The following is a 451,351-nucleotide window of genomic DNA, read 5'->3' as shown; positions in this document are numbered from 1 at the left end:
AACAACGGCATCCTGCTGCTCGTCGCCAAGACCGACCGGAAAATGCGCATCGAGGTCGGCTATGGGCTGGAAGGCACGCTGACCGACCTGCACTCCAAGCTGATCATCGAGAACACCATGGTGCCGGCCTTCCGCGCCGGCGACTTCTCCGGCGGCATCTCGCACGCCGTCGACGACATCGTCATGGTGCTGGACGGCAACGCGGCCGAGCTGGAAGCGCGGGCAAAACGCAATCCGCCCTCCGGCAGCAGCTTCGAGGACGTCGACTGGATCTTCGTCCTCTTCATCGCGCTTTGGGCGACGATCTTCCTCGGCGGCATGGCCATGGCGATCCTGCCGCCGATCTTCGGCACCAGGATCGGACCCAACCGCTATCGCTGGCTGGGCATGGACGTCACTGTCGGCGGCCGTTCCTCCGGCAGCGGCAGTTCGTCCGGCGGCTGGTCGTCGGGAGGAAGCAGCTGGTCGTCCGGCAGCAGCGGCGGCGGCTTTTCAGGCGGCGGCGGTTCGTCCGGAGGCGGCGGCGCGTCGGGGAGCTGGTAAGATGACCCGCACCCTCACCGCCGCCGACCACGACCGCATCGCAGAGGCCGTGCGCGCCGCCGAGGCTGAGACGGCGGGCGAGATCTACTGCGTCGTCGCCCGCTCCAGCGACAGCTACTTCTATCCCGCCGCCTTCTTCGTCACGCTTGCCGTCATGCTGGCCAGCCTCGCCGCCGCCCTGCTGCTGGAGCACTGGTGGGTCAGCATGCGCCTGCCCGTGTTCTGGGCCGCCGTGGCGCTGGCGCTCGCCACCGCGTGGCTGGTCCTCTCCCTGGCGCCGGGGTTGCGCATCCACTTCGTGCCGCGAAACCTGCGCTACCGCCGCGCCCACGACAACGGGCTGAAGCAGTTCCTGGCGCGCAACGTCCACATCACCACGGCGCGCACCGGCGTTCTGATCTTCGTGTCGCTGGCCGAACGCTACGCCGAAGTGGTCGCCGACGCCGGTATCGACGCCAAGGTGCCGCAGGAGACGTGGAACGGCATCGTCGCCGACCTGATCGCGCACGCGCGAAAGGACCGCCTGGCCGACGGTTTCGTCGCGGCCATCGGCGCGGTCGGCGCGCTGCTGTCGACGCATTTCCCGCGCCGGTCCGACGACGCCAACGAACTCGACGATCATGTTGTGGAAATCTGACACGGTTTTCCGCCGCTCCCAGCCTGGCGCAATTCGTGTCGCTTGCAATGATCGGCGGGCGATCTAAAGTTTACCATCATGACCACACTCACCATCGACATCCGGAAGGCCGAACCGCGCGACGCGGACGCGATCGCCGAAGTGCACCACGCCGCCTGGATGGGCGCCTATGCCGGCATCATCCCGCACAAGGCGCTGACCAAGATGGTCAACCGCCGCGGCGGCGAATGGTGGGCCAATGCCATCCGCCGCGCCGCCACCGTCATCGTCGTCGAGATCGGCGGCGAGGTCGCCGGCTACACCACGATCGGCCGCAACCGCGCCCGCGAGCTGCCGCAGCAAGGCGAGATCTACGAACTCTATCTGAAGCCCGAATACCAGGGCGTCGGTCTCGGCAGCAGGCTTTTTGCCGTCGCCCGCAAGAGGCTGGCCGACCACGGCCTCAAGGGGCTGGTCGTCTGGGCACTCGAGGAGAACCAGAATGCCGTCACCTTCTACCAGGGCGCCGGCGGCCGCGACATTGCCGAGGGCGTGGAAGTGTTCGACCAGAAGGCACTGAAGAAGATCGCCTTCGTCTGGGAGTGAAGCTGCCGCTTGGAGGCAGCTGCAAAGGCACTCGGACCGGTAGAGCCCGCCGCCGCCTTCGCGCAATATTCCCTCGGTCCGGCTCGGACTACGCAGGAATGCCGCCGGGCCCATGGCATGTCATCCCAATATTCGCCATGTGCGTCAGGGTTGATGCCTTTTTGAATACGGGCTAAACGACACGTCCCTTTCGGAGACTAGCCACCAAAAAGATGACGGAAGCTGCGACATTTCCCCCATCCGGGCCAAACTACTATTTCGTCGAAAGGGCTGGTTCCAAAAGACTCGTGATCTTCTTCTCGGGAACCGGGCAGAGAAACGGCCGGTTCGAGTTCTGGAAGGCCGGCCGGGAGGTCGAGGAAAACCTGCTTTTCGTTAGCGACGGCAGGAATCACTGGTATCAGGATGGTGTCGCGGGGCTCGGGACGACGATCGAGGAGACGATCGCGTCGATCCAGGCGTGGTGCGAACGCAATTCGGTCGATGAGATCGTCACCGTCGGCGCCAGCATGGGCGGATACGGCGCCGTCCTGTATGGCGGCATGCTGAAAGCCAAGGTCCTGGCATTCAGCTTCGACACGCTGCTCAGGCTACCGACGAGTCCCAGCTGGCGGCTGATGCCTAAAGACGCGGTGATGCGTTACTCTGACCTCGTTCCCGCCATCCAGCAGGCCGGCGTCCCGATCAACGTCTTTGTTGGCGAAATGTATCCAATCGACGTGGTCGCCGCGCAACGCTTGGTGAACCTCCCGAACGTCAAAGTGGAAAGCCTGCGGGGCGTTGGCCATGGCTCAGCGCGTTTCATCCACCTTGCCCTTGGCGTGAAGACCGTGGTGGGCATGGTTGCCACCGGCACTCCCATACCCCCCCTCCAGGAAAAGGGTTCGATGTGCGAGAGCCCGGAGCTTGTCGACCTGCTTCATCGCGCCCATGTAGCGTTCTTCGAGAAAGACCTGGCCGCGTGCCTGAAACTGTGCCGCCAGGCCTTGAGGGTCTCCCCTCGTTCCGAGATTTTCCACTATCTTCTTGGGCGCACTTATCTCGGCCTGAAGAGAATGTCGGCAGCTATCAAGCATCTCAATTACGCGGCAGGCCGGTCGCCGGAATTTGAGGACGGGCAGTTCTTCCATGCGCAGGCGCTGAGGATCGCCAAGTACAACAAACAAGCGATCCCCTTGTTCGAGCAGCAAATCGGGAAGTGGCCGAACGCCGCCCGCCTACCGTTCAACCTTGCCATCAGCTACGAACGTGTCGGTCGCAACGCCGAGGCGCTGGAGCAGATGCGCCGGGCGGTGTTGCTCCAGCCCTCATACGAAACGAAGCTAGCCGATATGCGCGAGCGCATCCAAAAGCGTGGCGGCATCGACGGCGGGCCGCGCAACACGGAAGGCATTCGCGGCTATATCGCGTCGTTGATCAGCTAGTACCAGGACTCGCAGAAGATTAGTATCGAGGCCCCTGGAATAAGAGAATGGCACACAGGTTCTGATCATTGAACCTTAGTATTAAGCATAGATCAGGCGTAGGCGAGCAGCGTAGGGGTCGTTTGGCAGCCTGCCCGACCTTATTTGCGCCTTAATGCGCTCTTCCTGCGCTTTAAAAGCCGCGTTGTTCGGCGCCAACGCCACCGCTTTACCAGCCTCCTTCAGCGCTCGCCCATAAAGGCCGGCTCTCGCATAGACAACGCCGAGATCATAATGCGTTTTCGCTGATCCTGCTCCGTCGCGAATCGTTCGCCGATGCGTCCCGATTGCCTGATCGCTGTCGCCGAGATGCCGATAGCAATTGCCGATCGAGAAGCGGTATTCCTTGTCGCCGGGCAATATGGCATCCGCTGCGGCGAAGGCCTTCAATGCCTCGGCGAAGTTGCCCGAATTAAGATAGGCGCATCCCAGCAGATAATACGCGTGATCCGACCAGAAATTCCCCAAGGTGATCTTGCGGCCGATCTTGATTGCGGTTTCCCAGTCCCTGCGCAGACTCGCAACGTGCAGGGCATAAAAATCTTTTGCGAAATTTGGATGGTCCAGCGCGTTGCCGTCCTCCGGCATCGGCGGGATTGCTTCGCCTGCGATGAAAGCTTCCAGGAATGGCCGCAGCCGGCCCCTGTTCTTGAGGTAGTTCGGCACTCCGTGGACCACCCGGCGCATCGTCCTGCCGTGGTAGTTGGGAAGGCCTTTCGCGAGACTCATGCAGTAGAGATCGACCGGGTCGCGCTCGCCGGCAAACACGGTTACCGGCTTCGTCGCGTTGCGGATAAAATCATGCAGGTTCCGGAAGTGAACAGGCGCCTCGGGGTGCATGAGCTTTTCGCTGCGACTGCCCCGCAACTTCATGGTCGTCTCGGGGGAACAGGCCAACACCCGCGCGCCGAGCTGCGTGCCGTAGAGGATGGCGCCAGCCGCCCCCATGCTCTGGCCGATGACGACCGTTTCTTCCGCGCCAAGATAGCGCGCCCAGCGCGAAAGCGTCTGGAGAACTTCAGGCAGGTCGCCGCCAAGGCCGGGAATGCCGCCCTGATACCACTCGTTGCGACCGCCATTGTTGACGAAGATGCGGTTGACAGGAAGTTCGTTCCCCGCGCCCCAAAAGTTGAAAAGGCCGGCGCCAGCGCCAGTGGCCGTCATGAAGATGGCGAGTTGCTTTGAACCGGCATGGGGGATGACTTTGAACGCTCTCCCTTCGTATGCCGAAGGCGATGGCATGATCATCCTGGCTACACTCGATCCTGACAAATTCAACACCAAACCCCCTTCCGGCAAACCGGGATGACAAATCAGACGGGTTTTTAACCGAACCGCTCTTCCAAGGAAAGATATCGGTTAGCAGAGGATCAAACGGTAGCGCCCGACACCTGATTTCTCTCCCGCCAATCGGCCGGGCTTAGCGAGGTGACCCGGCGGAACTCGCGGTTGAAGTTGGATTTCGTCTGGAACCCGGCCTCGAACATCGCCGCCGTCACCGGCATGTCCGTCTCCCGAAGCAGCCGGCAGGCTTCGGCAATCCGGTGGTCGTTGATGTATTGCGAGACGTTTTTCCGCGCCAGCCGGTTGACCGCGCCGGAAATCGTTCGAGCCGGCACGCCCATGCGCCGGGCCAGCCGCGACAGCGTCAGATTATCGTCGCGGAACAGGTTGTGGTCGTTGAGCAGGCGGTCGAGGCGGTCAAGAATCTCACGATCCTGCGCGGTCTGGGAAGCGTCTGCTTCCACCTCCGCCGCTGCCGCCGGCAACACCCGGGCGCCGGCCGCGACACGCGCCGTGAAGCCGAGCAGCAGCAATTCCAGGAGATTGGCGTTGCTGACGATCAGGGCGACATTCGTCCCCTTGCCCCATTCGAAGTCGAGCAGGATGGCGAGGTCGCAAAACGCCGACAGGAGCAGCGACGCCGCGGCGATGAAGAGGGCGCGGTGCGCCGCGACCGCGCCGTCGAACCGCGCCTCGTCGAGCGCGTCGGGACCGCTGCGGCCGAGGCCGAGCACAGCAAACGCATAACCGACGAACAGCACGATCAGCGCGAGATCGATCAGGCCGGGGCTGAACAGCAGCAGCGCGATCATGCCGGCGGGCGGCAGGAAATGGAGCCAGCGCGTCGACCTCTCTTGCGTTGCGTCGCGATGGATCAGGCTGCGGAAGCTTGCCAGCACCAGTCCCGGCAGGCAGCTCGCCAGCACCGGCAGCACATAGCGCATCTCCACGATGCCATAGCCCCAGCGCAAACCGACGACGGTCGATTGCAGGGTGCATAGAGCGATCAGGGCGAGGAACGGCCGGTTGCCTGTCGACCGATCCTGGCTCCGAAGCAGGGCGGCGAGCAGGATCAGCAACAGCAGCGCGACCACGAAAGGCAGCGGAACGAAGATCAAGGCAGGCCTCTGGCAGCGGAATCGATCCGCCGACAATGGCCCGGATCGCGATCCGGGACGACCTGAATCGCGATCGAGGACGCGCGGCGGTCGCGGCGATGCCATCTGTGGACCGTTCTTCCAACACCGCGAGAGCCCCAATGAACCCGCTGCAAAGTCTTTCGGTCCTGCCTGTTCTCCTCATCGCCACGGCCTTACCCGATCCGTCGCTCGCCACCAAGGTCGGCGTTCGCGAGATCAGCGTCACCACCCCCGAACGAGGCCGCGACCTGTCCGTGACCGTCTGGTATCCCGCCGAAGCGGGAGGCAAGCCCGTCATGGTCGGCGACAACCGGGTGTTCAAGGGCGCGCCCGCATCCGCTGATGCGCCGTTCGCCGGCGGGCGCTATCCGCTGGTCGTCATGTCGCACGGCTCGGGCAGCCGGATACAAGGCATGACCTGGCTGGCCACGGCCCTGGCCAAGGCCGGCTTCGTCGTCGCCGGTCCCAATCATCCGGGCACCACCAGCGGCGACTCGACGCCGGCCAACACGCCCAAGATATGGGAGCGCACACAAGACTTGTCCGCCGTCATCGACGCCCTGACGGCCGACCCAAGATGGAACGGCGCCATCGACGCCGAAAACATCGGCGTCGTCGGCTTCTCGCTTGGGGGCTCCGCGGCCATGGAGATCGCCGGCGCGCGAGCCGATCTCGAAGCCTATGCACGCTATTGCGACGCCTACACGCAATGGGACTGCAAATGGTTCGCCGGCGGCGTCGGTTATGTGAACGAGGAGCAGGTCAAGGTCGACAGGCTCAACCTGCGCACCATCGACAAGGCGCGTTTCGAACAGTCGAATCTCGACCGCCGCATCAAATCGGCCGTGCTGGTCGATCCCGGCCTCGCGCAGGCCTATGACGAGGAAAGCCTGAAGCGGATCGCCATCCCGATGAACTTCATCAATCTCGGCGACGTCGGAACCGTTCCGCCCGGCGTCATCGCCGACAAGCTCGCCGCGCTGACGCCGCACGGAACCTACGTCGCGGTCGAGGGCAGCGATCACTACAGCTTCTTGCCGGAATGCAGGGAGGGCGCCGCCGAGATGCTGAAATCGGTGGGCGAGGTCGATCCGATCTGCGACGAAACCGCCCGTCCCCGCGCGGAGATCCACGCCGAGCTGGAAAAGCTGATTGTCACCACCCTGCAGCGTACGCTTGGGGTTCACGGCGAATAACGTCACGCCGCGGGCTCTTTATCCATAACTGATTGAGGCGGCCCATCGGCTGGTTCAATTCCCGCCCTTGTCACGCAATGTCGGGCCGGTCTAACCGGGCGCGTCATTTTCTCGCTGCTCGGGAGAGCGGCGTAACCGAGGCGGATCAGCGCGGCCCGGATGGAAGACACATAGGCTCGGATATGATCTCCGGGCCGAATTGCTCATCCGGCCAGCCGTTCCGGCTCCACCTTCAGGCGCACGGCCTCCCGGCGATTGAGTTCGCGCAGAACCGCCGAAAGATTTCCCAGTCTCGGGTTGCCGCGCGGGCCGAACATCCGCATCAGGTTTTTCGGATCGATCGAGACGGCCTCGCCAAGCTGGTCGAATCCCACGGTTGCATTGATGTAGTCGCGCATCAGTGCCTTGCCGACATCTGCTTCGCCGGCGGCGAACGCTTCCACGGCTTCGCCAAGAAGCGCCGCGCGGAACTCCGGATCACGTTCGGCGCGCGCCCTTACGGTCTCCTTGAAACTCCGTGACAGCGCCATTGCCTTCACTCCTTCAACCGTTTGCGACGCTTGTAATCCGCCCAGCGGTCCTGCGACAGGCCGATATCCGATTGCTGTCGGCTCTTGGTCCCGCCGGCCAGCAATATAATGAGTCTCGAACCATCGAAGGCGAGGTAGATCCGGATGCCAGGTCCCCAGTCGATCCGCCATTCCAGGACACCTTGGCCGACAGGCTTCAGTCCTGCCTGATGTCCGGGCTCCAAGGCGAAACAGAGCGGTCGTGACTTTCGCGGCATGCGCCGCCGGGAGCTTGTCGAACCATTCCTCGAACGGCCGCCTGACCAGATCGTCCTCATAGACCTCGAGGTCGATAGCCATTTAGTATCGTATACGATACCTTTGAGTGCCGTACAACATCCCGCTGTCAAGCTTCGGCAAAGCGCCGCACCGCATCCCATTGCGTCGTCTCGGCGAGCCGGCTATCGGTCAAACGACAGCAAGGGGACCCCAGCCATGCGCATCGAAGCCATTCCCACCGGCAAGAACCCGCCGCACGACGTAAACGTCATCATCGAGGTGCCGGTCGGCGGCGAGCCGATCAAATACGAGATGGACAAGGAGGCTGGCACGCTGTTCGTCGACCGCTTCCTGCACACGCCGATGCGCTACCCCGGCAATTACGGCTTCGTGCCGCACACGCTGTCGGGCGACGGCGATCCGATCGACGTGCTGATCTGCAACACGCGCGAACTCATTCCCGGCTGCGTCATCAACGTGCGGCCGATCGGCGTGCTGATCATGGAAGACAATGCCGGCCAGGACGAGAAGATCATCGCCGTGCCGTCGCCGCATCTCACCAAGCGCTACGAGAAGGTCCACAACTACACCGACCTGCCGCAGATCACGCTCGACCAGGTCGCGCATTTCTTCGAGCACTACAAGGACCTGGAGCCCGGCAAATGGGTCAAGATCGGCGGCTGGCAGGACGCCGACCGCGCCCGCGAGATGATCGTCGAGGCGATCGAGCGGGCGAAGGCGGCGTAGCGCCGCCGGAGCATATCAGTTCTCCTGCCGGTCGAACTCCGGCAGCGCCACGTCGCCGCTGACCACCACCCGCTCGTCGGCGCCGCAGGCGAAGTCATGCGCCTGCTCGTCGGCGATTTTCCGGGCCGTCTCGTTGGCCTTCGGGTTGCCGCTGGCCACCACCAGGCCGATCGTGCACCCGTCGCCCACGCCGATCTGCCCGACCTTCTCGACGACCAGCACTTCCGTCTTCTTGTCGCTGTCCTCGGGATCGCTGTTGACCAACCAGCGCTGGATCGCCGCGATCGGCACCTGCTTTGCCCCGTCCACCTCGATGCGCCATTCGATCTTCGGCCCGGCCGAATTGAACGCCGAGAAACTCTCCCAGACAGGGTCCGCGCCCGAAGGCGGAAAACCGTAGAAGATGGATTCGCGCAGGTCGCCCTCGTAGAAGATCACCGGATAGCCGCGCCAGCCTGGGCAGACCACATTGACGAAATCGCCGGTCTCGTCGCTTGGCGCGAAGGCCGAGCAGGATTTTTCGAAATCGATGTCGGTGTACTCGCTCCTCATCTCGGCAGCGGCGGCCGGGAGACAGAGGGCGGCCAGAACCGCAACGGCCGGCAGGTTTTGCATGCTCACCTCGCATCGGGTCGAACCAGCAAAAGCCTAGATCAAGCCGCAGCGAAATGAAACCAGCCGCCAGGACACGGACGCCGGCCCTAGCTGTCAGGAGGGAACGGCCCGGCCCCCTCGCCTATCATCTTCACGGCACCAAAATGGCCGTCGCGTCCGCTCGCAGGCGGCGCTCCGTGAAGCCGATCAGGCTCTTTTCCAGGATCTGACCGAACATCCTATTGAAACACAAGGATATTACAGGCCTCACGCACGGCTGCGCAACGCCGGCACGGCGGCTCCGTATGCACCGCCGCATCCCCGAACAGGAAATCATATCAAGGACTTGCCGAAAAGCCGCACTAGCCTTTCGCCAAATCCTCCAGGACCAGGCGCAGCGAAGACGCATCGGCGTCGATCCGCACTGTCTTCAGCCGGGCCGTGAGGCCGGCAATGACCGAAACCTTCGACCTGGCAATGCCGAAACGTTCTGCAACGAGACGTTCGAGCGCCGTATTCGCCGCCCCCTTCTCCGGCACTGCGCGGACCCGCGCCGCGACGTGCGCCCGTCCGTCGGCGGTCGTCTCGACCGCGCCCAACGCATCGGCGCCGGCCTTCGGCGTGAGCCTCACGAACAACTCGACGGTGCCGTCGCGTTCGCGATAAAAACCCGTCATTCCAGAAGGTTAAAGGACCATCGGCGCGATGGTCGTCCACAGGAACTGGCGCAGGAAATAGATGATCAGCAGCACGATGATCGGCGAGATGTCGATGCCGCCGAGATCGGGCAGGACCCGCCGGATCGGCGCCAGCACCGGCTCGGTGACCTTGAACAGGAACGTGCCGATGGTGTTGACGAACTGGTTGCGCGAATTGACCACGTTGAACGCATAGAGCCAGGAGAAGATCGCCGAGGCGATCAGGAACCACCAGTAAATTCCAAGAGCCAGGTCCACCGTCTGGAGAAGCGCGAGCATAAAGGTCTCCTTTGATCCGCCGACATGTAGCCATTGGCCGGATTGGGGACAAGCCTCGTTTCCATCCGCCGCCCCATCTGCAGCCGCCATTGCCGTCGACGGCGACAAAACGCCCGCCATCCTGCTTGACAGGCGTGGCAGTGCCTGCACATAACACCGCCATTCGCCGAACGGGGCTGTAGCTCAGCTGGGAGAGCGCGTCGTTCGCAATGACGAGGTCAGGGGTTCGATCCCCCTCAGCTCCACCATCGGCGGAAATACAAGGGCTTAACGATACGTTTGCACTGGTGGGACAGCCAAGTGAGACACTGTTATGCCCGTATCGGCCTACCTGTCTGTCTCCCGACACAAGGTTTACTATTTTCGTCACCCGCTCCCGAAAGCGGTTAGCCCTACAGCGTCAGCGATACGTATCTCGCTACGGACGCGGGAACCAAGACAGGCGCTGTATCTGGCCCAGCGCCTCCGTTACGTTGCTATCGCGCTGACGAAGAATGATTGCCGAATTACCCTTGATGAGTTCCGAAACCGTCTGCGGGCGCATTTCAGCAGGATGCTAGGTGACCAGAAGCAGAGCATATCGGGGCACCGCCCGTACATTCTCGCCGGTGCGCTCGACCGCACGCCGCGAAATGACAATCCGTCCTGGAAGGTTCAGCACAACGCTTTGATGCTCTCAACGAACTCCATCACCATGCTTTCCCGGCCAGGCTGAAAGCGCGATATCGACCAGACGTCTCAGCCTTTCGGTGCAAGCACCGTCACAGGCTTGCACCGACATTCCTTGCACGAAAGCTCCGTAGAAGCGTGCAAGCGAATCCGTGTCGGTGCCGGCAGCAAGTTCCCCTTCGTTGACCGCCCTGTCGAAACGGTCGCGTAGGGCTTTGATTGCAGACTCGCGCCTTGCAGCTACGGATTTCGCGACCGTCTCGTTTTCCGCCGCACATTGAACAACCGCTGTCGAGACGATGCATCCGCGCGGATCGTCGGGACGCGAGATGCCGGTCACGACGTCGTGCAAGTAAAAGGACAAAGCCTCATAAGCGCTCATATCGCTGTGCAGAGCGTCCGTCCGGGCCTTGCTCTCACGCTCGACGGCATGATCGAGCGCCTGATTGTAAAGCTCTTCCTTCGAGCCGAACGTCGCGTAGAGCGACGGCGGGGTCACGCCCATCGCCGCCGTCAAGTCGGCGATCGATGTTCCTTCATAGCCGTGTTCCCAGAACAGTCGCGCCGCGACGCCAAGCCCGACATTGCGATCCAGTGTCCTCGGCCTGCCCCGTCTTTTCGGAGGCTCGTCCATTTTTATATCGTTCCTTATAAAATCCATTGACAACCGTCGATTACGATTAATATATCGATCGCTATTAAAAACTGCAACGGAGTTGGAAATGTCCGGACGTCTCTCGAACAAGGTCGCCCTCGTAACCGGCGGATCGCGCGGCATCGGACGGGCAGTGGCGCTCGCTTTTGCCAAGGAAGGTGCCTCGCTCATCGGCGTGCACTACGCCAGCAACAGGAAAGCCGCAGAGGCTACGGTGCGGGATATCGAGGCACTGGGGTCGCGAGCTGTGGCGATCGGCGCGGATTTGCGCGACGGAAAGTCGGCCGCCGACAGCATTGCCGGGCAGTTCAGGGCCGCGGCGCAGGCCGCGACGGGTAAAGCAGGCCTCGATATCCTCGTCAACAATGCCGGCATCGCGGTGGCAACGCCGTTGGCACAAACCAGCGAAGCAACATTCGACGACCTCATGACCATCAACTTCAAGGCGCCGTTCTTCCTGATCCAGGCGCTGGCGAGCGACATACGAGACGACGGGCGCATCATCAACGTTTCCACCGGCTTCACACGCATCGCAGCGCCGACTCACCCCGCCTATGCGGCGTCAAAGGGGGCTCTCGAAACACTGACACTGGCGCTCGCGCCCGACTTCGCAAGCCGCGGTATAACCGTCAACTCGGTCATGCCCGGTGTCACCGAGACCGATATGAACGCGGACTGGCTTGCGACGGATGCGCGTGCAGGCGCGGAAGCATTGTCGGTGTTTTCACGTGTCGGCCAGCCTGCCGACGTGGCCGACGTCATCACCTTCGTCGCGTCGAACGACGCACGGTGGACGACGGGGCAGTCCATCGACGCCACCGGCGGCGCCAGGATCTAGGCGTCCCTTCTGGTAACGTGAGCCCTGTAACCCCGGCCTTTCGTCAGGCAAACACATGGCAACCTCGACGCGAGGTCTTCGGTGCCGGGAGCTGACTGGCAGGTTCGGTCTGTGAATACCCACGAGCGGACATTCCTAGTCGGCAGGCCCGGCGAGACGAGCCTTCAGACGCGGTGTGATCCAGTTGAGAAAGGCACGAAGCTTGAGCGGCATAGGCTTCCGCTCCGGGTAGACGATGTGTACAGGCAATGGCTCCTGCTCGAATGGCTCCAGCATGATGACGAGAGCGCCCGCGCGCCTTGCCGCCTCCATCTTGTAGGACATCACCTTGGCGATCCCGGCGCCTGCGATTGCTGCCTCGACCGCCGCCTCGGAGGTACTCACGGTCAGCCTTGACCGGATGGGGACGGCAATTTCGCGGTTCCCGTCGACGAACTTCCAGGTGCGCGGTGCGCCGAAGTCATCGATGGTGATGCAATTGTGGCTTGCCAGGTCGTCCAGCCTCTCCGGACGTCCGCGCGCCACGAGATAGGCCGGGCTTGCACATACGACGAGCCGGACCGAACCGATGCGGGTCGCGATCATGCTGCTATCCGCAAGAGGGCCGATCCGGATAGAGACGTCGATATGGTCCTCCAGCGGCCGCAGCACTCGGTCGGTCAGCAGCAGCCTTAGCGCGATGTCGGGATAGGCTTCCAGGAACTCGCAGGCGATCGGTACGAGGTGCATGTGCCCCAGACCCCATGGCGAGGTCACTGTCAGGTCTCCACTCGGAACCCTGTACTCACCGGACACCTCGCGCTCGGCATCCTCCACCTGTTCGATGATGCGCTTGCAGGCTTCGATATAGGATCGCCCCGCATCCGTCAGCCTCATCTGCCGCGACGACCTTTGAAAGAGCTGTGTGTTCAGCCGCGTTTCCAGTTCGGAAAGGTTGCGGCTGGCGGTCGCGACGGGGATGCCCAGTTTGCGCGACGCCGCCGAAAGGCTGCCGGCTTCGGCCACCGCCACGACCACCGACATCGACTCCAGGCGGTCCACGGCAAACGCCTTTCCAAGGTTCGAGAAGCTGCTTCTCAAGCTTATGGGCTGCTTGCCCGTGCCGCAATCATCTATCCCTTCTGACGCAAGGTGAGGTCAGCGCCGAGTTGGGCGGATTTCAAGGAGCGGCGCGGCGCGACAGGATGAACCGTCGAAGACGACCGGGCCTCGCTAACGAGAGCAGGATCCCGTCTTCGCCACTGAGCGACCATCCCATCGGAAGGGCTTGCGCATGAGACGACAGCAGACCCGCTTCGATAGCGATCCGATCATGTCACGTCGCGACGTCTTGATCGGCGGAACCGCCGTCGCGTTGGCAGCGCTGCCCGGTGTCTCGACCGCTGCGCAAATAGAGGCGGAATCGAGCGGTGCCGCCGCTCAGTCAACGGGAGGAGCCGCCGCAGTGGGCAAGATCACCGCCAAGGACGGCACAGATATCTACTACAAGGACTGGGGTGCGGGCCAGCCAATCGTTTTACCCATGCGGATCAGCCCAACTCGGATCTGCTTGCCTTCATGAAGACTTGAGTTCGGCCAACCCTCGATTTCCACGCTGCTCCAGAAACCAATGAGAGTGCCATGACCGTTCCGTTACGTTCAATTTCGCGCCGGCATTTCTGTCTCTGCTGCCTCGCCGCGTCCGCTGCCACCGTCGGCGGCGGATGGCTGAGCCCGCGCGAGGCGTATGCGGAGGCTCGCGGTCTTGTCAGCCTGATCAAGGACAGCGCTGCCCTATCGCCGATCGTCGCGCACAAACTTCGCAACAACATCAGCGTGCTCGAAGGCTCCGGCGGAAACATCGCCGTCCTGACGGGCCCGGACGGCACGGTGCTCATCGATGCCGGAATCGGTGTTTCGCAGCAGCATATCGCCAAGGCGTTGGCCGATCTCTCCGCCGATCCGGTCACGCACCTGATCAACACACACTGGCACTTCGACCATGCCGACGGCAACAACTGGCTGGGCGCGCTCGGGGCGAAGATCACCGCCCAGGAGAACACCCGCAAATATCTTTCGCAGGTCCAGCGCGTCGAGGACTGGGACTACAACTTCCTGCCACTGTCCCCGGACGGACTTCCGTCCGAGGTGTTCGCAAGCGAGAAGTCCCTCAAGCTCAATGGCGCCTCGATCGGCCTGAAATATTACGGCCCTGCGCATACCGACAGCGACATCGCCGTCACGTTTGCCGAGGCGGACATCGTTCATGTCGGCGACACCTTCTGGAACGGCATCTACCCCTTCATCGACTATTCGACCGGCGGTAGCATCGACGGCATGATCGCGGCGTCCGACGCCAACCTGGCAGCAACGACCAACAAGACGATCGTCATTCCGGGCCACGGCAAGCCGGTCAGCAACAAGGCCGAGCTCAAGGATTTCCGCGACATGCTGGTCGCGATCCGCGACAACGTCGCCAAGCTCAAGCAGCAAGGACGGTCGCTCGACGAGACGGTCGCCGCAAAGCCGACCGCCGCCTTCGACGCCAAATGGGGCAACTTCGTCATCGATCCCGGCTTCTTCACCCGGCTGGTCTACGAAGGCGTGTGACCGTGTTCTCCAGGACTGAAGAGAAGTGGATCGAGGACAATATCCCGCATGCCAGGATCTACTTCGACATGCCGTTCGCGCTTTCGACGGCAGGTGGCGACGTGACCACCACGCCCGCCGATTACGAGTCCTCCATGGTTGAGGACCTCGAATTGATCACCGGCCAGAACCCCCGGTCGGACCATCCGATCGCGGGGGCGCTGATCGCCGCGCTCGACCGCTATCGCGACAAGCGCACCGCCACCTGATTTGTGGAGAGGCGCTGACGGCAAGACCCGCCGCTCACCAACATGGAGAACCTCATGAAAGCCGGAGCCATAATCTACCGCAGCCCTGCAATGAGCCGGCGCGGATTGCTGCTGGGACTATCGACAATGGCCGCCGGAGCCGGCGCGATGCCGATCGTCGCCGTCTCCCCATCCCTTGCCGCCGAAGCCGGCCCTCCGTTCCCGCTGGCCACGACGCATTATCGAACCAGGAATGTCGACGGCATCAACATCTTCTACCGGGAGGCTGGGCCGTCGGACGGCCCGGTCGTGCTGCTGCTGCACGGCTTTCCGACGTCGTCGCACATGTTCCGCAACCTCATCCCCGCGCTCGCAGACCGCTACCATGTGATTGCGCCGGACTATCCGGGTTACGGCCAGAGCGGCATGCCCGACCGCGCGACGTTCGCCTATACGTTCGACCGGTTCGGCGAACTGGTCGGTGGCCTGCTCGATCAGCTCGGCGTCGAACGCTACGCCATGTATGTCATGGATTACGGTGCACCCGTCGGCTGGCGCCTGGCGCTTGCTCATCCGGAGCGGATCACTGCCCTCATCGTCCAGAACGGAAACGCCTATGAAGAGGGACTCAAGGAGTTCTGGAATCCGATCAAGGCCTATTGGTCCGATCACTCGGATGCTAACCGCCAGGCGCTCTACGTGCTTGTCTCTCCCGAGATCACGAAGTTCCAGTACACCGACGGTGTCTCGGATCTGAGTCGCATCGATCCCGATAACTGGGTCCATGACCAGGCCCTTCTCGACCGTCCGGGTAATGCCGAAATCCAGATGGACCTTTTCTACGACTACCGGACCAACCTGCCGCTCTATCCCGCGATACAGGCCTATTTCCGCGAGCATCAGCCGCCGACATTGATCGTCTGGGGCAAGAACGACAAGATTTTTCCGGCCGACGGCGCCCATCCATACAAACGCGACCTGCCGGAGGTCGAGTTCCACCTGCTCGACACAGGCCACTTCGCCCTCGAGGACAAGGCCGACGAAATGGTGCCATTGATCCGCGACTTCCTGGGGCGCAAGGTGGGGTAAAAACGGGCACCGCTTTTACCGCTGTCGCCTCGTTGCGCAACGCTGACGCCGCTCTTCTTCACCGATCGCTCTTCGAGGTAATGCTCATGCTCGACCTTCTGAAGGATTTAGCCTTCATGGCCGCCGTCACCCTGATCGCCACGAGCGCCTCCGCCCAGACTGCCAAGGACATTGTCGGCCCGTCGCCGCTGGTCGCCATTGACCACGAGCCGGCGCCGAAGCTGGTCGTCGATCCGCCGCTTCCTGAACCGCTGTCGCGAGGGGCAGTCTTCATGCAGTACCGGACGGAGAACCTGCGGGTGGTGCCGGTGTTCGGCAAGGGCGCCCTCGACGTGTCGCCGCGCATCGGCCACATTCACATTACCGTCGATGACGCTCCCTGGCATTTCGTCGATGCCAGCGGAGAGACCATCATCGTGGTCGGCCTCAAGCCCGGCCCGCATCAGGTGTTGGTTGAATTGGCGGATCCCACGCACAAGGTGATCACCAGCCAGACAGTGAAATTTGTGGTGCCCGATCCGGCAAATCCCTGAGCCAGGCGACTTCCCCGCGCCTGATGCGGGAGCATGATCTGCAATCGAGGATCAGGCGGCGCTTCGTTGCCACCCTCGACAGCAATCATGACGGCCCAATCTTCCCGAACCTGGCGAAAGATATCGCTCCGACTGGCCCGAGCCAGCTCTGGGTCAGCAATATTACCTATGTCGCTGCCGACCCGCTTTATCTGCGTCGCCGTCATTGTGGACGCCTGGTCGCACCTGATCTTCGGCTATGCCATCGGCCGGTCATCGATGCGCACCTGACGGTCGCGGCCTTGACAACTGCCATCGACCACAGAAAGCCGCCACCAGGCTACATCCATCATCCCGGTGGCGGCTCGCAATATGCGGCCGAACTCTACCGACAGCTTCTTTTACGGCCAAGCTCTGATAGGTTCCCCTCAACCGCCGTTGGCCTTCGAGACACAGCTAGGTTGTATGCCCGCAACCTTGCCGAGTTTGGCGTCCCTTCCCGCGATATGCTAGCTTCATCGCTGGCGGTGGATGTCCAAGGACCGCCAGGCCGCAAGAGAGGCACATGGAACCGTCTTCCACGAGTGAGGAACATCTGACCAGCCTTCTTGAGAACATGGCCGAGCTCGTATCCTTTTATGACAAAGACCTGCGCCTCACGCGGTACGCTTCCAGTCTGCACCACCTCCACGGCGCCTTGAGCGCCGGCACGGGCATCGGGGACATTTATCCGGCCTTGGCGGCCGAAGGGGCCCGGAGCATATTGAATGGCGTCCTGCATGACGGCCGGCCGGCGACAATCCGCTTCCAGATGCCAAGCCAGCAAGCGGGGAAAGCGCTGGTGTTCCGGACAGCGGATGGCCTTGGAGTCATCGAGTCCATCGACAATCACCAAGTTGTCGGGGACGACGCTGAACGCAGCCAACTCCTTCACCAGGCGACGCATGATGTGCTGACCGGCCTTCAGAACAGGCGCCGCTTCAGCGAGCGGCTGAATGAGGTCCTGTCTGACGACGAAGGCAAGCGACAACGATCAGCGCTCCTGCAGATCGATCTCGACGATTTCAAGTCGGTCAACGACACTCTCGGGCACAGCACCGGCGATGCGCTGCTGCAGCTTGCGGCAGGTCGCATCATGGGCACCCTCCAGGAGGGCGACTCCGCCTATCGCTATGCAGGTGACGAGTTCGCAGTGATCCAGTGCGGCAAGCAGCAGCCGGCGGAAGCCGAGCGGCTGGCTCAGGCGCTTGTCGACGCATTCAAGGCCCCTTTCATCATCAACGATATCCCGCTTTTCGTCGGCGCGAGCATCGGCATCGCCTTCGGTCCGCAACACGGCACCGAAAGTGAAGAATTGATGAAGGCTGCCGATATTGCGCTCTACGCGGCGAAACGTGACGGCCGGGGCTGCGCACGCCTCTTCAACCGCTCGATGCTGCTGTTGCTGGAGCAGCGCGAAAATCTAAGGCGTAGCCTGCGTGTCGCACTTGAGAAACAGGAGCTTTATCTCGAATATCAGCCGATCATCCGGCCGCCGTCGACAATCGTCGGGTTCGAGGCGTTGTTGCGGTGGCATCATCCGGAGATAGGCCTGATCCCTCCCAACGTCTTCATTCCAATGGCCGAAAGCGATGGCCTCATGGAGGAGATCGGTCGCTGGGTGCTTGAACAGGCATGTCGTGAAGCAATGACCTGGTCGAGTTCGCTGAGCATCGCGGTCAATCTTTCGCCGGCACAATTTCTCAGCGGCAAGCTCACTGACACAGTAGCGCAGGTCCTCGATGTCACCGGCATACGAGCCGACCGCCTGGAACTCGAGATAACCGAAACGGTCCTGCTCGAGGAGACTGTAGACAATCTCGACACGCTGAACACACTCAACGTGCTTGGCATAAGAATTTCACTGGACGACTTCGGCACCCATTATTCGTCGCTGGGGTATCTGAAGAATTTCCCTTTCGACACGCTCAAGATCGACCGCTACTTCATAAAGGACCTGATGACGGACCGTAAGAGCCAGACGATCGTGCGCTCGGTCCTCGGCCTGGCCCATGGGCTCGACATGAGCGTCACCGCGGAAGGGGTCGAGACCATAGCACAGGCGCGATGGCTGGTGGATGAAGGCTGCGATGCGCTGCAGGGCAATTTCCTCGGGCAGTCGAGTAGCCCCCGCGCCATTCGTGATTTCATGGCCCGGCCCTCGATAGCGTTGCAAAGGATGGGGGAGAAAGGTTGACTGCGACGTGCTCGAGATAGTCACCTCGGAATGAAGAGCAACTGGGGCCGGTCGGTTGTACCGGCTCATAGACCGATACCGATCAATTGCCTGAGCAGTAATTGAGATTTGGGGACGAACGATGCCAATCGAGGCTGAGCACAATATCGTTGCGGGCAACAATTTCCGCGGAATGATCCAAATCGATATGCACATAGCGTCCTTTCATTCCGACTGGACGCATTGCGACTATATTGCCACCTACCTTGCCCGAGCCATCAGCCACAATCGTCCCGATTCGGTGCTGTTTTCGAACCTGTTCTCGTCCGCGCTGAACGAGCTCCTTGAAGTCACGTTCCGCACTCGTCACATCGGCGGCGCCTTTGCCTGCAAGGTTTCCCGCGACGGCGAGACCGACAGGGTGGAACTGACTTTTGCCTGTGGCGCGGAGGAACGCCGTTTCTTCGAGAACGCGGTAGCGAGGACCCAGGAAGGCGATGCGCGCGGCCGGTATCTTAGCTCGCTGTCGGGGGATGTCGCACCGGGCCGCGACATGATGCTTCTCGAATTGGCCGTTAACTATCACGCAGCCTTGAGGCTCGAAGATGTCGGCGACGATACGATCAGGTTGGTCGTCGACCTACCCCTTGGAGGTCTGGCACATTGAGCGCGACCACATTTGGGTCATTGGCGCGATTCAAGGCGCAATTCGACCTTAGCAATCAGGAGTTTTCCGTTTCCGGGTCCGTGCGGCCCCAGAGTATCGACGAACTGGCGCCGAGCCTTGCCCTGCTGAAAGAATCCATCGAACGCGTGCGCGGCGTGCTCTACGTGAATGTCCGGCGTCTCGCGCAGATGAACAATATCGCGTTCCACGCTTTTTCGCGCGTGATCATCGACACGGCGCGGGCCCGGCCCGATCTTCGATTCGTGATCGTCACATCGAGCGTCGTCGGCTGGACGACGCGCAAGTTCGCGCGTCTCGGCCATATCGAGCCAAACATCATCGTCGAGGAATACGACACGGAATTCTATCCCGGACAAACCTTCCTCGAAGAAGGCGGGTTCATTCCGATCCTGCGCACGCAAACCAAGATGACCTGGCGTCACGAACGCACCATCCTGCCACGCCACGGCATGCGGCCTGGCATCACAATGGCCGATATCTGTTGTGGCATCGGTGATTTTGCCGTTCTGGTGCAGAAGGAATTCCAGCCGTCGAGAATCGTCGCGCTCGACCACTCCAAGTCGAGCCTTGCCTATGCCCGCCGCGTGGCCGAAGAATTCGACATTAGCGGCGTTGAATATACTTATGGCGATGCATCCGAAATGCTATTGGATGACGATCAGTTCGACCTCGTGACCTGCCGGCACTCGCTTCAGATATTCGATCGACCGGGACTTATCCTCAAGGAATTGTACCGGATATGCAAGCCGGGTGGCCGAGTCTACATCACCAACGAGAAGAATTCGCACTGTCTCGGGGAGCCGCGTGCCGAAAGCATCCAATGGACCTACAGTGAGGTCGCGAAACTGTTCGACCATTTCGACATGGATGTTGAGCTTGGACCGAAAAGCCGGCGCTACCTGGCCGACGCGGGTTTCGACGACATTCGAATGGAGTGCTTCATGGTGACCAATCTCGACGGCGATCCCCAGGATTTCGCCGATATGATCACCGCTTGGGAAGAAGTCTATGCCGGCGACATGGCAGTGAAGCGCGGCGACACGGCGGAATTCATAGAGCGGTTCCGGCAGGGATTTCGCGATCATATCTTCGCAGCACTTCATCCGAAGGGTTATGCGGGCTGGCCGATCTGGGTCGCCTCGGGACGGAAGTCGCGATGAGTATCGAGACCAAGGAAGCCCCGCGCTTCGGCTTGCGCTCTTTCCGCGCGAAGTTCGTGCTCGTCGTCGGCGGAGCGGTGCTGTTCGATCTTCTGATGAGCGGCGGCCTGGCGCTGTGGAATGTCCAGCGGCTGTCGCAGGATGCAACATCGGAGGTCGGCGCCGGCCTGACCAAGGCCAACCAGGACTACATCCTATCCTATGCGGGATCGACGGCGTCGCGCGTCGACCTCCTGCTCGACCGTGTGCATGCCGATGTGAATGCACTGGCAGGCGTGCTGCAGGAACAGATCGACGACCCGGACAGGCAAAGGCAGGTGGGCGCTACCCTCGCCAGCGAGAACGCCGGTTCCGTTGACGTCGTCTACGATGCCAAGGGCCAGTGGGCGCAAAATCTGCCCGGCGCGCCTTCGGTGGTCAGCGTCTGGGGCTATCTGCTGGGTCCGGATCACAAACCGCTGCCGGCGGTCCAGGAGGATATCGACGACAGCGCGGTGCTCGACCTCGTCGCACCCAGCCTGCTCGCCAGCGGCTCGTCGAAGCTGCAGATGTATTACATCGGCCCCAAGGAACGGCCGATCTTCAGGACCGCGCCCTATACGGAGCAGGCCCAGACCTTCGACCGCCTCTATCCCGGGCACAACACCTCGGAGTTCTGGGAATTCTTCTTTCCGGGCCTCTACGGTTCGTGGCAGCAATGGGCGCTGGATCCGGCGTCGCGCCCGGTCCCCAGCAACATCACGCAGACCGCACCCTATACCGATGCAATCACCGGCAAGTTGATCGTCAGTTTTTTCCATCCTCTGTGGACACGCGACCGCAAAGGGGTAGCCGGAACGGTGGGGGCCGACATCACCCTCGACCAGTTGGCGGAGATCGTCGAGAACGTGAAGATCGCCGAAAGCGGCTTCGGTTTCCTGACCATGCCGAACGGCAATGTCGTCGCCATCAATCCCAAGAGCGAGGCGACGATCGGGCTCGTCTCTTCAAGCGACAAGGGCACGGACGGGGTCACCGGCCTCGAACGCTCCTTGCGCAGGAGCACCCAGCCGGCAATCGCCAGCCTCGATCTCGGCAGCAGCAATGACGGCGTCATCCAGCATGTCATGCTGCAGGAGAACGGCGAGGACGTCCCCTACATCGTCGTCCTCAGGGGGTTGAGGCCGACAAACCTGTGGAGTTCGGGGCCGATAGAAAAGCAGGCGATGTCGGTCGGCATCGTCGTTCCCGAGCGCGAGATCTATGCCGCCCTGTTTGCCGCGCAGGACAGCATCTCCAAGGCGACCAACCGCATCCTGCTCTATCAGTTGCTGGCGATCATCGTTTCGCTGCTGATCGTCTTCGCTGCGGTGTTCGGGCTGTCGAAGCGCATCACCGCGGGCCTCAGCGCGCTCGCGGGTGCGGCCCGCCGGCTGCAGAGCCAGGATTATTCCGTCCGGGTCAGCATACCGTCCAAGGACGAGGTCGGCGAAGTCGGCGTGGCCTTCAACAAGATGGCGGAGCAGATCAGCTTCCACACGGAGAATTTGGAACAACTGGTCGACGACCGGACGAAGGATCTCGAGAGCGCCAACAAGGAGATTTCTACCCTAAACGACAAGCTTCGCGACGAGAACGTGCGCCTGGGCGCCGAACTCGACGTGGCGCGCCATATCCAGATGATGGTGCTGCCCAAGGCTCGCGAGCTCGCGGCCATTCCCGGCGTCGAGATTGCCGCCTATATGCGCCCGGCCGACGAAGTGGGAGGTGACTATTACGATGTGCTGCAGGACGGGGGGAAGCTGAAGATCGGCATCGGCGACGTCACCGGGCACGGGCTGGAAAGCGGCGTGCTGATGCTGATGGTGCAATCCGTGGCGCGCGCCTTGCAGGAAACAGGCGAGGGAGACCCGCTGCAGTTCCTGGAACGGCTGAACCGCGCGATCTTCAAGAATCTGGAGCGCACGAATTCCGACAAGCATCTCTCACTGGCCTTCCTCGACTATGAGGACGAGCAGTTGACCCTGTCCGGGCAGCATGAGGAGGTGCTGGTCATGCGCGACGGCATCGATGTGGAGAGGATCGACACGATCGATCTCGGCCTGCCCATCGGTCTCGAGCAGGACATTTCGCCGTTCGTGGCAACCCGCAACATTCCGTTCGCCAGCGGCGACGTGGTCGTTCTCCATACCGACGGCGTGACCGAGGCCGAGGGCCCGCGCGGCGAATTGTTCGGGCTGGACCGGCTTTGCGAAAGCGCGCGCCAGCGCTACGGCGCCAGCGCCGAGGACATGAAGACGGGAATCGTCGAGGACCTGATGGCCCACATCGGAACCCGGAAAATTCACGACGACATCACGCTCGTCGTCATGCGACATAGGTAAGTCATGACCACTCTGTTTGGACCCGCGGATATCGCCATCGGCATGAACGGCAGCGTCAGCCGCGTAAGGCTGTTCGACGGACCGCTCGATATCCGGTGGCATCACTGCGCGACGACGTCGGATTTCATCGCCGATCTGTTCTCGCTGCCCTTTCATGCCTCGCGCAACGACTATCGCGAGGTTCGCCACAACATCGGCTACCTCGTCAACGAACTCATCGAGAACGCGGTCAAGTTCCGCGAGCCCGGCGAGATCATGGTCGAGGCGTCGATGGACAGGGAAAACTTCAAGGTGAAGGTGTCGAACATCGTTGCTGACACGACGGCGTCGACCTTCAAGGAGCTTCTTTCCGAGATTACCATCGGCGATCCAGGCGACCTGCTGATCAGCCGTATCGAAGCCAACGCCGCCGACCCGGATGCCTCCGGCTCAGGTCTTGGTCTTCTCACGCTCATGAGTGACTATGGCGTGCGTCTTGCCTGGATTTTCAGCCCGGTGGACAAGGGCGACCGGGTGCACCTCGAGACCTTCGCCACCATTCCAATTTCACAGACTCATTAGCAGAGATCGAACCGGCACATGGAAATTAAGACTGATGACTACCGCGTCTGGACTGAGGGCAACGATGTCCATTTCGACGGATCGATGCGCCTTTCCGGCACGGAGGCCTATGCGCCGATCATGGCGCTGATGACCAGCATTCTCGCCTCCAAACCGGCATCCATGACACTCGATCTGACCGATTTGGAGTTTCTGAATTCGTCGGGCATCAATCTTCTGGCGAAGTTCACCATCGAGGTCCGCAAGCAGTCCGACGTGAAGCTCGTGGTGCGGGGAAGTTCGGAAATTCCCTGGCAGACGAAGTCACTGCCGAATCTGAAAAAATTGCATTCGGCCGTATCGCTGGAGATCGATTGACCAACCCTGCAATCGGCCCGTGAACTCTTCAGCCTGCGGGAAAGTCCCAAGTTTAGTTGCGGCCTCGACTGGCCTTTCCGCCGTCGGCTCCATGCGCGTTGCGCCCCCTCTCGCGGACCTATCCGCTGAACTGGCCAGAGTTGGCAACCGCGATGCGGCTTTCCCGTTGCCGCTTGGCCGTGGTGATGGGTTCCATCGTGGCAGTCTCGGCCCCGATACGCGCGTACCCTCCCGCCCAAAGGACCGAAGGCACGCGCCATCTGCATTCCCGATCTCGATATCGACACCATAAAGGTCAAACCGAAGGATTTCCGATGACTTCGCCTGCATCTGGCGATCACGGGCGCTGAAATCCACCAGCCTTCCTCGGGCCATGTCTCACGCCACTTCGGACGAAAGGTGTCAGGAGCCTGCTTCGCCGGCTCTCGATCGAGGCCGGGACCGCCCTTCATATCAGGGGAACGGAGGTATTGGCCATGAGCGTGCGCGGCATCCAGTTTCTGAATCAATGGCTTTCCGAGAATATCCCAAACGACGCATGGCCTGACCGGGTTCAGGCAAGTGAACTCGCCGACAGGGTTCTGGTCGCAGCGGAGAAGTCCGGCATACCCGCGCGCGAGATAGACGAGGAGGTCAGAAGCGTCTTCGCTTCGGTCCTAAGTGCAATGACCTCCCGCCATGCGATTACCAGCCACTGACGATTTCGATCTGGTCGAGAATACTCTGACCTTCCCGACACAGGTCGCTCGACTGGGCCATGCCTGATTGTGGCTGGAGGCGGCCTCTCCCACAAGTCCGACTTTTGTTGGCACGGCTTATGCAATGTATGAGAATGCCAGGTTTAACCTGGCTCCGATGTACCAAATCGGGAATGAGGGGTCGCCGGGCCTTGGGCGGGCTGGGATAGGGTTCGGCGATCCTTCAATAAGTCAATGAGTGGAATTGATGGACGGACTTCTCAGGGAGCTTTCAATTGAACCATAGGGTGGGGAAACTGCTGGATTCAATAACCCCAAATCATGGCGGTTTCAGCTCATATGGTTCAAGCCGCCGACGCTGAACGACTTCAGCGTCGGCGGCCGACATTTATCAATCAGCCAGTCACGGACATATGTATCCTCTCCTAAGGAATTGGCTTGGGTGACCACTCAGCCAGGCGGTTCCGGGCCGCTGGCTCCACGCCCAACCCACTTGGGGGGCCAGCGGCCCTAAAACTCCTCCCAAACTCCAATTGCGTGGCCGCGTCCTCCCTTGCGACGCGTGTCAGGGCTTCCGCAGCCTCACGATGGCGGGCCTCAAGATCCCAGTGTCTCAATCCTCCGTCGGCCTTCGATGCCTTGAGGAGCCTTACCTGCTCGGCGACAGGCGCAGCGTGAAGCAGGCAGACGAGGTGCTGGACCACGACAACAGCGTGCCGCTCCAAGCGATCGGAGTTAGCGCAGGGATGCGTGTGGACGGCGAGGACGAACAGAGGCCAATGCTGCACTGAAGGTCGCAAGGTTTGCGATACCTTGAGCCCGGTCGCTTCGGAACGAAGGGCCGGGCTTGTCGTTGAGCCTGTCCCAACAGCAGGAGATTTGTCATGGGCAGCACAACGGACAGGATCAAGGGCGCAGCGAATGAGGTCGCCGGCAAGGCGAAGCAAGCCGCTGGCGACATAACCGACAACAACCGACTCAAGGCTGAAGGCGCAGGCCAGGAAGCCAAGGGCAAGGTTCAGCAGTCGGTTGGGAAGGCAAAGGACGCGGTTAAGAAGACAATCGACAAGCTTTAGTTCAAGCCCTGCCCGGCTGCCGCAAGGTGGCCGGGCTTGTATTCACCATGACGGGCCGCCGACCTGGTAGAGCGCCAAGGCACCCGTCGCCACAGCGGCAGGCAAGGCGCCAGCCAGAGCGGCAATAACGATAGCGAATCTTCCATGCAACGGTCTCTGCGGGCCTTCCCGACTGGCCAGGCGCAAGAAGCTTCCATCGCCTTTCCAGTCGGGGGTGGCTTCTGGAGGGACGCCACCAGGCACGTATCGCAGGGGGAGGTCGATACTGGCTATAAGCTAAATCAAAATCCAAGATTTTTCCAGATGACTGCGGCATAGCTGCAACAATTCGATAGGCCGATAGACAGACACTTTCATCTCCGGCAGGTCCTCCGCCGGCCCGTTTGTTTTTTCTACGTCGACGACGGCAACTGCCATGGTCACAGCGGCCGATCTTTATTTCATTTCTTCGCAGGCCTGCGTTTTTCGATGGCCGGAACTGACGCACGGCCAAGGCCTATATCCTTGGCAAGTTCGGAACGTCGAGCCGAATATTTCGGTGCCACCATAGGATAGTCAGGCGCCAAGCCCCACTTCTTGCGATAGGCTTCAGGCGTCAATCCGTGGCTGGTCGTCAGGTGACGCTTCAGCGAAGCAAACTTAAGCCCGTCCTCTAGACACACGATGTAGTCGGGATGAACAGATTTCTTGGGATTTACGCATGGCTTTAGCGGCTCGCCAACCTCTGGCTCCGGTCGACCAAGTTGTGAGACAGCCTCAAGTTTCGAGTACAGGCCCGTAATCAGACTCGGAAGTCCGGCAGCTGGCACAGAGTTCTTCGAGACGTATGCCGCGACAATTTCCGCTGTCAATTCAATCAGTTGGTGCTTGTCAGTCATCTCTCATGACCCCGTTGCCCCCGTTCAAACATCAGGCAGATGCGATTGGGGCCGTCCAGTTCCGATGCGGCAAATCGGCGGGCCTCGTAGTGAGACACCATTTCCATGGGTGCAGCTCAGACATAACTTATCGGCGGAAAACTCTTGGCGTCGATTGCCGGCATTGCGAACCATGCTTCTGATGGCGCTGAATGACCGCAGTTGACACATGCCGCCTCGCCGTCTTTTTTCTTCGAGGGGAAAGGTACCGGCGCCATATAGGCTGCGCTGCAGTTGGGGCAGTGTGGATCGTCGAAGATGGTGTTCTGCATTTCAAGACCCTCTGCTTTGAATGTCTCTGATCCGCGGAACCTGCGGAGCGGATGTCGTTCACTTGCCAACGATTGTAGACCTTTCGAAAGCAGCGTATTTGATCAATCGCAATGTCTTCGTTCGCCAGGGCAGCGAAAGAGACGGATATCCTCATCGAATAGCGGACTGCGTAGAAGTCTACCGATTGTGTTTGCAGTCCCGCAAGCAACCTTGGCTATCGTGGCTCACGAGGGGTAAGAGTGATGATACAGGACAGACAGGACAGCATAGAGGAAATTCGTGCCGCTTTGATTCGACGGCTCGAGCGTGAAACCGGCATCTCGGAAGATCAGGCGCGCGAGATAATCGCCGCCATTGGCGCGAACTACCCTATGCTTATCCGCGAAGCCCGGAACATGCAGCGGTATCGTTAGGCTCACTCTCCGCAGGATGCCGAGTCCCTTTCTCGGCCCCTGTTATCGCCTCGGCTCTGCCGCCTCACGACATTCCAGCTCGTGCTCAATTGCCCCGCGAAGGAACTTCGCCACGCCATAAGTCCCGACAATGACCTCGATGCGCACACTGCCCGTCGGTCAGTAGAACCTGGGTTTCTTTGACGGCGAACGGCGGTTTCCCCATTCGGGATAGGATGACTGTCCCACGACAGGACCGCCCCCTCGCATCGCAGTGCAGCGCCATGAGGGGTCGAGAGCAGCATCAGGCGCCAGATAATCGGATCGCGATCATCGGCTTGAAGCCCTGCCGACGCAGCCATCGTTCGGCATCGGGGATTCTGCCATCGCGTTATGTGTACCACAATGCGAGGTCACGGCCGATTTCGAGCCTGTCATCCTTGCACGCTTCCAGATCGTCGAGTTAGGTGTGGCATTCAGGCGCGATATCGGGTTCCATCGCCCACGACAGGCCTAGCGCATTCAATGCCTTACCGGGCGATGGTGGGCGCCCTTCAACTCCACCATTCGGCAACAAACCTGCCGACCTCCTTGAAAACAGTTTTGACTTCAACGCCATGAATGGCGGCGACAAGCTTTCGTCGATGGTGAATATGCCGTTCATCGGCCGGCACCGCTTCGCATGGAAGACGGTGGCCTTTGCGACCGATGAAAAACAACAATCGAAACGAACTGTATAAATCTATAATATAAATACATGTTGTAAAAATAAAAATTCGAATAACGATAGATAATATCCAAAAGTATGAAATTCAAGCAATAATTGTCCCGGACATTGGCGATCCGTATTTCCGATCAATTTGCCATAGATCCAAAAATAAATCCCCGCGCCTTTCCGGCACCAAAACGGCCGCTCGTGGGTCAGCGTCTCGGCCATGCTCACAGATCAAGTCAGTCGGTTCGGAAACTGCCGGCTCGAAAGCGCGCGGTTGATTCGCGACCCGCCGGGATAAGCTGCTCAGGTTGCCTTCCAGATGGCCTCATGGCATGTGTCCGCGGTCGGATGAACATGATTTTCTGCAGGGAAACAGTTGAAAATGCCGCGCTGCAGAAAAATGAAACTGGTTTCATTTTCATTTCCGCTTGCACTCCGGCGTTGTTCGAAATAATCCATAGTTTTCAATGGGAGAAATGGTGGATGCCTGACGACAAATCACTACTGCAACTGACAGCCGACATTGTCTCGGCATATGTGATGAACAATCCGATACCAGCCGGAAGCCTTCCGGACCTGATTGCGGACATCAACACCTCGATACGCAGCCTGGGCGGGCCGATACCCTTGCCCGAGCCGGTCGAGCTGGTGCCCGCCGTGCCGATCAAGAAGTCGATCACGCCCGACTACCTTGTCTCGCTCGAGGACGGCCGCAAGTTCAAATCCCTGAAGCGCCATCTCATGGCGCATTACGGGCTGACGCCGGAGCAGTACCGCAAGAAGTGGAGCTTGCCCGCCGACTATCCGATGGTCGCGCCGGGATATGCGGCGCGCCGTTCGGAGCTGGCGAAAGGCATGGGGCTCGGCCGGGCGCCGAAGGCCGCGGCGGTTGTTGCAGCCGCGCCGGCAAAGCGCGGCCGCAAGCCCAGCGCCGCGTCGTGAACGAAAGCAGCCGGCAGATCGCCGGCCGCTGAACGTCTTGGTCCGGCTGCCGTCTGTGGGGCAGCAGCAGCCGGCCAAACATCACGACGACAGTGCCTGGCGCTATACGTCGCCTTGGCAATGTCGCGGCGCGGTCTTTTTCACGCCGGGCGGGACTGCGGCCAGTCTGTCCTCAGTTTGAGACGCTCGCCTCCGACACAAGCGCCGGGTCGTCGCGATAGAGGTCCGGGAAGATCCGCTTCAGATTGTCGATCTTCGGCAGGTCGTTGTAGACGATATAGGGCTGGCCAGGATTGAGCGTCAGGTAATCCTGGTGATAGTCCTCGGCCGGATAGAAGGTGCGGCCGGGCTCGATCTTGGTGACGATCGCCGCGTTGAACACCCGAGCCTGATTGAGCTGCGCGATATAGGCTTTGGCTATCTTGGCCTGCTCCTCGTTCTCCGGGAAGATCGCCGTGCGGTATTGCGTGCCGGTATCCGGCCCCTGACGATTGAGTTCGGTCGGGTCGTGCGCCACCGAGAAATATACCTGCAACAGTTTTCCGTAGCTGATCTTCGACGGATCGAAGGTGATCTTCACCGATTCGGCATGACCGGTCGCTCCTGAGCCGACCATCTCGTAATGCGCGGTGTCTTTTTCGCCGCCGGCATAACCGGATACCGCGTTGGTCACACCGGCAACGCGCTGGAACACGCCCTGCACGCCCCAGAAGCAGCCGCCGGCGAGCACGGCGGTCTCCGTCTTGCCTTGCCCGGCGGGCTCGTCGACGGCCGGCGCCGGGATGGCGATGCCTTCCTGCGCCGCTGCCGGCATCATGACGAAAGCGCTGGCGGAAGCGAGCGCCGCCGCAAGCAGAAGCGCCGGGCCGCGCAGGCGATGTTTCATGAGGGTTCGTATCGTCATTGACGTACTCCTTGGAAAGTTCAGCCGAAGGTGAATGCGTAGGCCTGCACGCCGGGGTCGAGGAATTTGATCTCGAAGGTACGGTCCTTCACCTCGCCTTTCTGGCGGACGAGCTGGTAGAGCCGCTGGCCGGTCACCGTGCCCTGCCCGTCGGCGTCGATGTCCATGCCGTGGTCGTCGCCGGGCGCCGCGCCGTCGATTGTGACGCGGAACCGTACCGGCTTGCCGTCCGATCCCGAACCCAGCACCAGATGCAGGTCGCGGGCGTGGAACTTGTAGACGATGCTGCCGTCCTTGGCGTCGAGCGTCGCATTCTCGCGGCCAACCGTCCAGTTGCCGGAAAGCCCCCACTCGTTGAGGCGCGGGTCGCCGTCCGCGTAGTCATGCGCCGCGTCCTGCACCGCACCGCCGGGCGACACGAAATTCTCTGCGCGTTCGTAGCCGAGATAGGTCTCCGGCGACAGCACATCGGCCATGTCGGACGCCGCCTGCGCCCCGGTGGCGTTGACCCTGACGAGGTCGGCCGTTGAGGCAGCCTTGCCGGCCTCAGCCAGCAATGCCTGGATCACGCGCTCGGACTCGTCATAGCCGCCCTCGCCGAACTGGTGGTGGCGGATGCGCCCTTGCGCGTCGATGAAATAATGCGCCGGCCAGTAGCGGTTGTTGAAGGCGCGCCAGATCGCATAGTCGTTGTCGACCGCCACCGGATAGGTGACGCCGAGATCGGCGGCGGCTTTCGTGACGTTGCCGATGTCCTTCTCGAAGGCAAATTCCGGCGTATGCACGCCGATCACCACCAGCCCCTCGTCCTTGTGCTTCTCCGCCCATGCCTTCACGTAGGGGATGGTGCGCAGGCAGTTGATGCAGGAATAGGTCCAGAAGTCGATCAGCACGACCTTGCCCTTCAACTGCTCGGCGGTCAGGGGCGGCGAGTTCAGCCATTCCACCGCGCCGCTCAGCGCCGGCAGGATGCCTTCCACCGGCAGCGCCCCGGAAGCGCCTTGCGGCTTGTTGGCCATCATCGCCTGCCCGCCGGCCATGGCGGAATTTCCCGCCATCATGGCGTTTCCGCCGGTCATCGCGGGGGTCCCGGTCATTGCAGGAGCCCCTGTCATCGCAGGCGCACCAGTCATTGCCGTGTTGCCGGCCGTCATGGCGGAGTTTCCTGCCATCATCGCGGAACCTCCCTGCATTGCCGGACCGCCGCTCATCATGGCGGGACCGCCGGACATCATCGCCGGGCCGCCGCTCATAGCCGCACCGTTATCCATCACCACGGACGACGCCGCCGTCTGCGGCGCGCCTTCCGGGTGCAACCTGTCGAGCAGGCCCTGCTCAAGCGAGGCGGTGCTGGCCAGCGACAGCCGCGTCAGGAAGCCGGTGTCGAGGCCGAGGAAGATTGCAATCACCGCCGCCAGCACGGCGACGCCCAACCCACGCCGAACCCATTCGCCGGCGCCCAGCGAGCGCTTCATCGCCGCAAACACTTTTCCGCCGACCAGCAGCGCCAGGGCCAGCGAGGTTGCCGCACCCGCGGCGAAGGCGGCGAGCAGCAGCGTCGTTCCGACATTGGCGCCATTCAGCGCCGCTCCGGTCAGGATCAGCCCCAGCACCGGTCCGGCGCAGGGCGCCCAAAGCAGGCCGGTTGCCACGCCGAGCAGCAGCGACGGCCAGATACCGCCCTTGCCCCTAGCGGTCGCCACGTCGGCACCCAGCGACAGCCGCGCGCCGAGGTCGACCAGGGGCTGCGTCAGCCGGGCCGACAGGCTCGGGAACAAAAGTGTGATGCCGAAGAAGCCAAGCAGCAGGATCGCCGCGAAACGGCCCCAGCGATTGGCCTCGACCGCCCAGCCGCCGGCCACCGCCGCCAGGCTGGCGACCAGCGCGAAGGTCAGCGCCATGCCGACCAGCATCGGCAGGCCGCTGCGCAGGAACGGCCGGTCGGCGCGGGCGAAGACGAAAGGCAGCACCGGCAATATGCACGGGCTGACGATCGTCAGCACGCCGCCGAGATAGGCGAGCAGGAAAAGCAGCATGATTTCTGGCTTTCTCTCAGGCCGCGACCGGCTTGAAGGTCATGGCGACGCCGTTCATGCAATAGCGCAATCCGGTCGGCTTGGGGCCGTCGTCGAAGACATGGCCGAGATGCCCGCCGCAGCGCGCGCAGTGCACGGAGGTTCGGACCATGCCGAACGACGTGTCGTCCTCGGTGCCGACCGCCTTCTCCAGCGGCGCCCAAAAGCTTGGCCAGCCGGTGCCGCTGTCGAATTTGGTGGTCGACGAGAACAGGTCGAGGTCGCAGCCGGCGCAGGCGAAACTGCCCCGGCGGTGCTCGTCGTTCAGCGGGCTGGTGAACGGCCGCTCCGTTCCGGCCTGCCTCAACACCGCGAACTGGTCCGGCGTCAGCAGCTTACGCCATTCCTCTTCGGTATGCGTCACCTCGAAGGTCTCGGCGGCAAAGACCGATCTCGGGCCGGCAGCAGCGGCAGCCATGGCGACGCCGGCCGCGCCCTTCAGGAGAAATCGACGTGTGATCATGATTGTCTCTTGCACCTTCGTTCGGGATCTTGCCCCAGGTACGAATGCGAACGACGACTTGTTACGTACAACGCCCGGATCACATTCATTTGACCGCCGGCACCCCCGGGGGGACCCCGCCACCACCGGCCTGCCTCCCGGCCATCAAAGCGAGGCCGGGCCCATGATGAGGGCTGGCGCGGCCCGGCGCAAGCGAGACGGGTCAGGCCGGCTTCATCCCCAAACGGAATCAGGGCACTTTCGGGCAGCCGCTCGCGCCGCCACGCCCGGATTTTACCCCGTCTGGCCATTGAGCCTGGTGGAATGTTTCGCGCTTCGAGACCCCTGGTTCGGCAAGGGTGGTGTCATGACGTGTCGCGACACTCCAGCGCGTAGACGGCCAGCGCATGGGCATGCGCCAGGATTTCGTCGACCTCGCGGATTCTGCGAGGATGGGTGGCTGTCGGATCGTAGCGCCACAGCCGGCCGCCGGGCGGACGCCCGCGCCGCAGCGGTGAGACGCGCAGAGGCCGTCCTGCCTGGCGGCCTTCCTCCGCCCGAGCCCGCGCGGCGTCGTGGCGCGCCTTCCAGCGGGCAAAACGGTTAGCCTGGCCCGGCAAGTCGTCGAGTGCCGCGGCCAGCGCGGCGAGGCGCTGGCCAAGATGATCAGCGTCGATCGGATCGTCCGGCGACGGCGGCGGAGGCGGCGGACGGTACGGCGAGTCGAAACCCAGCGACAGGATGCGCGGGGCTGCGTGGGCTGGCACATAACGGCGGCAGACGCGGAACGGATTGTTCAGCGGATCGAGCAGCGGCAGCGAGAGGCTGCGCAAGGCGGACTTGGGACGTTTCTCCGGTGTTACCGGCATGAAGGCGCGTGGCCCCCGCCCCATTTCGGGTTTCGGCTTCGGTTTTCGCGGCGGTGGCAGCGCCACCACGATCCCATGCGCCGCCGCGATGATGAGGCGTCGCGCGGCCGCCTCGGCCGGGCGCAGCAGCTTCAATATGGCGCGGTAAAGACCGCGGGGAAGGGTAAGTGCAGGGGCAGGTTTCCTTTTTCCCGCCCGCGCATCGTTCCGAGCTGCCGCTCCCTTCTGCGAAAACGAGGTAAGCTGTCCCCCCGCGCCCATCCCGGCCATGCCCACGAGCATTGCCAGGATGCGCTTCAACGCTTCCAGGTTTCGCTCGATTGCCATATTGCCGTCCATCGCCGCGACCTCCATACAAGCCCGGCGCGATTATCGCACCGGGCTGAAGGGGCGGGGATGAAATTTTGGGAAAACGGCCCGACGGAGGCGGAGAAGGGACGACGGCGGCGAGCGCCTGCTTCGCAATTTCCGGCACAAGTGCCGGAAACAGTTTATTATTTTCGGCCCTCGCGACTGCTGGACTGTCGCAACCTTCCCGCCGAGAGATAATAAATTATCCCGGCGGTTGCCCGTTTCCTGTCGTGCCGCCGGTCCCTCGGACCAGAGTATCACTCGGCCGTTACCGCGGCCTCCGCAAGCTTCTGCTTGCGATACACTTCGCGTGCTGCCACCGCCGCCGTGTCGTCGCCACCTCCGGACACCTGCACCATAGGCGTTGCCAGTTTGATGCCATTCTCGTCGAAGGCCTTCTTGATCATCATCAGGGCGCGCCGGATGATCCCGAACTGCTGGCCGGGCTTGGTCATCAGCTTCATGCGCAGCACGATGCCGGAATCGCCGAAACTGTCGACGCCCTGCATCTTGAGCGGCTGCAGCGTGATGTCGGCGAATTCCGGATCCTGCGCCAGTTCCTGCCCGATCTTCTTGACGATTTTTCGAGCCAGGTCGACGTCCGAATCATAGGTGACGGTCAGCGTCGTCTTCTCGATCACCCAGTCGCGGCTCATGTTCTGGACGGCGCCGAGCGAGCCGAACGGCACGGTGAAGATCGGTCCGCGCTGGTGGCGCAGCCTGACCGAGCGCAGGCTGAAGCCTTCGACCGTGCCCTTGTAGCTGCCGCTCTGGATGTATTCGCCGACCCGGAACGCATCGTCGAGCATGAAGAACACGCCGCTGATGATGTCCTTGACCAGTGTCTGCGAGCCGAAGCCGATGGCCACGCCGAAGATGCCGGCGCCGGCGATCAGCGGCGCGATGGCGACGCCCATACCCGACAGGATGGTCAGCACGGCGACGACCGCGATGAAGACCGCGAGCGCATTGCGGAAGATCGGCAGCAGGGTGCGCAGCCGGCCACGCCGGGCCACCTCCTCCACCGTGCCGCCGGTATGTTCGGCGCGCAGCATATGGTGGCTGATCAAGGCCTTGGAGAGTTGCCAGAGCAGGTCGGCGATCAACAGGATGATGATGCCGTTGAGCAGGCCGACAACGATGTGTTCGGCAGTGGGATTCTCACCCATCGCGGCTGCCCTGAAATGCCAGATATAGGCGAGCCAGGCGACCGCCGCCGTGATCAGCACCGCGCGGGCGCCGCGCACGATAAGGACGTTCCTGATCGTGGCGAACAGCGTCGTGCCTTCACTGCGGCCAGCGAGCCGCTCGGCGATGCGGCCCACGCCCGAAACCGCCCTTGGCAGCAGCAGCGCGTAGATGCCCGCCCAAAGGATGCCGACAAAGCCGACGACCCAGACCAGCCAGAGGATCACCAGAAAAAAGGTCCGCAGCCAGGCCTTGGTGGACGAGGGCGCGCCTTTGCGCGCCGGGCTGTGCCAGACGGTCTCGATTGCGACCCCGAGCAGACCGAGCCCGAACGCATAGGCGACAAGCAGTGCCGCATCCCGCGAAAAGCTGAGGGGCGGCATCAGGCTGGCGATTGCCCACCCGAGCATGAATATCCCCGCCAGGAGCTGCACCCGGAAATACCAGAAACGCGCGCCGGCATCGTCGATGTCGACCAGGCGAGGCTGACTTTCCGACGCCGCACCGCCAGGCTCGAGCAACAGGCGCGCGATGGTGCGGATGAAGCGGAAGACAACGAAGGCGAGCAGGAGCGTGAGAACGACTTTCCGCAACAGCGGCGGCCACTGGAATGCCAGGAACAGACCGGCGCTGGCCAGGGTGAACACCACGAGGGGGATGAGGTCCGACAGCAGCCGCAGCGGCTGCTCGGATGCCGGCGTCACCCTACCGTCGCCCCTTACCCTTCGAAGCAATCGCCGGAACAGCCATTCCGCGCCATATCCGACACCGATGAGTACCAAAAGAATGGTGAGCACGGCCCCGGGCCGACCGCTGTTCACGTCCTTGGAAAAGACATCGGAAGCGTTCGCGAATTCCTGCGGAAGGCGGAAGAACGCATCCGTCAGCCGGCCGATATGGCCCCGGACAAGCGCCTCGACATCGGTCACGCCGCTCGCCACCGACGCGGCATCTTCCTCCGCCGCCGCCGGGGCCGCCGGCCTCGCTTCCAGCCAGGTCTTCACCTCCGGATCCTTGAGAAGATCGAGCAGCTGCTTCACTTTCTCGGGCGGCGGAGCGGGCGTCGCGGCAGCAGGTTGGGACTGCGCAAACGAGGCGCCGGGCGCAAAGGCAAAGACTGCCAGGGCCGCCAGCATTCCAATGACAAAGCGCATGAACGATCGGGATTTCATCAGTGTCTCCATATCTCGCGGGCTACGCCTCAGGGCCGGGCCGAAGCGACGCCGCGAGCAAAATAGTGTAAACGATATTCAGCGGAATATAACCGATACGTGCGGCAAAAGACTTGGCCGCACTGCCGGGAAATGGCGAACCAGCGGGACCGGGCGCCAGCAGGAAAATGGCCAGCGCGCCCGCCCTGCCCCTTGCCGAAGCGTTCGACAGGATCGTCAGCGCCAAGAGAACCATCAGGATGAAAAGCACGACGCCGCACCTGGAGCGCTACGCTCCACGGCCGCCGCTTCCGACATTTATCTGCACGCTCATAGCCCCCCACAATAGCTGTTGCAGCGCAACGGTATCACCTGCGTACCACGCTGGAAATCCGCCGGCCCTATGCAGGCGACTTTTATGCAGGTTGGTTAACAGCTATAAGACCGCCCATGCCGCTTCGCGGCGATGCGGCGCTCAGGCGGTCGAGGGCGACGCTCTGCTGCCAGCAGGCATGCGAGCCGAACCCATCCAGCGGTCCAGCTTGTCGAGCAGCGCCCTGGGGCTGATGGGCTTCGAGAGATAATCGTCCATGCCGGCTTCCAGGCAGCGCTCGCGGTCGCCCTTGAGCGCGTGTGCGGTCACGCCGATGATCGGCGTATGGGTTCCCCAGGCCGCTTCCAGCGCCCGGATGGCGCCGGTGGCTTCCAGGCCGTTCATCTCGGGCATGGACACGTCCATCAGGATCAGCATCGGCCGCATCTCCCGGAACGCTTCCACGGCCAGCCGGCCATTGCCGACGATCTCGAAGGTCAGACCGGTGTCGGCAAGGATCTGGGTGAAGACCAGCTGGTTCACCTCATTGTCCTCGGCCACCAGTATCTCGACGCGATGCGGCGTCGCCGCCTCGGCATGTCGCGCGCGTCGTGGTTCACGTTGCGATGCCGGGGCGGCGTCGTGCGCGAATGCCGCAGTCTCTTCCGCGAACCCCGTCGGAGGCACGAGACCATGCCGGCGGCGACGCTTCTGGATGGTCGCGGTGAGCGTCTCGAGCAGACCCGACGAGCGCACCGGCTTGGTAAGGTGAGCGTCGATCCCGAGGTCGCGCACGACCGCCATGCCGAGCGACAGGTCGACGGAGGTCAGCATGACGATCGGCGTCTCGGAAAACAGCGGTGTCTCCCGCACCACGCGGGTCACGTCCAGCCCGGTCATCCCAGGCATCTGGTAGTCGAGCACGACGCAGTCGACGGCCAGCCCGAGCTGCGTGGCAGCCGCGAGCACCTGCAGGCCCTCGGCGCCGCTGGCGGCCGCGCAGGCATCGAACCGCCAGCTCGCCATCTGCTCCAGAAGGATCGCCCGGTTGACCGGATTGTCGTCGACGACGAGGACGCGGGCGCCGCTGACATCGAACGGCGCGAACCTTTGCCGGGCGGGAGCCTCCGCATGTGGCAGCGAGAAGGTGCACGAAAAGGTCGAGCCCTGCCCTTCCCGGCTTTCGACACCGATCGTTCCGCCCATCATGGCAACCAGCCGCGACGTTATCGCCAGGCCCAGCCCGGTGCCCTCGTGGCGCCTGGTCGACGATGTGTCGACCTGGCTGAACTTGTCGAACACCGCCGAAAGCTTTTCCTGCGGGATGCCGATGCCCGTATCGGTCACCGAAATGCGCAGACTGGTGCCGTTGCTGCCGTCGCCGTTCGTCGCCTCGACCAGCACGTGGCCGGCATCGGTGAACTTGATCGCATTGCCGATGAGGTTGGTGACGATCTGTCTTATCCGGCCGACATCGCCGACATAGTTGTCGGTAAGATCAGGGGCGATGCGGATGATGAGTTCGAGGTCCTTTTCCTTCGCCCGCGTCGACAGCAGGGTCGCGACATCCTCGATCGCTTCCGAAAGCGTGAACGGCACGGCGTCGAGCACAAGCTCGCCGGCATCGATCTTCGAGAAATCGAGGATATCGTTTATGATCGTCAGCAGCGCGTTGCCGGACTTCACGATGATGTCGGTGAAGGTCTTTTGTTTGGGATCGAGGTCGGACCTGGCCAGCAATTCGGCCATGCCGAGCACGCCGTTCATCGGCGTGCGGATCTCGTGGCTCATGTTGGCGAGGAACTCGGATTTGGCGCGGTCCGCCAGTTCGGCGCGCCGCCGTGCTTCCCGCAGTTCCACCTCGCGCAGCTTCTGGTCGGTCACGTCTACGGTCGAGCCGATCAGATAGAGCGAGCCGTCGGACGCCGCGAAGGCGCTCTTGCGGGCGAGCTGGTGGCGGACCGAGCCGTCGTCGGCCATCACCGTCTCTTCGAGCACACGGGTGCGCCCCGTCTCCAGCACCTCGAGATCCGCCTGGGCAAAGGCTTCGCCATACGTGCCGAACAGTTGGACATCGGTCTTGCCGATGGCTTCCTTCTTGGAGAAGCCGGTCAGGTCGCACCAGCCCTTGTTGACATAGACCAATTCGAGATCGGGTTTCTTGGCGTAGATCGCGGTCGGCAGATTGTCGATCAGGCTGCGGAAAACCTCGTTTTCCCGCAGGCTTTGCTGAAGCAGCGCCTCCCGGCGCTTGATCTCGGATATATCGGTGCTGCAGCCGAAGACATGCCGGACACCGTCAAGCGTAGTCAGCCGGCCCTTGCGGGTCATCAGATGCACCGACGCGCCGTTTCGGTGGGTGACGACTTCTTCCGATTGGAGCCCGTTGCCGGTGACCGCCACATAGGTGTCGTCGGCGGTGAACCCATCGCCCTCGCCGCTGCCGAACAGCTCCCGGTCGGTCTTGCCGACCACTTCCGCCTTCGAATAGCCTGTGAGGTCGCACCAGGCCTTGTTGACGTATTCGAGCGCCAGGGTCTCGGATTTGATGTTGGTCGCCACCGGCATCTCGTCCAGAACATGACTGAACAGCTCGATCTGGCGCATAGAATCGCGCAGCGATCCTTCACGCTCCTTGATCTCGGTGATGTCGACACGAACGCCGACGAAAATGTCTTCCCTGGTGCGGGTGTCGTAGACCTGGAACCAGCGTCCGTCCGGATTGCGGCGTTCGGTTATCAGTTGTGGCTTGTGGTAACGCGCCGTGTAGCCTTCGACCCAGGCGTCGCGGTCCACATCATACAGGGCATCTACGTCGGGATCGCCGCTCTCGCGGAAGTAGCCGACGGCGTGGGCGAGCTCCAGTGCATCGCGCAAGGTTTTGCCCGGCGCCCAGCACCCTTTCATCGCCGGCAGCGTGTCCTGAAGCCGGCGATTGGCGAGCACGAAATTGTCGTCGCGGTCGTAGATGATGACACCGGCCGGCAGGGATTCCAGAACGTCCGCCAGACGCTGGCGCGCCTCGTCAGCCTCGATCTCGCGCGCCTTGAGCTGCGAGACGTCGAAGACGAAGCCGGCGACATACTGCTTGCCCCCTTCTGTCTCCACGCGGCTCTTGCGTACGATCCGTGTGCGGCCAATGCCTTCGAAATCGAAATTCTCCTCGACTTCATAAGGTTCGCCTGTTTCGAGAACGCTCCGTTCGGTCTCCTCGAAACGCAGCCCCGCCTCCCCCGAGACATGATCGCCGCCACGCGTCCCGATCATCTCGTCCACGGTCATGCCGTAGATCGAGGCGAAGGCCTGGTTGACGAGGACGAACTTCAACTCGCTGTTCTTGATGAAGATCGGATCCTTGATCGTGTCGATGACGGATTCCGCGAGACGCGACCGCTCGTGGATCTCGGCGAATTCAAGTTCGCGCTTCTTCATCTCGGTGACGTCGAAATAGGAGACGAGCCGTTTGCCGCCCGAAAGCGCTGTGACGGAATAGACTGTCGTTCTGCCGTCGGCGCGGGTGAATTCACGCGGCGCGACCTCGCCGGCGCCGATCTCCGCGATCCGCGACGCGACATACTGTTCCCAATCCGCGTCGGCGACATCGTACACGCCGTTGTGACGGTTCACGTCCATCAGCGCACGGAACGGCGAGCCGAGACCCACGGCGTCCGGCTCCAGGTTCCAGATCGAATAGAATGCCTTGTTGATGATCTCCGCGTTGAGATCCGCATCGAGCAGGACGACGCCGAGGTCGAGCGAATCGATGGTCCGCTCGAGATCGGACAGCAATTGCTGCTTCTGCCGATCCGCGGCGTCGAGCGCGGTGCGCTTGATCTCCAGTTCGGTGACATTGGTGCAGATCGCGATCGTGCCGCCGTCATCCGTCGGCGTTTCCCGGTGCATGAAGACACGCCCGTCGGAGAAGCGCAGAACGCTGTTCGACGGCCTGCGAGCCCGCCGTGCGGCAACGAGACCAGCCGCCCATTCATCCGGACGCTCGCCCTGTGTCTTCCAGGCGTTTTGAGCGCCGCCTGCCTGCACCAGTTCGGAAAAGCTGACGCCGGGCCGGATCTCTTCCACGAGGTCGCCATACATATCGACCAGCGCCCGGTTGTAGAGGACGAGGCGGTCGTCCTTGTCGTAGTAGCAGAAGGCATCGGACATGACGTCGAGCGCGGCCATCAGGCGCGCTGCCTGCAATCCCTCCGTTTCCTTTTCGATGTGTCTGGCATTCGGCTCCTTCGGCCCGCTTGCACCGCCTGCGTGGGCAAATGCGAGCGCAAGCCCGGTTACGTCCCGGACCGAGCCACGATAGCCGACGAACGACCCGGTCCCGTCGAAGCGCGGGAAGCCGGCGATCGAGACCCATCTGCAGTCCGGGCGGCCGCGTTCGAGTTCGCACGCGAAATCGCGGAACGGCCGGCGCGCCTGCAATTCGGAAAGGTGTGATGTGGCGGCGGGCGTCATCCCGGCATGAAGCGCCAGGAAATCGGCATAGGAGCGTCCGAGCAGATCGGCCGGATCAAGGCCGGTGGCCGCCTGAAATCCCTCCGAAAGCCACGAGAAGCGCAACCCGCCGTCGGTTTCCCAGAACCAGTCGCCGCCGGCATCGATCAGCGTTCCCGCCTCTTCGGCGGAAAGATCAAGCGGCGCGCACTGACCAGCACCGCGCAGCCGCACGGCCGAGTTCGGATTTTTCCTCGGGGACACAGCTCCTCCCCTGCCAGATTGCGCCATCGTGCCGGCCCCCACGGACGAGGCAAGAGCCTGATCCACCGGGCACGAGCGATACATAGAGTCCAAACAATTAAGGATTGGCTAACCATACGGTTGAGATGCAACCCACGCCGCGCCCGATTGTTCCACTTGTCCGGCGTCGCCCAGGGATTGCGTGCGTCGGGCGGCACGCCGATCATGACGATACGGCAGGAGAGGAGAGATTGACATGGCACAGACCCGACCGATCGACACGGCCCCCAGAGACGGACGCAAAGTGCGGATCGTATGGACGGACGCAGATGGACAGGAGAACGAATCCATCGGCCAATACAGATCGCTCGAGCGCATGCGCGGCAGCGGTGGCGACTGGGACGAGGGCGACGCCGGCTGGTGGGTCTTCGTCGACGGCTCGACGCAGAAGAAGGTGTCGCCGCATTCCTGGATCAGCGGCGACGACGAGGAGTAGCTTCCAACCGGGGCGCCGATCCTTCGCGCATGGTGGACCAATCGCCGGGAGGACCGTGTCTTCCGGCGTGAACCCAAGCGGGCTTGCGGATGCCGCCCGAACGGCTAGCCTGCACCGCCCGCTCACGAGAGGTCAGCATGCAGAAAGTCTTCGACGGTCATAATGACGTTCTTTTCCGCCTGTGGCGGAGGGAAGGCGAGGGTTTTGACCCGATATCGGAATTCATCGATGGGTCTCCGACCGGGCATATCGACCTGCCCCGCTCACGCGCAGGCGGTTTCGCCGGCGGGTTCTGCGCCATCTACATTCCTTCCGACGACCTGCATTTCAAGGCGCCGGGTCCGGACGGCGCTTACGACACACCACTGCCGAAACCGCTGGAACGCGCGCCCTCGCTCGACATCGCGCTGCAATACATGTCGATCGCCGTCCGGCTGGAGCGCGCCGGCGGCTGGCGCCTGTGCCGTTCGACACGGCAGATAGAGGACGCGATCGCGGCCGATGCGTTCGCCGCAGTGCTGCATATGGAAGGCTGCGAGGCGATCGGCGCGGACCTGGCCGCGCTCGACGTCTTCTACGCCGCCGGACTGCGCTCGCTCGGCCCGGTGTGGAGCCGCACCAACATCTTCGGGCACGGCGTGCCTTTCTCCTATCCGATGAGCCCTGACACCGGACCTGGCCTGACCGATGCCGGCAAGGAACTCGTCAAGGCCTGCAACAAGCTCGGCATCATGATCGACCTGTCGCACATCACAGAGAAAGGGTTCTGGGACGTCGCGGCGATCACCGACCAGCCGCTGGTCGCCACCCACTCCAATCCGCACGCGCTGGTGCCGGTCGCTCGCAACCTGACCGACAAGCAGTTTGCGGCGATCCGCGAGAGCAACGGCGTTGTCGGGCTGAACTTCGCCGTCACCATGCTGCGCGCCGATGGACGCGAGAGCGCCGACACGCCGATTTCCGACATGGTCCGGCACATCGACTATCTCGTCGACAAGCTCGGCATCGACGGCGTGGCGATCGGCTCCGACTACGACGGCGCGCTGGTTCCTGCCGAAATCGCCGACGCGGCGGGCATGAACAAGCTCGTTGCCGGACTGCGGGACGCCGGATATGCTGACTTGGAACTCGGCAAGATATGCCGTGGGAACTGGCTCAGAATCCTCCGCTCCGCCTGGCACGAGCAGGATTGAGGCAGTTCCGCGAAAACAGAAAAAGGGGAAAGAATCATGCTGATGGACAAGATCAACAGGCGAGTTGCACTGCTTCTCGGCGGCGCGGCGCTTTCGGCGGCGATGATCGCGGGCATGCCCGCCTATGCCGACACCCCGGCCGACACGCTGGTGCAGGCCTGGGCGATCGACGACATGATCTCGCTCGACCCCGCCGAGGCGTTCGAGCTTTCCACCGGCGAGATCACCGGCAATACCTATGACATGCTGGTGCGCCTCGACGCCAACGACACCACCAAGGTGATCGGCGGCATCGCCGAGAACTGGACCGTCTCCGACGACGGTCTGACCTACACCTTCAAGCTGAAGCCAGACCTGAAATTCGCCTCCGGCAATCCGATCACCGCCGAGGATGTGGCCTGGTCGTTCGAGCGCGCCGTGAAGCTGAACAAGAGCCCCGCCTTCATCATCCAGCAGTTCGGCCTGACCGGCGACAACGTCGCGGAAAAGGCCAAGGCCGCCGACCCGTCGACCTTCGTCTTCACCGTCGACAAGTCCTATGCGCCGAGCTTCGTGCTGAACTGCCTGACCGCCACTGTCGGCGCGGTCGTCGACAGCAAGACAGTGAAGGAGCACGTCGCCGCCGTCACGCCGAGCGACGAATACAAGTTCGACAATGATTTCGGCAATGGCTGGATGAAGACCAACTATGGCGGGTCCGGCCCCTACAAGACCCGCGAATGGCGCGCCAACGAGGTCGTCGTGCTGGAGCGCAACGACAATTATTACGGCACCAAGGGCAATCTCGCCCGTGTCATCTATCGCCACGTCAAGGAAAGCGCGACGCAGCGGCTTCTGCTGGAGAAGGGCGATGTGGACGTTGCCCGCAACCTGCAGCCCGGCGACATCGACGCCGTCAGCAAGAACGGCGACCTGGCGATCACCGCCACGCCGAAGAGCACGGTCTTTTTCTTCAGCTTCAACCAGAAGAACGAAAACCTCGCCAAGCCGGAAGTGCGCGAGGCGTTCAAATACCTGGTCGACTACGATGCGCTCGGCGACACGCTGCTGAGGAACATCGGCTCCATGCACCAGAACTTCCTGCCGAAGGGCATTCTCGGCGCGCTCGACGACAAGCCCTACAAGCTCGACATCGCCAAGGCCAAGGAATTGCTGGCCAAGGCCGGCCTGCCGGACGGCTTTTCGATGACCATGGATGTGCGCAGCACCCAGCCGGTCACAGGCGTCGCCGAATCGCTGCAGCAGAACGCCGCGCAGGCCGGCATCAAGATCGAGATCATCCCGGGCGACTTCAAGCAGGTGCTGACCAAGTTCCGCGCCCGCACGCACGAATCCTATATCGGCCAGTGGGGCGTCGATTATTGGGATCCGAACTCCAACGCGGAAACCTTCGGCATCAACCCGAACAACGCCGACGATTCGATGAACAAGACGCTCGCCTGGCGCAACGCCTGGGACGTGCCGGCCGACATCCAGGACGAGGCCAAGGCGGCGTTGCTGGAGCGCGATGCGACCAAGCGCGCGGAAATGTATGCCGACCTTCAGAGGAAGGTGCGCGAGACCGGCCCGTTCGTGTTCCTGTGGCAGGAAACGGAGGTCGCCGGGCTGCGCAAGAACATCCAGAACTTCAAGCTCGGCCCGACCTTCGACACCAACTTCGTCGGGCCTGTGACCAAGTAACAAACCGAAAAGCCCGGTTTATTGGCGAGCGTCACTACCACGATCGAAACGCGGCGGAGGCGTAAAGGCGCCTCCGCCGTGCTTTCTGCCATCGTACGGTTTGTCGTCGTCGGCGCCGTCACTTTCCTCGGCCTGCTGACGGTCACCTTCTTCATCGGCCGGGTCGTACCGATCGATCCGGTTCTGGCCATCGTCGGCGACCGGGCGTCCGCAAGCGCGGTCGCCGCCGCGCGCCAGCAATACGGGCTGGACCTACCGCTCTGGCAGCAATTCGCGATCTATCTGAAGAAAGCGCTGACCGGCGATTTCGGCACCTCGGTCCTGTCCAGCAATCCGGTGATGCAGGATATCCTGCGGGTGTTCCCGGCAACGCTGGAACTCGCCACCGTCGGCACCCTCATCGGCCTGCTGCTCGGCATTCCGCTCGGCGTGCTGGCGGCGGTGAAACGCGACAGCCTGATCGACCAGATCGTGCGGGTGATCGGCCTGATCGGCTACTCCATCCCGATCTTCTGGCTCGGCCTGATGGGTCTGCTGATCTTCTATGCAAAGCTCGACTGGGTGGCCGGTCCCGGCCGCATCGACATCGCCTATGAATATACGTTTACGCCGATCACCGGCCTGTTCCTGTTCGATGCGGCGATTCAGGGCGAATGGGGCGCCTTCGCCGACATCTTCAGCCACATCATCCTTCCAGCCTCGCTGCTCGGCTATTTTTCCATGGCCTATATCAGCCGCATGACGCGCTCCTTCATGTTGAACGAGTTGGCGCAGGAATACATCGTCGCGGCCCGCGCCAAGGGCCTCAGCGAAACGCGGATCATCTGGGGGCATGCGCTGCGCAACGCCGCCGTTCCACTGGTCACCGTCATCGCGCTCTCCTACGCGACGCTGCTCGAAGGCTCGGTGCTGACGGAGACGATCTTCGCCTGGCCGGGCATCGGCATGTATCTCACCAACTCACTGCAGAACGCCGACATGAATGCCGTGCTCGGAGGCACCATCGTCATCGGCGCCGTGTTCATCGGCCTAAACCTGTTCGCCGACCTGCTCTATCGCCTCCTCGATCCAAGGACACGCGCATGAGCGTCACCATGAGCCGCCGCGACTGGCTGCTGAGCGAGCGCCCGGCGTCCCGAATGCAGGCGAGGCTCGGCCGCGCCTACATGACCTGGCGGCGCTTCTCCGCCAATCGCCTCGCGCTGTTCGGCCTGGCGATCATCGTCGCCCTGCTTCTCGTCGCCGCCTTCGCCGATGTGCTCGCGCCCTACGCGCCGACCGTCGGCAATCTGCGCGACGGCCTCTTACCGCCGAGCGACGCGCACTGGTTCGGCACGGACGACCAGGGCCGCGACATCCTTTCGCGGGTCATCTACGGTTCGCGCCTGACGCTCTACGTCATCGTGCTGGTGGCGATCATCGCCGCTCCGGTCGGGCTGATCGTCGGCACGGTGGCAGGCTACGCTGGCGGCTGGACGGACATGGTGCTGACCCGCATCACCGACATTTTTCTCGCCTTCCCGAAACTCATCCTGGCGCTGGCCTTTGTCGCGGCGCTCGGCCCCGGCATCGAGAACGCGGTCATCGCCATCGCCATCACCTCCTGGCCACCCTATGCGCGCATCGCGCGGGCCGAGACGCTGACGGTGCGCAATTCCGACTACATCTCAGCGGTGCGCCTGATGGGCGCCTCGCCTTGGCGCATCGTGCTGCGCCACATCATGCCGCTCTGCATCTCCTCGCTGATCGTGCGGGTGACGCTCGACATGGCCGGCATCATCATCACCGCGGCCGGCCTCGGCTTCCTCGGCCTCGGCGCGCAGCCGCCGCTGCCCGAATGGGGCGCGATGATCGCGTCGGGCCGCCGCTTCATCCTCGACCAGTGGTGGGTGGCGGCGATGCCGGGCGCGGCGATCCTCATCGTCAGCCTCGGCTTCAACCTGCTCGGCGACGGCCTGCGCGACGCGCTCGACCCGAGGGGTGGCAGCCAATGACGCTGCTTTCCGTAGAGGACATGTCCATCCGTTTCCCGACAAGGACCGGGATCGTCGAAGCCGTGCGCGGCATCTCGTTTACGGTCGGGCGCGAACGGCTCGGCATCGTCGGCGAATCCGGCTCCGGCAAGTCGCAGACCGGACGCGCCATCCTCGGCCTGACGCCGCCGCACGCACAGGTCGCCGCAAAGCGCCTGGAGTTCGACGGCATCGACCTGTTGAAGGCGACGCCCCGCCTTCGCCGCGACCTGCGCGGCAAACGCATCGCCATGATCCTGCAGGACCCGAAATATTCGCTGAACCCGGTCATGCGGATCGGCCGGCAGATCGTCGAGGCGCTGCGCGCCCACGAAAACATCTACAAGCGCGAAGCGCGCGAACGGACGCTCGACATGCTGGCCGCCGTGCAGATCCGCGACCCGGCGCGCGTCTTCGACCTCTACCCGCACGAAGTTTCCGGCGGCATGGGCCAGCGCGCCATGATCGCCATGATGCTGATCGCCGGCCCCGAACTGCTGATCGCCGACGAACCGACTTCGGCGCTCGACGTCACGGTGCAGCTCGACATCCTCGCCATCCTCGACCGGCTGGTGGCCGATCGCGGCATGGGCCTGATCTTCATCTCGCACGATCTTCGGCTGGTCTCGTCCTTCTGCGACCGCGTCATCGTCATGTACGCCGGTCGCATCGTCGAGGAAATCGCCGCCTCGGACCTGTCGCGCGCAAAACACCCCTACACGCAGGGCCTGCTGAACTGCATGCCGCGCATAGACCACCACCGGCATCCGCTTCCGACGCTGGACCGCCGGCCGGAGTGGCTGCTTTGACAGCTTCGCTCGACATATCAGAACTCGTGGTGACCTATGACGGTTTCCGGGCCCTCGATGGCGTCAGCCTGACGGTGCAGCCGGGCGAATCCTTTGGCCTTGTCGGCGAATCCGGCTCTGGAAAATCGACGGTGCTGCGCGCCATCGCCGGGCTGGCGCCGGTGGAGAGCGGAACCATCGTTGTGGAGGGCAGCGCGCTGGGCAGAAAGCGCGACAAGGCCTTCTACCGTCGCGTCCAGATGATCTTCCAAGACCCCTACGGCTCGCTGCATCCCCGCCAGACGGTCGACCGGCTGCTTGCGGAGCCGCTGGCGATCCATGGTTTTTCCGATGCCGAACGCCGCATCCTGCGGGCGCTGGACGAAGTCGGCCTAGGTTCCGGCTTCCGCTTCCGCTATTCGCACCAGCTTTCCGGCGGCCAGCGCCAGCGCGTGGCGATTGCCCGCGCGCTCATCCTCGAACCGTCGATCCTGCTGCTCGACGAACCGACGTCGGCGCTCGACGCCTCCGTGCAGGCGGAAGTGCTCAATCTGCTCGAACAGATCCGCCGCGACCGCAAGCTGACCTATCTGATGGTGAGCCATGACCTTGCCGTGATCGCCCATATGTGCGACCGCCTGCTCGTGATGCGCACCGGCAAGGTCGTAGAGCCATTGACGTCGGCCGATCTGGCTGCCCACCGCGCCGCCGAGCCCTATACCCAGCGGCTGCTGGTCGCCAGTGAAGGCTTCGTAGGCGATGCGAAGGTCGCCTCCGCCGAAACCTGAAACTTTTTTCGGTTTGCGATGCAACCATGTCTTGCGCCGGGCATTGTTGCAAGGGTGAGAATTTTTCGGTCCCCTCCCGAACCGCTCCCCATCTGGAAAGCCGCCTTCCCCCCGGGCGGCTTTCCTTGTTTTGGAATCCTGTTCGCCGATTTCGCGCCGGACGCTGCGGCGGTTCCCCTCCGGCCCGTGCGACGACGCATAGGTCCCGCCTAACTGCCGCATGGCCGGCGCGCTTCAGAGCCCTTTCGCAATTGCGAAAAATCCGTTATGAGCCCCGCCAACGAAACGCGGCGTATATCGATATCGCGCCCGAAACCTTCCCGAGTTAACTATGAACATCCGCAATATCGCGATCATCGCGCACGTCGACCATGGCAAGACAACGCTGGTCGACCAGCTTCTGAGGCAGGCCGGCTCGTTCCGCGAGAACCAGCGCGTAGCCGAGCGCGCGATGGACTCCAACGACCTCGAAAAGGAACGCGGCATCACCATCCTTGCCAAGGCGACCTCGGTCGACTGGAAGGACACCCGCATCAACATCGTCGACACCCCCGGCCACGCCGATTTCGGCGGCGAGGTGGAGCGCATCCTATCCATGGTGGATTCGGCCATCGTGCTGGTGGATGCCGCCGAAGGGCCGATGCCACAGACGAAATTCGTCGTCGGCAAGGCGCTGAAGGTCGGCCTGCGGCCGATCGTCGTCATCAACAAGATCGATCGTCCCGATGCGCGCCACGTCGAAGTCGTCAACGAGGTGTTCGACCTGTTCGCAGCACTCGACGCCAATGACGAGCAGCTCGATTTCCCGATCCTCTACGGCTCAGGCCGCGACGGCTGGGTCGCGGAAAACCCGGAAGGGCCGAAGGACCAGGGCCTGGCCCCGCTGTTCGATCTCATCCTGAAGCACGTGCCGGCGCCGGCGGTCCACCCCGGCCCCTTCCGCATGATCGGCACGCTGCTGGAAGCCAACCCGTTCCTGGGCCGCATCATCACCGGCCGCATCGAATCCGGCACGCTGAAGTCCAACATGCCGGTCAAGGTCCTCTCCAACGACGCCTCGCTGGTCGAGACCGGACGAATCTCGAAAATCCTCGCCTTCCGCGGCCTTGAGCGCCAGCCGATCGACGAGGCCCAGGCGGGCGACATCGTCGCGATCGCCGGTCTGTCGAAGGGCACCGTGGCCGACACGTTCTGCGACCCCTCCGTGACCGAGCCGCTGCACGCGCAGCCGATCGATCCGCCGACGGTGACGATGTCGTTCATCGTCAACGACAGCCCGCTCGCCGGCACCGAGGGCGACAAGGTGACCAGCCGCGTCATCCGCGACCGCCTGTTGCGCGAAGCCGAGGGCAATGTCGCACTCAAGATCGAGGAATCGTCCGAGAAGGACTCGTTCTTCGTTTCCGGCCGCGGCGAATTGCAGCTTGCCGTGCTGATCGAGACGATGCGCCGCGAAGGTTTTGAACTCGCCGTGTCGCGGCCGCGCGTCGTCATGCAGAAGGCCGAGAACGGCGACCTGCTGGAGCCGATCGAGGAAGTCGTCATCGACGTCGACGAGGAGCATGCCGGCGTCGTCGTGCAGAAGATGTCGGAGCGCAAGGCCGAGATGATCGAGCTGCGCCCGTCCGGCGGCAACCGCCAGCGCCTGGTTTTCCACGCGCCGACCCGCGGCCTGATCGGCTACCAGTCGGAACTCCTGACCGACACGCGCGGCACGGCGGTCATGAACCGGCTGTTCCATGCCTACGAGCCCTACAAGGGCGACATCCCGCAGCGAACCAACGGCGTGCTGATTTCCAACGACGCTGGCGAGTCCGTGGCGTTCGCCATGTGGAACCTGGAAGACCGCGGTCCGATGGTCATCGAGGCTGGCGTAAAAGTCTATCAAGGCATGATCATCGGCATCCATTCGCGCGACAACGACCTGGAAGTGAACGTGCTGAAAGGCAAGAAGCTCACCAACATCCGCGCCGCCGGCAAGGACGAGGCCGTGAAGCTGACGCCGCCTATCCGCATGACGCTGGAGCGTGCGCTGGCCTGGATCCAGGACGACGAACTGGTCGAGGTGACGCCAAAAACCATCCGTCTGCGCAAGCTCTATCTCGACCCGAACGAGCGCAAGCGTTTCGAGAAGTCGAAGCTGAGCGGGGCGGCGTAGCTATCAGGACAGCTACCGATCGGTTCGGCCTGAAAATACGGAAACATTTTTAGGGGGCCGCTATTTGCGTTCCCCCAAAATCGTCTCGTAGTCCATGGTGCCATGGATGACGTGAACGATTTCGATCCGATCCTCCGTGCCACGATAGAAAATCAGATCGTTGCGATGCACCTTGCGCCGGAGTTGCCGGCGTTCGTACCCGACGACAAAGGGATAGGCTCTTGGCCTCAGCCTGATCTCGCGGAAGCTCCGGAGGAACTCCTTCACGAGACGAGCGGCGGCTCGCCTTATCCGTGACGACGAGCGTCATACGCCAGCCATCCGAAGATATTTCTGCTCGAGCTGGTCAAGAAATACCTCCGCGTCCTCGACCCTGCCGGCATCGGCATCGGCGATGCCGCATTCGATTGCCGCATGAAGCGTCCGTAGTCGCGCCTCACGCTCCTGGACCAGCCGTACGCCTTCGCGCAGCACTTCACTCTTGGAATTGTAACGGCCGTTGGCGACCAGTTCGGTCACCACCTGTTCAAGGGTCTCGCCAAGTTCCACGCTGAATGCCATCGGCTTGCCTCGTGGTCATCCCAGACAGCCAATAACTATTATTGACCACTTTGGATTTCAACCGAGATCGAGCATCCACAATTACGCCGCCAGCGCCTCGCGCACGCTGTCGATGATATACGCCTGGTCGTCGGCTTCGAGATAGGCGTGCATCGGCAGGCTGAATACGTCCTGCGCCACCCGGTCGCTGACCGGCAAGCCGTTGCCGGCCACCGGGAAATGTTTGTAGGCAGTCTGCCGGTGCAACGGTTGCGGATAATAGATGGCGGTCGGCACGCCCTTGTCCTTCAGTGACGCGACCACGGTGTCACGATCCTTGCCGCGCGTGCGGATCGTGTACTGCGCCCAGGTCGACACGCAGCCGTCCAGTACCCTCGGCACCGTCGCCACGTCGCCAAGCCCGTCATTGTAGGCCCGCGCGATGCGGTTGCGCGCGACGATCTCGTCGTCGAAGATCGCCAGCTTCTCGATCAGGATCGCCGCCTGCAGCGTATCGAGCCGGCCGGTCATGCCGATGCGGACATTGTCGTATTTGTCCGTCCCCTGGCCGTGGACCAGCAGCGAGCGGATCACCGCATTCACCTCGTCGTCATCGACGAAGATCGCGCCGCCGTCGCCATAGGCGCCGAGCGGTTTCGCGGGGAAGAAGCTCGTGGCCGTCATCGCCCCGATGGTGCCGAGCTTGCGGCCGCGATAGGTAGCGCCGAACCCTTGCGCGGCGTCGCAGAGCAGCCACATGCCTTCGTCCGCCACGACCGGCTCGATCGCCTCGTAGTCGGCCGGCTGGCCGAACAGGTCGACCGCGATCACGCCGGCGAGCGACAGGCCGTCCTTCTTGGCCTGGGCGATCGCCAGCTTCAGGCTTGCCGGGTCGAGGTTGAAGGTGTCTTCGAAAATGTCGACGAAATACGGCGTCGCGCCAAGCATGGCGACCACTTCGGCTGTCGCCGCGAAGGTAAAGCTCGGGCAAAACACCGCCTGGCCGGGCTTCAGCCCCTTGGCCATCAGGCAGAGCGTCAGCGCGTCGGTGCCGTTGGAGCAACCGATCGAATGCTTCGCGCCGCAGAATTCACTGAGCGCCGCCTCGAACTGGCCGACTTCCGGTCCGAGGATGTAGGCGCCGTGGGAAAGCACTCGCTGGATCGCCGCATCGACCTTCGCCTTGATGCGCTCTTGCTGGGCGGGAAGATCGATGAAGCGGATCGGTTTTCTGGTCATGCGTGCCTTGCGCAGTTTCGAATCAACGGTCGCGCCGGTCAGCCGTCGCGCGGCGCATTTCGTATCGTTCTTTATCCGGCCAAGTCAAAACACACGCATTTTCACGCCGATACGTTGTGTGAAAGAACGCATCGGCACAAAAGACAGAAGGAACAGGCATGCAGGCGCCACCCTGCCGTCAGCCTATGCCTTCACAACCTTCGGCGAATGGACGCCCTTGCGCGCGCAGACATTGCGCGTGTCGACGACAAGCCGGCTGTTCTCGACCAGTGCCGCATAATCGACTGCGTCGTGGTCGGTGGCGATCAGTGCCAGATCGTAGCGTGCGAATGTTTCGGCATCGCCGGCGACCGAACTACGACCGGCAACTTCCGGATGCTCGCGGGTCATTGTGATGACCGGCACGTGCGGATCAAGATAGTCGACCTTGGCGCCACGCTCCTCAAGCAGCCGGATAAGCGTAAGGCCCGGGCTCTCGCGGATATCGCCGACATTCTTCTTGTAGGCGAGCCCGACCAGCAGCACCTTCGAGCCGTTCAGACCTTTCGCAAAGCGGGCGTTGAGTTCCTCGATGCAGACCGAAACGACGTGACCCGGCATAGCCGTGTTGATCTCGCCGGCAAGCTCGACCAGCCGCGTCGGCATGTCGAATTCGCGCGCCTTCCAGGTGAGGTAGAACGGATCGATCGGGATACAGTGGCCGCCGAGTCCCGGGCCGGGATAAAAGGGCATGAAACCGAAAGGCTTTGTCTTTGCAGCCTCGATCACCTCCCAGACGTCGATGCCCATCGCGCCGTAGATCAGCTTCAACTCGTTGACCAGCGCGATGTTGACAGCGCGAAAGATGTTCTCGGTGATTTTTACCGCCTCGGCGGTGGCCGTGGACGACACCGGCACCGTCTTGACGACGATCTGGTCGTACAGCGCCACCGCCAGTTCCAGCGAGGTCTCGTCGACCCCGCCGACCACCTTGGGAATCGACTGAGTGCCGTAGTCCGGGTTGCCAGGGTCCTCGCGCTCCGGGCTGAAGGCGACGAAGAAATCCGCACCGCATTTCAGGCCACTCGCTTCCAGCAGCGGCACGAGCAACTCGGTCGTCGTACCGGGATAGGTCGTCGATTCCAGCACGACGAGCTGGTTGGGTCTCAGATGCGGCGCGATCGAGCGGGCGGTTCCGGCCACATAGGACAGGTCCGGCTCGCGGTGTTTCGTCAGCGGCGTCGGCACGCAGATGATGATCGCGTCAGCCTTTGCCAGCGCCGCGAAATCCGCGGTGCAGGCGAAGCGCCCGTCGGCGATCCGATCGACGAAAAAGCCCGCATCGAACTGCTTTATGTAGGCGATGCCCTCGTGCAGCATCCTGATCTTTTCGGGATCGATGTCGATGCCGAGCCCCGTGAACCCCGCCTCGACGATCGCCTTGACCAGTGGCAGACCGACATAACCCAGGCCGATGACGGCGACCGTCGCCTGCCGGTTCTTGAATGCGGAGAGGAGGTCGGCGGTGTCTGCCGGTTGCGCTGTCAATCGAAGCCCCTGAGAAGCGAAGGTCGACGCTTTCAATGCTCGACTTGCATGGGCAAGGCAAGGCCGGCGGCGTGGTCCGTAGGTCCTGCGGCCGATGCCAAGGGTGGATCTGCCGCGCGCCCGGCGGCGAATCGTCCGCCAGTCGCCGCCTCTTCCGGAGAGCGATTTCCCCATGCATTCAAGGGCGTTCCGGGCTATGTGTCTTCGGCAATCCGAATTGGGAAGAGAACCAAGAAATGCATGTGATGATCATTGGCGGGGCCGGCATGGTCGGCCGCAAGCTCGCCGAACGCCTCGCCGCGACGGGCGCCGTCGGTAAATCCGCGATCGACCGGATGACGCTGGTCGATGTCGTCGAGCCATCGGCGCCGAAGACGGCAGCCGAGGTGAAGACGGTCGTGACCGACCTGTCGACGCCGGGCGAGAGCGAAAAGCTGGTCGCCATGCGGCCGGAGCTGATCTTCCACCTTGCGGCCATCGTGTCGGGCGAGGCGGAGGCCGACTTCGACAAGGGCTACCGCATCAATCTCGACGGTACGCGTTTCCTGTTCGAGGCGATCCGGCAGGAGGGGCTGCGCCAGTCCTACAAGCCCCGCGTCGTGTTCTCGTCCTCCATCGCGGTGTTCGGCGCGCCGTTCCCGCAAGCCATTGGAGATGAATATTTTTCAACGCCGGCGACGAGCTACGGCACGCAGAAGGCGATCGGCGAACTGCTGCTTTCGGACTACAGCCGGCGCGGCTTTTTCGACGGCATCGGCATCCGCCTGCCGACCATCTGCATAAGGCCCGGCAAGCCGAACAAGGCTGCTTCCGGCTTCTTTTCCAACATTTTACGCGAGCCGCTGTCCGGCCAGGAGGCGGTGCTGCCGGTGTCGGAAAGCGTTCGCCACTGGTTCGCCAGCCCACGGGCTGCGGTGAACTTTTTGGAACATGCGGCGACCATCGATCTGGCGCCGCTCGGGCACCGGCGGAACCTTGCGATGCCCGGACTTTCGGCGACGGTCGGCGAGGAGATCGAGGCGCTGCGCCGGTTCGGCGGCGACAAGGCGGTGAAGCTGATCCGCCGCGAACCCGATGAAACGATTATCAAAATCGTCTCCGGCTGGGCCGAGCGGCTCGAGACGCCGCGCGCCGAGGCGCTCGGATTCCGCGCCGAAACTTCCTTCGACGACATCGTCCGCGCCCATGTCGAGGACGAACTCGGCGGCAAGGTCTGACGCTCCCAGAAGCCTTCCGCAAACGCGCGTAAAGTCCGGAAGATCGAACGATATCAGCGAGATATCGTTCGGCAAGCGCGAAAAGACTGCGATGGGCTTCAAACTGACGCCTGAAAAGGCGGGACGGGCCGTCTTTTCTGCCGTTCCGGCTTGCCGGAACATGCTTTTCACGCGCTACGCCTGCTGGCTTTCGCCGGCAATCTTGAATGCGAGTTATGCAAATGAATAACGGTCCGCTCGCGAGAGCGGCCCGTAGCGCATAGCGAAGTGGATCAGGTTGCCGGCGGCCGCAAACCCCTTGCCGGTCATTCCTGGAACACTTCGTCGCGTTTCGACCGGATGCTGGGCAACAGCACCACGACCAGCAGGACGGCGGCAAGCAGGATGAGGCTGCCCGGCAGGGTGAAGAACACGCTTGAGTCGCCCCTGGAAGGCACCATCGCCCGGCGCTCGAGCATCGGCCCCAGCACGAAGCCGAGCAGCAGCGGCGCCGGCTCGAAGTCGGGCTTGCCAGCGTTTCGAACGCTCCGGCTGTTGATACCGATACCGCGTTAGGCGACAAGGACGGCTCCACCTGTAGCGGCTTGATTGCGGCGGAGAGGAAATTGCCGAATGTGCGGTCTATCCCGGCGACGGTCTTTCGGCTTATACGACCGGGCATGTCCACGTGATCGACGGCGGACCGAGCCTTTAGACCCGATACGATATCCCCGAGGAGAGACCCTGAGATGAAATTGCTGCGTTACGGCCCGGCGGGCCAGGAGAAGCCTGGAATTCTCGACAGCGAAGGCCGCATCCGCGACCTGTCGGGCAAGGTGTCCGACATTGCCGGCAGCACGCTGCTTCCGGAAGGACTTGAGGCCATCCGCGCCATCGACGTCAACAGCCTGCCGCTGGTCGAAGGCAATCCGCGCCTTGGCGCCTGCGTGGCCGGCACGGGAAAATTCATCTGCATCGGACTGAACTATTCCGACCACGCCGCCGAGACCGGCGCGACCGTGCCGCCGGAGCCGATCATCTTCATGAAGGCCACCTCGGCCATCGTCGGCCCGAACGATCCGGTCGAGATCCCGCGCGGCTCGCTTAAGACCGACTGGGAAGTCGAACTCGGCTTCGTCATCGGCAAGAAGGCGAAATACGTCTCCGAAGCCGAGGCTATGGACCATGTCGCCGGCTACTGCGTCATCAACGACGTGTCCGAGCGCGCCTTCCAGGCCGAGCGCCAGGGCCAGTGGACCAAGGGCAAGTCCTGCGACACGTTCGGCCCGACCGGCCCCTGGCTTGTGACGGCCGACGAGGTCGCCGACCCGCAGAATTTGAAGATGCATCTCGAGGTCAACGGCCGGAAATTCCAGGACGGCTCGACCAAGACCATGGTCTACGGCGTGCGCTACCTCGTCTCCTACCTGTCGCAGTTCATGAGCCTGCTGCCGGGCGACATCATCTCCACCGGCACGCCTCCCGGCGTCGGCCTTGGCCAGAAGCCGAACATCTTCCTGAAGGCCGGCGATGTCGTTACGCTGGGCATCGAAGGCCTCGGCGAACAGCGCCAGGAGTTTTTCCAGGGCTGACCAGAGCCTGGGGAGGGTAAGCCATGCACGACAGCGTCTCGATCGAACTCGCCTTCGGGCGCGGAACCCTGGCGCTGTCGCTGCCGGCAGGCGCGGAACCAACCGTTCTGCGCAAGGCCGCCCTGCCTAAGCTTGGCAACAATGGCGCCGCGATCCGCGGCGCCTTCGACAATCCGATCGGTTCGCCGCCGCTGTCCGAACTCGTCAAAGGGCGTAAAAGCGCCTGCATCCTGATCTGCGATATCACGCGGCCGGTGCCGAACCGGCTGTTCCTGCGGCCGATGATCGAGACGATGATTGCCGGCGGCATTCCCGCCGACCGCATCGACGTGCTGGTCGCCACGGGCCTGCACCGGCCCAACGAGGGTGCGGAACTCGCCGAACTGGTCGGAGACCCCTGGGTGCTGGAGACGGTCAGGGTCACCAACCACTTCGCCCGCAACGAGCAGGACCATGTCGACCTCGGCGTGACGCCGACACGCGGCACGCCGGTGCGCATCAACCGGCTGTTCGTCGAAGCCGACCTGCGCATCGCCACCGGACTGGTCGAGCCGCATTTCATGGCCGGCTGGTCGGGCGGCCGAAAAGTCGTGGCGCCGGGCGTCGCCGGCCACGAGACCATCCGCACCTTCCATTCCGCCCGTTTCATGGAAGACCCGCTCGCGGTCCAGTGCAACCTCGTCGGCAATCCGCTGCACGAGGAGCAGTTGCAGATCGTCCGCATGGTCGGCGAGATCTATGCGCTGAACACCGTGCTGGACGAGGAACGCGACCTCGTCTGCGTCACCTTCGGCGAGATCATCGCCAGCCATCTGGCAGCCGTGGATTTCGTTTCGGACGCCACCTGCATTAAGGTGCCTCGCCGCTTCAAGACGGTGGTGACCTCGTCGGCGGGCTATCCGCTCGACAAGACCTACTACCAGACGATCAAGGGCATGGTGACGCCCATCGACATTCTTGAACCCGGCGGCACACTGATCATCGCGTCGGAATGTTCGGAAGGGTTCGGCAGCCACGAATTCCGGCAGGCGCAGGAGCGGCTGGTCGAACTCGGTCCCGAGCGGTTCCTGGCGACACTTTCGGCCAAGACTCTGGCCGACATCGACGAGTGGCAGACGGAGATGCAGCTGAAGCCGATGCGCGTCGGAAAAATCCAGCTCTACACGACGGGCCTCGACAGCGAGGAGCGCCGCATCACCGGCGTCGAGCTGGTGCCGTCGCTCGACGCGGCGATCGCCGAGAGCGTCGCCCGCCATGGCGACGGCGCGGTGGCGGTCATCCCGGAAGGCCCCTACGTCATCCCGGTGCACGGACAGGCGGCGTGAAAACCATCCACCTCGATGCCGTCGGCGGGATCGCCGGCGACATGTTCGTGGCGGCGCTGCTCGATGCCTTTCCAGAGTTGAGGGAGCGCGTGCTGGCCGACGGGGCAGCGGTGTTGCCGGCGGAGGCCGGGAAGGTTCGACTTGAGGAAGGGGAAAGCGGCGCGATCCGGGTGCTAAGGTTTGGGCTGGAGGCCGAGAGTCCGGCTGCTCCGCTTCATAAGACAATCGGGCACAGCGTTACCCCCACCCCTAGCCCCTCCCCACAAGGGGGAGGGGAATCCGGCGGCGCTTCCGCTCAATTTCAATCGTCAACGATTTCGCTCGGCATTGCGGCCGCAGAGTCCCCCTCCCCCTTGTGGGGAGGGGCTAGGGGTGGGGGTGCGGCGCATGTCCACGATCATGCCCCCCATGATCATGCACACGCCGATAACGATCATTCGCACGCCCCTCATCCGCATACGCACGCTCATGACGGCCAGCGCGAAGGCGACGGCAGTTTTCGCGACATGGTGGCGCGCATCGAGGCCGCGTCGCTGCATCCGGGCACGGCGACGCACGCGGTCGCCATCCTGACCATTTTGGCGAAGGCTGAAGCGGCCATCCACGGGGTGCCGCTGGAGCAGGTGCATTTCCACGAGATCGCCGACTGGGATTCGCTTCTCGATGTGACCTGTGCCGGCAGCATCGCCGCCGCGCTCGATGGGGCGATTTGGAGCGTGTCGCCACTGCCGCGCGGCGGCGGAATGGTGCGGACTGCGCATGGCCTGCTGCCCGTTCCGGCGCCCGCGACCGTCGCGATCCTGAAAGGTTTCGACTGGCGCGACGACGACATCGCCGGCGAGCGCGTGACGCCGACCGGCGCGGCAATCCTGAAACATCTCGTCGACCCGGGGAAGTCGCGGGCGGCGGGTCGATTGACCGCCTCCGGCACCGGCGCGGGCACGAGAACCCTCCCAGGCATGCCGAACGTGCTGCGCGCGCTGGTCTTCGAGAGGGAGGACGACCTCGGCACCGACCGGGTCACCGTCATCGAATTCGAGGTGGACGACATGACCGGCGAGGAGATCGGCGTGGCCACCGAGCGCCTGCGGGTTGCTGCCGGCGTGCTCGATGTCTCGATCGGCCAGCGTTTCGGCAAGAAGAGCCGCCCCGTCGTCTCCTTCCATCTGTTGGCACGGCCGGAGACCGCCGAAGCAGTGGCGGCGCGGTGTTTCGCCGAAACCTCGACCATCGGACTGCGCCTGCGCGAAGAGCGGCGCATCGTGCTGCCGCGCGAGACCGCGAACGTCGCCGGCCTGCCGGTCAAGGCGGTGGCGCGGCCTGGCGGGCGCACGACCAAGGCGGAGAGCGACGCGCTAACTGGCGACAGCCTGGCCGAACGCCGCGCGCTGAAACGGCAAGCGGAGGGCGGCGATGCCTGACGCGGCCGAACGCCTGGCGGAAAGGCTCGGACGTTTCGAGACGCTGGCCATCGCCGTCAGCGGCGGCGTCGATTCGATGACGCTGGCTACTTTCGCGCACCGGCTCGGCCGGCCGTCGATTACCGTCATCCACGCCGTCTCGCCGGCGGTGCCGCGGGAGGCGACGGAGCGTGTCCGCGACCTCGCGTCGGCGGAAGGCTGGCAGACGATCATTACCGGCGCCGGCGAGTTCGACGATCCGCGCTATCGCGACAATCCGGTCAATCGCTGCTATTTCTGCAAGACCAATCTTTATGACCGCATCCGCTGCCTCACCCCACATGTGACCGCTTCCGGCGCAAATCTCGACGATCTCGGTGACTACCGGCCCGGCCTCATGGCGGCTGCGGAGCGGGAGGTCGTCCATCCCTTCGTCGAGGCGCAAATGACCAAGGCCGAGGTGCGCGCGCTGGCGCGGCGGCTGGGCCTCGCCTACATCGCCGAACTTCCCGCGCAGCCCTGCCTCGCCAGCCGCGTCGAGACCGGCATCGCCATCGATGCGAATGACCTGGCATTCGTCGAAAGCACCGAACGCAGGCTCGCAGGATTGGCCGCAAAGGGCGCGACGTTGCGCTGCCGCATTACCCATGGCGGTGTGGTGCTGGAACTCGGTGACGATGCACTGCCGAGGCGGGTGGAACTGGAAAAAATCGTCGCGGCGCTGTGCGCGGAGAGCGGACGGCGCTTTGCCGGCGCGCGCGCCTACAATCGCGGCTCGATGTTCGTCCGGCCATGAGCGGCGATTTCGAGATGGACTGGGAGCGGGGCCAGCGCACCGGCGTGCCGGAGGCGGTCCTATGCGGCCACAAGAGCGCCGCGCAGCTCGCCGCCATTATCGGCGCGGCGCGCGAGAGCGGCCGGCGCCTGTTGCTGACACGGCTCGACGAGCCTGGTTTTTCGGCGCTGGACGAAACAACACGGGCACTGCTCGACTACGATCCGCTGTCGCGCACCGCGGTCCTCGGCGGTGACATCCCGCTTGTCGTGAGCGGAATCGGTATCGTCGCGGCTGGAACCTCCGACCTGCCAGTTGCGCGCGAAGCGGCCCGGGCGCTGGCCTTCTGCGGTCACGAAGCGCCGGTCATCGCCGATGTCGGCGTCGCTGGCCTTTGGCGGCTGACGGCGCGGATTGAGGAAATCCGCCGGTTCCGGATCATCATTGCGGTGGCGGGCATGGAAGGCGCGCTGTTCAGCGTGCTTGCCGGGCTGGTGGCCGCGCCGGTCATCGCCGTGCCGGCCTCGGTCGGCTACGGCGTCGCGGCAGGCGGCCGCGTCGCGCTCGATGCGGCGCTGGCAAGCTGCTCGCCGGGCATCGTCACCGTCAACATCGACAACGGTTTTGGCGCGGCCGCGGCGGCGATCAAGATGCTGGGGATGCGAGAACGACCGCCGAATTCGCAGTAACGGCATCGGCGGGCCGGGCGCGTTGCTCGGCCTGCGTAGTCCCCTCTCCTGTCCGAGGAGGGGGATTTGGCTACAGCACTCCGGTCAGCAGACCGACGCCGGCCACTGCCGCGAGGCCGCCCGCCGTGCGGACGACGACCTGGCCATAACTTTCGCTGGCCTTGCCGACCAACATGCCGACGCCGATGCCTGCGACGTGCAGCAGGGCGGTGGCGATCATGAAGCCGGCGGCGTAGGCGAGGCCGCCTGCATCCTCCGGCATCTCCGCGCCATGCGCGTGGCCGTGGAAGATGGCGAACAGGCCGACGAGCCCCATCGCCATGGCGACCGGAGCTTTGACGCCCAGCGCCACGACCGCGCCGAGCACGACCACCGAAAGCGCGATGCCGGTCTCGACATAGGGCGCCTCGATGCCCGCCAAGCCCAGCGCGCCGCCGAACGCCATGACGAGGACGAAGGTCGCCGGAACCAGCCACAGCGCCCGGCCGCCGAGCTGCCAGGCGAAGACGCCGACCATGACCATGGCGAGGATATGGTCGAGGCCCGAGATCGGATGGCCGAAGCCGTGCATAAAACCGCGGGCATGGCCGGCGCCCGTATGCGCCAGCGCCGCGGTCGGAAGGAAGGCAAGCGTCGCCGCGAGGCCGCGCGACGCCGTGTTTTTGAGTTTCATGCGGCTGTCCCCATATCAAATCCTCCCGCTTCATTGGTGCCATGTTCTGTTGCGGGAGGAAACAGAAAATCCGCCGGAAAGACGTCGCTTCCCTGGAACCCCTTTACCATCCGTGGGCATTCGCTCCGCCAGCAGCCCAGGCTGGTAGTTTCAAAAAATACACGTATTACGAGAATAAGGCTTTACAAATAAACTATATGATTGCATATCTGGCTGATGCAACCAGAGAGCGCATATGACGACCAGTACGGGCAGCGGCCGCGCCGGCTGGAGCTTGTCTGGGTCGGCAAGGAGGACCGCCGCCGGCCGGAGCCGAGGATCCTGATCGAGAACACCGCGCTTTCAGTCGGCGTGTCGGACAGGCCGGAGAACCGGCTTGTCCACGGCGACAACCTCCTGGCGCTGAAAGCCCTGGAGTCCGAGTTCACCGGCAAGGTGAAATGCTGCTTCATCGACCCGCCCTACAACACCGGCAGCGCCTTCGCGCATTATGACGACGGTCTGGAGCATTCGATCTGGCTTGGCCTGATGCGCGACCGCCTGGAGATCATCCGCAGGCTGCTCGCGGACGACGGATCGCTGTGGATCTCCATCGACGACAACGAAGCGCACTATCTGAAAGTGCTTTGCGACGAGATTTTCGGGCGCCGGAATTTCGTGGCCAATGTCGTCTGGCAGAAGCGGACCTCGCCGGATGCGCGATTGCGGCTGGGTGGCGCGCACGACCATATCCTTGTCTTCGCGAAGGACATGGCGCGGCTTCAACTGCGGTCCGTCCAGCTCAGCCGCAAGCAGCTCAAGGGTTATCGCAACGTCGATGGCGACCCGCGCGGCGACTGGGCATCGTCGGATTATTCGGCGCAGGGCTACCGGCCGAACCAGATGTACGAGATCCGCACGCCGGGCGGCGCGGTTCATCGTCCTGCGCCTGGGACTTGCTGGAAGAACACCGAGGCCGTTTTCCAACAACTGGTCGCCGACAATCGCATCTATTTCGGCAAGGACGGCAGGGGCGTGCCGCGCCGCAAGACCTTCCTCGCCGAACGCGAGGGCGTCTCGGCATGGAGCTGGTGGGACAATGGCGAAGCCGGCCACAACCAGGAGGCGAAGAAGGAAAGCATCGCACTGTTCGGCGCCGACAAGGCGTTTGCCACGCCGAAGCCGGAACGGCTCATCAAGCGGGTGCTGGACATCGCCACGGGCGCCGGAGACCTCGTGCTGGACAGTTTCGCGGGTTCCGGCACCACAGGGGCCGTTGCGCACAAGATGGGCCGCCGCTGGATCATGGTCGAGATCGGCGACCACGCCCACACCCACATCATCCCGCGCCTGGCTCAAGTGATCGACGGCACCGACGGCGGCGGGATAACCGATGCGGTCGGCTGGCACGGCGGCGGCGGCTATCGTTATTACGAACTGGCGCCGTCGCTGATCGAAACCGACGCGCATGGCCGCGGCGTCGTCAGCCGGACCTATGGCCGCGACTCCCTGATAGAAGCCGTCTGCAAGCTTGAAGGGTTCGCCTACGCGCCGAGCGACACCGTCTACTGGCAGCATGGCCGCTCGACGGAACGGGATTTCGTCTATGTCGTGCCGCGCTTCATGGTGGCTGAGGAACTGGCGCTGCTGAGCGAGGATGTCGGGACCGGGCGCAGCCTGCTGGTCATGTGCCGCGCCTTCCGCGGCAACCCGGCATCGTTCCCCAACCTCACCGTCCGCAAGATTCCGAACCATTTCATCGAGCAGTTCGACTGGGGTCAGAGGGATTACCGCCTGAATGTCGGCGAGGCTCCGGCCGGCGGCACGAGGCTCCCACCGCGAGGCGGCCAGACATAGAGGTTCGCCATCGCCAGACGCAGGGAACCATGGGGATGTTCTCCGTCGCGACGGCGTATCGTGGATGCCGAGCAGTCCAAAGGAAAAAGGCCGCGTCCGGACAGTCCGCACGCAAGCTGCTTACGACCTGGGGAAGAAGATGGCCGAGGGAACCAACCGTCATGTCGATGCGATCGCCGGGCGGCTCAGCCTGCGGCCGCCGCAGCGCCGGTCGCTCGAGATACTCGACCGCATCGCGACGCTGATACCCTTGCGGAAGGATGCCGACCTGACGGCCGCGCTTGCCCATATCCGCGCCGCCTTCCCGTCCGTCGCCGATTTCGAGCGCGATTTCCCCTCGCTCTGCTTCGCGCTGGCGACCGGCGTCGGCAAGACGCGGCTGATGGGCGCCTTCACAGCCTACCTTCATCTCGCGCACGGGCTGAACAACTTCTTCGTGCTCGCGCCGAGCCTGACCGTCTACAACAAGCTCATCGCCGACTTCACGCCAAACACGCCGAAATACGTGCTGAAGGGCATTTCGGAATTTGCGATCGCGCCGCCCGTCATCACCACCGGCGACAACTACCAGCGGCATATCGGCGGCGGCGGGAGCCTGTTTGCGACGACCATCAACATCTTCAACATTTCCAAGATCAATTCGGAGGTGCGCGGCGGTCGCAGCCCGCGCATCCGCTCGTTTCGCGAGGAGATCGGCGAGAGTTACTTCGACTGGCTGGCCGGCCTGAAGGACCTGGTGCTGATCATGGACGAGTCGCACCGCTACCGCGCTTCGGCGGGCATCCGGGCGATCAACGAACTGAAGCCGGTGCTCGGGCTCGAACTCACGGCGACGCCCTTCGTCGAGACGCCGCGTGGGTCCGTGTGGTTCAGGAACGTCGTCTACGACTATCCGCTGGCGAAGGCGATGGAGGACGGCTTCGTCAAGGAGCCGGCGGTCGTCACCCGCGAGAACTTCTCGCCGCTCGGCAAGTCATCGGACACGATCCAGCGGATCAAGCTCGAGGACGGCGTTCGCCTGCACGAGAGCGTGAAGACGGAATTGCAGACCTATGCCCGGCAGGCCGGAGTCCCCGCGATAAAGCCGTTCATGCTGGTCATCGCCCGCGACACCACGCATGCGGCGGAACTGACAGGCCTCGTCAGGTCGGACGGCTTCTTCGGCGGCCGCTACGCGAAGAAGGTGATCCAGATCGATTCCAGCGTGCGGGAAGAGGAGACGATCGAACGCCTGCTGAAGGTCGAGCAGGCGGACGAGCCGACGGAGATCGTCATCCACGTCAACATGCTGAAGGAAGGCTGGGACGTCACCAATCTCTATACGATCGTGCCCCTGCGCGCCGCCAGCGCCCGCACGCTGATCGAGCAGTCGATCGGCCGCGGCTTGCGGCTTCCCTATGGCCGGCGCACCGGCGTAACCGCCGTCGACCGGCTGAACATCGTCGCGCATGACCGCTTCCAGGAGATCGTCGAGGAGGCCCGCAATCCCGCCTCGCCGATCCGGCTGGAACAGGTCGTGCTGCCGCAGGACGGCGTGCAGGTCCGGACGATCACCGAGATATCGGAACCGCGGCTCGTCTCCATGCTCGGCCTGCGATCGGATAACGGGCCATCCACTCCGCATAGCGAAAGCGACGATGCGCAGACCCCTTTCGCACATCACGAGCAGCAGATCGCGCAACTCGCCTACGAAGCCATATGGAAGCTTGAGGATCCGCCTTCACAGGCACCGGGGATCGCGCATCTGAGGCGGCCGGAGGTTCAGGCGGCACTGGTCGACGCCGTAAAAAGCCGCCACGCGCCCACGCAACCGGGCTTCGCCGGCCTAGCGGCTGAGCCGAACGTCGGCTCGATCGTCGCCAGGACCGTCGATCTCGTCGTCCGCCAGACGATCGACATACCGCGCATCCTGCTGATGCCGAAAGGCGCGGTGGATTGCGGCTTCCGGCCCTTCGCACTCGACCTTTCCAGCCTGAACTACGAGGCGCCGGACGAGACATTGTGGGCAGCGCATCTGCGCACCGGACAGGTCGACCGGATCGGGCTCGGCCTCGCCAATCCCGATGCACGGCGGCTGGAGGACTATGTCGTCGGCGGCCTCATCGACTTCGATGACGTGGCCTATGACGACCATGCCGACCTGCTCTACGACCTCGCCGGCCAGGTGGTCCGGCATCTCCTGTCGTCCCTCTCCGACGACGAGGCGCGAAAAACCCTGCGGCTTCATCAGCAGGACATCGCCCGTTTCGTTCACACCCAGATGCGCCAGCACTTCTGGCAGGATGGCCGGCTGGGCCACGAGGTCGTCGTCAAGCGGGGTTTCAGCGCCTTGCTGCCCAGCGTCTACAGCCGCGACGAGGGCGAGGCTGACCGCGATTTCCGCATGTCGCCCGCCGACAAGAGCAATATGGCGCGCTATGTCTTCGGCGGATTTTCGAGATGCCTGTTCGGCCGGCAGAAATTCCAGTCCGACGCCGAGCGCAAGCTCGCGGTGATCCTCGACCGGGAATCGCAAAAATGGTTCAAGCCGGCGCGCGGCCAGTTCCAGCTGTTTTACCGCAGCGGCGCCGACGATTTGGAATACCAGCCCGATTTCGTCGCCGAGACCGATACGCATATCCTGATGCTGGAACCCAAGGCTTCCGACCAGATGGGCGATCCTGCCGTGCACGCCAAGCGCGACGTCGCCGTCGAATGGTGCCGGCACGCGACGAACCATGCGGCGACCTATGGCGGCAAGCCCTGGGTCTATGTGTTGATCCCGCATGACGACATCGCCGAGAACATGACGCTCGACGGCTTGGTGCGGCGATTTTCGGTCTGGTAGCCGCCGGCATCGGCCGGTTAGCGCGGAACGTCTTCCGCAAAACGTCTTCCATCGTCTCAAGAGGCGGCAGCTCAGCAGGCGGCGCTGCGGATAGTAGTCCCCTGTTTAGTGCAAAGGCAACGCGCCGGCAGGCGCCGACAGAAAACCCCGAGCGGCCGTCATGGCCGCCCGGACAGGGAATTGTCTTTGGCCGCTGTTGCCCCGGCTCACACGACGACGAAATCCGCCGCCGTCAGCGTTGGCGATCCAGTTAGCGTGGCGAAGCGGATCGCGGCGAAGGTGGTTCCGAATCCGTCGGCGTCGTAGAGAAGCGCTCCGCTGACGGAGTTGTAGATGATGTGATCGTCGGCGTCCCTTGGCGCCAGCGCCGTGTCCTTGAACGCCGACGCGCTCAGCGCCCCGAGGCCGAGCGTGGTGAAGATGGCGTCGTCGAGCTCGATCTTGTCGGTTCCTGCCGCGAAGTCGGCGATGCGGACGATGTTGTCGGCGGCAAGCGCCGTCGAGAAGCGGAAATTGTCCGCCCCGCCCATGCCGTAGAGCACATCCGCGCCGCCGCCGCCGTCCAGCGTGTTGGCACCGTCATTGCCGCGCACCAGCTGCACCAGCTCGTTGCCGGTGAGGTCGACCGCATAGGTGCCGACAAGCGAGGTGGTGTTGAGGTATTCGATATGGGCACCGGCCGTCAGCACGAAGTTCACGGCCGCGCTCACCCGATCGTCGCCCTCGCCGTCAAGCTCGACGATCACGTCGCCGGAATTGTAGACCTGATAGCCGTCGTTGCCCTTGCCGCCGATCAGCGTGTCGGCCGCGCCCGTCCCGCCGTCGCTCAGGATGTTGTCGCCGGCATTGCCGCGGATCGTCTGGGCGAAGGAATTGCCGGTGAGATTGACGGCATAGGTGGCATTGAGTGCGGTGGTGTTGAGCAGTTCGACATGCACGCCCTTGCCGAGCACGTAATCGACGCCGGCCGAGACGCGGTCGTTGCCCTCGCCGGCAAGCTCGATGACGATATCGCCGCTGTTGTAGACGAGGTAGGTGTCGTTGCCGTCATGGCCCCGCATCGTGTCGGCGCCGCCGACGCCGCCATCATGCAAGGTATTCTTGCCGTCATTGCCGACGATGGTCTGCGACAGCGCGTTGCCGCGGAGATCGATCGCCGACTTGCCGGTGGACGAGTTGGTCGACAGGATCTCGATGTCGTCGTCGGCCGCCAGCGTGAAGCTGACGAAGCTGGCAACCTGGTCGGCGGTGCCGTTGCCGGCCGTCTCGATGATGGTGTCGGTCGCATCGTCGACGAAATAGAGGTCGCTGCCGATGCCGCCGATGAAGATGTTATTGATGCCGGGCGTACCGCGCAGGATGTCGCCTTCGCTGTCGACGCCGACGACGCTGACGGTGACCGTGGCGGTGTCGCCGCCCGAGATCGTATAGGTGAAGGTATCGTCGCGGACGAGGTCGTTCGCGCCGGAGCCCGAATCGGCCAGGTCGTTGAACTTGCCGTTGGGATCGTAGCTGAAGGTGCCGTCGGCATTCAGCGTCAGCAGTGCGCCCGACGCCAGGGTGATCTGCGTGCCGACATTGGCCCCCACGCCATTGACCGCGGTGACGGTGAGCGCCGTATCCGGATCGCTGTCGGCGCCGGAACCATTGTTGGCGAACACGTTGCCGGCGGTCAGCTTCGTCGCCTCGTCCGTCACGAACAGGTCGTCCTGCGCCACGCCGGGATCGTCGACGTTGTTCACGGTGAAGTTGAATGTCGAGGCGGCCGGCACGGACCCATCCTCGTTGCCGTCCTCGACCGATACGCTGAAGGAGGCCGTGGGCCCTTCCGAGCCGTCATGCAGGAAGCTGACCAGGCCGCCGGCGAGCTGCGTGCCGGTGAAGGTCGCCGAGGCAATGCCGTTGACCAGCACCGTGCCGTTCACCTGGCTCGATACGGTGAAGGTGACGCCCGCCGCGACGTCGTCCGGATCGGTGAAGTTCAGGTCCGCCGTGGTGATGACGTAGCTCGCCCCTTCGCCCACGGTTGCGGAAAGATCGCCCGTCAGCACCGGCGCGTCGTTGGTGGCGGCGACATGGATGGTCGCGGTCGCGGTGTTGCTGTTGGCCTCGGCGTCATTGACCGTGACGGTGATGCTGCGGTCGGTCGTGTTCGGCGCGTCGGAGGAATTGCTGAACCTGAGTTGCTGCAGGGCGGTCTGGTATTGGGCCAGTGTCGCCGAACCCGTCAAGGTGAGCACACCGGTGCCGGCGTTGTAGGCCGAAGCGACGATGCTGCCGGGCAGCACGCCGTTTACCGACAGGAGATCGCTCGCCTGTTGGTTGGTGATGGTGATGGTGGCGGAGGCGATGGTGGTGCCGTCGTCGACTATCGTCGTGTCGATGTCGGCGATCGCCACTGCGGCCGCGCCTTCGGTGAAGGTCGCCTGATAGCCGCTGCCGGCTATGCCGGCGGAGTTGTTGGCATCGAGGTCGAGTGTTGCCACGACGTTTCCGACGAATTCGATGCCGCCAATATTGGCATTGCCTGTGGTGAGCGAAGGCGTGATCGTGTTGAGGAATGTCGCCGTCAGCCCGTCGGCGCTGAGCTGGAAGCGATAGATGCGATCATCGCTGTTGCCGGCGGCCGGGTTTTCCTCCGACTCGACGTAAAGCTGGTGCGTCGCCTGATCGATCGTGAAGTCGCCGGGGATGAAGGTCGAGCCGCCGGGCATTCCGGCGAGCGTCACCGCGATCGCATTGGTGCTGCCGGTCGCGGTGTCGGAAATCACCCATAGCTTGTTGGTCGGCCCGGCGCCGAAGGGCTGGGCGAACGTGCTGAAGTAAACCTGGTTCCGGCCGGCGTCGACATCGACATCGGCAATGAAGCCGTTGGTGAAGTTGGTCGGAAACTGGGCCTGATTGAGCAGGGTCGTTATATTGTTGCTGGTGTCGACCCGGTAGATCATGTTGGTGCCGGCGCCCGCGGTCGCCTGCGCGAAATACAAGGTGCCGTCGCCGTCGTCGCGGGCGATGTCGGTGGTCAGGATGAAGCCGCTCGGAAGAGCGTCCGTCGCCTGCGTGACCAGGAAATTATTGGTGTTGCTGACCGCGCCGGACGCCGGGTTGTAATCGATCTGCAGCAGGCCGGTGGCCGCGTCGTTGATGTTCACTTGTCCTGCGTCGAAGTCGAGCCGGCCGATGAAGAGGTGGTGATTGACCGGATCGATCTCCAGGCCGCGCACAAGATCTTCCGCCTGGAACGTGAACGCAACCGTGGGCGCTGCGCTGCTGTTGAGCTGGCCTGTATAGAGGATGGCGTTGTCGTCGCCCTGGCTGTGCTGGAGGATGAAATAGCGGTTGTTGGCCGCGTCGATCACCGTTTCCTGCCACGGAGAGCCGGGCGTCGCATCCGCGACCTGGCTGACCACGTTCGTGCCGTCCACGTTGGCGGAGGTGAGAAAGGTGTCGGTGGCGCCGGCCTGGGTGGTGAAGAATATCCTGCTGGGCATGCTGATCTCCCTTGCGGCGGTCCGTGACGCGCCGGAGCTTGCCGGCTACGGACACGGCCGAGTTGGGCACGACATCCGCCGTGAAACCCCTGGCCGGACCAAAAGCCGGATTGTTATCGATGATGACGGCCGGAGTGCTGCTGCCAACGTCGCCGTAGGCGACGAAGCAGTCTTCGTCGAGCCTTCGGCGGAGTACCGGAACCGACCGGCGGCTGGCATGCGAATCCCCCGTTTTATTGTAGTATTGAGGAAACGCGCTGGCGCACCCTCGGCATTGATTACGGCCACTCATGCAGCCGTCATGGATCTTAATCTATCGGCAGCGCAATGGACGCACAAGGGAAAGTTGCCAATGTTTTAATTTTTGTTGCCCGCCGGAGAGTACGCCGTTATTAACGAATACAGAAAAAGCGATTATTTTGCAAGCATCTTTGGATGCTATCTTCCAATTTCATAAAAAACCAAGCAAATACGAAAACCCTGAAAAACCAGCAGGATACGGATTTTTCACCGCTGACGTATGAACAATGGCGACAATACGCAAATCGACATTCATAAGTGCTTCATATATGCATCGCGCATCCATCCATCGAATTTCACCCGCCCCGACGTAAATCCCTGTCACTCCAAAACGATAATATTGAATATATACAGGCACGAAGAAAACTCCCCCATGGAACATCTGCACTTTTCGTGTTTCACCTGTTGATGCCGGACAAGGAGTGGGCTACTCTCAGTCAACTGATGGCTGAAGATAAGAGGGGGCGGCGCCATGAGTGATCCCTATATCGGCGAGATTCGCATGTTCGGCGGCACTTACGCTCCGCTGGGCTGGTCGACCTGCGCCGGGCAGTTGTTGTCGATCGCGCAGAACGAAGTCTTGTATAACCTGATCGGCACGACCTACGGCGGCGACGGCGTGACAACCTTCGGCCTTCCGCAACTCGGCGGCCGCGTGCCGATGCACAACGGCAACGGTTTGGTCCAGGGCCAGATGGCAGGGTCGGAGAACGTGACGGTCACCTGGAACCAGATGGCCTCGCACAGCCACGTTTTCACTTCGACCGGCGCAGCCGGTAACGTCGGCAGCCCTGCGAACGCAATCATGGCCGACCAGGGACCAGGCGGTCTCAGCGTGTTAGGCTACTTTCCCTATGACGGCACCAACCAGGTCGTCATCAACGCCAACACGATCAGCTTCACCGGCGGCAGCACGCCGCACGAGAACATGCAGCCCTATCTGGCGGTGACGTTCATCATCTCGATGGAAGGCATCTTTCCGTCCCAGGGCTGATTTCACCGCACGGCGCCCACCGGCAAGACACGCGGAGCAGTTTCCATGTCCGAACCTTTTCTCGGCGAAATTCGCATCATGGGTTTCAACTTCGCGCCCCGCGGCTGGGCGACATGCGACGGGCAGATATTGCCGATCGCGCAGAACACGGCGCTGTTTTCGCTGCTCGGCACCAATTATGGCGGCAACGGCCAGTCGACCTTCGGGCTTCCGGATTTTCGCGGCAGGGTGCCGATCGCTGCCGGCCAGAGCCCCGGCCTGTCGCCCTATGTCGTTGGCGAGGCCGCCGGCGTGGAAAACGTCACGCTGACGCTGCAGGAGCTCCCCGCCCACAATCACGGCGTCGCCGTGACGACGACGGTGGGAACAGCCGCTACCTCCAACGGCAACCAGCTCGCCAAGGCGCAGATAGGCAATGCGATCAGCGGCATCACTCAGATCCGGGTCTACAGTACGGGGCAGCCCAACGTGCCAATGTCGCCGAACGTCCTGCGTCCGACCGGCGGCAGCCAGCCGCACAACAACATGATGCCCTATCTGGGTCTCACCTTCTGCATCGCAATGGCAGGTATTTTCCCGCCGCGCGGATAAGCCGATAGGCAAGGATCCAGGGGCGACAGAGGAGATAGATATGGGCCAGCCCTACGTCGGTGAATTGAAGATCGTGTCCTGGAACTTCGCGCCCAAAGGCTGGGCGCTGTGCAATGGGCAGACGCTGGCGATTGCCCAGAACCAGGCCCTGTTCTCGCTGCTGGGCACCACCTTCGGCGGCAACGGCACCACAACCTTCGTGCTTCCCGACCTGCGTGGCCGCGGCCCGCTGCATGTCGGCACGATGCCTGGTGGGGGCACGTATGTTCCGGGGCAGAGCGCTGGGCAGTCCTCGCATACGCTGATCGTCAGCGAGTTGCCCCTGCACCCTCATACCGCCTCCGGCAACAATACCGTGGATGCCGCCACCAATACCAACACCGCCACGACCGCCACGTCGCTCGGCCAGTCGATCGGCACCCCCCCGACGGGAGCTGCCTTTACGGCCAACATGTATGGCAGCGGCACGCCGACGGTGGCGCTTGCGCCGCAGACGATCGTGCCGGCCGGCGGCAACCAGCCGCACGACAACATGCAGCCATACACGGTGCTAAACTACATCATCGCGCTGGTCGGGGTTTTCCCCTCGCGCAACTGACGCTCAATTGAAGAGAGCCTGATAGTCCTGCCGGTCGTTCCCGGCGGTCTGAATGGGCATGATGTAGAGATTGAACCAAGGGCCGCCGTCGAGCTGCAGCGTATAGAAACCTTCGCGCATGACCTCTCTCGGGGGGCCGCGGAAGATCAGGGTGAACGGTTCCCGCCGTCCCGCGTCCGCCTGGCCGCCTTTCACATTGCCCGTTTCGACAGCGGTCAACGCCATCGGGTGCGGCCAGCCGGGAATGCGAAATTCCTTGTCGATGTGGGGCCGAAAATGCTCGGCTGTGACGTCTGCGGGCGATAACGGTTCTGTCATGACAAGGTTCTTCAGGGGCCGATCAAAGCAATATGATAGAAGCAGCTATCGCTTGTAAACGCCAACCGGCCCTGCGGCAGGCTGGCGGTCGGGAAATTCTTTGCATGAACCGCGTGATCAACATCCCTTCCCCGCTGGGTAAGCTGCGGCTACGGCCCGAGGGGCCGCGCGATCAGGATTTCCGGTTCGAGCTGTTCCGCAACTCGCGACCACCGGAATGGCAGATGACCGGCTTCGAGCCGAGCCTTCTGCAGCAGATCATGCGACAGCAGTTCCATGCCCAGACGGTGAGCTATCGTGCGCAGTTTCCGAAGGCGCGCTTCGACATCATCGAACTCGACCGCATCCCGATCGGCCGCATCGTCGTCGATCGTCCAGGCGCCTGCATCCACATTGTCGACCAGGCAATCGTTCCAGAGCTGCGCGGGCGGGGCATCGGCACCAGCATCATGACAAACCTGATGAACGAGGCCGTCCGGGGCGAGATGCCGGTGCGCCTCAAGGTCTCCTCGGACAACGACCCGTCGATGCGGCTTTATCTGCGTCTCGGTTTCGAGGTGACCGAAACGAACCCGATGTATCTGGAAATGGAATGGTTCGGCGATCGACGGCAAGACGCAAGCGGGATTCCCGCGCGATCGCAGGACCCCGGGTGAGATAGCGGGCAACGTCGCGGCGATGCATCGGTTCGTCAGGCGTCGAGGACCGGGCGTAGGTCCACGCGATGTTGCGAACCGCGTGTTTGCGCACGCAGCTGGCAACACAACCGGGATCGGGCTGCCCGTTCGAACCGCCGCCGGCCCGATTGCGGAAAGACGATGAAGCGCGCTAATCGCTGGTCGGGCAAAGAATGAGGTGGGACTTGCGCGAGCGTTTTGACGTTGTTGTCGTCGGTGCGGGCATATTCGGGCTGGCCGCCGCCACCGAGCTTCGCAAGCGCGGCCACAGCATTGCGCTCGTCGACCGCTTCGGCAGCGGCCATCCGTTGACCTCGTCCACCGGCCGCTCGCGTGGCATCCGCATCGCCTATGACCATCCCTTCTATGTCGAACTCGCCCGCGACGCGATCCCGCGCTGGCGGGCGCTGGAAGCCGCCACCGGGCGAAAAATCCTGCACCTCACCGGGCAGATCGATTTCGGGATGCCGGAAAAACTGGCCGGCATCGTCGCCGCGGTGCGAAGCGTCGGCGGCGAGATCGAGGAGCTGGGCGCGGCAGGACTGCGCGCACGGCTGCCGCACCTGCGGCTGGATGAGCCCGGCCTGTTCCATGCGCAAGCCGGCACGGTGCTCTCCGACGAAGCCATGGCGGCGATGAAGGCGCAGGTGCTGGCGGCGGGGGCCGCGCTTTACGAGCCGGAGCGCGTCATTGCCGTCGAAACCGGGAGCGCGCCGCGCGTCGTGACCGACAGGCGGACGCTTGAGGCTGGCACGGTGGTCATTGCCGCAGGTCCATGGTCTGGCGCCTTGCTGGCCGATATCGGCATCGATGTGCCGCTGGCGCCGGCGGTGGCGCAGGTGACCTTCATTGCCGCGCCGGAACTGGTCGACCTGCCCGGCATCGGCGAATGGGGCGGTGACGAGGACGGTCTCGGCGGCGTCTATGGACACCCGGTGCCGGGCGTCGGCTACAAGCTCGCCTTCAGCTCCGGCCAGCAGGGCTGGGCGCCGGATGCCGTCGAATGGAAAACCGATCCGCAGGAGCAGGCGCGGCTTCTGGGATGGCTCGACCGGCGCATGCCAGATTTTCCGCGCACCGTGCAACTCACGCAGCGGCACCCGTGGACGATGACACCGGACGGCGATTTCATCGTCGACCGCGTCGGCCCGGTGGTGCTTGCCTGCGGCTGTTCGGGGCACGCCTTCAAGTTCGGTCCGGCGCTGGGTCCGCTTGTCGCGGACATGGTGGAAGGCCGCCCGGCGCATCCGCTGCTGGCGCTCGGCCGCTCCACGCTCGTTTCAAAAACCGTCGCCGCCAACGATCCTATCCTGCGCTGAGCGTGGCATAGTTCGCGAATTCAGCCGGCGCATTGCGTCCGGCCCTGGCTTGCACCAAGATGCTCCCCTGCCGGGGGAAATGGATGGCTGCGACGAAAGGCTGGAGCATCAACGACCGGTGGCTGGCCTGGGCGCTTGCGGCACCGACCGTCATCCTGATCGGCCTGCTCATGATCCTGCCGATCATGGTGATGGGCATCTACACCTTCTTCACATTCGTCACCGCCGGCGTCGAGCAGGCGACGCTGACCTTCGCCAACTGGCACGAATTCCTGTCCGACAGCTATTATCACGGCTTTCTGCTGAAGACCGTGCGCGTCGGCGCGATCACCGCGATCATCTGCGCGCTGCTCGGCTATTTCCCGGCCTATTTCATCTGGTCGACCGGCTTCCGCTACAAATGGCTGCTGCTTCTGCTCTTGATCGTGCCGTTCTGGATCAGCTTCACCATAAGAACCTTCTCGTGGATCCATATCCTCGGGGAACAGGGCCTGATCAACGCGACGCTGCTGCGTGTGGGCCTGATCGATGAACCGCTTCGCCTGCTCTATACGGAGTCGGCTGTCATCATGGGCCTCGTGCACTTCCTGCTTCCCTACATGATCCTCAACGTCTATGTCAGCCTGGAAGGTATCGACCGTAGCCTCGTGCTCGCCGCCCGGTCGATGGGCTGCACCAGCGCGCAGGCGTTTCGCGAGGTCACGCTGCCGCTTTCGCTGCCCGGGCTCGCCGCCGGCCTGCTGCTCTGCTTCGTGCTGGCCGCCGGCAGCTACGTCACGCCGCAGCTTCTGGGCGGACCGCGCGACGCGCTGTTCGGCAATCTGATCTACGACACGATCATGGGGCAGTTGAACTGGCCGCTCGGCGCGACACTGTCGATCGTGCTGTTCGTGCTGCTCGGCTTCGTCGCCGTCGCCTACAGCCGCTATATGGGGCTGTCCCAGATCATGAAGGGGATGAGCGCATGATCGCCCCTAGCGACGGCACCGGCCGCTGGGGCTGGCGGCTCACCTGCGCCATGACGCTGCTGGTCTACATCTTCATGTTCGCGCCGATCGCCGCGACCGTCGTCCTTTCGTTCAACGCCTCGATGTTCGGCGGCTTTCCGATCACCGGCTTCAGCTTCCACTGGTACGAGGTGCTGATGCAGAACGAGAACGTGCTTTCGGCCTTCCGCACCTCGCTGTGGATCGCACTGCTGACGGCGATGCTCACTACCATGGTCGGCGTCGCGGCGGCGCTTGCGCTGGTGCGCTTCGAGTTTCCGGGAAAGGCGTCCGTGAACACGCTCGCCATCCTGCCGGCGCTGGTGCCGGAGACCATTCTCGGCGTCGGCCTTCTGGTGCTGATCAAGGCGATCGACCAGCCGCGCACCTACCTGCTCCTGTTGGCGGGCCATATATTGCTGGCGCTGCCCTTCGTTGTGCTGGTCATCCAGGCGCGCCTTATCGGCATCCGCCGCGTCTACGAGGAGGCGGCGCTGTCGCTCGGCGCACCGCGCGGCTCGACCTTCCGCGAGATAACGCTGCCGCTGCTGATGCCCGCCGTTTTCGCCAGCGCCCTGCTGGCCTTCACCATTTCCTTCGACAACACCACCGCCAGCCTGTTCTGGCGGCCGGCCGGCGTCGAGACCATGCCCACCCAGATACTCTCGATGCTGAAGGTTTCCATCAGCCCCGAGGTCAACGCGCTCGGCACGCTGATGATCGTGATCACCGTTGGTGTGCCGCTCCTTGGCGGCATTGTCGCCAAGGCACTATCCGGACTGAAAAAACGACAACCACAGATGGGAGACTGACATGAAGATATCGCAGACCAGACGACTGGAAGGCCTTGTCGAGCGACACGGCAATGGCGACCTGTCGCGCCGCCATTTCCTCGGCCTGACGGCGGCCGCCGCAGCCGCCGCCGGCGTGTCGATGCCATGGATCGGACGCGCGCTCGCGGCTGCCACCGAAGTGCGCTTCGACGGATGGGGCGGCGTCGTGCAGGAGGCGATCGACAAGTTCGCCTTCCAACCCTACACGGCCAAGACCGGCTTGAAGGTGGTGCAGGGAACCTTCGGCGACGAGAACGAGATCATCACCAAGATCAAGACGGCGAAGGAAGGCGACTACCAGGTCATCCACTCGTCCGGCGTCAACTACTACATCAAATACGTCCAGGCCGGCTGGAACTCAGAGATCAACGAGGCCAACATCCCGAACATGGCCAATGTGCTGACGGCGATGATCGAGCCTTTCCGCAAGATCACGCCGAAGCTCTCGGCGATCCCCTACGACTACGGAACGACTGGCATCGCCTACAACACCACCGTGATCTCGCCGGAGGAGGCCAAGGAGAAGGGCGCCAGCCTGCTGGCCGACGCCAAATATGCGGGCAAGGTAGGCGGCTATGCCGACATGACGACGCGCGTCTGGTACGCGGCGCTGGCGACCGGGCAGGATCCCAACAAGATCACCGACATGGACGCCGTCTGGGCGAAGGTGCGCGAGACCCGCGACCTTGCCAAGAAGTTCTGGAGCTCGGGCGCCGAACTGATGGACCTGCTTACCAAGGGCGAGATCGTGGTGACGGACGCATGGTCGGGCCGCGTCGCTGCACTGCAGCAGCAGGGCCAGCCGATCGGTTATCTCGACCCGGCAGGCTCCTACGCCTGGATGGAGGACATGCTGGTGCTGAAGGGCTCGCCGATGGCGGAGTGCGAGGAACTGATCAACTTCATGCTCGATCCGGCGACCTCGATCGCCGTGGCCGAAGGCCAGAACTATCCGCCGTCGCTCGACCCGACCAAGGTCAAGCTGACCGACAAGATCGCGAAATTGCCGGCCTTCGACCCGACAGGCGAGATGAAGGCGCTGACCTTTGCCGATCCGGTCTACTGGGCCGACAACGAGGATGCCTGGACCAAGCAGTGGGACAGAATCTCGAAGGGTGCATAAAGCAAAATCCCACCTCGCAACGCGCATGACCCCGGCCACGCCGGCCGGGGTCATGCGCGGCTCTTTCTCCATCGCCAGGGGCACTTGATGGACAGTCCTGCCGTCGAATTCCAGGACGTCGACATCGACTACGGCAATTTCAACGCCGTGAAGAAATTCTCCCTGTCGATCGGCAAGGGGCGCTTCGTCACGCTGCTCGGCCCGTCCGGCTGCGGCAAGACGACGGTGCTGCGCGCCATTGCCGGCCTTGTCGCCATATCGGCAGGCAGGATCGCCATCGGCGGCAAGCGCATCGACCAGGTGCCGATCTACAAGCGCAACATCGGCCTGGTCTTCCAGAACTACGCGCTGTTTCCGCACAAGAGCGTCTTCGACAACGTCGCCTTCGGCCTGAAGTACCGCAACGTGCCGAAACCCGAGATCGTCCGCAGGGTCGGCCGGGCGCTGGAGATGGTCCGCCTGCCGGGCAGCGAACGCAAGCTGCCGCACCAACTCTCCGGCGGCCAGCAGCAGCGCATAGCGCTGGCGCGCGCCATCGTTTTCGAGCCCGAAGTGCTGCTGATGGACGAACCACTCTCGGCCCTCGACGCGAATATGCGCGAAGAGATGCGCGGCGAGATCAAGAAGATCCAGCGAGAGACCGGCATCACCGCGATCTTCGTAACCCACGACCAGGAAGAAGCGTTGGCCATGTCCGACCAGATCGTGGTGATGAACACCGGCCGTATCGAACAGATCGGAACGCCGAGCCAGGTTTACGAGCAACCGGACACCAGCTTCGTCGCGAGTTTTCTCGGCAAGGCCAACATCGTTGACGGCGCGGTCACCGCTTTCGCCGAAGGCATAGCGTCGGTCTCGATTGCCGGCGACCGGACGATCAGGGTTGCCGCGCCCTGGCATCTGAAGCCGGGCGACGGCGTCAGGATGGTCATCCGGCCGCAGCGCCTGAAGGTCGGGGACGCCTCCGCGGACGCCGGTCCCAACACATTTCCGGGGCGCGTGGTGTCGGCGGCGTACCTCGGCGGCAACGCCGCCTACGAGATCGATGCGGGCGGAGCGTTGACACTCCGGGCCGTCAACCCGATCGCCGGACAGCTTTGGCCGGAAGGCGCGACTGTTTCGGTTTCATTCGATCCGCAAGGCTGTGTCCTCCTCGATCCGGTGAGCGGCAGAAAGCTGGGATGAAGCGGCGACAAGCCTGAAAGCCGCATGGCCAGGATGGCATCGGGAAGGGCGAACCGTTGGATCATGCGACCGGTGCGCAATCATGTGCAATGCCTATGAGCTTCACCTGATTCGATGACGGAAGAAGCGGACCGGCTCCATCGCAGGGCCGACGTGCCGCGTTTTCCAGCACCCGCCGGCAGAGCTCAGCCCGCATTGCCGGCAGCGGTGCGATAGCGGCAGGCAGCCGGGCCGGTACCGCTTCGGCCGAAACCTTCCTTGCATCGAAGGAACGACAGTGTTGAATACGGAGGTCGGCGTGTTAGACCCTTAGGAGGGGAGCCTCTCTTGGAAAAGTCCGACACCGCAACCGCTTCCGCCGATGCGATCCTCGCATCGGTGATCAGTTCTTCGCTGGACTGCATCATCGTCACCGACGAGACCGGACGCGTCGTCGAGTTCAATCCGGCAGCGGAAGCAACCTTCGGATATCCCCGGGGCGTTGCGATCGGTGCCCAGATTTCCGAACTCATCGTTCCGCCGCGTCTGCGCGACGCCCACACGATCGGTCATGCCGCCTATCTGGATGGCCGCGGGCCACGCCTCCTCGGCCGGCGTGTGGAACAGACGGCGATGCGCGCCGACGGCAGTGAATTTCCGGTGGAGCTTGCGATCACCGAGGCGTGGAGCGGCGGCCGGCGGTTCTTCACCGCGTGCCTGCGCGACCTTTCGGAGCGCCGCGCCGCAGACGCCGCCCTGCTCGCCAGCCAGGCGCGGCTGGAAGCTTTCATGCGGCATGCGCCCATCGGCATGTATCTCAAGGACATCGACGGCCGCTACGTGATGGCCAACCCCGAAATGGGGAAGGTCTTCGGCCGACCGGCAGAGGAAGCGATCGGGCTTTCGGCCGCCGACATATTCGGCCATGACGAAGCCGCGATGATCGCCGAGAACGACCGCCGCGTTCTCGAGGCGGGGCAGCCGAACGCTTTCGAGGAATTCCTGAGCCAGGCGGCCGAATATGCCTGGAGCCTGGTGGTGCGCTTCCCGGTCCAATGGGAAGACCAGCAGCAGGCGCGCATCGGCGGCTTCGATATCGACATCACCGAACTCAAGCGATCCGCCGAGCGGCTGGCGGAGAGTGAAAGGCGCTTCCGCGCCGTGACCCACCACCACCCGGTCCCCGTCGTCTTCATCGATCAGCGCAATCAGCTGATCGTGGCCAACCCGGCATTTCGCGAGATGATGGGCGTCGGCGACGGCGACGAGGAGCGGTTCCTGCAGCACCGCTGGTTCGCGAGCCGAGAAGACTATCAACGCATCAACGCGATGTCGCGTTCGCTTGCGCGGGTCGACGGCGTGGAAGCGCATTTCCGCAGGCTCGACGGTTCGGTGTTCCCGGCCGCACTCAGCTGGCGCCATGTCGAGATGGATGGCCAGCAGGTGATCGTCGGTAGCATTGTGGATCTCACCGCGACGAGGGCGGCGGAGGCAGAACTGGCGCGATCGCGCGAGGCGCTCGCACAGAGCGAGCGGCTCAACGCGCTCGGCTCGCTGCTTGCCGGCGTTTCCCACGAACTCAACAACCCGCTGGCGGTCGTGGTCGCGCAGGCCTTCGTGCTCGAAGAACAGCTTGCCGGCACGATCCAGGCCGAACGCGCCGGCAGGATCAAGCGCGCCGCGGAGCGCTGCGCGCGCATCGTCAAGACGTTCCTCGCCATGGCGCGCGAACGCAAGCCGGAGCGCCGCAGCATCGACGCCAACGACCTGATCCGCGCCGCTCTCGACCTGGCCGGCTACGGCCTGCGCACGGCCGGCATCGAGGTCAGCACGCAATTGGCCGACGGCCTGCCGCCGCTCGAGGTCGACCCCGACCAGATGCATCAGGTGCTCTTCAACCTTATCGTCAACGCCCAGCAAGCGCTGCAGGAGATACCCGAGCCGCGACGAATCGCCATCGAGACAAGCCTCGTCGACAACGAAATCGATATCCTCATCTCCGATAACGGCCCCGGCGTGTCGCGGGAGATACGCAGCCGGATATTCGATCCGTTCTTCACGACCAAGCCGCAGGGCGTGGGCACCGGGATAGGGCTGGCCTTCTCGCTGGGCGTCGTGCGGGCTCACAATGGCAGGCTGGAGCTTCTGGACAATGGCAGTGGGGCGCATTTCCGCTTGCGGCTGCCAATCGAGACCGGCACCGTCACCGAATCCGAGGGAGGTGAGACCCCGTTTTCAAAAGGCGGTGTCGGCCGCACCGCCCTTGTCGTCGACGACGAGCCGGACGTCGCCGAGATGGTCGCCCTGTTCCTGGAGACCGAGGGGTTTTCAGTCATCACCGTCGCGGACGGCGCGCATGCCAAGCAGGCCATGCTTGCAACCTCGTTCGATGCGATCTTCTGCGATCTGAGAATGCCGAACACGGACGGCCCCGCTTTATACGATTGGGCGCGGGAGAGGGTCCCCGCGGCAGCTGACCGCTTCGTCTTCGTCACCGGCGACACGCTGGGCAGTTCTGCGGCCCGTTTCCTGGAACGGTCGGGACGGCCGGTGGTCGAAAAGCCGTTCTCGCGGGAAACCATCCGCGAGGCCATCGCCGCCCTCGCTCCGTCCAACGGCGGATGACTCCAGTCCGATCCGCTGGGCCGCGAAGATTTGCTAGCGGAGCCGGGACCGTCGGTCATCGCCGGAATTGCCGGAAAGCCTATGCGCGGGCGCTCCGAGTAAAGCCGGCCGCGGCGCGGCCGTGCTGCTGGTGACAGGAATCAAGCTTCGGGCTCGAATACCGATCGACGTGACGGGACAAGCCTAAGGCAGCAGAGCCCCGGGCCACTGGCAACCAAATTACCCACCGCCGGAGCGCGTTGACAGGACGGTGATCCGTGCCCGTCCACTGGTGAGTTAGGCAAGGCGGCCCTGTCCGGGCCGGACCTTGCTCCCGCCGAACCCAGCACGGTCTTGACACCGGTGGTCAGGAAGCTCCGGGCGTTGGCCAGCTCGCAACCAAGGTCAGGTCGGAGAACCGTCTCCGACTGGCGCGGCCTAGGTCAATTCATCCAACAGCGCCTTGGCGCGCATCACCCTCGACGCGGAAAATCCTTCGGTAAAACGGCTGTATACCGGAGAGAGGACCGAAAACGCCTCCCCTTCCCTTCGCTGACGCTGCAAAAGCTCCGCGAGGCTGGTCGCCGCAGACAATTCCCAATAGATCGCCTGCTGCTCGTTCGCCTGTCTCATCGACTGGCGGAACAGATGCTCGATCGACGCCGGGTCGTCCGAGCCTCGCCTTGCCAGCAACTCGCCCTTGGTCCTCAGGATTTCCGGCACGTACCAGAAATACTCGGTCTCCATCGCAAAACGCAGCGCCTCATCGATCTCGCCAAGACCGTCGTCGAAACGGCCCATCCCACTGAGCGCCGAGGCGAGTTCCGTCCGGAAAAACGGATAGAACAGCAGGTATTTTGCCTGTTGCATTTCGGCGAGGCCGGAGCGGAGCGCTTCAACCCCGGCCTCGGCTTCCCCACGCCTCGCCGCAAGGCTGCCCCTGACGCAGCGGCCAGCCGCGTGGAACGGGCGCAAGCCGTGCTTGAAAGCATGATCGACAAGTTCCTCGCCAAAATCCCTCGCCCTGTCGAATTCACCCAGGCTCAGCGACACGAAACCGGCCGCCCAGGCCAGCGCGACGCACAGGGCGAACGGCTGGCTGGTTTCTCGCGCCTCTTCGATCGCGCTCTCCGCCGTCCGCGAGGCGGCATCGAGAAGGCCTTGCGACAGAAGATTGACCGTGTTGTGCGCCAGCGCCGAGGACCGGACGTCGGCGCCGAGCCGCATCATGTCGAGACGGCGCCTGGCGGCGGGATAGTGGTCGATCGCCCACTGCAGCCGTTCGCCGGCCTCGACATGCGCCGCCACGTATGTCTGGGGTATCCCCACCAGCCAGGCCGCGGTTGCCCGGGACTGGAAGTCACGGCCCTTGGCAACCTCTTCGTGTTCGCGCGCGAAGGCCAGCGCGTCGTTCAAGGCCATCGAGCGGGCGGAAAAAAGCCACAGGCCGCAGGTTGCGCGCTGCTGATAGTCGAAATCCTCGAATGCCCGCGCCAGCGCCAGCGCCTCCATGAGCATCTCCCGGGCGCGGGCGCTCATCCCCTGGGTATAGATCAGCGCGAAGCCGAGGCTGCATCGCAGGACCATTTCCGCACGAGTTCCCGCCGACCCGCCGATGTGAGAGAGCGCCGTCGCTGCCCACTCGCCGGCCTCTGCGACCCTCGACACGGCGACCCAGAAATCGCTTGCGGCGGCGGCAATTTCCACCCCCAGCACGACATCGCCGCCAGTCGCGAAAGTCCACTTCAGCGCCGCGCGAAGATTGCCGATTTCGCGGCGGTAGTTGGCGAGATCGTCGATTGCCCCCTGAAGCTCGTCCTCCTTCGCGAACGAAGCAAACAGAGCCAGGCAGAACTCCCCCAGGCGGCGCATCGCCCGTCCGTGTTCGCCGCTATCCGCCAGTTTCTCCAGCGAATATACCCGGACCGTCTCGAGCAGCCGCCAGCGCGGAGCAGTCTCCGATCCATCCAATGCCACCAGAGATTTCAGGACCAGACTTGAAATGCCAAGCGCAACACTCGATTCCCTGTCGCTCATCACCGCCGTGGCCGCCTCGAGCGTGAAGCCCGCGGGAAAGATCGCGAGGTGCCGAAGCAGCCGCCGCTCCGCATCGGGCAGCAACTCATAGCTCCAGTCCAGCGCCGCACGCAGTGTCTGGTGCCGCGGCAGCGCGGTGCGCCGGCCGCTGGTAAGCAGCGCGAAGAGATCGTCGAGGCGCCCTGCGACCTGCTGGATGCCGAGCGTCGCAGCCCGGGCCGCTGCGAACTCTATGGCGAGCGGTATGCCGTCGAGCTGCCGGCAAATCGCGGCTATCGCCGGAAGCTTGTCGCCTTCCGGCAGGAAGTCCGCACGGAGCGACCGCGCCCGGGCGACGAACAGCTGCACCGCGCTGTGGTCCAGCACATCGCCAGGACCATCCGCATCCTGTGCCGGCACATCGAGCGCCGGGACGCGATAGGCGAACTCGCCCTCGATGCGAAGCAGTTCCCGGCTCGTCGCAAGCACCGACACGTGCGGGCACAAGCTCACCAGGATTTCGGCCGTCGTCGCAGCAGCATCGATGACGTGCTCGCAATTGTCGAGCACGAGCAGGACCCGCTTGTCGCCGATCGCCCGCGCCACCGACTGCGCGGATACCTCGTCGCCATGCAGATGCACATTGAGGACATGAGCGACCGTCGACGGCACCAGGCCGGGATCCGACAGCGAAACCAGTTCGACGAACAGGACGTCGCCTTCGAGTGTCGGGAACAGCCTGCGCGCGACTTCGGACGCCAGCACTGTCTTGCCGATGCCGCCCGGCCCCGTGAGGGTCACCACACGGTAGGCGGAGACAAGATCGCGCAACTGCTGGACTGCCGTCTCCCGCCCGACGAGAGCCGAGGCGGCCACCGGGACATTGGTCAGGAAAGGATGCGCCGCCGACCGCACGCGCTCGGGCGCATCCGGTGCTGCCGGCAGAATCTCCTTGCGGGTCGTCCAGTCGCCCAGCAGCCTGTAGCCGCGCCCGGAGATCGTCATCAGCATGCTGCGATCGGCGCCGAGCGCCTTGCGGATCGCGGCGATATGGACCTGGACCGTGTTGTCCTCTACGACGAGACCCGGCCAGACCCGCCTCATCAGGTCTTCCTTGGTCACCAGTTCGCCCGCCGATTCGAGCAGCGTCTCGATGATCTCGAAGGCACGGCTGCCGACCGGAATCGCCGCGCCATGTGCGCGCAACTCTCGCTTCGCGAGATCGACCTCCCAGCCGCGGGATTCAAACACGCGTGGTTCGATCTGCCCCAAGGCAATAATCTCGGTTCTTCGGAATTATAACTATTCAGTTAGGACCAAGCCGCTCGCAAGTGCAATGGCCGATAGCCTTCTTTTGGCGCATCGGGCGGTATCTGTCCCACGAGGCAGGTTCTGCGACCACTTCAGAACATTTCAGATTTCCTCACGGAGCTTAATTCGACCCTGGATTCGACTGCGCCTAACTTCTCCTTGTCGGGCAACAACTGGCCCGCAGCCATCGAAAGCTCATTCGGAACCGCCTGTTGATGGACGGTTCGGCACAGGAGGACACCATGTCAGCAATCTTGCTATCGACGACGCGGCGCGAACTGCTCGCCACGGCCGCTGCATCCGCCGTACTCGGCCTGATTCCCGGCACGTTCCATGCGGCTGCCGCGGATGCATCCATCCGTCCCTTCAGCATCCACTTCCCGCAGGAGCGTCTCGATGACCTGCGCCGGCGCGTTGCGGCGACTTATTGGCCAGACAAGGAGACCGTTGCCGACAGCACGCAGGGCGTGCAGCTCGCGACGGCTCAGAAACTCGCTGAGCATTGGGCGACGGACTACGACTGGCGCAAGATGGAAGCGCGGCTCAATGCCTTGCCTCAATTCACAACCGAGATCGACGGGCTGGACATCCACTTTATCCACGTGCGTTCCAGGCACGAAAATGCGCTGCCGATCATCGTGACGCATGGTTGGCCCGGTTCGATCATCGAGCAGATGAAGATTATCGAGCCGCTGACCAATCCGACCGCGCAGGGCGGCAGCGAGGCGGACGCCTTCCATGTGGTTATCCCGTCGCTGCCGGGCTACGGCTTTTCCAGCAAGCCCACGGCGCCGGGATGGACTCCCGTCCGCATCGCCAAGGCGTGGGCGACGCTGATGCAGCGCCTCGGCTACACGAAATATGTCGCGCAGGGCGGCGACTGGGGCAACGCCGTGACCGAGCAGATGGCGCTGCAGGAGCCGCCCGGACTGCTGGGCATCCACACCAACATGGCGGCTACCGTCCCCGCCGATATCTCGAAGGCGCTCGCCGCCGGCGGCCCGCGCCCTGCCGGCCTCTCGCCGGACGAGAAGCGAGCCTATGAACAACTCGACGACTTCTACAAGAACGGCTTGGGTTACGCGATCGAGATGAACAACCGGCCGCAGACGCTGTACGGGATCGTGGACTCGCCGGTCGGCTTGGCCGCATGGATGCTCGACCACGACATCCGCAGCTACCAGATGATCGCCCATGTTTTCGACGGACAGGCCGAGGGGCTGAGCAAGGACGATGTGCTGGACAACGTCACGCTCTACTGGCTGACCAACACCGCGATCTCCTCCGCACGTCTTTACTGGGACAACGCGCACTTCCCGTCGGGAGGTTTTTTCGATCCCAGGGGCGTCAAGATCCCGGTCGCCGTCAGCGCGTTTCCCGACGAGATCTACCAGGCTCCGAAAAGCTGGGCGGAAAAGGCTTATCCGAAGCTGATCTATTACAACCGGCCAGCCAAGGGCGGCCACTTCGCAGCCTGGGAGCAGCCGAAGGTCTTCTCCGAGGAATTGCGGGCCGCCTTCCGGCCGCTGCGCGAACAAATCTAGCAGATCGGGGCGGCTCGCCTCCTCAAGACCTGAAACAGTGGGCCGGACCGTTCGGTCGGCCCGCGACGTGAAAGTGAGCGCCGTCGATTGGCGGACAGAGATGAGGAAAACCACCATGAAATCGGAAGAAACAACGCCAATGGCCGAAATTGGGAAAACCGCTTGCCTGCCTGACATCGCAGGCAACACCAGACACCTGGTTGCGTCGACAGCGCTTTTTCTCGCAGCCGTGATGGGCGCCGCGCCTGCCTTGGCCGAGGGCTCGGTTACATCGGCAACGTCAAAGAACATCGCGGTTAAGGAAACCGCAGGCGCGGCGCCCGAGGCCACCAGATTATCCGCAAGGCAGGTTCGTGTGGAACGCCGCACCCCCGCTTACTGGCGCGTCACCTTCGACAATCCGCCTTTCAACATCTTCGGGCCGGAAACCATACCGCAGCTCAACGAGGTGGTCACCGAGATCGAGAATGATCCGGAACTGAAGGTTGTGGTCTTCGACAGCGCGGTTCCCGGTTACTTCCTCACCCACTACAATTTCACGCCGCCTTTGTCCGAGTCGACGAGCCTGCCTGCCGGCCCGACCGGGCTCCATCCGCTTCCCGATATGCTGGTTCGTATTTCCCGCGCGCCTGTCGTGTCGATCGCGATGATCCGCGGCAGGGCCACAGGCGTGGGCAGCGAACTCGCGCTGGCAAGCGACATGCGGTTCGCCAGCCGGGAAAAGGCGATCCTGTCGCAATGGGAAGTCGGGGCCGCACTCGTGCCGGGCGGCGGGCCGATGGCGCGCTTGCCGAGGTTGATGGGCCGCGGGCGCGCGCTGGAAATCTTGCTCGGTGCCGACGACATCGGCGGCGAACTGGCCGAGAGGTACGGATACGTGAATCGTGCGCTTCCGGAAGATCAACTGGACGGCTTTGTCGAAGCCTTGGCCATGCGCATCACGACGTTCGACCGCCAGGCCATCGCCGACACCAAACGGCTCGTCGACTTCGCGAGCTTGCCTTCCGACCCGGAGATCGCCGCCGGCTGGGATGCGTTCATCACGTCCGTCCAGCGCCCGGAGGCGCAGTCCAGGATCAAACAGCTCATGGAACTGGGGCTGCAGACCAGCGGCGAGATCGAAGGCCGGCTCGGCCATTACACGGAACTCCTGAGCCAGGACTAGCACCCTCCCCGCCTTCGCCAAACTCAGCAACAAACGCAAACCCGCGCGCCGCTGGCTGCGCAGTCGAACAGGAGAACAACAATGTCCATTTCACAAAAAGGCATCGCGGTGGTGACCGGAGCCTCCTCGGGGATCGGCGCAATCTATGCCGACCGCCTGGCGCGTCGCGGTTACGACCTCATCCTGGTGGCCCGCAATCAAGTCAAGCTCGACGAGGTTGCCAAGCGCATCGCCCGCGCCACCGGCCGCAACGTCCAGGTCACGGCGGCCGATCTCAACTATAAGGCAGACCTGAAACGCATCGAGACGCTGCTGGCGACCTATCCCGGCATCACCATACTGGTCAACAACGCCGGGGTCGGCGCGCTGGTGTCGCTGCTGGAGTCGAATGTCGACGACATGGAGGCGATGATCGAGCTAAACGTAACCGCGCTGACACGGCTCACCTACGCCATGGTTCCGGCGTTGGTGGCGCGCGGAGGCGGCACGATCATCAACATCTCGTCGGCCGTCGCCATAGGACCGGAAATCCTCAACGGCGTCTACGGCGGCACGAAAGCCTTCGTGCTGGCCTTCAGCCAGTCGCTCCACAAGGAGCTTGCCGACAGGAACATCCGCGTCCAGACTGTCCTGCCGGGTGCGACGGCGACCAATTTTTGGGACTCGGCAGGTGGCTCGGTCGGTCAGCTGCCCGAAAAGATGGTCATGCAGGGGGACGATCTGGTCGATTCCGCACTTGCCGGCCTCGACCAGGGCGAACTCGTCACCATCCCGTCGCTCCCGGATGCAGCGGACTGGAATGCCTATGAAGCCGCGCGCCAAAAGCTCATTCCGAACCTCTCGCTGAGCAGATCTCCGGCGCGATACCGGACCGCGGCTGCCGCCTGACGAAGCACTTTTATCGATCAACCTCAAGCCCTTGGAGGCAGAAATGACTAGCGACAAAACACGCATTGAAGCCACGGCCGGCACTCGGAGAGCGCGGCCGCAGGACATGAAGCTCGAGGTGACCGTCATTCCGGTTTCGGATGTCGAGCGCGCCAAGCGCTTTTACAGCAACCTGGGCTGGCGGCTCGACGCCGATTTTCCGGTCGGCGACAGCTTCCGGGTGATTCAGTTCACGCCTCCCGGCTCGCCGGCTTCCGTTCACTTCGGCATCGGCATCACTTCGGCCGCACCCGGTTCGGCAAGCGGAAACTACCTGATCGTCTCGGACATCGAGGCGGCACGCGCCGAGCTCGCCGGCCGGGGCGCCGACGTGAGCGAGGTGTTCCACCGCGGCGGTCCTGGGCAGCCGGCGATCGGCGGCAGGGATCCGCAAGGCCGCAGCTATGTCTCCTTCGCGACATTCAAGGATCCGGACGGCAATGGCTGGCTGCTCCAGGAGATCACCGAGCGCTTTCCCGGACGCGTCGACGGCGACACGGCTTTCGCCTCGGTCGTCGACCTCGCCGCGGCGCTGCGCCGCGCAGCCGCCGCGCATGGCGAGCATGAGAAGCGTGAGGGAGGCAAGCACGACGAGAACTGGCCGGACTGGTACGCCGAATACATGGTCGCCGAACACGCCGGCAAGGAATTGCCGCTTTAGCACTTTCGCCGTGGGCGGCGGCGTGCCGCCGCCCCGTCATCATGCACGACAGTTAGCGGACCAGCCGGCAAACGACAGCTTGATCGGAGACGACGATGAGCGACGCGACATCCACCCGGCGCAGCCCTGACCTGCTCGGCCAGACCGTCGTCGTCATCGGCGGCAGCGCCGGCATCGGGCTGGAGACTGCCCGGCGAGCCCGCTCGGAAGGCGCCGCCATCATTATCACCGGGCGCAATCGCGACCGCCTCGATCGGGCCGCGCTTGAGGTCGAGGCCGACCGCACCGCGGTCTTCGACGCCAACGATCCGGCGGCCCTGGAGGCATTCTTTGAGAGTCTGCCCGACCCGATCGACCACGTCATGGTCACCGCGGGCGCTCCGCGTTACCGCGCTCCCCTCCAAATTCCACCCGAAGAGGCGCGGCACGACCTCACGGAACACCTTTTGCTCGCGATCAATGTCGCGCGCAGCGCCGCGGGCAAGGTCAAGCCGGCCGGCTCGCTGATATTCATGGGTGGCACGGGCGCGCGTCGCCCGCGGCCTGGCCTCGCGATCGTCTCGACGGTCACCGTCGCATTTCCCGCCCTCATAGCCAATCTGGCGCTCGAACTGGCACCGGTTCGCGTCAACCTGATCGCCGCCGGCTTCGTCGATACGCCGCTGTCGGCATCGCTGCTCAGCGAGAATCTCGACAAGCGCCGCGACGAACTCCGCGCGACGCTGCCGATCCGGCGTGTGGTGGAACCGGCCGACGTCGCCGCGCTCGCCGTTCACATCATGAGCAACACTGCGCTGACGGGCGCGACCTACGACATCGACGGCGGTCAGCAACTCATCTCCTGAGACTAGCCGCCAGAAAACCGCCGCAGCACACAAAGAGGCATTGCCATGAACGACTTCGACAAAATCGACGGACGCCGCCGTCACCTGATCGGCGCGGCCGCGATGGGTCTTGCGATCGCAGAGTTCGGCCTGGTTTCGCCGACCTTGGCCGCATCCACGGGGCAAACCGCGGCGACCACATCAGCGGCGGCCAACGCGTTCGGTCCGATCAAGCAGGTCGACGCGGGGCTGCTGAATGTGGGCTACGCGGAGGTGGGGCCGGCAGACGGCGCGCCCGTCATCCTGCTGCATGGCTGGCCCTATGACATCCACACCTATGCCGATGTCGCGCCCCTGCTTGCAGCGGAAGGGTTTCGCGTGATCGTGCCCCATCTTCGTGGCTACGGCACGACGCGTTTCCTGTCGGCAGAGACGATGCGCAATGGCCAGCAGGCCGCGATCGCCGCCGACATCGTCGCGCTGATGGACGCGCTGAAGATCGAGAAGGCGACGATCGGCGGCTGCGACTGGGGCGCCCGCACGGCCAACATCGTTGCAGCCCTGTGGCCGGAGCGCTGCAAGGCGATGGTCTCGGTGAGCGGTTATCTGATCGGCAACCAGCAGGCGGGCAAGCAGCCGCTGCCGCCAAAGGCCGAGTTGCAATGGTGGTACCAGTACTACTTCGCCACCGAGCGCGGCCGCGCCGGTTATGAGAAATACACGCGCGATTTCGCCCGCCTGATCTGGCAGCTCGCATCGCCGCAATGGAAGTTCGAAGACGCCACCTTCGAGCGCAGCGCCACAGCCTTCGACAATCCCGACCATGTCGACATCGTGATGCACAACTACCGCTGGCGGCTTGGGCTGGCGGAGGGCGAAGCCCGATACGACGATCTCGAGAAGCGGCTTGCGCAGGCGCCGGTGATCGCCGTGCCGACGATCACGCTGGAAGGCGACGCCAATGGCGCGCCGCATCCGGAACCGGCTGCCTACGCCAAGATGTTCTCGGGCAAGTACGAACATCGGCTCATCACCGGCGGCATAGGCCACAATCTTCCCCAGGAAGCGCCAAAAGCTTTCGCCAAGGCCGTCATCGACGTCAGCCGGCGTTGATGTCGATGGCCGACCAGATCGCCTGCCGCCGTCCCGAAGCCTGACGGGATACTTGCGCCGCTGCGACGGATCCCTGAAAAGCCCTGTTCAGGCGCTTTCCCGGCTCAACACCTCGAAGCCAAGCCTTACCGACCTGTTCTGGATGGTTTCGCCGCGCAGCCGCGCCAGCAGCAGCCGTCCCGCCTCGACGCCCGTTTCGCGCACCGGGAACCGCACGGTGGTGAGGCTGGGTGTGATCCATCGCGCGATCGGAGTGTCACCGAAGCCGGCGATGGCCAGCCGGCGCGGCACCTCGATCCCGACATCCTGGGCATAGCGGATTGCGCCGACCGCCAGCTGATGTCCCGCGAAGACAACGGCATCGACGCCGGGCGCTTCGTGGAGGATCGAGCCTACAACCTCCCCGCCGCTGCCGCTGCCGGGATCGCTCGTCACCTCATAATGCAAGGGTGGTGTCGCCTCATGCTCCTGGCAGACGAACCGCATACCTTCCAGACGCGCCATCATGCGGCTGTCGTCGAGGCCGGTATGGCCGACAAAGGCCAGCGTCTTGCGTCCCCGCATCAGAAGGTAGCGGCCAAGCGAGGCCCCCGCATCGAAGTTCGAGGAGCCGACGCTGACGTCCAGGGGATGCGGATTGTAGTCGAACATCTCGACCATCGGGATCCGCGCGCGCATCAGAAGTTCGGCGCATTCCGCCGCGCGATCCTTGCCGGTCAGCAGGATGCCGTCAACCCGGTGACCGATGAAGGTGCGCACCAGGTCCAGCTCGTTTGCGGCCCGGAAATGCGAATTGCCGAGCAACAGCTGATAACCCGCCGGCTCCAGCACATCGGCGACGCCTTGCAGCACCATGCCGTGGATCGGATTGGCCAGCGTCGGAACCACCACGCCGACCACCTTGGAACGGCTGGAGGCAAGGCTGGAGGCGACGCGGTTCGGGATATACCCCATCTGCTCCGCGATCTTCAGCACATGCTCCCTCGTCCGCGCCGAAACCCGCCCCGGATTGCTGATGCATCGCGACACGGTGATCGTCGAAACGCCGGCCGCTTCTGCAACGTCTTCGAGCTTCAACCGACCTCTCCCTTCGATCCAAAATAACGGTTGACAGGATCGTTGTCCAAACGTATCCACCAAATGGATAGCGCTGTCCATCGATGTCCACAGGATATCCATCGCCTCATGCGTTGCGGACAGACGATCAGGGGAGCGGAAGGCGTTGCGACGCCGGGACCCGGCGGTTTTGGTGGCGCCAAGGTCTCGATTTGGGGCGCGCGGGGAGGGCGGGACTTTGCCGGACGGGAAACTTCGAGCGGCCGTGGTGGGCGCTGGGTGGTATGCCGCGCAGAACCATATTCCGGCGCTGGCGGCCCGGCCGGAAGTGGCGCTCGACGGTGTCAGCCGTCTGGGTTCACACGACCTGGAAAAGGTCCGGGCGCATTTCGGTTTCGCTTTTGCCTCGGAAGACGCAGCCGCCGTGCTGGCGCGCAACCCCGACATCGTGGTCGTCGCCTCGCCGCATCACCTGCACCACCAGCATGTGATGATGGCGCTGGAGCGTGGCGCGCATGTGCTGTGCGAGAAGCCGATGACGCTCAATCCCTCGCATGCGTGGCAACTGGTGAGCGAAGCCGAGCGGCGGCAGCGCTATCTGCTGATCGCCAACGGCTACAACTATCTCCCGCAGGTGGACGCATTGCGCCGGCGCATTGCCGACGGTGCGGTCGGCACGATCGAGCATGCCATGTGCAGCTTCATTTCCGCCACGCGCGATGTGTTTTCCGGCGAGCGCGGTCTCGAGTCCTGGAAAAGCGCATTCTTCCGCCCGGCCCGCGGCACTTGGCAGGATCCGGCCAATGGCGGGGGTTTTGCCTATGGACAGCTTTCGCATTCGCTGGCTCTGTTGTTCTTCCTGACCGGACTGGCTCCCGTGGCGGTCTCGGCGCTGACGAACCCGGGCTCGGGCGTCGACCTCGCCGACGCCGCAGCGCTGCGCCTCTCCAACGGAGCGGTCGCCTCGCTTTCGGGGGCGGCGGCCATGCCGCAAGGCAACCGCGCGCTGATGCGGCTGTTCCTCACCGGCAGCGAGGGGATGCTGACGGCGGAATTCGATCGCGACTGGTGTGAAATCCGCCGCAACGACGGAGTTGTCGAACGTCTCGACCTGACGGACGGCGCATGGGTCTACAAATGCGACGGCCCGGTGAACGCGCTTGCCGACCTGGCGCTCGGCAAAGGTTCTAATCTCTCTCCAGCCATGATGGGTGCTCAGACGACGGCAACGATTGCCGCCATGCTGGATTCAGCCCGGCAAGGCGGCGCCCCCCGTCCGGTCGCGGGGAGAACCGGGCCATGAACGGCCTCGGACAGCTTCACGTATCCGCCTTCGTGATCAGCATCCGCGAGGGGCAGGTCGACGAATACCGCCGCCGCCATGCGGCGGTCTGGCCTGAAATGCTCGACGCGCTACGCGCCGGCGGCATCGTGCATTACGACATCCATCTCAACGCCATCGAGCGGAAAGCCTATGGCCACGTGCTGCGTGACCGGATCCCGGATCCGGCCGCGCCCGAGCATCCGGCCATCCTTCACTGGCGTGCTTTCATGGCCGATGTCCTGGAGATGGACGGCGATCAGCCGCGACGCGACCCGGTCGAGCATGTTTTCCACTTGACCGCCGAGACCTGAACTCAACGCAATCCAGGGAGGATTTTCATGCGACTTCGACTTTCGGCACTTCTTTGCGGGGCGGCGCTGCTTGCCGGAACCTGCGCCACCTTTGCCCAGGGCCTGCCCGACGTGCCGCGCAACCGCACGCTGATCAGCCAAGGCTGGGACTTCTACAACCAGGTGCCTTCGATCGACAATTTCAATCCCTACGCAGGCGTCCTGCTGCACCAGCGCAACAGCCTGCACTACACTGTTTACGAGGCGCTGTTCTACACCAACCATTTCACCAACGAGCTGATCCCGTGGCTGGGAGAAAGCTACAGCTACAATGGCGACTTCACCGAAGTCACGATCAAGCTGCGGCCTGGCGTCACCTGGAGCGATGGCGAATCCTTCGGCGCCGACGATATCGTCTTTACCATCGACATGCTGAAGGCGGCAGCGCCGGACCTGCTTTTCTCCGGCGCCATCGCCGAGTGGGTCAAGTCGGCCGAGGCCGTCGATCCACTGACCGTCAAGATCACGCTCACCAAGCCCGGCCCGCGCTGGGCACAGGACTTCCTCGCCACCGGTCAGTCGACCCGGCTCGTGGTCGTGCCCAAACACATCTGGGAGGGGCAGGATCCAAAAACCTTCACCAATTTCGATCTCGCCAAGGGCTGGCCGGTCGGCACCGGGCCGTTCAAGCTGGTGAAATCCGATGCGAGTTCGCTGTTCTTCGACCTGCGCGACACATGGTGGGCCAAGGACGCCGGCGTCGCCGCGGCGCTCCCCGAAATCAAGCGTATCATCTACGTGCCGGCCACCGCCGAGGCGATGCCGCAGCTCTACGCGACCAGCCAGATCGACATAGGCCGCAACATCCAGAGCGGCGTTTTCGAGGCCGCGCGTGCGCAGAACCCGAACCTGACGGCCTGGAATGCGGAAGGACCTGTCTGGGGCGCGCCGAACGGCTGCGTCATCGGGCTCCGCTTCAACGTGCAGAAGCCGCCTTTCGACAGTGACGCGCTCCGGCAGGCGGTGAATGCCGCGCTCGACCGCGACCAGATCGTCAACCTCGCCTACGAGGGTTCGGTTCTCAAGGCGGTCCTGCCCTACTCCTCCTACAAGGGCATGCTCGACTACGTCGACAACATGAGCGACACGATCGCCTCGGCCGGGCTCGACGGACGCAGCACCGACAAGGTCGACCAGCTTCTGACCCAGGCCGGCTTCAAGAAGGGCGCGTCGGGCAAATGGGAGCAGCCGGACGGCAAGCCGCTGCAGATGGAGATCCAGATCGGCCAGGGCGATCCGATCGGCCCCGTACTGTCGGAGCAGTTGCAGTCGGCCGGCTTCGACGCCGTGGTGAACGTGCAGCAGATCACGGCACAGACCGAGGCGCTGACCGCCGGCAATTTCGGCATGAGCGTCTATCCGCATTGCGGCAGCCTCTACGATCCGTGGCAGACGCTGGAGCATTTCCACTCCAAATACGCCGCCAAGCCAGGCGAGGCCTCGAAGAACCTGCGGGCGCCGACGCGCTATGCCAATGCCGAACTGGATAAGCTGCTTGACGCCATGCAGGCAAGGCAACCTTCGCCGAAGGACGCCGCCTATATGGACCTCGTCAAGCAGGCGACGGCGATCCTGGCACGCGACCTTCCCGAGATAGCGCTGTTCGAGGAGATCCAGACGCAGCCCTTCAACACCACCTACTGGACGGGGTTCCCGTCCTCGGCCGACCCCTATGTGGCGCAACCGCTGCCATGGGAAGGGTTTGCGCTGGTCATCCACCGCCTTAAGCCGACGCAGCAGTAGACGTCCCGACAAGAGACACATGCCGGAGGCGTCGATGCGCCTCCGGCGGAACTCTTCATTCCTGAGCGAGTCGAAATTGGTCAAGATCAAGGAAATCCGTGCCTTTCCGATCCGCACCGACATGGTGGGTGCGCTGTATCGGGAAGCCGACGCCAAGGCAGGCGCGCCGCGCCGAGCGCCGTGGACGAAGGATGCGGTGGTGGCCGGCCCGATGTCGGGCTACGAGAAATTCAAGAGCCGCCGCTCGAGCTGGCGGTTCGACGGGGCCGTCGGCTGCCTCGTCACGGCCGACGACGGAACCACCGGCTTCGGCATCACGCGCCACGGCCAGCCGGTCGTCACATTGATAAACGACCATTTCGCCACCGTGCTCGAAGGCGAGAACGCTATGGCCACCGACCGGGCCTGGGACATGATGGTGCGCATCGCCATGCCGTACGGGGCCGGCGGCCTGGCCGCATATGCCATCAGCGCCGTCGATCTCGCGCTTTGGGACCTCAAGGGCAAGATCCTGCGCGCGCCCGTCTACGAGATCGCCGGTGGCCCGACCCGCGACAGCATCGAGGCCTACGCCACGGGCAATGACACCGACTGGCACATGGAACTCGGTTTCCGCGCCACCAAGCTGGCCTGCCCCTACGGCGCCTTCGACGGGCTCGACGGCCTTGCGCGCAACGAGGACCTCGTCGCCAGGACCCGCGAACTGGTCGGGCCGGCCGTCGACCTGATGCTCGACTGCTGGCTGGCGCTCGACACCGACTATGCCGTCCGCCTTGCCGAGCGGCTGCGTCCCTACAATCTCGGCTGGATCGAGGACGGGCTGGGACCGGACAATCTCGACGCGCATGCCGCGCTGCGGGCGCGGCTGCCGTGGATGACGCTTGCTGGCGGCGAACACTGGTATGTGCCGCAGGCCTTCCTGCACGCCGCCAGCCGCCAGATGCTCGACGTCTTCCAGCCCGACGTCTGCTGGGCAGCCGGCTTCACCGGATGCCAGCGCATCGCCCACATCGCCGACGCCGCCGGCATCGAGGTAATTCCGCATGCCGGGCTCAACACCCCGTACGGCCAGCATTTCAGCCTCGCCTGCACCGGCATCCGCCGCGGCGAGTATTTCATCGGATCCGCGCCGGGCCAGCCGCTGGAGGACACGCGCATCTTCCCGGGCATGGCCGTACCGAAGGACGGCCGGCTGACGCCGAGCGGCGAACCCGGCTTCGGTCTCGGGCTCACCGACAAGACACTGGACGCGCTCTGCGCCTAGAGGACACCCGATGTACGGCAGATACGTAGCACAGCGCTTCGGCATGATGCTGCTGGTGATCTTCCTCGCGATCACCATCAACTTCATGCTGCCGCGGCTCATGCCCGGCGATCCGATCGAGGCGCAGCTCAACCAGTTGCTGGCGACCGGCGGCTCGGGCGGCGACATCGGCGCGATGGTCGCGTCATACCGCGCCCGGTTCGGCCTCGACCAGCCGCTCGTCAGCCAGTACTTCGCCTACTGGGCCTCGATCCTGCGGCTCGACCTCGGTGTGTCCCTCGCCGCCTATCCTGAGCGCGTGTCGCACGCCATCGCCGCCGGCCTGCCATGGACCGTCGGGCTGCTGGGGTTCGCCACCCTGGTGAGCTTCGGCATCGGCAGCCTGCTGGGGGCAGCCATGGGCTGGCCGCGCACCAGTCCGGCGCTGCGCAACTTCGGCTCGGGCGTGATGCTGCTCTCCTCGGTGCCGTATTTCCTGATCGGCATGATCCTGCTCTATGTCTTCGCCATCGTGCTCAGATGGTTTCCGGCAGGTGGCGGCATGCCGTTCGGCATGTCGCCGGGCCTCGACTGGCAGACCGCCGGCGCGATCGTCTGGCATGGCACGTTGCCGGCGCTTTCCATCATCCTTGCGGAAATCGGCGCCTGGGCGCTCGGCATGCGGGGCATGATCGTCAGCGTGCTCGGGGAGGACTATATCGCGCTGGCCGACGCCAAGGGCCTCAAGCCGCGCCGCATCTTCCTGTGGTACGGCATGCGCAACGCGCTGCTGCCGCAGCTCACCAAGCTGGCGCTGACGCTCGGCCATATCGTCTCGGGGGCCATCCTGGTGGAGGTGACGTTTTCCTATCCGGGCATCGGCTTCCGGCTCTACCAGGCCATCCAGTCCAACGACTATTTCGTCATCCAGGGCATCGTGCTGCTCCTCTCGGTGTCGATCGCTGTCGCCATGTTCATTCTCGATATGATCTATCCTCTCATCGATCCGCGGATCGCCGGAGCGCGGAGTTAAGCCATGGTCCGATTCGCCGCCCTTCGCGCGATAATGGGCAACCGCGCCCTGTTTGCCGGCCTCGTCATCCTGGCGCTGATCTGCCTGCTGGCCATCATCGGCCCGTGGATCGTCGATCCCGCCTCGGCGCGCGTCGGCGCGACGATACCGCGGCGCCCGCCCTCGCTCGATCACTGGCTGGGCACCGACGGGCAAGGCCGCGACATGCTGACGGTGCTTGCGTTCGCCATGCCCCAGACGCTGAAGATCGGTCTCGCCGCCGGGCTCATCAGCCTCACCGTCGGCGTCGTGCTGGGTCTTGTCGCGGGCTTTTCCGGCGGCATCGTCGACGTCGCCGTCCGGCTTGCCTCCGACGTGATGATGACCATACCCGGCATCGCCATCCTTGTGCTTGTCGCCTCTAACGTGCGCGAGATGACGGTCGGCCTGATGGCGCTCATCGTGGCGTCGCTGTCCTGGATGGTGGCGACGCGCACCATCCGCGCGCAGACCCTGTCGCTGCGCGAACGCGGCTACATCCAGGTCGCCCGGCTGAACGGATCCTCGGGACTGGAACTGATCTTCGTCGAAGTCCTGCCCAACCTCCTGCCCTTCATCGCCGCGAGCTTCGTCATCACCGTCTCCAACGCGATGCTCGCGACCGTCGGGCTGGAGGCGCTGGGGCTTGGGCCGCAGAACGATCTCACGCTCGGCATGACGATCTACTGGGCGCAGTTCTACGGCGCGATCCTGCGCGGCTTCTGGTGGTGGTGGGGTCCGCCGATCCTCGCCATCTCGTTCATCTTCGTCGGGCTGATGCTGACCTCGGTGGGGATAGACGGCTTTGTCAACAAGCGGATGGGGTCGTCGACATGAACCCCGTCCTCGACATCCGCAACCTCACCATCGAGTACGACACGCCCACCGGCGTCTTCACCGCGGTCAGGAACGTCAGCTTTTCGCTGGCGCCCGGCGAACGCTTCGGCCTCGTCGGCGAATCCGGATCGGGAAAGTCGACGACCATCCTGGCGCTGATGCGGATGCTGCGCGGCGGCCGCGTCGCCTCGGGCGACCTGCTGCTCAACGGCCGCGACGTCAGCGCGATTCCGGAGCGCGAATTTCGAACCGTCAGGTTCGCCCAGATGTCGCTGGTGCCGCAGGGAGCGATGAGTTCGCTGAATCCGGTGCTCAGGATCGGCCGGCAGATCGGCGACCTCTTCGACGACCATGGGGTGCGGCATGGCCGCGACGAGCGTCGCCGCGCGATAGGCTCGCTGCTGCAGCGCGTCGGCCTTCCGCCGGAAGCGCAGGACCGCTTTCCGCACGAGCTTTCCGGCGGCATGAAGCAGCGCGTCTGCATCGCCATGTCGATCGCGCTGGGGCCGAGCCTCATCCTGGCGGACGAACCGACCAGCGCACTCGACGTCATGGTGCAGAAGCAGGTCCTGGCGACGCTCGGCCGCGTCCAGAAGGATCTTGGCGCGGCAATCGTGCTGATCGGCCACGACATGGCGCTGATGGCGCATTTCGTCGACAGGATCGGCGTCATGTATCGCGGCGAACTCGTGGAGATGGGACCGGTGCGGGAGGTGTTCGCCTCGCCGAAGCATGACTACACACGGATGCTGATCGAGTCGCTGCCGTCCTTCGATGCTCCGCGTGCCTTGCGGCGCGCCGCGCAAGGTGCAACCTTCGCCCGGGGAGGCTGACATGTCCGGCGTGATCGAAGTGCGCAATGTCGACGTGGATTTTTCCGGCGGCATGGGCCGTCCGGCCCTGTCGGACATCACCCTTAATGTCGGCGGCACGCCGGCGATCACCGCCGTCGTCGGCGAGAGCGGCAGCGGCAAGACGACACTGATCCGCATGCTGCTCGGCTTCCAGAACCCGACGCGCGGCGAGGTGCTCTACGATGGCCAGTCCGTGGCCCGTCTCCCGGGCGCGGCGCGAAAACGCTTCCGGCGGCAGGTGCAGGCGATCTTCCAGGACCCGTTCGAAGCGTTCAATCCTTTCTATCGGATCGATCACCCGCTGCGCGTGCCGCTGAGGGCATTCGGCATCGCGTCGTCCAAGGACGAGGCCTATGCGAGGATCGAGACCGCGCTGCGCCGCGTCGGCCTCGATCCGGCACGGACGCTCGGCAAATACCCGCACCAGCTCTCGGGCGGGCAGCGGCAACGCATCATGATCGCACGGGCGCTTCTGCTCGATCCCAGGATCATCCTCGCCGACGAGCCGGTGTCGATGGTCGATGCGTCGCTGCGGTCTACGATCCTTGAAATCCTCCACGGGCTGAACCGCGACCTCGGCATTTCGCTGATCTACGTCACCCACGATCTCGCCACGGCCTATCAGGTGGCCGACACGATCGTCGTGCTGCATGGCGGCCAGGTCATGGAAGTCGGCGCGGCGGAGGAGGTGATCCAGCGACCCGCCCACCCCTATACGCGCGCGCTGATCGATGCGGTCCCCTCTCCCGATCCGGACAAGCCATGGAATCTGGATGATGACACCGACGCCCCGCGAGCGTTTCTGCCGGCCGGGCGCATGGCGCTCTATCCGTCCGGCCCGCTGCGCGCCATCGCCGCCCCCTTGCGCGAGGACGAGAAGCCAATCACCGCCGCGGCGGTCCAGGATGCGGTCGCCAGGGCAAGGACGCCGCATGTCGCCGACGCAGGGACGGCGGGATGATCCTCGACGCCCACTGCCACATCTGGGAGTCATGGCCATACCAGCCGGCGGTACCCGATCTGCTGACGCGCGCGCGGGCCGAGCAACTGCTGTTCGAAATGGACGCGAACGGCGTGGAGCACGCGGTCGTGATCTGTGCGGCGATCGGAGGAAACGACCACAACGCCGACTATGCATTCGAAGCCGCCCGCCGCCATCCCGGCCGATTGACCGTCTTTCCCGATATCGAATGCCGATGGTCGAAGGACTATCGCAAGCCGGGCGCGGCGGAGCGTCTGCGCGCAGCGCTGGACCGCTGGCAGTTTGCCGGTTTCACGCTGTATCTCGACGAGGCGGAGGACGGCACATGGCTGACGAGCGAGGAAGGCGTCGCCTTCTTCCATCTGGCCGCCGGCCATGGCCTGATCGCCAGCCTTTCGGTGCTGCCCCACCAGATCGCGCGTGTGGTGGATCTTGCACGCATGGCGCCCGATCTCACGATCCTTCTGCACCATTTCGCCTTCCTGGGCCCGCGCTCGAACACGAAACCCGACGGCGCCGATATCGTTCTGCGGGCGGCGGCCATGCCGAACGTCTTCGTGAAATATTCGGGCATGGGCAACGTCGCCGCACCGGGACAGGAATTTCCCTATCCCGAACTGCGGTGGATCCCGCAAAAGCTTGCCCTCGCCTTCGGATCCGCCCGCATGATCTGGGGATCGGACTATCCGGTGTCGCGCCGCCACTTGACCTATGCGCAAACACTGTCCCTGCTCACCCGCCACGGCCCGTTCACCCCGGGCGAACTTCCCGCCGTGCTCGGCGACAACATGCGGCGCCTGCTGGAAAGGCAGCGCACCCAACCAACGATATAAAGCGACATAGGAGAACTGGACGTGAACCAAATTGATCTTGCCGGGCAGGTTGCCGTCGTCACCGGCGGCGCCCAGGGACTTGGCTTTGCGATAGCGAAGCGCATCGTGGCCTCCGGCGCCAGGGTTTCGCTGTGGGACATGGACGCCAGATTGCTCGATGCCGCGGTTGCCGAACTGGGCGAGGCCGCCCGCTCGGTGGCGGTCGACATCACCGACCCGGCGGCCATCGTCGAGGCGCATGCCAGGACCGAGGCCGAACTCGGTGCCGTCTCGATCCTGGTGAATTCCGCGGGTGTCGCCGGAGCCAATCATACGCTCGACGAGTACCCGCTGGACGAGTGGCGGCGTGTCGTCGACATCAATCTCAACGGCACGTTCTACGTCAACAGGGCCGTCGTTCCGAGCATGAAGGCGCGCAGTTACGGGCGCATCGTCAACATCGCCTCGATCGCCGGCAAGGAAGGCAACCCCAACGCCAGCGCCTACTCCGCATCGAAGGCCGGCGTGATCGGACTGACCAAGTCGCTCGGCAAGGAGCTTGCCGGCCTCAACATCGCAGTGAACTGCATCACGCCCGCCGCGGCCCGCACCCGCATCTTCGACCAGATCACGCAGCAGCACATCGACTACATGCTCTCGAAGATCCCCCGCGCCCGCTTCCTCGAAGTCGACGAGGCCGCCAACATGGTCGCCTGGCTGGTCTCGGCCGAAAACAGCTTCACCACCGCCTCGGTGTTCGATCTGTCGGGCGGCCGCGCCACATACTGAGGCCGACGCCCGCGTCACCTTGCAGCGGAGGTTGCCCTTCCGCGTACCGGTCAGCGGATTGCGGGACTTTCCCGCGCGCCGACCGGGGCACAGCTGTCTCCCACCACCAGGGACGGCTGAAAAACAATGTTCCGCTGGTCGATCTCGCCGCCACGCTTGATCCGATCGACCAGCAGGCGCACCGCCTCGTTGGTCATGTCGACGAGCGGATGCTCGGTCCGCGTCAGGCGGGGGCGCAGGCCGCCGATGCCGGGGATCGTGTCCGTGGACGCGATCGAGATATCCACTGGGCACCGGAGACCCAGATCGGCAATGGCGCGCATCGCTCCCAGCGCCATCAGGCCGCTTGCCACATAGAGCGCGGTTGGCCGGTCCGGCGGCTCGAGCAGGCTGCGCGCCACCGAATAGGCCGCGTCCTCACGGAATTCGCCCGAACGTATGTCGCGCGGCTCCGGGGCCAGGCCCCGCGATTTCATCGCCGCCAGCATTCCTTCCTGGCGGCCGCGTCCCGTTGTGAGATGCAGCGGTCCGGTTATCGCGCCGACACGGGTGTGGCCAAGGTCGAGCAAGTATTCGGTTGCCTGCCGGCCCGCGGAGAAATTGTCGATGGTGATGGTGTCCGACCTGTCGTCCTCGACGGTACGCCCGAACAGCACGGTGGGAAGCGGTTTCTCCTTGGGGTCGCGCTGCAGATGCTTGGTGGAATCGCCGACCGGAACCAGCAGCACCCCGTCGCAGGAGAGCATGCGGACACGGCTCAGGATGCGCTGCTCCGCTTCCGGCTTCTCGTCGCTGTTGAACACCACCAGCGAATAGCCCCAAGCGGCCACGGCCGCCTCGGCCGCCCAGACGACACGCGAGAAGAAGGGGTTGGCAAGGTCGGCAACGACCAGGGCGATCAACTGGCTGCGGCCGCGCTTGAGATTCTGGGCCGCCAGCGAGGGGGAATAGCTGAGCTCCCTGATGGCGGCCAGCACGCGGGCGCGCAGCGTTGGGCTCACATAGGCGGAATCGTTGATGACGGCAGACACCGTCGCGGTGGACACGCCTGCCGAGCGTGCAACATCTTTGATCGTCGACATGCTGAAACCTAGCTAATCGTTTAGCTGAGTTTTGCTGCATAAAATGTGCCTGTCTAGGGCTTATCGGCAATAAAAACCGCTTGATTGGCCGCCTTGTTTGCTTAAGCTAGCGAAACGGTTCGTTGAACAGGCAGCCGTTCAGGGAGGAAACATGAAACAGTTTGTAGTGGGCGCCGCGCTTGCGGCCATAGGTCTTGGCATCGTGCCGGCATCGGCGCAGGACAAGCCGCTTGTTGGCATCGTCTCGATCTCGGCCACCGAGGCCAACAATGCACGTTACATCAAGGGCGCGGAGGCCGCGGCCAAGGAACTTGGCTGGGACGTTTCGGTCATCGACGCGGCCGGCAGCGCCGATCAGGCCAACGCCGCGATCCAGAATTTTGCGCAGCGCGGCGCCACCGCGATCGTCGACATGGTGTTCCCGTTCTCGTCCATTGGCGCCGGACTCGACTCGGCAAAATCGGCGAACATCCCCGTTGTCACCTGGGGTGGCGGGCTTGGCAGCACGGTCGCTGCGACCAACGGCTCCGGAGGCCCTATGGTTCTGCCGGTCAACGAATTGATGCTCAAGGCGATGGAAGGCAAGGGCTCGCTGCTCGTGCTCGCGTACCGGACAGGCGAGGTCTGCCGGAACCGCGAAGTCGAACTCGACAAGGCGCTCACCGCCTATCCTGACGTCAAGGTGACCAAGAACGAGGTGCGCATCCCAGGCTATTTCGAGGACGGCGCGCAATATGCCAATGCCTGGCTCGCCGCGCATCCGGCCGGCGACGAGAAGCTGGCGATATGGGGCTGCTGGGACGATCCGGCGATCGGCGCCATCGGCTCGCTGCGCGCCCAGGGCCGCGACGACGTCAAGGTCTATGGCGTCAACGGCAACGCCCAGGCGCTGGAGAATATCAAGAACGGCTTCATGACGGCCACCGCCTGGCAGGACAGCTACACGGAGGGCTACAACATGATCAAGCTGCTGCCCGAGATCCAGAAGGCAGGCGCGGATTGGCAGCCCAAGGCGGTTGAAGTGCCGGCGGTGCTGGTCACCAAGGAAACGGTCGAGAAATTCATCGCCGACCACCCCGATGCCATCAAGTAGGTTTCGGCGTAAAAACTGATCATGAACCACGTGTCTGGGTCGATGGGGACGCCCACGGCGCCCCCATTCATTTCGGCGGTCGCCGTGACCAAGTCGTATGGCGGTGCGCAAGCTCTGCGCGGCGTGTCGCTGTCGATTGCGCCCGGAGAAGTGCATGGCCTGGTCGGCGCCAACGGCGCCGGCAAGTCCACGCTGATCAAGATCCTTGCCGGACTGACGGAGCCGGACAGCGGGGAGGTTTTCGTCGACGGCCAGCCAACCGCTATCGGTTCGCCGCATCGCGCCAATGACCTTGGCATGAGCTTCATCCACCAGGAAGTTGCATTCGTGCCGGGCATGACGGTGCTCGAAAACGTCATGCTCGGCCTGCCCAAGAAAACACGCTTCGGCATGGTCGACTGGCCGGCGATCGCGCGCGACGTCGCGCCCATCGCCAAGCGGGTCGGCGTCACAGCGCCCCTTCAAGCGACAGCCAAGGGCCTGTCGACCGCCGAGAACTGGCTGATCAACATCGCCCGCGCGCTGGTGCGCAAGGCGCGCCTGATCGTCATGGACGAGCCGACCGCCTCGCTGTCGGCGAGCGAATGCCAGAAACTGTTCGCCATCATCCGCGACCTGTCCGCGTCCGGCGTGGCGGTCCTCTATGTCTCTCACCGGCTGGACGAGATTCTCGACCTTTGCAACCGCGTGACGGTGTTCCGCGACGGCCGCTCGGTGGCGGAACTCGACCGCCTGCAACTCACCCGCCCCGCGCTGGTCGAAGCGATCGTCGGCGGCGCCGTGGAGCATTTGGCCAAGGCGCGCGACGACGTGACGACGAGCGAGATCGTGCTTTCCGTTCGCGGAATGCAAAGGCTGCCCAAGGTCAAGGACGCGAGCTTCGACCTGCATCGCGGCGAGGTCCTGGGCATAGCCGGGCTAGTCGGCGCCGGCCGCAGCGAGCTGGCGCGCCTGCTCTACGGGGCTGACCTGCCGGATGCCGGCACGATGGTGCTGGAAGGCAGGCCCTACGCGCCGAGGACGCCAGCCGCCGCGGTGCGCGCCGGGCTCGGCCTGGTTCCAGAGGAGCGGCGGACGGAAGGATTGCTGCTAACCAAATCGGTTGCCTTCAACATCAGCCTGACCAATCTGAACGCCATCCTGGCCAACGCCATGCTGCCGTTCATCAGTTCCCGCAAGCGCGCCGGCATGGCGAGCAACATCATTCGCGACCTTTCCATCAAGGCACAGTCTCCGGACCAGCCCGTCGGGCGCCTCAGCGGCGGCAACCAGCAGAAGGTGGTGATCGGCCGCTGGCTGCAATCGAAACCGAAGGTGCTGATCCTCGACGAGCCGACGCGCGGCGTCGACATCGGCGCGCGAGGCGAGATCCATCGCCTGATCCGTGACCTTGCCGCAAAGGGCATGGCGGTGCTGGTCATCTCCTCCGAGCCGGACGAGTTGCCGGATCTTTGCGACCGCGCGCTGGTGATGACCGAGGGCCGCATCGTGCGCGAGCTTTCCGGCAGGCATGTCACGCGCAACGCCATCATCGAAGCAAGCTACGCCGCAGCGGCGGAAAGGGTCCCGGGATGAGTGAGGTCGGCCACACCACACGGCGCCTGTCGCCCGGCTCGAAGGCGGCGCTCGGCGTGTTCGCGCGCTACGGCACGATCATCGGGCTGGTCGTGATGATCATCGTCTTCTCGATCCTGTCGCCACGCGCTTTCCCGACCGTCACCAACTTCACCAATGTGCTGAGCCAGGCTTCGCTGGCGATGATCATCGCCGGCGGCCTCACCATGGCGGTCATCGTCGGTGAACTCGATCTCTCGGTCGGTTATGCCGCCAGCCTGCATGGCGTGCTGGTCACCGGGCTGATCGTCCAGAACCAGCTTCCCATCCCCGTGGCCATCGTCATCGTGCTGGCGCTGGGCGCCCTCATCGGCGTCGTCAACGGGCTGATCGTCACCAAGCTGAAGGTCAATTCGGTTATCGCCACGCTCGGCGTGGGCACCATCCTGGTCGGCGTCTCCTTCGCCTATTCCTCCGGCGTGCCGATCGTCTCCGGTGTACCGGAGACCTTCCTGCAACTGGCGCTAGGCCGCTGGCTGTTCGGCATTCCCAACCCGATCATCGTCATGGCGCTGGTGCTCGGCGGGCTGTGGCTGCTGGTCGAGCGCACAGCGATCGGCCAGGAGATCCAGGCGGTGGGCGGCAATCCGGCGGCGGCGCGGCTGGCCGGCATCAACGTCGACCGCATCAAGATCCTGGGTTTCGTGCTGTCCGGCATGTGCGCGGCGCTCACCGGAACGCTGCTCGCATCGCGGCTCGGCAGTGGCACGACCAATGCGGCGGATGCCTACCTGCTGACCGCCTTCGCCGCCGTATTCCTCGGTTCGGCGACGCTGCGCGACGGCGAGTTCCACATTCTCGGCACCTTCATCGGCTCGCTGATCATCGTGCTCGGCTTCAATGGATTGAACATTTTCGGCGCCCCCACCTATTCGCAATTCGTCTTCCAGGGCGCCATCCTGATCGTCGCGGTCGGCCTCGCCAGCCTCGGCCGCTCGCTCGCCGAAGGCTGAAGGGGGTTTGTATGCCGGACCAGAACATGCATTGGGACGTCTACGTGCTGGAATATGCGCGTTCCAAGGACCAGCCCTGGGTCGACCTGATCAGCGGCATGTACCAGGACGGCGTCATGGACCTGCCCTTCTCGTTCATCCTCGCCCGGCGCGGCGACCGCAACGTGCTGGTCGACACCGGTTTCATGCAGGACGATCACAGCTTTTCCCAAAAATTCGGCGTCCCCTACTGGATTTCGCCGCTGAGGATGCTGGGCGAACTCGGCATCGAACCGGGCGGCATCACCGACATCTTCGTCACCCATGCGCATTTCGACCATATGGGTTCGATTGGCGAGTTCCCGAATGCCCAGATCTACATCCAGAAAAGCGAGCTTTTGTCGTGGTACGAGGCGATCGCCCTGCCGAAGCGGTTTTCCCATCTCACCGCTATCATCGATCCCGACAACCTTCGGTCGGCGCTGGATGCGTCCATCGAACACCGGGTGACGCTGGTAGACGGCGACAAGGACAATGTGCTGGCGGGTATCCATGTTCGCCTGGGCAGCGGCCACACGATCGGCCAGCAATTCATCGTCATCGAGACCGAGGCCGGGCGACGCACCATCTCCGGCGACTGCGTCTATTCGCGGCGCCAGTTCACCGGCCACAATCACGACGGGGTCTATGTGCCGCTGAACAATGCCGTCGGCAGCGTCTGGGAACAGCTGAAAACAATCGACAAGATGAATGACGAGCTTGGCGGCGACCTGTCGAAACTCGTCATCCTTCACGACATCGAGCGCTGGAAGGGCTTTCCGGTCGTCAAGGAGGTCGAGGGTTTCCGGATCGTCAAGGTGATCTGATGACCGAGAACGCACGATAGCTCGACCCACGCGACCAAGGCGGTCAACGAAGCCGCGCTTGAGTTCGGCATGCCCATAGCGGCATTTGGACCGACGCGCACACCTGGCCGGCATGATGACAGGGGCGGAACGCCGCCCAGCGGCGTCCCGCGCCTTCGCTCGCAAGCCTAGTTCTTGACGACGTCTTCCAGGAAGAACCGGCCCAAGGGGTTCTGGTAGAAGTTCTCGATGTTCTTGCGCGAGACGTTGATGAACGGGCTGTAGTAGAGGTCGATCCAGTTCACGTCCTCCTTGGCCGTCTTCTGGATCTCGATGTACATCTGTTCGCGCTTGGCCGGATCCATCTCGACGCGAGCGGCCGCGACCAGATCCTTGACCTTCTCGTTGTTGTATCGGGTCATGTAGTTCATGTTGGCGTCGTGGCCAACGACGAAGGTGGTCTTCTGGTCGGGGTCGAGGATGTCGTTCGTCCAGTAGTTGACCCCAACGTCATAGTCGCCGGCCACCAGCATGTCCCATTCCTGGCTGGGATCGACCTTCTGGATGTTGACGGTGACGCCGGCCTTGGACAGCTGCTGCTGCAACAGCACGGCGGTCTGCTCGACGATCTCGTCGCCGGCGCGCACCACGTAGTTGAGCGTCAGGTCGGAGGCGCCGGCGTCGGCCAGCATCTGCTTGGCCTTCTCGGGGTCGTAGGGGCGCTTCAGATTGTCGGCATAGTAGTAGAGCGCGCCCTTCGGCACGTAGGAATTGGCCACCTCGCCGTATCCGAAGGTCACCGTGTCGACGACTGCCTGCTCGTCGATGGCCATGTCGAGGGCCTGCCGCACTTCCTTCTTCGCCAGCGCGCCCTTCTCGTGGTTGATCAGCAGATGATCCTCGCGGGTGGACGGGTCGAGATGGACGGTGAGGTTCGGATCCTTCTGCAACTCGGCGACGCGCGAGAACGGCACGAAGATCGCGGTGTCGAGCTGGCCTGCCTGCACGTTCAGCATACGGGTATTGTCGTCCGGCACGGAGATCCACTCGATGCCGTCGAGGCTGACGCGATCGGCCTGCCAGAAATTGGGATTCTTCTGGAGGATGACGCGGTCGCCGCGCCGCCATTCGGTGATGGTGAAGGCACCGGAGCCGATCGGCGTCTCGGCGTACTTCTCCGCGCCGAGCGTCTCAAAGCCCTTCTTGGAAAGGATCGACGCGATCGGGAAGGCAAGTGTGGCCAGGAACGGCGCGGTCGGCTGCTTCAGCTTGATCGTGACGGTCTTCGGGTCGGGAGCCTCGACGCTCTCCATCACCTTGAAGGGATCGGCCCAGAGCGAGCCCTCGTCGTCGCGGATGCGCGTGAGGCTGAAGATGACATCCTCGGCGGTCAGGTCGGAGCCGTCCGAGAATTTCGCATCGCGCAGCTTCAGCGTGTAGGTCAGTCCGTCCGGGCTGACCTCCCAGCTTTCCGCCAGGCCCGGCTCCAGCTTGGTGCCGGTCTTGTCGACACGGATCAGCACGTCATAGACGTTGGCGAACACCCAGAGATCGATGTTCTGTGCGGTCTTGATCGGGTCGAAGGTCGTCGAATCCTCGCGGCGGCCGATGGTCAGCACGCCGGCGGCCTCGGCGATGGTCGCTCCGATGGAAAGGCTGGTCATCACCGTGACCAGGCCGATCCGCATCCACTTGCTCTTCAACATCTGCATTCCCCTTCTGGTTGGCTTCTGGTGGTCAATTCGCGACCGCATGGGCTTGAGCGGTCGCCATCTTCAGCGGAGCAAGCAGCGGCTTGTCCGGGTCGATGTGCGGTACGGCGGCGATGAGGGCAGCCGTGTAGGGATGTTGAGGCCGGGAGAATACTTCCTCCGACCGGCCTTCCTCGACGATCACACCGCGATGCATCACCACGACACGCTGGCAGAGATTGCGAACGATCGCTAGGTCGTGGGCGATGAACATCAGCGTGAGCGACATGCGCTCCGCCAACTCACGGAACAGCTCGACGATCTGCGCTTGGATCGTCACGTCCAGCGCGGCCACGCATTCATCCGCGATGATCAGCTTCGGGTCGACGGCAAGCGCCCGCGCGATGCCTGCGCGCTGGCACTGGCCGCCGCTCATCGAGCGCGGCTTGCGATCGAGGAACTCGCGCCCCAGTCCGACCAGGTCGAGCAATTCGCCGCATCGTGCAGGGATGCGCGCGGGTTCGATCTTCCCTTGCACGCGCAGGACCTCGGCCAGCATCCGGCCGACCGTCTGCCGAGGATTCAAGGCGTTCAACGGGTCCTGGAAGACCATCGCCGTTTCGCGCCGCAGCGTCGCCAGTGCAGTGCGGCCCGAAGCGATGTCGGCGCCATCGAAGCGGATCGTGCCGGACGAGGCAGGCGTCAACCCGAGGATGGCGCGCGCCAGTGTGCTCTTGCCGCTGCCGGACTCGCCCACGATGCCGACGGTCTCGCCAGGCATGACGCGCAGGGTCACGCCGTCGACGGCGTTCACTGCACTCCGCCGGAACAATCCTCCGCCGGCGAAACGCACATGCAGCTTCTCGATGTCGACCATAGGCACCGCGCCCGGCGGCTGGCGTTTCTCGGGTTGCGGCGTCGCGTCTTCCTCCGACAAAGAAGGATGGCTGGCGATCAGCGAACGCGTGTAGGCATGGCTTGGTGCGGCGAGAAGACCCCGCTTGCCTCCAACCTCCAGCACGCGGCCGTGCCGCATCACCGCTATGCGGTCGCAGACCTGAGCGACGATGCCGAGATCATGCGTGATCAGGATCACCGAGAGCCCGCGTTTTGCGCGGATGTCCATCAACAGCCGCAGGATCTGCGCCTGGATCGTCACGTCCAGCGCCGTCGTGGGCTCGTCGGCAATCAGGATCTTAGGATTACAGGACAGCGCCGATGCGATCATGGCACGCTGGCGCATGCCGCCGGAAAACTCGTGCGGATAGTTGTCGTACTGGCGGGCAGGATCCGGGAATCCGACTTGGGCCAGCACTTCGGTCGCCGCCTCGCGCGCCGCCCTGGCGTCGAGGCCTTGGTGGAAACGGATGCCTTCGGCGATCTGGTCACCGACCTTCATGACCGGGTCGAGATGGCTGGTCGGGTTCTGGAAGATCATGCCGATCTCGCCGCCACGCACAGCCAGCATCTCGGCGTCCGACGCCGTCGTGAGGTCGCGCCCCGCGAGCGTGACCGAGCCGCCACTGATCCTGAGACGGCTGGAGGGCAGCAAACGGACCAGTGAACGGCAAAGCAGGCTCTTGCCCGAACCGCTCTCGCCGACCAGCCCGAGCACCTCGCCTTGCACGAGATCGAGCGAGACGGCATCGAGCAGAGTGCGCGGGCCGTCATCGCCGTCGTGGACGACGGTCAACTCGTTGACCTTGAGCAACGGGACGCTCACTCGTGGACTCCGGAGAGATCGGCCAGTCCGTCGCCGACCATGCTGAAGGCAAAGGCGAGCATCACGATCGACAGGCCGGGAAACAGCGTGATCCACCAGGCGGTGGTGACGAAGGGCTGGCCTTCCGCGACCATGACGCCCCATTCCGCGATCGGCGGTTGCACGCCAAGCCCGAGATAACTGATCGCGGCGCCGCTCAAAAGCACCAGCACGGCATCGGACATGGCGAAGACGACGGAGCCGGCAATGGCGTTGGGCAGCAGGTGCCGGAACATGATGCGCGTGCGGCTGAAGCCGAGGCTGACAGCGGCAATGGCGTAGTCCTGGTTCTTGAGCACAAGCATCTGGGCGCGGATCAGCCGTGCGTAGGAAACCCAGCCGACCAGCGCCATGGCGATGTAGAAGCTGCCGAGGCCAGGCCCCAGGATCGCGATGATCGACAGCATCAGCACCAGGAAGGGGAAAGCCAGGATGATGTCGACCAGCCGCATGAAGATGGCGTCGACGATGCCGCCGAAGAAGCCGGCGATCGTGCCCAGCGTGGTGCCGATGATGAAGGGGAAGAGCACGCCGATGACGGCGATCTGCAGGTCGATGCGCGTGCCCCAGATGACGCGCGAGAGGATATCGCGGCCGAAATTGTCGGTGCCGAACGGATGCAGCCACGACGGCCCTTGCAGCCGCGCCGCCGCATCCTGGGCAATCGGATCGTAGGGAGCGATCCCCGGCGCACCCAGCGCCAGGATGACAAACGCGACGAACAGGAACACGCCAATAGCGAGGGTGCCGCGGCGGCGGAAGGGACCGCGTCTGCCGCCGAGGGGAGTCGCCACGACCAAAGGTTCGCTCACAGTTTCACCCTCGGGTCGAGCGCCACTGTGACGATGTCTGCCAGGAAGTTGATGAGCACCGTGGCGCAGGCGAACACCATCGCCACGCCCTGTACGACCATGTAGTCGCGCGAGAAGATGGCACGCACCAGCAGCTGTCCCATCCCGGGCAGCGCGAACACGGTTTCCACCACCACGGTGCCGCCGATCAGCCAGCCGATGTTGACGGCGAGCAGATTGACAGTCGGAACCATCGAATTTGGCAGCACATGGCGCCAGAACACGATGCCCTCCGGCATGCCGCGCGCCCGCGCGGCGGTGGCGACATCGGATCTCAACCCCTCGACCATTGCAGCGCGCAGGCTGCGCGCCAGCACCGTCGACAGCGACAGCGAGATCGTGAGGCTGGGCAGGAAGAGATGCGTGAGCTTCTCGGGCAGCGTGTTGCCGTAGCCGGACACCGGGAAGATATCGAGCTTCACGCTGAACAGGATGATGAGCATCAACCCCAGCCAGAAGGGCGGAAAGCCTATGCCGAAGGTGGAGACGATGCGGATCGCTTGGTCGGCCAGTTTGCCCTGGTTGCGGGCGGCAATGGCGGCAACCGGCACGGCGATCAGTACGGACAGGACTACGCTGCAGAGGACCAGCATCAGCGTGGGCTCGATGCGGGTGAGGATGAGTTTCAGGACGTCGATCTTGTAGAGGATCGAACGTCCCATCTCCCCGTTCGAGAGGTTGCGCAGGAAATAGAGGTATTGGACGAGAAACGGTTCATCGAGGCCGTACTGCTCACGGATGCGGGCGATCGCGTCTGGCGTTGCCCGGGTGCCCAGCAGGACACGGGCGGGATCGCCGGGGATCAGCCGGACCAGGACGAAAGTGATGATGCTGACGCCGAACAGCACCGGCAGGAACTGCAGCGGTCGGTATAGAACGAACTTATAACGATGCATGGCCGTGACGGATAACTCCGTCCGCTTTCTGAAGCGTGGGTCGAACCTGCATCAATCCGCCCTGTTGCGCTCAAGGAAGCCGGACAGGATCGGATAATACACAGTCGGGTTCTCGTAGAAAGGCATATGGCTGGCGTTTGGGATGATGTGCAATTCCGCCTGCGGCAGCCCGAGCTTCATGCGCAGCCCACAGGCCGGCGTCAGTTCGTCATGCTCTCCATGCGTGATCAGCACCGGGACCTTGATCCTGGGCAGGTCCGGCACGCGGTTCCAGTCCTTGAGATTGCCGATGTAAAGGAACTCGTTCGGGCCTTGCATGGTCGCGTACGGACCCATGTTCCAATCGTCGAGCGAGCGGCGTACGGGGGCCGGCCACTGCGGCAGCCGGCAGACATGGCGGTAGTTGAGGATCGTCACCGCCGCCAGATACTCGGGATGATCGTAGGTGCCCTGCGCCTCGTGCCTTTGCATCATCGACACCGTCTCGGGGCCGAGCGAAGCGCGAAGCCGCTCCAGCTCCAGGACCAGATGCGGCATGTCGGCCACAGTGTCCTCGAGGATCAGCGTCCGCAGATTCTCCTGGTAGGTCAGCGCGTAGTCGATCGCCAGCCAGCCTCCCCAGGAGTGGCCGAGCATGTGCACCTTGCCGAGACCGAGCGCCTTGCGCACGGTCTCGGTTTCCTCGACGTAGCGGCCGATCGTCCACAGCGAGGCGTCGGTAGGCCGGTCGGATGCGCCCGTGCCGAGTTGGTCGAACGCCACGACGCGATAACCTTGGTCGATCAGGCAGGAATGCGCCTCGCGCAGATAGTCGCAGGGCAGGCCGGGGCCGCCGTTCAGGCAGAACACGGTCTCGCTACCGGAGCCGAAGCTGTAGGCCACGACCTTGAAGCCGTCGACATCAACCTCGATGCGGTCGTCGGCCGCGATCTCACGCCACATCATGGTCCCCACATGCACAGCTTTTAGGCACGGCCTATATTGTTAGCAAAATGTCTCGCGTGCGTTAGCTATAAGAAGTGATAGGGTGTCTTCGGGAGGACGCTGCGGACAGGTGTCATGCTCGACGAAGTCACTGCAATCAGGCGCCGGTTTGACGGGCGCCACTCGCTCGAAGAGTGCATAGACGAGGCGTTCGGGGCGGCCGGCCGCCTCGGCTACGACGCCCTGATCTACGACTACACGCCGGTTCCCTACGATCTCGACGGCTCCATCATGATCCCGTCGTTGCTGAAGTTGCGCAACATCGCCGACGACATGCACGATTACTGGTGCGACCGCGGCTATTTTCGCATCGACCCGGTTCAGATGGTCGCGGCGCGCAGCTCGACGCCTTTCGCGTGGAACTATGACAAGGGGATGGACACCGAGATCGGCGCGCTCCTGAACGAGGCCACCGAGCCGGTCGCGCGGTATCTGCGCGACCGCGATCTCGCCAATGGCGTGACGATCCCCATCCATATGCCGCGCGGCGGCTATGCCACCGTCACCGGCATCCGTCCCGGCTCGAGCGACGGCGATCACCGCGATGCCGCGACCATTGCACGCTTCAGCCTTCTCGCGCATGTCTTCCACGACGCCGCCTACGCCCATTACGACCGCTCGGCACTCAGCCCGCGCCTGCCGGCCCTGACCGAGCGCGAGCGCCAATGCCTGCGCTATTCCGCGCACGGCCTCTCGGCCAAGGAGATATCCCGCATCATCGAGCGGTCGGTGCCGACGGTGGTCATGCACCTGACGGCCGCCGCGCGGAAGCTGGGCGCCAGGAACCGCACGCAGGCCGTCGTGCGCGCCGCGCATTTCCGCCTGCTCGACGACTGACGGAGCAGCGGAGCGCGCCCGTGCCTCGACGCCCAGATCGGCAGCGCAGAAGCCTGCAACCACCTATTACTTCTCATAGCTGCCACGCATCCCGAACTGCTTTTAAGATGCCGCGGGCAGCGAGGAGAAAGAGCTTGACCGAGACGACAGAAGGCCATGTCGCGTTTCGCGACTACCGCACCTGGTACCGCATCACCGGCAGGCTGGAGTCTGCGAAATTGCCCCTGGTCGTCGCGCATGGCGGGCCAGGCTGCACGCACGACTATGTCGATGCCTTCAAGGATATCGCCGCGCTCGATGGACGGGCCGTGATCCACTACGATCAACTCGGCAACGGCAATTCCACCCGGCTGCCGGACAAGGGCCCGGACTTCTGGACCGTCGACCTGTTCCTCGATGAACTCGACACGCTGCTGCGGGCATTGGGGATCGACAAGCGATATGCCTTCCTGGGCCAGTCCTGGGGCGGCATGCTCGGCGCCGAGCATGCGGTGCGCCGGCCTCCCGGGCTCAAGGCGCTGGTGATCGCCAACTCGCCGGCCAACATGCACACGTGGGTGACGGAGGCCAACCGGCTTCGCCGCGAATTACCCCAGGACGTGCAGGATACGTTGGCACGGCACGAGGCTGCCGGCACGATCACCGATCCTGCATATGTGACGGCCTCGCGCGTTTTCTATGACCGGCACGTCTGCCGCGTCGTGCCTTGGCCGCCGGAAGTAGCCCGCACCTTCGCCATCATGGACGAGGACAACACGGTCTACCGCAACATGAATGGTCCGACCGAATTCCACGTGATCGGCACGATGAAGGACTGGACCATAGAGGACCGGCTACCCGACATCGCCGTGCCGACGCTGCTGATCTCCGGCCGCCACGACGAGGCCACGCCGGTGGTGGTGCAACCCTATGTCGAGCGCGTTCCGGGCATTCGATGGGCGCTGTTCGAGCATTCGAGCCACATGCCGCATGTCGAGGAACGGGAACTCTGCATGCGCACTGTCTCGGACTTCCTGAAGACGCGGGACTGAGCACGTCCCCGAAAATCGGGCAGTGACGGAAGCTACGAACTGACGTCTGCTGATCTCCCAGGACGAGGAGATCACAGAACATGAAGAAGCGCAGGAACCATGACGCTGGCTTCAAGGCTCGCGTTGCGCTGGAGGCCGTGAAGGGCGAGCGCACCGTATCGGAGTTGGCCGCGGAATATGGCGTGCATCCGACGATGATCCACCAATGGAAGAAGGCGCTGCTTGACGGGGCGGCGGACATCTTCGAGTGGGGCGGCAAGAAGACCGCTGAGTCGACGAGGACACTGTCCGGGCGCTGCATGCGAAGATCGGAGAACTGGCCGTCGCCAACGATGCTCCGCAGGGTCACTTGCCCCTGCTTCGATGTCACGAAAGCTCAAGCCCTGGGGCGGGAAATGAGACGCGGGATGATCGAGCGGAACCATCCCGTGCTGTCGGTGGGCGCGCAGTGCCGCCTGCTGTCGATCTCGCGGTCCTCGTTTTATTACGAGCCGCAGGGCGAGTCCGAAACGAACCTCGCCCTCATGTTGCTGATCGACAAGCAGTTCCTGGAGACCCCATTCTACGGCGTCCAGCAGATGACCTGGCACCTGCGCAACGAGGGTCATGCCGTGAACGTCAAGCGCGTCCGGCGGCTGATGCGGCTCATGCGCCTGATGCCGATCTTCCAGAAGCCGGACACCAGCAGGCCCGCGAAGGGGCACAAGACCTATCCCTATCTGCTGGGCGGGCTGCGGATCGAGCGGCCGAACCAGGTCTGGTGCGCCGACATCACCTACCTGCCGATGCGCAGGGGATTCCTCTATCTGGTCGCGATCATGGACTGGTTCACCTGCAAGGTGCTGGCCTGGCGCATCTCGAACACGCTGGAGACCGACTTCTGCGTCGAGGCGCTGAACGAGGCAATCCACCGCTTCGGCCCGCCCGAGATCATGAATACGGATCAAGGCTCGCAGTTCACGTCCTTCGCTTGGACCGACCGGCTGAAGCGGGTCGGAACCCGGATCTCTATGGACGGCAAGGGACGCTGCCTCGACAACATCTTCATCGAGCGCCTGTGGCGCGCGATGAAGTATGAATGCGTCTACTTGCACGCCTGGGAGACCGGCTCGCAGGCCAAGGCGGGTATCGGTCGTTGGATCACCTTCTGCAACCACCAGCGGCCTCACGCCGCCCATGGCGGACAGCCGCCCGCCGTGGTCTACTTCGACAGCATCGAAACCGATCAGCAGGCCCGGAGAGTAGCTTAAACCACCCGGAAACCTGCGCAAGGATCGGGGAGTAGCTCATATTGGGTCATGAGAGCGTCGACACCACGTTTCGCAATTACGGCCAGGTAAACCCTGAACGGCAGGCGGAAATCATGAAAAAGCTGGGCAAAAAACCCGGCCCATAAGCGGCAGCTTGATGACTTCCTCATCGATGCTGCGGGGCTTGGCTTAGAGTCTGTTATGAAGCTGCGGCAAGAGCCGCGACCTGGTTGATCATGAGACAAGCGAAAGCGACGACATGTAGTCCTGCGAGAGTGTGGGGATATCGTTCGTAATCTTTGACGAGCCTGCGGAATTTCGTGGCCCATGCGAAGGATCGCTCGACGACCCAGCGTCGTGGCAGGAGAACGAACCCTCGCTTTGCCTCGGGCAGTTTGACGACTTCAAGGGTGATGCCGTGCCGTTTGGCGGCCTGCGCGGCGCGTTCGCCGGTATAGCCCTGGTCGACCCAGGCGATCTGAACGCTGTCGCCGGTGACGGCCTGGACCGTCCTGGCGAGGGTTTCGACCTCGCCGCGATCCTCCGCGCTTGCCGGCGTGACGTGGAGTGCGAGCAGATGGCCGAGCGTGTCGACTGCCATGTGGAGCTTGGAGCCCTTCTTGCGCTTGGCCCCATCATCGCCGGCGCGCGCGCCGCTCTCGGGCGTGGATCGCAAGGTCCGGCTGTCGATGATTGCCGCACTCGGCTCGGCCGAGCGCCCCGCCGCAAGCCGCAATAGCGCGCGCAGATCGTCAACAAGCGCCTCGAAGCATCCCGCTGCCAGCCAGCGCTGCGTCTGCTGATACACTGCCGCCCAGGGCGGCAGATCATTCGGCATCCATCGCCACGGCGCGCCGGTCTTCACGATATAACGCAATCCATTGAACACCTCGCGAAGGCTGTGCTCACGCTGGCCAGCATCTTCCCGCTGCAGCGTCAGATACGGCGCAACCAGCGACCATTCTTCATCAGACACATCGGATGGATACGGCTTGCGGCAAGTGCTCATGCACAACCGTTTGAATCTTATCCATTCTTATGTCCATAACAAACTCTAGCCCAGGATCATGATCAAGGTGAAATCCCGCACCCGTCCGCTGAGAAGTTTTCGACGTGAACGACTGGCGTCTGCCTCAGTTTCGACGAGGTTCAGCGTTCCGAAGCGCGCGATCGACTTCCGTAAGCAACGTCGCAGCGTAGAAGGGTTTGCGGAAAAGCCTGCAAAGTCCCTGGGCATCGGCCCGCTGTTGATCCAAGGTGTCGTGGCGTGCCGTGATAAATATGACCGGCAGATCCGGGCGCTGGCTCCGCACGCGCTGGCAGAGTTCGAAGCCGTCGATTTCTGGTAATCCGATGTCGGTTATGAGGAAATCAAGCGTCTGCAGTTTGCCGCTCGGCAAAAGGGACCCGGATGACGGATATGGCTGGACGGTATAGCCGGCTGCTTCCAGCAGTTCTCGCAGCGACTCGAGCACGCGATCGTCGTCGTCCACGACGGCTATTCTCGAGGCCGCGGGCGTTATCATGTCGAGCCGATCCGGCATGCGGCCATGTTGTGGTCTTGCCTTGGCAATCTACCGTCGCCCTCGGGATAAGGAGGGTGCGCGCCCCCATCAGCTAACACGGACGCCCAGTGAACCCCTTTCATGAAGGTAACGTTCCTGCCCGCGTCACTTCACATGTGGGGCAGTATACCAAGGGACCGCACCGCCGATATAATGGAAACACGTTATACGGCGCAGACGCCATGCACACCGTAGCGGTGTGGGGTAAGTGGGACTTGTCATGAGGGATTTCCAATCCTTGCACGGGTCTCCGCAGGCGGCCGGTCCGAACCATCGTTCGAATAGCCCGCGCCCATCTCGACCTTCCCTTTGAAGACGAAATACACAACCAGTGTGTACACCAGGGTGATCGGCAGGACGACGACGCCGGCGCCCCAAAACAAGAAGGCCTGGCTTGAACGCGGGGCCGCCGCGTCGGCGATCGTGATCGTGATCGTGAATGGCACCATGTAAGGATAGAACGAGACGGCCAGTGTGCCGAAAGCCGCCAAGAAAATGAGAAGTCCGCAGACGAACGGCGTACGTTCCTGGCGACGGCCGACAGCGCGGAACATCGCACAGGTGGCAACCAGACCGATAAGCGGGAACGCCGCAAGTGTCGGCCGTTCCAGCCAGCGCTCCATGACCCGCAACTGCAGGCCGAGGGCGGCCACGAATGCCACCGCCAGGAAGGCAAGCACCCCGACGAGAAGCTTGGGAAGAATTCTGAACGCCATTGCCTGGATGTCTGCCTCGGTCTTGCAGACGAGCCAGCCAGCACCCAGCATAGCGTATCCAAGACAGAGGCCCAGCCCGCAAAGAAACGCAAAGGGCGATACCCAGCCGAAAGCACCTCCAGCGTAGTATCCGTTGGTGATCGGCAGGCCGGCGACGAGCGCTCCAACCGTCATCCCCTGGACGAAGGTCGCCACAAAGGAGCCGAGGATGAAGCATGCGTCCCAGAAGCGTTTTCGGCGAATGCTCTTTTGGCGGAATTCGAAGGACACGCCGCGCAGGATAAGGCCAGCCAGCATGATGTAGAGAGGCAGGTAGAAGGCCGACAGCAGGGTTGCATAGACCAGCGGGAAGACACCGAACAGGATGGACGCCGTGACGACCAGCCAGGTCTCGTTCCCGTCCCACACTGGGGCGATCGCGGACAGCATCTGACGCCGACGGTGTTCGTCCGGCGCGGCGGCCATGAGCATACCCACCCCGAGATCGAAGCCATCGAGCACCACATAGAGCAGAAGCGCGATCGCCAGTGCAGCGGTCCAGAACTCGATCATGATCTGCCCTCGCCGGCCGCAAGCGCTTCTGTGCCGCGGTCACTGTCGCCCGCCATCGACAGTGGCCTCTTGAGGTTCGTGCCTTCACTCCCCTCGGACTCGGGGGCGGCCGGCCCTCGCCGAAGCAGGCGGTAGATGTAGACGACACCTGCGCTGAAAATGACGGTGTATACGACGCAGAACAGGATCAGCGTCGCGGCCACCTGGCCGGGCGACAGGAACGGAGTGGCAGCATCCGCTGTCCGCAACTGGCCATATACTGTCCACGGCTGCCGGCCGACCTCCGCAGTGTACCAGCCCGTGAGCGTCGTAACGAATCCAAGCGGGAAGGAGAGGAAGGTTGCCCACAGCAGCCAGCGCTGGTGCTCGAGACGCTGGCGGCCGATCTGGATGCAGCCGTACCATGCCAACGCGAGCATCAGCAGGCCGCATCCGACCATGACGCGGAATGCGAAGAACGGGACCAGCACGGGGGGACGGTCGGCGACAGGAAAGTTCTTCAACCCGACTTCCCTAGACGTGAGGCTGTTGGAGGCGATCAGGCTGCCAAGATATGGAATGCTGATCGCATAGTCGTTCGATTCCGTCTTTTCGTTGGGCCATGCGATCAGCACCTCGGACGCCGGCTGCTCGTCTTCCCAGCGCGCCTCGATCGCGGCGAACTTGGCGGGCTGCTTGTCATGAACATAGTCGCCGACGAGATGGCCCACGATCAGTTGCGCCGGGACCAGCACAGCGGCTAGGCCGAGCGACATGCGGAGCATGATACGCGCTTCTGCCTTGAACCGTCCGCGCAGCAGATGCCATGCCCCCGTCGCAGCGATACAAAAGGCGGAAGTGACGTATGCGGCCATAAGCATGTGCGGGAACCGCACCCAGACGACGGAACTGAATATGATCGCGTTCCAGTCTGTCGGCTCGAATACGCCCGACGGCAACATCCTGTAGCCCACCGGCCACTGCATCCAGCTGTTGTTCACCATGATCCAGAACGCGGACATGGTTGTCCCCAGCGCTACCATCAGGCAGGCGAATAGATAGGCCCAGCGCGGCACGCGGTTGCGCCCGAACATCATCACGCCAAAGAAGCTGGCTTCGAGGGCGAAGGCGGTGAAGCTTTCATAGCCGAGAAGAGGCCCCTGGATCGCGCCCGTGCGGCGCGAGAGCTCGCTCCAGTTCGTTCCGAACTGGAACGCCAGCACGATCCCCGAGACCACGCCTAGGCCGAAGGCCACCGCAAATATCGTGCGCCAGAAATCCGAAAGGCTCCGGTATACCGGTTTGCCCGTTGCCATCCACATCGCCTCCAAGAGGCACAGCCAAGCTGCGAGTCCGACCGTGAAGGCCGGGAAGATGATGTGGAACGACACCGTCATTGCGAACTGGATGCGGGACAGCATGAGTGCCGTAACGTCCATAATCCGATCCTCGTACTCGCTGCTGTGGCGGATCTCGCCCTTCCGGCGGCTCCAGGCCGCCACTTTCAAGTCGTCCTATCGACGTCCGGCATAATGGCCGCCATTTCCATTGCCTGGCTCGCCGGGACCTCCTGGATTCCGATGACGATCTGATCGTCCGGTGCGCCCGTCGCGCTCTGGAGCAGATCCCAGAGCCGCGCGAGCATCCTGCGCTTGTAGTCGTCGGACCTGCCGGTCCGGATGACGAGCGTCAGCGCGGCCGCTGCCGCCGCTTCACCCGGTGAATCCGTTGCCTTGCGGGTAATCCTGAAAGACGATGTGAACCCAGTTCTTTGGAAGGGCGGCGTATTCAGAATGGAACGCAGTCAGGTCGGCCGCCAGTTCGCGCTTGGCTTCCGGGGTAAGCACGCCGGTCTGTGTGGTGATCGTGTAGAGTGGCATCGACTGGGCTCCATCCACCGCCTAGAGACGAATGTTCTCTTCGGCGAGGTGGATCAGTTCGCGGCCCCGGCCGTCGAGAACGGCCCTGAGCATGAACATTCCGAATTTCTGCGCTTCGTCGAACGTCTTGACTGGCGGCATTACGAGTTCCTGGCGAGCGCTTACTACATCGAGAAGTGCGGGTCCTTCGTGGGCGAGAACGTCGCGGATGCCGGCTTCCAGGTCCTGTGGCCGTTCCACGCGGACACCCTTGATGCCCATGGCCTGAGCCATCGCCGCGAAGTTCGGGTTGGCGAGATCGCAGCCGGCATCGAGGAACCCCGACGCCTTCATCTCCAGCTCGACGAATCCGAGCGTGCCGTTGTTCAACACGACGATCTTGACCGGCAGTTTGTGCTGAATGAGCGTCACGAACTCGCCCATCATCATGGTGAAGCCACCGTCACCCGACATTGAGATGACCTGCCGGTTTGGGAACGATGCCTTTGCCCCGATGGCATGCAGCATCGCGTTTGCCATGGAGCCATGGTTGAACGAGCCGATCAGCCGCCGGCGTCCGTTCATCCTGAGATACCGCGCAGCCCAGGCAACCGGGGTGCCAACGTCGCAGGTGAAGACGGCATCGTCGTCGGCCAGGTCGCTGACGAGCCTGTTCAGGTGCTGGGGGTGAATGACTCCTCCACCCGTACCGCCTTCGGAGAGGCTGTCGAGCTTCGCGCGGGCCTTTCGGTAGTCCGAGAGAGCCTCGTTCAGATGGAGTTTCTCGGACTTCTCCTCCACGAGAGGAAGAAGGTCGTCGAGCGTAGCGGTCACGTCTCCAATAACACCGAGGTCGAGAGCGCAACGATTGCCAAGTGCCTCGGGACGGATGTCGACTTGGGCTATGCGTGCATTCTGCGGAAGGAACTGGCGATAGGGAAAGTCGGTCCCGAGCATCAGCAGCGTGTCGCAGTTCTTCATCGCCCAATATCCGGAGGCAAATCCCAGCAAGCCGGTCATGCCGACATCGAAAGGATTGTCGTATTCGAGGTGCTCCTTACCCCGAAGCGCATGCACGACGGGCGCCTTCAGCTTTTGGGCGAGTGTGACGACCTGGTCGTGCGCTCCGGCGCAGCCGGCTCCGCAGAAGAGGGTTACGCGATCGCCCTCGTTCAGCAGTCGGGCTAGCTTCGTCAGTTCTTCGGGGCCGGGGCGGACGCTCGGACTCGCCGGAACGATCCAGGCGGGCACCTGCGCTGAGATGTGCTGGAGCGCTATGTCGCCGGGCAGCACGACGACCGCGACGCCCTTGCGTGCTACCGCTACGCGCAGTGCGCGGGCGAGCACCTGGGGCAGCTGGTCAGGGCGGCTGACAAGCTCGACGTAGTGGCTGCATTCCCGGAAGAGGCTTTCGGGGTGGGTCGCCTGGAAAAAGTCGATGCCGATCTCGCTGCTCGGAATGTGCGCGGCAATCGCGAGCACGGGGACCCCGCTTCGCTGGGCATCGTAAAGGCCATTGATCAGATGGAGGTTTCCCGGTCCGCAGCTGCCTGCGCAGACTGCCAGTTGGCCTGTGAGATGCGCCTCGGCGCAGGCTGCGAACGCCGCCCCTTCTTCATGGCGCATATGGATCCACTCGATCGTCTTCAGGTGTCGAAGTGCATCGGTGAAACCGTTCAGGGAATCCCCAACCACCCCGTAGATGCGTTTCACGCCGGCCTCGCCGAGCGTTCGTGCCATGTACTCCGCAGCGGTCATGCTCATGATTTGTGTCCCGGCTCTTAGAAAATTTGCGCAGTCGAGGGAGGTCCGTCCGCCGCCGGGCCTGGATAGTTCAAGCGAGATAGTCCCGCAGGATGGGCAGGTCGGTGACCGAATAGGCCATGCTGAACCGGTAACCCTTGCCCACGCGCAGCGGCGCAATCCGGTGCATGTCCTCCCCGGCGACTTCGGGGATCGTGAGTTCGGCGCTGCCGGACCAGACCTGTGTGAACGTCAGATCGTCCATCTTCGACAGGGTGAGCTGGTTGACGGCCGGTTTGTCCCGGAGACCCGCAGTCAGTTGCGGAAAGTAGCGACGGATGACGGTCGGACGGTTGAATACCTTTGTCGGATCCGCAACAGGCTCCTCCAGCTGGATGCGCGCTGTCGCCATGCGTTCGCCATGGGCCGAAACGCTTGCACCGAACCTGCTACCCTTAACGATCGGGGCGGCCGCAGGATTCGGCGCAGCGAAGCTTCGCGTCTGGAAGATGCTGCCAAGCTTCTTGGGATAGCCCTGGATCCAGCCGCGGGCCAATGCGGCATCGTTGTCGACGAAGATATAGGGGCACAGGTTGACCGGCTTGCCGTCGAGACGCGCCTCGACTAGGAGGAAGGCCTCGCGGTATTGATAGCGGGCGGGGTCGGTCAGTTCGTCGTCCGAAGCGGTGAACTGCCAGTCTAGGAACCAGAAAAAGGCCCGGCCCTTAGCTTCGCTGTCCGGTTCCACACCGGGCGGAAGCAGCGCCGAGATAGCAGCTGGGTCGGTCCAGTATTCCACCGCGATGCAGTAACTGGCGTAGTGCCACGGGGGCGCCGGCGTTGCGGCCGACTTCCCTTCGGGCGACTGAGGGACCATGTAGCCTTTGAGCATGTGCAGCGCTCCATCCTAGGGCCGGCCGATCGGACGGCTTTCATGGCGGAAACCTCTCATGCTGCTGACAGCCAGAGCGAGTCAAAGCTCGCAAAGTGAAGTAAATCCCTTTTCCGAAAAGCAATCTCCGTTGAAGCAGAGATACCCGGAGGACGAAATGGCGCTACATGCATTTGCGTCAGCTTGCAGCGATTTACAACTGCTTGCAGCTATGAACTGGCCCTTTCGCTTGGCATATCCACAGTGAGGGCCGGAAGTGACCTCCATGTACAGTCTCCCACGGTGTCTGCTGGAGTAACAGCGATCAAGGTCTTCTATTTGATCTTCTGCCCCAATGGTCGCTTGAGTCGAACCAAGAGGCGACATCCGAAGGGCGGTAACCGCAGGCACTGGACATTGGTCCAATGCTGCCCCCGGTTTTCGAGGCAGGTAATTGGCGGCTGTGTGCAGATGGCTGAAGCAGCAGACAAAATGACCCGCAGGCGCCTCGTATCGGCCCCTGGAAGTATGTGGACGAAATTCGTGCTTACCTGCCTTCTGACCTCAAAGACCCCCAATCAGAGAGGACTCTTAACTCGATGTTATTCCAACTCCAAAACGCGGAGAGGAGCGGCTTGCAGCCCACGAATGGCCATTCAACGTGTGAAAAACAGATGTCACGCGCGTTGACGCGGCACCACTCCCGCGATCGAGTTTATGCGCAAAAGCGCGGGCATTTCCGAAATCCTTCATCGGGCATTTCGACTAAGGTCTGTAGAGGTTCAACAGACAAACTCGTCGCAACGCGTTCGCCTGCAGATTGGGATGCCGGTGCCCGACCCCAATGTCAGAGTAGACGTAACCGACTGGATTCGCCATGACAGATGTATCGCGGGTTGGCCGCGTGCGCCGGCTCATCCTGAAAGTGATCGGCGCCCTGGTGCTGCTCGGTGTCATTGGAACGGGAGGAACGGTCTGGCTCCTACGCCACAACGAGGCACACCCGGCGACAATCACGACGCCGCTTGAATCTTCGCCGGTTCCTGTAGAGATCGCATTGGCCGCGAGCGCGGATGTGCCGATCTATCTCTCGGGCCTCGGCACCGTCCAGGCGTTCAACACGGTGACAATCCGGACCCGGGTCGACGGCCAGTTGCAGAAGGTGCTGTTTACGGAGGGGCAGACGGTCAAAAAGGGGGACCTGCTCGCGGTGATCGACCCCCGACCGTTCCAGGCCGCTCTCGACGAAGCTACCGCCAAGATCGCGCAGGACCAGGCCAACCTGAAGAATGCCCAGCTTATCCTGGACCGCGATGCCAAACTCACTGCCAAGCAGTTCACAACCGTCGAAACCACCGACACCCAGCGCGCCACGGTGGAGCAACTTCAGGGGCTGCTGGCGCAGGACCAGGCCGCGCAAAGCGATGCGGCGACCCAGCTTTCCTATACGCAACTGACATCGCCGATCGACGGACGCACCGGTATTCGGCAGGTCGACGAAGGCAATATCGTGCACGCGACGGACACCACCGGCATTGTCGTCATCACCCAGCTAGAGCCGATCTCGGCGATCTCGACCCTGTCGCAGGACGGTCTTCCCGCCGTGCGAGCAGCGCTCCAGGCCGGTCCCGTGCCGGTCACCGCGTTCACGACAGACGGTGCAACCAATCTCGGAGACGGCACGCTTTCGCTGATCGACAACGAGATCGACCAGTCCGCCGGGACCATCCGGCTGAAGTCGAACTTTCCCAACAAGGATCTTTCGCTCTGGCCCGGCCAGTCCGTTCAAATACGCCTTCTGCAGCGGGTGACCCGCGGCGCCACCACCGTGCCTTCGGCCGCCCTGCAACGCGGGAGTGAAGGCTTTTTCGTCTACGTGGCAGGGGCTGACAACGTCGTAAAGGCAAGGCCGGTCAAGCCGGGGCAGATCGCCGGGGGCCTCGCCGTCGTGGAGGAAGGCCTGACGCCAGGGGAGCGGGTCGTCACGGCCGGACAGTACCGTCTCGACAACGGCGTCCGCATCTCGCCGCAGGACGGCGGTAGCGCTGCAGTCGGCACTTCCGCCGGAGGTTGACGCAATGTCGATTTCATCCTGGTTCATTCGCCACCCGATCGGCACATCGCTGTTGACGGTGGCAATCCTGGTGGTAGGCGCCGCCGCCTATCCGCTGCTGCCGGTGGCGCCGCTGCCGGAGGTGGAGTTTCCGACGATCCAGGTCTCTGCGCAGCTTCCCGGCGCCAGCCCGCAGACCATGGCCTCATCGGTCACGCAGCCGCTGGAGCGGCAGTTCGGACAGATTCCGGGCGTCTCACAGATGACGTCCATCACCACGCTCGGCACCAGTTCCATCACCCTGCAGTTCGATCTCGACCGCGACATCGACGGCGCAGCGCAGGATGTGCAGACCGCTATCAACGCAGCCGCCGGCCAGCTTCCGACCAGCCTCCCCTCCCCGCCTACCTACCGCAAGGTCAACCCGGCCGATCCTCCCATCCTGGTCCTGGCGCTGACCTCCGACGTGTTGCCGCTTACCCAGTTGGACGATTTCGCCGAGAACGTGCTGGCGCAACGCATCAGCCAGGTTCCGGGCGTCTCGCAGGTCGGGATATTCGGACAGCAGAAGCCGGCCATCCGCATACAGGTCGATCCCCGCAAGATCGCCAGCCGCGGACTGTCGCTGGAGGACATCCGCACGATGATCGCGGAGACCACCTCCGACGGGCCGAAGGGAAGCATCCAGGGCGTGGCGCGGACCTATACGATCTATGACGATGACCAGCTTCTGGCCGCTGATCCCTGGAACGACGCCATCATTGCTTACCATGATGGCGCGCCGGTGCGCGTGCGCGACATCGGCAATGCGATCGATGGAGCCGAGAACACACAGCTCGCCGCCTGGGCGAACGGCAAGCCGGCGATCATCCTGCCCGTCTTCAAGCTTCCAGGCGCCAATGTCATCGAGACGGTAGACCGGATCAAGGCGATGCTCCCGCAATTGCAGGCGCTGGCGCCGCGTGCGCTGCACGTCTCGCTGCTCAGCGACCGCACCACGACCATCCGAGCGTCGGTGGCAGACGTGGAGAAAACGCTGCTGCTCACCATCGTGCTGGTGGTCTCCGTGATCTTCGTCTTCCTGCGGAGTTTCTGGGCGACCGCTATTCCGAGCGTCACGGTGCCGCTTGCCCTGATCGGCTCTCTGGCCATGATGTATGCCTGCGGCTTCAGCCTCGACAATCTTTCGCTGATGGGCTTGAGCATTGCGATCGGATTTGTGGTCGACGATGCCATCGTCATGATCGAGAACATCGAACGGCATCTCGAGAGCGGGAAATCGGCAATCCAGGCCGCCATGGACGGTTCGGCCGAGATCGGCTTCACCATTGTCTCGATCAGCCTGTCACTGATAGCGGTGTTCATCCCCTTGCTGTTGCTTGGCGGCATTGTCGGGCGCCTCTTCCGCGAGTTCGCAGTGACGGTGACGATGACCATCGTCATCTCCGCTGCCGTGTCGCTGACGCTGACGCCCATGATGTGCTCACGCTTCCTACGGGCCGAGGGCGGCCGCAAGCACGGCCGCCTGTACATGGCGTCGGAGCTCGCCTTCGACACGCTGCTCAACGGCTATCGCGCGACGCTCGACATCGCGCTGCAGCATCATCGCTTCACGTTCGCGATCTTCCTCGCAACGCTGCTGGCCACCGGTTACGTCTTCGTCAAGATTCCCAAGGGCTTCTTCCCGATCCAGGACACCGGCCTGATCGTCGGCATCTCCGAGGGCGCGCAGGATGTCTCCTTCGCCCAGATGGTGGATCGCCAGCAAGCACTCGGGCGCGTCGTCTCCGCCGATCCGGATGTCGCGACCGTCGGCATGGCTGTCGGCGCGCTGGCTGGCCAGACGCTGAACAACGGACGCCTGTTCATCACCTTGAAGCCCCTGGACCAGAGAACCGCATCCGCCGGGCAGATCATCCACCGGCTGCGCCCAAAACTCGCGCAGGTCGAAGGCGCCGCCCTGTTCCTGCAGCCGGCGCAGGACATCAATGTCGGGGGCCGGCTCTCCCGCACGCAGTTCCAGTATACGCTGCAGGACGGCAACACGGACGAACTCAATGCGTGGGCGCCACAACTGCTTGCCAGGCTAAAGACTTTGCCTGAATTGGCCGACGTCGCAACCGACCAGCAGAACAGCGGAACGACAGTCTCTCTGACCATCAACCGTGATCAGGCCTCGAGATTCGGCATTTCCCCCCAATTGATCGACAATACGCTTTACGACGCGTTCGGCCAGCGCCAGGTGACGCAGTATTTCACCGACCTGAACAGCTACCATGTCATCCTCGAACTGGATCCCAAAGCGCAGAATTCGCCGCTCGTGCTCAACCAGCTCTACCTGACCTCTCCGCTTACCGGCGAGCAGGTTCCGCTGAACCTGCTCGTCAAGCAAACGACCGAGCCGACCGCCGTGCTCGCCGTGAACCATCAAAGCCAGTTTCCGTCGGTTACACTGTCCTTCAATCTCCCGCCCGGCGTGGCGCTCAGCCAGGCCGTCTCGGCCATCCAGCAGGCGCAATCGGCCATGGGCGTGCCGCCGACCCTCATCGGCACGTTCCAGGGCAATGCACAGGCCTTCCAGGAGTCGCTGGCAAGCGAGCCGCTGCTGGTTCTGGCCGCTGTGTTCGTGATCTACGTCATTCTCGGTGTACTTTACGAGAGCTACATCCATCCCGTCACGATCCTGTCCACCTTGCCGTCCGCTGGCCTCGGCGCCCTCGTCATGCTGTGGGGTTTCGGCTTCGACTTCACTGTAATCGCGCTGATCGGGATGATTCTGCTGATCGGCATCGTCAAGAAGAACGGCATCATGATCGTCGACTTCGCGATCTCCGCGGAACGTGACCAGGGACTCGAGCCGAAGGCTGCAATCCGCCAAGCTTGCCTGCTGCGCTTCCGACCTATCATGATGACAACCATGGCCGCGCTGCTTGGCGGTGTGCCCTTGATGCTCGGGCACGGGACCGGGTCGGAGCTGCGACAGCCTCTCGGCTACGCCATCGTTGGGGGGCTGATCGTCAGTCAGGCAATGACGCTTTATACAACTCCGGTCGTTTATCTTTATCTTGACAGGTTCAGCCGGTTGCTGTCCGGACCGTTTCGGCCGACCGGCAACGCCTCCACAGCGGACAATGCGACAAAGGTGTTGATTTCCGCTGAGAACTGACCCGGGTCGCCGAGAAGTGACCGGTCTCATGTATGGTTTGGGTGTCAGGATTTGGTCAAGGTAGGCGCTTTCTCCTTCTTTGCGGCGGGTGTCTTTGCCGAGCTGTTCTTGAAGCGGAAGCTGTCGTTTCCGGTCTCCAGGATGTGGCAATGATGGGTGAGGCGATCGAGGAGCGCCGTCGTCATCTTGGCATCGCCGAAGACGGCGGCCCATTCACTGAAGCTCAAGTTGGTGGTGATGACGACGCTGGTGCGCTCGTAGAGCGTGCTCAGCAGATGGAACAGCAGCGCTCCACCTGATGCGCTGAAGGGAAGGTATCCAAGTTCGTCCAGGATGACGAGATCGGAATGGGCGAGCCGGTTGGCGATCTGGCCGGCCTTTCCCTGGGCCTTCTGCTGCTCAAGGGCGTTGACGAGTTCGACGGTGGAGAAGAAGCGGACACGCTTGCGATGATGCTCGACTGCCTGCACGCCGAGAGCTGTGGCGATGTGGGTCTTTCCGGTGCCTGGACCTCCGACAAGCACGACGTTGTTGGCCTCGTCCATGAACTCACAGCGATGGAGTTGGCGCACGAGGGCCTCGTTGATCTCGCTGCTGGCGAAGTCAAAGCCGGCCAGGTCGCGATAGACGGGGAAGCGGGCTGCCTTGAGCTGATAGGCGGTGGATCTGACCTCCCGTTCTGCCATCTCGGCCTTCAGCAGTTGCGACAGGATCGGGATGGCGGCCTCGAAGGCTGGAGAGGCCTGCTCGGTGAGCTCGGCGACGGCTTGCGCCATGCCGTGCATCTTGAGGCTCCTGAGCATAATGACGATGGGGCCGCTGGCGGGATCATGACGCATGGCGTACCTCCCGAGCCTGGCGCAGCGCATCGTAGCGCTCGACATTGGCCTGCGGCTCCTTGGCCAGGCTCAGCGCCTGCGGCGCATCCACGACCGGCGTCGCGATCGGCTTGCCATCGACCAGCCTGTGCAGGAGATTGAGGATGTGGACCTTGGTCGGAACCCCGGCCTCGAATGCCATCTCCACTGCCGCCAGCACGGCCTGCTCGTCATGCTGCAGGACAAGGGCCAGGATCTCGACCATCTCCCGATCGCCGCCGGACTTCCTGAGCAGATGCTGCTGCAGCCGTTTGAACGCTTCGGGGAGCTCTGTGAAGGGTGCGCCGTTGCGTAGAGCACCTGGCTTGCGCTGGATGACCGCCAGATAGTGACGCCAGTCGTAGACGGTTCGACCGGGACCGTCATGCGACCGTTCGATGATGCGGCGGTGCTCGCAGAGGAGCTGCCCTTCGGCGGCAACCACAATCCGTTCCGGGTAAACCCTTAGGCTCACAGGCCGGTTGGCGAAGGATGCCGGCACGCTGTAGCGGTTGCGCTCCAGATGAACCAGGCAGGTCGGAGAGACCCGCTTGGTGTATTCGACGAAGCCGTCGAAGAGGCGAGGCATCGGCATCAGGAACTGAGCCTCCTCAGCCCGGATGTCCTCGATCGTTCCGGGTCTGAGGCCATGGGGAATCTGTTGCCACAGCTCCCGGCACCGCTGCTCTAGCCAGTCGTTCAGCGCCTCCAGAGATGGAAAGCGCGGCATCGGCTGCCACAACCGGTGGCGGGCATCCTGGACGTTCTTCTCGACCTGTCCCTTCTTCCAGCCCGAGGCTGGATTGCAGAACTCGGCCTCGAACAGATAGTGGCTGGCCATCGCCGAGAAGCGGGCATTGACCTGGCGATCCTTGCCCCGGCCGATCCTGTCGACCGCAGTGCGCATGTTATCGTAGATCCCGCGCCGCGGAACGCCACCCAGAACCGGGAAGGCGTGGTTGTGTGCATCGAACAGCATCTCGTGCGTCTGAAGGGGATAAGCTCGCACGACAAAGGCACGGCTGTAGCTCAGCTTGAAATGCGCAACCTGCAGCTTGGTGCGCTCGCCGCCGAGAACCGCCCAGTCGTCCGACCAGCCGAACTGGAAGGCTTCCCCTGGTTCGAACGCCAACGGCACGAAGGTGCCGCGCCCGCTCGTTTGCATCTGGCGCTGACGCTCTTCTTTCCAAGCACGCGCAAAGGCTGCGACACGGCCATAAGAACCCTCGTAGCCGAGACTCATCAGGTCGGCGTGCAACTGCTTGATCGTGCGCTTCTGCTTGCGCGGCCTATTCGCTTCCGTCCTCAGCCAGGCCGACAGCCGCTCCGCATAGGCATCGAGCTTGCTCGGCCGCTCCGGCACCCGAAAGCGGGGCTCGACCTCGTCGGATCGCAGGTATTTGCGGATGGTGTTCCGCGACAGCCCCGTGCGCCGCCCAATCTCCCGGATCGAAAGTCCTTCCCGCAGATGCCAGCGCCGGATAACGCTCAATAACGCCATGTCTATCACTCCAAGGTCCCCTGCGTTCATCAAGCAGGGGTGGGTTCAAACATGGGTCACTTCTCGATGGAAAAATCCCTCAATCCCGGGTCAGCTCTCAGCGGAAATCAACAGACGCCCTCCGGCAACGCATTGACGAGCTTGAACGGCTTCTTGGTGAAAGGGACGGCAAATGACCGGCAAATTCTCCAGGGACCGCAATCGACTTTCCAACCTTGAAAAATTGATCGGCGCTAACCGTCCGACGAACCTCGACATGCTTTCGGACGATCAACGCGAACAATATTCTACATGGCTTCGAACATTCGAGAACGTGGCCGCGATCGTTGGAGCGGAGGAAGCCTATCGTTATTCCCTGAATTATCGTCCCGATGAAATCGACACCATCTTGTCCGCGCTTTCCGGTCCCTTGGCGATCCAACCGACCGACAGTCCGGCAGTCGCGGCGGACAAGTGGCTGAGAACGCTATCGCAGTGACATTCTAGAGCTGGCCGAAAGTGCCCACTTGTCGGATGAGCTACCTGCCGGCAGACTACTAATCAAAAATCGCGAACCAGGATTTAGCTCCGGCTGACGAAGGAACCTTCAATTGACTTTCAAGATACGGCTTCGCTCGGCACTTCAAATGGCATCGCATCGGGCCAGGTGGTCTGTTCTGGCCAAGGTCGGAAGCTCGACGGCAATGAGACTGACAATATTGGTTCCATTTATCGGATCATTTCTGTTGTTTAATGAGGTCACAGTGCGTCTATTATCTTTGCCATCATTTACGTTGAAGGACTTCGGCATGGATGCTCCGGTGCAAACATTTCCAAAAAATTTGTATTTTACATATTTCGGCTTATGCTCTCTCGGAATTGGGTCGATACTCTTTTCATTTTTTTGCCCAACCGAGATTGCTGATGAAATCAATATCAAGAAATTTGTTATCGACTCTCCATCATCTTCTGATTCTCCAGTTATCGCGAAAGATGATTTTCATCGCGTACTGAACATACGATTCGAGCATATCTATGCGAGCGATGACGACACTGAACGCCTTGATTATCCAGATGAGTTGAAAGGTAATTTCGACTCATTGATGGGCGAATTATACAAATCCTTTGATCTTGGAGACGCGGTGGACGGAGACGACTACCCATCAGTCATGCTTCCTACCGGTTATTTAGAGTCCCCGATAGGGGATCAGGAAACCCCACGCCTTTAGGCGGCTGGGATTGAGTCGCATCCTGTGTAGATTGGCTTTATGGAAGCGTACAAGCGTGGCAGCCACACAGCTTGGGACTGTAAGTATCATCTGGTGTGGGTGACGAAGTACCGCTACGCGGTGCTTGGCGGTGATGTCGGCAACCGCTGCCGAGAATTGCTACGGGAGACTGCGCGAGCGCACGAGATGGTCATTCACGCCGGGTCGATCAACCGTGACCATGTGCATATGCTGTTGTCGATCCCGCCGCGCCTGTCTGTATCGCGCGCCGTGCAGCACCTGAAAGGGCGCAGTTCGCACAAGTTGCTGAGTGAGTTCGGGATATTGCGCAAGCGCTACTGGGGTCAGCATCTGTGGGCGCGGGGCTATTGGGTGACGACGAGCGGCAACGTCACGGACGAGATGTGGATGGAGTACATTAAGAACCAGATGCCACCCGAGCCCGATGACGAGTTCAACGTGACGTGAGTGAATGCCGCGTCCGCCGACGGCGGACCGATCCGGCTTTGAGCCGTAACCCGAAGCCACCGCCTCTTAGGCGGTGGAGCATTCACGCGGCTGGGATAGCAAAAATGGTTTGGGGGAACATTAAGATAAACTGACATATAGCGCTACCATTTTACGAGGCCGCACCAGATTTTGCAAGAGATATATCGTACGTACTTTACAAGTACTTAAATTATTCAAGGTTTTACCAAAGGATTTCAGTATCAATACTGTATATAATCGGATTTCTCCTTCTGCCCAAGCCAGCTATCCATGTATTTTATCTAATATCCAAAACAGTATATTTTTCTAGAGGTTTCGTATTTCACACTGCAAAGCTATCAAAGCGGTTGCCGGTTAGCCTCTAATTCCCGCCGCGCGATTTCGAGATGCCGTTCAATGTCGGCACGATCAGTCGGATCAATGGCCGATCGTTTGGCATGTTCCATTTCCCGAGCGAATTGCTGCCACGCTTTGCGCTTGTCGAACGGGGTTGGCGGATCAATGAACATGGCGTGGTCATTACCACAGTTTGCCGATCGTGGCACTCATTCACTGGGTTTCAGCCGAGACAGAGCCGCCCAAATGGCATTGAACTCTATTTGCGTAATCTCTCGCGTTTCGATTCCGGGTTGATCGGTCCCTCCTACGGGCGGCAGTTTCCCTTCGGGCAAATAATCGCCGTCAAGACCTCCGGGATGCGCGAGAAGGACGCGACCGTCTTTGAAGATTTGTACCGCTCTTGAACCAAGGTTTTGAGCGTCGCATTCGAAATAATAGACCGTAGGGAGATCGGTAGGATCCGTTGAAGAAAGCGAGACCGACGAAATCCAGCGAACCGGCGGACCGTACTCAGGAAGATAATAGGTCGCGCCCCGTCTGTTCTGATATCTCATCATAATGGCACCGGCAGGCAGGAAGGTCGCAAGCGATTGGCTGCGGGTAGATCAATGCGCCGTCGTGACTACCACAGTCTGCCGATCGAATGCCGATTTTCACCGGTCCGGTCGGATGGCGATTTCGGATCGAATAAATTGGCGGGTCAGGGTTTGGCGGGTTGGAATTGGTGGGTTGCCGGCATTTTTTGTAAGAAACCGCAGAATTCCGGGCTTTTTGGGATTGACTTGGCGGAGAGGGGGTCTGCCATAAGATTGAGTGCATATAGCCCCATGCAATCTCTTTTATCATTGATTTAGTTAGGCTATTGGTACATTTCTGCATCCTTCATGTCCCAATCGATAACAATCGATCTCATTCCATCTTCCGCGTTGTGATGGGCTGGATGATGGTCTAATGCAATGTCTGGAGACCGACTGCCGCAGGAATCGCCACGTGCTGACCGATGCAAAAGCCCGGAAAATCAGGCCAATCGACAAACCGATTTCTGATCCCTCCGTCACAGGCCTGTATCTCTTTCCATCGCCGACAGCCGGCACTGGCAAGTGGGTATTGCGTTTCGTTTCGCCTGAAAACGGTAGACGACGCGACATGGGTCTCGGCAGCTATCCCGTCGTATCACTTCGGGATGCAAGAGAGCGGGCCTTGGAAGCACGGCAACTAATCGCAGACAACAAGGATCCGATCGAACAACGCAGCCGGGGCGTGGATGAGGCACTCCGGGTGGCGAAGATACCGACTTTTGAGGCCGCCGCACGAAACCTGCATGCCGACCTGGCTCCCGGTTTCCGCAACGCGAAACATCGAGATCAGTGGCTCGCTACTCTTGTGCAGTATGTATTTCCAACGATTGGACGGATTCTCGTGAATGAATTGCGAGCCCAGGACTTCGCCACCTGCCTGAAGCCTATATGGCTGGCGAAGCCGGAGACAGCGTCTCGCGTCAAACAGCGCTGTGACGCCGTCATGATCAGTTGCGCGGCGCTAGGGTTTGTGGTGGCGAGTCCCGTTGGCGTTGTGAATGCTTTGCTTCCCAAACAACCCGGCAAACGAGAGCGTGTCGAACACCAACCGGCGTTGCCTTGGAGACAACTACCGGAATTCGTCCGTGACGTCCTTCATACCGGCCCAGCGACCGATACCAAGGCCATGCTCGAGCTTTTGATACTCACCGGCGCTCGCTCTGGTGAAGTGAGGATGATGACGTGCGATGAGATAGATTTTGCAAAGGCGGTTTGGACTATTCCCGCCTCGCGTATGAAGACAAAGGTCGCTCACCGCGTACCACTCTCGGCTCGGGCGATCACGATCCTGGAAGGCCGGCATTCCAAATCTGAGGAGCAACACGGATTGGTTTTTCCTTCACGGAAGGATACAGCGATCAGCGACATGACGCTGACCAAGTTCCTACGCGATCGCAACGTGCAAAGCGACATTGCAGGAAGAGCGGCGACGGCGCACGGTTTTCGTTCAAGCTTCAGAGACTGGGCGTCCGAGCACGGCTATCCACGTGACCTTGCAGAGCGGGCGCTCGCTCACACCGTTCGCAACGCCACAGAGGCTGCATATCACCGCACCGATCTTCTCGAACAGCGACGCGGGATGATGTCGGAATGGGAAGAATTCATACTGGCCCGAAGGTAAATAGCTCCCGCAGCGTCCGATGGACGGACTAACGACGTCCGTGCCCGTGATGTTCGCTCGCACATAGTCGCTGGTTCCACCTTGGCAACTTATTTGTGGCTGGGGTGGCGACCCCGTGAGTTCATTTGACGACCCGCCACCGACAGTTCGCAATCGAGCATTGAGGAACATCAGTGCTGTTTGAGCGCGCCCTGCCCGACCGTTCGGAAAACGGTCGTTTGGCGTACAAGGGCGAGTCGCAATCTGGATAGGCGTCTTACTCAGACTGGACGTCGGCAATGCGCCCCATTTCGGCCGCTCCGATGATTGGCTGGCTATCCCAAAAGCAGACATCAATCTGTAGCGCTGTGGTTCAGAAGCTATGACGGCGCGCACTTCACGAAACCGTCCGCCGTATCGCTGAGGGATATCTCCTTGTCGTGGTGCCCGGTCGCCTCGGCATGTGAACGTGCCCACCGGGGCAGCCCACCACTGCCCGCGCGACGTCGTCCGTCCGTGGCCCGGAAGTTCCATTCGCCTCGTCGGGCGAACCATCGCGATCACGTTGGCTACAACGCGCTGACGTTGCCCTTGGCCGTGGCGGGCCACGTCACGTCGCTCGTCGCTGCCGTGGCGATGTCGACCTCGTCGATCCATGTCGTGGCCAACTCGCTACGGACGCTCTCTGAGAGGCGCGAGCCGACCTCGAAGGCGGACGTCCGGCGTCCGGCGCGGCATAACCTAGCTTCTGGCGGGCTGGTTCCCGTTGCCTTGGGATGGCGCTGGCAGGCCTGCTTGCCTTCCTGTGGCCGATGACGAGGGGACAGCTCGAAGTTCTCGACGGCGCGGCGGAGCTCCCACCTCGTCGGGGCAGGTCCCATACGGTCGTAAACCGGAGATCAGTCTTGGTTCTCTCCGCGAGAAAGCCCCACCCATTCGCCAGTGATCGAGCCGTCGACATGGATGTCGATGAGCAACGGCCGGTTGAGGTTGGCGAGCGCGGCCTCGACCAGGTCGAGATCCGCGAGCGTCCTGACGTCAATGCCATCGCCCCCGAGAGCCCGCGCCACCGCCGGTAGGTCGGGGTTCTCGAAGCGCGCATAGTCGAGGTTCCAGCCGCGATGCTCGAGATGCTTGATCTCGGCGCCATAGGCCTCGTCGTTCATGACGATGACGACCATAGGCAGCTTCGCACGCACGGCGGTGTCGAATTCCGGCAGGGCCATCATAAGGCCACCGTCGCCGCAGATCGCCACGGAAACGCGGTCGGGCCGGGCTACCGCCGCGCCGATCGCCGACGAAAGCCCGAGGCCGATGCAGCCGAAGCTGGGCGTGAAGAGAAAGCCGCGCTGATCCTGCACCTTTAGTTCACGGATCGGGAACTCGAAGAAATGCCCGCCATCCGTCGTCACGGTGCGATTGGCCGGCAGAATCGCGTCCAAGCGACGGCTTACCGCGGTAGGATGCAGCCTATCTGTTGCCGGAAGCTCCTCTGGCTCGATGTCGCCGATGTCGACATTCCACCAGACGCGACGGTCCCGGGCCTGCGGTAGATCTGCAAGAAGGCGATCGGTGGCGATACTCGCATCTGCCACGAGGCGGACGTCGGAGTTGACCTGCGAGCGCTCGAATGCCGCGGCATTCCAGTCGCAGTGCAGCAACTGCGCCTGCGGGAACGCTTTGCCGCCGCGCGTGGTCCACAAGTTCAGGCCGGCGCCGAACACGGCGACGACATCAGCGTATTTCAGAATCTTGTTCGTCCGTGCAGAGCCGAAGCCGCCGCACACACCGAGGCTGAGTTCATTGCCTTCCGCGGCGCCCGCAGCCAGGAGCGACGTGGTAACGACCGCATTCAGCCGCTCGGCAAGCTTGAGCAGGGACGGGACCGCACCAGCCAGCACGGCACCGCGACCGATGAGAATGGCGGGCCGCCTGGCGCCGCCCAAGGCAGCTTCGAACTTCCGAAACTGCCCTTCGTCGATTGCGGGAAGTGCGGGTTGAGGTTCCTCGGGCGGTGGGCCGTCCGCAACGGGCACGTCCTCCCGAAGCAGAGAGGACAGGAAGCTCAGCACGACCGGCTTCCTGATCCTGGAGATGAGGTCGAACGCTCGCGTCACCGCGTGCTGAACGTCCTCGGCGCGATCGATCATGATCAAGGTCGCTTCCGCGCCCGCGATCAGCGCTTCCTGATCCATGCGCTGGAGGTTTTTCCAGTCGTCCGCCGGATTGTGAGAGGTGAGGATAAGAATCTGCGCGCTGGACCGCACCGCGGAGATGATGGCGCCAATACAATTGGCGATGGCCGGACCGTATGTCAGCGTGGCGAGACCGAAACCGCCAGTGGCATTTGCGTAGCCCACCGCCATCGAAACCGCGCCGGCATCATGACGCGACCCTATGTAACGCACGCCACAGCGCTCCTGTAGATCGCACAGCAAGTCGAGGTTTCCCTCGCCCATCAGCCCGAAGACGTCCCGCAGTCCACTGTTGTAGATTTCGTCCGCTATAACGGAATAGCCTGGCACCTTTCGCAACATCGCTTCCTTCACCGTTGAGGCCCGTCGAATGCATTCAGAGAGCCACCCTCGCGTTTGCGTATCTGGCGTAGATCGAGAGTGTCAACGTAGAGCTGATATTGAGGCATTGGGGAGCGATCGCCTTGTCGGTCGCTGGGTAGCTGCAGGCGTGATCGTCTTGAGATGGGCGATAAGCACCGTCCTCGGACGGCACGAGAGTCCGGATGCATCGCAGGAAAGTTCCCCAGGGTCTTATCGAAATATCTCTATGAAATAGTTAGATAGCTGACCTTTTGCCGGACCCGCGTCGCGTGGTCGGACGGCCCCTAGGCTCCGTTGGCGAACACGGAATGGGGAGGTTCAAGGGGCGCACGACTCCATGATATGACCCGCCACCTCGAGGAGGCTTTACGTTGCTGACAACTGGCTGACGGTACTGAGGAAATATCGGTTGTTCCGACAGGTGAAATTGTCATGGAGGCTGCCGCTCCAGTCTTCCCGCATGTGCAGACTCCGCCCGGAGGGAGTGTGTCTGGCGCGGGTAAGGGACAGCGATGTTTCACCTGGTGGAATTACTGGAAAAACGGGAGGCTGCGGTTTGACCTTTCGTTCGGCCTGTTGATAGCGTTCCCGGACCAAAGTTGGCATCCGGCGCCGCGTGTCTGACGCGGGTCCGATGTCGGCGAAAGCGTCTGGGAGGATCGCGTGATGAAGTTCAAATATCGAGGTTTTATTCTCGCCGCAGCGATTGCGTCGGCAGTCGTGGCAACCGCGAGCGCATTTGCGCAGGACTGGCCGACACGCCCGGTGACGCTGGTCGGGCCCTTCGGAGCCGGCGGCAGCACCGATCTCATTGCTCGCATTGTCTCTGAGGAGATGAGCAAAGGGCTCGGGCAGCCGATCGTCGTCGAAGCGCGGCCGGGCTCGTCCGGCATCGTCGGGGTCAGTTACGCCCAGCGGGCGAAACCGGACGGCTATACGCTCGTCATGGGAACCAGCGGCACACACGCGTCCAACCCAACCATCATTGCCGACCTGCCATACGATCCCATCAAGGACTTCGTGCCGGTCAGCCAGTTCACGATCGCCGAACACGTGCTGGCAGTTCATCCGTCGGTTCCGGCCGAGAACATCACCCAGCTCATCGAGTATGCGCGCGCCAATCCTGGCGTCCTCAACTACGGCTCGGCCGGCGTCGCCTCGATCCAGCATATCGGTGGTGCGCTTCTGGAGCAGATGGCAGGCGTCAAGATGGTTCACGTGCCCTATTCCGGCAGCGCTCCTGCGATCGCGGATCTCATGGCCGGCAATATCGACATGGTGTTCGGTGCTCTCGCAGAGCTGATGCCGCAGATCCAGAGCGGCGGGCTGCGCGCCATCGCGGTCACGGCGCTCAAGCGCTCCCAACTGCTGCCCGACGTGCCGACCATTGCGGAGACCCTTCCGGGCTTCGAGCTGGCCTCCTGGCAGGGAATGTTCGCACCGGCGGGCACGCCACCGGAGGTCATCGACCGTCTGGCCAAGGAGGTCGCGCGCGCCTTCACCGTAGAGGAGATGCGCTCGAAGCTGGTCAATCAAGGTCTGCTTCCCGTCGGATCGTCACCGGACGAGTTCAAGGCGTTCCTCCCGCAGTCCATCGAACAGTGGCGAAAGATGAACCGGCTCGCCGGCGCGAACGTGATCAATTGAGGCAATGGCCCCGGGCGTCCGGCTTCGGCCTGCCGCCCGGGGCCGGTGTCCGGCCACCCGCATTGCCGATCCCTGTTCGGGCCAGTGCGTGCCGTTGAACTTACGGCTTCTGATCGCTGCCGCCTCAGTCATCTGGTATCCGTCTCCGGGATTCCCTTCACGTTTTTCGACGTAGTTGAATGGACTCGCTTCTAGCGGCGCTCGCCGACGATGTTGCCACAATTGTCACTAAAGGAGGCGTTGATGGAAGTCAGACGAATTGGCACGACCACCGACCTCCTCGGAGAAAGCTGCGTCTGGTCGACGAGCGAGCAGGCGCTCTACTGGGTTGACATCCGCCAGCCGGCGCTCCGGCGGCTGAACTATTCCGACGGAAGGGTCGACACGTTCGAAATGCCCGAACTGGCAGGTGCGGTGTGTCTGCGCGAAGGCGGCGGCGTCATGCTGGCCTTGCAGGACAGCATCGCCCATTTCGACCCGGTGACGTCCTCCCTGGAGAAGGTGGCGCGTGCGCTGGACACCTTTCCCAACATTCGCTTCAACGACAGCCGTGTCGATCCGCAGGGACGGTTCTGGGCCGGGACAATGGATGACGTCGCTCGCGGCGCGGTCGGCACGCTCTATCGCCTGGACAGCGGCCATCGCATGACGGCGGTTCTGCACCCAATTGTCATATCCAACAGCCTCGCCTTCAGCCCCGACAGCCGGACAATGTATTTCAGCGACACCGTATCACATGAGATCTGGGCCTATGACTTCGATTCCGTGTCCGGAATGCCGTCCAATCGCCGCGTTTTCGCGACCGTTCCGGCGCCTGCGACACCTGACGGCTCAACCGTGGATGCAGAAGGATATCTGTGGAACGCGGAGTGGGATGGCGCCCGCGTGGTACGCTATGCTCCGGACGGTCAGATCGATCGCATCATCCCGATGCCGGTGCAGAGGCCTACCTGCTGCACATTTGGCGGTCGTGATATGACGACGCTGTTCGTGACGACTGCAAGCCTGAGGCTGAACGCTGTCGAACGCGCAGCGCAGCCGATGGCAGGTGGGCTTCTGGCATTGGAGGTGGGGGTCAAGGGCGTAGCCGATCCGGCCTACCGCCCTTAGCGCGACGCGACTGCGGACACTGCAGACGAGTCAGCGCGAGAATTCTTGATGGAACTGCCAAGACTGTGTCTGCAGGCGAGGAAATTCGCGTACGACGTATCTGACGATTTTTTAGCCGTCTGATCCAATGCGGTGGGGAGCCCAAATGCCACGATTGAAAAGCTCGTCTGATCTGGGAGCCGGCATACTTCTTGTCGCCATCCCGCTCGCGTTCCTGATGGCAGGACGAAATCTCGAGCACGGCACACTGTCCAATATGGGACCGGGACAATTTCCCCGCTACGTCGCCGTCCTGGCGCTCCTGATCGGCTTGGTGCTGATCGGAAAAGGCATAATGGCCGAGAACGTCGCGCTGCCCAGGCTCGCATTCCGGCCTCTGGCATGTGTCCTGGCTTCTGTGGCCTTCTTCGGCTTCGCAATCGATACGCTCGGCCTCGCCCTGACCGCGATCTTCACCGTCGTTCTCGCAGGTCTGGCGGTGTCCGAGCCGAAGTGGCGCCACATCGCGATGCTCGCTGTCGGCATGTCGGTCTTCGTCTCGCTGGTCTTCGTCAAAGGTCTAGGCCTTCCGATTCCGCTCTGGCCGCAGCTCTGATCATGTCGCTGTTTGAAAATCTGGAGATCGGCTTCGCCACCGCGCTGACGTTGCAGAACCTCTCCATTGCCTTCGTAGGCTGCTTCGTCGGCACACTCATTGGCGTTCTTCCCGGTCTCGGTCCGCTCGCAACCACGGCGATGCTGCTGCCGATGACCTATTACTTTCCGGCGGAATCCGCGCTCATCATGCTTGCGGGCATCTACTACGGCGCTCAGTACGGTGGATCGACGACCGCGATCCTGGTCAATCTCCCAGGCGAGAGTTCCTCTGCCGTCACGTGTATCGACGGCTACCAGATGGCGCGCAACGGCCGTGCCGGATCCGCGCTGGCAATTGCGGCTCTGGCATCCTTCGCCGCGGGAACGATCGCGACCGTCGTCATCGCGCTGTTCGCGCCGCCGCTGTCGTTGATCCCGCTGTATCTGTCACCAGCGGATTATTTCTCGCTGATGCTCTTCGGGCTGGTGGGCGCGACCGCCTTGTCGAGTGGCTCCCAGCTCAAGTCTGTCGGCATGGTGCTGCTGGGCATCCTGCTCGGACTGATTGGCATTGACATCAACAGCGGTGTCCAGCGCTTCACCCTCGGGTCTGTCGAAATGCTCGACGGGATCGACTTCGTGCCGCTTGCGATTGGCATTTTCGGTCTCGCCGACATCCTCGCAAACCTGATGCGGGGACCGGAATCCGGGAAAGATGTCCTCACGTCCAAGATTACCCATCTCTGGCCGACCAGGGAGGAGTTCTCCAGGGCCTGGCCGGCCGCTCTCCGCGGAACGGGGATCGGGTCGGTCCTTGGAATTCTGCCGGGTGGGGGCGCGCTCTTGAGTGCTTTTGCGTCCTACACTCTGGAGAAGAAGATCTCGAAGACCCCCGAGAGATTCGGAAAGGGCGCCGTCGAAGGGGTGGCTGGGCCAGAAGCCGCGAACAATGCAGGCGCGCAGACCTCGTTCATTCCGATGCTGACGCTCGGAATTCCGTCCAACGCAATGATGGCGATCATGATGGGCGCCTTGATGATCCAGGGCATCACGCCAGGACCCCAAGTCATGACCCAACGTCCCGAACTGTTCTGGGGCCTCATTGCCAGCATGTGGATCGGGAACATCATGCTTGTCGTGATCAACCTGCCGCTGGTTGGACTCTGGGTGTCGCTTCTGCGCATCCCGTACTCGATCCTGTTTCCGGCGATCGTCGTCATCTGCTGCATCGGCGCCTACAGCGTCAGCAACAGCCCGTTCGACGTTGTGATGGCTGCCGCTCTCGCGCTCCTGGGTTTCCTGTTCATAAGGTACGACTGCCCGCCAGCCCCCCTCGCTCTGGGCTTCATCCTGGGGCCGATGATGGAGGAGAACTTCCGACGCGCAATGCTCCTGTCGCGCGGCAACCTGGAGACGTTCGTCGTCAATCCGGTCAGCTTCGTCCTGCTGATCTTTGCCGTGGTTCTCGCCGTATCGATGGCGCTTCCGTCCCTTAGTCGGCGGCGTGAACAGGTTTTTCAGGAAGACTGACCGAGAGGGCTTTCGAAGCAACGCAACACTTTTGTTATCATGAGAAATTACGTCCCCCTTTTCTGGATTCGTGTACAATGTCGCTTGATCAATTTTCAGTGTATTTTTCATGTAGTTCCGATAGACGAAATAGTACTGATTTCCATTTGAATCGGGGCGGCATCGTCTTTACCCCTTGCCATGTTGGTGGTGAGTGGCTGAGCAGGGTGCAGGTCGATACCGCCCCAACCGCAAAAACGACCACGCGCGGTGTCATTCGAGCCCTGGCGAGAGTTCAGGGAAGGCAAGCGCGTGTAGAGGTTGATGCCTCCCCCCTCTGACCGAGCTGGCTGCTCGTTACGCATACGAAAAAATGGGAGGATGGAATGACAATGTTTTTCAAGCTCGGGACCAAACGCATAGTGTTCGGCAGTGCCGTTAAGCGGCTGCGCTCGGTAGCGCACATGACCGCGCACCTGTTGCGCCCGCACGCCCTTTCAGTCGTCGCAGGCCTGGCGGTTGCCGCGAGCGCGGTCTTCGCGGGCATGCCTGCACAGGCGCAGAGCTACCCGGATCGTCCGGTCACCATCGTGGTGCCCTATGGACCGGGGGGGCTTTCCGACGCAATGGGCCGCTTAGCGGCATCAAGCCTGCAGGATGCGCTCAAGCAGCCTTTCGTGGTCGACAACCGCCCCGGCGCGGCCGGCACGATCGGCGCCAACCGTGTCGCCCAATCCGATCCAAACGGCTACACCATCTTGCAGCATACGAGCGTGATCGCGATTCACACCGTGTTCAACAAGAAGCTGACCTTCAATCCCCTGAAGGACATTGTCCCGGTGACCATCCTTGGCAAAGGGCCCCAGGTGCTTTTGGTCACCCCCGATGTGCCCGTTTCCAACGTGACCGAACTCATAGACTACATCAATGACAATCCGGGCAAGCTCAACTACGCTTCGACCGGCATAGGCTCCACGCCGCACCTGATGAGCGAGCGTTTCTTGCGTGGCTCAAATCTTGATATCACCCACATTCCCTACGCTGACAGCGGCACAGCCCATTTGGGGCTGATGGGAGGCCAGGTGCATATCATGTTCGACTCCATATCGGCGCTGGAGATGATCCGGAGCGGCAAGGTCAAGGCGATTGCGGTTACGTCCGAAACCCGCTGGCCGGAATTGCCTAACGTTCCCACCATGCAGGAGCAGGGCCTTCCCGAAATGACTGTCGGCCTCTGGACCGCTCTCTTTGTGCCCGCAGATACTTCGAAGGAAATCATCGATCGGATCGCTTCCGCCATTGGTGAAGCGGCGACCACCGATAATTTCAAGACCGTTGCCGAGCACGCCGGCATGCTCGCTATCGGCAGCACGCCGGCCGAGGCCGCCAAGACCTTCGCTGCCGACGTCCAGGCCTGGCAGAAGCTCGCCGACAGCGGCTTCGCGCTCAAAGAATAATTTCCAACTGGCGATGCCCGGCAATGCCTTTGCATCGCCGGGCACTACGCGCGCGACAAGCGCAAGGATCTTAGCGACATCGCCGGCGCCATGGGCGTTGAACGACAAGAAATGCCCAGGGCCGTGCCGGTAGGTTGGGCGGTTGGCGTCTCAGCTTGCTGCGATGGGGACGCAACTCGCGACGATCGCGTCGGCTCGAGTTTCGGATGGTGAAATGTGCGAAAACTCCTCCAAATCCTCGATCCGACGTCGCTAGGCTACATTCCGAGGCAACAAAGGGAGGAACTCATGAATCGCAGGGGTTTGCTCAAGCACGGGGTGCGTGCGGCCGGCGGCCTACTCGCCATGCCGGCCGTCGCCAGGTCGCAACCGGTGGTGACCTGGAAGCTGGCTTCGATTTTTCCAAAGACGCTGGATGTCCAGTTCAGCACCACCGAGACGATCGCTAGGATCGCAAGCGAACTGACGGACGGCAACTTTCAGATCCAGATTTTCGCCGCGGGTGAGATTGTCCCGCCGCTTCAGATCCTCGACGCGGTGCAGGCCGGCACGGTCCAGGCTGGCCACACCGCCCTCTACTATGCCATCGGCAAGGATCCCGCCTTCGCCATCCCGACATCGATCCCATTCGGCATGAACCAGCGGCAACAGAACGCGTGGATGTACGAGGGCGGCGGCATCGACCTTTGCAACCAGTTCCTCGCAAAGTACAATGTCTACCACTTGCCGGCGGGCAACAGTGGCGGTCAGATGGGTGGGTGGTTCCGCAAGGAAATCAAAAGCCTGCAGGATTTTGTCGGGCTGAAGTTCCGCACAGCGGGCATCGGCGGCGAAGTGATGAGCCGCATGGGCGCGGTGCCGCAGACGATCCCGGCCGGCGAGATCTATGCTGCTCTAGAGCGTGGCGTCATCGATGGCGCCGAATGGGTCGCGCCATACGACGATGAGCGGCTCGGCTTCGTGAAGGTGGCGCCCTATTACTACCTGCCGGGCTTCACCGAAGGCCAATCTGTCGTCAACGCGATCTTCAACCTGGAGGCCTGGAACCAATTGCCACGCAGCTATCAGGAAATTCTGCGCAACGCGTGCAGCTACGCCAACGTGACGATGCCGGCCAAGATGGATGCCCGCAATCCGCCCGCGCTGAAGCGGCTGGTGGCCGCCGGTGCTCAGCTCCGCGCATTTCCCGAAGAGGTGGTGGAAGCGGGCCGAACTGCTTCCAGGCAGATCATGGACGAATTCGCGGCCAAGAGCCCGGATTTCAAGATCCTCTACGATTCCTACTCTTCCTTCCTTCAGGACGTGTACCTGTGGTTCTCCGCCCAGGAGATCCAGTATGACAACATCATGGTAAAGGGACTGAAGAAGGCCTGACCGGGCTCCGCACGGCAGGGTCCGATTCTACACGTGGATGGGCGGGGGATCTCGCCCATTTTCGTAAACGCCCGGCTTGCTCGCAGGCTACCATGCCCTGGGTCGACGGGCGTCCCTTGGATATCTTTGGGATCTTCAATGTCCAGCGACGTGACCACTCCGAAAACAGCAATAGCCGTCGCACCGAACGGAGGGCGACGCGTGAAGGCCGACCATCCGGCAATCCCGCTGACGCCCGCCGAGTTGGCACAGACCGCAGCCGAATGCCTGACGGCCGGTGCGAGCATGATTCACGTGCATGTCAGGCGCAACGACGGCCGTCACCTTCTCGACGCAGAGGCTTACAGGGAAGCAATCTCTGCCATCCGGTCCAAGGTCGGCGACAGGCTCGTCGTGCAAATTACTACGGAGGCGCTAGGCATCTATGCCCCAGCCGAGCAGATAGGGGTGCTGAAGGCCACTCGACCGGAAGCGGCTTCCATGGCGTTGCGCGAGATCGTGCCTGACGACGCGGCAGAACCTGAGTTCGCGGAACTCCTGTGCTGGATGAAGCGGGAGTGTGTGTTGCCGCAGATCATCCTCTACGGACCTGCCGAAGCGATCCGTCTGGCGAACCTGATCGCACGCGGTCTCGTTCCGTGGCGCGAGATCCCCGTCCTTTACGTACTCGGTCGCTATACAACCAACCAGACCTCGCAGCCGTCCGACCTGTTGCCGTTCCTTGCCGCAGGGCTGCCGCGCTTCGCGAACTGGAGTGTCTGCGCTTTCGGCCGGCACGAGGCGGCGTGCGTAACCGCAGCCGCGCTGCTCGGCGGCCAGGTGCGGGTCGGCTTCGAGAATAATCTCCTGCTGCCTGACGGCCGCCAAGCTCCCTCCAACGCAGCGCTGGTCGAAGCGGTAGTAACCGTCCTGAAGGGAGTGGGCTATGCGTCGTGCGATGCAGCCGGCTTAAGGGATCTGTACGCACTCTAGGCGACTGTTGCAGTGTTCGCTACCTGCTCCTGAATGATCATATCACTGATGCGCTCTGCGATCATGATTATCGGAATGTTGGTGTACGCGCACGATCGGATGGCGTGGCGATGAATGGCATACCCTCAGGGTTCGGAATCCGAGCACGCAGTTCGAGTGTCGTGTCACAGCCAGCGGATCGTTCGCCCGTCCCACTCGGCATGTGCCGACCGGATGCCAGCTGACCACGGCGCCATGAGGATAGGCTTCTAGCACCTCGCAGCTTTCGATCCGAACGCACAGTTCCGGCTTTCACGATGCACCGCCAGTCATCGAGGTGCTGAAGAGCTGCGCGGGCGGCACTGCGTTGCGCGGTTCCAGCTAGCGAAATTCCAGAGGACGCCGACCGACAGGGTGCCGGAATATATTAGAGTGCGGATCGTCCGACCCACAATCCTTCTCCGAGTGCTGATGCGCTTTTCAACAAGCGACGTTCGCAAGGGTCGGGCGCATCTGACGCGGCCCCTGCTTGTCCACATCCATATCGACGGCTCGATCAGGGGAATGAGTCGCGGTCTCTCGAAGGGAGAATGAGGACTGATCGACACTTGTCTCGGGCCGCCCTTCGGATGGCGGTCGGTCGGACAAGCCAAGAACGGGTGGGGGACGACGTGCGCTTTGCTTTGGCGGTCACTCGCGTAATCGATGAAATCAGCCGGCGCGTCGGCATCGTGGCGATTTATCTGGTACTCGCCTCGTCGCTGGTGAGTTCCTTCAACGCCCTTTTCCGCTACTCGACCAACGGTCTCATGTGGCTGGAGGGCGAGACGGGGACTGGCCTGTTTGGTTGGATGATCGATACCTATCGCGAAAACTCGAACACGCTCTCCGAAGCCCAGTGGTACATGTTCGCAGGCATGGTCATGCTCGGTGCAGCCTGGACCTTGAAGGTCAACGAGCATGTCCGTGTCGATATTTTGTACGGCTGGGTGAGCGAAAGGACGCGCACCTGGATCGACCTGCTCGGCGGCATCTTCTTTCTGCTTCCTATGTGCCTCCTCATGGTTTGGTTCACCTGGCCATGGTTCGTCGATTCCTGGGTCAACAACGAAGGATCAATCAACTCCGGCGGGCTGGTCCGCTGGCCTGCGAAACTCATGCTCCCCCTCGGGTTTGCCCTGGTCTTCCTGCAGGGCATCGCCGAGATCATCAAGTGCATAGTCGCGCTGACCGGCAGCTACGTCCGCGAATTCGCTTACGAAAAGCCGCTCCAATGATCGAACTGCTTACTCATTACATGGCGCCGCTCATGTTCGCGGGCCTTATGGTGTTCCTGATTGCCGGCTATCCGGCGGCGTTCTCGCTTGCTGCCGTCGGGCTGTTCTCCGGCCTGGTCGCGATCGAGCTTGGGCTTTTTCCGCCGGGGTTCCTCGGCAACCTGACCTACCAACTGTTCTCTGTCCTCTCGAACGAGCTTCTCCTTGCCATTCCCTTCTTCACCTTCATGGGAGTGATCCTCGAGCGATGCGGACTGGCGGAAGACCTGCTCGAGGGCTTCGGCCAACTGTTCGGCAGTGTTCGCGGCGGCCTGTCCTATGCAGTGATCCTCGTCGGTGCGATCCTCGGTGCGATAACCGGCACGGTTGCGGCGTCTGTGATCGCTATGGGCCTGATCTCCCTTCCGGCCATGATGCGCTACGGCTACAATGTCAGGCACGCCACGGGCGTGATCGCGGCGTCCGGTACGATTACTCAACTGATCCCGCCATCGCTCGTCCTCATCGTCCTGGCAGACCAGCTTGGTCGCTCCCCTGGCGACATGTATATCGGCGCCACCGGCGCATCGATCGTTCAGGTGCTGCTCTTTGCCGGCTGGGTATTCATCCTGTCGATCATTCGGCCTCAGGATGTCCCGGCCCTCCCGCCGGAGGCGCGAACGCTGCGTGGCTGGCCACTCCTGATCAAATGCATGCGTGGCATGGTCCCGTCATTGGCGCTGATCTTTGTCGTTCTCGGTACCATCATTATGGGCCTGGCCACGCCGACCGAGGCGGGAGCGATGGGCGTCGTCGGGGCCATCCTTCTTGCCTTGGTGAATGGCCGCCTGACATGGGCGTTCGTCTATCAGGGCATGAGCATGACAATGCGTATCACCGCGATGGTCGTGTTCATCCTCCTTGGAGCGCGGGTTTTCAGCCTTGTGTTTCAAGGCGTCGGCGGCAGCCACTGGATCGAAGGCATGCTGACCGGTCTCCCCGGCGGCGTGGTCGGGTTCCTCGTTTTCGTAAACATCTTCATCTTCATCATGGCGTTCTTCCTCGACTTCTTCGAGATCGCCTTCATTATCATCCCACTGCTCGCGCCAGTGGCCACCGCCCTTGGCATCGATTTGGTCTGGTTCGGTGTCATGATCTGCGCCAACGTGCAGACCAGCTTCATGCACCCGCCGTTCGGCTTCGCGCTTTTCTACCTGAGAGGCATCGCACCGCGAAGCACGGTCAAGACAAGCGATATCTATCGGGGCGCGATTCCTTGGCTTGTGCTTCAGCTTATACTGGTAGCCATTCTTATCGCCTGGCCGGAATTAGTGACGTTCTTCCTCGACACCAGCCCAGATGTCGATCCGGACACCATCGATATCATCATACCCGGGCTGGGATGATTGGACCATAATTGAACACGCACTCCACCGCGGTTCGCCGCCCAGGCGAGGGTGGAAGGCCAAGGCTTGCCGCTCTCCAATTGGGTAGCGGACCTATCTTGGCGACGACTCCGATTGTGGTGAGCGAATAGACCAGAGAAGGAACTCCGGCCACAAGACGGTAGTCACCTTCGCGGAGATCGTGCACGGATAGCTCTTGTAAGCTCGACTCGATGCATCTCGTCGTCAACCGGCGTGAAAGCCGTCGTGCCGCCAGTGGGCCTCAATTTCCACTGTCGCTTCAAGGCAAAGTTTGCCTGACTGTCGAGATGAGGATGTGGGGCGCGGTTCCGAACAGCCACTCGAGCATACCGATCCACTTCGCGAAGAATTTCATATGATGAAATTCAGTACATTTGACCACTCCGTCCGAGTTCGCTCGTTATGCTGCCCAAAAGCGGGACAACGCGTCGCCGCATACACTGGGAGGTGGAGAATGTCGTCAGGAAAAGGCAAATACGGCTCACTGGCACTTACACGCAGGCAGTTTCTCGCAAATTCCGCTGTTTCCGGTCTGGCTCTGTCTGCACCTTACGTGATCACCGCGCAGGCGCGCGCAGCCACGCAGCTGGTCTATATCGGCTACGGCGGCTCGACACAGGACGTCATCACCAAGGTCTTCATCGCATCCTTCATCAAGGAAACGGGTATTGACGTCCTCTCCAGCCCCGGCGCCGATCTGGCCAAGCTGCGCGCGCAGGTTCAGACCGGCAATGTCGAGTGGGACCTCCTGAACCTCATCGGGCCGCAGGCGTCCGCGGCGGGAAATGATGGTATCCTGGAAGAAATTGACTACGCTGTCGTCCACAAGGGCGGCGCGATCGAGCGCGGCCAGTCGAAGTTCTTCAACACCTACTACTTCTCCCGCGGCGGCATAGGCTTCAATCCGGACAAGTTCCCGAGCGGCAAGCATCCCACCGGATGGGCCGAGTTCTGGAACCTCGAGAAATTCCCTGGACGTCGCGGGCTACGGTCGCGTCCGGAGGACAACCTCGAGATGGCGCTGATCGCCGACGGAGTGGCTCCGAAAGACGTCTATCCGATCGACGTTGATCGCGCTTTCGCGTCGCTCGACAAGATCAAGGCGAGTGTGGCGCACTGGATCGCGGAGACCCCGCAGACAGTCTCGCTGCTGCAGAACAACGAAGTCGATTTCGTGTTTACCTACAGCTCGCGCATCGAAGCCGCCCGGAAGCAGGGGTCGGCGGTCGATTTCGCCTATGGCCCGAACTTCCTGACCCCGGGCACCCATGTCATTCCGAAGGGCACGAAGAACCGTGACGCGGCGATGCAACTCATGGGGCACTTCCTCCGGCCCGACCTGCAGGCGGCGTTCTGCAACGAGACCGGATCCACGCCGATCAACCCGGCGGCCGTGCCCCTGATGACCCCGGAAGTCAGTGCGCGCCAGCCGAAGTTCGATGATCCGCAGGTCATGTTCGTCAACGTCGACTGGTGGGCGGAAAACTACGCCGCGGTGAACAAGCGCTTCCTCGAATGGCGGCTTGCTTGACCGTCGTTGCGGCAGCCGCGAAATGCGTTCCCGCGAGTGAGTGAATGTTCGTATTCGTCATTCCTATTGTCGTGTTTTTCACGATCTTTTTCGTGTTGCCGCTCGGGCTGGTGGTGCTTGCCAGCTTTTTCGACCCGGTCCTGACCGGGTCGAACTATGCCGAACTCTTCACGTCCGGACTCTATCTCCGTGTGCTGCGTTCGACGCTGGAAATCAGCGGCCTGTCTACGCTTGTCACATTGCTGATTGGGTATCCGGTCGCTTATCACCTGTTCAAGCAGCCGCCGCGCCGCCGGACGTTGCTGATGACGCTCGTGCTGTTGCCCTTCTGGACTAGCATCCTGGTGAAGAGCTTCGCCTTCACCGTGCTCCTGGGGCAAGAGGGCATCATCAACAATGTGGCGCGGGCCCTGTTCGGCCCTGATACTGCTCTCAAGCTGCTCTTCAACCGGCCGGGCGTGGTGATCGGAATGGCGCACTATCTGCTGCCGTTCATGATCTTCGCGATCCTGACCAGCCTGCTCGCACAAAATCCCGACCTTCGGCGCGCGGCCGAAGTGATGGGCGCGGGGCGTGCCAGGATTTTCCGCAGCGTGACGCTGCCCCTGAGCATGCCGGGCGTCATCGCGGGTTGCCTGATAAGCGTCGTCCTTTCGCTCGGCATGTTCGTCACGCCGGCATTGCTCGGCGGGTCGAAGGACATGATGCTCGCCAACCTGGTCGAGATGCATGTGCGTCAAACCCTCGACTGGGGCTTGGCGGCTGCGCTGACGGTGCTGCTGATCATCCTGACGGCGCTATTGAGCGCACTCATTTCACGCGTCAGGGGAGGAGGGTTGACGGCACATGGCTGATCCTATGCGATCGACAATGCTGACAGACCGGCTCTTGCCCGGCATCGGCACCGCCGCGGCGATCTTCGGATACGTCTTCCTCGTTCTGCCGAGCCTGATCGTCATTCCGATGTCGTTCGGGACTGGCGGGGAACTGATGTTTCCGCCGCGCTCCTACTCGCTCGAGCTCTATCGCCAGTATTTCCAGGAATCGACCTGGATGGACGTGACCTATCAGAGCGTGAAGATCGGCCTGGCGACCATGCTTTTTTCCCTGCTGTTCGGGTTCTCGGCCGCCTACGGCATCAGCCGCACGGAGTTTCGTGGCAAGGGCCTCCTCACGATCCTGCTTCTCAGCCCCATGTTCATGCCGCACATCGCGGTGGCATTGGCGATGTATCTCTATCTGTCGAGGATCGGCCTCGTCGGAACCACATTTGGCCTGGTGGCGGCCCACACCGTGGTCACCGTTCCGTTCGTCATCGTCACTGCCTTCGCCGGTCTGCGCTATGTCGATCGCAACCTCGAGCTCGCGGCCGAGACCATGGGGGCGGGGCGGCTGCGCATTGTCTGGAAGGTGGTGCTGCCGCTGATCGTCCCTTCCATCATCGTCGCCGCTCTCTTCGCGTTTCTCCTGTCGTTCGACGAAGTCGTGATCTCCTACTTCATTTCGAGCGTCCAGTCGGAGACGCTTCCGGTGAAGATGTACAGCAGCATCCACTGGGAGATTTCTCCCGTTCTCGCCGCGATCTCCAGCCTGCTGACAGTCCTGTCGTTCGTGGCCTGCGTCGCGATGTCATTGGTTCAAAGGGCCGAGTGAATGACCGAAACGATGGTGCGGCTGGACGAGGTCGAGAAGCTTTACGGCGCCGTGCGCGCCCTCTGGCCGACGTCGCTCGAGATCCAAAAAGGTGAGTTCGTCACGCTTCTCGGGCCAAGTGGATCGGGAAAGACGACCATACTCAATCTCATATCGGGATCGATCGGTGCGACTTGCGGAGCGATCTGGATTGGTAATCGCGACGTGACGAAGTTGCCTCCCAACCGTCGTGAACTTGGCATGGTGTTTCAGAACTACGCGCTGATGCCTCACATGACAGTCTTCGAGAACATCGCGTTCCCCTTGCGGGTGAGAAAGCGCTCCGAAGCTGACATTCGGAAGAGGGTGGACGAGGTTCTGGAGGTTGTCAGCCTTGCCGGCTACGGCGAGCGGAAGCCGAAGGAACTGTCCGGCGGTCAGCAGCAGCGCATCGCGATCGCCCGGTGCCTCGTCTACGATCCCGACCTCATCTTGATGGACGAGCCGCTCGGCGCACTCGACAAGAAGCTCCGCGACCAGTTGCAGCTTGAGATCAAGCGCATTCATAAGACGCTCGGTGTGACGCTCCTCTATGTTACCCATGACCAAAGCGAGGCGCTCGTACTTTCCGATCGGATCTGTCTGATGAACGGGGGCAGGATCGAGCAACTCGGGACGCCTGATGATCTCTATTTCCGGCCGCGTACGATCTTTGCGGCCGATTTCCTGGGTGAATCGAACATCATCGACGCGTCGCTGGAAGCTGATGGCGGCAGCGCCAAGATCTCAACGGCCGGCGGGCTGGTCGTCGAAGGAGTTCCTACGGATACCAAGGCCGCCAGCGCGAAAATCATGATACGTCCGGAATCGTTCACGGTCGACACAGGCGACGGTTTTGCCAGAAATGGCGTCCAGGGCGTCGTCGAGGACACGACCCTCACGGGCGGCGTCATCGACATCCGGCTTCGTCTGAAAGACGGCAGCCTCATCAGCGTACGTCAGCTTACCCGACGCGATTTTCGCTCCATCCAGCACGGACAGCAGCTCTCGGTGAGCGTCAAACCAAGCGACGTCGTCATACTGCAGTAAGCTGGCGGTCGCGGTCGTAATTTCACAACATGAAATCTCCGGCTTTGGAAATGGATACCCGAGAGTGTCCGTGTCAGTAGTCCTGACGAGGGTGGATGTCGACCATCTGGCCCGCATTCAACTTTGAGGCGCGTCGGGTGAGCAGCGCAGCGGTCGTCGCCGAGACGCAACTTAGCCAGATCCACGCGACCGAAATCGAGGATGTAGACGATGGCCACAGGGAAGACCGGTGCTTCGCCAATAGCCGGGAACGGAGCGTTGGCAGGCGTGCGCGTGATAGACCTCACCCAGTTCGAAGCCGGAACTTCTTGCACCGAGACGCTCGCCTGGCTCGGAGCAGACGTTATCAAGATCGAACCGCCTGGCCGGGGCGAGCAGGGCCGCGGCGCGACGTCCGACAAGGGTGGGGTCGATTCGCCGTATTTCGTGATGCTCAACGCCAACAAGCGCAGTGTCACCTGCAACGTCAAATCACCGGAGGGTCGCGAACTCCTGACGAAGCTGATAGCCGGCGGCGATGTCTTCATCGAGAATTTCGCTCCCGGCGTGATCGACCGCCTGGGTTTCGACTATCAGACCGTGCGTGCGATCAAGCCGGACATCGTCTACGCGCAGGTCAAGGGGTTCGCGCCCAACGGACCATTCGCGCGCTATCTGGCTTTCGACGCGATTGCTCAGGCTGCCGGCGGCGCTCTTGCTACAACGGGCGAGGAAGGCGGCAGGCCCATCAAGCCGGGGCCAAACCTTGCCGACACAGGCGCGGGACTCCACTGCGCGATCGGAATCCTGGCGGCGCTGTATCAACGGCGAGAGACGGGCATCGGTCAGCGCATCGAGGTGACGATGCAGGATGCGGTGATCAACTTCACCCGGATCGCCTACGCCGCCCAGGAAATGTTCGGCTCACCGCCGCCGCGTGTCGGCAACCAGAGTCTGATCGCCGGCACGTCGCCGAGCGAGGTCTATCCATGTCTCGGTGGCGGTACCAACGACTACTGTTACGTCTACACGACGCGGGCGAGCAACATCCACTGGGAGAAGGTGCTGGAGGTCATCGGGCGGACCGACCTTCTCGGTGATCCGCGGTTCACCAGCGCCCAGGTGCGCGCGAAGAACTATCGCGAGGTCGACGCGGCGATCGCAGCCTGGACGATCCGTCGAGATAAGAACGAGGTCATGCGTCTGTTCGGAGAAGCCGGCATTCCCGCCAGCGCGATCTTCGACACCTCGGAACTGTCGAACGATGCGTCATTGCTCGAACGCGGAACCTTCGTCACGGTCGAGCATCCCGTCAGGGGACCGATGAAGATTCCGGGTTTCGTCATCAAGATGAGCGAGTCGCACATACCCGTAAAGCCGGCCCCACTTCTGGGTGCCGACAACCTCGAGGTCTACCGGGATCTTATCGGCCTGACCGAACAAGAGATCGCGAATCTTGCCGAACGAGGCGCGATCTAAGCCCAACCCCTCAACTTCAAGCAGCGGATGCATCAATGATCAAAGGATATACACTCCTCGGTCAGGCCCTGGCCAGGGCAGGGGTCGATACCGGCTTCTACATCATGGGCGGCCCCATCAATGACGGCGTGAAAGCCGCAATGGCGAACGGCGTCAGGATGATCGACGTGCGGCACGAACAGGCGGCCGCGATGATGGCGCAGGCCTATTCCCGGATCCGTCTCAAGCCAGGGTTCTGCATGGGAGCATCGGGCCCAGGCGCGATCAACCTCACCACAGGCCTTGCCAATGCATTGGTCGATTGCGCCCCGGTCGTCGCGATGGGTGGCGCCAGCCCGCTCAACCAGCTCCATACCGGCTCCTTCCAGGAAATCGACCAGTTGGCGATCATGCGCCCGGTGACCAAATGGGCCGACCGCGTGCTGGAGGCACGGCGCATACCCGAATACGTCGCGCTGGCATTCCGCCATGCCATGTCGGGGAAGCCCGGACCGGTGTATCTCGATCTGCCCGGTGACGTCCTCTACAAGGACGTCGACGAGGACACCGTGATCTGGCCGAAGACGTTCGGCGTGACTGCGCCGCGCGTGGCTGCGGGGGAAGAGGTGGTCAAGCAGATCGTCGAAGCGCTGGGTGCTTCAGAGCGTCCCATCATTCTGTCCGGCAGCGGCACCCTCTGGTCGGATGCATCGGAGGACCTGACGGCCCTCGTGGATGCCTTGGGCATTCCATTCTATACGACACCGCAGGGACGCGGCGTTCTTCCCGAAGACCATTCCTACTTCTTCGCTCATGCGCGTAGCCAAGCCTACAAGCAGGCCGATCTGATCTTCGTCGTCGGCACCCGTTTGAACTACGTTTTCAGCCAGGGAAAGCCGCCGCGTTTCGCGGAAGACGCCAAGATCGTCCGTATAGATATCGATCCTGCTGAACTGGCGCAGTCCGATCACGTCGATATTCCGGTTCTGGGTGACGCGCGGACCGTGCTCCGGCAACTTCGCCAGGCGTGCGAAGGCACAGTGACGGCCGAGCGTTTCAAGGAATGGCGCAAGACGCTCGCACAGATCGAAGCGGACAAGGCTCCCAAATCGGAGCAGAAGCTTGCGACGGACCAGATACCCATCCACCCGTTGCGGCTTTGCAAGGAAATCCGCGACTTCATTGGTCGCGACACCATACTCGTCGTGGATGGGCAGGAGATACTGAACTTTGGCCGTCAGTCCATCCCGAGCTATCTTCCGGGCCATCGACTGAACTCCGGTCCATTCGGCACGATGGGGGTGGGTTTGCCGTTCGGCGTCGGCGCCAAAGCCGCGCGGCCCGACAAGGATGTACTCGTGTTGCACGGTGACGGTTCCTTCGGGCTGAATGCCATGGAACTCGATACCGCAGTCAGGCACGATCTCCCCGTACTGGTTGTCATCAGCCTGAACGGCGGCTGGACAGCAGATCCCGACAACGTGAAGCCCGGGCGCTACCTCGGCTACACCCGTTTCGACCTAATGGGCGAAGCACTCGGCTGCCATGGCGAATTCGTCGAGCGCCCGCAAGACATCAGGCCGGCTCTCGAACGCGCTCAAGCCGCGGTGAGGTCCGGGAGGACAGCGGTCGTGAATGTCGTCACCGATAGCAACGCGCGCGCAGGAACCGTGAGCTTCACCTCATTCACCACTTAGTGGACACCGACCGCGATTTGGGCAGACCGCCGACGGGTGCACGCGCGATCATGTGCCGCTCCCGGTGGCTCCAAAGCGCGTCGCTCGGAGACATAATTCCACTGATTGAAACTGAAAAATTCGGATGTTGCCGCTTCCCCGCGTCGCTCCGATGGTGGGTTACCGAATGCGGATGACTCACTGAGTATTTGCAGATCGATGGGTACAACATGCAGGATGATGTGAAATCAACGCCGCTTTCAGGCATTCGGGTCATCGATCTGACCCAGTTCGAGGCGGGCACGTCCTGTACGGAAACGCTCGCCTGGCTGGGCGCGGAGGTCATCAAGGTCGAGATGCCGGGGCGGGGCGAACAGGGTCGCGGCGCCACGACAGACACAGCCGGACTGGATTCTCCCTATTTCCTCCTGCTGAACGCAAACAAGAAGAGCGTCACCTGCAACCTCAAGTCCGAACAAGGAAGGCTGCTGCTCGAGGATTTCATTCGAAACGGGGACGTCCTCGTGGAAAACTTCGCTCCCGGGGTGATCGAGAAACTGGGCTTCGACTACGACACCGTGAAGCGCCTCAATCCAAGGATCGTCTTCGCTCAGATCAAGGGATTCGCCGCGAATAGTCCGTATGCCGACTTCCTCGCATTCGACCCTATCGCACAGGCCGCGGGCGGAGCACTTTCCATCACGGGCGAGGCCGACGGGCGTCCGTTGAAACCCGGCTCCAACATTGGGGATACGGGGGCGGGCCTCCACTGCGCGATCGGGATCCTAGCTGCCATCGTCCAGCGACATGCGACGGGACGCGGCCAGCGCATCGATGTGACCATGCAGGATGCGGTGATCAATTTCGGCCGCATCGCTTATGCGGCCCAGTATATATTCGACCGACCCGCCGAAAGGTGCGGCAACCAGAGCATAATCGCCGGAACGTCGCCCAGCGAGGTCTATCCCTGCAAGGGCGGCGGTCCGAACGACTATTGTTACGTCTATACGACGCGAGCGAGCAACGTACATTGGCACAAGCTGCTGGAAGTGATCGATCGCGAGGACCTGAAGACAGACGAAAGGTTCCTGGTCGCGAAGCAGCGGGCTCAAAACTTCCGGGAAATCGACGCGATAATCAGCGCCTGGACGATCAACCACGACAAATTCGAGGTGATGCGGTTGCTAGGCAAAGCCGGCGTGCCGGCCAGCGCGGTGTTCGACACGCAGGAGCTTTCGGAAGACCCTTCTTTGAATGAACGCGGCACGTTCGTGACGGTGGACCACCCGGTGCGCGGGCCGTTCAAGCTTCCCGGCTTCATGGTCAAGATGTCTGACAACCAACTGACGGTTAAGGCGGCGCCGCTTCTCGGTGCCGACAATGACCAGGTGTACGGCGACATCCTCGGAATATCCCCTGAGCGATTGGAAGAACTGAAGAAGCAGGGGGTCGTCTAGCTTGACCTGCGCCGCGCGGGTCGCGGCTGTCGAATTGAGGAGGAGGAGAACATGGCACTAAAGGATAGAACTTCATATTCAACGTGGTCGTCGATAACGGCAGGCGCCCTTGCTGTCGCGACAGTCGTCGGTTTCGCGCCTGCGGTCTTGCATGCGCAGGAATATCCGTCGAAGCCGATTGAGATCATCGTCGGCTTCGCGCCTGGCGGCGGCACCGACCTCGTGGCGCGAGCCCTCGCCAAAGGCTTGAGCTCTCAACTCGCCACGCCGGTGCAGGTGGTGAATCGTCCCGGCGGCTCCGGTGTCGTCGGGTTCGAACTGCTGGCGAAAGCGCCCAACGACGGCTACACGCTGGGCATCGTCACCGCGCAGCTCATAACCGCCAACCTGCGCGGCACGATGAAGACGTCCTACAGCGACCTCACCAATCTCGCCATGATCAGCGTGGATCAGTCGGTGATCGCGGTGCCGGCTGCCTCGCCCTTCCAGTCGCTTAACGATCTTCTGACTGCAGCGCGCGGCAATCCTGGACAGCTCACCGTGGCGAACGCGAGCGAGGGCGGCAGCTATCATATGATGGCGCGCAACCTGGAGACCTCGGCCGAGGTCAAGTTCAAGCATATCCCCTTCGACGGAGGACCGGCGGCCATCCTGCAGCTGATAGGCAACCATGTTCAGTCGGCAGCCATCGGAGCAACGGAAATTCTCCCCCACGCGCAGGCCGGCAAGGCCCGTGTTCTCGCCGTCGCCGGAGCGGAAGGTGAGCCGCGCTTCAAGGGGCTGCCGGACGTGCAGACGACTGCGGAACTCGGCTTTCCGGTGAGCATCTCGACATGGCGCGCGCTGAGCATGCCAAAGGGTGCGGATCCAGCCATTGTCGCAAAGGTGTCCGCCGCGGTCGAGGCGACCCTCAAGGACGCGGAGTTCCTCAAGCAGATGGAAACCGTCAACAGCACCGTACGCTACCTGGGGGCGGAGGAGCTGGAGGCTTTCCTTGCGGAGCAGAGCGAGACCTACGGGAAGCTCTTCTCGGCCAACTGAGGCAGTCCGGTCTTCCTTCGCAAGTCGCAGCTCCTGGAGTATCGAGGTATGACAAGTATGTGGGAGCGGACGGTCGCCACCGCGGTGTTGGTGTTCGCCGTGGTGATGGTCTATTTCGCGAGCCGCTACCACATCGGCGACCTCTCCAACATGGGTCCCGGTTACTTTCCGGTGCTCATCGGCGTTCTCTTGGCCGTGGTCGGCATGGTCAACTTGTTGGCCAACTGGCATAGCAGGGAGGGGGCGCCGGAAATCCCTTGGCTGGCCTTTCTTCTGGTCTTGGGAGGCATTGCCGTCTGGGCTTTCCTTGTGGAGCGGGTCGGGCTCTTCCCGGCCTCGGTCTCGTTGATCGTGCTCGCAAGCCTGGCGCGCCGACCGCTCAACCCGGTTCAGATCGCGACAACTGCGGTAGTCGGCTCCCTCGTCTCGGCTCTGGTCTTCATTTACGGCTTTGGCCTGCCGCTCAAGATCTTGGTCTGGTAGCGCCATGGAGGCGCTGTCCAACCTTGTTGCCGGCTTTCAGCATGCGATGACCATCGAGGCTCTGCTTGCCTGCTTTGTCGGCGTGACGGTCGGCACGTTCGTCGGCGCGCTGCCGGGGGTAGGTCCTCTGGCGGCGATCTCGCTCTGTCTCCCCCTGACCTACTATTTCGATCCACTCGTGGCGCTGATCATGTTGTCGGGCATCTTCTACGGATCGCAGTATGGCGGGTCCATCTCTGCCATTCTTCTCAATTTGCCCGGGGATCCCTCGGCCGCCATAACCTGTCTGGATGCCTATCCCATCACGAAAAGTGGACGGCCCGGGATGGCGCTGTTCATCACGACAATGGCATCGTTCATCGGCGGCTCGATCGGCATCGTGATCCTGCTCTCGGTTACTCAACCGCTTTCCGATCTCGCTCTGGCTTTTTCTTCGGCAGACTATTTCTCGCTGATCCTGTTCTGCCTCCTCGCATCGTCGATGCTGGCCATCGGTTCCCCGCTGAAAGGTTTGACGATGGTGGTTCTCGGCCTGCTGCTTGGCATGGTTGGCATCGATGTGACGTCAGGCCAGGCGCGCTTCACCGGCGGCAACACCTGGCTTCTCGACGGTATCAATTTGACGGCGATGATGATGGGACTGTTCGGTGTTGCAGAAGTGCTGAACACTTATGTCGGAGGCAGCCAGCCGCCGGTTTTGACCAAGAAGGTGACGCTCCGATCGATGATACCGGCGCGGCACGAGTTTGCGCAGGCCTTGGCGCCGGCGCTGCGCGGCACAGCCGTCGGTTCGATTGTGGGCGTATTGCCCGGCATGGGGGCGACACTGGCAACCATCATGGCTTATGCCGTCGAGAAGCGGGTCGCCAAGGACCCGTCACGTTTCGGCAAGGGAGCCATCGAAGGCATAGTGTCGCCGGAAGCTGCGAACAATGCATCGGTGCAAACCGCGTTCGTGCCCACGCTCGGCCTGGGTATTCCCGGAGACGCCGTGATGGCAGTCCTGGTCGGCGCCCTTATGATTCACGGCATCCAGCCGGGTCCGCTGTTCATCGTGCAGCAGCCCGAGTTGTTCTGGGGGCTCGTGGCAAGCATGTGGATCGGCAATGCCATGCTGCTTGTCCTCAACATACCGATGATCGGTATCTGGGTGCGTATGCTCACGATCCCGCCAAACGTACTCTACCCAACAATCCTCCTGCTCGTCTGCCTGGGCGTCTACAGCATCAACAACAGCGCTTTTGACGTCCTGATGACAATCGGCTTCGGCATCGTAGGCTTCAGCCTTGGCAGATTTTCCTACCCGATGGCGTCCCTTGTCCTTGGCTTCATACTTTCGCCGTTGCTGGAAGAGCACTTCCGTCGAACCATGCTGATCTCGAACGGCGATCTGAAGGCGCTCTTCGAGAGCAATATCAGCGCGATATTTCTCTGCCTGGCTCTGCTGGTTCTAATTTCACCGCTTCTACGCTCGCAGTTCGGGAGAAGGCGGTCGGATAGCTAATTGCGAACGCGGACGTTGGTCGCAGAACCAAGGCGGACCATCTCGGTATCCCTTCACCGTCGGTGAGGTGCACGCCTGCTTGGCAGTAACGCCGATCCGTCCTGGTGCATCCAAGCCACGGGGTTGAGCCTTGCCCTTATCGACCCCTAGGACTAGCGGAGGTGGGGCGTCACGCGATCCTGACGGCCACTTCGGATGCGTAACCCTGTCTACTACATACGCTCGCGTATGAGGTCTGCCGCTCGGGCTGCTTCACGCTTCAAAGCGCTGGCGATCAGAGCCATGTTGGCTCCGTTGACGACCTTGCGGAAGTAGGTAACTCCAAGGGTCGCCACCACACGACCCGGCTCGACCACTATTGGAACTGCCAGCGAATTGGTGAACGGATCCGCCTTGGCGAGCCGCGTGGCGAAACCTCTCTTACGCGTCCGCCGCAACGCCATGCGCCATTCATAGTTGCTCGACACGATCTGATCTTCAAAGAATTTGCGCTCGAGGGCAAGTCGGAGGAGAAGGCTTCGCTCCCTGCTGCCGCAGAACGCCATATAGGCCAACCCGTGCGCGCGGGTGATCAGCGATCCGCGTTTATGCAGAGTGCTCCGGGCATGCGCCAGCGGGCTCAAAGGTATTGAGGAATATTGAACGACCATCGCATCGTGGTCCAGCGTAGCGACGGCAAACGGCCAGAGATGTTCTTTCGTCAAGCCATCGACGATCGGCTTCACGATCTCAACCACCAGCGCCTTGCTATGAAATCCCGCGCTCAGGGCCTTAACCTTGGATGTGAGAGCGTAGCCTCCGCGCCGGGAGATGTGAGTGAGATAGCCTTCAGCGCACAGGGTCTCCAGGATCCGAACAACACTGCTCGGCGGAATATCACACTGTCTGCTAATCTCGTGGACGGTGATCAGTTCTAAACGATTGGCGCATTCCATAACTGACAAGGTGCGCTGAACGAGACTGACATCAGCGTAACTGCGAGTTTTTTCCTGAATGTCCAACGCTTTCACGGCTCTCGTGCTCAGCATCCGGGGAGGTTAGGCGACCCGGTACCTTTCTACAATTCCCGTGTCGACATCGCAACCAAGGCCCGCGCCGGCCGGCACACTGCTCCAGCCATCGACCACTGCGGGGATCGACGGAAAGGGGGTCTCTTCCAGTTCGATGTAGAGGCGCTCGAGCGGGGCCTGTTCGAGGGTCGACACGAGATGCAGTGTCGCGGCGTAACCCGGGCCAAGATAGCCGCAATGTGGAATGGTGTCGACCTTTTGGCGGTTCGACAGGTCCAGTACCTTGAGCATCTCCGAGATGCCGCCGACCTTGCAAACACTCGGCTGCAATATGTCGAGCGCGTTCGCCTCAAGAAGTCGACCGAACTCGCATTGCGACGATACGTTCTCGCCGGCGGAGATCGGTGTTCCGGCGTTACGGAGCGCGGCGAGCGTGGCGTAGTCGTCGGGAGGCCAGATTGGCTCCTCCAGCCAGAGAAGATTTAGTTCACGAACCGTCTCCACCATGGCGGTGGCCTCGCGCAGGTCCCAGGGACAGTTTGTGTCGACCGCCAGCGCTACATCTGGCCCGAGACCATGTCGTGCCGCAGCAATGCGATCCACGGTGATCTCATGAAGCTTCACCGTCCTGTAGCCTTCCGCCACCGCGGATGCGCATGTCTGTTGAAGAGCGTCGTGGGACGAACATCTCAGAAAGCTCGCATAGACCGGCACGTCCGATCTACGCCGCCCAAGAAGCTCGGCGATCGATTTTCCCTCCCGCTTTCCGAGAAGATCCCAGAGGGCGATATCCAGGCCTGACACCGCGTAGATCGCTGGACCGCTCAAGCCGAAGAGATGTATCTTGCGCCTTACGCTTGTCATGAGCGCGCCGATGTCGTCGGCGCGCTCACCGATGAGCAAAGGCGCTACCAGCGTGTCAAGCATCGACTTCGTCGCTGCGGCGCCGGCATGGCCGAACGCCTCGCCCCACCCGCTGAGACCGTCGTCAGTGCTAATCCTCACCAGCAGCATCGCTAGCGTGTTCGAAGGACGACCTGCAATGTAGTGGAACCCACCGCTCGTGCGGTAAGGGAGGGCGAGCAGGAAGCTGTCTACGGCAATGATCTTCAAGATATCCTCCGACAGGAAGCCGATCCCTACCATGAGCGGTGATGCGTGCTGGCGCATTTGGTAAGAGTTTCAATGATCGAAATTAGGTTGCAACCCGTTTGTGTTGGCGGGGCGAGTTTGCTGAAAGTCTAAGCCGTCCAAGGCGCACCAGCCGGCGCTGTTCCTCCGGTTAGGAGCAGCTCAGCTCACCCATCGCACGACTGCGCTTTGAGGTGTCGCGCCGCTAATTCGGAAAGGGTGCGGGCTTGAAAATTGCAAGCGTAAGGGGCGAGGCTGAAGACTTCCTCGTTGTTGAAGGTCTGAACGGCTATGTCTACAGCCTTCCAGCGGCCCTCCAGATTCTCACGGGTGGAGTACCGGAGTGGAGTCGCGACATGCTGGTCCTAATTGAAGCAGGTGAGGAAGCGCTCGATAGTCTGAGGCAGGTCGGCGACCTGCTGGCGCAGAGGCCGGACGCGATCGAGCCTATCCGCCCTGAATCGATCACCTGGCACCCTCCGGTCCGCAGGCCCTCCAAGATTTGTTGCCTGGCGCTGAACAACAGCGCGAATGCCGACCGCATCATGTCAGGTCCGAACCATCCGGCTATATTCCTCAAGGCGGCGAACGCGCTTGTTGGCCACGGCCAACCCATCATCGTGAAAGAGCATTATGGACGAGTGCATCCCGAGCCAGAACTTGCTGTCGTCATCGGCAAGACCGCGAGGAATGTGAAAGCTTCCGAGGCACTCCAATATGTATTCGGCTATACCATACACAACGACATCACCTCGCCGACCATGCGACAGGAGGATACCTTTCACTATCGAGCGATCCACCCAAAGAAGGGCGATCACGACACCATCGAATATGTCGACACGTTCGTGACCTATCCTGGCCGCTACAAGTGCAGCGACACGTTTTCTCCGATGGGGCCGTGGCTTGTTCTGCGCGACGCCGTGCCCAATCCCCACGGCCTCTCGGTCCGCTGTGACCACAAGGGGGAGTTGGTCACCGAAGACAGCACGAGGAACCTTTCGCACAAGATTCCCGAGGTCATCGAATTCGTCTCAGGTTACATGACATTGCTGCCAGGTGACATCATCTCGATGGGTACGGCACTGAAGCGAGCGGACGGAACCGGAAAAGCGGTGCAGAACGTCGACCTGCGCGTGCTCGGTGGACCGGTTTCGGTTTCGATCGAAACCATCGGAACGCTTTCGAACTCCGTAGAGACGTCGCTCTGACATGGGTGAAATCAGTCATCAATCTCTTCTGCTGATGCGACTCGAGATAGAGGCGCTGAACGCTGAATTCGCTTATCTGATCGACCACGACCAATCTGAGAAGGTCGCCGATCTGTTCACGGAAGATGGTGTCTACGGCCGATCGACCGGTGCGCGAAGCTCCGGTCGCGAGGCCATCAGGGAAAGCTATCGACGCCGCAAGGAGCACGGCGCACGTACGGCTCGACACATATTCACGAACCTTCGGCTTGTGCCGAACGACGACGGGTTGGTAGCGGGAACCTGCATTCTCACCCTGTTCGCCCGGGACGGCCTGCCGCCGCATCCCGCCGATCCGCTGGTGGTCGCCGATTATGACGACATCTACCAGCGCGACGAAACCGGTCGCTGGCTGTTCAAGCAGCGGATCGTCAGCTGGATATTCGCCCGCGAGGGCGCCTCGTCGCCACTGGCGTTGGGCGCTTCGGAGAAAAGACAATGAAATCGCTGGCCGAACTGCTGGGTGGGCGGACCTTCGACTACCTGATCATCGGCGGCGGCTCGGCCGGATGCACCCTGGCTTCGCGCCTGAGCGAGCACGCCGGAGTCAGCGTTCTGCTCGTCGAAGCCGGGAAAGACGTGACGCGGGAAACCGCGTCCCCGGACGTCCTCTCGAATTATCCCGGCAAGGCCTACTTCAACCCGGACTACACGTGGCGCGGGCTGCAGGCGCGGCTCGGCGGCGGGCGCCGCAACGATCCCGACGCGGGACGCATCGCGCGCTACGAGCAGGCGCGGCTGCTCGGAGGCGGATCGACGATCAACGGCCTGTGCGCCAATCGTGGAGCGCCCTCGGATTACGACGAATGGGAGAACCTTGGTGCTGCGGGCTGGAACTGGGGTAGCGTGCTTCCCTACTTCCGCAAACTGGAACGCGACCTCAATTTCCGCGGCGACCTTCATGGAGCCGACGGCCCCGTTGCCATCAGCCGCTTCCCGATGGCGGATTGGACTGGTTTCGTCAGTGCAGTCGTCGCAGAGTTGAAGGGGCGCGGCTACGGGCTGGTCGAAGACCAGAACGGAGTCTGGCGGGATGGCTACATGCCGGTTTCCGCATCGGTTGACGAAAACGGCCAGCGGGTCTCCTGCGCATATGCCTATCTGAGCGCGGACGTCCGAAGCCGTCCCAACCTCACCATCTTGACCCAGACATCCGTCAGGCAGATCCTGTTCGAGGGACGCAGTGCGATCGGCGCCAGCCTGCGAAGCGTATCGGGCGAACTGCTTGACGTGCGTGCACGGGAGACAATCCTCAGCTGCGGGACCATTCACAGCCCGGCGATGCTCATGCGAAGCGGGATCGGGCCGGCCGGCGATCTGTCGGCGCTCGGGATCAAAGTGGTGGCGGACCGTCGAGGCGTCGGGCGCAACTTGATCGAGCATCCGGTCATCTCGGTGTCCTGCATGCTGGACAGGCCGGCGCGGATGCAGCACGCGTTCCGGCATCACACGCAGGCCCATTTCCGCTATTCATCGGAGACCGCCGACTGTCCGCAAGGCGATATGAGTCTTGCCATTATTGCGCGATCCGGATGGCACGCGATGGGGCGCCGCATCGGGACGCTCTATGTCTGGGTGAACAAGGCATACTCCCAGGGCAGCGTGGATCTGGCCTCTCCCGATGCCGATTTCGAACCGAACGTCGATTTCCGGATGCTGTCGGATGATCGCGACATGACGCGCCTGCGCGCGGCATTCCGCTTCGTCGCCGAGATCGCCCAATCGCAATCGGTATCAAGCGTCTCCCGAACCGCGTTCCCCGCCAATTACTCGGATCGCGTCCGCCGCTTCTCTTCCCCCGGCGTGCGGAACCAGGCGGTGATGCAGGTCTTCGCCATGATGCTCGATGCGTTGCCGACAATGAGACCGTGGCTCATTCGAAAGTTCGTCACTGAGGGCGCGTCCCTTGCTGAGATCCTTCGCGACGACGCGATACTCGATGCGTATCTCACCCAGAGCGTCACAGGAGTATGGCATCCTGTGGGGACATGCCGGATGGGTGCGGAGAATGATCCGACGTCAGTCACCGAAAGCTCAGGCAGGGTGATCGGCGTGTCCAACCTGCGCGTTTGCGACGCCTCGATCATGCCGTCGATCCCATGTGCGAACACCAACATTCCGACGATCATGGTGGCCGAGCGGTTAGCCGATCTGATCAGACAAGAGCGCGCAGGAAAGCATACGCACGGAATCGCGTCGGCTGCGGCGTAGGCTGGAGACCCTTCATGCTCATCGACGCGGCGACTTCGCTTCTCCTGATGATCGACATGCAGGAACGCCTGCTGCCGGCAATCTCGGGCGGGAACGATGTGGAGCGGAATTGCGCCATCCTGGTCAAGGCCGCATCCAGACGCGAGGCGCCAGTCGTTGTCACCGAGCAGTATCCGAAGGGGCTCGGGCGCACGGTTCCCGGGCTTTCTGAACTCCTGCCTGCGCATTCCATAATGGAGAAGCTCGAGTTTTCGTGCGCGCGTAACATGGCGATCATGAACCGCCTGGAGGCGACCCAGCGCAAGCAGGCGGTGCTCTGCGGCGTTGAAGCCCATGTCTGCGTGCTTCAAACGGCATTGGATCTTCAGACCAGGGGCTTCGACGTTTTCGTCGCGATCGATGCCTGCGGCTCGCGAACGGGCGAGAGCAAGCAGGCGGCGTCCGCGAGATTGTCAGCTGCCGGGGTGTCGGTGGTCACCACGGAGATGGTCGTCTTCGAGCTGCTGGAGACGGCCGGATCGCCGGATTTCAGGGAACTGAGCAAACTCATACAGTGATCTGGAGGCGCCCGACGCCGTCCGGTCAAGCCATCGAGGAACACAATGGCCGAGATCGTGAAGCTTTACATTGACGGCGCCTGGCGGGACGGCGCCGGGTTGCAGGTCCAGGACTTTTTTGATCCTGCCACTGGTCGCCCGATCGGCGGTGTCGCGGTCGCCAGCCGGGAAGACCTTGAGGATGCCTGCGCAGCAGCAGACCGCGGCTTTCGGCAATGGCGCGCCACGCCGGCAGTCGAGCGCTGCCGCCTCATGCGAAAGACGGCCGCGCTCATCCGCGAGCGTGCCGAGATCATTGCTCCGCTGCTGACGCGCGAGCAGGGGAAGCCGATCGCACAGGCCCGCCAGGAGGTCGAGTCGTCGTCGGACCTGATAGAGTGGTTTGCCGAGGAAGGTCGCAGGGTTTACGGCCGGATCATTCCGTCGCGCGCAGCCGACGTAAGGCTGTCCGTGATCAGGGAGCCGGTCGGGCCGGTCGCGGCGTTCAGCCCCTGGAACTTTCCGCTGGCTCAGGCCGCGCGCAAGGTGGGTGCGGCGCTGGCAAGCGGGTGTTCGGTGATCCTGAAGGGTCCCGAGGAAACGCCTCTGGCCCTGGCGCATGTGGTCCAGGCCTTCCATGACGCTGGCGTTCCTGCGGGTGTCGTGAGCCTTGTCTACGGCAAGCCGGCCGAGATTTCAGCCTTTCTCATTCCGCACCCGACCATTCGGAAGATTTCCTTCACCGGCTCGACGGTGGTGGGCAAGCATCTCGCCTCCCTCGCCGGCGCGCACATGAAGCGCGCGACGATGGAACTTGGCGGGCACTCACCGACGCTGGTCTTCGAGGATGCCAACCTCGACCGCGCCGCCACCCTCCTGACCGGGTTCAAGTTTCGGAATGCCGGGCAGGTCTGTACTTCCCCAGCCCGCATCCTTGTTCACGAGAAGGTCTACTCGGCATTCCGGGATCGGCTCCTTGAACGCGTGAGCAGCCTCAAGGTAGGTAACGGTGCGGACGCCGCCGTGGAGATGGGGCCGCTGGCCAATCCTCGCCGGCTGGATGCGATGGAGGCCTTCGTCCAGGATGCGATAGATCTGAACGGATCGGTGCTTACAGGCGGCCGGCGGGTTGGCAATGAAGGCAACTTCTTCCAGCCGACAATCTTCGAGAATGTGCCGCGAGAGGCCAGACTGATGAGCGAGGAGCCATTCGGCCCAGTCATGATGCTACAGCCGCTTCCCGACTTCGACAGCATGATCGCCGAAGCAAACCGCTTGCCGTATGGTCTTGCCGCATATGCCTACACGCGCTCGGCGCGGACCGCCGCGATGGTCAGCGAGGCCGTGGAAAGCGGAATGGTGTCCATCAACCATCACGGCCTCGGCCTGCCGGAAACGCCTTTCGGAGGCGTAAAGGACAGCGGATACGGCTCGGAGGGCGGAACCGAGGCGATGGAGGGCTACCTCGTGTCAAAATTCGTCACCCACTCGCTCGTGGATTGAGCGCAAGTGCGGATCTCAGGATACGAGGTGACTCTGCTCGGCCTCCCGGCGGACGAACCGCTCGCGCAAGAACCGGCGAACCCCGGAGCAAGGCGGCCGACGGTCCTGCTCCGGTTGCAAACCGATGGCGGGGTGGAAGGGATCGGCTTCACCTTCCTCGGGGCAGGGCTGTCGCGTGCGCTGAAGGCCGCAGTCGAGGACATGGCGGAGCTTTGCGTTGGCCTCGACCCGCTGCAGCCTGAGGCGCTGAGGGCCAGGATATTCGCGGCCGCATCGGGCTCCGGCCCCGCCGGCATCTTCACTCTTGCGCTGGCCGCCATCGATATTGCGCTGTGGGACATTCGCGGCAAGGCTGCCGGGCAGCCGCTTTGGCAGCTTCTGGGTGCGGATGGGTCTCCGGTGCCGACCTATGCAAGCGGCGCTCTGATGCGGGAGTTGGATTTGGACACGGCTTTGCGTTCGAGTGCGAAGCTGGTCGAAGCGGGCTACACACAGGTCAAGATGCAGCTGGCGCTTCCCGGAGACTACCGGCCGGTGAGGGAGGTCGAGCGAATAGCCCGGATCCGCGAGGTGTTGGGCAACGATGTCAAACTGATGTGCGACATCAACCAGCGCTGGTCAGTGGAGCAGGCCCTCGAAATGGGACCGCAACTGGGCGAGTTCGACCTGTGCTGGCTCGAGGACCCCATTGCGCACGACGATTTCTCCGGACAGGCGCGCCTGCTTTCCGATCTGTCGATTCCGATCGCCACCGGCGAGTATATGTACGGGGCAAGCGGCTTCAGGCACCTCGTCGATCTTGCACTGCCGGATTATGTGATGATCGACCCGTTTCGGGCAGGCGGCATTACGCCGTGGCTCGATATCGCGAAGCTTGCGCATGCATGCGAAAGGCCGGTCGTCAGCCACCTCGCGCCTGAGATCCAGGTGCACCTGATTGCAGCGATCCCGAATGGGTGGACCGTGGAATACATGCCATGGTCCTACCCAATGTTCCGCGATGTGCCCTGGCCGAAAGCGGGGATGCTCGAGCTCGGACATCAGCCGGGCCTTGGCCTCGAAATCGACGACTCGGCCGTCGCCCGCTACAAGCTGTCGTAGGGGATAGGCCATGCGCACGTGGTTGGTCACGGGTGGCACCAAGGGTCTCGGCGCTGCCATCGCGAAAACTGCTCTGGGAAAGGGCGAAAGGGTTGCCATAGCCGCCCGGACGGCCGGAACAAACCTCGGGCTGTCCGCGGAATTTCCCGAGACGGCACTGCCGGTCGTGCTCGACGTCACCGATATCGCCAGCGTGGACGACGCCATTCGCAAAGTCGAAGAATGGGTGGGCCCGATCGACGTGCTGGTCAACAACGCGGGACAGGGACTGCACGGTGCGATCGAAGAAACCAGCGATGCGGAACTGCGGACGCTCTTCGACGTCAACTTCTTCGGCGCGGCCAATCTGATCCGCGCCGTATTGCCGGGAATGCGCCATCGTCGCAGCGGACTGATCCTCAATATCGGCTCCGTTGCAGGCTTCGTCGCCAATCCCGGGACTGGCGCCTACTGCTCAACCAAGTTCGCGCTGGAGGCACTTACCGAAGCGTTGCGCAAGGAGGTGGCGGATCTTGGCATTCGCGTATCGTCCATCGCGCCCGGTGGCATGCGCACGGCATTCAACGGTTCGTCGATATGGCGGGCTGGGGAGCAGATCGCGGACTATGACGGTCTGGTTCACGACCGGATCGAAGATCTGCGGCGGCATGCCGGGACGCGAGGCAGCGATGTCGAGGCCGCCGCCGCGGCGATCTGGGCATTCTCGGTGGAACGCAATCCCCCGCCGCATCTGATACTGGGCCAGGATGCCATCGAACGCATCGAGCAGAAGCTGTCCCTGCTCACTACGCTACTGGCCCATGCCGACCCATTGTCCATGAATAGCGAAGATCGGAGCCGCTGATGAGCACGTTGGAGATTCTACTGGCCAAGGACGGCATACGGGAGACGATGGCCAAGTACTGCCACGCCCTGGATGCCTGCGATTTTGCGGGCGTCGCTGCCCTTTTCGCGGAAGACGGCACGTGGACGGCCAACTATGGGACGGTAACCGGGCGCGCGGAGATCACCGCCTTTCTCGCGACTGTGGTTCCCACGAAGGGCAACGGCCCCCAGCGCAAGCATTATATCTGCAACTCGGTGATCACGGTCGACGGCGATACGGCGACCGCCCATTCGGACTATCTGATCATCAGAGAGTCCGTCGACGGTCTAATCCCGGTGATGGGCGGAACCTACCGCGACACATTCAGGCAGATCGACGGACGCTGGTGTTACAGCCGCAAGACTTTGGTCCACGACATTGTCGGCAACATGGGTCTGCTGAACAATCGGTAGCGCTCAACCGTTCCAGATGAAGTTGACGACGTCCACTTCGAAGGTGGCGAGGCTCGCAGCAATGTCTGCGAGCTTCGCCGCGTTGCGCTCGATGTCCTGCCGCGTGCGCGTCCAGACCTCGGCAAACGCTTCGACATCGACGCCGATGAATGGAACGGTGCTGTTTGGTGCCGCCCCCTGTTCCAGGATGTCGTGAACGATCGACGTTTCAATACCGTCCAGCATGGACATCAGGCCTGGGAGGTCGGACGCGGCCCCGCCGCTCGGAAGAAGCAGCAACTGTTTGATCAGTCCAACGGACCGCGGGCGAGGCGCGCTGCCGTCATCACCGATCACCCGGGAGACCGCTCCGATGAAATCGCGCGAGTCCAGGTTGCAGGCCGCCATCTGTGGCGAAGTGTGGGCCTCGCGCCTGCGTTCGGCATTGTCGAAGGCGAGGATCGGAAAGCCATCGATCCTCAGGGCGCGAGCGGTGGCGTTGGTTCCGGAAGCGTCCGGCAGAACGTGGTTCTGGTCATAGTACCGCGTGCCGGGAAGTTGCGCGGTCAACGGTCCGTGAGGATCGAGCCAGTGTCGACGGAACTGCTCGTTCGTCAGATCGTCCCGTCTGCGGATGAGGCTGGTCGATACGATCATGCGGGTCTCGCCGCCTGCGCCTCTTTCGCCTTCGCCGCTGCGATGTCGTCGAAAAAGGGATCGGCGGCCACCGCCGGGATCCTGACGAACTCGCCATGCCACTTCGCCAGATCCGGATTGCCGCTCCGCCAGTCGACATCGGGGAAGCGGAAGTCGGAATACGACAGTGCGGTTCCGATGGCCGCGTGGCCGATCGTGAACGGTCCGGCTCGAAGGTCCGGCACTTCCGAGTCCATCGCCGCGACGGTGGCGCTGTACTTGTCTCTCAGCGCGCTCACGAACTCTTCCGTCTGGAGCGCGCCGGGCCTGTTCCTCTCGGTGAGCCAGATCAGCAGCAGATCAATGAGCCCGTGTCCAAGCGCCAGCCGACGCAGAGCCTCCATGCGATCCCGGCCTTCGGACGGAAAGAGACGCTGGCCCTCATGGAGGCCATCCAGATACTCGCAGATGACACGGGAATCGTAGAGCGTCGAACCGTCATCCAGGACGAGCGTCGGGATCTTGGTCAGCGGGTTGTCCTTCATGAGACCCGGCAACGGGCTGTAGATGCTGACCACCGTATTCATCAACTCGATGCGCGAAGCCAGTTTGGTCCAATGGATCGCCACCATGACCAGGCGGACATAGGGCGAGCGGTGCGAATAGTAGAGTTTCATGGCGGTACTCCGTCTCACGCGGCAGATCGCGACTGGCGGCGGTCCAGAAAGTCACGGACTGCCTGGCCTATCTCATCGGGTGTCTCGACCGTCTGGTGGTGGCTCGTCTCGATCGTCAGGAATTCGACGTCGGGTATGGCGCGCATGACTGCGCGCACATATTCGGGTGTCCTGAAGATATCGAGCGTGCCGCCGATGCCGAGCGCGGGACATTTGATCTGTCCAAGGTAATGGGCGATATCCATGTCGATCAGCAGGCGGTACTGTGCGACGAAGCTGTCGGGGTCGTTCCCCAGCCAGCGTGCGCGGAAAGCCCGAAAGCGCTCCGGATCGCGCTTGCGCAGCGTTTCCGGGTAGCCGCTCGCCATGGCTCCGTCGACGATCGAACCCATCCCGTCGCGCAGGATGTTCTCCAGCATGGCGTGCCTTGCCGGCCGGTCTTCCGGTTTCATGTCGATGGCGGGGCTCATGGCGATCACTGCCGCCGTCCGCGCTGGAAAACGAGCCGCAAATGCAAAGGCCGTTGCCGCGCCAAGCGCGCAGGAAGCGATCGCGACCGGTTCCCGGATATCCAGCGCGTCGAGCAAAGCGGCCAGATCGTTGCTCAGCACCTCGACGGAAAGCGCGCCGCTTACCTTAGCGGAAAGTCCGCACCCCCGGCTGTCATATCTCAGAATCGAGTAGCGGTCCGAAAGGTAGGGCACCACCAGGTCCCAATTCTCAATCATCCCGCCCATTTCATGTATCAGAACCAGCGTTGGTCCCGAGGCTCCGCACATGTCGTAGCGAAGCGAGGTGCCGTTGAGCTCGATGTGATCCATCCGACCTTTCCCTTATCTGGGATCGCTGGCGCGACCCGGGGACCCGATCGACATGCTCCGGCATGAAAGCCGACCTCACAACCCGGCAAAGACGGTAATTTCGACCAATGAAACAAAAATCAAATGAAAGTCGCACCCGGTTTCGGATCGAGTTAATCCTCTGCCATTTGCCTCGAGCAAGAGGATTTGCGGCGCGCAGAAGTCTCACGAAGTTGGCAGGTTCCGATGCATGGAGATAGTCGATGAGTGGGTGACTGCGATCGTCCTGCGCCCTGAGGAGTATGGCACTCGCCTCGGCGGCAATGCGCCCCCATTCCCGCCGTTCACGCAATCTTTGCCTTTGCATGAAAGCGGACGCTGACGCCCAACCCGGGACGACGACATTGAGCCCCAATGCACGAACCCGCTTCGCGGGAGCGGCGTTACGGCCTGAGATGGCATAGTATTCAAAGCCATTGAGCCGTAGCGGCGAGCAAGCCGACCATGGAGTTCCCTTCGACGAGAGGAAATCGCCAAGGCTACACCATCGACTGACGCAACCGTTTCGCCGCTTCCAGCGCATGCAGCACGACAAGCTCATGCGGGGCCTCGGCGCCCACACGCATCAAGACTACGTTCTTCACGTCCGGCGGTTCGCAGCATTCCTGAAATTGCGCACGCGAGAGGCTCGCGGAAAGTCCGCTCGCGTTGGAACCTGCTATCGAAGCCGCTCATCGCGCCTATGCAATTTTCTCAAGAGCACGCGAATTTGCCACTAAGGGCGTTAGGTTCGGAAGGCAGCGCAGCGCCGCAGGTTCGCCAGGGACGCGACTTAAGCAGGCGACAGCCATACACTAGCCGATCAGAACGGGCCCGCTCGCGGAAAACTGAACCGCGACGGCCTTTCCCGCCTCGAGCGGCTGGTCGACCTCCGGAGTGACGACGAATACCGGGCCGGTCGGCAGATCGATGACATATTCCATATGGCTGCCGACATAGGTCGCCTTTGAGATCCGGCCGGGGAGGCTGCCCCGGGCGCCGGACTCCGCCAGCACTATACGGCTCGGCCGCACCGCCAGTTTCGCCGGACCGGCCACCCTGCCTCTGGCGGGCAAGGTGAGCGTGATGTCGCCGAGTTTGACCTGCGCTTTTCCCGCTTCGACCGCGACGATCTCACAAGGCAGGATGTTGGCCTCGCCGATGAAATCGGCGACGAAGGCGTCGGCCGGAGCGTCGTAAAGATCGCGCGGCGCACCATCCTGGGCGATCACCGCGCGGTTCATGACGATGATGCGGTCGGAGACGGCGAGCGCTTCCTGCTGGTCATGCGTGACGTAGACGACGGTCAGGCCGAGGTTCTGCTGTATCTCGCGGATTTCCTCCCGCACATGCCGGCGCAACTTGGCGTCCAGATTGGAGAGCGGCTCGTCGAAGAGCAAGACCTGCGGCTCCAGCACGAGCGCGCGCGCCACGGCGACGCGCTGTTGCTGGCCTCCCGATAATTCGCTGGGCAGGCGGTTTTCAAAGCCGGACAGGCCGACGAGTTCCAGCCCGGCATGCGCGCGGGCCGCCGTTTCCTTCTTGTCGAAGCCCGAGAACTTCAATCCGTAGGAGACATTCTCCGTGACCGTCATGTGCGGGAAGAGCGCGTAGGACTGGAACACCATCGACACGTCGCGATCCGTCGCGGGCAGCTGCGTGACATCGGCGTCGCCGATCAGAATGCGGCCCTTCGTTGCCATTTCGAGTCCGGCGATCATGCGTAAGGTCGTGGTCTTGCCACATCCGGACGGACCGAGCAGGGTGATAAGCTTGCCTGCCTCGATGGTGAAGGACACGTTGTTGACCGCCGGCACACTGCCGCCCGGATAGATCTTTGTAACGTTCTCGAAACTGACCGAGGCGGCGTTGCTGCGTATCTTCGCCATCTCAACCCGCCCCTGCGATTGCCGTCTGTCCGGTCTGCACACCGGGGAGCGCGGTGTTGGTACGCATCCCCGAAAGCCCCGGTCCGCCATCCAGGCGACGTCCGAGCCGCCGGGTGCCGACGATCAGTTGCATCAAGCCGATGACGGCGAGCATCACGACGATCAGCACCGTCGAATAGGCGATGGCGATGCCGTATTCGTTATTCTCAACGCGTCCGACGATGTAGCTTGTCGCCATGTCGTAGCGGCCGCTGACCAAAAAGATGATCGCGCTGATAGCAGTCATCGCGCGCACGAATGAGTAGACGAGAGCGGCGACGATCGCGGATTTCAAAAGCGGCAGCACGATGAGCCGGAATGTCTGCGCCGAACTGGCGCCAAGCGTCAGCGAACTCTCGTCGAGCGAACGGTCGATCTGCGACATCGAGGCGACGCCCGCACGCACACCAACCGGCATGTTGCGGAAAATGAACGACAGCACGAGGATGATGCCGGTGCCGGTCAACTCGATCGGGGGCACGTTGAAGGCAATGACGTAGGACACGCCGATGACCGTCCCCGGGATTGCGAAAGACAGCATCGTCCCGAACTCGAAGGCATTCTTGCCGGTAAAGTTCTGGCGCACCAAGAGCCAGGCCGTGATCAAGCCGATGGCCGCGGTCAGCGGGGCGGCGACCAGGGCAATGATGATCGTCGTCCAGAAAGAGCTCCAGGCCGAGCCGCGCCAGTGCAACCCGAACTCGTTCCAGGCCACGGCGAAGGCCTGCGTGTAATGAGCGAACGTCAACGTGTGGTCGACGCCCCAGAGCTTGACGAAGCTGCCATAGACGATGGTCGCGTAAACGACGATCGTGAGTGTCACCCAGAAGCCGACGACGCCATAAAGCGTGTAGCGGAGCACGTTTGGCAGGCGTGCGTGCATGCCGGAATCGCCCTTGCCGGAGACGGTGGTGTAGGAGCGGCGTCCGAGCCAGCTCCGCTGCGCGTAGAAGGCGGCGAGCGTGAAGCACAGCAGCACGATGGCGAGAATCGCCGCCATGGCTGGGTCGTTCTGCGCTCCGACTATCGCGAAGAATATCTCGGTCGACAGGACATCGTAATTGCCGCCCAGCACCAACGGGTTGCCGAAGTCGGCCATGCTTTCGATGAAGCCAAGCAAGAAGGCGTTGGCGAGGCCAGGCCGCATCAGCGGCAGAGTCACCGTCAGGAAGGTTTGCCAGCGATTGGCGCGCAATGTCTGCGCAGCTTCTTCCATCGATGGGCTGACGCCCTCGACAACGCCGATCATCACCAGGAAGGCGATCGGCGTGAAAGAGAGTATCTGTGCGATCAGCAGGCCCGGCAGTCCATAGACCCAGCGCGTCGGCTGCACGCCAAAAAGGGTGGAGAAGAATTGCGTGAAAGCGCCGGATAACCCGAACAACAGGATCACTGCCAGCCCGATGACGAAGGCCGGCGTGATGATGGGAAGTACGGTCAGGGCGCGAAGTACCTTGCGGTAGCGGAAGCCAGTGCGCGTGGCGACCAATGCGAATGCAAGGCCAAGCAGCGTGGTAAACACTCCAACTAGCACTGCCAGCAGCAGCGAATTCCAAGCGACGCCGCAGCGTGAGCCGCCTGCAAGGCAGTCGAGGCTCCAAAGTTTCGCGCTGAACAGTTTCTGCAGGAAGGCGCCGACCGAGTAGACGCCGTCTTCGGTCACCAACGCGTTGCCGAGCATCTGGATGATCGGCATGAAGACGAAAAGCCCGACCACCGCGACCACGAAACTGATCGAGCCGACGACAAAAACGTCGCCCCCGACGGCGCCCCTGGACGCAAGGCCAAGGCTGAACAGGAACAGGAACGCGCCGGCGGTGAGCATCGCGCCATAGCCCATCCCGAATTGCCGGTCCTGCAAATCCCCGAACGTCGCGTTCAGCCACTCAAAGCGCCAGCCGCGCAAGCCGACGCCGAAGCCCTGAACGATCATCCAGGCGAGACCGACGGCACCGATCCAGAGCAGCACGGTGCCAAACTGGCGGTCGGATTTTGGCCGGCGCCAAAGGAGGAAGCCGGCAGCGAGCAGCACGCCAAACGGCGCCAGCCAGAGTTTCATGCCCTGCAGGATGAGAAACAGGGCAGGTGCGACATCGTCGTCGAGCGGATAGCCTTGAAACAGCCAGCTGAGCGAAAAGAAATTGCCGTCGAGGCCATACCAAGGCAGCACGGCAAAACCGATCCATCCGACCGCCAGCCAAAGGGCGGCGGTCGGATGGATCATTGTGGGAACATCGCGCCTGCGCATGTCCTGTTATTGCGGAAGCGAGGCCACCTCGTCATCCCACTTCTTCAGCAGACGCTTGCGCTCCTCGCTAGAACCGTACTTCTTGAAGTCATAGTCGATCAGCTTAATCGTCGACAGATCCGGAGCCAGCGGCGACTGAGTTGCCGACTTGTTAGACGGCAGCTGGAACGACTTGGCCTCCTGTGCCTTCGACTGGACTTCCGCCGACAATGCCCAGTCATAATACTTCTTGGCTGCGTCGAGATTGCGCGCACCCTTGATGATCGACATCGAGCCGATCTCGTAGCCCGTGCCTTCGCATGGCGCGACCGTGACGATCGGGAAGCCGGCGGCGGTCTGTGCCACAGCATCGTGCATGAAGACGATGCCGATGGTCGTTTCACCAAGGCCGGCCGCCTTGATCGGGGCCGAGCCTGACTTGGTGTACTGGTTGATGTTCTTGTGCAGGGCCTTCATGTACTCGAAGCCCTTCTCCTCGCCGAACAGCTGCACCATCGTTGCCAGCGTGTTGTAGGCGGTGCCGGAAGAATTCGGATTGGCGATCTGCACCTGTCCCTTATATTCGGGCTTGGTCAAGTCGGCCCAGCATTTCGGCTCGGGCAGATTGTTCTTGGCAAGCAGGTCCTTGTTGTAGCCGAATCCGAGCGCGCCGGAATAGACACCGACCGTGCGGTGCTGGCCGGCCTCTGCCTGTTTCACGGCCCAGTCCAGCAGTTCGCCTTCCCTCGGCGACGTATATTCTTCCGTCAGGCCTTCCTCGGCCGCCTGTAGATGCGGATCGCCGGTCCCGGCCCACCAGACGTCGCCCTTCGGATTGGCCGCCTCGGCTTTGATCTGGGCATAGATCTCGCCAGCGCTCTTGCGCGTCATGTCGACCGTGATGCCGGTCGCTTCCTCGAAGCCGCGCGCCATCTGCTGGCACCATGTCTCGTCCGCGCCGCAGTAGACCGTGAGATTTTCGGCGTTGGCGGCGCCTGCCGCTGATGCGAGCAGAGCGGCGATAGCGACGGAATAAAGATGTCTTTTCATGCGGCTTCCTCCCAAAGTTGCCGTGGAAATTTCGCCTATTTGCGATCCGCCCGACTTTGGTTGCATTTTCCGCATTTTGCAATCGTGTTCATTGCGCTATTTTAGATTCTCGAATGAAGGTATGAAATGGCGAACGACAGTAAGGCCATCGGCAGGGCCAAGGACGGCAAGACCATACGGCAGATCGCTGCCATCCCGTTCCGCGTCGCTGCAGATGGCGGGATCGAGATCCTCCTCGTCACGTCCCGCGGCACGCAGCGCTTCCTGGTGCCCAAGGGCTGGCCCGTGAAAGGCAAAAGCGCACGCAAGGCGGCTGAGATCGAAGCGCGCGAGTTTGGCGGCCGGCTTCGTGCCAGTGCGTGTGACGGTCTTTCTGCTTGCCGTCGACAAAGAAAACGAGGCTTGGAAGGAAGTCGGGAAGCGCCAGCGGGCATGGCTCTGCCCGCAGGATGCGGTGACCTTGATCGATGAGCCTGAACTTGCCAGTCTCGTACGTTCGCTAACTACGCCGGAATCGGTCATGACACGAATTGCGGATCGCGGAACTGGCAAGAAAGCACGGGCGTCCGAGGGCGATTGGCATAGGATTTAACTTAGGTTGGAGGTTCTCGTGCACAGGTTTTCACCGTTGCACGTTCGAGGTGGGGGAACTCTTGTCGGAAGCCAGGGCTGAACGGTCGTTCGTCAGCGCGCAGCAGGTGGCTGAACTCGCGGGCGTATCGCGCTCGGCGGTATCGCGGACGTTCACAGAAGGCGCCAGCGTCTCCGACGTAACACGGCAGAAGGTGTTGCGGGCGGCGGACCTGCTCGGCTACCACGTCAATCACCTCGCGCGCAGTCTTATTCAGGAAGAAAGCTTGATCGTCTGCTTGATCGGCGCCGAGATCAGTACTCCCTATCAGTCGCGCATGCTAGAAGCGCTAACCCGACGGCTACAGCGGATCGGACGCGTCGGCATGTTTATCAACACCTCCGGGGAGAGTGCTAGCTTCGAGGCAGCGCTCAGGCAGACGCTGAACTATCGCGCCGCCGCCAGCATCGTTCTGTCCGGCGCTCCACCGGAAAGCCTGATCCGTACCTGCGTGAACAACGGCCAGCAGGTCATCCTCATCAACCGCGACAATCATCCCGAAGGCCCCGCCAACGTTTCCGTCGACAATCACCAGGCGGCGCGCGAAGCCTTCCATATGCTGGCGCGTGCCGGCTGCTCGACACTTGCAGTGATTTCTTCGACGGCGGGAACGCCGAGCATCGTGGCGCGCGAACGCAGCTTCGCAGCGGCTGCTGCCGAAGCGGGATTGAAGGTAACGGTCGTGCGCTCCGGCCCGACCAGCTACGCCACGGGCTTCGAAGCAGGACGACTGCTGCTCAGCGGTTCGGGCCGTCCCGACGCCGCTTTTTGCGCGACAGACCTGCTGGCCTGCGGCTTCATGGACGCCGCGCGCTACGAGTTCGGCCTGAACGTACCGGCCGACATTTGCGTGGTGGGTTTCGACGACATCGAACAATCCGGCTGGTCGGCCTACAACCTGACGACATTCCGGCAGCCGGTCGACGCGATGGCGGATTACATCATAAGCCTGATCGATGGCAGCGGCGTCGAGGATATCGAGCGTGGCCGCTTCATGGCAGCGCCCGTCTGGCGGCGCTCCGTGCGGCCGCGTTAGGATTGCGCCGTCGTTAGATATCGATGTGAAGGCCGGTCGCGTCCTGCAGCCGTGCCGCGATGCCGCGGCAACTGGCGATGACGGGGCCTCCATCGGCGAGGCTCCCTTCCCGCAGGAAGCGCCCGACTACGCCGCCAGCCTCTTCGACCAGCAGCAGCCCGGCGAGGCAATCCCAGGCGTTCATGTGGAGTTCGGCGTAGGCGTCGGATCGGCCGTCGGCGACATAGGCGAGCCCAAGCGCACCCGAGGCCGCGCGGCGCACGTTGGCGCCCCGTTCCAGCAATGCCTGCAAGACGCCGAGATAGCGCTCGTTCGGCTCGCGGTTAGACCAGCCGAACTCCACGCAGGCCATATCGAAATCCGAGGTCGAGGATGCGCGAATCGCCTTCCCGTTGCGGGAAGCACCTTGCCCGCGGCGCGCAAGGTGCAACTCATCAAGAGACGGGTTGTAGATGGCGCCAAGTTCGATTTCGCCGTTGCTGACAAACGCAATCGATATGCAATAGTGCGGAATGCCGCGCGCGAAATTCGCGGTGCCGTCGATTGGATCGACTACCCATACGTCCGGCGCTGCGACACCACCGGTCTCCTCGCCCATGAAGCCGTCTGCCGGGAACGCCTTTGCGATCGCCGCCTTGATGTGTTGCTCGACCGCTGCGTCGGTCTCCGTCAAAAAGTCCTGCGGCCCCTTCATCTTGAAGGAACCGCCAGCGCTCTGCTTCGCAAAGCCAGCGACCGCAATGCGGCCGGCGGACAACGCTACGTCGCGCAGAAAGCCGGCCCGCGCTTTGAGTTCAGTCTGTGGGCCGTTGAAATCGTTGGAAAGCATAAAATGCGGGCCCTTGGTGGCTCACGCCCACTTTGCACAGCTGTGCATATGCGTCAACCATGCTTGAATTCAGGCAAGTGTTCGCTCGCTATTTGAGGGCTTCGCTGATAAATGGCGCGCGGCGAAACGGACCGCTGTGAAGCAACCAGTCCCACGGCGTAATCTCCAGATTGCATTCAATGCCAATGGCGAGCGGCCGAGGGCTGGCGCTTTGTCAGTCAGTATCTTGCTCGACCAATGTCCGCTTCGACCTTTGGGTGGCCAATAGCTGACAGTCCGGTCTCGGCCCCGAACACGACGTTCGATAAGGCTTCGAATGGTATTCGCCACCACCGAAAACTAGCGCGCTATGGAGCGAGAAATTCACCATGTAGCTCAAAGGCGATCGCTATGTGCTCGTGAGTGTCCCCAAGGACGCATTTGGGAACAGACGTAGGCCTCTTAGCTGCCGTCAAATAGCGCCGGATTTTGTTTGGCGAAGTCTTCCAATTCTCCAATCACCGAATCGAGATGGGCGGACATCTCGTTTCGAGCAGCAAGGGGGTCGCCGGCGGCAATTGCCGCGACAATTGCGGCATGCTCGTTGCAAGTCAGAGCGATCCGCCTCGGCGTGATCAGCAGCCGGCGGGCGCGATCGAGCGACAGCCGGGCGCCTTCCACCATGGCCCGTACGCGAGGATAGCCGACCACCGAGACGAACATGTCGTGCAATTCAAGGTCGAGCCGGTGGAAGCGCGGGTGATCGTCCTCGGCGATGGCTGCTTTCTGCTGGCCCATGTTGCTCTGCAACGCCGATAGCAATTGTTCAGAGCGGTGCTTCGCGTGATGCACGACCGCCTCCCCTTCGAGGGCGCGGCGCAGGAACATGTTTTCGCGCGCATCTGTTAGTCGGATGCGTGAAACGATCGATCCGCTTTGCGGGCGGATGTCGACCAGGCCCTCAGCTTTGAGGCGGTTCAACGCCTCGGCGATGGGGAAGCGCGACACGCCAAACCGCTGTGTAAGTTCCGCCTTGTCCAACTTGGTACCAGGCTTGAATTCCAGGTCCACGATCGCGCGGCGCAGTCCGTCTACGACCCGGGCTGTGGCCCCGATGGGCTGCCGGCGCGCCAAAGGCGAGCTGGCCGGCACGTCATTTTCTTCGGTTGCACCCATACTGACATGTTAGTAGGTTGATCGTCGTGTGCCAATGGCGGCCTCGCGCCGATGGACCGACGAGGAAGGGGCCGGCAGCTCGCATAAATCCGCAGTGAACTGCAAACCGGCAGTCGATCACGCCGCCGGCGATGACGACGCCAAAGGGAGGAAGTAATGAATAAAGCTTTGCACCGGGCAATTCTGGCTACGGGACTTGTCCTAGCCGCCACGGCCGCACAGGCCGACACCGCCGACAAGCGTATTGCGCTATCCAACAACTATGCCGGCAATTCTTGGCGGCAGGCCATGCTAAAGAGCTGGGACAAAGTGACCAAGCAGGCCGTTGCCGATAAGGTGGTGGCCGCGGCCGACCCCTTCACCACCGCTGAAAACCAGGTCACCGAACAAGCCGCGCAGATCCAGAACATGATCCTGGAAGGATACGACGCGATCGTCATCAACGCGGCCTCGCCCGACGCGCTGAACGGCGCCGTCAAGCAGGCCTGCGACGCCGGCATCACGGTCGTTTCGTTCGACGGCATTGTCACCGAGCCCTGCGCATGGCGCATCGCGGTCGACTTCAAGCAGATGGGCAAGGACGAGGTTCTGTACCTCAAGGACAAGTTGCCAAATGGCGGCAACCTGCTGGAAATCCGCGGGCTTGCCGGCGTGTTCGTCGACGACGAGATCTCCAAGGGCATCCATGAAGGCGTCGCCGAGAACCCGCAGTTCAAGATCGTCGGCTCGGTGCATGGCGATTGGGCCCAGGACGTCGCGCAGAAGGCCGTCGCCGGCATCCTGCCTTCGCTGCCCGCCGACATCGTCGGCGTCGTCACGCAGGGCGGCGACGGCTACGGCGCCGCGCAAGCCTTCAAAGCGGCCAACCGCCCGACGCCCGTGATCATCATGGGCAACCGCCAGGATGAGCTCGCCTGGTGGAAAGAGCAGAAGGACGCATCGAAGTACGAGACCATGTCCGTATCCATCGCTCCCGGCGTCTCCACGCTTGCCTTTTGGGTTGCCCAGCAGATCCTGGATGGCAAGGAGGTGAAGAAGGATCTGGTGGTTCCGTTCTTGCGCATTGATCAGGACACGCTGGAGACGAGCCTCGAGACGACTGAAAAGGGCGGCGTCGCCAATACCGAATACTCGCTCGAAGACGCCCAGAAAGTGATCGACGGAAAGTAGGGATGGAAACCGGGGCAGTCGCATGACGGCGGCAGCCCCGGACCGCTTCGCGCATGAACCAATCAACTGAAAGTTTTGTGCGGCTCGACGGCGTCGAAAAGAGTTTCGGCGCCGTCCGCGCTCTTGCAGGCGTCAGCATCGAAATCAAACCAGGCACCTGCCTCGGACTGGTGGGGCACAACGGCGCCGGCAAGTCGACACTGATGAACATTCTGGCAGGCACGCTGCGTGCGTCGGCCGGTCGCGTCGAGATCGCGGGGACAGACGTCACCGCAAGTTCCGGCGTCGCGTCAGCGAACCGGCTGGGAATACGCTGCGTGTTCCAGGAGTTGTCGCTCTGCCCGAACCTGTCGGTCGCCGAGAATGCCCGTATCATGCATCCGTCCCTGCGTGGGTTCGGCTGGCGTCGCCGGGCCGCCAACCTGATCACGCAGTCGCTCGACAAGATCTTTCCCGGCCATGATATCCAACCCGACCATATCGTTGGCGACCTGTCGATCGCACGTCGCCAGCTGGTCGAAATCGCCCGAGCCTTCACCGCGACCGAACTGCCGGTCCGGTTGGTTATCCTCGACGAACCGACCTCCTCGCTCGACGGCTTCCTTGCAAACCAGCTTCTCGTCTTCGTCCGCGCCTATGTCGCCGGCGGCGGCTCGGTGGTTCTCATCTCGCATCTGTTGCATGAGGTCCTGACCACCGCCGACAATATTGCGGTCATGCGCGACGGCAGGATTGTAGCGAACCGGCCCGCCTTGGCGTTCAGCCGCGATACACTGGTGGAATGCATGGGCAGCGTTGCCGAAAAGCATGAAGCGCGCAGTGAGCGCCGCGCCGTGTCGACGGCAGAGATCAATGTGAGCGCGGTGCCGCAACGCCAGACGTACGGCACCAGCCTTGTCGCCCGCCGCGGCGAGATCGTTGGACTTGCCGGTCTGGGTGGCCATGGCCAGACGGAGATGCTGGTACGCATTTTCAACGGCTCGCGCGGCGCCGTGCGGCAAATCGAGGTCAGGGGCCAGACAGCGATGGTCGCGGGCGACCGCCAATCAGACGGGGTCTTTCCGCTTTGGTCGATCGGCGACAACGCCACCATCGCTTCGCTCAAGAACATGGTGCGCGGACTACTGATCGACCCGAAGGCTGAGGTCGCGATGGCCGAAACCTGGAAGTCCCGCATCGGTATCCGGACGCCGGACATCAACAACCCGATCCTGTCGCTGTCTGGCGGTAACCAGCAGAAGGTGCTGTTTGCTCGCGCGCTCGGCTCGGATGCCGACATCATACTGATGGACGACCCGATGCGCGGGGTGGATGTCGGGACAAAGCAAGAAGTTTACGCGATCATCCGGGATGAAGCCGCCCAGGGCAGGACCTTCCTCTGGTACACGACGGAGATGGATGAGTTGCAGCATTGCGATCGCGTCTATGTATTCCGCAATGGCGCCATCTCCGCCGAGCTTGTCGGCGATCAGATCACCGAGGAGCGCGTGCTCCACTCTTCCTTCCAAACGGCGGCGTAAACCGGATGAATGCTTCCGTCATGCTTGCCCGGTATGCCCGCATCCTGCTGCCGACATTGTCGTTCGCGGCGCTGCTGATCGCGGTTTTCTGGCTGCAGCCTCGCGCCTTGAGCTATGTCGGCCTGAATCTCCTTCTGAACCTCGCCCTGCCCATCGCGCTGGCGACGATCGCGCAGATGTTCGTCATCACGGTCAACGATCTCGACCTCTCGCTCGGCGCCTATATCGGCTTCGTCGCCTGTGTCGGCGCCACCTGGCTCAACGATGTGCCGCTGCTCGGCATAGCTGCATTGGCGGCAGGCATCGTGCTCTACGCGCTGGTTGGCGCGCTGATCCATTTGCGCAACCTGCCTTCGATCGTTGTCACGCTTGGCATGTCGTTCGTATGGCTCGGTCTCGCCATCCTTGTTTTGCCGACGCCGGGCGGCAAGGCGCCGGAATGGTTGCGAGCGCTGATGAGTTGGAACACACCGATCGTGCCTTTCACAATATACGCATTGCTGGCGCTCGCGGTGATCGTGCATCTCGGCCTGATGCGCTCAGCTTATGGCGCGGTGCTGCGCGGCGCCGGCGGCAATCCACGATCGGTCGAACGATCCGGCTGGTCGCTGCTGAAAACCAAGATGACGATGTTTGCGCTCGCCGGCCTGTTCGGCGTCTTTTCCGGGCTCGCCCTGGTGGGGCTCACGACGTCTGGCGACGCAAACATTGCTCTGCGCTACACGCTTTTGTCCATCGCCGGGGTGATCCTTGGCGGCGGCGAGTTCACCGGCGGCCGGATTTCACCCGTGGGCGCCGTGCTGGGCGCAATGACGCTGACGCTGGCGAGTTCGTTCCTGTCGTTCCTGCGGCTCGACCCGGACTGGCAGATCGGCGCACAGGGCGTCATCCTGATCATCGTGCTCGCGCTGCGTGTGCTGATCAACCGGGCGGAGCGCGCCGCATGAGCAAGCTGCTGTCGAAGCCGTGGATCGGCGCCTATGCCGGGGCGATCGCAATCTGGCTGGCGACCATCGCCTTTACGCATGGCCAGGGCGCCGGCGAGGTGCTGACGGCTGCGCTGTCATTCGCCACCTTCTCCGTCCTGGTGGCGATCGGGCAGATGTATGTCATCACGCTGGGACCTGGAAACGTAGACCTTTCGATACCGGCAACGATGACGCTGGCCGGCGCGGTGTCGATGAAAATCATGGATGGAGCCGATCCGATGATCGTGCCCGGCTTGCTGATAGCGCTCGGCTGCGGAGCGGGCGTCGGCATCTTCAACTACGCGCTGATCCGGTTGCTGCGCATCCCGCCGATCATAGCCACGCTGTCATCGAGCTTCGTCATGCTGTCGGCGGCGATCTCCTACAGTCGCGGCATCCGCATCAAGCCGCCGGCAATACTGGCCGAATTCACGACATGGATCTTCTGGGGCGTACCGGTGCTTGCTGTCGCCGGCGTGGTGCTGACAGTGCTGATGAGCGTCGTACTGCACCGCACCGTGTTCGGCCGCACCGTTACCGCCATCGGGCAGAACCCGCGTGCCGCGCGGCTAGCCGGACTTCCGGTCGACCGCGTCCGTTTCCTAACCTATGTCATGTGCGGCGTGTTTGCCGGCCTAACGGGCTACCTCGTTTCCGGTTTCTCAGGCGGCGCGGCGCTTAACATGGGATCGGAGTATCTGCTGGCATCGATTGCGGTCGTGGTGATCGGCGGAACCTCGGTTGCCGGCGGCTTCGCCAATCTGCCTGGGCTGTGGGGCGCGGCGATGCTGCTGTTCCTGCTGGTGACGATGCTCAACACATATGGTTTCGGCGCCGGAATCCGCCTGGTCCTGACGGGCGTCATCATCATCGCGGTAATTGTTCTCGCCAGCGGTCGCAAATCGACGAGCTGATGCCTCGGATGCCTCCAAAGTCAGGGTAACGGCGCAGATGACTTCCAACTAGATGTCCGCTTTTGTGGATTCGCGCTGCGAAACTGCCAGTCTGCTCCCTGCCCCTCAGCGGTAGTGTCTCCCGACGTTTCTCTCTCGGCCAATCAAGGCCGAGGAGAACTCACATGGGCCATTCTCAATTCGATGATGCTAGTCGCGTGCGCGCAGCATGGAATGCCGCCAAGAAGGTCGGCACCAAACGTCCGTTCACCCAAAAGCAAATCTTGGCAATTCGCTTCTTCCTTGATCGGGAGCGACGCATCCGGGACCGAGCGCTGTTCGACTTGGCGATCGACAGTAAGCTCCGCGGCTGCGATCTGGTCAAGATCAGGATTCGCGATGTGGTTGCGGGACCGGAGATAAGAACTCGTGCAATCGTCGTTCAGCAAAAGACCGGTCGCCCCGTCCAGTTCGAGATCACGAGCGATGTGAGAGCCAGCCTTTTTACTTGGCTCGAACGACGTGGAGGCTCGGTCGAGGACTATGCGTTTCCGAGCCGAGTCGATCACTCACACCACATGAGCACAAGGCAGTACGCTCGCTTGGTCGACGAATGGGTGACTGCGATCGGTCTGCGTGCAGAGGAGTACGGCACCCACTCGCTCCGACGCACGAAGGCATCGATGATCTACAGGGCGACGGGAAACATCCGCGCCATCCAGATCCTGCTTGGTCACTCGAAGATCGAGAACACGGTGCGCTACCTTGGCGTCGACGTGGAGGACGCGCTGCTCCTGGCTGAGCGAACCGAAATCTGACGTTGAGCGGCCATCCGATGCAGCGTGGATGCCCGCTCCTGGTGCACGGAATGCCGGGTCGCTCCGACCATCGTGGGGTGGATTCCCGCCCGGCCGCTGTTGTCAGCGGAGCTGGGAAAGCGGCCGTTTAGATAGCCGCTCGACTCCGTTAGCAACGGTCCGCCAATTCTGTCGTTTAAAGCTCGACGGACGTTTCTTAAAACCCGTCGTTGCTCATGCTACGCTCCCACATTTGGTAAGCAGGCGGGAGGCGCATGATAGCGGATGCAGGCGACTAACCGCATCCCGGTTTGCGCGATGCTGGATACCCACGATACATTGTAGTCGAACGTGTTTTCCGGTCAGACCAACAGCGTTATGATTTGGCATGCCGAATCTCAAAACCATGCAGATGCTGCTTCTTGACGACGTTTTCCGCATGGGTGGCGGGTACGTCCTGAATTTTTCGGATAAGACTTTCGGAAACTTCTTCCGCGAAGAAGTCGGCATTGACATTGACCATCCCCGTTACTCGGTCGAAGGCGGCTCAAAAGCCAAACGCTTCCGATATTTCGTCCAGAATGAAGGCCTGCCGGCCGTCGTTAAGGCCATCAAGGCTCTGTGGGAGTACCGTCAAGCACTTATGGAACGGGACGGCGAACAGGAAACACTAGCCAATATCGATAACCGCATGGAGGCCCTAGTCTCAAGCATTGGTGGCCAATGGGACAAACCCGCGGCCGCAGCGCCGCCGGCGTCTTCCATCGTGCTGGATCCTGCCAAAGTCACCGGCTTCACTAAGCGATTGCTTGATCTTGGTTCGCTCGCGCCCCATCCGCGCGGCTACGCGTTCGAGGAATTCCTACGCGACCTGTTCGACGCCTACCGCATGGAAGCCCACAAAGCGTTTCGGAACCGGGGCGAGCAGATCGACGGAAGCTTCCAACTAGACGGCCATACCTATCTCTTAGAAGCGAAATGGCAGAATGCGCCATCGGATGCGGCCGATCTGCATGTTTTTCAGGGAAAAATCAGGGAGAAATCCGATTGGTCACGGGGTCTCTTTGTCAGCTACGCGGGCTTCTCGGCGGATGGTTTGGCCGCCTTTGGCCGTGCTAAGCGGATCATCTGCATGGACGGTTTAGACATGCATGACGCCCTGTCGCGCGGCATCTCGCTCGACAAACTGCTTCGGGACAAGGCCCGGAAGGCCGCCGAGACGGGCCTACCATTTGTGCGGGTGAGCGATCTATGAAGAAGCTGACTGAGCTGACCGCAGCCGAGGCCAAGGCGCATTTTCTGAAGGACCCAAGCTATTTCAATGGGGACTTTCCCGACTACTTGAACTTCGGCCCGATCATCAAGGACGTCGCCGACGCACTCAAAGATGGTCTTTTCTGGGGTATCAAAAGCTCGAATCCCGACCATTCTTCGGACGTGAATTACCGCTTTCTTTCCAACAAGGATGGACGGTTTGCCTGGCGCCCATTGGAGTTGATTCACCCGGTCATCTACGTGTCGCTGGTCAACTTGATATGCGACGAAAGCAATTGGAAGCAGATCCTCGCGCAATTGGCCAGTTTCGAAGGCGGAGCAGTCGATTGCTGCAGCTCACTGGTGATGTCGGTCGACGATCAGTCCGACCAGGCTGCGCAGATCCAGAGCTGGTGGCAGCAGGTCGAACAGAGTTCATTGCTCCATTCGCTCGAGTTTACGCATATCCTACATACCGATGTAACGGACTGCTACGGCTCGCTTTATACGCACAGCATCGCTTGGGCGCTGCATGGCCTCGAGGCGGCAAAGAAAGGGAAGACCGACAAGAAGCTCTTGGGCAACCAGATCGACGGCCATATCCAGGCAAGTCGCTACGGCCAGACCAACGGCATTCCCCAGGGGTCAATCGTTATGGATTTCATCGCTGAAATCGTCCTTGGGTATGTCGACCACCTCATAACTGAAGAGCTGGGTGCCCCTTCCGACTTCCGGATCCTGCGCTACCGCGACGACTATCGCATTTTCACCAATAGCGACGAGCATGCGGAGAAAATCCTTAAAGTCGTTAGCGACACTTTGCGAACCGTTGGCATGAAGCTGGGCGTATCGAAGACCGTGTCGACCACCAATGTGGTCGAAGGATCGATTAAACCAGATAAACTTGCCGGAATCGACCTTCAGGATCTCGGCGATGCGAACGCGAAGACCATACAGAAGCAATTGCTGCGCTTGCATGCCTTCGGTCGTCGTTTCCCCAACAGTGGCGCGTTGAAGCGCTTAGTTGGGGAAATGCACGCCAAAATCGCCAAGCAGAAGATGACGCCAGACGATCTCGGCGTGCAGGTTGCGATCGCCACGGATATCGCAATGGTGTCGCCGGGAACGTTCCCGGCCGTGGCTGGCATCTTAAGCCACCTTATCTCCGTCGCGCCAAAGGCTGAAAAGGAAGCCTTGTGGGGCCATGTCCACAAGAAAATGTCCCGGCTCCCCTATAATGGCTACCTTGAAGTTTGGCTGCAGCGGGTGACCAAGCCAAAGGCGGTGGGATTGGAGTTCGTCAGCAAGGAGCCAATCTGCCAGATAGTGAATGGCAAGCCAGAACCGTTATGGAACAACGATTGGATCCAATCGAAGGATGTCCTGAAGGCGCTCGACGTTGCTAAGATCGTTGTTGCCGACGCCGCGGATACCAAGGAGACAATCGAGCCTGAAGAGATAGAGCTCTTTATTAAGAATGCGTGGTCGTATTGACCTTGGGTCAATGCGGACGAATACGCATCGTCGGACTAGCAAGCCTCGTCTGGGATATCTCGTCTCGCAACGAGATCTCACACAAAAACTCGATCCGGCAAGAGCAATGACCGCATCCGACAGCTCTTGAGTGCCTCAAAGCAGCTAGTCCGTTTACTGACCCAGGCTTACCGTCCGTGGGAACCGAGCGATGGTTAGGTTTCGAGCGACAGTGAAGGCTTCTCGTATGGCAGCCTCGGGGTCGGTTGGAGAATGTCAACTTAGAGCCAAGATTCTCCAAAACCGGACGGTCCGGAAGCGGCCCCCAATGCGACGATCTGGCTGTCGTCGCATAATGTCCGCAAACAACCTCAAGGCAGCCGAGAGGTTAGGTGCTGGACCGCAGAACGCACCGGAAGCCGATATGACTGGTGGAAGTGCTCGCATCCTGGCGATGGCGCGCAGCCGAACGGTATCGCTGGCAGACATTCTCAGCGCATAGGAATGATCCGCCTTTGATGACGCGCGACAGAGCCTTGCCATTCGGCGAACCACAGCACGAAGCACTGCTGCTCGTGGTGTAGCGGAAGGGGTCGGCGGTCCACTCCCAGATGTGCAGGGCGGTGATAAAGTAGGCCATTGGAGCGCGGTCATGTTGGCGGTGCGGCGGAGTAAAGCCGTCCAGTGGCTAGGCTGGTCCCTTTGGGGGTCGGCCGGGATGTTTGCCGTGGAAGTGTATGCCGCCGTCCGACATTTCGTTTTTGTCGGGGGAACAGCCGTCGCGAGGCAGCGCGGATATTCGGGCTGAGCCGGGAGACGGTTTCGAAGATGTGCCTGTTCTCTTTGCCGCCGGGCTATACGCGAACGAAGCCTGTCGCGAGGCCGAAGCTGGGTGCGCTGCTTTCGGTGATCGACGCGATTCTGGAGACGGATCGCGTGGGTCCGGTGAAGCAGCGGCATACGGCGAAGCGGATTTTTGAACGGCTGGGCGATGAGCATGGGTTCGCCGGCGGCTATACGGCGGTGAAGGATTATGTCCGGATCGCCCGTGCACGCGGGCGCGAGACATTCGTGCCTCTTTCGCACCCGCCAGGCCATGCGCATGTGGATTTTGGCGAGGCTGTCGGCGTGATCGGCAGCGTTCGTTGCAAGCTCCACTTCTTCTGCATGGACCTGCCGCAGTCGGACGCCTGCTTCGTGAAGGCCTATCGGGCCGAGACGACGGAAGCGTTCCTGGACGGGCATGTGTCGGCCTTCGCCTTCTTCGGCGGCGTGCCGCTGTCGGTGCTCTACAACGATCTGAAGATCGCGGTGACGAAGATCTGCGGCGACGGCAGGCGGGAGCGGACACGGGCATTCACAGAGTTGGTGAGCCACTATCTGTTCCGGGACCGCTTTGGCCGCCCCGGGAAGGGGAATGACAAGGGCAAGGTCGAGGAACTGGTGAAGTATGCCCGCTCGAACTTCATGACGCCGATCCCGGCGGCGGCGAGCTTCGACGATCTCAACGCCATGCTGGCGGAGCGATGCCGGGCGCGGCAGGGAGAACGAGCCGGTCGTCATGTGGAGATTATCGGCGAGCGACTTGCTGCCGATCTCAATGCGTTCAGGGAGTTGCCCACCGTGCCGCTGGAGCCCTGCGAGAAGCGGGCGGCCCGGGTGTCGTCGACAGCGCTGGTGCGCTATCGCGGCAACGACTACTCGGTTCCGACCAGCCATGGCTTCCAGGAGGTGATGGTGAAGGGGCTCGTGGACGAGGTCGTCATCCTGTGCCGCGGCGAAGAGATCGCCCGACATCAGCGTTCCTATGGGTCCGGCGTCTTCGTCTTCGACCCGCTGCACGATCTGGCGCTGATCGAGACGATGCCGAACGCGCTCGATCAGGCGGCGCCGTTGAAGGATTGGGGTCTTCCCGAGACGTTCCAGCACCTGCGTCATCTCATGGAGGCCCGCATGGGCAATCGCGGCAAGCGGGAGTTCATCTAGGTTCTGCGGCTAATGGAGGCGCTCCCGAAGGAGGTCGTGGCCTACGCCGTCACCGAAGCGATCCGGCTCGGCGCGACCGGCTTCGATGCGGTCAAGCAGATCGCGCTGGCCCGCATCGAACGCCGTCCCGCGCGGCTCGATCTGAGCGCCTATCCCCATCTGCCGAAGACCAGCGTGAAGACGACCTCGGCGGCTGATTACGCGGTGCTCATTCCAGGGAGAGCAGCATGAGCGTCAACGGGACAGTCGACGCGATGCCCGCGGGAACGACGAGCGGAACGCCGCAGGTGCTGCTTGGCCATCACCTCAAGCAGTTGAAGCTGCCGACCGTCCTGCGGGAATACGACAAGGTCGCACGCGAATGTGCTCGCGATGGCGTCGATCATCCCCGCTACTTGCTGCGCCTGGTCGAACTGGAGCTGATCGACCGGGAGCGGCGTGTGGTCGAGCGGCGCATCAGGCAGGCCAGGTTCCCGGCCGTGAAGAGCCTGGACACATTCGACTTCACCGCCATTCCCGTCCTCAACAAGATGCTGGTGTTGGAACTAGCGCGCTGCGAGTTCATCCTGCGCCGCGAGAACATCATCGCGCTCGGCAATTCCGGCACCGGCAAGACCCATGTCGCGCTCGCCCTCGGACTTGCCGCCTGCCAGAAGGGGTTTCCCGTCGCCTTCACCACTGCGGCGGCCCCCGGGTGCACCAACTCATGGACGCACGCGAGGAGAAACGGCTTCTAAAGCTGCAGCGCGAACTGCAGGCGGTGAAGCTGCTCGTCGTCGACGAGCTCGGCTACGTGCCGCTATCGCCGACGGGAGCGGAGCTCCTGTTCGAGGTGTTCTCCCAACGCTACGAGCGCGGCTCCACCATCGTCACTTCGAACCTGCCCTTCGAGGACTGGACGTCGGTCCTGGGGTCCGAGCGGCTCACCGGCGCGCTGCTCGACCGACTGACCCCCCACGTCCATATCCTGACCATGAATGGCGACAGGTGAGGAGGATCAGGAAAGGTCCAGTGGACCTTTCCCCGAACGAACGCCTCAAGCAATCCGCCGGTCGGCGGCGCGACGCCGCCACAAGGGCGGAGCAAAACCAGGCCACCAGCGAGACTGTCGATCCCGGGTCCGGCGAGGTCTCCGAAGCCTGATCTCGATACAAGGCGCGACACAGGAAAGGGCCCGATCGGGCCCTTTCCTGTGTCGCGCCCATCTCAGGTCAATGGCCTGCTTTTACTCCGCCACGCTGGCCTGGAATTGCTCCGCCGTTTGACACAACACGGCGCAAACGAAGACGCACCGTTAGAGTCGCGGCCGGCTCCACTTATGTATGCTGCGATCAACCCCGCATCACTGACCGGATCACTACGCTAGCGCTGCCAATATGACACCGCAGGTTTCAGCCCGGCTACCACCACGAGGTTGGGCTATATTTTTGTCGTGGTAACGATAGGTTGAAGCGAGATTTGCTTGCTGTTCCAAAAGGCCACTAAGCCAATCGCCAATGGTCGCTAAATCAAGAGGCCGCTATGACCGACATCCCTGGCAACGTTGCAACAACCGCAGTGCTCCCCACGACCATCAACCCAGCGTCGTCGTTTTCCGGGGAATGGGAGACTTTCGGCGACCATGAGTGGATCAAGGTCGATCTCCAGGCCGGCGTGACCTACACGTTCCTCGCCAATGCTAATCAGTCGGAATCGTGGGTCTCCGGCGGCCCGGAACTGCGCCTCCGCAATTCCGCCGGCACGCAGATCGCCTATGACAATGACAGCGGCGTCGGCGCCAATCCGCTGATCACCTTCACCGCGTCGACTGCCGGCGTCTATTATGTGGATATTTCGGCATTTGCCGCCAATTTTGGCGACGACCTGCCCGGCGAATATTCCGTGGCCGTGTCACGTCAGTCGGCGACCAACCAGTTGCTGGAGACCTCGGACTATTACGCGGCAACCGCCGGCCAGCGCGTGCTCGGCAGCGACGGCCACGACGAGATACGCGGCGAGTGCCTTGAGGCGTATGGCGGCAAAGGAGACGATTACATCGCTGTCGACGCCCCCTTTATCTCCGGCGGACCTGGCAATGACCATCTCGTCGCCGGAAACATGGACACGATTATTTTCGGCGATGCGGGCTTCGACTTCCTTGATGGTTATGGCTGGAACGACACGCTTTATGGGGGGCGGATGCCGACTACCTCTTCGGCCAACAAGGGGATGATTGGCTCGACGGCGGCACCGGTGTCTACCGGATGGAAGGAACGACCGGCGACGATACCTGCATCGTAGACAATGCTAGCGACCTGGCGCTGGAAAATGCCGGACAGGGCAAGGACACCGTCCTGACATCGGTGAGCTACACGCTGGCGTTCGGCCAGGAGTTCGAGGTATTTGGCACGACCGCGACGACAGGCACGGCCGCGATCAATCTGACCGGCAACGACTTCACCCAGCGCATCAACGGAAACAATGGAAGCAACATCATCAGGGGTGAAGGCGGCAACGACATTCACATTCTGTAAGTGATTACAGTACTTTGGTGGAATAAAACGGCATGGATCTCTATGTCATACAGGCGAGTCGTATCTATATCGCAACGCAGTTACATGTACGCCTTTAGCATGAGTTCTGCAAAAACTACGCGATATTGACGCGCATAAGCTACATACCTAATGAGAGATTAGAGTTTCCGAGCCTCAGGATCCCTCTTATTATTTCAAGGTGCTCTGGAGATGCATTTTTAATCTGTTCGGCTAAGTCGAGCCGCGTTGGATCTTCCAGGCGCTCTCGGATCGCGCCAATGAGGCTGTGTACGCGCTTAGAATCCAGCGTTCCGTAGTGCTTGAACGTCGTTCCCAAGTCATCGTGGCCGAGGCTTTGACTCCATGCCTTCATTTCCTCCCCCGATGTAGCAAACTTGAACATCAATTTTGTGAGCGTGTGACGCACTGCATGGGGATTAAAGTACGGGACCTGCGCGAGCTGCGCGCCGGAAACGAAAACGGCGCGGATGGGTTCGATTGTCGACCAAAATTCAAACGTATTCTCTCCGGAACGCGCGCGGATTTTGTTTGGTGCTTTGGGGAATAGCGGATCCTCATCACCCGCGCCTAGTGACCTGCTCTCCTTAATCCAGTCGATCACAAGCCGCTCGATATCGAGCCCCACGGGAAACCATGATGTCAGCATGGTCTTGCTATTTTTTGTATCGACCACCTTGGCGTCCTGAAACACTGTCCGGTTTTCGATATCGATATGTTTGAGGCGTAACGTTCGAATGACACTCGCTCTTGCGCCAGAGAGTACTGCGAAAGCCACGACCGCGCGGTCCCGCCGCTCCCAGATTGTCTTTGCGGGCAGGGCGTAAATGACTGCGAGTATATGTTCCAGCGGCGGTGAGTAGGTGTCCGAAGGGCCGTGGGCGAGCTGGACAGTGCGCTTCGCGGGCTTGAGGCAATCTATGAGATCGCGAGTTATTGCGGAGTATCCGGGTTGCGTGGCAAGCGCCTCCAAAAACTCCGTCACGTCCCCAAGTGCGTGAACAATCGTTGATGCCGAAAGGGAATTTTCCTCGTCGGACTCCAATCTGCTCTCACGCGACAATCGGTAGTTCAAGATTTTCTCTTCGGTGATCGCTCGAAAATCGATCGCGCCGATCGCACGCTCGAACTGGCGGATATGACGCAATTTGGCGTCGATGGTTTTGTCATCTCTACTGAGCCGCCGCTTCAACCGGTTTTGGTGGTCGTACATGGCGTCGGCGTTTGTGGTTTGCATTTAAGGCCACTCACATCATCGGAAATTGCCGATTTCCCAGCGACATGAGAAGCACATTAGTCTTCCTTGTCGCTGGGGTCTTTGCTTGCCAGCAGCGCCTTGACCAGTGGAAGGTCGTCGTCTTTGATGATCTTCCAAGCGAAGCCCCGAGGACTCTCAGGACATCTCACCACAGCGCTATGCCTCCCGTTCGGGAGACACTCTATGCAAAACGGCTCTTCGTACAACGAGTGCCTATTTTTACACACTGGGCAATTGACGGCATGCCAAGGGCAGGCGCTTTTTGTCTCTTTTCGGCGCGCCTTGTGAAAGGCGTTGAGGTCATTACCCCAGAATCGCATATCCAGCGATCGGACTACCGGCAACCCGTTCTTGACCCACGTCTTGACGGGCCGATCGGCCTTGAGGTCGTAAAGATCAATGACGTCAGCAACGGTGTATTGCCAGTTGGCCTTGGCTTGGCGCGGGTTTTTGAGATTTTTGCCGCGCTTCTTGGGAGCAGGCGCGTCCATCACGCCTTGCTCCCCAACTTCCGTTCGAACTCGACGAGATCACTGAGGCGCCAACGTGTTGTACCTGCCGTGATTTCGATCGGCTTAGGGAAATCCGCCCAGTCCTTCTTCCATCGCCACACGGTTTGAACGCTGACACCGAAGCGCTTAGCCACCTCGCGGACGGGCAGATAAACCTCGTGAGCCTCAGACAGTGATATCGGTCGCGAGCCGGAACTGGCCGCATTGACGTCCGTTTCGCCGGGGCGCTGTCGCTTCGCCGCTTGTTTGGGCTTAGCTGACTTCCTGGTCCGGGAAATCGCGACCTCGTGTTCAGACGCGAACTCCGGCTTCTCACCTCGGCCCGTCTCGTCATCGAACAGGGATTGCTGTGTTGATTTGGGTGTCTTTCCGGAGCTGGACATAGGACTGCCTTTGATGGCAGCGCGTCCTACGCTCGCGGTTCAACCTAGATTGGCACGCGACATTTTCATTCCGCCGCAGCACCAACGATTTGCCATGATTCGGCCACAAGGCGCAACATGTCATTCCAAGCCCCGGCCCGATTGGGCGCCACTACTTAGCAGCGCGCGCCTCCTGTGCCTTGATCACAATCCAGTATGATGGGCTGACTGATGGGCTGGAATCGCATTTCGCGAAAATGTTATCTGTTTCCAGGATGTTGCCGGGCCTTCTGGCGGAGAGGGGGGGATTCGAACCCCCGATACCCTTGCGAGTATGCCGCATTTCGAGTGCGGTGCATTCAACCACTCTGCCACCTCTCCGCGGGGCGTGGTCCGCCTTTCGGCGCGGCACTAGATAACGGCAGGCTTTGAAGGTTACAAGGCCCAATCTGCGGCTTCGCGCGCGGAGCCGGCGAACGACCGACGGCGGTGCGAGCCTGCGCCTTGACTCCCCGCGAGGCTTCGGTTAGGGACGGCGCATTCCGGCGTGGGGGTCTTCCCCGCGCTGGTTTTCGTTTGAACCCTCAAGACTGATAAAAAGACGGCCAGACCGCCTCGCGGCGTTCGAAAGGCCGGACCGAACAGCGAAAGGCTAAACATGTTCGCAGTCATCAAGACGGGTGGCAAGCAGTATCGCGTTGCCGCCAATGACGTCATCAAGATCGACAAGCTCGACGGCAATGCCGGCGATATCGTGGAATTCGGTCAGGTTCTGGCCTTCGGCGAAGGTGACAGCGCCACCTTCGGCGTCCCCTTCGTGGAAGGCGCGATGGTAACCGCGGAAGTGGTCAAGCAGGGCCGCGCCGCCACCGTCATCGCCTTCAAGAAGCGTCGCCGCCAGAATTCGCGCCGCAAGCGCGGCCAGCGCCAGCACGAGACGACGGTGCGCATCGCCGAGATCCTGACCGGCGGGGCAAAACCGTCGAAGCAGGCCAAGGCAGCGCCGCAGGCGGCCACCGCCGCTCCGCTGTTCACGGCCCCGGCCGGCGAGCCGGACGATCTGGTGGTGATCAAGGGCATCGGCCCGGTCGCCGCCGGCCAGTTGAAGGAGCAGGGCATCACCACCTTTGCCCAGGTCGCGGCCTTCACCGACGAGGACATCGCCCGCATCGACGCGGCGATGCCGTTCAGCGCCGACCAGATCAAGGACTGGCGCGAGCAGGCCAAGGAACTGGCGAAATAATCGCCAGGACAGCTTTCGGCGGCGCGCGAAGCGCCGTATTATAGGGATCAGGCGCTTCGAGCGGGCGCAAAGGAGTTTGAAATGGCACACAAAAAGGCTGGCGGTTCGACGCGCAACGGTCGCGATTCGGAATCCAAGCGCCTCGGCGTGAAGAAGTTCGGCAGCGAAGCCGTCATCGCCGGCAACATCATCGTGCGTCAGCGCGGCACCAAGTGGCATCCCGGCGTCAATGTCGGCATGGGCACCGATCATACCCTGTTTGCGCTGCAACCCGGCGTGGTCGCTTTCAACAAGAAATCCAATGGACGAACCTACGTATCGGTCAACCCGATCGCCGAAGCCGCGGAATAGCCGGATCCGCACGACAACACCGGCGCCCCATCTCGGGAACCGGTGTCTGGCGAAGCCAGGAAAAGGATCAGGGGAGATGGGCCGCCATCTCCCTTTTTCTTTGCCTGGAGGACTGACATGGTTGCCGAAAAGGAAGACCGCGAAGACGAAAGTCTGGCGATAGACCGCCCCGTCCTGGTCACCGAGCGCCTCGTGCTGCGCCAGCCGCGCGACGGCGACATTCCCGCGCTGGCCACTCTTGCCGACAACCGGCATGTCGCCGAGATGCTGGCGCGCATGCCGCATCCCTATGGCGAGGCCGAGGCCCGCGCCTTCCTCGCCATGGAGGCCAACCGCCGCGCCGGCGCCGTCTATGCATTGACGCTGGCCGGCACCGGCAGCTTCATCGGCTGCGCCGGTATCAACGTCACCGACCGCGGGCTGGAGCTCGGCTACTGGATGGGCGAGCCGTTCTGGAGACAGGGTTTCGCCACAGAGGCCGCCCATGCGCTTGTCGATCTCGCCTTCGGAGCGACCGACATCAACGTCCTGCATGCCTCCTGCCGGGTCATCAACCCGGCGTCGCGCCGCGTCATCCACAAATGCGGCTTCCAGTATGCCGGCCAGGGCATGATGCACTCGCAGGTCGCCGGCCAGGTGCCGATCGAGCGCTACCGGCTCGACCGGCGAACCTGGGCGAGTTTAAGAAGCTGGGCGCGGAGTTGAGCCGACCTTACCCCTTCCCCTTGAGGGGAGGGTCGCGGAGAGGACCGAGCGGCATGCGAGGTTTCTCGACGCGGGGTGGGGTCGATGATGAAGCGCTCCATCCCGAAGCGACCCCACCCCGGCTCGCTCACTTCGCTTCGCTCCGATCGCTTGCCGACCCTCCCCTCAAGGGGGAGGGTTCGCCAATCGCCGCCGTTTCCACACTCGCGCCAACCAAAACTTTACGATAGAGCAAGCCAACAGAACTTCGCCGCCGAAAGACAAGATGAAATTTCTCGACCAGGCCAAAGTCTACATCCGCTCCGGCGACGGCGGCGCCGGCGCGCTGTCGTTCCGGCGTGAAAAATTCATCGAGTTCGGCGGACCGGACGGTGGCGACGGCGGGCGTGGCGGCGACGTCTGGCTGGAAGCCGTCGACGGGCTGAACACGCTGATCGACTACCGCTACCAGCAGCACTTTCGCGCCAAGACCGGCGTGCATGGCATGGGCCGCAACATGACCGGCGCCAAGGGCGCCGACGTGACGCTGAAGGTGCCGGCGGGAACGCAGGTCTTCGAGGAGGACAACGAGACGCTGATCTGCGACCTGACCATCGTCGGCCAGCGCTTCCTGCTCGCCAAGGGCGGCAATGGCGGCTTCGGCAACCAGCATTTCAAGACCTCGACCAACCAGGCGCCGCGCCGCGCCAATCCCGGCCTGCCCGGAGAGGAACGCATCATCTGGCTCAGGCTGAAGCTGATCGCCGACGCCGGCCTGGTCGGCATGCCCAATGCCGGCAAGTCGACGTTTCTCGCGGCGGTCACCGCGGCAAAACCCAAGATCGCCGACTATCCGTTCACCACGCTGCATCCGGGCCTGGGCGTCGCCCGCATCGACGCCCGCGAATTCGTCATCGCCGACATACCCGGCCTGATCGAGGGCGCGCATGAGGGCGTCGGCATCGGCGACCGTTTTCTGGGCCATGTCGAGCGTACGCGGGTTCTGCTGCATCTGGTGTCGGCGCAGGAAGAGCATCCCGGAAAAGCCTACAAGACAGTGCGCGGCGAGTTGGAGGCTTACGGCAACGGGCTTGCCGAAAAACCCGAGATTGTCGCGCTGAGCCAGGCCGACACGCTGGATGCGGCGACGCGCAAGAAGAAGGTAGCTGCGCTGAAGCGCGCCGCCGGCCGCGCGCCGCTGGTGCTTTCGTCCGTCACAGGCGAAGGCGTCGAGGCGGTGCAGCGGGCGCTGATGACGGAGATCCAGGGCGCACGCGAGGCTGGCACGCCAGTTGTGCCGGATGTGCGGTGGCAGGGCTAGCAGACGGAAATGTCAGCCTTCGCCCAATATCGCCCCTCTGTGCCGCCTAAACTCCTGAACACGACGCTTGCCGCATGACCGTCTCCCTCAAATCCTACCGCCGCATCACCGTAAAGATCGGCTCGGCGCTGCTGGTCGATCGCGAGGCGGGCCTGAAGCGCGCCTGGCTGGAGTCGCTGGCCGATGATGTCGCCGTATTGGCCAAGGACGGCGCCGAGATCCTGGTCGTCTCGTCGGGCGCCATCGCGCTCGGCCGCACCATCCTGTCGCTGGGAAAGCGCGTGCTCAAGCTGGAGGAAAGCCAGGCCGCCGCCGCTGTCGGCCAGATCGCGCTGGCCAGCGCCTGGTCGGAAGCTCTGGGGCGCCATGGCCTGCGTTCCGGTCAGATCCTGCTCACCCTTGGCGACACCGAGGAGCGCCGCCGCTATCTGAACGCCCGCGCCACCATCTCAAAACTGCTGGAATTCAAGGCGATACCGGTCATCAACGAGAACGACACAGTGGCCACCACCGAAATCCGCTACGGCGACAATGACCGGCTGGCGGCGCGTGTCGCCACCATGATGGGCGGCGACTTGCTGATCCTGCTCTCCGACATCGACGGCTTGTATACGGCGCCCCCTGCCCGCTATCCCGACGCAAAATTCATTCCGGTCGTCGACCGCATTACGCCTGACATCGAGGCGATGGCGGGTGCCGCGGCATCCGAACTGTCGCGCGGCGGCATGCGCACAAAACTCGACGCCGGCAAAATCGCGACGCTGGCCGGCACCGCGATGATCATCACATCGGGCACGCGGCAAAACCCACTGATGGCGATCGAACGCGGCGAGCGCGCCACCTTCTTCCGGCCGAGCGCCAGCCCGGTGAAGGGCTACAAGACCTGGATCGCCGGGCAGCTGGAGCCGGCCGGCCGACTCACCATCGATGCCGGCGCGGTCGGCGCGCTGATGTCGGGAAAATCACTGCTGCCGGCAGGCGTGAAGCTCGTGAGCGGCGTCTTTTCGCGCGGCGACACGGTGGCCATCCTCGATCCGGATGGTCGCGAGATTGCGCGCGGGCTGGTCGCCTATGACGCGCCCGACGCGGTACGCATCGCCGGTCTGAAGACGCCGGAGATCGCCGCCCGCCTGGGCTATGAGGCGCGCTCCGCCATGGTGCATCGCGACGATCTGGTGATCTCGATGGCACGGACGGCTGCCGTCTGACAGGCGTTTGGGGGAACCAATGCCGCAATGGGGGAGGAATGCGTCCCTGGCCGACATCCCGGCGCGCCCGCGCCGTTACGGCCGCTGGTCGATCCTTTTCGCGCTGGCCTCCCTGCTGCTGGTCGGCGCGGCCATAGGCATCTTCTTCGCGCTCTCCGATGGCAGCTCCGAAGCAAGCGCGAACGGCGCTGCATTGACATTGGGCATCGTCTACTTCCTGGTCGCACCGATTCTGCACGTGCTGGGCATCGTCTTCGGCTTCGTCGGGATCGCTCGCGATGATGGCAGGTTTTCCGCAGTCGTCGGCATCTTGCTCAACATCCTGCTGGTCCTGATTGGCGCCGGCCTTGCCTATGCCGGCATGAGGGGAATGGCAGCTTTCACGTGATGAACGTCAGCTCCAACGGCGTTGCCGCGCGGGAACCGGGGGTGTAAAGGGCGATACGAAACGGACAGGCGCGCCATGCTGAAGACGCACGAAAACCTTGCCACGGAAACCGCCGATCTGATGGCCGAGATCGGCCGCAAGGCGCGCGCCGCCACGCGGCCATTGGCGCTCGCGCCAGCGAAGCAGAAGAACGACGCGCTGATCGCCATAGCCGACGCCATACTGCGTGACGAGCAAAAAATCCTCGACGCCAATGCCATCGACTTGAAAAACGGCGAGGAATCAAACCTTTCGTCGGCGATGATGGACCGGCTGACGCTGACGCCCGCCCGCATCCGCGGCATGGCGGACGGTGTACGGGCAATCGCCGGTCTGCGCGACCCGGTGGGAGACGTGATCGCCGAATGGGACCGGCCGAACGGGCTGCATATCGAACGGGTCCGCACGCCGCTCGGCGTTATCGGCGTGATCTACGAGAGCCGGCCGAACGTGACGGCCGACGCCGGCGCATTGTGCCTAAAGGCCGGAAATCCCGTGGTTTTACGGGGTGGATCGGATTCGCTGAATTCTTCCGCCGCGATCCATGCGGCACTTTCAGATGGCTTGAAGTCGGCCGGCCTGCCGGCGGATGCGATTCAACTGGTGCCGGTGACCGACCGCGCGGCCGTGGGCGAGATGCTTAAAGGGCTTTCGGGCAATCTCGACGTGATCGTGCCGCGCGGCGGCAAGAGCCTGGTGGCCAGGGTTCAGACGGAAGCGCGGGTGCCTGTCTTCGCGCATCTGGAAGGGCTTTGTCATCTCTATGTCGACAAATCGGCGAAACTCGACATGGCTATCCCGTTGATCGTGAACGCAAAAATGCGCAGGACTGGTATATGCGGCTCGGCCGAGACGCTGCTGGTCGATCGCGCCGCGGCCGAGACATTCATCGTGCCTATCCTGAATGCGCTGGCGGAGGCCGGCTGCGAAATACGAGCGGATTCAGAGACTTGCGAACTCTACCCGGCAGCCAGGGCGGCGACCGAGGAGGACTGGGGGACCGAATATCTGGACGCGATCATTTCCGTGAAGCTGGTCGACGGCATTTCCGGCGCGATCGAGCATATCGAAAAATGGTCGTCGCACCACACCGAAGCGGTGATTGCCGAGGATAATCAGGTGGTTGAGCGGTTCTTCAACGAGATCGACTCGGCCATCCTCCTGCACAACGCCTCGACGCAGTTCGCCGATGGCGGCGAATTCGGCTTCGGCGGCGAGATCGGCATCGCCACCGGAAAGATGCATGCACGCGGGCCGGTGGGCGTCGAACAACTCACCTCGTTCAAATATCGCGTGCGCGGCACGGGCCAGCTAAGGCCTTGATCGCAAACCTAAATTGAACATCGCCTCGCCTCTTAGCGTCCCCTCCCCGCCTGCCGAGGATCGTCCCGGCGAGGCGGGAGATTTGCTTTCGAGACATTACCTTTCGATGCCGCATGTCGAGAAAGGCATGCAGGTGGGGCTGTTTGGCGGGTCGTTCAACCCACCGCATGCCGGCCATGCGCTGGTCGCCGAAATCGCATTGAGGCGGCTTTCGCTCGACCAGCTGTGGTGGATGGTGACGCCTGGCAACCCGTTGAAAAACAAAAGCGAATTGCTGCCACTCGGTGAACGGATAAAGCTGTCGGAGAAGATTGCGCAGGACCCGCGGATCAAGGTGACCGCCTTCGAGGCGCGGCAGAATTTCCGCTACACGGCCGACACGCTGGCCTATATCAAGGCGCGCAATCCGGGCATCGACTTCGTCTGGATCATGGGCGCCGACAATCTGCGCGACTTCCACCGCTGGCAGCGTTGGCGCCAGATTGTCCTTACTTTTCCGATAGCTGTTATCGACCGGCCGGGCGCGACGCTGGCCTTCCTGTCGTCCGTCGTGGCGAAAACATTCGACTATGCGCGGGTCGACGAAGCCGATGCGCCACGGTTGGCGAGGATGAAGGCGCCGGCCTGGACCTTTGTGCACGGGCCACGCTCATCCATGTCTTCGACAGCGATCCGGGCGCAGAAAAGCCAGCAAAAACAATAGGCCGCGCCACCCGGAAAATTTGCGCGAAGTCCTGAATATCCCGCAATTTCAGCGATTTGCCTGGAGCCGACGTAAAGAATACCGCAACGCGCTTCACGCGAGACCTGAAAATCCGGGTTGAGCCTTCACGCGCGTGACCATTCGCATCACTCGACCGCCGAAAAACCGCGTTCGGCCTTTGCGTATCCGGCCATGTCGCTTTTGACGCCGCGCCCGCCCCGCCGGCGAGGCATTTTCGCGCCATGGGAGAGATGCGGGCGAGTTCCGGGACGGGAGGCGGCGAGGCGGACAAAAGCCCAACGCCGACGATCGCCATTGCCTCGATCATCGTGTCGATGGCGCTGGTGGCGATCGGCAACGGGCTGCTCTTCGCCTACATACCCGTAAAGCTCGGCATCGAGGGTTTCGCGCCGACCTGGGCCGGCTCGATCCTGACCGGCCTGTCGGCGGGCGGACTGCTTGGCTGCCTCCTGACCGGACCGCTGGTGCGCCGGGTCGGCCATGCGCGCAGCTATTTGCTGTTCTCCGGCCTGATCGTGCTGGCCAATGCCCTGGTGGCGCTCGTCGTCGACGGGCCGGTCTGGATCCTATCGCGCGCGCTCTACGGGTTCGCCATATCCGGCCTGTTCATCGTCGCGCAAAGCTGGCTGAACGACGTGGTCGACAACCGCATCCGCGGCCGGGTCATGGCGATCTTCTACGTCTCCTATGTGGTGGGGCTGGGCACCGGCGCGTTCCTGCTCGGCCTCGCCGACATCGCCACGCCGCAGGCGCCGATCTTCGGCATCATCTTCACGGCGCTGTCGATCATGCCGGTCGGCATGACGAGGCTGGCGCAGCCCCCTGCCCCCGAGGGCGGCTCGGTGGCGTGGCGGAAGGCATGGCGCATCTCGCCGGTCGGCATGGCCGGAATGCTGGCGGTCGGCGGCCTGTCGATGATGATCGCCGGCTTCGCGCCGATCCACGCAACGGCGAAAGGCTATTCGCAGGGCCAGGTGGCGACGCTGATGTCGGCGATGCCGCTGGGCACGCTGATGTTCCAGTTCCCGCTCGGCTGGGTCTCCGACCGCACCGACCGCCGCTACGTGATGATCGGCGCGGCCCTGCTCGTGGCCGTCATGGGCGTCGTGGCGATCCGCTTCGACGGCGCGGCGCTGCTCGTCATCATCGCGATCTACGTGGTGTGGAGCGGCGCCTCGGATTCGATCTATTCGCTTTCCAGCGCCCACGGCAGCGACCGCGCCCGCAAGGACGAACTGGTCACGCTGTCCAGCACCATGCTGTTCGCCTGGTCGGTGGCGGGTTTCATCGCGCCCGGCCTCGGCACGGTGCTGACCGCGCTCTACGGCACGCAGAGTTTCATCTATGTGGCGATCGCCATCGCCGCGAGCTTTTCGGCCTTCGTGTTCTGGCGGGTGCTGAAGGCCTCGCCCGTGCCGCCGGAAGAAACCGGCAGTTTTGCGCCGATGAGCTCGCAGGCGCCGCTGCCGGTCGACATGGCGTTTTCGGGAGAGGAGGAGAGGTAGGAGTTAGCCGGGGGTTTTTCACTTCGACCCTTCGCGCCGCCTCTTGTTCGCCGCCCAGGAAAAGGAAACCGCCAGCGGTCTTTACCGCCCCTCAGATTACCAAGAAATCCGCCGCCGTGAGAACAGGCAGTCCGGTGAGCGTGGCGAACCGGATCGCCGCGCCGGCGCCGTTGCCGTCGGCGTCGTAGAAGAGTTTTCCGGTGTCGGTCTCATAGACGATGTAGTCGTTGGCGTCCTGCGCCGTGCCGGTGGCATTGGCGCGGAAAAAGCCGGACGCCAGCGCGCCAGTCGCCGTCAGCGCGGTGAAAACCGCGTTTTCCAGCCGGATCGTGTCGTCCACGACATTGAAGTCGCCGATGGTGTCGACATTTGTCACGGCGTCCAGCGCGGTGGTGAAGGTGAAATAATCCTTGCCTGCGCCCCCTAGCAGCGTGTCCAAACCACCTTTCCCGTCGATGATGTTGGTGCCGGCGCCGCCGGCGACCCTTTGACCGAATTCATTGCCGATCAGGTTAATGGTGCTCGTAGAGGTTGATTTGGCGACGGTGAGGATTTCGATCTCCGTTCCCGCCGCCAGAACGTAGTGGACCGTGGTGAGAACCCGATCGAAGCCTTTGCCGACCGATTCGAAGACTTTATCGCCGGCATTGTCGACATAGTAGATATCGTTGCCGCCGTAGCCATACATCCTGTCGGCGCCGCCCCTACCATTGAGTTTGTTGACGCCGGCATTGCCGAAGATGGTTTGTATGAATTCGTTGCCGGTCAGATTCACCGGTACGGTGCTGGCCGAGTCGGTGGACGAGAGGATTTCAACCTCTATCCCGGCCGCGAGGGTGTAGGCCCCGGAGACCAGCACCCGGTCAGTGCCTTGACCTGCCGCTTCAAAAACCCGATCGGAGCCACTGTAGACATAATACCAATCGTCGCCACCGTAGCCGTACATCGTATCGCCGCCGCCCTTGCCGTCAAGGAGGTTGCGCCCGGCGTTGCCCTGGATGATCTGGGCGAATTGACTGCCGGTCAGCCGCAACGAAGCGGTGCCTGCGGCGTCGTCGGTCGAGAAAACCTCGATCTCCGCGTTGACGGTCAGCGTGTAGCTGGTGCTGCTCACAACCTTGTCGAAGCCGTTACCGGCAAGATCGAAGACCTCGTCGTCGGCATTGTCGACATAGAAGGTATCGTTGCCCGCGCCGCCGCTCATCCGGTCTGCGCCGAGGCCGCCATTGATGACGTCGTCGCCGCCAAGACCCGAAATGGTGTCCGCGCCATCCCCGCCGATGAGGTAGTCGGCAGCGTCGGAGGCCAACAGTGACACACGAAAGATGTCCGCCGTGTTGTTGCTGTCCCCCGGGGTCAGGTTGGAGGCGCTGCTGTAGAACGTCACATAGCGGCCGTCGGCGGAAATGTGGGCATCGTAGGAATCGCCATTGGAAATCCCTCCGAATGCCGCGACCGACAGCATGACCGTTAATCCGGACCACGTATCATAAACAAAAACATCGCTCTTGCCGTTCAGGTCGCCGGCCACCAGATTGTCGGCCTTGCTTTCGAAAACGACATACCGGCCGTCGGCGGAGATGTCGGCGGAGCCGCTATCGCCATCGCCCTGTATGTCACCGGCGGGGGCCGAGACGATTTTTGTGGTGTTGGCTACCGTGTCGCGGATGAATATCTGGTCGTGGCCGCTGCTTGGACCAGCGATGAGGTTTGACGCCGCGCTGGTAAAGACGACATAGCGGCCGTTGTCGGAAACGACGGCGTCACTGCTGTGGCCGTTTGTCTGGCTGTCCGCATCGGTCAGCGACACCCGGGTCAGCGTTCCCGTTGCCATGTCGCGCAGGAAGATATCCGACACGCCGTTGTCGTCGTTGCCGTCCAGATCGAGCAGGTTGCTCGCATCGCTCTGGAAGACGACGTAACGGCCGTCATGCGAGACATCGCCGAAATACGAGCCACCATTGGCCCCCGCCCCGGTGGTCGGCAGGGACGCATTCTCAGTCTGCCGGGTCAGAAGATCGTAGCGATAGACATTGCTGCCTTGCCAGTAGACGACGTAGCGTCCATCGCCGCTCATGTGGGGGTCGCCAAGCGAGGCGCCCCCGGGAACGATCTGAGGGATGCTGATCGTCGTACCCGAGGCCATGTCGCGTACATAGATGGTGTCGCTGCCGGCGGGGTTTTCACCTTCGACGAAGTCGCCGGGATCGGCGACGAAGCAGACGAAGCGGCCGTCGTCGGACACTGAGGGCTGGCCACCGCCGGTGTTGGCCGGAGTCCCGTTGAAACCCATGGTGACCAGCGTCGTCGTGCCGGTCAGCGTGTCGCGCAGGAAGACATGATTATAGTTGCCGTTGCTGCCGCCGGTCGGGTCCAGCGAAGTCGAGGCGCTGGTGAACGTTATGAAGCGGCCATCGCCGGAGATATCGGGAAGGATTGAAGCGCTGTTGCCCGGCCTGCCGGTGGTGGAGATCGAGATGCGGCTCATGCTGGTGATGTTGCTGGCAACCATTATGTCCTCGTCGGATCCAGTACGATTGAGAAAGCGGAATAAAAAGGCCGGCAGCTGTTGCTTTGCCAGCGGAGTCTATGCAAATTCAGGCTAGCCTGCCTTCAAGTGTTCCGCAATATTGACCATCAGGCGCTATTCGGCCGGCCGGGAAATTACCTCTGCCTCGATCGAACAGGCGGAGATGCAGCGTCAGATTTGCGGTCAAGTCGATATCAGGCAAAACTGCGGCGCATTGTTCCTGCCACGATGAAATCGATACGCCGGACGTGCACAAGGCAGCCTTCCTGGCCTGCTTTCCGACGTCGCTGGCGAAAATCCCTCAAACCAACCATGCAAGCACGCCCGGCGGCGATTGCCGGGCAGGCCGGCGACGATGTAGCCGATGACGAGCAGCACCACGGTGCCGAAACCGGTGCCGATTGTCGCCAATGCCTCTTGCGCCGCACCTTCCATTGATCCTGCTCCGAATAGCCGCAATGCGACGCAAACACCTGACCGGCGGATGCGTTCCCTCGAAAGCGGGCTGGAGGGCGCCGGCGCCCTCGCCATGCCGCATCGCAAAAATGAGGTGACGGAGGTGTCTTGAAACCTTCACCCTGCTGCGCCTATCTTCACAGTATCCGCTGATTTGGCGGATCATCTGGTTGTTCTTGTCGCGAAAGGAAAGACACTGAGAACAGCACTACGGAAGAAGGCCTATCCAATGCCTTCGCCGGCCGGGATCAGCGGAATGGACTCCGTGTCCCGCGCCCTCGAAACAGTCCTTGCCAGTCTCGATGACTCCAAGGCCGAAAACATCGTCTCCATCGACATAACCGGAAAATCCAGCCTCGCCGACCACATGGTGGTTGCGTCGGGCCGGTCGCACCGTCATGTGTCGGCGGTGGCCGATCACGTGCTCAAGGCGCTCAAGGATGCCGGTTTCGGCACCGCCCGCGTCGAGGGCCTGACCGGCGCCGATTGGGTGCTGATCGATTCGGGCGACATCATCGTGCATGTCTTCCGCCCCGAGGTCCGCGAATTCTACAATCTCGAAAAGATGTGGCAGACGCCGGACCTGGGCGAAGAGACCTTGCACTGACGCAGCAGGCGGACGCGCCGTTCTGACCCGACGCAATCTGGCGGCGGCAGGCTTTCGCCTGTAAAGGCGGCGCGATGAAGATATCGATCCATGCCGTGGGCCGCATGAAAGCCGGCCCCGAGAAGGAATTGTCCGCCCGCTATCTGGACCGGTTCGCCAGGAGCGGGCCGGCGATCGGGCTGGAATTTTCCGGCGTGACCGAGATTGCCGAGAGCCGCGCAGCCTCGGCCGCCGAGCGCGAGCGCGAGGAAGCCGACCGCCTGCTGTCCGTGCTCGACGACAAGGCGGCGCTCATCCTGCTCGACGAGCGCGGCAGGAACCTTTCATCCCCGCAATTTTCCGAACGCCTGGCTTTTTTGCGCGACGACGGCCAGCGGACAGCGGTGTTCGCCATCGGCGGACCGGACGGCCATGAGGAACGGCTGCGCGGGCGCGCGGCGCTCGTCTGGTCGCTCGGCGCGCTAACCTGGCCGCACCAGATGGTGCGCATCATGCTGGCCGAGCAGCTTTACCGCGCCACGACGATCCTGTCGGGACACCCGTATCACCGGGTTTGATGTCTCACCCGCCCACATAAACCCGATGAAACCGCGATCCAAAACTGGTCAGCACCTCGTAGCCGATGGTGCCGGCCTGAGCGGCGACCTCGTCGACGCTCTGGTGCGGGCCGATGAGTTCGACCAGCGTGCCGGGCGCGAGTGAGCCGGGCGGCAGGGCGGAGATGTCCAGGATGATCGAATCCATCGAGACGCGGCCGACGAAGGGCAGCCTTTGGCCGGCCAGAAAGGCGAAGGAGGCGGCGCGGCGGTGCCAGCCGTCGGCGTAGCCCAGCGAGATGGTGGCGAGCCGCATTTTCTCCACGGCCTTGGCGGCGTGGCCGTAGCCGATGCCGGAGCCGGCGGGGATTTCGCGGGTCTGGATCACCTTGGCCTCGAGCCGCACCACCGGCAGCATCGGGTTTTCTGTCCCCGGCACGGGATTGACGCCGTAGAGCGCGCAGCCGGGGCGGGCGAGGTCGTAGTGGTTTTCGGCACCGGGGAATATGCCGGACGAATTGGCGAGCGAGCGCGGCGCGGCCGGCAGCATCTTCGCCAACGCCTCGAACACCGCACGCTGCGTCGCGTTGGCGGCTTCGCGCGGCTCGTCGGCGCGGGCGAAGTGGCTCATCACCAGCCTCACGTCGATGCCGTCGAAGGCACGCGGGTCGAAGGCGATGCGCGCCACTTCCTCCGGCGGCATGCCGAGCCGCGCCATGCCACTGTCGACCTGCACCGCGGCCGGCAATGTCTTGCGGTCGCGCGCGGCGTGCTCCCGCCACGCGACAAGCTGCGCCTCGCTGTTCAGCACCGGGATCAGCCCGGCCGCCGCGCAGGCGCCTTCCGCACCGGGCGGCAGTCCGTTGAGGACGAAGATCTCCGGGCTTTCGCCGAGGATTTTCCGCAGCGCGATGCCTTCGCTGAGATGGGCGACGAAAAAGGTGTCGCAGCCCTCCTTGACCAGAGCCGGCGCGACCCTGTCCGCGCCAAGGCCGTAGGCGTCGGCCTTGACCACCGCCGCACAGCGCGCACCGCCGAGCATCGTGCGCAGCAGCCGATAGTTGGCGCGGATCGCCGCGAGGTCGATGGTGAGCACGGCCCCTGCCTCGGCAAAACCCTCCGCGTCTGAAACCCTAACCACCTGTTCTCTGCGCTTCGTCATGGCTTCGGTTTCGTTGGTCGGAATGCAATAGGCGACGATGAGTAGTGCGCGGACCGCTCCGCCGCAACCCGTCAGGGCGTGGACCGCCGTTGCGTCCGCTTGACGACCCCGAACAGCGCAGCGATGACCGGCGCGCGCTTCACGCCACCAGGTGCCGGAAGGCGGCGACCACCTCGACATAGGTGTGGCGCTTGAAGGGGACGATCAGGTCGGGCAGCCCGGCCATCGGCTTCCAGGCCCAGTCGTCGAACTCCGCCTCGTGGCCGCCCGGCGGCGGGTTGATGGCGATCTCGCGCTCGTCGCCGGTGAAGCGGAACGCGAACCATTTTTGCGTCTGGCCGCGGTATCTGCCCTTGAAGGCGACGCCGAGCAGGTTTTCTGGCAGGTCGTACCGGATCCACTGCGGCGCTTCGGCAAGCAGCGACACCGAGCGCATGCCGGTCTCCTCATAGAGTTCGCGCAAGGCCGCCGGATACGGCTCCTCGTCCTTGTCGATGCCGCCCTGCGGCATCTGCCACAGCAGCGGCGTGCCGGCGAACTCGCTGTCGGGCTGGGCAATGCGGTGGCCGGTCCACACCAGCCCCTCGCGGTTCAGCACCATGACGCCGACGCAGGGGCGGTAAGGCAGCGATTCGGGATCGAGGGGTTTTTTCGGTTTGGACATGGCCGCTATCAACCACGTTGCTTCAAACGAGTCACCATCGTTTGTAAAATTCCTGAACCAACATGACGCTCTGCTGGCCAAGTACAAAGGAGACTCGACTCAGACGATTATTTGATGGAAGATCAAGTTATTTGGGGTGTTACAATGTACAAAAGACAATCTGGCGTTGCATGGACGATATTACCAGTTATATTTGCATCATCATGCATCCCACAGGCGGTAATTGGCTGGGATTATCGCAATGGCCCAAATCCCGAGATGCCTTATGCGAAACGCGTAGAGCCGCATTTAAGCAACCAAGCAAGAATTATGAACGCCTTTCTAGACAGCGCTGTGAAGGGGGGCGCTCCAACACCCGGAAAGGGCATTTGGTACTATGCAGCCGTCGAGGGGTTCAATTTCGTCGATGCCGAATGTGACCAATACATGGGGGAACTCTACGCGCTGGATCACGCACGCGACCGTTTTAAGTCTGCGGTGGATAGCACCGGCCTTCTGGTTAACGCTATCATGGCGACGGACCCTTCGAGCAAAGTGGCAATGGCTATTGTAACCCAGGCATTCGGTCTCACAAGCAAATATGTCGACACCTTTGCCAATAGCTATTTGTATTCCGGACATTCATCGACTGTTCACCATGTAGTAGAGGCGATGCAAGCAGAATATCGGCGCAACGTCATTCCTTCAAATATCACAACCAGTCCTGAAGCATACCACAGCATTCGTGGCTATCTTGAACTATGCCTACCACCAATCATTGAGGCGAAGATAGATTCAGCACTACAAGCCAGCAAAGCAACCGCATCGCCGCCGAAAAAAGACGACCCGAACAAGGCCGCCGGCGTTTCGCCAACGGTAACACTGACCGCAGGTTCTACCGAGTAGAAAGACTACTGGAGCTAAATCCTGCGCGCATCCAGAATTCTCTACCGCTCCGGATCGCTGGCCAGCGCCGAGATCGGCACGATCTCGATGCCGCGTTTTTTCGCCTCCGTGGCCCAGATGGTGACGGCGTCGACGGTGGTGTCGAAGGCGAAGCCGGTGCCGATGGCGAAACCCTTGGCGCGGGCGGTGCGCTCCAGTTCGTCGAGCTTCTTCAGGATGGCGCCGCGGTCGCGGTCGGTGTCGAGCGTCGCGTCGCCGGCGGCGAAGGGCACGCCGTTCTTCAGCGCCAGTTCCGGAGCGGTGGTGCGGGCAGACGAGCCGTCGTCGAGGTAGAGCAGGCCGCGTTTTCCGAGTTCGGCCAGCATCGGCTGCATCGCTTCGCTGTCCGCCGAGAATCGGGCGCCCATGAAATTCATCACGCCGGTGTAATTGGTGGTGCGCGACAGCGCCCAGCGCAGGTTCTTGATGCTCTCGTCGGCGGAAGCGTCGACCGTCAGCGTGTTGCGTCCTGGGTTGACGTTCGGATAGTCGAACGGCTCCAGCGGCACCTGCATGACGATCTCGTGGCCCTTCTGCCGGGCCGCCTGCATCCAGCGACCGATGCTGTTACCCTGCGGCGAGAAGGCGATGGTGACCTCGGCGGGAAGGCGCTGGATCGCCGCCTGCGTGCCGGTCTGCGAGATGCCGAAGCCGCCAATGACGATGGCGACGCGGGCGCCGCGCGCGCCGGACCACGGCCGCGCATAGACGTCGAAGGGACGCCGGCCGTCAGCGGCGCGGATGGGCAGCGGCCCGGTTTCGCTCTGCTCGATCAGAGCCGGATCCGGCAGATGCGCGACGCGCAAGTTCTGGCCGATCGCCGAGGGATCGCGGATCACCACGACACCGCTGCCGGACTGCTTTGCGGGATCGACGCGGATGATCTTCGCGCCGCCGTCGGCTTGCGTGGCGGATTTCGACGGATCGGCCTTGCCGGTCTCCGCCGTTTCAGGCGTGGTCGTCACCACCGGCGCCGGCATGCGGAACGGCCGGTCGCGCAGCGCGATGGCGCCGGAAACGGCGATTATGGCGAGAACAGCGAGGCTGGAGACCACCGCATTGGCGCTGACGCGGCGCGAACCGCCATCGCCCATCGCGAGGCCCTGCCCCAGCGGACGCTCGATTTCCCTCTGCATGACCGACAAGCCGCACCCCTTTGCCAGATCCCAGGCAAATTCCGCCGGCTGCATCTTGTCATTGGAAGCTTGCGGCAGCCTTTCGCGCCAGCGCATGCGATCAGGACAACGGCAACGCGATACGAAATGGCGGATACGCTTCGCCAGACAAGAAAACGGCGGAGATGATCTCCGCCGTGTTTCCCTGAACGCTTACTGGTTGAGGACGGCCTTGTCCGGGTTCGGCGGGAAGGCCGGATCGGTCTTGATGCCGCGCAGCAGGTCGAGCGCGTAGGCAAGCTGCACGTCGTCCTTCGGATCCGGCGGCACGTAGGCGGCCGAGCCAGAACCCTGGTCGCTCTCGTCGGCGCCCTTGATGTGGCCCTTCAGATCCGACTCGCCGCGCGTCGTGTCGACGTTCTTCAAATCCTCCGGCAGCGGCTGGTCGACCTTGATGTCGGGGGTGATGCCCTTGCCCTGGATCGATTTGCCGGACGGCGTGTAGTAGAGCGCCGTGGTCAGGCGCAACGCGCCGTTCTCGCCGAGCGGTATGATGGTCTGCACCGAACCCTTGCCGAAGGACTGCGTGCCGACCACGGTGGCGCGGCGATGGTCCTGCAGCGCACCGGCGACGATCTCCGAGGCGCTGGCCGAGCCGCCATTGACGAGCACCACGACCGGCTTGCCGTCGATGTCGTCGCCGGCCCGCGAGTCGAAGCGGGTCACGTCCTTGGGATCGCGGCCGCGCGTCGAGACGATCTCGCCCCGGTCGAGGAAGGCGTCGGACACGCTGACCGCCTGGTCGAGCAGGCCGCCGGGGTTGAGGCGCAGGTCGAGCACGTAGCCCTTCAGCTTGTCGTCCGGTACCTGTTTCTTGATCGCCGCGATGGCGGCTTCCAGATCGTCGTAGGTCTTCTCGGTGAACGAGGTGATCTTCATGTAGCCGACGTCGTTCTCGACCCGGTACTTGACGGCCTTCACCTTGATGATGTCGCGCACGATGGTGATATCGAGCGGCTTGTCGGCGCCTTCGCGCAGGATGGTCAGCTTGATCGGCGTGTTGACGAGGCCGCGCATCTTCTCGACTGCGTCGTTCAGCGTCATGCCGCGCACTTCGTCGCCGTCGATGGCCGAGATGTAGTCGCCGGCGCGCACGCCGGCCTTGGCGGCAGGCGTGTCGTCGATCGGCGTGATCACCTTGACCAGCTCGTTTTCCATGGTGACCTCGATGCCGAGGCCGCCGAACTCGCCCTTGGTCTGGACGCGCATGTCCTTGGCGGCTTCGGGGTTCATGTAGGACGAATGCGGATCGAGCGAGGTCAGCATGCCGTTGATGGCGCTTTCCACCAGCGTCTTCTCGTCGGGCGGCGTCACATATTGCGCCCGCACCCGCTCGAAGATGTCGCCGAAGATGGCAAGCTGCTTGTAGGTTTCGGAGCCCGCCGCGTTCGCCGTCGTGCCGGCGGCGCCATAGACGAGGCTCATGGCTGACGCGCCCATCAACGCACCGGCAAACAGAAGCGACAATTTACGTACCATTTGCTGTCCTTCCAGAAAGACGCTCCGCCCACCAGGGGGTCGGATCGACGGGTTTTCCATCCTTGCGGAACTCTACATAGAGTTCCGGTCCATTCGCCACATTACTGGCCAGCGTGCTTGCCACCCTGGCTTCCCCCATCGCACCGACCGGTTCCCCGGCCAGAACCGAACGTCCGAGTGCGACGGTGATTCTATCCATTCCCGCCAGGACGACATGATAGCCGTCGCCCGCGTCGAGGATCAAGAGTTGTCCGTATGAGCGGAATGGCCCCGCATACAGCACATTCCCATCGGCAGGAGCCGTGACGATGGAGCCCGATTGTGTCGCAACCATGTCGCCCTGCATCACGCCGCCGTTATCGTCCTTGCCGCCGAAACGCCGCTTGAACCTGCCGTTGACCGGCAGCGCCAGCTGGCCGCGCAACGCCTCGAAGGGCAGCGCCGCGATGGTGCGGTTGTTCTCCGGCAAAGCGGCGATCTCGGCGTCGCGGGCAACCAGCTTCTCCTTGGCGGCGCGCGCCTCTTCCGCCAGCACCCTGTCCTTCTCCGCCTGCTTGTCGAGCGCGGCGATCAACTCCTTCAAACTGCCGGCCTTGGCGGCCAGTTCCTCGGCGCGCTTGCGCTCGGCGGCAAGTTCGGCCTCGGTCTCGCCCTGCAGCTTCTGCTTGGCCGAAAGCAGCATGGTGAGCCGCTGCTGCTCCGCCATCTGGTCGGTGACGGAGGCGGTGAGCCTTGCGCGTTCCGCCTCGATCGAGCCGGTGAGGCGCGACAGCTCGGCCATGTCGGCCATCAGGATCTCCGTCTCCTGCCTGAGCTCCGGCACCACCGCGCCGAGCAGGATCGCGCTGCGCACCGACGACAGCGCGTCCTCCGGTTTCACCAGGATCGCCGGCGGCGGGTTCAGGCCCATGCGCTGCAAGGCGCCGAGCACTTCCGCCAGCACGCCGCGCCGCGCCCGGAGCGAAGCGCGGACCGTGTCGGCCTGCCCTTTCAGCCCGTCGAGTTTCGCGGTGATGTCCTCGATGTCCTGGCCGAGCTTCTTCTCGGTCTTGGCTGCCTGGATCAGCGCTGCGGTGATCGAGGCGTAGTCGTTCTTCACCCCCGCGATCTCGGCCGCGAGCTTTTCGACGCGGTCGGCCGAAAGTTCGATCTCGCGGTTGACGGCTTCGTATTCGGCGCGGCTCGAATCCGGCGACGGGGGCACCGCGCTCACCTGCTGGGCACGCACCACGACGGTCGCGGAGACGAGCAGGGCCACGGCCGCTGCGCCGCGGCAAAGCCCGTCCGCAATCCTCTTCGTCGCTTGCCCCATCATCCCGGCACTGAGTTCGTCGATGCGGGAGTCTACCCGCGCCTTTATTAACGAACCATCAACCATAAACCCGTCCCGCATCGCGCAACGTCGGACAGCAATTTGTCGAAAATTCGCCGGTGCCGGCCGGAGCAGCACTTGCTCTGTATCTCAAGTGAGATACATGATGAGGGGTAGAGCCGGAGAACTCGAATGGCCAATCGAACCTCGATGCTGCATGTCCGCGTCGACAACGACTTGAAGATAGCCGCGTCGGAGACCTTGGCCGAGGTTGGGTTGACCATATCCGACGCAGTGCGCATCCTTCTGACCCGGGTTGCCAAGGAAGGCGGCTTGCCCGCCGGCCTCGCCTCGGACCCCGAAGCCTACGACCGATGGTTTCGCGCCAAGGTGGAGGAAGCGCTTGCGGATACAAGGCCTTCGGTGCCGCACCAGGATGTGATGGATGAGGCCCAAGCACTGATTGACAGGAAGAGCCGTGCCTGGACCGGCGCTTGACTGGAAGGAAACGGCGCGCGCCGACCTGCTGTCGATCATCGACTACATTTCCGACGACAATCCCCGAGCTGCACAGCGTGTCAAGGACGACATCGAAGCCAAGGTGGCACGGTTGCCGGAGCATCCAGCGCTTTATCGGCGAGGCCGAATGGCCGGCACACGCGAGATGAATGTGCGGACCAATTACGTCGTTGTTTATGCTGAGGATGCCCGTGCCGTGACGATTTTGAGAGTGCTGCACGCTGCCCAGCAATGGCCACCGGTGGAATAACGTCGGCGACACAGCAGCTACCGTTGATCCTTTATAGCCGCTTCATATTGTCGTCGGGAACGATGGCGGCCAATAAAGCCGTTGCCATTCCCGCACATGCTGTCGCACATGGCAGCGCCACATGATCGGGTCAAATGCGAGGGGCGACCATGAAGATTCTCATACTCGGCAGCGGCGTGATCGGCGTGACGGCGGCGCATTATCTGGCCGAGGCCGGACACGAGGTGACCGTCGTCGACCGGCAGTCCGGGCCTGCGCTGGAGACCAGCTTCGCCAATGCGGGAGAAGTGTCGCCCGGCTATTCCTCGCCCTGGGCCGGGCCTGGGGTGCCGGTGAAGGCGGTCAAATGGCTGCTGATGAAACACGGCCCGCTGGTCATCCGCCCGCTGATCGACCCGACCATGTGGTCGTGGGTGCTGAAGATGCTGATGAACTGCAATTCCAAGCGTTATGCCGTCAACAAGGCGCGCATGGTGCCGATCGCCGAATATGCGCGCGACTGCCTGAGGGACCTGCGGGCCTCGACCGGCATTTCCTACGACGAGCGCAGCCAGGGCACGCTGCAGCTGTTTCGCACGCAGAAACAGCTTGACGGGATCGGTGGCGACGTCGAGGTGCTAAGACAGTTTGGCGTCCCCTTCGAGGTGCTGGACCCCGCCGGCTGCATCGCCGCCGAGCCGGCGCTGGCGAAGGTCAGGCAGAAATTCGTCGGCGGCCTGCGCCTGCCCGGCGACGAGACCGGCGACTGCCAGATGTTCACCGAGCGGCTGGCCTCGCACGCGGCGAGCCGCGGCGTGACGTTCAAATTCGGCACGACGGTAGAGCGTATCGTCGCCGAGGGCGGCAAGATTTCGGGCGTCGCCACCAGCGCCGGGCTTCTCACCGCCGACGCCTATGTCGTGGCGCTGGGCAGCTATTCGCCGATCATGGTGAAACCGCTCGGCCTGTCGCTGCCGGTCTATCCGATCAAGGGGTATTCGATCACCGTACCGATCCGTGACGAGGCCGGCGCGCCGGTGTCGACGGTCATGGACGAGACCTACAAGGTGGCGATCACCCGGCTCGGCGGCCGCATCCGCGCCGGCGGCACGGCTGAGATTTCGGGCTACGATCTGCGCCTGCATGACGGGCGCAAGGCGACGCTGCTGCATTCGGTCGGCGATCTCTTTCCGCAAGGCGGCGATCTGGAGGGAGCGAAATTCTGGTGCGGATTGCGGCCGATGACGCCGGACGGCCCGCCGATCATCGGCGGCACCCGGTTCGCGAACCTCTACCTCAGCACCGGCCATGGCACGCTGGGCTGGACCATGTCCTGCGGCTCCGGAAAAGTGCTGGCCGATATCGTCTCGGGCAGGAAGCCGGAGATCGAGGTGAAGGAGCTGGGATTGTCACGTTATGGCTGAATACACCATGCGCCGGCGGTGTGCTCCCGGGAGCGCTCCCAAGACCGTGATCGGATTTGACATTTGCCCCTAAAAAACCTAGATGTATGAAATCGATGTTGCTAGCCGATTTTGTCTACCAAGCGCTTGATAAGCGCCCTCTGGCGAATTCTTCTCCAAAATCGATCAAATGTTCGGCGTGTTTTACGCTCGTCGGACGGCATTTCACGAGCGATTGAAAGGAATCGTCATGAGCACAGGTACTGTAAAGTGGTTCAACGGAACCAAGGGTTTTGGCTTCATTCAGCCTGATGAAGGTGGTGCGGACGTGTTCGTCCACATCTCGGCTGTCGAGCGCGCCGGTCTGCGCAGCCTCAACGAAGGCCAGAAGGTCGGCTACGAACTCGTTCGCGACCGCAAGTCCGGCAAGATGTCGGCGGACAGCCTCACGGCTGCCTAAAATCCCCATTTCTGCATGGTGACCGCGGATGTACCGGCACCTAAGCAAAATGGAACGGGAGGGTCGGCTGGTCCGGCCCTTTTTTATTTTCCGCGCCGGCTGTCGGCAACCCGGCCCCAGGGAACGCGAAGGCGATGAAAATGAACAACAAAGACGATCAGCGCGATCGCGCCGCCCGCACCAACATCGCCGCCAAGACGATCACCGACGCGGAATCCAAGGCGCGCGACGCCAAGACCGACCGGCTGCGCAAGCTGCGCATGGCGCAGGAGGCGGTCGACGCCCCGCTTGCCGTGGCAAAGCCCGCTAAAGCCCCCGGCGCACGTCGCCCCGCCAAATAGGCCTGGCAGCCAAGAGGCCGGCCATGAGGGCGCGCTGAGGAAAACCGCGCGGCAGGCAAATCCCGCCGCGCTCGAACTGCTTTTTTAGATCTGACGCTTGCGTCCGCTGCGGCGGACACGGGCGCGCCATTCGGGACAGGCAGCGGGGGTCATGGGCGAGATTGGTGTCGCGATCCTGATCTTCCTGTGCCTGTCGGCCGCCTCGCTGGGTTGCCTCGCGACCTATGAGAGGCTGCCGCTCCACCATCGTCACGACGAAACCTACAATCTGGTCAGGGTGGTCGCCAACATCTTCGTGGTGATGACCTCGCTGGTGCTGGGGCTGACGATCAACTCGGCCAAGAACACCTTCGAATCGATCGACTCCAACATCCACGCCTTCGCTACCGAAATGATCCTGCTGGACAGGACGCTGCGGCGCTACGGGCCGGAAACGGAGCCGGCGCGCCAGGCCCTGTTCGACTACGTCAAGCGTGTGATGAACGACGGCCCACTGGGCGCGGAGCCGCACACGGTAGCGGACCGCACAGCCGAGGAGTTGCTGAATGCGGTGGGCGACAGGCTCGACGCGATCACCCCGCCCGACGCGCAGAAGACGGCGCTGTGGCAGGAAGCGCGCCAGCACCTGCAGAAGGTCGTGGAACTGCGCTGGGTGCTGATCGGGCAGTCGGAAGGCGACCTGCCCAAGCCGCTGCTAATAATCCTGGTCACCTGGCTGGTGGCGATCTTCGCCAGCCTGGGCTATCGCGCGCCGCGCAACGCCGTGGTGGTCGGCACCTTCGTCGTCTCCGCGGCGCTGATCTCCGCCTCGATCTACCTGATCCTCGACATGGACGCGCCGTTCGCCGGGCCGATCCGGGTTTCACCCGCGCCGCTGGAGCGCCTTTTTGCCGAGATACAGACCTGAGGGGCGAGCCTGCCGCACCGCGCCCTGCGGACCGGCAAGAAAGCGGCTCGCGCCCCGATTGAACCGCCCCGGCAACTCTGCCAGAAATTAGCCGGGACATCGGGGCATCTCCTGCGGGAGATTGGGGAGCGGGAAAACAATGAGGTTTCGCAGGAGTGCGCCCGCGGCGTTGATCGCCACGGTGATCGTCGTCGTGGCGGCGCTGACCCTGCTTTCCGCGCGGCTGTTCAGCGGCCTGACCGACGCGGTCGAAAAAAGCCAGTTCGAGCTGATGCAGGCGATCTTCGACACCGCGCTGCGCGACGCCGAGAACAAGGCGCTGGCGCGCGCCGAGTTGCTGGCTGCGCTGCCGGTGACGCGGCAGGCGGTGGCGGCAAGTGACCGGCAGGCGTTGCTCGACAATTTCGCCGCCATGTTCGCCGGCCAGAAGGAACGGCACAGCGTTGACCAGGTGCAGTTCCACGTGCCGCCGGCGACCTCGCTTCTGAGATTGCAGGACCCGACCTTGTTCGGCGACGACCTGACGCGCTTCCGGCCGATGGTCGTGGCGGTGAACCGCGACCACGTCTCGGCCAAGGGGCTGGCGATCGCCCGCAGCGGCCCGGCGATCTTCGGCGTCGCGCCGATCGCCGACATGCAGGGCAACCACGCCGGCAGCGTCGAATTCGGGCTGGACTTCGGGGCGGTGCTGGTGGCGATGAAAAGCGCCTACGGCCTGGAATTCTCGCTGTTCGTGGAGGAGAAATCGCTGCGCGACTTCGCCACGGCGATCGATCCGGCGGTGTTCAGCGAACAGAACCGCGTCGGCCGCTTCGTGCGCATGGAAACCACCAATGGGGCGCTGATGGGCGATCTCGCCGGCGACGCCGACATCTCGACGCTCAACGAGCCGGCCACCTATGCGCGCGACTCGCAGGGCGTGCCGTACGGCGTGCTGCTGGTGCCGCTGCGGGACGGCGCCGGCCAGTCGCTCGGCGTGGTGGCGGCGGCCCGCGATTTCTCCGGCTCGCGCGCGGCGGCGGGCCGGTCGCTGGCCTGGCAGGCCTGCCTTGCGGTGTTCGCCATCGTCATTCTCGCCGGCGCCATCATCGTCGTCGTCCGCGGCCTCCTGCTGCGGCCGCTGGAGGTGGTGGTGAACCGTTTCGTCGGCCTGTCCTCCGGCGGGGCCTCGGTGCCCATCGAGGGCGCGGAACGCTTTCCCGCAGAACTCCAGCCGCTGGTCCAACTGCACGACCGCGTCGCCGCGAAACGCACCGCCAAGAGCCAGGCATGAGGGCCGTCCTTGTCGCCATCGCCTGGCTGCTGCTGGGGTTTTCCGGGTCGGTGCTGGCCGACACGAGCCTGCCGATGGACAAGGGGCTGCCGGTGCGCGTGAAGGCCGCGATCGGCTATGTCGAGTTGACCGCCTTCGACGAGAACGCCGCGACCTTCAAGGCGACGGTGGACATCAGGCTGCGCTGGGAGGATCTGCGCCTGCGCCGGCCGGCGGCCGAAGCCAACGATCCGCCGCGCGTGCTGCGCGGCGACGGCGCGCTGGAGGAGATGAAGCGCATCTGGATCCCCGATGCGGCGGTCGCCAACCAGGCGGCGGAGGCCGCGCCTGCCGAGATCGGGTTGCGCATCTTCCCAGATGGGCGCGTCGAGATGCTGAAGCGCATCAGCGGCGAATTCGCCACAGAATACGACGTGTCGAGCTTCCCGTTCGGCAGGCAGGAACTGCAGGTGCGCCTGGCGCTGCGGGCGCAGACCGCCAACCAGGCGGTGCTGGCCTTCGACCAGGACGACCTCGATTTCAGCCGGCCGGACGCCGGGGCGCGGCTCGACGGATGGTCGCTGCGCTTCGTCAATCTCGCGGTGACGGAGCAGCCGGGCTGGTACGGCGCCTCGCACGCCGCGATCACCGCCTCGCTCGGCGCGGTCCGCGATCCCGGGCCGATCATCGCCTCAATCTTCATTCCGCTGCTGGCGTCGCTGCTGATCCCGCTGCTTGCCATCTGGCTGAACCGCGTCGAGGACGGCGCCTTCCAGATCGAGACGTTCGAACTGGTCAACATCATCATCGGTGGTCTGTTCGCGGTGATCGCGCTGAATTTTACCGTCAACTCGGTCTACGAGGTTCTGGAGAGCGGCGACAACCCGATCAACCGGCTGTTCGCGCTGAATTATGTGACGCTTGCGGTGAGCCTCGCGGTCAACGTGCTGCTGTTCCGCTTCCGCGTCGTCGAGCGGGCCTTCGGCGTCTATGTGCAGGAGCAGTTCTACCTGTTCCTGGTCTGGGCGATCCCGCTGCTGGTGCTGACCACCGCCGCCTCGATCATCCTGGTGGCGCTGGCCTGACGCGGCGGACGTCGCGTCGACCTGCCGCCCTGAAGTCCCATCGGCCGGGCGATCTTCCCGGCCGATGTCGAAGCGCATGACGAGGCGACGCTGCCAAGGCAGTCGCTCGACCGGCCTCATCGCCCCCGCCGTTACCCGTGCCGGTCCCGTCAATAAAGCTGGTATTCGTCCATCTCGGCGGCGTGCGGCTCGTCGCGGTCGGGCATGGTGGAAGCGATGTTGGCCAGACTGACCGGCTTGAACGAGAAGATGCTGTCGTATGCCGCAGCCACGACCTTGTCGTCGAGCAGCTTGCCCTTGCCGTCGAAGTCGGCCTCCATGATGAAATTGACTTCGTCCTTGGTGTAGCCCGGATCCCAGTGCGTATTCTCCGGCACCTGCGAATGGCCGTAGTGGCCGGCCTTGGTGTCCCAGTTTTTCGCATTGCGGTTGTGGCCGCCCGGATCCTTGCCGGCCGGCGTCGCCGTTTTCGGCAGGCCGTTCGGCCAGCTCTGCGGAACCTTGTGGGCGTTTTCCAGCCACCGGCAGAGCCTGGCCACATTGGTCAGCGTGTCCATGTCCTTCTTCAGGTGGGCGAAACCGACGACCTCGATCTGGACGGCGCCGTCCTTGTTGGTCTGGACCCCGCCGGGCGCATTGCGCAGCGAGCGCGCCGACAGCGAGGTGTCGATATGCTGGTAAATCTTCTTCGAATCGACAGTAAAATGCGGATCGCTTTTGTTCTTCTTGTAGGCGCTCATGGCGTCCTTGGCGCTGTGTCCCTCGGTCGTGTGATGGACGATCTTGAACGGACCCGACACATACGGCCCGACCGGGCCGCTGATCGGAGTCCAATCTGCAAACGGGCATTTCGGCATGACGAAAACTCCCTGATAGGTTGTGAAAATTCAACATACAACTTATCAGGGAGGTATTCTAGGATTATTTTCCGCATCGACGCGATTTTTGCAACGCTTGACGGCTCCGCGCTCACACGAACAGCGTCTTGTCCCGTTCCACCGCCTTGGTGATGAAGCCGGCTACCGCCTGGACGCGGCGTAGCGGCCGTACCGATTCGTGATAGACCAGCCAGTAGGCGCGCCGGATCGGCGGGACCGACGCGACGGCGACGAGGTCCGGCATGGCCCGCGCGATGAAGGTATGCAGGATGCCGATGCCGGCGCCGGAGCGCACCGCCTCGGCCTGGCCCAGTGCGGAAGAAATCATGAAGCCCGCGCTCCAGCCGGGGCTGAACTCGGCCGCATAGTCGAGCGACGGATTGATGACCAGATCGGGCACGTAGCCGACGAGCCGATGGGCGGACAGGTCGGCGGCGGAAGCCGGCAGGCCGTTGGCCTCGGCATAGGTCTTCGAGGCGAACAGACCAAGCGTGTAGTCGACCAGCTTGACCGCCACCAGCCGGCCCTCGCTGGGGCGCTCGGTGGTGATGGCGATATCGGCCTCGCGCCGCGACAGCGAGAAGGAGCGCGGCACCGGCACGAGCTGGATTTTCAGCTCCGGATGCTGCGCGGTGAGATCGCCGAGTCGCGGCGCGAGGAAGGCGACGCCGAACCCGTCCGGCGCGCCGATGCGCACCGTGCCCGATACATCCTCGCCCTCGCCGGAAATCTCCGAACGGGCGACGAGCATCTCGGTTTCCATGCGCTCGGCGACGGCGAGAAAACGCTCGCCCGCCGGCGTCAGCTCGCTGCCGGTGGTGAGCCTGCGGAACAGTTTTGCGCCAAGCGCCTCCTCAAGCGCTGCGACGCGCCGCGACACGGTGGCGTGGTTGAGATCGAGCCGCCGCGCCGCGCCAAGGATCTGCCCGGCGCGGGCGACGGCGAGAAAGATGCGCACGTCATCCCAGTTCATGGGACGAGCCTGCAAGGTAGGAAATCCGGGGACAGGTTACTTAATTCCGGGTGCCTCCGGTCGCGACGGTCTCCGCTGGGAATTAAGTAAACTGTCCCCGGATTTCGCCGACCGCGCTCTGCCATTATGATCCATCTTTGCATCAAATGCTGTCCCGCTGTCATTTGTTATTTATTCCCCGCACAACGGCTGCGATTCCCCTCGCGTTGCCATTTGCCCGCAGAAGCGGGACAATGCGAGCATACGACAAGGGAGAGAAACCATGATCGAGTATGGGCATTTCATCGGCGGCAAGCGTGTCGCCGGAACCAGCGGCCGCAGCCAAGACGTGATGCAGCCGATGGACGGTACGGTGCGCGGCACCGTGGCGCTGGCCTCCAAGGCCGAGCTTCGCGCCGCCGTCGAGAACGCTAAGGCCGCGCAGCCGGCCTGGGCCGCCACCAACCCGCAGCGCCGCGTGCGCGTGCTCATGAAGTTCCTGGAGCTCGCCAACCGCGAGTACGATTCGCTCGCCGACATCCTCGCCCGCGAGCACGGCAAGACGATCGCCGACGCCAAGGGCGACATCCAGCGCGGGCTGGAAGTGGTGGAAGTCTGCATCGGCGCGCCGCACATGATGAAGGGCGAGTTCACCGACGGCGCCGGCCCCGGCATCGACGTCTATTCCATGCGCCAGGCACTCGGCGTGGTCGCCGGCATCACGCCGTTCAATTTCCCCGCCATGATCCCGCTGTGGAAGATCGCACCGGCGATCGCCTGCGGCAACGCCTTCATCCTGAAGCCCTCGGAGCGTGACCCCGGCGTGCCGCTGCGCATCGCGGAACTGTTCATCGAGGCCGGCCTGCCCGCCGGCATCCTGAACGTCGTCAACGGCGACAAGGACGTGGTCGACGCCATCCTCGACGACCACGACATCAAGGCCATCGGCTTCGTTGGCTCGACGCCGATCGCGCACTATATCTATTCGCGCGGCACGGCGAGCGGCAAGCGCGTGCAGTGTTTTGGCGGCGCCAAGAACCACATGATCATCATGCCTGACGCCGACATGGACCAGACGGTCGATGCGTTGATCGGCGCCGGCTACGGCTCGGCCGGCGAGCGCTGCATGGCGATCTCGGTGGCCGTGCCGGTCGGCAAGGATACCGCCGACCGCCTGATGGAAAAGCTGATCCCGCGCGTCGAAAGCCTGAAGGTCGGCCCCTCGACCGACAGCTCTGCCGATTTCGGCCCGGTCGTCACCGCCCAGGCACTGGAGCGCATCAAGGGTTACGTCGACACCGGCATCAAGGAAGGCGCGAAGCTGGTCGTCGACGGCCGCAACTTCAAGATGCAGGGTTACGAGAACGGCTACTACATGGGCGGCTGCCTGTTCGACGACGTGACCGCCGACATGCGCATCTACAAGGAAGAGATTTTTGGCCCCGTTCTCTCGGTGGTCCGCGCCAAGAACTACGAGGAGGCGCTGAAGCTGCCGAATGACCACGAGATGGGCAACGGCGTGGCGATCTTCACCCGCGACGGCGACGCCGCCCGCGACTTCGCCTCCAAGGTGCAGGTCGGCATGGTGGGCATCAACGTTCCGATCCCGGTTCCGATCGCCTATTATACCTTCGGCGGCTGGAAGGGCTCCGGCTTCGGCGACCTGAACCAGCACGGCCCGGACGCCTTCCGCTTCTACACCAAGACCAAGACCGTCACCTCGCGCTGGCCCTCCGGCGTCAAGGAAGGCGCGGAGTTCGTCATCCCGACGATGAACTGAGACCACGCCTCATCTCTGGCTTGAACGAAGGAGCGCGGCCCGTCGGGCCGCTCTCTATTTTGCTTGCGGCTTGATCAAAAAACGCATCGACAGTATGTAGGTAATATCACTACTTGTTGGTCGCATCATGGAAGAGACGATATCGGCCGCAGATGCAAACCGCGAATTCTCGCGGCTTCTGCGCGGCGTACGCGAAGGCAACAGCTATACCGTGACCAGCCACGGAAGGCCGGTCGCGCGGATCGTGCCGGTCGATGAAGATCGCAGCGCTCGGGAAGACGCGAAGCGGAGGCTGATCGCAGAACTCAAAACCCGCCGCATTGTTCATGCCGAACCTTGGACGCGTGACGATCTGTACGACGATTGATGAAAGTTGGCCTCGACACCAATATTCTCGTTTATGCTGAAGGCATCAATGACAGGGAGCGTCATCAACAGGCGCTTCAACTGATCGAGCGTCTCTCTCCCGACGATACTTTCGTTCCAGTACACGTCCTTGGCGAACTCTATAACGTGTTGACGCGTCGCGGCGGCTATTCGAAACCATATGCGCGTCAACGGATCGAGAGATGGACCGAGGCCTTTTCGGTTGTCGATACGACGGCGGACGGATTTACGACGGCCGCCGATCTCGCTACCGACCACAATCTCACCATCTGGGACTCCGTAGTCGTCTGCAGTGCGGCGCGAGCCGGCTGCCGCCTGCTTCTTTCGGAAGACCTGCAGGATGGATTCAACTGGGGCGGCATGACCGTGGTCAATCCTTTCGCGACCGCAACACATCCGCTGATGGCGGCGCTGCTCGAAGGCAAGTGATTTCACGGAGTAAGCCGCAACATACGCATGTACGCCTCGACGGCGGAATCTCTGTCCACAGGCTTCAGTTCGAAGCCGTCGCCGCCTCCGCCCAAACCCCGCTCTTCTTGCTGCGCGCCTCGTCCTCCTCGGTCCGGTAGCGGTCCTTGCCCGCAGACATCACCGCATAGCCGGCGGCCGCCATCTGCCCGCCCAGATCCTTCTCGTTGCGCACGCATTCGACGAGGACAAAACCGTCCTTCTCGCCGAGCGGCGCGCAGCGGATCGGCTTGGCCCGGAGCAGCCGGCTCAGCGCCACGCGCGACTTCAGCCCGCAGGCCCAACGCAACCCGTCAGGATTCTTGCAGGTCTTGGCGGCGGGCACCGGGTCGAGATCGGCGAGCCGGTACTTCTTCCCCTCCTGCTTGAAGCTGACGCTGTCGATGACGACATAGGGAAGCGTACGCTTGAGATGCAGCGGATAGCGTTCCTCCTTCGCTTCGGTCTTCTGTGCGCTGGTGGCCGGGAGCCGTTCGAGCTCCTGCTTCTGCTTGTCGACGCGCTTGGGCGCGTCGGACCAGAGGATGTCGCCCGACTTGGCCGTGCCTTGCGCCAGGACAGGCCCAGGCAGGGCGAAGGCCAGCATCGCAGCCAGCAGCCCGGCAGCCCGACGACCCGAAACGAAAACACGATGGCCCATGCCGCCGCTCCACTCTGCGCCGCAAAATCCCCTGTCCGAAGCCTGGTCGCGCGAGGAACGATATCCCACCGGCATCACAGTGTGCTGCCTGGCGCGACGCGACGGACCGGGGGGATTCGGCGACAATCCCAGCCAACTATTCTAGTCCGATCCGCGCCGCCGAAAACCCCTTTGCCGACGTTTCACAGCGCCGAATGGCCGCGCGGTAAACGATCCGCCAACGCGACACGGGGCCGCGCGCGGACTTGCCTATTCCGGCGAAAGGGATAGGTGTCTGGCTTTCGCAGCGGCAGGGAGAAACGCCATGAAGGAGCGCATCGGTTTCATCGGTCTCGGCAATATGGGCGCGGGCATGGCCGCCAACATATTGAAGAAGGGCTGGCCGCTGACGGTGCTCGCCCACAGCAGGCGCGAGGCGGTCGACAGGCTGGTCGCCGCCGGCGCATCCGAGGCGAAGACGCCGCGCGAACTGGCTGACAAAAGCGACATCGTCGTGCTCTGCGTCACCGGATCGCCGCAGGTGGAGCAGGCGATCAACGGAGCGAACGGCCTGGCATCGGCCGGCAAGAAGCTGATGATCGTCGACTGCTCGACCTCCGATCCGGCCTCCACCGTGCGCCTGGAGGCCGAGTTGAAGGAGCGCGGCATCACGCTGATCGACGCGCCGCTCGGCCGCACGCCGAAGGAAGCCGCGGACGGCACGCTGGACGTGATGGCCGGCGGATCGGCTGATGATCTCGCCCGCGCGCGGCCCGTGCTGGAAGCCTTTGCCGGACGCGTCATCCACACTGGCCCAGTCGGCACGGGCCACACGATGAAGCTGCTCAACAATTTCCTGTCGATGGGCTACGCCGCGCTCTATTCCGAGGCGCTGGCCCTCGGCGCCAAGGCGGGGCTGTCGCCAAAGACCTTCGACAGCGTGATCCGCGGCGGCCGCATGGATTGCGGCTTCTACCAGACCTTCTTCGACTACGTGGTCAACCGCAACGAGAACGCCCACCGCTTCGCGCTGGCCAACGGGCTGAAGGACATGACCTACCTCGCCTCCTTCGCGCAGTCCGCGAATTTCCCCAATCCGGTCGGCGCGGCGGTGCGCAACAGCTTCGCAATGGCGGTGTCGACCGGCCATGGCAGCGACTTCGTGCCGAAACTCTCGGACATCGTCGCTGGATTGAGCGGCGTCGACCTGACCAAGGTTTGAGCAGGCCGGCCGCCGGCCCGGCCTTCCCCTTGCACCCCGAATTGGGGCAAGGTCGGCAATCATGAAACGAGATTCGCGGCCCGCCGCGGTGCCTGTGCTGGTGCCTATGCCGGCGGAAGCGCCCTATACATATGCCGTTCCGGAAGGCATGACGGTCGAGCCGGGCTCGATCGTGCGCATCCCGCTCGGGCCGCGCATGGTGGCCGGCATTGTCTGGGACGGCCAGGGCGGCGCGGTCGACGCAAAAAAGCTACGGCCGATCGACCATGTCTTCGAATGCCCGCCGGTTCCCGAGCCGATGCGGCGCTTCGTCGACTGGGTGGCAAGTTATACCTTGGCCGCGCCCGGCATGGTCGCCCGCATGATCTTGCGCGCACCGGAGGCATTCGACCCCGAACCCTGGATCGAGGGTCTGCGCAAGACGGGCAGTGAGCCGGACCGCATGACCGATGCGCGGGCGCGCGTTCTCGAACTCGCCGATGACGGGCTGGCCTGGACACGCTCCGGCCTGGCGCATGCGGCCGGTGTGTCGTCGACCGTCGTCGACGGGCTGAAGGCGCAAGGCGTGCTGGCCATGGAGATGATCCCGCCGCGCCCGGTGGTGCCGGCGCCCGACCCCTCCTATGGCACGAACGCGTTGAGCGGCGAGCAGGAAGAGGCAGGGGCGGCGCTGCGCCGGACAGTCGAGGCGGGAAAATTCGGCGTGACGCTGATCGACGGCGTCACCGGCTCCGGCAAGACGGAGGTCTATTTCGAGGCGGTCGCCGCGGCGGTCGAGCGCGGCAAACAGGTGCTGATCCTGCTGCCGGAGATCGCGCTCACACAGGCGTTCCTTGAGCGCTTTCAGGACCGTTTCGGCGCCAAACCGGCCGAGTGGCACTCCGACGTGCCGCCGCGCATGCGCGAAAAGGTCTGGCGGCAGGTGGCGGAGGGCCAGGTGCGCGTCGTCGCCGGAGCGCGCTCGGCCCTATACCTCCCCTTCCCCGACCTTGGCCTGATCGTCGTCGACGAGGAACACGACCCCGCCTACAAACAGGAAGACCGCGTCTTCTACAGCGCCCGCGACATGGCGGTGGTGCGCGCCCATATCGGCGGCTTTCCGGCGATCCTCGCTTCCGCCACGCCCTCGGTGGAAAGCCGGGTGAACGCCAGCCAGGGTCGCTACGAACGCATCGCGCTGTCGTCGCGTTATGCCGACGCGGCCTTGCCCAACATCCGCGCCATCGACCTGCGCCGCGCCCCGCCGGCGCGCGGCGGTTTTTTGTCACCGCTGCTGGTCGACGGCGTACGCCGCACCGTGGAGCGTGGCGAACAGGCGCTGCTGTTCCTCAACCGCCGCGGCTATGCGCCGCTGACGCTCTGCCGCGTCTGCGGCCATCGCTTCCAGTGCCCGTCCTGCTCGGCCTGGCTGGTCGAGCACCGCTTTCGCGGCCAGCTTGTCTGCCACCATTGCGGCCATCACGAGCACCGTCCAGAGGTTTGTCCGGAATGCGGAACCTTCGACCATCTCGCCGCCTGCGGCCCCGGCGTCGAGCGCATCGCCGAGGAGGTGGTCGGCCATTTTCCCGACGCGCGCACCATCGTGCTGTCCTCCGACATCCTTGGCGGCGTCAAGCGGCTCCGGCTGGAGCTCGACGCCATCGCCAAGGGCGAGGCCGACATCGTCATCGGCACGCAACTGGTGGCAAAAGGCCACAATTTCCCGAACATGACGCTGGTCGGCGTGGTCGACGCCGATCTCGGCCTCGCCAACGGTGACCCGCGCGCCGCCGAGCGCACGTTTCAGCTTCTCAGCCAAGTGACCGGTCGCGCCGGCCGCACCGGCAAGAAGAGCGTCGGCCTGCTGCAGACCTTCCAGCCGGACCACCCGGTGATGCGGGCGCTGGTTTCCGGCGACGCCGAGGCCTTCTACGAGCGCGAGATCGCCGAGCGCGAGCGCTCCTCTTTGCCGCCCTTCGGCCGCCTGGCCGGCATCGTCGTCAGCGCCGAGACAAAGGCCGACGCGGAATCTCACGCCAGGCAACTGCGCCGCGCCGCGCCCCCTTCGAAGGACATCAGCTTGCTCGGCCCGGCCGAGGCGCCGCTGGCGCTGCTCGCCGGCCGCCACCGTTTTCGCCTGCTGGCCCACGGCGAGCGCAGATCCGACATGCAGGCTTTTTTGCGCGCACTGGTGGCTGCCGGGCCGAAGCCGCGCGGCTCGGTCAGGGTGCAGGTGGATATCGATCCACAGAGCTTTCTGTGATTGGCAAATTTTGACAATCGCGCCGCTCGGCCGTAGATTCGAGGCTCGTTAAGGGAGTTTTTCGATGCCGACCATGAATGTCAGCCTCACCGAGGAAATGACGAAATTCGTCGAGTCCGAGGTGAATGGGGGAGACTATGTCTCGGCAAGCGAGGTCGTGCGGGATGCCTTGCGTCTGCTGAAGCACGAGCGGCAAATGGAGAACGAGGAATTGCGCATTCTGCGCGAGGAGGTGCGCGTCGGCCTGGACGCCGCCGAGCGCGGCGAGTTTTCCGAGCGGACGCTGGACGATATCTTTCAGGCGGCGCTGCGCGAGAACGGTCTGTGAGGGTTCGCTACACCAAGCCGGCGGACAAGGACATTTTGCACGCATTGTCGAATTCGATCCGGCTTTTCGGACCGAAGCAGGCCGAACGTTATCTCGCCGTCATCCGGGCCGGCGTCCAGGCAATTGCCGACGAGCCGCAGCGCCCGGCATCGAAGGCTCGCGACGAACTCGGGCAGGGCATGCGGTCGTTTCACCTGCAGTTTGCGGCAAGGCGACGGGGTGGAGCCAGTCACGTCATCTATTACCGCGTGTCATCGACCGGGGAGGACGAGTTGATCGTCGTGCGCGTCCTGGCGGACAGGATGGATCCAACAAGGCGCGTCAAGTCCGCGTCAATGGATACCCGGAGAAAATAAGCGGCCGTTTTCGCCCGCCACTAGCGCGGCTCGGTGCGCGTGCCGAGGAAATGACGAATTCGCCGAGGCCGAGGTCGTGTGGAGACCAGGTCTCGGCAAACGAGGTGGTGCTGGATGCCCAGTAAAGCTTCTCGTTACAGTCACCGTCGCAACGCCGGCGTAAAAATGCCTCAATGGAAACGGATGCCGGTTGCATTCACTTTTCCCGAGACCCCATGACACATCCTCCGGCAAACCAGAAAAACCGCATCCGATTGCTTCAGGCGGGCGCGCTGTTGTCCACAGCACCGATCCTCGTGGCAGCCCCGGCGTTCTCCGGGGACGGCAGCGACACAATCGAAAAGATCGGTGTTGCGCTGGTGCTGCTATGCGTCGTCGGTCGCATGTGGAGCATCCTCTATATAGGATCGAGGAAGAACCGGGACCTGGTCACGGTCGGCCCTTATTCCATGACGCGCAATCCGCTCTATTTCTTCTCCGTGGTAGGCGCCATGGGCATTGGGCTTTTCATCGGATCGCTGGTGGTGACGCTCGTTCTCGGCCTCGCCGCCTATCTTGTGCTCGTCGTGACCGCCGGAAAGGAGGCAAGACATCTCGAGACGCTGTTCGGCGACCGGTATCGCAGCTACGCAAGCCGGACACCGGTTTTCTGGCCAAGGCCTTCGCTGTATCGGGAGCCGGACGAAGTCGCGTTCTCACCCTCTGCCCTCAGGCGTACCTTTCTCGACGGGTTACTCTTCATCTCGGCGCTTCCAGCCGTAGAGATGATGGAGTATCTGAAGGAAAATGCAGGCTACCTGCCGATGCTGTTCAACCTTCCCTGACGCGCTGTTTGTTCACCGCGACAGGCCGTGACGCATCCGGTAGTCTTTTGACGGCGATTCGCGACCGAGGGGAACATCGTGGAACTGGCATTTCCGTGGCCGATGACCAACGGCGAGTGGCTGGCGTGGTCGAGCGCGGCTGTCACCGTGCTGTTCGGGCTGCTGCTGTTCTTCGCGCCGCGCATCTCGCTGCGCATCCTGCGCCTGCAGACCACGGAAGCGCATCCGGAAGCCGTGTCGGAAGCGCGCGCCACCATGGCTGGCTTCTACCTCGGCCTGGGCCTTTGCTGCGTGCTGCTCGGCGCCCAGCCTTTCCTCTACATGGCGCTCGGCGTGTCGTGGCTGTTCACCGCGTTCGGACGCCTCGTCTCGATGCTGTCGGACCGCGGCAACACGATCTACAACTGGACGTCGCTGATCGTCGAAGTTGTGCTCGCCGCGCTTCCCCTGGGCTTCGCTTTCGGCCTCGTGCCGTGAATCCGGCGCGGCCCGCCGGCCACGCCCGCAAACTGCGACAATCTGTTCTGAACCATGCCAGGCAACGTGTTGCGGTGTTCGTATGCGTATGCTAGACGGCGGACGACTGTCGGACGGGGGAGCGCCTTGCGCGGGTCGGTCGACAGGAAAAATGCAATAAGGCCAAAGATTTAGCCAGAGTCCAGCACTCGCGCCGATAATCTCGTGGCCTCTCAGACCAAGAGAAAAGACCGTCCGTGGCCAAGTCCAGCTCGCCAGTCTCCGGTGTCGCCGAACGTTACGCCGCTTCCCTGCACGATCTCGCCGCAGAGGCGAATGTCGTGCCGCAGGTTGAAGCCGACCTCAGCCGCTTCGAAGAGATGCTGTCGGGCAGCGAGGATCTGTCCCGCATGATCAGGAGCCCGGTCTTCTCGGCGGACGAACAATTCAAGGCGATCTCCGCCATCCTCGATGCCGCTGGCATTACCGGCCTCGTCGGCAGCTTCCTAAAGGTCGTCGCGAAAAACCGCCGCCTGTTTGCCGTGCCGGCAATGATCAAGGCGTTCCGCCGCATCGCCGCAGCGGCCCGCGGCGAGGTCGCCGCCGAGGTCACGTCCGCGCATGCGCTGACGGCGGCCCAGGAGACCGAACTCAAGGCGGCGCTGAAGGGCGTGGCCGGCAAGGACGTGTCGATCGCCGTCACTGTCGATCCCACCCTGCTCGGCGGCCTCGTCGTCAAGCTCGGCTCGCGCCAGATCGATACGTCGCTCAGAACAAAACTCAACTCGCTCAAGCTTGCACTGAAAGAGGTCGGCTGATGGACATCCGCGCCGCGGAAATCTCCGCAATCCTTAAGGACCAGATCAAGAATTTCGGCAAGGAAGCCGAGGTCTCCGAGGTCGGTCAGGTTCTCTCGGTCGGCGACGGCATCGCCCGCGTCTACGGCTTGGACAATGTCCAGGCCGGTGAGATGGTCGAATTCCCCGGCGGCATCCGCGGCATGGCGCTGAACCTCGAAGCCGACAATGTCGGCGTCGTCATCTTCGGCAACGACCGCGACATCAAGGAAGGCGACACCGTCAAGCGCACCGGCGCGATCGTCGACGCCCCGGTCGGCCCCGGCCTGCTCGGCCGCGTCGTCGACGCCCTCGGCAACCCGATCGACGGCAAGGGCCCGATCGTCGCCGTCGAGCGCAAGCGCGTCGACGTCAAGGCGCCTGGCATCATCCCGCGCAAGTCGGTGCACGAGCCGATGTCGACCGGCCTCAAGGCCATCGACGCGCTGATCCCGGTCGGCCGCGGCCAGCGCGAGCTGGTCATCGGCGACCGCCAGACCGGCAAGACCGCCATCATCCTCGACACCATCCTGAACCAGAAGGCGGTTCACGAGAGCGGCCCCGAGAGCGAGAAGCTCTATTGCGTCTATGTCGCCATCGGGCAGAAGCGCTCGACCGTCGCGCAGTTCGTGAAGATCCTGGAAGAGCGCGGCGCGCTCGAATATTCGATCATCGTCGCCGCCACCGCGTCGGACCCGGCTCCCATGCAGTTCCTGGCGCCGTTCACCGCCTGCACCATGGGCGAATATTTCCGCGACAACGGCCAGCACGCGCTGATCGGCTATGACGATCTGTCGAAGCAGGCCGTCGCCTACCGCCAGATGTCGCTGCTGCTGCGCCGCCCGCCGGGCCGCGAAGCCTATCCCGGGGACGTGTTCTATCTGCATAGCCGCCTGCTCGAGCGCGCCGCCAAGCTCAACGACGAAGAGGGCAACGGCTCGCTGACGGCCCTGCCGGTCATCGAGACGCAGGCCAACGACGTTTCGGCCTATATCCCGACCAACGTGATCTCGATCACCGACGGCCAGATCTTCCTCGAGACCAACCTGTTCTTCCAGGGCATCCGCCCGGCAGTGAACGTCGGCCTGTCGGTGTCGCGCGTCGGTTCGTCGGCGCAGATCAAGGCGATGAAGCAGGTTGCCGGCTCGATCAAGGGTGAACTCGCCCAGTATCGCGAGATGGCCGCCTTCGCGCAGTTCGGCTCCGACCTCGACGCCGCCACGCAGCGCCTGCTCAACCGCGGCGCCCGCCTGACCGAACTGCTGAAGCAGCCGCAGTTTTCGCCGCTGAAGACCGAAGAGCAGGTTGCGGTGATCTTCGCCGGCGTCAACGGCTATCTCGACAAGCTTGCCGTCAACCAGGTCGGCAAGTTCGAGCAGGGGCTGCTGGCCCATATGCGCTCGGACGGCAAGGCCGTGCTCGATGCGATCCGCACCGAGAAGGCGCTTTCGGACGAGCTTCGCGGAAAACTCAAGGCGCAGATCGACGCCTTCGCCAAAGCCTTCGCGTAAGGCGGACGGGAACGGACCGGCGACATGGCTTCGCTAAAGGACCTACGCAACCGCATCGCCTCGGTTAAGGCGACGCAGAAGATCACCAAGGCGATGCAGATGGTCGCCGCGGCGAAGCTGCGCCGCGCGCAGGAGGCGGCCGAAGCCGCGCGTCCGTATTCGCAGCGCATGGCGGCGGTGCTGTCGAACATCACCCAGGCGGTGGGCGGTGGCGGCGACGCCCCGGCGCTGATGGCCGGCACCGGAAAGGACGACGTGCATCTGCTCGTCGTCTGCACCGCCGAGCGCGGCCTGTGCGGCGGCTTCAACAGCCAGATCGCGCGTTTCGCGCGCGACCATATCCGCAAGCTGCTTGCCGCCGGCAAGCAGGTGAAGATCATCTGCGTCGGCAAGAAGGGTTTCGACATCCTTCGCCGCGACTACGGCAACCTGATCATCGACCGCGTCGACCTGCGCGAGGTCAAGACGCTCGGCTTCGTCAATGCCGACGCGATCGCAAAAAAAATCATCCACCTCTTCGGCGAAGGCCAGTTCGACGTCGCGACGCTGTTCTATTCGCAGTTCAAGTCGGTGATCTCGCAGATTCCGACCGCGCAGCAGCTTATCCCGGCGGCGTTGCCCACCGACGTGGCCAGCGGCGACGGCTCCGCCGTCTACGAATACGAGCCTGAGCCGGGTGAAATCCTCTCCGACCTCATCCCGCGCAACATCGCCGTCCAGATCTTTCGCGCGCTGCTTGAGAACGCGGCCGGCGAGATGGGCGCCAAGATGAGCGCCATGGACAATGCGACACGCAACGCCGGCGACATGATCAACAAGCTGTCGATCACCTACAACCGCCAGCGCCAGGCGCAGATCACCAAGGAACTCATCGAGATCATTTCGGGCGCCGAGGCGCTGTGATAAATTCGAGGGCATGACCGAAGATACGACAAATCTGGTGCTTGAACTCCTTCGACGCATTCGTGCGTCGCAGGAGCATATGGAAGAAGAGCTATCGGACGTGAAGTTGCGTTTGTCAGGGCTCGAACAGGGCGTAGGGCAATTTGGGACTGCGTTCGCCAACCTGCAGTCATCGGTTGGGCAGATTCAAATCTCCATGGGCTCCTTTCACAGGCGAACCGATCGGCTGGAGACGCGATCTGACAGCTACACGGCTCGCATCGAGCGGCTGGAAGATCAAAGCAACGCCACCGATCAGCGGCTGAAGCGGATCGAAGAACTTTTGAAGCAGATCGACGCCTAGGCGTCACGAGAGAAATGCGGCGTTTCGGCGCCAATGTCGGAAGGATAGAGGTAACATGGCGAAAGCAGCGACCCCCAAGGCACCGGCCGCGGCCGCGAAAGCCGCACCGGCAAAGGCGGCTGCGCCGAAGACGGCAGCGGTCAAGGCATCTGCCGCGGGCGCAACCGGAAAAGTCCGGCAGGTCATCGGCGCCGTCGTCGACGTGCAGTTCGAAGACAACCTGCCGGCGATCCTGAACGCGCTGGAGACCGAGAACGTCGGCAACCGCCTCGTGCTCGAAGTCGCCCAGCATCTCGGCGAGAACACTGTGCGCTGCATCGCCATGGACTCCACCGAAGGTCTGGTGCGCGGCCAGGCGGTGACCGATACCGGGGGGCCGATCCTGGTTCCGGTCGGCCCGGGCATGCTCGGCCGCATCATCAACGTCATCGGCGAGCCGGTCGACGAGGAAGGCCCGGTCGACGCGATCGAGATGCGCCCGATTCACGCCCCCGCCCCCGCCTATATCGACCAGTCGACGGAAGCGGCGATCCTGATCACCGGCATCAAGGTCATCGACCTCTTGGCTCCTTACGCCAAGGGCGGCAAGATCGGACTGTTCGGCGGCGCCGGCGTCGGCAAGACCGTGCTGATCCAGGAACTGATCAACAACATCGCCAAGGCGCATGGCGGCTACTCGGTGTTCGCCGGCGTCGGCGAGCGCACCCGCGAGGGCAACGACCTCTATCACGAGTTCATCGAATCCGGCGTCAACAAGAAGGGCGGCGGCGAGGGCTCGAAGGCTGCGCTGGTCTATGGCCAGATGAACGAGCCGCCGGGCGCCCGCGCCCGCGTCGGCCTCACCGGCTTGACGGTGGCCGAATATTTCCGCGACCAGGGCCAGGACGTGCTGTTCTTCGTCGACAACATCTTCCGCTTCACCCAGGCGGGTTCGGAAGTGTCGGCGCTGCTCGGCCGTATCCCTTCGGCGGTGGGTTACCAGCCGACGCTGGCGACGGACATGGGCGCGCTGCAGGAGCGCATCACGACGACGACGACCGGCTCGATCACCTCGGTGCAGGCGATCTACGTGCCCGCCGACGACTTGACCGACCCGGCGCCGGCGACGTCCTTCGCGCACCTTGACGCGACGACGACGCTGAACCGCTCGATCGCCGAGAAGGGCATCTATCCCGCCGTCGATCCGCTGGACTCGACCTCGCGCATGCTCGACCCGCTGGTCGTCGGCGACGAGCACTACCAGGTCGCCCGCCAGGTGCAGCAGACCTTGCAGCGCTACAAGTCGCTGCAGGACATCATCGCCATCCTGGGCATGGACGAGCTTTCGGAAGAGGACAAGCTGACCGTGGCGCGCGCTCGCAAGATCGAGCGCTTCCTGTCGCAGCCGTTCTTCGTGGCCGAAGTGTTCACCGGCTCGCCGGGCAAGCTGGTCGACCTCGCCGACACCATCAAGGGCTTCAAGGGCCTCGTGAACGGCGAATACGACCACCTCCCCGAAGCCGCCTTCTACATGGTCGGCGGCATCGAGGAAGCGGTCGCGAAGGCGCAGCGCCTGGCGGCGGAAGCGGCCTGATAGAAGCGAATAGCGAATAGGGAGTAGCGAATAGGGATTTTTGCGAACGCTGACAGCGACTTCTATTCGCTATTCGCTATTCGCTATTCGCTAAATTTGAATGGCTGAATCTTTCCAATTCGAACTCGTCTCGCCGGAGCGCCTCCTTGTCTCCGAGAAGGTCGTATCCGTCGTCATTCCAGGCACGGAAGGCGAGATGACGGTGATGGCCAACCATGCGCCGGTGATGACCACCATCAAGCCGGGCGTCGTCACGGTGAACACCGTTTCCGGCGAGAAGGAACGTTACGTCGTGTTCGGCGGCTTCGCCGACATTTTGCCGACAGGCTGCACGCTGCTCGCCGAATCGGCGGTTTCGGTGAAGAACATCGACAAGTCGGAGATCGCCCGCCGCATCCAGGAAGCACGCGAAGACCTGAGCGACGCCAAGGACCACGCCGCCCGCACCAAGGCGGAAGAATTCCTGCACCAGCTGACCACGCTGGAAGGCGCCGTCATGCCGGCCTGATCCATCGCTGACATCGGCGGGTTGAAGAGGCGGGGCAATTGCTCCGCTTTTTTGTTGAGGGCAGTATTTCCATCGATCGTCGGCTTGCCGCATCAAAGCAATGCCCGGCATTCAAGCGGCCGCCCTCTCGCGCAATATCTCGCGCAACTCGCCGCTCTCCCGGAAGCACGCCGCCTCCATCGGCTCCTGCTTGCCGGGCAGCATGACCGTGGTGAATTCCGGCAGGTCGCCGCTCCGCGCCACCAGCGTCACCGCTTCGCGCGACGCCACCATGGTGGCGTCGAGGCGTTTTGTCTGGGCTTCCAGCCGCGCCGCGACATTGCCGGTGTCACCCAGGAAAGGCATGCCGTCGATGCCGCCCTCCCATCCGACGCCGATCACCGCGACGCCGACATGCAGGCCGATGCCGATGCGCAACGGCTCGGACAGTTCCTCGCGCAGTTGCTCGCTCAGCGCGTCGACGCCGTCCCAGAGCTTCAGCGCGGCGCGGAAGGCGTCGCGGCCGGCGGCTTCCGGCGATCCCTTGCCGCTGAAGACGCTCATCACGCCGTCGCCGGCGACATTGGTGACCTGGCCGCCGCCTTCCTGAACGGCGGCCGACACCGCCTGGATATAGCGCTCGACGATGAACAGCGTATCGTAGGGAAGGCGGTCGTCGGCCAGCCGCGTCGACTGCCGGAGGTCGACAAAAAGCGCGGCGACCCTTGCCTCCCGGCGCCCGCCGGCCGGCATGCCGAGCGCCGCCTCGCCTTGCAGGGTCGGCGTCTGTGAATGGACCAGCGGCACCACCGCCAGGTCGCTCTCCGGCCGGATCTGGCAAGCGAGCCGCACCGAGGGCGGCGCACCGATGCGCGACAGGAGCCGCAACTCGTCCGGCCCCGGCGGCGGCAGACTTTCACCGCCGGCCATCACGTCGACGCGGCAGGTGGAACAGCGCCCTCGCCCGCCGCACACCGACGCATGCGGAATGCCGCCCCAGCGGCTCGCTTCCAGCACGCTGTAGCCAACCGGCACGGTGACCACGCGCCCGCCCGGATAGGTGATGCGCACCGAGCGGAAACGCGCCGCGTGCCAGTCGCGCGCCGCGCGCAGGCCGACGACGCCGGCGAGCAGCAACGCATAGGCGAGCGTCAGCCGGTCGACGAACCGTCCGACCGCCGCGCCTTTCTCGGCCTGCTCGCTGCCAGGCACGTAGACGACATGCGGCGAAAGCAGTTCCGGGCTGGCGGCGGCCAGTTCGCGCATGTCGAGGCCGGCATTGATGAAGCCAAGGATCGCCAGCACCGGCACCAGCGTCGCCAGCGCGGTCAGCGCCGGCACGGCCCGCGCGTACCATGATTTCGACCGCAGCCAGGCGCGGATGCCGATGCAGCCGTGGATCCACACGACGATCAGCAGCAGGAACTGGCGTGGCAGGCCGAAGAACGGATCGGCCACCCAATAGGCATAGACGACGCGGTCGAAGTCGATCTCGAGGCCCTGGACGCTCTCCGCATAGCGCACGCCTGCGCCATGGGCGATGAGCAGCAGCGGGATGATGAGCCCCAGCGAAAGCTGGACCGCCTCGGTGGCAGGGATGCGCAGGTGTCTGCGCCTGTAGAAGGCGCGCAGCCCAAGCCCGGCATGGATCAGCAGAGCGCCGCAAAGCAGTATCTGGCCCGGCACGGTCTGCCATGGGGAAAGCAGGACCCTCGCCGCGGCCTGCATGGCTTCGACCGAGCGGATGCCGAAGGCGTGGTTGAGGAAATGCATGAAGGTGTAGAGGAACAGCACCTGGCCGGTCCACAGCCGCAGCTTTCGCAGGCGTGCGCGCGACGAGGACGAGCGGTCGCTCCCCGCCTGGCGATCCGTGGGGATGGGTTGGGCGCTCAATCGGCCATTCCGGCATTGGCGCGACCCGTCCGAGCGCTGCAAAGCGAGGCGGCAATGAACCGGCCGGGCGCGACGCCGGAAGCGAGCGAATATTGCCGAGACGAGGCCATCATCGAAAAGAACTTTCGGCTGGATTCCCTTAGACTCCATCTGAGATAGCGGCTTGCCTGTCCTTCGCAATCCGGATTCGACGCACCACGTTGCAATTCGACGCGATTTGAGGGCACGCTGCCGCTATGGTCGGACGAACGCGGCCTGGGAGGATGCGGTCATGGCGCGAGACGCTTCGGTTGGAAACACGCCGCTCAGCCTGCACGTGCCGGAGCCGGAAGTTCGGCCGGGCGGCACGCCCGATTTTTCCAACGTGCCGATCCCGAAAGCCGGCTCCGTGCCGCGGCCGGAGATCGACGTCGATCCGCGCGATATCCGCGACCTCGCCTATTCCATCATCCGCGTGCTCGACCGTGACGGCAACGCCGTCGGCCCATGGGCCGGCACGCTGACCTCGGCCGAGCTTCTGGAAGGCCTGCGCCACATGATGACGCTGCGCACCTTCGACGCGCGCATGCAGATGGCGCAGCGGCAGGGCAAGACCTCCTTCTACATGCAGCACATGGGCGAGGAGGCAGTAAGCTGCGCCTTCCGCCAGGCGCTGCTGCCTGGCGACATGAATTTCCCGACCTACCGCCAGGCTGGCCTGCTGATTGCCGGCGGCTACCCGATGGTCGAGATGATGAACCAGATCTATTCCAACGAGCGCGACCCGCTGAAGGGCCGGCAACTGCCGGTCATGTATTCGGCCAAGGATTTCGGCTTCTTCTCGATCTCCGGCAATCTGGCCACGCAATTCATCCAGGCCGTCGGCTGGGCGATGGCGTCCGCCATCCGCAACGACACGAAAATCGCCGCCGGCTGGGTCGGCGACGGCTCGACCGCCGAGAGCGATTTCCACGCAGCGCTTGTCTTTGCATCGACCTACCGCGCGCCGGTGATCCTCAACATCGTCAACAACCAGTGGGCGATCTCGACCTTTCAGGGCATTGCGCGGGGCGGCTCCGGCACTTTTGCCGCGCGGGGCCTCGGCTTCGGCATTCCGGCGCTGCGCGTCGACGGCAACGACTATCTGGCCGTCCACGCCGTGGCGAAGTGGGCAGCGGAACGGGCGCGCAAAAATCTGGGGCCGACACTGGTCGAATACGTCACCTATCGCGTCGGCGCGCATTCGACCTCCGACGATCCCTCCGCCTACCGGCCGAAGGAGGAGTCTTCCGCATGGCCGCTGGGCGACCCTGTGCTGCGGCTGAAGGCGCATCTGATCTCGCTCGGCGCTTGGTCGGAAGAGCGCCACAAGCAGGCTGAGGCCGAGATTTTGGACACCGTGATCGCCGCACAGAAGGAAGCGGAAAGCCACGGCACGCTGCATGCCGGCGGAAAACCTTCGGTGCGCGACATGTTCGAAGGCGTCTACGCCGAGATGCCGCCGCATCTCAGGCGCCAGCGCCAGCAGGCGGGGGTGTAGCACAATGCCCCGCAAGACCATGATCGAGGCGATCCGCGACGCCATGGACGTGTCGATGGGCAGCGACGAGCGTGTCGTCGTCTTCGGCGAGGATGTCGGCTATTTCGGCGGCGTCTTCCGCTGCACCGCCGGCCTGCAGCAGAAATACGGGAAGGCCCGCTGCTTCGATGCGCCGATCAACGAACTCGGCATTGTCGGCGCGGCCATCGGCATGGCCTCCTACGGCCTGAAGCCCTGCGTCGAGATCCAGTTCGCCGACTACGTCTATCCGGCCTACGACCAGATCGTCTCCGAGGCGGCGCGCCTGCGCTACCGTTCCAACGGCGAGTTCACTTGCCCGATCGTCATCCGCATGCCGACCGGCGGCGGCATTTTCGGCGGCCAGACCCACAGCCAGAGCCCGGAGGCGCTGTTCACCCATGTGTCGGGCCTGAAGGTGGTCGTGCCCTCCAATCCGCATGACGCAAAGGGCCTTCTCATCTCGGCGATCGAGGATCCCGACCCGGTGATCTTCCTCGAGCCGAAGCGGCTCTACAACGGCCCCTTCGACGGCCATCACGAGCGGCCGGTAACGCCCTGGTCGAAGCATCCGCTGGGCGAGGTTGCCGACGGCCACTACACCGTGCCGCTCGGCAAGGCTGCTATCCGCCGCGAGGGCTCCGCCCTCACGGTGCTCGCCTATGGCACCATGGTCTACGTGGCCGAGGCTGCGGCGGCGGAGACCGGCATCGACGCCGAGATCATCGACTTGAGGACGCTGCTGCCGCTCGACCTCGACGTGATCGTCAACTCGGTGAAGAAGACCGGCCGCTGCACCGTCGTCCACGAGGCGACGCTGACCTCCGGTTTTGGCGCAGAGCTTGCGGCGCTGGTACAGCGCCATTGTTTTTATCACCTCGAAGCGCCGGTCATGCGCGTTACCGGCTGGGACACGCCCTATCCGCACGCCCAGGAATGGGACTATTTCCCTGGCCCGGCGCGCGTCGGCCGGGCATTCGTCGAAACGATGGAGGCGTGAGCATGGCCGAGCACGTCATAAAACTCCCCGACGTCGGCGAAGGCGTGGCCGAGGCCGAGCTTGTCGAATGGCATGTGAAGGTCGGCGATCTGGTGCGCGAGGATTCGCTGCTCGCCGCCGTCATGACCGACAAGGCGACGGTCGAAATCCCCTCCCCCGTCGAGGGCGAAGTCTCGTGGGTCGGCGCCGAGATCGGCGAGACGGTGGCGGTCGGTTCGCCGATCGTGCGCATCAAGGTGGCAGGCGAAGACAACGTGATGGCCGGCACAGTCGCCGAAGCAAAGTTGGAGCCGACTGGAAAGAAAGAGACCCCCACCCCTAACCCCTCCCCACAAGGAGGAGGGGCACAACCAGCCGCTGCCACCAAAACAACTGAACCGCAAAGGTCTCCCGACACCAAAGCCACGCAACCCGGATTCCCCTCCCCCTCGTGGGGAGGGGTTAGGGGTGGGGGTACCGCGTCAGCGACACCCCCAGCAGGCGCGCCCCGGCCCGCCGGCGAAAAACCGTTGGCCTCTCCCGCCGTGCGCCTGCGCGCAAAAGAAGCCGGCATAGACCTGCGCCAAGTCGCAGGCTCCGGCCCGGCGGGTCGCATTTCCCACGAAGACCTCGATGCCTTCCTGTCGCGCGGCCCGCAAGCGACGCGCCCGGCCGGCCTCACGCCGGACGACACGGTCGAGGAGATCAAGATCGTCGGGCTGCGCCGGAAGATCGCGGAAAAAATGCGGCTTTCGAAATCGCGTATCCCGCACATCACCTATGTCGAGGAGATCGACGTCACCGGCCTTGAGGAATTGCGGGCAAAACTCAACGCCGAGAAGAAGGCCGACCGGCCGAAGCTGACCATCCTGCCCTTCCTGATGCGCGCCATGGTCAAGGCGATCAAGGAACAGCCGGGCGTCAACGCGCTGTTCGACGACGAGGCCGGCGTCATCCACCGCCACGGCGCCGTGCATATCGGTATCGCCGCGCAGACGCCGGCCGGGCTGGTGGTGCCGGTGGTGCGCCACGCCGAGGCGCGCGATCTGTTCGACTGCGCCGCCGAGGTCAACCGGCTGGCGGAGGCCGCAAAGACGGGTACGGCGACGCGCGAGGAACTGTCCGGCTCGACCATCACCATCACGTCGCTCGGCGCCATGGGCGGCGTGGCGACGACGCCGGTGATCAACCATCCGGAAGTCGCCATCGTCGGCGTCAACAAGATCATGATGCGGCCGGTGTGGGACGGTTCGCAGTTCATCCCGCGCAAGATGATGAACCTCTCCTCCTCCTTCGACCACCGCGTGGTCGACGGCTGGGATGCGGCGGTGTTCATCCAGCGCATCAAGACGCTGCTGGAGACCCCGGCGATGATATTTCTGGAGGGATGAGGACCACGCGTGCCGCCCCCGACAGGAAAGCCGATCGTACGGATCGCGGAACTGGAGATCGATCCCGAGCAGATCGAGAGCTACAAGGCGTTGCTTTCGCGAGAGATCGAAGCGTCGATCCGGCTGGAGGAAGGCGTGCTGGCTCTCTACGCATTGGCCGTCAAGGAAAGCCCCGAGAAGATCAGGATTTTCGAGGTCTATGCAGACCAGGGCGCCTACCAAGCCCATCTGCGGACACCGCATTTCCTCGAATACAAGGCGTCGACCTCGGCGATGGTCCGGTCGCTGAGGCTGGTCGAGACGGAACCGATCGTGCTTGCCGACAAGTTGGATGATCAGAGGCGACTTCGATGAAAGAAATCTCCTGCAAGCTCCTCGTCGTCGGCGCCGGACCAGGCGGTTATGTCTGCGCCATCCGCGCCGGACAGTTGGGCATCGACACCGTCATCGTCGAGGCGAAAAAACCGGGCGGCACCTGCCTCACCATCGGCTGCATCCCCTCCAAAGCGCTGATCCATGCGGCGGAAGAATTCGAGGCGGTGCGCCTGGCGGCCGAGGGCAAGAGCGCCGTGGGCATCTCGCTGTCCGCACCGGCGATCGATCTGGCGAAAACCGTCGCGTGGAAAGACCGCATCGTCGGCCGGCTGACCAATGGTGTCGCCGGCCTGCTGAAGAAGGCCAATGTCAAATCCGTCCATGGGTTCGCGAAATTCCGCGACGGCAAGACGGTCGAGGTGGAAACCGAGACCGGCACGCAGGTGATCCGTGCCGAGACGGTGGTGATCGCCACGGGCTCCGTGCCGGTGGAACTGTCGTCGATGCCATTTGGCGGCCCGGTGATCTCGTCCACCGAGGCGCTGTCGCTCAAATCCGTGCCGGAAACGCTTGCCGTGGTCGGCGCCGGTTACATCGGGCTGGAACTCGGCATCGCCTTCGCCAAGCTCGGCGCCAAGGTGACGGTGGTCGAGGCGCTGGACCACATCCTGCCGCTTTACGATTCCGAGCTGACCAAGCCGGTCGGCAAGCGCCTCGCCGCGCTCGGCATCGAGGTTCTGCTCGGCGCCAAGGCGCAAGGGCTGGAGCCGAAGACCGATCAACTGATCGTCAAGACTGCCGACGGCACAACGCGAAACATCGCGGCGGAAAAAATCCTGGTCGCCGTCGGGCGAAAACCCGCGGTCGAGGGCTGGGGGCTTGAGGAACTCGACCTCGACCGGACCGGCCGTTTCATCCGCATCGACGACCAGTGCCGCACCTCGATGCGCGGTGTCTTCGCCATTGGCGACGTCGCCGGCGAACCGATGCTGGCGCACCGCGCCATGGCGCAGGGCGAGACGGTGGCGGAGATCGTCGCCGGCCACAAGCGCAACTGGGACAAGCGCTGCATCCCCGCCGTCTGCTTCACCGATCCGGAGATCGTCAGCGCCGGCCTGCCCCCCGACGAAGCAAAGGCTGGGGGGCGCGAGGTCAAGATCGGCGTGTTTCCCTTCGCCGCCAACGGGCGCGCCATGACCAAGCACGGCGAGGACGGTTTCGTCCGCGTCGTCGCCCGCGCCGACAACCACCTGGTTCTGGGCATCCAGGCGGTCGGCCAGGGCGTCTCGGAACTCTCCGCCGCCTTCGCCCTGGCGATCGAGATGGGCGCCCGGCTGGAGGACATCGCCGGCACCATCCATTCGCACCCGACGCAGGGCGAAGCTTTCCAGGAGGCGGCACTTAAAGCGCTCGGCCAGGCGCTGCATATCTGACGACGGATGCGCAATGCCGATGGCCCCTGATTTCTCGACCTGCTTCCCGTGAACCCGTTCCGGTAGACTCGCCGCACGCATGCCTCCGGTTGACGCGGCCGTCCGGTATCCGCATCATACCCGAAACGGAAACGGAGCGCGGCCATGACAGATCCAACCGGCAAGCGTGAAGAAACGCCGAAGGCCGGCGATCCGAAGGCCGGCGATCCGAAGGCCGATCCGCAGCAGGACGAGAAGGACCTGCTGGAAGAGGAACTGGAAGAAGGCCTTGAGGATTCCTTCCCCGCCAGCGACCCCGTTTCAGTGACGTCGACCGCGATCCCGGGAGGGCCGGCGAAGAGGCGCTGAGGGAACCGAGGAGACGCCCGGGACCGTTTTACCCGGTCTACCCACCCGAAATCGCTTCGCCGGAAGCTGGCGGCCGGTTCGGCGCAAGCGCCGGGACAGTTTCCTTAATTCCATCCGCGTCAGCCTTGAAGCGCCGCGCCCTTCTGCGGAATTAAGGAAACTGTCCCCTGTCCCATCCCTTCCGGCACCGTCCTCGTGCGGAGGAATTTCGAGTTACCAAGCGGAGCGGATAAATCTGTCGCCGGCGTTCATCCCTGCTCCGGCTGAATGAAGGCCAATGTCAGCCAGCGCGCGGTCAACGCCGGTTTCAGCGATCCCTCGATCTCGATCGTCACGTCATGGGCAACCTCGATCCAGCCCGACGGGCGCGCCTTGATCTTCGCAAGCACAAAGCGGGTGCGGATGCGCGCGCCGGTCTTGACCGGGGCGACGAAACGCACCGTGTCGAAACCCTGGTTGATACCGATGTCGGCGCCCTCGATCCTCGGGATGGTCTCGAAGGCCATGGCCGACAGCAGCGACAGCGTCAGGAAACCGTGGGCGATGGTGCCACCGAAATTTGTCTCGGTGGCCGCGCGTTCTGGATCGCAATGGATGAACTGGTGATCGTCGGTGGCGTCGGCGAACTGGTCGATCATGTCCTGGGTGACGGCGCGCCACGGCGACACGCCGGCTTCCTGGCCGACGCCCGAAAGGGCCTGATCGAGGGTGATGGTGTTCACGATGGTCGTGTCTCCGATGGGCGACGGACAACGATGCCCGGCGCCGGAAAGCGCGCACTGATAATCAATTGTCGCTGTGAAGTCCAAGGCCGATCGGCGGACAGGAAGGCCAGAGACTGTTTACTTTGATCCCCGGAATGGCCGTGCGGTAGCGAGCTTGGCATGAAGGGACAAGAGCAAACTGTCCCCTGATGCTACTCCGCCGGTTCGGCGTCGAGATAGGCAGCTTCCTGGAGCTCGCGCTTCAGGCGGGCTTCTTCATGCACTTTCGGCGTGATGAAGCGGCCCAGCAGCAGGTAGGCGACGGGGGTCAGGAACAGCGTCGAGACGGTGGCGAGGCCGAGGCCGCCGACGATGACCCAGCCCAGCGCGACGCGGGCCTCCGCGCCGGCGCCGCTGGCCAGAACCAGAGGCACGCCGCCGAGCACGGTGCAGATCATGGTCATCATCACCGGGCGAAGCCGGATGTTCGACGCCTGCTCGATTGCTTCGCGCACGCCAACGCCACGGTCGCGCAACTGATTAGCGAATTCGACGATCAAAATGCCGTTCTTGGCCATGACGCCGACCAGCAGCACGAGGCCGATCTGGCTGTAGGCGTTGAGGCTGGTTCCGGTGAGGATCAGCGCGAAGATGGCGCAGGCGAGGCCAAGCGGCACGGTCGCCATGATGATGATGGCGCTGATGAAACTCTCGAACTGCGCGGCAAGCACCAGCAGGATGATGACCAGCGCGAAGCCGAAGATGGTGACCATGCCGCTGTTGGTTTCGCCGAGCGTCGCGGCCTCGGCCAGCGGCACTATGCGGCTGCCGGCCGGCATCAAGGGCGCCGCGATCTGCTCGGCCGCCCGCAGCGCGTCGCCCAGCGCGAAATCCTCGCGCAGGTTTGCGGTGATGGCGACGGAGGGCTGCTGCTGCTCGCGGGTCAGCGACGGCGGAACGGCGCGCTCGGTCAGCGTCGCGATGGTGGAGACCGGTACGTAGCGGCCGTCGCCCGTCTTCAGATAGATGTTTTCCAGGTCGGTCGGGTCGTTGATCGGATTGGTGGTCGAGACCAGCTTCACGCCATAGGCGCGGTCGCCGATATAGACGTCGCCGATGTCGTTGCCGTCCAGCATGGCCTGCTGCGTGGCGGCGAGGCCGGTAATGTCGATGCCGAGGTCGGAAGCGCGCTCGCGGTTGATGACGACGGAGAGTTGCGGCTGGGTCGGGTCGACCGAGAGGCGGGCCTGCTGGAAGCGCGGATCCTGCTGCATCTTGTCGATGATCTGGACAGCGGCCTCGCTGAGCGCCTTGCGGTCGTTGCCGACCAGCGCGAATTGCAAGCCGTTGCCGGCGCCGCGGATGCCGAGGCTGTTGGGTTGGACCGGGAAGATGCGCACGCTCGGCACCTGGCGGGCGAGGCGCGATATGTCGGCCATGATCTCCTGCTGGCTGCGGGTGCGCTGGTCCCAGGGCGCCAGCGTCATCACCATGAAACCGGAGTTGTAGGCGCCGTTCTGGCCGGCATTCTCGAAGGTGCTGACGATCTCGCCGGAATCGCGCAGCGGCTGGATCAGTTCCTCGATGCGCCGCATCTGCTGGGTGGTGTAGTCGAGGCTGACGCCTTGCGGCGCGTTGACGCGCAGCAGCACGGCCGAGCGATCCTCGGTTGGCGTCAGTTCCTGGCGGATCGTGCCGAACATCGAGAAGGCGGTGCCGGCAAACAGCACGGCGACGAGCACGACGATCAGCGGCGCGTCGAGGCAGATGTGCAGGCAGCGGCGGTAGAGGCGGCCGAGCCAGCCGCCGATCCTGCCGCCAATGCCGGCCTTCGAGCCCTCATGGTGCAGCGCGTGGGCGGTCAGCATGCGCGAGGCCAGCATCGGGCAGAGCGTGAGGGCAACCACGCAGGAGAGCAGCACCGACATGGCCAGCACGAAGCCGAACTCGCGGAACAGCCCGCCGGTCTGGCCGGGCAGGAACGAGATCGGCACGAACACGGCGACCAGCGTCGCCGTGGTGGCGATGACGGCGAAGAACACTTCCTGCGTGCCGATCACGGCGGCGGCGCGCGGGCCCATGCCCTCGTTGCGGCGGCGCACGATGTTTTCCAGCACCACGATGGCGTCGTCGACGACGAGGCCGGTGGCGAGCACCAGCGCCAGCAGGGTCAAAATGTTGATGGAGAAACCGGCGAGGTAGATCGCGGCGATTGTGCCGATCATGGCGACCGGCATCGACAGCGCCGGGATCAGCGTGGCGCGCCAGTCGAGCAGGAAGACGTAGATGACGATCAGCACGATGCTGACCGACAGGCCGAGCGCGATCTCCACCTCGTGCACCGCGCCCTCGACGAAGACGGCGTCGTCGCTGGTGATCTTGATCGCCATGCCTTCCGGCAGGCCCTTCTGGATCTCGGCGACGGCGGCCTTGACGCCCTCGGAAATGTCGAGCGTGTTGGATTCCGCCTGGCGCACGATGCCGATGCCGATGCCGGTCTTGCCGTCGGAGCGCAGCGTCGACTGGCCGGTGTCGGGGCCGAGCGTGACAGTCGCCACGTCGCGGACATGGGTGTCGCCGCCAATGACGATCGCCTCGAATTCTTCCGGCGTGGTGACGTCGGCGGTGGTGCGGACGATCAGGTCCTGATTGTTGGTGGTGATCGAGCCGGCCGGGCTGTCGAAGGCGACCGAGGCCAGGGCGCGCCGCAGGTCGGCGACGGTATAACCCTGGCTGGCAAGCTTCGACTGGTCGACGTCGATGCGAAAGATCTTGTCGCGGTCGCCATAGACCTGCACGTCGGCGACGCCGGGGACGGCGGCCAGCGTGTCCTCGATCTGGTCCTGCACCAGCACCGTCATGTCCTGGATCGACATGGTCGCGGAGGTGACCGCGAGCCGCATGACGGCATCGGAATTGGCGTCGGCCTTGACGATGCGCGGCGGGTCGGCCTCGTCCGGCATGGCGTTGGCGACGCGGCCGACGGCGTCGCGCACGTCGGAGGCCGCGACGTTCAAATCGACGCCGTCGTTGAACTCGATGGTGACGCGGCTGCGTCCGAACGACGAGGTGGACGAGATCGACTTGACGCCGGAGACGCGGGCGACGGCGCCTTCGATCGTGTCGGTCAGCTCGCGGTCGACGGTCTCGGCCGCGGCGCCCTCGAAATCGGTGGTGACGGTGATGACGGCGCGGTCGACGTCCGGCAGTTCGCGAATCTCGACGCCGTAGAAGGCGGCGAGGCCGGCCACGGCGATCAGCACATTCAGCACGAAGGCCATGACCGGCCTGCGGATGAACAGAGCGGTAAAGCTCTCGTCGGCCTTGTTGCTGTCGACGTCGGTCATGCCGTGCTGTGCCTCAGGATCCGTTGGCGTCGGCGGCGCGCGGAAGATCTTTTTCGCCGGCGATGCGGACCTCGCTGCCCTGGCGCACGCTCTGGACGCCTTCGGTGACCACCATGTCGCCGCTGGCGATCGGCGCGTCGACCAGCACCGTCTCGGTGTTACGCTGGATGATGCGGACCGGCATGCGATCGACCTTGCCGTCCTTGACCATCCAGACGAAGGCGCCGTCGGTGCCCCACATCACGGCCAGCGGGCTGACGGCCGGATAGGTCTCGCCGGGGAACTTCATGGCGACCTGGAAGGACATGCCGGCGCGCAGCGAATCGGACGGATTGGCGATGCGCGCCTGCACCCACAAGGTGCGGCTTTTCTCGTCGATGCGGTTGTCGACGGCAGAGACATTGCCCTGGTAGCTGTTCTTGGGATTGGCGAGCGGCGTCGCCGAAATCTCGGCGCCGACCTCGACGGCGGCGGCGAAACGTTCCGGCACCCAGAAATCGACGAGGATCGACGAACGGTCGTCGACCGTGGCGACGGATGACTGGCTGGTGACGTAGTTGCCGGCCTCGATCGGCAAAATGCCGACGACACCGGAGATCGGCGAGATCACCGAGCGGCGGTCGAGCGCCAGTTGCGCGTCATGGACGGCAAGGTCGCCATTGCGAAGCGCCAGTTGCGCCTCGGTGAGCTGAACGGTGGTGGCGGCGTTCGACTTGCGCAGCGCCTCCATGCGGGTGACCTTGGCGGCGGCGTCGTCGCGGGCGATTTTCGCGCGGTCCAGGGCGATCTCCTCGGTCTCGGAATCGAGCGTCGCAATCACCTGGCCCTTGTCGATGTGGGCGCCGGACTGGACCAGGAAGCCGGTGAGGCGTCCGGCGGTATAGGGCGTGACGGTGACGGTCGCGTTGGCTCGACCGGTGCCGATCGCTTGCAGGCGGTCGTTGATGGTGGCGCTGCTGACGGGCTCGACGACGACCGAGAGGCGCTGGGCGCGATTGCCGCCTTCCGGCTGGCGGACGGCGCCGGTGGTTTCAGGCTTGGGCGTCGCGGCAACCGCCCATTCTATGCCCCAGGAGGCCAGCAGCCGGTCCGATCCCGGAAAAAATTTCACCCAAGCCCCGGCAGCGGCAACAAGAACCACCAGCGAAAGAGCAAGTTGTTTCCAGACGGACATTCGTAATCCCGGACCCGAGCAACATGACACGGGACGACAAAATCATACACCGTCGTCATGCAAATGCGAAATCAACCAATCGACAGCACGCAAGTGCCGCCGATTTGAGGCTGTGTGCCAGATCGTGGCGGCGAATTCTCATTAAATTTGTGTAAGGTTCGCCGCGACATGCCGCCATTTATGCTGCGGCGCACCCTGAAATCTGTTGCAGTGCAATGACTTGAATTCAGCCGGCAGGCCTATCGCAAACTTTCCATTTCGCGGATGCGCCGCGCGCTGTCGGCTTCGAGGGAGCGGGTCAGGCCGCCGATCAGGGTTTCGGCGACCACCATCAGCGCCGCGGACGAATCCCATGGCGAGGGCACGCCGGTGCGGCCAGGCACGACATGCCTGGCGAAACGCGAGATCGGCGACAGCCACTGGTCGGTGAACAGCACGATCTGCACGCCGCGCTGATGCGCCTTCTCGGCGAAGCGCAGCAGGCTGTCCTGGTAGCGGCGGATGTCGAAGACCAGCAGCACGTCGCGCTTGTCCATGTCGATGAGGCGGTCGCGCCAGTTGCTCTCCTGGCCGGCGAGGTGGAACACGTTGGGGCGGATGATGGCGAGATGCGCCGCCATGTAGCGGGCGATCGGATCGGTAAAGCGCCCGCCGACCATATACGCGCCGGCACGGCGGTTGGAGAGCAGGGCGACGATGTCGTCGAGCTGCCGCGCCGATATGTGCCGGAACGTCTCGCGGATGTTGTCGAGCGTCGCTTCGACCATCGGCGAGGCGCCGCCGGCTTCCGGGCGTGGTGGCCCGCCGGCGCGGGTGGCGGGCGACTGCAACTGCTCGGCGAGTTCGTCCTGGAGGGCTGCCTGGAACTCCGGATAGTTCTGGAAACCGAGGCGCGAGACGAAACGCAGGATCGTCGGCGAACTCACGCCTGCCGCATTGGAAAAGTCGGCGACCGTCTTGAGCCCGATCAGCGGATAGCTGCCGATCAGCGTCTGCGCGGCGCGCCTTTCGCTGGTCGGCATGTCTCCGATCCTGTCGGCAATCAACTCGGCGACGCTCGTTCGCATGGCCTTCACCCCCAATTCACACCGTCCGGAAGACAGGCCGCTCTGGCTCGCCAAATCCCGTTTGACAAAGTCCCCCGATCCGTATGAAATCATCCATAGGAGCGAAATGAAATAGACAAAGTAATTTTCGATACACCGCTCCCGGGGACCGGCGGACGAATGGGAAAGGCACGTGAAGCACACGCCGCGTCGAACGATGCGGTGGAGATTTTCAACGGCGGAGGCCGTGGACGGATCGTGCTCGCCTGCGATCACGCGTCGAATTTCGTGCCGGCCGAATACGGTACGCTCGGGCTCGATGCGGAGGAATTCCAGCGGCACATCGCCTGGGATCCGGGCGCGTTGCCGGTGGCGATGCGCATGGCCGAACTGCTCGACGCGCCGCTGGTCTTTTCAAAAATCTCGCGGCTGGTGATCGACTGCAACCGGCCCATCGATGCGCCGGACCTCATTCCTGAAATGAGCGAAACGACCGTGGTGCCCGGCAATCGCGGCCTTGACGCGCAGGAACGCGCGCGGCGCATCGCGCTGGCGCACCAGCCGTTCCATACTGCGATTGACGAACTGCTTGCCCGGCGCGGCCGAAGCGGGCTGGAAAGCTGGCTGGTCACCGTGCATTCGTTCACGCCGGTCTACAGGGGCGTGGCGCGGCCCTGGCAGATCGGCATCATCCACGACGAGGACGAGACGATCGCCGGCCCGTTCATCGGCGGGCTGCGCACAGTTTCCGGCCTGACGGTCGGCGTCAACGAACCCTATTCGCCGGCCGACCGCGTCTACTACACGCTGGAACGCCACGCGAGAGCGCGGGGTATTCCCTGCGCCATGATCGAAATCCGCAACGACGAGATCGAAGGAGAAATTCAGCAGCGGAAATGGGCGGAAATGCTGGGGGGCATTCTTTCCCACCTCAGGCCGGAGGACCGGACCCTCCGACCGCAGCGGAACGGTCGGCCGGTCCAGGCGGCAAACTGATAAAAAAAAGGGGAACAAAGTTATGAGCGGTACAACAAAGCATGAAGCGGGAGGGGTCGCCTATGAAAAGCGCGACAAATCCTATTTCGAGAGCCGTGAACTCGTGCGCCACGCCAATGTCTGGCATCTGTGGGCGCTGGGCGTAGGCGCCGTCATCTCCGGCCATTTCTCGGGATGGAATTTCGGTTTCGCCACCGGCGGCTGGGGCGGCATGCTGGTTGCGGGCATGATCATCGCCGTCATGTATCTCGGCCTGGTGTTCTGCATCGCCGAGATGAGCCCGGCCCTGCCGCACACTGGTGCTGCCTATTCCTTCGCCCGCACCGCGATGGGTCCATGGGGCGGCTTCATCACCGGCCTTTGCGAGAACGTCGAATATGTGGTGACACCGGCCGTGATCGCCTTCTTCATCGGCTCCTATGTCGGCGGCATCGTCGGCGGCGACATACCGCCCTACATCTGGTGGATCGTCACCTACATCGCATTTCTCTGCCTGAACGTCTTCGGGGTGGCGCTGTCGTTCCGCGTCACGCTGATCGTCACCCTGGCCTCGCTGGCGGTGCTGGTGGTGTTCTGGATCAGCGCCATCCCCAACATGGACTTTTCGCGCTGGGCCCTGAACATCGGCGCGGATCCGGCAACGGGTGCGGCGGTGGAACTGCCTGAAGGCAACGGCTCCTATTTCCCCTTCGGCTTCTCCGGCGTGCTCGCCACCCTGCCCTTCGCGGTCTGGCTGTTCCTCGCCATCGAGCAACTGCCGCTGGCGGCGGAAGAATCCGTCGATCCCAAGCGCGACATGCCGCGCGGCATCATCGCCGGCATGCTGACGCTGATGGTCTCGGCCTTCATGATCGTGCTGCTTAACCCGTCGGTGATCGGCGTCGGCGCCTTCAAGCTCGGCTCATCGGGCGAGCCTCTGCTCGACGGTTTCCGCGCCATCTACGGCGATGCCGGCGCCGTGCTGCTGGGCCTTATCGCCCTGGTCGGCCTGATCGCCTCGTTCCACACCATCGTCTTCGCAATGGGCCGGCAGGTCTATTCGCTGGCGCGCGCCGGCTATTTCCCGAATGCGCTGTCGGTGACCCACCCGACCTACAAGACCCCTCATGTCGCGATGCTCGCCGGCGCGATCCTCGGCCTGGCGATCATGATGATCATGTGGTTCTCGCTGGGCGGTGAGGCGGCAGGGTCGCTGATCGGCTCCGTGCTGCTCAACATGGCGGTGTTCGGCGCCATGTGCTCCTATATCGCCCAGGCGGTATCGTTCATCCTGCTCAGGAAGAACCAGCCGCATATCGCGCGTCCCTACCGCAGCCCGCTCGGTATTCCCGGCGCGGTGCTGACCATCATCATCGGCGTCGTGACCCTGCTCTACCAGGTGCAGGATCCGAACTTCTCCAAGGGTGTGATCTGGGTCATCCTTTGGTTCGCGATCGGCATCGTGTATTTCGCGCTGATCGGCCGGCATAAGCTGATCCTGTCGCCGGAAGAGGAATTCGCGCTGGAGCACAAGGGCTAGGGCGGCGAAACCAACACAGCATGGCCCGGCACGGACGCCGGGCCATGGACATTCGATCTGTAAATGGAGCTGGGAGTAATAAATGGCCGGAAATCTTACTTTCGATCAGTTGAAGAAGGCAGTGGCGGACGGCGAGATCGACACGGTTCTCGCGGCGGCCGTCGACATGCAGGGCCGGCTGATCGGCAAGCGATTCCTCGCCAAATATTTCGTTGAATCCGCCTATGACGAGACCCACGGCTGCAACTACCTGCTGGCCAACGACATCGATATGGAGCCGGTGCCGGGCTACAAGGCGGCAAGCTGGTCGAAGGGCTATGGCGACTTCGTCATGAAACCCGACCTTGCCACGCTGCGGAAGATTCCGTGGCTGGAGAAGACGGCGCTGGTCCTCAACGATCTCAAGGACCACCACACGCATGAAGACCTGCCGCACTCGCCGCGCGCCATCCTGCGCAAGCAGGTCAAGCGGCTGCAGGATCGCGGCTATCTCGCCTATTTCGCCTCCGAACTCGAATTCTATTTGTTTTCGGAAACCTACGACTCGGCTCGTGCAAAACATTGGCAGAACCTCGACACGGCCTCGCCCTATATCGGCGACTACCTGATCGGCATCACCACCAAGGAAGAAGGGGTGATGCGCCGGCTCAGGAACGACTTGGAGGCCGCCGGCATCCCGATTGAGAACTCCAAGGGCGAGTGGGGGCCGGGGCAGGAGGAGATCAACGTCCGCTACGCCGAAGTGCTGGAGATGGCAGACCGGCACGTCATCCTGAAGAACGGCGCCAAGGAGATCGCCAGCCAGATGGGCAAGTCGATCTCGTTCATGGCGAAGTACAATTATGGGCTGGCCGGCAATTCCAGCCACATCCACAATTCGCTGTGGAGCGCCGACGGTAAAACGCCGCTGTTCTTCGACAAGAAGGGTGCCTACGGGCTGACGGAACTCGGCCACCAGTGGTCGGCCGGACAGCTCAAATATGCCAAGGAATTCACCTGGTTCCTGGCGCCCTACATCAACTCCTACAAGCGCTTCCAGTCCGGCACCTTCGCGCCGACCAAGATCATGTGGAGCGAGGACAACCGCACCGCCGGATTCCGGCTCTGCGGCGAGGGGACCAAGGGCATCCGCATGGAATGCCGCATCGGCGGCGCCGATTTGAACCCGTATCTCGCCTTCGCGGCGCTGATCGCGGCGGGTCTTGCCGGCATCGACGAGAAGCTTGAACTGCAAAAGCCGTTCGTTGGCGACGCCTACCAGGCCTCGCGGCTGCCCGAGATCCCGAAGACGCTGCGCGATGCCACCGAGACCATGGCGAAGTCGAAGATGCTGAAAGAGGCCTTCGGCGAGGACGTGATCGAGCATTACGTCCACACCGCCCGCTGGGAGCAGTTCGAATACGACCGGCGGATCACGGACTGGGAGCTGCACCGGGGGTTTGAGCGGTATTGAAGCTGCAGTCTGTATTGTTGCCAACAAAATAAAGCTGTAATGTTGGCTGCTTTACGGAGGCGAAAGATGGGCAAGTATTCACCGTTGCGCACATTTCTGGAAACGCAGGGCGAGGACCGGATAGCAATGTCGTTCGATGAGATCGAGCGACTGCTCGGCGAAACGTTGCCGGCCTCGAAGAAATATCCGGCGTGGTGGAGCAACAACCCCAGCAACAACCCAATGACAAGGGAATGGCTGGCGGCGGGTTTCGAGACCGGGGACGTTGACGTGGCGGGCGAGACGGTCACGTTCCGCCGCGCGGAACCCGCGATTGGCATTGACGGCTTTGCAGAGAACCCACAAACGGAATATTCCGAGACGATGGTCAAGCACCCGCTGTGGGGGCGTCTCAAGGGTGTGATCAAGATACCGCCCGGGGTCGATCTCACGGAGCCGACGTTCCCGGATTGGGATGAATATCTGGACCGAAAATACGGGAAGGACGCCAGCGGGGATGAGTAGAAATATTCTTCTCGACACCTGCGCGGCGATGTGGATCGCGGATGGCGCCCGGCTGGAGCCGGAAGCTGTTCAAGCGTTGAATGAGAGCGCTGCGCAACGACTGCCCGTCATGATCTCGCCAATCACCGCCTTAGAGGTTGGGCGCCTTGTCTCGCGAGGACGCTATCCAACCACCATGACGGTGAAGGGCTGGTTCGACAGCCTCGTCGTGCCGCCTTACTCCGCGCTTATCGAATTGACATCCAACGTTCTCATCGATTCCTCGTTCATGCCCGGAACGCCACCGAACGACCCGGCCGACCGGATCATCATCGCGACCGCCCGGGAACATGGATATCGGATCATGACGCGAGACCGCAAAATCCTCGACTATGCCGAGCAGGGCCATGTGCAGGCCATAGCCTGCTAAGAATACCATTGGAGACGCCAATCTTGGAAACCATCAAACTCAAATCCCCCATCGACGGCTCGATCTATGCGGAGCGGCCGATCGCCACCGATACCCAGGTAAGCGCCGTTGTCGAGCGGGCGCGGGCCGCGCAGGTGGGGTGGGCGCAGGTCCCGATCGCCGAGCGTTGCACCTACATGCTCAAGATGCTGGAAGCGCTGGTCGCCATGACCGACGAGATCGTGCCCGAGCTTGGCTGGCAGATGGGCCGCCCGACCCGCTATGGCGGCGAGTTCGGCGGGGTCAAGGAACGTGTCGGCTACATGGTCGAGATCGCCGAGAAGGCGTTGGCGCCGGTGATGGCGTCGAACCCCAAGGAGGGCTTTCGCCGCTATGTGAAGAAGGACCCGCTTGGCGTCGTGATGGTCATCGCGCCGTGGAACTATCCGTATCTGACGGCGGTCAACACTATTGTCCCGGCGCTGATCGCCGGCTCGACCGTCATCCTGAAGCATGCCGCGCAGACGCTGCTGGTCGGCGAGCGGTTCGCGCAAGCTTTCGAAGCGGCAGGTCTGCCCAAAAATGTGTTCCAGAATGTCGTGCTGAACCATGCGCAGACGGAAAGACTGCTCGGGTCCGGCAAGATCGACCACGTCAATTTCACCGGTTCGGTGGCCGGCGGGCGGGCCATTGAGAAGGCGGCGGCGGGAACCTTCATGACGCTCGGGCTGGAACTGGGCGGCAAGGACCCGGCCTATGTGCTGCCCGACGCGAAACTCGACCACGCGGTGGCGAACCTGGTCGACGGCGCCTTCTACAATTCCGGGCAGTGCTGCTGCGGCATCGAGCGCGTCTATGTGCACGAAAAGGTCTATGACGAATTCGTCGAAGGCTATATCGCCGAGACGAAGAACTATGTGGTCGGCAATCCGCTCGACGCTTCGACCACGCTTGGCCCGATGGCGCAGGCGCGCTTCGCCGATCTGATCCGCGAGCAGAAGGCGGAAGCGCTGCGCAAGGGTGCTGTCGCGCATATCAACATGAACGTCGACAAGGACGTCGCGGGCTCACCGTACCTGGCGCCCGAAGTGCTGACCAATGTCGACCATCAGATGTCGGTCATGCGCGAGGAAAGCTTTGGGCCGATCGTCGGCATCATGAAGGTGCGCAACGACGAGGAAGCAATCGCGCTGATGAACGATAGCCCCTATGGCCTGACCGCCTCGATCTGGACCCGCGACACCGACCACGCCGCGGCGATCGGCGACCGCGTCGAGACCGGCACGGTGTTCATGAACCGCTGCGACTATCTCGACCCGGCGCTGGTGTGGACCGGCGTCAAGGACACCGGCAAGGGTGCGGCACTGTCGGCCATTGGGTATGACAATCTGACAAGGCCGAAGAGTTTCCACCTGCGCGAGGTTGTGTGAACCACAATCGCACCAGCGAGGCGCGGCCCGCCGTCGCTCCTGATTGGACCGAAGACGGGCCGGTCGGGGTGCGAGGGTGGCTGTTCGTGCTGCTACTCTATCTGGCCATCTGGCCGATTGCCGGTTTCATCGATCTGCTCGACGACTGGAATATAATAGTTTCTGTTCTTCAGTCGGAACCATCGTATTGGTTGAATTTGATCGTCGTCGCCCATGTGCTTATTTTCTTGATATTCTTGCCTATTTTTCTTCTATATCTTGCGATAAAAAGATGGTCCATCTTCAGGGTAGCTCTTATTGTTTTCTTGATTCTCAGAGTTATTTCTGCATTATCCGGAGTTTTCGTTCGGGAAATGATATGGGCCATACCGGGTAGCATTTCATACGTTTTTTTGTTGATTGATATGAATTCGGAGCTGGTTTGGTCCGTTTTTAGCGCCGTGATCTGGCTCCCTTACGCGATTTTTTCCAAGCGAATTCGAAATACATTCATTAGCGAAAAACAACTCAAGGCAAAACTCACCAGGACGTTCGCATGACCAACCTCGTCTCCAAATGGAACTACCCCACCACCGTCCGCTTCGGCGCGGGGCGCATCTCTGAACTGCCCGAAGCGCTGGCTGCGACCGGCATCAAAAACCCGCTGTTCGTCACCGATCCGGGGCTGGCGAAGCTGCCGGTGGTAGCGAACACGCTGAAAATCCTCGACGATGCGAAGGTGCCCTACGCGGTGTTTTCGGACGTCAAGCCGAACCCGGTCGAGGCCAACCTCACTGCCGGCATCGCCGCCTTCAAGGCGGGCAAGCATGACGGCGTCATCGCCTTCGGCGGCGGCTCGGGCCTCGACCTCGGCAAGCTGATCGCCTTCCAGGCCGGGCAGACGCGGCCCGTCTGGGATTTCGAGGACATCGGCGACTGGTGGACGCGCGCAAATTCGGATGCGATTGCGCCGATCGTCGCCGTGCCGACCACCGCCGGCACCGGCTCGGAAGTCGGCCGCGCCGCCGTGCTCACCGACGAGGCCACCCACACCAAGAAGATCATCTTCCATCCGAAACTGCTGCCGGCGATCGTCATCGCCGACCCGGAACTGACCACCGGCATGCCGGCCTTCATCACGGTGGGAACCGGCATGGACGCGCTGGCACATTGCCTGGAGGCCTATTCGGCGCCCGGCTATCACCCGATGGCCGACGGCATCGCTCTGGAGGGCATCCGCCTCGTGCTGGAAAACCTGCCGAAGGCCTATGCCGACGGCAATGATCTGACGGCGCGGGCGCATATGATGGCGGCGGCGGCGATGGGCGCGACCGCCTTCCAGAAGGGGCTTGGCGCGATCCATTCGCTGTCGCACCCGATCGGCGCGCTCTACGACACGCATCACGGTATGACCAACGGCGTGTTCATGCCTTACGTACTGGCCTTCAACCGGCCGGCAATCGAGGAGCGGATAGCGCGTCTGGCCGCCTATCTCGGCATCGAGGGCGGGTTCGACGGGTTCGCCAAGGCGATCCTCAAGCTGCGCGCCGACCTCAAGGTGCCGCACACGCTGCCGGACCTGATCAAGGGCCTCGACATGGATGCCGAGCGCAAGGACTTCATCGCGGTGTCCGCTGTGGCCGATCCGAGCACGGGGACGAACCCGGTGCCGCTGACCAAGGAGGCGGCGCTCGCCATTCTGGAGGCTTCCGTCGCCGGCAAGGTTTGAAAGCCAGCCTGGAAATGGAGGGGAGCCGACGGGATCGTCTTTTCGGCCAGGCCCGGTCCATTTCCAGAGCAACGCCCGCGCGAAACTCCCGCCGGCCACGTGGACCGGCGGTAAGGATAATAAAGGGAGGACTTTGATTAGCCGGGAAAACATGATGGCAACGATTGCTACGGCAATCCAAAAGTAGTTAACTTTTTTGCGCCTCGGGGGGTTGGACAGTCGGGTTTCATCCGACTGTCATACGACAAGAATAACCGCAACGGGGGCGTCGAACGGCGTCAACTCAACGGAGATAACAAATGTTCAGGTTCACGGGAAAGATCCTTTCCCTTACGGCCGCGTCGCTGATGGTGACGACGGCGATCGTGTCGGCGCAGGATTTGGCCGCGCTGGAAGCCGCCGCGAAGGCCGAAGGCCAGCTCACCACCATCGCGCTGCCGCATGACTGGTGCGGCTACGGCGCTGTCATCGACGGCTTCAAGAAGAAGTATCCGGAGATCACCGTCAACGAACTCAACCCCGACGCCGGCTCGGGCGACGAGATCGAGGCAATCAAGGCCAACAAGGACAACAAGGGTCCGCAGGCTCCGGACGTCATCGACGTCGGCCTCTCCTTCGGTCCGTCCGCCAAGGCCGACGGCCTGATACAGCCGTACAAGGTCGCCACTTGGGACTCGATCCCGGACAGCGCCAAGGATGCCGAAGGTTTTTGGTACGGCGACTACTACGGCGTGCTTTCCTTCGAGGTGAACAAGGACATCATCAAGGAGTCCCCGGCCGACTGGGCCGACCTGCTGAAGCCGGAATTCGCCAATTCCGTGGCGCTGGCGGGTGACCCGCGCGCCTCCAACCAGGCCATCCAGGGCGTCTATGCCGCCGGCCTGTCGAAGGGCGCCGCTGCTGGCGAAGCCGCCGGCACCGCCGGCCTCGAGTTTTTCAAGGAACTCAACGCCAAGGGCAATTTCGTGCCGGTGGTCGGCAAGGCCGCCACGCTCGCCCAGGGCCAGACCCCGATCCTGATCACCTGGGACTACAACGCGCTCGCCGGCCGCGACACGCTGAACGGCAACCCGCCGGTCGACGTCATCGTGCCGAAGACCGGCGTCGTCGCCGGCGTCTACGTGCAGGCGATCAGCGCCTACGCACCGCACCCGAACGCCGCGAAGCTGTGGATGGAGTATCTCTATTCGGACGAAGGTCAGCTCGGCTGGCTCGCCGGCTACTGCCACCCGATCCGCTTCAACGATCTCGCCAAGAACGGCAAGATCCCGCAGGCGCTGCTCGACAAGCTGCCGCCGGCTGCTTCCTACGAGGCTGCGGTTTTCCCGACCCTCGATGAGCAGAAGGCTTCCAAGGAAGCGATCAGCAAGAACTGGGACGCTGTCGTCGGCGCCAACGTCCAATAAGGTATAAATCTTGCCGGGCGGTCGCAAGGCCGCCCGGCGTTCCCTCGAAGACGGCGGCCGGCGCATGACCGATCTCTCGCTTTCAAATCAGGCAATGTCCGCCAAGCCGGCCCCTCCAAGTGAGGCGACGGCTTTCCGCTTGCCGACGCAATGGATCGGCGTCGCGCCCTTCTTTGTGTTTGCCATCATGTTCCTGATCCTGCCCACGCTCTATCTTGTGTTGGGCGCCTTCCAGGGCAAGGAAGGCGAGTTTACGCTGGCAAACATCCTGCAATTGTTCACCGATCCTTCGATCAGTGACGCCTATTGGAAGTCGATCAAGATCAGTTTCTGGTCGGCCGTGCTCGGAGCATTTGGTGGGCTCGCGATAGCCTTGGCAATTGTGCGCGGCGGGCTGCCGGGGTGGGTTCGCTCCGCGACACTCACCTTTTCGGGCGTTGCCTCGAATTTCGCCGGCTTGCCGCTCGCCTTCGCGTTCATAGCGACCCTGGGCCGTGTCGGCATCGTAACGGTGCTCCTGCGTGATCTTCTTGATATCAACATCTATGCGATGGGATTCAATTTCCTCACGACGTCGGGGCTGATCGCGGTCTATCTGTTCTTCCAGATTCCGCTGATGGTGGTCATCATCGTACCGGCAATCGACGGCATCAAGAAGGAATGGGGCGAGGCCGCTGCCACGCTGGGCGCTACCCAGTGGCAATACTGGCGCAACGTCGTGATCCCCGTATTGTGGCCGAGCTTCCTCGGTACGGTCATCCTGTTGTTCGCCAATTCCTTCGGGGCCATTGCGACAGCTTATGCATTCGCCGGGCCGGTGCTTAACATTGTCCCAATCAAGCTCTATTCCCAGATCAACGGCGATGTGCTGCACAACCCGCAACTCGGCTATGCCATCGCTTTCGGCATGATCGTCATCACCGGCCTCGCCAATGTGTTCTACATCTGGTTCCGGACCCGCAGCGAACGGTGGCTGAAATGAAGACCGGAAAATTCTGGGCCTGGCTCACCTTCGGCGTGGGGGCCGCTTATTTCTTCATTCCGCTGATCGCGACGCTGGAATTCTCGCTGCGCATGCGACGCGGCGTCTATTCCTTCGACGCCTATCAGGTCGTATTCGGTGATCCCCGCTTCCAGCAATCCTTCACCTTTTCGGTGGTAGCGGCGATTTTCACCATCCTGCTCGGCATCCTGATCGTCGTGCCGGCCGCCTATTGGATCAGGCTGCGCCTGCCGCATCTGAGGCCGATCGTCGAGTTCATCACGCTGTTACCGCTGGTCATCCCGGCCATCGTCATCGTCTTCGGCTATATACGCATGTACGGGTCGAACTCGCCGCTGCCGTTCCTTGCCAGCACCAGCGGTACAAATGTACTGCTGGTGATCGGCTACGCGACGCTGGCGCTGCCCTATATGTACCGCGCTGTCGACACGGGCTTGCGCACCATCGACGTGCGCACGCTGACCGAAGCGGCGCAGATACTGGGCGCCGGCTGGGCCACCATCATCGGACGGGTCATCCTGCCCAACGTGCTTATCGCGGTGCTGTCCGGCGCCTTCCTGACCTTCGCCATCGTGATTGGCGAATTCACCATGGCCAGCCTGCTCAACCGCCCGGCCTTCGGGCCCTATCTGCAGAACATCGGCGCCAACCGGGCGTATGAACCGGCAGCCCTCGCCATCATCGCCTTCGCCATCACCTGGGGCTGCATGTCGCTGATCCAGTTGCTGTCGCGCTATGCGCCGAAATCCTCGAACCAAACCCGCTGACCTGAAAGTCCAATTTCATGGCCGACCCCTTTCTCAGCATCCAGCACGTCCAAAAGTCCTTCGGTCCGACCACCGTCGTACAGGACTTCAATCTCGATGCGGCGCCCGGCGAGTTCGTCTCATTCCTCGGGCCGTCGGGCTGCGGCAAGACAACTGTGCTGCGCATGGTCGCCGGCTTCGAGGAACCGACCTCGGGCAAGATCGTCGTCGGCGGCAAGGACGTCACAAGGCTGAAGCCCAACCAGCGCAATGTCGGCATGGTGTTCCAGGCCTATGCGCTGTTCCCGAACCTGACCGTCGCGCAGAACGTTGCTTTCGGCCTGAAGGTCGCCGGCATGCCGAAGGCCGATTCCGACAAGCGCGTTGCCGAGATGCTGGGTATCATCAGGCTGCCGATCGACCAGTTCGGCGACCGCTACCCCTACCAGCTTTCCGGCGGCCAGCAGCAGCGCGTGGCGCTGGCCCGCGCGCTGGCGCCGAAGCCGAAGCTGCTCCTGCTCGACGAACCGCTGTCTGCGCTCGACGCCAAGGTGCGCGTGTCGCTGCGCGAGGAGATCCGCTCGATCCAGCAGAAGCTCGGCATCACCACCATCTTCGTCACCCACGACCAGGAAGAAGCGCTGTCGATCTCTGACCGCATCGCCGTCATGTATGGCGGCAAGGCGGAGCAGGTCGGCACGCCGTTCGAGATCTACAACCGGCCGGCGACGAAATTCGTCGCCAATTTCGTCGGCACGCTGAATGTGCTGGAAGGCGTCGTCAGCGACGCCGCGGCGGGCACGGTGCGGGTCAGCACGCAGGAAGTGTCGCTGAAGGGCAAGCTGAACGGCTCGCGCAATGGCGACCAGTTGTCGTTGGCGCTGCGGCCGGAAGCGATCGCGCTCGGACCGAAGGCCGGCCATGACGCCAATTTGCAGGGCCAGATCGCCGAGGTGCATTTCCTCGGCTCGGTGATCCGCGTGCGGGTCGGCGTCGGCAGCAGCGTCGTGTCGCTGGATACGTTCAACAATCCGAGCACGCCGCCGCCCGCGGTGGGCGAGAAGACGGCGATCAGCTTTTCGTCGAACGATATGCTCGTCCTGCACTGAGGTTTTATGCCCGTAGCGTGAAGGCGGCTCGCGCGGGTCCGACGCCGGCATCCCGCCGCTTGCGCCGTGACCCGGGCTGTGCACACTGCCCCCATGGAACAGCGCGACGTCGAGAAAATTGCGGCCTGGGTTGCGGCGAAAGGGCTTGAGGGCGAGACCGAGATCGCGCTGCTGCACGGCTTCTGCGAAAAATGCCGGGAAACCGGTCTGGCGATCGGCCGCGCCATCGTCATCATCGACACGCTGCATCCGATCTACGAAGGACGGGGTTTCCGCTGGCGCGAGGACGACGCCGAGGAGGACCCCCTGCTCGAATTCAAGCGCAACAGCGACGACACCCTGTCGGCAAGTTGGACGAACAGCCCTTTTCACCATCTTTTGCAGAAAGGCGGCGGCGAGTTGCGCTGCCGCTTGCATGCCGGCGAGACCGGCGGTTTCGAGGCGGTCGAGGAAATCCGCGCCGAAGGGCAGACCGACTACTACGCCGCCGTGCACATGTTCGCGCCGGACGCCGTGCTCGGCGAAATGGACAATCTCGGCTCGCGCTGGACCACGGCGCGCCCGGGCGGTTTCAGCGACAGCGAGATCGATGCGTTGCGCTTCCTGACGCCGCTGCTGGGCCTGGCGATCAAGTCGGCGTCGCTGGCGCGCGTGCCGGTGGCGGTGGTCGAGACCTATCTGGGACGCGACGCCGGACGGCGGGTGCTGCAGGGCCGGATGAGCCGCGGCGTCGCCGAGACGGTGAACGCCGTGCTGTGGTTCTCGGACATGCGTGGCTATACGACATTGTCGGAGACCATCGCTTCCGACCAGCTTATCCCGCTGCTCAACGACTATGCCGAGGCGGTCATCTCGTCCGTGCATGGCGCCGGCGGCGACGTGCTGAAGCTGATGGGCGACGGCACGCTGGCGATCTTCACCGATTCCGATCCGTCCGCCGCCTGTCTTGCCGCGATGCAGGCCGAAGCCGACCTCGGGCTGCGGCTCGGCGATCTCAATCTGCGCCGCGCCGCCGCCGGCGAACCGGTGAGCACGATCTATCTCGGCCTGCACATCGGCGACGTGTTCTACGGCAATATCGGCAGCCCCGACCGGCTGGACTTCACCGTCGTCGGGCAAGCGGTGAACGAGGTGAGCCGCATCGCCTCCATGTGCCGCTCGGCGGACCGCAACGTCCTGTTCTCAACGGCTTTCCGCGAGGCGCTGCCAAATGACGAGCGAGGCAAGCTGGTCTGCGTCGGCCGCTATGCGCTTCGCGGCGTCGGGCGCGCACAGGAACTGTTCACGCTCGATCCGGAACTGGTGGCGGGGCGGCGGGACGCGGGCTGAAACTCGCAACGCTTATGGTCCGGCCGCCTGACTGCGGGGATGCCGATGGCGGGCGGATGCGTCAGCTCTCGTCGTCGAATTCATTCTCCCAGTCCACGCCGCCGTAGAACACGCGCAAAATCACCACGCGTTCAGGCTCCACGATGAACGCGACGGTCACCCGGCGCTCGAAGCCAACGACACGAAGCCCCGGCCGCAGATCGTTACGGGGAGTGCCGCGCTCTGAGCCGTAGTCAAGGCGTTCGCAGAATGCCCGGATGCGTTGTACATAGCCGAAAGCGCTCGTTGCACCGCCAGCTTTGGCAACGATGCCATAAACCCATGCAAAGTCCTGATTGGCGCGCAGCGAATAGTCTACAATCCTTCGCTTCACGCTTCCCCCTTTAGCCGGGCATTGTGGAGCCGGCGCATATTTTCAAGTAACTGTTCTCCCGAAATTACCCTCTCTGGATGGGCCTTGATTTCGTCATAGGTCGGCACGACTTCCTCGCGCAGCCAGCGCTCCACGGCGGCATCGCGCTCCTGCAGCGCGCGGAGACCGGCGCGGATCACTTCGCTGCTGGTTGCGTAGGTGCCCGACTCGACCAGCCGGTCGATGAAAGCGGCCTGCTCGGCGGGCAGGCTGAAGGTGCGTTTTTCGGTGGCGGACATGGTTTCTCCTGCGAAGATCTGGGTGTGAAATTATCATACCTCGACCGAAATGGCATCGGGAATTCCGCCCGTGGCCCGGAATATGCGCTTCGGTGCGACGACAACCAAGCAGCGGCGGGCGGCAGCGCTACAAACGGGTCCTGAGCACTGATCGGCTGGGATCAATCTTGGAAACGCGCCCAGAAACTTTCCGCTTGACTTGTCACCTGTCCTCATACAATTTTGGTAAATCGGTCTGACCAATTTACCGGAGAGGAGCCGGGGCCGGACCGCGGAGGACACGGCTTCCATGCCGATCGAGACAATCGTGCCGCGCCGGCTTTATCGGCAGGTCGCCGAGCAACTGCGCCAGCTTTTCGACAGCGGCGAGTTCGCGGTCGGTGACCGTCTCCCGCCGGAGCGCGAATTGGCCGAGCGCATGGGCATCTCGCGCCCGACCATCCGCGAGGCACTGATCGCGCTGGAAGTCGAGGGCCGCGTGCGCATTCGTGTCGGATCGGGCATCTACGTCACCGAGCCGTCGCGGCTTCCCGCCAATCCGACCACCGACGAGGGGCCGTTCGAGCTTCTCAGGGCGCGCGAATTCGTCGAGGGTGCGGTGGCGGAGGAAGCGGCGCGGTTGGCGACCGCGGCCGACATTGCGGCGATGGACGACATTTTGCAGCGCATGGAAGGCAAGGCGCATCCCAACCACGCCACCCTGACGCTCGATCGCGCGTTCCACACGACCGTTGCCTCGACCCTCGGCAACGCGGTTCTGGTGAGGGTCATCGGCGACCTGTTCGACCAGCGCATGAACCCGTATTTCGAGCGGCTTTCGAGTTATTTCGAGGATCCGACCACCTGGAACGCCGCGCTGGAGGAACACCGGCTGGTGCGCGACGCGATCGCCGCCGGCGATCCGAAGCAGGCCAAGCAGGCGATGCAGGAGCATCTGCACAAGTCGCAGGAGCGGTTCTCGATCAGTTTCCGGGAGATGTCGGCGGGTGGGCCGGCAGGGGAGAAAGAGGCGGCAACCGGCCACGCCCATTGACCGGCCGGCAATTCAGGTAATCAACTTCGGGAGAAAGAGAATGAAATTGCGTCTTGCAGCAACGATCGGCGCGATGGCCGCGCTCGCTCTTTCGGCTTCTGCGGCATTCGCGCAGGAAACGCTGAAATGGGCGCATGTCTATGAGACGTCCGAGCCGTTCCACACGGAGTCGGTATGGGCCGGCGAGGAAATCGCCAAGCGCACCAACGGCCGCTACAAGATCGAGGTCTATCCCGCCTCGCAGCTCGGCAAGGAAGCCGACATCAACCAGGGCCTGACGCTCGGCACCGTCGACATCATCATCTCGGGCTCCAGCTTCGCCGCCAAGGAGTTGCCGCGCATGGGGGTTACCTACTATCCCTTCACCTTCCGCGATGCGGACCATCTCATCGCCTACACCAAGAGCGACAAATACAAGGAACTGGCGGCCGCCTATGAGGAGAAGACCGGCCACCACATAACGGCGACCAGCTATTACGGCACCCGCCAGACCACTTCCAACCGGCCGATCGCCAAATGCGCAGACATGGCCGGACTGAAGATGCGCGTGCCGGACGTACCGGCTTATCTCGCCATGCCGCGCGCCTGCGGCGCCAACACCGCGCCGATCGCGTTTGCCGAAGTCTACCTGGCGCTGCAGAACGGCACGGTCGAGGCGCAGGAAAACCCGCTGACCACGATCGAGGCGAAGAAGTTCTTCGAAGTCCAGAAGAATATCGTGCTGACCGGACATATCGTCGACCATCTCAACACCATCATCTCGCAGACGCGCTGGTCGAGCCTTTCCGACGAGGACAAGGCGATCTTCACCGAAGTCCTGCAGGAAGCCGCCAAGCGCACCACCGACAAGATCGTGGCGCGCGAGAAGGAACTTGTGCAGGTGTTCAAGGATCGCGGCCTGACGGTGACCGAGGTCGACAAGGAGGACTTCAAGAAGAATGTCGCCGAGAAGGTGACATTCGAGGAGTTCGGCTACGAGAAGGCCGACTGGGACGCCATCCAGGCGATCAACTGATCCCTGCTCTCCGTGCCGGAGCATAAGGGCTTCGGCACGTTCCGTCCGCCGGCTGCCTCGCGGCAGCCGGCGAGGAGATTTTTGCCAGTTGGCGAGGCCGCAATGAGCCGTGAAGAGCATCATACGCAGATCACCGCCGAAGAACTGGCGCACGCCTTCGAGGAAGAGGCGGCGCCCATCGACCTGTCCCACCACGGTTTCGAGGACTGGGTGACGCTTGCCGTGTTCTGGGGCATGGTGGTCTGCGTCTTCCTGCAGTTCTTCACCCGCTACGCGCTGAACAACAGCCTCGCCTGGACCGAAGAGATCGCCATCAACGCGCTGATCGTCGTGGTTTTCCTGGGGGCTGCGATGTGCGTGCGCACCACGCGGCACATCCATGTCGACGTGCTCTACCACTATCTGTCGCCGCGCGCCGGACGCGCCCTCGCGCTGACCGTCGACGCCATCCGCGTAATTTTCTTTGGCTACGCGGTCTGGCTGATGTGGCGTTATGTGCGGATCGTCGTGCATGAGCGCATGACGACCGTCAACCTGCCCAGAAGCTGGTTCTTCTGGCTGGTGTTCGCCGGCTTCCTGCTGATGTTCCTGCGCTCCGTTCAGGTCGCCATCGCCAATTACCGCCGCGGCTACTCCGTCCTGGAGCGCCCGGGCGAATTCGACACCCCGGGAGCCTGACCCATGCTGCTACTCGTCGGCGGTTTCCTCCTCCTGATGATCATGGGCGTACCCGTGGCGGTGTCCATGGCGGTCGCTTCGGTCGCCTATCTGCTGATCTACGGCGTCGCGCCGGACCTCATCGCCGCGCAGCGCATGATTGCCGGCGTCGAGAGCTTTCCTTTGCTCGCCGTGCCGTTCTTCATCCTGGCCGGCAATTTGATGAACATAGCCGGCGTGACAGGGCGCATCTATACCTTCGCCCTGGCGCTGGTCGGCTGGATGAAGGGCGGGCTGGCGCAGGTCAACATCATCGGCTCGGTGATCTTTTCCGGCATGTCGGGCACCGCGCTGGCGGACGCCGCCGGCATCGGCACTATCGAGATCAAGGCGATGAAGGACCACGGCTATCCCGTCGAGGCGGCCGTTGGCGTCACCGCCGCCTCCGCCACGCTCGGACCGATCTTCCCGCCGTCGCTGCCCTTCGTCATCTATGGCATGATGGCCAACGTCTCGATCGGCGCGCTGTTCATGGCCGGCATCCTGCCCGGCGTGGTCATGACGCTGCTGATGATGCTGACCGTGGCGATCTTCGCCTACCGCAAGGGCTGGGGATCGGACACGCCGTTCTCAATGGCGAAGCTCGGCGAAGCGAGCCTCGAAATCGTCGTCGTCCTCGGTTTCCCGGTGCTGGTCTACCTGCTGGTGCTGGCCGGCCTGTCCATCAATGCAGCGGTCGGCGTAGCGCTGGTCGTGCTGGTGGCGGCCGACTGGTATTTCGACTTCTCCGCCGTCATGGCGCTGATGACGCCGGTCATCCTGATCGGCGGCATGACCATGGGCTGGTTCACGCCGACGGAAGCCGCCATGGCCGCCGTCATCTGGTCGCTGTTCCTCGGCCTGGTGCGCTACCGCACGATGACGTTGAAAGCGCTGGCCAAGGCCAGCTTCGACACGATCGAGACGACGGCCTCGGTGCTGTTCATCGTCACGGCGGCGTCGATCTTCGCCTGGTTGCTCACCGTAAGCCAGTCGGCGCAGGTGTTCTCGACCTTCATCTTCGCGCTGACCGAGAACAAATGGGTGTTCCTGATCCTGGTCAACATATTGATGCTGATCGTCGGCTGTTTCCTCGACACGATCGCGGCGATCACCATCCTCGTCCCGATCCTGCTGCCGGTGGCTGCCATCTACGGCGTCGATCCCGTGCATTTCGGGCTGATCATGACGCTCAACCTGATGATCGGCCTCCTCCATCCGCCGCTCGGCATGGTGCTGTTCGTGCTGTCGCGGGTGGCGAAACTCTCGGTCGAGCGCACCACCATGGCGATCCTGCCCTGGCTGGTGCCGCTGCTGGTGGCGCTGCTGCTCATCACCTTCATTCCGGCTATAACACTGTGGCTGCCGCAGCAGATGGGACTGATCCGATGAGCGCCACCGCAATCGCCGCGACCCTGTTCGCTCCGGAGGATCTGCGCGTCGTAGAGCGCGACCTCGGACCGCTCCCGCAGGGCATGGTGCGGGTAAAGTTCGGGGCGGGCGGCATCTGCGGCTCGGACATGCATTATTTCCGCCATGCCCGCACCGGCGATTTTGTCGTGACCTCGCCGCTGATCCTAGGCCACGAGGTTGCCGGCGAGGTCGTCGAGATCGCCGGCGATGCGCCGGGGTTGACGGTTGGCGACCACGTCGCCGTCAACCCCTCGCGCTGGTGCGGGCATTGCGCGCGTTGCCGCGAGGGCCGGCCGAACCTCTGCGAGAACATTTATTTCATGGGCTCGGCGTCGAAGACGCCGCATATGCAGGGCGGTTTCGCCAGCCTGTTCGACGCCATCCCCGCGCAATGCGTGAAGGTGCCGAAAGACCTTGCGCTTTCTTCCGCGGCACTTGCCGAGCCGCTTGCGGTAGCGCTGCATGCTGTCGCGCGCGCTGGCGATGTTGCGGGCCGGCACGTGGCATTGTTTGGGGCTGGGCCGATCGGCCTGCTGGTCATGCTCGCCGCGCGCCTGGCCGGGGCCGGGCAGATCACCATGATCGACATCGCCGCAGCGCCGCTGGCTTTCGCCAAGGCGCTCGGCGCCGACCGGGTGGTCGACATCAGCGTCGGCGCCGGCCCGCTGGAGGAGGCGGCGGCCACGGACCCGGTCGACGCGGCGTTCGAGATTTCCGGCACGCCGGCGGGCCTTGGTTCGGCGATCCGCACGGCGCGGCGCGGCGGTACGGTGGTGCTGGTCGGTAATCTTCCCGGCGGCGACGTGCCGGCGCCGGCTAATGCGATGATGGCCAAGGAACTGGACGTGAGGGGGACCTTCCGCTTCGGCGAGGAATTTTCGCGTGCCGTCGAACTGATCGTGTCGGGCGCCGTCGATGTCGCGAGGCTGGTCACGGCCAGACGGCCGCTACGTGATGCGCCAGACGCTTTCCGGCTGGCGCTCGACCGTAGCCGCAGCGTAAAGGTCGTTCTCACGGCGGACTGACTGGGGTCCGTCGTCGGCCTGGGACGGAACATCTAGCCTTGAATTTTTCCCCTACCGGCAACGCGGCGGCGCGGCTCGGCATCCTGCTGATGCTTGCCGGCTCCCTGCTGTTCACGCTCAACGACACGCTCGGCAAATGGCTGGTGTCGACCTACTCGGTCGGCCAATTGCTGCTGATCCGCAGCGTGGCGGCGCTGATCGTGCTTAGCCCCTTCCTGTGGCGCAGCGGACTGACCCCGCTGTTCAAGGTCGAGCGGCCCGGCATGCAGGTGCTGCGCGTCATCCTGTCGTCGGCCGAGGCCTATGCCTTCTATTTCGCCGTCGTCTACCTGCCGCTCGCCGACGCCATGACCTATTGGCTGGCGGCGCCGATCTATGTGGCTGCGATGTCGCCCTTCCTGCTCGGCGAAAAGGTCGGCTGGCGGCGCTGGTCAGCGATCTTCCTCGGCTTCTGCGGCGTGGTGATCGCGCTGGAACCGTCCTCCGCAACGCTGACGCCGGCAGCGATCATTTCGATCTTCGGCAGCCTCGCCTTCTCCTTCCTGCTGATTTCCGGCCGCGCGCTGCGCGGCACGCCGGATGTCACGCTGGTGTTCTGGCAGATGGTGTCGGCCGCCGTGCTCGGCGCGTTGACGGCGCCGTTCGACTGGGTGACGCCGAGCCCGCTGGAGTTCTCCCTGCTCGGCCTGCTCGGCGTGGTGGCGATGATCGCGCATGTCTGCATCAACCGCTCGCTCAAGCTCGCCGACGCGGCGACGGTGGTTCCTTTCCAGTACACGCAACTGTTCTGGGCGATTGTCTTCGGCTGGATCGTGTTCGGCGACGTGCCGCGCCTGAACATGCTGGTCGGCGCCGCGATCATCGTGGCGGCCGGCCTGTTCATCTTCTTCCGCGAGCATCAGCTGAAGAAGCCCGTGCCGGAAGTGATGGAGATTTAGCGACTGGTAGGAGAATCGTAATTATCTTGTCGTTCCCAAGGCGTCCCAAGGATTGATCAGGGAGACGCCGGTATCTTGGAAATCGGCGACGTTGCGCGTTACGAGAAGCAGGTCATGCACGATTGCGGTTGCTGCAATGAGGCAGTCGGCTTCTCCGCGTGTGCGCAATGCCGAAATGCGGCCCCATTCCAATGCGACCGCTTCGTCGACGCCCAGCACCCGCTGTCCAAACTCTCCTCGAATTGCCGCGAACCATGATGCCAAGTGACGAGCCGCCTCGGCATCCTTGCGCTGCTTCATTTCAATTCCGCGCCTGATCTCGCCAAGCGTCATAACGCTGAGCCAAGACGTCCCTCGTTGTTGTGCCGAAAGCCACTGAACTGCGGGGGCATCCTTCTTTCGAAGCGCGGAAACGACATTGGTATCGAGAAGAAACATGCGTCAGAAGTCGATATCTCGACCCGGCGACTTGTTGCGCCGATTGACGTCCTCGACGAACTCGTCGTCCCAGATCGGCCCATCAGCCAACAGAAACTCCTCCAGCGACGGCTTGCCAGAGGTGAGCCTCTCATACTCTTCCGCCGACAGAACCACCGCGGTCGGCTTGCCGCGCAACGTCACGGTCTGCGGTCCTTCCGTGCGCGCCTTCTGGACCACTTTCGAGAAATTGTTCTTCGCGTCCTGCAGATGCCAGTTCATTTTCGTCACCGAGCCAACCTGGCTAGCATATAGCATGGCGGGGGCCTTCGTTCAAAAAACCAGTCACCGCGTCCCGAAAATCGCCGAGCCGACGCGCACGCTTGTCGCGCCGAAGGCGACCGCGATTTCGTAGTCGCTGGACATGCCCATCGACAGCTTTTCCACACCGGCCTCACGCGCCAGCTTTTCCAGCAGCGCGAAGTGCGGGCCGGGGTTTTCCTCGACCGGCGGGATGCACATCAGGCCGTCGATGGCGAGTCCATGGACCTCGCGGCAGCGCGTGACGAAAGCGACGGCCTCGCGCGGCTCGATGCCAGCCTTTTGCGGCTCCGAGCCGGTGTTGACCTGCACGTAGAGCTTTGGCGCCTTTCCTTGCCTGGCAATCTCCTTGGCCAGTTCGGCGGCGATCTTCTCGCGGTCGACCGTCTCGATGACGTCGAACAGCGCCACCGCCTCCTTCGCCTTGTTGGATTGCAGCGGGCCGATGAGATGCAGCTCCAGGTCCGGCCGGTCTTGCCTCAGCGCCGGCCATTTGCCTTGCGCTTCCTGCACGCGGTTCTCGCCGAACACACGCTGCCCGGCAGCGATGACCGGGCGAATATCGGCTGCGTCGAAGGTTTTCGAGACGGCGACCAGCGTGACGCTGCCGGCCGCGCGCCTTGCCTCGCACTCGGCCGCCGCGATTTTCGCTTTCACTTCAGCCAGCCGGGAAACTGCGTCGCTCATGCCTCACCCCAAGGAGAAACGGATTCAAGTTAAACGTGGCTTTTCACTTTTAAGGGGAAAAAATTTGACGCCTCCGGCAAACCATGGTGAAGGTCCGCCGAACCCATTTCGCCCGTCTTATCCAGTGAATTCCCGATAATGGCAACCGAACGATACAATCCGCGCGCATCCGAGCCCAAATGGCAAAAAGCCTGGGACGCGGCAAAGCTCTTCGAGACGAAGAACGACGACCCGCGCGAAAAATACTACGTGCTGGAGATGTTCCCCTACCCGTCCGGGCGCATCCATATGGGCCATGTGCGCAACTACACCATGGGCGACGTGGTGGCGCGTTTCCAGCGGGCCAACGGCAAGAACGTGCTGCACCCGATGGGCTGGGATGCGTTCGGCCTGCCGGCCGAGAACGCGGCGCGCGACAACAAGGTGAACCCGCGCGACTGGACCTACGCCAACATCGAGACGATGAAGGGCCAGTTGAAGACGATGGGCCTGTCGCTGGACTGGGCGCGCGAGATCGCCACTTGCGATCCGTCCTATTACAAGCACCAGCAAAAGCTGTTCCTGGATTTCTGGAAGGCCGGGCTGGTCGAGCGCCGGTCGGCCAAGGTCAACTGGGACCCGGTCGACATGACCGTGCTGGCCAACGAGCAGGTGATCGACGGCAAGGGCTGGCGTTCCGGCGCGCCGGTCGAGCAGCGCGACCTGACGCAGTGGTTCTTCAAGATCACCTCGATGTCGCAGGACCTGCTGGACAGCCTCGACACGCTGGACCGCTGGCCGGACAAGGTCAAGCTGATGCAGGCCAACTGGATCGGCCGCTCGGAGGGCCTGCTGATCCGCTGGCCGCTGGCCAAGGGCACGGCGCCCGCCGGCGAGAACGAGTTGGAGGTCTATACGACCCGTCCGGACACGATCTTTGGCGCCTCCTTCATGGCGATCGCCGCCGACCATCCGCTTGCGAAGAAGGCTGCGGAGAACAATCCAAAACTGGCCGCCTTCATGGAGGAGGTGCGGCGCGTGGGGACGTCGGTGGCAGCACTCGAGACCGCCGAGAAGAAGGGTTTCGACACCGGCATCCGCGTCGTGCATCCGTTCGACGAGAGTTGGACACTGCCCATCTATGTCGCCAATTTCGTGCTGATGGATTATGGCACGGGCGCGATCTTCGGCTGCCCGTCGGGCGACCAGCGCGACCTCGACTTCGCCAACAAATATGGCCTGCCGGTGGTGCCGGTGGTGATGCCGGAAGGCGCCGACGAAAAGACCTTCCAGGTCACCGAGGAAGCCTATGTCGACGACGGCGTGATGATCAATTCGCGCTTCCTCGACGGCATGAAGCCGAAGCAGGCTTTTGACGACGTCGCCGACCGGCTGGGTGAGATCTCGATCGGCAACCGGCCGATGGGCGAGCGAAAGGTGCAGTTCCGGCTACGCGACTGGCTGATCTCGCGCCAGCGGTACTGGGGCTGCCCGATCCCGGTCATCCATTGCGACGATTGCGGCTCGCTGCCGGTGCCCGACAGCGCGCTGCCGATCGTGCTGCCCGACCATGTGAGCTTCGACAGACCGGGCAATCCGCTCGACCATCATGCGACGTGGAAACACGCGACCTGCCCGCACTGCGGCAGGGCGGCGCGGCGCGACACCGACACGATGGACACGTTCGTCGATTCGTCCTGGTATTTTGCCCGCTTCACCGATCCGTGGAACGAGACGGCGCCCACCACCTTGCCGGTGGTCGACGGGAAAAAAGGCTGGCTGCCGGTCAACCAGTATATCGGCGGCATCGAGCACGCGATCCTGCACCTGCTCTATTCGCGCTTCTACGTGCGCGCCATGCAGGCGACCGGGCACATCAACGAGGTGAAGGAGCCTTTCGAAGGCCTGTTCACGCAAGGGATGGTCGTGCACGAGACCTATCGCCTGCCGGAAGGCTGGATCACACCGGCCGAAGTGAAGATCGAGGAGATCGACGGCGTCCGCCGCGCCACCTTGCTGAAGGACGGCGCCCCGGTCGAGATCGGCGCGATCGAGAAGATGTCGAAATCGCGGAAGAACGTCGTCGATCCCGATGACATCATCGCCAGCTACGGCGCCGACACCGCGCGCTGGTTCATGCTGTCGGATTCGCCGCCGGAGCGCGACGTGATCTGGACGGAAGCCGGCGTCGAGGGCGCGCACCGTTTCGTGCAGCGCGTCTGGCGGCTGGTGTCGGAGGCGGCGCCGGCTATTGCCGGAATTGCCCCGGCGAGCGCATCCGATGGCGAGGCCGGCATATTGTCGAAGACCGCGCACAAGACGCTGAAGTCGGTCGGCGAGGATATCGGCAAGCTCGGCTTCAACAAGGCCGTCGCGCGCGTCTATGACCTGACGAACAAAATCAGTTCCTTCGTCGGATCGACGCTGGGTTCCGGCGAGGATGGCGCGACCGATGGGTCGGCCAGACTGGCTTCGACGGAAGCTGCCGCCTTGCGAGAGGCGGTGGAATTCCTCCTGTCCATGATTGCGCCAATGATGCCGCACCTGGCCGAGGAATGCTGGGCCGCGCTCGGCGGCAGAGGCCTGATCGCGGAGCGCCCGTGGCCGGTCTTCGACCCGGCGCTGACGGTGGACAATGAGATCGTCTATCCGGTGCAGGTCAACGGCAAGAAACGCGGCGACTTGACGATTGCGCGCGACGCGGATCAAGCTGCGGTCGAGAAGGCGGCGCTTGCGCTCGATGTCGTCCAGAAGGCGCTCGAGGGCAGAGAGCCGCGCAAGGTGATCGTGGTGCCGCAAAGGATCGTCAATGTCGTTGCCTGATCGCCGTTCCGCCGCCCTTCGCCGCCTCGGCGTCGCCGCCCTGCTCGCTGTGGCCACGCTGGCCTCGGCCTGCACCGTGCGGCCGCTCTATTCGGACGCCAGCATCGAGACCGGCGCCGTGCCGGGCGCGGCCGAGGGGCTGCGGCAGATCTCGATCGAAGCGGTCAACACCCGCTACGGGCAGCAGTTGCGCAACGATCTGATCTTCCTGTTCAACGGCGGCGCCGGACAACCGGCGCAGGCGAAATACCGGATGGCGCTCGCCGCTTCGGTGCTGGTGCTCGACGAGGCGGTGGTGGAGGTGGACAATGACGGCCGCCCGACGGCCGCCACCTTGCACATGACGGGCAGCTACGTGCTGACCGAGATCGCGACCGGCAAGCCCGTCGCCCGCGGGTCGCGCTCCATACCGGCCTCCTACGACCAGCCGGCCCAGGAATTCGCCAATGTGCGGGCGCGCCGCGACGCCGAGGACCGCGCGGCACGCGAACTCGCCGAACTGCTGCGGCTGGACATAGCGCAGAAGCTGTCGAAGCTGAAGGCCGCCTGATCCCGACGGCCCCAGGCATCGACCTCAGCCCGTTGCCTTGAGGTGATCGAGGCGACGGCGGGCTTGTCGCCGGCGAAGACGTTCGATGCCTTGCGGCGTGTCGACTATGTCGGGATAATCGTCAAAAGATGGTGGTGGCGAGCCTGTTCTGCAGCTGATACCGCCGGACATTCCCCATCGGATCGAGTTCAGGGCCACCGCCTCCGTTACGACCCGCCCTCACCCGGCGTCCGCAGCCGCCTCCACCAGGAATGCATGCACATAGTCGGAAAACGACCGCCAGCACTCGACGCGGAACGCATCCTCGCCGGTACGCAGCAGCACGATCTCGACTTTTCCGAGAATGGTGCGCGAGCACGCTCCCACCGGAAAGGCTTCGAGCGACAGATCCTGCGGGCAGCCCGCATTCAGTGTTGCTTCGGCGCCCGCGCCGGAAACCGAGAACGCGACGTTGCGGTGCGACACCCCGACCGCCGAATGCAGCGCCTTGACCCCCGCGCAATCGGCCAGCGGGTCGCCGGTCTGGTCGATCACCAGCCATTCGTCCGGCCCGAGCCACAGCGCGGTGCGCGGGCCCGACGAGGCCGAGGTCTTCGGCTTCACCGGCAGGTCGAGGCCGAGCGCCTTGGACAGCGACGCCACCGAAGCGACCGGGGCGCGGAGCGAGATGCGTTCGGCCGGCGGCAGGACCGACAGGCGAACGCCGCCCGAAAGCGCTTCGCGTCCGGCGAGCGCCGGCCGGCGGGCGACGCCTGCTGCGGATTTGGCAGCCTTAGCCATTGAGGCGCTCTCCCTTCGGATCGTAGAACACCATGCCCGTCACCTCGACCTCGATCGTCCCGTCCGGCATCGGCACGAACAGCGTCTCGCCATGCCGCGACTTGCCGTCGACGACCAGCCCCAGCGCGATCGAATGGCCGCAATTCTCCGACCAGTAGCTGGAGGTGACGTGACCGATCATCGTCATCGGCACTTTTTGCGCCGGGTCGGCAACGATCTGCGCACCCTCCTCCAGCACGATTTTCGGATCCTTCGTCTTCAACCCGACCAGTTGCTTTCGCCCCGGCGCGACGAGATCCGGCCGCGTCAGGCCGCGTATGCCGACGAAATCCTTCTTCTTCTTGCCGACCGCCCAGTCGACGCTCGCGTCGGCCGGCGTCACCGTGCCGTCCGTGTCCTGGCCGACGATGATGTAGCCTTTTTCGGCACGCAGAATGTGCATCGCCTCGGTGCCGTAGGCGCAGGCTCCATGCTTCTGCCCTTCAGCCCAAAGCGCCTCCCACACCGCCTCGCCAAAATCGGCAGGCACATTGACCTCGAACCCGCGGTCGCCGGTGAACGACATGCGGAACAGCCGCGTCGGCACGCCGCAGATCTTTCCCTCACGCACCGACATATGCGGAAACGCCTCGTCGGACATGTCGATGCCCTCGACCAGCGGCTCGATGATTTTTCGCGAATTCGGCCCCTGCACCGCGATGACCGCCCATTGCTCGGAGATCGAGGTGAGCCAGACATTGAGATGCGGGAACTCCGTCTGGAGATAATCCTCCATCATGTTCATCACCCGGGCCGCGCCGCCGGTCGTGGTGGTCACGTGGAACCGGTCCGGCGCCAGCCGCCCGACCACGCCGTCGTCATAGATGAACCCGTCCTCCCGCAGCATGATGCCGTAGCGGCAGCGCCCCGCATCCAGCTTCTCCCACGGGTTGGTGTAGAGCAGCTCCATGAATTTCGCCGCGTCCGGACCGACCACCTCGATCTTGCCGAGCGTCGAGGCGTCGAACAGGCCGGCTGCCTGCCGAACCGTCACGCATTCGCGGTTGACGGCGGCGTGCATGTCTTCGCCGGCCTTCGGAAAATACCAGGCGCGCTTCCACTGCCCGACATCCTCGAACACCGCGCCGTTGCGCTCCGCCCAGGGGTGGATCGCCGTGCACCGCGTCGGGTCGAACAGTTTTCCCTTGGCGTGGCCGACGATCGAGCCGAACGTCACCGGCGTATAGGGCGCGCGGAACGTCGTCAGCCCCACCTCGGGGATCGGCTTGCCCAGCGTCTCGGCGGCGATCGCCAGGCCGTGCATGTTCGAGGTCTTGCCCTGGTCGGTCGCCATGCCGTTGGTGGTGAAGCGCTTCACATGCTCGATCGAGCGCATGCCTTCATGCACCGCCTGGCGGATGTCCTTGGCCGTCACGTCGTTCTGGAAGTCGATGAAGGCTTTCACCGTCGTGCCGTCGCCGGCGCCCGGCCCGCTGCCCAGCATCGATCCCGCCCAGTTCTCGCCGGCATCCACCTTGATCTTCCCGGCCTTGGCCCCCTTGGCGCCTGAATCTTTCGCCGCCTTCTCGCCTGCCGAAACCGCCTCCGCGATCGTCGCCTCCAGCCCGTCCGTGCCGTTGCAGGCGCCCACCGACACGCAGTCCTGAGCATAGGTTCCCGGCAGGAAGCGTTTGGTCGCCTCGTCGAACGCCACTTTTCCGCGCGATTGCGAGAACAGGTGCACCGAAGGCGTCCAGCCCGACGAGGTCAGCAGCGCATCGATGGCCACCGTTCGCCCGCTGCCGCCAGTTTTCGGCTCGATCGTCATGGAGGAGACGCGCAGTTTTCCCCCCACCTTGGTCACGGCGCGGCCGTGGTTTATCTCGATGCCGAGCGCCCGCGCCGCGTCCACCGCCGGGCCACCCGGATTGTCGCGCAGATCGACGATCGCCGCGATACCGACGCCGGTCTTCTTCAGGTCGATCGCTGCGTAATAGGCGGAATCATTAGCCGTATAAACACCGACATTCTTGCCCACCGCCACGCCGTAATGGTTGAGGTAGGCCCGCCCCGCCGAGGCCAGCATCACGCCCGGCCGGTCGTTGTCGGCGAACACCATGTGCCGCTCGATCGCGCCCGTGGCGAGCACAACGCGCTTCGCCCGGATCTGCCACAGCCGCTCGCGGGCGACCGCCTTGTCGGGTTTTGCCAGATGGTCGGTCAGCCGCTCGACCAGCCCGACGATGTTCTGTGCGTAGTAGCCGAACGCCGTCGTGCGCGGCAGCAACCGCACATTGTCCATCGCCGCGAGCTTTTCGATGCTCGCCCGCGCCCAGGTCCAGCCATCCACGCCGTCGATCGCAGCGCCGGCCTCGTAGCGCAGAGCGCCGCCGAACTCCGCCTGCTCGTCGGCGAGGATGACGCGCACCCCGCTCTCCGCCGCGGCAAGCGCCGCAGCGATGCCGGCAGCCCCGCCGCCCAGCACCAGCACCTCGCAATGGCCGAAGCGCGAGGCATAGTGGTCCGGGTCCGGCTGGTCCGGCGCCACGCCGAGGCCCGCCGCCGCGCGAATTTTCGGCTCGTACAGATTCTTCCACGCCGCCTTCGGCCACATGAAGGTCTTGTAGTAGAAACCCGCCGAAAACAGCGGCGAGGCGAGGTCATTGACCGCGCCCACATCGAAAGTCAGCGACGGCCAGCGGTTCTGCGAATGCGCAGTCAGCCCGTCGTAAAGCTCCTGAACGGTCGCCCGCACATTCGGCGTCTTGCGCGCCGCATCGCGCTCGACCGACACCAGCGCGTTCGGCTCCTCCGCCCCGGCGGAAAGAATGCCACGCGGCCGGTGGTATTTGAACGAGCGGCCGGCGAGATGCACGCCATTGGCCAGCAGCGCCGAAGCCAGCGTGTCACCGGCGAGACCGGCGAAATGCTTGCCATCAAAGGTAAAGCGCGCAGTTTTCGCGGGCGTCAGCCGGCCCGCGCCGGCAATGCGGAAGGGCTGGGTCACTTGGACACCTCCGCCGAAATCTCAGGCTTCTTCTCGCCCGCTCTGTACGTCATCAAAAACCTGTCGGTCACCGTGTTGCGCACCGCGTTGAAGAAGCGGCCGCAGCCATGCACATGCCGCCAGCGCTCGAACACGACGCCCTTCGGATTGGAGCGGATGAAGAAGAACTTTTCGAACTCCTCGTCGGAAATCGCGGCGATGTCGGGCGAGCGCGCGACATGCGCCTCGCCGGCGTGCCGGAATTCGAGTTCCGGGCGCTCTTCCTCGCAATAGGGGCAGCGGATGAGAAGCATGGTCCTGTCAGCCTTTGGGCGATCGGGTTGCGGGGGCGCGCATCAGGCGATCCCATTGTCCAGTTTGTAGAGAACGCCAGCCAGTTGCATGGCGGCCATGGCGTCGTCGAAGGCGTCGTGATGCCTGCCGCGCTTCAGTGTGGTCTTGTAGAGCGCGGCCGCGTCGGCCAGCGAGATGCGGGTGCGATAGCGCCCCTGACGGGTTTCGTGGTGGCAGGTCCGTTGCATGGTGCAGAACAGCGTCCTTCCCGCCAGCGACCCAAGCCTGTGGCGATGCAGTTCCGCGTCGATGAAGCCGGCGTCGAACATGCAATTGTGAGCGATGACCGGCAGGTCGCCGACAAAATCGAGAAGTTTCCGGCCGATGCCGTCGAACCGCTCTTCGTCGGCCACGTCGCGGTCGCGGATACCGTGGATGCGGCTCGCCCCCGGCGGAATGCTGATGCCGGGATTGACGCGCGCCTTGAACGTGACGGCCTCGCAGCCAGCCGGCGACGCAAGAAGCTCGAAATCGACCCGCAGCGCGGCAATCGACACGATCCTGTCCATGCGCGGACTGAGCCCCGTAGTCTCGACATCCAGCACGACCGCTTCCCGGAAGCCGGCAAAAGGCCTGTTCTCGATGCGAATGGGAGCCATGGTCAATGCGCCACCGCCGCCGCGGCCGCCTCGTCGATCAGCCGGCCGGTGCGGAACCTTTCCAGCGTGAACGGCGCGTTGATCCTGTGCGGCTCGTCGCGCGCGATGGTGTGGGCAAACACATGCCCCGAACCCGGTGTCGCCTTGAAGCCGCCCGTGCCCCAGCCGCAATTGACGTAAAGCCCCTTCACCGGCGTCTTGGCGAGGATCGGCGAGCGGTCCGGCGTCACGTCGACGATGCCGCCCCACGAGCGCAGCATCTTCATGCGCCCGAAAATCGGGAACATCTCGCAGATGGCGTCGAGCGTATGGTTCAAGATGTGCAGCCCGCCGGTCTGCGAATAGGACGTGTACTGGTCGGTGCCGGCGCCGATCACCAGCTCGCCCTTGTCCGACTGCGAGATATAGGCGTGCACGGTGTTCGACATCACCACGCAGGGGAATATCGGCTTCACCGGTTCCGACACCAGCGCCTGCAGAGGATAGCTTTCCAGCGGCATGCGCACGCCGGCCATGTCCATCAGCACCGACGTATGCCCGGCCGCCACCACGCCGATTTTTTTGGCCCCTATGAAGCCCTTGGTGGTCTCCACGCCGGTCACGCCGCCATTGGGCGAACGGCGTATGGCGGTCACCTCGCAGTTCTGGATGATATGCACGCCGCGCGCATTCGCCCCGCGCGCATATCCCCAGGCCACCGCATCGTGCCGCGCCGTGCCGCCGCGCCGCTGCAAGGTCGCACCCATGACGGGATAACGCGCCTCGCGCGAAATGTTCAGCGGCGGGCAAAAATCCTTGGCCTGTTCCGGCGTCAGCCACTCATTGTCGATGCCGTTCAGCCGGTTGGCGTGTACGTGGCGTTTCAGCACCTGCACGTCGTGCACATTGTGCGCCAGCATCATCACGCCGCGCGGCGAATACATGACGTTGTAGTTCAGGTCCTGCGAAAGCCCGTCCCACAGTTTCACCGCGTGGTCGTAGATCCCGGCGCTCTCGTCATAGAGATAGTTGGAGCGGATGATGGTGGTGTTGCGGCCGGTGTTGCCGCCGCCCAGCCAGCCCTTTTCGATCACCGCCACATTGGTGATGCCATGTTCCTTGGCGAGGTAATAGGCCGTCGCCAGCCCATGCCCGCCGGCGCCGACGATGATCACGTCGTATTCCGGCCTGGGCTCCGGCGACGACCACTGCTCCGGCCAGCCCTTGTGGCCGCGCATGGCCTCGCGGGCGATGGCGAATACCGAGTATTTTTTCACGTTCCAGAGCCCGCCATGACCATCGGATGGACTTTTCGCGCCGGGCCTTCTTGCCCTCGGCCAGCGAGATGTACCACTAGCGAAAACGCGCTGTCACCCTTGCGCTGATTGCGACGGGACTTGCCGCTTTGCGCCACGGCTTCGTTCGGCCAGTCCCGATCTCTCCACCCGTCCGAACTCGGCGCTGGTTGGCACCGCATGCAGGCGAAAGGCACTTGAGACGAATTCGCACGTTTCGGAATCGCCGGTCTCCAGGACGATCTCGGCAAACTTTTCGTCGATGATGCTGCGCGGCCTCAAGGCCATGCCCGCGGCGAACAGTCGAACGGCAGGCTCGGAATGGCTTGCCAGACGTCGAAGTTCATCCTCGTTCACTCTCATCGACCAGCGAAGGGTTTCACTGATCTCGGCATAGAACGTGTCAGGCCGCTGCGACGCGGCATTCCTGATTGCCGCAGCCAGTTGCTTGGACCGGGCAAGGCGCACGAACTCAACCATTCGCCATCGGACGCCACGGTTTGGATCTTCCAGATGCTGGAAAAATTTCCCCAGAATATCGCCATCCTGGGATGTCGTGCAACTCGTCAACGCACCGATTGCATCGAAGCGGATGCCGGCGTTCGAACAATCCATGAGCGCGGCGATTTCCGGCGTTAAGGCCCGCGCCCGCCATCCTAGTTCGTTTGCCAGAAATGCGCCCCGGCGGAGCACTTTCTCGGGGGTCGCAACCAACAAAGGACGCAAGTTCTCGATCGGGAAGTCTTTGTAGAAGTGGCTGTAGGCATCCCATATCAATTTGCTGACGCCCTCGACCTCGGGGTCGAGCAACGTTTCAATCATGTCTTGGGGAGTCATTGCAAATGGGTGGCGCGTCCACCCGCGAGTTTTTGACGTTGGCAACTTTAGTTGAGCCGGATATCCGGGTCAAGATAATCGCTGCGCGCCGACTCCGTCGTCGCATCGAGACTCAATGAAAGCGAGCCGATCGAAATTCGGCCAACTGTTCGGACGCCTTTTCGATCCGCCAGAGATCCGACGATCGAACTCTGCCACGGGCTGCGTCTAGCCGAACTGATACGCCATCTCCGAGCAACCAGTTCCGAACCACCGCAACGTTGGCTTCGCTCGGGTAGCTCCAATATGCCCGTTCCTCCGCGTCAGGCTCGAAGACGAATTCTGCTCCAGTCCGGCAAAAATCGGCGAGTTGCAAAGTAGCATTGACGGAAGGAGTTTCATCCCACACTTCCAATGCAGCCGAAACATCGAGATCAAGGTTGGCTATCCCGCAAAGCCAATCCTCGGCATCCTCCTCGTCGGGATGCTCATGAAGCACCTGCTTCCAGGCTGCGATAAACAGATCTTTTACAGCCTCCCGTTCATGTGTCGGCCATTTCAGCCATTCGCCGCGCTTGAGCCGCTCTCCAATGATCGGTGGGTCCGTGCCCATCCAGAGCGAGCGTTCCACAGCCTGTTCGAGAATACGTGGCAGGAAGTGTTTGTAGTCTTCAACGCCCCCAACTGTTGTCATTGCATGTCCCGCATACGGCCCAATCCGCTCGCCGCTTAGTTGCCGCAATGGCGTGGAGGTAAGGTCTCTCAATATTTGGTCGGGGTCGCGAAGCGGGGAGGCTTCCAGTTTCGTAGGTTCGGGATATGCCGCGAACGCATCGTAGCACCGGTCGACTGCGCGTCGGAGTTGAGAGTTCGGCTGCATGAAGCGCACAATACGGCCAATCGTTGGAAAGTTCGCAAGGGGCGCTATGCGGTCGGACCTCGAAACGAGATCACCCTTGATAATTTCACAGGATGGTCAATCTCTGCGTCTACCAAATGGCGCAAAGGGAGAGGCGCGAATCGCATGATGCAGGTGCATACTTACGTGGCGGCGAGCGGCATCGAGGGCGTCGGCGTGTTTACCGCCGAGCCGATCCGAAAAGGCGCGGTCGTCTGGGCCTTCGACGAACTGTTCGACCGTCTCATCCCGATTGACGAATACGAACAGGCGCGTCCGCTGATAAAAGATTTCCTCGACAAATACTCCTACCCCAGCCCCGACCATCCCGGCTTCCTCGTCTACGAGACCGACAATGGCCGCTTCATGAACCACACCGACACGCCGAACCTCGATTTTTCGGATTTCGGCGGCGCGCGTGCGCTACGCGACATCGCGGCGGGCGAGGAACTCACCTGTAACTACGGTGATTTTTATCCGCATTTCGAGCTGATGCCCGGCGGGGCGGAGGTGGTTGCGCAGGCTGGCGAGTAGCGACCGGCTCAGCCGGGAAGCCCGTCCATCCTGGCGACGTCCTCCAGCCGCTCGTCCCACTCCGCCCGGCTCGCAAAGCAGATATGGGCGGTCGGCCGGATCGGAACAGCGCTATCGAGACTGCCGGCCGGCACGACCACAAAGCCGTCCTGGACCCTCGGGAGAGCCGAACCGCATTCGCTGCAAAAGCTCTTTTCGTGGCGGGTCTCGGGAACACGGTAGGTCTTGATGCTGCCCTGCCCCGACAGCCAGGTGACCGCCGCCTCCGACGAAAACAGATTGGCCGCATGGGCCGATCCCGTATCCTTCCGGCAGCGCGAACAATGGCAGAGGAAAAAACTCTCGAACGCTCCCGAAATCCGAAAGCTGACGCCGCCGCACTGGCAACTGCCGCTCATTGTCGGGACCATCGATATATCCTTGTTCTGTCATGCCGCAGCGGTTGAGCCTGATTGATGACATCGTCGGCATTGTCAAACGGCCCGGCCTCATGCACGTCATCGTGCCTGTGGGAATCATCCACCCGCGCTTCGCGCTGTGGCGCGGCGGATGCTAAGGACGGGATCATGACCAAGGGCGCGGGATGAAGGTCAACATCGACATGGGACTGGCTTCCCCCGGGAAGCCGGCCGACCTTGACTTAGAGGAACTGCTGGCGACCCGCCTGCTGGTGCAAGGCAATTCAGGGTCCGGCAAGTCGCATCTTTTGCGTCGCCTGCTGGAGCAGAGCGCGCCCTGGGTGCAGCAATGCATCATCGATCCCGAGGGCGACTTCGTCACGCTGGCCGACAAATTCGGCCATCAGGTGGTCGATGCGCAGCGCACCGAGGCGGAACTCACCCGCATCGCCGGCCGTGTGCGCCAGCACCGCGTCTCCGTCGTGCTCAATCTCGAAGGCCTCGACGTCGAGCAGCAGATGCGCGCCGCCGCCGCCTTCCTCGGTGGCATGTTCGACGCCGAGCGCGACTATTGGTATCCGGTTTTGGTGGTGGTCGACGAGGCGCAGCTTTTCGCGCCTGCCGCAGCCGGCGAGGTCTCGGATGAGGCGCGAAAACTGTCGCTCGGCGCCATGACCAATTTGATGTGCCGCGGCCGCAAGCGCGGGCTGGCCGGCGTCATCGCCACCCAGCGGCTGGCGAAGCTGGCGAAGAACGTCGCGGCCGAGGCGTCCAACTTCCTGATGGGCCGCACCTTTCTCGACATCGACATGGCGCGCGCCGCCGACCTGCTCGGCATGGACCGGCGGCAGGCGGAAATGTTCCGCGACCTGGCGCGCGGCCATTTCGTCGCGCTCGGCCCCGCTCTGTCGCGCCGCCCGCTGCCGATCACCATCGGCTCCGTGGAAACCTCCGCTCGCTCGACCAGCCCAAAACTGACGCCGCTGCCCGACGCGCCCGAGGACGCCCGCGACCTCATCTTCACGCCCGGCCCCGAGGAGGCGCGGCAGATCGTGCGCCGCCCCCCGCCGCCGCCGGTGCCCACCGCCGACCTCCTGGCGCAACTGTCGCGGCCGAAGCCAGCGCCGATGCCCGTCGAGCAGCCGGTCTTCGCCATCATCGACGAGGCCGAGCGCGAGGCCGGCATCGATACGGTGCTGCGCGAAATTCTCGACGACCCGGACGCGGCGTTCCGCTCGGACGCCGTGCTCTACCAGGATTTCCTGGTGCGCTGCCGCATCCGCCGCGTGCCCGGCGAGCCGCTGCCGCTGTCCGGTTTCCGCCGCCGGCTGGCGGTCGCCCGCGCCGGCGTCGACCAGCGCGCGCCGGACGGCGAAGCCTGGGCAACGGCGCTCAGCCTTTCGGAATCCCTGCCGGACGATCTGCAAGGCGTCTTCCTGATGGTCGCCCGCGCCGCCACCAACCGCGACGCCTGCCCGTCCGACGCCACGCTCGCCCGCGCCTATGGCAGCCACTCGCCGCGCCGCGCGCGCCGCTTGCTCGCATATTTCGAGGAGCGCGGCCTGCTGGTCGCCCGCACCGACTTTCACGGCAAACGCGTGCTCGCCTTCCCCGACCTCGGCTGCGAGACCGCCCCCGGCGACCCCGATGCGCCGGACGAGGCCCAGCGCGACGCCGCGGAGTAAATGCAGGGGACAGTTTACTTTATTCCGCAGAAAGACGCGGCGCTTCAAGGCTGACGCGGGCGGAATTAAGGAAACTGTCCCCGGCGTTTGCGCCGCTGGGCCGCAAGCTTTCGGCGAACCGGTTTCAGGTTATCAGGTAGACTTCCGGACTTCACGCGCCTCGGCGCATTCACCCGAACTTGCGCTGCGCGTCGATCGCCAGTCCCAGCCCGACGCTGCCGAACATATCGCCCTGCACCACCGAAGCCTTTGGGAACATCGCGAGAATTCCGTCGCGCACCTGCGGGATCGCGGTCGAACCGCCGGTCAGGAACAGCGTATCGATCCGTTCAGCCGGCACGCCCGCATCCTCCAGCGTCCGCGTCACCGTATCGGTTATCCGCTGCACGGCGTTGGTGATCGCCCTCGCCAGATCGGCCGCCGTGACCGGGAGGCTGAACTTGTCGTCCAGCATGTCGAGATCGATCCGCGCCTCGGAAAAATCCGTCAGCGCGATCTTCGCCTTTTCCACCTTTGCCGCCAGCGCATGGCCCTGCCGATGCCGCACGATGTCGATCATCCGCTCGACCAGATCGGGCCGCGCCGCCTCGTAGCGGATCTGGCGCAGATCGTTCATCGCCTTGGACGTATAGAGCAGATTGATCCGCTGCCAGGTGGCGAGGTCGAAGAAATAGCCCACCGGCAGGTTGCGTTTTCCGTCCTTCGTCGGCGTTCCGAAGCCGAGTTCCGGCATCACCGCGGCGATCGACAGCAGCCGGTCGAAGTCGGTGCCGCCGACATGCACGCCGGCATTGGCCAGAATGTCGTCCTTGCGGTCGACCGCCTTCGCACGCTCCGGCGAAACCCGCACGATGGAAAAGTCCGAGGTGCCGCCGCCAATGTCGACGATCAGCGCAAGCTCTTCTTTTCGCACGCTTTGTTCGTAGTCCAGAGCCGCCGCGATCGGCTCGAACTGGAAGGAGATGTGCTTGAATCCGCGCCCCCGCGCCGCCTTTTCAAGCTCAGCCTGAGCCTGCCTGTCCGCCGTCTCGTCCTCGTCGACGAAATGCACCGGCCGCCCCAGCACGACCTTGTCGATCTCGCGGCCGGCATCCTGCTCCAGCCGCTCCTTCAGATAGGCGACAAAACCGCCGATGATCTCGGTGAAAGCCATCGACTGCGACTTGATGCGCGTCTTTTCGCGGATCAGCGAGGTGCCGAGCACGCTCTTCAGCGCGCGCAGCAGCCGGCCTTCGGAGTTGGCGGTATAATCTTCGATGGCCCGCCGTCCGAAATAGGTTCGGTCGTCCTCGAAGTTGAAGAACACCGCGCTGGGCATGGTGACCTGCTCGCCTTCCAGCGCCACCAGCCGCGGCTTGCCGTTGTCGAACACGGCCACCGTCGAATTGGAAGTGCCGAAATCGATCCCGCCGTGGTCCGGCTTCATGGCATGCCTCGATTGCGTGGATTTTGGCCCCGCCGGGGCGGGGAGGCGTCCGCTACACCAGTCCTTCCGCCCTGTCGACCCGAAATTGATGCCGAAGCGGCTTGCGCCGCATGGCCGATCGGGGCAAATGCGGTTGGCAGCCCATCAATTCGCGGCGATCCTGCTTATCCGGCGCAGCAATCGTGAACCGGCCTGTGGACAAGCCAACTTGATTCTGCTATCAGCCGCCCCAATTCGCGACGGATGCCGCCGCGAGGACAAGGGTGTATTTACTGCTTGTCCGTTGAATCAAATCGAAAGACAGGATTGCCCGTGCAGGTACTCGTCCGCGACAATAACGTTGATCAAGCGCTTCGCGCGCTGAAGAAGAAAATGCAGCGCGAAGGCATCTTCCGTGAAATGAAGATGCGCGGACATTATGAGAAGCCTTCGGAGAAGCGTGCCCGCGAAAAGGCCGAGGCCGTGCGCCGTGCCCGCAAGCTCGCTCGCAAGCGCGCCCAGCGCGAAGGCCTGCTGCCGTCCACGCCGCGCCCGGTGCCTGGCGCAGGTCCTGGCGGCGCCGGTGCCGGAGCCGGTGCTGCACGTCCGGCGCGCTGATCCGCCCATATTTCGTCTTTTTCGGGAACTAGCGGGAGGTGGGGCGATTGGATCGCTTCCGCCTCCTTTGCGTTGAATGTCGGATGCAGCCGGCCCGGACGGCTGAACGGGGAGCCTCACGAATGGATGAACGCGCCGGCCACCGCTTGATCTCGGCCCGTGGCCTCGTCGCGATCGCCGCCCTGGTTTCGGCGCTGGCGCTCACCGCCTGCGACACCGTGCCCGGCGGCGAACTCGCCGCCGTCGATGTGGCGCAGGGCTCCAGCCAGAACATCTCGTCGCTCAGCACCGTCATCCAGCGCAACCCGAACGACCCGGAAGCCTATAATGTGCGCGGCTCGGCCTATGGCCGCGGCGGCCGCTATCGCGAAGCGCTGCAGGATTTCAACAAGGCGATCGAACTGCGCCCCAATTTCTACCAGGCCTATTCCAACCGCGCCCTGATCCAGCGCTTCCTCGGCGACCAGTCGGCCGCGCTCAGCGACTACAACCGCGCCATCCAGCTCAATCCGAACTACGACGCCGCCTATATCGGCCGCGGCAATCTCTACCGCAAGGCGGGGCAGACCCAGCAGGCCTTCAACGATTTCCAGAAGGCGATCCAGCTCGACACCACCGATCCGCGCGCCTACCACAATCGCGGCCTGATCTATCAGAGCCAGGGCCAGCACGCCTTCGCCATCGAGGATTTCTCGACCGCCATCTCGCTGGCGCCGGATTCGCCCGAGCCATACAACGGCCGGGGCCTGTCCTATCTGGCGCTGAACGACGACACCAACGCCTTCGCCGACTTCAACACCTCGATCAAGCTCGACGGCCGCATCGCCGAGAGCTGGGCCAACCAGGCGCTGGTCTATGAAAAGCGTGGCGAAAAGCAGAAGGCCGCGAAATCCTACTCGGAAGCCATCCGCATGGATCCGAACTACGCACCGGCCCGCGAAGGCCTGGCCCGCGTACGCGCCGGCTGACGCTTTTTTCAAAAAGCCGCAATTTCCGCCGCGTCCCTGTCGGCGGGCTTTACATCGCGGCACGAACGGTTGATGGGAACCTTGCCGGCACTCGCCGGTTACTGGCGAACAAGCTGTTTGAGGAGCTTCGCAATCCCATGAAAATCACCGTCTTTGCCGCCACCACCGCTATCGCCCTTCTGGCGGGCGTACCCATGACAAGCGCCGCCACAGTCGACCTCGGGCTGCTCGACTGCCAGGTTTCCGGCGGCGAAGGGTTTATCTTCGGGTCGACCAAGACGGTCGCCTGCACCTACACGCCGTCCGATTCCAGCCTGCCCTCGGAGACCTATTCTGGCGAGATCAAGCGCTACGGCATCGACATCGGGTTCACCAAGGAAGCCGATATGAAGTGGGCCGTTCTGGCGAAAACCGCCGGCGCCTATGGTCCGGGCTCACTCGCCGGCCACTATGGCGGCGTCGGCGCCGAGGTGACGGCGGCACTGGGCGTCGGCACCAACGTCCTGGTGCGCGACTCGACCAGCGACTTCATCCTCCAGCCGGTCAGCGTACAGGGCCAGACCGGGCTCAACATAGCGCTCGGCGTTGCGGAACTCGACCTGGCGGCTGGCCAGTAAGCACGCTGACGTGTTCGATCATCTTGGCTTCCGGGTGAAGAATCTGGCGGCCGCGCGTAAATTCTACGACGCGGTCGCTGCCTCGCTCGGACTGGCGACGATCGACAACACCGACACATCGTTTCTGCTGGCCAGGAGTGCCGACGCGCCGATTCCGTTCGTGTGGATCGGCATGGACAGGCCGGAATTCTGGCGGGCAGGCCACGACACAGCGCAAAGCCCGCTGCACCTCGCGTTCACGGCGGCCAACGGCTTGGCCGTGGACGCCTTCCACAAGTCCGCGCTCGACAACGGCGGCACGGACAACGGCCCGCCAGACCCGCGCCGCCCGGATGAGATGCACTAATACGCCGCTTATGTAATCGACCCCGACGGCAACAACATCGGGGCGGGTTTTCGCGGCCCTCCGTGACGGCAAGGCGCTTCCGCTCCACGCGATCGCATCGTGCCGCATCACTGCTACCCGTCCCTGCCCCCACACAATGTCCGTTTTCGGCCCTTGACCTCAACCGGAGTTGAGGTCCTATCAGCCCGTCATTGCGTTGCAGGGCATTTGGACGGGGAGCTTCGCCATGGCGGAAAGCACGACGGCACGGGTCGACTGGCGGCTGCTGTGGGCAAGCGGCGACCTCGCGCGTTTCTGCTTCATCAATCTCGGCATCCTGCTGCACGCCACCAACGAGACCATGGTGGCGACCATCACGCCGGCCATGGTCGGCGACCTTTCCGGCGTCGAACTGCTCGGCTGGTCGTTCGCCGTCTACGAGATCGGCGCGATCAGCGCGGGTGCTGCCGCCGGCCGGATGACCAGCTACGTCTCGTTGCGCACCAACATGATGGCGGCCGCCCTCATCTACTCCCTCGGTGCGCTGATCTGCGCCCTCGCCCCGTCCATGCCGGTCTTCCTCGCCGGCCGGCTGGTCGAGGGGCTTGGCGGCGGGGCCTTGGTGTCGCTCGCTTTCGTCTCGGTGCAAAGGCTGTTTCCCAAGGCGATCTGGCCGCAACTGTTCGGCGTCATGTCGGCGATCTGGGGCATTGCTGCCTTCAGCGGCCCGCTGCTCGGCGCGCTGATATCGCAATATCTGTCCTGGCGCTGGGCGTTCGGCGTCTTCGTCATCGGCGGCCTCTTCGCCGCCATCGCCTGCCTGTTCGTGCTGCGCGGGCCGCAGGCGACGCGCGCCCAGAACGACGGCACGGCGCTGCCGCGGTTCCCGGTGCTGGCGCTCGGCTGCCTCGCCGCCAGCATCGTGCTGATCGCGCTGGCAGGCGTGAAGGTGGAGGCCCTGCGCTCGTCCCTGCTGCTCGGCGCCGGCATTGCCGGCATCGTGCTGTTCTTCGTGCTCGACGCACGGCTGCCGGCGGCCCGGCTGTTCCCGTCGAGGCCGTTCAACCTCGGCACACCGCTGGGCAACGGCTTGACCATGGTCGCCGCCTTCTCGGTCGCCACCTGCTCCTTCGGCGTCTACGGCCCGCTGCTTTTGACCAGCCTGCACGGCATACCGGTTCTGACCACGGGCTACATCATCGCGGCGGAATCGATCTCCTGGTCCATCCTGTCCATCCTTGTCGCCAACGCCCCGCCGGAGCGCGAGCGCGTCATCGTGCTCGCCGGCGCGCTGATGATCGCCGGCGGCATAGCCGGCTTCGCCTATGCCGTTCCCGCCGGCAACATCCCGCTGATCCTTGGCTGCGCGATCCTGCAGGGCGGCGGCTTCGGCATCGCCTGGCCGTTCGTCACCCGCATCATCGTCGCTTCCGCGCCGGCCGCCGAACAGACGGTCGCGTCTTCCGCCGTGCCGACCATGCAGCGCATCGGCTATGCCGTGGGTGCGGCAAGCTGCGGCATCGTCGCGAACGCAAGCGGCTTCTCGCAGGGGCTCAGCGGCGAGGCCGAAGCGAATGTCGCGGCCTGGCTCTTCCTAGCCTTCCTTCCGCTCGGCCTGTTGGGCTGCATCGCCGCCTGGCGGCTGCCGCCCAGATCCGACGCCTGACCTCGAAAGATGCAAGCAATGCCTGAACCGACGAACCTGATCGCCTTCATCCTGATTGCAATCGGCATGGTGCTGACGCCCGGCCCGAACATGGTCTACCTCGTCTCCCGATCGATCAGCCAGGGGCCGAAGGCCGGCCTGATCTCGCTCTGCGGCGTTGCCCTCGGCCTCGTCATCTACATGCTTTGCGCCGCCTTCGGCATCACCGCGCTGCTGTTTGCCGTGCCCTATGCCTACGACGTTCTGCGCCTCGCCGGCGCGGCCTATCTGCTGTGGCTCGCCTGGCAGGCGGTGCGGCCCGGCGGCCAGTCGCCGTTCCGGGTCCGCGACCTGTCGAAGGACCGCCCGCGCAAACTGTTCCTGATGGGTTTCCTGACCGCCCTGCTCAATCCGAAGATCGCGGTGTTCTACCTGTCGCTGCTGCCGCAGTTCATCGACCCGGCGCGCGGCGACGTGTTTTCGCAGTCGCTGCTGCTCGGCGCCCTGCAGGTCATGACCAGCGTCAGCGTCAACACGATGATCGTGCTCGGCGCCTCCTCGATCAGCCTGTTTCTCGGCCGCCATCCCCTCTGGATGACGCTGCAGCGCTGGCTGATGGGAACGGTTCTGGCCGGCTTCGCCGTCAGGATGGCGACGGAGGCACAGCGATAAGCGTCGTGCCCGTTTCGACACAGACTCCCGCTGATGTCGAGGAGGTGATTTTCAAGCGCATTGAAAACTATCGCTCATTGAGTTCATCGCGATCGAACTTGAAATCCGCAGGGAGCCAACCACGAAAAGCGCGCAGGCGCTTTATCAATTCTCCGCGGGTCGGCTCGCGCAATACCGCAAGTGTTCCCTCGTCGATGACGGAAAGCTCGATATCATCTCCCACCTTCAAGTCGAGCGCCTTCACTACGGATGTAGGCAACCGGACAGCGAGGCTGTTTCCCCAGCGCGAAACTTTCATGTGAACGCTCCGTCGATTGACTATCCGGAACGTATATCACGGTGCCTCTTGCTTGGATCAGTGATCCGCCGCCTCGAGCATTTCGCCGGCCAACTTCTTGGCGTTGCTGAACCCAGCCAGCGCAGCAATCCGCCTCACACGAGCGTCTTCAACATCACCCGCGCATAGTCCCGATATCCGGCCCGCTCATACGCGGCAACGGCCGCGTCGTTGCCATCGAGCACGGTCAGCTTGAGCCGTGACATGCCGGCCTCGCGCGTCAACCGCTCCGCCTCCGCCAGCAAGGCCTGGCCCACGCCTTTGCCGCGCTGCGCCTCGGCCACGACGATATCGTCGACCCTGCCATAGCGCCGCGCAGCCTCGTCCATGTAGGGCTCGTCGGTATGCGCCGCCCACACCATCAGCCCGACGACCTTGCCTCCGGCTTCCGCGACAAGCGCCACGGCGCCCTGCCCGAGCCCCTGGATCATGTCGTCCACGCAGAACACAGCTCCGCCGCGGTCGGTGCGCCGGTCGCCGGTGATCGTGAATTCGTGGCGGTTGAGTTCGAGAAAAAGGTCGATGGCGGCTTCGCGGTCGGCCATCTCGAACGGTCGGATTTTCAGCGTCACGGAGGGTTCCTTTTCGGACGCCGAAGGCCGCCGTAGCCGTCAACCGTCGGTCGGCGGCTCATTCACAGGGATGGATTAGTGATCCATCGCCTTGACGATTTCCTCGGTCATCTTCTTGGCGTCGCCAAGCAGCATCATGGTGCCGTCCTTGTAGAACAGCGTGTTGTCGATGCCGGCGTAGCCCGAGCCGAGCGAACGCTTGACGAACAGGCAGGTGCGCGCCTTGTCGACGTCGAGGATCGGCATGCCGTAGATCGGCGACGACTTGTCGTCGCGCGCCGACGGGTTGGTCACGTCGTTGGCGCCGATGACATAGGCGACGTCGGCCTGCGCGAACTCGGAGTTGATGTCCTCCAGCTCGAACACCTCGTCATAGGGCACGTTGGCTTCGGCCAGCAGCACGTTCATGTGGCCGGGCATGCGGCCGGCGACCGGGTGGATGGCGTATTTCACCTCGACGCCATGCGCCTTCAGCTTGTCGGCCATCTCGCGCAGCGCGTGCTGCGCCTGCGCCACCGCCATGCCGTAGCCCGGCACGATGATGACTTTTTGGGCGTTCATCATCAGGAAGGCGGCATCGTCGGCCGAGCCCTGCTTGACCGTGCGCTCGATGCCGTCGTCGCTGGCTGCAGCCGTCTCGCCGCCGAAACCGCCCAGGATGACCGAGATGAAGCTCCGGTTCATGCCCTTGCACATGATGTAGGACAGAATCGCGCCCGACGAGCCGACCAGCGCGCCGGTGATGATCAGCGCCAGGTTGCCCAGCGTGAAGCCCAGCGCCGCGGCGGCCCAGCCGGAATAGGAGTTGAGCATCGACACCACGACCGGCATGTCGGCGCCGCCGATCGGGATGATGAGAAGGACACCGAGGGCGAGAGATGCCGCCACGATCAGCCAGAAGATCGTCGTGCTCTCGGTGGTCACCAGCATGACGATCAGCACGACCAGCGCGATGCCGAGAGCCGCGTTGATGACATGGCGCATCGGCAGCATGATCGGCTTGCCCGACATGCGGCCGTCGAGCTTCAGGAAGGCGATGACCGAACCGGTGAAGGTGATCGCGCCGATGGCGACGCCCAAGCTCATCTCGACCAGCGCCTGCGAATGGATGTCGCCGGCGGTGCCGATGCCGAAGCTTTCCGGCGCGTAGATCGCAGCAGCAGCCACCATGACGGCTGCGAGGCCGACCAGGCTGTGGAAGGCGGCGACAAGCTGCGGCATCGCGGTCATGGCGATGCGCCGCGCCGTATAGGCGCCGACGCCGCCGCCGATGGCGAGGCCAACGGCGATCAGCAAGGACTTTCCGGTCGTCAGCGTCTCCATCGTCAGCGCAAGCGTCGTGACGATGGCGATCGCCATGCCGATCATGCCGTAGAAATTGCCCTGCCGGCTGGTGGTCGGGTGCGACAGGCCGCGCAGCGCCAGGATGAACAGGATGCCGGAGACGAGATAGAGGAAGGACGCGAGGTTGGCGTTCATGACGTTGCGCTCACTTCTCTTTCTTCTTGTACATCGCCAGCATGCGCTGGGTGACCAGGAAGCCGCCAAAAATGTTGACCGAGGCAAGCACCAGCGCGACGAAGCCGAAACCAGTGGCCGCGCCCGAGGCCGAGATGCCGACCGCCAGCAGCGCGCCGACGACGATAACCGAGGAGATCGCGTTGGTGACGGCCATCAGCGGTGTATGCAGCGCCGGGGTCACCGACCAGACCACGTAGTAGCCGACGAAGATCGCCAGCACGAAGATGGCGAAGCGGAAGACGAACGGGTCGATCGCCCCGCCAGACAGCGCGTGCGCCGCGTCGCCCGCCGCATCGGCGGCGGCCGGCGCGTTGGCCAGGTCCTGCACCGCGAGCTTGACCGTCTCTGTCGCCTTGTCGAGCTGGTCGAGAGCCTGCTGAAGCGCCGACTGTTCCATCATGCCTCTCCCACGGTCTTCTTGGCCGTCTTCCTTCGCACCGCCGGCTTGGCGGGCTCAGGCGGCTCGACGTGTTTGTACGGGCCGTCAGTGGATGCTGCGCCCGCACCCTTCTTCCTGACCACCTTCGGCTTGGCGGGTTCGAGCGGCTCGACATGGCGTGCCGGGCCTTCGCTAGCCGAAGCCACCAGGACCGTCGCCGGGATCGCCGCCGGTTCGACATGCGGCTGTTCCGCCGCCTTGGCGAAGTTCGGATGCACGACCTTTCCGCCGTCGGTCAGCATGGTCGCCTTGACCAGTTCGTCGTCACGCTTGATGGCGATCTGCTTCGCAGCCTTGTCGACCATGGTCTCGAGGAAGGCGAACAGGTTCTTCGCATAGAGCAGCGAGGCCGACGCCGCGACGCGGCCGGGCACATTCAAATGGCCGACGATCTTGACGCCGTTGTCGGTGGTGACGACCTTGCCGGCCACCGCGCCCTCGACATTGCCGCCGCGCTCGACCGCCAGATCGACGATCACCGACCCCGCCTTCATCGAGGCGACCATCGCTGCCGACACCAGTTTTGGCGCCGGCCGGCCGGGGATCAGCGCCGTGGTGATGACGATGTCCTGCTTGGCAATGTGGTCGGCCGTCAGCGCCGCCTGCTTGGCCTGGTATTCCCTGGACATCTCCTTGGCGTAGCCGCCCGCCGTCTCGGCCGCCTTGAACTCCTCGTCCTCGACCGCCAGGAACTTTGCGCCGAGCGAGGCGACCTGTTCCTTGACCGCCGGACGAACGTCGGTCGCCGTGACGATCGCCCCCAGCCGCCGCGCCGTGGCGATCGCCTGCAGGCCGGCGACGCCGACGCCCATGATGAACACTTTCGCCGCCGGCACCGTGCCGGCCGCCGTCATCATCATCGGCAGCGCCCGGTCGTATTCGGCGGCTCCGTCGATCACCGCCTGGTAGCCCGCAAGGTTCGCCTGCGAGGACAGAACGTCCATCACCTGCGCACGGGTGATGCGCGGCATCAGTTCCATCGCAAAACCGGTCACGCCCGCCCGCGCCATGTCGGCAAGGGCTGCGTCATTGCCATACGGATCCATGATCGCCAGCACCGCGGCGCCGGGCTTGTAGCCCTTGAGCTCGGCAGCCGTCGGCCGGCGCACCTTCAGCACGACATCGGCCCGTCCGGCATCGGAGGCCTTGCCGATCACCGCGCCCGCCGCCGCGAAATCCGTGTCGATGATGCGCGACGCCAGGCCGGCGCCCGCCTCCACCACAACCTCGAACCCAAGCCCGACGAGACGCTTCACCGTATCGGGCGAAGCGGCGACCCGGGGTTCCGTTGCGTCAACCTCGCGCGGGATAAAAATCGTCTGCGACACAGCCATTTTCCCTTCGGCTCGTGCGTGGAGCGCCCGCGGCAAAGCCGCGAGCGTCGAATTCAGGAAATCGAGATATCCAGCCTAGCGCAGCAGGTAGCCGCCGACCGCGCAAACCAGAATGAAAAGGATGAGCGCGGAGAAGAAGCCGCCGCCGGCAAAAAAACCGAAGGCCATGGCGATGAGCAGCGCCGCGCAAATCAGCGAACCGAATTTCGCAAGAGACACGAACATCGAATAGGTATGCTCGTGTTCGGCATAGTCCATCTGGGCGCCCATCTCGAGCGGTCCGGTCGGGGTGTGGTCGGCCATGCGGGTCCCTCCGAAAGTCGTATTTTGGCACATAGCGAAATCATGACGCGAGGGCAATGGTTCGATTGGCCATGCGGCTGCGACAAGAGCGACGCAATTTTCTTGAAAATCGAACGCCATCCCAAAAATCCCGCAATCGCCTGCCCTCTTCGCACGGGCATCGCAGGGGGGGTGGAATGCGGTTCATGCGCACGGTAGTGGCGGCCGGCGGTTTTTGCGTGGCCGGTTTTTTGGCGCCGCCTGCCTCCCATGGCGAAGAACCGACCCGACGCTTCACCATCGGCGGCCTTCACCTCGACCTCGACCCGACGCAATGGACGGTCGAGCAGAACGGCGAAGGCTGGGCGATCCGCGGCGACAAGGTCCATATCGATGTCGTCATGCATCCCGGCGCGGCGGCCCTGTGTTCGCCGGCGGCGATGTCGGAGCGCGCCCGGCTTTTCCATTCCCACGCCTGGGAATTCCAGGAGGCGACGATAGAACGGCATGGCCGTCAACTCCATGTCGCGACCCTGGACATGGGCTGCCGCAACTGGACCGGCTCGCCCGTCTTCGCCTGTACCGCCCATGCCGGCAACATCTACACATTCACCGCCGACGCGGGAGGCTGCCGGGAGACGCCGCCAATGTACGACGGATATGTGCTGGAGGCGCTGGAGACACTGTCGGCGCAGTAGACGCGGCCGGTTCGGGTTCTTTCAAATTCCTTCCGCATTCTGTACGATCTGACGGTCGCCCGCGCGATGGAATGGGCCATGGCTGAGACGCTTCCGGAAAGATGACCGTCGACGAGTTCTTCGACTGGCAGCAGCGCCAGGACAGGAATCACAAACTGGTCGATGGCGTGCCGGTACTTCATCGCCGACCGCCGTCAGGCTCTCCCGCCGAGCACGCATCGGTCTATGCGAGACTGCTGCGGTCCGTCCATGAACGTGGCTCGAATCTGCCGTTCGAGCATGATGGGTGCAGGACGGTGAGATTTCCAACAGCTTCGGCTGTCGTGCATGTGATCTCGCCTTGGCAACTCGACTACGACGCGTTCAAGGAAATATCCGGCGATGTGTTCTGGAGTGACACACCGTGCGTCTTGATCGATGCCGAGCATCCGCGGGCGTCAACATGGAAGACGGTCGGAGGAGCCCGTTCTTCACACGAGCTACGCGGCCTGGACACTCTCGTCGAACTTCCTGAAGCTGGGATCAGATTCACTCTCCGTGACCTATACTAGCAACCGGTACTTTTGCCGATCCGTTGATCGCATGCCGGCATCGCAAGCTAGCCTTCAAACGCTGGGGCAAATCCGAGCGTTCCGCTTGATGCGATCCCGCGTAAAACAAGCCGCTGAACATACCTTGTATCGAGGTCCCGGTACTTCAACTGCCCGTCGCTTTGGAAGCCGATGCGACTATAGATGTCGGGATTGCCTATGAGGGCACAGCCCGTCGCGCCCCGATCATTCAGCAAATTCAGTCCCCTTGCAATCAACGCTTTGCCGATGCCCTGCCGCTGCCGCCCCGGCCGGACCGAAATCGGGCCGAGGCCAAACCAGCCGTCATGCGAGCCATCGATCGTAATCGGCGAAAAGGCGACATGCCCAAGGATCTCGCCGCCTTCCTCGGCGACGAGCGAAATCGTCAGGTCGCCTGCCGCGCGCAACCTTTGAACGATGTCGGCTTCGGTGCCGTCGCTGAAGGCCATCGGCTTGAACGCGGCCAAGGTGAGGTCGTGAATTGCATCGGCATCTGCCGCCGTTTCGTGTCGGATGAGCATCGCCAACTTCTCTGACGCGGCGGCCTCGCAGACGCCGCGCTTTACGACAGCCACCGCTTCCGGCGCTTGTAGTGCTTCACGTCGCGGAACGATTTCCGTCCCTCGCCGCCGACGCCGAGGTAGAATTCCTTGACGTCCTCGTTCTGCCTGAGCGCCGAGGCCGCGCCGTCGAGCACGATGCGGCCGGATTCGAGAATGTAGCCGTATTTGGCGTAGCGCAGCGCGATGTTGGTGTTCTGCTCGGCGAGCAGGAAGGAGACGCCCTGCTCCTCGTTGAGTTTTCGCACGATCTCGAAAATCTCCTCGACCAGTTGCGGCGCCAACCCCATGGAAGGCTCGTCGAGCAGGATCATTTTTGGCCGGCTCATCAGCGCCCGGCCGATCGCCGTCATCTGCTGCTCGCCGCCCGACGTGTAGCCCGCCTGGCTGGCGCGCCGCACTTTCAGCCGCGGGAAATACTCGTAGACGAGGTCGAGATCGGCGCGGATCGCGGCATTGCCGTCGCGCCGCGTGAAGGCGCCGGTCAAGAGATTGTCCTCGACAGACAGATGGCCGAAGCAATGGCGGCCCTCCATCACCTGGATGCAGCCGCGCCGCACCAGTTCGTTGGGCGAACGGGCCTGCACCTGTTCGCCCTCGAAGACAATCGTGCCCTTGGTCACCTCGCCGCGCTCGCCATGCAGCAGGTTGGAGATCGCCTTCAGCGTCGTCGTCTTGCCCGCGCCGTTGGCCCCCAGCAGCGCCGTGATGCCGCCGGCCGGCACCGACAGCGACACGCCCTTCAGCACCAGGATGACATGGTCGTAGATCACCTCGATGTTGTTCACCGAGAGGATGGGGGTCGATGACGCAGGAGGCGGATAGGCCATGCGGGCTCCGAGGTTCCCCTCCCCCTTGAGGGGAGGGTGCCGAGCGTAGCGAGGCGGGAGGGGTCCTCGCGGCAGTATGAGAGGCAAAAGAACGTCGAGCACTGCCGCAACGACCCCTCCCGGCCCTGCGGGCCACCCTCCCCTCAAGGGGGAGGGAGACGCTTCACTTGCAAGCCTCGTTCACCGGCCAAGGCGCGTTGGACTCGGCGTATTTCTTCGCCCCTTCCAGCACCAGCGGCTCGATCATGGCCTGGTCCGCTTCAAGCAGGTCCGAGACTTTTACGAACTTCGCGCCGTCCCATTGCAGCATCCAGCCTCCCGAATGGCCGGAATGATTGCCGCAGGAAGTCGAGAACGGCGGCACCATGCCTTCCATGCCGATTTCCTTCAGATAGGCCTCGTCAAGCTTCAAATTCTCGAGTCCCCAGCGCAGTTGCTCGGCGTTCACCACCTTGGTGTCGAAATGTTTCTGCGCCGCCTTGATGCCCTCGACCACGAACATCGAGATCACCACGCCGCGCTGATAGAAGACATAGTCGAATTCTTCCCGCGGCAGCAGCGAATTGCCCGCCTCGACCACCAGCTGCTTGATGTCCTTCATCACCTTGGAGTCCGAGACAGGATAGCTCCAGGAGATCGAGCGGTAGCCTTTTCCCGCCTCGCCGATGGTCTTCAAATCGGCATCGCTGCCCGACCACCAGATGCCGACGAACTTGTCCATCGGGAACTTCGTCTTGGCGGCCTCGGCCAGCGCGCCGGCGTTCATCGCGCCCCAGCCCCACATCAGCACGAAATCGGGCCGCTCGCGGCGGATCTGCAGCCACTGCGCCGACTGGTTCTGCATCTCCTTCAGCCCGACCGGGATCGGCAGCAGCGTAAACCCGTACTTTTCCGCATAGGCATGCAGCAACGGGATCGGCTCCTTGCCGTAGGGCGCGTCGAGGTGCAGCAGCACGATCTTCTTCCCCTTCAGGCTTTCCAGATTCCCCTCGGAAACGTTCTTCAGGATCATCGAGGCACCGTCCCAGTAGCTGGCCGGCGGATTGAACGCCCACTGGAACACCTTTCCGTCGGCCATCGGCGAGAAACCGTAGCCGGGCGCCAGGATCGGCACCTTGTCGACATTGGTCTTCGGCAGCACCTGCAGCGTGATGCCGGTCGACCAGGGCTGGGTGACGATCGAACTCGTCTTGGTCTTCTCGTAGCACTCGGCGCCCTTCTCGGTGTTGTAGCCGGTCTCGCACTCGTCATATTTCAGCTTGACGCCGCCGACGCCGCCGTCCCGCTCGTTGAGCATGGTGATGTAGTCGCGCTGCCCGTTCATCAGCGGCGTGCCGGTCGCGGCGAACGGCCCGGTCCGGTAGGACAGGTTGGTGACGTTGATGGTGTCCTCGGCGAAGGACTGCCCGGCCAGCGTCAGCCCGGCAATAAGGCCTGCCGCCAGCAAGGTCTTGGAAATCAGGCGTGTCATGCGGTTCCTCCAGTTTCGTTTCTCGTTCACGCCGGCAGGTGACCCCGCCGCCCAAGCGGCCCGGCGGCCGCTATTCTCCTCACATTAGTGCGGAAAAGGCCACATGATGAGCTTTTCCCGGATGATTGCCCAGAAGCGCGCCAGCCCATGCGGCTCGACAATCAGAAACAGGATGATCAGCCCGCCGATGGTCATGGTGTTCAGGTGCTCGACCATCGCCGAACTCAGCGGCAGGCCGACCGCCGCCGGCAGCGTGCCGATGATCACCGGCAGCGCGACGATCAGGATCGCGCCGAGATAGTTGCCGAGCACCGAGCCCAGCCCGCCGATGATGGCGATGAACAGCACGCGGAAGGACAGCGGAATGTCGAAGGCCACCGGCTCGGCGGCGCCGCGCCACAGGAACACGAACAGCGCGCCGGCCACCCCGACGATATAGGACGACACGGCGAAAGCCGACAGTTTCGCCTTCATCAGATTGATGCCGACCAGTTCGGCGGCGATGTCCATGTCGCGCACCGCCTTCCACATCCGCCCGATACGGCCGCGCGTGATGTTGATCGCCAGAAAGGTGATCAATGCAACGATGACCAGCACGACGTAATATTGCACGACCGCGGTCGCGTTCGGTCCGGCCACCGGATGGCCGAACACCGAAATGGTCGGCACCTGGATCGAGCCGGACGAATTGTCGTTGTAGAGCCACGACCATTTCTCGAACAGCCAGACCAGGAAGAACTGCGCGGCGAGCGTCGCGATGGCGAGGTAAAACCCCTTGATCCGGAGCGACGGCAGGCCGAAGGCGACGCCGATCGCCGCCGAGAAAAAACCCGACAGCAGGATCGCCACGATCAGGTTGAGGTCTGGAAAGATCGTCGTCAGCTTGTAGCAGGCATAGGCGCCGACGCCCATGAAAGCTCCCGTGCCGAGCGACAGTTGCCCGGCATAGCCGGTGAGGATGTTCAGCCCGAGCGCCGCCAGCGCATAGATCAGCACCGGCGTCAGCAGCGCGCGGAACACGAATTCGTTGGCCGTCATCGGGAAGACAGCGAAGGCGAGCAACAGGATGAAGCCCAGCAGCCATGCATCCTGGCGGACCGGGAACAGCGCGTGGTCGGCGCGGTAGGACGTCTTGAACTGGCCGGCGGTGCGGTAGAGCATCAGAACGACCGCCTCCGGAGTTTGATCGCGCAGACGCCCGCAACCATCAGCGCTGTTGCAGAGCAAATGGCGCAAAAGATGATGATGTCGATTGCATCGCCTTCTTGAGCCGATCCGGGGCCACGGTCCACCATATCGGAATAGGCGACAAAGGCGATCATCGAAAAGAAGAGGGTCGTTAGCAGGCCAATAACAACGAGAGACCAATTCAGGAGTCTCATCCTCACACCCGCTCGATGATGCGTTCGCCGAACAGGCCCTGCGGCCTAAACAGCAGCACGATCAGCGCCAGCACGAAGGCGAACCAGGTCTCGGTGTTGCCACCCAGCAGCGGCTGGCCCCAGTAGATCTCGAACAGCTTTTCCAGCACGCCGATGGCGATGCCGCCGATGATGGCGCCGGAGACGGATTCCAGCCCGCCCAGCATCAGCACCGGCAGCGCCTTGTAGGCGATGACCTCCAGCGCGAAGGACACGCCCGCACGGGCTCCCCAGACGATGCCCGTTGCAAGCGCGATGACGCCGGCGATGAACCACACCAGCACCCAGATGGTCGACAGCGAGATGCCGACCGACAGCGCCGCTTGGTGATCGTCGCCCAGCGCGCGGATGGCGCGCCCCATTTTCGACCGGTTGAGAAAGATGAGCAGCACCGCCACCAGCACCACCGCGCCGACCACGGCGGTCAGATCCTTCTGCTCGATCGACACGAACCCACCGAACGGCTCGAACGTAAAACTGCCGGTCGGGATATGGAGCTGCTCGGTGATCATCACCTTGTTCTCGCCGCCGAAAATGATCTCGCCGAAGCCGATCAGGAACAGCGTGATGCCTATAGTGGCCATGAACAGGATGATGTCGGGCTGGTTGACCAGCGGCCTGAGCACCACCCGCTCGATGGCGACGGCGAGCACGAACATGACGGCGAGCGTCAGCGGCACGGCCAGCAGCGCCGGCACGCCATGCTCGTGAAAGCCGATCAGGGTGAGCGCGGCGAACACCACCATGATGCCTTGCGCGAAGTTGAAGATGCGCGAGGATTTGTAGATCAGCACGAACCCCAGCGCGATCAGCGCATAAAGCACGCCGGCGACCAGCCCTTCCCACAGCACCTGCAGCAAAAAGTCCGGCGCGGCGATCATGTCCGCGAACGGTTTTAGGAAGATGGCGTTCAGGAGGTCCATGGTGTTCTCCCATGGTCATACCTCGCGCCGCCCACCCCCCTCTGTCCTGCCGGACATCTCCCCCTCGAGGGGGGAGATTGGCTGTGGCGACCTTGCCGCCCATTCATCAACGTCGGGGATCGGCGAAAGCGGAGACGACAGCCAATCTCCCCCCTTGAGGGGGACATGTCCGGCAGGACAGAGGGGGGTGTTGCGAGAAGCATCAATCCCTCACCCCGCCAGTTGCGGAAACAGCCCCAGCAACCCGACGATGATCAGATACAGCGCCACGATGTAGTTCAGCAGCCTTGGCACGATCAGGATCAGCACGCCGGCGATCAGCGAGATCAGCGGGGTGACGGCGATGGTGGTGATATCCATGGAAAACTCCTTTCAGTGCGCTACGCCGAGATAGGCGGCGATGACGGCCTGGTTTGACTTGACGGCATCGGGAACACCGTCGGCGATCTTCTTGCCGTAGTCGAGAACGACGACCCGGTCGGAAAGGTCCATGACCACGCCCATGTCGTGCTCGATCAGCGCAATCGTGGTGCCGCGCTGGCGGTTCACGTCGATGATGTAGCGGCTCATGTCCTCCTTCTCCTCGAGGTTCATGCCTGCCATCGGCTCGTCGAGCAGCAGCAGCGACGGCTCCATCGCCAGCGCCCGCCCGAGTTCCACCCGCTTCTGCAAGCCGTAGGGCAGCTTGCCGACAGGTGTGCGCCGGATGTGCTGGATTTCGAGGAAGTCGATGATCTCCTCGACTTTTTCGCGGTGCTCGATTTCTTCGCGCAGCGCCGGCCCGTGCCACAGCATTTGCCAAAACAGGTTTTTGTTCATATGCACCGAGCGGCCGGCCATGATGTTGTCGAGCGTCGACATGCCCTTGAACAGCGCGACGTTCTGGAAGGTGCGGGCGATGCCCTGGCGAACCGCGTGATGCGGCTTCATCGCCCGCCGCGTCTTTCCCCGAAAGACGATCTCGCCCTTCTGCGGCGTATAAAACCCGTTGATGACGTTGAGCATCGACGTTTTTCCCGCGCCGTTCGGCCCGATGATCGCCCTGATTTCGCCCTTTCGGATGTCGAAGGAAATATCGGTGATCGCTTTCACACCGCCGAAGGACAGCGAGACGTTGCGAACGTCCATGAGGAGGCCGCCAGGGGCGATGCCCTCGTTCGGTGGCGTCGGCGCGGTCTCCTTTGTCGCCCCGCTCATTCGGCCGCCTCGCGTTTCAGCGCGTATCGGGCCAGCCGCTGCGCAAGCGTTCCCGTATGCAGTTCGAACAGGTGGTTGTCCTCGTCGTAAAAATAGAGCGAGCGGCCCTCGCCTTCCACGCGCGGCCGCGGCGGGCGCAGATCGAGGCCGAGCCGCCCGATCCGTTCGGCGTAGGCATCGAAGTCGCTGTCGTCGATCTTGAACGCCACGTGATTGTAGCTGCGGGCCGGAAGCGCCTCTCCCTCCATGATCGCGATCCACAGATCGCCGATCAGGAAGAACTTTTCCCGGGACAGGGAAAAGGTGTCGCCGCCGCTCGAATACACTTGCTCCGCGCCCAGCACCTCGGTCAGGATCCGCGACATGCGGTCGAGGTTCCTGACCACGAAGGTCATGTGGGAGAGACCTTCGACCACTACGCCGCCTCCGCTGCTGGCTGGACCGCCGGATAAGTCTTCGCCTCCGCGATCTTCACCGTGGCGCTGATGCGGCCTTTTCGCCCGTCCTCGTAGGTTACCTCCGTGTCCACGAACTTTTCGGCCGACCCGTCGTACAACGCCTCGACCAGCGGCCGGTAGCGCTCGGACACGAAGGCTCGGCGCACCTTCTGCGTGCGCGTCAGCTCGCCGTCGTCGGCGTCGAGTTCCTTGTGCAGGATGAGGAAGCGTTTGATCTGCGCGCCCGCCATCACCGGCTCGCGCGACAGCCGCCGGTTGGTCTCGTCGACATGGCCGGCGATGATCTTGCAGACGTCAGGATGCCCGGCCAGTTCCTGGTAGGAGGCATAGGCGATGTTGTTGCGTTCGGCCCAGTTGCCGACCGCCTGCAGGTCGATGTTCAAAAACACGCCGACGAAGTCGTGCCCGTGGCCGAAAGCCACCGCCTCCTTGATGTTCGGGAAAAACTTCAGCGTGTTCTCGATGTATTTCGGCGCGAACAGCGCGCCCGAATTCAGCTTGCCGACGTCCTTGGCCCGGTCGATGATCTTCAGCTGGCCGGCGGCATCGAAGAAGCCGGCGTCGCCGGTCTTCACGTAGCCGTCGTCGGTGACGGTTTCGGCGGTCGTCTCCTGCTGCTTGAAATAGCCGGAAAACTGGCCGGGCGAACGGAACTGCACCTCGCCGGCATCGGTGATGCGGATGTCCACGTTCGGCGCCGCCGGCCCAACCGTGTCGGCGCGCACCGCGCTGTCGTTCTGGCAGGTCACGTAGAGGAACGCCTCCGTCTGCCCGTAGAGCTGCTTCAAATTGATGCCGAGCGAACGGAAAAAGGAAAAAAGGTCCTGGCCGATCGCCTCGCCCGCCGTATAGGCGACGCGGATGTTTGAGAGCCCAAGCACATTGCGCAGCGGCTGGTAGATCAGGAATTTTCCGAGCGCATAGTCGAGCCTGGCCGGCAGCGGCACCGGCCGGCCTTCCAGGATAGCCTCGCCATGCCTGGCGGCCACGCCGATCCAGCGCCGATACATCCAGCGTTTCAGCCGGCCGGCGTCCTCCATGCGGATGGTGACGCTGGTCAAGAGCTGCTCGAAGACGCGCGGCGGCGCGAAATAGAAGGTCGGCGCGATCTCGCGCAGATCCTGCGCCACCGTCTCGCTGCTCTCCGGGCAGTTCATGCAGAAGCCGGAGACATAGCCCTGCGCATAGTTGAGATAATGGTCGCCGACCCAAGCGAGCGGCAGGTAGGCGAGCACGCTGTCGGCTTCGCTCAGCCGGTCGAAGGCAGCGGTGTCGCGCGCCGCATTGACCGAACCGCGCGCCGGGATCATGACGCCCTTGGAACGGCCGGTCGTGCCTGAGGTGTAGAGCATCACCGACGTGTCGTCGCCGGACGCACCGCGAATTCCCTCCTCCCATGCCTTGCCGCTTTGAGTATCGGCGGCAAGCACGGCCGCACCACGCTCCTGCACGCTCTCGAACGAATGCAGCATCGGCTGGCGGTAGTTCGTCAGCCCGCGCGGTTCGTCATAGATAATCGCGCCGAGCGACGGGATGCGCTCGATCGTGCCAAAAATCTTGTCGACCTGCTCCTGGTCCTGCACCACGGCGAAGCGCGCGCCGGCATGGTCGAGCACATAGGCCATCTCGTCGGCCACCGCGTCGCCATAGACCGGCACCGGTATCGCGCCGAGCGACTGAGCGGCGGTGAAAGTCCAGTAGAGACGCGGCCGATTCGAGCCGATGATGGCGATGTTGTCGCCCTTGCGCAGGCTCAGCGCCTCCAGTCCAAGTGCGAATTTGCGGATCTCGTCGCGTTGCTGCGCCCAGCTCCAGCTCTGCCAGATGCCGAGATCCTTGTGGCGCATGGCCGGCTTGTCGCCGAAGCGAACGGCGTTCAGCAGCAGATATTTCGGAAACGTATCGAGGTCTGAGGCGGCGGCGGAGGCCGTCGATGCCATGACCATGCTCCTCCCGGTCCGCTTTGCGCGTTGTCGGGCCATAGTGCCGATAGCGGCGGCCAATGCAACACGACATTAGCCTAATATCGGGAGGGCATCGGGAATTTCGTTCGCCGGCCAGCCGGCAAACGGCATCAGGCGACGTCGCGGATATATTTCGCCGTCGGCAGGATGGTCAGCGGTGCAAGCTCTCCCCGGTTCGGCTTGGCGAACAGCATGCGCTGCTCCATCGGTGTCGACTTGAAGAACGGGTAGCGCGTGAACGACCGCTCGCGGATCGCCGCGACCGTGGCGCGATAGAGCACGACCGGATAGTTCAGGCCGGGATAATCGCGCAACTCGCCGATCTGCTCGGACCGGTAGATGCGCTTGTAGAAGCCGACATGCTCTTCCTTGATGGTCGACAGGCAATAGGGCGCCTGGAAATGGAAGCACGCCATGCCCGCCAGCCTGAGCGTCAGGTAGGGTATCTGCGGATAGACCCGCGACCATTCCGGATCGGCCGCGAAGCGGCTGGGGTCGATGAAGGTGTCGCCCGCGGCCAGCAGCGGCCGCAATATGTCGCCATACACCATCATCGACGGCGAAAGCGGCACCTTGCCGCTGACATGATGGATGCGAAGCGTGCTGACCAGCGTGCCGTCCACATAGATGCCGAACTTGTAGCAGTTCGGGGTCTCGTCGAGCGGGTCGTGGATCATCTGGCCGGGAATGTCCGACACCATGTCGGAGAGACGGTAGGATTTATAGCGAAGCCGGTAGATGTCTTCGAGATCCTCGCCCTTGTCGCAGCGCCGGTATTCCGTACGTTCGAGAAGCTCCGAGACCTTCCTCGAGAACTCCGAGATTTCAGGCACACCGGTGACTTCGGCACCGGCCGCAGCGCCCAGTGCGTATCGCATGTCCGTCATTTCATGGCCCCTAGCCCCGCCAGAATGAGGGTGAACCGCGGCAGTTCAGGTGTAAAGGTGAAAACTGTACACGTCGTGTTTACCAAGCGTTAACCTTAAGAAAAAGTTAACAAAATCGTTAATTGGCCGTCGCCACCCCCAAAAGGACGGGCGTGCAACACCCGACGAGCCTCGGCCTTATTCGCCAGGGAGTGGGAATCAGCGGCGCGACTTGCGCTGCGTGGCGGGTTTGTCCGGTGCGAACGGCCAGACGGTGGTCGACATCGTCTCGATGCCAGCGGCCGACAGCGCGGAACCGAACAGGAAACCCTGCAGCAGGTCGGGTTTCACCTCGTTCGCCAGGATTCTGAGCTGTTCGAAGGTCTCCACACCTTCGATCGTGACCGCAAGCCCCAGCGGCCGCGACAGATTGACGATGCCCTTGAGCAGTTCCAGCGAACGCGGGTTGCGTGTCACGTCGAGCAGGAAGCTGCGGTCGATCTTGATCTTGTCGAGCGGCAGCGTGTGGAGGTAGCTCAGGCTGGAGTAGCCAGTGCCGAAATCGTCCAGCGCGATGCGCACGCCGATCTGTCGCATCTCCTCGATGAAGTTGCGGGTCAGCGCCTTGTCGTCGAGCAGCGCGGTCTCCGTGACCTCGATCTCCAGCCGCTGCGGCGACAGGCCGGCGGCAACCAGCGCGTCGCGCACCTTCTCGACGATGTCGCGGTTGCGGAAATCGCGTGCCGAAAGATTGACCGACACACCGATCGGCTCCGGCCATTTCGCGCACTCGCGGCAGGCCGAATCCAGCATGAAGGCGCTTATTTCCGAGATGATGCCCATCTCCTCGGCCAGCGGTATGAAGATGCCGGGCGAGATCGGGCCGAGGTCGGGATGGTCCCAGCGGCAGAGCGCCTCGCAGCTGGCGATCCGCATCGTGCTCATCGCCACGATCGGCTGGTACACGACACGCAGCGACCGCGTCTCGATCGCGGTCCTGAGGTCGGCCTTCATCAGTTGCCGGTTGCGGAAGGCTGCATCCATCGCCGACTCGAACAGCCGCCAGTCGTTCTTGCCGAGTTCCTTCGCCTTGTAGAGCGCCAGGTCGGCCTTGACGATCATCGCGTCGACGTCGGTATCCTTCACCCGCGACAGCACGGCGCCGCCGCTGACCTGCACGCGCAGCGCATGGCCCGCGACGTCGACTTCTCCCTGCAGACCAGCGAAGATACGGTCGAGCATCGACGCCAGATGGCTCTCGTCCTCGACCTGGTCGAAGAACACCATGAATTCGTCGCCGCCGAAGCGGCTGACCTTGGTGGTCTCGCTGGCGAAAGCCGCCAGCTTTTCGGCAACCGCGTAGATCAGGCCGTCGCCGATCGGATGTCCCAGCGTGTCGTTGACGCTCTTGAAGTCGTCGAGGTCGAGCACCGAGATGGCGCAGAGCCGGCTGCGATCCCCGCCGGCAAGCGCCTCGGCGACGATCTCGTGGAAGTAGGCGCGGTTGGGCAGGCCGGTGAGGCTGTCGTAGCGCGCCATCGATCGGATCTTCTCCTCCGCCTCGACGCGCGCCGTCACGTCCTCGAAGGTGATGACGCCCAGTTCCTGGCTGCCTTCGCGCGCCGAGAATTCATAGTGCTGGCCGTTGGTGAACGACACCAGGACCTTGCGGTTGCGGCCTTCGCTCAGCGCCCGCGTCAATTGCGCCTCGACGAAGCGGCAGTCCTTGGCGTCGAGCAGGCCGCCGGCAACGCCGCGCATCAGCAGCGAATGGATCGAACGGCCGAGCAGCGCTTCCGTGGTCTTGAGCGACATCAGATGCGCCGCCTCGGCGTTGGCGACGACCACCTTGCCGTCCGGCCCCAGCATCACCAGGCCGTGCGACATGGTGTTCAGCGCCCGGTTGAAGCGTTGCGCAAGGCTGTCGGCCTTGCGCTGCTCGGAGAGAGCCTTGAACAGCACGTCTCGCACCAGATCGGCGAAGCGCTTGATGGCGAAGAAGAACGGCACCGAAAGCGTACCGAGGATCACGTGATAGACGTCGCCGCGCAAGATGAAGCCCAGCGAGATCGGCCAGGTCATGGTCATGATGAAGATCATGACCATGCGTGGCGAACCGTAGTTGCGGCCGGAGATCGAGGTCGCAGAGGCGAGCGTCACCGACACCGCGGCGATCTCGGCGAAATTGTCATGCGCCAGATAGATGCCGACGAAGCAGAAGAGCCCCAGCATCAGGCCGTGCATGGAGCCGTAGAGGATGTAGTCGTTCTCGCGCCGTCGTGCCTCGTCCCAATCCTTGGGCGGCGGCGCGTTGCGGTATTTGCTCATGTTGCCGAGCCGCAGCACGGCGACGGCCATCAACCCGGCGGCGACATAGAGGTAGAGCTGATTGTCGGTTTTCCAGTAGCAAAGGAAGACAAGCAGGGTCTGCGCCGCGAATCCAATGGACAGCGTAAGACCGTCGCGGAAAAGCGTTTCCACGAACGGTATGTAGACGTCGACCGAATAATCGCTCTTTCGCCTGATTGACACGCCGCGTTCCCGGCCCTGATGCGCCCCAACCAGTGGCACAATCCGCTTAAGAAAGGCTTAGGCGAGCACGATCCGTCGCAGGGCAGGAAAATTATAGAAATATAAAAGCTGCCTCGAAATCCGCGCAGAAACGGCGGAAAAGCCAGGAACTGAACGCCAAGGTGGCGTGGCTGGACTGCCCGCTACTCTGCCGCGCGCACCATCGGTTCGGCTTCCGGCTGGTCGAGCCACGCAAGCAGCCGGTCGCGCTCGGCATCGGCCTTCGCGACACTCGCCTGCTTGACGTGGCCGTAGCCGCGAATCAGCTGCGGCAGGGAGGCGAGCGCCACGGCCGCCTCGATGCGGCGCGGCTCCAGGACGGACAGGATACGATCCGTATCCTCCTCGTAACGCTTGAGCAGCATGCGCTCCATCCGCCGCTCGTCGGTATAGGAGAACGGATCGAACGCCGTCCCGCGCACCCCGCGCAATGCAGCAAGGACCCTGAACCCCTTCATCATCCAGCCGGAGAATCTGGATTTGAGCGGTTTGCCGTCGGGGTCGCGGCGCCCGAGGATCGGCGGGGCGAGGTGGAATTCGAGCCGGTCGAAACTCTGGAACTCCTGGCTCAACTGCCGCTGGAACGAGCCATCGGTATAGAGCCGCGCCACCTCGTACTCGTCCTTGACTGCCATCAGCTTGAACAGGCTGCGAGCGACGGCTTGCGTCAACTCCGTTGAGCCCGGCACCGCCCTGGCCTCGGCGGCGCGGACGGCCGCAATTCGATCGACATAACGCTTCGCATAGGCGGCGTTCTGGTAGCCGGCGAGGAAAGCGGCGCGGCGCGAAATCACCTCGTCCAGCGACTGCGACGGCTCTGCGATCTGTGCAGCGCCCGCCCCGGCAGCAAGCTTGCGTACGAACTCCGGATCGTGCGCCGCCCGGCGGCCCCAGCGGAACGCCGCGACGTTCATCGCCACCGCCTCGCCGTTCAACTCGATCGCCCGCTCCACCGCTTCCGCCGACAGCGGCAGCGCGCCAGCCTGATGGCTGAAACCGAGCATGAACATGTTGGCGCCGATCGAATTGCCGAACAGCACGCTGGCGGCGCGTGTCGCGTCGAAGAAATGCGCCCGATCGTCACCGGCGGCCTTGCGGATCGCCCGCTTCAGCCGCTCGGTCGGCAGCGAGAAATCGGCCACGCGGGTAAAATCGCCCGGCATGATTTCGGCCGTGTTGGCCACGAAAACTGTGTGCCCCTCACGCACCGCTGCCAGCACTTTTCGCGAGCCGGAGACGACGAGGTCGCAGCCAAGGACCAGATCGGCCTTGCCGGCGGAAACCCGGATCGCGTGGATCTCTTCCGGCGTCTTCGCGATGCGCACATGAGTGAACACCGCGCCGCCCTTCTGGGCGAGCCCGGCCATGTCGATCATGCCGCAGCCTTTGCCCTCCAGATGCGCCGCCATGCCGAGGATGGCACCGATGGTGACGACGCCTGTGCCGCCGACCCCGTCGATGATCGCCGACCATCCGTCGTCGCCGAGCGCGAACGGCCGAGGTTCCGGCACGCCGTCGAGCGGATCAGTCGATCCCGCCAGACCTCCGGCTTTTCTGATCTTGGCCCCATGCACCGTCACGAAGGACGGGCAGAAGCCGTTGACGCAGGAGAAATCCTTGTTGCAGCTCGACTGGTCGATGCGCCGCTTGCGCCCGAACTCGGTCTCCACCGGCTGCACCGAAACGCAGTTCGACTTCACCCCGCAGTCGCCGCAGCCCTCGCACACCAGCTCGTTGATGATCACTCGCTTGTCCGGATCGGGGAACGTGCCGCGCTTACGCCGCCGGCGCTTTTCCGCCGCGCAGGTCTGGTCGTAGATGAGAACCGAGACGCCCCTGACCTCGCGCAACTCGCGCTGCACCCGGTCCATGTCGTCGCGGTGGTTGACCGTCGTACCCGTGGGAAAATTGGCCGGCCCGTATTTGTCCGGTTCGTCGCTCACGACCGCAATACGCTCGATGCCCTCGGCGCGCACCTGCTCGGCGATGGCGAACACCGTCAGCCCGCCCTCATGCGGCTGGCCGCCGGTCATTGCCACGGCGTCGTTGTAGAGGATTTTGTAGGTGATGTTGGCGCCCGACGCCTTTGCGAAGCGCATCGCCAGGCTGCCGGAATGGTTGTAGGTGCCGTCGCCGAGGTTCTGGAAGATGTGCTCGCGCGTCGTGAACGGCGCTTGGCCGACCCATTGCGCACCCTCGCCGCCCATCGCGGTGAAACCGGAAGTCGCGCGGTCCATCCACAGCGCCATGAAGTGACAGCCGATACCGGCCGCCGCCACCGATCCGTCCGGCACCTTGGTCGAGCTGTTGTGCGGACAGCCCGAGCAGAAATACGGCGTGCGCTGGCCGATGTCCTTAGTGTCGGCCAGCATCGCCTGGAACTGCCTGAGCCGCGAAGCGCGTGCCGCGACCTCTTCCGAATGACCGATGGTGCGCAGGATGCGCTCGGCCAGCGCAATGGCGATCTCGTTCGGGTCGAGCGCGCCCTTGGCCGGAAACAGCCAACTCCCGCGCTCGTCGGTCTTGCCGACGACCAGCGGCCGGTGGCTGGTGTTGTACAGCGCTTCCTTGACCTGCACCTCGATCAGCGAGCGCTTTTCCTCGACGACGACGATCGTCTCCAGCCCGTCGGCGAATTCGGCGATGTGCTCGAAATCGAGCGGCCACGGCGCGCCGACCTTGAACAGGCGGATGCCGAGCCGGTTGGCCGCCGCCTCGTCGATGCCGAGGTCGTCGAGCGCCTGGCGGACGTCGAGATAGCTCTTGCCGACGGTGATGATGCCGAGCTTCGCGCCACGCCCGCCCGAATAGACGATGCGGTTGATGCCGTTGACACGAATGAAGGCCGCCACCGCCGCGCGCTTGTATTCATGCAGCCGCGCTTCCTGCCCGAGCTGGTCGAGCTCGTTGCGGATGCCGATCCCGCCCGGCGGCATGTCGATCTCCGGCAGGACGATCTTCACCCGATCGAGCGAGGCATCGACCGAGGCCGTCGATTCGATGTTGTCCTTGACGCATTTGATCGCCGTCCAGGTGCTGGAGAACCGCGACAGCGCGTAACCGTAGAGCCCGTAGTCGATGACTTCCTGCACGCCGGCCGGATTGAGCACCGGGATCATCGCGTCGACGAAGGCAAACTCGGTCGCATGGGCGTTGGTGGACGATTCGGCCATATGGTCGTCGCCCATCAGCGCCAGCACGCCGCCATGCTTCGACGTGCCGGCCAGATTGGCGTGGCGGAACACGTCGCCGGAGCGGTCGACGCCCGGGCCCTTGCCGTACCATAGCCCGAACACCCCGTCGTGGCGGCCCTCGCCGCCAAGCTCGGCCTGCTGCGTACCCCAGCAGGCGGTCGCAGCCAGCTCCTCGTTGAGGCCGGGCTGGAAGACGATGCTGGCGTCGCCGAGCTGCTTGCGCGCCTTCCACAACTGCATGTCCAGCCCGCCGAGCGGCGACCCGCGATAGCCGGAAACGAATCCCGCCGTATTCAGGCCGACAAGCCTGTCCCGCTCACGCTGCATCAGAAGCATGCGCACGACGGCCTGGGCGCCGGACAGGAAGACGCGCTCCTTCGACAGGTCGAACTTGTCGTCGAGCGCGACGTCGTGAAGGGTCATGCGTTAATGCCTGTTGGGGCCGGGCGAAGAAGCCGACCCTCGTGGGTTCGTTGCGGCGGACTCTTTCGCTCCTTGAACCCCACGTCAAACAAATTTGCATGAACGCCCGGTAACATAGAGTCAGCGGACCTATCCTTGCCCCCTCGCCGGACACGGCGGCTTGCCGGCGCCGGGCAGTTTGCCGTCCGGATGCCCCGCAAGCTCTGGATTGGGCGAATAGAGCGGGCCGACGACCAGCGGCCTGTCCGGCAGCACGTCCTGATCCTCACTCGAGGTGATCGTCGTCTCGATGGTCTGCTTCGCCGTCCCGCCGGCATCGTCGATGCGGATCGAAACTGCATAGGGCCGATCCTTGACCACACAGCGCAGCGGCGGGCTGATGATCGTCGTCCTGTTGAATTTTGGCCAGATCTTCTCGCTTACGACGATCGGGGCACCACCGGCCGGATCCTCGAAACTGACCACCGCCGTCTCGCCCTCCGTCGGCGGCTTCACCGGCGCGATGTTCACCAGATAGGTCGCGGTGGCATTGCGGTAGTTGAACACGAAGATCTTGCCGTCGAGCCGGTAGTACTCGCCCTCGCCGCCGGTATCGCGGCAGGAGGCGACGGCGAGACCGGCCACCAGAAGGACAAGGACCCACAAAAGGCTGCGCAGGGCCGCGGTTTCGAATCGTTTGCGGCGGCCCCGGCGCTCGACGACGCCCCCCTCTGTCCTGCCGGACATCTCCCCCACAAGGGGGGAGATCGACGAGCAGCGATCGCCTGCGCCTGTCTTGCAACGTTGGCGATTGGCGACATCAGAGATGACGGCCAATCTCCCCCCAAGCGGGGGAGATGTCCGGCAGGACAGAGGGGGGCAACGTAGAGCGCCAGGATTGCCGACAGCCATCCGCGACCGCTCGACCAGTTCACGCATCGGCGTCCTCCAAGACCTTGCGCCGCCGATAATGCCTCTGCGCCTTCTGCCGGTTGCCGCACACCGTCATGTCACACCAGATGCGGCTGCGGTTGCGGCTTTCGTCGAGGAACAGCCAGCGGCAATTGGCGCAAATCCTGATCCGCTCTGCCCGCGCCGGCGGCAGCAGCGACAGCGCCGAGACCGACAGCGCCGCCTCGAAGGCAATCGGCGCGCCTGGCTCACCCGGCATCGGCCGCCCCTTCTCGATCCGCCCGTGCCCGACAAGGCCATCGGCGCAGGCGAATAGGAGCGTGGCAAGGTCGTCCGTTTCGACACCGCCATGCAGCACGCCGCGCCGGAACAGCCGGTCCGTCGCCTCACGGAGAGCCAGCACCTTCGGCCCCGCGGCCCGCGGATCGGCCACGACAAGCCGGCGAGATCCGAGTTCCGCCGCTCGCTGGACCGTCGCCGCCTCGGCGAAGCGGGCAATCTCCGCGACGTCCTCGAAACGATCGAACGAGCGCGCCGCATCCCCGCGAAGTACGACCGTGTTGGTCACATCAAGCGCCAGAGCGCCACCCGAGAAGCGATGCGGTGTCCACGAAACGGCCATGACCGATAATCTAACTGGTAAAAGCTGTTTGACAAGTTAGAATTGAAGTTACACTCTTCGCCGGCAGTCGCGCCAACCCGCGCGACCGGACCCGCGATGCTGTATTTCCTGCAACAACTGCTCAACGGCCTGCACATCGGCGCGATCTACGCGCTGCTGGCCTTCGGCTACGCGCTGATCAACGGCGTCCTGCACCGCACTAACCTCGCGCATGGCGCCATATTCGGCTTCGCCGGCCAGATCATGATCCTTGCCGCCGTGTTCGGATGGCAGGTCCTGTGGCTGACCTTGCCCGCGACGCTCCTGCTCGGCACGGTGGTGACGCTGGCCTATGGAGCCCTCGTCTCCGCCATCCTGGCCCGCAGCGTCTTCCAGCCTCTCGCCGACCGGTCCCCCAACACCATCGTGGCGGCGACGCTCGGCGTTTCGCTGGTGCTGATGGAAATGGTGCGCATCGCCGCCGACACCCGCGACTTCTGGCTGCCGCCGCTTCTCTCCGAGCCCATCGTCTTCGCCTCGGAAAACGGCTTCCGCCTGACGCTGACCGTGTTGCAGGTCATCAACTGCATCGTCGCCACATTGTTGCTGGCCGCCGCATCGCGAGCCATGGCGACAAGCCGCTTCGGCCGGGAATGGCGCGCCGTCAGCGACGACCCGCTCGCCGCCGCCTTTTGCGGCGTCGACACGAAAAAAGTGTTCCGCCAGGCGGTGGTCCTTGGCGGTCTCGCTGCCAGCGTCGCCGGCATCCTCGCCGCGCTCTATTACGGCAACATCGGCTTCGGCAGCGGCTTGATCTTCGGCCTGAAGATCCTGTTCGTCACCGCCGTCGGCGGCTATCTCTCGCCGGCCCGCGCCGCGCTCGGCGGCGCCGCTTTCGGCATCGCCGAATCGCTGTGGTCCGGTTATTTCCCGATCGAATGGCGGGACGGCTGGATGCTGGGCCTGCTGGTCGCGCTGCTGGTGCTCAGGCCGGAGCGCGCGCAGCCGGACAGGGTTGGCGCGCCGGGTTGATCCCCGACACAGCCTAAGACATTCGTCGAATAGCGCCCGTCCCGATGCGTTCTTCCGCGAGGGAAGTGGCACAATCGCCACGCTCATCTGCGCCATTCCATGTTGACGGCACACGGTCGCCGTCCTACCGATGCGGGTAGCCACCAGCGCGCCAAAAAGTCGTGGGGAGAACACAGGCGCGCCGGATCGACCAGGAGGACGTCTTGCAAGCGGCTTTGGCTGTGACCAGCGTGATCGACGAATTGAACCGTCGCATCGGCATCGTTGCGATCTACCTCGTGCTCTTCGCGTCGCTCGTCAGCGCGTTCAACGCGCTGCTGCGCTACAGCGTCACGACACTGGTCAGCCTCGAACGCTATACCGGCGGCGGCGGCGTTTTCGGCAGCATCCTCGACATCTACGGCCGCAACTCGAATTCGCTGTCCGAATCGCAGTGGTACATGTTTGCCGGCATGGTGATGCTGGGTGGAGCCTGGACGCTGAAGGTCAACGAGCATGTTCGCGTCGACCTGGTCTACGGCTGGGTCAGCGAGCGCACCCGCAGCTGGATCGACCTGCTCGGCGGCATCTTCTTCCTGCTGCCGATGTGCGTGATGATGATCTACTTCACCTGGCCCTGGTTCTGGCAGGCATGGGTCTCGGGAGAAGTCTCCTCCAATGCCGGCGGCCTGATCCGTTGGCCGGTGCGGCTGATGCTGCCTGTCGGCTTCGCGCTGATGGCGCTGCAGGGCATCTCCGAAATCATCAAATGCATCCTCTCGCTGACGACGGACTACGTGCGCGAGTTCGCCTACGAGAAGCCCCTGCAATGATCGATCTGCTGATCCACTACATAGCCCCGCTGATGTTCCTGGGGCTGATCTTCTTCATGGTGATCGGTTATCCCGCGGCGTTTTCGCTGGCGGCGGTGGGCCTGTTCTTCGGCTTCATCGCCATCGAGCTCGGGCTGATCGCGCCCGACTTCATGGGCAACCTCACCTACCAGTTGTTCTCCGTCGTCTCGAACGAATTGCTGCTGGCGATCCCCTTCTTCACCTTCATGGGTGTCATCCTCGAGCGCAGCGGCCTCGCCGAAGACCTGCTCGAAGGCTTTGGCCAGTTGTTCGGCGGCATGCGGGGCGGACTGTCCTATGCCGTCATCCTGGTCGGCGCGGTGCTTGGCGCCATAACCGGAACAGTTGCCGCCTCGGTCATCGCCATGGGCCTGATCTCGCTGCCCATCATGATGCGCTACGGCTACAATGTTCGCCACGCCACCGGCGTCATCGCCGCCTCCGGAACCATCACCCAGCTCATCCCGCCCTCGCTGGTGCTGATCGTGCTCGCCGACCAGTTGCAGCGTTCGCCCGGCGACATGTATATCGGCGCCACCGGGGCATCGATCGTCCAGGTGCTGCTGTTCATGGGCTGGGTCTTCATCCTCAGCATCATAAAGCCCGACTATGTGCCGGCGCTGCCGCCCGAAGCGCGCACGCTGCGTGGCTGGCCGCTGATCGCCAAATGCGCGCGCGGCATGATCCCGTCGCTGGCGCTGATCTTCATCGTGCTCGGCACGATCTTCATGGGCCTCGCCACGCCGACCGAAGCCGGCGCCATGGGCGTCGTCGGCGCGATGCTGCTCGCCTGGTTCAACGGGCGCTTGAAATGGAAACTGATTTACCAGGGCATGGACTCGACCATGCGCCTTACCGCCATGGTCGTGTGGATCCTGCTCGGCGCCCGTGTCTTCAGCCTCGTCTTCCAGGGCGTCGGCGGCGGTCACTGGCTGGAGGAAATGCTGACGGGCCTGCCCGGCGGCGTTGTCGGCTTCCTGATCTTCGTCAACATCTTCATTTTCATCCTGGCGTTTTTCCTCGATTTCTTCGAGATCGCCTTCATTGTCATCCCGCTGCTGGCGCCGGTGGCCGAGGCGCTCGGCATCAACCTGATCTGGTTCGGCGTCATGATCTGCGCCAACATGCAGACCAGCTTCATGCACCCGCCCTTCGGCTTCGCGCTGTTCTACCTGCGCGGCATCGCGCCACGCGCAACGGTGCTGACGAAGGACATCTATCTCGGCGCCATTCCGTGGCTCTGCCTGCAACTGATCCTTGTCGGCCTGCTGATCGCGTTCCCGGAAATGGTGACCTATTTCCTCGACACCGACGTCGTGCAGAACCTCGACAATTTCGAGGTTCCCGGCGCGCCGGGCAGCAGCGGCGACGGGCTGAGCGCGCCACCCGCCTTCGACCTGAACGCCGCCCCGAAGTTCTGACTCTGGCCTGCCGGCGACTGATGCCAGTGGCCGTTCGCCTTGAAGTCTGAGCCGCCCCTCATCCGCTTGTATTAAATGCAAAAAACCCCGGAGCTTGCGCTCCGGGGTCGCGTTTCGAACCTTAAAGCTGCAAGTCTACAGCTTGCCGCCGCGCTGCTGGATCATCATGAACGTGTCATAATTGTATTCCGCGATCTGCATGTTCAGATAATAATCCTTGCGGAACGCCTTGATCGACTCCCAGATCGTCTTGAAGGTCGGGTTGCCCGCCTCGATCTCGGCATAGACCTCGTTCGACTTCTCGAAGCAGGCTGCCAGGATTTCCGGGCTGAAGGGCTTCAGCTGCGCGCCATTGGCGACCAGTTTGCGGATCGCCGTCGGGTTGAGATAGTCGTACTTCTGCAGCATGTTGGCGTCCGCGGCCTGCGAAGCCGTGTGCAGCAGCGACTTGTAGGCGGGCGAGAGTTCTTCGTACTTGGCCTTGTTGAACATGAAGTGGACCGTCGGTCCGCCTTCCCACCAGCCCGGATAGTAGTAGAACGGCGCGACCTTCTGGAAGCCGAGCTTCTCGTCGTCATACGGGCCGACCCACTCGGCCGCGTCGATGGTGCCCTTCTCCAGCGCCTGGTAGATCTCGCCGCCGGCGATCTGCTGCGGGATGACGCCGAGCCGTTCCACCACCTTGCCGGCGAAGCCGCCGATGCGCATCTTCAGGCCCTGCAGATCGGCGACCGTGTTGATCTCCTTGCGGAACCAGCCGCCCATCTGTACGCCGGTGTTGCCGCCCGGCAGGCCGTAGAGGCCCTGCTTGCCGAGGAACTCGTTGAACAGGGCGATGCCGCCGCCATGGTAGTGCCAGGCGTTCATGCCGCGTGCGTTGAGCGCGAAGGGAACCGCCGCGCCCAGCGCCCACGTTGGGTCCTTGCCCCAGTAATAATATGCCACCGTGTGGCAGGCTTCGACCGTGCCGGCCGCCGCCGCGTTAGCCGCCTCAAGGCCGGGAACCAGTTCGCCGGCTGCAAAGACGTCGATGGTGAAATTGCCGTCGGTGGCTTCCGACAGGTATTTCGAAAGCGTCACCGCGCCGCCATAGATGGTGTCGAGCCCCTTCGGGAACGACGAGGTCAGCCGCCAGGTGACTTTCGGATTCGACTGCGCGATGGCAGGTGCGGCCAGCGCCGTTGCAGCGGCGACGCCGACGCCGGTTGCCCCGGCTTTCTTGAAGAACGAACGACGATCCATGAATTCCTCCGATCCGGATCTTGGGGGATGGTATCTAGGGTATCGGGAAAACAGTCAGGCCGATCCGAGAATGGCGGGCTTGCGAGACCGGCGCGCCGCGTACGTCTGGGTACACGAACACCGGAAGCGCAGAAACCGACATTTGCAAGCCAGCATTACCTGGAATCACGACATGCCCTAAAGGAAACTGTTGATTTTCCTCAGCTGTAGACTTCGCACAATACACGCGGTCGAAGCCGTGTCCAGCGCACGAAAGCCTCGAATCCGCGTCCGATGCGACAAATTCCGGATCGCTCCAAGCCGCCTGCGACTTTAGTTGCACGCTTCGCCGCCCCCCGGTTTCCGCCACATCGACGGCCCTTGGCAATCCGCCCTTCCATCGCCTATTTTATACGCAATCCTTCGACTGCCCACGAAAGCCCCAGCCGATGCAACCGCTCGTCGCCGTCTCCACCGATGTCCGCCAGTTCGACAATTACACCTGGCACGCGGCCCCGCAGCAGTATCTGGAAGCGGCGATCGCCGGCGCCGGCGTATTCCCCGTCCTTGTCCCCTCCTTCGGCGACCGGCTCGATCTCGACAGCCTGCTCGATTCGGTCGACGGCGTGATGATCACCGGTTCGAAGTCCAACGTGCATCCCTCGCTCTATGGCGGCGACGCCAGCGAGGCCAACGGCCCCTACGACCACGCCCGCGACGCCACCACCCTGCCGCTGATCCGCCGGGCGATCGAGCGCGGCGTACCGTTGCTCGCCATCTGCCGCGGCATCCAGGAGATGAACGTGGCGCTTGGCGGCACGCTCGCCACCGAATTGCAGGAGCGGCCCGGTTCGCTCGACCATCGCGCACCCGTCAGCGACAACCAGGACGAACGCTTCGCCATCCGCCAGACCGTGTCGATCAAGCCCGGCACCTGCCTTGCCGGCGTGTTCGGCGCCGGCGAGATTCTGGTCAATTCCGTGCACCGCCAGGGCGTGGGACAACTCGGCCCGCTGCTGCAGGTCGAGGCGGTCGCCGAGGACGGAACGGTCGAGGCGGTATCGGCCAGGGATGCGCGCGCCTTCGCCGTGGGCGTGCAGTGGCACCCGGAATACTGGGTGCACAGCGATTCCATTTCGGCGAAGGTTTTCCAGGCCTTCGGCGACGCGGTGCGCGGCCATGCGGCGGCAAAACTCGGGCTGCGGACGGCGGCGGAGTAGCAGTCTGGCGGATAACGCATCGATTGGAGCCGGAAGATGGCGGCTCGATGAGCAGATGGTCGGCACGAATCCGGTCTGCGGCCCCTTGGAAATCCCTCCGATTCAAGACAAGATCATCCCGCACTAGGTTGGCGGGGGAAGTCCTGATGGAAAACCACGAGCCGTTTTTGCATGAGGCGATTGCGCTCTCGAAATCGGCAGTGGAACACGGCAACGAGCCGTTCGGCTCGGTTCTGGTGAAGGACGGCGAAGTCATCCTGCGCGCCGAAAACAGCGTCTTCACCGGCCACGACATGACGAACCACGCCGAGATGAACCTGGTCAAACTGGCGGCGCAGCATTACGACACCGCGTTTCTCGCCGGCTGCACGCTCTACACCAGCACGGAACCGTGCGCGATGTGCTCAGGGGCGATTTACTGGTCGGGCATCGGGCGCATGGTGTTTGCGTGCTCGGAAACGCGGCTCGGCAAGATCGCCGGGATCGGGTTGAACGTGCCGAGCCGGGCGATATTACAAACCGGCGCGCGCACCGTCACGGTGGTCGGCCCGACGAACCTCGAAGACGCGGCCGCCGAAGTCCATCTGGATTTCTGGCCGAAGCATCTGGGCAAGGCCTAGAGCTCGATTTTCTCTTACTTTCGCGACGAGCTTTTCACCTGCGCCGTCTCCGGCACGCCGGTCAGCGGCTTTCCCTTGGAAAACCACGAGATCAGATTGTCGACGACTAGGTCGGCCATGGCGTTGCGCGTATGCACCGAGGCCGAGCCGACATGCGGCAGCAGCGTGGCGTTGGGCAGGTCGAGCAGCGCCTGCGGCACATGCGGCTCGCGCGCAAACACGTCGAGGCCGGCCGCCAAAATCGTACCGCCGGCGAGTGCTGCCGCCAGCGCCTCCTCGTCGACCGTGCTGCCGCGGCCGACATTGATGAACACGCCGTCCGGCCCAAGTGCCGAAAATACCGTGGCGCCGATCATCTTCTCCGTCGCCGCGCCGCCCGGCATGATCGAGATCAGCGTGTCGACCTCGCGCGCCAGCCCCTCCAGCGTGTCGAAATACGGATAGGCGAGACCGTCGACGGGCCGCCGGTTGTGATAGGCGATCGGCACGCCGAACCCTTCCAGCCGCCTGGCGATCGCCTTGCCGATCCGGCCCATGCCGAGGATGCCGATTTTTCGGCCGCGCAGCGTGGCGCGCGTCAGCGGATATGGCCCGTCCTTCACCCAGCGCCCGTCGCGCAGCCAGCGCTCGGCGCGTGAAAACTCGCGCAGCGTGTTGAGCAGCAGCCCGAGCGCCGTGTCGGCGACCTCCTCGGTGAGCACATCCGGCGTATTGGTGACCATTACGCCGCGCGTCGCCGCATGTTTTGCATCGACGCCGTCATAGCCGACGCCGAAATTCGCGATGATTTCCACATTCGGCAGCGCATCGATGAACGCCGCATTCGCGCCCGCCACGCTGGCGACGCCGCGCACCGAAGCGCGAAGCTGGTCAGTAATCAGCGCGGCATCGGGCCGCTCGATGCGGACAAGGCGGAACGTGTCGCCCAGCCGCGCCAATGCGCGCTCATGCATGCCGCCAGGAACAAGGATCGTCACATCGGAAAGCGGCTCGGCCATGGTCGGGTCCTGCGGAAGGTTTTGAAAAGGGGAGGAAAATCGATCAGCGCTCGCGCGGGCGCCCTGTCGACTGGCGGACATGCAGTTCCGGCTTGATCAGTTCCTGCGAGGCGCGCACCGCCGTGCCGTTCAGCTTGTCGAGCAGCGCGCGCGCCGCGCGCCGGCCCACCTCGCGCTGGCCGTTCCACACCGTCGTCAGCGCCGGCGTGGCGATCGCCGCTTCTTCCAGGTCGTCGTAGCCAGTGACGGAGATATCGACGCCCGGCACCAGCCCGGCGCGCGCAATGCCGTTCATCAGCCCGATGGCGACGAGGTCGTTCCAGCAGCAGGCCGCGGTCGGCTTGTCCTTCAGCGCCAGGAACTGGCTCGCCGCCTCGAAGCCCGCCTGCTTCGTACGCGGCCCGGCGATGCGCCAGGAGGGGTTCACCTGCAATCCGGCCCGGTCCATGGCGTTCACATAGCCCTGGTAGCGGTCGCGGCCGGTCGAGGTCTGGTCGGTCCCACCGATCATCGAGATGCGCGTATGGCCGAGCGAGATCAGATGGTTGGTCGCCAGCGCCGTGCCATAGGCGTCGTCGCCGCGGAACACCGGCACCGCCGCGCCCTCGACGGTGCGCGCGATCAGCACCGCCGGCAGGCCGTTCTCCTCGGCCATCAAAATGTCCTCGGGCGGCGTGCCGATGGCCGGCGACATGATCACCCCGTCGGCGCCGAGCTGCAGCAGCGTGTCGATGAAGGTGCGCTGCTTCTCCAGTTGGTCGTAGTGGTTGGAGAGGATGAAGGTTTGCCGGCTGCGGTCCAGCTCGCTCTCGATCGAGCGCAGGATTTCGGCGAAGAACGGGTTCATGATGTCGTGCACGACGACGCCGACGATGCCGGAGCGCGATGTCCGCAGGCTGGCGGCGCGGCGGTTGTAGATATAGCCGACCGCGCGGGCATGGTCCTTGATGCGGTCGCGTGTCGAATCGGCCACCAGCGGGCTGTCCCGCAGCGCCAGCGACACGGTCGCCGTCGAGACCCCGAGGGCGTCGGCGATCGTTGAAAGCCTGATCTTCTGGGCCAGCGCGCCCTCCCCAAGTGCCGCGGAACAATCGATTTAAACTGTTTAAACGGCGCTTATGCCACCGTTTTCCCGGTGTTCAAAGCGATTATTCACAGCTTCCCGGCCAGATCGGCCGTGTCGGCGTTGGGCGAAGTCCGGTTCTTGAGGCGCAGCCGGTGCTCGCGGTGGATGATGTAGAGCCCGCTGGCGACGATGATCGCGGTGCCCGCCAGCGTCCAGCGGTCGGGCAACTGCCCGAACACCAGATAGCCCGCCGCGATCATCCAGACCATCTGCAGATACGGATAGGGCGCCAGCGCGGTCGTGGTCGCCAGCCTGTAGGCCTTGATCAGGAACCAGTGCCCCAGCCCGCCGAACAGGCCGAGCATCAGGAGCAGAACCCCTTGCAACGGGCTCGGCGGCGCGGAAATGGTGAATGGGACGACCGGAAGCATCAGCACGGCCGGCGCCAGCGCCGAATAGAAGATCAGGCTTGCCGGCGTCTCGGTGGCCGACATCAGCCGCGTCAGGATCACGTAGAAGCAGTTGCAGGCCACGGCACCCAGCGCGAACACATGGCCGATGCCGAAGGCGCCGTAGCCGGGCCGGGTGATCACCAGCACGCCGATGAAGCCGGCCAGCACCGCCAGCCAGCGCCGCCATCCCGCCCATTCGCCGAGCAGCGGGCCGGCGAGCGCGATGGTCAGCATCGGTGCCGAGAAATAGATTGCGGAGGTTTCGGCCAGTTGCAGCGTCAGCAGCGCCGCGAAATTGCAGACGGTCGAGCCGAGCAGGCAGAGCCCGCGCAGCACCTGCAGGGGCAAGGAGACGACCCGGAACATCTCCGGGCCCTTCCAGCCACGCAGCAGGATGACCGCCAGCAGCGCATGGCCGGCGAAGCGCGCCCAGGCGACGAACGGCGCAGACATGCCCGACAGCACGAGATATTTCGCACTCGTGTCGAGGACAGTGAACAGCACACCTGTCAGGAAAACGAACAGGATCGCCGCGACAGGCGTCGCGGCTTCATGCTTGGCGGAAGGCGGTTTCAACAGTCAGGGCCGGTCGTGAACTTGGGAGGTTCTCGCAGGCTTTTGGGCCATGCGCGACACGCACGCAAGCCGCAATGCGGCGACGGCCCGAAATTGTCGGGGGCCGACCCTCAATCGTCGGCGTCGTCCTCGTCGTCCGCGACGATGACGGTCAGATCGGAGAGATTGGATTCGATGCGCGACAGAAGCTTGACCAGCGCTTTCTGGTCCTTCTTGTCCAGGCCCTTGAACGCCTGTTTCTCGGTCTTGCGCACCGACTTCTCGATGTCGCGGATCGCATCGCGGCCGGTCTCGGTCAGGAAGATGTGCGCCTGCCGCGCATCCGTCTCCGACGCGCGCTTGTCGAGAAAACCCTGCGTCTGCAGCCGGTTGATCGTCTTGGTGATGGTCGGCGGCCGCACGCCGATGCGCATCGCGAGCTGCCCGGGCGTCTGCCCGTCCTCGCGGTCGAGCGCCAGCATGATCTGGTCCTGCCCTGCGTAGAAACCGTGCGTCAGCAGCCTTGCCGCCAGCGCGGTCCGCGCCAGCCGCGCCGTCGAATGCAGCCGCCCCATCGTCGCGCTTCTGTTGGTCCTGGCCATTTTCCGCTCCCTCAGCGAAGTCACCACGCCGGCGCCCGGCCATCGCCGGCATAAAGTTTGCCGGCAACCGAATTCGGCAGAACGGCTAATGACAGACGTTCTTAACAATTGCATGACAGTTGCGGGAGCCACCGGCCGGAAGTTTCGGCGGTGGGCCCGGGCAGGTCGGGCCGGCTTCGCCTACGAATGACCCGCCGACGCCATTCGATGTCATCCGCCGAGCACGACGCGACTGGCTGCGCGTCGCCAACAGCTGCTTGTCTTGACCGCCAGCGCCCCTGCCTGCCGGCCGTCAGGATTTCGTCCATCGCCAACGCTGTCGATTGGCGAAATTGGCGGCCGAGGCGTCCTTCTCCCCGTTTTACGGGGAGAAGTGCCCGGCAGGGCGATGAGGGGCGGCGTTGACCGCCACAGTCGACAATCCTCGGTTTTATCGTGAGATTTCAAAAGGATAGTATGCCCTGACTGTCACTCGATGTCGATCCTTGCAAGCGTCCGTCAGGATTATTTTCCGGAGAAATTTCCCCGTCCTTCCGAGCGGAGCGACAATGCCGCGTGTGCTGGAACGGAGACGGCGATGGACGGGAGTGCGGCAATCGAGAAAAACCGCGAGGCGCTGAAGCGCATCCTCGTCTCGCTTCTCGCCATGGCCGGGCTTGGCGATGGGGGACAGTTTACTTTCTTTCGGCAGGAAGGTCGCAGCGCTACAGATGTCGCACGGGCCGAAAAAAGTAAACTGTCCCCGGCACTTACGCCGCTACTGTCACCGGTGCTTGACTCGGCACCGTCCCCGGCATTCACTCTGCCCCGCAGGCTCCACCGCGCGATCCTGAAGCTGCTGCATCCGGCCGAAGCCGCCGCGCGGCGGCTGATCATCGCGGCGCCGCGCGGGATCGTTGTGGTGTTGCCGCCACTACGCCCGCGCAAGCCAAAACCCGTTGACCCGGCGCCGCTGCTGCGCCGCTTCGGTATCGCCGTCACCCTGTCGCGCGCCGATCTTGCTCGCGCCGCCGCCGCGAAGAGAGCCGCCGCCCTGCGCGCCGCCCGCCCGCGAAAATTCCGCCTGTCGCTGCTCGATCCGCTGAAACGTCCGTTCCGCGGCTTTCGCCCCCTTGTGCCCGACCGCGTCGCCCCGCGCATCCTGTTTCCCGGCGTCAGCGAGCCGTCCTGTTTTCCGGCACCGCCCTCGCCCGACGATCCGGTCGATGCCGTGCGCCTCGGCCAGCGCCTCGCCGCACTGGCCGAGGCCCTCGACGACCTGACAGGCCAGGCGAAGCGTTTCGCCCGCTGGAAGGCGCGCAACGACGCCGCGCAGCAACAACCCGCCACCGTTCGGTTCCGGCGCATCTCGCCGCTGCGGCCAGGGCGCCCGCCGGGCGGGCGGCTGTCCCGCTACGCGCCATCCGCCGACCATCCCCGAAAAATCCGCGAGATCGACGAGATTCTGGCGCACGCCCATGCGCTGGCACGATACGCGCTCGACACGTCCTGACGCGCGGCGGCCCGCCGGACGCGAAAAGCCAGGCATCGACGGCCGCAGCGGATTTTTTCGCGGCGCGGCGGCGATGGCGCTTATCCCAAGTCAATCGCCTGAAAGGGTGTTGCCGCCCCTCATCGCCCTGCCGGGCACTTCTCCCCGTGAAGAACGGGGAGGTCCGAAGGACGCTGGCCGCAGCGTTCTGCCCTTCCTGTGCCAGTTTTGGTTAGCGAAATCATTGACGGCGGCGCAACTTCTCCCCGTTCTTCACGGGGAGAAGTGCCCGGCAGGGCGATGAGGGGCAGCGAATCCGGCGGAAAGGCGGGCGACCGGGAGGACCGATACCAGGCTTGGTTCAAGCCATTGCCCTGGCCCATGCCGAGCAACCCGATTGAGACGTGCAATCCGACGCGCGGAGCCCTATATGCGGCACACTAAAAATCCTTCGAGGCCTCCCATGAGCGAAGCACAGACCCAGATTCCCGTAACCGTGCTGACCGGTTACCTCGGCGCCGGCAAGACGACGCTGCTCAACCGCATCCTCTCGGAAAACCACGGCAAGCGCTACGCGGTCATCGTCAACGAATTCGGCGAAATCGGCATCGACAACGACCTGATCGTGGAATCCGACGAGGAGATCTACGAGATGAACAATGGCTGCGTCTGCTGCACGGTGCGCGGCGATCTGGTGCGCGTCGTCGAAGGCCTGATGAAGCGCCCCGGCCGCTTCGACGCCATCGTGGTGGAGACCACCGGCCTCGCCGACCCGGTTCCGGTCGCCCAGACCTTCTTCATGGACGAGGATGTACGCAAGAAGACAAAACTCGACGCGGTGGTCGCCCTGGTCGACGCAAAGCACCTGCCGCTCAGGCTCAAGGATTCGCGCGAGGCCGAGGACCAGATCGCCTTCGCCGACGTGGTCGTGCTCAACAAGACCGACCTCGTCACGCCGGAGGAACTCAACGACGTCGAAGCGGCGATCCGCGCCATCAACCCGGCGGCAAAAATCCACCGCACCACCCGCGCCGGCGTCGACCTCACCAACGTGCTGGACCGCGGCGCCTTCGACCTGAAGCGCGCGCTGGACAACGACCCGCATTTCCTCGACGCCGATGATCACGACCATGTCTGCGGCCCGGACTGCGACCACGATCATGATCATCATGCGCACGGCCATCACGAGCACGGCGCGGTGTCGCCGATCCACGACGTGACGGTGCAGTCGGTGTCGCTGCGCGGCCGCGAGATGGATTCCCGGAAATTCTTCCCGTGGATCGAGAAGGTGACGCAGAACGACGGCCCGAATATCCTGCGCCTCAAGGGCATCATCGCCTTCAAGGACGACCCGGACCGCTACGTCATCCAGGGCGTCCACATGATCATGGAAGGCGACCACCAGCGCCCCTGGAAGGACGACGAGAAACACGAAAGCCGCCTCGTCTTCATCGGCCGCGATCTGGACGAAGAACGGCTGCGCAGGAGCTTTGAGGCGTGTCAGGTCGCGGCATAGTGGATGCTGCTCAACGAATTGCGCGGCTTCGATATCTCGGTAGGCGACGTGCTTCGCCTTCCCGAAAACTATGATCTCGGACCGGGTTCCGAACCGGTCGACCTGCTTGTCTTTGAGCCCCGAGACGATCACTGCGGCCTCGGACTGATGGTGCTCTCCGGCTACAAGTCAGGCCTGACTTTTTGTGTGTTTCCACGCGAGAGTACCGGCACACAGAATGGGCTGTCCGCGGATTGGCTGCTCGACAACTGGGAACAATGGTTCCGTTTCACCTATGTGGACCAGGCTGTACCGTGCGAAGGCGCCTCCGTCATTGAATGGAAAAATCGCAGACTTGTTGACGATGAGGCTCCCGATACACCAGATGCCGAGATTGAAAGTGCGGTCGATCGGATGATCTGGCCCAGCTCGTCGGAAGTTGGCGCTCTTCTGTCCCGACCGGCGGGCCACTTCGTCGACATGCGCGACATCGCGCCCGATCTCGGAATCCCCCGCGGTCGGATACTGGTTTCCTGGCAGGATTACCGTCAGGATGGGTACGAGTTGATGATTCTCTACTTCGATACCCAGAGCAGGATGTCGCGGACTTCCAGCCATACAGCAAACTGGAAAGCCGGTTCGGATCGAAAGCCTGTCTGATGCCCACAGTCGCTCCCCTTGATCTCGACGGCCATTGCGTCGCCGCCGTCTTCCTCGCCGACGTCCCGCATTTCGCGCTGGCCGACGGCTCGATCCATCGCCTCGACAACGGCCACAAGACGGTGCAGGCCAATGACGGCCTGCTCTGCGCCACGATCGACCTGACCGGCACGAGACTGATCACCGGCGGCGAGGACGGAAAAGTCTTTTCCACCGGTCCCGGCGGCGAGGCAAAAATCGTCGCCGAGGCCGGGCGCAAATGGATCACCAGCGTGGCCGCCGGCCCGCAGGGCGCGCTCGCCTATGGCGCGGGCAAAAGCGCCTGGGTAAAACTGCCGGACGGCAAAGTGAAGGAATTCTCGCACCCGCGCTCGGTGGAAGGGCTGGGTTTCGCTCCAAAGGGCCTGCGCTTCGGCGTCGCCCGCTACAATGGCGCGACGCTGCATTTCCCCGCGACCGACGGAAAGCCGACCGAACTGGAATGGGCCGGCGCCCATACCGGCATCACTTTCTCGCCCGACGGCAATTTCCTCGTCACCACCATGCAGGAAAACGCCCTGCACGGCTGGAAGCTCGCCGATGGCAAGCACATGCGCATGTCGGGCTATCCGGCCAAGGTGAAGTCTCTGTCCTGGAGCGCCAAGGGCAAATGGCTAGCAAGCTCCGGCGCACCGGCGGCGATCGTCTGGCCGTTCCAGGCCAAGGACGGCCCGATGGGCAAGGCGCCGCTCGAACTCGGCACCCGCGCCAACGCCATGGTCACCGCGGTCGCCTGCCACCCGAGCGACGAAGTCGCCGCCATCGGCTACGACGACGGCATGGTGCTGGCCGTGCGCTTCGCCGACGCCAAGGAAGTGCTGCTGCGTCGCCCCGGCAATGGCGCGATCACCGCGCTGATGTGGGACAGATCCGAACGCCGCATCGTCTTCGGCAGCGCCGCCGGCGACTGCGGGGTGATCGATATATCGGCGTGAGATGACATCTGAACTTTGAGGCACGCCGGCGCGACCTACGGCCGGACCTATTCGACGAAACAGCCGATCTTTCCGTCAAGCTTGACCGTCCTGCCCTCCGGATCGTCGCCCGTGCCGTCATAGGCGGTCAGTTTGTAGGTGCCGACATAGCCGCCCTCGTCGCCATCGGCCCTGGTCAGCACCGTGATCTCGACATAGCCGTGCGGCTTGTCGCCCTCGCGCTCCCGATAGAGCACAAGGCGCAGATCCTCGCCGTCGAACCAGTATTGCGCCAGATATTCGCCAGTGAACGCCGTCGTGCGCAAATCCTCGGCTATCGCCGTGTCCGATATCACCGCCGAGCCCCGAAAATTGAACACCGGGCTGCCCATGCCGCGCGTCACGCCGCTCTCGACCGCGATCCTGGCTGGCCCTCCTTCCGCCTCGCAGGAAAGCCCGCCCGAAGCGAAGGCCGGAAGGGTTCCGGCCATCAGCAGCCCAGCCATCAGGACGACACGCATGCAAACCCTCCCCTAAATCTGCCCTATTGAGCAGGTTGTCGGCCCACACCGTCAAGCCCGGCCCGTCCGCGCTGGCCCGACATGTCGTTGAACTGCCGCGATTGCCGCCCGCGCGGCCGATTGGCTAGAGTATGCCTGCAAGAGGGGAAATCATGGCAGGCACCACATTCGGCAATTCCGGAGGCATCGCGCCGGAGCGCATAGCAGCTTTGCGCGAGCGCGAAGCAAAAACTTTTCGCGCGGCGCGACCGAAATCGGAGCGCGCCTATGGCAACGGACTGCCAGGCTATCTCGGCGGTGTCCCCATGCACTGGATGAACGACTGGCCGACGCCGTTTCCGATCATGGTCGAGCAGGCGAAGGGCGCGGCGATCGTCGATATCGACGGCAACAGTCTTGCCGATTTCTGCCTGGGCGACACCGGCTCGATGTTCGGCCACTCGCCGCCGCCGGTCGCCCGCGCCATCCGCCGCCAGGCGTCGCGCGGTCTGACCTACATGCTACCCTCCGAGGACGCCGCCGCCGTCGGAAAACTGCTTGCGGAAAAATTCGGCCTGCCGCGCTGGCAGATCGCCACCACCGCCAGCGACGCCAACCGTTTCGCCCTGCGCGTCGCCCGCGCTGTAACTGGAAGACGAAAAATCCTGGTCTTCAACGGCTGCTACCATGGCGCCGTGGACGAGACCTTTGTCCGCCTAGACCGTGGCCGGCCCGCCAACAAGCGCGGGCTTGCCGGCGAGTTCCGCGATCTGACCCAGCACAGCAAGGTCGTCGAGTTCAACGACATTCCCGCACTCGAAGCCGCCCTTGCAGCCCGCGACGTCGCCTGCGTCATCACCGAGCCGGTGCTGACCAATTGCTGCATGGTGCAGCCTGAAGCCGGCTTCCACGAAAACCTTCGCCGGCTGACGCGCGACACCGGCACGCTGCTGCTCATCGACGAGACCCACACGATCTCGACGGCGCCAGGCGGTTACACGAAGCGGCATGGATTGGACCCCGACATCTTCGTGCTCGGCAAACCCATCGCTGGCGGCGTCCCTGCCAGTGTCTGGGGCCTCAGCGCCGAAACCGCGCAACGCTACGACGACTATCTCGCGACCAAGGAACCCGGCTATTCCGGCATCGGCACCACGCTTTCGGCCAACCCGCTGCAGTTCGCCGCCATGCGGGCGACGCTTGACGAGGTGATGACCGAGGCAAACTACACCCATATGGAATCGCTTGCCGCCCGCCTGCAGGCCGGCCTCCAGCAAAGCATCGAAAGACACGCCCTCCCCTGGCACGTCGCCCGCGTCGGCGCGCGTGTCGAATTCATCTGCGCCCCCGGCCCGCTGAAAAACGGCGGCGAGGCCGAAGCTGCCCAGGCGCCGGCGCTGGAGGCGGCGATCCATGTGGCGCTGGTCAATCGCGGCGTGCTGATCGCGCCGTTCCACAACATGATGCTGATCTCGCCGGCCACGACGCGCAAGCAGGTCGACCGGCTGTCCGCCGCCTTCGCCGATATTGCCGAAGTTTTGGCCGCGTGACAAAGAAGACGGCAAACAGAGGAATATCATGACGTCACCGTCCGGCTCGACCATCGAGGAAGCGCAAAGATTCCTCGACGAACACCCCGAGATCGAGGCGGTCGACATCGTGCTGTCGGACGTGAACGGCATCGGCCGCGGGAAAATCATCCGCCGCCACGAGCTGATGGCGATCTACAAGGGCGGCCGGCACATGCCGATCTCCATCCTCGGCCTCGACATCACCGGCGAGGACGTGCACGAGACCGGGCTGATCTGGGATTCCGGCGACGGCGACCTGCGTGCCTGGCCGGTCCCCGGCACGCTGGTCCCGCTGCATGGCACCAGCCCGGCCCGCGGCCAGGTGCTGATGGCGATGTACCATCTCGACGGCATGCCGATGAGTTCCGACCCGCGCCACGCGCTCGCACGTCAGCTCGAAGCCTTTTGCGCGCGCGGCCTGCACCCGGCGGGAGCCTTCGAGCTGGAATTCTTCCTGCTGAAGAACGAGCGCGACGCCGAGGGTCGCGTCCAGCCGGCCGACGCCGTTCTCGACGGCCGGGGCAGCGGCAAGACCGAGGTCTATTCGGTCGACCATTTGCACGGCATGGAGCCGCTGTTTTCCGACATCTATGCCGGTGCAAAAGCCCAGAACATCCCGGTCGAGACGCTGATCTCGGAATATGCGCCGGGCCAGTACGAGCTGACGCTGAACTACCGCAAGGACGTCATGCAGGCCGCCGACGACCTCGTGCAGCTAAAGCGGCTGGTGCGCATGCAGGCGCGCCGCCACGGCGTCACCGCCTGCTTCATGGCCAAGCCGATCCAGAAATATGCCGGCTCCGGCATGCATTTCCACATTTCGATCCAGGACGACGCCGGCCGCAACGTGCTGGCCGAGGACAAGCCGGGGACATGGAATCCGGCGCTGCTGCATGCGCTGGGCGGGCTGGCGGCGACCATGCCGGAATCCATGCTGGTCTTCGCCCCGCACGCCAATTCCTGGCGGCGCTTCGTCGCCCAGTCCTATGCGCCGCTCGCCGCCACCTGGGGCGTCAATAACCGCTCCGTGGCGCTGCGCATTCCCGCCGGCGACGTGAAGAACCGCCGCATCGAGCATCGCCCGGCCGGCGTCGACACCAACCCCTATCTCGTCGCCGCCACCGTGCTTGCCGGCATCGCCAAAGGTTTTGACGAAAAGATCGATCCCGGTCCGGAAACCACCGGCAACGGTTATGAGAACGCGCCGAAACTGGCGGACGCGCCAGCCGACTGGCGTTCGGCGATCGAAGCGGCGACAGCGTCGGAGTTCCTGAAGAAGGCGCTGGGCGAAGACCTCCATCGGACCTTCACGGAAATCAAGCGCTCCGAATATCTGCGCGTCGCCCGCACTGTGAGCGAACTCGACTACCACCTCTATCTGCACGAGGTCTGACGCCTTCTGTCAGGGGCTGGCCGTTAAAATCGGCCGGCTGCGTCTTTTGATATGGCGCATAGATCGCAAAGAACATATCATGAACAAATGGCTGTTCTTACCACACGCGAAAAGCTGGCGATCCTGTCCGACGCCGCGAAATACGACGCCTCCTGCGCCTCGTCGGGTGCGGCAAAACGCGACTCGCTGAAGTCCGGCGGCATCGGCTCGACCGAGGGCATGGGCATCTGCCACTCCTATGCGCCGGACGGCCGCTGCATTTCGCTGCTGAAGATCCTGCTGACCAATTTCTGCATCTACGATTGCAGCTACTGCATCAACCGCTCATCCTCCAATGTCCGCCGCGCCCGCTTCACCATCGGCGAGGTGGTGCGGCTGACGATGGATTTCTACAAGCGCAATTATATCGAGGGCCTGTTCCTGTCCTCCGGCGTCATCCGCTCGCCGGACGAGACGATGGCCGAAATGGTCGAGGTGGCGCGCCGCCTGCGCATTGACGAGAAGTTCGGCGGCTATATTCACCTCAAAACCATTCCGGAATGCGCCGGGGAATTGATCGAGCAGGCCGGCTGTTTTGCAGACCGCCTGTCGATCAATGTCGAGTTGCCCACCGACGAAGGTGTCAAGCGGTTCGCGCCGGAGAAACGGCCTGAAACCATCCGGCTCTCCATGGCGAAGCTGCGCACCAAGATCGAGGAGAAACGCGAACCCACCTTGCGTACGAGAAAGCGCGAGCGGTTCGCGCCAGGCGGCCAGTCTACCCAGATGATCGTCGGCGCCGACGCCACCTCCGACGACGGCATTCTTCACACCAGCGCAAAGCTTTATGGCAGCTATCATCTGCGCCGCGTCTATTATTCCGCCTTCAGCCCGATCCCCGACGCCTCCACCGCCTTGCCGCTGAAGAAGCCGCCGCTGATGCGCGAGCATCGGCTCTACCAGGCCGACTGGCTGATGCGTTTCTACGGGTTCTCCCAGCCCGAGATTCTGGAAGGCCGGGCGGACGGCATGCTCGACCTGGAGATCGACCCGAAACTCGCCTGGGCGCTGCGGCATCGCGGGCGATTTCCCGTCGACGTCAACCGTGCCGACCGCGAGGCACTGTTGCGTGTCCCCGGCCTTGGCACCAAGGCGGTCGCCCGCATTCTTTCGACACGTCGCTTCCACCGCCTCCGCCTGGAGGATGTCGGCCGTGTCTGCGCCTCGATCGCAAAAGTCCGGCCGTTCCTGATCGCAGAGGGCTGGTCGCCCGGCGGGCTGATCGACCGGCCGGCCCTGCGGCAGAAACTCGTTCCCCCGCCCAGGCAGATGGAGCTGTTTGCATGACCGCGGCGCTGCATTCCGAGCGCGCAAGCCTGAGCGTGCGTCTCGCCAGCGAGATCGATTTCGCGGGATGGCGCAGTGCCGCGCGGGCTCTCGCTTTGAACGGCATTGCGCCGGACCGCGTCGTCTGGACGGTCGGCGAGGCCGTCGCCGACCTGCTCGGCATGCGCGGCGGTAGTCTGCCGCCTGTGCCGAATGGCGCCACGCTCAACGTCCCGCGCGACTTCATCGAGCGCGCGGAAACCGTGATCTGCCATTCCAACCCGCAACGTTTCGGCTTCCTGTACCGGCTGCTGTGGCGGCTGCAAGGCGACCGCAATCTGCTGGCCGTCGCCTCCGACGCCGACGTGCGGCGCTTCGAGGCGATGGAAAAGGCGGTGCGCCGCGACATGCATAAGATGCACGCCTTCGTGCGCTTCCGGCAGGTCGGCGAGGAACCCGACGCCCGCTACGTCGCCTGGTTCGAGCCCGACCATTTTATCCTGGAGCGTAACGCGGCCTTCTTCGTGCGTCGCTTCACCGGGATGTGCTGGACGATTCTGACGCCGCACGCTTCCGCCTCCTGGGACGGCGAAAGGCTGCTGATCGGGCCGGGTGCGTCGCAGCGGGACGCGCCCGCGGAGGACGCTGCGGAAGAGCTTTGGCTCACCTATTTCCGGAACATCTTCAATCCGGCACGGTTGAAGGTGAAGGCGATGCAGGCCGAGATGCCCAAGAAATACTGGCGCAATCTTCCCGAAGCCGAACTGATCCCGGCCCTCATCGCCGGCGCCGAGGATTCGGCCAGGGAGATGATCGAAAAGATGCCGACTGCCCCGGCCCCGCATCATGCAAAAATCCAGGCTCGGCACTGGCCGGCTCGTGACATGCCGGCCGCGCCGGATGCGGGGGCGGATGCAACTTCTATCCCGGTGCTGCGCGTCGCCGCAAAAGCCTGTCAACGCTGTCCGCTTTGGCGCGACGCCACGCAGACCGTTTTTGGCGAGGGGCCGGAAAACGCGAGGGTAATCTTTGTCGGCGAGCAGCCGGGCGATCAAGAAGATCTGGCGGGAAAACCCTTCGTCGGCCCGGCCGGAAAAGTCTTCGACGCCGTCCTCGACGAAGCCGAGGTCGATCGGAAAAGGGTCTACGTCACCAATGCCGTAAAACACTTCAAGTTCGAGCCGCGCGGCAAGCGCCGCATCCATTCGAAACCCAATTCCGGCGAGATCCAGGCCTGCCGCTGGTGGCTGGACAAGGAACTGGCGCTGGTCAAACCCGACCTCGTCGTGGCACTCGGCGCGACGGCTGCCCAGTCGCTGCTCGGCAAACCCGTGCCGATCACCAAAATGCGAGGCCAATTGGTCGAGCGCGAGGACGGGCTGAAGGTTTTCCTGACCATCCATCCGTCTTTCATTCTTCGCATCCGCGAGAACGACGAGAAGGCAGCCGAACGCGACCGGTTCCGGGCGGACATGCAGGTGGTGAGGAAATTGATGGCGGCGTGACGCTACCGCACCAGGATCGCCCTGAGATCGTTGACATTGGTTCCGGTCGGCCCAGGCACGAACAGATCGCTTGCGGCATTGAAGGCCGTCCAGGCATTGTTTGCGGCAAGCATCGCCTTGGCGTCCACGCTGGCGGCGCGCATCCGCGCCACGCTCGCACCGTCGGCAAAGGCGCCGGCATTGTTTTCCGAGCCGTCGATGCCGTCGGTGTCTGCCGCAAGCGCGTGGATGCCCTCGAACCCGTCGACACCGATGGCGAAAGAGAGCAAAAATTCGCTGTTGCGGCCGCCCTTGCCGCCCTTGCCGCGCAAGGTCACGGTGGTCTCGCCGCCCGACAGCATCAGGATCGGCCGCGCGAAGGGCCGGCCGCGCAACGCCACCTCGCGGGCGATTGCCGCATGCATGGAGCCGACGTCGCGCGCCTCGCCTTCGATCGAATCGGAGAGGATCACCGCTTCCATGCCCAGTCGCCGCGCTTCTTCAGCGGCGGCGTCCAGCGACACGGCGGCCGAGGCAATCACATGCACCTCGTTGGCCTTGAAGCGCGGATCGTCCGGGCGCGGCGCATCGGCCGCTTGCGACGCCAGATGCTTCATCACGGCTTCCGGCAGCTTCATGCGATACGTCTCTATGATGCGCAGCGCATCGGCGCGTGTCGCGGCTTCCGACACGGTCGGCCCCGACGCCACCAGCGCCGGGTTATCGCCCGGGATGTCGGAGACCACCAGCGACACGACCCGCGCCGGCCAGGCGGCCGCGGCGAGCCGCCCGCCCTTGATGGTGGAGACATGCTTGCGCACGGTATTCATCGCCGAGATCGGCGCACCGGACGCCAGCAACGCCTCGTTGACCGCGACCTCGTCGGCGAGCGACAGCCCCGCCGGCGGCGACGGCAGCAGCGCCGAGCCGCCGCCCGACACCAACGCCACTACCAGATCGTCCTCCGTCAGCCCCGAAACCGCCGACAGCAGCCGCTGCGATGCGACAAGCCCGGCCTCGTCCGGCACCGGATGCGCCGCCTCCAGCACCTCGATGCGCTTGCATTTCGTCGCATAGCCGTAGCGGGTGACCACGACGCCGGTCAGCGGCCCGTCCCAGGCGCGCTCGAACGCCGCCGCCATCTGCGCCGAACCCTTGCCGGCGCCGATGACCACCACGCGCCCCTTCGGCTTCTTCGGCAAATGTTTTCGGATCGTCCGTTCCGGATCGGCGGCGGCCACCGCCGCCTTGAAGATCGACGTCAGAAAAGAGCGCGATTCAAAAGTCATGTCTCAAATGCCCTCGATGAAAAAAGGCTGACCGCAAAATCAGGCGGCGGGCAAGGCAAGGGCGGCGTGGTCGACGCCGAGGTGGGCACAAAGCACCTCCACGATCACCGCATGGTCCTGCCGTTCCGGCAGGCCGGACACCGCGATCACGCCGATGACGCCGACACCCTTGACCGTGATCGGAAAGCCGCCGCCGGCCAGCACGTGATCAACGGGATCGAGCCCGTCCGCCGGGGGAAAAGTGCGATCCGGCCGCGCCTTCTCATGCACCAGGCGATAGGTGCTCTTGTGGAAAATGCGCACAACGTTGCGCTTGCGCCGCGCCCAGTTGGTGTTGCTGGCCGTCGAGCCCGGCAGCGCGGCGTAGAACAGCGGCCGGTCCCACAACTGGATGTCGACGACGATCGGCAGCTTTTCCGCCAGCGCCTTGTCGCGTAACGCCGAGCCGATGGCGAAGGCCGTGGCCTCGTCGAAGGCGGAGAAGACAAGCGCGGCCTCCTGCGCGGCGATTTTCGCGATGTCGTCGGTGCTGGCGTTCATCATGCGCTCCGCATTTGCTGGCGATTCGAGCGTCGGTTTAGAACAAGATTTGCCCGGATAGAAGCGGCCTGGCCGTCATTGCCTTCGCTGGCCGTCACTACCGCCGGTTGCCGCGGCTGGACAGACTATTGGCGTCCGAGGCTAGGCCGGCAATATGCTCTTCGACGGCTTTCCCGCGACATAGGTCTCGACGACGGTCCGGTCGTCGCCCAGCGTCTGCAGCAGGAAAAGTTCTTCCGCAAGCGTGCCGACCGTCTCCATCCTCAGCCGCATGCCCGGCGTGGCGAGGGCATTCAGTACGGTGAAGTCGGCGTCGGTTCCCGGCTCCAGCGTGCCGATCCTGTCGACCAGCGACAGCGCCTCGGCGTTGCCCCGCGTGATCTGCCAGAACGAGGCCAGCGGATTGAGTTTTTCGCCGTTGAGCGCGATCACCTTGTAGGCTTCGTCCATGGTGCGCAGCATCGAATAGTTTGTGCCGCCGCCGACATCGGTCGCCACTGCGATGCGAAGCGCTTTGTCACGCTTGCGAAAACGCTGGTAGTCGAACAGGCCCGAACCGAGGAACAGGTTCGAGGTGGGGCAGAACACCGCCACCGAGCCGCTCGCCGACAGCGCGTCTGCTTCGCGCTCCGACAGATGAATGCAATGGCCGAACAGGCTTTTGGGCCCGAGCAGGCCAAAATGCTCGTAGACGTCCGTATAGTCCTTCGACGATGGAAAAAGTTCCTGAGTGAAGGCGATCTCGGCGTGGTTCTCCGAGAGATGCGTCTGCATGTGCAGGTCGGAATGCTCACGCATCAGCGCCTGCGCCATCTCCATCTGCTCCGGTGTCGAAGTGATGGCGAAGCGCGGCGTCACGGCATAATGCTGGCGGCCCTTTCCATGCCACTCGGCGATCAGCGCCTTGGTGTCGTCGTAACCCGATTGCGGCGTGTCGAGCACGCCCTCCGGCGCATTGCGGTCCATCATCACCTTGCCGGCGACGTTCAGCATGTTGCGCTCATGCGATTCGGCAAAGAACGCTTCCGCCGAGGCCTTGTGCACCGAGCAATAGGCAGCGACGGTCGTCGTCCCCTGCCGCACCATCTCGTCGAGGAACAGCCGCGCGATCCGTCGACCGTGCTGGGCGTCGCGGAATTTCGTCTCCTCCGGAAACGTGTAGGTGTTCAGCCAGTCCAGCAGTTCCGCCCCATATGAGGCGATGATCTGCATCTGCGGCATGTGGACATGGCAGTCGATGAAGCCCGGCAGGATAAGGTGCGGGCGGTGGTCGACGATTTTCGTCCCCTCGCCGGCCTTTGCCCTTACGTGGGCAAACGGACCCGAAGCGACGATGCGCCCGTCCTCGATCAGCAGGCCGCCGTCCTCTTCATAACGGCAGGCGGCGAGATCATCGATGGTTTCGGGAAAGCGCAGGAACGAGAGGGTTCGCCCCCTCAGCAGGAGGGTAGACGTCACTTGCGCGCCTCCTCGTACCACGCCACCAGCAGCTCGCGTTCCTGCGGCGTGATCTGGGTGACGTTGCCCGGCGGCATGGCGTGGCTGTGGCCGGCCTGGAGATAAATCTCCCTGGCGTGCTCCGCGATGGCGCCGTCCGTCTCCAGCACCACGCCCTTCGGCGCGAAATAGATGCCTTCATAGGAGGGCTCAGCGGCATGACACATGGCGCAGCGGCCCATCACCGTGTCGCGCACCGCCGAGAAATGCGTCGAGGCGACGAGCGTTTCAGTGCCGGCAGCCGCCTTCTCCTCGCCGGTCAGCATCTTCGGCACCGTCGACAGCCAGATGATGATGACGAACAGGATCGTCGCGGCAAGCCAGGTCCAGTGCGGATTGCCTTTGCGCGCATGGACCGAGTTGAAATAGTGCCGGATCAGCACGCCGATGATGAACACCAGCGAGGCGATGATCCAGTTGAACTCTGTGCCGAACGCCAGCGGATAGTGGTTCGACAGCATCAGGAACAGCACTGGCAGCGTCAAATAGTTGTTGTGCAGTGAGCGCGTCTTGGCGATCTTGCCGTATTTGGCGTCCGGCTTGCGGCCGGCGATCAGGTCGGCCACCACGATCTTCTGGTTGGGGATGATGACCATGAACACGTTGCACGACATGATCGTCGCGGTGATCGCGCCGAGATGCAGGAAGGCGGCGCGGCCGGTGAACAGATGCGTCAGGCCCCAGGAGAGGAACACCAGGATGCAGTAGAGCAGGAGCATCAGGACGGTGTCGCTCTTGCCGTAGAACAGCCGGCAAAGCAGATCGTAGACGACCCAGCCGGCGACGATCGAGGCCAGCGAGATCAGGATCGCCACCGGTACTGAGACGTCGAGCACATTGCGGTCGATCAGGAACAGGTCGGCCCCGGCGTAATAGACGATGCAGAGCATTGCGAAGCCGGACATCCAGGTGGCGTAGGATTCCCATTTGAACCAGGTCAGATGCTCCGGCATCTCGGCCGGCGCGACCAGGTATTTCTGGATGTGGTAGAAGCCGCCGCCGTGGACCTGCCATTCCTCGCCATGCGCGCCGGCGGGCAGGCCGGGTCGTTGGCGCAGGCCGAGATCAAGCGCCACGAAATAGAAGGACGAGCCGATCCAGGCGATACCCGTGATCACATGCAGCCAGCGCGCCGCAAAGCTCAACCATTCCCAGAAGATCGCGAAATCCAACATCCCAGAACCTCAATCGCCCATCCGATTGTCGCGGCATCGAGCCTATCGCGAAAGAGTTGAGATGCACGATGACTTTCAAAAAATTCTGGAAAATAATGGCGCGGGGCCGGACCCGACCGTCCGCCTCGGGCGCGGGAGCCGGCATGGCCTATCTGGACAACCTCACAGTCTTCGTCCGCGTCGTCGAGCTCGGCAATCTCTCGGCCGCCGGACGCGACCTGCGCGTCTCGCCGGCCGTTGCCTCGAACCGCATCAAGGAGCTGGAAAAGCACCTCGGCGTCAGGCTGTTCAATCGCACGACGCGGCAATTGATGCCGACCGAGCAGGGCACGGTTTTCTACGACGGCGCCAAGCGCGTGCTCGAAAGCATCGCCGAGGCCGAGGCCGCCGTCAGCGCGCTATCCGGCCAGCCGCGCGGCACCATCAAGGTCACCGCGCCGCTCGGCCTCGGGCGCCGCTTCATCGCTTCCGGCATCCCCGACTTCCGCGACCGCTATCCGCAGATCGAGGTTCGCCTGCGGCTGTCCGACCACAATGTCGATATCATGAAGGAAGGCATCGACGTCGCCTTCCGGCTCGGCCTGCTGGAGGATTCCAGCCTGCGCATGCGCGGCATCATGGAATGCGAGCGCGTGCTGGTCGCCGCGCCGAAATATTTGGAGGCACGCGGCGAGCCAACCGATCCGCAGCAACTGGTCGACGACCGTCACGACTGCCTGATGCTGCGCTTCCCCGGCATGCGCGAGCATTTCTGGACGTTGACGACGCCGACAGGCCCTCAGAAATTCGAGGTGCACGGCCCGTTCGATTCCGATGACGGCGACGTCCTCACCGGCTGGGCGCTGTCCGGACGCGGCATCCTCAACAAACCACGTTTCGAGATCGAACCCTTCATCCGCGACCAGCGTCTGAAGATCATCCTGCCGGGCTCACCGCCCACGCCGGTGCAACTCGCCGCAGTCTATCCGCACAAGAAGCTGCAGGATCCGAAAGTCCGCCTGCTACTCGACTTCATGGCCGACCGCTGCCAGCGCCTGATCCGCGACATTCTGGCGGGCAAATAGCCCGCATCCCGCCTATGCGGAATGCGGGCCGAAGACTCGCCGGCAGCCGACTCACTTACCAGGGTCGGCTCCAGCCAAGCACGAAGGTCTGCTTGTCGCGATGGTTCCCGCCGAGCGTGGCGGCGTAGTAGGCCGCAACACCGCTGATCAGGAGCGACGCCGCGGTGATGAAGGCCGCCAGCATGGCGAGACGGCGGGCATGGTCGGCGGCGGCGCGGGCTTTCGCCTCCAGTTCGGCCGCCTGCTGGGTCAGTTGATCGACGCGCTGCTGCGCTTCCTCCGGCGCGATGCCGGCACGGGCGGCCACCGTCGACACCAGATACTGGCGGTCGGCGTCGTTCATCTGGCCGTCGGCGATCGTCGACAGCAGGATGCGGGTGAGTGCGCCGCGATCCTCACCGGAGGCACCCCGGTCCGCTGCGGCGGCATCGGCAGCAGGGGTAGCAGCGCCCGGCTGGGCGGGACCGGGGCGCAGCAACCGGTCGAGCAGCAGCTCGTTCTGGTCGAGCGCCTCGCCGGCAGCCCCCCTTGCCACCGTGGCGGCGGCGCCTCCCGCGGCGGATACAGCCGATGCCGCGGTCGACAACGCGCCACTGATGCCGGAATAGGCGATAAAGGCGCTGATCAGCACGCCCAGCGCCCAGACGGTGAGGCCGTGGGCACCGTCGCGCAGGTCGGATTCCTCTTCGCTCGCGTCACCGAAGCGCCGGCGCATCCGGCCGGCAAGATAGCCGCCGGCAAAGAAGCTGGAAATCTGCACCCAGAGCAACCACAGCGCGGCTGCAATGGCGAAGCCCGCAATGGAGACCCCTTCGCCCTTATAGGCCGAAGTGAGCGACAGGCCGAGCGCCGAGCCGAAGGTCAGCAGCACGAAGGACACGGCCGTCGCCAGCAGCGTTCCGGCGAGGATTGCGGGCCAGTCTACATAGCTGCGGTCATCAGCCACGATGGCCGCGGTTGAAGTGATGGGGTTTTCGGTGATTGCCATGGTCGTTCCTCCGACAGGTTGCCTGGTTCCAGCGCGCGAACGATTCACCGAAGACCGAACAGCGACAGGATCGCGAGGACGATGACGACGAGACCGACCAGATAGATGATGCCGTGCATGTGAAAGCCTCCTTCTGCACTTCGCAGTGAGAGCCAAACAGGCAAAGAGGAACAAAGTTCCGCCACAATGCGGATTTGCCGGCGTGCCCTCCCTTGCGGGCGAACCTGCGGATGGCACCGGCAGAGAATCCGCGGCATTTTGTCGGGCAAGTGAACTTCCGTCATGCAACCGCGTTATGGACGCGGCCGCGCGACCGGTGGAATATCCGGCCGGCGATACCGACTATCGCCGCATCATCGCTTTGAGGGACCCAAAATGATATCGACCCATAACGACCTGAAATCCAACGTCAGGAAGACTTCGATCGAGATCCTGAACGCCCGGCTCGCCGAGGCGATCGACCTCGCGCTGATCACCAAGCAGGCGCATTGGAACGTCAAGGGGCCGCAGTTCATCGCCATCCACGAGATGCTCGACGGTTTTCGCACCGAACTCGACGGCCACGTCGACACAATCGCAGAACGCGCCGTGCAGCTTGGCGGCACGGCGCTCGGCACATCACAGGTCGTCGTCAAGGAAACGCCGCTCGAGGCCTATCCGACCGACATCCACAAGATCAAGGACCACCTGGCCGCGCTGATCGACCGCTATGCCGCGACGGCCAAGCGCGTCCGCACAGCGATCGACGAGACAAGCGAGACCGGCGACGCGGACACAGCCGACATTTTTACCGCCTATTCGCGCGCCCTCGACAAGTCGCTGTGGTTCCTGGAGGCGCATACGCAGGAAAGCGCCTGAGATCATTGCAGGATTTCACTCGCTCAGGCCCCAAAACTCCGGTGACCGGCCCGTTGACAGAAATATGCTGCCGAAGGGTCGGTCATTGGAAGCTTCGCTGCTGAAACCGTTCAAACGTCGGGCGGTGTCAGCACCGGTTTGTCCGGCAGCGGGAAGAAGCGGAAATACGGTTCCGCCTCCCTGAACACGCGCGCGATAGACGGCCGCGTCAGCAGTCGGCCGTAATAAGCCCTCAGCCGCTTCTGGTCCTTGCCGATCGGCACCAGCGTATGCCCGTACATCAGCGCCGGGGCCGCCGCGCAATCGCCGAGCGAAAAGTCCTCGCCGGCGATCCACGTCTTCCCGCCAAGCTCGCTCTCGAGATAGCCATAGGCCTCCACGAGGCTGGCCCTCGCCTGCTCCACGCCGAACGGGTCGCGCTTGCCCTGCGGCCGCAACTCGTCGGCCACGATCCTCTGCATCGGTTCATGCACATAATGGTCGAAGAACCGGTCCCAGAAACGCACCCGCCATGCGGCATCGGCGTCATCCGGCACGAACCGCACAGGCCCCGGATGAAAAGCGTCGAGATATTCGATCACGATGGTCGACTCCGCGACCGTGGCGCCGCGCTCTTCGTCGAGCAGAACCGGCATCTTGGCCATCGGCCAGACTGCCTTGAAGGCCGCGGCTGAGTCGGGATTGCCAAAATCGACGACGATGGGCTCGAAGCCGGTCCCGTTCTCGTAAAGCGGAATCAGCACCTTGTGGCAGAACGACGCCAGCGGATGGTAATAAAACTTCAGCGCCATTGGCTGTCTCCTGATTGTGACTTCCGGAACTTACGCGAAGAACGGTTGTGACGGATTGGCGAAGGCGACACGGCCCTTCGGCTCTTCCCACTCCTCCTGCCGCCCGAGCGGGGTCAGGTCGAGCCAGTAGTAGCCGCCGCCGACCATCTCCGCGCCCCGGCCATAATTCGAGTAGGTATGATAGATGGTGTTGCCGTCGCGCAGGAAGACGCTACGGCCCGGTTGCTCGGTCGATTTCGATCCTTCGAAATAATAGCCGGTGCCGGCTTTCTCGTGCTCGGCGATGGTCTTGTAGTTGTAGGTGTCGGCACCACGCTTCGGGTCGATCGTCGCCTGGAAGTCGTAGTTGAAGTCCGAACCGAACGACGAATACCAGGGGAAGGTCCAGCCACGCTCCTCTCTGTAGCGCTCCAGCTTGGCCAGCGGCGCACGCGACACGTGGGCGAGCGAGGTGGCGCGGGCGTGGAGATGACGGATCAGCCCGTCGGAAATCTCGTCGGCGTTGCCGGTGCAGCCCTGGCAGCCCTTTTCCCAGTCGGGATCGAACATGAAATGCACGACGATCAGTTGCCGCCGGCCGTCGAACAGGTCGAGGAGCGTCGCCTTGCCGTCCGGCCCGTCGAACACATAATCCTTCTCGACCTTGACCATCGGCAGCTCGCGGCGGGCGACGCTGAGCCGGTCACGGGCCTGCGTCATCTCCTTTTCCTTGTCGAGCAGCGCCTTGCGCGCCGCCGTCCATTCCTCCTGCGAAACGATTTCGGGAAGTGCCATGGCTTTCTCTCCTTCTCTGCGGTGGCCTCTGTCCGCAATCGGACGGCGTTCCTCCCAAGGACGGATCAACGACCGCCATTCCGACAGAGTTGCGCAGGATCGAAATCTTCAGTCTCTCAGACCGCCGCCAGCGAGATAGACCGCCTGCTCGGTGTAGATGAGTTTCGCGCCCTTGCCGAACGGCCGTATCTTCTCAATCGCCCGGATTACAAGTCGCAACGCCGCGCGCATCTCGGCGAAAGGGACGACACGAGCCCGGACGAGGTGCCGGTGGGGATGCAACTGAAAGCGGCCTATGAGGAGGTCATGGGCGCGCAAACACGCCTCGGCGGCTGAATAAATCCGCGCGACCAATTGGGCTGCGCGCGTCCGGCGGCTCCGCCGTCAGGCTCTTTCGGTTGCCGCGCGCTCGACGGAGACGGACGCCATCACCGTCATGATCTCCCCCGCCGCCAGCGCGGCGATCACCGCCGGCCGCTTGTCCTTCACCGCGTCGCCGCCGATGGGCGAGACCAGGCGCGAAAACGCCGCCTCCGTCCCGCCGGCGGTCTTCAGATACCAGTTGCGGAACGTCGCCTTCTTGGTCTTCGAGCCGATCATGCCGACATAGGCAGCGTCCTCGCGCGCCAGCGCCTCGGCGACGATGAGGAAGTCGAGCGCATGGTCGTGCGTCAGCACGACGAAGGCCGTACCGGCGGGCGCGTTGCGGACGCATTCCTCCGGCATCGCCGTCAGCCTGGTCTCGATGCCGGCCGGCATGCCTTCCAGCGCCTCGGCGCGGCTTTCCACGACGATCGTCCGCAGCGGCAGCAGCGAAAAAGCCGCCGCCAGCGCCTGCCCGACATGCCCGCCGCCGAACACGTAGACATGCGGCAGCCGCGCTTCCTCGGCTTCCACCGCCGCCAGCAGGTCCGACTTCACGTCGTCGTCCACCCGCCTGATCGACACGTCCACTCTACCTCCGCAGCACTGCCCGATCTCGGGGCCGAGCGGGATGGACAGCACCACCTCACCCTCCCCCTTGTGGGGAGGGTCGACGAGAAGGTCTTGCGAAGCAAGGCGTTCGAGGCGGGGTGGGGGTGCAACACCACGTTCACCCCCACCCCGTCTCGCAATCTTCACTGCGTTACGATTGCTCGCCGACCCTCCCCACAAGGGGGAGGGTAAAGCCCCGCCCAACATCACCCGCGCCTTGTCGATCGCCATAAATTCAAGCTGGCCGCCACCGATCGTACCAAAGATCGCGGTCTTCGACACCAGCATCCACGCCCCCTTCTCGCGCGGCGTGGAACCCTTGGCCGACGCGACCTCGACCAGGGCGGTCTCAGACCCGTCGAGAAATGCACGCAGCTCTTTGGCGATCGATGCCATGGCCTTCTATACCAGAATCCCTAGCCCTTTGCCTCGGCGTTCAGCCGCTCGATCGCCATCAGCACCCGCTCGGGCGTCGCCGGTGCATCCAGCCGTGGGCAGACCTTGTGGTCGGCGACGCTCGCCACCGCGTCCGACAGCGCATGCAGCACCGATATGCCAAGCGGCAAAGGCGGCTCGCCGACCGCCTTGGAGCGGTGAATGGTCGGCTGATAGGCCTCGGACCAGTCGGTCAGCGCCACGTTGAAGATTTTCGGCCGGTCGGAGGCGAGCGGGATTTTGTAGGTCGACGGCGCATGCGTGCGCAGCCGCCCCTTGCCGTCCCACCACAATTCTTCCGTGGTCAGCCAGCCCATGCCCTGGATAAAACCGCCCTCGACCTGGCCGATATCGATCGCCCGGTTCAGCGAGCGGCCGGTGTCGTGCAATATGTCAGTGCGCTCGACGACATATTCGCCGGTCAGCGTGTCGACCGAAACCTCCGAGCAGGCAGCGCCATAGGCGTAATAATAGAAGGCGTGGCCACGGCCCTTGGCTCGATCCCAGTGAATGACCGGCGTCTTGTAGTGGCCAGCGGCCGAAAGCTGGATTCGCGCGACATAGGCCTGCTTGACCAGATCGTTGAAGCTGATCTCCTGGTTGCCGACGCGCACCCGGTTGGGCAGGAAAACCACCTGATCGACCGGCACCTGATATCGCTCCGCCGCGAAATCGGTGAGACGCTGTCTGATCTGCCGCGCGGCGTTCTGCGCCGCCATGCCGTTCAGGTCGGCGCCGGAGGAGGCCGCCGTCGGGGCGGTGTTCGGCACCTTAGCCGTCGTGGTCGCGGTGATCTTGACCCGTTCGAGATCGATCTGGAATTCCTCGGCCACCACCTGCGCCACCTTGAGGTGCAGGCCCTGGCCCATCTCGGTGCCGCCATGGTTCATATGCACCGAGCCGTCATTGTAGACATGCACCAGCGCGCCGGCCTGGTTGGACTCGGTCTTGGTGAAGGAGATGCCGAATTTCACCGGCGTCAGCGACAGGCCACGCCGGATCACCCGGCTGTTGGCGTTGAAGGCGGCGATCTCCCGCCTCCGACCCGCATAGTCGGCGCTCTCTTCAAGCTCCGCGACGATACGGTGGATGATGTTGTCCTCGACCTTCTGGTGGTAGGGCGTGACGTTGCGCTCGCCTGTCGCCCCCATCGGGTCGTAGAAGTTCAGCTTGCGGATTTCGAGCGGGTCCTTGCCGACGGCGAACGCCACCTCCTCGATGACGCGCTCCGCGCCGACCATGCCTTGCGGACCGCCGAACCCGCGGAATGCCGTATTCGAGACGGTGTTGGTGTAGAGCGGCGCCGACTTGGCGTGGACCGCCGGGAAGAAATAGGCGTTGTCGCAGTGGAACAGCGCCCGATCGCCCACCGGTCCAGACAGGTCGGCCGAGAAGCCGGCATTCAACGCGAACATGTAGTCGACACCGAGGATGTTGCCTTCGTCGTCAAAGCCGATGTCGTAGTCGATGGCAAAATCGTGCCGCTTGCCGGTAGCGAGCATGTCCTCGTCGCGGTCGAGCCTGACCTTGACGGCTCTGCCGTGCTTCTTGGCCGCGATGGCGGCGATGGCCGCGCACTGGTTGGCCTGCGTCTCCTTGCCGCCGAACCCGCCGCCCATGCGGCGCACTTCGACGGTGACCGCATGGCTGGGCACACCCAGCACATGGGCGACCAGATGCTGGGTCTCGCTCGGACCCTGGGTCGAGCAATAGACGATCACCTCGTCGTCCTCGCCCGGCACCGCCAGTGAGATCTGGCCTTCCAGGTAAAAGTGATCCTGGCCGCCGAGTTTCATGCGGTTCTTGATGCGGCGGGGTGCTGCCGCGATCGCCGCCGCCGCGTCGCCGCGCCTGAGCGTCAGCGGCGTCGTCACCTGCCTGTCCTTCTCGGGATCGAGGCCCCAGATGTCGATGACGGCCGGCAATTCCTCGTACTCGATCTTCGCCAGCCGCGCGGCGCGGCGCGCCTGCTCGCGCGTCCTGGCGATGACGGCGAACACCGGCTGGCCATGGAACTGGACCTTGCCTTCGGCAAACACCGGATCGTCATGCATACCGCTTGGCGAGATATCGTTCTCACCCGGCACGTCGGCATAGGTCAGCACATCGACCACGCCCGGCGCAGCCCGCACCGCCGTAAGATCGATCTTGCGGATCGTGCCATGCGTCACGTTCGCGAGGCCAAGGCCCGCATGCAGCGTGCCCGCCGGCTCCGGCATGTCGTCGATATAGATCGCCTCGCCGGTGACATGCTTGTGCGCCGAATCGTGGCGCACGTCGGTGTGGACGCCGCCGGCGATCTTTTGTGCCGTAAGGTTGGCTGTGTGCTTGTTCATGGAGCGCCTTTTTCTCCTCGCCGTTTCACGAAGAGGTCCGCAACAGGTCGCGCCTGGGGACAGTTTACTTTTTTCCGGTTGCGCGAGCCCTCGACTGCCGGAGCTTTTCCGCGGAAAGAAAGTAAACTGTCCCCGGCATTCTTCATTTTCACGCCGCCCGCCCGACCTGCACCGGCGCCTTGGTCCCTGACGTCTCGATGAAAAACCGCCTGAGCAGGTTCTTCGCCGCCAGCATCCGGTAGGCGGCCGTGGCGCGCATATCGGTCAGCGGCGTGAAATCCGTTTCGAAGGCCGCAATCGCCGCCTCGACCGTCTGTTCCGTCCACGGCTTGCCGATCAGCGCCGCCTCGACCGCGAAGGCCCGCTTCGGCGTCGCCGCCATGCCGCCGAAGGCGATGCGGATCGCCGCCACAGTGCCGTCGCGCGCCACCGCAAGCCGGAAGGCGCCCAGCGTCGAGGTGATGTCCTCGTCGCGCCGCTTGGACACCTTGTAGACCGCGAATTTTTCGCCGCGCGCCGGCAGAGGCACGATGGCGCGCTCGACGAATTCGCCCGGCTGCCGATCCTGCTTGCCATAGGCGATGAAAAAATCCTCGAGCGGTATCGTCCGCGATTTCGCGCCGCGCCTCAGCGTCAGCCGCGCCCCCAGCGCGATCAGCGGCGGCGGCGTGTCGCCGATGGGCGAGCCGTTGGCGACGTTGCCGCCGATCGTGCCCATGTTGCGCACCTGCTCGCCGCCGATGCGGTTGACCAGCGCGCCGAGCGCCGGAATGCGTCTGGCGAGCAGCGAGAACGCCTCGGTATAGGTGACGCCGGCGCCGATGCTGATCGCGCCGTCCACTTCCGAGATCGTCTTGAGTTCGTCCAGCCCGGCGATGAACACCGCCGGCGCGATGTCGCGCATCTGCTTGGTCACCCACAGCCCGACATCGGTGGAGCCCGCGACGATGGTTGCCTTGGGCTCATCCTTGTAGAGTTTTGCGAAATCGTCGAGCGAACCCGGAACGACAAGCCGCTTCCTGCCCTCGCCGATCTCCACCCTGCTTCCGTCCTTCAGCGCCGAAAGCCGCGCGATGATCGCCTTGCGTTCGGCCATCAGCGGGTCCTTCGCCGCCTTGCCATAGCTGGAAATCGCCTTTGCCGCGCGCACGATCGCCTCGTAGCCGGTGCAGCGGCAGAGATTGCCCTGCAGCGCCTTCTCGATCTCGCCGTCCGAAGGCGTCGCCGACTTCATCCACAGCCCATAGAGCGACATGACGAAACCCGGCGTGCAGAAGCCGCATTGCGATCCGTGGAAATCCACCATCGCCTGCTGCACCGGGTGCAGCTTTCCGTCGCTGCCCTTCAGGTGCTCGATGGTGACGACGTGGGTGGCGTCCAGCGAGCCGACGAAGCGGATGCAGGCATTGACGCTTTCATAGGCGAGTTTTCCGCCGAGGAGCCGGCCGACCAGCACGGTGCAGGCGCCGCAGTCGCCTTCGCCGCAACCTTCCTTGCTGCCGTACAGCCCTCTGTCCAGCCGCAGCCAGTCGAGCAGCGTCCCGTCCGGCGCGACATCGCTCAGCGAAACGTCCCTGCCGTTGAGAATGAAGCGGATTTCGGTCCTGGGTTTCACCTTGGCCACGTCAGCTTCCTCTATAGGTGGAATAACCGTAGGGCGAAATCAACAGCGGCACGTGGTAGTGCGTCTGTTCGGCCAGGCCGAAGCGGATCGGCACCTGGTCGAGGAACGCGGGATCGGGCAGCGCTGTGCCGGCGGCGCGCAGATAGTCGCCCGCGAAGAAGATCAGCTCGTATTGTCCCGTCTTGAAATCCGCCCCTTCGAGCAGCGGCGCGTCGCAGCGTCCGTCGGCGTTGGTCTCGACGGTCTTGAGCAGCCGGTGCGAATTCCCCGATACGCGATAGAGCGCGATCTTCAGAGCCGCCGCCGGCTTGCCGGATGCGGTGTCCAGAACATGGGTCGTCAGCCGCCCGCCTTCCGCCTTCGCCATTCGGCCTCCCTCCAGGGTACGTTCCCATGCGATCATGAATTGTGCGGCAATTAAAGGCCATGCATAAGTCCGGGTGAAGCGGAGCGCCACAAAAAGACTTTCAAATTTTTTGGGGGGATGGCACGCGCGCCACCTTCGATATCCTTCGGTCAAAAGAGGAAACGCCTGGGGCAATGAACCCGAAACGCTACGTCAGGGATATGCGCGGCTACGGCGCGAACCCACCCGATCCGAAATGGCCGGGCGGTGCCCATGTCGCCGTCCAGTTCGTGGTCAACTACGAGGAGGGCGGCGAGAACAGCGTGCTGCATGGCGACGCCGCCTCCGAAGCCTTCCTGTCCGAGATAACCGGCGCGCAGCCCTGGCCCGGCCTGCGCCACTGGAACATGGAATCGATCTACGAATACGGCGCCCGCGCCGGCTTCTGGCGGCTGCACCGCATGTTCACGCAGGCGAACGTACCGGCCACCTGCTACGGCGTCGCCTCCGCGCTCGCCCGGTCGCCCGACCAGGTCGCCGCCATGCAGGAGGCCGGCTGGGAGGTCGCCTCGCACGGGCTGAAATGGATCGACTACCGCGACACCTCAGCCGAGGACGAGCGGGCGCATATGGCGGAAGCCATCCGCCTGCACGAGGAAGTCACCGGCGCGCGGCCGACCGGCTGGTACACCGGCCGCACCTCGGTCAACACGGTTCGGCTGGCGGCGGAGGAAGGCGGCTTCGCCTATATCTCCGACACCTATGACGACGACCTGCCCTATTGGCTCGACCACGACGGCCACGGCAACCCGATCGCGCCGCAGCTTATCATTCCCTACACGCTTGACGCCAACGACATGCGTTTCGCCATCTCGGCCGGCTTCACAAATGGCGACCAGTTCTTCGCCTATCTGAAGGATTCCTTCGACATGCTTTATGCCGAGGGCAAGGCCGGCCGCCCGCGCATGATGAACATCGGCCTGCACTGCCGGCTCGCCGGCCGCCCGGGCCGCGCACTGGCCTTGCAGCGTTTCATCGACTACGTGAAGTCGCACGAGCGCGTCTGGCTGCCGCGCCGCATCGACATCGCCCGCCACTGGCGCGAGACGCATCCCTACCAGGCCCCGTCGCTGCGACCATCACGCATGGATCGAAAGGTGTTCGTCGAAAAATTCGGCGGCATCTTCGAGCATTCCCCATGGATTGCCGAGCGCGCCTTCGAATTCGAGCTCGGTCCGGCGCATGACAGCGCCGGCGGCCTGCACAACGCGCTCTGCCGCGCCTTCCGTTCGGCCAGCGAGGACGAGCGGCTCGGCGTGCTGAAAGCCCATCCCGATCTCGCCGGCAAGCTTGCGCAGGCAAAGCGCCTGACTGCGGAATCGACCTCCGAGCAGGCCAGCGCCGGCCTCGACGCGCTGACCGACGCCGAGCGGCAAAAATTCACCGAACTGAACACCGCCTATGTCGAAAAGTTCGGTTTTCCCTTCATCATCGCGGTGCGCGACAACACCAAGGCGAGCATTCTGAAAACCTTCGGGACACGCATAGCCAGCGACCACGCGACGGAATTCGCCACCGCCTGCAAGCAGGTGGAGCGCATCGCGCGGCTGCGCCTGAACGCTTTGCTGCCAGAATAGAGGAAACGGCATGGCCGGCCCCAGATACACAGCCCCTCCCGGCGGCCATCCCCCGCAGCAGCAGTTGCTGACGGGCCGTGCCGTGTTCACGGAAGCCTATGCGGTGATCCCGCATGGCGTCATGCGCGACATCGTCACCAGCTACCTGCCTTTCTGGGACAAGACCCGCGCCTGGGTCATCGCCCGTCCGTTGTCCGGCTTCTCCGAGACGTTCTCGCAATACATCATGGAAGTCGAGCCCGGCGGCGGCAGCGACCGGCCCGAGCCCGAGCCCGGCGCTCAGGGCGTGCTGTTCGTCATGGACGGCGAGGTGACGCTGACCATCGAAGGCACGGCGCACCGCATGCTGGCCGGCGGCTATGCCTATCTGCCGCCGGGCGCGGCCTGGAGCCTGCGCAACACCGGCGCGGCCACCTGCGGCTTCCACTGGGTCCGCAAGCTGTACGAGCGCGTCGACGGCATCGAGGTGCCGGAGGCCTTCGTGCGCAACGAACAGGACATCGTGCCGCTGTCCATGCCGGGCACAGCCGGCCGCTGGGCGACCACGCGCTTCGTCGATCCCGCCGACATCCGCCATGACATGCACGTCAACATCGTCACGCTTGAGCCCGGCGCGGTCATCCCCTTCGCCGAGACCCATGTTATGGAGCACGGCCTCTACGTGCTGGAAGGCAAGGCTGTCTACCGGCTCAACCAGGACTGGGTGGAGGTCGAGGCCGGCGACTTCATGTGGCTGCGCGCCTTCTGCCCGCAGGCCTGTTATGCCGGCGGCCCCGGAAAATTCCGCTACCTGCTCTACAAGGATGTGAACCGGCACATGAAGCTGGGTCTGCGCGCATGACCAGAATCATCACCGCGAAGCCGCTGACGCGCGAGAACTTCGAGCCGTTCGGCGAGGTCATCGAGGCCGGCACGACCGACGACCATTTCCCGATCAATGGCGGCAAGGCTGAACGTTTTCACGCGCTGGCCACCGCCGACGCCACCGGCCCCAACGCCCGCGTGCTGATCTCGACCGTGCGCGGCACACCCTATGAATTCCCGCTGACGCTCGCTATGGTCGAGCGCCATCCCTTCGGCAGCCAGGCCTTTATCCCGCTCGGCGCGCGACCCTTCCTGGTCGTCGTCTGCCACGACGAGGGTGGGAAACCCGGCATGCCGCATGCGTTTCTCGCCGCATCCGGACAAGGCATTAACTATCCGCGCAATTCCTGGCATGGCGTGCTGACGCCGATCGGCGAAGCGCAGGATTTTGCCATTGTCGACCGTGGCGGAGACGGCAATAATCTGGAAGAGTTCTTCTTCGACGAACCCTACGAAGTCCGGCTGCCAGACTGACCATCACCGAGTGAGGCCATGACCGACGTTTCGCTGATCGACCGCCTGCTCGACGTCATCGAGGACGACATCGTTCCGAAGACCGCCAACGGCGTAACCCACGGCAACAAGCTGTTCGGCGCCGCGATCCTGCGCAAGGACGACCGCTCGCTGGTCATGGCCGAGACCAACAACGAGACCGAAAACCCGCTCTGGCACGGCGAGGTTCACTGCCTGAAGCGGTTCTACGAGATGCCGAAGGCCGACCGGCCCGACACCAAGGATTGCCTGTTCATAGCCACCCACGAGCCCTGCTCGCTTTGCCTGTCGGCCATCACCTGGACCGGCTTCGACAATTTCTACTACCTGTTCAGCCACGAGGATTCGCGCGACAGTTTTGCAATCCCGCATGATCTCAAGATCCTGAAGGAGGTCTTCACCCTCGGTCCGGGCGGCTACAACGCCGAGAACGCCTATTGGAAAAGCTTTTCGATCCGCCGCCTGCTGCGCGACCTGCCCGAGGACGACCGCAAGCGGCTGGAAGCGCGCATCGCCGGCATCTCGCGCCGCTACGACGACCTGTCGGCAGAATACCAGGACGGCAAGACCGACAACGACATCCCTTTGAATTGAACACCGTCGCGGGGTTGCGGATCGCGGGCCATCATAGCCTGGCCTGCTGCGCTGCCCTATGGAACTACCGGAGAGAGGGCGAAAATCCTCAGCGCCCCTTCCACACCGGGTCGCGCTTTTCCGCAAAGGCGCGAAACCCTTCCTGCCCGTCTTCCGAGGCATAGAGTTCGTCGACCGTGCGGAATTTGCGCTTGGTGATCCAGTTCATCGCATCCTGGAAGGTCATGGCCTCGGCCTCACGCGCCACCTCCTTGATCGAGGCAAACACCAGCGGCGGCCCGGAGGCGAGCAGCCGGGCGATCTCCCACACGCGATCCTCCAGTTTTTCCTTCGGCAACACCTCGTTGACCAGGCCCCACCGATGCGCCTCGGCCACGTCCATCCAGCGGCCGGTAAGCAGCAGGTCCATGGCGACGTGATACGGAATCCGCTTCGGCAGCTTCACCGTCGCGGCATCGGCCAAGGTGCCGGCGCGGATTTCCGGCAGGGCAAAACTCGCATGATCGGCGGCGTAGATGAGGTCGCAGGACAGTGCCAGTTCAAAACCACCGCCGACCGCCATGCCGTTGACGCAGGCAATGACCGGCTTGTTCATGTCGCGCAGTTCCTGCAGCCCGCCGAAGCCGCCGACGCCATAGTCGCCATCTACCGCATCGCCGCCCGCGGCCGCCTTCAGGTCCCATCCAGCCGAGAAGAATTTTTCGCCGGCCGTCTTCACGATAGCCACCCTCAGCTCGGGATCGTCGCGGAAAGCGCGAAACGTCTCGCCCAGCAGCCGAGAGGTTTTCAGGTCGATGGCGTTGGCTTTCGGCCGGTCCAGCGTGACTTCGACGATCGCGCCCTCGCGCCGGGTGGTGACGATTTCGGTCATTGCAGGTTCTCCAGCATTCCCTCCCCCCTTGAGGGGGAGGTGGCCGCGAAGCGGCCGGAGGGGGTTGGTGCGGCAGTGCTCCACATCCTGCGGCCGTCCAGGCTATCATATCGCAGCGGTATCGGCATCACAGTCGGTTGGTGGCCACGGAGGCGACCCCTCCCCGATCGGCTCCGCCGATCGACCCTCCCCTCAAGGGGGAGGGGGACGCCAAGCTTGCCACCATCAACGCATCCGCGACCCAGGCGCCCTCGGCGCAGACGATCAGCGGATTGACGTCCAGTTCCTCGATTTCACCGGCATGCGCGAGCACGAAACCGGCCAGTTTTTCGATCGCCCCTACCGCCGCATCAAGATCGGCCTTCGGCCGCCCACGGAACCCGTCCAGCAGCGGAAACAGTTTCAGCCCGCGAAGCGCCATCTCGATCTCAGCCCGCGACGCCGGCAGGAGCAGGGTCGCCGAATCCTTCAGGAGCTCCACCAGCACGCCGCCCGAACCCAGCGTCATCACCGGCCCGAACAACGGATCGCGCGTAAAACCAACGATCAGCTCGGCCACGCCCCCCTGCACCATGCGCTCGACATAGAGCCCGCTGCCCAGCGGCAGCAACACTTCCGCAGCCTCGCCGACCGACGCGGCATCGCGCAGATTGAGCTTCACCGCTCCGGCCTCAGACTTGTGCGCCACGCCCATCGCCTTCAGCGCGACCGGGTAGCCAAGCGAGTCAGCGGCGGCGATTGCCTCGTCGACGCTTGCCGCCCGCCGGCCGGCCGGAACCAAAACGCCGGCCTCTGCGAGCAGCGATTTCGCGGCGGCTTCGTCGAGCGTTCCCTCCCCCTTGAGGGGGTCCGAAGGACGGCCCGAAGGGCCGGGTGGGGTCGCTGCGGCAGTGCTCCACGTTCTGGCGGTGCCTTCTGAAATGACCCCCACCGCCCGCTTCGCGGGCACCTCCCCCTCAAGGGGGGAGGAATTGCGCCAGGCCACGCCGATCATCGCCGCCGCCTCCGCCGCATCGAGCGCCTCGGCGATCCCGTAAAGCGGCACCATGCCCCGCGCCATCAGGCCCGGCGCATAATCCTCCGGCAGGTTTTCCGGCAGCGAGGCCAGCACCGCGCCCTTCGCCCCATGCGCCTTCAGCCCGCTTTCGAAGGCGTTGAGCGTCGTCCACCAATCGACATCCGAGCAGCGGTCGCGGCGCGGGAAATCCAGCACGAGGATGTTGAGGTCGAAGCCACCCGAAACCATCGCCCCGAAGGTGGCGGTCATCGCTGGCTCGTTGTTCCAGATGAAGGTATGGTAGTCGAGCGGGTTGGCCACCGCCACCAGCGGCCCCAGCGTCGCCTTCACCCGCGCCCGATGCTCATCGGAAAGCACGGGAAACCCGACCTTTCGCCCCTCGGCGCTGTCCGCCATCACAGACGCCTCGCCGCCCGAACAGCTCATCGACGACAGCCGATAGCCGCCAAGCGGTCCATGCGCATGCAGCAGTTTCAGTGCCTCCAGGAAAGACGGGATGGAATTGACCCGCGCGATGCCCAGCCGTTTCAGAAAAGCGTCCGACGCTGCATCCGAGCCCGCCAGAGAAGCGGTATGCGACACGGTGCCGGCCCGCGCCTGCTCGGAACGGCCGATCTTCATGGCGACGATGGGCTTTTTCAGTTCCCGCGCCCGCGCCGCAAGTCTTTCGAATCCGTCGACCTTGTCGAACGCCTCGATATGCAACCCGAGCACGGAAACGCGGGAATCCTCGATCAGCCCCAGCGCCATCTCGGACAGCCCGGTCTGCGCCTGGTTGCCGGCGGTCATGATGTAGGAGACCGGCAGGCCGCGCGCCTGCATCGTCATGTTGATCGCGATGTTGGACGACTGGGTGATGATCGCCGCACCCGTCGCGCCCTCGGCCAGGCGGATGCCGCCATGCTGGTCCGGCCACAGCAGCGCGCCGTTGGCATAATTGATCAGCCCGTAGCAGTTCGGCCCGATGATCGGCAGGTCGCCCGCCGCCTCCAGAAGCGCCTGCTGCAGCCCCTCGCCTTCCGCGTCATACGCCCCCGTCTCGCGAAACCCCGACGCGAAACACACCGCCCCGCCCGCTCCCTTTTCACGCAGCGCCGTCACCATCTCGATGGTGAGATGGCGGTTCACGCCGATAAACGCCGCATCCGGCGCGCCGGGGAGTTCGGCCACGGTTTTGTAGGCTTTCACCCCCTCGACCTCGGTCTTGCTCGGATGCACGGGCCAGATGTCGCCGGCAAAACCCATCTTCAGGCATTGCTTGACGACATTCGTGCCGAATGCCCCGCCGCCGATCACGGCGATGGACCTTGGACGCAGCAGGCGTTCGAGGCGGTTCATTTGCGCCGACCTCCCCTTCTCCCCTTGTGGGAGAAGGTGGATTGGCCGAAGGCCAAGACGGACGAGGGGTGTTGGACGGAGCGCCAAGCTGGAACACCCCTCATCCGACCTCGCTTCGCTCGGCCACCTTCTCCCACAGGGGGAGAAGGGAGAATCCGCGTCGGCCCCATCATCCGCCCACCGCCCTGAGCAGCGCCCGGCTGATAATGTGCCTCTGGATTTCGCTCGTGCCTTCCCAGATGCGCTCCACCCGGGCGTCGCGCCAGATGCGCTCCAGCGGCAGGTCGTCCATCAGCCCCATGCCGCCATGGATCTGGATCGCCTCGTCGGCGACATAGGCCAGCACCTCGGTGGCCTTCAGCTTGGCCATCGCCATGTCCTGGTCGGTCACCGTGCCCTGGTCGTATTTCCAGCCGGCCTCGAACACCATCAGATCGGCCGCCTTCAACTCCGTCGCCATGTCGGCCAGCTTGAACGACACGCCCTGGAATTTTCCGATCTGCTGGCCGAACTGCTCGCGCTGCGCGGCATATTCGATCGCATGGCGCAGCGCACGTTCGGCCCGGCCGAGACAGGTGGCGCCGACCTGCAGGCGCGTCGCGCCCAGCCAGGAATTCGCCACCTCGAAACCCTTGTGGACTTCTCCGAGCACCTGCTCCTTCGGCAGCCGGCAGTCGTCGAACTCCAGCACCGAATTGGTGTAGCCGCGATGCGACACGTTGCGATAGCCGTCGCGCACGGAAAAACCCTTGGTCCCCTTGTCGACGAAGAAGGCCGTAATTTTTTTGCGTTTTCCCCGTGACGATTCTTCCTCGCCGGAGGCCATGAAGACGATGGCGAAATCCGCCAGGTCTGCGTGGGAGATGAAGTGTTTTGTGCCGTTGAGCACCCAATCGTCGCCATCCTGCACGGCTGATGCCTTCATGCCGCGCAGGTCCGAACCCGCGCCCGGCTCGGTCATGGCAAGACAGTCCCACTTCTCGCCGCGGATACACGGGAAAAGATATTTTTCGCGCTGCTCCGGCGTGCCGGCGAGCAGGATGTTGGAGGGCCGCGCCACGCAGGTCCAGTGCAGCGCATAATTGGCGCGGCCGAGTTCCTTCTCGTAGAGCAGCCAGGTCACCGTATCGAGCCCCGCCCCGCCGACATCCTCCGGCATGTTGGCGGCATAGAGCCCGGCCGCGGTCGCCTTGGCCTGTAATTCCTTGATCAGGTCCATGCGCAGATGGCCGGTGCGCTCCACCTCCGCCTCGTGCGGATAAAGTTCGTTCTCGACGAAGGCCCGCGTCGTCTCGACGATGAGTTTTTGTTCCTCGGAAAGGCCGAAATCCATGGTCAGGCCTCCGCCAACGTTGAGCGGCTGGCCGTCGGGGACAGTTTACTTCTTTCCGCGGAAAGGCGGAGGTGCTTCAAGGCTTGTGCAGGCGGAAAGAAAATAAACTGTTCCCTGCATTCTTCCTTCGAGCCGCAATCCATCGTCTCAGCCCTTCTTCTTTTTCTTCGGCTTTTCCGCCCTGGCCTTCTCGGCGGCTTTCGACGCCTTCGGCTTCGCCGCCAGCTTCGCAAGTTGTTTCGTATAGCTGTTGTGAAGCTCGCCGGCGCCCCAGCCCTTGCCCTTGTTCTGCCTGGCCAGCGCTTCCATGATGGCGACCAGATTGTCGTCGCGGATCTTTTCCAGTTCGCGGATCGACCATTTGCCGGACTGCTCGTCCGACTGCGTGGCGATAAGGTCGACCAGTTCGTCGTTGAACTCCGGCACGTCCATCAGCTTGGTCCACGGCCAGGACAGGCAAGGGCCGAACTGCGCCATGAAGTGGCGCATGCCCGCCTCGCCGCCGGCGACGCGATAGACCTGGAACATGCCCATCTGCGCCCAGCGCAGGCCAAAACCGTAGCGCATGATGTCGTCGAGTTCCTCGACCGAGCAGATGCCGTCCTTGATAAGCCAGAGCGCCTCGCGCCAGGCGGCCTCCAGCAGACGGTCACCGACAAAAGCCTCGATCTCCTTGCGGATGACCACCGGCTTCATGCCGATCGAGGCATAGATCTCCTTCGCCATCTCGACGGCTTCGGGCAGCGTGTCCTTGCCGCCGACGATCTCGACGATCGGCAGCAGGTAGACCGGGTTGAACGGATGGCCGACCACCAGCCGCTCCGGCCGCTGCATCGCCGTCTGCATGTCGGAGGGTTTTATGCCGGAGGTCGAGGAGCCGACCAGCGCATTGGCCGGTGCGTGTTTGTCGATCTCGGCCAAGACCTTGTGTTTCAGGTCGAGCCGCTCCGGCACGCTTTCCTGGATGAAATCGGCATCCTTGACCGCCTCGGCAATGGTTTTGGCGAAAGTCAGCTTGCCTTCCCTGGGCAGACCGTCCGGCAGCATCTGCCTGTAGGCGCGCCGCGCGCCCTTCATCACCTCGCCGACCTTGCGGGACGCTTCCGGGTCGGGATCGTAGATCGAGACGTCGATGCCGTTGAGCAGCAGGCGCGCGACCCACCCCGCCCCGATCACCCCGCCGCCGATTGCCGCTGCCTTGCTGACGATGCTCATGCGTTTGCTCTTTGTCTTGCCGTTTCGGGATCGGTCGGCGCCACGCGCACACCTGCGCGGATGACCTGGGGATCATAGGCTTTTCGCCCGAAAACCTCCGCCACGATGGGTCGGAAAAAATCGACGCCGAAGGTCTCGTAGTCGGGGTCGAAACTCGACTGGTCCCAGCGCTCGCAGAACTGGTCGCAATCGTCGAAATAAGCGTGCCCGGCAAATCTCTCCCGCGCGTTGCGGTCGCCGCCGAGATGATGCGCACAATACAGCCGCTGGAAGTCGCCGTGCTTCTCGACCACCCAGGTGCATTGCTCGCGCACAAAGGGTTTCAGGATCGTCGCGGCATATTCGTCGTGGTTGTACGGCGCGTAGATGTCGCCGATGTCGTGCAGCAGCGCGCAGGCGATCCAGTCAGCATCCGCACCGTCGCGCCATGCCCGCGTCGCCGCCTGCAGCGAATGGCCGAGCCGTGTGACCTTGTAGCCGGAAAGACCCTCGTCGAGTTGCACCAGCGCATCGAGCAGCCGCTCGCCGGTTTTTGCGGCATAGTCGGTCTCATGCGCGGTGAGGAACTCGTACTCCTCGCGCGTCCCGTCCTTCATCGCCGTGAATTCGACCGTCCTCACTACCGGCCTCCCTGCCGATGCCCTCAGCTGCCTACGATTGGAGCGGCGCCCGCTTCGTCAAATTCAGCTTCCTGCGCACTTCCTCCGGCCCGAGCACGCGCGCGCCCATGTTCTCGACGATCGACACGGCCCGCTCCACCAGTTGCGCGTTGGTCGCCAGCACGCCCTTGTCGAGCCACAGATTGTCCTCCAGCCCGACCCGCACATTGCCGCCGGCCAGCACCGCCGCCGCCACATAGGCCATCTGGTTGCGGCCGATGGAGAAGGCCGACCACGTCCAGTCCGAAGGCACGTTGTTGACCATCGCCATGAAGGTGTTGAGGTCGTCCGGCGCGCCCCACGGCACGCCCATGCAGAGTTGCACCAGCGCGTCGGACTTCAGGACGCCCTCGCTCACCAGCTGCTTGGCGAACCACAAGTGCCCGGTGTCGAAAGCCTCGATCTCCGGCTTGACGCCCATCTCGGTCATCATGCCGCCCATGGCGCGCAGCATGCCCGGCGTGTTGGTCATCACATAATCGGCTTCGTTGAAATTCATCGTGCCGCAGTCGAGCGTGCAGATCTCCGGCAGGCACTGGCGCACATGCTCGACGCGGTTCGACGCGCCGCCCATGTCCGTACCCTTTTCGCTGAGCGGCAGCGGGCTTTCGACCGGCCCGAACACCATGTCGCCGCCCATGCCGGCCGTCAGGTTCAGCACCACGTCGACGTTGGCGTCGCGGATGCGTTCGGTCACCTCGCGATAGAGCGAAACGTCGCGGCGCGGCTTTCCCGTCTCGGGATCCCGCACATGGCAATGAACGATCGCCGCTCCCGCCTTCGCCGCGTCGATCGCAGAATCCGCGATTTGCTTGGGCGAGCGCGGCACATGCGGGCTGCGATCCTGCGTTCCGCCTGAACCGGTGACGGCGCAGGTGATGAAGACCTCGCGGTTCATCGAAAGCGGCATGAAATTCCCTCCAACTCCGGCGAGAATGCCTTACTTGCAAAGACGTGCCTTTACACTTTACGAAATACAAATGGCGAAAAGCGAAAAGGCATCGATCTTCCAGCCGGAACGCCGGACGCTTTCGGTCACGTTCCTGGTCCTGTCCGGCTCCTCCATCATGTGCGTCGCCTCGGCGATCGATCCGCTGCGCGCCGCCAACCGCGTCAGCGGCGAGACGCTGTTCGACTGGAAAACCGTCTCGCTTGACGGCACGGCCCCAATCACGACATCCGGCCTGCCGGTCGCCGTCTCCGGCCCGTTCGATCCGGCCGAGCGCACCGATGTGCTGGCGATCATCGGCGGTTTTGGCACGCGCGACCATGGCACCTCCGGCCGGCTCGCCGGCATCCGCCGTGTCGCCCGCTCGGCGCGCGCCTATGGCGGCATCGAGGCGGGTTCCTGGCTGGTCGCCCGCGCCGGCCTGCTGGAAGGCCGCGCCGCCACCACGCATTGGGAAGACATGGAGGATTTTTCCTCCGCCTTCCCGGGAACCGACGTGCGGCCCGACCGCTATGTCATCGACGGTCCGGCCTTCACCGCCGGCGGCGCCTCCCCCACCTTCGACCTCATGCTGCACCTCGTCCGTTCCCGCCTCGGCATGGCGGTGGCGCTCGATGTCGCCTCGGTCTTCATCTACGATCAGGCGCGCGCCGCCACCGACGCGCAGCCGCTGGTCTCGCTCGGTCGCCTCGACGGCTACGACCCGCGTCTGGCGCAGGCGATCAGGCTGATGGAGACCCACATCGACCAGCCGCTCACCATCTCGGCCATCGCCCGCCGCGCCGGGGTGACGGCCCGCACGCTGGAAGGCGTTTTCAGCCGTTCGATCGGCGAGACTCCGGGCGCCTATTACCTGCGCCTGCGCCTCCACGCCGCGCGGCGGCTGGTGCTCGACACGCGCCTCGCCATGGCCGACGTCGCCGCCCGCTGCGGTTTTTCAAGCTCCGCCGCCTTCTCCCGCGCTTTCTCACGGGCGTTCGGCAACGCGCCCACCGCCATGCGCCGCTGATCGTCCGAGGATGCGCTAAGGAATGGCCGCATTGAAGACGATACGCAGATGGTATATATCACGGACTATACCGTACTGGAGGCGGTCCATGACCCACGTAGCCAAGCTGTTCAAGAACGGCCGCAGTCAGGCGGTCCGTTTGCCTGCCGAGTTCCGTTTCGAGGGGACCGAGGTCGAGATAAGGCGCGATCCGGAAACGGGCGAGGTCATCCTGTCCGAACGGAAGCCGCAAAAATCCTGGGACGAATTCTTCCGCCTCCGCGATCTGCTCGATCTGCCCGCCGATTTCATGAAGGACAGGGATCAAGGCGTCTCCCAGCGCGACGACATCTTCGATGAGCTTTAGCCATCTGCTCGACACCAACACTTTGGGTGCCCTGATAGGAAGCGGGTCGAACAAAGCCGATGCCCGGCTGAGGGATCACCACCCCGGCGATATCTGTCTTTCGGTCGTCACCGAGGGCGAGGTTCTCTTTGGTCTGGCGAAATCGCCGGACGCGACCCGGATTGCCTCCTTGATGCGCGCCCTGCTGGCCAGTTTCACGATCCTGCCCTGGACGAGTCAGACCGCTGCCGTTTACGGGACTTTGCGTGCTGATCTCAGGCGACGAGGGATAAGCCTTGGCCCTCTGGACATGATGATCGCCGCGCATGCCGTCGAAATCGGCGCGGTACTGGTCACCAGCGACAAGGCGTTTGGAAACATCCCCCAACTGCGCGTGGAGGACTGGCTGAACGGGTGAGACCGATACGTCGGTGCAGCGCGGGGATGATGCTTTCGTCGGCGTTCAGCCGGCCTTGCTTTCACCCTCGATGCGCTGGCGCATCCGCTCGGCCAGCACCTTCTCCAGCCGCCGGGCGACGCCGGCGTCCCAGGCGTTGCGTTTGCCCTGCGGCGTTTGCAGCACGACGGGAAGCGCCAGCAGGCGGTCGACGATCGAGTCGTCCTCGCCGAACCCCTCGAAAATCTCGGCGTCGAGGCGGCCCGGCAGCGCGTGATCGGTGCGATTCGTTTCCATGCCGCAAAGCATAGAGCCGGTTCGTGACAGACCGAAGGCAAGCCCGTGCAGGAAATGTGGTTCGCCGCGCCGTGCCGTTCCAAACCCGTGCGGTTGCTGGAAAAACGCATCCCGGAAACTTTTCGTGAGCGGTCCGGCGCAGGGTGCGTCCTTCGACATTCAGGCTCCGCCAGACTCCTCCGCGAACAGTTCCACCGGCTCGGAGCGTCCCCGCAGGGAGCGCTGACCCATGCAGCGCCATTGTCCCGCCGCCTCGCCGGCAAGCCGCAGCGCATGGGCCGAGATCAGCAGCGGTTCGCCCAGAACCTTTGTCTCGCTCTCGACGCGGCTCGCGACGTTGACGGCGTCGCCCAGCACCGCGAATTCGAGCCTTGCCGCGGCGCCGACAATGCCGACGAACGCCTCGCCGGCATGGATGCCGATGCCGACGCGGATCGGCGCGTCGCCGTTCAGTCCGCGCGCGCCGTTCCAGGCGCCGATGGAGGCGAGGATCGCCCGGGCGCAGCCGATCGCCCGCGCCGCATCGTCCGGGCGGCCCTCCGGCACGCCGAACACCAGGAACGCCCCGTCGCCGATGAACTTGTCGACCACGCCGCCATGCTGCCTGGCCGCATCGAGGATCAGCGCGCGATAGTCGCTGATGATGCCGACCAGTTCGTCTGGCGCGGCGTTCTCTTCCAGCGCCGTCGAATCCCGCATGTCGACGAACATCAGCGCGACCTCCGCCTTGCGCCCGGTGCGCAGGGCGCCCGCGGTGCTGGCCGCCATCAGCGGCGCCAGTTCGGTCGGCACGAACCGGCTGAGATTGACGCGGTTGGCAGTCTCCGCAACGGCGTTCATCAGCATGCGGCGGCCGCGCGCCGCGGCGAGGATGAAGACGCAGGCGGTCAGCACGAACATGACGACGCGCATCACGTTCGGCGCGCGGCTGAACAGCGTGTCGATCGTCTCGGCCGACTGGTAGAGCGAATCGTCGACGGGATTGGCCACCGCCACCGCCAGGATCGAGCCCGCGGCGAACAGCAGCGACGCGCAGACCTGCACCGCCGGCCGGAAGCGCAGCATGTTGACCGCCAGGAACAGCGGAATGGCGCTGACCACCGGGAAGGCGAAGGCATAGGCCGCCGGCAGCAGGGAGACGCGCGAGGTGAAATAGAGCAGCATCGTCACCATCGCGGCATCGATCACCGCCGCCAGATAGGCCATCCAGGAACGCCATATGCCGACCCGCAGGAACAGCAGCGTGGCGAAGCCCGATGCCAGCACGATGCAGGTCATGAAAGTGGCGTAGGCGATCAGCGGCTCGAGCGCTTCCAGCTGGCCCGCATCGCGGCGCGCCAGCGAGCGCAGCCCGACCAGCAGCACGATGCCGACGATCAGGCGGACCACGCTGGCGATGCGCTCCGTCATCGTATCGGCCTCGGCCAGCAGCGCGTTGGCGGTCTGGTCGCTCAGGGATCGCATGGCGGAAACTCCCAACGGCATCGCCATGCACGGATATGCAGCAGGGAAACGCCGCGGGCAATGGCACGCGGCGGGCCGCGACATTCTGGCAGCCGCCCGTTCCGACGGTCGGGCCGCCGTTGCCGTCGGTGCCGGCTTCTAATCCGCCGCTCCCTCGGCGATCTCCCGCCAGCGCCGAAGCGCTGCTTCGCGGCTGCGGGCCATGGCCTCGATCTCGCGGTCCTGATAGTCGCCGGAAGCGACCCACAGTCCCATGCCTTGCTGCCGGATGCTCACGTCGAACGGGCGTCCGCAAACTGTAACCTGCATCTTGCGCTCCATGGCTTCACCGTGGGTTTTGCAAACATCCGGGTTTCCCGGTGCCATCATGGGTAGTGCCTCTTGCTGGGTCGGAAGGTGCAGCATGTTCGTGAAGCGTGCGTGAAGCGTGCGTGAAACGCCCCCTCCATCGACGGCGCATCGCCGCGATCCCCTCCCGGCCTGTCCCGCAAAGTGCACGCCTCTGTCTGCGCACGGCGGAACGAACCTCGGATGCTGCCTGCGAATCCAAGGATATCACTCGCCGTGACCGAAGCGTGGACCAGCCCGGTGTCGTTCACCGCGAAGCACGCAGTCACCACAAGACAGGAGAGCCGACATTCCGCCGGTAATTCCGCAATGGCCCACGTAACTTACATCCGGCGACTGGCCGCATGGTGGTGGCAGGCATAGTCTGGGGAGCAGTTGAAGTCGCGTTGGCGGCTGACGCAGCTTTTGAAGTCACGAGGGTGGTATGGACCGTCGACCGACCCGTCGCACCGCGCAGGTGGCGGCCTTCCTTGCAGCAATCATGCTGTTGTGCGGCCCGGCATGGGCGCAGGAAGACACGCAGGAACTTGCCAAGAAACTGTCCAATCCGATCGCCTCGCTGATCAGCGTCCCCTTCCAGTTCAACTATGATGGCGGCTACGGCCCGAGCGACGGCGACAAGGCCTATGTCAATATCCAGCCGGTCATTCCCTTCTCGCTCAACGCGGATTGGAACATGATCTCCCGCACCATCCTTCCCGTGGCCTGGCAGCAGGACATCGCCGGGCCTTCAGGCGATCAGTTCGGTCTCGGCGACATCACCCAAAGCCTGTTCTTCTCGCCTTCCAGGCCGACGGAAAACGGCATCGTGTGGGGCGTCGGACCGGTCTTCCTCATACCCACTGCGACCGACGATCTGCTCGGCGGGGAGAAATGGGGAGCAGGCCCCACCGCCGTCGTCCTCAAGCAGAGCGGCGGATGGACCGTCGGCATGCTGGCAAATCACATCTGGTCGTTCGCCGGCGACAGCAACCGCACCGATATCAACTCGACCTTCCTGCAGCCCTTCGTCTCCTACACGACCAAGGACGCCTGGACGTTCACGCTCAACACGGAAAGCACCTACAACTGGGAAGCGGAAGAATGGTCGGTCCCGATCAACTTCCAGGTCGCCAAGCTCCTGGTCATCGACAAGCAGCCGATCAGCCTCTTCGCCGGCGTCCGCTATTGGGCCGAAACCCCGGCAAGCGGTCCTGACGGGTTCGGGGTTCGCACCGGAATCACCTTCCTGTTCCCGAAAAAATGACCTTCGTCACCTTTTGAAACGTGAGGAGTAAACCAATGACAATCAAATACGCATCCGGCATCGCGATAGCGCTTGCGGGCCTGCTGTGCTCATCGGGACTGGCGCTCGCACAGGACGCGATCGCCCAGCCTGCGCAAAAGACGGTTGGCGCGCACACCACGAAAATGGTGCCGTCGCTTGCCGTTCTCAATTCCGGAGGCGCCAAGCTCGAGGGCGGCAAGCTGACGATGAGCAGCATCGCACCCAACTCCATCGTCTTCGCCGATCGCCCGGTGAGGGCGGCGGGGCATGTGCTCACCTCCGAATTCATCAAGCAATGGGATGAAGGCGCCGACAGCTTTGCCAAGGATCCGCCCAATGCGACGATCTCGGTGATGAACAGCGACGGGACGGCCATCGAGGACGCCGTCGTGGTCTTGAAATCGCCGAAGCTCGAAGGCAACACGCTGACGTTCGACGTCGCGGTGCTCGAAGGCGAGGTCAAGACGGCAAACGGGCCTGCCTCGCTTTTCATCGACTGGTTCGCGGCCCGCGGCGCTTATGGCCGGGTCGGCGTCGTCGGCGGTGTCGGCTTCCATGCTCCCGTATGGCACGGCGGCTGGTATGCCCATCCCGGCGCATATTACGGCGCCGGGCTGGCCACGGGAGCGATGATCGGAGCGGCCGCCGCGTCGGCATACCACCCCTACTATCCGCCGCCTGCCTGCGGCTACTACCCGTATCCGCCCTGCTACTAAGTCTCTGCTTTAACAACTATCGGTCGATGTCCAGGTCGCTGGACCCAGGAAAATCTCGAGGGATGAAATGAACATATCACGTCGCACTGTTTCAGTCGGTGGCCTGAGCCTGCTTGCCGCCACGTCGCTAAGCTCGACGGCGGCCAAGGCCGAAGGCCTGGTTGCGGACCTGATGGAAGGATCCGATGAATTTGCCGACGCCATCGAAGCCTACATCTACGGCTATCCGCTGGTGACGATGGAAATGACCCGCCGGGTCGTCACCAACGTCGCCGAGCCCGCGGGAACGAGGGGGCCGATGGGCCAACTTATCAAGGTCAGGGAGTATCCAAACGCCTCGTTCCGCGACATTACCGCGCCAAACGCGGATACGCTCTACACCACCGTGTTTCTCGATGTCGGCGACGAGCCGTGGGTCGTCAGCCTGCCGGACCTGAACGATCGTTATGCCCTGTTCCCGATGCTGGACGGCTGGACGACCGTTTTCGACGTCCCTGGAAAGCGCACCACCGGAACCGGAGCGCAGACCTTCGCTGTCACCGGCCCAGGCTGGGAAGGCACGCTGCCGGAAGGCGTCAAGCAGTACAAATCGCCGACCAGCATCGTCTGGCTGCTTGGCCGCATCTACTGCACGGGCACGCCCGAGGACTACGCCGAAGTCCATAAGATTCAGGACGAGGTGAAGGTCTACCCGCTGAGCGCCTGGGGCAAGGAATGGACGCCGCCGGCCGGCAAGGTCGATCCTTCGATCGACATGAAGACGCCGGTACGCGACCAGGTGAACAAGATGGACGCGGTCGAATACTTCACCCTGCTCGCCGAACTCCTGAAGCGCAATCCGCCTAACACGGCAGACGCGCCAATGATCGAGAAGCTGGCCCAGATCGGCATCGTGCCCGGACAGGACTTCGACAAGTCGAAATTCGATCCGGCTTTCGCCAAGCGCATTCCCCAGCTTGGCTTTGCCAAGATCATGCTGCACTTCAAATTCAGCGATGGCGACATCAAGAACATCGACGGCTGGGGCTTCACGACCAAGACCGGCATCTACGGCACCAACTATGTCCAGCGTGCCCTGATCACGGCGATCGGCCTTGGCGCCAACCGGCCGCAGGACGCGATCTATCCGACGTCCCTGAAGTCGGCCAGCGGGCTCATCAAGCGGAAATATGACGGCTCTGAAAAATACGTTCTGACCTTCAAGAAGGGCCTGACGCCGCCCGTCTCCGGCTTCTGGTCGCTGACCATGTATGACGAAAACTACTTCTTCGTCGACAACCCGCTGAACCGCTATTCGATCAGCGAGCGTCAGCCGCTGAAGGCCAACGCCGACGGGTCCATCGATCTCCTGATCCAGAACGAGTCTCCCGGCGCCGACAAGGAGTCCAACTGGCTCCCGGCGCCGAAGGGCAAGTTCATCCTGATGATGCGGCTGTATTGGCCGAACGAAAGCAATCCGTCGATCATCGACGGATCGTGGACCATCCCGCCGGCCAAGAAGGTGGGGTGAATCCGAAGTCTTCGCCCGACATGCGACGCACAAGCGTCGACCTGAACAAGTCCTGAGAGCGCGTGAATCTTTCGATTTTGGTGATCTCTGACACGAGTAAAATCAACGGGTTAGCCGGGCCTAAACCGTCGAAATTCGAACAGATTCACGCACTCTGAAGAGGACAACAAAATGAAAGCATTTCGCAGCAGGCTGCCTGGACTGACGATGCTGCTTGCGGCATCGACTTTCCTCGCCGGCACGATTGGAGCCGGTGCCCAGACGACCGAGATTCCGCAGATACTGATCACCCCGGACAGGGTCGACACGCACTTCGGTCCGCTGGAGTTCAAGGACGGTGCGCCCAGTCCCGCGACCGTCGACAAGGTCTACGACACGCTGGATTTCACCCGCGGCCTTGACGCTTTCCTGAACAGCTATGGCGGCGCGTCCGCCTATGCCCTCCGGAAAGGCTTTATGAGCATCGGCGCGAAAGACAACTCGGTTATCATCTTCTCCAAGCTCATGGATTCGCATTCGCTGTTCCTCACGGCCAATGCCGATACCATCTATTACATCTCGACCATCGACCTGACCAAAGGTCCCGTCGTGATCGAACAGCCTCCCAAGGCCGTCGGCACCATCAACGACATGTGGTTCGGTTGGATCGTCGATATCGGCTTTCCTGGCCCCGACCGTGGCGAAGGCGGAAGATACCTGCTCCTGCCGCCGGGCTATGACGGGCCGGTTCCGGAAGGTGGTTTCTACGTCGCGCGCTCGAAGACAAATCGGGTTCTCTACGCCGCTCGCGCATACCTCGAGAACAATGACCCGGCTCCCGCCATCGAGTCGATCAAGACCACGATGAAAATCTATCCGTACACGCCGGGCGGCGTCGGCACGAGCATCGCGACAGCCCTTGAGGGCACGGTCAGGCTTGCGGAAAACCCGCCGATTCCGGAGACCAAGTTCGTCGAGGGAAGCGGAAAGTCGTTCAACACGGTCCCGCCAAGCGACTACTCGTTCTTCGAGATGATCAACGCCAACGTCCAGGACGAACCGGCCAATTCATACAATACCGAACTCGCAGGGCAATTGGCGGCGATAGGCATCGTGAAGGGCAAGGAATTCAAGCCTGACGAACGGATGAAGAGGATACTCACCAACGCGGCTGCTGTTGGGAATGCCGCTTCCCGAGTGCTCAGCTGGCGTCCCAGGGATTCCCTCGACTGGACCTATTACCCCAACTCGTCCTGGGCCAATATGCTTTGGCAGGGCGGCGCAAATTTTGAAACGCCGCCGCCGATGATGACCAAGGAAGGGCTCTTCGCTCCGTTGCCGCCAACCGGCGCCACAACCCTCGATTCCAAGACGGCATTTTACTACAGCTACACGCTCGACTCGCCCGGCATGATCATGCGTGTTCCCCGCGTGGGTTCGCAGTATCTCATGGGTTACCTGGACGCCGAGAAGAAAGATCTCGACGGCGGCAAGACCTACAAGGTGACGCTGCCGAAGGATATCCCGGCGGCCGCCTTCTGGTCCTTCACGCTCTACGACAACCAGACGCGCTCCATGCTCCAGACGCCTCAGGGTTATCCCCGCGCCGGCAGCCAGAGCTATCCGTCGCCTGCCGCCGAAGCCGATGCGGACGGTTCCACGACGATCTGGTTCGGTCCGACGCAACCGGAGGGCGTGAAGCGCGGCAACTGGATCCAGACGATGCCCGGCAAGGGCTGGTTCACGCTGCTGCGCCTTTACAGCCCGCTCGAATCCTTCTTCACCAAGGAATGGCGTCTGAGCGAAATCGAGCTTGTTCGCTGACGCTCCGCATTGCCAACCAACAGAGCGCCCCGCGACCGAAAGGCCGCGGGGCGTGTCATCCGGGGTTGAGCGGCTATCAGCCGTATCCGCCCTGCTGCTAGGCGCTTGGCTCCCGCCCGTTTGACGACAATCGGCAACGACGACAATCCAATGGCAATCGAACTTCCGCATAGAGGGTCGACAGATGCGCGCAGGATTTAGATTCGGCCTTTTCGGCCTGACGACCATTTTGTTGGCGCTGTCCGGCCCTGCGGCCATGAGCGCCGAATGGCCGGACATCCGCGAGGCGAAGAATATCGCGGAGGAAGGGTTCATCTACGGGCTGCCGCTGGTGATGAATTATGCGGTCATGCAGGAGTTCGCCGTCGACAAGAACGCGGGACAGTTCAAGGCGCCGTTCAACGAGATTTACAGCTATCACCACGTCGCCACCCCCGAGGATACGGCAGTCATCACGCCGAACAGCGACACGCCCTACTCATTTCTCTGGCTGGATTTGCGCGCCGAGCCAATGGTCATCTCGGTGCCGGCGATCGAAAAGGACCGCTACTACGCAGTGCAGTTGATCGACGGCAACACCTACAATTTCGGCTACATCGGCACGCGCGCCACGGGACCCGAGGCGGGCGACTATCTGGTGGTCGGCCCCGACTGGAAAGGTGAAACGCCCGCCGGCATCAAGAAGGTCTTCCAATCGACGACGCCGTTCACGCTCGCGCTTGTCCGCACTCAACTCTTCAACCCCGACGACATGCCGAACGTCGAGAAGATCCAGGCCGGCTACAAGACGCAGCCGCTTTCCGCCTTCCTCGGACAATCCGCCCCGCCTGCCGCGCCGAAGATCGAGTTCCTTCCTGCTACAACCGCGGGGATCAAGGACAACTTCTTCCAATATCTCGACGCAGCCCTGCAATTCGTCCCCGAGACGGCAAGGGACAAGGATATTCGCGCGAAACTTGCAAAGATCGGCATCGGTCCGGGCAAGACCTTCGACTTCAAGGACCTGTCGCTCGAGCACAAAGCCGAATTCCTGGTGGCCATGAAGCAGGGTGATGACAAGGTCGACAAATGGCTGACCCACGGAAACAAAGTCATCAACGGCTGGAACGTCGGCGCGTTCCTTGGCGACGAGGCCTTCTACAATGGCGATTGGTTGATGCGGGCCGGGGCCGCCAAGGCCGGTCTCTATGGCAACGATGCCGCAGAAGCCATGTATCCCTATACCAGAACGGACGCGACCGGTGAGCCGCTCGACGGCAGCAGGCACAACTACACGATCACCTTTCCCGCCGGGCAACTTCCGCCGGTGAACTCCTTCTGGTCGGTGACGATGTACGACGGCAAGAGCCAGCTCCTGATCAAGAACCCGATCAATCGCTACCTCATCAACTCGCCGATGTTGCCGGGCATGAAGAAGAACGAGGATGGTTCGCTCACCCTCTATATCCAGAAAGACAGCCCCGGCGCGGACAAGGAAGCCAACTGGCTGCCCGCACCCAATGACACGATCTATCTCGTGATGCGACTGTACTGGCCGAAGACCGAAGCGCCTTCGATCCTGCCGGCCGGTGCAGGGACGTGGCAGCCGCCCGGTATCGTCGCGGCGCAATAATTTATCCCGACCATGAATTATCCCGACCATGCTGATGCGTGGCGTTGGCTATCGATGAGGAAAGAGCAAATGATACGAACGACGAGACTGCTTTGCGCCAGCGCCGCGATGGTGCTGATAAGCTTGGGCGCCGCGTCCGCCGATACGGCGCCGAAGATGAAAATGACGACGCCGATACCGGATTCGATCACAACGCCGGAGAGTGTGGAGACCCGGCTCGGCACGCTGAAATTCTTTGACGGCTTCCCCGATGACGCCACTTCGGAGAAGATATACGACCATCTCGACTTCATGCGTGGCGTCGAGTCCTTTCTCAACGCCATGCCCGGTGCATCCGTCGAGGCCCTGCGGATCGGCCTTGCCAGCCAAGGCGCCGACAACAACCAGACCATCCTGATCTTCGAAGACCTGATGGACTCGCATTCGCTGTTCCTGACAGGCAACACCGAAAGCATCTACAACCTCATGTGGCTGGACACCAAGGCCGGCCCGCTGGTCATCGAGACGCCGCCCAATATCCTCGGCATGATCGACAGCCACTGGTTCGAATATGTCGGCGATGTCGGCAATGCCGGCCCGGACAAGGGCAAGGGCGGAAAATACCTGCTTTTGCCACCGGGCTATGAAGGCGAGATACCGGAAGGCTATTTCGTGTTCCGATCCTCCACCTATGGAAACCTGTTCTTCTGGCGCGGTTTCCTCGAGAACGGCAGCACCGCGACCGCCGTGGAAAATACCAGGAAGTACGCCAAGGTCTATCCGCTTTCCGAAGCCGGGAACCCACCGCCGATGAAGATCGTCGACGTCTCGGGCAGAGAGTTCAACACCATCCACTCCAACGACTTCCATTTCTACGAGGAAGTCAACGACATCGTCCAATACGAGCCGAACGAGGCGTACCACCCGGAAGTGCTGGGACAACTCGCCTCGATCGGAATCGTCAAGGGCAAGCCCTTCGCGCCCGACGAGCGGATGAAGAAGATCCTCACCGAAGCCGTGGCGGTCGGCAATGCGACGGCGCGCACCATCACCTTCAAGACCCGCATGAAGGACGCCTATTATTATCCCGACAGCGCCTGGTTCACCGGCTTTGTCGGCGGCAGCTACGAGTTTCTCCTGCAGCCCGGCGTTCGCTACCTGGATGCCCGTGTCCTGTTCCACTACTATGCGACGGGTATCACGCCGGCCATGGCGATAAAGCGCGTCGGCATCGGTTCGCAGTACGCCGGCGCCACGACCGACAAGGACGGCAAGCCGTTGGATGGCGGCAAGACCTATAAGGTGCACCTCCCGCCGAACATTCCGGCAAAGGAATTCTGGTCGTTCGTAGTGTATGACAATCAGACGCGTTCGATGCTGCAGACAGACCAGCAATTCCCCAGCATCGGCAGCGACAAGAAAGGCATTGTGATCAACCCGGACTCCTCGGTCGACGTCTGGTTCGGACCGACAGCGCCGGAAGGCCATGAGGCCAACTGGGTCCAGACGATTCCCGGCAAGGGCTGGAACGTTCTGCTTCGCCTCTATGGTCCGCTGGAGCCGTGGTTCGACAAGACCTGGAAGCCGGGCGAGTTCGAGCTCGTTCGCTGACGCTCCGCATTGCCAACCAACCGAGCGCCCCGTGACCGAAAGGCCGCGGGGCGTTTTTTATCCAATCCACGAGAGCGCCTGCGGCCTGCTCTGCCGGGACGACAACGCTGTCGATGAACGAACGGTCCGGTGACCTTACGTGCATGCGATCCGCGCCTGCACACCAGGCACCCTCGCCTGCCCCGTCTAAGCCACCACCACGATCGGCGTCTTGCCCTTGCCCTTCACCCGGTCGTAGAGGTCGATGACATCCTGGTTGATCATGCGCACGCAGCCCGACGAGGCGGCCTTGCCGATCGAGCGCCATTCCGGCGTGCCGTGGACACGGAACAGCGTGTCCACGCCGTCCTTGTAGATATAGAGCGCCCGCGCGCCGAGCGGATTGTCCAGCCCGCCTGGCTGACCGCCGGCATATTTCTTCAGCGCCGGCTTTCGCGCCACCATTTCGGAAGGCGGCGTCCAGGTCGGCCATTTGCGCGCATGGTCGACCACGGCGCGGCCCGACCAGACAAATCCTTCCTTGCCGATCGACACGCCGTAGCGGATCGCGTCGCCATTCTCCTGCACCAGATAGAGATGGCGCTTCTGCAGATGGACGACGATGGTGCCCGGCGCCTCGCCGGTGGGGTCGACCACCAGCCGTCTGAGGTGGATCGGCTTCAACTGGTCCGGCGGGACCGCGGGTAGCCGGAATCCACTGTCGGTGACCGAGGCATACATAAGCTCCGGCTGGCCGAGATTTCCGTAGCCGCCGGGATTGGGGCCGACCGAGGCGGTCTTGATCTCCTCGGAGACCGGCGGCGGCGCGGGTTTAGGCGGGGCGGGCGGCGTCATCGCCGCCACTTTCGGCTGGCTTCCCGGCAGGCCGATGTCGATGCTGCGGCTGCAGCCGCCGAGCATCAGCGCACCGAGGCCGGCGAGCGCGGTACGCCGGCTGACAGGCTGCGACAAAGACGGTCCGGCGGTCTGCACCGGGGCGGAAATGGCAAGCTTCATCATGCCTGCAAGGCTACACCGGAAAGATCGAATGTACTGTGTCCGTTCACCCTCTCTGTCAAATCTTCACGAAACGTGGTTAGCGAAGAGTAAATATATTAACTAACTGATATAAAACACTTTTATGGAATTTCTGGTGCCTTGAGCCTGCTGTTTCCGGCATTCTGCACACGCCGACACCAGAACTCCTCCTTTGCGTCACAATCTCGACCGGAGCCGTTCCTACCTGTCCGTCGGAAACCCCGTGAGGACGTCATGACCGAGTCGCTGAAGAACCAGTTCGCCGTGCTTTTGGCCGGGGCGCTTGCCGTCGGCCCGCTGCTTGCGGCCAGCGCCGGCTTGATCGCGCTTCTGTCGGCGGGGGTGTTCTGATGGACAATCGTCAACGCCCCTCCTTGCCTGCCGCATCGCGCACGCAAGGCCCCTTTACATCTCCGCGCTGGCAGGGATTTATCCATTCCTTTGAGGATAGGAGACATCCATGTCGTTTGAAGCCTGGGCGGCCTTCGCTGCGGCATCTGCAATCCTTCTGATCATCCCGGGGCCGACGATCCTGCTCGTCGTGTCCTACGCACTCGGCCAGGGGTGGCGCACCGCGCTGCCCATGGCGGTCGGCGTCGCGCTCGGCGACTTCACTGCCATGACGCTGTCGATGCTGGGCATCGGCGCGCTGCTCGCCGCCTCAGCCACTGTCTTCACCCTGTTGAAATGGATCGGCGCCGCGTACCTGATCTATCTCGGCATAAAACTCTTTCGCGCCGGCGGCACGCTCAAGGCCGAGCCGCGCACCGACGCGACATCCGCCGCGAAGATGATGGCGCATGCCTGGCTGGTCACCGCCCTCAATCCGAAAAGCATCACCTTCTTCGTCGCCTTCCTGCCGCAGTTTTTGAACCATGAGGCGGATTTCTGGACGCAGATGCTGGTGTTCGAAGCGACCTTCCTGGCGCTCGCCTTCGCCAATGCCTTCGGCTATGCTCTGGTGGCGGCGCGCGCCCGCGACCTCGTGCGAAACCCCCGCGCGCTGCGCATCTTCAACCGCACCGGCGGCTCGCTGCTGGTCGGTGCGGGCATCGCAACCGTGGCGCTGCGGCCGGCAACCTGAGTGAGGCGAGGAAAACGATGGCGGACAGGCAAACCCTCACCGGCGCCTCCGACGCCGCTGCCGTATTGTTCGAAACGGCCCAGCACGAGTTGCGCTGTTTCGTCGGTGATCCGGTGGCCTCGGTCGAGGCAGCACTTGCCGACAGCCCCGACTTCGCCATGGCGCATGCCTTCAAGGGATGGCTCTACGGCCTCTCCACCGACAAGGAGGCGATGCCGGTAACGCAGGCCTGCGCCGAGGCCGCCGCCCGCCTGGCAGGCACGGAGCGCGAGCGAACACATGCCGCCGCCCTAGGCGACCTCGCCGCCGGCGGCTGGCATCGGGCCGGAAAGCGGCTTGCTGCCCACACCGAAACGCAGCCGCTGGACGCGCTGGCGCTGCAAGCCGGCCACCAGATCGATTTCTTCACCGGCAACGCTGAAATGCTGCGCGACCGCATTGCCCGGGCCCTTCCGGCATGGTCGCCGGACATCCCCGGATATCACGCGATCCTCGGCATGCAGGCGTTCGGCCTCGAGGAGAACGCCGAGTATGCCGAGGCCGAAAAGTTCGGCCGCCGCGCTGTCGACATCGAGCCGCATGACGGATGGGCCCAGCACGCCGTCGCCCATGTCATGGAGATGCAATCCCGCCAGCACGACGGCATCGCCTGGATGCGCGACAATGAGGCGGGCTGGACCGAGGGCAGTTTCCTGCAGGTGCACAACTGGTGGCACCTGTCGCTCTTCCACTACGATCTCGGCGAGACGGAGCAGGTGCTGGCCCTCTATGACGGGCCGATCTACGGCAGCGGCTCGACGCTGGCGCTCAATCTGCTCGACGCCTCGGCGATCCTCTGGCGGCTCATGCTCGGCGGCATCGACATCGGCAGCCGCTGGTCGCCGCTCGCCGAAAACTGGCTGCCCAAGGCGCGCGACAGCAATTACGCCTTCAACGACATGCACGCCATGATGGCCTTTGTCGGCGCCGGCCGCGACGACGCCGCGCGCGACCTGCTCGCCGCGCAGGAAGTGGCGATGCGGGCCGACGACGACAACGCAGCCTTCACCCGCGAGGTCGGCCGCCCGGCAACCCTCGGCATCAAGGCGTTCGGCGAAGGCCGCTACGCCGACGCGGTCGAAGCACTCCGCCCACTGCCGGCGATCGCCCATCTGTTCGGCGGCAGCCATGCCCAGCGCGACGTGATCGCCCTGACGCTGATCGAGGCGGCGCTTCGCGCCGGCGACGGATATCTGGCCCGCGATCTCACCGCGAAACGGCTGGCGGCCCGCCCCGCCAGCCCGCTGTCGGCGCTGTTTGCGCGGCGTGCGGCAATGCTTCCGCCCCCCGCCTGACCGTCCGCGGTGTCGTTGATCTCAGCGGCCTTGCAGGATGCGGATGACTTTCGGCGTCGGACGCCCGGCCACGAAGGCCTGATAATCGGCATAGGAAAGGCGGCCCGAAGCCGTGGCGGCAACGACGCGCCGGCACACGACCGTCTTCACCGTAGCCACGGAACTGTTCGTCAGCGCCGCCAGGATTTCCATTTCCTTCTTGGAGGGATGGGCTTTCCTGACGCAATCCGCCACCACCATCGACCGCAGCTTGGGGCTTCCGTCCAGCGCCGTCTGCGCCACCTCGTATTTCTCCTTGCTCATCGTACAGCCAGCCAGCGCCAGCAGCGCGACGCCAGCCAGAATTGAAATCCGCTTCACAATACCCCCCGCAAGTATGAGTTTGCCCGCCTGAATTCATACTTTCAACCATAGCGCGCAGCAGCTCATCCTTCGTCAGACATTCGCGTCGCCGTGCACCTCATCTTCCGTTATTTATTCCGAGCATCGAAAAAAATCTTCGACAGACCGCCTTTTTGCCCATTCGCTTGGACAGTTTTTTTGGTATGAAATCCCCAGTCGGCAGCGAATGGCCAGACGCCGCGCCGCCTGAGAATGACTGCCGGGTCACGCGCCTGGCAGCAGGGAGGATGGGATGTATCTCGGCATAGACCTCGGCACGTCCGGCGTGAAACTCCTGCTGATCGGCGGCGACCAGCAGATCGTCGGCTCGGCCAGCGCGCCGATCGAGGTTTCGCGGCCCAATCCCGGCTGGTCGGAGCAGGATCCCGCCGACTGGATCGCCGCCACCGAGGACGCCGTCACCGCGCTGAAGGCAAAACATCCGAAGGAGATGGCGACGGTCAAGGGCATCGGCCTGTCCGGCCACATGCATGGCGCGACCATTCTGGGCGACGGCGACGCCGTGCTGCGCCCCTGCATCCTGTGGAACGACACCCGCAGTTTCCGTGAAGCGGCGGAACTCGACTCCGATCCGCGCTTCCGAAAGATCACCGGCAACATCGTTTTCCCCGGCTTCACCGCGCCCAAGCTCGTCTGGGTCAGGAACAACGAGCCGGAGGTCTTCGCGAAAGTCCGAAAAGTCCTGCTGCCCAAGGATTACCTGCGGCTGTGGCTGACCGGCGAGCATATTTCCGAAATGTCGGATTCCGCCGGCACTTCCTGGCTGGACACGGCCAAGCGAAAATGGTCGGCGCCGCTGCTCGAGGCCACGCATCTGCGTGAAGAACACATGCCGTCTCTGGTCGAGGGCACGGAGCCGGCCGGCATCCTGCGCGCCGAGCTCGCCGCCCGCTGGGGTCTCGGCCAAGGCATCGTCGTGGCCGGCGGCGCGGGCGACAATGCGGCCTCGGCCTGCGGAATGGGCACGGTCAAGGCTGGGCATGCCTTCGTCTCGCTCGGCACGTCGGGCGTGCTGTTTGCCGCCAACGATTCCTATCTCCCCAACCCCGAAAGCGCCGTCCACGCCTTCTGCCACGCGCTGCCGAATACCTGGCATCAGATGGGCGTCATCCTGTCCGCGACGGATTCGCTGAACTGGCTCTCCGGCATCACGGGCAGGAGCGCCGGCGACCTCACCACCGCTCTGGGTGAAGGGCTGCGCAAGCCGACCGGCGTGACCTTCCTGCCCTATCTCTCCGGCGAGCGCACGCCGCACAACGACGCCGTCATCCGCGGCTCCTTCACCGGGCTGGCGCATGAATCGGATGTAGCTGCGCTGACGCAAGCGGTGCTGGAAGGCGTCGCCTTCGCTTTCCGCGACAGCCTGCACGCCTTGCATGCCGCCGGTACGGAACTGTCTCGCGTCACCGCCGTCGGCGGCGGCTCGCGCTCGCATTACTGGCTGAAGGCCATCGCAACTGCACTCGGCATCCCCGTCGACATCCCGGCCGACGGCGATTTCGGCGCGGCCTTCGGCGCCGCCCGCCTCGGCCTGATCGCCGCCGAGAACGCCGACCCGCACGCCGTGCTCACCGCCCCCGCCACCGCCGAGACGATCGACCCGGTCGACAAACTCAGCGCGGCCTACGACGAAGCCTACGCCCGCTACCGCGCGCTCTACCCGGCGATCCGGGGCACGATGTGAGCGGGGCGATGCGATCCAGCCGCATGTCGCGCCTAGCTGGAACACCCCTCATCCGTCTCGCCCTTCGGGCTCGACACCTTCTCCCACAGGGGGAGAAGGTGGAGCGCTGGCGGTCCGCCTCTGCAAATCTCCAACATTGGCGACTGGCGGCAGCGTCGGCGCGAAACGCCACCTTCTCCCCTTGTGGGAGAAGGTGGCCGCGCGAAGCGCGGTCGGATGAGGGGTGCTGGACGGAGTGCGACCGCGCAGTGCAACTGCTACCCCGGCACCTTGTCCAAAAACCCCCGCACGCTCTTCAGCCTGCCACCCTCGATGATCCCGACATCGGTGCCCTCGATCACCGACTCCGTCCCTTCCGGCCCGAGCGCCCACGAGAAGCGGATAGTGTCGGCAAAGCCGTCCGGCGTTCCCTTCAGCGAGAACCGGAAGCCGGCAAATTTCTGGTGGACACCGTCGATAAGCGCACCGACTCCGTCATGGCCCTCGCCCTTCATGATCGGATCGGCATAGCTGATGTCATCGGTGAAAGCCGCGCCGAGAAGCCCTCCCCGTTCAGCCGCATCCGTCGCGTTCCACGCCGCGATGTAGCGTTCGGCGATCATATTCAAGTCGGTCATGGCCCTGTCTCCTGTGCTTCGAGTTTCGACACGGGCTTTGTCGGCCACCGGCGCAGGCAATCCAATTACGCGACAGGTAATCGGCCGCGCGCCAATCACCCAATCCGGCGCAGTCGAGCCGGCCAACTGAAATTCGAGAGGAGATCGACGACATGAGCACGGGATTTTTCGGCGACATCAAGCCGGCGCAATATGAAGGGCCGGATTCGACCAATCCGCTGGCCTATCGCTTCTACAACAAGGACGAAATCGTCGCCGGCAAGCGCATGGAAGACCATCTGCGCTTTGCCGTCGCCTACTGGCACTCCTTCGCCTGGCCGGGCGGCGATCCGTTCGGCGGGCAGACGTTCGAGCGCCCATGGTTCGGCGAGAGCATGGACAATGCGAAGCTGAAAGCCGACGTCGCCTTCGAGATGTTTACGCTGCTCGGCGCCCCATACTACTGCTTCCACGACGCCGACGTGCGGCCCGAGGGCAAAAGCTTCGCCGAAAGTGCGGCGCGCCTCGACGAGATCGTCGACATTTTTGCGAAGAAGCAGGCCGAGACCGGCGTAAAACTTCTGTGGGGCACGGCGAACCTGTTCTCCAACCGCCGCTTCATGTCGGGCGCGGCCACCAATCCCGATCCCGACGTTTTTCTCTACTCGGCGGCGACGGTAAAGCGCTGCATCGACGCCACCAAGAAGCTGGGCGGCGAGAACTATGTGCTGTGGGGCGGCCGCGAGGGCTACGAAACCTTGCTCAACACCGACCTGAAACGCGAGCGCCAGCAGGCCGGCCGCTTCCTGCAGATGGTCGTCGACTACAAGCACAAGATCGGCTTCAACGGCACCATCCTGATCGAGCCGAAGCCGCAGGAGCCGACAAAACACCAGTACGACTACGACGTCGCCACAGTATACGGCTTCCTCAAGGACTTTGGGCTGGAGAACGAGGTCAAGGTCAACATCGAGCAGGGCCACGCCATCCTCGCCGGCCATTCCTTCGAGCACGAACTGGCGCTGGCAGGCAGCCTCGGCATCTTCGGCTCGATCGACATGAACCGCAACGACTACCAGTCGGGCTGGGACACCGACCAGTTCCCCAACAACGTGCCGGAAATGGCGTTGGCCTATTATTACGTGCTGCAGGCTGGCGGCTTCACCACCGGCGGTACAAATTTCGACGCAAAGCTGCGCCGCCAGTCGCTCGACCCGCAGGACCTGCTCATCGGCCATATCGGCGCCATGGACTGCTGCGCCCGCGGCCTCAAGGCGGCGGCCAAAATGGTCGAGGACAAGGCGCTCTCCGGCCCGCTCGCCGAGCGCTACGCCGGTTGGGACGGCGCCGAGGCCAAGAAGGTCTTGGCCGGCGGCTATACGCTGGACGAGATCGAGCATTATGTGACCAGCCGTGGCATCGAACCCCAGCCGCGCTCCGGCCGCCAGGAATTTCTGGAGAACGTCGTCAACCGTTACGTGTAGTCGAAACGGGTTCGTTTCGCCCCCCGACTTCATCCACCTGCCTGCGCCTTCTCCCCTTGAACGGGGAGAAGGCGTTCCAGCCGGCCATCCTTCGATCCGAAAACCGGTCCTGCTTCTAAGTCTGCGGCAGCGGCGAAATCGGCACTCTCGCATCGACAAAAATCAGCCGCCAGCCAAGCCGAACGGCTGAAAACATCGTGCCGAACGGCCTTTTTGCGCCATTTGTGAAGCCCGTCAGGCCGTTTCCGACGAAACGCTGCGACAAGCTCTTGAAATGCAACGATCTTCCGGGCTTCACGGACCAGAGGAGAAGATGCCCGGCGGCCGGGCAATCTCTCGGGAGCGCCCCGAATTCCCAATTATATCAAAAGGTTGAACCCGCCTTCGGCCAGCGTCTCGCCATTGACCAGAAGATCGACCCGATGATGCCCGGCGAAATGCTTGCGCGTGGTAAAATCCTTCACGGTCTGGCTGATCGACAGGTCGCAAGCCGCACCCGCGGCAAGGTCCAGAACCTTCAGCTTGAACACCTTTCGGCTCGGCGTACCGTTTTTCTTGACGTAATGGACGGCATAGTCGACGATCAGCCGCTGGCTTTCTCCCGCTGTCGAAACCAGTCTGGCCGACAGGGAAATGCGCTCGCCCAACCCGATTTCCGCCGGCGTCACGCGCATGGTTTCAACCTTCACCAGCGGTTTTCCGCTGGCGCCGATCATCGCCAGCGCGCGCGAATCTCCCTTCTTGATCAACGACCTAAGCGCATGCCTGGCGATCCACGCGGTGCGTGTGTCCTCCATCGGCCAGCCGCCGAGACGCTCCAGCATCCACTCCGGATGATCCTTGCCGATGTCGTTCAGATGGTTGGCCACCGACTTGCGCACGTAAAGGCTCGGGTCGCTTTTCAGCCGTTCGAGAATCGGCGCGACCGGCGACGGGTCCTTGATGAGCGCCGGAATCCGCGCCGCCCAGGGCAACCGCGGCCTGCAGCCTTCGCTGGCCAGCCGGCGCACATGCTCGTTGTCGTCGCCGGCCCAGCCTTCCATCACCGCCAAAGTCCGGTTCAGGTCGCGCAGCAAAAACGGTCGGACCGCGAATTCCGATGACCCGAACCGGGTGAAAAAATGCAATGCTTTCATGGAGATGTCGAAATGCTCCGCGCCATGGAGCGCGACATACTCCGACAGCGAGATCGAAGCGAAACCATGGCCGATGCGCGGCGCCAGCGCTTTCAGGACCTCGATATTGGCAGCGAAATCGCCCGGCAGCGCGGCATGCAGGCTGCTCGCAACCAGCCGCATCCGCTGCATGATGCCCAGTGCATCCAGGCCGTCCGTCGCCAGCGCCATGAACTTTTTCGCGTCGAAGTCCTGGCAAACCGCCGCCGTCTCCCGCGCGATGTGCGCCAGCCGCGCCCGGTCAAAAATCTCCTTCAGCGCCGCGGTACCCGTATCCACCTGTTCCTGCATGTCTTTCCGTACCACCGATCAGCCTCGTCGAGGCCCTCGTAGCACGGGCTGCTGCCGGCGATCTGTCAGGAGCGTCCGCCCGATGTCGATATCTGGGATACGGGCAGGCTTCGGGTCAGACCCGGCCGGGGCCGGCCCGACCCGAAACCCTGCAAAAACCTAGCCGTTGGCGGCGACCAGCGCCCTCTCCAGCTTGCCCATGCCTTCGGCCAGAATCTCGTCGGAGATCGTCAGCGGCATCAGGATGCGGATCGTGTTGGCATGCACCCCGCACGACAGAAGCACCAGGCCCTCGGCCATCGCCGCCTGCGTCACCCGCTTGGTCGCGTCGGCGTCCGGCTCCGAGCCTCCGCGTCCCTTCAGCACGTCGAACGCCACCATCGCGCCGGGTCCACGGATGAAACCCATCGGAACCGTATCGTTTCGTTGCGAAATCCGCGCCAGCTCGCCTTTGATCCGCTCGCCGAGCGCGTTCGACCGCGCCAAAAGCTTTTCCTCTTCAATGACGTCCAGCACGGCGAGCGCGGCCGCGCAGGCGATCGGGCTGCCGGCATAGGTGCCGCCCAGGCCGCCCGGCTCCGGCCCGTCCATGATCGCCGCCTTGCCGATGACACCCGACAGCGGGAATCCGCCGGCCAGCGACTTGGCGATGGTCAGCATGTCCGGCTCGACCCCGGAATTCTCGATGCCGAACATCTTGCCGGTGCGGGCAAAACCCGTCTGCACCTCGTCGGCGATCAGCACGATGCCGTGCTGGTCGCAGATCGCCCGCAGTCCCTGCAGCAGTTCGACCGGCGCCGGGTGGAATCCGCCCTCGCCCTGCACCGGCTCGATGATGATAGCTGCGACGTTGACCGGATCGACGTCGGCGCGGAACAGGTACTCGATCGCCCTGAGCGAATCGGCCACCGTCACATTGTCCTGCGGCACCGGGAACGGCACGTGCCAGACGCCGGCCGGCATCGGCCCGAATTTCTTCTTGTAGGGCGCGACCTTGCCGGTCAGCGCGCTGGTCATCAGCGTGCGGCCGTGGAAGGCGCCGGAGAAGGCGATGACATTGGTGCGCCCGGTATAGGCGCGGGCGATTTTCACAGCATTCTCAACCGCTTCCGCGCCGGTCGAGAACAGGATCGACTTCGCCTCGCCCTTGAACGGCGCAAGGGCGTTCAGCCGCTCGCACAGCGCGATATAGGGTTCGTAGGGCACGATCTGGAAGGCCGTATGCGTAAACGCATCGAGCTGCGCCTTGACCGCCGCGATCACCTTCGCATGGCGGTGGCCGGTGTTGAGCACTGCGATGCCGCCGGCGAAATCGATGTAGCGGCGGCCATCCCGGTCCCAAAGCTCGGAATTCTCGGCTCGCTCGGCGAACACCGGATTGGCTGTCGCCACCCCGCGCGGAATCGCGGCGACACGACGGGCCTGGAGCGATGCATTGTTTGACATGATTTCCCTCGAAGATCGGCCTATGGCTACGGCCGGCTAATGCCATTTCGTCCTTGATAGCCGCCAGTATAACGCCGAAGCTGCGGTGTGAATGGCGCAGCAGGAAAAATCCTTTGCGGCCAGCGTGGTGCTATCGCCGAAGGAAGCTCGCCATGCGTGGCAACTCCTACCCAGCCGACTTCGATTGCGCTTGGCTGGCGGCCGACCGTGATAACCGTCTGGCGGTCTTTACCACGGCGGGTTGTGGCCCGGTGCCGGTCGGTCTTCTACATCTGCTCAATCGCGATGAGGGTGACCTGGAACCGCTGATCTACAGGCTGCCTGTAGTGTCGGAGGCGCGTATACTGGAGGCGATGCCTCGTCCGGACTGTTTCATCGCGTTCGCACAACGCGGCTTGTTCGCCTACGATTGGACCGATGTACACCGCCCGGCAATTGCTGAGCGTAATGCCTACGAACTCGTCGCCATACCGGTGAACCCGACTACCGTCGATCGGCTGCCGGATGAACTGGCGCAGCATGCCCGAGACTTGCGGCTGGTCACGAGCCGCTTTGGTGACGCCCGATTTCTCGATGTCCGCCAAGATCTGACTTGCAAATGCCGCGAGTAGACGGACGAGATCCGGCTCAACACGGTTCATCGCGGCCGCGACGGTTGCGCTGTCGCAAAACTAGGCTAAACCTGCGGCGACATCCGATCGGAGGGATTTATGGCCGGAACATTCGTGATTGCGCAGGGCGGCGGGCCGACCGCGGTGATCAACCAGACCATGGTGGGCGCAGCCCTCGAAGTGCGCAAGAAGCATCCCGGCGCAAAGGTGCTGGGCGCGCGGCACGGCGTGCGCGGCATCCGCGACGGCAACTATGTCGACCTGACCGAAATTCCCGAAGCCGAGCTGCGACGCATCGCCGGCACGCCGAGCGCAGCACTTGGCTCCACCCGCGACAAGCCGGACGCCGCCTATTGCGAGGTGGTGCTGAAGGGGCTGCAGAAGATCGATACGCAGGCCTTCATCTATATCGGTGGCAACGACACGTCGGGCACGCAGCAGATCCTGACCGAGGCGTCGGGCGGAAAAATCGCCTTCGTGCATGCGCCCAAAACCATCGACAACGATCTTGAAGAAAACGACCATACGCCGGGCTTCATCTCGGCCGCCGAATATGTCGCCGGCGCCTTCCTCACCGCCGACCTGGATTTCCGGGCGCTGCCCGGCATCTATGTGGCGATCGTCATGGGCCGGCATGCCGGCTTCCTCACCGCCGCCTCCGCCGCCTGGCGGATCGACGACGAGTCGGGACCGCATCTGATCTACGCGCCGGAGCGCGCCTTTTCACCGAAACGCTTCATCGACGACGTGAAGCGCACGCTGGACAAGCACAAGCGCTGCATCGTCGCCGTGTCGGAAGGCGTGACCGCCGAGGACGGCCGTGCGCTGGTCGAGACGCTGGTGCCGCCGGAAAGACTGGAGCGCGACGCGCATGGCAATTTGAAACTGTCGGGCGGCGATCTCGGCATGGCGTTCGAGCATGCGCTGAAGGAAGGGCTTCCGGGCGCGCGCGCCCGCGTCGACGCGCTGGGCTATATGCCGCGCGGTTTTGTCGGCGCGATCTCGAAAGTCGACCAGCAGGAAGCCTTCGATGCCGGCGCCTTCGCGGTCGACATCGCCGGCGAGGGCGGCGGCTCGGTGGCGCTGCAGGTCGAGAACGGCAGGACGGTGCTGCGCAAGGTTCAGCTGATCAATGTGGCCGGCAAGACGCGGCACATGCCCGAGGATTTCCTCGACGCCGCCGGAACCGGTCTCGCGCCGGCCGGCAAGGCCTATTTCGAGCGGCTGGTGCCGAAGAAATACGACGTCGGCAAACCGTTCGTCTGAGAGCCCGCCGAGGCACCGATGTCCCGACACATCCGGCTGCGGCGCTGGCTCTACATCCGCCTCCAGCCGACGGCGTGGCACAGGAAGGGGCTGTCGCGGCTCAACAAGTTCATTGTGCTGATGATCGCCGCCGCCGTGCTGGTGGCGATCCTGGAAAGCGAGCCGACGATCTATTTCGGCCGGGAGAACCTTTTCCTGGGCCTTGAACTGATGTTCGGCTCGATCTTCCTGGTCGAATATCTGGCTCGGCTGTGGACCTCGGCCGAAGACCCTCGATATGGCGGCGGCTTTTTGGGCTATGTCCGCTACGCGCTGTCGCTGCCGGCGATCATCGACCTGCTTGCCATGTCGACGCTGTTCCTCACCTTCTACGGCAATGAAACCTCGATCCTGAGGCTGTTCCGGCTGTTGCGCATCCTGTCTCTGGCGAAACTCGGGCGCTATTCCAAAGCCTTCCACGCCATCGGCCACGCCGTCTATTCGCGGCGCTACGAACTGCTGATGAGCCTGATGATCGCCACGGTGCTGCTGCTCGTGTCGTCGACCCTGCTCTACATCATCGAGGGCGAAGGCCAGCCGGCCGCCTTCGGCTCGATCCCGCGCGCCATGTGGTGGTCGATCGCGACGCTGACCACTGTCGGCTATGGCGACGTGATCCCGCAGACGGCGCTCGGCAAGATGCTGGCCGGGCTGACGGCGATCACCGGCATCGGCCTGATCGCCATGCCCACCGGCATTCTCGCCGCCGCCTTCAGCGACGCCATCCAGCAGCACAGGCTGGCACAGGAACGGGAGCGGGAGGAGCGGGAAGAGCGAGGAACCCGACGCACCGACGAAACTCCGGAAGGACCCGTATAGGCCGGAACAGCCCTACTTCGGCGCGTTGGCCAGAAGCCAGGCTTCCATCTGGTCGATTTCCCGCTCCTGCGCGGCGATGATGTCCTCGGCGAGTTTGCGGATTTCCGGATCCTTGCCGCCGTGCTGGAGCAGGACCTTCGCCATGTCGATCGCCGCCTGGTGATGCGGGATCATGCCGCGCACGAAGTCGACATCGGCATCGCCGGAATATTTCAGCTTCGACATCGCTTCGTGCATGACGTCCATCGCCCGGCGGTAGCCGGCTTCAGCGGCCGATGCCGGCGCGGCGGCGGCCGGATCCGTGGTCATGGTGTGCCCGCTATGATCCGTCTGGGCCAGGGCGATGCCGGCGAATAGGACGACGGCCAGGGCGGAGCCCGCGAGCAACAGGGTCTTGCGCATCAAAAATTCCTTTTCCTGTGTGGGTTGCCGCAAGACATCGCGGCGGCTTTCGTCCCGCCCATCATGGGCGGAAGATGAGGCCGGCATGCGGCCGTTCAGTGATGGTGGCCGGCCAGCCCGTCGAGGATCGGGCATTCAGGCCGGTGGTCGCCGTGGCAGGCGTCCACCAGATGGCCGAGCGTCGCCTTGAGTTCCAGCAACTCGGCGATCTTGCGGTCGATCTCGGTGAGCTTGCTTTCGGCGATCGCCTTGACCTCGGAACTCTCGCGCTGCGTGTCGCCATAAAGCGACAGGAGCTGCCGGCATTCCTCGACGGAAAACCCGAGGCCGCGCGAGCGCTGCAGAAACCGCAGCCGGTGGACATCCGCCGTCGAATAGTCGCGATAGCCGTTGTCGGCGCGGCCGGGGCTGAGCAGGCCGATATCCTCGTAGTATCGGATGGTTTTTGGCGGCAGGCCGGATTTTTCGGCGGCGGTTCCGATGTTCATGGATGGCTCCTAAACTTGGCGCAGGGGACAGTTTCCTTTTTTCGGCCCGCGCGACTTCTGAACTGCTGCGGCCTTTCTGCCGAAAGAAAGCAAACTGTCCCGGCATCTTTCCGCGGCAGTTATCCCTATGCAGGCTAGGGCTTCCACCAAGTGGAAGCTCAAGCCCTTTCACTGCGGCGACGGGTCACAGTTTGAGCGCCCTCAACCTCAGCGCGTTGCCGATGACCGACACCGACGACAGGCTCATGGCGGCGGCGGCCAGCATCGGCGACAAAAGCATGCCGAAGACCGGGTAGAGCACGCCGGCCGCCACCGGCACGCCGACGACATTGTAGGCGAAGGCGAAGAACAGGTTCTGGCGGATGTTGCGCATGGTGGCCTGGCTCAGCCGCCGCGCCCGCGCGATGCCGGAAAGATCGCCCTTGAGCAGCGTGATCCCCGCGCTTTCCAGCGCGACGTCGGCGCCGGTGCCCATGGCGATGCCGACATCGGCGGCGGCCAGCGCCGGCGCGTCGTTGACCCCGTCGCCGGCCATGGCGACCTTCGCGCCGCGGCCGCGCAACTCGTCGACCAGCGCGTGCTTGGCCTCCGGCGTCATGTCGGCGCGCACCTCGTCGATGCCGAGTTTCGCGGCCACCGACTTCGCCGTCAGCGCATTGTCGCCGGTCGCCATGACGATGCGAAGCCCGCTGTCGTGCAGAGCCCGGATCGCTTGCACCGCATTCGCCTTCACCGGGTCGGCGACGGCGACGAAACCGGCGAGCCGGCCCTCCAGCGCGACATACATCACGGTCCTGCCCTCGGCGCGCAGCGCGTCGCCCTGGGCCGCTAGCGCGGCGGTGTCGACCCCGATGTCGCGCATCATCGCGGCATTGCCCAGCGCCACCGTGTGCCCCGCGACAAACCCTTTCACGCCCTTGCCGGTGACCGCCTCGAATGCCGAAACCTTGTCGATGGTCACGCCGCGCTGGCGCGCGCCCTCGACGATCGCCTCCGCCAGCGGGTGTTCGGAGCCCTGCTCCAGCGCGGCGGCAAGGCCGAGCAGCGCGTCCTCGTCGAGGCCGCCGGCCGCGACGACATCGGTCAGCTTCGGCCGGCCCTCGGTCAGCGTGCCGGTCTTGTCGACGATCAGCGTGTCCACCGTCGACAGGCGCTCCAGCGCCTCCGCGTCCTTGACCAGCACGCCGGCCTGCGCGCCGCGCCCCGTCGCCGTCATGATCGACATCGGCGTCGCTAGTCCCAGCGCACAAGGGCAGGCGATGATCAGCACCGACACGGCGGAAACGATGGCGAAGGTCAGGCCGGGCCCGAAGATCGCCCAGACGGCGAAGGCGAGTACCGCGGCCAGCACCACCGCCGGCACAAAATAGAACGAAACCGTGTCGGCCAGGCCCTGGATCGGCGCGCGGCTGCGCTGTGCCTTGGCCACCATCTCGACGATGCGCGACAGCATGGTGTCGGCGCCGACCTTTTCGGCGCGCATCACCAGCGTGCCGTTGCGGTTCAGCGTGCCGCCGGTGACCGCGTCACCCTTGGCCTTTTCGACCGGCAGAGGCTCGCCGGTCAGCATGGATTCATCCACCGCCGAGCGACCGTCGTCGACGATGCCGTCCACCGGCACGCTCTCGCCGGGGCGGATGCGCAGCAGGTCGCCGGCCCGGACCTGATCCAGCGGCACGTCGGTCTCGCTTCCATCCCCACCGATGCGCCGCGCCGTCTTCGGGGCGAGGTCGAGCAGAGCGCGGATCGCCGAGCCGGTGCGTTCGCGCGCCTTCAGCTCCAGCACCTGGCCGAGGAAGACCAGGGCGACGATGACGGCAGCAGCCTCGAAATAGACAGGCGCACCGCCGCCATGGCCGCGCATCTCATGCGGAAAGATGTCGGGGAACAGCGTCGCGACGACGCTGTAGAGATAGGCGGCGCCGACGCCGATCGAGATCAGCGTCCACATGTTGGGGCTGCGGTTGATGATCGAGTCGTAACCGCGATGGAAGAACGGGATCGCCGCCCACAGCACGACGGGCGTAGCGAGCACAAGTTCGATCCAGACGGATGTCCGTTCGCCGAGCCAGTCGCGAAACGGCAGGCCGAGCATCGGCCCCATGGTCAGCACCAGCAGCGGGATCGACAGCACCGCGCTGACCCACAGGCGGCGGGTGAAGTCGACCAGCTCGGGATTGGGACCTTGCTCGCCGGTCGGCACGCCCATCGGCTCCAGTGCCATGCCGCATTTCGGGCAGGAGCCGGGGCCGTCGCGCACCACTTCGGGGTGCATCGGGCAGGTGTATTTCGTGCCCTTCGGCGCGGGCGGCTCGGGCTTCCTTTCGCCGAGATATCTTGCCGGCTCCTGTTCGAACTTTCCCTTGCAGCCGGCCGAGCAGAAATAATGCCCCGCCCCGTCATGCCGCAAAAAATGTTTCGCGCTCGCCCGTTTCACGCTCATGCCGCAGACCGGGTCTTTTGCTTCCAGATATCGGTCGGGGTCGGCCTCGAACTTGGCTTTGCAGCCGTTGCAGCAGAAATGGTAGGCGCGACCGCCGAACTCCAGCGACGGTTTTCCCGCCGCCGGATCGACGCTCATGCCGCAGACAGGGTCGCGCACGACTTCCGGTGCCGTGCCGGCCCCTGGCAACAAACCATTTTGTTGATTCGCGTGATGATGATCCAACGGCGTCGTTCCTGTCCGCATCCTATGTGGTGAGGGCACCGTAATCTTTCCAGTTACTGGAAGGTCAAGCGCTTTTTTCTCGGGGTTTGCGGAGGCCGCAGACTGGTCCAGTTTGCTCGCCCTGCAACGTCGGGTTGACACATCCGGCCGGCCCATCGACCATACCCGCCCCCTCAACAGCCCCAGAAGGAGACCCGATGGCTGTCATACAAGGCACGATCAACGGAGAAACGCTGACCGGCGGCTCGGCTGCCGACTACATCTACGGTTACGCCGGAGACGACATGCTGCTGGGGGGCGGCGGAAACGACTGGCTCGTCGGCGGAACCGGCAACGACACGATGACCGGCGGCGCCGGCAACGACGTCTTTTTCTATGACAGCCGCGGCTTCGGATCCGACACCATCACCGACTTTGCGGTCGGCGACAGGATCGACCTGCGCGGCATCCCGGTCGGCGACCTGGACAGCATCAGGCCCTACATGGCGCAGAACGGCGCCGACGTCGTTATCAGCACGTACTATGCCGGCAATCTCGAACGCATCACCATCAAGAACGCCACGCTGGCCCAGGCGGAAGCCGCCCTGCTGCTGAACGCCAATACCGACCCGCTGACGATCTCCGGCACGATCAGTGCCGATTATCTGTTCGGCGGACGCGGCCAGGACCGGCTTTTCGGCGACAATGGCAACGACCATATCAACGCCAGCGCCGGCGATGACTATCTCAACGGCGGCGGCGGCGACGACCAACTGCGCGGCGGCGCCGGCAACGATTTCTTCGTCTACGGCCAGCGCGGCTTCGGCTCCGACAGGATCGTCGATTTCGCCGTCGGCGACCGGATCGACCTGCGCGGCATGAACATCGGCGATGCGTCCAGCATCAGGCCCTATATGGTGCAGAGCGGGAGCGACGTCGTCATCAGCACCGTCTATGCTGGCAACCTCGAACGCATCACCGTCGAGAACGCCACGCTGGCCCAGGTGGAGGCGGCGCTGCTGCTGAACGCAAGCACCGATCCGCTGACGGTTTCCGGCACGATCAGCGCCGACTACCTGTTCGGCGGACGCGGCCAGGACCGGCTGTATGGCAACAACGGCGACGACCATATCAACGCCGGCGTCGGCAACGACTACCTCTATGGCGGCAACGGCGACGACCAGTTGCGCGGCGGCGCCGGCATCGACAACTTCGTCTATGACGACCGTGGCTTCGGATCGGATACGATCGTCGACTTTGCCGCCTACGACAAAATCGATCTGCGCGGCATGAACATCGGCGACCTGTCCAGCATCCAGCCCTACATGGTGCAGAGCGGGAGCGACGTCGTCATCAGCACCTATTATGCCGGCAATCTCGAACGCATCACGGTGCAGAACGCCGCGCTGGCCGACGTCCAGGCCGCCCTTCTGCTGAATGCCGCCAGCGATCCGCTGACGGTTTCCGGCACCATCAGCGCCGACTATCTGTTCGGAGGCCGCGGCCAGGACCGGCTGTATGGCGACAATGGCGACGACCATATCAATGCGGGCGTCGGCAACGATTACCTCTATGGCGGCAACGGCGACGATCAACTGCGCGGCGGCGCCGGCAACGATCTGTTCGTCTACAACCAGCGCGGTTTCGGCACGGACACGATCGTCGACTTCGCCAGCGGCGACAGGCTCGACCTGCGCGGCATGCATGTCGGCGACATCGGCTCGATCAAGCCCTACATCGCGCAGAGCGGCGGCGACGTCGTCATCAGCACTTACTACGGCGGCAATCTGGAACGGATCATCTTCAAGAATTCTACGATCAGCGCCGTGCAGAACGCCTTGCTCTACGACGCGTCGACCGATCCGCAGACGACTTCCGGCACCATCAGCACCGACTATCTGTTCGGAGGCCGCGGCCAGGACCGTCTCTTCGGCGAGAACGGCAACGACCACATCAATGCCGGCTTCGGCAACGACTATCTCGACGGCGGCAGCGGCAACGACCTGTTGCGCGGCGGCGGCGGCAGCGACGTCTTCGTCTATGGCGAGCGCGGCTTCGGCGCCGACGTGATCGCCGACTTCACCAGCGGCGACAGGATCGACCTGCGCGGCATCCATGTCGGCGACATCGGCTCGATCGATCCCTACATCGTGCAGGACGGCGACGACGTGGTGATCAGCACCTACTATGGCGGCAACCTCGAACGCATCACCGTCCAGAATTCAACCATATCCGCGGTGAGAGCGGGACTGCTGTTCGACGCCGACAGCGACCCGAACACGATCTCGGGAACCATCAGCACCGACACCCTGTTCGGTGGCCGTGGCCAGGACCGCCTGTTCGGAGACGACGGAAACGACCGGCTGATCGGCGGTTTCGGCGACGATTACCTGACCGGCGGCGGCGGCGGCGACCAGTTGTTCGGCGGCGCGGGCGCCGACCGGTTCGTGTTCGATGCCGGCGATTCGCCGACCTCCGGCACCCTCGACCGGGTGATGGACTTCTCGCGCGCCGACGGCGACAAGATCGACCTGAGGCCGATCGACAGCAACCCCGGCGCCCCTGGCGACCAGGCGCTGAGCTATGTCGGCGGCGCCTTCTCGGCCGCCTACCAGGTGCGGATCACCTCGCTCTCCGGCAACAATTTCCTCGTCGAGGTCAATCTGGACACCGACGCAGACCCGGAGATGGCGATCCACGTGGTCGGCAGTGCGTTGAACTCGTCCGACCTGCTGCTCTGAAAGGGCGGACATGAAACAGCGCGAGGCGGCCTCCGGGCCGCCTCCACCGCCGTCATGCCCAACCCTTCTTCTTTCGGAAGAGGACTTCACACCGTGAGGAACTTCCTCACGTCCGGTCGGTCGAGATCTTCCGCCGGGCCTGTGTGCACAACCTGGCCGCGATCCATGATGTTGACCTCGTCGGCGAGTTCGCGGCAGAAATCGAGATATTGCTCGACAAGCAGGATGGCGATGCCGGCGGTGTCTCTGAGATAGCGGATGGCGCGGCCGATATCCTTGATGATCGATGGCTGGATACCCTCGGTCGGCTCGTCCAGCACAAGCAGCTTCGGCCGCATCACCAGCGCGCGGCCGATGGCGAGCTGCTGCTGCTGGCCCCCGGAAAGGTCGCCGCCGCGCCGCGACAGCATCTGTTTCAGCACCGGAAACAGCTCGAACACATGCGGCGGGATGTTGCGATCCGCCCGCTTCAGCGGCGCGAAACCGGATTCGAGATTTTCCTTCACCGTCAGCAGCGGAAACACCTCCCGCCCCTGCGGGACGAATGCGATGCCCGACCGGGCGCGATCGTATGCCGCGCTCCGGTCGAGCGCCTTCCCCTCGAAGGCTATCGTGCCGCTCGTCAGCCGGTGGTGGCCGACGATCGATCTCATCAAACTGGTTTTTCCCACGCCGTTGCGGCCGAGCACGCAGGTGATCTTTGCGGCATCGGCCTTCAGCGAAACGCCGCGCAGGGCCTGGGCGGCGCCGTAGTGGAGGGTGGCGTCCCTGACCTCAAGCATGACCAACCGCCCCAGTCTGGTCCCCCCGCGCCCCCGCCGCCTCGACGGCGGGGGTGGCGGGCCTTCCGGCACGCCAGGGGAGGTTGGTGAAATTGGTGAAGTACGCGCTTAAGCGAGCACCCCTCATCCGCCTCGCTACGCTCGGCACCTTCTCCCACAAGGGGAGAAGGTGGAATTTCGCAGCGGCGCTTCGGCCAATCTCCAACGTTGGCGATTGGCCGAGATGTAGATGCAGCACTCTACCTTCTCCCCTTGTGGGAGAAGGTGTCGAGCGAAGCGAGACGGATGAGGGGTGTTCCAGCTTGGTGGAAAAGCCCCGCCAAAAAAATGATGACATCGGATGAGGGGTGCTCATCTTGGCATCAAACCTTTCCAGACAAACCCGCCACATGACCGTCACCGCCCCAGATAAACTTCGACGACCCGCTCGTCGGCCGAGACAAAATCCAGCGAACCTTCCGACAGGACCGAGCCCTCGTGCAGGCAGGTGACCTTGACGCCAAGCTCGCGCACGAAATGCATGTCGTGCTCAACGACGATCACCGAATGGGTCTTCGATATCTCCTTCAGCAGCCGCGCCGTCTCCTCGGTTTCGGCGTCAGTCATTCCGGCGACGGGTTCGTCGACCAGCAGCAACTTCGGGTCCTGCGCCAGGAGCATTCCGATCTCCAGCCACTGCTTCTGGCCATGCGACAGGTTGGCGGCGAGGTCGTGGCGCCGGTCGCCGAGCCGGATGGTCGCAAAGATCTCGTCGATGCGCCGCTGCTCGTCCGCCGAGCGTTTGTGGAACAGCGCAGGGAAGATCGAGCGCGGCCCCTTCAGAGACAGCACTATATTGTCCTCGACCGTGTGGCTCTCGAACACCGTAGGCTTCTGGAATTTCCGGCCGATGCCCATCATGGCGATCTCGGCCTCGTCGTGTCTGGTGAGGTCGACGTCGCCATTGTAGAAGACCTCCCCGGTGTCGGGCCTGGTCTTGCCGGTGATGATGTCCATCATCGTGGTCTTGCCGGCGCCGTTCGGGCCGATGATGGCGCGCATCTCGCCCTTGTCGAGCACCAGCGACAGATTGTTGATCGCCTTGAACCCGTCGAAGGAGCGCGAGACGCCGTCGAGATAGAGGATGGTTCCGCTCTTCGACATCGCCCTCACTCCGCTGCCGCCGGCTCGGGACCACCAGCCGCGGGCTGCCATCCCTTCTCGGCGCGCGCCGACTCGACAGCCGGCGATACCGGAGCAGGCGGCGGTGTATCGCCGGCCGCGGCCTTGCGACGCTCGCCGCGACCGGCCTTCCACTGGTCGTACATGCCGACGACACCCTTCGGCAGGAACAGGGTGACGAACACGAACAGCCCGCCCAGCGCGAAAAGCCAGTACTCCGGCAACGCGCCCGTGAAGAAGCTTTTGCCCGTATTGACCAGCAAGGCGCCGATGATCGGACCGACGATGGTGGCGCGGCCGCCGACCGCCGTCCACACGACCACTTCGATCGAGTTGGCCGGATCGAACTCGCCGGGATTGATGATGCCGACCTGCGGCACGTAAAGTGCACCGGCAATGCCGGCCATGACCGCCGAGACGGTGAAGGCGAAGAGTTTCACGTTCTCCGCCCGCCAGCCGAGGAAGCGCGTGCGGCTTTCCGCGTCGCGCACCGCCATCAGCAGTTTTCCGTATTTCGAGCCCATGATGCGCCAGGTCACCCACACACCCAATGCCAGCGCCAGCGCACTGGCGGCAAACAGCGCCGAGCGCGTCGTGTTGGCCTGCACGTTGAAGCCCAGAATATCCTTGAAATCGGTCAGACCGTTGTTGCCGCCGAAACCCATGTCGTTGCGGAAGAAGGCGAGCAGCAGCGCGTAGGTCATCGCCTGGGTGATGATCGACAGATAGACGCCGGTGACGCGGCTGCGGAACGCCAGCCAGCCGAAGCAGAAGGCAAGCAGCCCCGGCACCAGCATGACCATAAGGGCGGCGAACCAGAACTGGTCGAACCCGTACCAGAACCACGGCAGTTCCTTCCAGTTCAGGAACACCATGAAGTCGGGCAGCAGCGGGTTGCCGTAGACGCCGCGGTCGCCGATCTGCCGCATCAGATACATGCCCATCGCATAGCCGCCGAGCGCGAAGAACGCGCCGTGGCCGAGCGAGAGGATGCCGCAATAGCCCCAGACCAGGTCTAGCGACAGCGCCAGCAGCGCGTAGCAGAGGTATTTGCCGGTGAGCGCCACCATGTAGGACGGTACATGCAGCGCCGAATCCGGCGGCAGGGCGATGTTCAGAACCGGCACGATGATCGCGATGGCGACCAGGATAAGAATGGTGATGGCGATGCGGCGATCCGCGCCGGCGGCGAAGAACTTTCCGGAGATCATGGTTGGGATCTCCGATAGACGGCGGCGTTGCGCTCCACGCAACACCCCTCATCCGACCTCGCTTCGCGAGGCCACCTTCTCCCACAAGGGGAGAAGGTGGAGCCCTGCCGCAAAGCCTCGGCCAATCGCCGGCGCTGGCGATTGGCGTAGGCCGAAAAGCTAGGCTGCCCCTTCTCCCCTTGTGGGAGAAGGTGGCCTCGCGAAGCGAGGTCGGATGAGGGGTGTTGGACAGAATGCAACGCAAGCCAACTCATGCTTCCACCGCCCGGCCCTTCAGCGCGAACAGGCCGCGTGGGCGTTTCTGGATGAACAGGATGATCAGCACCAGCACCAGGATTTTCCCCAGCACCGCACCGGCATAGGGTTCCAGAAACTTGTTGAGGATGCCGAGCGACAGTGCGCCGACCAGCGTGCCCCACAGATTGCCGACGCCGCCGAAGACGACGACCATGAAGCTGTCGATGATGTAGCCCTGGCCGAGATTGGGCGAGACGTTGTCGATCTGCGAAAGCGCCACGCCGGCGATGCCGGCGATGCCGGAACCCAGCGCGAAGGTCAGTGCGTCGACCCATGGCGTGCGGATGCCCATCGACGCCGCCATGCGCCGGTTGGCTGTGACGGCGCGCATCTGCAGGCCCCAGGGCGTGCGCTTCATGACGAACAGCAGGGCGAAGAACACGGCCAGCGCGAATACCAGGATCCAGAGCCGGTTCCAGGTGATCGAAAGCTGGCCGAGCTCGAAGGCGCCTGACATCCACGAAGGGTTGCCGACCTCGCGGTTGGTCGGGCCGAAGATGGTGCGCACCGCCTGCTGCAGGATCAGGGACACGCCCCAGGTGGCGAGCAGCGTCTCCAGCGGACGGCCATAGAGGAAGCGGATGATGCCGCGCTCGATGGCGAAGCCGACGGCTGCGGCGACGAGGAAGGCGAGCGGCAGGGCGATCGCCAGCGACCAGTCGAACAGGCCAGGCGCCGAGGTGCGGATCACCTCCTGCACGACATAGGTCGTATAGGCCCCGAGCATAACCATCTCGCCATGCGCCATGTTGATGACGCCCATGACGCCGAAGGTAATGGCAAGGCCGATTGCCGCCAGCAGCAGCACCGAGCCGAGCGAGATGCCGTACCAGACGTTCTGGCCGGCGGCCCAGATCGCCAGAGACGAGTTGATGGTGGTGATTGCGGTTGCAGCCGCCTCCTTGAGAGGCCCTTCGGCCTTGGCCTCGAAAGCCGTCAGCAGCGACAGCGCATCGCGGTCGCCCCGCGCCGCCACGACCTGGATAGCGGCCAGTTTGTCCACCTCGGGCAGGTCGGAAACCAGCACCGCCGAAGCGCGCGCCTGCTCCAGCCGCGCCTTGACGCTGGCGACCTGTTCCCTGGCGATGGCCGCGTCGAGCGCTTCGATGGAATTCGGGTCGGGCGCCTTGAACATGGTCTGCGCAGCGGCGAGCCGCGCGGCAGGATCGTCGGCGCCGAGCGTCAACGTGCCGAGCGCATCGCGGATGACGCGGCGCAGCGTGTTGTTGACCTTGACCTTGGTGACTTCGGCCTTGGCCGCCTCGCCGGCATCGACGCCGGTCAGCGGATCGGCTAGCTTCACCGACTGCCCGGCTTCCTTTCCGATGAAAACGGCGGAATCGGATTTGCGGAAATAGAGATCGCCCTCCGACAGTGCCGTCAGCGGCTTTTCCACTGCGGGGTCGCCGGACGCCACGAGCTCGCGGACAACCGCCTCGGTTTCTTGGAAATTCTTCGCCGTCGCGAATTTGGCGACGGTTGCACGCAACGCGGCTTCGTCGGCGGAGGCGGGGGAAAGAAATGAAAAAAGCGAGAAGAAAAACAGAAGAACTCCACTGAAGACGTTCCTTCGCACCCCCCTCTGTCCTGCCGGACATCTCCCCCTCAAGGGGGGAGATTGGTCAATCGCCGACCTCGCCACAGCCAATCTCCCCCCTTGCGGGGGAGATGTCCGGCAGGACAGAGGGGGGTGCGAAGGAACGCTGCAAGTCATTACAAACAGGACCTTTGGGAGAGAATGCCCCAGGCGGGTCAGGGAGAACCCCGCCCGGGGTCTTTGCGCAGTCGCTTGGGAGGATGCGCTTAGTTCACGCCTTTGCCGCCGCACTTGCCGGTGGCGACATTGAAGTTGCCGCAGGACATCGGTGCGCGCCAATCCGAGATCAGGTCCTTGGAGTCCGCCAGATAGTCGGACCATTCGTCGCCGACCACGAGGCCGGAGGTCTGCCACACCGTTTCCATCTGGCCGTCGGCCTGGATTTCGCCGATCAGCACCGGCTTGGTAATGTGGTGGTTCGGCATCATGGTGGAGAAACCGCCCGAGAGGTTCGGAACGGAGACGCCGATGATGGCGTCGATCACTGCGTCCGGATCGGTGGTGCCGGCCTTCTCGACCGCCTTGACCCACATGTTGAAGCCGATGACATGGGCTTCCATCGGGTCGTTGGTCACGCGTTTCGGATTTTTCGTGTATTCCTTCCACTTGGCGATGAAGTCGGCATTCTCCGGCGTGTCGACCGACTGGAAATAGTTCCAGGCGGTCAGATGGCCGACCAGCGGAGCGGTGTCGAGGCCGGCGAGTTCCTCCTCGCCGACCGAGAAGGCGACGACCGGAATATCCTCGGCCTTGATGCCCTGGTTGGCGAGTTCCTTGTAGAACGGCACGTTGGCGTCGCCGTTGATGGTCGAGACGACCGCCGTCTTCTTGCCGGCCGAGCCGAAATTCTTGATGTCGGTGACGATGGTCTGCCAGTCGGAATGACCGAACGGCGTGTAGTTGACCATGATATCTTCCTTGGCCACGCCCTTGGACTCGAGATAGGCCTGCAGGATCTTGTTGGTCGTCTGCGGATAGACGTAGTCGGTACCCGCCAGCACCCAGCGCTGCACCGAGCCGCCTTCCTCGCTCATCAGGTAGTCGACGGCGGGAATGGCCTGCTGGTTCGGAGCCGCACCCGTGTAGAACACGTTGCGCTGGCTTTCCTCGCCCTCATACTGGACGGGGTAGAACAGCAGATTGTCCAGTTCCTCGAACACCGGCAGCACCGATTTGCGCGACACCGAGGTCCAGCAGCCGAACACGGCCGCGACCTTGTTGACGGATATTAGCTCGCGCGCCTTTTCGGCAAACAGCGGCCAGTCGGAAGCCGGGTCGACGACCACCGCCTCCAGTTTCTTGCCGAGCAGGCCGCCCTTCTTGTTCTGCTCGTCGATGAGGAACAGCATCGTGTCCTTCAGCGTCGTCTCGGAAATCGCCATCGTGCCCGACAGCGAATGCAGGATGCCGACCTTGATCGTGTCGTCCTGCGCCATGGCCGGTACGGCCATGCTCAAGCCGGCCGCCAGCGCCCCCGCCGCGAACAGACCTTTTATGGTTGTTTGAATACCCCTCATATGGACACCTCCGGAACTGGGTTGTTGCACCGCAGCAAGCGATGCAACCCCCGTGCCAGTTGCGGGGAGCGGCTTGGTCCACCGGGATTAACGAATTGTTTACAGTCGTTTACCGCACCATTCCTGGGTTTGGGCGCGCAAGCTCCTTGCGCGGCTAACCATCACCGTGAGATTTTTTTGCACACGAGCAGCGGAGTGATGCCTATTTTTGCACCACCGTATCATCGATGGTTATTTCTTAGGCAAACGACTGTCGCGCTGCGAGTAACAATCTTTGGCAGCTGGCAACAGACAGCAACAAGCGGCGCGTCGCAGCGCGGCCTTCAAGAAATTACGTCGGCTTGCAGAACCTGCCTGCGGCGAACGTGGAAGGTCACGCAGCGGCTTGGCGGCGCTCCGGGAACAGATCCAGCAGTCCCTCTCGCGAAGCCTTGGCCACGCCGCGCTCGGTGATCAGCCCGGTCACCAGCCGCGCCGGCGTCACGTCGAAGGCCGGGTTGCGCGCCGGCGTCGCGTCGGGCGAAATGCGCACCTGCGCGATCTCGCCGTTGCCCGCTCGGCCCCAAACCAGCGATACCTCGTCGGCGGAGCGTTCCTCGATGGGAATCTCCTTCAGCCCGTCCGCGACCGTCCAGTCGATCGTCGGCGACGGTAGCCCGACATAGAACGGCACGCCGTTGTCGGCGGCGGCAAGCGCCTTCAGATAGGTGCCGATCTTGTTGCAGACGTCGCCGTTAGCGGTCGTGCGGTCGGTGCCGACGATCACCATGTCGACCTCGCCGTGCTGCATCAGATGCCCGCCAGCATTGTCGACGATCAGCGTATGCGGCACGCCGTGCCCCGCCATCTCCCAGGCTGTCAACTGGGCGCCCTGGTTGCGCGGCCGCGTCTCGTCGACGAAGACATGCACCGGAATGCCGGCTTCCACCGCGAGATAGACCGGCGCCGTCGCCGTGCCGTAGTCCACAGTGGCCAGCCAGCCGGCATTGCAATGGGTCAGAATGTTCACCCGCTCGCCCGGCTTCTTGCGCGCCGCGATGTCCTGGATGATTTTCAGGCCATTGCGGCCGATCGACCGGTTGAGCTCGACATCTTCATCGGCGATCTCGGCGGCGCGCCGATAGGCGGCCTTGGCCCGTTCGGAAGCCGGCAAAGTTTTCAGCACGCGCGTCATCTCGTCCAGCGCCCAGCGCAGGTTGATGGCGGTCGGCCGCGTCTCGTGCAGCTTGTGCCAGACGGCCTTCAGCGCTTCGTCCGAGGGATCGTCGAGCATCTGCAGCGCCACGCCATAGGCCGCCGTCACGCCGATCAGCGGCGCGCCGCGCACCCACATGTCGCGGATGGCGGTAGCGATGCCATCGACCGTATCCACGGTCTCGACGCGAAAAGCGTGCGGCAGCCAGCGCTGGTCGATGATGTCGACCGAGCGTCCGTCCTTGTTCAGCCAGATGGTGCGGTAGTGTGTGTCGCCGACCTTCATAGGGCAGGCTCCTTCTCGATCAGCTCAGCCAGATTGTTGACTTCCTCGATGCCGTGGATGTTGCGGCGGTTGACGACCAGATGCCGGCCGAAACGCAGCGCCTTGGCCTCGCAGGAGGCGCGCAGATCGGCATCCTCGATCGCCTCGAAATCGGCATTGTGGGCTAGTCCAAGAATGCGCCGGTGGCACTCGACGCCGGCGAACCCCAGCATGTCGTCGAACAGTTGATGCAGCACATGATCCAGCGCCTGCTCGGAGGCGAGCCTGTCGCCCTGATCCTCGAACAGGCTCTTCTGGTAGAGGATGCCCGTGCGCTCGGTGCGCCACAGATGGGAGAATTCGGCCCGAAAAACCGACCACGCCTCAATCACCACGCCGAGCAGGTAGGTCCGCATCGCTTCCCGGTCGCCCGGCGCCTTCTCGTGGCCGCGCTGCGAGAAGAAGGCCATCCAGAAATTCGCCAGCGCCATGCCGACGTCGAAGGCCATCGGCCCGTAGAAAGCGAATTCCGGGTCGATCATCCGCGTATCGGCCTCGGTCACCATGATCGAGCCGGTATGCAGGTCGCCATGCACCAGCGTCTCGGCGTTGGCGGCGAACAGATGTTTCAGCCGCTGCGCCTCGACCTTGAGGTCGCGGTCGGCGCGCAGTTCGGCGACCAGCGGATCGAGTTGCGGCGAGGTATGCCGGTTGAGCTTTGCGTCGAAATACGGATCGGAGAAGACGAGGCTTTCGGTGATGTCGCACAGCTCGACATTGTCGGCAAACAGCGCCAGGTCAGCCTTGCGCTGGCGCGTCTCCATGTGGAAGTCGGAGCCGCGGAATAGCGTGCGCGCCATGAACAGGCCGAGGTCGCGGCCGACCTTTGGATAGATGTTGCCGGCAATCAGGCCGCGCCGCAGGATGATGTGCGGCGACAAAAACTCCATGACGATCAGCGCCTGGCCCTCGTCGAAATGGAAAATCTTCGGCGTCGAGCCCGGATTGCGTGCCTCCTGCCGCGTCAGCGCGTGATATTCGAAGAAGGAGCGCTTCAGCGGCAGCGGCCAGGAATCGCCGACCAGCCGGACATAAGGCAATGCCTGCTTCACCACCACGCCGCCTGCCGGCCCCTCGACGATGAAGACGAGATTGAGGTTGCCGTCGCCGACCTCGCGCACCCGCCAGGCGGCCGTATCGGCACCAAGCCGCGACCGCATGGCCTCCAGGCCGCCGAGCCGCGCCGGCAGCGTCTCCACCGTCAACGCCTTGAAGGCATCATGTGCCGTCATCTATGTCCTCCCGCTCATCGGCTTTCGGCACGATAGCACGCGGCGGCAAACTAGGAACGCCGCTGGCAATTGTCAATGACGATGACAATTGCTGCCGACGCCCTCAATCGTCAAAATCGTCATCGGAATCATGCTCAAGATAAGGATCGTCCTGAGCGTGGTGACGAACGAGCAAAACCAGGATGTCACCGTTTGGCGTGATCCTGTAGTCGAAGATGTAATTTCCTTTCACCCACCGTCGAATACCTTCCAACGGCGTACCGCGCAGCAGACCAAGATCACCTCCGATCATCGGGTATTGCTTCAGAAGCAGGGTCACGTCCGCCACATCCCGGACGAACTGGCGCGCCGCGTTGCGGCTATGTGCGTTCAGATATCGCTTCTCCTTTCGAATGAATTCGGCGGCGAGCGGCGAGTATCTGATCAACGGGAGCCTGCCTTGAGAAACTCAAGGTCGGCGGAAAGCTCGTGAAGCAGCAGTTCGGCGTCAACGGACTCGTGCTCGGCTGATTGCTGGGCTGCAGCGAGGTCAAGCAAATATTGCCCCTCCGTTGCCAGATACCGCCGCAGCGCACGGACGATCACCCAGCTCCGCTTGCGATCCAGGGCGCCCGCAATCTGGTCGACCTTTTCCAGAACATCGGTGGGCATGCGGAGCGCGACCGGATCAGACAGTTGAGCAGTCATCATCGAAACCCCAAGGTTTACACTGTTTACAGTGTAAACCTTGGGCATCCTCGTGGCAACAGGCCTACCGCAGCGTCGCCGCGATGTTGCCGCCGTCGACGGTGGTCACGTCGGCGGTGGTGCGCTCTGCCAGCGCGTGGTGCAGGAACGCTTGCGCGACGTCCTGCGCCGTCACTTCCTGTCCAAGCAGGTTGCCCGACATATAGTCCTTCTCGGAAAGACCGCGCGCCCTGGAGCGGCTGGCGATCATGTCGGCGGTCAGGAGGCCGGAGCGGATGCGGTCGGCGTTGACGGCGTTGGAGCGAATGCCGAGCGGGCCATATTCCAGCGCGTACTGGCGCGACAGGAACAGTGTCGCCGCCTTGGGCAGGCCGTAGGCGCCAAACTTCGCGCCGGGATTGATCGCCTGCTTGCTGGTGTTGAACAGAAGCACGCCGCCCGTGCCCTGTTCCTTGAAGATGCGCACGGCGTTCTTCGCGGCGTTCTGGTGGGCGAAGAAGTTGAGCTCGAAACTTTTCCGCAACAGCGCGTCGTCGAGATCGCCGATGACGCCTTCCCAGGCCGCGCCAGCGTTCGACACAAGGATATCCAGGCCGCCATAAACCTCGACCGCCCTGTCGAAGGCCGCTCGCAACGCCATGGGATCGGTGATGTCGCAGCCGACGCCGATGGACTGGTTGCCGGCCTTCTTCGCCGCCTCGGCGGCGCGCTCGGCATCGAGATCGACCACCACCGCATGCGCGCCATAGTCGGCAAAGAGTTTTGCCGTTGCCGCGCCGATCGCGCCGGCCCCGCCGGTGACCAGCACCACCTGCCCGGTCAGCGGCTTCGGCTTGTTGGCGGCGAGCTTGGCCTGCTCCAGCGACCAGTATTCGAGTTCGAACAATTCGCTGTGCGACAGCGGCTGGAAAGTGCCAACGGCTTCTGCGCCCCTCACCGCTTCGATCCACATCTCGCCGACATCGGACGCGATCTTGGCATCCTTCAGCGTGCGGCCATGGCCGAACATGCCGAGCCCCGGCACCAGCGACAGGCGCGGCATAGGGTCGAGCATGGTGCGCTTGACGTCGTCGCGCGCGTCGTTGCTGGTGAAATAGTCCTCATAGTCCCGGGCGAAGCCTGCGACCCTCTCTCGCACCGCCGTCTCGAAACCCTTGAGGTCGCCGGCGTCCGGCGCGGAGAGCACCATCGGCCCGGTCTTGATGCGGATCGACAGGTCCGGCGTCGACACGCCGGTTTTTGCAAGCGCCTCCAGCCTTGGCCCGCCGAGGAAATCAAGGATTGCCGGCGAGGTACGGAAATCGCTGATCATCCGGTCGAAACGGCCCTCGCCTTTCGAAACCGCGACGGCCCCGCGCAGCATCGAGGCGATGTCGGCGGGTTTTGCGAGATTGGCAGGCAAAGCGGCCGGCTTGCCCGCCGGCTTGCCTTCACGGGCAACGAATTCCTCCGCAAGCGTAACCGCGTCGATCATCCGGCCATAGGCCTCCTCAGCGGTATCGCCGAAGGTAAAAATACCATGCTTGTCGAGGATCAGGCCGATCACCGACGTGTCCTGCTCGAAAACCTCGGCCGCTGCCTTGGCGAGATCGAAGCCGGGCTTGATGTAGGGCACGAACCCGAACGTCTTGCCGAACACCTTTTCGCAGATCGGCTGGCTGTCGGCCTGGTCGATCAGCGACAGGATGGCGGTCGAGTGGGTATGGTCGACGAACTTGTGCGGCAGGAAGGCATGCAGCAGCGTTTCCACCGAAGGGTTCGGCCCCGACGGATCGATCAGATTGGCGCGCTGCAGCGACACCATGTCCTCGTCCGAAAGCTTGTCTAGCTTGCGCGCCTTGAGCAGCGGCTTCAGCTTCACCGCCGGCAGGCCCTGCGGCTCGATAACGCCCATGTCCCAGCCGCTGCCCTTGACGCAAAGCACGTCCCACTCGTCGCCGACGAGGTCGGTCATGGTCTGCTTGACCGAGGTATTGCCGCCGCCATGCAGCACCAGCCTCGGATCACCGCCAAGCAGCCGGGTCGTGTAGACACGCAGCGCCAGCTCGCGCCCGACACCCTTTTTAGCATAAGCCTCGACCAGCTTTTCAGCCTCGGCGTCATTCCACAAGTTCTTCATCGTCTTCGTCCCAGTGTCGGTTTGATCGTTTCGGTGGCGAATGATCGGCAGCGATAGCAGCCGATCATGACCGCCGTTCATTCAGGTTTCACGCCTCGGCCCGGCACGAGCGTGGTCGAGAAGCCGCCGCGCCATGCCGACGCCCAGCACCAGATGCGTGCAGAGCCCGCCGGCCAGCGCCGCCTTCAGCGGCTCGAACTTGCTGTCTTCCTGCACCACCACCAGCCGCTTCGGGATGGCCCGCAGCGATCCGATGTCGGCGGAGATGAGGCGGCGGTTGTAGTCGCAGTCGAGCGATGCCCCCTTGCCGTCGATGATCCGCCCGGCGACCACGCCGGCAGCCCCGGCTGCATGCAGGTCACGCAACTCGTGGAGCTCGATGGCGCCGCATTTCACGATATGGCTGTCCGCGCCGACGGTGCCGACAGAAAAAAGCGCCAGGTCGCAGGTCTGTATGCTGTCGAGATGCTCGCGGATCACCGGCTCGGCGCGCAGCAACGACGCCAGTTCCTCGCTGCTCAGCACCAGCGGGGCATAAAAGTTCAAGCCCTTGGCATTCAGCCGCCGGGCGATCTCCATCGTGCATTCGTCGGGCCGGTAGGAATAGGGCGCGCCGAGATTGCCGCAAAGCTGTACCACCGTCACGCCCTGCAGGTCGGCATGCGCCATCTGGTCGGCGATCGTATAGATCGTTCGCCCCCAGGCGACGCCGATGCGGGCGCCGCGCCCGATCAAGCCGAGGAAAACAGTGGCAGCCACCAGCGGCACGTCGGCGGTGGGGTCGGAGGAGTGCGTGCTGTCCGGCACCACCCAGACCCCGTCGAGCTTCAGCGCGTCCTCAAGTTCGCGGGCGAGAACGTCGTCGGCGAAAAGCTGGGTCGAGGTCGAGATGGTGACGATGCCGGTGTCGCGCGCCTTGCGCAGATACATGGCGACCGATGCCCGCGAAATGTTCAGCTCGCGCGCCACCTCGTCCTGCCGCAAGCCGTGCGAATAGTAGAGCCACGCAGCTTTGTGTATGATCTGGTCCGCCGGACGGATGGGCATTTTTCCTCCGGTTTCGACAATAGTCACACGCGCTGACAAAAGTCAAATTGCCGCAAATGGCCGGCGTGAACCCAGCCGTCGGTGAAGACGAACGCCTCCTCCCATCAACCGGATATGACCTCCAGCGCGAGGCGCGATTCCGGAGAGAGAGGGGTCGGCTTGCGCGTTTTGCGGTCCACATGAACGTGGACGAAAAAGCCCTCGGCCGCCGCTTGTTTCTCGTCATTGCGGAACAATCCGATCTCATAGCTCACCGAGGACGTGCCGAGTTTCGCCACACGGATTCCAGCCGTGACGAGGTCCGGGAAGGCCAGTTCGGAATAATACCGGCAGCCGGTCTCGACCACGAAGAAGACGTTTTGTCCGTTGCGAAGGTCGATGAGTCCATTCTCGACCAGCCAGCCGTTCACCGCCGTGTCGAACAGCGAATAATGGACGACATTGTTCATGTGGCCGTAGATGTCGTTGTCCATCCAGCGGGTCTGGATGGTGCGGAACAGACGATAGTCGCCGCGGGCGGAAGGCTTGTTCCGATCGCTCATTCGTCCTCCCTGTATCTTGTCATGCCAGACCGATCGCCGCTCAGGCAGCCCGCTTCGCCCTCGGCCGGCCGACGCTGGTATAGGTGAAGCCGTATTTCTCGACCTCTTCCTGCTTGTAGATGTTGCGCAGGTCGACCAGCACCGGCGCGTTCATCGACTTGCGGATGCGGTCGAGGTCGAGCGCCCGGAATGCATCCCATTCGGTGACGATGACCAGCGCGTCCGCGCCCTCCGCGATCGCGTAGGGCGATTTTCCGAAATCGACGTTTTCCAGCAGGGCCTTCGCGCCGTCGATGCCTTCCGGATCGTAGGCGCTGACGCGCGCGCCCCCATCCTGCAGCGCCTGGATGATCGCCAGCGACGGCGCCTCGCGCATATCGTCGGTGTTCGGCTTGAAGGTCAGCCCGAGCACGGCAACGCGCTTGCCGCGCACGTCGCCGCCACAGGCGGCCATGACCTTGCGGGCCATAGCCCGCTTGCGGGTGTCGTTGACCGCGACGGTGGTCTCGATGAGGCGGACGGGGCTCGCCGCGTCCTGCGCCGCCTTGACCAGCGCCAGCGTGTCCTTGGGAAAGCACGAGCCGCCGTAACCCGGGCCGGCATGCAGGAATTTCGCGCCGATGCGCTGGTCGAGCCCGATGCCGCGCGCCACGTCCTGCACGTCGGCGTCGAGCGCCTCGCAGAGGTCGGCCATCTCGTTGATGAAGGTGATCTTCATGGCGAGATAGGCGTTGGCGGCGTATTTGATGAGTTCGGCCGAGCGGCGCGACGTGTACATGATCGGTGCGGCGTTGAGGTAGAGCGGGCGGTAGACCTCGGCCATGATCGCCTGCGCCCGCTCGTCGTCGATGCCGATAACGATGCGGTCGGGCCGCTTGAAGTCTGAGATCGCCGCGCCCTCGCGCAGGAACTCCGGATTGGAGACCACCGCGAAATCGGCGTCCGGGTTGGTCTCGCGGATGATGCGCTCGACCTCGTCGCCGGTGCCGACCGGCACGGTCGATTTCGTGACGATGACGGTGAAGCCGCGCAGCGCGCCGGCGATCTGCCGGGCGGCGGCATAGACGTGGCTCAAATCGGCATGGCCGTCGCCGCGCCGCGACGGCGTGCCGACCGCCATGAACACCACCTCGGCGCCGCCGATCGCCGCGTTAAGGTCGGATTCGAAACTGAGGCGCCCTGCCCGCAGATTGGCCGAGACCAGATCGCCCAGACCCGGCTCGTAGATCGGGATCTTTCCGCCGCGCAAGGCGTCGATCTTGCCGAGATCGCTGTCGATGCAGACGACCTGGTGTCCGAAATCGGCGAAACAGGCTGCCGAGACCAGTCCGACATAGCCGGCACCAACCATCAATATACGCATAGACTACCTTCTCTCGGATGAGGGCATGCTTCCCCGCAAAGCCTGCCCACGCGGTGGGCGGCGCATCCCTACGCCGGATCGACGCACCGGCCAACAGAAACATTTGCCGCGTAATTTCCCATGCGAATGCGACAATGGGATAAACGTCGGGGCCTATCGATCCGCACCGGGAGAGTCCGCGGCAATTCCGGAGGGCGACGGCTTCATTCCCGCCCTTGCAGATGGCGGATGTCGCGCATCTTCGGGAACAGCCAGGCCCAAAGCCCGGCGACGGCGATCGCCCCGACGCCGCCGAAGACGACGGCCGGAACTGTGCCCATGAAGGCAGCCATGGTCCCGGCGCGGAACTCGCCGAGTTCGTTGGACGCCCCGACGAAGACCATGTTGACCGCATTGACGCGGCCGCGCACCTCGTCCGGCGTCCACAGCTGGATCAAGGTCTCGCGCACATAGACGCTGACCATGTCGGTGGCGCCGAGCATGGCGAGCGCGAAGATCGAGACCCAGACGATCGTCGAGACGCCGAAGACGACGGTGAAGGCGCCGAACAGCCCGACGAAGACCAGAAGGATGATGCCGGCATGATCGCGCAGGGGATGGCCGGCGAGCCAGACGGCAACCGCCAGGGCGCCGATGCCGGGAGCCGAGCGCAGCATCCCCAGGCCCCATGGGCCGAGATCGAGGATGTCGCGGGCATAGACGGGCAGCAGCGCCACCGCCCCCGACAGCAGCACGGCGAAAAGGTCCAGCGATATCGCGCCCAGCACGACCTTCTCGCTCCAGATGTAGCGGAAACCTGCAAACAGCGTGTCGAGTGACGGACGTTCGGTCCCGGTTCTTTGCACCGGTTTCGGGATGATGAAAACGAGGCCGGCACTGGCCATCATCAGCAAGGCCGCGATGCCATAAGCGATCTCGGACGACAGCCCGTAGAGCAGGCCGCCGGCGACAGGCCCGACAATCGTCGCCGTCTGCCAGGCAGAGGAATTCCAGGCCACCGCGTTGGCGAAATCCTTCGGCGGCACGAGATTGGCGACCAGCGAGGCCGCGGCCGGGCCGAAGAAGGCACGCGCCACGCCGAACACGGCGAGCACGATGAAGATCGGCACAACGCCGGTCAGGCCGCGCAGCGAGAGCAGAAGCAGCGCCAGGGCACAGACGGCCTCCAGCATTGCGGCAAACCCCATGATCAGGCGGCGGCCGAACCGGTCGGCGATCGCTCCCGTCACCAGGACAAGCAGCAGCGACGGGATGAACTGCACGATGCCGACCAGGCCGAGGTCGAACGGATCGCGGGTAAGATCGTAGACCTGCCAGCCAACGGCGACGGAAACGATCTGCGTGGAGAACGTCGCCAGGAACCGTGCCGACCAGAAGGCCAGGAACGGGCGGTGCCGGAAGGCAGCATAACGCTGGCTGTCGGCGGTCGCGGCTTCAGAGGACATCGGGCTCGATATGCGAGAGATATGAAGAACCGCGCTGTCCTTAGCGCGGATCGCGACGTTTATCGCCTCTTAATTCAAAGCTGGACCAGGAATAATGCAGCCGGCCGCTCGAAATCGACGGATCGATCGTGCATCCCCGGCTCAGCCCTCGGCCTTGAACGTCTTCGCCTCATCTCGGATCTTCTCCCAGTCGTTGCCGTGACGGTTCAACAACTCACGCGCCTGATTGGGAGAGAGATCGGTGGTCTCGGCCAGATGCTGGACTTCGAGCTCGCGGCCTTTCGCCAGCCGTCCACCCTCCGGTGTCCTTTTCTTCGCCATATCGATGATTCCTTATGACGAGGATGAACGCATCGATGACGAAAAGGTCGCATGTCGATGTAACCTTGCCCTCTGGACATTTCAGCGAGCCCGCGCACGGGGTCGGAACCTCCGCCTGCCCAGCCGAGTTTCAGGTGCGGCAAAGGAGTTTCTCGATGATCAAATGGCTTGTCAGGCTTGGCCTTGCGTTCGTGGCAACGCGGCTCGCAGCAAAATACATGGCGCCCCAGGCTGAAGCAGAACCCGCGGGCGCGCCGCCACGAAAGCGCCGGCAGCGGAGGGCCGCGACGTGACAAGGTTTGGATTGGCAGTTGCCGCGCTGACGGGGTATGTGGCCTACAGGCTCGGGTGCAGGCTGGTCGAGGAGAACAGCAGCGACAAGCCGCCGATGGAAAAGCCGCGCAAGGTGCGCCGGTCTCCGCCCGCGCATGTGGGCGTCGACGTGTCGGCGAAAACCGCCGATTAAAGGTAATGCCGCGCCTCCCTGCCGATTTCCGCACATGCCGGTCGTTTCGGTGATAGGCTGAAGCCGCGCCCAAGATTCTGCGGGCGCGTCCACACCAGGATCGGACATCGTCATGCATGCGCTTGAATGGGTTCCTCCCGCTCTTTTCGGAGCGGGCACGGGGGCTCTCGCTCTGGCGATCGTCGGATTCAGCTGGGGCGGCTGGGTGACGGCAAGCGGCGCGCAACGCATGTCCAGCGACGCTGCCGCGATCGCGGTTGCGGCCAGCCTCACCCCCTACTGTCTGGAGCGGTCGAAGAGCGATCCGCTGTCGGCCGGCATTCTGGCGGATATAAAGATCGCCAGGGCTTTCCAGCGGGCCGGGCTCGTCGAGCAGGCCGGCTGGGCGACGCCGCTCGGCGAGGAGAGGCCCAATCGCCAACTGGCCGCGGCGTGCGGGCAGGCGCTCACCGCGCAGGCCTTGCCCGTTCAATGAAATTGCTCCGCACAGCGGAGCGGCGCCAGGACCGACGACGATGCTGACTTCCACCTTCACGGCAATGCGGGCACAAGGCGTGCCCATCCGGGCATTGCGCAATGCGGCGAAACTGAACTTCCGCGTCACCACCTCGACCTCGGGGGAACCGGCCGACGGCCCTCCGGCGCATGCGACACAAAACTTCTGGACGGAGGTTGTTTCGGCGCGCCGGGCCTACCGCAAGAAGACCGGCCACAATATCGAGGACATTCTTTCTGCCTGAGCCGGGCGCGGACCTACGCAAGCCATCAATCAGAAGGTGATGCTGCTCAGGGCCAGGTAGAGAGCAGATCCCACCACGGAGGCGGCGAGCAGGATCAGCAGCAATGCGGCGGGCTCGGCCGCCAATCGCCCGAGATACCTCACAAGCCACCGCCTTGCCGAGCAGGCACCCGATCCCTTTGGGACGGTGGCGTTTCTTGCTGCCGACACGAAAAATTGGAAGACATGACGTCCTACTTCCCGGCTGGGGCCAGGGCGGATCGTCAGCCCTCAATCGACAGCGCCCTAAAAAAGGCTGCCGATCGCAAGATGCTATCAGCATGCCGTCGGGATAGCGAATTTATTCGCGGCCGGGGAAGAGCGGATTATACCAACGGCGTTTGAATTTGACCGCCGCCGGTATCGGGCATTGCCGGATTTTCCACGCTGATGCAATACAATGTCGGAGGGATATAGGAAAAGTTTCCTTGCTCTTTTCCGCCTCTCTGCTATTGTGCTTTCCGAACGGAGGCTGGAATGGACCGGGCGGAACGCGAAAATGAGCAGGAGACGCTGAAGGGCATCGCAGCGGTGCTGCTCAGGCTCGCCGTTCTGGCCGAGTTCCTTTGCGTCCTGCCGCTCTGGATTCGCGTTCTGGTGTTGGCGCTCTTGCGGCCGGCCGAGGCCGTTGCGCGGGCGTTTGCTATCGAGCAGGCTGGCGGCGCGCTTGCCTTGCCAGCGGCTGCGGTCGGCGGGGCGGATGCCGATGGCTGCGCCGAGGCTTTGCGGCTCGCCCGCTGCTTCCGCGCGCTAGCCGTCGTCTTCGGCGGCTTGCAGGGTTTTTTCGCCGGACTGCGGCTGTTTCGCGGCGGGCCGAACCGGCGTCTTGCGCAAAACGGATCGGCGATGGCTTGGCAGGATCACGCAATGAGGGCGCGGCGCGCAATGGCTTGCAGCGGGGCGGGGCTCATCGATACGTCGTGACCGCTGGGGCGGCGGCTAAAAGACCCGCCGAGCCGACCCGCCCGGCTTTCGGATCGGGCTCTGACTTGTTGAGGATTCGAACGCCACCCGCCAGCTGCGCTTTGCGGGGGGTGTTGGTATGCCTATGCCAATGGCGGTCAGGGTTAACCGACGTCGGTCTCAGTGCTCGGTCAGTGCTTCGTTGAGCAGGTCGAGGTCGACGTAGAAATAGCGGACCAGGCAGCGCTGGACTTCTTCGGTGTCGAAGCCGTGGCTTCTGAGATAGGAGACCGATTCATGGATGGCGCGGCGGTCGACCAGCTTGGTCTTGCGGTCGTCCTGGGCGTCCATGAGGGCGTCCATCTCGGCGATGTTCCGATCCTTGGGCAGGATTTGCATATGGTTTCCCGGAGCCTTCATGCCTGCCAGAGTAGCGAGTTAAGGATAACAAAACGCTAATGCGGCGAGGTAGCGCGCCGAGCAATGTTGAAGGAATGAGATTGCGCAGGAATGACGCCCGCCGCGGAACCGCGACGGGATGGGCAATCATTCTTCGCTTATGGAATAGCCGGCGCCGCGCACCGTACGGATGACGTCCGGCAGCCGGCCGGTGTTGACCGCCTTGCGCAGCCGGCCGACATGCACGTCGACGGTCCGCTCGTCGATGTAGATCGTCTCGCCCCAGACATTGTCGAGCAGTTGCCCGCGCGAAAACACCCGGCCGGGATGCCGCATCATGAATTCGAGCAGCCGGAATTCTGTCGGCCCGAGCCTGATCTCGCTCTTCTTGCGATAGACGCGGTGGGATTCCCGGTCGAGCACGATGTCGCCGACCTTCAGCACCGAAGACAGCACCTCCGGCTTGGCACGCCGCAGCAGCGCCTTCACACGGGCCACGAATTCCGGCGTCGAGAACGGTTTTACCAGATAGTCGTCGGCCCCCGTAGCCAGCCCGCGCACCCGGTCGCTCTCCTCGCCACGCGCCGTCAGCATGATGATCGGCAGCCGCTCGGTTTCGGGCCGCATCCTGAGCCGCCGACAGAGTTCTATGCCGGACACCGCCGGCAGCATCCAGTCGAGCACCAGCAGGTCGGGCACGTTCTCCTGCAGGCGGATTTCCGCCTCGTCGCCGCGCATGACGACTTCGACCTGATAGCCTTCCGATTCCAGATTGTAGCGGAGGAGGACGCCCAACGGCTCCTCGTCCTCGACCACCATCACCTTCGGAGCGATCATCGCGCCTCGCTTGCCGTTATTCGGCGAGGACGGTCGTTGCCGTCTCGTCGAGTTTCGGGCGGTTCGCCGGAAGCTGCGAACCGGTCAGGACATAATAGGCGTTTTCCGCGATGTTGGTCACGTGGTCGCCGATGCGTTCCAAATTCTTGGCGCAGAACAGGAGGTGCGTGCAGGCGGTGATGTTGCGCGGATCCTCCATCATATAGGTCAGGAGTTCGCGGAACACCGAAGTATACTTGAGGTCGACCTTCTCATCCTCGGCGCGCAGCCGGTCGAGTTCGCTGGGCCGGCGCCCGGTATAGGCGGCGACCACGCCTTCGATCTGGGCGAGCACCAGCGTCGCCATGTCGTCGATGCCGTGCGACAGGCCGCGCGGCGTGGCGCCTTCGCCGATCGCGCCGACGCGCTTGGCGACGTTCTTGGCAAGATCGCCGATGCGTTCGAGGTCGCCGGCCATGCGGATGGCGCCGAGCACGGCGCGCAGATCTTGCGCCATCGGCTGGCGCTTGGCGATCAGCGTGATCGCCCGGTCATCCAGCTCGCGCTGCTTGGCGTCCATGACGGTATCTTCGGAGATGATCCGCTGCGCCGCCGCCGTGTCGGTGTGCAGCAGCGCCCGGATCGAATCGCCGACCATCGAACTCGACAGGCCCGCCATGTCGCGGATCAGCTGGTCGATCTGTTTCAGATCCTCGTCAAACGAGGCAACTGTGTGTTCGCGCATCAAATAACTCCAAAATTCATGGAAGCACCGGGGAACCGCGAGCGAAATGCGTCAGGACGAGGCGAAAATGGTGAGGTTCGAGAACCGGAGCGGAGCGTACATTTTAGTACGTGAGCACCGGAAGCGCAGAACCTCAACATTTGCAGCCCGTCATCACGCATTTCGACGCGGTTCCTAGCCGAAGCGGCCGGTGATGTAGTCCTGCGTGCGCTTGTCGTCGGGGTTGGTGAACATCTTGTCCGTCGCCCCTTCCTCGACCAGGTAGCCCAGATGGAACATGGCGGTGCGCTGCGACACGCGCGCCGCCTGCTGCATGGAGTGGGTGACGATGACGATCGTGTAGTTGGCGCGCAGCTCGTCGATCAGTTCCTCCACCTTCGCGGTGGCGATCGGGTCGAGCGCCGAGCAGGGCTCGTCCATCAGGATGACTTCAGGCGACACCGCGATGGCGCGGGCGATGCAGAGACGCTGCTGCTGGCCGCCGGAAAGGCCGGTGCCCGGCTCGTTCAAACGGTCCTTGGCCTCGTTCCAGAGAGCCGCTTTCTTCAGGCTGGACTCGACGATTCCGTCGAGGTCGGCCTTGCTCTTGGCGAGGCCATGGATCTTCGGCCCGTAGGCGACGTTCTCGTAGATCGACTTAGGGAACGGATTGGGTTTTTGGAACACCATGCCGACGCGGGCCCTGAGTTCCACCACGTCGATCTTGGGATCGTAGATGTCTTCGTTGTCGAGCGTGATCTTGCCGGTGACGCGCGCCGAGTCGATCGTGTCGTTCATGCGGTTGAGGCACCGCAGGAAGGTCGACTTGCCGCAGCCCGACGGGCCGATCAGCGCCGTCACCTGGTTCTGCCGGACGTCGAGTTCGACGTCGAACAGCGCCTGCTTCGGCCCGTAGAAAACGCCAACCTTGCGGCCCTGCATCTTGATCACTTCGTTGGGTTTCGCAGTCATGCTGCCGCTCACTGCCTGTTCCAGTTTCTGTTCGGTCATGATGTTCATGGGAACCTGCTCTCCGTCTACCAGCGACGCTCGAAACGGCGCCTGAGCACGATTGCGGTGATGTTCATCGCCATGAGGAACACCAGAAGGATGATGATGGCGCCCGACATGCGCTCGACGAAGGCGCGCTCGGCCTCGTTCGCCCACATGTAGATCTGCACCGGCAGCGCGGTTGCCGGGTCGAGCGGCGTCGTCGGATAGTCGGCGACGAAAGCGACCATACCGATGAGCAGAAGCGGCGCGGTCTCGCCCAGCGCACGCGCCAGACCGATGATCGTACCGGTCAAGATGCCGGGGGTGGCGAGCGGCAGCACGTGCTGGAACACAGCCTGCGTCTTCGAGGCGCCGAGGCCGAGAGCTGCCGAGCGGATCGACGGCGGCACGGCGGCGAGGGCTGCGCGGGTGGCGATGATGATGGTGGGCAGCGTCATCAGGGTCAGCACCAGGCCGCCGACCAGGGCCGCCGAGCGCGGCATGCCGAGGAAGTTGATGAACACCGCCAGGCCGAGCAGGCCGAAGACGATGGACGGCACGGCGGCGAGGTTGTTGATGTTGACCTCGATGATGTCGGTCAGCCTCGTCTTCTTGGCGAACTCCTCCAGGTAGATGGAGGCGGCGACGCCGATCGGCAGCGCCAGCAGCAGCACGATCACCATCATGTAGAACGAGCCGATGATGGCGACGCCCATGCCGGCCATCTCGGGGCGGCTCGACGCGCCGTTGAAGAACAGGCCCGTGTTGAACTTGCCCGTCATCGCGCCTTCGGCGCGCAGCTTGTCGATCAGCGCGACCTGCCGGTCGGAAACCTTGCGGTTGCCCTCGGCGACGTTGAGGTCGATCTGGCCTTTATACGCCGAGTCGATATTGGCGCTGGCCAGCACCCAGATGTCGCGGGTGGTGCCGATGATCGAAGGGTCGGCGATGACCATGTCGCGAAGCTGCGTGCGCACGCCCTCGGAGAGGAAGCCGCGCAGCGCCGCGAACTGCGGCTTGTCGTCGGGCGAGATGCCGAGCTTTGCAGCGAGCGCGTCGCGCGCCAGGTTCGGATAGTTGGCGGTAACCAGTACATTCGGGTCGGTCGCCCGCTTGTCCTGCGGATCGATCACCTTAGCGTCGAAGGTGATCGGCAGCAGCACCGACGTCTGCATGAACGAGGTATAGCCTTTGCTGAAGATGGTGATCAGCATGATGGCGAGGAAGACGATGCCGACGGAGATAGCGATGCGGCCGTACCAGCGGAAGCGGGTCTCGGCGGCGTAGCGCCGTTTCAGGCCGATGTCGCGGCGTGCCGGCGCCTTGGCGATCGGCAGGCTGTCCAGCGTGGCGGCGGTCATTCGTACTGCTCCCGATATTTGCGCACGATGTAGAGGGCGACGATGTTCATGATGAGCGTCACCACGAAGAGGGTGATGCCGAGCGCGAAGGCGACCAGCGTCTGCGGCGAGTTGAACTCGAGATCGCCGGTGAGCTGGTTGACGATCTTGACGGTGATGGTGGTCATCGCCTCGAACGGATTGAGCGTCAGGTTGGCGGCGACGCCGGCGGCGAGCACCACGATCATCGTCTCGCCGATGGCGCGGGACGCGGTCAGCAGGATGGCGCCGACGATGCCGGGAAGCGCCGCCGGCAGGATGACCCGCTTGATGGTCTCGGAGCGCGTCGCCCCCAGCCCCAGCGAACCGTCACGCATGGCGCGCGGCACCGCGGTGATGATGTCGTCCGACAGCGACGACACCACCGGGATCAGCATGATCCCCATGACCAGGCCCGCTGTGAAGATCGACTGCGCCTGGATGAAGGGCGAACCGCCGGTGAGCGCCGCGCTGAGATCACGCAGGAACGGCCCGAGCGTGACCACCGCGAAGATGCCGTAGACGATGGTGGGGATGCCGGCCAGCAGTTCCAGTGTCGGCTTGACGATGCCGCGAACCCGGCGCGAGGCGTATTCGGCCATGTAGACCGCGGACAGCAGGCCGACCGGCACCGCGACCAGAAGCGCCACCAGCGCGATGTAGAGCGTTCCGGCCAGCAGCGGGATCAGGCCGAACTGACCGGCCGAGTCGCCGGCGCCGGCCGCGGCGAAGCGCGGATCCCAGACCACGCCGAAGAAGAAGTCGGCGAGCGGCACCGATGTGAAGAAATGAAAGGTCTCGAACAGCATCGACAGCACGATGCCGACTGTGGTCAGGATGGCGATGGTCGACGAGCCGAGCAGCGCCCACAGCACGACGCGCTCGACATTGTTGCGCGCCCGCGTCCTGGGCTGGATGCCGCGGACGGCGAAGGCCGCGCCGGCAAGCGACAGGATCAGGCCAAGCACGCCACCGGTAAGCCGGAGATTGTCGCTGGCGCGGTTGGTCGCGACGGCGACCGGGATCATGTAGTCCTGCGTGTCGGGCGCCAGCGCGACGCCCTTGGCGATCAGAAGCGGCTGCAGCTCGGCGAAGGTCTCGGGCAGATTGTCACGGGTGGTCGCATCGAGCCTTCTCAGGCCGTTGGCGAGGCTTTTCACCAGGCCGAGTTCGAGGCTGCGGTTCGGCACCGCGCTGTCCGCCGTCTGCGCCGGAAGCTGGGCCTCGACATGGCGCTCGATATAGATCGAGGAGCCGATGCTCCAGACGGCGAGGAAAAGCAGGGCCGGCATGACAGCGAGCAGGAACGCCCACCAGGCGTGATAATGCGGACGCGAGTGCTGCTTGACCGCGCCGCCCGTATGCACTGCGGCACGCTGGCGGCCGATGAAATAGGCGACCACGCCGATCACGACGATGATGGCGACAAAATAGGTCATCGGCATAGATGGGACTCCCGGCGCATGCGGCAGGAAAGGGAGAGCAAACAAACAACAGGGGTCGCCGCGCGGCCGGAAGCCGCGCGGCCACTTCGATCGTTACATGGTCTTGCCGGCGGCGAAGTCGTCGCGCTGCTGCTGGCGCTCGGCGTCCGGAGCGGCAACCAGGCCGTATTCGGCGAGCGGGCTCTCCGGGCCGACCATCTGGTCGTCGAGGAAGAACTCGACATATTCCTTCAGGCCCGGAACGACGCCGAGATGCGCCTTCTTCACGTAGAAATACAGCGGACGCGACACGGGATACTCACCCTTGGCGATCGTCTCGGTCGAAGGCACGATGCCGGAGACGGTGGCGACCTTCAGCTTGTCGGCGTTGTTCTCGTAGAAAGCCAGGCCGAATACGCCAACGCCGGTCTTGTTGGAGTCGATGCGGGCCAGCGTCTCGGTGTAGTCGCCATCGATGTCGACGGCCTTGCCGTCCTTGCGGACGCCGACGCAGGCCTTGGTCACTTCCTTCTCGCCGACGCCGGCAGCCTTGACGGCCTCCTTGTCGCAGCCGGCAGCTAGCAGCTTCTCTTCGAAGACTTCGCGCGTGCCGTGCTTCTCGCCGGGGATGTAGGCGGCGATGTCCCAATCTGGCAAGGCCGGGTTGACCTGGCTCCACTTGGTGTTCGGATTGGCGACGAGCTTGCCGTCGACGACGAGCTGGGCGGCGAGCGCCTTATAGACGTCGGCCGGGGTGAGCGCCCAGTCCGGACCCTTGATGTCGGTGGCGAACACGATGCCGTCATAGCCGATCTTGACTTCCTGCACGTCCTTGACGCCCGCTGCGACGCAGGACTTCACTTCGTCGTCCTTGATCTTGCGCGACGAGTTGGCGATGTCGATCGTGTCTTCGCCGACGCCCTTGCAGAATTCCTTGATGCCGGCGCCGCTGCCGCCGGACTCGACGACCGGGGTCTTGAAGTTGGTGAAGGTCTCGCCGAAGGATTCAGCGACGATCTTCGCGTAGGGAAGAACGGTCGACGAACCGGCGATCTGGACCTGGTCGCGCGCAGCGGCGTAGCCGGCCGTGGCGGCCAGCGCCAAGGCCGCGGCCGACGCTGTGAGGATAGCTTTTTTCATGAGGCCTGCTCCTGTCGGAAAATTTGGCTTGGGACGCCTTCCAGCGGCGTCGCGGAGAGGCCTTAACGAGGCTATGTAACAGTTGCATGACAGTTTCGTGTCGGGACGGTAAAGCGCCCGTTCATCATGTCGCACAAGCTTTGCCGGCGTATGGCGGAGCCCTTCGCCGGCTCCGGGCGGGCAGGACATGGAGCTCCGATGTCTGGCGGCCGTCATATTGTCGGCGACGGGATCGTCATGGCGGGCGATCGTTCGCCGGCTTGTCTCAGCCGCGCGAAAGCCGCGTGAAATGCCCCATCTTGCGGCCCGGCCGGGCTTCCGCCTTGCCGTAGAGATGCAGCACGAGATCGGGCTCCGCCAGGAGCGTCGGCGCGCGGAAGACGTCGTCGCCGATGAGGTTCTCCATCACGCAGCCGGAGTGCCGGCGCGTGTCGCCGAGAGGCAACCCGGCGACGGCGCGGATATGCTGGTCGAACTGCGAGACGGCGCAGGCGGCCTCGGTCCAGTGGCCGGAATTGTGGACACGCGGCGCGATCTCGTTGGCAAGCAGGCTGCCGTCGGCAAGCACGAAGAACTCGACGCCGATGACGCCGACATAGTCGAGCGCGGCAAGGATAGAGAACGCCGCTTCGGTCGCCGCCCGGGCGGTTGCCGGCGAAACCCGCGCAGGCAAGGTCGAGCTGTGCAGGATGCCATCGCGGTGGACGTTCTCGGCAGGATCGAAGGCGAGCATCCTGCCGTCGATGCCACGCGCCGCGATGACGGAGATTTCGCGCTCGAACGGCACGAAACCTTCGAGGATCAGCGGCACGCCGCCCATGGCCGCAAAACCGCCGCTCACCTCGCCGACATGATCGCGGAACACCCGCTGGCCCTTGCCGTCGTAACCCAGCCGCCGCGTCTTCAGGATGCCGCTGCGCCCGAATGCCGCAAGTCCGTCTTCGAGATCGGCGTCGCTGTCGACCGCACGAAACTCGGCGGTCCCGACCCCGATGCCGTTCAGGAAGGATTTTTCGGTCACGCGGTCCTGCGCGACCTCCAGCGCCCGTGGTGGCGGATAGACCGGCACGGAAGCGGCAAGGCGTGTTGCCGCGCCGACCGGCACATTCTCGAACTCATAGGTGACGACGGCAGAAACCCTCGCCAACTCATCCAGCGCTGCCGGATCGTCATAGGCCGCGACGATCTGCCGATTGGCGACCTGCGCTGCCGGGCAATCCGCCTGTGGCTCGAGGATCACGGTGCGGTAGCCGAGCCGAGCTGCGGCCATGGCCAGCATGCGCCCGAGTTGGCCGCCGCCGATGATGCCGATCGTCGAATTCGGAAGAAGTGGTTTTGTCATGCGTCAGAAGGCGTCTCGGCGACGGCAGCCGTCTGCCTGGCGCGCCAATCTTCCAGCCGGCCCGCCAGCGCTTCGTCCGTCAGGGCGAGCACGGCGGCGGCGAGCAGCGCCGCGTTGACAGCTCCCGCCTTGCCGATCGCCAGCGTGCCGACGGGAATGCCTGCCGGCATCTGGACGATGGAAAGCAAGGAATCCTGCCCGGAAAGCGCCTTCGACTCCACCGGCACCCCGAACACCGGCAAAGCGGTCAGCGCCGCCGTCATGCCGGGAAGATGCGCCGCGCCTCCTGCGCCGGCGATGATCACCTTGTGCCCGGCCGCCTTGGCGCCGGTAGCGAAATCGTAGAGACGCTTCGGCGTGCGGTGCGCCGAGACGATGCGGTCGTCATGCGGCACACCGAGCGCGTCGAGCGTCTCGGCGGCATGTTTCATGGTCGCCCAGTCGGACTGGCTGCCCATGATGATGGCGACGTCGGCTGTGGCCACGCTGTCGTCCCTGGTCGCTAGAAAAGTGGCGCTTAGCGGAATTGCCGCGAGGGGGCAAGGACGGCCCGCGCGCAATGGCCTCTTGTGCACTTTCCGGGGCGAAGCTTGCGCGTGCAAGCGTCGACAGCATCGCCGACATTGCAGCAGCGTCGTTGTTCCAGTTTCGGCGAATGGCCTGACGCGCGCTTGCGGCGGTCGAGGCGTTTGGCTACGCCTTCGGCATGACAACGCACCGCTTCACCGCCGCCGCCTGGCACAATGTGCTCGGCACTTTGCCGCCCGCCCTCACCGTCGCGTCGGGCGATACGGTGATCACCGAGACGATCGATGCCCACGGCATCGACAAGGACGGCGTGCAGCGCGCCCCGGAGCCGAACCCGATGAACGGCCCGATCTTCGTCACCGGCGCCGAGCCGGGTGATGCGCTCAGGGTCGACATCGTCCGCATGACGCCGATCCGTGCCACCGGATGGACCCGCGCGTCGCTGGCCGGCAATGTCGTCGACCCGGAATTCGTGCGAAACCTGCCGCCGCGCGACAAGGTGAACTGGCGGATCGACCGGCAAGGACTTACGGCTTCGCTGGAGCCGGCCGTGCCGGGCCTCGAACATCTCGTCCTGCCGCTCGAGCCGATGATCGGTTGTTTCGGCGTGGCACCCGCCGGCGGGCAGGCCTTCTCCACCGCCACCAGCGCGGAGAACGGCGGCAACATGGACTATCGCGGTTTCGGCCCCGGCGCGACCGTGTGGTTTCCCGTCGCCGTACCCGGCGCGCTGTTCTTCCTCGGCGACTGCCATGCGACACAGGGCGACGGCGAGATCGTCGGCACCGGCATCGAGACCTGCTTCGAGGTCGAGGTGCGCCTGACGGTCGAAAAGAGCCGCAATCTCGTCTGGCCGCGCGGCGAGAGCGCCACCGACATCTTCTCGGTCGGCAACGCGCGGCCGCTCGACCAGGCGCTGCAGCATGCGACGACCGACATGTTCAACTGGCTGACCAGCGACTACGGCATGAGCCCCACGGCCGCCAGCCATCTCATGGGACAGGTCGTCCGTTACGATGTGGGCAACGTCTTCGACCCGGCCTACACCATGGTCTGCCGCATCGAAAAGAAATGGCTGCCGAAGCTCTCAGAGCCGTGATCGCAGGCCGCCGTCGTTCAAAATGCCAATCGGCGATGAGCGCTTCGGGCGAAAGGTCGAAATCGAGAGAAATTGACCGACGCAGAGGCTGAATTTCGCCGGTATCCGGGCAGCAGGACGTGGCGCAGACCCTTCACGCGATAATGTCGGGAATGATCCGGTCTTCCAGCGTCACCAGCCGGTCCTTGAGGGCCAGCTTCTTCTTTTTCATGCGCTGGATCTGCAGCGGGTCGCAGGCCATGGCGATCATCGCGTTGATCGCGGCATCGAAATCGGCGTGTTCCTGTTTGAGCTTGGCGAACTCAAGACGAATCTCGGTCTGATCCTGGTCGGACATGGTTTCCGTCAACAGAAATTCCGGCGCTGGGCGCCAAATGAGGCGGGTCCGGTCGTTCAATGTCGCCCGGCGCGAACCCCATACCATATTTCGCCGTATCAGGAAATCCTGCGAGATCGCATTCGACATTGCCACATTCTGGTGGCAGACTGTCATTGTACCGTCACACGGCGGCATGGGCGGTAGCCGCGGTATGGCGTGCATCGAGGAAACCATGAAGGGAGAAGCAAGCATGTCTCTTGCCCACCACCTTGACGAGTTGCAGCGGAAACACGGTGATATCGAACGCCAGATCGACGAGGCGATGAACCATCCATCGGTCGACGATCTCGAAATCGTGAATCTGAAGCGGCGCAAGTTGGCACTGAAAGACGAAATGGAGAAATTGAGGCACACCACGCACTGAGTTCGGTCTCAGTCAGCAACGTTTTCCGGCGTCCGGCGGCGATGATCGTCGCCGGGACGCCAAGGGAAGATGTTTCAGGTTTCCTGTTCTACCCGCAAATGCGAAGTTTTGCGCCGTCGCCGCCACACAGGCGAGCCCGTCCGATGACGTTCCCGCAGGTTGACCTGGCGGCTACCCGGTCCAGAACTGATCCAGCCAGATGTTCAGCTTCAAAAAGCCGTTCTCGCTGACGGCATAGACGCGTCTCGTTCCGTCGGCCCTGGCGCTGACCAGCCCGGCATCCAGCAAAACCTTGAGATGCTGCGATACGGCCGGCCTCGATACGGGCAGGCCGGAGGCCAGTTCGCCGACCGTCTTCGGCCCGCGCCGGAGTTCTTCCAGCAGATGGCGCCGGTGGGGGTCTGCAATTGCCGCGAATGCGTCAGTGAGCATGACCTGATGTTGCGGCAAATGCCGAAAATTCTCAACCGTCTTGTTCGGGCTTGATGCGTGGGTCGAGCCGCGCCGCTTCGGGGGTCGCTCCGCGCTCGGACGGCATGGTCTTGAACGCCTCGCGGGCGTCGACCGGCACAGGGGCACGCTTCGAGATGCGCAGCAGCGTATAGGCGGCGAGCGCGATGTGCGCGGCTGCCGTCGCCAGGAACAGGCTCTCCGGCCGCATCCAGCTCATCAGCAGCGATCCCAGCAGCGGGCCGATCATCGTGCCGAAACCGTAGAGCAGCAGCAGGCCGCCCGACACTTTTACGAAGTCTTCCGGGCTGGCATGGTCGTTGGCATGCGCCACCGCCAGCGAATAGAGCGTATAGGCAAGCGCCCCGTAGCAGGCAGTCATGGCGATGACGGTCACGCCGGTCCGCGGCGTGGCGAAGAACACCAGCAGCCCGAACAGCGCAGCCCCCAGCGAGGCGGCGGCGAGCACATAGCGCCGGTCCGTCCGGTCCGACACGCGGCCAACCGGCAGCTGCATTGCAGCACCCGCCACGACGACCAGGCTCATCATCAGCGCGATCTCGGCAGTGGTAATGCCGATGCGCGCGCCATAGACCGCGCCGAGCGTGCCCCAGGCGCCATTGGCGACGCCGACCAGCAGGCAGCCGAAGAAGGCGACGGGAGAATTCGCGTAGAGGCCTTTGACGTCGAGCGAAACGTCCTGCAGCGGTTTTGGCGTGGCCGCCGTCGACATGGCGGTCGGCAGCAGCGCCAGGCAGAAGAAGATGGCCGCGACCATGAACAGCGAATCGGTGCGCACATCGCCCGCCGCCACGATCATCTGACCGGCCATGATCGAGGCGTAAGTGACCATCATGTAGAGGCCGAAAACGGTGCCGCGGTTCTCGTTGGTCGCCTTTTCGTTCAGCCAGCTCTCGATCACCATGAACGCTCCCGCCATGGTGAAGCCGGTGGCGGCGCGCAGGATGATCCACGCGACCGGGTGGATCATCAGGCCAGTCAGCAGGGCGATGATCGCGCCGGAGGCGGCAAACGCCCCGAAGGCCCGGACATGCCCGGCCCGCCGCACCAGGCGCGGCGCGATGAAGCAGCCCGCGACGAACCCGCCCGCCCAGGCGGTGCCCAGCAGGCCGAGCACGGCGGTGGAAAATCCCTCCTCCTGGCCGCGCAGCGGCAGCAGCAGGCCGTGCAGGCCCGAAGCCGCCAGCAGGAAGGCGGTGCCGCGCAGCAGGGAGAGGATCGGCCGGTAGGTCGCAAACATCATTCAATCCGGATCAGACGCTGGAAGGGGCCTGCGTTACAATAGCCGATTTCGGCGGTGGCGTGACCGGAGACATGCGACGCATGGCGACGTAGGCAGCGGCCAAGACGAGTTCAAACCAGTTCGATTATTTCTCATTCCCCTCGAAATGCCCTTCGATATCTCGATGCCCTTCCAGCACGTTCACGACCTCAAACACCTCACCTCGATAACGGAAGAAAATCACATAACTTTTGAAGGTAAGACTACGCAAATCCGACCGTAGCTCCCGCCTTGGCCGACCCATCTGGCCAGGCAGGCTCGCGAGTTGCCGACACTTCTGGTGAAGCCGATCACGAAAATTTTCAGCGATCTTGCGGCTGCCGCTCTGTATAGTGATGTAAAGCGTGATCTCCGCGATGTTGGCTCTTGCGGCGTCGGTATAGCGCAACCTTGTCACGATCTGTTTTGCGCCTGGGCATCTTCCCACCGATCAAGGCGCTCATTGACATAAGCGTCGACGTCCTCGGCGCTGTGACTGCCGCCTCCGGCGATCGATGCGTCGATGGTTTCGCGCAGCGCCTTCAGCTTCGCCTCGCGTTCTTCCACGAGGCGCAACCCCTCCAGCACGATCTCGCTCTGCGAGCCATAGCGACCCTTCTCCACAAGATCATTCACGAAATCTTCCCAGCGTTTTCCAATCGATACATTCAAGGCGCAACCTCCTGTCCGGCGGAGCCGCCACAACTCATACCATAAATGTGGCAATGAGTGTGAACTCCTCGTCGCCGACGACCTCATTGTCTATCTTCGAAAAAATACCTCCGCCGCCGATTTCGTCGCCCCTCGTTTGGCGCGCTCCTCCTCCAGCCGCTCGATCTCTGCCTTCAGCAACGCGATGCGTTGCACCAGTTCGTCGGCCGACATCAGGGATATGTCCTGGCCCACCACATGGGCGCTCGCCGGCTTGCGTGGTTCGTCGTCGAATATGGCCATTCTCGACCTCCCGTTTGCCAGATCGGCGGACACCCTACATAAGGGGCAACCCAACAGGCAATCGCGGCTGCACAACCGATCGGAGCGAACGATGACGGACGATACGAAAATTCCGGCGCGGATGACAGCCGTTGCGATCTCTCAGCCGGGCGGCCCGATGGTGCTCAAGGCGGAAAAACGCGCGGTCCCCGAGCCCGGCGAGCACGAGATTCTCATCCGCGTCCATGCCGCCGGCGTCAATCGGCCGGACGTGCTGCAGCGCAAGGGCGCCTATCCGCCGCCGGCCGGAGCTTCGGACTTGCCGGGGCTGGAAGTGGCGGGAACGGTGGCGGCCGTCGGTCCGGGCGTGAAGCGCTGGCGGCTCGGCGACGCCGTCTGCGCGCTGACGCCGGGCGGCGGCTATGCGGAATTCTGCAAGGTCGACGAAACCAACGCTTTGCCGGTGCCCGCGGGTTTCACCATGACCGAGGCGGCCGCCCTGCCGGAAACCTTCTTCACCGTCTGGCACAACGTGTTCGAGCGCGGCGGGCTGAAGGCCGGCGAAACCTTTCTCGTCCACGGTGGCAGTTCCGGCATCGGCACGACGGCGATCCAGCTGGCGAAAGCCTTCGGCGCGACGGTCGTCACCACCGCGGGATCGGCAGAGAAATGCGAAGCCTGCCGCAACCTCGGCGCCGACCTTGCGATCGACTACAAGCGGGAAGATTTCGTCGAGGCGGTGAAAACCTTCACATCAGGCAAGGGTGCCAACGTCATCCTCGACATGGTCGGCGGCAATTATGTCGACCGCAACTATTCGGCGGCGGCCGTCGAGGGACGTATCGTGCAGATCGCCACGCAGGCCGGGGCGACGGCCAGCGTCGACGTGTCGAAAATCATGGTGAAACGCCTCGTCCACACCGGCTCGACGCTCAGGCCGCGCACCACCGAGTTCAAGGGCGCCGTGGCGGCCGCGCTCGAGGCGCAGGTCTGGCCGCTGCTGACCTCACGGCGCGTCGCGCCGGTCATGGACATGATCTTTCCGTTCAAGGAAGCCTGGCGCGCCCACGAGCGGATGGAAGAGGGCGAGCACATCGGCAAGATCGTGCTCGACGTCGCCTGACGGAATATTGCACCGGTTGCCGGTACGGCCGAGGTCTTCAGAACCCGAAGCAGGCGCCACGCGGCGAGCCGCGCGGCCACCTGAAATTCACGCCATGCCGAGCGCGGCCATGTAGAGGTCGAGGATCGCCTCCTCTTCCTGCCGCTCGTTGGCGTCCTTCTTGCGCAGGCGGATGATGGTGCGCACGGCCTTGGTGTCGAAGCCCGTGCCCTTCATCTCGGCATAGACGTCCTTGATGTCGTCGGCGATGGTCTGCTTTTCCTCTTCCAGCCGCTCGATGCGCTCGATGAAGGCCTTGAGCTGGCCTGCCGCGACGGTCTGGCTGGTTTCGGTGATGTCTTCGGCCATGTCTGTCTCCGGAACGGCGGTTGAAGGGCCGCGACTCGGAAGCGCGGCGAGGACGCGGTTCGATGCCCGAAGCAGGCAGGAGGGTCAAGAGCCACGTCTTCTGCCGCACGGGAATGCCTGCAGACCCGGTGCGACGGGCGGCCTGGAAAATGTCTGCTTGCCGACGCCTCGGCGGCGGCCGCCCTCAGTGTTCCTTCGGACGATTGGTCTCGAAAGCGGCCTTCTTGGCGTCCGACGCCTCGGTCTGGTGGAGGGCCTGCCATTCGGCATAGGGCATGCCGTAGACGATTTCGCGCGACTGATCTTTTGACAGGGCAGTTCCAGTTGCTTCCGCCGCCTCGCGATACCAGTTGGACAGACAGTTGCGGCAGAAGCCGGCGAGATTCATCAGGTCGATGTTCTGCACGTCGGTGCGCTCGCGCAGGTGCTCGATCAGGCGCCGGAACGCGGCGGCCTCGAAATCACGCCTCTGGTCGTCGCTAAGTTCGGACATGGCGGCCTCCATCGTCATCGGCTCGTTTTCGACGCACGCGGTTCTCCCTGATCGCTAGAACGGGCCGGTGCGCGAGCCATATTGCCTGACCTCATGTATATCGGGTCGGCCGTTGATCGCGTCAACGATGGGCGCCAGCCTTTCGGCCCAGGCCTCGGCGCCCGCCGTGTCCGCGATCAGGTCCTGGCGGATCTCCAGCAGCGCATGGGCGAACCCGTTGACGATCGCGTGCTTGTACATCGTGTCGCCCTTGAGCGCGCCATCGTACGGCTCGTTGTCGCCGATCGTGAGCAGCGGATCAGCCGCCAGCATCTCGATGAGCGGCGCGGCAACGCGGCCGTCGAGATCCCACAGCACGCCGGCGTGCCACGGCCGCACGCGGCCCTGCATGACGGGCGTGAAGGAATGGATGGAAAAGATAAACGGCGCGGCCCCGCTCTCGCGCGCCACCGAGGCGGTCATGGCCGCCACCGCGTCATGATACGGGCGGTAGAACATGTCGAGCCGGCGCTCGCGCTCATCCGCCGTCATCGGATAGTTCGCCGGGACAACGGTCCCGTCATAGAGCTGGCGGATCAGCGTCGGGTCGTCCTCGCCCCTGTTCGGATCGATCAGCAGTCGCGAAAAGCCGGCGAACACCGCCGGCACACCGAGCCACTCCGCAAGCGAGCGGATCACCGCTTCGACGCCTATGTCGTAGGCGATGTGGCGGTCGAACTCGCCCGGCGGCAGGCCGAGGTCGCCATATTCGTCCGGCAGGTCGCGGCGCGCATGGTCGGCGACGAGCAGGATGCCGCGCCGGCGGTCACCCTCGATCATCACGAAAGGGGCGAAAATTGCCGATCGTGTCATGAGCCTTCCATGTGGATCGCTGCAATGTGGAGGAGACCAGCGTCTTTCCATGAAGCGGCCGGCGGCGCAATGCCGTTGTTTCGCCAATCTTGAGGCGGAAATCCGGCGTGGGAATCATGAAACGGCGCGACGGGCTTAAATCGATTGGATCGGCAGGCCGCGCGCGTTGACATGTGCGCGCAGTTTTCCGAAAAGGGGTGCCCGGGAATGATTTCGTCAGCTTCAAGAGGTTTGGAAATGGTCTTTGCCGCCGGCCAGCGCAGCCGTTGCGCCGTCGCGGTCGTGGCCGCCTTCACGGCGCTGCTGGCCTTCGGCGCCACCGAGGCGCGGGCCGACTTCAGGGTCTGCAACGCCACCCAGAGCCTCGTCGGCGTCGGAATTGGCTACCGCGCCAAGGCCGGCTGGGTGACCGAGGGCTGGTGGCATATCGAAGGGTCGAGCTGCAAGACGCTGATCGAGGGGCCGCTCGCCTCGCGCTTCTACTACCTCTACGCGGAAGACGCCGAGCGCGGCGGCCTCTGGGACGGTCCCATCACGATGTGCGTGGCCGGAAACGAATTCAAGATCGCCGGCGTAACCGACTGCGTGGCCAGAGGTTTTCAGCGCGCCGGCTTCCAGGAATACGACACGGGCGAACAGGCAAGCTGGATGGTCCAGCTCACCGACCAGCCCGCGACCGGCGGAGATGCCGCCGCGACAGGGACACCGACGCCATGAGACGCAGCCGCAAGGTCAAGATCCTCGCCACGATAGGCCCGGCCTCCTCCTCGGCGGAGATGATCCGCAAGCTGTTCGAGGCCGGCGCCGACGTTTTCCGCATCAATATGAGCCACACCGACCACCCGCAGATGCGCACGCTGGTCGAGCGCATACGCTCCGTCGAGGACGAGGTCGGCCGGCCCATCGGCATTCTCGCCGACCTGCAGGGACCGAAGCTCCGCGTCGGCAAGTTCGCGGACGGCAAGGTGGCTTTGCGCGTCGGCCAGACCTTCACGCTGGACAACGATCCGACCCCCGGCAATGCCGATCGCGTGCATTTGCCGCACCCGGAGATTCTGGGGTCCGTCCAGGCCGGCCACCGCCTGCTGATCGACGACGGCAAGCTGGCCTTGAAAGCCGTGCGTTGCGACGGAAATTCCATCGAGACGGTGGTGATTTCCGGTGACAAGATATCCGACAAGAAAGGCGTCAGCCTTCCCGACACCGAGCTCCCGGTCGGCGCGCTGACCGAAAAGGATCGCGCCGATCTCGACGCGGTGCTGGCAACGGGTGTCGACTGGGTGGCCCTGTCCTTCGTCCAGCGGCCCGATGATCTCGCGGAAGCTCGAAAGATCGCACGCGGCCGCGCCTTGCTGATGGCCAAGATCGAGAAGCCGCAGGCGGTCACCCGGCTGGCGGAGATCATCGAGCTTTCCGACGCGATCATGGTGGCGCGCGGCGATCTCGGCGTCGAGATGCCGCTGGAGGCCGTTCCCGGCATTCAGAAGCAGATCACCCGCGCGGCGCGGCGCGCCGGCAAGCCGGTGGTGGTCGCCACCCAGATGCTGGAATCGATGATCACCGCCGCTGCGCCGACCCGCGCCGAGGTTTCGGACGTGTCGATCGCGGTTTTCGAAGGCGCAGACGCGATCATGCTGTCGGCCGAGTCGGCCGCCGGCGCCTATCCGGTCGAGGCCGTGGCTATGATGAACCGCATCGCCGAGCAGGTCGAGAAGGATCCCTTCTACCCCGGCATCATCAATGCCCAGCGCTCCGAGCCGGAAGCCACCGGCGCGGACGCCATCTCGCTGGCCGCGCGCCAGATCGCCGAGACACTGAACCTTTCCGCCATCGTGACCTATACCGCCTCGGGCACGACCGGCCTGCGGGCGGCGCGCGAGCGGCCGCGCGTGCCGATCATCGCGCTGTCGCCGGTGCTGGGGACGGCTCGGCGGCTGTCGCTGCTGTGGGGAACGCATTGCGTGGTGACGCCCGACGCCATCGATCTCGACGACATGGTCGAGCGCGCCTGCCGGATCGCCAAGGCGGAGGATTTCGGCAAGCAGGGCGACCGCGTCATCATCACGGCCGGCGTTCCGCTGCGCACGCCGGGTTCGACCAACATGCTGCGCATCGCCTATATCGGCGCCGACGGCAGTTCCTGAACAGCGGGAGCAGCTTGCCGGCGACAGGCCGCGTCAAAGCGGCGCGAGTTCGGTGCCTGGAACCTTCTCGTCGACACAGATCCCCTCACCCTGGCGATCGCTCGCGATGCGCGTTTCCACCGCCCGGGCGGCTGCATCCAGGTCTACCGGCTTGCCGGCCAGCTTCTCGATGGCGCTGACGATGAGGTCCGGCGCGATCCAGTCGGGCTTGTGGCCGAGATTCTTCACCCAGAGGAGCTTTGCGCCGGGAATGTCGCGCGCCAGGCCGAGCGAGTGGATCTCCTCATAGACCACCGTATCCCGGTCACCCGAAATCACGACCGTCGGCGCGGCGATGTCGCGATAGCGCGCCGCGTCGGCAACGGCGAAGGGGTAGAGGCTCTCAACGTCGGTGGCGTTGGCGCGGAAAGTCGCCGGCCGCAGCACCAGCGGGATCGAGGCACGCTCCAGGTATTTTTCCGGCGTATCGTTTGGAGCGAACACGCAATCGGTGGCGGCCGCCATTTGGAGCATGCCGCCGGGATAGGCGAGCGTTTCCGAAAACAGCCGGCCGATCACAGGCACATTGGTCAAGGCGTAGTACCAGGACGTCTTTCCGCCCGGCCATGGATGCGTGGCGGCTGACGCGAAGACGAGGCCCGAGACCTTTTCGGGATAGCTCAGCGCGAAGGCAGCCGCGATGCCCCCGCCGAAGGAATGGCCCACGACGATCGCCTTGTCGATGCCGAAACGATCCATCAGCGCCGCCAGCAATCTCGCCTGCCCCTGCGGAGTCTCGTTGCCGGCGCCGCGCTCCGACCAGCCATGGCCGGGGCGGTCGAAGAACAGCATTTCGGCACGACCTTCCAGCAGGGGCCGTATAGGCACCATCTGGTCCTTCAGATTGGCGCTGGCGCCATGGATGAAGACGACCGGCGGGAAATTCGCGCCCACCGGCGCAGGCACATGGACATGGTGAATCCGCGCCCCGCCGATCTCGACGAAATCGCCGATGGGCGGATTGCGGCGCTCGATCAGCCAGACGCCGATACGCGTCAAGCCGATCAGCACGAGGATCAGGGCAAGCAGGAAGGCGACTGCGGCGGAGAGGAGATTCACGCTGAACTGCCGGTGGGACGAACAGGCCTTTTACGCGCGGCGGCGCGGATCAGATGCCCTCGCCCGCCAATTCCTCGGACAGCGTCGCGACCTCGTTCTGAGCGTTGCGCATCATCGGATAGATGTCGAGGACCCGCTGATACGCATCGAGCGCCAATTGCTTGCGCTCCGTCTCCTTCATGATCTGGGCAAGGCCGGACAAGGCACCGAAATGCCGGGGCTCGAGTTCCAGCGTGCGTTCTATGTCGGCCATCGACTTACCGTAGTTGTGCATCATGTAATGCACGGTGGCGCGGCGGTTCCAGCCTTCCGCATAATCCGGAGACAGGGTGACGACCTGATCGAGAAAATCGAGCGCTACGTCGAACTTCTTCTTCTCGGCCGCCTGCTGGGACCACTGCATCATCAAGTCGACGATGGCGCTGTCGGAGCGGTTCCACTCTTCCCAGATGCGCGCAGCGATGCGCTCGGCCGCCTTTTCGTTACGTTCGCGCTTGAGATTGGTGAACAACTCATCGAGCCGCTCGACCCTCGTCTTGGGCGCAATGGCTGCCGGCTTCTCGTCCGATGGAGGAGGCGCCGCATCAGCGGCTATACCAGGCGCCGCGCAGAGCAGCACCACACCTGCAACAAAAGCAAAACGATTCCGCATCCGGGAAACTGTAGGCTCCCGGAGCGGAACGTCAAACTGAAATTCGCGTGATTTTCCGCGCAAGCCGGCCGGCGGCCGGAAACGGCAGGAGCCGGACGTCAGCCCTGGCGTGCCTTGTAGCGCGGCGCGGTCTTGTTGATGATATAGATGCGACCCTTGCGGCGAACCAGCTGGTTGTCGCGGTGGCGGCCCTTCAGGGCCTTGAGCGAATTCTTGATCTTCATTGGTCTGGCCTGTCGAACGGTGCCCAGTCGGGCCTAACGGAAAGGCGCGCCCGAGAGCGCGCCCGAAAGTGTTGCTGGCTCATAAGGGGAAAGGCCTCCGGCTGTCAAGCTTCGCGAGACAGTTGTCGAACCCGATCGCCGCCTCATTGATGGTTACAATCGCGATGGTTAGGCTTGCGACAGACATCGCAGCGGAATGAGGGAGGAAAGACAATGGCCCATTCCTACATGCCGGGTTTTGGCAACGACTTCGAGACTGAAACCCTGCCGGGCTCGCTGCCGCAAGGCCGCAACTCGCCGCAGCGCCCCGCCTACGGGCTCTATGCCGAGCAATTGTCCGGCTCGCCCTTCACCGCGCCGCGCGGCACCAACGAGCGCTCCTGGCTCTACCGCATCCGCCCGAGCGTGAAACATCACGGGCGCTTCCGCGCTGCGGATTTTCCGCTGTGGCGCACCGCTCCCAACGCCGGCGGGCACGGGCTTGGGCTGGGCCAGTACCGCTGGGATCCACTGCCGATGCCGGATACGCCCACCGATTTCATATCGGGTATGCGCACCATGACCACCGCCGGCGACGCGCTCGGACAGTCCGGCATGGCGGCACATGTCTACGCCGCCAATGTCTCGATGGCGGACGACCATTTCTTCAACGCCGACGCCGAGATGCTGGTCGTGGCGCAGCAGGGCACCCTGCGCTTTGTCACCGAGATGGGCCTCATCGAGATAAAACCTGGCGAGATCATCGTTCTGCCGCGCGGCCTGACCTTCAAGGCCGAGATCGCAAGCGGCCCTGCGCGCGGCTACGTCTGCGAGAACTATGGCGCGAAGTTCACGCTTCCCGACCGTGGGCCGATCGGCGCCAATTGCTTGGCCAATCCGCGCGACTTCAAGACGCCGGTCGCCTGGTTCGAGGAGAAGGAGAGGCCGTGCCGGCTGATCGTCAAATGGTGCGGCCAGTTCCACGTCACCGAACTCGGCCACTCGCCGCTCGACGTGGTGGCCTGGCACGGCAATTACGCGCCCTACAAATACGACCTCGCCACCTTCTCGCCGGTCGGCGCGATCCTTTTCGACCATCCCGATCCATCGATCTTCACGGTGCTAACCGCGCCGTCCAGCGAAGCCGGCACGGCCAATGTCGATTTCGTCATCTTCCCGCCACGCTGGCTGGTGGCCGAGGACACGTTCCGCCCGCCCTGGTATCACCGCAACATCATGAGCGAGTTCATGGGGCTGATCCACGGCCAGTACGACGCCAAGGAAAATGGTTTTGTGCCCGGCGGAATGAGCCTGCACAACATGATGCTGGCGCATGGGCCGGACGCGTTCGGCTTCGAGAAGGCGTCGCGCACCGAGCTTAGGCCGGTCAAGCTGGAAAACACCATGGCCTTCATGTTCGAGACGCGCTTCCCGCAATTGCTCACCAGCTTCGCGGCCGAACTGAAGACTTTGCAGGAGGACTATATCGACTGCTGGATTGGCCTGAAGAAGCGTTTCAACGGCACACCAGAGGGCGACTGGAGCGATTGAGTCGGCCGCTGTCGCACTGGCAGCGATTGGGATGCCTCAAGCGGCTTCCGGCCGGCCAAACACGGTCTCCAGAAATTCGGTCAACCAGCGCTTTAGATGCATATCCCAGATCATACGGCCGCCGAGATGGTCGCGGCCGGGCTGGGCGCCGGGCAATTCGAAACGATGCGCGCCGCGCACTACCCAGCGCTGCATCATCACCCGCGTCAGCTCGGCGTGGAACTGGATGCCCCAGGCATTGTCGCCATAGCGGAAAGCCTGGTTGGGATAATGATCGGCGGTGGCGAGCAGCGTCGCGCCGTCCGGCAGCGAAAAGCCCTCGCGATGGAACTGGTAGACCATTTCCGGCCAATGCATCAGCTTCTTGCCGTCCTCGGTCGGCTTGAGCGGATACCAGCCGATCTCGACGATCCCGTCGTCGCGGCTGCCAACACTGCCGCCGAGATGGTTCACCAGCATCTGGGCGCCGAGGCAGATGCCAAGGAACGGCCGGTTCTCGACCAGCGGAACCGACAGCCACTCGGTCTCGCGCCTGACGAATTCGTCGGTGTCGTTGGCGCTCATCGGGCCGCCGAACACCACCGCGCCGGCGTGCTCGGCGAGCGTATCCGGCAGCGGATCGCCCAGCGGCGGACGCCTGATATCGAGATCGAAGCCGCTGTCGGTCAGCAAATTGCCGACACGGCCGGGACTGGACAATTCCTGATGCAGGACGACGAGAATGCTCGGCCGCTTGCCGGCCGCCTGTTTACTCATCGGTCGGCGTGCCCTTTGCGCCCGGAACTTTGCGCGCCGCCTCCTGGCGGGCCAGCACACGCTCGCGACGATCGACGCCGATCAGTTCGGCCACGCGCCACAAAGTGTTGTCTTCCAGTTCGTGCAAGACGCCGTCGGCATAGACGACATCCCACATCAGCCGGATGAAGGCGATGCGGCCCTCCTCGTCGAGATGGCGGCTGAGCACGCTGGTAAAGGCGTAGAGGTCGACCGACTCCTGCTCGGCCTTCTCGCCGGCCTTCACAAGCTCGTCGAGTTCCCGACCGTTGATGTGGTAGTATTCGCCCAGGATCTGCTTGATACGGTCCCACTCCGCGTCCTGCCGGACGCCGTCGGCGTCCATGACGTGGTACATCAGCGCGGCGGCAGCCACACGCGGATCGTCGCCGCTTATGCCGCCACCTTTGACTCCGCCAGGCAGATCCCTGAGGAAGGACATCATCCGCTCAAGCATTGCCGACAACTCCACACCCGCCCGTCAGAACAGCCCGAAGCGCCGCGGCGCCTTGGCCGGAGCGTCGGGATCGACGCCGGGATCATCGGGCAAGGGCGGCGCGATGACAACTGCCACGCCTTCAGGTTTTTCCGACGGGCGATCGGCCGCCGGAGCGTCCGCGGCATCCACCACCACAGGCTTCGCGGGCGGTTCGACCGGCTTGCGGTCGTTGGCGGGCTCTGGAAGCACCGGCGCCACCTTTGCGACCGGTTCGGCAACCGGCTCGGGCAGCGTTACCTCGACCGGCGGCTCGATGACCACCGCAACTGGGGCGGCAAGCACCGGCTTTGCAACCGGTTCCGGCTCGTCCTCGATCACCTGGCCCAGCCGCTCGACCGGGATGCGCCACTCGAAGGCGTCGAGATGGCCCGTCACCGGCGAGACTGGCGCCCAGCTCTCGGATTCGACCCCATCCGCCACCCAGGCCGGATCGCGCGGCGCCCGAACCGCCTTGCCAAGGATTTGCCGCACCGTGCCGATGTCGCCCGTATCGGCTTCCTCGATGTCGGCAAGCAGCAGCCAGGCGCCTTCGCGCGGCTGCATGCGGATGGCCGATTGCGCTTCCTTCCGGGCCAGCCCGTAGTCGGCCGCATCGAGGGCGGCGCGCGCCACGGCCAGCGACGATTCGGCATGGTTCTGCTTGATCGACTGCAGCTTCCTTGCCCGCGCCAGCCGGTCGTTGACCGCGTCGCCATGACGGGCATGCACGTAAAGGTCGGCGATATCGGGATGCGGGTTGGCCTTCCACGCGGCCTCGAGAATCCTAGCCCCCTTGCGCGTGTCGTCTCCGCGGAACAACGCCTTGGCGGCGACGACCGCAGCCGGCACAAAATGCGGCTGGAGCCGGTTGGCTTCCAGCGCGGCAGTCTTGGCGGAGGCAAAATCGGTGTCGAAAACCGCCTGCGCCTTGGCCGTCAGGAGCACGGCCCGCTTGCGGTTCGCGGCGTCGCGGTCGAGTTGCCGCGTCGACTTCTGCGCGTCGATGATCTTGATCGCGCCGTCCCAGTCACCGCGCGCCGTCTTTTCCTCCAGCGTCGAATCCGCCGCCCAGCCGAGCTGTGGCGCGAGATCGATGGCGCGTCCGGCATAGTGGCGCGCTGCCGCGCCGTCGCCCAGGCGTTCGGCCTCCAGATAGAGGCCACGCAGGCCCAGCAGGCGCGTCTCGGGATCGTCGAGCATGGCCTCGAATTTCTGGCGCGCACCGTCATGGTCGCCTTCCAGCAGCGACGCCTGCGCGTCGAGAAGCTGGATCAGCGGCTCCTGATCGGAACGGATCAGCTTGGCGGCTTCCTTGTTCTTCTTGCGCGCAAGCGCGGCATCACCGGCACCGGCGGCGATCATGCCGGTCGACAGCGCCTGGTAGCCGCGGTCGCGCCGCCGCACGCGGAAATAACGGGAGATGATGTAGGGGCTGTTCCAGATCGACTTGACCAGCCACCAGGCGATCATCACGGCGGCGACCACCGTCACGACGCCGACAGCGGCAACCATGAGCGTGACGCGATACTGGTAGCCGTCGAGGGTCACGACCATGTCGCCGGGGCGGTCGGCAAGCCAGGCAAAACCCAGTCCGAGCAGGAAGACGACGAGAAGGAAGATCAGGATACGGATCATCTGTCGTCCTCAGGCCTTCATCGCGCCGGCAATCGCCTGGTCCACCAGCCGCTCGACGTCGCGCCGCGCCTTCAGCCTGTCGCCGAAACCGCCAGCGGCAGCCTTGGCCGGATCGGGAAGCGCGTCGAACTCGGTGATCGCCTTGTCGAGATCGCCCGCCTTGAGCGCGACTTCCATGCGCGCCACGATCTCCGGCACGCCGGCGCCTTCGACCTCGCCGACGGGGCGGACGGAAACCAGTGATTCGGCGCTGTTCAAAAGCCGGTCGAAATAACCGGCATTCGGATCGACAGGTTTTGCCGCGGCGATCATCGCGGCAGCCGCCGGCTCGACCTCGGCCAGCAAGGTCTCGCGCGTTGCAACACCTTGTTCGGCGTGTGCTCGCAGCGTCGCGAGTTCCGGCGTGTTGGGAACGATTGCGGCGAAGGTCTCAAGCTCAGCCTGGAACGGCGCCCCGCGGTCGACCGCCGACTTCAGCGCGGCGGTGGCGATGGCCAGCGCGATCTTCGGCTGTTGCGCCTGCGCATCAACGCGGCCGGTGAGTGCGGTGACGGACTGTTCGAGCGCCGCGAGCTTGCTCTCGGTAGCCGCCGCTGATTCGCCCGCCGACTTCACCAGCGCCTCGACGGACGCTATGCGTTCGCCGAGCTGTGAAAGTGCCGCCGCATCCGGCGCGCCGCCCTGGTTCAAGGCTGCAACCGTTGTTTCGATCTCCTTGATGCGGGCGTCGAGCGCCTGGACTGCGGCCGCATCACCACCGGCGCCGGAGGAAATGGCGCCCTTTAGCGCTGCTACATCTGTCTTGACCGCGTCGAGACCGCTGGCCAGTACGGTGACCTCGCCGGACGCGTCTCCGCCCCCCGCGCCACTCTTCAAGGCCGCGATTTCCTGCTTCAGTCTCTCGATATCGGCACCGAACTGGCCGCCGCTGGATTGCGCAACCGGCACGCCGAGGACGCCGGCATATTGCAGTCCTCCCGCCGCGGCGAGCGCGACAACACCACCGATCACACCCGCGACAATACGCGAAAATCCGTCGCGGCGTGGCGGTGTAGGCGGAACGGTTGTCTTGGCAGGTTCCTCGGATGCGGACTGCGCGGTGCGTTTCTTTTCCGGCTCGTCGAAACCATAGCCGGGCGGCTCCTGCGCCGCCTCTACCGGCTGATATTCCTGTTCAGGCTGTGTCGCGGTGCCTGTCTCGGTCAAGAAAGTCGTGTCGGCGTCAGCCGCGACCGTGTCCCTGTCGCCGGTCCCCGAATCCATTGTCGCGTCTACCGCCGGCTCGTTCAAAGCATCGGCCTCCACCACAGGTTCGGCCGCGTCCGTCTCGAAAGACGGTTGGCTGCCCGGCTCCGCCTCCGCCACGCGCGAAACATCGGCCGGGTCGAGCTCTATGGTGAGAGGCTCCCGCCGGGTTTTGGAATGCCGGGTTCTCGGCGTCTTGACCATGCACTGGTCTCCGCTGTCGTTGTTCACGAGCCGGCGTGCCGCCTCGGTCGATACCTATCACATCAGCCTGCGCTGAAAAGAGGCCGGGTCATGACCGCCCGGTTACATGCTCCAGAAGTCCGAGCAACGCTGCTTCCGACGGCTCCGCTGCGACAAGAATACGCGCCTTCACAGGGTTCGCGAGCCTGTCGGCGACACGCGATGACATGCACAGATACGCCGCCCGCGCCATCCAATCGTCAAAACCCTTCGGCCAACGCAGGCTGGAAAAACAGCCGGCTGCATTGGCCGAATAAAGTAGCACGGCATCGATCGGTTCCGTTCCGAGTATCTCGACAAGCTGTTGCGGCCGATAGTCGATGTCCTGCGTATCGTAGGTTTCCACCACGAGGAGGTTCATGCCCGCAGCGGCAGCCCGGACCTCGAAATCGCCGAGGCGAACCTTTCCCGTCAAATAGGCAGCGGTAGCGCCGGGGCCAAGACGCGCGCTGATCAGACCGGCAAGAGACCCCGCATCGCCAGTGCCAGCCGTCACGCTCTGGAATCCGTGTTCGCGGGCCTCTACGGCAGTGCGTTCGCCAACGGCGAAACATGGGCGCTCGGCGAGCCTCGCGAGCACCGGGGCCGGCGCATGCCGGAGCGCGTTGGTGCTGGTCACCGCCACGGCATCGACCATTGGATAGAGCGACGCAGCCTCGATGGGCAGCGCCACCGTTCGGGTCAGCGGCAGTTCGACCGGCCGGTGTCCCAGTTCCGCGAGACGTCGGGCGGTGCGCACTGCGCCCGGCTGCGGGCGGGTCACCAGCACTTTTGCCACAAGTCAGGTCCAGCTCTCGAAAAAGCGCGTGCCGGCCTTTTCGCGTACAAATTCTCCGGCGCGGCGACCCAGGCTTTCGGGTTCGCCGACGCTGCCGTCCATGACGACATCAAACGCCGTCCGGCCGTCAGGTGACAGGATCAGCCCGGCAAAATGCATGTTGTCGTCCTCGACCGTCGCATAGCCGGCGATCGGCGTGCGGCAGGAGCCGTCGAGGGCAGCAAGGAAGGCGCGCTCGCAGGCAAGCGCCAGCCCGGTATCGCGGTGGTGGATCGGCGCGAGCAGTTCCTCGATCCTCGCATCGCCGATGCGGCTCTCGATGCAGATCGCCCCTTGCCCCGGCGCCGGCGGAAACTTTTCCAGCGGCATGAGGTCGGTGATCACGTCGGCCATTCCGAGCCGCTTCAGACCGGCATGAGCGAGGATCGTGCCGTCGACAATGCCCTCGTCCAGTTTGCGCAGCCGCGTCTGCACGTTTCCGCGGAAGGTGACGACCGAGACATCGGGACGCATGCGGCGGATCAGAGCCTGGCGTCGCAGCGACGACGATCCGACCGTCGCGCCATGCGGCAGCGACTCGATCGTAGCGGCCGCCTTTCCGACGAACCCGTCGCGTGCATCCTCGCGCGGCAGGAAGGCGGAGAGCCGCAAGCCCTCGGGAAGCTCAGTTGGCATATCCTTCGACGAATGCACGGCGATGTCGATGCTGCCGGCGAGCAGCGCCTCCTCGATCTCCTTGGTGAACAGCCCCTTGCCGCCGGCTTCCGACAGCGGCCGGTCCTGGATGCGATCGCCGCTGGTCGAGATCACCTCGATGGCGAAGGCTTCTTCCGGCAGGCGATGCGCGGCCATCAGCCGGGCGCGTGTCTCCCGCGCCTGGGCCAGCGCCAGCGGGCTTCCGCGTGTTCCGATCCTGAGAGTGGCAGTTTGCATCAAGCCCGGTCCGTGATAGGCAGCCGGCGGAGTTGCCCGGCCGGGCTTCTCCTAACGGGGAAATCCCCGCCGGACAATCACGGACGTTTTTCGAGCAGATGATCCGCGTTCTGGGCATCGAAACCAGTTGCGACGAGACCGCCGCGAGCGTGGTGGCGCTAGACGGCGATGGGCATGCGCGCATCCTTTCCAACATCGTGCTTAGCCAGATCGAGGAACATGCTGCCTTCGGCGGTGTGGTTCCGGAGATTGCGGCGCGCGCGCATGTGGAGGCGCTGGACGGACTGATTGAAGCGGCGCTGGCCGACGCCGACACAAGTCTTTCCGATATCAACGCGGTGGCCGCGACCGCCGGACCGGGGCTGGTTGGCGGACTGATCGTCGGGCTGATGACCGCGAAGGCAATCGCTTCGGCGAGTGGAAAACCGCTGCTGGCGATCAACCATCTCGAAGGCCATGCGCTGACGCCGCGCCTGACCGACGGGCTGGCGTTCCCCTATCTCCTGCTGCTGGTCTCCGGCGGCCATACGCAGATCGTGCTGGTGCGCGGCGTCGGCGATTATCAGCGCTGGGCGACGACGATCGACGACGCGCTTGGCGAGGCCTTCGACAAGACGGCGAAGATGCTCGGCCTGCCCTATCCTGGCGGACCGAATGTCGAGAAGGCGGCAAGCAACGGCGACGCCCGCCGCTTCGCCTTCCCCCGTCCGATGAAGGGCGAGGCGCGCCCGGATTTTTCGTTCTCGGGCCTCAAGACGGCGGTTCGGCAGACGGCGACGGCGATCGCGCCGCTCAGCGAACAGGATGTCGCCGACATTTGCGCCTCCTTCCAGGCAGCGGTGACAGACGCCCTTGCCGACAGGGTGCAACGGGCGCTGGCCCGTTTCGCCACGGAATTTCCGACGGCCGCGTGTCCCGCGCTTGTGGTCGCAGGCGGCGTCGCCGCGAACAGGCCGGTCCGCTCGGCACTGGAAAAACTTTGCGCCGACAGCGGCTTCCAGTTCGTCGCGCCGCCGATGGCGCTCTGCACCGACAATGCGGCGATGATCGCCTGGGCGGGCATAGAGCGCCTGCGGGCCGGGCTTGCCGACACCGGCGGCATGGATTTCGTGCCGCGCTCCCGTTGGCCGCTGGATGGCGCTTCCGCGCCGGTGTTCGGTTCCGGCCGAAGGGGCGCCAAGGCATGAGCCGGCTCGCAATTCTGGGTGGCGGCGCCTGGGGAACGGCGCTTGCGCTGACCGCATTGCGGGCCGGCCACGGCGTGTCGCAATGGGCGCGCGAGGCCGAGGCGGCAAACGCCATATCGGCCGGCGGCAATCCTCGCTACTTGCCCGGCATGGCGTTCGAAGCCGGCATCGAGGCCACAACCGACATTGGGACCGCAGTCTCCGGGGCCGAGGCCGTGCTCGCCGTCGTTCCGGCGCAATCGCTGCGCGTTGTGCTGGCGCAGGCCGCGCCATCTCTGTCGTCCGGCCTGCCGCTGGTGCTCTGCGCCAAGGGCATCGAGGGTGGCACCGGCAAGCTGCTGTCGGAGGTGGCCGCCGAGATCTGCCCAGCCAATCCCTGCGCGACGCTGTCCGGGCCGAGTTTTGCGACGGATGTGGCGCGCGGCATGCCCACCGCCGTGGTGATCGCGGCGCGTTCCGGTGCGATTGCAACCGATCTCGCCGCGCTCCTGTCGACGCGCGCCTTCCGCTGTTATTCCACCTCCGACCAGACCGGCGTCGAGATCGGCGGCGCGCTGAAGAACGTGCTGGCCATCGCCGCCGGCGCGACCCTGGGCGCCGGGCTCGGCGCCAGCGCGCAAGCCGCGCTCGTCACACGCGGCTTCGTGGAATTGCGCCGCATCGGCGCGGCGTTCGGCGCGCAGCCGGAAACGCTGATGGGCCTTTCCGGCCTAGGCGACCTGCTGCTGACCTGCGCCTCCGCACAGTCGCGCAATTTTGCCTATGGACTGGCGCTCGGCCGAGGCGAGGCGCTTGCCGGCCGGCCGCTGGCCGAAGGCGTGGCCACCGCCGGCATCGCGGCACGCATCGCCGTGGAAAAGGGTGTCGAGGCCCCGATCATCGCCGCCACCGCTCACATACTGGCCGGCAGGCTGACGATCGCCGAGGCGGTCGAAAGCCTGATGTCGCGGCCCTTGAAATCCGAGACGGATTGAGGCTACCCAAGGTCTTCCCGCCGGCAAGCGCCAGAGGAAACGAGCAAAGAGGAAATGCGATGATCTTCGTCTTCACCTGCAAAGACAAGCCCGGCCATCTCCAGGTCCGCATGGACAACCGGCCGACCCACGTCGAATATCTGAACAAGCTCAATGCCGAAGGCACGCTGAAATTCGCCGGTCCGTTCCTCGACGGAGACGGCAAGCCGTGCGGCAGCCTCGTCGCGGTCGAAGCGGCCGACCTCGCCGCCGCCAAGGAGATCGCCGCCAACGATCCGTTCTCAAAGGCCGGCCTGTTCGAGAGCGTGACCGTGCAGCCCTGGAACTGGGTTTTCAACAACCCGACGGCGTGACGCCGGGCCGTCAAGACGAGGGGAAGCGCCGTGCGATACTGGCTTTTCAAATCCGAACCGAGCGCCTTTTCCTGGGAGATGCTGAAGTCCAGGGGCAAGGCGGGCCAGGAATGGGACGGCGTGCGCAATTACCAGGCGCGCAACAACATGCGCGCCATGCAGATCGGCGATCTCGGCTTCTTCTACCATTCGAACGAGGGTCTCGCGGTGGTAGGCATCGTCGAGGTCTGCAAGCTGGCGCATCAGGACAGCACCACCGAGGACGCCCGCTGGGAATGCGTGGATATTCGCGCCGTGAAGGATGTTCCCACGCCCGTGTCGCTCGACGACTGCAAGGCCAACCCCAAGCTCGACAAGATGGTGCTGGTCAACAATTCGCGGCTTTCGGTGCAGCCGGTGCAACCGGACGAGTGGCAGGAGATCTGCCGCGTCGGCGGTGTCGACCCGGCGCCGTGAACGCGTCCGGCCCGACGCCCCCGGCCAAGGACAAAACCGCCTTTATCCTCGCCAACACTGCCCTGATAGCACCGCCGCATGTGCCGGAGATCAGGCTGCGCCTTGCAGATGAGGCGCACGACCTCTGGCACCGGACCGAGGAAGAACTCGAGGCGATCGGCCTGCCGCCGCCTTTCTGGGCTTTTGCCTGGGCGGGCGGCCAGGGCCTTGCACGCCATGTCCTCGACAATCCTGCGACGGTACGCGGTCGGACCGTGCTCGATTTCGCGACGGGGTCGGGCCTTGTGGCGATCGCGGCCGCAAAGGTGGGCGCCGCACAGGTGACCGCCGCCGACATCGATCCGTTCAGCGCGGCGGCCGTGGCGTTGAACGCAGCGGGCAACGGCGTTTCCGTCACGTTCGATGGTGGCGATCTGATCGGCACGGACGACGGTTGGGAAGTCGTGCTTGCCGGCGACGTGTTCTACGATCGTGACTTCGCCAGCCGGCTGGTGCCATGGTTTTCGGCGCTGGCGGGGCGCGGTGCGACGATCCTCATCGGCGACCCCGGCCGTTCCTATCTGCCCAGGGATCGCCTGACGGAATACGCCGTCTACCAGGTGCCGGTCACCCGCGCGCTCGAGGATGCCGAGGTCAAGCGCACGACGGTCTGGCGCTTCGGCTGATCAAACCGCCGCCCGCGCCTCGCGCAACTGTTAGGGTCCACGTGTGTTCGACACCATGAGTTCATCGCCATGCTTCCATACAGCGCCGGCCACGGCTGGTCGACGCCTCTATCGGGCGTGTGAGAGCGGCGGCACCGCCTCCCTTCAGGACGGTTTCGGCGACAACGCCTTACTCCGTACGCCGCCAGTAGCCGAACGTCTGGCCGGCGCAGCCTAACGGCCGAATCATCGAAAGTGCGTCAAGGACAGGTTGCGTTCATCCGGCCGCAACCTCGATCCCGAACGGATCGTCCACCGTGTGAGCGGGTCGTGTGAACCAGCGCGGCCCGTCTTCGGCCATATGGATATGGTCCTCAAGGCGGACGCCGAACTCGCCATAGATGCAGATCATCGGCTCGTTGGAGAAGCACATGCCGGCGGCAAGCGGCGTCGCATTGCCCTGCACGATGTAAGGCTCCTCGTGGACGTCTAGGCCGATCCCGTGTCCGGTGCGGTGCGGCAGGCCGGGCGTCGCGTAGCCCGGGCCGAGACCCGCAGCCTCGATCACACCGCGTGCCGCGGCGTCGACGGTTTCGCATGGCGCGCCGATCCGAGCAGCGGCGAAGGCAGCCTCCTGCGCACGCTTTTCGAGGTTCCATATCGCACGCTGGCGCGCGTCCGGTTCGCCGAAGACATAGCTGCGGGTGATGTCGGACTGATAGCCATGCAACAACGCGCCGGTATCCACCAGCACCATGTCTCCGCGCTTGAGGGTTTGCGGATAGGGCACCCCGTGCGGATAGGCGGTGGGCTCGCCGAACAGCACGATGCAGAAATTCGGCGCGCTGTCGAAGCCCAGCCCGAGATGTGCGCGGCTGATGAAGTCCGCCACCTCGGTCGTGGTGATACCTTCATGCAGGATGCGCGCCGTCGCCTCCTGCACCTGGAGCGTCAGCCCCATCGCGGTGCCGATGAGTTCGATCTCCTTGGCCGACTTGATGCGGCGGCATTCGCCGGTCACGACGTTCCCGCTGACGAAGTCGTAGGAATTTCCGGCGCGCCGCAGCCCGTCGAAGGTGAAGAACGGCGTCATCGGATCGATCGCCAGCACGCCACTGGCATGGCCCATGTCGCGGACGGCATCGATGACCAGCGCGGTCGGATCCTCGTGCTCGTGCCAGCACCTGATCTCGCCCGGCAGGGGCATCATCGAGCGCAGCTTGGCCTCCTCGAAGGCGGGGCTGAGATAGACGAGATCGCCGTCCGCCGGGATGATCGCGCCATGCAGGCGCTCCGAAGGCCTCAGCCGCACACCGGTGAAGTAGAATGTGCTCGTAGAAGCGTCGAGGTAGAGCGCCTGGATGCCCTGCGCGCGCATGACCGACTGGGCCTTAGCGATGCGCGCTCGCCGCTCGTCTTCGCCGACCGCCTGAACGCTGTCCCGCATCGGCCGCATCCGGCCGAGTTCTTCCTCGATGGTCGACCCGCCGACGCCGATGGTCATCCGATTTCCCTTTCCTGACGCAAGGGACGTTACCTAAAGCGATTCCGGTAGAAGTGCGTAGCGGTTTTGCGTCCTGAATGGCGTTGCGTAAAAACAAAGGGATAGAGCGTCACAGGCGATCCTGCTCTCGCCGGAAGTGCTCTATCGTGGCGGCCGCAACGGATCGGCCGTGCGTCTGCGCGCGCACAAATCGACCAGAACATCGTCCATCAGGCAGACGCGCCGGCGGAAACATCGCGCCGTTATTGCAGGGATCAGCCCTGCGCTATGGTGATTGCTTCAAAATATCCGACGGGCGGCAGTTCGAGAGTGATCGCTCCCTCGGCATCCGCGGCGCCGATGGGGATATCGATATCGGCAACCAGGGCGCGGGCTTTTGCCCCCTTGATCCCGCGCAATGTCAGCACAAGGCCGTGTGCGGGGATCGGCTCGGCATAAGAATTGTCGCTCTGGCCGGAATAGTTGACGAGGTGGACGACCAGCGTGCCATCCGTCTTGTGGCGCTGGAGCGTGACCTCCATGCGGTCGGGACGATTGAGCGTCACGGCCGATGCTCCAGTGCCGCGTTCGGCGAGCCTGGCGATCAACGCCCTGTGTTCGAGCAGGCTGTGTTCGTAATAGAGCGCATCCGGCTGCCAGGGAACGAAGATGACCTCTCCCAGGCCGGCTGTGCCAATGAGGGCGCCGGGCAGTCCGGAGGCAAGGTCCGGTTCGGGGAAGCAGAATTCCGGCGGGCCGAAGCGCTGCGGCAGCAGCATCTCGTACAGACCTTCCGCTTCAGCCTTGGGCTTGACCACCTGATAGGCGCCGTCGAGCATGACCAAATCGCTGTCGAGACCCGGCAGAGGGTCGGCATCGACGCGGAGATAGCCGCCGCGGGTGCTGGCGATCGTCTCGCGCACCTCGTTGTAAGGCAGGGTCGCCAATGCCGAAGCGGGGCGGGAATTGCCCGTTTCGTCATAGATGCCGGCGGGACCAAGCACGACCAGCGTGCCGCCATTTCGAGCGAACGCATCGAGACTGGCGGCTTCGGCATCGCTTAGGCAGGTGACGGCGGGCAGCACGATGGTGGCATAGCGGGAATGGCGCTCCACGAAATCCGCATCGGGGCCGCGATCATCGGCGATAAGATCGAAGGCGAGACCGGACTCCAGCAGCGCACGGTAAGCCCCCCGGAAAGCCCTCAGCGGAAGACCGCCTGATTCGGGATGATAGCGCCGCGATTTCACGGAACTGTAGAGGCCGATACGCGCTTCGGAAACCAGTCCGCCATAGAGCGCCTGATGTTTCCGGTAGTAGGCGAAGATGTCGCGTACGGCCGGCAACGCCTTGCGGTCAGGCTGCTCGGGTGGCCCCATGAAGTAATAATGCGGGTCGGCCCCGTTTGCGAGTTGCTGTGCAAGGCGGAGCGCCTGCGCCGCGGCGCTCTCGGCGCTGTAGCGCCAGGGGAAATCGATGAAGTGGGTCAGCGCGGCCGAGTGGCGGATCTCGTCGCCGCCTACCGAGCGGAAGGTCCTCGCCTGCTCGCCCGAATAGTGGACCCATTCGGGGTGCGGGCGATCGAGGCGGCGGTTGATCTCGCCACGGAAGAAATCCGATTTGCGGCCCATGTTGGAGATCGCGACGCCCGGACGGATAGCCTTGGCGCGCTCATAGATGCTGGAGGCGAGTTCTCTGCTGGTGATGTCCTGGAACCGCAGATATTGCCGGTAGACCGGATTGGAAGTGGACGTGTCCCCGGGAATATCATGGCCGGAGAAGGCGCGGAAATCGCGCTTGCAATTCTCGCAATGGCAGAGGCCGTAGCTGCGGTAGCTGTAGTCGGTGGCAAGATAGCCGAACATGTTGAAGAACATGCCGTCGATTTCGTAGCGGCCCAGGCTTTCCTCAAGCACCTTGGGCGACTGCTCGCGATACCAGCCGCCGTTGACGCAGGCCTGGTAGGTGCCGTTGTATTCGAAGGGTTCGCCTTTGCTGTCGCGGCAGAACCACGAGGGCTCGGCATCGAAGGCGATCTTCGTCGCCTTGGAAAGGTCGTAGCGGCCGATCACCTTGATGCCGTGCCTGTGGGCGGCGCCGATCATCTCGCCGAGCAGGTCGCGATCGAGCCGCGGGTTCGGCGCCTGCAGGGGCAGCGTGCTCGGATACCAGGCGAAGATGCCGCCGACGTTGAAGAGCATCGCCGTCGCGCCGAAATCGACCAGCGACCTCGCAACGGTCTCGGGGTCTAGGCTCGCGTCGGTCAGCCTGAGATTGGTCTGCACGATCCGCTGCGGCTGGCGCCACCATTCCGTCATCAAATTGCTCCGACATCGATTCCGGAGGGCGGTTGGACCGCCCTTCCATTCCTGCCAAGGTTGGCTGATTGCCGGCGGCGCTTGATCGTCACCGGAAAAGCACATAAGTGCTCGACGATTATGTACGATATGTCAATGGCGAGTTAGAATTTCCGCGAGGCCTGTGCTATCTAATGCGAATGGCTTGGGCGAGGGAGAACATAGAGTGGCGGCAAAGCTGGATCTGCTCGACGAAGATGAGGCCATTTCCGTTGGTCGCCGCGCGTCCAGGCGCGAGCCCGGATACGGACGGCTGCAGCAGTTGCTTCGCGACGAGATCCTCGAAGGCCGCATTCCCGCCGGAGCCCGTCTGAAGGTCAGCGACATCGCCGCACGCTTCAACACCAGCACCAATCCCGCGCGCGAAGCGCTGCAGGGACTGGAAGGCGAGGGGCTCATCGTCATTACGCCCAATCGCGGCGCGCGGGTACGGCTGATCGATGAGGACATGGTCAGAAACATATTTGATATCAGGGCCTTGCTGGAACCCTATATCATGCGGACCTTCGTCGAATTCGCCCGCCAGGAAGACGTCGCGGCACTGAGGGTATTGCAGGAAAAGTGCCAGTCGGCATGCGATGCAGCGCTCTATCCCGAGTTCCACGCGGCCAATGTCGATTTCCACGACTACATCACCGATCGCCACTTCAACGTCGAGGCGGTGCGGATCATGAAGCAGCACAATTCATGGCTGCGCGCTTTGTCGCTCAAGAATCCGCTGACGCTCGCGCATATGCGCGCCTCCTGCGCCGAGCATTGGGAACTGGTGGCGGCCGTCGAGAATGGAGATCCGGACGCCGCAGTGCAGGCGATCGGTAAACACATGATGCGTTCGCGTGGAATCTTCCTTGCGCACATGCGGCGCGATCGGATGCGAGGCGCTTCCACGGCAGGCATTTCTGTCTGAAAAGAACGCTTTTTCAACAGGTTATTTTCTTTCTGGCGCAACTGCTCGCATAGGTTCGATTTCATCCACCAGTCAAAATACTCCGATTCTGACGCAAAAGTTCAGATTCTTGATTGCAGATCGCACATAATTTGCCGTAAGAAATGTGCTATGTAAGTTTGCGCCCCAAGGAGGCTGTGAGCCGGCAACGGTTCAAGCGGGCGGAAACGCAACCTGTCAACGCCGGGTGGCCTTGAAGGCGGCGGCAGAAGCAAA

The 451,351-nt window shown here is 63.6% G+C and carries 430 protein-coding genes, 2 tRNA genes and 7 pseudogenes (1 of these 439 only partly in view); 247 read left to right on the top strand and 192 right to left on the bottom strand.

Annotation, left to right across the window (positions count from 1 at the left end):
* The 4 genes from ACSBOB_RS07290 to ACSBOB_RS07275 form a co-directional block, all read left to right on the top strand.
* A protein-coding gene (locus ACSBOB_RS07290; protein ID WP_442583669.1) for a TPM domain-containing protein crosses the window boundary here: on the top strand, window positions 1-543 show its 3' portion. It extends 273 nt beyond the left edge of the window; 543 of the gene's 816 nt are visible here — the last part of the coding sequence; its start codon lies beyond the left edge, outside the window; it ends in the stop codon at window positions 541-543.
* 1 nt (window position 544) lies between these two features.
* Complete coding sequence (locus ACSBOB_RS07285; RefSeq protein ID WP_442581774.1) at window positions 545-1,180, top strand: TPM domain-containing protein; 636 nt, start codon at window positions 545-547, stop codon at window positions 1,178-1,180.
* A gap of 78 nt (window positions 1,181-1,258) precedes the next feature.
* Complete coding sequence (locus ACSBOB_RS07280; RefSeq protein ID WP_442581773.1) at window positions 1,259-1,765, top strand: GNAT family N-acetyltransferase; 507 nt, start codon at window positions 1,259-1,261, stop codon at window positions 1,763-1,765.
* Between the two features lie 212 nt (window positions 1,766-1,977).
* On the top strand, window positions 1,978-3,189 hold the full coding sequence (locus ACSBOB_RS07275; RefSeq protein ID WP_442581772.1) for a tetratricopeptide repeat protein: 1,212 nt from the start codon (window positions 1,978-1,980) through the stop codon (window positions 3,187-3,189).
* A gap of 81 nt (window positions 3,190-3,270) precedes the next feature.
* On the opposite strand, the gene ACSBOB_RS07270 is transcribed toward ACSBOB_RS07275, so the two are convergent.
* Both ACSBOB_RS07270 and ACSBOB_RS07265 read right to left on the bottom strand, forming a co-directional pair.
* Window positions 3,271-4,476 (bottom strand): tetratricopeptide repeat protein, encoded by a 1,206-nt coding sequence (locus tag ACSBOB_RS07270; RefSeq protein ID WP_442581771.1) that lies wholly within the window; start codon window positions 4,474-4,476, stop codon window positions 3,271-3,273.
* 122 nt (window positions 4,477-4,598) lie between these two features.
* On the bottom strand, window positions 4,599-5,630 hold the full coding sequence (locus tag ACSBOB_RS07265) for a helix-turn-helix domain-containing protein (protein ID WP_442581770.1): 1,032 nt from the start codon (window positions 5,628-5,630) through the stop codon (window positions 4,599-4,601).
* A gap of 140 nt (window positions 5,631-5,770) precedes the next feature.
* Here ACSBOB_RS07265 and ACSBOB_RS07260 point away from each other — a divergent pair, with 140 nt between their 5' ends.
* Window positions 5,771-6,847 (top strand): alpha/beta hydrolase family protein, encoded by a 1,077-nt coding sequence (locus ACSBOB_RS07260; protein ID WP_442581769.1) that lies wholly within the window; start codon window positions 5,771-5,773, stop codon window positions 6,845-6,847.
* A 203-nt stretch (window positions 6,848-7,050) separates the two neighbouring features.
* On the opposite strand, the gene ACSBOB_RS07255 is transcribed toward ACSBOB_RS07260, so the two are convergent.
* On the bottom strand, window positions 7,051-7,716 hold the full coding sequence (locus ACSBOB_RS07255; RefSeq protein ID WP_442581768.1) for a helix-turn-helix domain-containing transcriptional regulator: 666 nt from the start codon (window positions 7,714-7,716) through the stop codon (window positions 7,051-7,053).
* 135 nt (window positions 7,717-7,851) lie between these two features.
* Between ACSBOB_RS07255 and ppa the strand changes: the two genes are divergently transcribed.
* The gene (gene ppa, locus ACSBOB_RS07250; RefSeq protein WP_442581767.1) at window positions 7,852-8,382 is read left to right on the top strand and encodes an inorganic diphosphatase; all 531 of its coding nucleotides are present in this window, start codon (window positions 7,852-7,854) and stop codon (window positions 8,380-8,382) included.
* Between the two features lie 15 nt (window positions 8,383-8,397).
* On the opposite strand, the gene ACSBOB_RS07245 is transcribed toward ppa, so the two are convergent.
* The 3 genes from ACSBOB_RS07245 to ACSBOB_RS07235 form a co-directional block, all read right to left on the bottom strand.
* Window positions 8,398-8,997 (bottom strand): hypothetical protein, encoded by a 600-nt coding sequence (locus tag ACSBOB_RS07245; protein WP_442581766.1) that lies wholly within the window; start codon window positions 8,995-8,997, stop codon window positions 8,398-8,400.
* A 341-nt stretch (window positions 8,998-9,338) separates the two neighbouring features.
* A complete protein-coding gene (locus ACSBOB_RS07240; protein ID WP_442581765.1) occupies window positions 9,339-9,653 on the bottom strand; it encodes a DUF167 family protein in 315 nt (104 codons plus the stop codon).
* A gap of 9 nt (window positions 9,654-9,662) precedes the next feature.
* A complete protein-coding gene (locus tag ACSBOB_RS07235; RefSeq protein ID WP_442581764.1) occupies window positions 9,663-9,953 on the bottom strand; it encodes a YggT family protein in 291 nt (96 codons plus the stop codon).
* 172 nt (window positions 9,954-10,125) lie between these two features.
* Here ACSBOB_RS07235 and ACSBOB_RS07230 point away from each other — a divergent pair.
* A tRNA-Ala gene (locus ACSBOB_RS07230) sits at window positions 10,126-10,201 on the top strand.
* 65 nt (window positions 10,202-10,266) lie between these two features.
* Window positions 10,267-10,668 carry a DUF6538 domain-containing protein gene (locus ACSBOB_RS07225; RefSeq protein ID WP_442581763.1) on the top strand — a complete coding sequence of 134 codons (402 nt, stop codon included), beginning with the start codon at window positions 10,267-10,269 and terminating at the stop codon, window positions 10,666-10,668.
* Here the strand turns inward: ACSBOB_RS07225 and ACSBOB_RS07220 are convergent.
* The gene (locus ACSBOB_RS07220; protein ID WP_442581762.1) at window positions 10,630-11,256 is read right to left on the bottom strand and encodes a TetR/AcrR family transcriptional regulator; all 627 of its coding nucleotides are present in this window, start codon (window positions 11,254-11,256) and stop codon (window positions 10,630-10,632) included. The two genes, ACSBOB_RS07225 and ACSBOB_RS07220, sit on opposite strands and share 39 nt — an antisense overlap.
* An 88-nt stretch (window positions 11,257-11,344) precedes the next feature.
* Here ACSBOB_RS07220 and ACSBOB_RS07215 point away from each other — a divergent pair, with 88 nt between their 5' ends.
* On the top strand, window positions 11,345-12,115 hold the full coding sequence (locus ACSBOB_RS07215; protein WP_442581761.1) for an SDR family NAD(P)-dependent oxidoreductase: 771 nt from the start codon (window positions 11,345-11,347) through the stop codon (window positions 12,113-12,115).
* A gap of 135 nt (window positions 12,116-12,250) precedes the next feature.
* Here ACSBOB_RS07215 and ACSBOB_RS07210 read toward each other — a convergent pair whose 3' ends face one another.
* Window positions 12,251-13,156, bottom strand: coding sequence for a LysR family transcriptional regulator (locus tag ACSBOB_RS07210; RefSeq protein WP_442581760.1), 906 nt, complete (start codon window positions 13,154-13,156; stop codon window positions 12,251-12,253).
* Between the two features lie 232 nt (window positions 13,157-13,388).
* Here ACSBOB_RS07210 and ACSBOB_RS07205 point away from each other — a divergent pair, with 232 nt between their 5' ends.
* The 13 genes from ACSBOB_RS07205 (at window position 13,389) to ACSBOB_RS07145 (ending at window position 25,650) form a co-directional block, all read left to right on the top strand.
* Window positions 13,389-13,676, top strand: coding sequence for a hypothetical protein (locus ACSBOB_RS07205; protein ID WP_442581759.1), 288 nt, complete (start codon window positions 13,389-13,391; stop codon window positions 13,674-13,676).
* A 59-nt stretch (window positions 13,677-13,735) separates the two neighbouring features.
* Entirely contained in the window at window positions 13,736-14,704 is a 969-nt protein-coding gene (locus ACSBOB_RS07200) for an MBL fold metallo-hydrolase (protein WP_442581758.1), read from the top strand.
* Between the two features lie 2 nt (window positions 14,705-14,706).
* Complete coding sequence (locus ACSBOB_RS07195; RefSeq protein ID WP_442581757.1) at window positions 14,707-14,952, top strand: hypothetical protein; 246 nt, start codon at window positions 14,707-14,709, stop codon at window positions 14,950-14,952.
* Window positions 14,953-15,006: 54 nt separating this feature from the next.
* Window positions 15,007-16,020 carry an alpha/beta fold hydrolase gene (locus ACSBOB_RS07190; protein ID WP_442581756.1) on the top strand — a complete coding sequence of 338 codons (1,014 nt, stop codon included), beginning with the start codon at window positions 15,007-15,009 and terminating at the stop codon, window positions 16,018-16,020.
* An 86-nt stretch (window positions 16,021-16,106) separates the two neighbouring features.
* A complete protein-coding gene (locus ACSBOB_RS07185; RefSeq protein ID WP_442581755.1) occupies window positions 16,107-16,553 on the top strand; it encodes a DUF6130 family protein in 447 nt (148 codons plus the stop codon).
* Window positions 16,554-17,097: 544 nt separating this feature from the next.
* On the top strand, window positions 17,098-18,768 hold the full coding sequence (locus ACSBOB_RS07180) for a putative bifunctional diguanylate cyclase/phosphodiesterase (RefSeq protein ID WP_442581754.1): 1,671 nt from the start codon (window positions 17,098-17,100) through the stop codon (window positions 18,766-18,768).
* 121 nt (window positions 18,769-18,889) lie between these two features.
* On the top strand, window positions 18,890-19,414 hold the full coding sequence (locus tag ACSBOB_RS07175; protein ID WP_442581753.1) for a ubiquinone biosynthesis methyltransferase UbiE: 525 nt from the start codon (window positions 18,890-18,892) through the stop codon (window positions 19,412-19,414).
* Window positions 19,411-20,595, top strand: coding sequence for a methyltransferase domain-containing protein (locus ACSBOB_RS07170; protein ID WP_442581752.1), 1,185 nt, complete (start codon window positions 19,411-19,413; stop codon window positions 20,593-20,595). The genes ACSBOB_RS07175 and ACSBOB_RS07170 overlap by 4 nt, the downstream gene beginning before the upstream one ends.
* Window positions 20,592-22,958, top strand: a complete 2,367-nt coding sequence (locus tag ACSBOB_RS07165) for a SpoIIE family protein phosphatase (protein WP_442581751.1) — start codon at window positions 20,592-20,594, stop codon at window positions 22,956-22,958. Before ACSBOB_RS07170 ends, ACSBOB_RS07165 begins: the two co-directional genes overlap by 4 nt.
* Window positions 22,959-22,961: 3 nt before the next feature.
* Entirely contained in the window at window positions 22,962-23,519 is a 558-nt protein-coding gene (locus ACSBOB_RS07160; RefSeq protein ID WP_442581750.1) for a slr1658 superfamily regulator, read from the top strand.
* 18 nt (window positions 23,520-23,537) lie between these two features.
* Entirely contained in the window at window positions 23,538-23,876 is a 339-nt protein-coding gene (locus tag ACSBOB_RS07155) for a slr1659 superfamily regulator (RefSeq protein ID WP_442581749.1), read from the top strand.
* 476 nt (window positions 23,877-24,352) lie between these two features.
* Window positions 24,353-24,574 carry a DUF768 domain-containing protein gene (locus tag ACSBOB_RS07150; protein ID WP_442581748.1) on the top strand — a complete coding sequence of 74 codons (222 nt, stop codon included), beginning with the start codon at window positions 24,353-24,355 and terminating at the stop codon, window positions 24,572-24,574.
* An 884-nt stretch (window positions 24,575-25,458) separates the two neighbouring features.
* On the top strand, window positions 25,459-25,650 hold the full coding sequence (locus ACSBOB_RS07145) for a CsbD family protein (protein ID WP_442581747.1): 192 nt from the start codon (window positions 25,459-25,461) through the stop codon (window positions 25,648-25,650).
* Window positions 25,651-26,090: 440 nt separating this feature from the next.
* Here ACSBOB_RS07145 and ACSBOB_RS07140 read toward each other — a convergent pair whose 3' ends face one another.
* Complete coding sequence (locus tag ACSBOB_RS07140; RefSeq protein WP_442581746.1) at window positions 26,091-26,528, bottom strand: MucR family transcriptional regulator; 438 nt, start codon at window positions 26,526-26,528, stop codon at window positions 26,091-26,093.
* 116 nt (window positions 26,529-26,644) lie between these two features.
* Window positions 26,645-26,839: a hypothetical protein gene (locus ACSBOB_RS07135; protein ID WP_442581745.1), complete on the bottom strand. Its 195-nt coding sequence runs from the start codon at window positions 26,837-26,839 to the stop codon at window positions 26,645-26,647.
* Window positions 26,840-27,082: 243 nt separating this feature from the next.
* Here ACSBOB_RS07135 and ACSBOB_RS07130 point away from each other — a divergent pair, with 243 nt between their 5' ends.
* The 3 genes from ACSBOB_RS07130 (at window position 27,083) to ACSBOB_RS07120 (ending at window position 28,889) form a co-directional block, all read left to right on the top strand.
* On the top strand, window positions 27,083-27,253 hold the full coding sequence (locus tag ACSBOB_RS07130; protein ID WP_442581744.1) for a hypothetical protein: 171 nt from the start codon (window positions 27,083-27,085) through the stop codon (window positions 27,251-27,253).
* A 446-nt stretch (window positions 27,254-27,699) separates the two neighbouring features.
* Window positions 27,700-27,972 (top strand): hypothetical protein, encoded by a 273-nt coding sequence (locus ACSBOB_RS07125; RefSeq protein ID WP_442581743.1) that lies wholly within the window; start codon window positions 27,700-27,702, stop codon window positions 27,970-27,972.
* Window positions 27,973-28,430: 458 nt separating this feature from the next.
* A complete protein-coding gene (locus ACSBOB_RS07120; RefSeq protein ID WP_442583668.1) occupies window positions 28,431-28,889 on the top strand; it encodes a MucR family transcriptional regulator in 459 nt (152 codons plus the stop codon).
* 172 nt (window positions 28,890-29,061) lie between these two features.
* Here ACSBOB_RS07120 and msrA read toward each other — a convergent pair whose 3' ends face one another.
* The 7 genes from msrA to ACSBOB_RS07085 form a co-directional block, all read right to left on the bottom strand.
* Window positions 29,062-29,793, bottom strand: coding sequence for a peptide-methionine (S)-S-oxide reductase MsrA (gene msrA / locus ACSBOB_RS07115; RefSeq protein WP_442581742.1), 732 nt, complete (start codon window positions 29,791-29,793; stop codon window positions 29,062-29,064).
* A 20-nt stretch (window positions 29,794-29,813) separates the two neighbouring features.
* Window positions 29,814-31,829: a redoxin family protein gene (locus ACSBOB_RS07110; RefSeq protein ID WP_442581741.1), complete on the bottom strand. Its 2,016-nt coding sequence runs from the start codon at window positions 31,827-31,829 to the stop codon at window positions 29,814-29,816.
* 16 nt (window positions 31,830-31,845) lie between these two features.
* Window positions 31,846-32,331 carry a peptide-methionine (R)-S-oxide reductase MsrB gene (msrB, locus tag ACSBOB_RS07105; protein WP_442581740.1) on the bottom strand — a complete coding sequence of 162 codons (486 nt, stop codon included), beginning with the start codon at window positions 32,329-32,331 and terminating at the stop codon, window positions 31,846-31,848.
* 344 nt (window positions 32,332-32,675) lie between these two features.
* Window positions 32,676-33,518: a hypothetical protein gene (locus ACSBOB_RS07100; RefSeq protein ID WP_442581739.1), complete on the bottom strand. Its 843-nt coding sequence runs from the start codon at window positions 33,516-33,518 to the stop codon at window positions 32,676-32,678.
* Between the two features lie 269 nt (window positions 33,519-33,787).
* Window positions 33,788-35,890, bottom strand: coding sequence for a mechanosensitive ion channel family protein (locus ACSBOB_RS07095; protein WP_442581738.1), 2,103 nt, complete (start codon window positions 35,888-35,890; stop codon window positions 33,788-33,790).
* 22 nt (window positions 35,891-35,912) lie between these two features.
* Complete coding sequence (locus ACSBOB_RS07090; RefSeq protein ID WP_442581737.1) at window positions 35,913-36,140, bottom strand: hypothetical protein; 228 nt, start codon at window positions 36,138-36,140, stop codon at window positions 35,913-35,915.
* Between the two features lie 204 nt (window positions 36,141-36,344).
* A complete protein-coding gene (locus ACSBOB_RS07085; protein ID WP_442581736.1) occupies window positions 36,345-40,919 on the bottom strand; it encodes a PAS domain-containing protein in 4,575 nt (1,524 codons plus the stop codon).
* Between the two features lie 208 nt (window positions 40,920-41,127).
* Here ACSBOB_RS07085 and ACSBOB_RS07080 point away from each other — a divergent pair, with 208 nt between their 5' ends.
* From ACSBOB_RS07080 to ACSBOB_RS07040, 9 genes are all read left to right on the top strand, one after another.
* On the top strand, window positions 41,128-41,367 hold the full coding sequence (locus ACSBOB_RS07080) for a hypothetical protein (RefSeq protein WP_442581735.1): 240 nt from the start codon (window positions 41,128-41,130) through the stop codon (window positions 41,365-41,367).
* A gap of 137 nt (window positions 41,368-41,504) precedes the next feature.
* Window positions 41,505-42,560 (top strand): dipeptidase, encoded by a 1,056-nt coding sequence (locus ACSBOB_RS07075; RefSeq protein WP_442581734.1) that lies wholly within the window; start codon window positions 41,505-41,507, stop codon window positions 42,558-42,560.
* 36 nt (window positions 42,561-42,596) lie between these two features.
* Window positions 42,597-44,240 carry an ABC transporter substrate-binding protein gene (locus ACSBOB_RS07070; protein ID WP_442581733.1) on the top strand — a complete coding sequence of 548 codons (1,644 nt, stop codon included), beginning with the start codon at window positions 42,597-42,599 and terminating at the stop codon, window positions 44,238-44,240.
* 78 nt (window positions 44,241-44,318) lie between these two features.
* On the top strand, window positions 44,319-45,326 hold the full coding sequence (locus ACSBOB_RS07065) for an ABC transporter permease (RefSeq protein ID WP_442581732.1): 1,008 nt from the start codon (window positions 44,319-44,321) through the stop codon (window positions 45,324-45,326).
* Complete coding sequence (gene nikC / locus ACSBOB_RS07060; RefSeq protein ID WP_442581731.1) at window positions 45,323-46,234, top strand: nickel transporter permease; 912 nt, start codon at window positions 45,323-45,325, stop codon at window positions 46,232-46,234. Before ACSBOB_RS07065 ends, nikC begins: the two co-directional genes overlap by 4 nt.
* Window positions 46,231-47,061 carry an ABC transporter ATP-binding protein gene (locus ACSBOB_RS07055; RefSeq protein WP_442581730.1) on the top strand — a complete coding sequence of 277 codons (831 nt, stop codon included), beginning with the start codon at window positions 46,231-46,233 and terminating at the stop codon, window positions 47,059-47,061. The genes nikC and ACSBOB_RS07055 overlap by 4 nt, the downstream gene beginning before the upstream one ends.
* On the top strand, window positions 47,058-47,828 hold the full coding sequence (locus ACSBOB_RS07050; protein WP_442581729.1) for an ABC transporter ATP-binding protein: 771 nt from the start codon (window positions 47,058-47,060) through the stop codon (window positions 47,826-47,828). The genes ACSBOB_RS07055 and ACSBOB_RS07050 overlap by 4 nt, the downstream gene beginning before the upstream one ends.
* Before the next feature lie 331 nt (window positions 47,829-48,159).
* On the top strand, window positions 48,160-49,986 hold the full coding sequence (gene typA, locus ACSBOB_RS07045; RefSeq protein WP_442581728.1) for a translational GTPase TypA: 1,827 nt from the start codon (window positions 48,160-48,162) through the stop codon (window positions 49,984-49,986).
* 102 nt (window positions 49,987-50,088) lie between these two features.
* Window positions 50,089-50,283 (top strand): hypothetical protein, encoded by a 195-nt coding sequence (locus ACSBOB_RS07040; protein ID WP_442581727.1) that lies wholly within the window; start codon window positions 50,089-50,091, stop codon window positions 50,281-50,283.
* A gap of 9 nt (window positions 50,284-50,292) precedes the next feature.
* Here ACSBOB_RS07040 and ACSBOB_RS07035 read toward each other — a convergent pair whose 3' ends face one another.
* From ACSBOB_RS07035 to ACSBOB_RS07025, 3 genes are all read right to left on the bottom strand, one after another.
* Window positions 50,293-50,547, bottom strand: coding sequence for a type II toxin-antitoxin system ParD family antitoxin (locus ACSBOB_RS07035; RefSeq protein WP_442581726.1), 255 nt, complete (start codon window positions 50,545-50,547; stop codon window positions 50,293-50,295).
* Between the two features lie 81 nt (window positions 50,548-50,628).
* Window positions 50,629-51,765: a DegT/DnrJ/EryC1/StrS family aminotransferase gene (locus tag ACSBOB_RS07030; protein WP_442581725.1), complete on the bottom strand. Its 1,137-nt coding sequence runs from the start codon at window positions 51,763-51,765 to the stop codon at window positions 50,629-50,631.
* A gap of 183 nt (window positions 51,766-51,948) precedes the next feature.
* Window positions 51,949-53,292, bottom strand: a complete 1,344-nt coding sequence (locus tag ACSBOB_RS07025; RefSeq protein WP_442581724.1) for a nucleotide sugar dehydrogenase — start codon at window positions 53,290-53,292, stop codon at window positions 51,949-51,951.
* Between the two features lie 236 nt (window positions 53,293-53,528).
* Here ACSBOB_RS07025 and denD point away from each other — a divergent pair, with 236 nt between their 5' ends.
* Entirely contained in the window at window positions 53,529-54,509 is a 981-nt protein-coding gene (denD, locus tag ACSBOB_RS07020) for a D-erythronate dehydrogenase (RefSeq protein WP_442581723.1), read from the top strand.
* A gap of 305 nt (window positions 54,510-54,814) precedes the next feature.
* On the opposite strand, the pseudogene ACSBOB_RS07015 reads toward denD, so the two are convergent.
* Window positions 54,815-55,006, bottom strand: a pseudogene (locus ACSBOB_RS07015) (tripartite tricarboxylate transporter permease); the annotation flags it as partial.
* Between the two features lie 231 nt (window positions 55,007-55,237).
* Here ACSBOB_RS07015 and ACSBOB_RS07010 point away from each other — a divergent pair.
* The 5 genes from ACSBOB_RS07010 to larB are packed head-to-tail and all read left to right on the top strand — an operon-like array spanning window position 55,238 to window position 60,269.
* Window positions 55,238-56,080: a fumarylacetoacetate hydrolase family protein gene (locus ACSBOB_RS07010; RefSeq protein WP_442581722.1), complete on the top strand. Its 843-nt coding sequence runs from the start codon at window positions 55,238-55,240 to the stop codon at window positions 56,078-56,080.
* Between the two features lie 23 nt (window positions 56,081-56,103).
* Entirely contained in the window at window positions 56,104-57,405 is a 1,302-nt protein-coding gene (larA, locus tag ACSBOB_RS07005; RefSeq protein ID WP_442581721.1) for a nickel-dependent lactate racemase, read from the top strand.
* A 41-nt stretch (window positions 57,406-57,446) separates the two neighbouring features.
* On the top strand, window positions 57,447-58,826 hold the full coding sequence (locus tag ACSBOB_RS07000; RefSeq protein ID WP_442583667.1) for a LarC family nickel insertion protein: 1,380 nt from the start codon (window positions 57,447-57,449) through the stop codon (window positions 58,824-58,826).
* Entirely contained in the window at window positions 58,819-59,601 is a 783-nt protein-coding gene (locus ACSBOB_RS06995; RefSeq protein ID WP_442581720.1) for an adenine nucleotide alpha hydrolase, read from the top strand. Before ACSBOB_RS07000 ends, ACSBOB_RS06995 begins: the two co-directional genes overlap by 8 nt.
* A complete protein-coding gene (larB, locus tag ACSBOB_RS06990; RefSeq protein ID WP_442581719.1) occupies window positions 59,598-60,269 on the top strand; it encodes a nickel pincer cofactor biosynthesis protein LarB in 672 nt (223 codons plus the stop codon). Before ACSBOB_RS06995 ends, larB begins: the two co-directional genes overlap by 4 nt.
* Before the next feature lie 70 nt (window positions 60,270-60,339).
* On the opposite strand, the gene ACSBOB_RS06985 is transcribed toward larB, so the two are convergent.
* Window positions 60,340-60,942 carry a HupE/UreJ family protein gene (locus ACSBOB_RS06985; RefSeq protein ID WP_442581718.1) on the bottom strand — a complete coding sequence of 201 codons (603 nt, stop codon included), beginning with the start codon at window positions 60,940-60,942 and terminating at the stop codon, window positions 60,340-60,342.
* Window positions 60,943-61,158: 216 nt separating this feature from the next.
* On the opposite strand from ACSBOB_RS06985, the gene ACSBOB_RS06980 reads away from it, so the two are divergent.
* Together ACSBOB_RS06980 and ACSBOB_RS06975 are read left to right on the top strand one after the other, a co-directional pair.
* Window positions 61,159-62,778 carry a site-specific DNA-methyltransferase gene (locus tag ACSBOB_RS06980; protein WP_442581717.1) on the top strand — a complete coding sequence of 540 codons (1,620 nt, stop codon included), beginning with the start codon at window positions 61,159-61,161 and terminating at the stop codon, window positions 62,776-62,778.
* Between the two features lie 139 nt (window positions 62,779-62,917).
* A complete protein-coding gene (locus ACSBOB_RS06975) occupies window positions 62,918-65,605 on the top strand; it encodes a DEAD/DEAH box helicase (RefSeq protein WP_442581716.1) in 2,688 nt (895 codons plus the stop codon).
* A 206-nt stretch (window positions 65,606-65,811) separates the two neighbouring features.
* On the opposite strand, the gene ACSBOB_RS06970 is transcribed toward ACSBOB_RS06975, so the two are convergent.
* Complete coding sequence (locus tag ACSBOB_RS06970; RefSeq protein WP_442581715.1) at window positions 65,812-69,096, bottom strand: beta strand repeat-containing protein; 3,285 nt, start codon at window positions 69,094-69,096, stop codon at window positions 65,812-65,814.
* Here ACSBOB_RS06970 and ACSBOB_RS06965 point away from each other — a divergent pair.
* Window positions 69,071-69,457 carry a hypothetical protein gene (locus tag ACSBOB_RS06965; RefSeq protein ID WP_442581714.1) on the top strand — a complete coding sequence of 129 codons (387 nt, stop codon included), beginning with the start codon at window positions 69,071-69,073 and terminating at the stop codon, window positions 69,455-69,457. The genes ACSBOB_RS06970 and ACSBOB_RS06965 overlap by 26 nt on opposite strands.
* Before the next feature lie 90 nt (window positions 69,458-69,547).
* Here ACSBOB_RS06965 and ACSBOB_RS06960 read toward each other — a convergent pair whose 3' ends face one another.
* Window positions 69,548-69,754, bottom strand: a complete 207-nt coding sequence (locus tag ACSBOB_RS06960) for a hypothetical protein (protein ID WP_442581713.1) — start codon at window positions 69,752-69,754, stop codon at window positions 69,548-69,550.
* Between the two features lie 114 nt (window positions 69,755-69,868).
* Between ACSBOB_RS06960 and ACSBOB_RS06955 the strand changes: the two genes are divergently transcribed.
* Genes ACSBOB_RS06955 through ACSBOB_RS06945 form a run of 3 tightly spaced genes read left to right on the top strand, consistent with a single transcriptional unit; the run spans window position 69,869 to window position 71,579 of the window.
* Window positions 69,869-70,390, top strand: coding sequence for a phage tail protein (locus tag ACSBOB_RS06955; RefSeq protein ID WP_442581712.1), 522 nt, complete (start codon window positions 69,869-69,871; stop codon window positions 70,388-70,390).
* A 45-nt stretch (window positions 70,391-70,435) separates the two neighbouring features.
* A complete protein-coding gene (locus ACSBOB_RS06950; RefSeq protein WP_442581711.1) occupies window positions 70,436-70,981 on the top strand; it encodes a phage tail protein in 546 nt (181 codons plus the stop codon).
* Window positions 70,982-71,021: 40 nt separating this feature from the next.
* Complete coding sequence (locus ACSBOB_RS06945; protein WP_442581710.1) at window positions 71,022-71,579, top strand: phage tail protein; 558 nt, start codon at window positions 71,022-71,024, stop codon at window positions 71,577-71,579.
* Between the two features lie 3 nt (window positions 71,580-71,582).
* Here the strand turns inward: ACSBOB_RS06945 and ACSBOB_RS06940 are convergent, their stop codons facing one another.
* Window positions 71,583-71,897: a DUF6916 family protein gene (locus ACSBOB_RS06940; protein WP_442581709.1), complete on the bottom strand. Its 315-nt coding sequence runs from the start codon at window positions 71,895-71,897 to the stop codon at window positions 71,583-71,585.
* A gap of 104 nt (window positions 71,898-72,001) precedes the next feature.
* Here ACSBOB_RS06940 and ACSBOB_RS06935 point away from each other — a divergent pair, with 104 nt between their 5' ends.
* The 7 genes from ACSBOB_RS06935 (at window position 72,002) to ACSBOB_RS06905 (ending at window position 80,624) form a co-directional block, all read left to right on the top strand.
* Entirely contained in the window at window positions 72,002-72,553 is a 552-nt protein-coding gene (locus ACSBOB_RS06935; RefSeq protein ID WP_442581708.1) for a GNAT family N-acetyltransferase, read from the top strand.
* A 206-nt stretch (window positions 72,554-72,759) separates the two neighbouring features.
* Window positions 72,760-73,893, top strand: a complete 1,134-nt coding sequence (locus ACSBOB_RS06930; RefSeq protein WP_442581707.1) for an FAD-dependent oxidoreductase — start codon at window positions 72,760-72,762, stop codon at window positions 73,891-73,893.
* 83 nt (window positions 73,894-73,976) lie between these two features.
* Window positions 73,977-74,861, top strand: coding sequence for an ABC transporter permease (locus tag ACSBOB_RS06925; RefSeq protein ID WP_442581706.1), 885 nt, complete (start codon window positions 73,977-73,979; stop codon window positions 74,859-74,861).
* Window positions 74,858-75,691 carry an ABC transporter permease gene (locus ACSBOB_RS06920; RefSeq protein ID WP_442581705.1) on the top strand — a complete coding sequence of 278 codons (834 nt, stop codon included), beginning with the start codon at window positions 74,858-74,860 and terminating at the stop codon, window positions 75,689-75,691. The genes ACSBOB_RS06925 and ACSBOB_RS06920 overlap by 4 nt, the downstream gene beginning before the upstream one ends.
* 1 nt (window position 75,692) lies before the next feature.
* On the top strand, window positions 75,693-76,835 hold the full coding sequence (locus ACSBOB_RS06915) for an extracellular solute-binding protein (protein WP_442581704.1): 1,143 nt from the start codon (window positions 75,693-75,695) through the stop codon (window positions 76,833-76,835).
* 87 nt (window positions 76,836-76,922) lie between these two features.
* Complete coding sequence (locus ACSBOB_RS06910) at window positions 76,923-78,020, top strand: ABC transporter ATP-binding protein (RefSeq protein WP_442581703.1); 1,098 nt, start codon at window positions 76,923-76,925, stop codon at window positions 78,018-78,020.
* 327 nt (window positions 78,021-78,347) lie between these two features.
* Entirely contained in the window at window positions 78,348-80,624 is a 2,277-nt protein-coding gene (locus ACSBOB_RS06905) for a hybrid sensor histidine kinase/response regulator (protein WP_442581702.1), read from the top strand.
* A 417-nt stretch (window positions 80,625-81,041) separates the two neighbouring features.
* Here the strand turns inward: ACSBOB_RS06905 and ACSBOB_RS06900 are convergent, their stop codons facing one another.
* Window positions 81,042-83,891, bottom strand: coding sequence for an ATP-binding protein (locus ACSBOB_RS06900; RefSeq protein WP_442581701.1), 2,850 nt, complete (start codon window positions 83,889-83,891; stop codon window positions 81,042-81,044).
* 281 nt (window positions 83,892-84,172) lie between these two features.
* Here ACSBOB_RS06900 and ACSBOB_RS06895 point away from each other — a divergent pair, with 281 nt between their 5' ends.
* From ACSBOB_RS06895 to ACSBOB_RS06870, 6 genes are all read left to right on the top strand, one after another.
* Entirely contained in the window at window positions 84,173-85,474 is a 1,302-nt protein-coding gene (locus tag ACSBOB_RS06895) for an epoxide hydrolase family protein (RefSeq protein WP_442581700.1), read from the top strand.
* Between the two features lie 115 nt (window positions 85,475-85,589).
* A complete protein-coding gene (locus tag ACSBOB_RS06890) occupies window positions 85,590-86,639 on the top strand; it encodes an enoyl-CoA hydratase/isomerase family protein (RefSeq protein ID WP_442581699.1) in 1,050 nt (349 codons plus the stop codon).
* Between the two features lie 81 nt (window positions 86,640-86,720).
* Complete coding sequence (locus ACSBOB_RS06885; protein ID WP_442581698.1) at window positions 86,721-87,527, top strand: SDR family NAD(P)-dependent oxidoreductase; 807 nt, start codon at window positions 86,721-86,723, stop codon at window positions 87,525-87,527.
* A gap of 43 nt (window positions 87,528-87,570) precedes the next feature.
* Entirely contained in the window at window positions 87,571-88,227 is a 657-nt protein-coding gene (locus tag ACSBOB_RS06880) for a VOC family protein (RefSeq protein WP_442581697.1), read from the top strand.
* A gap of 95 nt (window positions 88,228-88,322) precedes the next feature.
* Window positions 88,323-89,072 (top strand): SDR family oxidoreductase, encoded by a 750-nt coding sequence (locus ACSBOB_RS06875; RefSeq protein ID WP_442581696.1) that lies wholly within the window; start codon window positions 88,323-88,325, stop codon window positions 89,070-89,072.
* A gap of 45 nt (window positions 89,073-89,117) precedes the next feature.
* The gene (locus ACSBOB_RS06870; protein ID WP_442581695.1) at window positions 89,118-90,164 is read left to right on the top strand and encodes an alpha/beta fold hydrolase; all 1,047 of its coding nucleotides are present in this window, start codon (window positions 89,118-89,120) and stop codon (window positions 90,162-90,164) included.
* An 87-nt stretch (window positions 90,165-90,251) separates the two neighbouring features.
* Here the strand turns inward: ACSBOB_RS06870 and ACSBOB_RS06865 are convergent, their stop codons facing one another.
* Window positions 90,252-91,241, bottom strand: a complete 990-nt coding sequence (locus ACSBOB_RS06865; RefSeq protein ID WP_442581694.1) for a LacI family DNA-binding transcriptional regulator — start codon at window positions 91,239-91,241, stop codon at window positions 90,252-90,254.
* A 217-nt stretch (window positions 91,242-91,458) separates the two neighbouring features.
* On the opposite strand from ACSBOB_RS06865, the gene ACSBOB_RS06860 reads away from it, so the two are divergent.
* From ACSBOB_RS06860 to ACSBOB_RS06815, 10 genes are all read left to right on the top strand, one after another.
* Window positions 91,459-92,523 (top strand): Gfo/Idh/MocA family protein, encoded by a 1,065-nt coding sequence (locus tag ACSBOB_RS06860; protein WP_442581693.1) that lies wholly within the window; start codon window positions 91,459-91,461, stop codon window positions 92,521-92,523.
* The gene (locus ACSBOB_RS06855; protein WP_442581692.1) at window positions 92,520-92,855 is read left to right on the top strand and encodes an L-rhamnose mutarotase; all 336 of its coding nucleotides are present in this window, start codon (window positions 92,520-92,522) and stop codon (window positions 92,853-92,855) included. The genes ACSBOB_RS06860 and ACSBOB_RS06855 overlap by 4 nt, the downstream gene beginning before the upstream one ends.
* A gap of 27 nt (window positions 92,856-92,882) precedes the next feature.
* A complete protein-coding gene (locus ACSBOB_RS06850; RefSeq protein WP_442581691.1) occupies window positions 92,883-94,637 on the top strand; it encodes an ABC transporter substrate-binding protein in 1,755 nt (584 codons plus the stop codon).
* 76 nt (window positions 94,638-94,713) lie between these two features.
* Entirely contained in the window at window positions 94,714-95,901 is a 1,188-nt protein-coding gene (locus tag ACSBOB_RS06845; RefSeq protein WP_442581690.1) for an enolase C-terminal domain-like protein, read from the top strand.
* Between the two features lie 10 nt (window positions 95,902-95,911).
* Window positions 95,912-96,913 (top strand): ABC transporter permease, encoded by a 1,002-nt coding sequence (locus ACSBOB_RS06840; protein ID WP_442581689.1) that lies wholly within the window; start codon window positions 95,912-95,914, stop codon window positions 96,911-96,913.
* Window positions 96,914-96,916: 3 nt separating this feature from the next.
* Window positions 96,917-97,768 (top strand): ABC transporter permease, encoded by an 852-nt coding sequence (locus ACSBOB_RS06835; protein ID WP_442581688.1) that lies wholly within the window; start codon window positions 96,917-96,919, stop codon window positions 97,766-97,768.
* Window positions 97,765-98,601 (top strand): ABC transporter ATP-binding protein, encoded by an 837-nt coding sequence (locus ACSBOB_RS06830; RefSeq protein ID WP_442581687.1) that lies wholly within the window; start codon window positions 97,765-97,767, stop codon window positions 98,599-98,601. The genes ACSBOB_RS06835 and ACSBOB_RS06830 overlap by 4 nt, the downstream gene beginning before the upstream one ends.
* 1 nt (window position 98,602) lies before the next feature.
* Window positions 98,603-99,583, top strand: coding sequence for an ABC transporter ATP-binding protein (locus ACSBOB_RS06825; RefSeq protein ID WP_442581686.1), 981 nt, complete (start codon window positions 98,603-98,605; stop codon window positions 99,581-99,583).
* On the top strand, window positions 99,580-100,437 hold the full coding sequence (locus ACSBOB_RS06820; RefSeq protein WP_442581685.1) for an amidohydrolase family protein: 858 nt from the start codon (window positions 99,580-99,582) through the stop codon (window positions 100,435-100,437). Before ACSBOB_RS06825 ends, ACSBOB_RS06820 begins: the two co-directional genes overlap by 4 nt.
* A gap of 21 nt (window positions 100,438-100,458) precedes the next feature.
* A complete protein-coding gene (locus ACSBOB_RS06815) occupies window positions 100,459-101,205 on the top strand; it encodes an SDR family NAD(P)-dependent oxidoreductase (RefSeq protein WP_442581684.1) in 747 nt (248 codons plus the stop codon).
* A 50-nt stretch (window positions 101,206-101,255) separates the two neighbouring features.
* Here ACSBOB_RS06815 and ACSBOB_RS06810 read toward each other — a convergent pair whose 3' ends face one another.
* Entirely contained in the window at window positions 101,256-102,287 is a 1,032-nt protein-coding gene (locus ACSBOB_RS06810) for a LacI family DNA-binding transcriptional regulator (RefSeq protein ID WP_442581683.1), read from the bottom strand.
* A gap of 151 nt (window positions 102,288-102,438) precedes the next feature.
* Between ACSBOB_RS06810 and ACSBOB_RS06805 the strand changes: the two genes are divergently transcribed.
* From ACSBOB_RS06805 to ACSBOB_RS06790, 4 genes are read left to right on the top strand one after another with little or no spacing between them, the layout of a single operon-like run.
* Window positions 102,439-103,380 (top strand): sugar ABC transporter substrate-binding protein, encoded by a 942-nt coding sequence (locus tag ACSBOB_RS06805; protein WP_442581682.1) that lies wholly within the window; start codon window positions 102,439-102,441, stop codon window positions 103,378-103,380.
* Window positions 103,381-103,422: 42 nt separating this feature from the next.
* Window positions 103,423-104,955, top strand: a complete 1,533-nt coding sequence (locus ACSBOB_RS06800) for a sugar ABC transporter ATP-binding protein (RefSeq protein ID WP_442583666.1) — start codon at window positions 103,423-103,425, stop codon at window positions 104,953-104,955.
* Window positions 104,952-105,947, top strand: a complete 996-nt coding sequence (locus tag ACSBOB_RS06795) for an ABC transporter permease (protein ID WP_442581681.1) — start codon at window positions 104,952-104,954, stop codon at window positions 105,945-105,947. Before ACSBOB_RS06800 ends, ACSBOB_RS06795 begins: the two co-directional genes overlap by 4 nt.
* Window positions 105,948-105,958: 11 nt before the next feature.
* Window positions 105,959-106,792: an MBL fold metallo-hydrolase gene (locus ACSBOB_RS06790; protein WP_442581680.1), complete on the top strand. Its 834-nt coding sequence runs from the start codon at window positions 105,959-105,961 to the stop codon at window positions 106,790-106,792.
* A 167-nt stretch (window positions 106,793-106,959) separates the two neighbouring features.
* On the opposite strand, the gene ACSBOB_RS06785 is transcribed toward ACSBOB_RS06790, so the two are convergent.
* From ACSBOB_RS06785 to ACSBOB_RS06765, 5 genes and pseudogenes are all read right to left on the bottom strand, one after another.
* Complete coding sequence (locus ACSBOB_RS06785; protein ID WP_442583665.1) at window positions 106,960-108,459, bottom strand: ABC transporter substrate-binding protein; 1,500 nt, start codon at window positions 108,457-108,459, stop codon at window positions 106,960-106,962.
* A 100-nt stretch (window positions 108,460-108,559) separates the two neighbouring features.
* Window positions 108,560-110,185: pseudogene (locus ACSBOB_RS06780) on the bottom strand (dipeptide ABC transporter ATP-binding protein); the annotation flags it as partial.
* Window positions 110,182-111,036 (bottom strand): ABC transporter permease, encoded by an 855-nt coding sequence (locus tag ACSBOB_RS06775; protein WP_442581679.1) that lies wholly within the window; start codon window positions 111,034-111,036, stop codon window positions 110,182-110,184. The gene ACSBOB_RS06775 and the pseudogene ACSBOB_RS06780, both read right to left, overlap by 4 nt.
* Window positions 111,033-111,971: an ABC transporter permease gene (locus ACSBOB_RS06770; protein ID WP_442581678.1), complete on the bottom strand. Its 939-nt coding sequence runs from the start codon at window positions 111,969-111,971 to the stop codon at window positions 111,033-111,035. The genes ACSBOB_RS06775 and ACSBOB_RS06770 overlap by 4 nt, the downstream gene beginning before the upstream one ends.
* 51 nt (window positions 111,972-112,022) lie before the next feature.
* Window positions 112,023-112,913 (bottom strand): proline iminopeptidase-family hydrolase, encoded by an 891-nt coding sequence (locus ACSBOB_RS06765; protein WP_442581677.1) that lies wholly within the window; start codon window positions 112,911-112,913, stop codon window positions 112,023-112,025.
* A 117-nt stretch (window positions 112,914-113,030) separates the two neighbouring features.
* Here ACSBOB_RS06765 and ACSBOB_RS06760 point away from each other — a divergent pair, with 117 nt between their 5' ends.
* The 4 genes and pseudogenes from ACSBOB_RS06760 to ACSBOB_RS06745 all read left to right on the top strand — a co-directional run bounded on the left by ACSBOB_RS06760 (window position 113,031) and on the right by ACSBOB_RS06745 (window position 116,073).
* Complete coding sequence (locus ACSBOB_RS06760; protein ID WP_442581676.1) at window positions 113,031-113,792, top strand: LuxR family transcriptional regulator; 762 nt, start codon at window positions 113,031-113,033, stop codon at window positions 113,790-113,792.
* Between the two features lie 134 nt (window positions 113,793-113,926).
* Window positions 113,927-114,823 carry a proline iminopeptidase-family hydrolase gene (locus ACSBOB_RS06755; RefSeq protein WP_442581675.1) on the top strand — a complete coding sequence of 299 codons (897 nt, stop codon included), beginning with the start codon at window positions 113,927-113,929 and terminating at the stop codon, window positions 114,821-114,823.
* A gap of 80 nt (window positions 114,824-114,903) precedes the next feature.
* A pseudogene (locus ACSBOB_RS06750) lies at window positions 114,904-114,993 on the top strand (hypothetical protein); the annotation flags it as partial.
* The gene (locus tag ACSBOB_RS06745; protein ID WP_442583664.1) at window positions 114,988-116,073 is read left to right on the top strand and encodes an IS3 family transposase; all 1,086 of its coding nucleotides are present in this window, start codon (window positions 114,988-114,990) and stop codon (window positions 116,071-116,073) included. The pseudogene ACSBOB_RS06750 and the gene ACSBOB_RS06745, both read left to right, overlap by 6 nt.
* A 199-nt stretch (window positions 116,074-116,272) precedes the next feature.
* On the opposite strand, the gene ACSBOB_RS06740 is transcribed toward ACSBOB_RS06745, so the two are convergent.
* The 8 genes from ACSBOB_RS06740 to ACSBOB_RS06705 all read right to left on the bottom strand — a co-directional run bounded on the left by ACSBOB_RS06740 (window position 116,273) and on the right by ACSBOB_RS06705 (window position 123,379).
* Entirely contained in the window at window positions 116,273-117,082 is an 810-nt protein-coding gene (locus ACSBOB_RS06740) for an IS5 family transposase (RefSeq protein WP_442581674.1), read from the bottom strand.
* A 124-nt stretch (window positions 117,083-117,206) separates the two neighbouring features.
* Window positions 117,207-117,599, bottom strand: coding sequence for a response regulator transcription factor (locus ACSBOB_RS06735; protein WP_442581673.1), 393 nt, complete (start codon window positions 117,597-117,599; stop codon window positions 117,207-117,209).
* 257 nt (window positions 117,600-117,856) lie between these two features.
* Window positions 117,857-118,906: a cytochrome d ubiquinol oxidase subunit II gene (cydB, locus tag ACSBOB_RS06730; protein ID WP_442581672.1), complete on the bottom strand. Its 1,050-nt coding sequence runs from the start codon at window positions 118,904-118,906 to the stop codon at window positions 117,857-117,859.
* Window positions 118,903-120,324 (bottom strand): cytochrome ubiquinol oxidase subunit I, encoded by a 1,422-nt coding sequence (locus tag ACSBOB_RS06725; protein ID WP_442583663.1) that lies wholly within the window; start codon window positions 120,322-120,324, stop codon window positions 118,903-118,905. The genes cydB and ACSBOB_RS06725 overlap by 4 nt, the downstream gene beginning before the upstream one ends.
* Window positions 120,325-120,389: 65 nt before the next feature.
* Window positions 120,390-120,530, bottom strand: coding sequence for a hypothetical protein (locus tag ACSBOB_RS06720; protein ID WP_442581671.1), 141 nt, complete (start codon window positions 120,528-120,530; stop codon window positions 120,390-120,392).
* 67 nt (window positions 120,531-120,597) lie between these two features.
* Window positions 120,598-120,765 carry a tautomerase family protein gene (locus tag ACSBOB_RS06715; RefSeq protein ID WP_442581670.1) on the bottom strand — a complete coding sequence of 56 codons (168 nt, stop codon included), beginning with the start codon at window positions 120,763-120,765 and terminating at the stop codon, window positions 120,598-120,600.
* 21 nt (window positions 120,766-120,786) lie between these two features.
* Window positions 120,787-122,508 carry a ubiquinone-dependent pyruvate dehydrogenase gene (gene poxB, locus ACSBOB_RS06710; RefSeq protein ID WP_442581669.1) on the bottom strand — a complete coding sequence of 574 codons (1,722 nt, stop codon included), beginning with the start codon at window positions 122,506-122,508 and terminating at the stop codon, window positions 120,787-120,789.
* A 70-nt stretch (window positions 122,509-122,578) separates the two neighbouring features.
* Window positions 122,579-123,379 (bottom strand): acetoacetate decarboxylase family protein, encoded by an 801-nt coding sequence (locus ACSBOB_RS06705; RefSeq protein WP_442581668.1) that lies wholly within the window; start codon window positions 123,377-123,379, stop codon window positions 122,579-122,581.
* 883 nt (window positions 123,380-124,262) lie between these two features.
* On the opposite strand from ACSBOB_RS06705, the gene ACSBOB_RS06700 reads away from it, so the two are divergent.
* Both ACSBOB_RS06700 and ACSBOB_RS06695 read left to right on the top strand, forming a co-directional pair.
* Window positions 124,263-125,432 carry an efflux RND transporter periplasmic adaptor subunit gene (locus ACSBOB_RS06700; RefSeq protein ID WP_442581667.1) on the top strand — a complete coding sequence of 390 codons (1,170 nt, stop codon included), beginning with the start codon at window positions 124,263-124,265 and terminating at the stop codon, window positions 125,430-125,432.
* 4 nt (window positions 125,433-125,436) lie between these two features.
* Complete coding sequence (locus ACSBOB_RS06695) at window positions 125,437-128,577, top strand: efflux RND transporter permease subunit (protein WP_442581666.1); 3,141 nt, start codon at window positions 125,437-125,439, stop codon at window positions 128,575-128,577.
* Window positions 128,578-128,621: 44 nt separating this feature from the next.
* Here ACSBOB_RS06695 and istB (ACSBOB_RS06690) read toward each other — a convergent pair whose 3' ends face one another.
* On the bottom strand, window positions 128,622-129,416 hold the full coding sequence (gene istB, locus ACSBOB_RS06690; RefSeq protein WP_442581665.1) for an IS21-like element helper ATPase IstB: 795 nt from the start codon (window positions 129,414-129,416) through the stop codon (window positions 128,622-128,624).
* Entirely contained in the window at window positions 129,406-130,935 is a 1,530-nt protein-coding gene (istA, locus tag ACSBOB_RS06685) for an IS21 family transposase (protein WP_442581664.1), read from the bottom strand. The genes istB (ACSBOB_RS06690) and istA (ACSBOB_RS06685) overlap by 11 nt, the downstream gene beginning before the upstream one ends.
* A 172-nt stretch (window positions 130,936-131,107) precedes the next feature.
* Here istA (ACSBOB_RS06685) and ACSBOB_RS06680 point away from each other — a divergent pair, with 172 nt between their 5' ends.
* The 3 genes from ACSBOB_RS06680 (at window position 131,108) to tnpA (ending at window position 132,611) form a co-directional block, all read left to right on the top strand.
* Window positions 131,108-131,413, top strand: coding sequence for a hypothetical protein (locus ACSBOB_RS06680; RefSeq protein WP_442581663.1), 306 nt, complete (start codon window positions 131,108-131,110; stop codon window positions 131,411-131,413).
* A gap of 205 nt (window positions 131,414-131,618) precedes the next feature.
* Window positions 131,619-132,143 (top strand): hypothetical protein, encoded by a 525-nt coding sequence (locus tag ACSBOB_RS06675; RefSeq protein WP_442581662.1) that lies wholly within the window; start codon window positions 131,619-131,621, stop codon window positions 132,141-132,143.
* A 39-nt stretch (window positions 132,144-132,182) separates the two neighbouring features.
* The gene (gene tnpA, locus ACSBOB_RS06670) at window positions 132,183-132,611 is read left to right on the top strand and encodes an IS200/IS605 family transposase (RefSeq protein WP_442577413.1); all 429 of its coding nucleotides are present in this window, start codon (window positions 132,183-132,185) and stop codon (window positions 132,609-132,611) included.
* Between the two features lie 359 nt (window positions 132,612-132,970).
* On the opposite strand, the gene ACSBOB_RS06665 is transcribed toward tnpA, so the two are convergent.
* On the bottom strand, window positions 132,971-133,141 hold the full coding sequence (locus tag ACSBOB_RS06665) for a hypothetical protein (RefSeq protein WP_442581661.1): 171 nt from the start codon (window positions 133,139-133,141) through the stop codon (window positions 132,971-132,973).
* 36 nt (window positions 133,142-133,177) lie between these two features.
* Window positions 133,178-133,525 carry a DUF6881 domain-containing protein gene (locus ACSBOB_RS06660; RefSeq protein ID WP_442583662.1) on the bottom strand — a complete coding sequence of 116 codons (348 nt, stop codon included), beginning with the start codon at window positions 133,523-133,525 and terminating at the stop codon, window positions 133,178-133,180.
* Between the two features lie 436 nt (window positions 133,526-133,961).
* On the opposite strand from ACSBOB_RS06660, the gene ACSBOB_RS06655 reads away from it, so the two are divergent.
* Window positions 133,962-135,170, top strand: a complete 1,209-nt coding sequence (locus tag ACSBOB_RS06655; RefSeq protein ID WP_442581660.1) for a tyrosine-type recombinase/integrase — start codon at window positions 133,962-133,964, stop codon at window positions 135,168-135,170.
* Between the two features lie 878 nt (window positions 135,171-136,048).
* Here ACSBOB_RS06655 and ACSBOB_RS06650 read toward each other — a convergent pair.
* Together ACSBOB_RS06650 and ACSBOB_RS06645 are read right to left on the bottom strand one after the other, a co-directional pair.
* The gene (locus ACSBOB_RS06650; protein ID WP_442583661.1) at window positions 136,049-137,344 is read right to left on the bottom strand and encodes a thiamine pyrophosphate-binding protein; all 1,296 of its coding nucleotides are present in this window, start codon (window positions 137,342-137,344) and stop codon (window positions 136,049-136,051) included.
* A 45-nt stretch (window positions 137,345-137,389) separates the two neighbouring features.
* A pseudogene (locus tag ACSBOB_RS06645) lies at window positions 137,390-137,608 on the bottom strand (thiamine pyrophosphate-binding protein); the annotation flags it as partial.
* Between the two features lie 765 nt (window positions 137,609-138,373).
* On the opposite strand from ACSBOB_RS06645, the gene ACSBOB_RS06640 reads away from it, so the two are divergent.
* The 7 genes from ACSBOB_RS06640 to ACSBOB_RS06610 all read left to right on the top strand — a co-directional run bounded on the left by ACSBOB_RS06640 (window position 138,374) and on the right by ACSBOB_RS06610 (window position 146,352).
* Window positions 138,374-139,354 carry a Bug family tripartite tricarboxylate transporter substrate binding protein gene (locus tag ACSBOB_RS06640; RefSeq protein WP_442583660.1) on the top strand — a complete coding sequence of 327 codons (981 nt, stop codon included), beginning with the start codon at window positions 138,374-138,376 and terminating at the stop codon, window positions 139,352-139,354.
* 243 nt (window positions 139,355-139,597) lie between these two features.
* Window positions 139,598-140,464 carry an SMP-30/gluconolactonase/LRE family protein gene (locus tag ACSBOB_RS06635; protein WP_442583659.1) on the top strand — a complete coding sequence of 289 codons (867 nt, stop codon included), beginning with the start codon at window positions 139,598-139,600 and terminating at the stop codon, window positions 140,462-140,464.
* A gap of 145 nt (window positions 140,465-140,609) precedes the next feature.
* Complete coding sequence (locus ACSBOB_RS06630) at window positions 140,610-141,059, top strand: tripartite tricarboxylate transporter TctB family protein (protein WP_442581659.1); 450 nt, start codon at window positions 140,610-140,612, stop codon at window positions 141,057-141,059.
* A gap of 2 nt (window positions 141,060-141,061) precedes the next feature.
* Window positions 141,062-142,570, top strand: coding sequence for a tripartite tricarboxylate transporter permease (locus ACSBOB_RS06625; protein WP_442581658.1), 1,509 nt, complete (start codon window positions 141,062-141,064; stop codon window positions 142,568-142,570).
* Between the two features lie 365 nt (window positions 142,571-142,935).
* Window positions 142,936-144,006, top strand: a complete 1,071-nt coding sequence (locus ACSBOB_RS06620) for a Bug family tripartite tricarboxylate transporter substrate binding protein (RefSeq protein ID WP_442581657.1) — start codon at window positions 142,936-142,938, stop codon at window positions 144,004-144,006.
* Window positions 144,007-144,294: 288 nt separating this feature from the next.
* Window positions 144,295-145,380: a TRAP transporter substrate-binding protein gene (locus ACSBOB_RS06615; RefSeq protein ID WP_442581656.1), complete on the top strand. Its 1,086-nt coding sequence runs from the start codon at window positions 144,295-144,297 to the stop codon at window positions 145,378-145,380.
* Window positions 145,381-145,518: 138 nt separating this feature from the next.
* Window positions 145,519-146,352 (top strand): 3-keto-5-aminohexanoate cleavage protein, encoded by an 834-nt coding sequence (locus tag ACSBOB_RS06610; protein ID WP_442581655.1) that lies wholly within the window; start codon window positions 145,519-145,521, stop codon window positions 146,350-146,352.
* A gap of 42 nt (window positions 146,353-146,394) precedes the next feature.
* Here the strand turns inward: ACSBOB_RS06610 and ACSBOB_RS06605 are convergent, their stop codons facing one another.
* Complete coding sequence (locus ACSBOB_RS06605; protein ID WP_442583658.1) at window positions 146,395-146,547, bottom strand: hypothetical protein; 153 nt, start codon at window positions 146,545-146,547, stop codon at window positions 146,395-146,397.
* A gap of 455 nt (window positions 146,548-147,002) precedes the next feature.
* On the opposite strand from ACSBOB_RS06605, the gene ACSBOB_RS06600 reads away from it, so the two are divergent.
* The 12 genes from ACSBOB_RS06600 (at window position 147,003) to ACSBOB_RS06545 (ending at window position 160,864) form a co-directional block, all read left to right on the top strand.
* The gene (locus tag ACSBOB_RS06600; RefSeq protein WP_442581654.1) at window positions 147,003-147,608 is read left to right on the top strand and encodes a TRAP transporter small permease subunit; all 606 of its coding nucleotides are present in this window, start codon (window positions 147,003-147,005) and stop codon (window positions 147,606-147,608) included.
* Entirely contained in the window at window positions 147,605-148,993 is a 1,389-nt protein-coding gene (locus ACSBOB_RS06595; RefSeq protein WP_442581653.1) for a TRAP transporter large permease, read from the top strand. Before ACSBOB_RS06600 ends, ACSBOB_RS06595 begins: the two co-directional genes overlap by 4 nt.
* 475 nt (window positions 148,994-149,468) lie before the next feature.
* On the top strand, window positions 149,469-150,545 hold the full coding sequence (locus ACSBOB_RS06590; RefSeq protein WP_442581652.1) for an ABC transporter substrate-binding protein: 1,077 nt from the start codon (window positions 149,469-149,471) through the stop codon (window positions 150,543-150,545).
* A 44-nt stretch (window positions 150,546-150,589) separates the two neighbouring features.
* Window positions 150,590-151,399, top strand: a complete 810-nt coding sequence (locus ACSBOB_RS06585; RefSeq protein WP_442581651.1) for an ABC transporter permease — start codon at window positions 150,590-150,592, stop codon at window positions 151,397-151,399.
* Window positions 151,392-152,198 carry an ABC transporter permease gene (locus ACSBOB_RS06580; protein WP_442581650.1) on the top strand — a complete coding sequence of 269 codons (807 nt, stop codon included), beginning with the start codon at window positions 151,392-151,394 and terminating at the stop codon, window positions 152,196-152,198. The genes ACSBOB_RS06585 and ACSBOB_RS06580 overlap by 8 nt, the downstream gene beginning before the upstream one ends.
* Window positions 152,199-153,266, top strand: a complete 1,068-nt coding sequence (locus ACSBOB_RS06575; RefSeq protein ID WP_442581649.1) for an ABC transporter ATP-binding protein — start codon at window positions 152,199-152,201, stop codon at window positions 153,264-153,266.
* A 267-nt stretch (window positions 153,267-153,533) separates the two neighbouring features.
* Window positions 153,534-154,724 carry a CaiB/BaiF CoA transferase family protein gene (locus ACSBOB_RS06570; RefSeq protein ID WP_442581648.1) on the top strand — a complete coding sequence of 397 codons (1,191 nt, stop codon included), beginning with the start codon at window positions 153,534-153,536 and terminating at the stop codon, window positions 154,722-154,724.
* A gap of 35 nt (window positions 154,725-154,759) precedes the next feature.
* Entirely contained in the window at window positions 154,760-156,400 is a 1,641-nt protein-coding gene (locus ACSBOB_RS06565; protein ID WP_442581647.1) for a thiamine pyrophosphate-binding protein, read from the top strand.
* A 209-nt stretch (window positions 156,401-156,609) separates the two neighbouring features.
* Window positions 156,610-157,836 carry a CoA transferase gene (locus ACSBOB_RS06560; protein ID WP_442581646.1) on the top strand — a complete coding sequence of 409 codons (1,227 nt, stop codon included), beginning with the start codon at window positions 156,610-156,612 and terminating at the stop codon, window positions 157,834-157,836.
* A gap of 51 nt (window positions 157,837-157,887) precedes the next feature.
* Complete coding sequence (locus ACSBOB_RS06555; protein WP_442581645.1) at window positions 157,888-158,877, top strand: tripartite tricarboxylate transporter substrate binding protein; 990 nt, start codon at window positions 157,888-157,890, stop codon at window positions 158,875-158,877.
* 57 nt (window positions 158,878-158,934) lie between these two features.
* Window positions 158,935-159,360: a tripartite tricarboxylate transporter TctB family protein gene (locus ACSBOB_RS06550; protein WP_442581644.1), complete on the top strand. Its 426-nt coding sequence runs from the start codon at window positions 158,935-158,937 to the stop codon at window positions 159,358-159,360.
* Window positions 159,361-159,364: 4 nt separating this feature from the next.
* Window positions 159,365-160,864: a tripartite tricarboxylate transporter permease gene (locus ACSBOB_RS06545; protein WP_442581643.1), complete on the top strand. Its 1,500-nt coding sequence runs from the start codon at window positions 159,365-159,367 to the stop codon at window positions 160,862-160,864.
* 212 nt (window positions 160,865-161,076) lie between these two features.
* On the opposite strand, the gene ACSBOB_RS06540 is transcribed toward ACSBOB_RS06545, so the two are convergent.
* Window positions 161,077-161,874 (bottom strand): helix-turn-helix domain-containing protein, encoded by a 798-nt coding sequence (locus ACSBOB_RS06540; protein ID WP_442581642.1) that lies wholly within the window; start codon window positions 161,872-161,874, stop codon window positions 161,077-161,079.
* A 27-nt stretch (window positions 161,875-161,901) separates the two neighbouring features.
* Entirely contained in the window at window positions 161,902-162,987 is a 1,086-nt protein-coding gene (locus ACSBOB_RS06535; RefSeq protein WP_442581641.1) for a mandelate racemase/muconate lactonizing enzyme family protein, read from the bottom strand.
* 245 nt (window positions 162,988-163,232) lie between these two features.
* Here ACSBOB_RS06535 and ACSBOB_RS06530 point away from each other — a divergent pair, with 245 nt between their 5' ends.
* Genes ACSBOB_RS06530 through ACSBOB_RS06495 form a run of 8 tightly spaced genes read left to right on the top strand, consistent with a single transcriptional unit; the run spans window position 163,233 to window position 170,881 of the window.
* Window positions 163,233-164,213, top strand: a complete 981-nt coding sequence (locus ACSBOB_RS06530; RefSeq protein WP_442581640.1) for a fumarylacetoacetate hydrolase family protein — start codon at window positions 163,233-163,235, stop codon at window positions 164,211-164,213.
* Window position 164,214: 1 nt separating this feature from the next.
* Window positions 164,215-164,694, top strand: coding sequence for a nuclear transport factor 2 family protein (locus tag ACSBOB_RS06525; protein WP_442581639.1), 480 nt, complete (start codon window positions 164,215-164,217; stop codon window positions 164,692-164,694).
* Window positions 164,691-166,463, top strand: coding sequence for a GMC family oxidoreductase (locus ACSBOB_RS06520; RefSeq protein ID WP_442581638.1), 1,773 nt, complete (start codon window positions 164,691-164,693; stop codon window positions 166,461-166,463). The genes ACSBOB_RS06525 and ACSBOB_RS06520 overlap by 4 nt, the downstream gene beginning before the upstream one ends.
* Window positions 166,464-166,477: 14 nt before the next feature.
* A complete protein-coding gene (locus ACSBOB_RS06515) occupies window positions 166,478-167,020 on the top strand; it encodes a hydrolase (RefSeq protein WP_442581637.1) in 543 nt (180 codons plus the stop codon).
* A gap of 45 nt (window positions 167,021-167,065) precedes the next feature.
* A complete protein-coding gene (locus tag ACSBOB_RS06510; protein WP_442581636.1) occupies window positions 167,066-168,502 on the top strand; it encodes an NAD-dependent succinate-semialdehyde dehydrogenase in 1,437 nt (478 codons plus the stop codon).
* 27 nt (window positions 168,503-168,529) lie between these two features.
* Window positions 168,530-169,603 carry a mandelate racemase/muconate lactonizing enzyme family protein gene (locus ACSBOB_RS06505; protein WP_442581635.1) on the top strand — a complete coding sequence of 358 codons (1,074 nt, stop codon included), beginning with the start codon at window positions 168,530-168,532 and terminating at the stop codon, window positions 169,601-169,603.
* 10 nt (window positions 169,604-169,613) lie between these two features.
* A complete protein-coding gene (locus ACSBOB_RS06500) occupies window positions 169,614-170,447 on the top strand; it encodes an SDR family NAD(P)-dependent oxidoreductase (protein ID WP_442581634.1) in 834 nt (277 codons plus the stop codon).
* A complete protein-coding gene (locus tag ACSBOB_RS06495) occupies window positions 170,447-170,881 on the top strand; it encodes a nuclear transport factor 2 family protein (protein ID WP_442581633.1) in 435 nt (144 codons plus the stop codon). Before ACSBOB_RS06500 ends, ACSBOB_RS06495 begins: the two co-directional genes overlap by 1 nt.
* A gap of 3 nt (window positions 170,882-170,884) precedes the next feature.
* Here ACSBOB_RS06495 and ACSBOB_RS06490 read toward each other — a convergent pair whose 3' ends face one another.
* The 6 genes from ACSBOB_RS06490 to ACSBOB_RS06465 form a co-directional block, all read right to left on the bottom strand.
* The gene (locus ACSBOB_RS06490) at window positions 170,885-171,517 is read right to left on the bottom strand and encodes an EthD family reductase (protein ID WP_442581632.1); all 633 of its coding nucleotides are present in this window, start codon (window positions 171,515-171,517) and stop codon (window positions 170,885-170,887) included.
* Entirely contained in the window at window positions 171,514-172,173 is a 660-nt protein-coding gene (locus tag ACSBOB_RS06485; protein ID WP_442581631.1) for a glutathione S-transferase, read from the bottom strand. The genes ACSBOB_RS06490 and ACSBOB_RS06485 overlap by 4 nt, the downstream gene beginning before the upstream one ends.
* A 14-nt stretch (window positions 172,174-172,187) precedes the next feature.
* Window positions 172,188-172,994, bottom strand: coding sequence for an alpha/beta fold hydrolase (locus tag ACSBOB_RS06480; protein ID WP_442581630.1), 807 nt, complete (start codon window positions 172,992-172,994; stop codon window positions 172,188-172,190).
* 833 nt (window positions 172,995-173,827) lie between these two features.
* Window positions 173,828-174,901: an ABC transporter ATP-binding protein gene (locus ACSBOB_RS06475; RefSeq protein ID WP_442581629.1), complete on the bottom strand. Its 1,074-nt coding sequence runs from the start codon at window positions 174,899-174,901 to the stop codon at window positions 173,828-173,830.
* Between the two features lies 1 nt (window position 174,902).
* On the bottom strand, window positions 174,903-177,164 hold the full coding sequence (locus tag ACSBOB_RS06470) for an ABC transporter permease (RefSeq protein ID WP_442581628.1): 2,262 nt from the start codon (window positions 177,162-177,164) through the stop codon (window positions 174,903-174,905).
* 30 nt (window positions 177,165-177,194) lie between these two features.
* Window positions 177,195-178,217, bottom strand: coding sequence for an ABC transporter substrate-binding protein (locus tag ACSBOB_RS06465; protein ID WP_442581627.1), 1,023 nt, complete (start codon window positions 178,215-178,217; stop codon window positions 177,195-177,197).
* A gap of 126 nt (window positions 178,218-178,343) precedes the next feature.
* On the opposite strand from ACSBOB_RS06465, the gene ACSBOB_RS06460 reads away from it, so the two are divergent.
* The gene (locus ACSBOB_RS06460; RefSeq protein WP_442581626.1) at window positions 178,344-178,688 is read left to right on the top strand and encodes a hypothetical protein; all 345 of its coding nucleotides are present in this window, start codon (window positions 178,344-178,346) and stop codon (window positions 178,686-178,688) included.
* 182 nt (window positions 178,689-178,870) lie between these two features.
* Window positions 178,871-179,884 carry a LacI family DNA-binding transcriptional regulator gene (locus tag ACSBOB_RS06455; protein ID WP_442583657.1) on the top strand — a complete coding sequence of 338 codons (1,014 nt, stop codon included), beginning with the start codon at window positions 178,871-178,873 and terminating at the stop codon, window positions 179,882-179,884.
* A 13-nt stretch (window positions 179,885-179,897) separates the two neighbouring features.
* On the opposite strand, the gene ACSBOB_RS06450 is transcribed toward ACSBOB_RS06455, so the two are convergent.
* Together ACSBOB_RS06450 and ACSBOB_RS06445 are read right to left on the bottom strand one after the other, a co-directional pair.
* On the bottom strand, window positions 179,898-180,713 hold the full coding sequence (locus tag ACSBOB_RS06450; RefSeq protein WP_442581625.1) for an inositol monophosphatase family protein: 816 nt from the start codon (window positions 180,711-180,713) through the stop codon (window positions 179,898-179,900).
* A gap of 441 nt (window positions 180,714-181,154) precedes the next feature.
* Window positions 181,155-181,868 carry a GntR family transcriptional regulator gene (locus ACSBOB_RS06445; protein WP_442581624.1) on the bottom strand — a complete coding sequence of 238 codons (714 nt, stop codon included), beginning with the start codon at window positions 181,866-181,868 and terminating at the stop codon, window positions 181,155-181,157.
* A gap of 156 nt (window positions 181,869-182,024) precedes the next feature.
* Here ACSBOB_RS06445 and ACSBOB_RS06440 point away from each other — a divergent pair, with 156 nt between their 5' ends.
* The 7 genes from ACSBOB_RS06440 (at window position 182,025) to ACSBOB_RS06410 (ending at window position 189,964) form a co-directional block, all read left to right on the top strand.
* Window positions 182,025-183,038 carry an ABC transporter substrate-binding protein gene (locus ACSBOB_RS06440; RefSeq protein ID WP_442581623.1) on the top strand — a complete coding sequence of 338 codons (1,014 nt, stop codon included), beginning with the start codon at window positions 182,025-182,027 and terminating at the stop codon, window positions 183,036-183,038.
* A 53-nt stretch (window positions 183,039-183,091) separates the two neighbouring features.
* Entirely contained in the window at window positions 183,092-184,558 is a 1,467-nt protein-coding gene (locus tag ACSBOB_RS06435; protein WP_442581622.1) for a sugar ABC transporter ATP-binding protein, read from the top strand.
* A 5-nt stretch (window positions 184,559-184,563) separates the two neighbouring features.
* Complete coding sequence (locus ACSBOB_RS06430) at window positions 184,564-185,505, top strand: ABC transporter permease (protein ID WP_442581621.1); 942 nt, start codon at window positions 184,564-184,566, stop codon at window positions 185,503-185,505.
* Complete coding sequence (locus ACSBOB_RS06425) at window positions 185,502-186,440, top strand: ABC transporter permease (RefSeq protein WP_442581620.1); 939 nt, start codon at window positions 185,502-185,504, stop codon at window positions 186,438-186,440. Before ACSBOB_RS06430 ends, ACSBOB_RS06425 begins: the two co-directional genes overlap by 4 nt.
* Window positions 186,441-186,604: 164 nt before the next feature.
* Window positions 186,605-187,237: a tyrosine-type recombinase/integrase gene (locus ACSBOB_RS06420; protein WP_442581619.1), complete on the top strand. Its 633-nt coding sequence runs from the start codon at window positions 186,605-186,607 to the stop codon at window positions 187,235-187,237.
* A gap of 367 nt (window positions 187,238-187,604) precedes the next feature.
* On the top strand, window positions 187,605-188,471 hold the full coding sequence (locus ACSBOB_RS06415; protein ID WP_442581618.1) for a restriction endonuclease: 867 nt from the start codon (window positions 187,605-187,607) through the stop codon (window positions 188,469-188,471).
* Window positions 188,468-189,964 carry an RNA-directed DNA polymerase gene (locus ACSBOB_RS06410; protein ID WP_442581617.1) on the top strand — a complete coding sequence of 499 codons (1,497 nt, stop codon included), beginning with the start codon at window positions 188,468-188,470 and terminating at the stop codon, window positions 189,962-189,964. Before ACSBOB_RS06415 ends, ACSBOB_RS06410 begins: the two co-directional genes overlap by 4 nt.
* A 367-nt stretch (window positions 189,965-190,331) precedes the next feature.
* Here ACSBOB_RS06410 and ACSBOB_RS06405 read toward each other — a convergent pair whose 3' ends face one another.
* The gene (locus ACSBOB_RS06405; RefSeq protein WP_442581616.1) at window positions 190,332-190,583 is read right to left on the bottom strand and encodes a formylglycine-generating enzyme family protein; all 252 of its coding nucleotides are present in this window, start codon (window positions 190,581-190,583) and stop codon (window positions 190,332-190,334) included.
* A 78-nt stretch (window positions 190,584-190,661) separates the two neighbouring features.
* Between ACSBOB_RS06405 and istA (ACSBOB_RS06400) the strand changes: the two are divergent.
* The 4 genes and pseudogenes from istA (ACSBOB_RS06400) (at window position 190,662) to ACSBOB_RS06385 (ending at window position 194,442) form a co-directional block, all read left to right on the top strand.
* Window positions 190,662-192,160, top strand: a pseudogene (gene istA, locus ACSBOB_RS06400) (IS21 family transposase).
* Between the two features lie 23 nt (window positions 192,161-192,183).
* Window positions 192,184-193,072, top strand: a pseudogene (istB, locus tag ACSBOB_RS06395) (IS21-like element helper ATPase IstB).
* Window positions 193,073-194,079: 1,007 nt separating this feature from the next.
* Window positions 194,080-194,136, top strand: a pseudogene (locus ACSBOB_RS06390) (hypothetical protein); the annotation flags it as partial.
* A 36-nt stretch (window positions 194,137-194,172) separates the two neighbouring features.
* Window positions 194,173-194,442 (top strand): hypothetical protein, encoded by a 270-nt coding sequence (locus ACSBOB_RS06385; protein WP_442581615.1) that lies wholly within the window; start codon window positions 194,173-194,175, stop codon window positions 194,440-194,442.
* Between the two features lie 139 nt (window positions 194,443-194,581).
* Here the strand turns inward: ACSBOB_RS06385 and ACSBOB_RS06380 are convergent, their stop codons facing one another.
* From ACSBOB_RS06380 to ACSBOB_RS06365, 4 genes are all read right to left on the bottom strand, one after another.
* Entirely contained in the window at window positions 194,582-195,697 is a 1,116-nt protein-coding gene (locus tag ACSBOB_RS06380; protein WP_442581614.1) for a tyrosine-type recombinase/integrase, read from the bottom strand.
* Between the two features lie 56 nt (window positions 195,698-195,753).
* Window positions 195,754-196,209 (bottom strand): hypothetical protein, encoded by a 456-nt coding sequence (locus ACSBOB_RS06375; RefSeq protein ID WP_442581613.1) that lies wholly within the window; start codon window positions 196,207-196,209, stop codon window positions 195,754-195,756.
* Window positions 196,209-196,613 (bottom strand): helix-turn-helix transcriptional regulator, encoded by a 405-nt coding sequence (locus ACSBOB_RS06370; RefSeq protein ID WP_442581612.1) that lies wholly within the window; start codon window positions 196,611-196,613, stop codon window positions 196,209-196,211. The genes ACSBOB_RS06375 and ACSBOB_RS06370 overlap by 1 nt, the downstream gene beginning before the upstream one ends.
* A 270-nt stretch (window positions 196,614-196,883) precedes the next feature.
* Window positions 196,884-196,973 (bottom strand) — tRNA-Ser (locus ACSBOB_RS06365).
* 277 nt (window positions 196,974-197,250) lie between these two features.
* On the opposite strand from ACSBOB_RS06365, the gene rplU reads away from it, so the two are divergent.
* The 9 genes from rplU (at window position 197,251) to ACSBOB_RS06320 (ending at window position 205,378) form a co-directional block, all read left to right on the top strand.
* Window positions 197,251-197,835 carry a 50S ribosomal protein L21 gene (gene rplU / locus ACSBOB_RS06360; RefSeq protein WP_442581611.1) on the top strand — a complete coding sequence of 195 codons (585 nt, stop codon included), beginning with the start codon at window positions 197,251-197,253 and terminating at the stop codon, window positions 197,833-197,835.
* 81 nt (window positions 197,836-197,916) lie between these two features.
* The gene (rpmA, locus tag ACSBOB_RS06355; RefSeq protein WP_442581610.1) at window positions 197,917-198,186 is read left to right on the top strand and encodes a 50S ribosomal protein L27; all 270 of its coding nucleotides are present in this window, start codon (window positions 197,917-197,919) and stop codon (window positions 198,184-198,186) included.
* A 117-nt stretch (window positions 198,187-198,303) separates the two neighbouring features.
* Complete coding sequence (locus tag ACSBOB_RS06350) at window positions 198,304-198,891, top strand: GNAT family N-acetyltransferase (protein WP_442581609.1); 588 nt, start codon at window positions 198,304-198,306, stop codon at window positions 198,889-198,891.
* A 265-nt stretch (window positions 198,892-199,156) separates the two neighbouring features.
* Complete coding sequence (gene obgE, locus ACSBOB_RS06345; protein WP_442581608.1) at window positions 199,157-200,191, top strand: GTPase ObgE; 1,035 nt, start codon at window positions 199,157-199,159, stop codon at window positions 200,189-200,191.
* Window positions 200,192-200,265: 74 nt separating this feature from the next.
* Window positions 200,266-201,399, top strand: coding sequence for a glutamate 5-kinase (gene proB / locus ACSBOB_RS06340; RefSeq protein WP_442581607.1), 1,134 nt, complete (start codon window positions 200,266-200,268; stop codon window positions 201,397-201,399).
* A 19-nt stretch (window positions 201,400-201,418) separates the two neighbouring features.
* Complete coding sequence (locus tag ACSBOB_RS06335) at window positions 201,419-201,787, top strand: hypothetical protein (protein ID WP_442581606.1); 369 nt, start codon at window positions 201,419-201,421, stop codon at window positions 201,785-201,787.
* 75 nt (window positions 201,788-201,862) lie between these two features.
* Window positions 201,863-203,149, top strand: coding sequence for a glutamate-5-semialdehyde dehydrogenase (locus ACSBOB_RS06330; RefSeq protein ID WP_442581605.1), 1,287 nt, complete (start codon window positions 201,863-201,865; stop codon window positions 203,147-203,149).
* Window positions 203,150-203,255: 106 nt separating this feature from the next.
* Window positions 203,256-203,852: a nicotinate-nucleotide adenylyltransferase gene (locus ACSBOB_RS06325; RefSeq protein WP_442581604.1), complete on the top strand. Its 597-nt coding sequence runs from the start codon at window positions 203,256-203,258 to the stop codon at window positions 203,850-203,852.
* Window positions 203,853-204,103: 251 nt separating this feature from the next.
* A complete protein-coding gene (locus tag ACSBOB_RS06320) occupies window positions 204,104-205,378 on the top strand; it encodes an MFS transporter (protein ID WP_442581603.1) in 1,275 nt (424 codons plus the stop codon).
* A 91-nt stretch (window positions 205,379-205,469) separates the two neighbouring features.
* Here ACSBOB_RS06320 and ACSBOB_RS06315 read toward each other — a convergent pair whose 3' ends face one another.
* Together ACSBOB_RS06315 and ACSBOB_RS06310 are read right to left on the bottom strand one after the other, a co-directional pair.
* Entirely contained in the window at window positions 205,470-207,890 is a 2,421-nt protein-coding gene (locus ACSBOB_RS06315) for a hypothetical protein (protein WP_442581602.1), read from the bottom strand.
* Window positions 207,891-208,091: 201 nt separating this feature from the next.
* A complete protein-coding gene (locus ACSBOB_RS06310) occupies window positions 208,092-208,343 on the bottom strand; it encodes a hypothetical protein (RefSeq protein ID WP_442581601.1) in 252 nt (83 codons plus the stop codon).
* 250 nt (window positions 208,344-208,593) lie between these two features.
* On the opposite strand from ACSBOB_RS06310, the gene rsfS reads away from it, so the two are divergent.
* Together rsfS and rlmH are read left to right on the top strand one after the other, a co-directional pair.
* Entirely contained in the window at window positions 208,594-208,971 is a 378-nt protein-coding gene (gene rsfS, locus ACSBOB_RS06305; RefSeq protein ID WP_442581600.1) for a ribosome silencing factor, read from the top strand.
* Between the two features lie 74 nt (window positions 208,972-209,045).
* Window positions 209,046-209,528 (top strand): 23S rRNA (pseudouridine(1915)-N(3))-methyltransferase RlmH, encoded by a 483-nt coding sequence (gene rlmH / locus ACSBOB_RS06300; protein ID WP_442581599.1) that lies wholly within the window; start codon window positions 209,046-209,048, stop codon window positions 209,526-209,528.
* Between the two features lie 4 nt (window positions 209,529-209,532).
* On the opposite strand, the gene alr is transcribed toward rlmH, so the two are convergent.
* The gene (gene alr, locus ACSBOB_RS06295; RefSeq protein WP_442581598.1) at window positions 209,533-210,669 is read right to left on the bottom strand and encodes an alanine racemase; all 1,137 of its coding nucleotides are present in this window, start codon (window positions 210,667-210,669) and stop codon (window positions 209,533-209,535) included.
* Between the two features lie 139 nt (window positions 210,670-210,808).
* Entirely contained in the window at window positions 210,809-211,333 is a 525-nt protein-coding gene (locus tag ACSBOB_RS06290) for an RNA pyrophosphohydrolase (RefSeq protein WP_442581597.1), read from the bottom strand.
* A gap of 114 nt (window positions 211,334-211,447) precedes the next feature.
* Between ACSBOB_RS06290 and ACSBOB_RS06285 the strand changes: the two genes are divergently transcribed.
* On the top strand, window positions 211,448-212,218 hold the full coding sequence (locus ACSBOB_RS06285) for a hypothetical protein (RefSeq protein ID WP_442581596.1): 771 nt from the start codon (window positions 211,448-211,450) through the stop codon (window positions 212,216-212,218).
* A gap of 41 nt (window positions 212,219-212,259) precedes the next feature.
* Here the strand turns inward: ACSBOB_RS06285 and ACSBOB_RS06280 are convergent, their stop codons facing one another.
* The 3 genes from ACSBOB_RS06280 to ACSBOB_RS06270 form a co-directional block, all read right to left on the bottom strand.
* On the bottom strand, window positions 212,260-213,393 hold the full coding sequence (locus ACSBOB_RS06280; RefSeq protein WP_442583656.1) for a divergent polysaccharide deacetylase family protein: 1,134 nt from the start codon (window positions 213,391-213,393) through the stop codon (window positions 212,260-212,262).
* A gap of 192 nt (window positions 213,394-213,585) precedes the next feature.
* Window positions 213,586-214,911 (bottom strand): S41 family peptidase, encoded by a 1,326-nt coding sequence (locus tag ACSBOB_RS06275; RefSeq protein WP_442581595.1) that lies wholly within the window; start codon window positions 214,909-214,911, stop codon window positions 213,586-213,588.
* Window positions 214,901-216,226, bottom strand: a complete 1,326-nt coding sequence (locus ACSBOB_RS06270) for a murein hydrolase activator EnvC family protein (protein WP_442583655.1) — start codon at window positions 216,224-216,226, stop codon at window positions 214,901-214,903. The genes ACSBOB_RS06275 and ACSBOB_RS06270 overlap by 11 nt, the downstream gene beginning before the upstream one ends.
* A 189-nt stretch (window positions 216,227-216,415) precedes the next feature.
* Between ACSBOB_RS06270 and relB the strand changes: the two genes are divergently transcribed.
* The 8 genes from relB (at window position 216,416) to ACSBOB_RS06230 (ending at window position 222,419) form a co-directional block, all read left to right on the top strand.
* On the top strand, window positions 216,416-216,721 hold the full coding sequence (relB, locus tag ACSBOB_RS06265; RefSeq protein ID WP_442581594.1) for a type II toxin-antitoxin system RelB family antitoxin: 306 nt from the start codon (window positions 216,416-216,418) through the stop codon (window positions 216,719-216,721).
* Complete coding sequence (locus ACSBOB_RS06260; protein ID WP_442581593.1) at window positions 216,702-216,992, top strand: type II toxin-antitoxin system RelE/ParE family toxin; 291 nt, start codon at window positions 216,702-216,704, stop codon at window positions 216,990-216,992. Before relB ends, ACSBOB_RS06260 begins: the two co-directional genes overlap by 20 nt.
* Before the next feature lie 149 nt (window positions 216,993-217,141).
* Window positions 217,142-218,395, top strand: coding sequence for a D-amino acid dehydrogenase (locus tag ACSBOB_RS06255; RefSeq protein WP_442581592.1), 1,254 nt, complete (start codon window positions 217,142-217,144; stop codon window positions 218,393-218,395).
* Window positions 218,396-218,624: 229 nt separating this feature from the next.
* Window positions 218,625-218,834, top strand: coding sequence for a cold-shock protein (locus ACSBOB_RS06250; RefSeq protein ID WP_396646915.1), 210 nt, complete (start codon window positions 218,625-218,627; stop codon window positions 218,832-218,834).
* 140 nt (window positions 218,835-218,974) lie between these two features.
* A complete protein-coding gene (locus tag ACSBOB_RS06245) occupies window positions 218,975-219,175 on the top strand; it encodes a hypothetical protein (protein ID WP_442581591.1) in 201 nt (66 codons plus the stop codon).
* Between the two features lie 151 nt (window positions 219,176-219,326).
* Window positions 219,327-220,082: a bestrophin-like domain gene (locus ACSBOB_RS06240; protein WP_442581590.1), complete on the top strand. Its 756-nt coding sequence runs from the start codon at window positions 219,327-219,329 to the stop codon at window positions 220,080-220,082.
* A gap of 139 nt (window positions 220,083-220,221) precedes the next feature.
* The gene (locus ACSBOB_RS06235) at window positions 220,222-221,355 is read left to right on the top strand and encodes a cache domain-containing protein (RefSeq protein ID WP_442581589.1); all 1,134 of its coding nucleotides are present in this window, start codon (window positions 220,222-220,224) and stop codon (window positions 221,353-221,355) included.
* Window positions 221,352-222,419, top strand: a complete 1,068-nt coding sequence (locus tag ACSBOB_RS06230; protein ID WP_442581588.1) for a hypothetical protein — start codon at window positions 221,352-221,354, stop codon at window positions 222,417-222,419. Before ACSBOB_RS06235 ends, ACSBOB_RS06230 begins: the two co-directional genes overlap by 4 nt.
* A 149-nt stretch (window positions 222,420-222,568) precedes the next feature.
* Here ACSBOB_RS06230 and ACSBOB_RS06225 read toward each other — a convergent pair whose 3' ends face one another.
* Together ACSBOB_RS06225 and ACSBOB_RS06220 are read right to left on the bottom strand one after the other, a co-directional pair.
* Window positions 222,569-223,276 carry an N-acetylmuramoyl-L-alanine amidase gene (locus tag ACSBOB_RS06225; RefSeq protein WP_442581587.1) on the bottom strand — a complete coding sequence of 236 codons (708 nt, stop codon included), beginning with the start codon at window positions 223,274-223,276 and terminating at the stop codon, window positions 222,569-222,571.
* A 112-nt stretch (window positions 223,277-223,388) separates the two neighbouring features.
* Window positions 223,389-224,270, bottom strand: a complete 882-nt coding sequence (locus ACSBOB_RS06220) for a LysR family transcriptional regulator (protein ID WP_442581586.1) — start codon at window positions 224,268-224,270, stop codon at window positions 223,389-223,391.
* Window positions 224,271-224,532: 262 nt separating this feature from the next.
* Here ACSBOB_RS06220 and ACSBOB_RS06215 point away from each other — a divergent pair, with 262 nt between their 5' ends.
* The 3 genes from ACSBOB_RS06215 (at window position 224,533) to ACSBOB_RS06205 (ending at window position 226,845) form a co-directional block, all read left to right on the top strand.
* Entirely contained in the window at window positions 224,533-226,029 is a 1,497-nt protein-coding gene (locus ACSBOB_RS06215; RefSeq protein ID WP_442581585.1) for a CoA-acylating methylmalonate-semialdehyde dehydrogenase, read from the top strand.
* Window positions 226,030-226,156: 127 nt separating this feature from the next.
* Complete coding sequence (locus ACSBOB_RS06210) at window positions 226,157-226,396, top strand: type II toxin-antitoxin system Phd/YefM family antitoxin (protein WP_442581584.1); 240 nt, start codon at window positions 226,157-226,159, stop codon at window positions 226,394-226,396.
* The gene (locus ACSBOB_RS06205) at window positions 226,396-226,845 is read left to right on the top strand and encodes a PIN domain-containing protein (protein ID WP_442581583.1); all 450 of its coding nucleotides are present in this window, start codon (window positions 226,396-226,398) and stop codon (window positions 226,843-226,845) included. Before ACSBOB_RS06210 ends, ACSBOB_RS06205 begins: the two co-directional genes overlap by 1 nt.
* Window positions 226,846-226,909: 64 nt before the next feature.
* Here ACSBOB_RS06205 and ACSBOB_RS06200 read toward each other — a convergent pair whose 3' ends face one another.
* Window positions 226,910-227,524 carry a thermonuclease family protein gene (locus ACSBOB_RS06200; RefSeq protein WP_442581582.1) on the bottom strand — a complete coding sequence of 205 codons (615 nt, stop codon included), beginning with the start codon at window positions 227,522-227,524 and terminating at the stop codon, window positions 226,910-226,912.
* A gap of 304 nt (window positions 227,525-227,828) precedes the next feature.
* On the opposite strand from ACSBOB_RS06200, the gene ACSBOB_RS06195 reads away from it, so the two are divergent.
* From ACSBOB_RS06195 to ACSBOB_RS06140, 12 genes are all read left to right on the top strand, one after another.
* The gene (locus ACSBOB_RS06195) at window positions 227,829-228,725 is read left to right on the top strand and encodes an NAD(P)-dependent oxidoreductase (protein WP_442581581.1); all 897 of its coding nucleotides are present in this window, start codon (window positions 227,829-227,831) and stop codon (window positions 228,723-228,725) included.
* Between the two features lie 61 nt (window positions 228,726-228,786).
* On the top strand, window positions 228,787-230,967 hold the full coding sequence (locus tag ACSBOB_RS06190) for a primosomal protein N' (protein WP_442581580.1): 2,181 nt from the start codon (window positions 228,787-228,789) through the stop codon (window positions 230,965-230,967).
* Window positions 230,968-231,031: 64 nt separating this feature from the next.
* Window positions 231,032-231,295: a type II toxin-antitoxin system ParD family antitoxin gene (locus tag ACSBOB_RS06185; protein WP_442581579.1), complete on the top strand. Its 264-nt coding sequence runs from the start codon at window positions 231,032-231,034 to the stop codon at window positions 231,293-231,295.
* A complete protein-coding gene (locus tag ACSBOB_RS06180; RefSeq protein ID WP_442581578.1) occupies window positions 231,292-231,651 on the top strand; it encodes a type II toxin-antitoxin system RelE/ParE family toxin in 360 nt (119 codons plus the stop codon). The genes ACSBOB_RS06185 and ACSBOB_RS06180 overlap by 4 nt, the downstream gene beginning before the upstream one ends.
* 173 nt (window positions 231,652-231,824) lie before the next feature.
* Window positions 231,825-232,475, top strand: a complete 651-nt coding sequence (locus ACSBOB_RS06175) for a methyltransferase family protein (RefSeq protein ID WP_442581577.1) — start codon at window positions 231,825-231,827, stop codon at window positions 232,473-232,475.
* 78 nt (window positions 232,476-232,553) lie between these two features.
* Entirely contained in the window at window positions 232,554-232,952 is a 399-nt protein-coding gene (locus ACSBOB_RS06170; RefSeq protein WP_442581576.1) for an AGROH133_08824 family phage infection protein, read from the top strand.
* A 236-nt stretch (window positions 232,953-233,188) separates the two neighbouring features.
* Complete coding sequence (locus ACSBOB_RS06165; RefSeq protein ID WP_442581575.1) at window positions 233,189-233,749, top strand: F0F1 ATP synthase subunit delta; 561 nt, start codon at window positions 233,189-233,191, stop codon at window positions 233,747-233,749.
* Complete coding sequence (gene atpA / locus ACSBOB_RS06160) at window positions 233,749-235,278, top strand: F0F1 ATP synthase subunit alpha (protein ID WP_442581574.1); 1,530 nt, start codon at window positions 233,749-233,751, stop codon at window positions 235,276-235,278. Before ACSBOB_RS06165 ends, atpA begins: the two co-directional genes overlap by 1 nt.
* A 24-nt stretch (window positions 235,279-235,302) precedes the next feature.
* Window positions 235,303-236,181 carry a F0F1 ATP synthase subunit gamma gene (locus ACSBOB_RS06155; protein WP_442581573.1) on the top strand — a complete coding sequence of 293 codons (879 nt, stop codon included), beginning with the start codon at window positions 235,303-235,305 and terminating at the stop codon, window positions 236,179-236,181.
* A gap of 13 nt (window positions 236,182-236,194) precedes the next feature.
* The gene (locus ACSBOB_RS06150) at window positions 236,195-236,524 is read left to right on the top strand and encodes a hypothetical protein (protein ID WP_442581572.1); all 330 of its coding nucleotides are present in this window, start codon (window positions 236,195-236,197) and stop codon (window positions 236,522-236,524) included.
* A gap of 55 nt (window positions 236,525-236,579) precedes the next feature.
* Window positions 236,580-238,097 carry a F0F1 ATP synthase subunit beta gene (gene atpD, locus ACSBOB_RS06145; protein ID WP_442581571.1) on the top strand — a complete coding sequence of 506 codons (1,518 nt, stop codon included), beginning with the start codon at window positions 236,580-236,582 and terminating at the stop codon, window positions 238,095-238,097.
* Window positions 238,098-238,197: 100 nt separating this feature from the next.
* Entirely contained in the window at window positions 238,198-238,605 is a 408-nt protein-coding gene (locus tag ACSBOB_RS06140) for a F0F1 ATP synthase subunit epsilon (RefSeq protein ID WP_442581570.1), read from the top strand.
* Window positions 238,606-238,716: 111 nt separating this feature from the next.
* On the opposite strand, the gene ACSBOB_RS06135 is transcribed toward ACSBOB_RS06140, so the two are convergent.
* On the bottom strand, window positions 238,717-240,477 hold the full coding sequence (locus ACSBOB_RS06135) for an adenylate/guanylate cyclase domain-containing protein (RefSeq protein WP_442581569.1): 1,761 nt from the start codon (window positions 240,475-240,477) through the stop codon (window positions 238,717-238,719).
* Between the two features lie 271 nt (window positions 240,478-240,748).
* Between ACSBOB_RS06135 and ACSBOB_RS06130 the strand changes: the two genes are divergently transcribed.
* The 6 genes from ACSBOB_RS06130 to ACSBOB_RS06105 all read left to right on the top strand — a co-directional run bounded on the left by ACSBOB_RS06130 (window position 240,749) and on the right by ACSBOB_RS06105 (window position 246,480).
* Complete coding sequence (locus ACSBOB_RS06130; RefSeq protein ID WP_442581568.1) at window positions 240,749-241,996, top strand: 3-methyl-2-oxobutanoate dehydrogenase (2-methylpropanoyl-transferring) subunit alpha; 1,248 nt, start codon at window positions 240,749-240,751, stop codon at window positions 241,994-241,996.
* Between the two features lie 4 nt (window positions 241,997-242,000).
* A complete protein-coding gene (locus ACSBOB_RS06125) occupies window positions 242,001-243,014 on the top strand; it encodes an alpha-ketoacid dehydrogenase subunit beta (RefSeq protein WP_442581567.1) in 1,014 nt (337 codons plus the stop codon).
* A 2-nt stretch (window positions 243,015-243,016) separates the two neighbouring features.
* Complete coding sequence (locus ACSBOB_RS06120) at window positions 243,017-244,384, top strand: dihydrolipoamide acetyltransferase family protein (RefSeq protein WP_442581566.1); 1,368 nt, start codon at window positions 243,017-243,019, stop codon at window positions 244,382-244,384.
* A 9-nt stretch (window positions 244,385-244,393) separates the two neighbouring features.
* Entirely contained in the window at window positions 244,394-244,738 is a 345-nt protein-coding gene (locus ACSBOB_RS06115; protein ID WP_442581565.1) for an antibiotic biosynthesis monooxygenase, read from the top strand.
* On the top strand, window positions 244,735-246,132 hold the full coding sequence (lpdA, locus tag ACSBOB_RS06110) for a dihydrolipoyl dehydrogenase (RefSeq protein ID WP_442581564.1): 1,398 nt from the start codon (window positions 244,735-244,737) through the stop codon (window positions 246,130-246,132). The genes ACSBOB_RS06115 and lpdA overlap by 4 nt, the downstream gene beginning before the upstream one ends.
* A gap of 144 nt (window positions 246,133-246,276) precedes the next feature.
* On the top strand, window positions 246,277-246,480 hold the full coding sequence (locus ACSBOB_RS06105; protein ID WP_442581563.1) for a hypothetical protein: 204 nt from the start codon (window positions 246,277-246,279) through the stop codon (window positions 246,478-246,480).
* Window positions 246,481-246,728: 248 nt separating this feature from the next.
* On the opposite strand, the gene ACSBOB_RS06100 is transcribed toward ACSBOB_RS06105, so the two are convergent.
* From ACSBOB_RS06100 to ACSBOB_RS06085, 4 genes are all read right to left on the bottom strand, one after another.
* Window positions 246,729-247,202 carry a MaoC family dehydratase gene (locus tag ACSBOB_RS06100; RefSeq protein WP_442581562.1) on the bottom strand — a complete coding sequence of 158 codons (474 nt, stop codon included), beginning with the start codon at window positions 247,200-247,202 and terminating at the stop codon, window positions 246,729-246,731.
* A 194-nt stretch (window positions 247,203-247,396) separates the two neighbouring features.
* Window positions 247,397-250,531, bottom strand: a complete 3,135-nt coding sequence (locus ACSBOB_RS06095) for an efflux RND transporter permease subunit (RefSeq protein ID WP_442581561.1) — start codon at window positions 250,529-250,531, stop codon at window positions 247,397-247,399.
* Window positions 250,532-250,544: 13 nt separating this feature from the next.
* Window positions 250,545-251,705, bottom strand: coding sequence for an efflux RND transporter periplasmic adaptor subunit (locus tag ACSBOB_RS06090; RefSeq protein WP_442581560.1), 1,161 nt, complete (start codon window positions 251,703-251,705; stop codon window positions 250,545-250,547).
* Window positions 251,706-251,944: 239 nt separating this feature from the next.
* On the bottom strand, window positions 251,945-252,772 hold the full coding sequence (locus tag ACSBOB_RS06085; RefSeq protein WP_442581559.1) for a MurR/RpiR family transcriptional regulator: 828 nt from the start codon (window positions 252,770-252,772) through the stop codon (window positions 251,945-251,947).
* A gap of 159 nt (window positions 252,773-252,931) precedes the next feature.
* On the opposite strand from ACSBOB_RS06085, the gene ACSBOB_RS06080 reads away from it, so the two are divergent.
* The 13 genes from ACSBOB_RS06080 (at window position 252,932) to ACSBOB_RS06020 (ending at window position 266,342) form a co-directional block, all read left to right on the top strand.
* Window positions 252,932-253,747 carry an N-formylglutamate amidohydrolase gene (locus tag ACSBOB_RS06080; RefSeq protein WP_442581558.1) on the top strand — a complete coding sequence of 272 codons (816 nt, stop codon included), beginning with the start codon at window positions 252,932-252,934 and terminating at the stop codon, window positions 253,745-253,747.
* A gap of 22 nt (window positions 253,748-253,769) precedes the next feature.
* Entirely contained in the window at window positions 253,770-255,266 is a 1,497-nt protein-coding gene (locus tag ACSBOB_RS06075; protein ID WP_442581557.1) for an amino acid permease, read from the top strand.
* Between the two features lie 82 nt (window positions 255,267-255,348).
* Window positions 255,349-256,719 (top strand): glutamine synthetase family protein, encoded by a 1,371-nt coding sequence (locus ACSBOB_RS06070; RefSeq protein WP_442581556.1) that lies wholly within the window; start codon window positions 255,349-255,351, stop codon window positions 256,717-256,719.
* A gap of 66 nt (window positions 256,720-256,785) precedes the next feature.
* Window positions 256,786-257,223 carry a DUF7662 domain-containing protein gene (locus ACSBOB_RS06065; protein ID WP_442581555.1) on the top strand — a complete coding sequence of 146 codons (438 nt, stop codon included), beginning with the start codon at window positions 256,786-256,788 and terminating at the stop codon, window positions 257,221-257,223.
* Window positions 257,174-257,632 (top strand): type II toxin-antitoxin system VapC family toxin, encoded by a 459-nt coding sequence (locus ACSBOB_RS06060; RefSeq protein ID WP_442581554.1) that lies wholly within the window; start codon window positions 257,174-257,176, stop codon window positions 257,630-257,632. Before ACSBOB_RS06065 ends, ACSBOB_RS06060 begins: the two co-directional genes overlap by 50 nt.
* Before the next feature lie 20 nt (window positions 257,633-257,652).
* The gene (locus ACSBOB_RS06055) at window positions 257,653-259,041 is read left to right on the top strand and encodes an aldehyde dehydrogenase family protein (RefSeq protein ID WP_442583654.1); all 1,389 of its coding nucleotides are present in this window, start codon (window positions 257,653-257,655) and stop codon (window positions 259,039-259,041) included.
* Window positions 259,038-259,580: a DUF2569 family protein gene (locus ACSBOB_RS06050; RefSeq protein WP_442581553.1), complete on the top strand. Its 543-nt coding sequence runs from the start codon at window positions 259,038-259,040 to the stop codon at window positions 259,578-259,580. Before ACSBOB_RS06055 ends, ACSBOB_RS06050 begins: the two co-directional genes overlap by 4 nt.
* Window positions 259,577-260,749: an iron-containing alcohol dehydrogenase gene (locus ACSBOB_RS06045; RefSeq protein WP_442581552.1), complete on the top strand. Its 1,173-nt coding sequence runs from the start codon at window positions 259,577-259,579 to the stop codon at window positions 260,747-260,749. Before ACSBOB_RS06050 ends, ACSBOB_RS06045 begins: the two co-directional genes overlap by 4 nt.
* A 299-nt stretch (window positions 260,750-261,048) precedes the next feature.
* Complete coding sequence (locus tag ACSBOB_RS06040) at window positions 261,049-262,155, top strand: ABC transporter substrate-binding protein (RefSeq protein ID WP_442581551.1); 1,107 nt, start codon at window positions 261,049-261,051, stop codon at window positions 262,153-262,155.
* 94 nt (window positions 262,156-262,249) lie between these two features.
* The gene (locus tag ACSBOB_RS06035) at window positions 262,250-263,137 is read left to right on the top strand and encodes an ABC transporter permease (protein ID WP_442583653.1); all 888 of its coding nucleotides are present in this window, start codon (window positions 262,250-262,252) and stop codon (window positions 263,135-263,137) included.
* Window positions 263,134-263,925, top strand: coding sequence for an ABC transporter permease (locus tag ACSBOB_RS06030; protein ID WP_442581550.1), 792 nt, complete (start codon window positions 263,134-263,136; stop codon window positions 263,923-263,925). The genes ACSBOB_RS06035 and ACSBOB_RS06030 overlap by 4 nt, the downstream gene beginning before the upstream one ends.
* 17 nt (window positions 263,926-263,942) lie before the next feature.
* On the top strand, window positions 263,943-265,013 hold the full coding sequence (locus tag ACSBOB_RS06025) for an ABC transporter ATP-binding protein (protein ID WP_442581549.1): 1,071 nt from the start codon (window positions 263,943-263,945) through the stop codon (window positions 265,011-265,013).
* Window positions 265,014-265,106: 93 nt separating this feature from the next.
* Window positions 265,107-266,342, top strand: coding sequence for an adenylate/guanylate cyclase domain-containing protein (locus ACSBOB_RS06020; RefSeq protein ID WP_442581548.1), 1,236 nt, complete (start codon window positions 265,107-265,109; stop codon window positions 266,340-266,342).
* A 61-nt stretch (window positions 266,343-266,403) separates the two neighbouring features.
* On the opposite strand, the gene ACSBOB_RS06015 is transcribed toward ACSBOB_RS06020, so the two are convergent.
* On the bottom strand, window positions 266,404-266,715 hold the full coding sequence (locus tag ACSBOB_RS06015) for a type II toxin-antitoxin system RelE/ParE family toxin (protein WP_442581547.1): 312 nt from the start codon (window positions 266,713-266,715) through the stop codon (window positions 266,404-266,406).
* Window positions 266,712-266,993: a type II toxin-antitoxin system ParD family antitoxin gene (locus tag ACSBOB_RS06010; RefSeq protein ID WP_442581546.1), complete on the bottom strand. Its 282-nt coding sequence runs from the start codon at window positions 266,991-266,993 to the stop codon at window positions 266,712-266,714. The genes ACSBOB_RS06015 and ACSBOB_RS06010 overlap by 4 nt, the downstream gene beginning before the upstream one ends.
* A 289-nt stretch (window positions 266,994-267,282) precedes the next feature.
* Between ACSBOB_RS06010 and ACSBOB_RS06005 the strand changes: the two genes are divergently transcribed.
* The 6 genes from ACSBOB_RS06005 (at window position 267,283) to ACSBOB_RS05980 (ending at window position 273,113) form a co-directional block, all read left to right on the top strand.
* Window positions 267,283-268,026, top strand: coding sequence for a FadR/GntR family transcriptional regulator (locus ACSBOB_RS06005; RefSeq protein ID WP_442581545.1), 744 nt, complete (start codon window positions 267,283-267,285; stop codon window positions 268,024-268,026).
* A gap of 40 nt (window positions 268,027-268,066) precedes the next feature.
* Complete coding sequence (locus ACSBOB_RS06000) at window positions 268,067-269,041, top strand: sialic acid TRAP transporter substrate-binding protein SiaP (RefSeq protein ID WP_442581544.1); 975 nt, start codon at window positions 268,067-268,069, stop codon at window positions 269,039-269,041.
* A 102-nt stretch (window positions 269,042-269,143) separates the two neighbouring features.
* Window positions 269,144-269,719 carry a TRAP transporter small permease gene (locus tag ACSBOB_RS05995; protein WP_442581543.1) on the top strand — a complete coding sequence of 192 codons (576 nt, stop codon included), beginning with the start codon at window positions 269,144-269,146 and terminating at the stop codon, window positions 269,717-269,719.
* Between the two features lie 3 nt (window positions 269,720-269,722).
* Window positions 269,723-271,129 carry a TRAP transporter large permease gene (locus ACSBOB_RS05990; RefSeq protein WP_442581542.1) on the top strand — a complete coding sequence of 469 codons (1,407 nt, stop codon included), beginning with the start codon at window positions 269,723-269,725 and terminating at the stop codon, window positions 271,127-271,129.
* Window positions 271,126-272,175 carry an L-idonate 5-dehydrogenase gene (locus ACSBOB_RS05985; RefSeq protein WP_442581541.1) on the top strand — a complete coding sequence of 350 codons (1,050 nt, stop codon included), beginning with the start codon at window positions 271,126-271,128 and terminating at the stop codon, window positions 272,173-272,175. Before ACSBOB_RS05990 ends, ACSBOB_RS05985 begins: the two co-directional genes overlap by 4 nt.
* 38 nt (window positions 272,176-272,213) lie before the next feature.
* Window positions 272,214-273,113, top strand: a complete 900-nt coding sequence (locus tag ACSBOB_RS05980; RefSeq protein WP_442581540.1) for a DMT family transporter — start codon at window positions 272,214-272,216, stop codon at window positions 273,111-273,113.
* 21 nt (window positions 273,114-273,134) lie between these two features.
* Here the strand turns inward: ACSBOB_RS05980 and ACSBOB_RS05975 are convergent, their stop codons facing one another.
* The 3 genes from ACSBOB_RS05975 to ACSBOB_RS05965 form a co-directional block, all read right to left on the bottom strand.
* Window positions 273,135-273,551 carry a type II toxin-antitoxin system VapC family toxin gene (locus tag ACSBOB_RS05975; protein ID WP_442581539.1) on the bottom strand — a complete coding sequence of 139 codons (417 nt, stop codon included), beginning with the start codon at window positions 273,549-273,551 and terminating at the stop codon, window positions 273,135-273,137.
* Between the two features lie 3 nt (window positions 273,552-273,554).
* The gene (locus ACSBOB_RS05970; RefSeq protein ID WP_442581538.1) at window positions 273,555-273,812 is read right to left on the bottom strand and encodes a type II toxin-antitoxin system Phd/YefM family antitoxin; all 258 of its coding nucleotides are present in this window, start codon (window positions 273,810-273,812) and stop codon (window positions 273,555-273,557) included.
* Between the two features lie 63 nt (window positions 273,813-273,875).
* On the bottom strand, window positions 273,876-274,538 hold the full coding sequence (locus ACSBOB_RS05965) for a YggS family pyridoxal phosphate-dependent enzyme (RefSeq protein WP_442581537.1): 663 nt from the start codon (window positions 274,536-274,538) through the stop codon (window positions 273,876-273,878).
* A gap of 138 nt (window positions 274,539-274,676) precedes the next feature.
* Here ACSBOB_RS05965 and leuS point away from each other — a divergent pair, with 138 nt between their 5' ends.
* Both leuS and lptE read left to right on the top strand, forming a co-directional pair.
* Window positions 274,677-277,340, top strand: coding sequence for a leucine--tRNA ligase (leuS, locus tag ACSBOB_RS05960; RefSeq protein WP_442581536.1), 2,664 nt, complete (start codon window positions 274,677-274,679; stop codon window positions 277,338-277,340).
* On the top strand, window positions 277,327-277,890 hold the full coding sequence (lptE, locus tag ACSBOB_RS05955) for an LPS assembly lipoprotein LptE (RefSeq protein ID WP_442581535.1): 564 nt from the start codon (window positions 277,327-277,329) through the stop codon (window positions 277,888-277,890). The genes leuS and lptE overlap by 14 nt, the downstream gene beginning before the upstream one ends.
* A gap of 219 nt (window positions 277,891-278,109) precedes the next feature.
* On the opposite strand, the gene ACSBOB_RS05950 is transcribed toward lptE, so the two are convergent.
* The 7 genes from ACSBOB_RS05950 to ACSBOB_RS05920 form a co-directional block, all read right to left on the bottom strand.
* Window positions 278,110-278,670: a sarcosine oxidase subunit gamma gene (locus tag ACSBOB_RS05950; RefSeq protein ID WP_442581534.1), complete on the bottom strand. Its 561-nt coding sequence runs from the start codon at window positions 278,668-278,670 to the stop codon at window positions 278,110-278,112.
* The gene (locus ACSBOB_RS05945) at window positions 278,663-281,656 is read right to left on the bottom strand and encodes a sarcosine oxidase subunit alpha (RefSeq protein ID WP_442581533.1); all 2,994 of its coding nucleotides are present in this window, start codon (window positions 281,654-281,656) and stop codon (window positions 278,663-278,665) included. The genes ACSBOB_RS05950 and ACSBOB_RS05945 overlap by 8 nt, the downstream gene beginning before the upstream one ends.
* On the bottom strand, window positions 281,653-281,949 hold the full coding sequence (locus ACSBOB_RS05940; protein WP_442581532.1) for a sarcosine oxidase subunit delta: 297 nt from the start codon (window positions 281,947-281,949) through the stop codon (window positions 281,653-281,655). Before ACSBOB_RS05940 ends, ACSBOB_RS05945 begins: the two co-directional genes overlap by 4 nt.
* Window positions 281,950-281,991: 42 nt before the next feature.
* On the bottom strand, window positions 281,992-282,588 hold the full coding sequence (locus tag ACSBOB_RS05935) for a 3'-5' exonuclease (RefSeq protein WP_442581531.1): 597 nt from the start codon (window positions 282,586-282,588) through the stop codon (window positions 281,992-281,994).
* Window positions 282,589-282,590: 2 nt separating this feature from the next.
* Window positions 282,591-283,844 (bottom strand): sarcosine oxidase subunit beta, encoded by a 1,254-nt coding sequence (locus ACSBOB_RS05930; RefSeq protein ID WP_442581530.1) that lies wholly within the window; start codon window positions 283,842-283,844, stop codon window positions 282,591-282,593.
* 93 nt (window positions 283,845-283,937) lie between these two features.
* Complete coding sequence (locus ACSBOB_RS05925) at window positions 283,938-284,684, bottom strand: hypothetical protein (RefSeq protein WP_442581529.1); 747 nt, start codon at window positions 284,682-284,684, stop codon at window positions 283,938-283,940.
* A 127-nt stretch (window positions 284,685-284,811) separates the two neighbouring features.
* A complete protein-coding gene (locus ACSBOB_RS05920; protein ID WP_442581528.1) occupies window positions 284,812-285,372 on the bottom strand; it encodes a hypothetical protein in 561 nt (186 codons plus the stop codon).
* Between the two features lie 330 nt (window positions 285,373-285,702).
* Here ACSBOB_RS05920 and ACSBOB_RS05915 point away from each other — a divergent pair, with 330 nt between their 5' ends.
* Window positions 285,703-286,110 (top strand): SET domain-containing protein, encoded by a 408-nt coding sequence (locus ACSBOB_RS05915; protein ID WP_442581527.1) that lies wholly within the window; start codon window positions 285,703-285,705, stop codon window positions 286,108-286,110.
* Between the two features lie 8 nt (window positions 286,111-286,118).
* On the opposite strand, the gene ACSBOB_RS05910 is transcribed toward ACSBOB_RS05915, so the two are convergent.
* On the bottom strand, window positions 286,119-286,520 hold the full coding sequence (locus tag ACSBOB_RS05910) for a GFA family protein (RefSeq protein ID WP_442581526.1): 402 nt from the start codon (window positions 286,518-286,520) through the stop codon (window positions 286,119-286,121).
* Between the two features lie 173 nt (window positions 286,521-286,693).
* On the opposite strand from ACSBOB_RS05910, the gene ACSBOB_RS05905 reads away from it, so the two are divergent.
* Window positions 286,694-288,193: a helicase HerA domain-containing protein gene (locus ACSBOB_RS05905; protein ID WP_442581525.1), complete on the top strand. Its 1,500-nt coding sequence runs from the start codon at window positions 286,694-286,696 to the stop codon at window positions 288,191-288,193.
* Window positions 288,194-288,362: 169 nt separating this feature from the next.
* Here ACSBOB_RS05905 and ACSBOB_RS05900 read toward each other — a convergent pair whose 3' ends face one another.
* Window positions 288,363-289,619, bottom strand: coding sequence for an Hsp70 family protein (locus ACSBOB_RS05900; protein ID WP_442581524.1), 1,257 nt, complete (start codon window positions 289,617-289,619; stop codon window positions 288,363-288,365).
* A 312-nt stretch (window positions 289,620-289,931) separates the two neighbouring features.
* On the opposite strand from ACSBOB_RS05900, the gene rpsU reads away from it, so the two are divergent.
* The 6 genes from rpsU (at window position 289,932) to ACSBOB_RS05870 (ending at window position 294,443) form a co-directional block, all read left to right on the top strand.
* Entirely contained in the window at window positions 289,932-290,216 is a 285-nt protein-coding gene (rpsU, locus tag ACSBOB_RS05895; RefSeq protein WP_442581523.1) for a 30S ribosomal protein S21, read from the top strand.
* Window positions 290,217-290,338: 122 nt separating this feature from the next.
* Window positions 290,339-291,184 (top strand): tetratricopeptide repeat protein, encoded by an 846-nt coding sequence (locus tag ACSBOB_RS05890; RefSeq protein WP_442581522.1) that lies wholly within the window; start codon window positions 290,339-290,341, stop codon window positions 291,182-291,184.
* Between the two features lie 137 nt (window positions 291,185-291,321).
* The gene (locus ACSBOB_RS05885) at window positions 291,322-291,801 is read left to right on the top strand and encodes a DUF992 domain-containing protein (RefSeq protein WP_442581521.1); all 480 of its coding nucleotides are present in this window, start codon (window positions 291,322-291,324) and stop codon (window positions 291,799-291,801) included.
* Window positions 291,770-292,147 (top strand): hypothetical protein, encoded by a 378-nt coding sequence (locus ACSBOB_RS05880; RefSeq protein ID WP_442581520.1) that lies wholly within the window; start codon window positions 291,770-291,772, stop codon window positions 292,145-292,147. Before ACSBOB_RS05885 ends, ACSBOB_RS05880 begins: the two co-directional genes overlap by 32 nt.
* Before the next feature lie 226 nt (window positions 292,148-292,373).
* Window positions 292,374-293,792: an MFS transporter gene (locus tag ACSBOB_RS05875; RefSeq protein ID WP_442581519.1), complete on the top strand. Its 1,419-nt coding sequence runs from the start codon at window positions 292,374-292,376 to the stop codon at window positions 293,790-293,792.
* Window positions 293,793-293,810: 18 nt separating this feature from the next.
* Window positions 293,811-294,443 carry a LysE family translocator gene (locus ACSBOB_RS05870; RefSeq protein ID WP_442581518.1) on the top strand — a complete coding sequence of 211 codons (633 nt, stop codon included), beginning with the start codon at window positions 293,811-293,813 and terminating at the stop codon, window positions 294,441-294,443.
* Window positions 294,444-294,510: 67 nt separating this feature from the next.
* Here ACSBOB_RS05870 and ACSBOB_RS05865 read toward each other — a convergent pair whose 3' ends face one another.
* From ACSBOB_RS05865 to ACSBOB_RS05840, 6 genes are all read right to left on the bottom strand, one after another.
* Entirely contained in the window at window positions 294,511-294,741 is a 231-nt protein-coding gene (locus ACSBOB_RS05865) for an AbrB/MazE/SpoVT family DNA-binding domain-containing protein (RefSeq protein WP_442581517.1), read from the bottom strand.
* A 134-nt stretch (window positions 294,742-294,875) separates the two neighbouring features.
* Window positions 294,876-295,352, bottom strand: a complete 477-nt coding sequence (locus ACSBOB_RS05860) for a GNAT family N-acetyltransferase (protein ID WP_442581516.1) — start codon at window positions 295,350-295,352, stop codon at window positions 294,876-294,878.
* Between the two features lie 75 nt (window positions 295,353-295,427).
* Entirely contained in the window at window positions 295,428-296,831 is a 1,404-nt protein-coding gene (locus tag ACSBOB_RS05855; RefSeq protein WP_442581515.1) for an NAD(P)(+) transhydrogenase (Re/Si-specific) subunit beta, read from the bottom strand.
* Window positions 296,832-296,841: 10 nt separating this feature from the next.
* Window positions 296,842-297,270, bottom strand: a complete 429-nt coding sequence (locus tag ACSBOB_RS05850; protein ID WP_442581514.1) for an NAD(P) transhydrogenase subunit alpha — start codon at window positions 297,268-297,270, stop codon at window positions 296,842-296,844.
* Window positions 297,270-298,640 (bottom strand): Re/Si-specific NAD(P)(+) transhydrogenase subunit alpha, encoded by a 1,371-nt coding sequence (locus ACSBOB_RS05845; RefSeq protein ID WP_442583652.1) that lies wholly within the window; start codon window positions 298,638-298,640, stop codon window positions 297,270-297,272. Before ACSBOB_RS05845 ends, ACSBOB_RS05850 begins: the two co-directional genes overlap by 1 nt.
* An 81-nt stretch (window positions 298,641-298,721) precedes the next feature.
* A complete protein-coding gene (locus ACSBOB_RS05840) occupies window positions 298,722-298,949 on the bottom strand; it encodes an aa3-type cytochrome c oxidase subunit IV (RefSeq protein WP_442581513.1) in 228 nt (75 codons plus the stop codon).
* 176 nt (window positions 298,950-299,125) lie between these two features.
* Here ACSBOB_RS05840 and ACSBOB_RS05835 point away from each other — a divergent pair, with 176 nt between their 5' ends.
* Both ACSBOB_RS05835 and ACSBOB_RS05830 read left to right on the top strand, forming a co-directional pair.
* A complete protein-coding gene (locus ACSBOB_RS05835; RefSeq protein ID WP_442581512.1) occupies window positions 299,126-299,626 on the top strand; it encodes a hypothetical protein in 501 nt (166 codons plus the stop codon).
* A gap of 101 nt (window positions 299,627-299,727) precedes the next feature.
* Window positions 299,728-300,177 carry a hypothetical protein gene (locus tag ACSBOB_RS05830; protein ID WP_442581511.1) on the top strand — a complete coding sequence of 150 codons (450 nt, stop codon included), beginning with the start codon at window positions 299,728-299,730 and terminating at the stop codon, window positions 300,175-300,177.
* Window positions 300,178-300,224: 47 nt separating this feature from the next.
* Here ACSBOB_RS05830 and ACSBOB_RS05825 read toward each other — a convergent pair whose 3' ends face one another.
* The 15 genes from ACSBOB_RS05825 to ACSBOB_RS05755 all read right to left on the bottom strand — a co-directional run bounded on the left by ACSBOB_RS05825 (window position 300,225) and on the right by ACSBOB_RS05755 (window position 317,589).
* Window positions 300,225-300,719: a GNAT family N-acetyltransferase gene (locus ACSBOB_RS05825; RefSeq protein WP_442581510.1), complete on the bottom strand. Its 495-nt coding sequence runs from the start codon at window positions 300,717-300,719 to the stop codon at window positions 300,225-300,227.
* A gap of 41 nt (window positions 300,720-300,760) precedes the next feature.
* Window positions 300,761-301,588: an ABC transporter ATP-binding protein gene (locus ACSBOB_RS05820; RefSeq protein ID WP_442581509.1), complete on the bottom strand. Its 828-nt coding sequence runs from the start codon at window positions 301,586-301,588 to the stop codon at window positions 300,761-300,763.
* Window positions 301,589-301,751: 163 nt separating this feature from the next.
* The gene (locus ACSBOB_RS05815; protein ID WP_442581508.1) at window positions 301,752-303,059 is read right to left on the bottom strand and encodes an ABC transporter substrate-binding protein; all 1,308 of its coding nucleotides are present in this window, start codon (window positions 303,057-303,059) and stop codon (window positions 301,752-301,754) included.
* An 84-nt stretch (window positions 303,060-303,143) separates the two neighbouring features.
* Complete coding sequence (locus ACSBOB_RS05810) at window positions 303,144-304,220, bottom strand: branched-chain amino acid ABC transporter permease (protein WP_442581507.1); 1,077 nt, start codon at window positions 304,218-304,220, stop codon at window positions 303,144-303,146.
* Entirely contained in the window at window positions 304,220-304,441 is a 222-nt protein-coding gene (locus ACSBOB_RS05805) for a hypothetical protein (protein WP_442581506.1), read from the bottom strand. Before ACSBOB_RS05805 ends, ACSBOB_RS05810 begins: the two co-directional genes overlap by 1 nt.
* Window positions 304,442-304,443: 2 nt before the next feature.
* Window positions 304,444-305,403, bottom strand: a complete 960-nt coding sequence (locus ACSBOB_RS05800; protein WP_442581505.1) for a branched-chain amino acid ABC transporter permease — start codon at window positions 305,401-305,403, stop codon at window positions 304,444-304,446.
* A 210-nt stretch (window positions 305,404-305,613) separates the two neighbouring features.
* Window positions 305,614-305,763, bottom strand: coding sequence for a DUF3096 domain-containing protein (locus ACSBOB_RS05795; RefSeq protein WP_442581504.1), 150 nt, complete (start codon window positions 305,761-305,763; stop codon window positions 305,614-305,616).
* 12 nt (window positions 305,764-305,775) lie between these two features.
* Entirely contained in the window at window positions 305,776-306,531 is a 756-nt protein-coding gene (locus ACSBOB_RS05790) for an ABC transporter ATP-binding protein (RefSeq protein ID WP_442583651.1), read from the bottom strand.
* A gap of 65 nt (window positions 306,532-306,596) precedes the next feature.
* Window positions 306,597-307,016: a FosX/FosE/FosI family fosfomycin resistance hydrolase gene (fosX, locus tag ACSBOB_RS05785; RefSeq protein WP_442581503.1), complete on the bottom strand. Its 420-nt coding sequence runs from the start codon at window positions 307,014-307,016 to the stop codon at window positions 306,597-306,599.
* Window positions 307,016-308,998, bottom strand: coding sequence for an AMP-binding protein (locus tag ACSBOB_RS05780; protein ID WP_442581502.1), 1,983 nt, complete (start codon window positions 308,996-308,998; stop codon window positions 307,016-307,018). The genes fosX and ACSBOB_RS05780 overlap by 1 nt, the downstream gene beginning before the upstream one ends.
* 134 nt (window positions 308,999-309,132) lie before the next feature.
* Entirely contained in the window at window positions 309,133-309,900 is a 768-nt protein-coding gene (locus tag ACSBOB_RS05775) for an N-acyl amino acid synthase FeeM domain-containing protein (protein WP_442583650.1), read from the bottom strand.
* Between the two features lie 207 nt (window positions 309,901-310,107).
* Complete coding sequence (locus ACSBOB_RS05770) at window positions 310,108-312,420, bottom strand: putative bifunctional diguanylate cyclase/phosphodiesterase (RefSeq protein ID WP_442581501.1); 2,313 nt, start codon at window positions 312,418-312,420, stop codon at window positions 310,108-310,110.
* Between the two features lie 182 nt (window positions 312,421-312,602).
* Window positions 312,603-316,076 (bottom strand): indolepyruvate ferredoxin oxidoreductase family protein, encoded by a 3,474-nt coding sequence (locus ACSBOB_RS05765; RefSeq protein WP_442581500.1) that lies wholly within the window; start codon window positions 316,074-316,076, stop codon window positions 312,603-312,605.
* A gap of 129 nt (window positions 316,077-316,205) precedes the next feature.
* The gene (locus ACSBOB_RS05760; protein ID WP_442581499.1) at window positions 316,206-316,802 is read right to left on the bottom strand and encodes a hypothetical protein; all 597 of its coding nucleotides are present in this window, start codon (window positions 316,800-316,802) and stop codon (window positions 316,206-316,208) included.
* A gap of 184 nt (window positions 316,803-316,986) precedes the next feature.
* Window positions 316,987-317,589 carry a CGNR zinc finger domain-containing protein gene (locus ACSBOB_RS05755; protein ID WP_442581498.1) on the bottom strand — a complete coding sequence of 201 codons (603 nt, stop codon included), beginning with the start codon at window positions 317,587-317,589 and terminating at the stop codon, window positions 316,987-316,989.
* Window positions 317,590-317,685: 96 nt separating this feature from the next.
* On the opposite strand from ACSBOB_RS05755, the gene ACSBOB_RS05750 reads away from it, so the two are divergent.
* The 3 genes from ACSBOB_RS05750 to ACSBOB_RS05740 all read left to right on the top strand — a co-directional run bounded on the left by ACSBOB_RS05750 (window position 317,686) and on the right by ACSBOB_RS05740 (window position 320,854).
* On the top strand, window positions 317,686-318,600 hold the full coding sequence (locus tag ACSBOB_RS05750) for a branched-chain amino acid ABC transporter permease (protein WP_442581497.1): 915 nt from the start codon (window positions 317,686-317,688) through the stop codon (window positions 318,598-318,600).
* A 203-nt stretch (window positions 318,601-318,803) separates the two neighbouring features.
* Complete coding sequence (locus ACSBOB_RS05745) at window positions 318,804-319,412, top strand: TRAP transporter small permease subunit (protein WP_442581496.1); 609 nt, start codon at window positions 318,804-318,806, stop codon at window positions 319,410-319,412.
* The gene (locus tag ACSBOB_RS05740) at window positions 319,409-320,854 is read left to right on the top strand and encodes a TRAP transporter large permease (protein WP_442581495.1); all 1,446 of its coding nucleotides are present in this window, start codon (window positions 319,409-319,411) and stop codon (window positions 320,852-320,854) included. Before ACSBOB_RS05745 ends, ACSBOB_RS05740 begins: the two co-directional genes overlap by 4 nt.
* Window positions 320,855-320,989: 135 nt before the next feature.
* Here the strand turns inward: ACSBOB_RS05740 and ACSBOB_RS05735 are convergent, their stop codons facing one another.
* Window positions 320,990-322,096, bottom strand: a complete 1,107-nt coding sequence (locus tag ACSBOB_RS05735; protein ID WP_442581494.1) for a TRAP transporter substrate-binding protein — start codon at window positions 322,094-322,096, stop codon at window positions 320,990-320,992.
* Window positions 322,097-322,524: 428 nt separating this feature from the next.
* Between ACSBOB_RS05735 and ACSBOB_RS05730 the strand changes: the two genes are divergently transcribed.
* Both ACSBOB_RS05730 and ACSBOB_RS05725 read left to right on the top strand, forming a co-directional pair.
* The gene (locus tag ACSBOB_RS05730) at window positions 322,525-323,295 is read left to right on the top strand and encodes a gamma-glutamyl-gamma-aminobutyrate hydrolase family protein (RefSeq protein ID WP_442581493.1); all 771 of its coding nucleotides are present in this window, start codon (window positions 322,525-322,527) and stop codon (window positions 323,293-323,295) included.
* Between the two features lie 146 nt (window positions 323,296-323,441).
* Window positions 323,442-323,915, top strand: coding sequence for a nucleoside deaminase (locus ACSBOB_RS05725; protein ID WP_442581492.1), 474 nt, complete (start codon window positions 323,442-323,444; stop codon window positions 323,913-323,915).
* A gap of 14 nt (window positions 323,916-323,929) precedes the next feature.
* On the opposite strand, the gene ACSBOB_RS05720 is transcribed toward ACSBOB_RS05725, so the two are convergent.
* From ACSBOB_RS05720 to ACSBOB_RS05705, 4 genes are all read right to left on the bottom strand, one after another.
* On the bottom strand, window positions 323,930-324,913 hold the full coding sequence (locus tag ACSBOB_RS05720) for a 2-hydroxyacid dehydrogenase (protein ID WP_442581491.1): 984 nt from the start codon (window positions 324,911-324,913) through the stop codon (window positions 323,930-323,932).
* A gap of 43 nt (window positions 324,914-324,956) precedes the next feature.
* Entirely contained in the window at window positions 324,957-325,976 is a 1,020-nt protein-coding gene (locus ACSBOB_RS05715; protein WP_442583649.1) for a LacI family DNA-binding transcriptional regulator, read from the bottom strand.
* 89 nt (window positions 325,977-326,065) lie between these two features.
* Window positions 326,066-327,007: a DMT family transporter gene (locus ACSBOB_RS05710; protein ID WP_442581490.1), complete on the bottom strand. Its 942-nt coding sequence runs from the start codon at window positions 327,005-327,007 to the stop codon at window positions 326,066-326,068.
* Between the two features lie 110 nt (window positions 327,008-327,117).
* On the bottom strand, window positions 327,118-327,588 hold the full coding sequence (locus ACSBOB_RS05705) for a MarR family winged helix-turn-helix transcriptional regulator (protein WP_442581489.1): 471 nt from the start codon (window positions 327,586-327,588) through the stop codon (window positions 327,118-327,120).
* A gap of 577 nt (window positions 327,589-328,165) precedes the next feature.
* Here ACSBOB_RS05705 and ACSBOB_RS05700 point away from each other — a divergent pair.
* The 4 genes from ACSBOB_RS05700 (at window position 328,166) to ACSBOB_RS05685 (ending at window position 332,188) form a co-directional block, all read left to right on the top strand.
* The gene (locus ACSBOB_RS05700) at window positions 328,166-329,080 is read left to right on the top strand and encodes a hypothetical protein (RefSeq protein ID WP_442581488.1); all 915 of its coding nucleotides are present in this window, start codon (window positions 328,166-328,168) and stop codon (window positions 329,078-329,080) included.
* Window positions 329,081-329,522: 442 nt separating this feature from the next.
* On the top strand, window positions 329,523-330,575 hold the full coding sequence (locus ACSBOB_RS05695) for a CobW family GTP-binding protein (RefSeq protein ID WP_442581487.1): 1,053 nt from the start codon (window positions 329,523-329,525) through the stop codon (window positions 330,573-330,575).
* 3 nt (window positions 330,576-330,578) lie between these two features.
* Window positions 330,579-331,214, top strand: coding sequence for an Imm45 family immunity protein (gene imm45, locus ACSBOB_RS05690; RefSeq protein ID WP_442581486.1), 636 nt, complete (start codon window positions 330,579-330,581; stop codon window positions 331,212-331,214).
* Window positions 331,214-332,188 carry a WD40 repeat domain-containing protein gene (locus tag ACSBOB_RS05685; RefSeq protein WP_442581485.1) on the top strand — a complete coding sequence of 325 codons (975 nt, stop codon included), beginning with the start codon at window positions 331,214-331,216 and terminating at the stop codon, window positions 332,186-332,188. The genes imm45 and ACSBOB_RS05685 overlap by 1 nt, the downstream gene beginning before the upstream one ends.
* 47 nt (window positions 332,189-332,235) lie before the next feature.
* Here the strand turns inward: ACSBOB_RS05685 and ACSBOB_RS05680 are convergent, their stop codons facing one another.
* On the bottom strand, window positions 332,236-332,688 hold the full coding sequence (locus ACSBOB_RS05680) for a hypothetical protein (RefSeq protein ID WP_442581484.1): 453 nt from the start codon (window positions 332,686-332,688) through the stop codon (window positions 332,236-332,238).
* 152 nt (window positions 332,689-332,840) lie between these two features.
* On the opposite strand from ACSBOB_RS05680, the gene ACSBOB_RS05675 reads away from it, so the two are divergent.
* From ACSBOB_RS05675 to ACSBOB_RS05660, 4 genes are all read left to right on the top strand, one after another.
* Complete coding sequence (locus ACSBOB_RS05675) at window positions 332,841-334,217, top strand: aspartate aminotransferase family protein (RefSeq protein WP_442581483.1); 1,377 nt, start codon at window positions 332,841-332,843, stop codon at window positions 334,215-334,217.
* A 28-nt stretch (window positions 334,218-334,245) separates the two neighbouring features.
* Window positions 334,246-335,631 carry a glutamine synthetase family protein gene (locus ACSBOB_RS05670; protein WP_442581482.1) on the top strand — a complete coding sequence of 462 codons (1,386 nt, stop codon included), beginning with the start codon at window positions 334,246-334,248 and terminating at the stop codon, window positions 335,629-335,631.
* Window positions 335,632-335,718: 87 nt separating this feature from the next.
* Window positions 335,719-336,957, top strand: coding sequence for a putative DNA modification/repair radical SAM protein (locus ACSBOB_RS05665; protein WP_442581481.1), 1,239 nt, complete (start codon window positions 335,719-335,721; stop codon window positions 336,955-336,957).
* Window positions 336,954-338,441 (top strand): UdgX family uracil-DNA binding protein, encoded by a 1,488-nt coding sequence (locus ACSBOB_RS05660; protein WP_442581480.1) that lies wholly within the window; start codon window positions 336,954-336,956, stop codon window positions 338,439-338,441. Before ACSBOB_RS05665 ends, ACSBOB_RS05660 begins: the two co-directional genes overlap by 4 nt.
* Window positions 338,442-338,443: 2 nt before the next feature.
* Here ACSBOB_RS05660 and ACSBOB_RS05655 read toward each other — a convergent pair whose 3' ends face one another.
* The 4 genes from ACSBOB_RS05655 to ACSBOB_RS05640 form a co-directional block, all read right to left on the bottom strand.
* Window positions 338,444-339,709, bottom strand: a complete 1,266-nt coding sequence (locus tag ACSBOB_RS05655) for a glycerate kinase type-2 family protein (protein ID WP_442581479.1) — start codon at window positions 339,707-339,709, stop codon at window positions 338,444-338,446.
* A 39-nt stretch (window positions 339,710-339,748) separates the two neighbouring features.
* Window positions 339,749-340,249, bottom strand: a complete 501-nt coding sequence (locus ACSBOB_RS05650) for a heme-degrading domain-containing protein (protein WP_442581478.1) — start codon at window positions 340,247-340,249, stop codon at window positions 339,749-339,751.
* A 141-nt stretch (window positions 340,250-340,390) separates the two neighbouring features.
* A complete protein-coding gene (guaD, locus tag ACSBOB_RS05645) occupies window positions 340,391-341,707 on the bottom strand; it encodes a guanine deaminase (protein ID WP_442581477.1) in 1,317 nt (438 codons plus the stop codon).
* On the bottom strand, window positions 341,704-342,921 hold the full coding sequence (locus ACSBOB_RS05640; protein ID WP_442581476.1) for a urate hydroxylase PuuD: 1,218 nt from the start codon (window positions 342,919-342,921) through the stop codon (window positions 341,704-341,706). The genes guaD and ACSBOB_RS05640 overlap by 4 nt, the downstream gene beginning before the upstream one ends.
* Before the next feature lie 143 nt (window positions 342,922-343,064).
* Here ACSBOB_RS05640 and ACSBOB_RS05635 point away from each other — a divergent pair, with 143 nt between their 5' ends.
* On the top strand, window positions 343,065-343,985 hold the full coding sequence (locus ACSBOB_RS05635; protein ID WP_442581475.1) for a LysR substrate-binding domain-containing protein: 921 nt from the start codon (window positions 343,065-343,067) through the stop codon (window positions 343,983-343,985).
* Between the two features lie 55 nt (window positions 343,986-344,040).
* Here the strand turns inward: ACSBOB_RS05635 and ACSBOB_RS05630 are convergent, their stop codons facing one another.
* Together ACSBOB_RS05630 and ACSBOB_RS05625 are read right to left on the bottom strand one after the other, a co-directional pair.
* Window positions 344,041-344,973 carry a hypothetical protein gene (locus ACSBOB_RS05630; protein WP_442581474.1) on the bottom strand — a complete coding sequence of 311 codons (933 nt, stop codon included), beginning with the start codon at window positions 344,971-344,973 and terminating at the stop codon, window positions 344,041-344,043.
* Between the two features lie 44 nt (window positions 344,974-345,017).
* Window positions 345,018-345,242 (bottom strand): hypothetical protein, encoded by a 225-nt coding sequence (locus ACSBOB_RS05625; RefSeq protein WP_442581473.1) that lies wholly within the window; start codon window positions 345,240-345,242, stop codon window positions 345,018-345,020.
* A gap of 106 nt (window positions 345,243-345,348) precedes the next feature.
* Between ACSBOB_RS05625 and dps the strand changes: the two genes are divergently transcribed.
* Window positions 345,349-345,831, top strand: a complete 483-nt coding sequence (dps, locus tag ACSBOB_RS05620) for a DNA starvation/stationary phase protection protein Dps (RefSeq protein ID WP_442581472.1) — start codon at window positions 345,349-345,351, stop codon at window positions 345,829-345,831.
* Between the two features lie 110 nt (window positions 345,832-345,941).
* On the opposite strand, the gene ACSBOB_RS05615 is transcribed toward dps, so the two are convergent.
* The 6 genes from ACSBOB_RS05615 to uraH all read right to left on the bottom strand — a co-directional run bounded on the left by ACSBOB_RS05615 (window position 345,942) and on the right by uraH (window position 353,133).
* Window positions 345,942-346,622: a glutathione S-transferase family protein gene (locus ACSBOB_RS05615; RefSeq protein WP_442581471.1), complete on the bottom strand. Its 681-nt coding sequence runs from the start codon at window positions 346,620-346,622 to the stop codon at window positions 345,942-345,944.
* Window positions 346,623-346,652: 30 nt separating this feature from the next.
* Complete coding sequence (locus tag ACSBOB_RS05610) at window positions 346,653-347,396, bottom strand: DUF899 domain-containing protein (RefSeq protein WP_442581470.1); 744 nt, start codon at window positions 347,394-347,396, stop codon at window positions 346,653-346,655.
* Between the two features lie 384 nt (window positions 347,397-347,780).
* The gene (xdhC, locus tag ACSBOB_RS05605) at window positions 347,781-348,767 is read right to left on the bottom strand and encodes a xanthine dehydrogenase accessory protein XdhC (protein WP_442581469.1); all 987 of its coding nucleotides are present in this window, start codon (window positions 348,765-348,767) and stop codon (window positions 347,781-347,783) included.
* A gap of 20 nt (window positions 348,768-348,787) precedes the next feature.
* Window positions 348,788-351,142, bottom strand: coding sequence for a xanthine dehydrogenase molybdopterin binding subunit (gene xdhB / locus ACSBOB_RS05600; protein ID WP_442581468.1), 2,355 nt, complete (start codon window positions 351,140-351,142; stop codon window positions 348,788-348,790).
* Window positions 351,143-351,290: 148 nt separating this feature from the next.
* Window positions 351,291-352,766, bottom strand: coding sequence for a xanthine dehydrogenase small subunit (gene xdhA, locus ACSBOB_RS05595; protein WP_442581467.1), 1,476 nt, complete (start codon window positions 352,764-352,766; stop codon window positions 351,291-351,293).
* Between the two features lies 1 nt (window position 352,767).
* Complete coding sequence (gene uraH / locus ACSBOB_RS05590; RefSeq protein WP_442581466.1) at window positions 352,768-353,133, bottom strand: hydroxyisourate hydrolase; 366 nt, start codon at window positions 353,131-353,133, stop codon at window positions 352,768-352,770.
* A 173-nt stretch (window positions 353,134-353,306) separates the two neighbouring features.
* Between uraH and puuE the strand changes: the two genes are divergently transcribed.
* The 4 genes from puuE to ACSBOB_RS05570 are packed head-to-tail and all read left to right on the top strand — an operon-like array spanning window position 353,307 to window position 356,699.
* On the top strand, window positions 353,307-354,749 hold the full coding sequence (gene puuE / locus ACSBOB_RS05585) for an allantoinase PuuE (RefSeq protein ID WP_442581465.1): 1,443 nt from the start codon (window positions 353,307-353,309) through the stop codon (window positions 354,747-354,749).
* A 10-nt stretch (window positions 354,750-354,759) separates the two neighbouring features.
* The gene (locus tag ACSBOB_RS05580) at window positions 354,760-355,590 is read left to right on the top strand and encodes a bifunctional allantoicase/(S)-ureidoglycine aminohydrolase (RefSeq protein WP_442581464.1); all 831 of its coding nucleotides are present in this window, start codon (window positions 354,760-354,762) and stop codon (window positions 355,588-355,590) included.
* On the top strand, window positions 355,587-356,087 hold the full coding sequence (locus tag ACSBOB_RS05575; protein WP_442581463.1) for an ureidoglycolate lyase: 501 nt from the start codon (window positions 355,587-355,589) through the stop codon (window positions 356,085-356,087). The genes ACSBOB_RS05580 and ACSBOB_RS05575 overlap by 4 nt, the downstream gene beginning before the upstream one ends.
* Window positions 356,088-356,105: 18 nt before the next feature.
* Window positions 356,106-356,699 (top strand): nucleoside deaminase, encoded by a 594-nt coding sequence (locus tag ACSBOB_RS05570; protein ID WP_442581462.1) that lies wholly within the window; start codon window positions 356,106-356,108, stop codon window positions 356,697-356,699.
* 88 nt (window positions 356,700-356,787) lie between these two features.
* Here ACSBOB_RS05570 and ACSBOB_RS05565 read toward each other — a convergent pair whose 3' ends face one another.
* From ACSBOB_RS05565 to ACSBOB_RS05540, 6 genes are all read right to left on the bottom strand, one after another.
* On the bottom strand, window positions 356,788-357,570 hold the full coding sequence (locus ACSBOB_RS05565) for a carnitinyl-CoA dehydratase (protein ID WP_442581461.1): 783 nt from the start codon (window positions 357,568-357,570) through the stop codon (window positions 356,788-356,790).
* A 127-nt stretch (window positions 357,571-357,697) separates the two neighbouring features.
* On the bottom strand, window positions 357,698-359,926 hold the full coding sequence (locus ACSBOB_RS05560) for an acetate--CoA ligase family protein (protein ID WP_442581460.1): 2,229 nt from the start codon (window positions 359,924-359,926) through the stop codon (window positions 357,698-357,700).
* A gap of 169 nt (window positions 359,927-360,095) precedes the next feature.
* A complete protein-coding gene (locus ACSBOB_RS05555) occupies window positions 360,096-361,259 on the bottom strand; it encodes an acyl-CoA dehydrogenase family protein (RefSeq protein WP_442581459.1) in 1,164 nt (387 codons plus the stop codon).
* A 147-nt stretch (window positions 361,260-361,406) separates the two neighbouring features.
* On the bottom strand, window positions 361,407-362,474 hold the full coding sequence (locus ACSBOB_RS05550) for a carnitine 3-dehydrogenase (protein ID WP_442581458.1): 1,068 nt from the start codon (window positions 362,472-362,474) through the stop codon (window positions 361,407-361,409).
* Window positions 362,471-363,094 carry an HD domain-containing protein gene (locus ACSBOB_RS05545; RefSeq protein WP_442581457.1) on the bottom strand — a complete coding sequence of 208 codons (624 nt, stop codon included), beginning with the start codon at window positions 363,092-363,094 and terminating at the stop codon, window positions 362,471-362,473. Before ACSBOB_RS05545 ends, ACSBOB_RS05550 begins: the two co-directional genes overlap by 4 nt.
* A 31-nt stretch (window positions 363,095-363,125) precedes the next feature.
* Window positions 363,126-364,043, bottom strand: coding sequence for a 3-keto-5-aminohexanoate cleavage protein (locus ACSBOB_RS05540; RefSeq protein WP_442581456.1), 918 nt, complete (start codon window positions 364,041-364,043; stop codon window positions 363,126-363,128).
* Between the two features lie 70 nt (window positions 364,044-364,113).
* Here ACSBOB_RS05540 and ACSBOB_RS05535 point away from each other — a divergent pair, with 70 nt between their 5' ends.
* The 3 genes from ACSBOB_RS05535 (at window position 364,114) to ACSBOB_RS05525 (ending at window position 365,834) form a co-directional block, all read left to right on the top strand.
* Window positions 364,114-365,091, top strand: coding sequence for a GlxA family transcriptional regulator (locus tag ACSBOB_RS05535; RefSeq protein ID WP_442581455.1), 978 nt, complete (start codon window positions 364,114-364,116; stop codon window positions 365,089-365,091).
* An 88-nt stretch (window positions 365,092-365,179) separates the two neighbouring features.
* Window positions 365,180-365,437: an antitoxin gene (locus tag ACSBOB_RS05530; RefSeq protein ID WP_442581454.1), complete on the top strand. Its 258-nt coding sequence runs from the start codon at window positions 365,180-365,182 to the stop codon at window positions 365,435-365,437.
* Window positions 365,427-365,834 (top strand): type II toxin-antitoxin system VapC family toxin, encoded by a 408-nt coding sequence (locus ACSBOB_RS05525; RefSeq protein WP_442581453.1) that lies wholly within the window; start codon window positions 365,427-365,429, stop codon window positions 365,832-365,834. The genes ACSBOB_RS05530 and ACSBOB_RS05525 overlap by 11 nt, the downstream gene beginning before the upstream one ends.
* A gap of 45 nt (window positions 365,835-365,879) precedes the next feature.
* Here ACSBOB_RS05525 and ACSBOB_RS05520 read toward each other — a convergent pair whose 3' ends face one another.
* From ACSBOB_RS05520 to ACSBOB_RS05510, 3 genes are all read right to left on the bottom strand, one after another.
* On the bottom strand, window positions 365,880-366,269 hold the full coding sequence (locus tag ACSBOB_RS05520) for a hypothetical protein (protein WP_442581452.1): 390 nt from the start codon (window positions 366,267-366,269) through the stop codon (window positions 365,880-365,882).
* Window positions 366,270-367,574, bottom strand: coding sequence for an adenylate/guanylate cyclase domain-containing protein (locus ACSBOB_RS05515; RefSeq protein ID WP_442581451.1), 1,305 nt, complete (start codon window positions 367,572-367,574; stop codon window positions 366,270-366,272).
* 138 nt (window positions 367,575-367,712) lie between these two features.
* Window positions 367,713-367,883 (bottom strand): hypothetical protein, encoded by a 171-nt coding sequence (locus ACSBOB_RS05510; protein ID WP_442581450.1) that lies wholly within the window; start codon window positions 367,881-367,883, stop codon window positions 367,713-367,715.
* A 520-nt stretch (window positions 367,884-368,403) separates the two neighbouring features.
* Between ACSBOB_RS05510 and ACSBOB_RS05505 the strand changes: the two genes are divergently transcribed.
* The 6 genes from ACSBOB_RS05505 to ACSBOB_RS05480 all read left to right on the top strand — a co-directional run bounded on the left by ACSBOB_RS05505 (window position 368,404) and on the right by ACSBOB_RS05480 (window position 376,420).
* Entirely contained in the window at window positions 368,404-369,168 is a 765-nt protein-coding gene (locus tag ACSBOB_RS05505) for a transporter (protein WP_442583648.1), read from the top strand.
* Window positions 369,169-369,203: 35 nt separating this feature from the next.
* Entirely contained in the window at window positions 369,204-369,905 is a 702-nt protein-coding gene (locus ACSBOB_RS05500; RefSeq protein WP_442581449.1) for a hypothetical protein, read from the top strand.
* Between the two features lie 67 nt (window positions 369,906-369,972).
* A complete protein-coding gene (locus ACSBOB_RS05495; RefSeq protein WP_442581448.1) occupies window positions 369,973-371,415 on the top strand; it encodes a DUF1254 domain-containing protein in 1,443 nt (480 codons plus the stop codon).
* Between the two features lie 171 nt (window positions 371,416-371,586).
* Window positions 371,587-373,218, top strand: coding sequence for a DUF1254 domain-containing protein (locus tag ACSBOB_RS05490; RefSeq protein ID WP_442581447.1), 1,632 nt, complete (start codon window positions 371,587-371,589; stop codon window positions 373,216-373,218).
* A 256-nt stretch (window positions 373,219-373,474) separates the two neighbouring features.
* Window positions 373,475-374,830 carry a DUF1254 domain-containing protein gene (locus ACSBOB_RS05485; protein ID WP_442583647.1) on the top strand — a complete coding sequence of 452 codons (1,356 nt, stop codon included), beginning with the start codon at window positions 373,475-373,477 and terminating at the stop codon, window positions 374,828-374,830.
* 69 nt (window positions 374,831-374,899) lie between these two features.
* Complete coding sequence (locus tag ACSBOB_RS05480) at window positions 374,900-376,420, top strand: DUF1254 domain-containing protein (RefSeq protein WP_442581446.1); 1,521 nt, start codon at window positions 374,900-374,902, stop codon at window positions 376,418-376,420.
* A 186-nt stretch (window positions 376,421-376,606) separates the two neighbouring features.
* Here the strand turns inward: ACSBOB_RS05480 and ACSBOB_RS05475 are convergent, their stop codons facing one another.
* Window positions 376,607-377,419: a L,D-transpeptidase gene (locus tag ACSBOB_RS05475; RefSeq protein WP_442581445.1), complete on the bottom strand. Its 813-nt coding sequence runs from the start codon at window positions 377,417-377,419 to the stop codon at window positions 376,607-376,609.
* Between the two features lie 478 nt (window positions 377,420-377,897).
* On the opposite strand from ACSBOB_RS05475, the gene ACSBOB_RS05470 reads away from it, so the two are divergent.
* A complete protein-coding gene (locus ACSBOB_RS05470) occupies window positions 377,898-378,521 on the top strand; it encodes a LysE family translocator (RefSeq protein ID WP_442581444.1) in 624 nt (207 codons plus the stop codon).
* Between the two features lie 17 nt (window positions 378,522-378,538).
* On the top strand, window positions 378,539-379,855 hold the full coding sequence (locus tag ACSBOB_RS05465) for a tetratricopeptide repeat protein (protein WP_442581443.1): 1,317 nt from the start codon (window positions 378,539-378,541) through the stop codon (window positions 379,853-379,855).
* A 21-nt stretch (window positions 379,856-379,876) separates the two neighbouring features.
* Here ACSBOB_RS05465 and ACSBOB_RS05460 read toward each other — a convergent pair whose 3' ends face one another.
* Window positions 379,877-380,215 carry a hypothetical protein gene (locus tag ACSBOB_RS05460; protein ID WP_442581442.1) on the bottom strand — a complete coding sequence of 113 codons (339 nt, stop codon included), beginning with the start codon at window positions 380,213-380,215 and terminating at the stop codon, window positions 379,877-379,879.
* Between the two features lie 274 nt (window positions 380,216-380,489).
* On the opposite strand from ACSBOB_RS05460, the gene xylB reads away from it, so the two are divergent.
* On the top strand, window positions 380,490-381,941 hold the full coding sequence (gene xylB, locus ACSBOB_RS05455) for a xylulokinase (RefSeq protein ID WP_442581441.1): 1,452 nt from the start codon (window positions 380,490-380,492) through the stop codon (window positions 381,939-381,941).
* A 257-nt stretch (window positions 381,942-382,198) separates the two neighbouring features.
* On the opposite strand, the gene ACSBOB_RS05450 is transcribed toward xylB, so the two are convergent.
* The gene (locus ACSBOB_RS05450) at window positions 382,199-382,558 is read right to left on the bottom strand and encodes a nuclear transport factor 2 family protein (protein WP_442581440.1); all 360 of its coding nucleotides are present in this window, start codon (window positions 382,556-382,558) and stop codon (window positions 382,199-382,201) included.
* 152 nt (window positions 382,559-382,710) lie between these two features.
* On the opposite strand from ACSBOB_RS05450, the gene xylA reads away from it, so the two are divergent.
* On the top strand, window positions 382,711-384,021 hold the full coding sequence (gene xylA, locus ACSBOB_RS05445; RefSeq protein WP_442581439.1) for a xylose isomerase: 1,311 nt from the start codon (window positions 382,711-382,713) through the stop codon (window positions 384,019-384,021).
* A 359-nt stretch (window positions 384,022-384,380) separates the two neighbouring features.
* On the opposite strand, the gene ACSBOB_RS05440 is transcribed toward xylA, so the two are convergent.
* Complete coding sequence (locus ACSBOB_RS05440) at window positions 384,381-385,487, bottom strand: DNA alkylation repair protein (protein WP_442583646.1); 1,107 nt, start codon at window positions 385,485-385,487, stop codon at window positions 384,381-384,383.
* A gap of 159 nt (window positions 385,488-385,646) precedes the next feature.
* Window positions 385,647-386,933, bottom strand: a complete 1,287-nt coding sequence (gene gabT, locus ACSBOB_RS05435; RefSeq protein ID WP_442581438.1) for a 4-aminobutyrate--2-oxoglutarate transaminase — start codon at window positions 386,931-386,933, stop codon at window positions 385,647-385,649.
* 152 nt (window positions 386,934-387,085) lie between these two features.
* Here gabT and ACSBOB_RS05430 point away from each other — a divergent pair, with 152 nt between their 5' ends.
* The 3 genes from ACSBOB_RS05430 (at window position 387,086) to ACSBOB_RS05420 (ending at window position 389,668) form a co-directional block, all read left to right on the top strand.
* The gene (locus ACSBOB_RS05430) at window positions 387,086-387,544 is read left to right on the top strand and encodes a hypothetical protein (protein ID WP_442581437.1); all 459 of its coding nucleotides are present in this window, start codon (window positions 387,086-387,088) and stop codon (window positions 387,542-387,544) included.
* 99 nt (window positions 387,545-387,643) lie between these two features.
* Window positions 387,644-388,810 (top strand): diphosphate--fructose-6-phosphate 1-phosphotransferase, encoded by a 1,167-nt coding sequence (locus tag ACSBOB_RS05425; RefSeq protein WP_442581436.1) that lies wholly within the window; start codon window positions 387,644-387,646, stop codon window positions 388,808-388,810.
* An 18-nt stretch (window positions 388,811-388,828) separates the two neighbouring features.
* On the top strand, window positions 388,829-389,668 hold the full coding sequence (locus ACSBOB_RS05420) for a potassium channel family protein (RefSeq protein WP_442581435.1): 840 nt from the start codon (window positions 388,829-388,831) through the stop codon (window positions 389,666-389,668).
* A gap of 12 nt (window positions 389,669-389,680) precedes the next feature.
* Here ACSBOB_RS05420 and copM read toward each other — a convergent pair whose 3' ends face one another.
* From copM to ACSBOB_RS05405, 3 genes are all read right to left on the bottom strand, one after another.
* The gene (copM, locus tag ACSBOB_RS05415) at window positions 389,681-390,070 is read right to left on the bottom strand and encodes a CopM family metallochaperone (protein WP_442581434.1); all 390 of its coding nucleotides are present in this window, start codon (window positions 390,068-390,070) and stop codon (window positions 389,681-389,683) included.
* A 95-nt stretch (window positions 390,071-390,165) separates the two neighbouring features.
* Entirely contained in the window at window positions 390,166-390,558 is a 393-nt protein-coding gene (gene cueR / locus ACSBOB_RS05410; protein ID WP_442581433.1) for a Cu(I)-responsive transcriptional regulator, read from the bottom strand.
* A gap of 184 nt (window positions 390,559-390,742) precedes the next feature.
* Window positions 390,743-393,247, bottom strand: a complete 2,505-nt coding sequence (locus ACSBOB_RS05405; protein ID WP_442583645.1) for a heavy metal translocating P-type ATPase — start codon at window positions 393,245-393,247, stop codon at window positions 390,743-390,745.
* Window positions 393,248-393,423: 176 nt separating this feature from the next.
* On the opposite strand from ACSBOB_RS05405, the gene ACSBOB_RS05400 reads away from it, so the two are divergent.
* Window positions 393,424-395,946, top strand: a complete 2,523-nt coding sequence (locus ACSBOB_RS05400) for a hypothetical protein (RefSeq protein WP_442581432.1) — start codon at window positions 393,424-393,426, stop codon at window positions 395,944-395,946.
* A gap of 86 nt (window positions 395,947-396,032) precedes the next feature.
* Here the strand turns inward: ACSBOB_RS05400 and urtE are convergent, their stop codons facing one another.
* The 15 genes from urtE to ACSBOB_RS05325 form a co-directional block, all read right to left on the bottom strand.
* Window positions 396,033-396,728, bottom strand: coding sequence for an urea ABC transporter ATP-binding subunit UrtE (gene urtE, locus ACSBOB_RS05395; RefSeq protein WP_442581431.1), 696 nt, complete (start codon window positions 396,726-396,728; stop codon window positions 396,033-396,035).
* A gap of 396 nt (window positions 396,729-397,124) precedes the next feature.
* Window positions 397,125-397,871, bottom strand: coding sequence for an urea ABC transporter ATP-binding protein UrtD (gene urtD / locus ACSBOB_RS05390; protein ID WP_442581430.1), 747 nt, complete (start codon window positions 397,869-397,871; stop codon window positions 397,125-397,127).
* 5 nt (window positions 397,872-397,876) lie between these two features.
* On the bottom strand, window positions 397,877-399,100 hold the full coding sequence (gene urtC, locus ACSBOB_RS05385; protein ID WP_442581429.1) for an urea ABC transporter permease subunit UrtC: 1,224 nt from the start codon (window positions 399,098-399,100) through the stop codon (window positions 397,877-397,879).
* 250 nt (window positions 399,101-399,350) lie between these two features.
* Window positions 399,351-400,886 carry an urea ABC transporter permease subunit UrtB gene (urtB, locus tag ACSBOB_RS05380; protein WP_442581428.1) on the bottom strand — a complete coding sequence of 512 codons (1,536 nt, stop codon included), beginning with the start codon at window positions 400,884-400,886 and terminating at the stop codon, window positions 399,351-399,353.
* Between the two features lie 314 nt (window positions 400,887-401,200).
* Window positions 401,201-402,511: an urea ABC transporter substrate-binding protein gene (urtA, locus tag ACSBOB_RS05375; protein WP_442581427.1), complete on the bottom strand. Its 1,311-nt coding sequence runs from the start codon at window positions 402,509-402,511 to the stop codon at window positions 401,201-401,203.
* A 373-nt stretch (window positions 402,512-402,884) separates the two neighbouring features.
* Entirely contained in the window at window positions 402,885-403,991 is a 1,107-nt protein-coding gene (gene mtnA / locus ACSBOB_RS05370; RefSeq protein ID WP_442581426.1) for an S-methyl-5-thioribose-1-phosphate isomerase, read from the bottom strand.
* Window positions 403,988-405,262, bottom strand: coding sequence for an S-methyl-5-thioribose kinase (mtnK, locus tag ACSBOB_RS05365; protein ID WP_442581425.1), 1,275 nt, complete (start codon window positions 405,260-405,262; stop codon window positions 403,988-403,990). Before mtnK ends, mtnA begins: the two co-directional genes overlap by 4 nt.
* A gap of 103 nt (window positions 405,263-405,365) precedes the next feature.
* Window positions 405,366-405,689 carry a type II toxin-antitoxin system RelE/ParE family toxin gene (locus ACSBOB_RS05360; protein ID WP_442581424.1) on the bottom strand — a complete coding sequence of 108 codons (324 nt, stop codon included), beginning with the start codon at window positions 405,687-405,689 and terminating at the stop codon, window positions 405,366-405,368.
* Window positions 405,686-405,952 (bottom strand): CopG family ribbon-helix-helix protein, encoded by a 267-nt coding sequence (locus ACSBOB_RS05355; protein ID WP_442581423.1) that lies wholly within the window; start codon window positions 405,950-405,952, stop codon window positions 405,686-405,688. The genes ACSBOB_RS05360 and ACSBOB_RS05355 overlap by 4 nt, the downstream gene beginning before the upstream one ends.
* Window positions 405,953-406,013: 61 nt before the next feature.
* Window positions 406,014-408,068 (bottom strand): bifunctional aldolase/short-chain dehydrogenase, encoded by a 2,055-nt coding sequence (locus ACSBOB_RS05350; protein ID WP_442581422.1) that lies wholly within the window; start codon window positions 408,066-408,068, stop codon window positions 406,014-406,016.
* A gap of 81 nt (window positions 408,069-408,149) precedes the next feature.
* Window positions 408,150-409,115, bottom strand: a complete 966-nt coding sequence (locus ACSBOB_RS05345; protein ID WP_442581421.1) for a sugar-binding transcriptional regulator — start codon at window positions 409,113-409,115, stop codon at window positions 408,150-408,152.
* 104 nt (window positions 409,116-409,219) lie between these two features.
* Window positions 409,220-409,657 carry an acyl-CoA thioesterase gene (locus ACSBOB_RS05340; RefSeq protein ID WP_442581420.1) on the bottom strand — a complete coding sequence of 146 codons (438 nt, stop codon included), beginning with the start codon at window positions 409,655-409,657 and terminating at the stop codon, window positions 409,220-409,222.
* Between the two features lie 40 nt (window positions 409,658-409,697).
* On the bottom strand, window positions 409,698-411,020 hold the full coding sequence (locus ACSBOB_RS05335; protein WP_442581419.1) for a UDP-glucose dehydrogenase family protein: 1,323 nt from the start codon (window positions 411,018-411,020) through the stop codon (window positions 409,698-409,700).
* 203 nt (window positions 411,021-411,223) lie between these two features.
* On the bottom strand, window positions 411,224-412,465 hold the full coding sequence (locus tag ACSBOB_RS05330) for an MFS transporter (RefSeq protein WP_442581418.1): 1,242 nt from the start codon (window positions 412,463-412,465) through the stop codon (window positions 411,224-411,226).
* A gap of 141 nt (window positions 412,466-412,606) precedes the next feature.
* The gene (locus ACSBOB_RS05325; RefSeq protein ID WP_442581417.1) at window positions 412,607-412,786 is read right to left on the bottom strand and encodes a hypothetical protein; all 180 of its coding nucleotides are present in this window, start codon (window positions 412,784-412,786) and stop codon (window positions 412,607-412,609) included.
* Window positions 412,787-413,075: 289 nt separating this feature from the next.
* Between ACSBOB_RS05325 and ACSBOB_RS05320 the strand changes: the two genes are divergently transcribed.
* The 4 genes from ACSBOB_RS05320 to ACSBOB_RS05305 all read left to right on the top strand — a co-directional run bounded on the left by ACSBOB_RS05320 (window position 413,076) and on the right by ACSBOB_RS05305 (window position 414,954).
* Window positions 413,076-413,252 (top strand): hypothetical protein, encoded by a 177-nt coding sequence (locus ACSBOB_RS05320; RefSeq protein ID WP_442581416.1) that lies wholly within the window; start codon window positions 413,076-413,078, stop codon window positions 413,250-413,252.
* 112 nt (window positions 413,253-413,364) lie between these two features.
* Window positions 413,365-413,727, top strand: a complete 363-nt coding sequence (locus ACSBOB_RS05315; RefSeq protein WP_442581415.1) for a hypothetical protein — start codon at window positions 413,365-413,367, stop codon at window positions 413,725-413,727.
* 40 nt (window positions 413,728-413,767) lie between these two features.
* On the top strand, window positions 413,768-413,992 hold the full coding sequence (locus tag ACSBOB_RS05310) for a hypothetical protein (RefSeq protein ID WP_442581414.1): 225 nt from the start codon (window positions 413,768-413,770) through the stop codon (window positions 413,990-413,992).
* 515 nt (window positions 413,993-414,507) lie between these two features.
* Complete coding sequence (locus ACSBOB_RS05305; protein ID WP_442581413.1) at window positions 414,508-414,954, top strand: hypothetical protein; 447 nt, start codon at window positions 414,508-414,510, stop codon at window positions 414,952-414,954.
* Between the two features lie 159 nt (window positions 414,955-415,113).
* Here the strand turns inward: ACSBOB_RS05305 and ACSBOB_RS05300 are convergent, their stop codons facing one another.
* The 9 genes from ACSBOB_RS05300 to purE all read right to left on the bottom strand — a co-directional run bounded on the left by ACSBOB_RS05300 (window position 415,114) and on the right by purE (window position 423,608).
* Window positions 415,114-415,332 carry a hypothetical protein gene (locus ACSBOB_RS05300; RefSeq protein WP_442581412.1) on the bottom strand — a complete coding sequence of 73 codons (219 nt, stop codon included), beginning with the start codon at window positions 415,330-415,332 and terminating at the stop codon, window positions 415,114-415,116.
* Window positions 415,333-415,479: 147 nt separating this feature from the next.
* On the bottom strand, window positions 415,480-416,169 hold the full coding sequence (gene phoB / locus ACSBOB_RS05295) for a phosphate regulon transcriptional regulator PhoB (RefSeq protein ID WP_396643964.1): 690 nt from the start codon (window positions 416,167-416,169) through the stop codon (window positions 415,480-415,482).
* A 16-nt stretch (window positions 416,170-416,185) separates the two neighbouring features.
* On the bottom strand, window positions 416,186-416,893 hold the full coding sequence (gene phoU / locus ACSBOB_RS05290; RefSeq protein WP_442581411.1) for a phosphate signaling complex protein PhoU: 708 nt from the start codon (window positions 416,891-416,893) through the stop codon (window positions 416,186-416,188).
* Window positions 416,894-417,067: 174 nt separating this feature from the next.
* Complete coding sequence (pstB, locus tag ACSBOB_RS05285) at window positions 417,068-417,892, bottom strand: phosphate ABC transporter ATP-binding protein PstB (protein ID WP_442581410.1); 825 nt, start codon at window positions 417,890-417,892, stop codon at window positions 417,068-417,070.
* 17 nt (window positions 417,893-417,909) lie between these two features.
* A complete protein-coding gene (gene pstA, locus ACSBOB_RS05280) occupies window positions 417,910-419,226 on the bottom strand; it encodes a phosphate ABC transporter permease PstA (RefSeq protein WP_442581409.1) in 1,317 nt (438 codons plus the stop codon).
* Window positions 419,223-420,683 (bottom strand): phosphate ABC transporter permease subunit PstC, encoded by a 1,461-nt coding sequence (pstC, locus tag ACSBOB_RS05275; RefSeq protein ID WP_442583644.1) that lies wholly within the window; start codon window positions 420,681-420,683, stop codon window positions 419,223-419,225. Before pstC ends, pstA begins: the two co-directional genes overlap by 4 nt.
* 99 nt (window positions 420,684-420,782) lie before the next feature.
* Entirely contained in the window at window positions 420,783-421,808 is a 1,026-nt protein-coding gene (locus tag ACSBOB_RS05270) for a PstS family phosphate ABC transporter substrate-binding protein (protein ID WP_442581408.1), read from the bottom strand.
* Window positions 421,809-422,073: 265 nt separating this feature from the next.
* Window positions 422,074-423,150, bottom strand: a complete 1,077-nt coding sequence (locus ACSBOB_RS05265) for a 5-(carboxyamino)imidazole ribonucleotide synthase (RefSeq protein ID WP_442581407.1) — start codon at window positions 423,148-423,150, stop codon at window positions 422,074-422,076.
* A complete protein-coding gene (purE, locus tag ACSBOB_RS05260) occupies window positions 423,147-423,608 on the bottom strand; it encodes a 5-(carboxyamino)imidazole ribonucleotide mutase (protein ID WP_442583643.1) in 462 nt (153 codons plus the stop codon). The genes ACSBOB_RS05265 and purE overlap by 4 nt, the downstream gene beginning before the upstream one ends.
* 248 nt (window positions 423,609-423,856) lie before the next feature.
* Here purE and ACSBOB_RS05255 point away from each other — a divergent pair, with 248 nt between their 5' ends.
* Window positions 423,857-424,777 (top strand): acetamidase/formamidase family protein, encoded by a 921-nt coding sequence (locus tag ACSBOB_RS05255; protein ID WP_442581406.1) that lies wholly within the window; start codon window positions 423,857-423,859, stop codon window positions 424,775-424,777.
* Window positions 424,778-424,910: 133 nt separating this feature from the next.
* Here ACSBOB_RS05255 and ACSBOB_RS05250 read toward each other — a convergent pair whose 3' ends face one another.
* Window positions 424,911-425,114 (bottom strand): YdcH family protein, encoded by a 204-nt coding sequence (locus ACSBOB_RS05250; protein ID WP_442583642.1) that lies wholly within the window; start codon window positions 425,112-425,114, stop codon window positions 424,911-424,913.
* 232 nt (window positions 425,115-425,346) lie between these two features.
* Between ACSBOB_RS05250 and ACSBOB_RS05245 the strand changes: the two genes are divergently transcribed.
* Entirely contained in the window at window positions 425,347-425,520 is a 174-nt protein-coding gene (locus tag ACSBOB_RS05245) for a YdcH family protein (RefSeq protein WP_442581405.1), read from the top strand.
* A 171-nt stretch (window positions 425,521-425,691) separates the two neighbouring features.
* Here ACSBOB_RS05245 and ACSBOB_RS05240 read toward each other — a convergent pair whose 3' ends face one another.
* From ACSBOB_RS05240 to ACSBOB_RS05220, 5 genes are all read right to left on the bottom strand, one after another.
* A complete protein-coding gene (locus tag ACSBOB_RS05240) occupies window positions 425,692-425,952 on the bottom strand; it encodes an ArsR/SmtB family transcription factor (RefSeq protein ID WP_442581404.1) in 261 nt (86 codons plus the stop codon).
* A gap of 31 nt (window positions 425,953-425,983) precedes the next feature.
* On the bottom strand, window positions 425,984-427,231 hold the full coding sequence (locus ACSBOB_RS05235) for an MFS transporter (protein WP_442581403.1): 1,248 nt from the start codon (window positions 427,229-427,231) through the stop codon (window positions 425,984-425,986).
* A gap of 127 nt (window positions 427,232-427,358) precedes the next feature.
* Window positions 427,359-427,670: a type II toxin-antitoxin system RelE/ParE family toxin gene (locus ACSBOB_RS05230; RefSeq protein WP_442581402.1), complete on the bottom strand. Its 312-nt coding sequence runs from the start codon at window positions 427,668-427,670 to the stop codon at window positions 427,359-427,361.
* Window positions 427,667-427,888 carry a type II toxin-antitoxin system ParD family antitoxin gene (locus tag ACSBOB_RS05225; protein ID WP_442581401.1) on the bottom strand — a complete coding sequence of 74 codons (222 nt, stop codon included), beginning with the start codon at window positions 427,886-427,888 and terminating at the stop codon, window positions 427,667-427,669. Before ACSBOB_RS05225 ends, ACSBOB_RS05230 begins: the two co-directional genes overlap by 4 nt.
* A gap of 126 nt (window positions 427,889-428,014) precedes the next feature.
* Complete coding sequence (locus tag ACSBOB_RS05220) at window positions 428,015-428,206, bottom strand: DUF1192 domain-containing protein (protein ID WP_442581400.1); 192 nt, start codon at window positions 428,204-428,206, stop codon at window positions 428,015-428,017.
* A 91-nt stretch (window positions 428,207-428,297) separates the two neighbouring features.
* Between ACSBOB_RS05220 and ACSBOB_RS05215 the strand changes: the two genes are divergently transcribed.
* Window positions 428,298-429,308 (top strand): NAD(P)H-quinone oxidoreductase, encoded by a 1,011-nt coding sequence (locus tag ACSBOB_RS05215; RefSeq protein WP_442581399.1) that lies wholly within the window; start codon window positions 428,298-428,300, stop codon window positions 429,306-429,308.
* A gap of 87 nt (window positions 429,309-429,395) precedes the next feature.
* On the opposite strand, the gene ACSBOB_RS05210 is transcribed toward ACSBOB_RS05215, so the two are convergent.
* From ACSBOB_RS05210 to ACSBOB_RS05200, 3 genes are all read right to left on the bottom strand, one after another.
* Window positions 429,396-429,656: a DUF2312 domain-containing protein gene (locus ACSBOB_RS05210; protein WP_308060297.1), complete on the bottom strand. Its 261-nt coding sequence runs from the start codon at window positions 429,654-429,656 to the stop codon at window positions 429,396-429,398.
* 184 nt (window positions 429,657-429,840) lie between these two features.
* A complete protein-coding gene (locus tag ACSBOB_RS05205) occupies window positions 429,841-430,149 on the bottom strand; it encodes a DUF1244 domain-containing protein (protein WP_442581398.1) in 309 nt (102 codons plus the stop codon).
* 54 nt (window positions 430,150-430,203) lie between these two features.
* Window positions 430,204-431,001 carry an N-formylglutamate amidohydrolase gene (locus ACSBOB_RS05200; protein ID WP_442581397.1) on the bottom strand — a complete coding sequence of 266 codons (798 nt, stop codon included), beginning with the start codon at window positions 430,999-431,001 and terminating at the stop codon, window positions 430,204-430,206.
* A 237-nt stretch (window positions 431,002-431,238) separates the two neighbouring features.
* On the opposite strand from ACSBOB_RS05200, the gene ACSBOB_RS05195 reads away from it, so the two are divergent.
* Both ACSBOB_RS05195 and pyk read left to right on the top strand, forming a co-directional pair.
* Window positions 431,239-431,718 carry a DUF1036 domain-containing protein gene (locus ACSBOB_RS05195; protein WP_442581396.1) on the top strand — a complete coding sequence of 160 codons (480 nt, stop codon included), beginning with the start codon at window positions 431,239-431,241 and terminating at the stop codon, window positions 431,716-431,718.
* The gene (pyk, locus tag ACSBOB_RS05190) at window positions 431,715-433,145 is read left to right on the top strand and encodes a pyruvate kinase (RefSeq protein WP_442581395.1); all 1,431 of its coding nucleotides are present in this window, start codon (window positions 431,715-431,717) and stop codon (window positions 433,143-433,145) included. Before ACSBOB_RS05195 ends, pyk begins: the two co-directional genes overlap by 4 nt.
* Window positions 433,146-433,178: 33 nt before the next feature.
* Here pyk and ACSBOB_RS05185 read toward each other — a convergent pair whose 3' ends face one another.
* The 3 genes from ACSBOB_RS05185 to ykgO form a co-directional block, all read right to left on the bottom strand.
* Complete coding sequence (locus ACSBOB_RS05185) at window positions 433,179-434,243, bottom strand: alpha/beta fold hydrolase (protein WP_442581394.1); 1,065 nt, start codon at window positions 434,241-434,243, stop codon at window positions 433,179-433,181.
* Window positions 434,244-434,292: 49 nt separating this feature from the next.
* Complete coding sequence (locus tag ACSBOB_RS05180; protein WP_442583641.1) at window positions 434,293-434,895, bottom strand: hypothetical protein; 603 nt, start codon at window positions 434,893-434,895, stop codon at window positions 434,293-434,295.
* 98 nt (window positions 434,896-434,993) lie between these two features.
* Window positions 434,994-435,119, bottom strand: coding sequence for a type B 50S ribosomal protein L36 (ykgO, locus tag ACSBOB_RS05175; RefSeq protein ID WP_008834857.1), 126 nt, complete (start codon window positions 435,117-435,119; stop codon window positions 434,994-434,996).
* A gap of 213 nt (window positions 435,120-435,332) precedes the next feature.
* On the opposite strand from ykgO, the gene hmgA reads away from it, so the two are divergent.
* Window positions 435,333-436,649, top strand: a complete 1,317-nt coding sequence (hmgA, locus tag ACSBOB_RS05170; protein ID WP_442581393.1) for a homogentisate 1,2-dioxygenase — start codon at window positions 435,333-435,335, stop codon at window positions 436,647-436,649.
* Between the two features lie 36 nt (window positions 436,650-436,685).
* Here hmgA and ACSBOB_RS05165 read toward each other — a convergent pair whose 3' ends face one another.
* The 6 genes from ACSBOB_RS05165 to hemC all read right to left on the bottom strand — a co-directional run bounded on the left by ACSBOB_RS05165 (window position 436,686) and on the right by hemC (window position 442,735).
* Complete coding sequence (locus ACSBOB_RS05165) at window positions 436,686-437,405, bottom strand: glutamine amidotransferase (RefSeq protein ID WP_442581392.1); 720 nt, start codon at window positions 437,403-437,405, stop codon at window positions 436,686-436,688.
* Complete coding sequence (locus tag ACSBOB_RS05160; RefSeq protein WP_442581391.1) at window positions 437,398-437,880, bottom strand: TerB family tellurite resistance protein; 483 nt, start codon at window positions 437,878-437,880, stop codon at window positions 437,398-437,400. The genes ACSBOB_RS05165 and ACSBOB_RS05160 overlap by 8 nt, the downstream gene beginning before the upstream one ends.
* A 24-nt stretch (window positions 437,881-437,904) precedes the next feature.
* Window positions 437,905-439,536 (bottom strand): heme biosynthesis HemY N-terminal domain-containing protein, encoded by a 1,632-nt coding sequence (locus tag ACSBOB_RS05155; RefSeq protein ID WP_442581390.1) that lies wholly within the window; start codon window positions 439,534-439,536, stop codon window positions 437,905-437,907.
* A 9-nt stretch (window positions 439,537-439,545) separates the two neighbouring features.
* Window positions 439,546-440,985: a COG4223 family protein gene (locus ACSBOB_RS05150; protein ID WP_442581389.1), complete on the bottom strand. Its 1,440-nt coding sequence runs from the start codon at window positions 440,983-440,985 to the stop codon at window positions 439,546-439,548.
* Between the two features lie 88 nt (window positions 440,986-441,073).
* Window positions 441,074-441,802: a uroporphyrinogen-III synthase gene (locus tag ACSBOB_RS05145; RefSeq protein WP_442581388.1), complete on the bottom strand. Its 729-nt coding sequence runs from the start codon at window positions 441,800-441,802 to the stop codon at window positions 441,074-441,076.
* A 3-nt stretch (window positions 441,803-441,805) separates the two neighbouring features.
* Window positions 441,806-442,735, bottom strand: coding sequence for a hydroxymethylbilane synthase (gene hemC / locus ACSBOB_RS05140; protein WP_442581387.1), 930 nt, complete (start codon window positions 442,733-442,735; stop codon window positions 441,806-441,808).
* 101 nt (window positions 442,736-442,836) lie between these two features.
* Here hemC and tsaD point away from each other — a divergent pair, with 101 nt between their 5' ends.
* The 5 genes from tsaD to ACSBOB_RS05115 are packed head-to-tail and all read left to right on the top strand — an operon-like array spanning window position 442,837 to window position 446,370.
* Window positions 442,837-443,922, top strand: coding sequence for a tRNA (adenosine(37)-N6)-threonylcarbamoyltransferase complex transferase subunit TsaD (gene tsaD, locus ACSBOB_RS05135; RefSeq protein WP_442583640.1), 1,086 nt, complete (start codon window positions 442,837-442,839; stop codon window positions 443,920-443,922).
* The gene (locus ACSBOB_RS05130) at window positions 443,919-444,896 is read left to right on the top strand and encodes an NAD(P)H-dependent glycerol-3-phosphate dehydrogenase (protein WP_442581386.1); all 978 of its coding nucleotides are present in this window, start codon (window positions 443,919-443,921) and stop codon (window positions 444,894-444,896) included. The genes tsaD and ACSBOB_RS05130 overlap by 4 nt, the downstream gene beginning before the upstream one ends.
* A gap of 59 nt (window positions 444,897-444,955) precedes the next feature.
* Window positions 444,956-445,249 (top strand): YciI-like protein, encoded by a 294-nt coding sequence (locus tag ACSBOB_RS05125; RefSeq protein ID WP_442581385.1) that lies wholly within the window; start codon window positions 444,956-444,958, stop codon window positions 445,247-445,249.
* Between the two features lie 30 nt (window positions 445,250-445,279).
* On the top strand, window positions 445,280-445,705 hold the full coding sequence (locus ACSBOB_RS05120; protein ID WP_442581384.1) for an EVE domain-containing protein: 426 nt from the start codon (window positions 445,280-445,282) through the stop codon (window positions 445,703-445,705).
* The gene (locus ACSBOB_RS05115; RefSeq protein ID WP_442581383.1) at window positions 445,702-446,370 is read left to right on the top strand and encodes a class I SAM-dependent methyltransferase; all 669 of its coding nucleotides are present in this window, start codon (window positions 445,702-445,704) and stop codon (window positions 446,368-446,370) included. Before ACSBOB_RS05120 ends, ACSBOB_RS05115 begins: the two co-directional genes overlap by 4 nt.
* A gap of 256 nt (window positions 446,371-446,626) precedes the next feature.
* Here the strand turns inward: ACSBOB_RS05115 and ACSBOB_RS05110 are convergent, their stop codons facing one another.
* Together ACSBOB_RS05110 and ACSBOB_RS05105 are read right to left on the bottom strand one after the other, a co-directional pair.
* Window positions 446,627-447,853: a M24 family metallopeptidase gene (locus tag ACSBOB_RS05110; protein ID WP_442581382.1), complete on the bottom strand. Its 1,227-nt coding sequence runs from the start codon at window positions 447,851-447,853 to the stop codon at window positions 446,627-446,629.
* A 254-nt stretch (window positions 447,854-448,107) separates the two neighbouring features.
* Complete coding sequence (locus ACSBOB_RS05105; RefSeq protein ID WP_442581381.1) at window positions 448,108-450,150, bottom strand: beta-galactosidase trimerization domain-containing protein; 2,043 nt, start codon at window positions 450,148-450,150, stop codon at window positions 448,108-448,110.
* 205 nt (window positions 450,151-450,355) lie between these two features.
* Between ACSBOB_RS05105 and ACSBOB_RS05100 the strand changes: the two genes are divergently transcribed.
* Window positions 450,356-451,096, top strand: a complete 741-nt coding sequence (locus ACSBOB_RS05100; protein WP_442581380.1) for a GntR family transcriptional regulator — start codon at window positions 450,356-450,358, stop codon at window positions 451,094-451,096.
* Window positions 451,097-451,351: the final 255 nt, after the last annotated feature.

Source organism: Mesorhizobium sp. KACC 23794, assembly GCF_052180275.1.
Lineage (GTDB): Bacteria > Pseudomonadota > Alphaproteobacteria > Rhizobiales > Rhizobiaceae > Kumtagia.
This window is presented reverse-complemented; position numbering and strand designations above follow the sequence as displayed.

Coding starts and splice junctions, on each gene's coding strand:
- ACSBOB_RS05485 (WP_442583647.1), top strand. CDS start 373,475: ATGAGCGCCGAATGGCCGGACATCCGCGAGGCGAAGAATATCGCGGAG.
- ACSBOB_RS06585 (WP_442581651.1), top strand. CDS start 150,590: ATGTTCGTATTCGTCATTCCTATTGTCGTGTTTTTCACGATCTTTTTC.
- ACSBOB_RS07100 (WP_442581739.1), bottom strand. CDS start 33,518: ATGGACGGCAATATGGCAATCGAGCGAAACCTGGAAGCGTTGAAGCGC.
- ACSBOB_RS06870 (WP_442581695.1), top strand. CDS start 89,118: ATGAACGACTTCGACAAAATCGACGGACGCCGCCGTCACCTGATCGGC.
- ACSBOB_RS05205 (WP_442581398.1), bottom strand. CDS start 430,149: ATGTCCGAACTTAGCGACGACCAGAGGCGTGATTTCGAGGCCGCCGCG.
- ACSBOB_RS07260 (WP_442581769.1), top strand. CDS start 5,771: ATGAACCCGCTGCAAAGTCTTTCGGTCCTGCCTGTTCTCCTCATCGCC.
- ACSBOB_RS05310 (WP_442581414.1), top strand. CDS start 413,768: ATGCTGACTTCCACCTTCACGGCAATGCGGGCACAAGGCGTGCCCATC.
- copM (WP_442581434.1), bottom strand. CDS start 390,070: ATGCGCAAGACCCTGTTGCTCGCGGGCTCCGCCCTGGCCGTCGTCCTA.
- ACSBOB_RS06995 (WP_442581720.1), top strand. CDS start 58,819: ATGCCTGACGCGGCCGAACGCCTGGCGGAAAGGCTCGGACGTTTCGAG.
- ACSBOB_RS06120 (WP_442581566.1), top strand. CDS start 243,017: ATGGCCGAGCACGTCATAAAACTCCCCGACGTCGGCGAAGGCGTGGCC.
- ACSBOB_RS05850 (WP_442581514.1), bottom strand. CDS start 297,270: ATGGAACAGTCGGCGCTTCAGCAGGCTCTCGACCAGCTCGACAAGGCG.
- ACSBOB_RS07085 (WP_442581736.1), bottom strand. CDS start 40,919: ATGGCGCAATCTGGCAGGGGAGGAGCTGTGTCCCCGAGGAAAAATCCG.
- ACSBOB_RS06545 (WP_442581643.1), top strand. CDS start 159,365: ATGGAGGCGCTGTCCAACCTTGTTGCCGGCTTTCAGCATGCGATGACC.
- ACSBOB_RS06985 (WP_442581718.1), bottom strand. CDS start 60,942: ATGAAACTCAAAAACACGGCGTCGCGCGGCCTCGCGGCGACGCTTGCC.
- ACSBOB_RS06215 (WP_442581585.1), top strand. CDS start 224,533: ATGATCGAGTATGGGCATTTCATCGGCGGCAAGCGTGTCGCCGGAACC.
- ACSBOB_RS07205 (WP_442581759.1), top strand. CDS start 13,389: ATGAGACGACAGCAGACCCGCTTCGATAGCGATCCGATCATGTCACGT.
- ACSBOB_RS06075 (WP_442581557.1), top strand. CDS start 253,770: ATGAGCGGTACAACAAAGCATGAAGCGGGAGGGGTCGCCTATGAAAAG.
- ACSBOB_RS06430 (WP_442581621.1), top strand. CDS start 184,564: ATGAATGCTTCCGTCATGCTTGCCCGGTATGCCCGCATCCTGCTGCCG.
- ACSBOB_RS05555 (WP_442581459.1), bottom strand. CDS start 361,259: ATGGATTTCGGCCTTTCCGAGGAACAAAAACTCATCGTCGAGACGACG.
- ACSBOB_RS06465 (WP_442581627.1), bottom strand. CDS start 178,217: ATGAAAAGACATCTTTATTCCGTCGCTATCGCCGCTCTGCTCGCATCA.
- ACSBOB_RS05265 (WP_442581407.1), bottom strand. CDS start 423,150: ATGACAAAACCACTTCTTCCGAATTCGACGATCGGCATCATCGGCGGC.
- ACSBOB_RS05815 (WP_442581508.1), bottom strand. CDS start 303,059: ATGACACGCCTGATTTCCAAGACCTTGCTGGCGGCAGGCCTTATTGCC.
- ACSBOB_RS05520 (WP_442581452.1), bottom strand. CDS start 366,269: ATGTCGAAGGACGCACCCTGCGCCGGACCGCTCACGAAAAGTTTCCGG.
- ACSBOB_RS06420 (WP_442581619.1), top strand. CDS start 186,605: ATGGGCCATTCTCAATTCGATGATGCTAGTCGCGTGCGCGCAGCATGG.
- ACSBOB_RS06065 (WP_442581555.1), top strand. CDS start 256,786: ATGGGCAAGTATTCACCGTTGCGCACATTTCTGGAAACGCAGGGCGAG.
- ACSBOB_RS06495 (WP_442581633.1), top strand. CDS start 170,447: ATGAGCACGTTGGAGATTCTACTGGCCAAGGACGGCATACGGGAGACG.
- ACSBOB_RS05560 (WP_442581460.1), bottom strand. CDS start 359,926: ATGAACCGCCTCGAACGCCTGCTGCGTCCAAGGTCCATCGCCGTGATC.
- ACSBOB_RS05830 (WP_442581511.1), top strand. CDS start 299,728: ATGACCGTCGACGAGTTCTTCGACTGGCAGCAGCGCCAGGACAGGAAT.
- ACSBOB_RS05465 (WP_442581443.1), top strand. CDS start 378,539: ATGGCGGACAGGCAAACCCTCACCGGCGCCTCCGACGCCGCTGCCGTA.
- ACSBOB_RS05530 (WP_442581454.1), top strand. CDS start 365,180: ATGACCCACGTAGCCAAGCTGTTCAAGAACGGCCGCAGTCAGGCGGTC.
- ACSBOB_RS06280 (WP_442583656.1), bottom strand. CDS start 213,393: ATGCAGAGGGAAATCGAGCGTCCGCTGGGGCAGGGCCTCGCGATGGGC.
- ACSBOB_RS05970 (WP_442581538.1), bottom strand. CDS start 273,812: ATGAACTGGCATCTGCAGGACGCGAAGAACAATTTCTCGAAAGTGGTC.
- ACSBOB_RS05570 (WP_442581462.1), top strand. CDS start 356,106: ATGACCGACGTTTCGCTGATCGACCGCCTGCTCGACGTCATCGAGGAC.
- ACSBOB_RS05780 (WP_442581502.1), bottom strand. CDS start 308,998: ATGGCATCGACGGCCTCCGCCGCCGCCTCAGACCTCGATACGTTTCCG.
- ACSBOB_RS05550 (WP_442581458.1), bottom strand. CDS start 362,474: ATGAGCATCGTCAGCAAGGCAGCGGCAATCGGCGGCGGGGTGATCGGG.
- ACSBOB_RS05425 (WP_442581436.1), top strand. CDS start 387,644: ATGGCCGGAACATTCGTGATTGCGCAGGGCGGCGGGCCGACCGCGGTG.
- ACSBOB_RS05925 (WP_442581529.1), bottom strand. CDS start 284,684: ATGATTGAAACGTTGCTCGACCCCGAGGTCGAGGGCGTCAGCAAATTG.
- ACSBOB_RS05675 (WP_442581483.1), top strand. CDS start 332,841: ATGGCAGGCACCACATTCGGCAATTCCGGAGGCATCGCGCCGGAGCGC.
- ACSBOB_RS06250 (WP_396646915.1), top strand. CDS start 218,625: ATGAGCACAGGTACTGTAAAGTGGTTCAACGGAACCAAGGGTTTTGGC.
- ACSBOB_RS05765 (WP_442581500.1), bottom strand. CDS start 316,076: ATGACCCTTCACGACGTCGCGCTCGACGACAAGTTCGACCTGTCGAAG.
- ACSBOB_RS06840 (WP_442581689.1), top strand. CDS start 95,912: ATGTACGGCAGATACGTAGCACAGCGCTTCGGCATGATGCTGCTGGTG.
- ACSBOB_RS05200 (WP_442581397.1), bottom strand. CDS start 431,001: ATGACACGATCGGCAATTTTCGCCCCTTTCGTGATGATCGAGGGTGAC.
- ACSBOB_RS06825 (WP_442581686.1), top strand. CDS start 98,603: ATGTCCGGCGTGATCGAAGTGCGCAATGTCGACGTGGATTTTTCCGGC.
- ACSBOB_RS06520 (WP_442581638.1), top strand. CDS start 164,691: ATGAAATCGCTGGCCGAACTGCTGGGTGGGCGGACCTTCGACTACCTG.
- ACSBOB_RS06235 (WP_442581589.1), top strand. CDS start 220,222: ATGAGGTTTCGCAGGAGTGCGCCCGCGGCGTTGATCGCCACGGTGATC.
- ACSBOB_RS07240 (WP_442581765.1), bottom strand. CDS start 9,653: ATGACGGGTTTTTATCGCGAACGCGACGGCACCGTCGAGTTGTTCGTG.
- ACSBOB_RS05810 (WP_442581507.1), bottom strand. CDS start 304,220: ATGCTCTACCGCACCGCCGGCCAGTTCAAGACGTCCTACCGCGCCGAC.
- ACSBOB_RS05315 (WP_442581415.1), top strand. CDS start 413,365: ATGCATGCGCTTGAATGGGTTCCTCCCGCTCTTTTCGGAGCGGGCACG.
- ACSBOB_RS05940 (WP_442581532.1), bottom strand. CDS start 281,949: ATGCTTCTCATCCGCTGCCCCTATTGCGAGGAAGAGCGCCCGGAACTC.
- ACSBOB_RS07120 (WP_442583668.1), top strand. CDS start 28,431: ATGCCTGACGACAAATCACTACTGCAACTGACAGCCGACATTGTCTCG.
- ACSBOB_RS06555 (WP_442581645.1), top strand. CDS start 157,888: ATGGCACTAAAGGATAGAACTTCATATTCAACGTGGTCGTCGATAACG.
- ACSBOB_RS05685 (WP_442581485.1), top strand. CDS start 331,214: ATGCCCACAGTCGCTCCCCTTGATCTCGACGGCCATTGCGTCGCCGCC.
- ACSBOB_RS05350 (WP_442581422.1), bottom strand. CDS start 408,068: ATGAAGAACTTGTGGAATGACGCCGAGGCTGAAAAGCTGGTCGAGGCT.
- msrB (WP_442581740.1), bottom strand. CDS start 32,331: ATGATCACACGTCGATTTCTCCTGAAGGGCGCGGCCGGCGTCGCCATG.
- ACSBOB_RS05580 (WP_442581464.1), top strand. CDS start 354,760: ATGGCCGGCCCCAGATACACAGCCCCTCCCGGCGGCCATCCCCCGCAG.
- ACSBOB_RS05180 (WP_442583641.1), bottom strand. CDS start 434,895: ATGCGGAATCGTTTTGCTTTTGTTGCAGGTGTGGTGCTGCTCTGCGCG.
- rsfS (WP_442581600.1), top strand. CDS start 208,594: ATGCCTTCGCCGGCCGGGATCAGCGGAATGGACTCCGTGTCCCGCGCC.
- ACSBOB_RS05740 (WP_442581495.1), top strand. CDS start 319,409: ATGATCGATCTGCTGATCCACTACATAGCCCCGCTGATGTTCCTGGGG.
- ACSBOB_RS07255 (WP_442581768.1), bottom strand. CDS start 7,716: ATGGCTATCGACCTCGAGGTCTATGAGGACGATCTGGTCAGGCGGCCG.
- lpdA (WP_442581564.1), top strand. CDS start 244,735: ATGAAAGAAATCTCCTGCAAGCTCCTCGTCGTCGGCGCCGGACCAGGC.
- xdhC (WP_442581469.1), bottom strand. CDS start 348,767: ATGGCATCGATCGCCAAAGAGCTGCGTGCATTTCTCGACGGGTCTGAG.
- ACSBOB_RS05795 (WP_442581504.1), bottom strand. CDS start 305,763: ATGGATATCACCACCATCGCCGTCACCCCGCTGATCTCGCTGATCGCC.
- ACSBOB_RS06410 (WP_442581617.1), top strand. CDS start 188,468: ATGAAGAAGCTGACTGAGCTGACCGCAGCCGAGGCCAAGGCGCATTTT.
- ACSBOB_RS06875 (WP_442581696.1), top strand. CDS start 88,323: ATGAGCGACGCGACATCCACCCGGCGCAGCCCTGACCTGCTCGGCCAG.
- ACSBOB_RS06450 (WP_442581625.1), bottom strand. CDS start 180,713: ATGCTTTCCAACGATTTCAACGGCCCACAGACTGAACTCAAAGCGCGG.
- larA (WP_442581721.1), top strand. CDS start 56,104: ATGCACGACAGCGTCTCGATCGAACTCGCCTTCGGGCGCGGAACCCTG.
- ACSBOB_RS05355 (WP_442581423.1), bottom strand. CDS start 405,952: ATGATGACTGCTCAACTGTCTGATCCGGTCGCGCTCCGCATGCCCACC.
- pstC (WP_442583644.1), bottom strand. CDS start 420,683: ATGACCTATTTTGTCGCCATCATCGTCGTGATCGGCGTGGTCGCCTAT.
- ACSBOB_RS06740 (WP_442581674.1), bottom strand. CDS start 117,082: ATGAGCACTTGCCGCAAGCCGTATCCATCCGATGTGTCTGATGAAGAA.
- ACSBOB_RS06205 (WP_442581583.1), top strand. CDS start 226,396: ATGAAAGTTGGCCTCGACACCAATATTCTCGTTTATGCTGAAGGCATC.
- ACSBOB_RS06980 (WP_442581717.1), top strand. CDS start 61,159: ATGCAACCAGAGAGCGCATATGACGACCAGTACGGGCAGCGGCCGCGC.
- ACSBOB_RS05885 (WP_442581521.1), top strand. CDS start 291,322: ATGAAAATCACCGTCTTTGCCGCCACCACCGCTATCGCCCTTCTGGCG.
- ACSBOB_RS06725 (WP_442583663.1), bottom strand. CDS start 120,324: ATGGACGTTACGGCACTCATGCTGTCCCGCATCCAGTTCGCAATGACG.
- ACSBOB_RS05450 (WP_442581440.1), bottom strand. CDS start 382,558: ATGACCGACTTGAATATGATCGCCGAACGCTACATCGCGGCGTGGAAC.
- ACSBOB_RS07215 (WP_442581761.1), top strand. CDS start 11,345: ATGTCCGGACGTCTCTCGAACAAGGTCGCCCTCGTAACCGGCGGATCG.
- ACSBOB_RS07080 (WP_442581735.1), top strand. CDS start 41,128: ATGGCACAGACCCGACCGATCGACACGGCCCCCAGAGACGGACGCAAA.
- ACSBOB_RS05535 (WP_442581455.1), top strand. CDS start 364,114: ATGGCGAAAAGCGAAAAGGCATCGATCTTCCAGCCGGAACGCCGGACG.
- ACSBOB_RS05670 (WP_442581482.1), top strand. CDS start 334,246: ATGACGTCACCGTCCGGCTCGACCATCGAGGAAGCGCAAAGATTCCTC.
- ACSBOB_RS05735 (WP_442581494.1), bottom strand. CDS start 322,096: ATGGATCGTCGTTCGTTCTTCAAGAAAGCCGGGGCAACCGGCGTCGGC.
- ACSBOB_RS05215 (WP_442581399.1), top strand. CDS start 428,298: ATGACGGACGATACGAAAATTCCGGCGCGGATGACAGCCGTTGCGATC.
- ACSBOB_RS07070 (WP_442581733.1), top strand. CDS start 42,597: ATGCTGATGGACAAGATCAACAGGCGAGTTGCACTGCTTCTCGGCGGC.
- ACSBOB_RS05910 (WP_442581526.1), bottom strand. CDS start 286,520: ATGGTCCCGACAATGAGCGGCAGTTGCCAGTGCGGCGGCGTCAGCTTT.
- ACSBOB_RS05695 (WP_442581487.1), top strand. CDS start 329,523: ATGAGCGAAGCACAGACCCAGATTCCCGTAACCGTGCTGACCGGTTAC.
- ACSBOB_RS06315 (WP_442581602.1), bottom strand. CDS start 207,890: ATGGTTGCCAGCAACATCACCAGCATGAGCCGCATCTCGATCTCCACC.
- ACSBOB_RS07220 (WP_442581762.1), bottom strand. CDS start 11,256: ATGGACGAGCCTCCGAAAAGACGGGGCAGGCCGAGGACACTGGATCGC.
- ACSBOB_RS06770 (WP_442581678.1), bottom strand. CDS start 111,971: ATGCATCGTTATAAGTTCGTTCTATACCGACCGCTGCAGTTCCTGCCG.
- ACSBOB_RS07000 (WP_442583667.1), top strand. CDS start 57,447: ATGTTCGTGGCGGCGCTGCTCGATGCCTTTCCAGAGTTGAGGGAGCGC.
- ACSBOB_RS05835 (WP_442581512.1), top strand. CDS start 299,126: ATGCGGTTCATGCGCACGGTAGTGGCGGCCGGCGGTTTTTGCGTGGCC.
- ACSBOB_RS06435 (WP_442581622.1), top strand. CDS start 183,092: ATGAACCAATCAACTGAAAGTTTTGTGCGGCTCGACGGCGTCGAAAAG.
- ACSBOB_RS06070 (WP_442581556.1), top strand. CDS start 255,349: ATGGCCGGAAATCTTACTTTCGATCAGTTGAAGAAGGCAGTGGCGGAC.
- ACSBOB_RS06350 (WP_442581609.1), top strand. CDS start 198,304: ATGGTTGCCGAAAAGGAAGACCGCGAAGACGAAAGTCTGGCGATAGAC.
- ACSBOB_RS05500 (WP_442581449.1), top strand. CDS start 369,204: ATGACAATCAAATACGCATCCGGCATCGCGATAGCGCTTGCGGGCCTG.
- ACSBOB_RS06510 (WP_442581636.1), top strand. CDS start 167,066: ATGGCCGAGATCGTGAAGCTTTACATTGACGGCGCCTGGCGGGACGGC.
- alr (WP_442581598.1), bottom strand. CDS start 210,669: ATGACGAAGCGCAGAGAACAGGTGGTTAGGGTTTCAGACGCGGAGGGT.
- ACSBOB_RS06200 (WP_442581582.1), bottom strand. CDS start 227,524: ATGGGCCATCGTGTTTTCGTTTCGGGTCGTCGGGCTGCCGGGCTGCTG.
- ACSBOB_RS06810 (WP_442581683.1), bottom strand. CDS start 102,287: ATGTCGACGATCAAAGATGTTGCACGCTCGGCAGGCGTGTCCACCGCG.
- xylB (WP_442581441.1), top strand. CDS start 380,490: ATGTATCTCGGCATAGACCTCGGCACGTCCGGCGTGAAACTCCTGCTG.
- ACSBOB_RS06090 (WP_442581560.1), bottom strand. CDS start 251,705: ATGTCCGTCTGGAAACAACTTGCTCTTTCGCTGGTGGTTCTTGTTGCC.
- ACSBOB_RS05155 (WP_442581390.1), bottom strand. CDS start 439,536: ATGATCCGTATCCTGATCTTCCTTCTCGTCGTCTTCCTGCTCGGACTG.
- mtnK (WP_442581425.1), bottom strand. CDS start 405,262: ATGACGGCACATGATGCCTTCAAGGCGTTGACGGTGGAGACGCTGCCG.
- ACSBOB_RS06210 (WP_442581584.1), top strand. CDS start 226,157: ATGGAAGAGACGATATCGGCCGCAGATGCAAACCGCGAATTCTCGCGG.
- ACSBOB_RS06150 (WP_442581572.1), top strand. CDS start 236,195: ATGACCGAAGATACGACAAATCTGGTGCTTGAACTCCTTCGACGCATT.
- ACSBOB_RS06095 (WP_442581561.1), bottom strand. CDS start 250,531: ATGACCGACGTCGACAGCAACAAGGCCGACGAGAGCTTTACCGCTCTG.
- ACSBOB_RS05440 (WP_442583646.1), bottom strand. CDS start 385,487: ATGCAGGAACAGGTGGATACGGGTACCGCGGCGCTGAAGGAGATTTTT.
- ACSBOB_RS05640 (WP_442581476.1), bottom strand. CDS start 342,921: ATGTTGGATTTCGCGATCTTCTGGGAATGGTTGAGCTTTGCGGCGCGC.
- ACSBOB_RS06855 (WP_442581692.1), top strand. CDS start 92,520: ATGAACGGCCTCGGACAGCTTCACGTATCCGCCTTCGTGATCAGCATC.
- ACSBOB_RS05335 (WP_442581419.1), bottom strand. CDS start 411,020: ATGCGTATATTGATGGTTGGTGCCGGCTATGTCGGACTGGTCTCGGCA.
- ACSBOB_RS06935 (WP_442581708.1), top strand. CDS start 72,002: ATGAACCGCGTGATCAACATCCCTTCCCCGCTGGGTAAGCTGCGGCTA.
- ACSBOB_RS05890 (WP_442581522.1), top strand. CDS start 290,339: ATGGATGAACGCGCCGGCCACCGCTTGATCTCGGCCCGTGGCCTCGTC.
- ACSBOB_RS06125 (WP_442581567.1), top strand. CDS start 242,001: ATGCCCCGCAAGACCATGATCGAGGCGATCCGCGACGCCATGGACGTG.
- ACSBOB_RS06220 (WP_442581586.1), bottom strand. CDS start 224,270: ATGAACTGGGATGACGTGCGCATCTTTCTCGCCGTCGCCCGCGCCGGG.
- ACSBOB_RS05865 (WP_442581517.1), bottom strand. CDS start 294,741: ATGAAAGTTTCGCGCTGGGGAAACAGCCTCGCTGTCCGGTTGCCTACA.
- ACSBOB_RS06035 (WP_442583653.1), top strand. CDS start 262,250: ATGTCCGCCAAGCCGGCCCCTCCAAGTGAGGCGACGGCTTTCCGCTTG.
- ACSBOB_RS05775 (WP_442583650.1), bottom strand. CDS start 309,900: ATGCGATACGCACTGGGCGCTGCGGCCGGTGCCGAAGTCACCGGTGTG.
- ACSBOB_RS05245 (WP_442581405.1), top strand. CDS start 425,347: ATGTCTCTTGCCCACCACCTTGACGAGTTGCAGCGGAAACACGGTGAT.
- ACSBOB_RS05210 (WP_308060297.1), bottom strand. CDS start 429,656: ATGGCCGAAGACATCACCGAAACCAGCCAGACCGTCGCGGCAGGCCAG.
- ACSBOB_RS05515 (WP_442581451.1), bottom strand. CDS start 367,574: ATGCGATCCCTGAGCGACCAGACCGCCAACGCGCTGCTGGCCGAGGCC.
- ACSBOB_RS06010 (WP_442581546.1), bottom strand. CDS start 266,993: ATGTCCGCCACCGAAAAACGCACCTTCAGCCTGCCCGCCGAGCAGGCC.
- ACSBOB_RS05110 (WP_442581382.1), bottom strand. CDS start 447,853: ATGACCATCGGCGTCGGCGGGTCGACCATCGAGGAAGAACTCGGCCGG.
- ACSBOB_RS05255 (WP_442581406.1), top strand. CDS start 423,857: ATGACAACGCACCGCTTCACCGCCGCCGCCTGGCACAATGTGCTCGGC.
- ACSBOB_RS05305 (WP_442581413.1), top strand. CDS start 414,508: ATGGACCGGGCGGAACGCGAAAATGAGCAGGAGACGCTGAAGGGCATC.
- ACSBOB_RS06255 (WP_442581592.1), top strand. CDS start 217,142: ATGAAGATTCTCATACTCGGCAGCGGCGTGATCGGCGTGACGGCGGCG.
- ACSBOB_RS07190 (WP_442581756.1), top strand. CDS start 15,007: ATGAAAGCCGGAGCCATAATCTACCGCAGCCCTGCAATGAGCCGGCGC.
- ACSBOB_RS06760 (WP_442581676.1), top strand. CDS start 113,031: ATGCTCGACGAAGTCACTGCAATCAGGCGCCGGTTTGACGGGCGCCAC.
- ACSBOB_RS05105 (WP_442581381.1), bottom strand. CDS start 450,150: ATGACGGAATGGTGGCGCCAGCCGCAGCGGATCGTGCAGACCAATCTC.
- ACSBOB_RS05840 (WP_442581513.1), bottom strand. CDS start 298,949: ATGGCCGACCACACCCCGACCGGACCGCTCGAGATGGGCGCCCAGATG.
- ACSBOB_RS06415 (WP_442581618.1), top strand. CDS start 187,605: ATGCCGAATCTCAAAACCATGCAGATGCTGCTTCTTGACGACGTTTTC.
- urtA (WP_442581427.1), bottom strand. CDS start 402,511: ATGAGGGGTATTCAAACAACCATAAAAGGTCTGTTCGCGGCGGGGGCG.
- ACSBOB_RS06630 (WP_442581659.1), top strand. CDS start 140,610: ATGCCACGATTGAAAAGCTCGTCTGATCTGGGAGCCGGCATACTTCTT.
- ACSBOB_RS06330 (WP_442581605.1), top strand. CDS start 201,863: ATGCTGAAGACGCACGAAAACCTTGCCACGGAAACCGCCGATCTGATG.
- ACSBOB_RS05250 (WP_442583642.1), bottom strand. CDS start 425,114: ATGTCCGACCAGGATCAGACCGAGATTCGTCTTGAGTTCGCCAAGCTC.
- ACSBOB_RS05325 (WP_442581417.1), bottom strand. CDS start 412,786: ATGGCGAAGAAAAGGACACCGGAGGGTGGACGGCTGGCGAAAGGCCGC.
- ACSBOB_RS06025 (WP_442581549.1), top strand. CDS start 263,943: ATGGCCGACCCCTTTCTCAGCATCCAGCACGTCCAAAAGTCCTTCGGT.
- ACSBOB_RS06375 (WP_442581613.1), bottom strand. CDS start 196,209: ATGGACGCGCCTGCTCCCAAGAAGCGCGGCAAAAATCTCAAAAACCCG.
- ACSBOB_RS05755 (WP_442581498.1), bottom strand. CDS start 317,589: ATGGCCGTTTCGTGGACACCGCATCGCTTCTCGGGTGGCGCTCTGGCG.
- ACSBOB_RS06130 (WP_442581568.1), top strand. CDS start 240,749: ATGGCGCGAGACGCTTCGGTTGGAAACACGCCGCTCAGCCTGCACGTG.
- xdhB (WP_442581468.1), bottom strand. CDS start 351,142: ATGAACAAGCACACAGCCAACCTTACGGCACAAAAGATCGCCGGCGGC.
- ACSBOB_RS06610 (WP_442581655.1), top strand. CDS start 145,519: ATGTCCAGCGACGTGACCACTCCGAAAACAGCAATAGCCGTCGCACCG.
- ACSBOB_RS06385 (WP_442581615.1), top strand. CDS start 194,173: ATGGAAGGAACGACCGGCGACGATACCTGCATCGTAGACAATGCTAGC.
- ACSBOB_RS05760 (WP_442581499.1), bottom strand. CDS start 316,802: ATGTCCGGCAGGACAGAGGGGGGCGTCGTCGAGCGCCGGGGCCGCCGC.
- istA (WP_442581664.1), bottom strand. CDS start 130,935: ATGGCGTTATTGAGCGTTATCCGGCGCTGGCATCTGCGGGAAGGACTT.
- ACSBOB_RS07180 (WP_442581754.1), top strand. CDS start 17,098: ATGGAACCGTCTTCCACGAGTGAGGAACATCTGACCAGCCTTCTTGAG.
- ACSBOB_RS05345 (WP_442581421.1), bottom strand. CDS start 409,115: ATGCCCATCCGTCCGGCGGACCAGATCATACACAAAGCTGCGTGGCTC.
- dps (WP_442581472.1), top strand. CDS start 345,349: ATGATATCGACCCATAACGACCTGAAATCCAACGTCAGGAAGACTTCG.
- ACSBOB_RS05510 (WP_442581450.1), bottom strand. CDS start 367,883: ATGCAGGTTACAGTTTGCGGACGCCCGTTCGACGTGAGCATCCGGCAG.
- ACSBOB_RS06910 (WP_442581703.1), top strand. CDS start 76,923: ATGGACAGTCCTGCCGTCGAATTCCAGGACGTCGACATCGACTACGGC.
- ACSBOB_RS05610 (WP_442581470.1), bottom strand. CDS start 347,396: ATGGCACTTCCCGAAATCGTTTCGCAGGAGGAATGGACGGCGGCGCGC.
- ACSBOB_RS05540 (WP_442581456.1), bottom strand. CDS start 364,043: ATGCCGCTTTCGATGAACCGCGAGGTCTTCATCACCTGCGCCGTCACC.
- ACSBOB_RS05875 (WP_442581519.1), top strand. CDS start 292,374: ATGGCGGAAAGCACGACGGCACGGGTCGACTGGCGGCTGCTGTGGGCA.
- ACSBOB_RS06190 (WP_442581580.1), top strand. CDS start 228,787: ATGAAACGAGATTCGCGGCCCGCCGCGGTGCCTGTGCTGGTGCCTATG.
- msrA (WP_442581742.1), bottom strand. CDS start 29,793: ATGACGATACGAACCCTCATGAAACATCGCCTGCGCGGCCCGGCGCTT.
- ACSBOB_RS05220 (WP_442581400.1), bottom strand. CDS start 428,206: ATGGCCATATTCGACGACGAACCACGCAAGCCGGCGAGCGCCCATGTG.
- ACSBOB_RS07130 (WP_442581744.1), top strand. CDS start 27,083: ATGATACAGGACAGACAGGACAGCATAGAGGAAATTCGTGCCGCTTTG.
- ACSBOB_RS05790 (WP_442583651.1), bottom strand. CDS start 306,531: ATGGACGTTCGCAACGTCTCGCTGTCCTTCGGCGGTGTGAAAGCGATC.
- denD (WP_442581723.1), top strand. CDS start 53,529: ATGCATGTGATGATCATTGGCGGGGCCGGCATGGTCGGCCGCAAGCTC.
- ACSBOB_RS06460 (WP_442581626.1), top strand. CDS start 178,344: ATGGCGAACGACAGTAAGGCCATCGGCAGGGCCAAGGACGGCAAGACC.
- ACSBOB_RS06735 (WP_442581673.1), bottom strand. CDS start 117,599: ATGATAACGCCCGCGGCCTCGAGAATAGCCGTCGTGGACGACGACGAT.
- ACSBOB_RS07175 (WP_442581753.1), top strand. CDS start 18,890: ATGCCAATCGAGGCTGAGCACAATATCGTTGCGGGCAACAATTTCCGC.
- ACSBOB_RS06590 (WP_442581652.1), top strand. CDS start 149,469: ATGTCGTCAGGAAAAGGCAAATACGGCTCACTGGCACTTACACGCAGG.
- ACSBOB_RS07235 (WP_442581764.1), bottom strand. CDS start 9,953: ATGCTCGCGCTTCTCCAGACGGTGGACCTGGCTCTTGGAATTTACTGG.
- ACSBOB_RS05720 (WP_442581491.1), bottom strand. CDS start 324,913: ATGGCCGAGCCGCTTTCCGATGTGACGATCCTTGTTCCTGGCGGCATG.
- ACSBOB_RS07135 (WP_442581745.1), bottom strand. CDS start 26,839: ATGCAGAACACCATCTTCGACGATCCACACTGCCCCAACTGCAGCGCA.
- poxB (WP_442581669.1), bottom strand. CDS start 122,508: ATGAGCATGACCGCTGCGGAGTACATGGCACGAACGCTCGGCGAGGCC.
- ACSBOB_RS05655 (WP_442581479.1), bottom strand. CDS start 339,709: ATGACTTTTGAATCGCGCTCTTTTCTGACGTCGATCTTCAAGGCGGCG.
- ACSBOB_RS05650 (WP_442581478.1), bottom strand. CDS start 340,249: ATGAACGCCAGCACCGACGACATCGCGAAAATCGCCGCGCAGGAGGCC.
- ACSBOB_RS06950 (WP_442581711.1), top strand. CDS start 70,436: ATGTCCGAACCTTTTCTCGGCGAAATTCGCATCATGGGTTTCAACTTC.
- mtnA (WP_442581426.1), bottom strand. CDS start 403,991: ATGAAGGTCGGCGACACACACTACCGCACCATCTGGCTGAACAAGGAC.
- ACSBOB_RS05480 (WP_442581446.1), top strand. CDS start 374,900: ATGATACGAACGACGAGACTGCTTTGCGCCAGCGCCGCGATGGTGCTG.
- ACSBOB_RS06970 (WP_442581715.1), bottom strand. CDS start 69,096: ATGCCCAGCAGGATATTCTTCACCACCCAGGCCGGCGCCACCGACACC.
- ACSBOB_RS05985 (WP_442581541.1), top strand. CDS start 271,126: ATGAGCGCCACCGCAATCGCCGCGACCCTGTTCGCTCCGGAGGATCTG.
- ACSBOB_RS06695 (WP_442581666.1), top strand. CDS start 125,437: ATGTCGATTTCATCCTGGTTCATTCGCCACCCGATCGGCACATCGCTG.
- ACSBOB_RS06975 (WP_442581716.1), top strand. CDS start 62,918: ATGGCCGAGGGAACCAACCGTCATGTCGATGCGATCGCCGGGCGGCTC.
- ACSBOB_RS06370 (WP_442581612.1), bottom strand. CDS start 196,613: ATGTCCAGCTCCGGAAAGACACCCAAATCAACACAGCAATCCCTGTTC.
- ACSBOB_RS06240 (WP_442581590.1), top strand. CDS start 219,327: ATGGGCGAGATTGGTGTCGCGATCCTGATCTTCCTGTGCCTGTCGGCC.
- ACSBOB_RS05915 (WP_442581527.1), top strand. CDS start 285,703: ATGATGCAGGTGCATACTTACGTGGCGGCGAGCGGCATCGAGGGCGTC.
- ACSBOB_RS06880 (WP_442581697.1), top strand. CDS start 87,571: ATGACTAGCGACAAAACACGCATTGAAGCCACGGCCGGCACTCGGAGA.
- ACSBOB_RS07185 (WP_442581755.1), top strand. CDS start 16,107: ATGCTCGACCTTCTGAAGGATTTAGCCTTCATGGCCGCCGTCACCCTG.
- lptE (WP_442581535.1), top strand. CDS start 277,327: ATGTCGTTGCCTGATCGCCGTTCCGCCGCCCTTCGCCGCCTCGGCGTC.
- ACSBOB_RS05905 (WP_442581525.1), top strand. CDS start 286,694: ATGAAGGTCAACATCGACATGGGACTGGCTTCCCCCGGGAAGCCGGCC.
- ACSBOB_RS06425 (WP_442581620.1), top strand. CDS start 185,502: ATGAGCAAGCTGCTGTCGAAGCCGTGGATCGGCGCCTATGCCGGGGCG.
- ACSBOB_RS05340 (WP_442581420.1), bottom strand. CDS start 409,657: ATGAGCGATCGGAACAAGCCTTCCGCCCGCGGCGACTATCGTCTGTTC.
- ACSBOB_RS07055 (WP_442581730.1), top strand. CDS start 46,231: ATGACGCTGCTTTCCGTAGAGGACATGTCCATCCGTTTCCCGACAAGG.
- ACSBOB_RS06105 (WP_442581563.1), top strand. CDS start 246,277: ATGACAGATCCAACCGGCAAGCGTGAAGAAACGCCGAAGGCCGGCGAT.
- ACSBOB_RS05800 (WP_442581505.1), bottom strand. CDS start 305,403: ATGGACCTCCTGAACGCCATCTTCCTAAAACCGTTCGCGGACATGATC.
- ACSBOB_RS06635 (WP_442583659.1), top strand. CDS start 139,598: ATGGAAGTCAGACGAATTGGCACGACCACCGACCTCCTCGGAGAAAGC.
- ACSBOB_RS06490 (WP_442581632.1), bottom strand. CDS start 171,517: ATGATCGTATCGACCAGCCTCATCCGCAGACGGGACGATCTGACGAAC.
- ACSBOB_RS06705 (WP_442581668.1), bottom strand. CDS start 123,379: ATGCTCAAAGGCTACATGGTCCCTCAGTCGCCCGAAGGGAAGTCGGCC.
- ACSBOB_RS07110 (WP_442581741.1), bottom strand. CDS start 31,829: ATGCTGCTTTTCCTGCTCGCCTATCTCGGCGGCGTGCTGACGATCGTC.
- ACSBOB_RS07150 (WP_442581748.1), top strand. CDS start 24,353: ATGAGCGTGCGCGGCATCCAGTTTCTGAATCAATGGCTTTCCGAGAAT.
- ACSBOB_RS05490 (WP_442581447.1), top strand. CDS start 371,587: ATGAAAGCATTTCGCAGCAGGCTGCCTGGACTGACGATGCTGCTTGCG.
- ACSBOB_RS06195 (WP_442581581.1), top strand. CDS start 227,829: ATGAAGGAGCGCATCGGTTTCATCGGTCTCGGCAATATGGGCGCGGGC.
- ACSBOB_RS06565 (WP_442581647.1), top strand. CDS start 154,760: ATGATCAAAGGATATACACTCCTCGGTCAGGCCCTGGCCAGGGCAGGG.
- ACSBOB_RS05975 (WP_442581539.1), bottom strand. CDS start 273,551: ATGTTTCTTCTCGATACCAATGTCGTTTCCGCGCTTCGAAAGAAGGAT.
- ACSBOB_RS06290 (WP_442581597.1), bottom strand. CDS start 211,333: ATGTCCAAACCGAAAAAACCCCTCGATCCCGAATCGCTGCCTTACCGC.
- ACSBOB_RS05150 (WP_442581389.1), bottom strand. CDS start 440,985: ATGGTCAAGACGCCGAGAACCCGGCATTCCAAAACCCGGCGGGAGCCT.
- gabT (WP_442581438.1), bottom strand. CDS start 386,933: ATGTCAAACAATGCATCGCTCCAGGCCCGTCGTGTCGCCGCGATTCCG.
- ACSBOB_RS06245 (WP_442581591.1), top strand. CDS start 218,975: ATGAACAACAAAGACGATCAGCGCGATCGCGCCGCCCGCACCAACATC.
- cueR (WP_442581433.1), bottom strand. CDS start 390,558: ATGAACATCGGAACCGCCGCCGAAAAATCCGGCCTGCCGCCAAAAACC.
- ACSBOB_RS05420 (WP_442581435.1), top strand. CDS start 388,829: ATGTCCCGACACATCCGGCTGCGGCGCTGGCTCTACATCCGCCTCCAG.
- ACSBOB_RS06835 (WP_442581688.1), top strand. CDS start 96,917: ATGGTCCGATTCGCCGCCCTTCGCGCGATAATGGGCAACCGCGCCCTG.
- ACSBOB_RS05990 (WP_442581542.1), top strand. CDS start 269,723: ATGCTGCTACTCGTCGGCGGTTTCCTCCTCCTGATGATCATGGGCGTA.
- ACSBOB_RS06045 (WP_442581552.1), top strand. CDS start 259,577: ATGACCAACCTCGTCTCCAAATGGAACTACCCCACCACCGTCCGCTTC.
- ACSBOB_RS06795 (WP_442581681.1), top strand. CDS start 104,952: ATGAGTGAGGTCGGCCACACCACACGGCGCCTGTCGCCCGGCTCGAAG.
- ACSBOB_RS05575 (WP_442581463.1), top strand. CDS start 355,587: ATGACCAGAATCATCACCGCGAAGCCGCTGACGCGCGAGAACTTCGAG.
- ACSBOB_RS06595 (WP_442581653.1), top strand. CDS start 147,605: ATGATCGAACTGCTTACTCATTACATGGCGCCGCTCATGTTCGCGGGC.
- ACSBOB_RS06680 (WP_442581663.1), top strand. CDS start 131,108: ATGACCGGCAAATTCTCCAGGGACCGCAATCGACTTTCCAACCTTGAA.
- ACSBOB_RS05855 (WP_442581515.1), bottom strand. CDS start 296,831: ATGAACGCCAACCTCGCGTCCTTCCTCTATCTCGTCTCCGGCATCCTG.
- ACSBOB_RS05615 (WP_442581471.1), bottom strand. CDS start 346,622: ATGGCGCTGAAGTTTTATTACCATCCGCTGGCGTCGTTCTGCCACAAG.
- ACSBOB_RS07225 (WP_442581763.1), top strand. CDS start 10,267: ATGCCCGTATCGGCCTACCTGTCTGTCTCCCGACACAAGGTTTACTAT.
- ACSBOB_RS06660 (WP_442583662.1), bottom strand. CDS start 133,525: ATGAGATATCAGAACAGACGGGGCGCGACCTATTATCTTCCTGAGTAC.
- ACSBOB_RS05825 (WP_442581510.1), bottom strand. CDS start 300,719: ATGCTCATCCGACACGAAACGGCGGCAGATGCCGATGCAATTCACGAC.
- hmgA (WP_442581393.1), top strand. CDS start 435,333: ATGGCCCATTCCTACATGCCGGGTTTTGGCAACGACTTCGAGACTGAA.
- ACSBOB_RS06515 (WP_442581637.1), top strand. CDS start 166,478: ATGCTCATCGACGCGGCGACTTCGCTTCTCCTGATGATCGACATGCAG.
- ACSBOB_RS05900 (WP_442581524.1), bottom strand. CDS start 289,619: ATGAAGCCGGACCACGGCGGGATCGATTTCGGCACTTCCAATTCGACG.
- cydB (WP_442581672.1), bottom strand. CDS start 118,906: ATGATCGAGTTCTGGACCGCTGCACTGGCGATCGCGCTTCTGCTCTAT.
- ACSBOB_RS06030 (WP_442581550.1), top strand. CDS start 263,134: ATGAAGACCGGAAAATTCTGGGCCTGGCTCACCTTCGGCGTGGGGGCC.
- ykgO (WP_008834857.1), bottom strand. CDS start 435,119: ATGAAGATCAAGAATTCGCTCAAGGCCCTGAAGGGCCGCCACCGCGAC.
- rplU (WP_442581611.1), top strand. CDS start 197,251: ATGTTCGCAGTCATCAAGACGGGTGGCAAGCAGTATCGCGTTGCCGCC.
- ACSBOB_RS05635 (WP_442581475.1), top strand. CDS start 343,065: ATGGCCTATCTGGACAACCTCACAGTCTTCGTCCGCGTCGTCGAGCTC.
- ACSBOB_RS05730 (WP_442581493.1), top strand. CDS start 322,525: ATGCAACCGCTCGTCGCCGTCTCCACCGATGTCCGCCAGTTCGACAAT.
- nikC (WP_442581731.1), top strand. CDS start 45,323: ATGAGCGTCACCATGAGCCGCCGCGACTGGCTGCTGAGCGAGCGCCCG.
- ACSBOB_RS06285 (WP_442581596.1), top strand. CDS start 211,448: ATGGAAGATCAAGTTATTTGGGGTGTTACAATGTACAAAAGACAATCT.
- ACSBOB_RS07165 (WP_442581751.1), top strand. CDS start 20,592: ATGAGTATCGAGACCAAGGAAGCCCCGCGCTTCGGCTTGCGCTCTTTC.
- ACSBOB_RS05330 (WP_442581418.1), bottom strand. CDS start 412,465: ATGTCCTCTGAAGCCGCGACCGCCGACAGCCAGCGTTATGCTGCCTTC.
- ACSBOB_RS07145 (WP_442581747.1), top strand. CDS start 25,459: ATGGGCAGCACAACGGACAGGATCAAGGGCGCAGCGAATGAGGTCGCC.
- typA (WP_442581728.1), top strand. CDS start 48,160: ATGAACATCCGCAATATCGCGATCATCGCGCACGTCGACCATGGCAAG.
- ACSBOB_RS06805 (WP_442581682.1), top strand. CDS start 102,439: ATGAAACAGTTTGTAGTGGGCGCCGCGCTTGCGGCCATAGGTCTTGGC.
- ACSBOB_RS06640 (WP_442583660.1), top strand. CDS start 138,374: ATGAAGTTCAAATATCGAGGTTTTATTCTCGCCGCAGCGATTGCGTCG.
- ACSBOB_RS05805 (WP_442581506.1), bottom strand. CDS start 304,441: ATGAGACTCCTGAATTGGTCTCTCGTTGTTATTGGCCTGCTAACGACC.
- ACSBOB_RS06525 (WP_442581639.1), top strand. CDS start 164,215: ATGGGTGAAATCAGTCATCAATCTCTTCTGCTGATGCGACTCGAGATA.
- ACSBOB_RS07155 (WP_442581749.1), top strand. CDS start 23,538: ATGGAAATTAAGACTGATGACTACCGCGTCTGGACTGAGGGCAACGAT.
- ACSBOB_RS06335 (WP_442581606.1), top strand. CDS start 201,419: ATGCCGCAATGGGGGAGGAATGCGTCCCTGGCCGACATCCCGGCGCGC.
- ACSBOB_RS06230 (WP_442581588.1), top strand. CDS start 221,352: ATGAGGGCCGTCCTTGTCGCCATCGCCTGGCTGCTGCTGGGGTTTTCC.
- tnpA (WP_442577413.1), top strand. CDS start 132,183: ATGGAAGCGTACAAGCGTGGCAGCCACACAGCTTGGGACTGTAAGTAT.
- larB (WP_442581719.1), top strand. CDS start 59,598: ATGAGCGGCGATTTCGAGATGGACTGGGAGCGGGGCCAGCGCACCGGC.
- ACSBOB_RS05680 (WP_442581484.1), bottom strand. CDS start 332,688: ATGCGTGTCGTCCTGATGGCTGGGCTGCTGATGGCCGGAACCCTTCCG.
- ACSBOB_RS05725 (WP_442581492.1), top strand. CDS start 323,442: ATGGAAAACCACGAGCCGTTTTTGCATGAGGCGATTGCGCTCTCGAAA.
- ACSBOB_RS06665 (WP_442581661.1), bottom strand. CDS start 133,141: ATGTTCATTGATCCGCCAACCCCGTTCGACAAGCGCAAAGCGTGGCAG.
- ACSBOB_RS06890 (WP_442581699.1), top strand. CDS start 85,590: ATGAAATCGGAAGAAACAACGCCAATGGCCGAAATTGGGAAAACCGCT.
- uraH (WP_442581466.1), bottom strand. CDS start 353,133: ATGGCGAAGGCGGAAGGCGGGCGGCTGACGACCCATGTTCTGGACACC.
- ACSBOB_RS05235 (WP_442581403.1), bottom strand. CDS start 427,231: ATGTTTGCGACCTACCGGCCGATCCTCTCCCTGCTGCGCGGCACCGCC.
- ACSBOB_RS06325 (WP_442581604.1), top strand. CDS start 203,256: ATGCCGCATGTCGAGAAAGGCATGCAGGTGGGGCTGTTTGGCGGGTCG.
- urtD (WP_442581430.1), bottom strand. CDS start 397,871: ATGTCGAAGAGCGGAACCATCCTCTATCTCGACGGCGTCTCGCGCTCC.
- ACSBOB_RS05870 (WP_442581518.1), top strand. CDS start 293,811: ATGCCTGAACCGACGAACCTGATCGCCTTCATCCTGATTGCAATCGGC.
- ACSBOB_RS06140 (WP_442581570.1), top strand. CDS start 238,198: ATGGCTGAATCTTTCCAATTCGAACTCGTCTCGCCGGAGCGCCTCCTT.
- leuS (WP_442581536.1), top strand. CDS start 274,677: ATGGCAACCGAACGATACAATCCGCGCGCATCCGAGCCCAAATGGCAA.
- ACSBOB_RS07160 (WP_442581750.1), top strand. CDS start 22,962: ATGACCACTCTGTTTGGACCCGCGGATATCGCCATCGGCATGAACGGC.
- ACSBOB_RS05665 (WP_442581481.1), top strand. CDS start 335,719: ATGGCTGTTCTTACCACACGCGAAAAGCTGGCGATCCTGTCCGACGCC.
- ACSBOB_RS05820 (WP_442581509.1), bottom strand. CDS start 301,588: ATGGCCTATCCGCCTCCTGCGTCATCGACCCCCATCCTCTCGGTGAAC.
- ACSBOB_RS05470 (WP_442581444.1), top strand. CDS start 377,898: ATGTCGTTTGAAGCCTGGGCGGCCTTCGCTGCGGCATCTGCAATCCTT.
- ACSBOB_RS06920 (WP_442581705.1), top strand. CDS start 74,858: ATGATCGCCCCTAGCGACGGCACCGGCCGCTGGGGCTGGCGGCTCACC.
- ACSBOB_RS06675 (WP_442581662.1), top strand. CDS start 131,619: ATGAGACTGACAATATTGGTTCCATTTATCGGATCATTTCTGTTGTTT.
- ACSBOB_RS06945 (WP_442581710.1), top strand. CDS start 71,022: ATGGGCCAGCCCTACGTCGGTGAATTGAAGATCGTGTCCTGGAACTTC.
- ACSBOB_RS06820 (WP_442581685.1), top strand. CDS start 99,580: ATGATCCTCGACGCCCACTGCCACATCTGGGAGTCATGGCCATACCAG.
- ACSBOB_RS07200 (WP_442581758.1), top strand. CDS start 13,736: ATGACCGTTCCGTTACGTTCAATTTCGCGCCGGCATTTCTGTCTCTGC.
- ACSBOB_RS07095 (WP_442581738.1), bottom strand. CDS start 35,890: ATGAAATCCCGATCGTTCATGCGCTTTGTCATTGGAATGCTGGCGGCC.
- ACSBOB_RS05565 (WP_442581461.1), bottom strand. CDS start 357,570: ATGACCGAAATCGTCACCACCCGGCGCGAGGGCGCGATCGTCGAAGTC.
- ACSBOB_RS07275 (WP_442581772.1), top strand. CDS start 1,978: ATGACGGAAGCTGCGACATTTCCCCCATCCGGGCCAAACTACTATTTC.
- ACSBOB_RS06445 (WP_442581624.1), bottom strand. CDS start 181,868: ATGGGTGCAACCGAAGAAAATGACGTGCCGGCCAGCTCGCCTTTGGCG.
- ACSBOB_RS06485 (WP_442581631.1), bottom strand. CDS start 172,173: ATGAAACTCTACTATTCGCACCGCTCGCCCTATGTCCGCCTGGTCATG.
- phoU (WP_442581411.1), bottom strand. CDS start 416,893: ATGCGCGAACACACAGTTGCCTCGTTTGACGAGGATCTGAAACAGATC.
- ACSBOB_RS05125 (WP_442581385.1), top strand. CDS start 444,956: ATGATCTTCGTCTTCACCTGCAAAGACAAGCCCGGCCATCTCCAGGTC.
- ACSBOB_RS07075 (WP_442581734.1), top strand. CDS start 41,505: ATGCAGAAAGTCTTCGACGGTCATAATGACGTTCTTTTCCGCCTGTGG.
- ACSBOB_RS06885 (WP_442581698.1), top strand. CDS start 86,721: ATGTCCATTTCACAAAAAGGCATCGCGGTGGTGACCGGAGCCTCCTCG.
- ACSBOB_RS05705 (WP_442581489.1), bottom strand. CDS start 327,588: ATGGCCAGGACCAACAGAAGCGCGACGATGGGGCGGCTGCATTCGACG.
- ACSBOB_RS07285 (WP_442581774.1), top strand. CDS start 545: ATGACCCGCACCCTCACCGCCGCCGACCACGACCGCATCGCAGAGGCC.
- ACSBOB_RS06625 (WP_442581658.1), top strand. CDS start 141,062: ATGTCGCTGTTTGAAAATCTGGAGATCGGCTTCGCCACCGCGCTGACG.
- ACSBOB_RS06940 (WP_442581709.1), bottom strand. CDS start 71,897: ATGACAGAACCGTTATCGCCCGCAGACGTCACAGCCGAGCATTTTCGG.
- rpmA (WP_442581610.1), top strand. CDS start 197,917: ATGGCACACAAAAAGGCTGGCGGTTCGACGCGCAACGGTCGCGATTCG.
- phoB (WP_396643964.1), bottom strand. CDS start 416,169: ATGATCGCTCCGAAGGTGATGGTGGTCGAGGACGAGGAGCCGTTGGGC.
- ACSBOB_RS06765 (WP_442581677.1), bottom strand. CDS start 112,913: ATGTGGCGTGAGATCGCGGCCGACGACCGCATCGAGGTTGATGTCGAC.
- ACSBOB_RS06185 (WP_442581579.1), top strand. CDS start 231,032: ATGCCGACCATGAATGTCAGCCTCACCGAGGAAATGACGAAATTCGTC.
- ACSBOB_RS05525 (WP_442581453.1), top strand. CDS start 365,427: ATGAGCTTTAGCCATCTGCTCGACACCAACACTTTGGGTGCCCTGATA.
- ACSBOB_RS05935 (WP_442581531.1), bottom strand. CDS start 282,588: ATGGCTCCCATTCGCATCGAGAACAGGCCTTTTGCCGGCTTCCGGGAA.
- ACSBOB_RS06405 (WP_442581616.1), bottom strand. CDS start 190,583: ATGGCCTACTTTATCACCGCCCTGCACATCTGGGAGTGGACCGCCGAC.
- ACSBOB_RS06575 (WP_442581649.1), top strand. CDS start 152,199: ATGACCGAAACGATGGTGCGGCTGGACGAGGTCGAGAAGCTTTACGGC.
- obgE (WP_442581608.1), top strand. CDS start 199,157: ATGAAATTTCTCGACCAGGCCAAAGTCTACATCCGCTCCGGCGACGGC.
- urtC (WP_442581429.1), bottom strand. CDS start 399,100: ATGATCTCCGGAAAGTTCTTCGCCGCCGGCGCGGATCGCCGCATCGCC.
- ACSBOB_RS06000 (WP_442581544.1), top strand. CDS start 268,067: ATGAAATTGCGTCTTGCAGCAACGATCGGCGCGATGGCCGCGCTCGCT.
- ACSBOB_RS05240 (WP_442581404.1), bottom strand. CDS start 425,952: ATGCTCACTGACGCATTCGCGGCAATTGCAGACCCCCACCGGCGCCAT.
- atpD (WP_442581571.1), top strand. CDS start 236,580: ATGGCGAAAGCAGCGACCCCCAAGGCACCGGCCGCGGCCGCGAAAGCC.
- hemC (WP_442581387.1), bottom strand. CDS start 442,735: ATGCAAACTGCCACTCTCAGGATCGGAACACGCGGAAGCCCGCTGGCG.
- xylA (WP_442581439.1), top strand. CDS start 382,711: ATGAGCACGGGATTTTTCGGCGACATCAAGCCGGCGCAATATGAAGGG.
- ACSBOB_RS06085 (WP_442581559.1), bottom strand. CDS start 252,772: ATGCGAACGAGCGTCGCCGAGTTGATTGCCGACAGGATCGGAGACATG.
- ACSBOB_RS06850 (WP_442581691.1), top strand. CDS start 92,883: ATGCGACTTCGACTTTCGGCACTTCTTTGCGGGGCGGCGCTGCTTGCC.
- pyk (WP_442581395.1), top strand. CDS start 431,715: ATGAGACGCAGCCGCAAGGTCAAGATCCTCGCCACGATAGGCCCGGCC.
- ACSBOB_RS06380 (WP_442581614.1), bottom strand. CDS start 195,697: ATGCAAACCACAAACGCCGACGCCATGTACGACCACCAAAACCGGTTG.
- ACSBOB_RS05995 (WP_442581543.1), top strand. CDS start 269,144: ATGAGCCGTGAAGAGCATCATACGCAGATCACCGCCGAAGAACTGGCG.
- ACSBOB_RS06895 (WP_442581700.1), top strand. CDS start 84,173: ATGTCAGCAATCTTGCTATCGACGACGCGGCGCGAACTGCTCGCCACG.
- ACSBOB_RS05165 (WP_442581392.1), bottom strand. CDS start 437,405: ATGAGTAAACAGGCGGCCGGCAAGCGGCCGAGCATTCTCGTCGTCCTG.
- ACSBOB_RS06155 (WP_442581573.1), top strand. CDS start 235,303: ATGGCTTCGCTAAAGGACCTACGCAACCGCATCGCCTCGGTTAAGGCG.
- ACSBOB_RS06800 (WP_442583666.1), top strand. CDS start 103,423: ATGGGGACGCCCACGGCGCCCCCATTCATTTCGGCGGTCGCCGTGACC.
- ACSBOB_RS06310 (WP_442581601.1), bottom strand. CDS start 208,343: ATGGAAGGTGCGGCGCAAGAGGCATTGGCGACAATCGGCACCGGTTTC.
- ACSBOB_RS07035 (WP_442581726.1), bottom strand. CDS start 50,547: ATGGCATTCAGCGTGGAACTTGGCGAGACCCTTGAACAGGTGGTGACC.
- ACSBOB_RS06915 (WP_442581704.1), top strand. CDS start 75,693: ATGAAGATATCGCAGACCAGACGACTGGAAGGCCTTGTCGAGCGACAC.
- ACSBOB_RS06720 (WP_442581671.1), bottom strand. CDS start 120,530: ATGCTCGCGCGGCTCTGGGATCTGCTCCAGAGCGCGACGGGCGCACCG.
- ACSBOB_RS07140 (WP_442581746.1), bottom strand. CDS start 26,528: ATGACTGACAAGCACCAACTGATTGAATTGACAGCGGAAATTGTCGCG.
- atpA (WP_442581574.1), top strand. CDS start 233,749: ATGGACATCCGCGCCGCGGAAATCTCCGCAATCCTTAAGGACCAGATC.
- ACSBOB_RS05505 (WP_442583648.1), top strand. CDS start 368,404: ATGCTGTTGTGCGGCCCGGCATGGGCGCAGGAAGACACGCAGGAACTT.
- ACSBOB_RS05630 (WP_442581474.1), bottom strand. CDS start 344,973: ATGGCAATCACCGAAAACCCCATCACTTCAACCGCGGCCATCGTGGCT.
- ACSBOB_RS05950 (WP_442581534.1), bottom strand. CDS start 278,670: ATGGCTAAGGCTGCCAAATCCGCAGCAGGCGTCGCCCGCCGGCCGGCG.
- ACSBOB_RS05920 (WP_442581528.1), bottom strand. CDS start 285,372: ATGACAACAGTTGGGGGCGTTGAAGACTACAAACACTTCCTGCCACGT.
- imm45 (WP_442581486.1), top strand. CDS start 330,579: ATGCTGCTCAACGAATTGCGCGGCTTCGATATCTCGGTAGGCGACGTG.
- ACSBOB_RS06475 (WP_442581629.1), bottom strand. CDS start 174,901: ATGGCGAAGATACGCAGCAACGCCGCCTCGGTCAGTTTCGAGAACGTT.
- ACSBOB_RS06550 (WP_442581644.1), top strand. CDS start 158,935: ATGTGGGAGCGGACGGTCGCCACCGCGGTGTTGGTGTTCGCCGTGGTG.
- ACSBOB_RS06785 (WP_442583665.1), bottom strand. CDS start 108,459: ATGCGGATCGGCCTGGTCACGGTGATGACCAGCCTTTCCATCGGAGCG.
- ACSBOB_RS05700 (WP_442581488.1), top strand. CDS start 328,166: ATGGACGGGAGTGCGGCAATCGAGAAAAACCGCGAGGCGCTGAAGCGC.
- ACSBOB_RS06175 (WP_442581577.1), top strand. CDS start 231,825: ATGGAAACGGATGCCGGTTGCATTCACTTTTCCCGAGACCCCATGACA.
- ACSBOB_RS06080 (WP_442581558.1), top strand. CDS start 252,932: ATGGGAAAGGCACGTGAAGCACACGCCGCGTCGAACGATGCGGTGGAG.
- purE (WP_442583643.1), bottom strand. CDS start 423,608: ATGGGCAGCCAGTCCGACTGGGCGACCATGAAACATGCCGCCGAGACG.
- ACSBOB_RS06440 (WP_442581623.1), top strand. CDS start 182,025: ATGAATAAAGCTTTGCACCGGGCAATTCTGGCTACGGGACTTGTCCTA.
- ACSBOB_RS06060 (WP_442581554.1), top strand. CDS start 257,174: ATGAATATCTGGACCGAAAATACGGGAAGGACGCCAGCGGGGATGAGT.
- ppa (WP_442581767.1), top strand. CDS start 7,852: ATGCGCATCGAAGCCATTCCCACCGGCAAGAACCCGCCGCACGACGTA.
- ACSBOB_RS06470 (WP_442581628.1), bottom strand. CDS start 177,164: ATGATCCATCCGACCGCCGCCCTTTGGCTGGCGGTCGGATGGATCGGT.
- ACSBOB_RS07245 (WP_442581766.1), bottom strand. CDS start 8,997: ATGCAAAACCTGCCGGCCGTTGCGGTTCTGGCCGCCCTCTGTCTCCCG.
- ACSBOB_RS06020 (WP_442581548.1), top strand. CDS start 265,107: ATGGAACAGCGCGACGTCGAGAAAATTGCGGCCTGGGTTGCGGCGAAA.
- ACSBOB_RS07010 (WP_442581722.1), top strand. CDS start 55,238: ATGAAATTGCTGCGTTACGGCCCGGCGGGCCAGGAGAAGCCTGGAATT.
- ACSBOB_RS06925 (WP_442581706.1), top strand. CDS start 73,977: ATGGCTGCGACGAAAGGCTGGAGCATCAACGACCGGTGGCTGGCCTGG.
- ACSBOB_RS06830 (WP_442581687.1), top strand. CDS start 97,765: ATGAACCCCGTCCTCGACATCCGCAACCTCACCATCGAGTACGACACG.
- ACSBOB_RS05495 (WP_442581448.1), top strand. CDS start 369,973: ATGAACATATCACGTCGCACTGTTTCAGTCGGTGGCCTGAGCCTGCTT.
- ACSBOB_RS05160 (WP_442581391.1), bottom strand. CDS start 437,880: ATGCTTGAGCGGATGATGTCCTTCCTCAGGGATCTGCCTGGCGGAGTC.
- urtE (WP_442581431.1), bottom strand. CDS start 396,728: ATGCTTGAGGTCAGGGACGCCACCCTCCACTACGGCGCCGCCCAGGCC.
- ACSBOB_RS05270 (WP_442581408.1), bottom strand. CDS start 421,808: ATGAAAAAAGCTATCCTCACAGCGTCGGCCGCGGCCTTGGCGCTGGCC.
- ACSBOB_RS07280 (WP_442581773.1), top strand. CDS start 1,259: ATGACCACACTCACCATCGACATCCGGAAGGCCGAACCGCGCGACGCG.
- ACSBOB_RS06615 (WP_442581656.1), top strand. CDS start 144,295: ATGAATCGCAGGGGTTTGCTCAAGCACGGGGTGCGTGCGGCCGGCGGC.
- ACSBOB_RS06560 (WP_442581646.1), top strand. CDS start 156,610: ATGCAGGATGATGTGAAATCAACGCCGCTTTCAGGCATTCGGGTCATC.
- ACSBOB_RS06715 (WP_442581670.1), bottom strand. CDS start 120,765: ATGCCACTCTACACGATCACCACACAGACCGGCGTGCTTACCCCGGAA.
- ACSBOB_RS07270 (WP_442581771.1), bottom strand. CDS start 4,476: ATGATCATGCCATCGCCTTCGGCATACGAAGGGAGAGCGTTCAAAGTC.
- ACSBOB_RS05300 (WP_442581412.1), bottom strand. CDS start 415,332: ATGCAAATCCTGCCCAAGGATCGGAACATCGCCGAGATGGACGCCCTC.
- ACSBOB_RS06955 (WP_442581712.1), top strand. CDS start 69,869: ATGAGTGATCCCTATATCGGCGAGATTCGCATGTTCGGCGGCACTTAC.
- proB (WP_442581607.1), top strand. CDS start 200,266: ATGACCGTCTCCCTCAAATCCTACCGCCGCATCACCGTAAAGATCGGC.
- ACSBOB_RS07040 (WP_442581727.1), top strand. CDS start 50,089: ATGGATGACGTGAACGATTTCGATCCGATCCTCCGTGCCACGATAGAA.
- ACSBOB_RS06480 (WP_442581630.1), bottom strand. CDS start 172,994: ATGGATCACATCGAGCTCAACGGCACCTCGCTTCGCTACGACATGTGC.
- istB (WP_442581665.1), bottom strand. CDS start 129,416: ATGCGTCATGATCCCGCCAGCGGCCCCATCGTCATTATGCTCAGGAGC.
- ACSBOB_RS05130 (WP_442581386.1), top strand. CDS start 443,919: ATGAGCCGGCTCGCAATTCTGGGTGGCGGCGCCTGGGGAACGGCGCTT.
- puuE (WP_442581465.1), top strand. CDS start 353,307: ATGAACCCGAAACGCTACGTCAGGGATATGCGCGGCTACGGCGCGAAC.
- ACSBOB_RS06650 (WP_442583661.1), bottom strand. CDS start 137,344: ATGGATCAGGAAGCGCTGATCGCGGGCGCGGAAGCGACCTTGATCATG.
- ACSBOB_RS07030 (WP_442581725.1), bottom strand. CDS start 51,765: ATGACCAGAAAACCGATCCGCTTCATCGATCTTCCCGCCCAGCAAGAG.
- ACSBOB_RS06500 (WP_442581634.1), top strand. CDS start 169,614: ATGCGCACGTGGTTGGTCACGGGTGGCACCAAGGGTCTCGGCGCTGCC.
- ACSBOB_RS05430 (WP_442581437.1), top strand. CDS start 387,086: ATGCGTGGCAACTCCTACCCAGCCGACTTCGATTGCGCTTGGCTGGCG.
- ACSBOB_RS06580 (WP_442581650.1), top strand. CDS start 151,392: ATGGCTGATCCTATGCGATCGACAATGCTGACAGACCGGCTCTTGCCC.
- ACSBOB_RS05660 (WP_442581480.1), top strand. CDS start 336,954: ATGACCGCGGCGCTGCATTCCGAGCGCGCAAGCCTGAGCGTGCGTCTC.
- pstB (WP_442581410.1), bottom strand. CDS start 417,892: ATGAACATCATGACCGAACAGAAACTGGAACAGGCAGTGAGCGGCAGC.
- ACSBOB_RS05750 (WP_442581497.1), top strand. CDS start 317,686: ATGCTGTATTTCCTGCAACAACTGCTCAACGGCCTGCACATCGGCGCG.
- ACSBOB_RS06270 (WP_442583655.1), bottom strand. CDS start 216,226: ATGATGGGGCAAGCGACGAAGAGGATTGCGGACGGGCTTTGCCGCGGC.
- ACSBOB_RS06790 (WP_442581680.1), top strand. CDS start 105,959: ATGCCGGACCAGAACATGCATTGGGACGTCTACGTGCTGGAATATGCG.
- ACSBOB_RS05405 (WP_442583645.1), bottom strand. CDS start 393,247: ATGCGGACAGGAACGACGCCGTTGGATCATCATCACGCGAATCAACAA.
- rlmH (WP_442581599.1), top strand. CDS start 209,046: ATGAAGATATCGATCCATGCCGTGGGCCGCATGAAAGCCGGCCCCGAG.
- ACSBOB_RS05195 (WP_442581396.1), top strand. CDS start 431,239: ATGGTCTTTGCCGCCGGCCAGCGCAGCCGTTGCGCCGTCGCGGTCGTG.
- ACSBOB_RS06225 (WP_442581587.1), bottom strand. CDS start 223,276: ATGCCGAAATGCCCGTTTGCAGATTGGACTCCGATCAGCGGCCCGGTC.
- ACSBOB_RS06275 (WP_442581595.1), bottom strand. CDS start 214,911: ATGGTACGTAAATTGTCGCTTCTGTTTGCCGGTGCGTTGATGGGCGCG.
- ACSBOB_RS05965 (WP_442581537.1), bottom strand. CDS start 274,538: ATGAGCGACGCAGTTTCCCGGCTGGCTGAAGTGAAAGCGAAAATCGCG.
- relB (WP_442581594.1), top strand. CDS start 216,416: ATGGCCAATCGAACCTCGATGCTGCATGTCCGCGTCGACAACGACTTG.
- ACSBOB_RS06040 (WP_442581551.1), top strand. CDS start 261,049: ATGTTCAGGTTCACGGGAAAGATCCTTTCCCTTACGGCCGCGTCGCTG.
- ACSBOB_RS05400 (WP_442581432.1), top strand. CDS start 393,424: ATGGCTGTCATACAAGGCACGATCAACGGAGAAACGCTGACCGGCGGC.
- ACSBOB_RS05475 (WP_442581445.1), bottom strand. CDS start 377,419: ATGATGAAGCTTGCCATTTCCGCCCCGGTGCAGACCGCCGGACCGTCT.
- ACSBOB_RS06005 (WP_442581545.1), top strand. CDS start 267,283: ATGCCGATCGAGACAATCGTGCCGCGCCGGCTTTATCGGCAGGTCGCC.
- pstA (WP_442581409.1), bottom strand. CDS start 419,226: ATGACCGCCGCCACGCTGGACAGCCTGCCGATCGCCAAGGCGCCGGCA.
- ACSBOB_RS06320 (WP_442581603.1), top strand. CDS start 204,104: ATGCGGGCGAGTTCCGGGACGGGAGGCGGCGAGGCGGACAAAAGCCCA.
- ACSBOB_RS06620 (WP_442581657.1), top strand. CDS start 142,936: ATGACAATGTTTTTCAAGCTCGGGACCAAACGCATAGTGTTCGGCAGT.